A 461,373-nucleotide genomic window follows, 5' to 3' on the forward strand; every position below is an offset into this window, starting at 1 on the left:
GTGAAAATTTTCATCGTAGACCCCGGCTCATACGCATTTGCGATTGGATCATTAAAATAGTATTGAATATCACCCTTATTTGGGTCATAGCTAGGTCGACTAGACATTCCTAGTATTTTTCCTGTTTTCGGATCTGCAACCAATCCAATTAGCATAGAAGGTTCATAGTGCTGATCAGCTGCTTTCATCGCATCTTCTAAAAAACCTTGAATCCGTTGATCAATTGTTAAATATACATTTTCTCCATTTTTCGGTGGCTTTACATTTTGCTTTCCACCATCGAGAGAAACACCATTACGATCTCCTGTATATGCTACACTTCCATTAGATGCACGTAAATACTTATCTAAACTCTCTTCTAGTCCAAATTTCCCCTCCGCAATTCCTTTATCATCAGGTTTTGCATAACCTAATACGTAAGATGCGAAATCCCCATTTGGATACACTCTAGCTTTTTCTGTAACAAATGAAATACCTTGTATGTTAAGACTTTCTAGTTGCTCTTTCTTCTCTTTCGTCAAGTTCTTTCCCAGCGCTCCGAACTCTACCTGACTCTTATCTTTGTTTAAAGTGGCTAAAATTTCATCTTCACCTGTCCCAAGTACACCTGCAATTTTCTTTGCAGCATCCTCTTTATCTTTTACAGGTTTTTCACCCTTTAGTTTCGCAACAATCTTGTATGAGTTCGCATCTTGCGCTAACACATGTCCATTTTGATCATAAATCGTTCCACGATTCGCTTCAAGTACGCCATTTTTATTATGCTTGTCTTGTGCAAGTTTCTTTAAGTCTTGACCATGTACTGTTCCTGTCGCTTGAATATAAAAGAATCGGGCTAACAACAGCAAAAAGAGCAGGAGGAAAAATATCATAAAGTAACCTGCTCCTTTATTGGTATGAATTTTGTTCATATTCGTCTTCATATTTTCTTCACACCTACTATATTAATGTAAACCTTTCACATTATTCGCATTAATTTCTAGCCCGTGTTTTTTTGCGATTTCTGCGATACGCTCATAGCGACTTAACTTTTCCACTTCAGCTTGTAATTCTTGGTTTGTTTTTTGTTTTTCCACAATTTCATTCTCTATTTTTGCTGCTTCCGCATCAACTTGGTACAGGCCTGCTTTATTTCCAATAAAAGCCACACAAGCATATAATAAAAAGCCAATAAAAGCCACATACAACAATTTTTCAATTCTTGTAATTTTTGTTTTCGCTTTTGGTTGTATGTTTTGCTGCGGAGCTTGAGATTGTACTTGCACTTGTTCTTGCACTTGTTGTTGTTTATACTTTACAGCTAAATTTGTCATACCTCTCTCTCCTTTTTATCGTTTTTCAGCGATTCGTAACTTCGCAGAACGCGCTCGATTATTTTCTTCTAACTCTTCATCAGAAGGTAAAATCGGTTTTCTTGTAATGAGCTTTAGTTTCGGCTTAAACTCATCAGGGATAATTGGTAATCCTGGAGGAAGCTGTGGTGTTGTACTATTTCGTTTAAATGTTGTTTTACAAATACGATCTTCTAATGAATGGAACGTAATAACACTGATTCTTCCACCTGGCTTAACCATTTCAATCGCAGATTCCAGTGCCTCCTCGAATACTTTCAACTCATCATTTACAGCAATTCGAATCGCTTGGAACACTCGTTTTGCAGGATGTCCACCCGTTCTACGAGCTGGAGCAGGAATTCCTTCTTTAATTAGCTCTACTAACTCTCCTGTCGTTTCAATCGCCTTATTCTCGCGGTACGCTTCGATTTTCCTTGTAATTTGCTTTGAAAACTTCTCTTCACCATATTGGAAAAAGATTCTTACGAGTTGTTCATATGACCAGTTGTTTACAACATCATATGCCGTTAATGGGGCATCTTGATCCATCCGCATATCTAAGGGCGCATCATGATGATAACTAAAACCACGTTCTGGTGTATCTAATTGTGGGGATGAAACACCTAAATCAAATAAAATTCCATCTACTTCTGTTATTCCTAATTCATGTAGCTTTTCTGACAAATAGCGGAAATTACTCTTCACTGTTATAAATTGATCACCATAAGAAGAAAATCTTTCTTTTGCATTTTGAATCGCAATTTCATCTTGATCAAATGCAATTAATTTTCCCCCTTCCGTTAGCTGGGATAATAAATAGGAACTATGTCCTCCACCACCTAGCGTACAATCGACATATGTACCACCTGGTTTTATATCCAAACCATCTACTGTTTCTTTTAAAAGAACTGTTACGTGTTTAAACATTGTTGCACCTACTTTTTGCAAAATAATTACGTTGAATGTCTCTTTTTCTTCCTAATAAACCACCCAATATGTCGGGAAATTAATGCTACGAAAATATGTCACATCCAACTTGGCGTCAGTGGAAATCTAATATCCACAAATCGCAGTTTCACTTTATTATATACTAAATTTTATCATTTTTTGCGGGAAATTAAATAAAAACATGTCGAAAAACACAATAATACGTTTACATTTTGTTCTATTTTGTCATGTACATGTGCTTTATTATAAATATCATACTCTCGAACATTATGTTAGATAATTCAGAAAAAATCACTTTACAGTTAATTCCACGTGCAAAAAATAAAATCCTGCTCCTAAGAGCAAGATTTTATAGTTTTATAATATGATGGTTCCCGTTCCAAGAGTACGATTGCTTCATTACTCGTTCAACAAAATCTAATCCAAACTGATTTAAATAATAACATATATTCCATACCCGTTCTTGCGGTGCACCTAGCGGACGGAGCGCGTATTGTAAACGGCGAAATTTATTCAGCTCTACTTCATGTTTTTTCTCAACATTTCGCTTTAACATTCTTTCTAGCAACTCAATTTGCTCTTTAATTTTCCGCTCATTTTTCTCAGCGAATTGCTGCAATCCTGGGTCTATTTTTTTTACAAACTGTTGTAAAGAAGTATGAACATCCATCATTTTCTCTGTCGCTTCTATAAACTGATTGTCAATTGGTTCTTCTATTTGGTTAGAAAGCCACTCTTCACGTAGCATATCTATGTCATTTACAAATGGATCACTCTCTTGTAATTGTAAATCATGTAAATCTGTTATAATATCGCGTTCCATATAACTAATTGTGAGTCTTGGAACAACAGGAGGCATCTGAAAACCAAGCACATGAAATACTTGCTGCAATTCACTCCAGTAAGCAATTTCACCAGGCCCTCCAATAAACGCTAATGTCGGAAATATATATTCTTGCATAAGTGGTCTTGTTACAACATTATTACTAAATCGTTCCGGACTTTTTTCCATTTCCGCTATCAACTCTTCATACGAAAATGAATAAATACCATCTTTTCCAACAAATTTCCCATTCTCTTCTTCTAACAACACACGCTCTTCATCAATTTGCATAAATATGTGCACTGCATTTGATTTTGTTTCAATAATCGGTTTATATCCTTGTTCCTTTACTAATTGCTGTTGTTTTTGAAGACTCATTTGCACTTCTTTATATCGACTTAGTATTTGTTTAAAAAAAGAAACTTCTAACTTTCTTAACGCTGGATGATGGGAATCAACGAGAATCAATCCTGAATCTACAAATAATTTCATAATAAGATGCGCAAAGAAATCTACATATGTACGAGAATTCTGCAAAGCATCTTCAACAAACTGTAATACATCCTTTGTAAAATTCGTTTCCGGATATGTTTTGAAAATTTCTTCAATCCACTTTCTACAGTCTTCTATTGAAAGATCAGATTCAGATGCACTTGCCTTTTTTGGATGACGATCATGGAAAATCGTCTTTTTTATTTTTTTATTTTTCGTTACAAACATATGATTAATTTCATCGATATCGTGATCTTCACCAGCAATCCAAAAAACAGGAACTACACGAACTCCTAAAGTTGCTTCTTTTTCTTTTGCAAGCTGTAAAATCGAAATAATTTTATGCACAGTATAAAGAGGTCCTGTTAATAGTCCTGCTTGTTGTCCTCCAACAACAACATATGTATTTTCATCCGCTAGCGCCTCTATATTCCGAAGAGTATGCTCTCCAGCACGTAAATTAGTATTATATTCCAATAAATGTGCCACTAAGTCTTGACGGAAAAACTTCTTATCACGTAAATCATACAGCCGCCGCCCGAATCCATCTTCTGTCAACGGATAATCGAAGAATGCCTGCACTTCTTTTCTACCCTTCATATAGTCCGCCACAACACCTTGTAGTGGAACAGAGATTTCTTTTATCTCCATATAATTCTTCCTTTCCTATCCTGTTCTCTCACCAATCCAAATTGTAGTCAATGTTTGATGTAAAAGCAAAGAATATCTCTTATACTTCTAATCCCTTTATTGAATTGTATAAAAATTGCAGTGTGGGAACTTGCTTTCGCTGTTTCCTAGCTTCTTCTATCGCATAGCCAATAATAGCATCAATTTCCGTTTCCCGATTCTCTTTTACGTCAGCTAACATAGAGGATGTATTACTGGATGTTGTTTCACATACATGACAAACCAATTGCCACATCTCTTCTTTTTTTTCCTCCCCTACAAGGAACATGACCTCCTGAAATATTTGCTCCATCACTTTATAAAAAAAAGGATTCGATAGTAATTCTCCGTTTTGTATACCAAATAAAGCCGTTAGTGGATTAATGCAGGCATTTATTACAAGTTTATAACTCATTGTTTGTTTCCAATCTTCTTCTACTTGCACCGAAAAATACTTTGAGGAAAAACAATCCAATAGTGCCCCAAATTGAGACCAATCACCATTTACTACTCCAAATTTCGTAACCCCTACTCCTGTATGGTGCACTGTGTATTCATTTTCTTTTTTTGCCCCATGCTCCACAATCCCCACCGCTACATTTTCACACTTTATTTCGTGTAATATATCCAGATGAGACATTCCATTTTGCAAAAAGATAATCTGCCTTTGTTCTTTTATGAAAGGAAGTATATTCGCTAAATGATATTGTTTTACAGCAATAAACGTATAGTCCATTTGTTCACCTACAATACTCTCTAATGGCGTAACATTTGGAAATACCGTTTCCTTTCTTCCCTTACGAATACAGCTTATCCCCTCCTGCATTAACTTTTCAGTTTGTTCTACCGTTCTTGTAAATAATGTAACATCCTGTTTGTTCTTTTTTAAATAAAATGCAAAAAGAAGACCAATAGCTCCCGGACCAACAATCCCAATCTTCATCTCTATCCCCTCAGAATCTCCTAACGAATACAAAGAAGAAAGATATCCTGTAATCAATTAGAAGCCTTCTGATTACCTCCCCTCTATAACTCATCCTAACATTGAGTATATCTTATTTATATTTCAACAACTAAAAGTACATTTCATAAATATATATAAATTCCCTTCATACGACTAGTGTAGCAAATCCTCAAAAAAAATACTGAAAGAAATATTCTATTTCCTTCATAAAAATGAAAAAATGAGTTATAATATTATTGAAAATATTTATACTTTTCTTTATTTTACAAAACGAGAAAAGGATGTGTTGTAATGACATTCCCAAAAGTTGAGCGCTTGCTCATCAATTATAAAACGTTAGACGAATTTAAAAAATTTAAGGGCTGTGGCGCTCAAGAACTCTCCATGTTTGAAGAGTTACAAGCAAATATTATTGAAAATGATAGCGAGTCCCCATTTTACGGCATTTATTACGGCGGATCCCTTATCGCACGTATGAGCTTGTACATGAGGAGACATGGTGAATCAAATCTTGAGATTACTGGATCTTACGTAGAACTCTCTAAACTTGAAGTGTTACCAAACTTTCAAAAACAAGGTTTTGGTCAAATGCTTGTTAATTATGCAAAACAACTACAATTTCCAATCAAAACAACAGCTCGTATTCAATCCGCTGCGTTTTGGGAGAAACTAAACTTCGGGCAAATATCAACCACTGATGGCGAATTTTACATTTGGCATCCAGAAGCTAATTTGAATGCGGTTACAAATGAAGAATCCGCATAAAATAAAAACAGCTGTTATTCAGCTGTTTTTATTTTTTCACCTTTTCTAATGTTTCATGCTCATAAATGGTATCTCTTTCTTTTGTTTCTAGTACCATCACACTTCTTTTTCGATCAATATAATCAAGCAAAGTACGATACTCTTCTTCATATACAGATACACGCTCAAGAAGCCATTCCTTTTCCTTTTGTAACAATTCAATTTTTTGGTGTAATTCTTTTAATTCTTTTTCATCTTTATATTTTTGTAAGAAGTTAATAACATCGTCTAATGTAATTGATGTAGGAGAAAACTCCACCACTTTTGGTTGCCTTACTACATAATTCTCTACCTTACGAATTTGTTTTGCCTCTTCAATACGTTCTTTATACTGCTTTCTAACGTAAGAATTCCACCTAAATCCGCATGCTGCAGGTGTACGAGATAAATGTCTACCTACCTCTTTAAATGCGGAAAGCTGGGTTCCTCCTTCACGAATATGCCGGAGTACCACTTCTGCCAGAAGTAAATCTTCATCATCAGTCCATGCATCTTGTCTTGTTGTCGCCATTCCTCTAGTCCTCCTTATGCATTTTTTATTAAACATATGCAGTTACTAGAAAAGATAGAATACCAACATATAAAGAATAATACAAAAAAAAATAAACGCAGAAGAATATCTTCTGCGTTTATTTCCACAATTACTTGCTGATTACTTCTTTACCTTTGTAAGTACCGCATGCTTTACATACACGGTGAGCTAATTTCGCTTCACCACAGCTTGGGCACTCTACCATACCAGGTACTGATAATTTGAAATGCGTACGACGCTTTCTTTTTACTGTTTTAGAAGTTCTTCTAAAAGGTACAGCCATTCTTCCCACCTCCTTAAAAGAAATAGTTATTTTCATATGAAGGCCTGAACCAGTCTTCCGATTATTTGTCAAAAAACTTCGCAAGTCCTGCTAACCTTGGATCAACAGGCTTTTCTTTGCTTTCTTCCGAAATCACTTGCCAGTCTTGACCTTGCGTTGGTGCTCCACCGGAAACATCATCACTGAAAATTTGCATTGGAATCTCCAAAAGTATATTTTCCTTGATTATTGGGAGTAAGTCAAGTACTTCTCCTTCTAAGTAATGGATTTCCGCTTCCGTTTCATACTCTTCTTCTGAAGTTTGGAACACCTCAGTTGTTTTAATGTCAAATGGTAATGTTACATCTACTAAAGAGCGAGAACATGGTAAAACCATGCTTCCAGTTATATGTAGATGAAACGTAAACTTACTGGAGCCAAAATCAACTCTACCTGTTACATGGACAGGATTAATTTCTCGAATTTCTTTCTCGACTTCTTTTAGCTCACTTACATCTACCATCTCATCCAATGTCAATCCTTTATGTCTCAATTTGTTTAATTGATGGATGGACCATTTCATATCATATCACCTCAAGGCAACAAACAAAATTATAGCTAGCCATTTTATATTTGTCAATGTTTTTTCTTTACACTATAATGAAGTCATTATAGGAAATAATATATAGATTATCATGTTTTTAGAAAAGATGCTACATCGAAAGGAGAGATTATCATAAAGGCAAGCGGTATTATTGTTGAATATAACCCCTTTCATAACGGTCATGCTTATCATGTGCAACAAACAAAAAAGTTAACACAGTCCGACATTACAATCGCTGTCATGAGCGGATCATTTTTACAACGTGGTGAACCAGCTCTCTTATCAAAATGGTTCCGAACCAAGATGGCTCTAGCCGGTGGTATAGATCTTGTTGTTGAACTCCCTTATACATTCGCAACACAAAAAGCCGAAACATTTGCTAACGGTGCTATTTCTATTTTAGATGCCCTTGGCGTTTCTGAAATTTGCTTCGGCAGTGAGGATGGAGAGGTTCAAAATTTCTATAATACCATTTCTTTACGCCAAAAGGAAAAAGATACTTTCAATCAACTTGTGCAGCAATTTATGGATGCTGGAAACAGCTATGCCAAAGCAACTTCTCAAGCCTTCTCACACATCTTATCGGACGTCAATACTGTTGATATGTCCCAGCCAAATAATATATTAGGCTTACATTACATTGAAGCGATTCTTTCTCAGAAAAGTTCCATTCATGCACATACCATTGAAAGGTTCGCATCTCATTACCATGACGAAACCTTTCAAGATAACCATATTGCAAGTGCGACTAGCATTCGCAAACAATTATTTAGTGAAAATGATTCATTCACAACCATTTATCCATTTGTACCCAATTGTACCGCATCTTTTTTAGAAAGCTATAAACAAACGTATCATACACTGCATTGTTGGGAGGAGTATTTCCCATTTTTTAAATATAGACTTTTGACAATGTCTTCCCAGGATTTACAACATATATATGAGGTAGAGGAAGGATTGGAGCATCGTATTTTATCAAAAATACATAATACCTCTTCATTTCTTACTTTCATGGAAGCATTAAAAACAAAACGTTATACATGGACTAGATTACAACGGGTATGTACACATATTTTAACAAATACAACAAAAGAAGAAATGGAAAAGGCACATATAGAGCAACATGCACCATATATCCGTTTACTTGGTATGTCACAAAAAGGACAAACTTATATTTCGAAACACAAAAAAAATCTAGGACTCCCGCTTCTTACTCATACGAAAACATTTCAACATCCCGTTCTAGATATAGAGCGCAAAGCAAATGCTGTTTATTTTTCAGTGCTACAAGAACCTTTACGTACAAAATGTATACAAAAAGATATAACTCAGCATCCTATTCGGTATGATGAAACCACGAATAATTTTTTATAAAAAAACCTCTCTAGGGCGAGAGGTTTACTTTTTTTCTGACATTTTTTCTAAATATGCTAGCGCATCATCTAATGTATCTACTGGTACAATTTTCATCTTTGTTTTTATATCTTTCGCTGCTTCAAGCGCATCTTTATAATTCGATTTCGGTGCCCCTTTTTCATTTGGAGCAAAGAATATTTCTGCACCCGCATCACTAGCAGCTACAACTTTTTGTTGAATACCACCAATCGGACCAACTTCTCCCTTTTCATTAATGGTTCCCGTTCCAGCAATCTCATGACCTTTTGTCATATCCTCTTCAGTCAATTGATTATAGATTTCCAATGTAAACATTAATCCTGCTGATGGTCCCCCAATTTCATGTGAATCAATTTTCACCTTTGGATCTACTACTAAGTCCCTTTCAGTAACAATGGAAACTCCAATACCAACACGTCCCTTGTCATCAGGAATTTGTTTTAGCGTTAGTTTTTCTGTAGAACGTTTCCCCCCACGAATATACTCAATATTTACTACATCCCCTTCTTTTTTACCTGACATATATGCAATAAATTGGTCTATCGCTTCAAAAGGCTGACCATCAACAGCGACAATTATATCCCCAAGTTTTAATTTCCCTTCAGCGGACATATTTTTCGCAATCCCAGCAACTAAAACCCCTTTGTTTTGAAAGGAAACTGAACGATTTGCTCGCTTATACGCATTATAAATGGCTGCGTTTTGAGAATCTTTCATTGCATACGCTTGGCGGAATTGATATTCTTCATCACTCTCACCTTTTTGCAAAATCTCCTCTGCTTTAGAAATGTGATTATATTTATTAAATTGGGCAGCTATTAGATTTACAACATTCGCAGGCCCCATCGAAACGGTCACGAGCATAAAATCACCTGACTCTTTCTTCCCACCATCAACTTGTACATATGGTTCTAATTTCGCCGCCATACCTGGTTTTGTTACATAATATGGTAGACGCACATAGACAAGCAACATTGCTAATATAACGCCAATTAAAATTGCATATATAAAACGAAAACGCTTAAACATTATTTTTCTCCTTCCACTGCTCAATTAATAAGTAAATTTTCTGAATGTGTTTTTCGGCCTCTTCTTCTCCAACTCGAATAATGTCTTCGATATTGGTAAAAGCACGAGAACTAAACTGTTCTACTGCCGGGCGCATCATTAAGTCTGAAGCAATTTGCCGATTAACAACAAGTTCATGCTGCATAATCTCAATACTCTGCATGATAACATCATAAATGGATGTAACTTCTCCGTTCACCTTAATAGGAGATACATCTACAGCAATTACAATATCAGCTCCTAAGTCTTTAACAACGGATACAGGGATGCGATCAATCACTCCGCCATCCACTAATAAACGACCATCTATTTTTTCAGGTACAAACACTCCTGGCACAGAAATACTCGCCCTCACCGCATCAGCAATAGAACCGCTTGTAAATACAACTTTTTCCCCCTTTAAAATGTCAGTGGCCACAACTGCAGTTGGGATATCTAACTCTTCTAAATTTTTATTATATGTAAACATTTTAATCATATCTTTTACCCGTTTTCCAGAAATAAATCCCATTTTCGGTACAGTAAAATCCAAATAGTATTTTCGTTTAAATAATGTGGCCATTCGATAGAGTCTCTCCACGTTGCAACTCGCTGCATAAAATGTCCCAATTAACGCCCCCATACTACTTCCAGCAATCATATGAATGGGAATATTCGCCTCTCGTAACACTTTAATTACCCCGACATGCGCAAAGCCTTTCGCACCTCCAGATCCAAGAGCTAAGCCTATTTTTGGTTCATTCATTTCTCTCACCCTTTAAATTTTTTCATCCTCTTTTTCATACTTATGGTCTAAATTCACCATGTATCCACGTATACTGAAATGAACGTTTTTTGGGACAAAGGGGGCTACGTTAAAATGTATGAAAAATGGAAAACAGCTTTTCTCACCATAACGATGATATTTCTAACATTTTCTCTCGTACTTCACCCCCAAGCCGCTTTGCAATCTTCTATTCGCGGATTAAATATATGGTGGGAAGTTGTCTTTCCTTCACTACTACCTTTTTTTATCGTTGCGGAGCTTTTAATTAGTATAGGTGTTGTAAAGTTTATCGGTATTATATTAGAACCGCTTATGCGCCCGCTCTTTCGTGTGCCTGGTATTGGCGGATTCGTTTGGGCAATGGGAATGGCCTCCGGCTTCCCTGCGGGCGCCAAATTAAGCGCAAGACTCCGGAAAAGTAATCAGCTAACGCAAATAGAAGCGGAACGACTCGTATCATTTACCAACTCTTCAAATCCATTATTTATTTTTGGAGCTGTTTCTATTGGCTTTTTTAACAATCCTAAATTAGGTTTCATACTAGCTGCTGCACATTATGTTAGCAACCTTACTGTCGGATTACTTATGCGTTTTTATGGAAACAGCAATACTTACATACAAGAAAAACAATCCATTCAAAAACGTCCCTTACAACACGCTTTTTCAATTCTCCACGAGACGCGTTTACAAGAGAACAGACCAATTGGAAAACTACTTGGTGATGCCATTATCTCCTCTATTCAAACTTTACTCATGATTGGTGGATTTATTATTTTATTCTCCGTTTTAAATAAAATGATTACTGTCTTCCAACTCACGGCAGCACTAGCTTTTATTATGCAACATATTTTAAAATTCTTCCAACTGTCACCACACTTTAGCATTCCCATCCTATCAGGACTTTTTGAAATGACACTAGGTAGCCAAATGATCAGCCAAACCAATCAGACTACAATTCTTGAACAAGCAATGGTAACGAGCTTTATCCTCGCATTTAGTGGCCTTTCTATCCAAGCTCAGGTAGCGAGTATTTTAGCCGAAACTGATATTCGCTTTAAACCCTATTTCTTTGCAAGAATTATCCAAAGTATTCTCGCCCCAATTTACACTTTTATATTTTGGGTACCACTTTATGAAAAATTACATTCTTTTTCACCAAATCAACAAGATATCCCTGTTTTTTTATCAAACCATGCTTCTATTCTTGCAAAGACTTGGGAAATATTGCTTCGCTACGGTCCTACTTTTACACTATTTTGTTTATATCTATATGTTATTTTATTATTCTTACGCATAATAAACAAAGAAAAACCCCGTTCATCTTAACGGGGTTTGAAACTTTTCTTTTAAAGCGTGCTCTACAACAGAAGGAACAAGACCAGCTACATTTCCACCATAACGAGCCACTTCCTTCACAATGCTCGAACTTAAAAATGAATATTGATTATTTGTCATAATAAAAAAGGTTTCAATATTTTCGTCTAACTTACGATTCATCGATGTAATTTGCATCTCATATTCAAAATCAGAAACTGCACGTAAACCACGTAAAATTGCGTTTGCATTACGCATTTTTGCATATTCAACTAACAGTCCGCTATGTGAATCAACTTTTACGTTTGGAATATCTTTTGTTGCTTCTCGAATTAGCTCTAGGCGCTCTTCTACTGAAAAGAACGGTTTTTTGGAAGAATTGTTTAAAACGACAACATATACTTCGTCAAACACCTTTGCGCCTCTTTTAATAATATCCAAATGCCCAAGAGTTATCGGATCAAAACTCCCTGAAGAAATTGCTATGCTTGTCATTCGGTCCCCTCACCTTCATGCTTATAAATAGAAATCGCTGTCATACCATAATTTTCTGCTCTTACCTTTACAAGTCCCCCTATTGCTTCCGGTAAGACTACATCATCCCCATGTTCTGCCATAATCAATCCATCTTCGTTCAATAATCCGTGTTGGTCCATAACACTAATTAATGAAATGATTTTTTGATCTTTGTATGGTGGATCTAGCAGTATGAGATCAAATGATAGTTCACGTTTAATTAACGCCTTCAAAGCACGCTCTGCATCATTTCTATACACTTCAGCTTGGTCATGTACTCTACAGCTTTCTAAATTTTGATGAATAACCTTCACCGCTTTATTATCCCGATCAACAAAAATGGCTTTGTCAACCCCTCTGCTAAGCGCTTCAATCCCAAGCCCTCCGCTACCTCCAAACAAATCGAGGGCAATTCCTCCTTCGAAATAAGGACCAATCATATTAAAGATGGCTTCTTTTACCTTATCTGTTGTCGGTCGCGTTGTATTACCTGGCACAGCCTTAAGCGGATGCCCTTTACATTTTCCAGAAACTACTCTCATTTGCTGTCACTACCTTTATTTCAATCTATCGAGCGATTATTACAAACGCATATTCGTTTGGTTAACCGCTATCAAACCTCACTGTTTTCTGGGTATTTTTCCATTAAAGGATAAACGAATCCGCTATCTATTAAAAGAAAAACTAATTTATTTCGTTAAAAAAGTCATCATTACATGATAACTTTCCAGTATCCCATATGTATATTCATCTCGCTATTGGCGAGTCAGATCCCTCTCTACTAACGCAAGTTTCACTTTATCTTTTTTATCCTATCATAAAATAAAAAAAAGAAAAATAAAAAGCCTACGATAAATTTTAAATTCATTATGTATATCTTCATTTAGATTGGACATAAATAAATATAACAACATCACCTTCGATGTTGTTGCCAACCGCGGAGAAGACTTACGTTTCCCCATAAGTTCTTCCTCCGGTTTCTCCTCTCCCTTTGCCTTCTTACTAGTACATACTAGTATAAGAAGGGCCCTGCTTTGCAGGGTTTTTTTTCTTTGTCTGCTTTTCATTTTAAAAACGAAGTGATACAGTAAAAGAAAGAGGAGGAAATAATATGATTCAACGTTTTATTGAACTAGGAGAAGGCTACTCCGATTTATATGAATTACTTGAGATTGCAAAGACAAATAAAGATCGTGTATCACATATGTTACAATTTGAAACCTTAAAAAATGATAAAAAAGTATGCTCACTTGTTGTTGTTCTTAAACCTACAACGGTTGGGGATTTCCAACCGCTATATATATGCCGCGAAGGGATTCCTATACTTGAAGGTACAAAAAGTAAACGAATCGTTTTATTCGAGGAAACAGCGGAACAAATCGAAAAAAACGTTACTTCTTTTACTGTAAAACCTTCTACAATTTTCCCAGAAAAAGAATTATATTTTAATCACCTTATCGGCATTTTACGAATGAATCATTTCATTCCTCCAATGCAATAGCAATTTATACTCATTGTATTTTTATTAAAATAAAGAAACCCCCACCAAAATAGTGGGGGTCTTTCTCTTTAACTATAGTCGTATTCTTTCGCACGATCCGGACGTGAATTTTCAAATTCCGTTTTAAGAAATGGGCGATATGACTGCTCAATTTTTTTCACAAAAGGAAGTTTATTTAGCTTTTGTATCATATGCTCTATTTGTTCCATATCACAATATACAACTGCATATTTCAAACGCTTTGATATGTAATGAATATTACCATATTTCCTTAAAATCTTGGCATGTTTCAATGAATGTAAATAAACAATCATACTTTGTCGTTGCCCGAACATAATCTTCTCCATCTTCTCCTTTTATATACTCATATTCTTGTATCTTATAAACATCAATCAGAAATTTGTGAAATTATAGTACATTGTTAAACGAATTCTGTATACGTTTTCTTCCATATTCTAAAAAACGGGGCACATCACCCCGTTTTTTTACAACCACAACTTCCACCAGAGCCACAACCGCCTCCGCATCCACCTGCATCAAAAAACGGATTTCCAGTAGGAACTTTAATAGCAGATGATACTTCGGAACCAATTGCTACACTGACTTCATCTAATAGTTTTTGCAAAGCATTTTCCGCTTTTTTAAAAGCAGCTATCTTTTCATGCAAATCTACAGAACGTTTTAATTCTCGCATATTTTTCGAAACGAAAGTATAATCAGGATGATATTTTCCAAAGCGTTGCACTTCTTCATATCGCTCTTTCATTGCTGTAAATTGACTAATTAATGTTTGAGCTTCCAAATCTTCCTGTAACGCCTTATAACATTCTCGATAACCCTTTGCTATATCTGAACAGACAATCGCTTTTGCAAGCTGTTCTGCCTCGTCTAATATCATTACGCTTTCAAGCGTCGCTACAATCATGAGAGACACCTCCGAGTATCCATCATAACACATTTAAAACAGAACTACTAATTTGAATATCCCATCTGAATATAAAGTAAAAAGTCCGATTACCGAAAACCATCGTCCGTCATAATTTCTTATACGCAAATATGCTCCGCGATATTATATCGTAGCACGTCCCAGCTTCCATTTTCCTCTTTTACATAACTAATGCAGGCATTTTTCAATGGAGTTTTAAATGTAATTTCATCAGGGGAGATTGCATGTAAAATTGCTTTTATCGCATGTGAATGTGCAACGATAATAACGCGCTTACCTGCATGTACTTGCGCAACATCTTGCAATGCAGCAAAGCAACGATTTACAATCTCTTCATCTGTCTCCATACCTTCTACATTTCCCTCTGCAATCAGCTCTCTAACTGTGGAAACGGGTTTCCCTGAAGCTTCGCCAAAATTCCGTTCAACAAACCGCTCATCAAGAAGAATAGAATGTATTCCAACAGCGTTACTAATCATCTGAGCTGTTTCCTGCGCTCTAATTAAGGGACTGCTGATAATCACATCCCATGTGTCCAATTGCAACGCAGCTGCACTTTGACTTGCTTGCTTTTTCCCAACTTCATTAAGTGGAATGTCTTCACGTCCTTGAATAATCTCTTGAAAATTCCAATCAGTTTGTCCATGTCGTACTAAACAAATTTCCGTCATGCTATAACTCCTTTTTTCAATAATCCTTTTCTATTGTAACAAAAGTTTCGCATGACGGACATAGTTTTCCCTTCCAATTACGTTGCATTTTGCTGCTTCATATATTGAAACATGTCAATCATAATAGAAGCAACCGCCAATTGATTTTGAAATTTTGCAACTTTGTCCGGGATTGTCTTTTTATAATACTGTAAAGCAGCTAATTCAAATGCCTCCTTTTCCTCCGGATTACGTGATAATTTTCGATACCAATGGGGTTGTTCACGAATATAACGCCCTAAATCTTCATCAGCTTTTATAAATTCCATAAGCTCTACCCTCATCCTCTTTCCTCCTAATCTTTTCGAAAGAAAAATGGATTGTTTTCAGAAGTTCTTTGCTCAGGTTGTGTACGATTCCCTTGAAATTGCTGAATAACCTGTTGCACACTCCCAATCGCACTCGTTACATTAGCTAGATGTTGCTGCATTTGCTCTGCATCTAATTTTTTTAAAAAAGAAAGCATTTGTCCCATCAAATCGACGGCTTTTTCATCATTGTTTTCTTGAGCTGGAGAAGAAATCGTTTCTCCAGCTGCTTTATACACCTTCCACATTTCATCTTGTTCTCCAAGTAAATACCATTCCTCATAAAATTGTTGCCATGTTTTTTGACCATTTCGAACTTCATGAACCATTTTAGGGTGATGGTTTACAAACTCTTTAAACTGTTGAACAGAAGGATGTAACGGTCCTTTTGTTTTTGTCATAATCCTCACCTCTTCAGATGTATCTACTATATTGTAAGAAAAAAAAGGCGCATGGTTCGCCTATTTTCAAACGATTCATGCACCTTTTCCTATTTTCTAATGAAATTTTGAGTATAAAATTTATCAAAGACTCCAACACCTAGTCCAGTAAATTGTTCATTTAGCAAGTTTTTCCGATGTCCTTCACTATTCAACCAACCTTGTACTGCAGCGATCCCATCAGTATGCTGTGCTGCTATATTTTCACCTGCAAGTTGAAATGCGACTTGACCACGTTGTAATCGATCTCCTAAAGTCCCAAATTCCGGCGAATCATGCGAAAAATAATTATTCTCTTTCATATCCTTGCTATGCCCAAAAGCCACTTCAGCTGTTTGTTGATCCCATGTTAGTAACGGTAGTTGATGACGACTACGAATAATATTCGTCAAATCTAGAATTTGTTGCATATTTCCATGTTCTATTTGTGTCATTTTCTCTGGAGTAATTGGCTGCTCCGCCCCTAACTCTCCAGAATAAACAAGCTGATACGGCCTTTGTCGAAGCAATGTCTCATCATCCATATACCGAATTCCGACAAGTTTATGTGTGAATCGGTCAAAGTATAACTGCGCCCAACCATCTTCTTCTATCGAAACAAGTGGTTGTTCTGCAATTTCAGTATCAGATAATTCAAATTGATAGCTGTTTCTTCCTTTTTTCAAAGAAATTTCATGTGAGAATGGATTTTTTTTATAGACATCTTCATATTTTTCATCCATACGAAATGGAACTACATCCACTTTATTACCAGCAACATAAGCTGTTACAATTTTATGTTCTGCAACACCAAACTGCACATATTGTGATAAATCTTGATTATAAATCCACCATTCGTAACCATACGCAGAAGGTTCGATTCGAGCTGGCTCACCCCATTTTGCTAATAAACTTTCCGAATCCCCTCCTATTAATTGGGAGATTGTCTCTGGAAATCCTTCATTTATCTGTTTCTTTTTCTTAACAATCTTATGTTCCTGCTTAGAATGCGATGGCTGTAATATATATTGCGAAACGAGTAATTTCCCGTATAAATCAATAGCTAAAATAAAAACCGTAATCATTACGATACGTAATAATTTCTTCAAACAATATACCTCCTGGTCAAACATAAAATTGAGATATACACAAATGCCTGTCTTCTCTTTTGTGTGTACCACACTATTTTCACTATATCATATTTTAATAAAAAAAGCCGTGATTCTCCCTTTTCTCTCAATATGAATTGCGATTCCTCATTATTCATACTATTATAAAATTAAAGGCTTTCAAATAAAGATAAGGAGGTATTCCATGCAATTTACAAATTCAAAACTTATAGGGGCGACCATTGATTTTACACTGCTCACGGAAGTTATGCAAAATCAACGTTTTGTACTTGCTGGACAGTGGGACTATGAGCGAGTTACATATGACTATAAATTTGAAATATTGAAGGATGTATATTATTTACGGATACAAGGCTTTGCGGTAGAAGGGGAAATCGGAGGACGCCATGCACAAGTTAAATTACTTCCACCATTGTTAGGAAAACATTACTATCCACATGGCGTTGAATATGGTGAGAATGAAGTTTTCCCTACAAACGTAATCCAAAAAAGCGAACAACTCTTGCAAAATATTGAAAAAAAACTAAAGGAATTTGCAGTTATAGAATAGTAAAGAAGGTGTATCCATGTGATACACCTTCTTTATTTTGGTTGCAAATAAGGAGGCACTTTCTGTAGTTGCTCCTCATCTTTTTTACGTTCTTTACGTGCCCATTTAAAAAACACATAGCCAATAATTGTACCATACACTATTTCCTGGACAATTTTCATAATGATACCGCCTGTTTGTTGATCTTGCACAATCGGCATCCAATGTAAAAATTCTGGTCCGGTTATGTTTAAATCACTCAATGTTCCTGCAGGTACACAGAGCTCCATCGCTTTCATCCACGCACTCGGATCCGTATATGTAGCAAACAACGATTCACTAGCAAATATGATTAGCGCACAAGCTGGTGTCAATAATACACCGTTCGCAAACATGTAACCAATTTTCTTTATTTCACTTAATGTTTGATACTCCGGTAATGGATTTAGCATAGGCCACCACATCATCATTGCTGTAAAAAATAAAACAGCAAGAAAAATAGGATGAGCAACTTGATTTTGCTTTACAGCATCAAAAACAACAGGCAAATGATAAATAGAAAATAATCCATTAAATACAAACAGAGCAATAAGCGGTTTTGTAAACATAATCAATATCACTTGGATAAAACGGAAAGAAGTAATATATGTGTATAACCAAACTGGAATCCCTAATAACAATAATGGTGGTACAGCGATGTACATCACTGCCATTTCAAACATATGTGCACTAAATACAATATGTCCAAGTAAATCAATAGGCCCACCTTTTACAAGATACAACAGGATAATCCCAGTCGTAAAATAAAACATTTGCTTTTTATTTACCTTTTCTGCATTTTCGAACCGATTTCTATACGGCCCGATAATAAGAAAGTAACAGATAAGGATAGACACCATAAAAAGTAAAAAGATCGGGCTCCATAAAGCTTGAAAACCAAATATCCATAAGTTGCCCATTTTACACCCACCCTTTCAATATGAACTCCTTACCCTCATAGGAAAAAGGGAGCGAAGATAACTTCAAGCTCCCTATCCTTTACTTTTTAAACCCAAACAATTGTCATAAAAGCTAAAATGGTTAACAACCCTATCAATAATCCAGAATATAAGAAAAAGGTTGCTGCTTCATGTCCCTTATGACTCATATGCATGAAATAATACAATTGAAATATTACTTGAACAACAGCTAATAGTAAAATAAATGGTACAGAGAAAAGAGGACTAAATGTTTTCGGATAAGCGACTGCCACAAAAGCTACAATCGTTAAGAAAATCATTAGACCAAATGTAATCACTTGATGTCTCATTTCCTCAGCACTTTTTTTTCTACGATAAACAAGATCTACTTTTGAGTTACTTGTATTTGTTTGCTTTATCGCCATTGTTTATCCCACCATTCCCATCAAGTATACTACAGTGAAAATAAACACCCAAACTACATCAATAAAGTGCCAGTAAATAGATGCGACGTAAAACTTTGGAGCATTATATAAATTCAGCCCGCGCTTCGCATTCCGAAAAACTAATGTTAAGATCCATAATAATCCGAACAATACGTGTAATCCATGAGTTCCAACAAGCGCATAAAACGCTGAACCAAATGCACTACTTCTCATCGTATGTTTGAATTCGTGTGTATAATGATAAAATTCATAAATCTCAAACCCTAAAAACCCTAATCCTAATAGTACTGTAACAAGTAACCAAAGCTGCATTTGCTTAAAGTTAAAGTTCTTCATATGATACATCGCATACACGCTTGTTAAACTACTTGTTAACAAAAGCATCGTCATAATAAAGACAAGTGGCATTTGAAACATTTCTTGAGAAGTGGGGCCACCGTTTGTAGAATTTTTTAACGCTAAATATGTGCCAAATAAGGAAGCGAACAATACAGTTTCGCCTCCAAGAAATAGCCAAAATCCAACAAACTTATTTTTCCCCTCAAGGGTTGCTTTTTCAGGCTCTGCTGGAAACGTTTCATTTGTTAATTTTTCCTCTACATGCATTACGCCGTGCCCCCCTTATCATCTAAATCTTCTTTATGAATATGATAACCATGATCATCAATTACTGAACGTAAGAACATTGCACCAAATGTAATGATAAGTCCAATAATTGCAACCAATAACCAAAACTTATCTTTCCCACCTTGCATGTACATCGCACCAAATGCTGCTATAAATAATCCAAGAGATATAACAAATGGTGAAAATGAAGGGTTTGGCATATGAATATCACTAACAGGCTCTGCTGGTGTTATTTCTTTATTCCCTTCACGTTTTTCAATCCAGAACGGATCTAATCCGCGAACGAATGGTAATTGTTTAAAATTGTATTCTGGTGTAGGTGCAGGCATTGTCCATTCTAATGTACGAGCATCCCACGGATCGCGGCCAGCTTTCTCTTTAGACAACGATGTTTTCACAACATTAAATAACAGAACGATCGTTCCTAGCCCCATAAATACAGCACCAATCGAACTAATTAAGTTCCCCGTTTCTAATCCTTGGCCTGGTAAATACGTAAAGTAGCGACGTGGCATACCAATTAAACCAAGGAAATGCTGGATAAAGAATGTTAAATGGAAGCCGATAAAGAACAACCAAAATGTTATTTTCCCCAAGGTTTCATTTAATACTTTGTTAAACATAAGTGGCCAATAATAATGTGCACCTGCTAATAGTCCAAATACAACTCCACCAACGATTACGTAGTGAAAATGTGCTACAACGAAATAGTTATCATGGAATTGATAGTCAGCTGGAGCCGAGGCAAGCATGACCCCTGTTACACCACCCATTACAAATGATGGAATAAAAGCAACAGCCCACATCATTGGCGTTGTAAACCTGATACTTCCACCCCACATTGTAAAGAGCCAGTTAAATATTTTAATACCAGTCGGAACTGCAATTGCCATTGTTGCAACTGAGAAAATAGCGTTTGCAACAGGTCCAAGACCAACTGTAAACATATGATGCGCCCATACCATAAATCCTAAAAATCCAATTAACACCGTTGCAAATACCATAGATGAGTAACCAAATAGTCGTTTTTTAGAGAATGTAGCGAAAATTTCTGAGAATATTCCGAAAGCTGGAAGGATAAGAATATACACTTCTGGGTGACCGAAGATCCAGAATAAATGTTCCCATATAATCGTGTTCCCCCCTAAAGCTGGGTTAAAGAAACTTGTGCCAAATAAGCGATCTAACATAAGTAGTGCCAATCCCACTGTTAATGGTGGGAAAGCAAATAAAATAAGTGAAGAAGTTACAAATGTTGTCCATGTAAACATTGGCATACGCATATATGTCATTCCAGGTGCACGCATATTAATAATTGTGACAAGGAAGTTAATACCACCAATCAGTGTACCTATACCTGATATTTGTAACCCTAGTACATAAAAATCAACACCATGTCCTTTAGAAGCAAGGGATAACGATGCATAAGATGTCCACCCTGCATCAGGTGCCCCTCCTAAAAACCAACTTAAGTTTAAAAATACTCCACCGAAGAAAAATAACCAAAATCCAAGTGAATTTAAAAATGGAAACGCCACATCCCGTGCCCCAATTTGAAGTGGTACAGCGGCGTTCATAAATGCAAACACGAGCGGCATAGCTGCGAGGAAAATCATTGTTGTACCGTGCATCGTTAATACTTGGTTATAAGCATCCCCAACAAGAAAAGCATTGTTTGGAATCGCTAATTGAAGACGGATAAATAATGCCTCTATTCCGCCAATGATAAAAAACAATCCACCTGCAATTAAATAGAGAATGGCAATTTTTTTATGGTCTACTGTCGTCAAATAATCCCATATAACAGCACCCATCCCCTGTTTTTTTGCTACAGAACTCACGTTTTCAACCTCCCCTTCGCAAATAATCCCTCTTTACTTCTCAACTTTTAACGTTTTCAAATATGCATTTAATGCATCTACTTGACCGTCCGTTAAGTTGCCATATTTACCAGTCATTTTATTTCCTGGCTTCATATTTTCAGGATCCTTTAACCATTTTTTTACGTTTTCTTCATTATTTTCAGCAATGCCGGCAACCATATCGCGATCAGCAAAGTTTGCTAGGTTTGGTGCGATACGTGCAGAAGGTGGTCTACTATCATTTGATCCAGTTGCATGACAACCAATACAGCTTTTGTTGAATATTTCTTGACCTTCTTGTTCTTTTGGAGAAGAAACTTCCTTCTTACCATCAAGTTTCTTCATATCAACAATCCAATCTTTGTACTCGCTTTCATCAAGAGCCTTTACTTTAAATTGCATTAAAGAATGTGATGGGCCACAAAATTCTGTACAAAAACCATTATAAGTTCCTGATTTATCTGCCTTTAACCACATTTTATTGACATTATCCGTATTCGTATCCATTTTCCCAGCTAAAGATGGGACCCAAAACGAATGTTTAATGTCAGCACCTTTCAAATTCAAATATACTTTTTTACCTGTGGGGATAACTAGGTCTTGCGAAGTTACTATCTTTTCTGATTTATAAGAAAATTCCCACCAATAAAGATTCGCTGTTACATCAACAACGATTGTGTCTTTATCAATATTCTTTTTCTCCATCGCACTTACATCAGCAAGTTTGAATGTATATGTAACAGTTGGAACAGCCAATATCAGCAAAAGAATAATCGGAATGACTGTCCATATAATTTCTAGTTTGTGATTTCCTTCAACTTGCTTTGGGATATAATCTTCTTGACCCTTCTTTTGTCGGAAACGCACAATTACATACAAGAAAATAATAGTAACTACAAGTACGACACCTACCATAATTGCACTTGCTAACAAGAGTAAATCATATTGCATTTTTGCTACTTCACCTTGCGGAATTAAAGTAGATTGAAAGGCTTTACCGCATCCCCCTAACAGTAAAGCCAGCAGTGAAACGAATGAAAGCAGTCGCCACTGTTTCTTCATACAAACAACCCCCACTTTCTTTGTGAATTAGATTGTACTTTATTTATAGTAAGTAAAGTAAATCTCAACGTAAAGAAATCCCCTCATGTCGTTGTCTTAGAAGAATGTAACTACAATCATTGACACAAATAAGATTGTCAAGTAATTCAAGGAGTAGACAAACATTTGTACGGACCATTTTATGTCATCCTTCTTACGGAATCCATAGAATCCTAATACGATCCATCCAATGTTAAGCAATGTTGCAATTACCATGAATGTTACTCCCAGTCCACTCATATAAAATGGTAGTGGTAATAAACATACTGTCCAAATCATGATTTGACGTTTTGTAATATCAAATCCATGTACAACAGGAAGCATGGGAATACCTGCATTTCGATATTCATCAACACGTTTCATCGCTAACGCGAGGAAATGTGGGATTTGCCAAATAAACATAATTAAAAATAGCATCCAAGCAATTGGATGATCTAAACTAGGATCAACTGCTGCCCAACCAATTAAAGGTGGAACTGCTCCAGATATACTACCTACTACTGTATTTAGTGTATATGCTCGTTTTGTCCATAATGAATACAAAACAACGTATGTGAAAGCACCGATGAAACCTATAATTGCTGCCATTGGTGTTGTAAATAACAAGAATACAAAACCAAGAAGCAATAAAGTCATACCTAATGTTAACGCAAAACCAGGTTTATATTTTCCTGTTACTGTCGGACGATTTTTTGTCCGTTCCATTAAGTGATCGATATCCCGATCAATATAGTTATTCAAGCTACATGATCCTGCCATAATTAAAGCCGAGCCGACAATTGTAAAGAACATTTTATCCAAATGGTTAACAGCATTTAATCCATTAAAGTGTAAAGCCAACCAAAATCCTGTAAATACCGTAAGTGTATTCGAGTTTACAATCCCCATCTTAACGAGCGCTAATAAATCTTGTACACGTGTTGTTTCCGGCACATTTGTTATAGCTGACTCATCATGCAGCTCACTTGTTGCATGGTTCATCATTTCAACCCCCTCTTAAAACTTTCATCCTTCTTTCGCGTCTTTACTTTACAAAAGTATTACGCTTCTATATAGCAATATTATTACAGTAGAAATGTTGTTTTCTCACTCTACTACTAATCTACGCTCATACTCGAGTATATTAAATCATATTTCCCTAACAATTTGTGAAGAAAACGTGAACTTTTTGTGTCGGATAACAAAAAAGTTTCTCCCATTACTTCCTAATCATAACATGAGGTTACCTTCTATAATAAACTATTTTGTCATATTTAGCATATATTCTTCCCATTTCTTTTTATAATAGAAACGATTTTTCCTAAAATATGTAATTCAAATCCCGTTTTTTTCTTATTCCAAACTCTTTATCCCCTCTCTCCATTTCTTTGCTATTTTATTATTTTTTATATATCATAGGACTGTAGCGCGTTTTGTTCTATAAAATTGATGGAATGAAAATATTTCGCAATAACTTCATAACAGAAAGATGGTGAAACAGATTGCAACGCTTTATTAAATGGTTAGCAGTCATTACAAGCCTCGACTTACTAGGGGTTTTATTAGGAGGGGCTTTAGTTACAAAAACAGGTTCAGGTCAAGGATGCGGTAAATCCTGGCCACTTTGTAATGGTGAACTCGTTCCCTCTAATCTATCAATGGAAACGATTATTGAACTAAGTCACCGCTTAACATCCGGATCGGCAGGGATTCTCGTTACACTTCTTTGTATCCTATCCTGGAAATATTATAAACATGTACGTGAAACAAAAACGCTAGCTGTTTTATCTTTCGTATTTTTAGTGGCACAAGCACTCATGGGAGCTGCCGCAGTTGTTTGGGGACAAGTACCTGCTGTATTAGCTATTCATTTTGGTATTTCTTTAATTTCGTTTGCTTCTGTCATTTTACTAACGTGCCTTATTTTTGAAATCGACAAAAAATTCGATGCACGTTCTCTCATTATGGACAAAAAAATGAAATTTCATATTTACGGTGTAACAATTTACAGTTATATTGTCGTCTATACAGGTGCTTTAGTACGTCACGAGCGTGCAAGTTTAGCTTGTCCAGACTTTCCACTTTGTAGTAAAAACAGACCATGGCCTACTCAATTGCATGAATGGGTTCAAATGGGACACAGGGTTGCCGCAATATTAATATTTGCTTGGATCCTATACGCAATGATTGTTGCTATTCGTCACTATAAACAGCACCTGGTTGTATATTGGGGATGGATTATCTCATTTATTCTCGTTACACTTCAAGCAATTGTTGGTATTTTAGTCGTTTATACTAATGCAAGTTTATCAATGGCATTGTTACATTCACTCTTTATTTCTTGTCTCTTTGCTGTATTATGCTATTTAGTCATGTTAGGTACACGAAGCACAGCAAATGCAAAAGAGGCACACCCATCAACTACAACGCAAAATAAACAATCGTTTTAATAACTTGCCACTGTGGCAAGTTATTATTTTTATATAAAGAAAAGAGCTGCCTTCAAGCAACTCTTTTCTTTATTATTATTGTTCTAGTTCAATAAGTAAATCGCCTGTTTGAATCGCATCGCCATCTTTTACATATACTTTCTTCACTTTTCCATTGAATGGCGCCTGAACCGTCGTTTCCATCTTCATCGCTTCTGTAATTGCCATGGAATCGCCTTTTTTCACTTCATCACCTTCATTTACAACAACTTTAATGACCGTTCCCGGCATTGTTGCACTAATATGATTTGGATTCTCACGATTCCCTTTCACACGCTGTGCGACTGTTGATTTAACACCTTCATCTTTCACAACAATTTCACGCGGTTGCCCGTTAAATTCAAAGTAAAGTACACGTGTCCCATCTGGTTGTGGTTCACCAATTGATACTAATTTAACCATTAATGTTTTACCACGTTCAATTTCCACACCAATTTCTTCACCAAGCCTCATACCATAGAAGAATGTTGGCGTATCGAGTACAGACACGTTTCCATAAAGCCCAGCGACTTTTTCATAATCCATAAATACTTTTGGATATAATGCATATGCAACAACATCAAAAATCGTTACTTCACGTCCAAGTTTATGGAACAACTCTTCTTTTAAAGCATCGAAGTCCACTGGTTCTAACAATTCCCCTGGTCTTACTGTTAATGGCTCTTTCCCTTTTAAAATGATTTTTTGTAATTCTTTCGGGAAGCCACCATATGGTTGTCCAAGATCTCCAGAGAACATTTCCACAACAGAACCTGGGAAATCTAAAGAATGTCCACGCTCAAAAATGTCTTGTTCTGTAAGGTGATTTTGTACCATAAATAGCGCCATGTCGCCAACAACTTTTGATGATGGTGTTACTTTTACAATATCACCAAACATATCATTTACACGGCGATACATCACTTTCACTTCATCAAATCGGTCTCCTAAACCAACTGCTTTCGCTTGTTGTTGAAGGTTACTATATTGACCACCTGGCATTTCATGCATATATACCTCTGTATGCGGTGCATTCATACCACTTTCAAATGGTGCATAATATTTACGAACATCCTCCCAGTAATGTGAAAGTTTTTCTAATGAATCCACATTAACATCTGGTTGTCTTTCATTTCCACCTAGCGCATAATATAACGTATTTGCACTTGGTTGTGATGTTAGACCTGCCATTGAGCTTACAGCTACATCGACAATATCAACACCTGCCTCAATTGCTTTCGTATACGTTAAAACACCATTTCCACTTGTATCATGCGTATGAAGGTGAATCGGAATCGATACCGTTTCTTTTAAAGCAGAAACTAAATCATAGGCTGCATTTGGTTTTAATAATCCAGCCATATCTTTAATACCTAGAATATGTGCTCCTGACGCTTCCAATTCTTTCGCTAAGTTTTTATAATAATTTAAGTCATATTTACTGCGCATTGGGTCATGGATATCCCCTGTATAACACATTGTTGCCTCTGCAATTTTGCCACTCTCTCTTACAGCATCAATTGCAACTCTCATACCTTCCACCCAGTTTAAGCTATCAAAAATACGGAATACATCGATACCAGCTTGCGCTGAACATTCTACAAATTTTTGAATTAAATTATCTGGATAGTTTTTATAACCAACCGCATTTGATGAACGAAGAAGCATTTGGAATAAAACATTTGGCATTCTTTCACGAAGTTCTAATAATCGTTCCCATGGATCTTCTTTTAAGAAACGATACGCAACATCAAACGTTGCACCGCCCCACATTTCCGCTGAGAATAAATTCGGTAACATTCTAGCTGTCGGTTCAGCAATTTGGTTTAAATCTTTTGTACGAATCCGTGTTGCAAGTAATGATTGGTGCGCATCTCGGAATGTTGTATCTGTTAAAAGTACACGTTTTTGATCTTGCACCCATTTTACTAATCCATCCGCTCCGCGTTCGTCTAAAATTTGTTTTGTTCCATCTTGAATCGATTCATAATGTTTTACATTTGGTATACGTGCATCTGGGAAAATTGGCTTCTCTTTCTTCCCTACTCCTGGGAAACCATTTACTGTTACCGTACCAACATAACTTAACATCTTTGTTCCACGGTCTTTACGTTTTGGAAACACGAACAGTTCAGGTGATGCATCAATAAATGACGTATCATATTCTCCTGACAAGAAGTTTTTATGTTTTACTACATTCTCTAAGAATGGAATGTTTGTTTTAATACCACGAATACGAAACTCTTTTAAGTTGCGCTCCATTTTCGCAGCCGCTTGTTCAAATGTAAGCGCCCAAGTTGTTACTTTTACAAGTAATGAATCATAGTACGGTGTAATAACAGCCCCTTGGAAACTGTTACCTGTGTCAAGACGAACGCCAAAACCACCACCAGAACGATACGCCATAATTTTCCCTGTATCAGGCATAAAATTATTAAGCGGATCTTCTGTTGTTACACGAGATTGAATCGCATAACCATGCACAATAACGTCTTCTTGTTTTGGTATGCTTACGATTTGGCTATGTAAAGCGTGTCCATCTGCAATTAAAATTTGTGACTGAACAATATCAATGCCTGTAATCATCTCTGTAATTGTATGTTCTACTTGAACACGTGGATTTACTTCAATGAAATAAAAGTCATCGCCTTTTACAAGGAACTCAACCGTACCAGCATTTAAATAATTTACATTTTTCGTTAACTGTACCGCTGCTTCACAAATACGATGACGAAGATCATCTGAAAGTGACACGCTTGGCGCAATTTCAACTACTTTTTGATGACGACGTTGTACAGAGCAATCACGCTCATATAAATGCACAACATTTCCTTCTTCATCTGCTAATATTTGAACTTCTATATGTTTAGGTTTTTCAACGAATTTTTCAACATACACTTCATCATTACCAAAAGCTGCTTTCGCTTCTGATTTTGCACGATCATAAGATTCTTTTAATTCATCACCGCTACGTACAATACGCATACCGCGGCCACCACCACCAAGTGATGCTTTAATAATTATCGGGTAATCATACTTCTTAGCAAACTCTTCAACTTCTTCTAGTGAATTAATAGGTCCATCGCTGCCAGGAATAACTGGAATATTTGCTAATTGCGCTTGTGTTCTTGCTTTTACTTTATCTCCAAACATATCTAAATGTTTGCTCTTTGGTCCGATAAAGATAATTCCTTCTTCTTCACAACGTCTAGCAAATTGGATATTTTCTGACAAGAAACCATATCCAGGGTGAATTGCATCCACGTGATTGCTTTTTGCAATCTCAATAATACCTTCAATATCAAGGTAAGCATCGATTGGTTTTTTGCCTTCTCCCACTAAATAAGATTCATCTGCTTTATAGCGATGGTAAGAACCGCTATCCTCTTTTGAATAAATTGCAACTGTATTTAATCCAAGTTCTGAACAAGCTCGGAATACACGAATTGCAATTTCTCCACGGTTAGCTACTAAAACTTTTTGAATACGTTGCAGCTTTGTCATGATTTTCCCCCTCTACTTTCCTACCACTTTAGAGATTAAATAGGTACACGCTCTAAAAGCGTGAAGTTCTTCACTTTCTTTTCTAAACTATACTCGGAAAGCTTCACCTTATTTTTATACATCATACCTTATTTTTTAACAAATGATAAGTTTTCTGATCAATTTGTTTCACAAAAATAGTATAGCACAACTCTTCTTTTTCTGACAGTTTTATTGTATAACACATTAAAATATTTATGACACACTATTGTTATTTAAACCAAACAAAGTATAACCTATTAAAAAACAACATAATAAAAAGGTTTTGTGTCATCAAACACAAAACCTTTTTATTTCACAACAACAAGATGTGGCTCACCTTGTTGTTTTTTCTCATATATTTCTTTTTGTTGCTTCTCTTGTCGTTTCACATAACTCCCTAAGTTCAACAATATACCCATTGCAAATAGATTCGCCATTAAAGAACTACCACCATAACTGACAAACGGCAAAGGCACACCAGTAAGAGGCATTAGCCCAGACATACCACCAATGTTAACAAACGTTTGCACCCCAAACAGGCTAGCAATACCTATAGCAATTAAACTTCCAAATGGATCCTTACACTTTTGAGCAATTCGCAATGCACGAATAATAATAAGTAATAAACTAATTAAAATAATCGCTACACCGATAAAGCCGAGCTCTTCCGATATAATCGCCATAATAAAGTCTGTATGCGGCTCAGGTAGATATCCGAATTTTTGTATACTATTCCCAAGCCCTCTTCCGTTTAGTTCACCCGAAGCAATACCAATAAAAGAATTTACCAATTGGAATCCATCACCTTGTGGATCTTCAAATGGATTTAAAAATGCTACGAAACGTGCTTTTTGATAAGGCTTCAATACTAAGTTACCAACTAAGTATAAAAGCGGAATCCATACAATTGCACTTAATACGATACGCTTTATCCACTTGTTAATTGGCCCTCCTGAACAAAGGAACATAATCCCGACAATACCTATGATTAACAGTACCGTCCCTAAATCATTTTGTTTCAGAATTAAAAATACTATTAACCCTATAAACAAAATTGTCCCTGCTGATCCTTGCCATACTGAAGTATCTGTTTCTTGCTTCCTTGCAAAGAAACGTGCGAGTACGATAATGATAGCTATTTTAACAAATTCAGCAGGCTGTATACCAAACACCCAAGCTTGCGCACCATTTGCTTTCGTTCCAAGCAACAAAGCTAACGATAGCAAACTAATACTCCCTAGCATCATTAGTAATAAAATAATTCTCTTTCTCCAAAATTGGTATGGGATCACAGCGATTATACCTAATCCCAATACTGTACCTATACCTAATGCTAATAATTGCTTATGAAAAAAGTAATCACTTGGCAAATTCAGTTTAGCATACCTTGTAATGGCCAAAATAGAGCTAGCACTGTATACCATTATAACTCCCAGTACACATAAAATAACAAGAGGAAGCAATAATGAATAATCCATTGACTTCCATACTTTTTTCATTCAATATCCTCTTTCTGTTTTCAGTTTAATTGTTGTATTCCATATGTATTGGAATTCTTCCTGCTTTATTATACAAATAAAAAGCTCAAACTTAGTCAGTTTGAGCCCCCTTATTTGAACCCTTTATTGTTGTTTGTTTGTAAATGCTTCATGAAGTGCTGATAATTCCCGTTCGAGCTCTCCTAACATTTCTTTCCCTTGCTCTTCTGTAATAAGACCAAGACGAACCGCAAAGTCAACTTCACGGGATAGTCCAAACATTTGCGTGTCCAACACTTCTTCATATAATGGACATTGCGGCATCGTAAGGTGGTCCATTTGCACCTTAATAAGTCTTAAAATCTTCTCCGCATCCGCTTTTAGAAGGGCAAGTGCCTTTTCCTGATGATTTGCTACTGTCTCAGACGCCAAATTGATTCCCTCCGTTTCCGTCCTACTCTTCTATCCTATCTATTAATATTAGCGATAGTTTTAATAAATTGCAATAGAAACATTTTTTGTGACAATCGTGTCTAATGCTATTATACTGAAAAGTGGGAGCATAATACAAATGGGGGAACAACAATGAGTGAAATTTTATTTATAAATGGAAAAGTACGCTTTCCGATCACACTTGACCCAAGCGTTTGGATTTTTGATGATCGAAAAGTAGATTTAACAACTTACTTCACCGAAACGAAAGAAGAAAAATCAGAATTAGAAGACTATCTCAAGCACACTTCCGAACATTGGGATCGTGAAATCCGTAATGGTGCCGCTTTCCCACCTATTCAAAAAAGCGTAAAAACATTTAAAAAGGAACAGCTTATTACAGGAACGTTTGGCATACCACTTCATCCCTTTTTCAAAAATGCTGAAATTACAGCTGAAGCAACACATGTTGAAATCCATACATTGCATGATTCACTCACACTTTCATTAGAAGAAGCAAACAATGTTATTCTTGGATTTTCAAAAGATGGAAAACCATTACGAGAGGATGGACCTGTCCACCTTTACTTTGGTGACGGCTCTAATATAAACAATCCAATTCGAAATATCCGTAAGTTTACAATTATTTAAAAAAGGAGTAGGCAAAAGCCACTCCTTTTTTTCCACCCTTTGCAGTCAGAAGTATTCCCACCTCAAAATTTAACAACAGCAAAACAGTTAGACTTCGGCTGATGAAATCCCTCACTGATTAAAGTTTCACTTTATAATAGGTCCGCTGCTAGTTGTGCTAAATTAGAACGCTCTCCTTTTACAAACTTTACATGTCCGCTAATTTTTTGTTCTTTAAATTTCTCTACAACATACGTTAAACCATTATTATATTCATCTAAGTAAGGATGATCAATTTGTTGTGGATCTCCCATTAATACAATTTTACTTTTTTCTCCAACCCTTGTTAATATTGTTTTCACTTCATGTTTCGTTAAATTTTGCGCCTCATCAATAATAATAAATTGATCTGGAATACTTCGTCCTCGTATATAAGTAAGCGCCTCTACTTCAATTGAACCCATACCCGCTAAAATCGCATCTAATTCGCCTGGTTTTTTTGTATTAAATAAATACTCTAGATTATCGAAAATTGGTTGCATCCACGGTCTTAACTTTTCTTCTTTTTCTCCTGGTAAATATCCGATATCCTTACCAACTGGAACAATCGGCCGAGCAACAAGGAGTTTTTTGTACAATCCTAAATCCTCCGTTTGCATAAGACCAGCAGCTAACGCGAGTAATGTTTTACCAGTTCCTGCTTTCCCTGTTAACGTTACGAGTGGAATATCTTCACGAAGCAACAATTCTAATCCCATAATTTGCTGCACATTCCGTGGGCGTATTCCCCAAACTTGCTCATTATGAAAAATAAGTTTCTTCACTTTTTTCCCTGAATAATCAACAATTCCAAGTGCAGAGCTAGAACCACCTAATGCATCTTTCATCACGATAAATTGATTTGGATAAAATGGATGATTTGCAATTTCCGATAAAGGAAATTCTCCTTTTTCATAAAAATAATTGAGCTGTTCTTTTGATATGTAACCTTCTAAAAAACCTGAATATATATTTTCTACTTCAATTACACGATCACTTAAATAATCTTCAGCTTGTAAACCAAGAGCATCTGCTTTTACTCTCACAAGTACATCTTTACTTACTAAAATGACAGACTTTCCATTCTCTTTCTCTTGCTCTTCTAAGAATAAATTTTTCGCAACAGCTAAAATACGATTATCGTTTGTTTTTTCAACAAAAATATCTTGCAGTTGAACAAATGAGCGATGGTTTAATTCAATACGAAATGTCCCTCCATTTTCAAGGGGTATACTCTCATGCAGTTTTCCTAATTCGCGAAATTTATCTATCAATTTAGATACATAACGAGCATTTCGTCCGACTTCATCCATGTAGCGTTTTTTCGAATCAACCTCTTCTAATACAACTGCTGGAATCACTACCTCATTTGTTTCAAAAGAAAAAATAGATAAAGGATCCTGCAAAAGTACATTCGTATCTAACACATAAATTTTATCCAACCTGTTACCCCCTGACTCCACTTTTAAATTTGTAGAACAAGGGTTTCATCCATAATCATGATATGGACGAACCATTGTTATAATTATATGTAATGTATTAACGAGGCAGAATCGAAATTCATATAAATTAAAACTTTTTTTAATCCTTTTTCTCATTCATAACTAGGTATCGTATTCATTCGTCAAAATTTATATTCTAACATGCAGCAAAGATTCCTTATTCACTCAGGTTAAAATAGCAGAAAAGGATGAACAACCCTAGTGTTCATCCACTTTTCTACAATTCTTTCATCGCCGTTAACACTTGATTATCAAGTGTTTCAGCAGCACGAGGATCATATGTTTTTTCATATGTTGGTTCCGAAGCAAGCTTTGCTCCATAAAACATAACATCACGTACTTCTTGAACAGATACTTCTACTGCAGTTAATTTGAGTGGACTGCCATCCAATCTCTCCTTTAAAATCTTTGCTTCACCGCTAATGGAAAATACAGATTCATTTGCCATTACAGTGAGTACAATCCCTGCATGATGGCGCAAATTTTCCGCAATACGAGAGCGTTGATCAATCGCAAATCGAATACTTGTCTCATTTATTGCATATACCCATGAAATAGCACTTACATTCGGAACAGCCTTTTCAAAATCAATTGTTGCAATTGTTATAATACGTCCTTCACGTAAAGATTGAACTAAAGAATCTGTCAATGTAGGTTCTACTACATTTGCCATATTTCCACCTCCAAAATTTTATTTATCTTAATGATAACTTATTTTTCGAATTGCGAAAATATTATTTTTTCCCCCTATAGTTCAAAAATATCAAATTTACATGATATACTTATATCGATAGAATTTGTATTGAGGTGACGAAATGAGAGTCAAATGCATGCTTTGTGATAAAAAAGAAGAGTTAGATGACGAAAATCCTATGGCCAAAAGGCTTCGTAACCGTCCTATTCATACATATATGTGCATAGAATGCACAGAACGTATTGCAGAACGTACAATGGAACGCCATGCAACTGGAAATTTCCACTTATATCGTGATAAAACTATAGAAGATGAGTGGTAAACTGTCAAATAAGTCCTTAATCATTCAGATGAGGGCTTATTTATATTTCTCCGGCTCTCGTTTCATTTGATCTAAGAAACAATCTATAAGCTCTATCGGAAATCTTGTAGAATGTTTTTCTCCTTCTTGTTCATATGTAACCAAATACATATCTTCTTTTTTTTCCACCGTTACATCTCTTAATTGATGATCTTCATGTAACATGTTATGAAACAGTAAATATGTTTCTTGTGCAGCTGCATCATGCGGGCGTGCTTCCGCGACAGTTTTAATTGTTAGCCAATTATATAACGCATCTTGTACAGAACGCATGAAACATCCCCCCTTTAACCTACTCTTTGTTGCTTTGCTTGGCGTAAGCGTAATCTATAAATACCGAATACAATCGCTGTCACAACAAGTCCTTCTCCTACTGGTAAAAACACTCCCAAAAAAGTTAAAACTGTACATCCAATTGCTAAGGATACATAAATCACAATGTTTTTTAGTAATGGTAACTTCCTAGCAAATCCTAAATTATATACGAGTGCACTTAGTATAATCATTGTACCGTAAAGCTGCCACATCCCTACTTCTGGATTCACATCTACATTGTATAACTTTGCAAAAAATGACATTCTCTCTAGCATTATACTTCTCCCCTTCATCTAGCAAAGATGAATAAAAATCCCCCTATCTAAAATAAAGATAGAAAATAATCCATATCGGCCAAATTCATTCAACTAACTAGCAGCGCCTTACTTCTTAATTTTTAAATTCTATGTTGTCTACTATAAGATTACCTTGTAGAAAAAATACTGTCTAGATAAAAGATTAAATTTTCGAAAAATAAGCAAATTAAAAAAGCTGCCTTTTTAATGAAAAGGCAGCTTTATCTTTTTTTACGCTTCTACAGATTTCTTTTTCTTAGCAGCTCTTTCGCGCTCGCTCTTATCAAGAATCTTTTTGCGAAGACGGATTGATTCTGGTGTTACTTCACAGTACTCATCGTCATTTAAGTATTCTAATGACTCTTCTAATGTCATGATACGAGGTTTTTTCATTGTTGACGTTTGGTCTTTTGTTGCAGAACGAATGTTAGTTTGTTGTTTCATTTTTACAACGTTAACTGTTAAATCATTCTCACGTGTATGCTCCCCAACAATCATACCTGTATATACTTCTGTACCTGGTTCAACGAAGATTACACCACGGTCTTCAACTTGCATAATACCGTATTGTGATGCTTTTCCTGTTTCAAGTGAAACTAGAACACCTTGACGACGTCCACCAACTTGTCCAGCATGTACTGGCTGATAGCTATCGAATGTATGGTTTAAAATACCGTAACCACGTGTTAAAGTTAAGAACTCTGTTGTATAACCAATTAGGCCACGTGCTGGAACCATAAACGTCAGACGAACTTGACCGTTTCCGTTATTCACCATATCTAACATTTCACCTTTACGTGCACCCATTGACTCCATAATAGAACCAGTATACTCTTCTGGCACGTCAATTTGTACGCGCTCTACAGGCTCACATCTTACACCATCAACATCTCTAATAATTACTTCTGGTTTAGATACTTGTAATTCATATCCTTCACGACGCATGTTCTCAATTAAGATTGATAAGTGCAACTCTCCACGTCCAGATACAATCCATGCATCAGGAGAATCTGTGTTATCTACACGTAAGCTTACATCTGTTTCTAGCTGTGCACGAAGACGCTCTTCAATTTTACGAGATGTAATATATTTACCTTCACGACCTGCAAATGGGCTGTTATTTACAAGGAATGTCATTTGTAATGTTGGCTCATCGATACGTAGTAATGGTAATGCCTCTTGATGCTCAACTGGACATACTGTTTCACCAACGTTGATGTCTTCCATACCTGAAACAGCTACTAAGTCTCCAGCTTTTGCTTCTTCAATTTCTTGGCGTTTTAATCCAATGTAACCAAATAATTTAGTTACACGGAATTGTTTCACACTTCCGTCAACCTTCATTAATGCTACTTGTTGTCCTACTTTCATTGTACCGCGGAATACACGGCCAACCCCAATACGGCCAACATAGTCATTGTAATCAAGAAGTGCTACTTGGAATTGAAGTGGCTCTTCGCTATTATCAATTGGTGCTGGAATATGTTCAATGATTGTGTCAAATAATGATTTCATATTCTCTTCTTGATTTGCTGGGTTTGAATCTAAGCTTGCTGTTCCATTCATTGCTGATGCGAATACAACAGGGAACTCTAATTGATCTTCGTTTGCACCAAGCTCAATGAATAAGTCAATTACTTCGTCAACCACTTCATCAGGACGAGCAAAGTCACGGTCAATTTTGTTTACAACCACGATCGGAGTTAAGTTTTGTTCTAATGCTTTCTTTAAAACAAATCGTGTTTGAGGCATACAACCTTCGTATGCATCAACAACAAGTAAAACACCATCAACCATTTTCATAATACGCTCTACTTCACCACCGAAGTCAGCGTGTCCAGGTGTATCTAAAATGTTAATTCGTTTATCTTCATAGTGAATCGCTGTATTTTTCGCTAAAATGGTAATACCGCGTTCTCTTTCTAAATCATTTGAATCCATTGCACGCTCTTCTACGTGCTCATTTGCACGGAACGTCCCCGCTTGACGTAATAATTGGTCAACAAGTGTTGTTTTACCATGGTCAACGTGGGCGATAATTGCTATATTGCGTAAATCTTGTCGTTTTTTCAACATGTCCAACTCCTAGTGTCTTTTTAATCCTTCTCTATTATAAGAGCGAAGGTGATACAATGGCAATCAAAATAAAATCAAGAATGAAAATATAGTTGTATTCTTACTTTTGTGAAAGTAAAATGAAATTGGAGGGTGAAGATATGGAACACATTCAATATCGCTTTTTATTAACGGCTATTATCGGTGTTATTTTCTTAATTGGCATTGGAATTATGATTGCTGAAAATAGTCCCATCGGTATTATTATTTGCATTATTGGCACATTTGTTACAGTTGGATATGGATTTATAACAAAACGCAAAATGCGCAAATCACAGTAACAGTAAAAAGTAAGAAGCTACTTCTTGGCCTCTTACTTTTTTTGTTACTGTGATACAAATGGTAGTAACTCTTCATATACTCCCGGCTTCGCAACTAATACACTGCTTTTTTCCACGATAGAAAGAGTCGTGCCAGCAAATGTCGTCACCTTACCACCAACTTCTTCTACAATAATCATTCCACCGCCAAAATCCCAAGGAGATAATCGTGGCGTCACGTAAGCATCCAATCTTCCGGTTGCAACATAGACCATTTCTAGCGCTGCACATCCATATGATCGTGTCCCTCTTGCCAATTTCACAAGCTGCATCATTTTCTCCATATTAAGTAATGGATTATCAGTGAGCCAAGTTGCATTTAACGCAATTATTCCATGCTCCACTGTACTTTTCTCAAGAGTAGGAATGGATGTATCATTACAAAAAGCTCCTTCACCTTTTACAGCATGATACAGTTCTTCATGAACCGGATCATAGACGAGACCGATTTTTCCGATACCGTTCTCATAAATGCCAATTGAAATCGCAAAGTTTCTTTTTTGATGAACAAAATTCATCGTACCATCAATTGGATCAATTAACCAAACAACTCCATCCGAAGAAGCAACCTCATCTCCATACCCTTCTTCTCCTAAAATATAATGATCTGGGAATGTTTGTTTAATTTTCCCAATCAAGAACTGTTCTGTTTCTCGATCCATATTTGTTACTAAATCAGCTGCATTTGATTTTGTCTCTACAATAAGTGTCTTTTGCAATGATGCCATTAAACGCTCGCCAGCTTCTCGAATCCACTGCTTTGCATTTGTATCGATTTCTTTCCATACCTCTTGCATGTTTAAACACTCCGATCTATACTGTTCACAGAAAAAACGAACCCTTTATAAGGTTCGCACCAACTTATTTTTTATACATATACTATTATTACGCTTCTAAACGAATCATTTCAAGTCTTAGTACTTCTAATTTTTGCACGCACTCTTCTTTTTTCTGATTATCATTTTCCATCATTGCATCGTATAGCGTTGCTAATTCATAATCTAACTCCAATCTTAGCACCGGAATTCTTTTTTCAGCATCTGTTCTCTTTAACGCATTAATCACCTGTCTCATTTTTATTGCCTCCTCCCAATATTCGTCTGCCCTTGGACTGTAATTAACTTAATTTTCTGATTTTTTGTTTTATACTATATTATGTTGGATAAATCATCTATGCAACAAAATTATATTTTTTTACGTAAATTTTTTATGCTGATTTTTTTATGAATAGTACAAGCTATGCTAAAATTAAAAACAAACTAGGAGTTGGAGGAACAGTCATGACATTACAAACATTTAAAGAAAAGGACTTTGCAGTCTTTTCTGTTGATGGCCTTGAGGAGCGAATGAATGCTATTAAAACAAACATTCATCCTAAATTAGAAGCTCTAGGCGAACAATTTTCTCATTATTTATCAGAACAAACTGGTGAAGCTTTCTTCTATCATGTAGCGAAACACGCACGTCGTAAAGTCAATCCACCAAACGATACTTGGGTTGCTTTTTCAACAAATAAACGCGGTTATAAAATGTTACCACATTTTCAAATCGGTTTATGGGGAACCCACGCTTTCATATACTTTGGTTTAATCTATGAGTGTCCACAGAAAGTGGAAGCGGCTCATGCCTTCTTAGGACATTTAAATGATTTAAAAACAAATATACCAAATGACTTCGTTTGGTCCATTGACCATACTAAACCAGGTGCAAAACCGCATAACATGCTTGAAGCAAATGAATTACAAAAAATGATTGAACGCTTAGCCACTATAAAAAAAGCAGAGTTACTAGTAGGTATTCACATCTCACCAGAAGAATTTTCAACACTTACTGATGAACAATTTCTTACAAAGGTTGAAGCTACGATGCAATCACTCCTTCCTTTATATAAAATTTGTAATCGATAGTAGAAAACGGACAATGTACATTGTCCGTTTTTAGTTGTTATCCCATTATAGCACTTTGAATTTAAATTTTCAAAATATTTTTACACTTTTACAATCTTTTGTTCTTCTACTTCTTTCGCTTTTTGAATTGCCCGATATATAGAGTAACCACTTACCTCTTGAAACTCTTTATCAATTTTCTTCTCTTCTGCTTTCGACGGTACAATTTCTTTAAAACGACGATATAATCTCATCAATTCTTCTCTAACGATACCTTTTTCATATGCCTTTTCAATTGCCTCATAGAATGTCACGATTGCAATCATCTCATCATTTGACCAATCATAATCAAGTGGATATTGATATTCCATATGTACACCTCATCCATTTTTATTTTCTACCATTATGCTACCTTAAAAATAAAACTTTCAACCTTCTTTGCTATAGCCACTTTGCATTATACACTATTTCTCTTTTATTATGGAATTGTCTCCCTTCATAACTGAAGACAACAGAGCAATAAAAGACATATGTCTTCTTTCTTGTTTGAAACTGAACCACTGATAAAGTGAAATTCCAATCATTTCTTTCGCATTCTTCACTAATTATGAGCCCTGATCAATCGGGCTTTTACGTACATTCTATCCCCCACCTAATTTCTTTGCTTTCACTGATTTTTAAGAGGTAGATATTATTGACTGCAACTAATAGGATGAAATATAACTCTATCTGTAGGATTCGACGTATCTCTTCGTTTTCTCTGAACCTTGGGCCAAGAGCTTCCTACCTACGAATAAAAGAATAAACTTACTACTAATTATGCATATAATAAAAATAATAATTTTCCCTATACATATATAATCATTGGTGATATAATGCTTTTGTTTTATTGAAAATAAAGTGAAGCTTCCATGACAAAATTTTTGAATGGTAAGTAGAACAATTCAAGTTCTTATAGACGGTTATATAACTATACAGGGGAAATAACTTTCTTATTGAACAAGATAAACATAAAACAATTCATAATAAATATTACGAAGAAGAAGGGGTGTATAGATTGTCCCAATACAAAACACCATTGTTTACCGCTTTAGTAGAGCACAGTAAGCGAAATCCAATTCAATTCCATATCCCAGGTCATAAAAAAGGACAAGGAATGGATCCTATGTTTCGCGAATTTATTGGGCATAATGCATTAGCAATTGATTTAATTAATATCGCGCCGCTCGATGATTTACATCATCCAAAAGGTATGATTAAAGAGGCTCAAGACTTAGCAGCGACTGCGTTCGGTGCAGATCATACTTTCTTTTCCGTCCAGGGAACAAGCGGTGCAATTATGACAATGGTGATGAGCGTTTGTGGCCCAGGTGATAAAATCCTTGTACCACGAAACGTTCATAAATCTGTAATGTCAGCCATTATTTTCTCAGGTGCAAAACCAATTTTCATTCATCCTGAAATTGATCCGAAGCTCGGTATTTCACACGGGATTACGATTCAATCTGTAAAAAAAGCACTTGAGGAGCATTCAGATGCAAAAGGATTACTTGTTATTAACCCAACGTATTTCGGATTTGCTGCAGACTTACAACAAATTGTAAAATTAGCTCATTCCTACGATATACCTGTATTAGTAGATGAAGCTCACGGTGTTCATATTCATTTTCATGAGGAACTACCGATGTCAGCCATGCGAGCTGGTGCAGATATGGCAGCAACAAGTGTCCATAAATTAGGAGGATCCTTAACACAAAGTTCTATTTTAAATGTAAAAGAAGGTCTTGTGAATGTAAAACATGTCCAATCTATTATTAGCATGCTTACAACAACATCAACTTCTTATATTCTATTGGCTTCTTTAGATGTTGCCAGAAAACGCCTTGCGACTGAAGGACAAGAATTAATCACAAAAACAATTCAGTTAGCTGAACATGTCCGCAATACTGTAAATAAGATTGAAAACCTATACTGCCCTGGTAAAGAAATGTTAGGTACGGATGCAACATTTAGTTATGATCCAACAAAACTGATTGTATCTGTCAAAAATTTAGGTATTACAGGTCATGAGGCAGAATTATGGTTAAGAGAACATTACAACATTGAAGTCGAGCTTTCGGACTTATATAACATTTTATGCCTCGTTACATTAGGGGATACAGAGGATGAAACCAACATTCTCATCCAGGCCTTACAAAAACTAGCAACTACATTTAAAGATAGAGCGGACAAAGGTGTTCAAGTACAAGTTGAAATTCCAGAAATCCCTGTACTTGCCCTCTCTCCTCGAGATGCTTTTTATTCAGAGACAGAGGTCATCCCATTTGAAAATGCTGCTGGCCGCATTATAGCTGATTTTGTAATGGTTTATCCACCAGGGATTCCAATCTTTACTCCAGGTGAAATTATTACACAAGAAAACTTAGATTACATTCATAAAAATTTAGAAGCGGGTCTGCCAGTACAAGGTCCCGAAGACATGACATTACAAACATTACGCGTTATTAAAGAATATAAGCCTATCATTTGATAGGCTTTTTTTTCACCATTTTTTCTTTTACTCATACCATACTAAAGAATGTAACGTATAGGTGGGGATACAGTTATGATTGTGATTGGTCGTTCTATTGTACATCCTTATATCACGAGTGAAAACGAACCGTTCGCTACTGAGAAACAACAAATATTAGCCATTATGGCTGGAAATCAAGAAGTATATGCATTCCGAACGGCTGATGAACTCATTTTCGATCTAAATTTACGAATTCATATTATTACATCTGCCTTAGAACTCTTTCAAAGCGGACTTCAATTCCGTACATTCCAAGAGTCCTATTGTAACCCTGAATTTTGGCAAAGGACACCACTGGGAGGGTTTCAACTACTCCCAAATGTACCACCCTCCGTCGCGATACGAGATATTTTTAAAAACGGAAAAAAATACGGAACAGAATGTGCAACAGCAATGATTATTATTTTTTACAAAGCACTTTTAGCTCTATATGATGACCAAATCTTTAATCACTTATTCGCAAACCTTCTACTATATACATGGGATTATGATCAAGATTTAAAACTGGTGACAAAAACCGGTGGGGATATCGTTCCTGGCGATCTTGTTTACTTTAAAAACCCACAAGTAAATCCAGCTTCGGTTGAGTGGCAAGGAGAGAATGCCATTTATTTAGGCAATTTCTTTTTTTATGGGCACGGTGTAGGAGTACAAACAAAAGAACAAATCATTTATTTATTAAATGAACGAAGAATTCCTTATGCCTTTATCTCAGCATATTTAACAGATTTTATTACACGAATAGATAGCCGTCTTATGAGTCAACATACTTCTGTTAATAATCTACAAACAACACTCAAATTTATTCCCATCAGGGACGATGCAATTGTTGCAACGGTTGGTCATACAACTACAATCTATTAAAAAAGGCGCCTGCAGATGTGCAGGCGCCTTTTTAATTATTGGGCTTTTGTATGCTCCTTGTGATCACATCCGCAAGATCCACATTTCCCGTAAAGTACTGTTGTTTTTTCATCTTCAAAGTGTGCGATTGTTCCTTCACAAGCTTGACATACAATTGTTCCCATTTTTCATTTCCCCCTGAGTTTCATTTATAGTTTCAAATCTTTATATTCATAAACTTCCTATATATTACTGGGCTTTTGTATGTTCTTTATGATCACATTCACAATGAGATCCACATTTCCCATAAAGTATTGTTGTTTTTTCATCTTCAAAGTGTGCAATTGTTCCTTCACAAACTTGACATACGATTGTTCCCATTTTTCATTTCCCCCTAAGTTTATGGTCCTAAAAACTTTTTCAGCAGCAAGATTCCTATATATTATTGGGCTTTTGTATGCTCCTTGTGATCACATCCGCAAAATTCACATTTCCCGTAAAGTACCGTTACTTTCTCATCCTCGAAGTGTGCAATTGTACTTTCACAATCTTGACATACGATTGTTCCCATTTTTTATTTCCCCCTAAGTTTATAATCCCAAAAACTTTTGTAACCGCTTAACTTTCTGTCTTCATTTTAATATGTTATACTTTTTGCGTCAATAGGTTTTTAGTATAACACATTAAAAATTTTATTTTACATTAGTATGAGACAATAACAAAAAAACAGTCATATCTTAATAAGTACGACTGTTCCCTTTTGTTTATTCTTCATATTCAGCATGTAAAGAAGTAGGTGGTACAAGAAACTTAAAGAACTGTGCTAAATCATCCGCCTCCTCCTCCGATTGTAATTTAAAGACCTGTTGTAAATGTTGAACATTATCTACATCATCTTGTCCTAGTAGAGTTGCTCTCCCTGTTTGCATGCACACGACAAGAGGTTTCCCAAAAAACATATTTGTATAAATGACCCCAAAGTCATAACGGTTCTCATGTGTCATAAATCCTAGAAATCGTACCTTCACACTTTCATGCTCATCATACAATTTTTCAAACATTTACTCCCTCCTTTCTTCACAACACTTTCTACTTGTATATATTAAACAAAACGAGGAATGATCCCTTTTTAATTGTCAAAAAATTTACAACAGTGTTAAAATAAATATATATATTACGTCAGGAGGAAAATCTTTATGCAACATGCATTTATTAAACTTGTACCTAAATCTAAACAACAAGCTATCTCATTAGAAGATGTAAAACAACTTTTTCGTTATTATAAAGAAATTACTTCCCAAACCGGTGTGCAAGTTAGCTATGCATATACTAACGTGGCATTTCCATACGAAATACTTGATACGTCTGATACTACACTTGAGCTAAAATCTAGTCATAATCGATATAATTCTATTTATGTGGGGGTTGGAATAGAAAACGAGCAAGCTTTCGTTCAAATCTCCTTACCTTCTACTGCCACATTTGGAGATAAAGGAAAAGCGAATGAATTCTGCCGTTTTTTAGCCAAGAAATTAGAAGGTGAATTAAGGTTATTTAATGGAAGAACAATGTATTTTTATAAACGCTAACCTGTGAAAAAGAGATATTTAATGAAAAAAAAGAACATACTATTTCCAATGGTGCAACAAACTGCCTCTTTTCTGGAGTGCAACATAAAATGTGCAATAACATAAGCTAAATAAAAAAATATAAAAAAAAGTAATACTTTGTAATGTGCTTTATCACGATTTGATAATAATAACACTAATGAAAACCCGCCCCATATAATAAAATGAAAGATCGAAACAAATGATATTTTCAAGTCGTTGCCCCCTTTCATATGTCCTAGTTTATTACAATATATATGGGCATTTCAAAAAAATCATTACATAATATACGTAAGAAGCATCCTAGCTGTCCAAAATCTAAAGGACAGCTAGGATGCTTCTTCTTTTAAAAAAGATTTTACATATGAGAGCAAAGAACTTCCATTAAACAGATAATTATAGCAAGATTAAACTCTTTATATTTCTATAATTGTGATATAATATTTTACTGACTGCCTATAAACTTACAGAAAGGACTTAACATAAATGGTATTTAGTAACCTCTTATTCTTATGTTTGTTTTTACCTGCAGTGTTATTTGTATATTACACTGTTCGCAAAGAATTGCAAAATATTGTTCTTCTATTATTTAGCTTATTATTTTATGCGTGGGGAGAACCAATATATGTATTTCTCATGCTCTTTTCTATTTTTATAAACTATTGGTTTGGTATTTGGCTTGCCAAAGAAAGAGCAACTATACTTAGTAGAAAAATGCTCTTAACTTTAGCTATTATTATAAACACAGCTATTTTAGGTTATTTTAAATATGCTAATTTCTTAATCGATAATATAAATACAATGTTTCATACAAACATTGTATTAGAAAAGATTCCATTGCCGATTGGTATTTCCTTTTTTACTTTCCACGCTATGAGTTATATCATTGATATATATAAGAAGAAAGTAGATGCTCAGCGTAATATTTTTGATCTCGCATTGTACTTTACTGTTTTCCCTCAATTAGTTGCTGGGCCAATCGTTCGTTATAATACAATTTCTCATCAACTACATACCCGAACAGTTGATGCCGATAAATTCTCTGAAGGAGTTCGACGTTTTATCATCGGATTAGGAAAAAAAGTGTTAATCGCTAATCAATTAGGCGCTATTGCCGATGAAATTTTCGCCATGGATCCAGCAACCATGAGTGTTTCTACCGCTTGGATTGGTGCTATCGCTTATACACTACAAATCTATTTTGATTTTTCTGGGTATAGTGATATGGCAATTGGATTAGGAAAAATGTTTGGATTTGATTTTCTAGAGAATTTCAATTATCCATATATTTCAAAATCAATTTCTGAATTTTGGCGTCGTTGGCACATTTCACTTGGTTCGTGGTTCCGCGATTATGTCTATATTCCACTTGGAGGAAACCGAGTATCCAGCTGGAAAGTCTATCGTAATCTTTTTATCGTATGGGCACTAACAGGTTTTTGGCATGGAGCTAGTTGGACATTTATGATTTGGGGAATTTATTACGGATGTCTCATTGCTTTAGAAAAAGCCGGTTTTGAGAAAGTGTTACAAAATATGTGGCGCCCGGCCCAACATGTATACGTTATGTTTTTAGTAATCATTGGATGGGTTTTCTTCCGAGCTGATAATTTTGCTTACTGTTTTGAATTTCTCCAAACAATGTTTGGAATAAATGGACCATTAACAGACATTAAGAGTTACTTCTATGTCATGAACTATTGGGGAATTTTTCTCCTGGCAATTGTTACTTCAGCTCCAATTTTTTCTTGGCTGAAAACTATGCTTTCAACAAAAAGGATAGTAATTTTATCTCCACTTTATTATTTAAGTGTGCTAATAATCGTTATGATGTATTTAACAAATGCAACGTATAATCCATTTATTTACTTCCGCTTTTAAAGGAGGGGTAGCTATGAAAAATTTAAGCAACCGTATATTAATTACAGGATTTTTAATTATTATTTTCGGAATGTGTATATGGACTGGAAAAATTATTTACTTGGATAAAAAAACCTTTTCTAATTTTGAAAATAGGGATCTAGCTATTGATCCTGTCTTAACTAAAGATGGTTTAAAATCAGGAAAATACTTCAAAGATACCGAGTTACACTTTACAGATCATATTGCAGTTCGAGATTTCTTTATTAAAACATATACAAATTTACAAATGCACTTCAACCGAACATTTATAAATCAAAAATATGTTGCAAACGATGGTTTTATTTTATCTGAACCAACAAAAACTGACGAACGTGAACAAATGAAGCAATCTGTAAATGAATTAGATAATTTAAGAAATCAGTTTCCAAAAACTGAGTTTTATTTTATGTTAGCACCAAGTAAACTAACGACATTTTCATATAGATATCCACCATACGTAGATCGTGGATATGACCAAAAACATCGCGATTACCTTGTACAAGCATTAAATAATATAAACTTTCCTGTTATCGATGTTCTGCCATTCTTCCAAAAAGAGTTTAGCCGTGAACAGTTAGAAAGTTTATACTTTAAAACAGACCATCATTGGAATATGAAAGGTGCGTTTTATGGATATGAATATGCAATGAATTATATATCTGATCACTCAAAGATATATAAAGATGATAAAGTAAATCGAGATAATTATAAATTCATTACTGAAAAACCTAATGGAGATTTTATTGGAAGTTGGAATAAACAACTGTATAATTTAATAAAAACTCCTGAACAAATCCCTTATGTACAATTAAAGCAAAATCCAAATGCTTGGGATGATTACACCGTATATATTGGGCCTGTATCCGAGCAAGCAACTAAAGTACCAATGAAAGAATTCTTTGCAAAGGATAAAAAACAACCTGCACCAAATTATGCAGCGGTCTATCAAACAGACTATGCACAAATTAATATTCTAAATTCGAAAGCAAAAAACAAATTACATGCTGTAGTTATTAAAGATTCTTATGCTGATGCAACATATCCCTTATTTGCTCAGCATTTTGAACAAATAACATTTATCGATCCACGATTTGCAGCTAGTAAAAATATAATAAAAGATCTAAAAGAATTAAATCCTGATGTCATACTATTCCTGTATAATGACTCTAGTATAAGCCCAGAAATGTACCAATTTAAAAATGAACAATAAAAAACAGCAAATAAGAGGTGACGAAGAATCACCTCTTATTTGTTGTTTTTATTTTTTCTATAATACACTGAAATTTTATTCAGTCCGAGAACTTAGATTTTATAGATCACTTATCTTGACAGCTTCTTTGCTTTCATTAAATGTGGGTTACTACACTACTATCTACGAATGGGAAGATAAAATGTAACTTCTATTAATAATATTATTCTTTCCTCCAATTCAATCCTCTATCTCATCCTAATAACTTTATTTCCTTCTAGCATGGAGATTAAAAAAGCTTATCTAACATAAAAAATAAAAAACCACCTTCTAATATCTAGAAAGTGGTTTTTTATCTATTTCATATTATTTTACAATGTGAATTGGCATTCCAAGAGCAACTTCCGCTGCTTCCATTGTGATTTCACCCAATGTTGGGTGAGCATGGATTGTTTGAGCGATATCTTCTGCTGTCATTCCAGCTTCGATAGCTAAACCAATCTCAGAGATAATATCAGAAGCGCCTGCACCTGCAACTTGCGCACCTACAAGAAGACCATCTTCTTTACGAGTTACAAGTTGTACGAAACCGTCTGTGCTGTTTAATGATAATGCACGGCCGTTTGCAGCGAATGGGAATTTAGAAACCGCTACTTCCATTCCAGCTTCTTGAGCTTGTTTCTTAGTGTAACCAACAGATGCTAATTCTGGATCAGTGAAGCATACTGCAGGAATTCCGATGTAATCGATAGCTGATGCATGTCCACTAATTGCTTCCACAGCTACTTTACCTTCGTAAGAAGCTTTGTGAGCTAATGGTGGTCCAGGAACGATATCACCGATTGCATAGATGTTTGGTACGTTTGTACGGCATTGCTCATCAATTTCGATGATACCGCGGTCAGTCATTTTAACTCCAACTTGCTCAAGACCGATTTCTTGAGTGTTTGGACGACGACCTACAGTTACTAATACATAATCTGCTTCTACAGTTTGTACTTCGCCTTTAACTTCGAAGCTAACTTTTACGCCGTTTTCAGTTTCTTCAACGCCTTTAGCCATAGCTTTTGTATGGATGTTTACGTTACCTTTTTTCTGAAGAGCACGTTTAACAACTGTGCTCATTGCTTTTTCGAAACCAGCTAAAATTTCATCGCCAGCTTCTACTACAGTAACTTCAGTACCGAAGTTAGCATATGCAGTTCCTAATTCCATACCGATGTAACCGCCGCCGATTACAACAAGTTTTTTAGGAATTTCAGGTAAGCTTAAAGCACCTGTAGAGTTGATAACACGTTTAGAGTATTTGAATCCAGGAATTTCGATTGGTGTAGAACCAGTTGCAAGAACAGCATTTTTAAACGTATAAGTTTGAGCTGCATCTTCAGTCATTACACGTAATGTGTTAGCATCTACGAAGTAAGCCTCACCGCGAATGATTTCAACTTTGTTACCTTTAAGAAGGCCTTCAACACCGCCAGTTAATTTCTTAACTACGCCGTTTTTCCATTCTTGAACTTTTGTGAAGTCAACTGTTACGTTCTCAGCAATGATACCCATGTCATCAGAATGTTTTGCATTCTCATAACGATGACCTGCATTGATTAATGCTTTAGAAGGAATACATCCAACGTTTAAGCATACGCCACCAAGGTTAGCTTTTTCAATAATTGCTACCTTTTGACCTAATTGTGCTGCACGAATTGCTGCAACATATCCACCAGGACCTGCACCAACAACGACTGTATCTAATTCAATTGGGAAATCTCCTACTACCATTGTTATTACGCCTCCATTACTAATAATTGTGGGTCGTTCAATAAACGTTTAATTTGGTTTAATGCTTTTTGAGCAGTTGCGCCGTCAATTAAACGATGGTCAAAGCTTAGAGATAATGCTAATACTGGAGCTGCAACGATTTCACCGTTTTTCACAACTGGTTTCTCAGCGATACGGCCAATACCAAGGATTGCTACTTCCGGGTGATTAATAACTGGAGTGAACCATTGTCCACCTGCAGAACCAATGTTTGTGATTGTGCAAGAAGCACCTTTCATTTCTGCTGGAGCTAGACGACCGTCACGTGCTTTACCAGCAAGCTCATTGATCTCGTTAGAGATTGTGAAGATAGATTTACGATCTGTATCTTTAACAACTGGTACCAATAGACCTTTGTCTGTATCAGCTGCGATACCGATGTTGAAGTAATGTTTATGAACGATTTCTGAAGATGCATCATCTAAAGAAGTGTTCAACATTGGGTATTCACGTAATGCAGATGTTAAAGCTTTTACAACGTATGGAAGGTAAGTTAATTTAATACCTTTGTCAGCTGCAACAGCTTTGAACTTTTTACGATGAGCAACAAGTTCTGTTACATCTACTTCGTCCATTAATGTTACGTGAGGAGCTGTGTGTTTAGAGTTAACCATTGCTTTTGCAATCGCTTTACGGATACCGCTCATTTTCTCACGAGTTTCTGGGTATTCACCAGCTGGAATTGGTTGTGCTTTTGGTGCTTCTTCTTTCGCTGCTGCTGGAGCTTCTACTGCTGGAGCTTCAGTTGCTACTACTGCTTGTCCACCATTTGCAAATGCATCGATGTCAGCTTTTACAACGCGGCCATTTTTACCAGAGCCAGCTACTTTATGAATGTCTACACCTTTTTCACGAGCGTACTTACGTACAGATGGCATAGCAATTACGCGCTCGTTTACTTCTTCAGCTGCTGCTGGAGTAGCTTCTGCTGCTGGAGCTTCTGCTTTTGCTTCCTCTGCTTTTGGAGCATCGTCATGGTCGTCACCTTTAAATTTAAGGTTTTCGTATCCAGGAGCATCAAACTTAATTAAAGTATCTCCTACTACTGCAACTGTACCTTCTTCTACAAGTACTTCAAGTACTTTACCTTTAACTGGAGAAGGGATCTCTACAACTGCTTTATCATTTTGTACTTCAAGAAGTACGTCGTCTTCGTTTACTTCATCGCCTGGTTTAATAAACCATTTTACGATTTCACCTTCGTGGATACCTTCACCGATATCTGGTAGTTTAAATTCAAATGCCACGGAATTCAGCCCCCTGATTCATATCATTATTATGGAATAAGCACAAAAGAAATCAGCATGTGCTGATTTCTTTTGCACATGAAAAACTAAAATTAGAAGTTCATTACTTTGTTAACAGCTTCAACAATATCTTTATGGTTTGGTAACCATACGCTCTCAGCTTGAGAGAATGGGAATACTGTATCCGCAGCTGCAACACGTACAACTGGAGCTTCTAAGTTTAAGATTGCACGGTCGTTAATTTCCGCTACAACGTTTGCTGCAATACCTGCTTGTTTTTGAGCTTCTTGAACAACAACTACGCGGCCTGTTTTTTCAACAGAAGCAATGATTGTTTCGATATCTAATGGTTGAACTGTACGTAAGTCAACAACCTCTAAAGAGATACCTTCTTTTTCAAGTTCTTCAGCAGCTTTTAATGCAGCGTGTACCATCGCACCATATGCGATAACAGATACATCTGTACCTTCGCGTTTCACATCAGCTTTACCTAAGTCAATTGTGTATTCGCCTTCTGGTACTTCTTGACGGAATGAACGGTACAATTTCATATGCTCTAAGTAGATAACTGGATCGTTGTCACGAATCGCAGAGATTAAAAGACCTTTTGCATCGTATGGAGTAGATGGAATAACAACTTTTAGACCAGGTTGTTGAGCCACTAATCCTTCTAAGCTATCAGCGTGTAGTTCTGGAGTATGAACGCCACCACCGAATGGAGAACGAACTGTTACTGGAGCAGTCCAACGTCCACCAGAACGGTAACGCATACGAGCTAATTGACCAGAAATTGAATCCATTACTTCATAAACGAAACCGAAGAATTGGATTTCTGGAACTGGACGGAATCCTTCAAGTGCAAGTCCAACTGCAAGTCCACCAATACCGGACTCTGCAAGTGGAGTATCCATTACACGGTCTTCACCGAATTCAGCTTGTAAACCTTCAGTAGCACGGAATACACCGCCGTTTACACCAACGTCTTCACCAAACACAAGTACGTTAGGATCATTTTTCATTTCAACGCGTAAAGCATCAGTGATCGCTTGAATCATTGTCATTTGAGCCATGGCTTACTTCGACTCCTTTTCTTTGTAAATTTCATATTGTTCAGCTAAGTTGTAAGGCATTTTTTCGTACATGATTTCCATTAAATCAGTTACTTTTTGTTTTGGAGCTTGGTCAGCCTTAGCAATTGCTTGTTTGATATCTTCTTTAGCTTCTTCGATTACCTTTTCTTCTACTTCTTGAGACCATAGGCCTTTGTTTTCTAAGAATGCACGGAAGCGTACGATTGGATCTTTTTGTTCCCATTCGTTTTCGATATCTTTTGTACGGTAACGAGTTGGGTCATCACCAGCCATTGTATGTGGACCATAACGGAATGTTAAAGTCTCGATTAAAGTAGGACCTTCGCCATTTACTGCGCGCTCACGAGCAAAAGCAGTTGCTGCGTATACAGCTAATGGGTCCATACCGTCTACTTGAATTCCGTAAATACCTGCTGCTACTGCTTTTTGCGCTACAGTTTTTGCTGCAGATTGTTTTTCTACTGGAGTAGAAATTGCATAACGGTTGTTTTGAACAACGAAGATTGCTGGAGCTTTGAATGCACCTGCAAAGTTCATACCTTCGTAGAAGTCACCTTGAGAAGCACCGCCGTCACCTGTGTAAGTAATTGCAACAGATTTTTTACCACGTAATTTCATACCTAACGCAACACCAGCAGTTTGGATAATTTGCGCACCGATGATGATTTGTGGAGCAAGTGCATTTACATTTTCAGGCATTTGGTTACCCATGAAGTGTCCACGAGAGAATAAGAATGCTTGGTATAATGGTAAACCATGCCATACTAATTGTGGAACGTCACGATATCCTGGTAAGATGAAGTCTTCTGCTTCAAGTGCGAAATGACTTGCTAATTGAGAAGCTTCTTGTCCAGCTGTTGGTGCGTAGAAACCTAAACGTCCTTGACGGTTTAAAGAAATAGAACGTTGATCTAGTACGCGAGTATACACCATACGGCGCATTAATTCTTTTAATTGATCATCAGTTAATTCAGGCATTGCTGCTTCATTCACAACTTCGCCTTTTTCATTTAAAATTTGTAATGTTTCAAATTGAGCTGCGATAGCTTTCATTTGCTCATCAACATTAAATAGGGTCTTTTTTGTTTTAGTACCCATTCCGTTCACCTCTTCCTCTCTTGAACCATATTCTGAAACGCTTTCACTAGCAACTAGCTAGAAAGAAAACGCAACCATGTAAACCGACAGGAAACCTCGCCGGTTGAGAATAATTTTGTGTACTTAACAATCTGTACTAATGTTTTTTCAGAAACATATTAATACAATCTTGATCACGTTTTTTAGTTTACAACTATTCTAATCACGATGTCAATTACTTTGGTTACGTTTTTTTTTATGAATAACATTGAGGTTTCCACTGTACATAGGTGTTTTCATTTTCACATCTGTATTAGTAAGCAATAACCTACTGTTATATTATTCCCTTTTTAACCATCTTTTCATCGTAGAATAATATGTAAACGATTAATTCTTCTTAGTTTTTCTCTCTTTACAACAAAAATATGCAATCGCTTCTTCCTTTTCTAGGCGAATGTCTATACACTCCTAATCACTCTCCCATACATTATAATAACCGCAGTGTTAGCGGGAAATGATAAAGGAGGTCATCTCATGTACGGATACACATATTGCTATCCAACTTGTTCATATCCTTCCTATGGCTATGGAGGTTCTTGCGGAGGAGGATCCGGACGCGGCTTTGCCTTAATCGTTGTATTGTTTATCCTTTTAATTATCGTTGGTGCTGCTTGCATTCGTTAATGTAAAACAAAACAACTATAGAAAGAAACAGGCGGCTATGCCGTCTTTTCTTTTTACTAAACGAACTCTGATGAAGAAAGTGCCGCACCCGGCATATTCTTAATTCGCTCCAATTATATATAGAGGCTATGTACTTTATCATGACTTTTTTCAGCTCCTTTGGTAGACTAAAGGAGAAAGGAGAGATTGTGAATGCTTACAATGAATGATGTAATTCGTGAAGGAAATCCCATTCTACGAGCAGTAGCAGAAGAAGTACCTCTGCCAGCAAGTGAAGAAGATATACGTACTCTTAAAGAAATGATCGAACTTGTAATAAACAGTCAACACCCTGAAATGGTTGAAAAATATAATTTACGTCCAGGAATCGGGATTGCTGCACCACAAATTGGCATTTCAAAAAGAATGATTGCTGTTCATGTTACTGATACAAATGAGACATTATACAGCTATGCTTTATTCAATCCAAAAATTATTAGTCACTCCGTTGAACGTACATACTTATCGGGCGGTGAAGGGTGCCTATCTGTAGATCGTGAAGTTCCCGGCTACGTTCCGCGTTACACACGAATCACAGTTAAAGCGACTACTATCGATGGTGAAGAAGTAAAATTACGTTTAAAAGGGTTACCAGCGATTGTATTTCAACATGAAATTGATCATTTAAACGGCGTAATGTTCTATGACCACATTAATCAAGAAAACCCTTTTGCATCCCCTGATGATGCAAAACCATTCGAAAGATAAAATAACAAAAAAGCAGAAGCTTTAGCTCCTGCTTTTTTTATAATGAAATGGTTCCCATACTCTTTTGTTACAATAAATGAGCCCACTGTAAGCCGTGAAGAATCCCATCTTCACTAACATCTTTCGTCACATAATTAGCAAGTTTTTTCAAATCCTCATGACCATTCCCCATCACAATACCTGTTCCTACCGCTTCAATCATCTCTAAATCATTTAACCCATCTCCAAAAGCATAGACCTGTTCACGTTTAAATCCTAATTTCTCAATAAACTTTTCAATTCCCTTTGCTTTTGAACCACCATTTGGGATAATGTCCATCGAATATGCATGCCAACGAATAAAGTGAAAATCTGGATAATCATGAAGAAACTTTTCTTCTTCACCTGCTTGGCAAAAAAGAAGCGTTTGATAAATATCACGATTTTCATAAAAACCTGGTTCATATACTGGATGTTCAAACTCCAAACTTCCGAAACTTTCTTTTACATAATCATGATATTCTACTGTTGCCTTCATATCCTTATGATCTAAATAAACAAGCGGGTATCCCTCTTGCTTTGCAAATCTTGTAAATGTATGTAACGTATCAGAATGTAGCGGATTTTTAAATATAACCTCATCTTCAAATACAACATATTGGCCATTAAAACTAACATAATTATGAATATTAAGTTCATTACGAATATCTTCAAACATGAAAGGCGCACGCCCTGTCGCAATTGCCACATGTACTCCTTTTTCTTGCAACATACGCACGGCTTCTCTTGTAGATTGCGGAATTTTTTTATCATGATCTAGTAATGTTCCATCAATATCAAAAAAGACGATTTTATCATTCATTTTCAAAACCCTTTCTAGCCCCTCTCTATGTTCCTACCTTGACTATTTCTTTTCAAATCCTAAAAAAAAGTATAACATATTAAACATCTGTGAAGAAAGCGTTCACTTCCTAACCTTATTCGCACAATATGCATATACTATCAAAAGAACATTGATGTTTGTTTGAATGAATTTTCTTTTCTAATCTATCTCATACTATATTCATAACTGGGGGGCATACTGCCTGTGAGAGCCAAAAACGTAACATAAGATTACATCTGCACGAGCCAATAAAACCCTTGAATATCCGGACAGCACTTCCCTCATTTCTCTTCTATGATTTCCTAGTATGTAGAGATGAAGAGTTACTACTGACTAAACAGAAAATAAGTATGCATGTTTGAAATAAGGAAAGGAAGGAGTAATCATGCTGAAGAAGCTGAAGAAAAAGTTAAAACGATATTTAAACGATTTAGTCCGTAAAAAGACCATGGCTTAAATCGTGCCCATTTCGGGCTTTTTCTTCATTCTCATTCGAAAAAACATGAAAATCATGACTATTTGCTTTATAATAGGTAACAGATAATGCAAAACATAGACAAGGAGAGGTTTTCCCAATGATTTTTAAAGTATTCTATCAAGAAAAAATGACTGAGGTTCCAGTACGTGAAAATACAAAAGTTTTATATTTAGAAGCGGAATCTGAAAGAGACGTTCGTACAAAATTACAAAAGTTCGCATATAATATTGAGTTTGTCCAATCTGTTACTGGCGCTCATCTTGAATACGAAAAGCAAAATGCTGATTTAACATTAACGGAGATCGTATAATTTATGAAATTCCTAAAAAATGATCAGGCGGCCGTTTTTGCTCTTGGTGGACTCGGTGAAATCGGCAAAAATACATATGCTGTCCAATTTCAAGATGAAATTATTATAATTGATGCTGGAATTAAATTTCCAGAAGACGAACTTCTCGGAATCGATTACGTGATTCCTGATTACACTTATTTTGTACGAAACGAAGATAAAATTAAAGGGTTATTTATCACACATGGTCACGAAGATCATATCGGTGGAATCCCTTATTTATTACGCCAAGTGAACATCCCAATTTATGGTGGGAAATTGGCAATCGCCTTAATTAAAAACAAGTTAGAAGAGCACGGATTACTTCGTAAAGCAAAACTTTACGAAATTCAAGAAGACGATGTTATTAAATTCAAAAAGACATCTGTTTCCTTCTTCCGTACGACGCACAGTATTCCAGATTCATATGGAGTTGTTGTGAAAACACCGCAAGGGCAAATTGTTCATACGGGAGACTTTAAATTTGATTTCACACCAGTAGGGGAACCAGCAGATTTAACGAAAATGGCAGAAATCGGTAAAGACGGTGTCCTTTGTCTCTTATCTGATAGTACCAATAGTGAAGTACCTAACTTTACAATGTCTGAACGCCGCGTCGGTGATAGCATTCAAGATATTTTCCGCAAAGTGGAAGGACGTATTATCTTTGCAACCTTCGCGTCCAATATTCATCGTTTACAACAAGTTGTAGAAGCTGCTGTTGAAAACAATCGTAAAGTAGCTGTATTTGGCCGAAGCATGGAAGCAGCAATTGAGATTGGTCATAATCTTGGTTATATTCGTTGTCCAAAAGATACCTTTATAGAAGCGTCTCAACTAAATCGCCTACCAGCTAATAAAGTTGTTATTTTATGCACAGGTAGTCAAGGGGAACCAATGGCAGCACTCTCTCGTATTGCTAACGGTACACATCGTCAAATTCAAATTATCCCTGGTGATACAGTTGTTTTCTCTTCTTCACCAATTCCAGGGAATACAGTTAGCGTAAGCCGTACAATTAATATGTTATACCGTGCTGGTGCTGATGTTATTCATGGTAAACTTTCAAACATTCACACAAGTGGACATGGTGGACAAGAAGAACAGAAGTTAATGCTACGTCTCATTAAACCTAAATACTTTATGCCAATTCATGGTGAATTTCGCATGCAACGTATGCATATGAAATTGGCAAACGATTGTGGTATTCCAGAAGAAAATTGCTTCATTATGGACAATGGTGATGTTCTTGCCTTACGTTCAGATGAAGCAAACGTTGCTGGAAAAATCCCATCCGGCTCTGTTTATATTGATGGAAACGGCATTGGTGATATTGGTAACATTGTATTACGCGACCGTCGTATTCTTTCTGAAGAAGGACTTGTTATCGTAGTTGTCAGCATTGATATGAAAGAATTTAAAGTTGCAGCAGGACCTGATATTATCTCTCGTGGATTCGTTTATATGCGTGAGAGTAGCGATTTAATCAACGATGCACAAACTTTAATTACTACTCATTTAGAAAAAGTAATGGAGCGAAAGACAACACAATGGTCTGAAATTAAAAATGAGATTACAGATACATTAGCACCATTCTTGTATGAAAAAACAAAACGCCGTCCAATGATTTTACCAATCATTATGGAAATATAAAAAAAGGACAATGCTTGCTGCGAGCATTGTCCTTTTTTATTTCACATTATATCCTATCGTAAGAAGTGCTTAAAGCGATTTACTTCATCATCATGACCAATTACAATTAAAATATCTCCTGATTGAATATTTTCTGTAGCTCGAGGAGAAACAATAACTTCCTTCCCTCGCTTAATTGCCACAATGTTTAATCCAAACTTCGCACGAATATCTAGTTCAATTAAAGAGTGGCCATCAATTTTTTTATTTGCGATAATTTCTACAATACTATGCTCATCTGAAAGCTCTAAGTAATCTAATACGTTACTTGAAGCAATATTATTCGCAATTCGTTTTCCCATATCGCGTTCAGGATGGACAATATGATCTGCCCCTATTTTAGTTAACACTTTTTCATGATAATCATTTTGAGCCTTAACAGTAATATTTTTTACGCCTAATTCTTTTAAAATAAGAGTCGTTAAAATACTCGCATTTAAATTGTCACCAATCGCAACAACTACATGATCGAAATTGCGAATTCCAAGGCTCTTTAAGACCATTTCATCTGTTGAATCTGCAATCACTGCATGCGAAGCAATATTTGCAAATTCATTTATCTTGTCTTCATCAGAATCAATTGCCATTACTTCCATACCTAATTGAGCTAATTCACGACAAATACTGCCTCCAAAACGTCCAAGTCCGATGACAGCAAATTCTTTCTCTTTCTCACTCACATGAATTCCTCCAATAACATCAAGTCCTGTCTACTTTTATTGTAGCATACTTTATATTCGCCACAAAGACTAGTAATCAACGTATACTTATTTTTGCTTTTGTATATAGAAATACTGCTGCAAATAAAATGCAATAATACAAATGAGCATACCAAAAACAAAAATATTTCCAAACGAACTAAACGTTTGAAACACAAATAATAATGTTTCTTGACCAAAAAAGGCAAATAAGAGCTGTGTAAAAGCAAATAAGAGCGCCCATTTATAATGCTGTTGATGAAATAAATAATGAGTTGCTCCTAAAAATGCACAAAATGAAATAATAAATATCCACCAGGTCTCTAAAAACACTTGCCATCCTGCAAAGTTATATCCATTTACAACAAGTGCAATGATTCCAATGACTAACATCGTGGGAACACTCCAAAATAACGCTCGACTCCGAAAAAATCGAATCCCATTAAAATCACCTTTTTCATTTGCGCAATACGTTAAAAATGCTGTACTTATATACAGGACAGAAAGAATTGTTAATACGATGATTAACCAAAAATGTAACTGATTATATTCATGTTCTATATTCGTAACAATAGCTGCTAACATACTTGGAATCAGCATACCTGTCCATCCGTCAATTTTCCTTTCATTCCAAAACACAGCATTTCCTATTCGAATTCCTAAAAGCATAAAAATAGTGACACCAATTACAAATAATGTTGTCTTATTTCCAACTAGACTTGTCGAAAAGGCAATTAGACCAATAAATAAAAAAAGAACGAATCCATTCATAATCTCTAATACTGGTGATAAATAACCTTTCACCCATTTATATGTTTCTTCATATCCTCGTTTATTCGTTAAGCGATATGCGTAAAAACTTATCCCGAAATAAACTGCTGCAATAATAACATATGCGTATAAAAAGAAACACAAGATTGCACTGCCAATCTGCACCTGATTCCCCACCCTTTTTTCTATATATCACATTGATTTTACACATTTATCGCATAAAAAGTAAACTAAAACATACAGTTCCATTTCCTTCAGTAAGATTTTTATTTCTAAATTAGTATGTACAAGTCCCATTTCTCATTTATCCTACTATTTATAAAGTGAAATTTTAATCAATGAAGGTTTCTTCCCCCCCACCTACCTTCTTTACTTTCGCTGCATGTTGAGGTGGAGCTCTTACCACCCATGAATAGCGTAATAAAACAAAAACCTCCTAATGAAAAGGAGGCTTTGCACATATCAAAAGAAACTTCTCCTTCCAAGCCACCTAGCATGTAAAGAGAAAGCTTCCCATCTTATTCAGCTTCTTTTTTCGCTTCATCTAACACACGATTTACTCGTTTTGTTAGCATTTTCATTCCACTTCCACCTGCTTGGAAATGACGAAGCACACCATTTTTATCAAATACATAATACGCTGGTACATATTGATTTTCAAATGCATCGGCAATCTTGTGTTGGTTATCCACCAAAATCGGTTGGGATATTCCGTGCTCTTTTGCAACTGCTTCCACTTGCTCAAGATTTAAATCTTCTTCTGAACGTGGCATATGAACTGCAACAACATTTAATTGCTCTTTATATTCATCACGGAATTTATTAATATCTGGCATTGCTTCTTTACATAAGTGACAACTAACTGACCAGAAATGAATAAGTGTTGGCTTTTCGCCAATTAGTGATTCACGTACTACTTCTCCATTTAACACTGTTGTTGCACCGTCTAAAGAAGGCATTGGTTGACGTAATTTCATGATTTTCCCCCCTTACGGATGTAGAGAAAGGCCTAACAAAATATTGTTAGACCCTGCTATATTTCACAATAAAATTAAACGTTTAAAGTTGCTTGACCTGGTTTCCAGTTTGCTGGGCAAAGTCCACCAGTTTGAAGAGCTTGAAGAACACGAATTACTTCGTCAACTTCACGGCCAATGTTGTTGTGATGTACAACTTGGTACATTAATTCGCCTTCTGGGCTAATGATGAATAAACCACGAAGTGCGATACCTTCTTCTTCAAGTAATACACCGTAGTCACGAGATACTACATGGTTTGTATCAGCAGCTAGAGGGTATTTTAATTCACCTAAACCGTTTTTCGTACGGTCAGTGTTAATCCAAGCTAAGTGAGTGTGAATTGTATCAGTAGATACACCAATTACTTCTGCATCTAAATCTTCGAACTCATCATAACGATCAGAAAGTGCGATAATTTCTGTTGGACATACGAAAGTGAAGTCCATTGGATAGAAGAAAAGTACCGTCCATTTGTCCTGTTTCATAACCTCTTCAAGACTTACTTTACCAAATTCTTTGTTTGGCATAACAGCGTCCATTTCAAAGCGTGGCGCTTGTTTTGCTACCATACGTTCTGCCATATGTATCAACCTCCGTAAATTTTTTATCATATATTGTCTACTCTTGTATTATATAAGAGGAATTAGTTTTTAGTCAATTTTATTTGATAATTATTATAAAATAACTTACTAACAACTTGTTCCTCCACCTACCATTATAAAGTATTGTGTTAGAATTACAAAAAAAATGCATCATAAATTATAATTTTCCACATAAAAAGAACAGGCTTTAACCCCTGTTCCCTTTCCATTTTACATATTGATTTAAAAACGAAATGGTTTGTTCGATTGCCTCTTCTTTCGGTTGTAGCTTTGCATGATGTAAACCATATTCTGAGTCTACCCCAAGCCAAAACATAAATCCTGGGATATCACGAAGCATATACCCGAAATCTTCTCCTGTCATCGCCTCTGTACATGTAACAACATTCATATTCGTTTGCTCAGATGCAAACATCATAAACTCTTGCGTTAACTCTTCATGATTATATACTTGATGATACATTGCTCCATAATCAATAACAGCTTCACATTGAAATGCTGCTTCGATACCTGTGACAATCGCTTCTATTCTGCTCTTCACTCGTCTCATCGATTCAACTGATAGTGTTCGAATTGTCCCTTCTAGGCGAGACTTTTCTGCAATAATGTTTTGGACTGTACCACCTGTAATTTTACCAATTGTAATAACCGCACTATCAAGTGGATTCACATTACGACTAACAACCGATTGAAGCTGTGTAACAAGATGACTTGCCCCAACGATCATATCGTTCGCAGTATGTGGATATGCTGCATGTCCACCTTTTCCTTTTAAATCAATATATAGTTCCGATGTATTTGCAAATAGTAATCCTTCTTTTGTTGCGATTGTCCCCACTGGATACTCTGGTGCGATATGAAGACCTAGAATGATATCAGGCTTCCACTCTTGTAGTTCTTCGCTTCCTAACATAGGTAAAGCGCCACCTGGTCCTTCCTCCGCCGGTTGAAAAATAACTACAAGGTTATCATCTATCCTGTCATTTACAACCGCTGTTAAGAGTCCTAAGCCGATTGTAGCATGCACATCATGACCACATGCATGCATCATTCCTTCATGAATAGAAGCGAATTCATACCCAGTTTCCTCTGAAATCGGTAAACCATCAATATCTGCACGATAACCAATCGTTTTCCTTGGATTTCTGCCATTCACTTTAACGATTACGCCCGTTTTCCATGTTTTAACTTCAATATATTCCTTAGGAAGAGTATAAATATAGTCTAAAATATATTGTTGTGTTTTCCATTCCTTAAACCCTAACTCCGGAATCTTATGTAAATCCCTACGAATTTGTACAAATTTACTGACTGTCATGTCTCCACCACCATTTATCTCGCTATTCGCGGGCAGTAAGACCTCCAACTCAAAATTCAGCGAAAGCAAAGAAGTTAGGTGGGTGATCAACTGCCCGTAAAAGTTTCACTTTATAAAAAGCGTAAGAGCTTATTTGCCCTTACGCTTTTGTTCTTTATTTTTCTGGGTTTAATTGACGAAGTTCTTGTTTAATTTCTGTTTTTGCTTTTGTCTTCTCATCAATTTCTTTAATAACACGAGCTGGTGTTCCTGCAACCACTGTATATGGCGGTACATCTTCCGTTACAACTGCACCTGCTGCAACAACCGCGCCTTTACCAACTGTAACACCTTCTAGGACAACTACATTTGCACCAATTACAACGTCATCTTCAACGATAACTGGTTTTGCAGAAGGTGGTTCGATCACACCTGCAAGTACTGCCCCAGCACCAACGTGACAGTTTTTACCTACTGTAGCACGTCCGCCAAGCACTGCATTCATATCAATCATTGAACCTTCACCGATTACTGCACCGATATTAATCGTTGCATTCATCATAATAACTGCATTATCACCGATTTCAACATGGTCACGAATAATTGCACCTGGTTCAATACGAGCTTTAATACCTTTTAAATCAAGCATTGGAATAGCAGAATTACGACGGTCGTTTTCAACAACGTAATCTACAACGTGCTTTTTATTGTCTTCAAGAATTGTCTTAATCTCAGACCATTCTCCAAATAAAACACCAGATTTTTTATTTACAAATGCTTGTACTGTTTCAGGGAATGTTACTTCTTTTAAATCCCCTTTTATGTATACCTTTACAGGAGTTTTCTTCTCGCTTTTTTGAATAAACGAAATAATTTCGTTTGCATCCATCATTTTCATGCTTGTTGCCTCCTAAATCCATTTATAATGTTACTCTACCAAACGAAAGAGCTACTAGCAAGACAATAATCTTATTTTTCCATTTGAATTTCTTCTATAATATCTAAAAATGCTTGCACTTGCTTAAGTTGCCTTGCAGAATCGCTTGTCAATAACCACGTTTCTCGAGTCAATTGAACAGGCGTTTTATATGTCTTTTCTCTTACTTCTTTTAACACAGTAGAAGGCAACAGTGCATAACCAATTCCATTTAAAACGAGCTGCTTACATGTTTCAATTTGATCAACTACAATCGTTCGTTTAGGAGGATTAGAAAATAAACTATACCACCAATTTTGTATTTGTCCATAGTATGTGGAATCGCTTTTAAATTGTATAAACGGTCTGTTTGTATCTTTCAACATAGAAATATCTTTAATTTCTGTGTCAACTAAATACAGCTCATCCTCAAATAATTGCTGTTTATACCCTTTATATTCTTGTTTCCCTCGTAGTATAGCTACATGAACATCCCCTTCATAGAATTGCTTCTGTACTTCACTACTCCATCCTGTGAAAAGGGAAATTTTAACAAATGGATATTTTTGTACAAACCGCTTTAAAACAGGTGGTAACCAATATTGTCCAATCACAGATGCCACAGCTATCTTTAATGTCCCATATGTTTCCGTACGATAGATTGCTAATTCACTTTTAATTGCCTCTTCCCTTTGCAACATATCTTTCGCATAATTGGCCACTTTTTCCCCTTCTGGTGTAATTGTCAGGCCTTTTTGAGAACGGATAAAAAATTTCATTCCCCACTGTTTTTCCATTGATTGTAATCGTTGACTGAGTGCAGGTTGTGAAACGAATAAGCGCTCCGCAGCTTTTCTCATATTGGATTCCTGTGCTAAAACAACCATCATTTGAAAATCATCAATTTGCAACTTTCTCCCTCTTTCCTTATCTTACATCTAACCTCAATATATATGTTGCACTATTCTCTAACATGCGATATTTAATTTTTATTTTCAAGAAGCTTGGATAAATTGACATTTCACTTAACCTTTTATACTTGTTGACGCTGTTCCCTATACACAATGGAAAAGAGACGCATGATAAAAAAGCGACTTCTTTTTTATTCGAAGTCGCTTACCCTTCTTTATCGATTATACTGTCTTACTTTTTTGTTCAACAATTTTAAAATAGCACGCCTTGTTAAAATTCCTTCAAAGTACCCGTCATTGTTTACAGCACAAATAAATGGATGATCAATTGTCATTTCTAACGCTTTAGCAAATGAATCTTCAAGTCCAAGATTCGGAATGTCCTTTTTCATTACATTCTCCACTTTCATATCCTCAAGCTTTTCAAATTCAATGCGTTCTAACCCTAAAATACCATCCAAAATCATCGCAGTACTTATTAATCCATGCAATTTATACATGGGATCTAAAACAGGAATCGCAGAATATCCAGACTTTACAAGAACAAGTAAAGCATGTTCTAAGCTATTTCCAATTTGAACATGTGCAACTTTTTCTGATGAAATCATTAAATCCTTTACAAGAACTTGTTGAAACTCATCTTTCGGAATACTAATCATTTTATATCCCCCACTTTTTCTCCCTTTTTCCTGCTAACATGATCTCCAATAGACTATTCATAAGAACCTTACTGTTCGAAGTTAATCATATCCACGGCTAAAAGTGTCACTTTATTTCCCATTTCTACTCATATCTTATGATAGCGTTTTCATATTATTATTTTGTCCTTATTTATTACAACAAAAAATAATGATACACAGTTCATTTTACCATAGAACACAAAAAAAAGACTACCTTTCTGGTAGCTCTTAGTATCCTTCATTTTTTAATCGATTAAATAACCTTGTAATTCTTCTATATTGGGAAATATCAGCTTTTTTTAAACCAATTTCAATATCTGTAAGCTCAACAGCTAGAATTTCAGTAGCGTAGTTTTGACGAAATAAAATATCTAACAGCAAGCTTTTTTCTTCGTTTGTTAAAGTAACTTCCGTCTGCATATACTCCTCTCCTTATGCTTTTTTCTTATTATTTATTATATAAAATATTCGCTTAGTTTAATAGATAAAAAATTCAGTTTTTTACTTTGTATATCGATTTGCATAACTAAAAGCTGCATAAGCATCAGGTTTAATTTTTGCAGTCAGCCCCATCGCCTTCACCTTCATTGTCATATCCGAAATAAATTCTTTTGTTAATCCATTATTTCCTATATCCAAGTGAATTTCCATTACAAATCCAGCTCCTTCATGAGCGTATGGATGTAAAATCTCCCATATCCGCCTTATATGTTCCGGTGTAAACAAACAGGCGACTTCTTGACTAAACTGTGTTTCTAAATATATTTTCTCACGTAAGGTAGGTGGTCTTTTATGTACTGCTTTATGTTTTAAACATCCCCATGCTCCTTTCCCAACACGATGAATGTGCACTGCCGTAATAAAACGAGTATCTTTTTGATGTGCTTGTGAATCAGTTCCAATAGACAGTCGATATAAATTGCGTGGATCTCTTTTAATAAAATTACAGATGCGTGAGAAAACCGTTTCAAAATTCATATTCCTCTCTGATACATTATAAAATGGATGCTCACCGTCCACATAGTCACGTCCCTTCGATTAGACAGACTTTTTGCATTCTCATTGTATGGGACAAAAGAGGAAAATATGACTTTATTATCCTTTACTTGTTTCTATATTTCGGATGGAATACTTACATGCTGGACAAGTATAAATTACATTCTGATTAGACTGAGCTGTTAGCACATGATCAATTTCAAATGACATATGACATTTTGGACAAACAACAATTGGTAATCGTTCCACACTCCACATTCCCTTCAAACTTTTAATATCAGTGTAGGAAGAACCAAAAAATCTTATACATATAAAGTGAAACTTCCATCAAGCTTTTACAAATCGTTATCTCCACATATCTTCTTTAATTCCTTATCCTCTTACTACCCATTAACGAAGAATGAAGTTATTATTAAAATCACCAAAAAAGGTACCGCTTCTCGCGGTACCTTTTTTGTATGTATCAAGAAATAATATCGTAGATCTCAATTGCAACCATATCAATGTTATCGAATTGATACACTTGTGGCTTTTCGCCTTGCTGATACACTTCTAACTCATACATTTCACTTTTATCGAAAAATTTCACGCTACATTTGCGTTCACCGTTCACTTCAAAATAGCGTTGTGCTACTTCACCGCTTTCAGCTTGTTCTTGTAGACTAACAAGTCGAGTTAAAATTCCTTGGAGTAGAGACATGAAATCTCCCCTTTCTCTAATCTTCCTACCAATAGGTTTTACAGCTATACTCATTCTATCCGTCATAACAGAAAAAATGTTCCACACTCTAGGATAAAGCTTCTTGACGAGAAACTCAACTAAAATTTGTCGAAAAAAGAAGTAAAAAGCAGAAAGGAAATCTTTTTTTTCCTTTATTGCGGTTTTTGTAGCTGCGGAATATAATAAAAAGCAGAAAAAGAGGAGGATTTATAATGAAAAAAATAGAGGTTTATACACAACCAGATTGTCCACCATGTACCATTGTAAAAGAATTCTTAAAACACAACAACATAACATACAAAGAATTTGATGTCAAAAAGGATACCGCTGCTCGCGACCGTCTTTTATATGACTATAACTCATACTCAACTCCAACCGTTGTCATTGATAGGGAAGTTGTCTCTGGTTTTCAAATTGAAAAATTACAACAGTTACTAAATCTAGAACAGGAATAGGCAATGATTCACCTATTCCTGTTCTTTCAACTCTTGTAATTTTTTCATTTCTATTAAAAGCTCCTGACTCTCATGATAACCAGCTAATTTCCATTTCCCTTCTTCCTTTTGCAACGTGATAATTTGATATTGTTCATTTTTCACCCATTCATATACGTATAAAAGCCCATGTTCTTCGTCAAATGCTAACTTTGTTTGAGAAGTAAAAGAAAAAGGAGCTTCTTTTGTAGGAAGTAAATGTTCACCACTTTGTTTGTCACCGTTACTATTTTCATCTGTAAAAACTTGAAGAAAGTTATTTGTAAAATAAGGTGATAGTGCATCATACATCTTCCCCATTGATAAATGCTTCCCACGAATTGAAAATTGTACCTCATATCCCTTTTGAATGGTTGTAAACACTTCTTTTCGATCCACTTTTATTTCTTCTTTACCAAGAACCGTTGTAACACTATACCCAACTAGAAAGGCAACACATAAAAATAGAACAAACCAAATTCCATATTTTCTCATTTTTTCACCTTCCTTTAACAGAGCTTGTCTTTGTAGTATTCATTGTAACAATGATCATGTAAAGAAAGGGATGGTTTCGTTCGTAAAATCTTTACAATGATAGACAGCATTTTTGCCATCTTTTTCACTATTACCAATTTATGCTAAAAACAAACAAAAAAATGCACGAATTGCTTCGCGCATTAAAATAAAACATCTTCTTCGTATAAAAATTCATAGGACAAATCAATAAATAAAAAATGTTCATCGTCAATTGGAAAGGAAAACGTTCGTACCATCTCTCCTGTTTCTATATCTGCATATAAATCAGAGAGTCTTGCTTTATTTTCAAATCTCATTTTCATTATATTTTCTAAAAAATACGGACGCCAACTCCAATTTTTCATATAATACTCTGGCATAACAATCCATTCACCATCTTTTTTCATAATGTTTCCTGATTGCTGAAAGCCGTCTTCATTACAAATAAAGATTCGAAAACTATAATGCGATACATGTTGACTAAAATGCAATAACCAATCATTAACGTCTTCATTCTTTTTCTGCTTAGATAAAACATTCCCAACTTGATTACGCAATGTTTCCGTTAATTGATAAATTTTTTGTAGTTTTTTCTTTTCATGTTGAATAAATTGATGACATTCATTACCAAGACGTTCTTTTAAAATATCCGCTTCAATAAAATCAGGTAAACATTTTTTTAAATAATCCCCTTGATAATATCTTCCACCATTTTTCCAAGCGTATTGCAGTTGGTAAAAAGCATCAATTTCTTCATATAATAATGTCGCACCAATTCTTCTTGCTAATAAAGACAAAGAATATAAAATATCTTGATAAGATTGTAAAAGTGCAGTTTGTCTTAAATTCGTTAAGTCCACCTTTAAAATATCAGGTGCCAGCACACTAATTCGTTCTAGATTACTCGTACCTGTCCCTACTTTATTAATTGAAATTTGAATGCCATATGTACGGTAATACATAAGTAAGTGATTAAATTGTTCTATATCTTCCTTACAATCATGCTCTGTTATTTCTAAAACGATATTCCCTAAGTTCAATCCTTTTTTTTCATACATTAACAGTAAATGAAGTAAACTTTCATCTTCATCATTCATTAATATGTTCGCACCCCGATGTATAAACAATAAAAATTTTTGATCTGTTTCCAAGTAACGTTCTAATGCTTTTTCTACTATGACATTATCCGCCTCTAGTTGAAATTCACCTGGAATGGAATCATCATGAAAAAAAGAAGAAAGACTTTGTATCCCTTCTTCCGTTTGGATACGTCCTACTACCTCATATCCAATTACTGTATGCTCATCAGCACTAAAAATAGCTTGATAATAAGGAAGGACTTTATCTAAATTACTCATCACATCTAATGCATCTACCAAAATGTTTCCCTCCCTTTACTTTTCAAAAATTATAACACGGTATGTATAGAAAAATAATAAAAAATCCCTTCAGTTTTCCTGAAGGGATTAGAGGGGTAAAATGCTAAGGGGAATTAGCAATTCTACTATGAAGAAAAAAGAGGTCTTAAATATACCTTATAAAAAACCTGTTGTAAACACTTTTCTTTCACATTTCACAAATCCGTCACATTTTACCTCACATTCATGGGCAGTAATCCCCACGTTTCACTTTATATAATCCCTTTAAAATGGATACTGATGCAAATGCTGTCCACCATCCATTGTCATACACGTTCCATTTATGTACGCTGCCTCATCAGAGCATAAATAAAAAGCTAAACCCGCAATTTCTTCTGGCGTACCAAGCCGACCAAGCGGGACGCTTTGCAGTGTACGATTGGCTGCCTCTTCTGAAATCCATAATTTATCCGCACCACCTGTTCGTTCAATTGGTCCAGGAGCAATTGCATTGACGCGAATACCATATTTACGCCCCCACTCAACAGCGAGCGTTTTTGTCATTGCCAACACACCTGCTTTCGCCGCAGCAGAATGAATGACACCCGGTCCTGCATCCCATGCATACGTTGCTACCATATTAATGATATTTCCTTTTATGCCCTTCTCAATCCAATACTTCCCTACTGCTTGACTACAATAAAAAGTTCCGTTAAGCACAATATTAATAACCGCATTCCAACCATTAATCGATAAATCTTCCGCAGGACAAATAAAATTACCTGCTGCATTATTTACTAAAATATCAATGCGTCCAAATTTTTCATCAACATATTCAATCATATTTTTTATATCTTCTATATTTCGAACATCCATTTGTACTGTCAATACTTGTCCTGAAAATTGCTCAATCTCCTTTTTCGCTTCTTCCAGCTTTTCTTGTGTACGCCCTGTAATAACAACGCGTGCTCCTTCCTTTGCAAAACGAGCTGCCATCCCTTTTCCCATTCCGCTTGAACCACCTGTTATAATCGCTACTTTTTCTTTCAAAATTTCCCCTCCCTAAAAATGAATACACATTCATTTTACCACTTTATTTCATAGAAATCTTTATATTTTTAAATTTTTCTGATATCTTTAGATAAGTAAATCACTTTCATTGCCATATTTCTTATAATCTATATAAATCCATTTTAGTTTTTCGACATATAATCCACTGCTATGCAGAACAAAAAGTGACCCGCACTGGTTTTCTCTCTTTGTTTTCACTTAGCATGGGGCAGGAAAAAAATCTGACTGCCTCTATGCATGGCCGGATGCTCTCTCCCACCTAAAGATTAGGTTTTTGTCGGTTTTTCAATTTGTATGTATATATACTACTTTTCGATATCTCAAAATATAATTCTAGAACAAGAAATAAACGGAAAGGAGAGCCAAGTGACCTATAATGATTTGCCTGTATATCTTATAAACTTCCTTTTGTATACTATAGGTTCGCTCATATTCCTATGAAACAAATAACGAGAAGAAACTTTATAAAAACAGGAATACGCACTTGTCTCTATACTTGTATTACAGCTGGTCTCGGTTATTACTATGCAAAATATATAGAGCCGAACTTTCTTTCTTTCACACATCATACCCTTCGTTCTCCACTTATTCCCAAAAACTTTCACGGTATGAAAATCGTCCAATTTAGTGATTTACATTTAGGATACTATTTTTCTCTCCAGCACCTTTCAACAATCGTTTCAAAAATAAATAGTGCTGCGCCTGATATTGTCCTTTTTACTGGTGATTTAATCGATGACTACCAAACATATAGCGAAACTCCCTTTGTTTCTTCAATTTTGCGAAATATTCGTGCACCCTTTGGTAAATTTGCAATCTATGGAAACCATGATCATGGTGGGTATGGAACCGAATACTATAGTCAAATTATGAGTGATGCAGGTTTTGAAGTATTACAAAATACCGAAAAACGTATTCGTTTATTCGATAATAGTGAAATTTCTATTTTCGGAATCGATGACATGCTTCTTGGCAAACCAGAAATCGAGGTAACATTACACCATGTGCAAAAAGAGCTATATACAATTGTGCTCGTACATGAACCTGATATAGCACCTAAAATTGCAAACTTCCCAGTAAACCTCCAACTTTCTGGACATAGTCATGGTGGACAAGTACAACTTCCCTTTTTAGGAGCGATCATTACCCCAGCACTAGCAAAACATTACATTGAGGGATTTTATCATATTCAAGAATTACTCCTTTATGTAAATCGCGGTCTTGGAAGGACACGTGTTCCATTTCGTTTTTTGTCCAGGCCTGAAATTACAGTATTCACCCTTCAGCACCTGTAACCTATAATTGCCTATTTTCTCATATATCCTTTCTTGTACTCGCTCATCCATGCTTTTTCACCATATGATAACAATGAGTCCAATAAAGGAGGTTTTTACATGTACCCATATCCTCAGCCCTATCTAGTTCGTTCAGGACCCATTGGCCCAGTAAGTGACTCACGCTTCTTACCCTTCTTCGGTGTTCCATTCTTAGCAGGACTTGCTGGCGGCTTACTTGGCGGAGCATTAGCATTCGGTCCTAGACCATCTTACTATCCTCCATATCCGCCAACACCGTTTCCTTGTTACGGAGGGCCATGCCAGCCGTATTATTATTGATATAAACAAAAACTATGAAAAAAGCCCCTTATTTATATAAGAGGCTTTTTTCATTCATTTCTATTAATTGAAATTTTATTTGATCATTTTTCTATATGAATCCATTTTGATTTTCCAATATATAATCCGCTACTATACAGAACAAAAAGTGATCTGCATTCGTTTTCTCTCTTTGTTTTACCGTTGCACGGAGCAGGAAGTGGGATTGACCGCTCCTATGCATAGCTGGATGCTCTCTCCCACCTAAAAAAAGGAGTTATGTCGTTTTTTTCAATTTGTATTCATATATAATATCCTTATAATCTTAGTACTAGGTACTTACTCATAAGTTATTATTAACTATTTCATATATACAAAACATTACTCTACATCAGTATTTTGATAAGCCATCTTAAATAATTTCACTTGGCTATCAATCTCTTGCGAACTATTATTGATTACATAATAGTATTCACCATCTTTGTTTTGTTCACGCGTTTTTACATTATCTGCTAAAATAAGCTGTAATATTGCGTTTATTCTTGCCTTCATTTCAAGGCCTAGAATTGGAAAAGATATTTCTACTCGCTTTTCCATATTCCTTGTCATCCAGTCAGCGGAAGATAAATAAATTTTTTCATCTCCATTATGATGGAAATAATAAATACGGCTGTGTTCTAAGTAGCGCCCAACGAGACTAATCACCCTAATATTTTCACTTACATTTTGAATACCAGGGCGTAAGCAACATGTTCCTCTCACGATAAGTTCCACCTTCACTCCAGCCTGCGATGCCTCATACAACTTTTGAATCAACGGTTTATCTGTTAATGAATTCATCTTAGCAATAATGTGTCCATTACCATATTGCTTATGATAGCGAATCTCTTCATCTATTAGCTCCATAAATTGCTGGCGTATATCAAAAGGAGCCACTGACAAATGATGAAAATGAGGTTTCGTTGTATAACCGCTCAAATAATTAAAGAAATTTGTTGCATCTACTCCAAAATCTTTCCGGGATGTAATATAGCCAAAATCTGTATATAGCTTTGCAGTCGCATCATTATAGTTTCCTGTCCCTAAATGTACAAATCTTTCAATTTTTCCGTTTTTTCTTCGTACAACAAGTGTAATTTTACTATGTGTTTTCAAATGACTTACACCATAAATAACGTGGCAACCCGCTTGTTCAAGTTCCTTTGCCCAATGGACATTATTTTCTTCATCAAAACGAGCCTTTAATTCAACAAGCACTGTTACTTGTTTCCCCTTCTCCGCTGCGGTCTTTAATGCCTGAATAATCGGAGAATCTCCACTTACACGATATAACGTTTGTTTTATAGCCAGCACATTCGGGTCATCTGCCGCATCACGCACAAAATCAACAACTGGCTGAAAAGATTCAAATGGATGATGCAATAAAATATCGTGCTCAATTGCTTTCTCAAATACATCTTCTTCATCGTCTAAATCTTGAGGCGGTTGCGGAATAAGAGCTGGATAAACAAGATGTTCATATAAAGGTGCTAATTTTTTGTATAAGGAAAATAAACATGTTAAATCTAATGGTCCCTCCATCATATATACATCTTCATCCTTTACCTCTAACACTTCATATAATAAAGCTAAAACTCTTTCATCTACGTGTTCTTTTCCAATTTCTAAACGAACAGCCGTCCCCCACTTACGTTTTTTTAACTCTTTTTCAATTACTTTCAATAAATCACGTGCACCCTCTTCATGTATTGTCAAATCCGCATTACGCGTAATACGAAAACGAGTGACCGAGGATACTTTATATCCTGTAAATAATTTATGAGTAAAACTACTAATTACGTCTTCTAATAAAATAAATTTATGTTTTTGATCTTCACTTGGCAAAAAAATAAAACGCTCGAGTAATGAAGGCACTTGGACAATACCAAGCTTTGTTCTGTTCTCTTCCTCTACCTGTTTCTCATCATAGAGAATAGTAGCTAAGTTTAAACTTTTATTTAAAAGCATCGGAAACGGACGATATGCATCTATCGCTACAGGTGTTAAGACTGGAAAAATTTGTTCGTCAAAATATTCTTCAATAAACTCACGTTGCTCTTTCGTTAAATCTTGAAATGTTAACGGCTCAATACCTTCCATTCCAAGCGCTGGCAGCACAGTATTTTTAAATGTATTATACTGAACTGTCATCAATTCATGAGCTTTCGTAGCAATTTTATTTAGCTGCTGTTTTGGTGTTAATCCAGCCTTATTTTCTGGTTGATTGAAGCCCGCTTTTACTTGATCTTTTAATCCAGCAACACGTACCATAAAAAATTCATCCAAATTTGAACTAAAAATACTAATAAACTTTAATCTTTCTAAAAGTGGATTACTTTCATCTTGTGCCTCTTGTAACACACGTTCATTAAAAGCAAGCCAGCTTAATTCACGGTTATTATAGTAAGCAGTATCATTCAAATTTATAGAGCTTTCCTTCATCAATTCCAATTCCATTTCCCCTCACACTTCCCTTGAAACTTTTTCAATATAATTTAGTTACATTTATTGTAACAAATTCCAATTTATCGAAGTGTAAAACTTTTGTAAAGACATCCGTACAACTTAATATTCCTCTTCAAATATTAAATCAATATTCATCTTCAATGCTTTTTCTAACTGCTTTTTCTGCTTTTCTGCTTGTACCTTTTCTGCTAAAGCTGATTGTTTACAAACAATGTGGAATACAAGCTTCTCTTTATTTTTTTCCACGTTAATCTTTTCAATAAGCGCCCTTTGTCTCACATTTAAAGCAGCTGAAAATTGTAAAACTGCCCCTAACAATCGAATTTTTTTCTGTTCACTCTTATCAAACCAATCTTCAAATGGTGTTAAGTGCTGTTTAAATAGCATTTTCGACTTATAAGATGCGATGAGTGCAAGTCTAATACGTTCTTTATGCATCATGCCGTCGATTGTTTTATTCGCCAATAAATAGAATGTATGCAGACGGCTTGCTTCTGTATCTATGTATTTCCCGATATTAAATACTTTGGCAGCTTGATAAAATATACCCCAATCTTTTTCTGAAAAAGAAATAATTTCAGACTCTTCAAGTTGTGTACAAATTAACGTTCCTTGCTTAATAAGTTGAACGACAAATTTCATATCCATTTCATATTCATAGGACAATAAGTGTAAACTTTCCTCTACTACATTTGGATAATAAGAAATACCTAATTTTTTTGTAAGTTCCTCATAGAAAACACCTTCTCGTAACCCTTTTCTGCTTAATACAAATGATGGGGCTTGTATAATATTTGTTAGCATATAAAATACTTCTATCGCTGGAATAATTGTATCAGCTCGATCTTTTGCTAACCCATCTAACTTCTGTAATTCTGTAAAAGAAAGACTTTCTAGTTCCTCTCTCACATCCCTTATATCTGCTTCCTTCATTTTATATAAATGCAAACCTGCTATCGGATAAGAAATTGCATTTTGATGAATTTTCACCATATTTCGAGCACTCCCACCTATAGCAATAAGGGGTAGTCTTTTTTCCTTTAACCAAGGTAACGTTTGAAATTGATACCATAGATATCTTCTTAATTCTTCTAATTCTTCTTTGGTTGGTGTCTCACGATGAATAAATTGTTGTTTTAAAGAAAGCGCTCCAAAAGGAAAGCTATAATATTCTACAATTTCTCGGTCCCGAAAATATGTAACCTCTGTACTTCCCCCACCTATGTCGACAGTAACTCCTTCTGTAAAAGAAGTTGAATTCATCACAGCTAAGTAACCATAGCGTGCTTCTTCATATTCAGATAATACCCTAAGCACAAAATCAGTTTTTCCTTCTACAAGTTTTTTTATTTCTTCTTGATTCTTTGCTTGTCTAATTGTTGCTGTCGCAACACAAAGCACATTATGTAATCCGTGAAACCTTGTACTTTCTTGAAATTGAAGTAATGTTTGCAGCAGTATATCCATCCCTTCTTGTATTAACACACCATCTATTAGATAATTTCTTAATCGTGCAACAACCTTTGTATTTTCAACTTCCTTATAAAAGCCTCCATTTTGTTTTTCATAAATCACCAATCGCATTGTATTTGAACCAATATCAATAATGGTATATTGCTGTTTCAATATATCTTTCACACTTCTCACTCTTTCATTATCAATTTTCTAGAAAGCATTCCTATCACTATTATACAAAATAGTTGTTTTTTGTAACAATATTGCTTTAATATTGAAAATGTATACAATCATTTTTTGTATATAATAAAAACTACTTTTATTTATGCTATAATATTGAAAAACTAGAAAGGGGTCCCACTATGAAACCTTCACAACCACAGTCTCAATCACACAAACAATATTCTATTGATCAATTAGCTCAATCTATTTTCATTGTGAACCGGCATGCCAAAGCTGCTACAAATCCTAAATATTTATATTGGTTGAAAAAGATTGCTTTAGAACGTTTAATTAGTGAAAAGAAAGCAATAAAAGAAGGATTACATTTCTCTAGGAATCCACGTTTTAGTCAGCAACAATCAGATGTTCTCGTTCGGTTAGGTGACTATTTTTTCCATATCCCTCCTACAAAAGATGATTTCAGTACTCTCCCACATCTCGGTAGCCTTGAATCTTCCTATAGAAACCCCAAAACAACTCTTTCTTTAGCAGTAGCAAAAAAAACGCTTCAAGATTTTATTGGGCCGGAAGCGCTAAAACAGGAAAAAAAATTAAGCGAACCAATTCCTTGGTATCGGCGTACGTATACAAAGAAATAAAGCAGGCTTGGCCATAATGGCCAACCTGCTTTATTTCTTCTCTTCTTTTATTTTAATGTTCGCTTGTTTATAAAATGCTACTTTTTCTGTATTATATGATTTTGTATATTCGTTGAACTTATCTTTTTCAGCATCAATATCTTTATAAGATTGGTTCACCGTTTTTACTTTCTCACTAATATCTTTTAATTTTGCTCCTTTATCTTGAAGCATTGTGAATAATTCTTTTTCTAACTTTAATGATTTACTATAGTTGTCATACATCTTCTTAAAAGACTCATATCGTTTTTCGTAAGTATTCTTTACTTTGTCTGCTTGTTCTTTTAACTTACCATTCTCGATTTTTTTCACATATTTATCAACTGATTTCACTTCTTCTTGTGCTTTGTTTAATGCTTCTTTTTCTTTATCAATTACTTTTCCACGTTCTGCTGTATTTTTCATTGCTTGATCTAATTTTTCTTTCACAGCTTGATTATTATCTTTTCCTTCTTGCACGATTTGACCGTATAATGCTTGGCCTTCTTTTTCTAATGCCTCTAATTTTTTCGCGTCTTCAAACATTGGCTTTTCTTGCTTCGCAGCATTTTCAAATGCTACATATAATTCCTCTTCTGGTTTTGGTCCGAAACAACCAGCTAATAATGTCATAGATAAAGCCGCTACAATTGCTATTTTATTATATTTCAACTTTTTTTCCTCCTACTTATATACGATCATCATGCCAAAAATTTAATGGAAAATGAGCAGCTTCTTCATACACTTCAAACTCATACCCTTTTTTACGAAGATCATCAATAATTGTTTGCAATGCTTGTACAGTTTGTTTTTTTTCATGCATTAAAATGACTTCACGTTCTTGTTTAGCCCCTGAAATGACATTTTGTACTACACCATTCGGATTCCCTGGTAATTTCCAATCTAAAGAATCAATAGTCCAGTCCCATTCTTTCATATTTACTGTTGCCATTTGGTCCCGCAATGCTTGATTAAGCCCTGGCATACTTCCGTACGGGCAACGAACAAGCTTAGGTTCCATCCCTGTAACATCTTTCACAATTTTCTGCGCTTGTTTCATCTCTTCTACAAACTGTCCTTGTTTATACAGTTTGGCATAATCATGTGTCATGCTATGAACACCTGGATAATGTCCTTCCTTTACTAAACGTTTCACACTCTCTGTATGAGAAGGGATGTTTCCACCAATCATGAAAAATGTTCCTTTTATTTCATTTTTCTTTAAGATATCTAAAATTTCTTTTTGAAATTCACTCGGCCCATCATCAAAAGTTAAGTATGCAACTTTGCGTACTTCCCCATTAAATTTCACCGGTGCTTTTTTATCCAACTCAACTTTTACCTGTTCACTAGCAAGCTGGATTGGGTTTACCTGAGTGGCTACAGCTCTTGCAGGTGATGTAAAGGATTGAAATATGAAAAACCCCGCCGCGATAGCACTAATTGCAATAGCAATTATAACTAGCCACCTGATCAAAGGTGATCGTCGGCTCCTCACGTCTATCATTCTACCATTCCCCTTCTCTCTTTCTATCAATCTTTTCTTGTTCATTTTACACAGTGTAAAGGTTTGCTTGCAACAATTTACAAATATTCTTTTTGTTCCCTCAAAAGGAAAAGTGTAGAGATTGTTTTCCCTACACTTTTAAATAAAAAAACATTGTGCAAAATGTATTGACACATCCATTACAATTATATGATGTTTAAATCTATTTTTAAAGACTTTTGTTACAAAATATCATTTTTTTGTAACAAAAGAGATGGAATTGTTACGAAAAAACTTTTATAATTCTCTATTTTTTAAATCTCTATGTTATACGATTGAGTTCTCACTTTATTTCATAGCTCTTCTAATGACTTTCGCTCTCCCGGATAAGTTACCGTCTAAAATAATAACTGAATACCTTTTATATAATATAAATTATAAGTAAAGCAAAAAGGATTGAGCATCTATACATCTTGCATTACTAATCATACTGTATGCTTCTATATCAATAATATTTTTTTACAAAACAAAAATGTACGTATTTTTCGTACATTTTCTCTCTTAAACTTGTATTCATTTTCTTTTCTATTTCATATATATAGTATATATCTATTTTGATTTTCCAACATATAAATCGATGCTATGAAGAACGAAAGGTGACTGCTACTTGTTTTCTCTCTTTGTTTTAACTTGGCATGGGGCAGGAAAAGAGTCTGCATGGCCAAATGCTCTCTACCACCTAAAAAAAGGTTTTATGTCGGTCTTTCAATTTGTATTTATATAATATATATCCATTACCGAAAGGAGAAAAAGATGTTACAAAGAGAAAATATTTCAGACGTCATTCGTTTTTTAGCCGGATTTCTCTTATCATTAAAACTATTATTTGAATCATTCGGGCTTTCTTTTATTACAAATGACCAAATTGATGCTATCATAAATGTTGCTTCTTTCTTATTTATTTTATACTTCGGATATAAAAATAACTATGTAGGAAAAAAAGGCCTGGAACAAAAAGAATTACTAAAGAAGCATAATTTGCATTAAAAAAGGAACCCACTTCCCGGGGCTCCTTTTTATTGTTGTATCAATATTGCTTCTTTTGTTTGAAGTGGTCCATATAATCGGCCCTTCTGCTGAAATGTGTATGTAGCACGTAACAAAATATGAGACGGGATTTGTATACGTGATGCTTTCACCTGACAGATTAATTGAGCTTTTTCACCTGGTAGTAATTCATCAATCCTCCACCTTACAAGTTGGAATAAAAACTCTCCCGTCCCTTTACTCGTTTGTAATGTATTAGGGATATATGCAAAATGATCACGAATCATATGACTAACGATTACGCGAGAAATTTCTTCGCTTCCTATGTTTGCAACTTCTAATTGAATAAAAAGAATTTCATGTACATCATAAACAACTTCTTGTGAAAAACACTTTTCTTTTTTACTGCGAATTTGTAATGTTACTGCTACATTTGGATTAGACTGTTTGCTCATAACTTCTTTAGAACCACCTTCCATCCACATAACAGGTTGTAAAGACAACGGAAACAATTCTTTATCTAGACTTATTTCCCACATTTTCACAATCACAATTCACCTCATTCCAGATGGTATTATCTGTACAAATTTATTCTGCTCTCCTAAATAATAAACTACCCTTCTCCAATTCGTTCACCTTAAAACATTCCCCTATTTATTCCAATAAAAATACACGTCTTCAACATTTTTATCTTTCTTCTTTATCTTATTCGACGACGTGATTAAAAAACCATTTTAAATAGCTATACACTCCTTCATTCGCTAGATTCCTTTTGTTTCTTCAATATTAAAAGCTATAAAGTGAAACTTTAATTCAGTAGAGATTTTCTTCATCCCCCACTGATTATTAGCTCTCACCTAACCTCTGAGCTTTCGCTAAATCTTGAGGTGGGAATATTACTGCCCAAAATAGCGGGATAAAATAAAAAAATTTGCCTTTTAGTCAAATTTGACTATAATATGATTTATGCTTTCTATTCTTTATGGCACTATCTTCTCTTATAAAAGGAATAGTGAAATTATAGTCATACATAAAGACATGCTAAAGTACGAACTACTAATAAGATTTTCCTACAGAACAGTTGATCTTATATAAAAGGAGGGGTATGTTTGCAAGAACAAGCATCTCAAAACAAAGTAAGTAAAACAAAGTTTGTTGTTGCTGGATTGTTACTTGGTATTTTAATGGCAGCAATGGATAATACAATCGTTGCCACTGCCATGGCGACAATTGTTGGAGACCTAGGAGGATTTGATAAATTTGTTTGGGTCACATCAGCTTATATGGTAGCAACAATGGCAGGGATGCCGATTTTCGGGAAATTATCTGATATGTATGGACGTAAACGTTTTTATATCGGTGGATTGCTTCTCTTTTTGCTTGGTTCTATTCTTTGCGGTACAGCAGCAAGTATTGAACAGTTAAGTATCTATAGAGCGATTCAAGGAATTGGTGGCGGCGCTTTAATGCCAATTGCATTCACAATCATGTATGATATATTCCCGCCGGAAAAACGAGGGAAAATGACTGGACTATTTGGAGCAGTTTTTGGAACATCAAGCGTATTCGGTCCTTTATTAGGTGCTTATATTACTGATTATATAAGTTGGCACTGGGTCTTTTATATCAATATTCCATTAGGGCTTATTTCCTTCTTCTTCATCTCGAAGTACTACAAAGAATCTCTACAATATAGAAAACAAAAAATCGATTGGGCTGGTGCCATTACACTTGTAATAAGCATTGTTTGCTTAATGTTTGCTCTAGAACTTGGTGGTAAGGAATATGCTTGGAATTCTAATATGATTCTTGGCTTATTTGCTACTTTTGCTATTATGCTTATTATCTTCTTCTTCGTAGAAAGACGAGCAACAGAGCCAATTATTTCTTTCCATTTATTTAAAAAGCGCTTATTTGCAGCGAGCCAAGGTGTTGCCTTTTTCTATGGAGCAACTTTTATTATTTGTACAGTTTACATTCCAATCTTTGTCCAAGGCGTTCTTGGCGGTTCAGCATCTAATGCAGGATTAATTTTAACACCAATGATGGTCGGTTCTGTAGTCGGAAGTCAAGTAGGTGGACAATTGGCGTCTCGAACAAGTTACCGTAACATTATGATCGTATCTGGAATTTTCTTTGTACTTGGGATTTATTCACTTGGCACATTAACACTAGAAACATCACGTACACTCGTAACAACCTTTATGATTCTAACTGGGCTTGGAGTTGGCTTCTCATTCTCTATTTTAAGTATGTCTTCTATTCACAATTTAGAAATGAGAGATCGCGGCTCTGCTACATCAACAAACTCTTTCTTCCGTTCTCTTGGAATGACTCTTGGTGTGACAATTTTCGGTACGATTCAAAATCAGATTTTCACTGATAAATTAAAAGCTGTTTTCCCTCCAGAATTAGCAAAAATGGTACCAACAGGTGGAGACACAAGCTTTTTATTGTCACCACATGCTACTGAAAAAATTCCACCTCAAATATTGGATGGAATTAAACAAGCACTTGGGACATCTATTGCCGATACATTTTGCTGGGCGCTTATCCCAGCTGTTCTAAGTATTATCTGTATTATACTGATGGGTAAAGAACGTCTCTTAACGGGAACAAAGAAAAAACAGAAACAGGTAAGTTAATACACGCCAAAATGAAACGGTATATCTCTTTCGATAAAGAGATATACCGTTTATAATATGTATAAAGTTTATATTACAGGAGTTGAGACAGCGTGAGCATGAAATTAGTCATTCTCGGCTTGCTACTCGAAGGAGATAAACATCCATATGAAGTGCAGCATATAATGAAAGAACGACAAATGAATTGTTATATTAAATACGCAAAAGGATCCCTCTATTACGCCTTTGAACAATTGGAGAAACAAGGGGCAATTGCGGTTACAAATGTTGTACGAGATACCAATCGACCAGATAAGACAATTTTCCATATAACTGAAACTGGAAGAGAATTTTTCCATACACTGCTTTTAAAGCAATTCGAGGCAAAAAACCAAATATATAAACCAATCTATTCAGCACTATCCTTCTCTCACTTTGGTGATGAAAAAACAATCATTCCTATTTTAGAAAAAAAGAGAGATGACACAATTCAATATTTACATACGATGCAATCCATATACGAACATAGCAAGGAAAATGTTCCGCGTGCACAGCTTTATATTTTAAACAGTGTTATTGAACATATTACTGTTGAATTACGTTGGTTAAATGAACTCCATAAAGATGCAAGTGCTGGTCGCCTTTCAGAAATAGGAATGAATGTAAATTGACACTTTATCAGTGGGGATTTTCCTCACTGATCATTCTCCCTACCATCCACCGCCTTATGCTCTTTATTATTTCTTCTCTCTTATTTAGACATAAATCCTCATCATTCATGTTGAAAACAAACATAGAACCTTTGATTCCATCCCATTTATAAAACAGTAGACAAAATTCAAAAAATTATGTTAGAATTTGTTTCAATATCATATTCGCTTGTTAAATTCCTTTCAAAAGGAAAATAGGTACACGACATTTCTGAGTTCGTGTTGAAAAGGGAAGTTTGGTGAAATTCCAACGCGGTCCCGCCACTGTAAGTGCAGAGACTTCTTTTCTATACCACTGTGAAAACGGGAAGGTGAAAGAAGTCATATGAAGCATAAGCCAGGAGACCTGCCTATTTTAACAACACTGATAGACTCACGGATGATGATTAGGTGTTATGAACGAGAAGAGAGGGCTATTTTCTGTACCTTTATACTTTTCGTTACATGCATTTCCGAGTAAACGGAAATGCTTACTTTCAATTAGGGAGGAATTTTAAATGGCAATTCAAACAAGTAATTTAGGGTATCCACGAATTGGGTTACACAGAGAATGGAAAAAAACGTTGGAAGCTTTTTGGTCAAATAAGATTGATGAGCAGCAATTTTCAACAACAATGAAAGAAATTCGTCTTCAACATGTGAAAGCTCAGCAAGAAAAAGGAATCAATTTAGTTCCAATTGGCGACTTTACATATTATGATCATGTGCTGGACACAGCCTACATGCTTGGCTTTATTCCATCTCGTTTTTCAGAGCTCACTTCTTATCTTGATGTATATTTTGCAATGGCACGTGGCTCTAAAGATCACGTTGCTTCCGAAATGACAAAATGGTTTAACACAAACTATCATTATATTGTTCCAGAATATGAAGAAGGTTTGGAGATTTCTTTAAAAGACAATCGACCACTTCGCTTATACGAAGAAGCAAAACAAGAATTAGGCGTTGATGGAAAACCAGTTATATTAGGACCTTATACATTCTTAAAATTAGCAAAAGGATATAAACAAGAGCAATTTGCTACTATTTTAAATCAACTAGTTGCTCCTTATGTACAGCTATTAACTGAATTACATGAAGCTGGTGCAAAACTCATCCAAATTGATGAACCAATTTTTGCATCTTTAACAAAAGAAGAAATAGCAGAGGCGAAAGAACTTTACGCGACAATTCGTAAAAGCGTTCCAAATGCAATTCTTATCTTACAAATTTATTTTGATAGTGTAGAAGAGAACTATGAAGAACTTATTACATTCCCTGTATCCGGCATTGGATTGGACTTTGTTCACGGTAAAGAAGGTAATGTAAACACAGTTTTAGAGTATGGATTCCCATCCGATAAAATTTTAGCAGTCGGTTGTATAGATGGCCGTAACATTTGGAGAGCTGATCTTGACGAAGTCCTTTCTTTATTTAAAACATTACAAGATCACATTACACCGAAAGAGTGGATCGTTCAGCCTTCATGTAGCTTATTACATACTCCAATTGATAAAACGGAAGAAACACACTTATCAACAGAACTATTTGATGCCCTTGCATTTGCAAATCAAAAATTAGAAGAACTTACACTTATTAAACGCGCGCTTTCTGAGGGGACAGAAAGTGTTAGTACGGAATTAGCTACTTACCGTAGCGCTCATGAAGCAATTCGATCTTCAGCTGCACGTAATCGTGAAGATGTACAAACAGCAAGAGCAACTCTTAAAGAAGAAGATTTCTTTCGTCCTCTTCCATTTGAACAACGTTATGCTTTGCAACAAGAAGCATTACAGTTACCGCTACTTCCAACAACAACAATCGGTAGCTTCCCGCAAACTACTGAAGTTCGTCAAACGCGTAAACAATGGCGAAGCGGTGACATTACAAATGAACAATATGAACAATTTATTGAAAAAGAAACTAAAAAATGGATTCGATATCAAGAAGAAATCGGCCTTGATGTGCTCGTTCATGGTGAATTTGAGCGAACTGATATGGTGGAATACTTTGGCGAAAGACTTGCTGGTTTCTCTTTCACTAAGAATGGTTGGGTTCAATCATACGGTTCCCGCTGCGTAAAACCACCTGTAATCTATGGCGATGTTGCCTTTATTAATGGGATGACAATTAAAGAAACCGCATATGCCCAGGGCCTTACAGATAAAGTTGTAAAAGGCATGTTAACAGGTCCTGTGACCATTCTAAACTGGTCATTCGTTCGGAATGATATTTCACGAAAAGAAGTTTCTTACCAAATCGCATTAGCACTTCGTCATGAAATTAAATTGCTTGAATCTTCCGGTATCCGTGTTATTCAAGTCGATGAACCAGCACTTCGCGAAGGAATGCCGCTAAAAGAAAAAGATTGGAACACATATATTACATGGGCTGTTCAATCATTCCTTCTAGCAACTTCTTCTGTAGCGAATGAAACACAAATTCACACACATATGTGTTACAGTAACTTCGAAGATATCGTAGATGCAATTCGTGCATTAGATGCCGATGTTATTTCTATCGAAACATCAAGAAGTCATGGCGAATTTATTCATACATTAGAACATACAACATATGAAAAAGGGATCGGTTTAGGAGTTTATGATATTCATAGCCCTCGTGTTCCAAGTAAAAATGAAATGTATACAATTGTAGAACAATCCTTAAAAGTATGTGATCCAAAATACTTCTGGATTAACCCAGACTGTGGTTTAAAAACAAGAAGAACAGAAGAAGTTATACCTGCTTTAGAGCATATGGTTCAAGCTGCTAAAGAGGCCCGCTCTCTTCTAAAAACAAACGCATAAGGAAATAAGGGTGTCCTTTAAAAGGATACCCTTATTCTATATTTCAACTAGCGTTCATCGCCAATAACAAGGTGGTACAAATAAAAATAAAATGAACTTCCTGACAATTACGCTAATTTATTCACATCATCAATTCCTAGTTCTTCTATATAAAGAAACACGAATAGAATAACCAAACTTAATCCGCACGATGTTGAAAAGCAGCCGATCCAATAAATGATAAGATTACGCCGCAAACTTGGCGTATATTTACACCTTCTTCCGTTCTTCATTGTAACGAAGTTTAAAAGAAAAAGCCACGATACCGTGGCCTTTTTTTACTCTTTCTCTTCAAAAAATAATTCATATTGTATCTTGTACAATTCATCATCTGTTGGTTCCTCAAGCGGTATTGCTTGTAGTACCAACAGATAATCACCTTTTGGAATTGAAATGGGAAATTTGTCAGAAAGAATACTCCTTACAAAAACTCCTTCGTCCCCCACCCTAAAAGGGACTGATATCGTTCTCATTGTCTCTTCTTTCTCAATACGCTTCCCAACTGTTGCTTTGATTTCACACGTATAATCAGAAAGTGCCTCAAAAATAATTACTCCTTCTGCTTCAGCGTATCCCCTCTCAAAATCTTCATTCGTCCAGTCTACATAAGGCTGTTCCCCATCATAATTCATCACGATTAATTGTGAGTAGGAAATTGTTAATTCCACAAGCACCATTCCCTTCTACTACTTAACCTCAAACTTCACACGTGTCCCATCTGGGTACTTATCTAGCTTATTTCCCACCCATGAACCTGCGCCTCTATTATCAGCAGGGTTAATATATTCAATATGCGCATCTTTTCCACCTTCTTTGCACATTGCCATTGGCCATTCATCACGATCGTACCCTTTTTTTGCTGGATATGGAGCTAGAGACAACTTTCTTCTATCAGCTGCACCACTTCGATCAATCGTACATACTTTAGAATGCCCTTCTTTAATCGCATCTGCTATATGTTTCCCCGTCTCTGGATAACGTTCTTTTGGAAATTCTAGAACTTGATCATATGTAACTTCTTTCTTACTCTTTGGTTCTGTTGGTATAAACGCTTCATAGACAGCAACTAAAATAGAAAGAATAGCAATAATCGAAATGATAATGCCTTTTAATTGTTTCATATATGTACCTCCGTTTTTCGACCCAATTTCTTTTCCTAGGCTATTATAACAAACTTCCTCCATATATGTTTTCAGACATTATTTTATCCCTTCCTCCCCTTTACGCCAAAAACATTCATTTTTATGCAACTTTTCGCTAATCATGTAGAAAACTTCTAGACTTCCGACATTCTTTTTCAAAGGAAGTCTAAATAAAAGATGGAATTTGTATATACGATACTTTTTGGGGAGGAAATGTTATGGAGGCGACATATAAAACGAAGGATGTTACAAATAAAACAGGAATCCCGAAACATATAGTTCGAAAATATAGTCAACTTTTAGAACAACATGGTTATATGATTGCAAAAACTGCTGATGCTCGTATATATAAAATGGATGATATGAAGCTTTTAAAATCAATTCACGAACGAGCAGCCACTTTACAAGAAGATATTACAGAAACAATTCCTATCATTTTAAAAGAAAAAGACAGTCCACCTGTACCGATGTTAAAACAAAATCAAGAAGTACATGCGAAAGAAGAAGACCGAAACTTTGAAGAATTCATGTTAAAACTTGAGATGCTCGCCCAATTAAACGAAGCAATTATTCATCAAAACTCTACCTTAATTACACAAAACCGCTTAAAAGATGAAAAACTAGATGAATTAATGCAACAAGTTTATGTAAAAGAAGGTACACAAGAAGAAATGCTGCAAGAGCTTATTGATCACGCAGCTCAAACAGATGCCCTACAAAAAGAAAAAATGGACTTATTGATGAATCATATGTATAAGCGTGAATCAAAGCAAGAAGAAAAAATGAACAAGCTTGTCAATCACGTTTACAATAAAGACAACAATCGAGATGCACAGCTTATGCAAGTCATTCGTGAAATTCAAGAAACAAAACGACTAATCGCCGCCTCAAAGGAGCAAAGCTTATTTCAATCATTTAAAAATTTATTTATTCGAGTCAAACCAGAAAAAACAAATGAATAAAACCTTCATCGTTAGCTTTTCATCATCCAAGGTAGAAGCTTTTCAAGCCTTTCATTTTCACGTATATAAATCTATTTTAGTTTTTCGACATATAAGTCGCTCACGCGAAGCAGAAAAAGTAACCGTTAGTTGTTTTCTCTTTCTATTTTTACTTGGCATGGGGCAGGAAAAGGCTCTGACCGCTTCTATGCATGGCTGGATCCTCTCTCCCAACTAAAATGAAGGAGTTTATGTCGTTTTTTCAACTTGAATTTATATAGATAAATAAAAAAGTTACCTTATATCGGTAACTTTTATTCCTTATTTCTAACTGCTGGTAATGTAATAATTGCTTCCGTTCCTTTTCCACTCTCGCTTTTATATTCCAGCGTACCATTATGTGCTTGTAAAATACTAAAGGTAACCATAAGCCCTAGACCCGTTCCTTTTTCTTTTAATGAATAATACGGTTGTCCCAGCCTTGCTAGCTGTTCTTTCGTCATTCCAACGCCACTATCTTTTACTCGCACTATAATCACATCATCTTTTTGAATGGCGGTTACTTTTAAATACCCTTTGTTTTCTTGAATCGCTTCAATTCCATTTTTAACGATATTCATAATCGCTTGCTTTAACTTTGTCTTATCACCAATCGTATAAAGGCTCTCAGAAATTTCAACTTGTAAATAAACGCCTTGCATAGCCGCAAATGAAGACATTAAAGTAGTCATTTCTATGAGCTGCGCTGATAAACATATATGTTCCTTTTTTTCAATTTGCGGTCTAGCTAAATTTAAGTAATCCGAAATAATTTGTTCGGCCCGATCAAGCTCAGCTAGTACAAGACGCATATAGTCCTTATTCTTCATATCTTCTGTACTCTCTAATAGCTGAATAAACCCTCGAACAACTGTGAGGGGATTTCGCACCTCATGTGCTACACTTGCCGCTAGCTCGCTTACAATGTTTAACTTTTCAGATTTTTGCATTTCTGTACGTAACAATGCATTTTCATTTAAATACTCTGTTAAATACACTTGAAATACCATTGTCATAACCATAATAAAGGAAGCAAATATGTATCCACTATATAAATGCGACATAGGTGGCGTAAAGCCTACTCTCAGTAAAATCCCAAACATACTACACACTAAACCGACAAGAACATACAAAGATGAAACAATAAGGGCCACAATAAGTTTTTTTTCTCTCGGAAAAACAGACCACTTTTTTGATAGCAGGAAAGGAATGATTGCAAGACATAAAACTTCTATTATCCGAAACCACTGTAAACCATTCAAAAACCATTCGTATACAATAAAAATACAAGCTGGGATAATCCCTACAATCCCACCATACAAAAAAGCACTCATAATCGGAATCGCATGGAAATTGTAACTACAAACATCGACAAAACAAATCGGATACGTCATAGAGAGAACGAGCGTAATACTAGATAAGAACATAATAAAATAGCGATTGGGCTTTGGAAGCATATCTTGATAACGGTTTAGACGAATCGCTTCATATAAAAACAGTGGCAAAATAATGATCGCGACTTGGATCATTAAGTCACGAATTAGCTCCATAGCCTCTCATCCCCTATATGTATTTTGATATGATTATATCATTTTACAGTTGTTTTTGTTTTAAAATTTAGATTTTTCTTAACATATTTGTAAATTATTTGTGAATAAACGTTAAGAAATGTTACAACTTTCCGAAATGATTGTAAACCCTGTACCAAACTACCATGATGCAGTATACAATGAATACGGGTTAACAAATAAAATAAAACATAGTCCAATAAACAGACAACTATAATAACATACAGCATATAATCCATACTATCTACGTGTACAAAGAAGTGATTATTATTTTAGTAGGAGGATGATAACTATGACAGGAACTACGCTTGTTTTAAAAGAGGAGAATTTGGTCGTTCTCGAAAATGTGGATAAATCAGTATACGAAGAATTGCAAGACAAAGCTGGGGAAGAAAATTGCACATGCGCTGTGAATGAATCTGTGGTACACCTTGGAAAAGTTTCTTCAGTTCTTTGGAATGAAGATGAAATAGATTGGGAATATGGGTATTAAAAAGTCGCTTTAAGCGGCTTTTTTTTTGCGCTCCAAAGCGAAAATATAAAATTTATGATAAAATAAAAGAAATTTTGTAAACGGAAGAAAGGGAGACAAAATGGAACAATTCATTAATCCTAGAGTGAAGGATATCCAAATTTCTGGTATTCGTCAATTCTCTAATATGATTCAAAACTATGATAATCTCATTTCTTTAACAATTGGACAACCCGATTTTCCAACTCCTTCTTTAGTCAAAGAAGCTGCTAAACGAGCGATTACAGAAAACTATACGAGCTATACACACAACGCCGGCCTATTAGAATTACGCAATGCAGCTTGTCATTTTCTAAAGGAAAATTACGATTTACACTATTCACCTGAAAACGAAACCATCGTTACAATCGGTGCTAGTGAAGCGATCGATGTTACATTTCGTACTATTTTAGAACCTGGAACAGAAGTTATTTTACCAGCTCCTATTTATCCAGGCTATGAACCCATTATTAGACTGTGCGGGGCAATCCCTGTGTTTGTAGATGTTCGTGAAACTGGATTTCGATTAACAGCAGAAGCGATTCAAAATGCAATTACAGATCAAACAAGATGCATCGTTTTACCTTATCCTTCTAATCCGACTGGTGTTACACTGTCAAAAGAAGAACTAACAGATATTGTATCTGTTTTAAAAGATAAAAACATTTTCGTTCTTTCTGATGAAATTTATAGTGAGCTTGTATATGAAGATAGTCATACATCCATCGCTCATTTTCCAGAAATGCGTGATAAAACAATCGTCATTAATGGACTATCAAAATCACATTCAATGACAGGCTGGCGCATCGGTCTTTTATTTGCTCCAAGCTATTTAGCAGGGCATATTTTGAAAGTTCATCAATACAACGTTACATGTGCAACTTCAATCGCACAATACGCTGCAATCGAAGCGTTAACAGCAGCAAAAGATGCACCGCGAATGATGCGTCATCAATATAAAAAACGCCGTGATTACGTATACAACAGACTGATTCAAATGGGCTTAACTGTTGAGAAACCAACTGGTGCCTTTTATTTATTCCCATACGTTGGAAATCTTACATCCTCATCATTTGATTTTGCCATTGATCTTGTTAAAGAAGCTAGACTCGCTGTTGTTCCAGGAACAGCATTTTCAGAGTATGGTGAAGGGTATATTCGTCTTTCATACGCTTATAGTATGGAAACACTAAAAGAAGGCTGCGATCGTTTAGAAGAATTTTTAAAACAAAAAGCTAAGAGATAACACTCTTAGCTTTTTACGCATAATGATCACAAGTTTGGCGCTTCAGTAATTTATGCGGAATAATAATGCATTTTGAAGTGGACTCGGAATGCTCCACCTTATCAACTAACGCTTTTGCAGCCTCATACCCTAATTGATAAATATTCACATCAACAGTTGTAAGCGGTGGGCTCGCAATTTCAGATAATAAAGCATTATTAAAGCTCACGATTGAAACATTTTTTGGTACAGCAAGCCCTTTTTTGGCAAGCGCACTTAACACCCCAAGACCGATTAAATCATCTGTTGCCATAATTGCCGTCGGCGGCTTTTCAAGTCCCATTAACTCTTCTACAGCCTGCTGACCACCCTCTCTTGAAAAATCAAAATGTAAAATATATTCATCTGGCAACATAATGTCAGCTAGTTTTAAAGCATCGCTCATTCCAGCTAAACGATCTTTCGTAACAAGTAAATCAGAACCACCGCCAATAAACGCTATCTGTTTATGTCCAAGTGAAATTAAGTATTCCGCTACTTCTCTTGCAGCTGTATAGTTATCATTATCTACATATGTAATTTCATCTTTTCTTTCGTATGGTTTTCCAATTAAAACAAATGGGAAATTTTGTTCATGTAAATATTGAATAATACGATCGTTCTCACGTGAATAAAGAAGAATAATTCCGCCGATTTGACGACCCTGTACCATCTTCACAACGCCATTAAAAATCTCCTCTTCTGTTTCACCAGTTGACATATACAACGCATAACCTTCGACATGTGCAAACGAGCTAATCCCTCGAATTACTTCTGGGAAAAATGGATTTTGAAATGCTTTACTTGCAGAACTTGGCATAACAAGACCGATTGTTTTTGTTGTTTGATTCGCAAGGCTTCTCGCATTTAAATTTGGATGATACCCTAGTTCGCTCATTACTTTACGGACACGGCGCTTTGTTTTTTCACTTATACTTGGATTATCAGCAATTACACGAGACACAGTGGAAGGTGCAACATTTGCCTTTTTCGCTACATCTTTAATTGTAACTGTCATAAAATCTCCTCCTCTCTTCTAATTCTTCATTCATATCTATTTTTATCCTGCAGTTCTACAGGTAGTAGGAGAAAACGAAAGCCGCCATTACTTTATTTCATTCCTCAAAAAATTATATTAATGTAAACTAATATTCTCCCTCTTCATGTATTGTAAGGGATACAAGCTTATTTTCCTATACTATAATATACTATTTTTTTCACATCTTTCCCCTTACAATGTCATATGAATCGAAATTCTCCCTAAAAAAGAGAAATGGGACATAATGTCCCATTTTCATCCTTTCGTACCTCCAGCTGTTAAACCAGAAATAAAATATTTTTGCAATGATAAGAACAAAATTGAAATCGGTATAGCAATTAATACGGAACCCGCTGCAAATGTTGTAAATTCATTACCAAATTTCTTCGCTACCATTTCATATAATCCAACAGCTAATGTATAGTTTTCTGGTGTCCGTAAAATGATACTTGCTAAAATAAAATCTGTAAACGGACCAATAAAGGTAAATAAAGCTACAACTGCCACAATTGGTTTTGCGAGCGGCATAATAATTTGCCAAAAAATCCGGAAGTGCCCTGCCCCGTCCATACGAGCCGACTCATCTAATTCTTTTGGAATCGTATCAAAGTAACCCTTCATAAGCCACGTATTCATTGGAATTGCTCCGCCCACATAAATTAAAATTAATGCTAGATGCGTATCAATTAATCCTGTCAACTGCGCTAATACATAGAGTGCGATTAACGCTGAGAAGTTCGGTATCATTTGTAGAATTAAAAACGTTATTAATCCATTCTTTCTTCCGACAAAACGATACCTTGAAAAAGCATAAGCAGTGAAACTAATGGATAGTACCGAGAAAATCATCGTTAATACACTGACTTTCAGTGTATTTTTATACCAAAGTAAATAATTACTCTTATCAAGATTAAGTAGGTCTCGATAATGATCTAACGTTGCATTTTTCGGAATAATACTTGATCCTGATAAACTATCTCCTGGATTAAACGATGAACCAACAATCCATAGTAATGGATAGAAAATAATGACACACATTATGAAAATGACGAAATAACTTAATGAAAGACGTAACATCTTCTGTCGTTTTATATTCATTTACATCATATCCTCTTCTTGGAATGATTTTGTTCTTTTAAATTGCCATAACGCCACAGAAATAACAATTAACGATAAAATCATCGTAAGTGCCGCTGCTTTTCCGTATTGCGCTGATGTCATTGTTAATTTATAGATCCAGGAAATTAAAATATCTGTTCCACCTGCATTTTGTCCCGAAACAGCAGGCCCCCCGCCATTAAATAGGTAAATAATACTGAAATTATTAAAGTTAAATGTATATTGTGTAATTAAGATTGGTGCTGTTGCATATAGAACAAGCGGCAATGTAATTTTACGAAATTGTTGCCATGCCGTTGCTCCATCTACTGTAGCAGCTTCATACAATTCTCCTGGAATCGATTGCAGTATACCTGTTGTCATTGCAAAAATAAATGGAAAACCAAGCCATGTTTGAATAAAAATCAAAGCAATTTTTGCCCAAAATGGATCTGTCATCCAAGCAATTTTTTCAATTCCAAATAGCGCTAACACTTGATTATTAATTGCTCCAAATGATTCATTGAACATACCAGCAAAGACAAGGATGGATACGAATGCTGGAACTGCCCACGGTAAAATAAAAATTGTACGAATCACTGCTTTCCCTTTAATACCAGGTTGATTCACTAATATTGCTAAGAAAATTCCAAGTGCTACTTGTAAAGTAGTCGCGACAAATGTCCAAATCACAGTCCAAGAGAATACACTTAAGAATGTATCCCTCCACATTGGTAATGTGAAAATATCAGTAAAGTTTTTAAAACTAACCCACTCGACTAATTTCGCTGGTGGAGAATGATATAAATCATAGTTTGTAAATCCAATTAAGAATACGAAAATAATTGGAAACACAACTACAAAAATTAATAACAGAAATCCTGGAGAAACCATCAAATATGGAAAACCTTGATCTAATAAATTACGATATTGTTCTTTCACAGAATTTAACGGTATTCCTATATCACGTTTTTTCCCATTTTGATAGGCATCATATAAATTAAAAGCATATATTCCTAGTCCAAATGCAATAACAATTAGTGCTAAAATACCTTTTACTAATAGAAAGATAGAATGATCCCGAGGAACCTCTGTACCAAGTGTAACAATTCCCCACAATCCCATATTTAACAAATCCGCAAATGCTACGATAAATGAACCTGTTAATACAAGAAAGATAAGAGCTTTTACATATTGTTTATTGTATATTTGACCTATACCTGGAATGATTGACAACATCGCGGCTGTTTTGCGGTGTTTTGAACCATTTACCTCTTGCATTGGTTCAATGGATGCTTGCATATTTCTTCCCCCTTTTTTCTTCCCCTTGGAAGGAGGAGAATTCGTATCCCTTCTTTATAAGAGATACGAATTCCGTCTTATTTTTGCTTACTATGGTTTGCTTCAATGTTTCCTTTAATTTGTTTCACAGCTTCATCAAGTGCTGGTTTTGGTTCTTGTTTTCCAGCTGCAAGTAACTCTAATGCAAATCTTGCAGGCTCCCATACTTCTTGCATTTCTGGAATATTCGGCATTGGAATACCTGTCTCAGCCTGTTTCGTTATTGCTTTTGCAGCTTCACTGTCTTTAATCATTGGATCTTCCATTAATGATTTTACAGGCGGAATTTCTTTTGATTTTTCATAACGAATTTTTGCATTTTCTTCATTTGTTACCCAATCAACAAATTTCGTTGCTAAATCTTTATTTTTTGAAAAGCTTGTTACATGCCATCCTTTTACACCAACAAAAGTTTTCATCGGTTGACCATTTGGTAATTTTGGCATCGGTGCTACACCATAATCAATTCCGTTTTTCTCCATAGCTTGAAATGCCCATGGACCATTCATAATGGATGCAGCTTTTCCTTCATTAAACAATCCATCTGCAGCTGCCCCACCAGATTCACCAATAATACCTTTTGGGAACAAGTTCTCCTTGTACCATTTTTGAATATATTCCATCCCTTGTACCGCGCCACTACTATTTAATCCGATATCGGCTGTATTCGGTTTTCCATCTTTCTCACCAAATATATATCCTCCCATACCAGCCATAAATGCATTTGCAAAATATAAATTATCTCCTAGTGCTAAAAATCCGTACTTACCATCTTTTGTGAAATCTTTCGAGAAATTATATAATTCATCCATTGTTTCTGGTGCCTTTGGCATAAGCTTTTTATTATAAATAAATACAGGTGTTTCGATCGCCTTTGGCAAACCATATAATTTCCCTTTATATGTTTGAGCTTCTATAGATAAGTCCGTAAATTTGCTCTTCACAGCATCATCAACTTTTACTTCATCAATTAAACCTTCAGTAACAACATTTCCAATATGATCATGCGGTAATGTTACAACGTCAGGACCTGTACCTGCTGGACCATCGAGACGTAGTTTTTTTGTTTGATCCGTCATTTGAATTTCAGCCACTTTTACTTTCACGTTATATTTCTTTTCAAAGCTCTTTACCGCTGGTTCTAATGCAGGACCTTTTTTAAGATCTTCCCAAACAAGAAGGTCATAATCTTTCTTCTCTTTACTCGCTTCCTTTTTTCCTGAATCTTTCGGACCACATGCCGATAACATACCAATTGTCAAAGCTGAAACTGTTAATAATGATAATGCTTTCTTCACCCTCAAAACCTCCCTAAGTTATATATGTAATAATCGACTAAAATGAAAACGTTTGCACTTACAAGTTTTATAGAAGCGCAAACATTCTTCCAATCTATGAAAACGTTTGCGCTATTTGTCTATCATTATACATTCTTTTATATATTTTGCAAATATTTTCTTTATGTATTTTTCAAAAAATTCATGAAGTCTTTCTTTATATCCATTGACTTTATATAAAATGAATACTACTCTTATAAGCAATATTGAAGTTATATAAAAAGCAATCGTTTGCAATATATTATTATTTATTGAGATATCAAAGGGGGATTTTCTATATGTTTAAAGAAGCAATATACCATAGACCGAAAGATAATTACGCATACGCTTACGATGAAAAAACGCTCCATATTCGATTGCGCACAAAAAAAAATGATGTAGATATCGCCTCACTCATTCATGGCGATCCTTATGAATGGCAAGATGGGAAGTGGATCACAGCAAACATACCGATGAAAAAGAGCGGCTCAACAGATTTATTTGATTATTGGTTCGTTTCAATCGAACCGAACTTTAAGCGCTTACGATATGGATTTGAACTAAAAAATAATACAGAAACGATCGTCTATACAGAACGCGGCTTTTTCCCTGAAACACCTAATGATGATGTTGGCAACTTTTTTTGCTTTCCATTTATTCATGAACAGGATGTTTTTAGAACTCCTTCATGGATAAAAGATACAGTGTGGTATCAAATTTTCCCAGAACGTTTTGCTAATGGAGATCCTTCATGTAATCCAGCTGATACTCTTCCTTGGGGGAGCACTGATCCAACAACTACTAACTTTTTTGGTGGAGATTTCGCTGGAGTTATCCAGCACCTTGATTACCTTGTAAAGCTTGGTATTTCCGGAATTTACTTCACTCCCATCTTTACAGCACACTCTAATCACAAATATGACACAATTGATTACATGGAAATTGATCCGCAATTTGGGACGAAGGAAACTTTTAAAAAACTTGTTAACGCCTGCCACAAGCGAGGTATAAAAGTAATGCTAGATGCCGTTTTTAATCATAGCGGATATTTCTTTGATAAATTTCAAGATGTTCTCAAAAAAGGAAAGCAATCTCGCTATACCAACTGGTTTCATATTCACGAATTTCCAATTGTAACAGAGCCACTTCCGAACTACGATACCTTCGCCTTTACACCATATATGCCTAAATTAAATACAGCCCATCCAGATGTAAAAGAATACTTACTCAAAGTAGGGCGTTATTGGGTGCGAGAGTTTCACATTGATGGCTGGCGCCTCGATGTAGCAAACGAAGTTGATCATAGCTTTTGGAGAGAATTCCGTAGTGAAATAAAAGCAATTAACCCTGAAGTCTATATTTTAGGAGAGATTTGGCATGATGCTCAGCCATGGTTACAAGGTGATCAATTCGATGCCGTCATGAGCTATCCTATTACAAATGCCCTGCATTCTTACTTTGCAAACGAAACAATTGGGGCAAGTGAATTTATGGAACAAATTACAGCTTCTCTTCACTCTTATTCCATGAACGTAAACAAAGCTGCTTTTCATCTATTAGACAGTCATGATACACCGAGAATTTTAACAACCTGTAAAGGAAATAAAAATAAAGTAAAACTACTTTATGTATTCCATCTTTCTTTCATCGGTTCACCATGCGTTTATTACGGTGATGAAATCGGTATGGATGGCGGAATGGATCCTGGGTGCCGGAAATGTATGGTCTGGGATGAAGATAAGCAAGATACAGTATTATTTAAGCATATACAAACATTAATTTCATTACGAAGACAATATAAAGCATTTGGTGGACATGGATTATTCCAATGTATTGAAGCAAACGATGAACAAGGTTACATTTCTTATACGAAAACATACGGAGAAGAAACGATATTTTTTGTTTTAAATCCAACAAACCAAGAAATTTCAGCTCCTATACCTTTTGATATCACCGGTAAAAAAATTGTAAATTTATATACAAACGAAGAATTTTCAGCAGAAGCAGACTCATTACAGGTTGCACTTCCACCATATGGATTTTCAATTTTGAAATGGTAAAATATAAAAGCCTTGTGTCATTTCTGACCCAAGGCTTTTCATTATTTTAACTTGTATACCCTCGCTTCATATGGCTGTAAATCGATACTCTTACTTGTTTCATTTTGTACATCATAATTGTGTATCAATAATTCTGAACTATTATAATTTACCTCTTCTGGCATTTCAAATACACACTCATTCTCAGTAAAGTTCGCAATGACAAGTACTTTCTCATCTTTCCATGTCCGCATATAGGCAAAAACAGATGGATGTTCTTCAAAAATTAAATCATATGTTCCATACACAATGATTTCATGTTTTTTACGAAGTTCAATTAATTTTTTATAGTAATAAAAAATAGAATTTTTATCCTGCAACGCTTGTGTCACATTAATTTCTTTATAATTAGAATTTAATGCAATCCATGGTTCTCCAGCTGTAAATCCAGCGTGCTTTCCATCATCCCATTGCATTGGTGTTCTAGCATTATCTCGCCCTTTTATATAAATCGATTGCATTACTTTTTCTTCATCTTCACCACGCTCTATTACTTTTTCACGGTACATATTCAGCGTTTCAATATCTCGGTACTCATCAATCGAATCAAAGTGAACATTTGTCATCCCAATTTCTTCTCCTTGGTAAATATAAGGAGTACCTTTCATCATATGAAGTACCGTCGCTAACATTTTCGCTGATTCTATGCGGTATGTTTTATCGTTACCAAAGCGTGAGACAACACGAGGCTGGTCATGATTGTTCCAATACAAACTATTCCATCCTGTTTGTTCCAACGCTTTCTGCCATTTTGTTAAATTACGCTTTAACGTTAAGAGTGAGCATGGCTTTACGTCCCATTTTCCTCCTTTTCCAGAATCTAAATCCATATGTTCAAACTGAAATACCATTTGTAATTCTTGACGTTCTTCAGCTGTATACAGTTTAGCCTCCTCTGTTGTTACACCCGGCATTTCACCAACAGTCATAATATCGTATTTCGACAATACTTTCTGATTCATTTCATGTAAGTATGCATGAATATTTGGTCCATTCATAAAGTATTGATGGCCTGATACATAACCTTCTTTCTCCGTTTTCACAGTTGGTAATCCCTCTGTTTTAGAAATAAAATTAATCACATCCATACGAAAACCATCGATTCCTTTTTCAAGCCAAAACTCCATCATCTCATAAACATCTTTTCGCACTATTTCATTATCCCAATTTAAATCTGGTTGCTTTTTAGAGAATAAATGTAAATAATATTCATCTGTCGCTTCATCATACTGCCAAGCAGATCCACTAAAAGCCGCTTCCCAGTTATTTGGCTCTTTTCCATCTTTCCCAGGACGCCAAATATAGTAATCTCGATACGGGTTATCTTTTGACTTACGAGATTCGATGAACCAATTATGTTCATCAGAAGTATGGTTAACAACTAAATCCATCATTAATTTCATATCACGTTGATGCATTTCACTTAATAATTCGTCCCAATCGTTCATTGTTCCAAACTCATCCATAATATTACGATAATCACTAATATCATAGCCATTATCATCATTGGGAGATTCATAGACTGGTGATAACCAAATTACATCTATACCTAAGTTTTGTAAATAATCAAGGTTTGAAATGATTCCGCGAAGGTCACCAATTCCATCACCATTACTATCCATAAAGCTACGTGGATAAATTTGATATACAACACTTTCTTTCCACCATTGTTTTTCCATCATGCTACCTCATTTCATTTTTAAATCGAAAAATCCAGGCGCAAACGTTTTCATTAATGAATGATAACAGATTTTAAAACAAATGAAAACAGCGCTTACATTTTTCTATTTTAATTTAGCCAATTTTCACAGAGAAGAGGCTTTATTTATTAAATATCCCCCCCTTTATGAAAACGTTTTATTTTTTTGTATCATTTTTATTTATTTTTTAAATACATTCGTTTATAATGAACTCAAAGAAAACGTTTGCATAATTTTTCTAGGAGGAAAAGTCATGGCAGAACTAAAGTTAGAAAATATTTATAAAATTTATGATAATAACGTAACAGCAGTAACAGACTTCAATTTACATATTCAAGATAAAGAGTTTATCGTTTTCGTTGGTCCATCTGGCTGTGGAAAATCGACAACATTACGAATGGTAGCTGGACTTGAAGACATTTCAAAAGGGGAATTTTCTATTGATGGTAAGGTAATGAATGATGTTCCTCCAAAAGATCGCGATATTGCAATGGTTTTTCAAAACTATGCACTCTATCCACATATGAGCGTTTATGACAACATGGCATTTGGATTAAAACTTCGTAAAATCCCAAAAGACGAAATTGACCGCCGCGTAAAGGATGCGGCTCAAATTCTAGGGCTTTCGGAATATTTAAATCGAAAACCAAAAGCATTATCTGGTGGACAACGCCAACGTGTTGCGTTAGGTCGTGCTATCGTTCGTGACGCAAAAATTTTCTTAATGGACGAGCCATTATCAAATTTAGATGCAAAATTACGTGTAGCGATGCGCTCAGAAATTTCTAAACTGCATCAAAGACTTGGGACAACAACAATTTATGTAACACATGATCAAACAGAAGCGATGACAATGGCTTCACGCCTTGTCGTTATGAAAGATGGAAAGATTCAACAAATCGGTTCACCAAAAGAAGTATATGAAACACCGGAAAATATTTTTGTTGGTGGATTTATTGGCTCACCTGCAATGAATTTCTTCCATGGTAAATTAACAGAACAATACTTTGTTATAGATGATAAGGTAAAAATCAAAGTATCTGAAGGCAAAATGAAATTATTACGCGAACAAGGTTATGTCAATCAAGAAATTGTATTGGGGATACGTCCAGAAGATATCCATGACGAACTTTTATTTTTAGAGGCTTCACAAAGTACAACATTTACAACTCAAATTGAAGTTGCTGAACTATTAGGTGCAGAATCTATTTTATATATGAAACTTGGAAATCAAGATTTTGCAGCCCGTCTGGATGCAAGACATACCTTTACACATGGTGATCAAATCAAACTTGCATTCGATATGAATAAGGCACATTTCTTTGATAGTACAACAGAAAAACGTATTCGATAAAGCACCACTTTTCTTTACGTCATACAGATACAAAAAAACCGTCCACATATGTATTTCGGGCGGTTTTTTTGTATCTGTATGAAATGACTGTTCTTTTGTACTAATAATACCGAAAATAGGTAAATCAGTTAGCATTACTTCTTCTTGATGTTTCATAAAAGATGCCGTCAATTGTTTTAGTTCTATCCAAACGTCATTAATACAAAGTACATTGGAATCGTTCTCTTGTTGACGTAAGAAAATAGAATCTATTTTATATAAACCCGCATTATTAAAGAGCATATCAATACGATTATAAGCGTCAATAGCAACTCCAATGACACGTTGCCAATCTCCTTGTTTCGCCATATCATGAGTAACAAAAAGGGCTTCACCACCTAAATCTACGATTTCCTCCGCTGTTGCTTGTCCATTTTCCTGATCAATATCCGTCACAATTACTTTTGCACCTTGTTCTGCCAACAAAAGAGCCGTACTACGTCCAATACCGATGCCACCGCCAGTTACAACGGCAACTTTTCCTGCAAGCTTCATCGTCATTACCCCTTCTGTAAGTCTTACCGTCATTCAGTATACTCCTTTCGCCCGTAGCTCTGCAAGCAGGAAAAGCCAACACTCCCATTTGTAAACGTTCACTTATTTGTTTTCCCTTTTTTCTTATTATAGTATTGATCAAAAGCTAGACCGATAAAAATAAGTACCCCAAAAAATTAAGTTACTTTCTGTCATTTCGATCTCCCCCTTGTTATATAACACATCTATTTCATTTATCATATCATTTTCCTAATTTTCAGTCTAATACAACAAAAAAATAGGATGTGTTAAAAAGTTTACTATTGCTTGCTTTTTAACACATCCTGCATCAATATGAAGGGTACTCTATAGGAGATGTCCGCCCTATATGAACTCCATTATACGAATTAAATTTATCGAATTTCGTAAAAATTTAAGGGTACATATATTTTTTAATACGTCCTAAATATAACTCTTTATCATTCTATCCTAGTATTCTTTAAACGAGACTCATCACTTTCGTTTTCATAATTAAGTCATGGAACCCACAATTATCGTGACGGAACAACATCATATATACGTTACAGATAGATGGAATTCCAAGTAACAATATGTTTGGTAATAACAATACAAAGAACCGTACTGTTAGCCTTTGAATTGTTAACTTTTCACTTGTTAATGATACAAGTCTTGTTCGGGTTATTTTTTTACCAATTGTACAGCCATTCCATATAAATGGAACAAAAATAAAATAGATAGCCATTAATATAAAAACAAGCGCAAGATCATATCGATAATCACCTAAGCTTATATTAAAACGATTGAAAATGGCCCCATAATTCCCCGTTACAACTGCCACAACAGCACCGTACATAACCGAGATTAAAAACATATCGATAATGGAAGCACCTATGCGATTCATTACTACCGCTGGACGATGCATCTTTAACTTCATTTTATGTCGACTCCTTTGTATCCTTCTTTACCTGTCTCATCGTACCATTTCTAAAAACCATTGTAAACAACTCATATATTGGCGTTTCTTTTCCTTTTCTTGTACAATATGTTTACCACAAGCATTTTATAAGGAGGTTCTCATATTGAAGCGATTGATGACCGTAATTGCCATTATACTTTTGACTGGTTGCACAGCAAACTCTAGCCATTCAGCTTACACCATCAATGAAGAATATGAACTAATAAATACTTCCGGAAATGCATTTGAACTTTTTCCAAAACAAGACGCTGTATATGCTACACAACATGTCCCAGCTAAAATTGTAGAAATTGCATGGGACGATATATATATTATTGCAAAACAAATTGAAGAAAAATCCGATCCCAATAACCCAGAATCTAGTATTACAAATAAACGGAGCGAACATTACTGGATTATTGATATGAACAACAATCGTCGTTTTGGTCCTTATAATGAAAAACAATTTCAGGAACAAAAAGAAGCATTTCGAATTTCTGAACAATTACAAACCGTAGAAACCTATTTAAATGAGCAAAACAAACGGTCAGTAAACGCCTAATAACGGCTGTTTATTTCAAGAACCAAAAATAGTATATTTTTTCAGTCCATTTGCTGATTTTTATAGCTTGGATGTTCCCCTGTTATCGCGATAACAGTACCGCATTTTTCACAAATTTCTACCTCTGCGACTGCTTGTGCAAATAAAGTAAGATAACCTTTTTGGTCTGGTGCTATCGTTGCTTTTTCTATCTCCTTACTACCGCATTCGTAACATCTTTTTTCCATTTTTCTTCCCCCTTTGCACTTTATAATACATTCGCTTTGATTTGACAAATTTCCTGTTCTTTTTCTATACAAAAAACATCTCACTTAGACAGTGAGATGTTAAATGTTTGCGGTTCTGTAACCGTTTCATGTGTATCACCCGTTGCAAGAACATCTGTTGTAAATGAGATTTGAGTAATCTCTTTTTTCTCATCCTCGAGTATTAATCCAATTATCCCTTCCCTCGTCTCACCTGGTTTATACTCTTCTCTTGTAACACTTTTTGTACCTACAAGCGTATCCTCTTCATATAAAAAGTTTTGTTTTGGGACATTAAAGTGCTGCGTTTCATTAATAGTAATATCATTCATAGAGAAAAACTGCATGTCTTTATCTCCACTATTTTCTACCTTATATGTAATTTCAACATAACGCACTTTATCTCCAATGTCTTTTCCACTTAACGAAGCGTACAACTCAGCATCTTCTCGATTGACTTTGTCTCCAAGTCTACGCTGCACTTCTTCTGGACTTAATGCTGTATATACTTTCAATGTATCTTTTGCATCTTGACTCATTTGTGATAATGCAATAACCTTTACATCTTGTACATGAATTTTCATTGGAGCTACTTCAAACGTTTGATTAACATGTTTTAACCTCTCTAATTTAAATGTTCCCCATCCTTTTTCTTTTACAACCTGTCCAACTTTCTTTAATTCCTTGCCACCGTATTCAGTTGTTTCTGGAATAGATTCTTTCTTTACTTCTTTTTTTTCTTCCTTTTGAAAACAACCGCTTAACAAAACGATAGAACTACATAAAATACAAATACTTTTCCATACTTTCATCATCTTACTCCTAACACTCTCATTCATACTAACTCGATTCTTCTCTTGTTTCGTATATTACGGAAACAATGAATAGACCACAAAAAACACTTGTAAATCCAGAAACTATTATACTCCCTATTTGTAAAATTTGAAAATAGGGGTCTAGCAACGCGTGCATAGTAAACACTACTAACGCCGTAATCATCGTCCATCCCCAATATTTCCTTTTCTCTCTTGCTGAAACTATATCTACTTTTATTTGAAAATCTCGATGTTTCCATAGAACATATATAAGCAGTAAAAAAACAAGACATGTACTCCCGTGCTGCATGAATTTATATATCGGCATGGAATATATATGTTGTTGTAGAGATGGTAAATTCATAACAAAATAACCCATCTTATGGGTAAAAGCATCCCAAACGACATGTGTAAGCATACCGAATAATGCAGAATAGAGAAAAACAAAAATTTCTTTCCCTGAAGTAAGCCTCCATGGAATAGATGCTACATAACGATAGTAGACTGAAAACGAGCGGTAAGTTCAAATAAAAGAACCCTAAATGTATGTCCAATGACACCATATGGTCGAAAATGCAAAAAATATTCAAAATCGGGTACCATACTTCCTAATACTAGCGCTGTTACTGAAACATATCGTTGTTTCTTGCAAAAAGGAATGACAGCAGCAGGATGCGCAAATGTAAACGGCATATGTTACTCCCTTCTGAAACCAAAAAAATATTTCTATGTAAGACACCCTCTATCATAACGATATCGATTCTTGATATGCAACACTTATTTTGACATTGGAATATCCACAACTTACATGATACAATCCAAATGTAATATTTAGGAAATGGAAGTGATATCATTTTGTCCCTAATGTTTGTCTTCCTCCTTATTCTATGAGAACTTTTTATAACCACGTATATAGGCTTTTTTCTATGGAAATATATAAAAATAGTAAAGTATATTCCAAATCTACTAGTTTTTATAGCTACTATACTGATTTTTATTATAAAGAGACACACCTATGGCTGGGAAGGACTAGGTTTCTCAGCTTTGCAAGTTGCCTGATCCTTGTACTTGCTGCTATATTAGAAACAAAATCTTCAACGAATTGAGGTATATATTTTGAATGAGCGTACAGCCTTTCTAAAGAACGTCTCCTTACAAAAAGAACATATCCCTAATTTTTCCGTGTATCCATATTGCTTACCCGCTATCCGAACATTACAATCACTAGACTTCCATCCAAATGTAACATTTATAATTGGAGAAAATGGAACTGGGAAGTCTACATTGTTAGAAGCCCTCGCCATCGCTTTAGGATTTAATGCGGAAGGTGGAACAAAAAATTTCCGTTTTGCTACACATGATTCGCATTCATCCTTACACAAATATATTCGCGTAGCAAAAAGCGTCGCGACACCAAAAGACGGATTCTTTCTGCGAGCAGAATCATTTTATAATGTTGCTTCTTATATCGATGAAATTGATTCTGAACAGTTTTTGGGAGGTAAGGTTATTGATTCATATGGTGGTATTTCCTTACACAATCAATCACATGGTGAATCATTTTTTTCTTTATTTATGAACCGTTTTACAGGACAAAGCTTATATATTTTAGACGAGCCTGAAGCAGCTTTATCTCCAATGAGGCAGCTTTCTCTGCTCATTCGTATGCATGAATTAGCAGAGAAAGGATCACAATTCATTATCGCAACTCACTCTCCTATTTTGATGGCTTATCCAGAGTCCAATATATATTCTTTCTCACAAGAAGGAATCACAGAAGCAATCCTAGAGGAAACTGAGCATTATCAAACGATGAAACTCTTTTTCGAGAATCGGGATCGCTTGTTTCATCATTTGTTCCAATCATAAAGCAAAAGGTAATATTACTCGTTGATACCCAAAAAAAGAAGGAGCAGCTCGCTGCTCCTTCTTTTTTATAGTGCTTCTATAAATAACGCTACTCCAATGCCACCACCGACACAAAGAGATGCAATTCCTTTTTCTAAACCTCGTCTTTTTAATTCGTGAATTAAACTTACCGTAATACGTGCACCTGTGCAACCAATTGGATGTCCAAGTCCAACACCACTTCCGTTGACATTTACTTTCTCACGATTTAAGCCAAGTTCCTTCTCAACCGCTAAGTATTGTGCAGCAAAGGCTTCATTGATTTCCAATAAATCAGCATCTTCTAATGACCAATTTACTTTCTCTAAACCTTTACGAATTGCTGGTGCTGGACCAATCCCCATAATCTTCGGATCTACCCCAGCTACAGAATAACCAACAATTCTAGCTAATGGTTGTAAGCCTTTCTCCTTAGCCTTTTCTTCACTCATTAATACTAAAACTGCACTTCCATCATTAATACCCGAGGAATTCCCTGCAGTTACTGATCCACCTTTACGAAATGCTGGCTTTAGCCCCGCCAATTTTTCTGCTGTAATATCTGCACGTGGATGTTCATCTTTTGAAAATACTACTTCTTTTCTACGCTCTTTTATTGTAATAGGAACAATTTGCTCATCAAAATAGCCTGATTCAATTGCCTGAAGCGCTAATTGATGGCTACGCAGCGCAACTTCATCTTGTTCCTCCCTTGTAATCTCATATTGTTCAACTAAATTTTCCGCTGTTTCGCCCATCATAATATGATGCAACGGATCTTCTAAAACTTCCCACACCGTATCACGAATTTCTCCGTGCTGAAGACGTTGTCCCCAGCGGTGCTGTTTCAATGCATAAGGGCTTGAGCTCATCGCTTCTACTCCACCTGCAACAACAACTTCACTTACGCCTAATTGTATTTGCATTGCCGCTGACATAATCGCTTGCATACCTGAAGAACATTGACGCTGGATTGTATAACCTGTAACTGTATCTGGAAATCCTGCTGCTAATGCAGCTGTTCGCGCTGTATTCGCCTCATCTGTTCTTTGAATACAATGACCTAAAATCACTTCATCAACTTCATGTGGTTCCACTCCGCCTCTTTTTACAGCTTCCTGAAGTACAGGAACAGCTAATTCCACTGGTGTTACATTTTTTAATGCTCCTCCAAAAGTTCCAATTGGTGAACGAACTGCAGCTGTAATGACAACATTATGCATCTTGCACTTGCCCCTCTCTTATGTACCCTAGTAAGTTTTTGGATGGTATAACATAAGATGTATATCTGCATTTATCATACTACAAATATACCGAAAAAATCAAAATATTTAATATAATAAAAATAGGAGGAATATTCCCTCCTATTCTGTTAGTGCATATAAAAATTTTTGTAAAATTTTCTCTGTTGTTTTATTTAAATTTGGCAACTTTTCAGCAGGAAAATATCGAAGGTCCAACCCTTCTTCATCAAGCTTTATTTCTCCGCTCACATAATGTGCTTGATATAGATGAATCACATTATAAATTTCATCCCCATTTGGATAACGATAATATACATCTTTCCCAGAAAGAACACCAAGAAACTGCAACATCTTCGCTTCTAACCCAGTTTCTTCAAATAGCTCTCGTCGAGCCGTTTCTTCCGTCGTTTCTCCTAGTTCCATCGCGCCACCTGGTACACCCCAATCATATGTATCCGAACGATATTGAAGCAATACCTCTTGTTTTTCGTTTAAAATAATCACAGCTGCTCCTACAAGAATGAGCGGCCTTGTACCGACTGATTTTCGTAATTCTTCAATATACCCCATTATATAAACTCTCCTCTCCTTTCCTCTCCTTCCTTATCATAGCAAAATTCCTTATTTTTTTGTGTGATGTGAAAAAATATTCCTACTAACAAAAAAAGGAAGCATTCGCTCCCTTTTCATTACATTTATTTTCGAAAACTTTCATATTTAACTGCTTCAAATGCTTTTTCAATCTCTTCATTTCGATAATGAACGTATGTAAAGCGCCCTAATTCTACTAACCGAGCGATTTCTTGTAATGTTTTTTGCTGCTCATATGTCTCTTCAATCGTTACCTGTACATAAAATTTCATAAGTGGATGTTCATATAAAGACTCTCCAACTTCCACATATACATCCTTCACCCCTTGAACCACCTTTACATAACTTGCAAACTGGTAAACAGCTTCTCGGTCTGATACAATTTTTAATGTATACATACATTCTCCCCCTTTTCTTTTACTATAGCAGAATAAATAACATATAATGTAATTAAACTATGAATATTTTTCGACTTCTTTTACTCATTCTTATATTCCATTCTGCATTAATCTATATTTTGCTTGTCAGTCAAAAAAACAGCTATCAATAAACAAATTACACCAATGTACCTTCTCTCAATTTATATAAATATTGGATTTTTTCAATTTATTGAAATACATCCCTTTATAGGGTTTATATCCATACATAGTACTTTCCCGTCACATACAGTATAGCAATAGACTGTTTTCCATTTGAGGTGTTTCTAATGGATCCATACGTAAATATATGTATTTGCATTACTCCAGGCTCCGATATTACAGACGACCGTATTGCAAAAGACTTAGCAGTCGCCGAATCAATATGGCAGCCAATTTCATTTCAAATTAAAGACGTTATTATACTAAATGAATCATTTAGATTTCACGATGGTGAAATTAGTTATATTGATTCTATCCAAATCCAACCAAAAGTTTCTTCTTTTTTTAACACTTGCTCATCACAAATTCCAAATTGTGACATTTATATTTGTTATATTGGAAGCAATTATTTTAAAGAGCAATCCGTAATTGCATGTGCCTATTCATTCGTTATAAACCAAATCCTCACAGGTTATATCATCCTTACTAACGCCGCTTCTCCTATGAAAAATATATATACGCTTGCTCATGAAATTGGTCATATTTTATTCACACGACGTATAGAAGGGAAACTTACACATGCTGACCCTCACTCGCAAACCGGCTCTGAACATCACCCTTCTTCCACAAACCTCATGTATCCAATTGTACCTCGGCCTGATCAAGTACACATTGATTCTTTATTAACAAAAGAACAGCGAGCATTATCTTTACAAAGTTCTTTATTACACAAAGAAAAACAGTAACCCATTCGTTACTGTTTAAAATAAAATATTCCAGCCTATATGCCCAATACCGGCCACAAAGAAAAGGCGATCCTATATATTCACTTTTCTTGTCTCTAATTTTGTATGAATCATTACAAGAACAAATAAAATAGCTAATTTTATAAACCCTATCCGAAAAGCCATTTTACGGGAAGCTATATTAGGTGCTACAAGTGCGATCATTCATGCCATACCCAATACATTGAACGAATGAAATCTGTAATGGCCCGTTATCATTTACAATTAAAATGGAAGCAATAACCCAAAATACAACAATATTCATCACTGTATATCCGATTTGTTTCCAGCTCTCTCTTCGATCTTTTTCCATTACCCGAACAAGCTCATTTACATATACTTTCGGTGAGCTTCCAAAAATATCCTCTATACTTTTCCCATCATTCTCACCTTCAATTAAGTGTAGTTCTGCATCTTCTAAAAAACTCTCAATATCACTTTCTTTGATAACCTTTGCCGCCAAAAAGATTCACGCCTCCCCTTTCCTTTCAGCAAACGCCCTACACTACTTTGCATCGCTTCCCAGCGATCCATAAATTCATCCAGTGTATCTTCACCTTTTTATGTTAATATATAATATTTTCGCTTTGGACCAGATGGAGATTCCTTCATTGTACTTGTTATTAGCCCTGCCTTTTGCATCCATATTAATAACGGATAAATACTTCCTTCACTTGTCATTGTGAAACCATACTTGGCTAGCTTTTCACTCATTTCATAGCCATATATTTCGCCTTCAGAAATAATGGCAAGGAGACCTCCTTCTAAAATCCCTTTCAGCATTTGACTTGTCGACATGATCCAAATCCTCCCTCTATCTTGTTATGCAAGATAGATAACCACATTTTCCCCAAAATCTTTGCAGGATTTTCGTTACACCTCCTCTAAATAGAGCAATAAGATAAATTCTATATAAAGGGGTGTTTTTCATTGTGGTTACAAATCGTGTTGTCTTTTTAACAGGTGCTGCAAGTGGTATTGGTTATGAAATGGGAAATGCATTTGCAAAAGAAGGAGCACAAGTGGTCATTAGTGATCGCCTTGAAGATCGTGCAAAGGAAGCTGCCGAACAGTTGCGCAAGGAAGGATATGAGGCAATCGGTCTAAGATGTGATGTTACATCTGAGCAAGAAATATCAGAAGCTATTTCTGAAACTATTACTAATTTCGGCTCACTTGATGTGTTAATAAATAATGCTGGTATGCAACACGTCTCACCAATTGAAGAATTTCCAACCGATAAGTTTGAACTTCTTATTCAAATCATGCAAATTGCGCCGTTCATTGCAATAAAACATGCGTTTCCAATTATGAAAAAACAAAAGTATGGACGAATTATTAATATTGCATCTATTAACGGTCTTGTCGGATTTGCTGGAAAGGCTGCCTATAATAGTGCCAAACACGGTGTGATTGGTTTAACAAAAGTTGCTGCCTTAGAAGGAGCTGTACACGGCATTACTGTAAATGCTCTTTGCCCAGGCTATGTTGATACGCCTCTTGTCAGGAATCAACTCCAAGATTTAGCGACAACACGAAACGTTCCACTAGAAAGAGTATTAGAGGATGTCATCTATCCCCTCGTACCTCAAAAACGATTGCTAGCTGTTCAGGAAATTGCCGATTATGCTTTATTTTTAGCAAGTGAAAAAGCAAAAGGAATAACCGGCCAAGCAGTTGTTATTGATGGGGGTTATACGACGCAATAATCTTTGTTACAAAAGGCTTTGCTCATTGAGAGCAAAGCCTTTTGTCATTTTGTTTCGTGCGGAGCTTCATACCTTGTCATCTGTTGTGGTAATTTCTCAATTGCAACAATTACACCATCTAATTTACTTTCAATACGATGCAGTAAATATAATGTCACAACAATTGGAAATCCAACATTACCGATCATAGATATCCATTCCCCCATCTATTTCCCCTCCTTTCTTTTAAATAAATAAGCAAAAGAAAGGAAATTGGGCAATAAAAAAACAAGCTACTGTATATTATATATATCCCTTTTAATTTTCCGACATATAAGTCGCAATTATGAAAACAAAAGAAGTTCTCCACTCATTTTCTCCTTCTATTTTCATATGGCATGGGGCTAAAAAAGGCATTGACCGCCCTACCCATAGGCGGATGCTCTCTTCCACCTAAAAGGAATGGCTTTATGTCGGTCTTTCAATGCGTATTTATATAGCTTGTTTTCTCAAATAATGAAGCAATCTCTACGGCATAATCTCCTTGTAGAATTCCTTTTTCAGTAATAATTCCAGTAATTAGATCATGAGGAGTTACATCAAATGCAGGATTATAAACACCGACTCCCTCGGGAGAAATTTGTTTTCCAAAAATCTTTGTAACTTCAGTCTCATCTCGTTCTTCAATTACAATTTCAGTACCAGTTTTTTTCGTAATATCAAATGTAGAAAGTGGAGCAGCAACGTAGAAAGGAATATGAAAATATTTTGCTAGTATAGCTAAATTCAAGGTTCCTATTTTATTTGCTGTATCACCATTTGCGACAATTCGATCTGCTCCTACAATAATAACAGAAATATTTTTTGTTCGAATAGCATGTGCCGCCATATTGTCCGTAATGAGCGTTACATCAACACCAGCTTGTTGCAATTCCCATGTAGTAAGACGTGCTCCTTGCAAAACAGGTCTTGTTTCACATGCATAAGCTCGTAAATTCACCCCACGCTCTTTTCCAATATAAAATGGAGCTAGCGCTGTTCCATAACGAGCAGTAGCAATACTTCCGGCGTTACAAATCGTTAAAATATGGTCACCATCTTTAAACCTAGTTAAAGCATGCTCTCCAATACTACGACATATATTTTCATCCTCTTGCTGAATTTCAAGTGCTTCCTCTTCTAATATTTTTCTTGCTTCTTTTATTGTTGTTGCTTGCTTAATAGAAGCTGACATGCGATCAATTGCCCAAAATAAATTAACAGCTGTCGGACGTGAAGTTGCTAAATAATTACAATCACTTTTAAACTTTTTTTCAAATTCAGTGATATTCGTAACATTATATTTTTTTACTGCAAGTGCTAATCCAAAAGCAACTGTAATACCAATTGCAGGTGCCCCGCGCACTTCTAACATAACAATACTTTTCCACACATCTTCAATAGTGTTCAACGTTTTATATTCTACAACATGCGGTAACCGCGTTTGATTTAATAATGCAATAGAATCTCCTTTCCAACTTATAGAACGCGGAACGGCAACTGTTGTGTTCATGCTTTTACCCCTCCCAAAACACTATCTTGAAATAACGTTTGGAACAATCTAGCATTCGCACCTGTCGTTTCATGTAATAATAACTCTCGACCTAAATATAATGCATGCTTTTTAGCTTGAATTCTTCTATTCTTATCCTTAATTCCATCTAAATCTACTACATGCGCTAATCCAATTGTTCGACGAATGATTTCACAACCAGCAAATCCAACTGCATCAGCAAAAATATTTTGTAGTACAATCGCAAGCCATCGTTTCTCCTTTGTATATGGTTCTACCCCTTCTAGTACCCATAGCTTTGTAAATACTTCTACAAAATTACTCCATGTTTTTTCAATATGATAGAATAAAATATTTCGTTTCTCGTCTTCTCTTGATAGTGCATTCAACAATAAATTTGCAATAAATTGACCAAGGTCAAATCCAAGCGGTCCAAATGTTGCAAACTCCGGATCAATTACCTTCGTTTCAGAAGGTGATGAAAAAATACTACCTGTATGTAAATCACCATGAATTAACGCTTCTTTTCTAGTTAAAAATTTATATTTATACTGCGCTACCTGTAATTTTAATTTCTTATCACACCAAAGTTCATCTAAGACAGGTTGCAATTCTTTCTCATAATCGTTTGTTTCATAGTTTCCAAACGGATCTGTAAACACAAGATCTTCTGTAATTTTACAAAGATCAGGATTTACAAACTTTCCGTCTAACACCCTTTTCTCTTCTGCTAGTAGGCCAAAATCTGACGTATAGAACAAAACATGTGCTAAAAAACGTCCAATATGCTGAGATAAAAGCGGATAGTCTTCCCCTTCTCTCAATCCTTTACGAGTAATTGTAAGAGTTGACAAATCTTCCATTACTGTCACAGCTAACTCTTCATCATGACCATATACTTTCGGAACGTATTCTGGTACATATTTTGCAAAAACTTGTAATGCTTGACTTTCAATTGTGGCTCTACTTAACGAAAGTGGCCAGCTTTCTCCAACGACTTTTGCATATGGAAGAGCCTGTTTTACGATAATACCGCGTTCTCCATCATGGAGCCTAAATACATAATTTAAATTTCCATCTCCTATTTCATGACAAGTTACCTTTGCCTTTTTCTCAAAGTATCCATGCTCTTTTACATATTGAACTGCTGTTTCTTCTGTTAATGAACGATATCCCATTTTCTTATCCCCCTTTTTTAATTCAGAGGTTTTTCATCATAAGAAAAACCTCTTTCCATGAAGAAAGAGGTTTGAAGTTCAGCTTCTCCCCTCTTATCTGTCAGAAAGCTATCCTTTCTGCTGGAATTAGCACCGTGCCTTTTTGGCGCATAAACGCCCCATCTCACAATGGTATTACGGTCGGTTGCTGGGTTTCATCGGGCCAAATCCCTCCACCTGCTCTTGATAAGAGTTGCATGATTTATTTGAATTTTTAACTTTCTGCTACAGACTATAACAAGAATAAAAATCATTTGTCAATATTTTTTATTTATATAATTCTGGACGTCGATCAGTAAAGACAGGAATTCCCTTACGTACTTCCTTAACTTTTTCTAAATTTAGCTCCCCATGTAAAATAGATTCTTCTTCTCCTGCTTCTACTACAATTTCTCCCCATGGATCAACAATAAGAGAATGTCCAGCAAACATATTATCCGGATCCTCTCCTGCTCTATTACATGCAACCACATAACATTGATTTTCTACCGCTCTCGCTTGAAGAAGTAAACGCCAATGGGCTAAGCGAACAAGCGGCCATTCTGCTACAACGAATAATACATTTGCCCCTCTTACAGTATGAACACGTATCCATTCTGGGAAACGAATATCGTAACAAATTGTCCCCCCGCACTGCACATCATCTAACGTGAACTCACCGGTTCCATCACCAGCTATTAAATACTTATGTTCGCCCATTAATTGGAACAAATGTACTTTACTATATTCATTTTGCACTTCACCTTCGCGATTCACAACATACATCGTATTCGTAACACCTTGTTTTGTTTGCTTTGCAACAGAACCCCCAACAATATTCACCGCAAATTGCTTCGCCCATTCTGATAGAAGTTCTTTCGTTTGTATTCCTCCTTCATCTGCAATTTCAGGAAGGCGTTTTAAATCATAACCAGTCGTCCAAAGTTCTGGTAATACAATAACGTCTGGTTTTCTTTGCATCGCTTCTCCTATTTTTTTCTTTGTATTTTCAATATTTGTGTTCACATCACCAAAAGCAATATCCATTTGAATACATGCGACTTTCATTTTATCCGCCCCATTTTCAATTATTTTTTCTTTACAAAAACTTGGAAAGGTTATATCATTTGTCACTAGAATTGTAACAACTTTCAAAAGAGGTGGAAAGTATGAAACATTTTCAACCTTCCGAGATTGTAACATCCTTACCAACACAGTTTTTCGCTTCACTTGTTGCAAAAGTTAACAAAGTGGTTGAAGCAGGTCACGATGTTATCAATCTAGGGCAAGGCAATCCAGATCAACCAACACCGCCGCATATCGTAACAGCTTTACAACGTGCAGCAGAAAAAGCAATTCATCATAAATATCCGCCATTTCGCGGACATGAAAACTTAAAAACAGCCGTTGCAACGTTCTATGAACGTGAATATGGAGTCGAAGTAAACCCTAAAACAGAAGTTGCTGTTTTATTTGGCGGAAAAGCAGGGCTGGTTGAATTACCGATTTGTTTTACAAATCCTGGCGATCCAATTCTTGTACCCGATCCAGGATATCCTGACTATTTATCAGGTGTCGCTTTAGCAAAAGCAAAATTTGAAACGATGCCGTTATTAGCAGAAAATGATTTCTTACCAGATTACACTAAAATCGATGATACTATTGCCAAACAAGCGAAATTGATGTTTTTAAATTATCCTAACAATCCAACTGGTGCTGTCGCATCAAAAGAGTTCTTTGAGGAAACAATTACATTTGCAAATGAAAATGATATTTTAGTGGTTCATGACTTTGCTTATGGAGCAATTGGTTTTGATGGTAACAAGCCAACTAGCTTCTTACAAGCAAATGGCTCGAAAGATGTTGGCATTGAAATTTATACATTATCAAAAACATTTAATATGGCTGGTTGGCGCATCGCCTTTGCTATCGGTAACGAAAGTGTAATTGAAACAATCAATTTATTGCAAGATCATATGTATGTCAGCATTTTTGGCGCTGTACAAGAAGCTGCTCGTGAGGCACTATTAAGTTCACAATCTTGTGTAACTGAACTAGTTGATCGCTATGAATCTAGAAGAAATGCCCTTATTTCAGCTTGTCAATCAATCGGCTGGAATGTAGTCGCACCAAAAGGCTCTTTTTTCGCTTGGCTTCCCGTTCCCCATGGTTTTTCATCTGAACAGTTTGCCGATGTATTACTAGAACAAGCACATGTAGCAGTTGCACCTGGAGTCGGGTTCGGCAAACATGGCGAAGGCTACGTTCGTATTGGATTATTACATACAGAAGAGCGACTACAAGAAGCTGTTCAACGAATCCAGAAATTAAAAATTTTCAAAAAACCATTGACATTCTAAAAAAACTCTGTCAAAATTCAGATATCGTAAAAATTCAAACATTTCTAAATACTTCTTATCAAGAGCAGGTGGAGGGACGAGCCCGACGAAACCCGGCAACCGATCTACAATTGTAGGCACGGTGCTAATTCTCGCAGCATTACGCTGACAGATAAGGAGCTGGTTGTAAAAAAACCTCTCCTTAGCTGAGAGGTTTTTTTATTTAACTAGGAGGTTATAAAAATGAGTGGAATAACAGCAACCTATTTAATCCATGATGATTCTCATAATTTAAACCAAAAAGCAGAACAAATTGCTCTCGGTTTAACAATTGGTTCATGGACTCATTTACCACACTTATTACAAGAACAATTAAAACAACATAAAGGCAATGTCATTCATGTAGAACAATTAGAAGAACAAGAGCATGTAAATACGTATCTCGGAAAAAAAGCGACACGTGGACTCATTAAAATTCATTATCCATCACTAAATTTCAGCCCTGATTTACCAGCTATTTTGACAACAACATTTGGAAAATTATCACTAGATGGCGAAGTTAAACTGATTGATTTAACATTTTCAGATGACTTAAAAGAACATTTCCCTGGCCCTAAATTTGGCATTGAGGGCATTCGAAATCTCTTACAAATTCACGACCGTCCACTTCTGATGAGCATTTTCAAAGGAATGCTTGGACGCAATATAGGATATTTAAAAACACAGCTCCGTGATCAAGCAATTGGTGGTGTAGATATTGTAAAAGATGATGAAATTTTGTTTGAAAATCCATTAACACCGCTCACAAAACGAATTCATTCTGGAAAAGAAGTGTTACAGTCTGTATACGAAACATATGGTCATAAGACTTTATATGCAGTGAATTTAACAGGACGTACATATGATCTTAAAGAAAATGCAAAACGTGCCGCCACAGCTGGTGCAGATATTCTTCTGTTCAATGTATTCTCGTATGGATTAGATGTATTGCAATCACTTGCGGAAGATGATGATATATCGATTCCAATTATGGCACATCCTGCTGTAAGCGGCGCATACGCTTCATCGGAATTATATGGACTTTCTTATCCATTGCTACTTGGAAAGCTACTTCGTTATGCTGGTGCAGATTTCTCTTTATTTCCATCACCATACGGCAGTGTTGCATTAGAAAAAAAAGAAGCTCTTCTTATTACAAGTAAACTAACTGAAAAAGATCAATCTTTAAAACGAAGCTTTCCTGTTCCATCAGCTGGTATTCACCCTGGTTTTGTTCCGTTTATCCTTCGTAATTTTGGCAAGGATGTTGTCATTAACGCAGGTGGTGGTATTCATGGTCACCCAGCTGGAGCGCAAGGCGGTGGAAAAGCATTTCGAGCAGCAATTGATGCCACTTTGCAAAGAACACCATTGCATGAAGTAGATAACACTGATTTACATGCTGCACTGCAATTATGGGGGAATCCATCACGTGGGGTGAAACTATGAGTCTTCAAATTTTTTGTGACTTCGATGGTACGATTACGAACAATGATAATATCGTTGCGATTATGGAAAAATTCGCTCCACCAGAAGCCAAAACGATTAAACAAAAAATTCTATCACAAGAACTTTCTATTCAAGAAGGTGTAGGGGAATTGTTTTCTCTTTTACCTACAAGTTTACAAGATGACATCACTATTTTTATAAAAGAAACAGCGGTGATTCGGGCTGGATTCCAAGAGTTTGCACAGTTTGTCCAAACAAATCAGATTTCACTTCATATTATATCAGGAGGAATGGATTTTTTCGTCTATCCTCTTCTCAAAGGGCTAATCAGCCCAGACCATATTTATTGCAATACGACTGATTTTTCAGGGGAAACAATTAAAGTAAACTGGCCTCACCCTTGCGATGAACATTGTAAAAACAACTGCGGTCTTTGCAAATCAACGCTAATTCAGCAATTAAGTTCAAACGGTGATTTTAACATTGTAATTGGAGATTCGATTACAGATTTACAAGCAGCAAAACTGGCTGATAAAGTATTCGCTCGTGATTTTCTCATTACAAAATGCCAAGAACATCAAATTTCCTATACAGCATTTGAAACGTTTTATGACATACAGACAGAAGTTCAGCAATTGTTGGAGGTGATAAAATGAGACAACTTTTTCGTCAATGGGAAGAATTGAGTAAATTAAAAAAAGAATTAACGGATCGCAACTGGTTTCCTGCTACAAGTGGAAACATTTCAATAAAAGTGAGTACCACTCCAATGACCTTTCTTATTACAGCAAGCGGAAGAGATAAAACGAAAACAACACCTGATGATTTTCTATTAGTTGATCAAACTGGAAAGGCTGTTTTAGAAACCGATTTACGCCCTTCAGCAGAAACATTGCTACACACTCATATTTATAATCATACAGAAGCTGAATGTGTCTTACATGTCCATACAATTGATAACAATGTAATTACAAACGTATACGACAAAGAAATCTCATTTTCTAATCAAGAAATCATTAAAGCTCTTAATATATGGGAAGAAGGAGCCACTATCAAAATTCCAATTATTGAAAATCACGCTCATATTCCAACGTTAGGAGAAGATTTCCGAAAACATATTCATGATGATGCTGGAGCTATATTGATTCGCAACCATGGCATTACCGTTTGGGGAAAAGATAGCTTTGATGCAAAGAGAAGATTAGAAGCATATGAGTTTTTATTCCAATTTCATATAAAACTATTATCAATTCAAGGAGGCGTTTCACATGGCGCAAATTCGTATTCATGAAATAAATACCCATATTGAAAATGAACAGGAAGTAAAGCAATTTTTACATGGAGAAGGCGTTTTATATGAAAAATGGGATATTTCAAAACTTCCTACTCATTTAAAAGAAAACTACTCCTTAACTGATGAAAACAAAAAAGAAATTTTAACAGTATTTTCTAATGAAATCACCGATGTTTCAGAACGTCGAGGTTATAAAGCACATGATGTTATTTCCCTTTCAAATGCAATGCCTAACCTCGATGAGTTATTAATTAACTTTAAACAAGAGCATCATCATACTGATGATGAAGTTCGCTTTATCGTCAGTGGGCATGGTATCTTTGCTATCCAAGGCAAGGATGGTCGCTTCTTCGATGTTGAACTTGAGCCTGGTGATCTAATTTCTGTACCTGAAAATGCAAGACATTATTTCACATTACAAGATGATCGCCAAGTTGTAGCTATTCGTATTTTCGTTACAACAGAAGGCTGGGTTCCTATTTATTAAGGTAGTTAGTTGAATAAAAGGGATTGGATCCCCTTTTCCTTCCTTTTATTTACTCTACATATATACATCCTCCTATGGAACAGGCTTATTTCACGAATATGAAATAAGCCTGCTTTTTTATTTTCTCTCGCCTTGCAATATCTCCTGATGGATGAGGATTCATCATCAAGGGGGAATGGTTCCTCATGATATTTTTCATTTTATCAAGTATGTTTCTCAATAAATTTTGAACATTTTTTGAACTTTTTTCTGAAAATTCTGTTTAAATTATGATATAATACAAATAATAGAAAATGAATTGAACAGAAAACCGCAAAAAGAGGAGGAAGAACATGAATTTAATTATAGCACTTATACTTGGGGTTACTTGTGGAGCTATTCCTGCTATTCTCGGGGCAATTATGGAGGAATTAGAAATCGGTATGTTAGGTTTTGTCGCATCTTCTGTAAGCGCTTTACTTTTTGGTTTGTACGGTGCTATACCTATCGCTATTCTCTTTGCATTATATATATTACGTCACGCTCGTACAAAGCAATTTAGTCGCAATCATATGGCCAAAATCATTCCATTTCCAATCGAACGCTCTCGTCGTGCTTCTAGCTTATAATCCCATTACATTGTATCTCACATTTTTATATCCTCACAATACATCTACCTTAATACAACCTGCCTTTATCAAAATTAGCTTCCAATTTTCCTAAAAAATATATTAAACAAAATAAAAAGTCCTCAAACGAGGACTTTTTATTTATTATATTCCAAAAACTGGAATAGTTCTTGTAAGTGAAGAGCATCTTCTCCGTAGCTAACAGATACATAACATACTCCATCAATTTCAGCATGCATATAAAGGTCAATACCTTCCCGATCATACTTTAAAGCTAAATAAAATTCCATTTCTTCTAACATCTTCTTTGATGTTCGAATCACGTAATGGCCGCTTTCATCACGTCCATATTCAAATGTTGGCTCAAAATCATACTTTTGTTTAAATGCTGCTTGTTGCTTATCATTGATTGGCATACAAGTCGCACGCTGTACAGCATCAATCATCCCGTCAAACTTTTCTAAATTCATCACATTACCCCCTTATATATTTCTTATACAACACCTGTGTGCCACTATCCTCTTCTCCCTCTTCTATTAATTCATCATATAGCTCTCTTGCTAGAGCTAATCCAGGTACAGGTAACTTTAACTTTTCAGCTTCATCTAACGCAATTTTTATATCCTTCATAAAATGTTTCACATAAAATCCTGGTGCAAAGTCCTCTTTTAACATACGTGGAGCTAAATTACTTAATGACCAACTACCAGCTGCTCCAGTTGAAATACTTTGTAGTACTTTCTCTGGATCTAAACCTGCTTTCTTTGCATACGCTACCGCTTCACAAACACCTATCATATTCGATGCAATTGCAATTTGATTACACATCTTTGTATGCTGTCCACTTCCCGCTGGCCCTTGTAACTGAACGTTCTCTCCTAGTTTTTCAAACAAAGGGAGACATACTTCATATACTTCTTGCTCTCCACCAATCATAATAGCAAGTCTGCCTTCTTTTGCTCCAATATCCCCTCCTGATACCGGAGCATCTAGCGTATGTACACTCTTTTTCTTTCCAGCTTCATATATACGTTTTGCTAACGTCGGTGTAGAGGTTGTAAAATCAATTGCAATTGTCCCTTCATTTGCATGTTCCAGAATTCCCTCTGTTCCAAAATAGATTTCTTCTACATCATGCGGATATCCTACCATCGTCATAACAACATCTACATTCTCCACCAATTCTTTTGGTGAATCACACCAATGTGCCCCTTCTTTTAATAAGGAAGTTGCTTTTTCTTTCGTACGGTTATACACATATACTGTATAACCACCTTGTAATAAATGATGTACCATACTTTTCCCCATAACACCTGTACCGATAAAACCAATTGATGAAATTACTTGTTTCATCTACTCATCCCCTTTGTTCTAATAAGTCGCTGACCATCTTCCGAAATTCCTTATTAAAATCATCATTTATGCCATTTTGCACATTTGAAAATAAAACAACAAACGTTCCCTTATCTTTATTAAAGTTATTAAATGTATTCCACCCAGCAACTACACCATGGTTATGAAAATAAGCGGGATATATATAGAAACTAAATGCATATTTCTTTTCGGATGATGGTGTAAACATCACTTGTATACTTTTCTCTGAAAGAAGTTTTCCATTTATAATTGCTTCATCTAACTTCTTCATATCCCCAACTGTAGTATACATCTCACCACAGCCATATAGCCAGTTCATTGCTAATTTTGGTGCTGGTACAAGTACATTGTCTTTCTTTTTGTACCCTTGCGTGAAATGTTGCTCTCCTGGCACCATATTTCCCATACCTGATTCATGCATGTCCGCTCGTGCAAATATATTTTCCTTTACATATTCTCCTAAAGGCTTTTTAGATATATTTTCTATAATATAAGCAAGCACCATATAATTATAGTCACTGTATTTCCAACCAGTTCCTGGCGGAAAAGCTACTTGCTGCTTTCCAATCCAAGTAACCAAATTCAAACGTGATGCAGCATTCACTTTTCCCTTTCCCTTCTCTGGTAAACCAGAAGTATGTGTTAGAAGATGGTATAATGTGATATTTTTATCTGCTGGAAATAAAGGTATATATTTATTTACATTGTCCTGAATATTTAACTTTCCCTGCTCTTGCAACTGTAAAATCGATGTTGCCACAACAGTCTTAGTAATGGAACCAATGCGATATTTTGTTTGTGGTGTATTTTCAATTTTACTTTGAACATCTGCATATCCATACCCTTTATTCAGCACAACACGATCTTTATCTGTGACAAGAACCGTTCCATTAAAATCTTTATCTTTTAAATATTGATCTAACTTTTGTGCCACACTAGCATAATCAATTGGCGGTTCCTTTTTTTCTTCTAAATTATCCTGTAACTCAGACTCGACAGAAGGAGTTGCCTTCGAAGTTAATGCTTCTTGCTTCTTGGGTATATAAAAAAAGTAATACACACTTCCACATACTATAAAGCAAATCAAGACCATAATAATCAATTTTTTTATCATTCAAAAACCTCCGCAGTTACTTCCTTATAAATGGCCCCTCTTTCTATTATCGGGTAACAGAAAAAAATCGCAACACTTTGTTGCGAAAAAATCACATTTTTTCTTTTCTATATAAACGTACTTGGTTTTTGCCATTTTTTTTCGCTTCATATAAAGCAATATCTGCTCGCTGTATCAATTCTTCTTTTGTCATTCCTTGCTCATATAAAGCAACTCCAAAACTTGCGGTTAATTTTGAAATGCTAGAGAATTGTTTCGTTTCAATAAAAAAACGTAGCGATTCAGCAACTTGGAAAGCCTCTTTTTCCGTTGTATTTATTACTAATATAATAAATTTCTCTCCACCCCACCGCGCGAAAATATGTTGGGATGCTATTTTAGATTTCATCAGTTCGGCTAACTGAATTAATGCTAAATCACCAAAATCATGTCCATATGTGTCGTTCACTTTTTTAAAATCGTCTATATCAAAAAGAATAAGCGCCATCGTTTGATTTACTCGTTTCTCACTTTTCCATTTTTCTTCTAATAATTGTTGAAACTTCAAACGGTTGTATATTTCTGTTAAAGAATCAATTGCAGCAAGCTGTTCTTGCTCTTGATATAATTCATCTAATTCCGTAATATCTGTACACTTAACAATAAACCTAGACAAATCTTCCGGTACAGGTGTAGCACGTAATAAAAAAACAAACGCTTCGCCTTCATGACTATACATTTTTATTTTTCTCGCTTGCGCTAAAGAATCATCAAGCCAAGTTATATCGTGATTTGTTGCGTAATATCCATGTTCTTGAATAAAATGTTCCGCAAATACCATGTGATTCTCATGATATGAAAATAAATTTTCATATCCAAAAAAACTCAAAAAGTTCGTATTACAGTCGACGATCTCATCATCTTCTACAATGAATAATAAATCATTTTGAAAATCAAACATCATTTGAAGAAGCTCTTGTTGAATAGTCACTTGTTGCAATAGTGATAATTGATAGAGACTTTTGTTTACCTCTTCCAGCACAACCTGTGGTGTAACAGGAGCTATAACAATATTTCGTACTCCTATTGTAAGCAACTCTACAAATTTTGAAGTCACCGGCTGATCCCAGATAACAATAAAAGAACTCATCGAATTATATATGTGTTTTATACACTCTACTTGTGCACCATTCGACACATAAATGATCACAATTTGTGGTCGCACTTTTTCAAATAACATTTCCCCTTCTTCAAAACTATTTGCTATAAACATACATTTTGGATGTATATCATCAATCGTATACTGGTGATTACATCCTTCTTCTATATAAAGTACATTTACATGGAGATCCTGTAATACATTTTGAAAAACCGTATTCTCTAATAAAAAATGTAGTATGTTCACCACTGGTCTTCACTCACTTCATATATCCTGTTCTACTGAATTCTTCACTTTACTTTTCTATAAGGGGCCGTTATCAAAAGAACTCGATTGGTGAGGGCTGAGCATCAGCAGGAACAAAGAACTCTCCCACTGACAGGAGCTTCACTTTACATATTTCTTCTTGATCTGCGAATCATCTTTTTATTGTATGACTACATGAATGACAGCGATTGTACGAATGTCCCCTTTTTCTTCTATTCTCAACAACTTGACAATTAAAATAAAGATATTATATTCTTTTACAGTGATAACTTACAAAATGTAAGTACAAAATTGTTACATATGGTATTTTTTATAAATCCACATAAAACTTAGGAGGCATATTATGACACAGCAAGATTTCTTTACTGTTCTATATGAACGAACATCTAATCGTGCATTCAATTCTGAAAAAGAAATTTCAAAAGAGGAATTACAAGAAATTTTGAAAGCAGCTGGTCAAGCACCATCAGCTTGGAACTTACAACATTGGAAGTTTCTTGTTTTCCAAGGTAAAGATGTACAAAGCCGTTTACATCCAATCGCTTATAATCAACAACAAATTCTTGATGCTTCTGCAGTAGTCGCTATTTTAGGTGATCTAGAAGCAAATAAAAACATCGATTCTGTATATGGACCTATCGTAGAGCAAGGATTTATGAAAGAAGAAGCTAAAGAACGTTTGGCACAAAATATTGAATCTGCATATAAGCGTGAACAATATCCACGAGATGCAGCCTTCTCTAATGCATCCTTAGCCGCAATGCAACTTATGCTTGCAGCTAAGGCAACTGGCTGGGACACTTGTGCAATCGGTGGATTTAACCCACAAGCACTAATGGAAGAATTTAATGTTTCTTCTCGTTATGTACCTATCATGCTAATTACAATTGGTGAATCTACATTAAAAGGACATCCAGCACCACGTATGAATGTAGAACAAGTAACGGAATGGGCAAAGTAAACAGCCCCACAATAACATAAAAAAACGAAGGGTATCTCCCTTCGTTTTTTATGTTATTTCTTTGTAATATTCCAACATATATGAACAGTAGTTTATTTCTCTATCCCCTTTAAAATCACAGTATTTTGTCGAATTTTGTTATACAATGAAATATAAAGGATGTATTTTTGTTACAATTATGATACAATAGTAACAAATAGATAACAAGAGAGGGATTTTCATTGAATTCATATGGAAGCTTTATTGCATTTTTAAGCTATGCCGTAACTGTACTGCTTCTATACTTTATTGGAGATGCCACAAATATTACAATGCTACAATTCCCAAAAGAAAAAGCACTCCAGCTAGAAGAAGGATTACATATCTCACAGTCTATCGTACCATTACTGTTGGCTCTTCCCGTATATGCAATCGTTTTATATAAAAGTAAAAAAGTGTAAAGGATACCTCGTTATAAATAAAGGTATCCTTTTCTATGTATCCAGTTATGCGTGGATAGTAAGACTCACCTAAAGATTTTTATTGATTCAAAGATGATCATAACCAGTGGGGGTCTTACTGCTCTCAAATAGCGGGATAAATAAGGAAAAACTACCCGTGAATTTCAGATCCTTGAATAAAGAAAAAAAACAATAATAAAGGTTTCGACCTCCCTCCCCCTGTCATTTATCCTTATCCAAATACCATTAAGTAACAAATACCCATCTAGTTATTTAAAATAAGAAAATATCCCAGTAAAAATTCCACGTTCGGTCCAATCACCACATATACAACTTACATACATTATAAGTGTGAAGGGGGTGATGAGAATTATGTTTGGATCTTTTGGATGTCGTGAAGATTTTAGAGAATGTCATCGTGGTCATTGCTGTGATCGTGATCGTGAAAGAGAAAGAGAAAGAGAAAGAGAAAGAGAAAGAGAAAAAGAAAAAGAAAGACACCATGTATGTAATGTCCTTAGACACATTGCAATCGGAACAGAAATTTCTCTTTTAACTATTAAAGGTAACGTTACTTTCAGAAATGTTATTTTTGAAGGGTTTTCTAACGGCGTTGCTCTTTTCTCCGCTTTAAATACGGGAGATGACAAAGATAATAAAGATGATAAAAATAACATGAACACAAGTAAATTCACAGGTATTTTACGTGTTTGCCCAGAGGATATCATAGCAATCGCTATCTAATTCTGCTTCGTATCCTCAAAATCATAAAAATCAAATCTAAATTTAGTATATAAAAAAACCTGAGACCGATTTCAATCGGCTCAGGTTTTCTTTTATTATTAGATGCTTTTAACTAATTCAACAACTTCTTCAGCAGTTGACATTGTTAATGCTTTTTGTGCTAACTCTTCCATTTGTGCTTTTGACAACTTGCTTAGTTGTGTTCTTGCAGGAAGGATAGATGTTGCACTCATACTGAATTCATCTAATCCTAATCCAAGTAGTAACGGGATTGCAAGTGAATCTCCTGCCATCTCACCACACATACCAGCCCATTTTCCTTCTTTATGAGCAGCATCGATAACCATTTTTACAAGGCGTAAAATAGATGGATTATACGGTTGGTATAAGTAAGATACACGTTCATTCATACGGTCTGCAGCCATTGTGTATTGGATTAGGTCGTTTGTTCCGATAGAGAAGAAATCAACTTCTTTTGCAAACTGATCTGCTAATACTGCAGAAGCGGGGATTTCTACCATCATACCTACTTCAATAGCATCAGAAACAGTTGTACCAGCTTGAACAAGTCTTTCTTTCTCTTCTAATAAAATTGCTTTTGCTTGACGGAATTCATCAAGAGTTGCAATCATTGGGAACATAATTTTTAAATTACCATATACGCTTGCACGAAGTAATGCACGAAGTTGTGTACGGAACACATCTTGTTCTTCAAGGCATAAGCGAATCGCACGGTAACCTAAGAATGGGTTCATTTCTTTTGGTAAATGTAAGTATGGAAGCTCTTTATCTCCACCGATGTCAAGTGTACGAACAACAACTGGTTGATCTGCTTTTACACCTTCAAGAACTGCTTTATATGCTTCGAACTGCTCTTCTTCTGTTGGAAGATTGTCACGACCCATATATAAGAATTCTGTACGGTATAAACCAACGCCTTCTCCACCATTGTCGATGATACCTTGTACATCATTTGGTGTTCCGATGTTTGCAACAAGCTCAACATGATGCCCATCACTTGTTACAGTTGCTTGATCTTTTAATTTCGCCCATTCAACTTTTTGTTCTTCGAATTTTGCTTTCTTTTCTTCGAAAGTACGAAGCGTTTCTTCAGATGGGTTTACAATTACTTCTCCATCTAGACCGTCGATAATTACGATATCGCCGTTTTGGATTTTCTCCATAACAACTTTCGTACCAACAACAGCTGGAATTTCCATAGAACGAGCCATAATTGCAGAGTGAGATGTACGTCCACCAATATCAGTCGTGAAACCTTTTGCATAGTTACGGTTTAATTGTGCTGTATCAGATGGTGTTAAATCTTCAGCAATAATAATTACTTCTTCAGAAATCGTACTTGGATTTGAGAAGTTAATTCCTAGTAAATGTGCAAGAACGCGTTTTGTTACGTCGCGAATATCCGCTGCACGCTCTTTCATATATTCATTATCCATGTTTTCAAACATAGTAATGAACATTGTTGCAACTTCGTCCATTGCAAATTCAGCATTTACTTTTTCATTATTTACTTTATCTTTTACTGGATTTACTAGTTCTGGATCATTCAATACTAGTAAATGTGCTTCAAAGATAGCAGCTTTATCAGCACCAAGCTCAGCAAAAGCATGGTCTTTAATTGCTTCTAGTTCAGATTTTGCTTTCTCAAGCGCAGCGTCTAAGCGTACAATTTCTGCAGCTTCATTCGTAATCGTTTTCTTTTCAATGTTAAATTCAGGATTCTCAAGTCTGAAAGCCTTCGCAATAGCAATCCCACTTGATGCAGCGATCCCTTGAATGTTAAGAGTCATTATTCTCCTAATCCTTCGTTTTTCATAGTTTCTTCGATAGCTGCTAGTGCTTGAGCTGCATCATCACCATTTGCAGTGATTTTAATTTCTGCGCCTTGTTGAATACCTAAAGACATAACACCCATGATTGATTTTAAGTTAACGTTTTTACCGTTATACTCTAAGTTAATATCAGCACCGAATTTGCTTGCAGTGTTTACAAGTAGAGTTGCTGGACGAGCATGAATCCCTGAGTCGCTAGTTACTTTAAAGATTTTTTCCATAATAATCTATCTCCTTTAAATACAGTATTTTTTCGGTTGTATAGACGTGAGTACTACATCATCTATTGTATATAATAGGCGATGTTCGGTCAACCACATCGCCTATTATAATTATAGACATTTTGCGTCAATTTCTTACTGAATGTCAATAATATCGGCTTCGCCTTTCTTGACATTGCCTTCTTTTTTCAATTCAACTTGTTGTCCTTGCCCTAAATTCGTAAAAATAATTGGTGTAATAATAGATGGTGCATTTTCTTTTACAAATGCGATATCTACTTTCAATAATGGTTGTCCTTGTTTCACTTTATCACCTTGCGTGACAAGTGCTTCAAAACCTTCACCATTTAATTTTACAGTATCAATACCGAAGTGAATTAAAATTTCTTTTCCACCTTCAGATTGAATACCAATTGCATGTTTTGTTGGGAAGACATTGACAATCTCACCGTCAACTGGAGAAACGACTGTTCCTTCTACTGGCTCAATTGCGAATCCATCCCCCATCATTTTCCCTGAAAATACTTGATCAGGAACTTCTGTAATCGGTAGAATTTTACCTTCAATCGGAGATACAATTGTTTCATTTGTATCCGCTTTTTGTACAGTTTCTTCTACTTTTACAGGTTTTTCTTTTTCAACATGAGGTGTACGACCCGACATAATATCATGAATTTGTGATTTTAATGTGTCAGATTTTGGTCCAAAAATAGCTTGAATGTTATTTCCTACTTCAAGCACTCCCGCTGCCCCAAGTTCTTTCAAACGATCTTTGTTTACATTTTTTTGTTCGTTAACTTGAACACGTAAACGTGTAATACAAGCATCTAAAGAAGCAATATTCTCTTTACCACCAAGCGCTACTAATACTTCACGTGGAAGTTCACCTGCTTCTGTTTTCCCTGCGCCATCAGTATCTGTTGTTACTTCACGACCAGGTGTTTTTAGATCCCATTTGCGGATTGCAAAGCGGAATCCGAAGTAGTAAATTACTGCAAGTGCAAGACCAACAACAATTACCCACCACCATGCTGTACGGCCTGGTAAGACACCAAATAGCATAAAGTCAATTAAACCACCAGAGAATGTCATCCCAATTTTAACACCTAAAATGTGCATTGTCATAAACGATAAACCAGCAAATATAGCATGTATTCCGAACAATACTGGTGCTACGAATAAGAATGAAAATTCAAGTGGTTCTGTAATACCTGTTAGGAAAGATGTTAACGCAGCAGATCCTAAAATACCAGCTGCTAATTTTTTATTTTCTGGACGTGCTTCATGATACATTGCTAAAGCTGCTGCTGGAAGACCGAACATCATGAACGGATATTTACCTGTTGTAAATGTACCAGCTGTTAACTCAACACCATCTTTTAATTGTGCCATAAAGATCTTTTGGTCACCGTGGATAATGTCACCCGCCGCACTTGTATATTGACCAAACTCAAACCAGAATGGTGCATAGAAAATATGATGTAATCCAAATGGAATTAAAGAACGCTCAATTAAACCAAACACAAATGCCGCTAACGTTTTATTCGCATCGATCATTTGATGTGAGAATGCATTCAAACCACCTTGAATTGTCGGCCAAATAAAGCACATTACAATCCCTAAAAGTAAAGAGAATGTTGCTGTTGCGATCGGTACAAAACGCTTACCTGCAAAGAATCCTAAGTATGATGGTAATTCAATATTGAAGTATTTATTATAGCAATATGCTGCTAATATCCCGACAAGAATACCCCCAAACACTCCCGTTTGAAGTGTCGGAATACCTAATACATTTGCATACGCTTGATCTGTAAAACCAGTTTTAACTGGAACTTTGTCACTTACAATTGTAACAAATTTTTCTACTCCTAAGAATACGCTCATCGTTTTGTTCATAATTAAGTATCCAACGAAGGCTGCTAACCCAGCTACTCCGTCTCCACCTGCTAATCCGATGGCAACCCCTACTGCGAATAATAATGCAAGGTTTGCGAAAATAATATCACCAGATTGTTCCATAATTTTTGCAACTAGAACAAACCAATCTGCCTTTAAAGCAGGAACTAGATTTGTTAACTGTGGATTTTGAAATGCATTACCAAATCCAAGTAAAATACCTGCAGCCGGTAAAATTGCTACTGGAAGCATAAGCGCTTTTCCGACTTTTTGAAGAACACCAAAGATATTCTTAAACATGAAAACCCTTCCTCTCTTATCTATATTGTGCTTTTCGACAAACGCCAAAAAGGCATGAGGAAAAAAAGATAGAACGATAGCTATACAAAGGGTAGTATGTCCCTTTCTCTAGCTTACATTCCTGACTTTTCTCCACTCATGCCTGATCGAATCAGTAACACGTGTCAAAAATAGGTTTACGTATAAGTTCACTACTTTAGAGCAAACGTTTTCGTTGTTTGCCTTAACTTGTTTGTCGAATTTTGTATAACTTTGCATGACTTATTATACAAAACAATTGTAAGCGATTCAATCATTTTTTTTAACGTTTTCATTTTAGACAAAAATATATGTCTTTTACACATGTTCTGCTTTTACTAATCTTTGCAAATGCATCGTTAAATAAATACTCTCCGCTTCATATACAGGGAGCTGTAATTCTTTCTGCATCACCTTCACAAGCTTCCAAGCTAGATTATAACAAACTGGATACTCTGCTTTTAATAACTCAGCAAACCCTTGTGCTTCTTCTACCTTCTCTCCCTTTTTCACTCGTTCAATTGCATATTGTAAATGACGAATAAGGCGTAAATAATGAATACTTTCTGGATCTAATGTAAGGTGTAGATTTGTTTCAATTAATGAAACAAGCTTTGCAATAAGACGGGAGTTTTGATTAACAGCAGATACATCAGAATTTGTGAGTGAACTATAAATATGAAGTGCAATAAAGCCAATTTCCCCTTCTGGCAATGTAATTTGCAAACGGGAATTTAAAAGTTGTACAACTCCTTCAGCAATTTTGTACTCTTCTGGATACAGCATTTTTGTTTCAACTAAAAAAGGATTATCTATTGTAAAGCCCTGTTTCAGTCTTTTAATTGCAAAAGAAATATGATCGGTTAAGGCAATATGAATATGCTCGTTTAATGGTGACTGCGCCTTTTCTTGAATATACATCATAATATCATTCATCAGTTCAATTAACTTTTCGCTCACATGTGGCACTAAAAGCTTATATTGTTCACGGTCACGTTCATTTTTTAAAACAAACATTTTTTCAATTTGCTCCGCCTTTAATACATCTTTCGTTTTCTTTCCAAATCCAATTCCCTTGCCAATCACTACTACTTCCTCGTGTTCCTGATGACTCGCAATGATTACATTATTATTTAAAACTTTTTTAATTTCTAGATAACTATTCATATAACACCACCCTCGTACTTAAATAGCCTACTTTTATGTTACAGAACATCCTTCTTTTTCGTCAATGCAAAACATCTACCATTTTAGAAAAATTCATTTTTTAGACATGATTGCACGAGATGCGTATAATGTAAGAGCAAATGTACATAGAAAGGAGAATGCAACATGATTAAAATGTTTGTAAGCGATATTGATGGCACAATGATGCAACATGGCGGCATGATTGATGAGCAAGATGTTACAGCTCTTCGCAATCTTGCAGAACAAAATGTGATTCTTTGTTTCGCCTCCGGTAGGCTTGATAATGAAATCGCTGGTTTAATGAAAGAGGTTGGTACCAACTTCCATCGCATTAGCGTAAATGGTGTATTCGTATATACCCATGAGAATAAACAATTATTGTCTGCAACATTTGATTCGAGCATTTTGCCAGATTTGTTAGCGATGACGAAAGAAGAACCGTATTTTCGTTATGTAAGTGATGAATATAATTATTACATTGAAGAAAAAACACCATTTATTCATGAACTTGAGAAACAAGTTACAATGACTTCTGTTGAAGAACCAAACTTATTACAAAAAATTGATGATACAATTTTTCCTAATAAAATTTCTGTTGGAGGCACAAAAGAAGACTTACAAGTACTTCAGAAAAAAATCAATGAGAAATTTAGCGGCAAAGTCAGTACCTTTATCTCCGCTGAACAATGCTTAGATGTCATGCCACCAAATATTAGCAAAGGATCAGCAATCTCTATTTTATTACAAGAGTTCCAAATAGAACCTGAAGAAATTGCTTGTATCGGTGATTCTTACAATGATATTCCTATGTTCAATTTAACATCTCATAGCTTTGCCATGTCACAAGCTGACGATGCAGTGAAAGAACATGCACATTATGTCGTAGACTCTGTAAAAGACGCTGTAGAACACGTAGTAACTTACAACTCAAAACAAAACAAAAATACGACTCATTCCCTGTAAGGATGAGTCGTATTTTTGTTTCTCTACATACCCAATGAATTGAAAGTTTAATGTATTTCACAAAATAAAATACACTACTTGTTTCGTGAAATACTCGTAATGAACTTATAACGATCACCACGATAAATACATTTCACATATTCTAACGGTAATTCACCTTCTGCATATGACCATTGTCTCATTACAAGCACAGGTGCTTTTTTAGGTATATGCAGATGTTCCGCTTCATCATCCGTTGCAATTGAAGCTTCAATTGCTTGGGTAGCACGAACAAGTTTAAAGCCTAACTTTTTCTCTAAATGTTCGTATAAAGATTGTTGCAAAATTTCTTCGTTAATATCTTTTACAAGAGTTGGCGACAAATATGTCGTCTCAAAAGCAATCGGTTCGTCATCGGCTAAGCGGATACGCCTCACTTCATACACCGATTCCCCCTCTTGAATTCTAAGCCGGTCTGCTATTTTAGCAGTAGCTGAAACTAGGCGGAAGCTTAATAACTGACTGCTCGGTTTCATACCACGGGAAAGCATATCCTCTGTAAATCCCGTCATCCCTTGCAGTTTTTGCTCCACTTTTGGAAGCTGAACAAACGTTCCAATTCCACGCTTTCGATATAAATACCCTTGTTCCACTAAATTATTAATTGCCTGTCTGATCGTCATGCGACTTACTTCGAACTTATCACAAAGTTCATTCTCAGATGGAATTTTATCTCCCGGCGTCCATTCACCGTCCTCAATTAGCTGTTTCACCCACTCTTGAATCTGATAATAGATCGGAAATGGTGAATACTTGTCGATGTTCATCAGCAATCGCCTCACTGCATAAAGATAGAGCTTCTGGATCTGCGATTACGGTTACATTCGGATGACGTTGTAACACTGTAGCAGGACACGCTTCGCTATACTCACCTTGCAATAATTCTCTGATTGCTTCTGCTTTTTTCGGTCCCATAGCAACAAGTAGAATTTGTTTCGCTTTCATGATGCTTCCAATCCCCATTGTAATTGCATGAGTTGGTACATCTTCTTCTTTTTCAAAGAAACGAAGGTTTGCTTGGCGTGTAGACTCTGTTAATTCAACAATGTTAGTTGGAGAATCAAAAGATGTTCCTGGTTCGTTAAATCCGATGTGACCGTTTTCACCGATTCCAAGAATCTGTAGATCAACTGGGTTAGCTGCTAGAATGCCTTCATAACGCTTGCACTCTTCTTCTAAATCACTTGCCATCCCGTTTGGTACATAAGTTTCTTTAAAGGGAAGATGATTAAACAACTGTTCTTGCATAAAATAATGATAGCTGTTTTTATCTTCGTGTGGTAAATTTACGTACTCATCTAAGTTTACAGTGGTTGCACGGCTTGTATCAAGTTTATTTTTTCGCATTTCTGCATAAATACCAAGTGGAGAGCTTCCTGTAGCCATTCCTAACGTTGGATTTTCCTTTGATTTTACAACTTCTTCAATTAATTTACAACCTGCTTCTGCTAATTCTTCTGGCGTTTTTACAACAAGAATATTCATCTATTTACTTCCCTTCCTTCATATGAATTCCTAATCGAACCGTATCATATACATGTAGATCTTCCGTCATGACAACAAAGTCCGCATCTTTTCCTACTGTTAATGCCCCTTTATTCGTTAATCCAAACTCTTCTGCTTGGTTAACTGATGTCATAAGTACAGCGTCCTCAATCGAGCATCCTGTAAATTCAATTACATTTCGGAATGCTTGGTCCATTTTCAAGATACTACCCGCTAACGTTCCGTCTTCTAAACGAGCGCTGCCATCTTTCACATGTACAGGCTGTCCACCAAGCTCATACAATCCATCTTCTAAACCTTTTGCACGCATCGCATCAGTAATGACACTTACTTTTTTAGGACCTTTTAATTTATATGCTAATTTCACCATATCTGGGTGAATGTGAATACCATCTGTAATCACTTCAACCATTACATTTGGGTTCAATAACACGTGACCGACAACACCTGGTTCACGGTGATGTAAACCGCGCATTTGATTGTATAAGTGTGTAGCATGTGTAATGTTTCTACTTTTCAATTGTGCATCAACTGCATCTGTATGGCCCATTGTACCAACAACACTCGTTTCAGCAAGATACTTTTCAAATTCTACTGCGCCTTCTTCTTCTGGTGCATACGTTACTAATTTAATTAGATTGCCACTTGCTTCTTGCCATTGTTTAAATTGTTCAATATTCGCCGGAACGATATGTTCAAGAGGTTGCGCCCCTGCACGTTTTTTTGAAACATATGGTCCTTCTAAATGAATATATTCAAAATGCGCTCCTTTTTCTTTCGCTTCTTTTGCAGCACTTAAAGCCGCTTCAATTGCTTCTGGAGCTTGCGTCATTGTTGTTGGGAAATAAGTTGTAACCCCTTCTTTTAACATTTCTTTACCAAGAGTTACTAACCCATCGCTATTCGCATCCATCGCATCAATATCGTATCCACCATGAATATGAACATCGATCATACCTGGAATCACAATTTTTCCTTCTGCGTCAAAAACCGTTTCATTTTCTTGTGATACATATTGAGCCATCAAACCAATTTCTTCAATTTTTTCTGCGTAACGAATAAATCCACTTCCCATTACTTCGTGACCTGTATAAATTTTGGCATTGATGACAACTTGCGTTTTCATTTTCATCGATCCTTTCCCATGGAATACCTACTTGTTATTATTATCTATTTGCCTAACCCTATCTTAATATATACACGAGTAGTTGTCTATACATTCAAATGAAATTTCCTCTTCTCTTAGTAAAAAAGGAAATTTATCTTCTTTAATTATAATATATATTATTCTTTTTTTCCAAAAGGAGACAATGCATCTTTTATGAAAACGAATACCAATTCCTTGTTTCCATTTTCCTACTTAGCATTCTATTATACAGTTTTAACTACTTCTTTACTTTAACAATGGAAGCGGCGTATTTGACCATATTGCAATATGGTCTCCATCCGTTTCAATTTCTACCGTTCGTTTATCCGTTGTATATGTCATGACACCATATCTCTTTAACCTGTTTACTACACTTTGATGTGGATGCCCATATGGATTTTTTTTATCATAAGAAAGAATAGCAAATTGAGGGTTTGCCTCCTCTAAAAATTGTTCACTAGTTGACGTATATGAACCGTGGTGACCTACCTTTAAAACATCAGCATGCACATCATATTGCTTTATTATTTTCTTTTCAGTTTGTATATCCGCATCTCCCATTAGCAAAAAATCAGCTTTACCATATCGAACTTTTAAAACAATTGATGATTCATTATTTTCATCCTTTGACTTCCCATTATTTAATACTTGAATTGAAACTTGGGGATCTAACGGTATATGCTGTCCCTGTTTTACACGAACAAATGGAATTCCCCTCTTTTTAATATCGTTCCTATACGTATGATATGTAAAAGAACTATAGGTTTTGCCGCTATCTAATACAAGTGAAACTGGCATTTGTTCTATAATCGGTATAAGCCCTCCTATATGATCCATATCTGGATGCGTCCCTACCACAACATCTAAATGGTTAATTCCTTTTTCAATTAATTTCTGAATAATTACCTCTCCAGCCTCATAAGGTCCTCCATCGATTAACATTGTTTGACCATTAGGTAAAATAATAAGTGTGGCATCACCTTGTCCTACCTTAAAAAAACTCACTTTCATTCTTCCTAAATGTGGACGTTGCTTGGAAAAAGAGGACACAGTATGAACAGACGTCATATATCTTTTGACAGATGTGCTGTTTAATGAAAAACATATTAAAACAGAAACTAGCAATAGAATAATCCGTACAACTTTCATAATTCGTCTCCTTTTTTCATTTAGTATGGCACGAGTCGTATTTCATATACAAAAAAGCTTAGCAATGCGCTAAGCTACGATTTTGACAATTCCTGCAAGGAGCCAAAGAATAAGTCAGCTTCATTCATTTGTTCATTTTCTTCAGAAAGGGTTGGTAAATCATCTAATGTTTGAAGTCCAAACGTATCTAAGAACTCTTTCGTAGTACCATATAAAATAGGGCGCCCTGGTCCTTCTGCCCGGCCCGTTTCTTTTATAAGTAAGTGCGATACCAATGTTTGCAGTGCTCGATCTGTTTTCACACCACGAATTTCTTCCATTTCCGTTCTTGTAATTGGCTGGCGATAAGCAACAATCGCCAATGTTTCAAGAGCAGCCTGGGAAAGAGACGCTGCTGTTGGTGTATCCATTAATTTTTGATAATAAGGCGCATGTTCTTTTTTTGTGGCAAAGCGATACACTTTTGCAAATTGTACAATTTGCAACCCTCGCTGTACACCTTCACATTCCCTTTGCATTTCCTCGATAATCTGAATTACATCTTTCACTTCAATTTCAAGTACTTTTGCAATTTGTTCCGGATAAACTCCTTCATCACCCGCAACAAATAAAAGCCCCTCAACAATTGCCATCTGTTCTTTTCTATCCAACATACAATCTCCTTTCTCATATCTTTCCATACAAAAATATCCACAATAAAAACCGAATCACAGTATATTGCGACCGGTCCAACATTCCTTTTATCGTTCCAAACAAGATTATGCGAAACCATGATCAGCGGGGATTATTTCCACTGATCATTCGTTTTGACTAATCAAATACTTACTGCTAGTTTTCCTCACAATTTTGAAATGGGAGTTTTACTAAACTTTAGAGCGAGTCAAAAAGATTTCATCAAAATTGTGTTCTTGCTCAATAATAATTTGTTGGTTTTTCATAAGTTCGAGTATGGCTAAAAACGTTACAACCATTACTTCGCGCTCTTCATCAACGAATAAATCATAAAAACTTTGGCGTCCTTCCGCTGTTTCTAATTGCTGTAAAATATCACTCATACGTTGTTCAATCGGTATTTCTTGACGAGCAATTCGCGTTGTTACCGGACGTTTTGATTTTTTACGACGCATAAGTTTTTGAAATGCTGCTAACATATCATACAGTGTTATATCGAGAGGTAAACTTGTCTCCTCTTCTTGCTGAAATGATGTAAAATCGATTGGTGAACGTGTATAAAGTTGTGCTCTTTCTTGTTCTCTCTCTTTTAATTCAGCAGCAACTTGCTTATATTTTTTATATTCAATTAACCGCTCCATCAACTCTTGACGGGGATCATCTATAAAGTCTTCACCATTATCAGGTACATCTTCCTCTTGTTTCGGTAACAGCATTTTACTTTTAATTTGCAATAGCGTTGCAGCCATCACCAAATACTCACTTGCAACATCCAGTTGCAAGTCTTTCATCGTATGAATATAAGATAAATACTGCTCTGTAATTTCCGCTACAGGAATATTATATATATCAATTTCATAGCGATGAATTAAATGTAACAATAGATCTAAAGGCCCTTCAAAAGCCTCTACTTTAAAATTATATTGCACAAAGCATCCCACCACATTTTTTCTATAACAACATAAGTATAGAGCATACTTATGTTCTATCCAACCTTTTTCAGAAATTTAGTTGAAAATAGACACCTGCCCATGCAACAATGCCCACCTCTTCATATGATAAAAGTGTAGTAAGTTCAATGTAGGAGGTAAAAAAACTATGGGCCATATTGATTGTGGTTTTAACGGCGGTTTCGCTTTACTTGTTGTGCTCTTTATCTTATTAATCATTGTAGGCGCGGCTTGCTTCTGCTAATGCAGAATATAATAAACGGCTAGAGATTCTCTAGTCGTTTATTATTTATCCCGTTATTCGCGTGCAGTAAGATCTCACCTTAAAATTCAGTAAAAGTAAAGAAGTGAGGTATGGGGCGGGTTGCCCGTAAAAGCCCGATTGGTGAGGGCTGATAATCAGTGTAGATAAAGAAAACTCCATTGATCACATCATAGTTTCACTTTATGATAAACTGTACGTAAGACCGTTTAGACAGGAGCGAAAAGGATGTATCCTACAGCATACATACAATTTTTAATTCATTTTCATGGAGATTATGATTACTTTGAATGTCACGAAGTACTAGAAGAATATTGGAAATTGAAACCACGAGGAGAGCGAGAAAACTACTGGGTTGGTTTTATTCAAATAGCAGTTGCTTTATACCATCACAGACGCTCAAATTGGAATGGTTCAATGCGAATGATGAAAAGCGCCATTGCTATTTTAAAAAAGGAAAGTATACAAGTACACAGATTAGGTCTTGATTACCCAAAACTTTTAACTATATTACAAAAACAATTACAGTCCATTCAATCAAAAGAACCTTTTGCACCTATATTTTTTCCTTTTTCAGATTCCTCTTTAGAAAACACATGCTTACAATTATGTACAGAAAAAATGATTCCTTGGAAAGATGCTCATTCACTACCTACTGAATACATTATCCATAAACACAAATTGCGTGACAGAAATGATGTAATTGCCGAACGAAACGAGCAACTAAAAAAAAGAAAGCAGAGATGACACAAATTCCATCTCTGCTTTTATGAATGTATATTTTGTTCAATTCCCTTACACTTTTCAAAAAAACTAGCTGTTTGTTCGTTTCCACAAATTGTAATACCTTGAAACTTATTTTTTAATTCTTGTACCATCTTTGTACCAATCCCCATGTGACGATGAGATGGATTCACACTAAGATGTTGAATCTGTAATACATTTTCTTCGTTGATAACTCCAACTATCCCAACAAAATCATCATTTTGTTTCCACAAATATAGTTGCCAACTATCATTTTTATCATATTCTTTCATTGTCAATTGTAAAATTTTAACATCTTTTTCAGTCGGCATAAACGAAAGAAGCCCCATTGCAATCTTTTCATAACTTTTTTTAAAACGAATTAACATAAACCTTATCCCTTCTTACAAAAGTTACAAACCATGTATCCCCTCTACCACTATTGCTATATCATCTCCATTTTACAATATTTTCACTATAGTGAGAAGGGCTGCCAAAACAACTTGATAATCATACAAAGAGAATGTAGGAAAGTCAAATGTATAGTAATAAAAGAAATTCTCTCATTGAGAATTTACTTTTCTCAAGCTAATGAATAAACTCCATCTAACTTTTTAGCTTCTCGCATAACACATTGAACTACAAAACTTATAAACCACGAATAACGAAATAAAACTTTACTGTATCCTATGTATTTTTACAAAAATAGTTCTATCGCTAACAATTTAGTTAGCTATAATAACTTTATCATTTACTCTCTCTTATCATTTACTGCATATTGCCCACAAATTCCTGTTTATAGATTACAACTTTTCTTAATTTAAATTTTTTCTCCGATTGCCACTACAAATATGGAACAAAGCAAAATTTTATACTTACATGTTTTCAATCTTCTCTTAATATCATATAAAGCTTTTGAATGATGATTATTTAACAGTAAAAAAATAAAAAGAGAGCACTTTGCTCTCTTCAATTTATTCTTCCCAAACTTTAACTTCTTTCATTACATCGCCTTGACGCATGTTTAATACTGTTTCAATACCGCTTGTCGCTTTACCAAATACAGTATGTACACCATCTAAATGTGGTTGTGGCTCATGAACGATGAAGAATTGGCTACCACCTGTATTACGGCCAGCATGTGCCATAGAAAGTGATCCAACTACATGTCTATGCGGATTCCCTTCAGTTTCACATGGAATAGAGTAACCAGGACCGCCTGCACCTGTTCCTGTTGGGTCTCCACCTTGGCTTACGAAACCAGGAATAACGCGGTGGAATGTAACACCATTATAGAATCCTTGATCTGCTAATTTTTTGAAATTTTCAACTGTTTTCGGTGCTTCTTCTGGGAAAAATTCTAATTCAATTTTTTCACCATTCTCCATTAATATGTATCCTAAAGTTTTCATACGTATATGTCTCCTTTCAACTATCTCAGCACTATATTACCATATTCGTGCTCAGAAACAAAAAGAATCCGACAATCTGTATACTTCTTTTTTAAAATCAGCAAGAAGACGGATGACAAATTTTAAAAATATACTATAATTACTGTGTTGCCCGCAAATTTCAGAAAGAGAAAGGGAGCGATTTTTCGTGAAAACGAAACTATTAGCTTTGCTACTAGCTGTTACGGTGTTTATGATCCCAACAGCTTCATTTGCAGACGTGATTGAGGGAGAATCAATCGTTACATTAGGAGAAAATTTATCTGAACAACAAAAACAAGATCTTTTAAAAGAAATGAAAGCGCCAAAAGATGCGCAAATTATTACTGTATCTAATGCGGAAGAACATAAATTTTTAGAGGGTATTGTTCCAAAAGCACAAATTGGTACGAGAGCTATTTCCTCTTCTATAATTACGTATACAAAACCAGGATCAGGTCTTATTGTGCGAGCGAAAAACATTAATTGGGTAACAGATGCAATGTATACAAACGCACTCATCACAGCAGGTGTTAAAGATGCAGAGATCCAAATCACGGCACCATTTAAAGTATCAGGAACAGCTGCTTTAACAGGATTAATGAAGGCTTACGAAACAACATCGAAAAAAGAAATTCCTGAAGAAGTAAAAAAAGTAGCTAACGAAGAAATGGTACAAACAGCGAAACTTGGTGACAAAATTGGTGACGAAAAAGCTGTTCAACTTGTTGCGAAAGTAAAAGAAGAAATTGCTAAAGAACAGCCAAAAACAACAGAAGATTTACGTGCGCTAATTAAAAAAATTGCTGATCAACTTGGTATTACACTAACAGATGAGCAATTAGATAGCTTAGTTTCATTATTTGATAAAATGAAAAATTTAAATATTGACTGGAACCAAGTTGGTAGCCAATTAAATAAAGCGAAAGAACATGTTTCAGCATTTTTAGGATCTGAAGAAGGACAAGGCTTCCTAGATAAAGTAAAAGATTTCTTCTCTAGTATCATTGATTTTATTAAATCATTATTTAAGTAATAAAAAGCTCGTCATTGACGAGCTTTTTATTATATAAATCCAAATTAAAAAACCGACATAAAATCTTTCTTTTTAAGCATCTGGCCGTGCATAGAAGCGGTCAGATCCTCTTCCTTCCCCATACCAAGTGAAAACAAAGAGAGAAAACGAGTGCAGGTCACCTTTTGTTTTTCATAGCAGCTTATATGTGAAAAATCAAAATGGATTTATCTATTATATAAGCAACGGTAATTTCATAATCGCTTCCTCTACAGAACGAACAACATGACATGCCTTTTCCTTCACATATGGATGTGCATGATGAAGAGTAAAAGAATGCGGTGTTACTTCAAACATAGAAATGTCATTAAAAGAATCACCAATACATGCTACTTCATGCGCTTCAATTTTCAAATGCTCCATCAAACGTTTTAAAGCACTTCCTTTACTAACCCCCATTGGCATAATATCTACATATCCTTTTCCAGAAATAAAAATCTCAGCGTGCTCATGAAAAGTGTCTCTTAGCTCTTGATCCAATGTCACAATCTTTTCTGCTTCTCCATACACAAACAACTTTGCAGGATGGATTTTTTTACCAAATTCCTCCTCTAATGTTTCTATTTCAGCAATATGCACACCCATATATTCTTCAAAAACATAATGATGTTCATTTTTCTTTTTCGTATATCTCTGCTCTTTTGCACACACAATATCAGCTAGCCTTTTTTCATGTATATATCGATATATTTCCTGGGCAACTCCATCATTGAATTTCGATTCATGGAATATTTGTCCGTTTGGTAATAGCATCGTAGCACCATTTAATCCTGTCGTGTAATATGGAAATGAGAATTGCCTAACTGCATCATGAATTCGATGCGTAAAACGACCAGAAGCAAAGCAAATATTTGTCCCTTTTTCCGCTAACCAACAAAGTGCTTTTTCATCTTCCTTATGAATATTGCTTACATTATAAAAAAGTGTATCATCTAAATCACTTACAAATAATTTAATCATGCCCTCTTCCCCTTTCATACACAATGTCTACTCTAAGTGTACGAAAAAAATGTTGTGATTTTGTTAAAATACGATAAATTTCTAATAAAAAATAAGCAGGAAGATTGATTCCTGCTTATTTTTGTCTACGTATATTTTGTGGATGTACAATGCTTGGGCGTACTTTTAAACTAGACATGGCTGGGCGTAATAATATTGTTTTTAATGCCCCCCAGTCAAATGGCAAAAACGGCCATAAATATGGTGTTTGTAAACTTCTGATAGACGTTAAAAATAAAATTAACATCGTCATGCCAATTATAAATCCTATCTCATGGAACAAACCAGTTAAAATAATGACAAATAATTTTCCAAGTTTGTTTCCAAGTCCTAATTCATAACTTGGTGTTGCATATATTCCAATCATTGAAACCGCTGTATATAAAATAACTTCTGGAACAAATAACCCAACGTCAATTGCAATTTGCCCAATTAAAATCGCTGAAATTAAGCCGGTAGCTGATGATAAAGGAGTTGGTGTATGAATCGATGCCATTCGCAAAAACTCAAGTCCAATATCGGCCATAATTATTTGTAATATAATAGGGAGATGGGTCATTTTATTTGGTCCAATGAAAGCAAGCTTCTCTGGTAACAACGTTGGATCGAACACAAAAACGAGCCAAAACGGCAATAAAAACACAGAAAATATAATACCTACAAAACGAACCCATCGTAAAAATGTACCAACTGCCGGGTTTTGTCTAAACTCTTCTGCGTGCTGCACATGATGAAAATAAGTTGTTGGTGTAATCATTACACTTGGAGATGTATCAACAATAACTAATACATGCCCTTCTAATAAATGATTTGCCGCTACATCTGGTCTTTCTGTATAACGAATAAGCGGGAAAGGATTATAACCCTGCTTCACTAAAAATTCTTCAATCGTTTTGTCAGCCATTGTAATTCCATCTACTTCAATACTTTCTAGTTCTTGCTTAATGATTTTTACCAAATCTGGATTCGCAACGTCCTGAACATAGGTAATACAAATATCCGTTTGTGACCGATCCCCAACCCGGATAATTTCGTTTCGAAGGCGCGGATCGCGAATACGCCTTCTTATTAGCCCTGTATTTACAATGATATTTTCTACAAAACCATCTCTTGCCCCGCGCACTACTTTTTCTGTATCTGGTTCTGTTGGTGTTCGTCCTGGATAACTACGAACATCGATTGCAAAGGCCTCTGTTTCACCTTCCACAAAGATAATAACAAGTCCCGATAATACTTGTAGCATTACCTCATCCATCGTTTTTACTTTACTTACTTGTTGATGGATAAGGCGATTTTCTAAAAGCTTAACTGTATCTTCTTCAACATCTCTTATTTCATTTGTATCTACTGCTTCTTCCAAAATGTGAATGAGGTAATTTGTATCACACAATCCATTTACAAATAATACACCGATTTCTTTATCAAGAATTTGAAACTTACGAATCCCAACATCAAATGTGACGCCAAGCCCAACTGTTTGTTTTAAATAATTTTCATTATCACTCAAGAAGGAAGAAATCGGAATATTAACTTTCTTCTGTTTCGTCATAAAACCCACTTCTTTCTAAAATTAATTGAATTGCTTTTTTGGTAATTGGTGATCCTCGTTCCCACTCATCATTTCCACACATTTTCCCTATATCACCAATTCCAACAATTACAGGCACATTTAATGCATCTAAACAATAAATCGTATCCCCATTAATTCTCCCAATTTCACCATCAGGAAGTCCAAATTTATCAACACCGTATTCTGTTAATCTGCCTTCTCGATCTACGCTGACATCTACACGCGCCCACTCCCAATGATGTGTATTAGATGCAACAGCTAAAATGCCAAGAACATCAATTTGTTTATGCATTGCCACATATTTTAACGCTTTTTCACCTGAACCTTCTCCTATAAATCCACTATCATCAAACATGACAAATACAGGGTCATATGGCGTTTGCATAATTAGCTCCACAATCTTTTTCCCTGTCAATTTCGTCGGATTACTTTGCGATGCTGAAATACATCTTCCGCCAAACTCCTTTGTTAACAGCTCAATTGCTCGCTTTGCATATTCATCTCCATCTGTCACCAAAATAACCCTTCGTCTCATTTGATTTATCCTTTCGGTTTACATATAAGTGCTACAAAAAATGCAAATAATATCGATGCTGAAATACCTGAAGAAGTCAAACTAAACATACCCATTCCAATTCCTAAGTAACCATGTTTTTCAGCCGCCTCTAGTGCTCCATGCAAAAGGGAATGTCCAAAGCTCGTTATCGGAACAGTTGCTCCAGCACCTGCAAATTTTATGAGCTTATCATATAGTCCAAAGCTATCTAAAACCGCTCCAATTACTACAAAAGTTGCCATCAAATGTGCAGGAGTTAATTTAGCAAAATCCAATAAAAGCTGTCCTACTACACAGATAGCTCCCCCAACGATGAACGCGTATACAAAATCCACAATTCACACCCCTTTTATCCTTTCAAATACAACGCCGTGTGCAATTGTCGGAATCGTTTCTTTTTGTTGTATCATAATCGGGCTTAACAACGCTCCTGTTGCAACTACAAAAATACGCTGTAAGTTTCCTTTTTTCATTTCTTGTAGTAAATGACCGTATGTTACAACTGCCGAACAGGCACAACCGCTTCCACCTGCAAAAACCTCTTCTTGATCCTTGTTATAAATCATTAATCCGCAGTCATTATATACATTTCCTAAGTCATACCCTTCCTCAAGTAAAAGTTGCTTCGTAATTGGTGCCCCAACACCTGATAAATCCCCTGTAACGATAAGATCATAATCAGCTGCACTTCTCCCTAAATCTTCAAAGTGCTGTTGAATCGTATGGGCAGCAGCAGGTGCCATTGCTGATCCCATATCAAAAGGATCTGTAATTCCTAAATCTTGCACTTTTCCAATGGTTGCAGCCGTTATTTTAATATTGCTCTGTTCTTTACTAATTAAAGCCGTCCCTGCCCCTGTAACAGTTGAAGTTGCTGAACCAGGTCTTTGCCCCCCGTATTCTGTCGGATAACGAAACTGCCGTTCTGCAGTTGCATTATGACTACTAACCGTAGCTATCACACGATTAGCAAAGCCTCCATCAATAAAGGCCGATCCAATCGCTAGTGTCTCCATTGATGATGCACAAGCGCTGAACATTCCTAAAAAAGGAATCCCAAGCTCCCTCGCCACATAATTTGCTGTAACGGTTTGGTTTAATAAATCTCCCGCTAAAAAAAAATCAATTTGCGAAGGCTTTATATCCCCCTTTTGTATGACCTGCTGAATTGAATCATTCATCAATCTTCTTTCAGCAAGCTCCCAATTTTCTTCCTCACAATGCAAATCATCATATGAAATATCAAAACACTTTCCAAGAGGACCTTCCGCTTCTTTTGGACCGACAGCAGTACCTGTTGCATTCACAAATATATTATTTTGAAATACCCATGTTTGCTTCCCTGTCAATCTCATATCTAATCTCCTTTAAGACAACCAAAGTTTAAACGTATATCGAATTAGACCAACAATGTATGCTCCAACAACTCCAAATACAATAACACTTCCAGCAAGCTTAAACATATTTGTAGCAACTCCGAGTACAATTCCCTCACTACGGTGCTCCATTGCCGCACTTGCCATTGAATTTGCAAATCCAGTAACAGGAACTGCTGAACCAGCCCCTCCGAATTGACCGATTTTATCATATACACCAAATCCAGTTAATATGGCTGATAATAATACAAGTGTTGCTATCGTAGGATTTCCCGCATTTTGCTCATTAAAGTGAAAATAATACATATAAAATTTCATCAAGCATTCACCTACTGCACAAATCAGTCCACCTACAACAAAAGCTTTTACACAATTCATCACATAATTTGGCTTTGGATGATAATTTTTCACTTTATTTATGTAATCATCTTTTAATTTATTTTGGGCCATCTTGATACCTCCTATCTTGCAAAATAAATCCAATGAAATAAAGAGCCCATTACCTTTCCAAGTACAAGTGCAACGAGTAGAATGACAATTTTCCCATCTACGCCTACTCGTTTTGCTAATATAGGTAAAACATTCAATACCTCTGTCAAAGCCGCAGCAAGCATACCAATAAATGTTCCACAAAATAAGCCAAGTAAAACGAGCCAATACTGAGATGTTTGAAAGGTTATATCTCTTAAACTGCACCATGCTCCGGCCAAAGAACCACCAATTACGGCCCACTCAAAAAATTGAACCCGATGGCCACTCCTTGTTAACTGGGCTAAACGTGGGATTACACCAAGCACAGCTAAAAATGCCACATATCCCCCTCCAACTGCGATCCCACCAGCAAGCCCAATTACTATCACTACTCCATACTCAATCATCTGCGATTTGTTTTGCACTCTCTTTATTTTCATTGATCATGACATATTGATCGAGTGACTGTTGATACTGGAACATTTCCACTTCTAACGGACTTGGCTCTTCATTAATTCGTTTTTGAAACACATGATTAAAAAATAAGACCATCCCTAATCCCAGTCCTAAAGAATACGGAATTTGAAACAGGAGCGGTTTATAGTTGATTTCTCCCGTAATCATGTAATATAAGCGCCAGTGTACTTGCTGCATACTTACATCTTCATGAAAATAAATAATCGCAAGAGCCGCACCGACAAAAAGTAACATCCAAACCAATCCAAAGAAAATGGGGTGTACTTTCTTTTTTTCATAGACGATTTCTACAAGTGTTTGCCCAGGACCAAATAAATTAATTTGTATATGCTGCGTAGTTTGTTGAATCACTTGAATGATTTTCATCGCATCAATTACAACATGTGTTTTATCACGTTTTGTGATTTTATAGACAAGTTGCTTTTTTATTTTTTCTACTAAGCCAGAATCCCCAACTACTTGTGCAATATCTTCAATCTTCACCTCATATGAAGGGGATACTTGCAGACGATTTCGCATTTTGAGATAGATTGTTCGCTCCACTCCATTCACCTCTTTACTATTCCTCGTAGTTGTAGTATGGTTTCTGGAAAATTTTCTAATACAACTTTTTTTATAAAATGGAACTTTGCACGTTGGATTTTTAATGAATAATCACTCGGTGAATAAAGTAACTGTATTTTTTTAGAAGCGTTATTTTCATATTTTGAACTTTCAAGTGAGGTTTATTAAGGTTTCCTTTCCCCTCTATGACAAGTTTATACTTGAATTACATTCCTAATTTACATAATTATCAATAAATTACATAAATACTTCTGGGTGAATGAAATTTTTTGATTTTGGAAAGGATAACAACAGTAACATAAGATGCGATTTTTTCTTCTTCTCAATCTTATTTGAACTATCACTGGTTTCTAGTTCAAAGCAAAAAAATCGAATAGATGGCTATTCATCTATTCGATCTTTCATCTGTTTTAATATTTTCTTTTCAAGCCTTGATACTTGGACTTGTGAAATTCCAATTCGCTCTGCTACTTCTGATTGAGTTTGATCTTTATAATAGCGCAAATATACAATTAAGCGTTCACGCTCATCCAATTCTCTAATTGCCTCTTTTAAAGCGATTTTATCAAACCATTTCGTTTCTGTTTGATCCGCGATTTGATCTAGTATCGTAATGGGATCTCCATCATTTTCATAAACTGTTTCATGTATGGATGATGGTGTGCGACTCGCTTCTTGCGCAAGAACAACTTCTTCTGGTGTCAACTCAAGCGCTTCTGCTACCTCATTAATCGTTGGAGCTCTTCCATATTCTTTAGAAAGCTCATCTTTCATCTTTCGAATCTTATTTCCAGTCTCCTTTAAAGAACGACTTACTTTCACGGATCCATCATCACGCAAAAATCGCTGTATTTCTCCAATAATCATTGGAACTGCATAGGTTGAGAATTTCACGTCGAAAGACAAATCAAATTTGTCTACCGATTTCAAGAGTCCAATACAGCCAATTTGAAATAAATCATCTGGTTCATATCCTCGATTGAGGAAACGTTGCACAACTGACCATACAAGACGCATATTACTTTGGACTATTGTATCTCTTGCTTGTTGGTCTCCATCTTGACTTTTTTGAATTAACGCTTTTAACTCGTGGTCCTTTAACTGAGGTTTCTTCTTCTCATTTCTGACCTCAATGTCCATAGGCAATTCTCCTTAATTGCATAGAGCGTTACTATTTGATAAGTATTTTGTCAAATGGATTGTTGTCCCGAAAGATTCATTTGAAATAACTTCTACTTCATCCATAAAATTTTCCATGATAGTAAATCCCATTCCGGAACGCTCTAATTCAGGTTTAGTTGTAAAAAGAGGTTGCCTTGCCTCATCTAAATTAAAAATGCCAACCCCTTCATCTCGAATCGTGAGTTTCACCATTGCTTCTTCCAAAATCACTGAAATGTAAACAACACCTTCTGCATTCCCTTCATACCCATGAATAATTGCATTTGTGACTGCTTCAGACACAACTGTTTTTATCTCTGTCAATTCCTCCATCGTTGGATCCAATTGTGCAATAAAAGCAGCAACTGTGACGCGAGCGAACGATTCATTTTGACTTAATGCTGAAAATTGAAGGTTCATTTCATTTCTCATTTATGCCACCCCCAATGTCGCGAGCGCATGCGCTTCACTTTCTTCTAAGCGAATGATTTTAAACAGACCTGACATTTCAAATAAACGCTTTACAGGAGGTGAGATTGCACAAACGACCATCTCCCCTCCTAAACCTTTAACATGCTTATATCTGCCTAATATAACACCAAGACCAGAACTGTCCATAAATGTTAGTTTTTCTAAACTTAGTACAATATGATGAACGCGATGCGTCTCAATCATATCCGTTACTTTTGCTCGCAACTCTTCAGCAGTATGATGATCTAATTCACCCGCTAGCCGAACACATAAGACATCACGCTTTACTTCTAAATGCATGGAAAGACTCACACGATTTCCTCCTTATGCTTAAACTTGACTCATTTACATAAGGTTTTCGTGAACATAAAATAAGAATCCTTCCTACTGACAAAAGAAGTACTATTTCGTCATAATGTGAATCTTTCAGCAATTATTCTACCTTTTTCATGCATGAGGGTAAGAAAGTAGTAATACCTTTGCTTCTATTTCGATGTTGAAAACATCCCTAAACTTCTTTTAAATAGTTCCCACCAGCTCGCTGCAGCAACATCTTCTTTCGCTACAATCGTTTGCTTTAATAAAACATCTTTATCTTTTTTTATAACAAGTGTACCGAGTGCATCACCTTTTTTAATTGGTGCTTTTACTTTCTTTTCAGCGATAACTTCCTGTTTTACCTTGTCCATATTCTCGCCTTTTTTCATCAGAAGAGATACGTTATCCGATGAAACTAAATCTACCTTTTCTTTCTTCCCTTTTCCTACTTTTACTGTTTGAATTTTTTCACCACGTTTATACAATTTTTTCGTTGTATATTGTCCAAATGCATAATCAAGGAGCTTTGTTACCTGGTTGTTACGTTCTTTTGATGTTGGCGCTCCCATGACAACAGAAATGACACGCATGCCATTTTTTTCAGCTGATGCTGTTAAACAATATTTTGCTTCTGTTGTAAAACCTGTTTTCACCCCATCCACCCCAGGATAAAAACGAACTAATTTATTCGTATTCACAAGCCAAAACTTTTTCTCTGTATTTTCACGTAAGTAATCTTCATACTTTCCTGTATATTTTCGAATGAGTGGATATTTCATCAACTCTTTCGCCATAATTGACATATCATATGCTGTTGAATAATGGTCTTTCGCTGGAAGACCCGTTGGATTTTGGAAATGTGTATTTTTCAATCCTAAATCCTTTGCTTTTTTATTCATCATGTTTACAAAGCCTTCTTCTGAACCAGCGATATGCTCAGCAACCGCAACAGATGCATCATTTCCCGATGCAATTGCAATCCCTTTTAGCATTTCATTCACTGTCATCTCTTCACCCGGCTCAAGAAAGATTTGTGAACCACCCATTGAAGCTGCATGTTCACTTGCTCTGACTTTATCCTCTAGTTTTAGTTTTCCCTTTTCAACTTGTTCCATGATAAGCAACATTGTCATAATCTTTGTCATACTAGCAGGCGGCAGTTTTTCATTTGGACTTTTCTCAAATAAGACTTTACCTGTATCTTGCTCAATAACAATTGCTGACGATGCTTCCTCCGCTAACTTCGGTGTCTTTTCTACTTCTGTTTTCTCAGACTGCGCTTTCTCAGATTGTGCAAAGCCAACTGAAACACTAGAAAATAGCAACATGAAACAAACAAGTATTCCAAAAACTCGCTTCATGACTAACCCTCCATTCTATATCAAACCTATTTTTTCCAAATAATATGTTTTTATACCATATTTTTCTATAAATTTGTGTTGACAAACAAACCTATCATATATATTGTATTAAGTGTATTACATCTAGTAGTACACTTAAATTTCATCAGGAAGGAGACATTGCTCTTGCACATTCAACTTGATCCAAGAAGCAGCACTCCGATATGGGAACAAATTGTTCAAAGTATAAAAGAACTCGTACTAAAAAGCATGTTAGCACCAAACGATAAACTACCATCTGTACGTGAACTTGCTTCACTTCTTGTCATTAATCCGAATACAGTAAGCAAAGCGTACCAAGAATTGGAACGACAAGGAATTATTGAAACACTGCGAGGAAAAGGTACATTTGTCTCTCAATCGATTACACCGACATGGGATGAAAGGAAAATTGCTATGGTCCAAAAACAATTTCACCAACTATTACTAGAAGCTTCTTATCTTGGAATTACGAAAGAAAAAATTCACGACTGGATAGACTCATACTATAAAGAACTGGGAGGGAATACAGATGTTGAAAGTGACGAACATCAAAAAAACAATTGATAACCAAGTCATTTTAGACAATATTTCTTTCACATTACAAAAAGGAAGTATTGTTGGATTACTCGGAAGGAACGGTGCGGGAAAAACCACTTTACTTCGGACGCTTGTTGGGATTTTAGATCCGGATGACGGAATTGTTACATATGATGATATGGATGTTCATAAACATCCAGAAATTAAGCAGAAGGTAGCTTATGTACCGGATTCTACGAACATCTTGAACGGGTATACGGTGAAAGAAATCATCAAATTTTATAAAGCAGTCTATACAGCATTTGATGCAGATTATTTCTATCGACTGTTAGAACGATTCAATTTACCAAACAAACGAATTCGTAGCTATTCAAAAGGGATGAAAGCATTGCTCGCTATCATTTTAGCTTTTTCAGCTAAAGTAGAATACATCATTTTAGATGAACCGACAAACGGACTAGATCCTATTGTAAAAAGACAAATCTTACAATTTCTCGTTGAAGAAGTGGCAGAAAAAGAAATTACAATTTTCATCTCTACCCATCATTTAGACGAAGTTGAAAAAATTGCTGATACAATTATCATTTTAAAAAATCATACAATCGCTTCTGTCACAGCACTAGATGACACAAAGTCATGCTATGCAAAAATCCAAGTTGCTTATGAACGTTCTCTACCTCAAAAACTAGAAAACTTAAGCAATATTAAAATATTAAACCAAACTGGAAAAGTATATACGATTTTAATCGAAGGAAACGTAGCTGCTACACTCGAAAAATTCCATAAAGAACAGCCACTGCTCATTGAGGAATTAACAATGTCACTTGAAGATGTATTCGTTACGACACTTGAGGGGGATGTTTATGTTTCATAAAGCGTTATGGATGCGGAATTGGAAGCTTGGAAAATATGTAGTGTTCATATTCTTTATAAGCACTCTTTACTTTCTTCCCTATGAGTACCATCAAGCTGCTCAAGAACAACAACAACTCTTTTCTCATCCAGAACTTTTGGAAGACGGAAAATTTTATTATGACTATTCTTTTTATTCTTCTGATATCTTTTGGTTAGCGATTGTTATCATTGCTCTAGCATGCCTCTTAATTGGATGGGAACGGAGTAGCCAGTCTGGAAATATACTTATGGCAATGCCATTTAAACGACGTGATATTTTTCTTTCAAAGTGGCTTTTCGGTACATTTTTTATTGTAGGATCCTTTCTCATAAATTGGGTTCTTATGTATTTCATTTATAAATCAACAATTCATTTTGAATATCAATCATTTGGTCCATTCCATCGATACTTTCTTTATGCCATTGTTTCTTATGTGGCAATCTATACCGCTTCTTTATGTATTGGGACATTTACCGGAAGTATCATTTCACAAAGTTTCTTTAGCATTACTTTTTGCGTAATCGGTATGGGATTCTTTTCACTTTTAATTTTCTTCTTCACAACTCATGTAGATGCGATAGATAAAAAGATTTATATGAACTACGAATCACTTTACACAATTGGTAAAAAAACAGACATTTCAGTTCCTATCATGCATTTTTCTATTAATTACAGTTATCATCCTAAATCCCAGCCAACCGATGATAACGAAAGAATTCCACAAGGGCCTGCTTATCATAGTTACTATTCCGCTAAAGCAATCCTTGTTCCACTCTTCTACACAATTTGTTGCTTATTTCTTGGTGTGTTTCTTTATACAAGATCACCGAACGAAAATAATAAGAAAATCTTTCTTTTTCAAAAATATCGTTCACTCTGGATATGGAGTGCAACGTTGTATTTTGCATTAATTGGGGGACAAATGCTAAACCATTTTGATTTGTTATTTAGTTACTATGTTGGTTTCTTTTTAGTTGGAACTATCACCTATTTTATATTATCACGACTTACAAACTATAAAGCCTTTTAAAGGAGAGATCCTATGTTTCAAAAAGCACTATGGCTACGCACATATCAACAAAGCAAATATATAATTTGGTTATTTTGGCTAGTAAGTTTCTTCGTACTATCATATAAATATTATTTAGCAGCAGCAGAACAACTAAACTATTTTCATGAGAATAATAAATGGAAATATATATTTCATTATCATTATAATCTTTCACTAATCGATCCCCTTATTATTCAAGGGAGTGTAATTATCGCTTTAGCTTGCGCCCTCATCGGATGGGAACGCCAAAATCAATCAAGTGATTTTCTATGGTCTATGCCATTTAAGCGTATACATCTATTTTTAACAAAATGGCTTTTTGGTGTGTGCAATATTATAGCAGTTGTCATAATTAACTGGGGGCTTTTTGCCATTATGAAAAAGACAACTTTTCATAATAAATATCAATTATTTTCACCTTTTCATACTTATTTTCTCTATATGCTTCTCATACTAATTGCTATTTACACACTTGCATTATGTATCGGCACAGTTGCTGGTAATGTTGTTTCGCAAGGATTTCTTACTATTGCAATACTAGGTTTACCTTTTGTACTTCCTGCTCTTATTGTGGTATGTATTACTATGCACACAGGTGAAAATCCTACTTCAAAGAATGAAATTTCGGATTCATATACAAACATACTAGAAATGGCAAGTATTCTTGGACCTGCACAAGGGTTTCATATTAAATTTGATTATGATCCACAGCGTGCTTATACCGATGGTGATGGAGTGCGCCATAATGAACCAAACTTTACTCACATTCCTTCAGCAAAGACGCTCATTGGTCCAATTGCAAACATCCTGATTTTATTATCTTTAAGTACGTACTTATATGCTAGATCTCCAAATGAACAAAATGGGAAATTTCTATTGTATCCAAAGCTTAAAAAATCGTTTATGATATGTTCCGTTATCTTGATTGGACTGTTCGGAGGAGTATTAGCAGGAAGTGGTGGGTCTCTGTTTAACTACTATGGTGGATTTTTTGGAGCCGGTATTGTTAGCTACTTCCTTTTATCACGTTTATTAAGATGGAAGTTTTCTTGGAATTTCAAATAACAAATAACCTCCTCACCCGAGGAGGTTATTTCACATTCTCTCTTCTTTTCCCATACTCCTTCTCTTCTTTCATTCCAAATCCATCGCCATTCTCTATCATTTGATCTGTCGGAGCTATAATACTTTCAGCAACTTTCCAATCTCCTTGTTCCTGCACAAACACTTGAAGAAAATAATTCATTCCATTTAATTGATATGGATTTTCTTTTTTCACTTCATAACGAACAGCAACGTAATACACTTGAACATTTTTATTTTCAAATTTAGAGACATATTGAGATAACCTCGGGATGTAATGCGAAGCCTTTTCAAGTGAAAGTTGTTTTACTTTTACGAGAGAAGAATTTGTGACATTGCGCAGTGTATCTTGTTCACGAATATTATTACTATGGTGAAAAAGAATAGTATTCTGCATAGAACGAACCCATAATTTCGAATATAAAACGGGCTGATCACTCGCAATATAGTGCAGTTCTTTTTGAACAACTTGGATTGGTGTTTTTGCATAAATTAATGTGCTAGAGCATATAAAACTTCCAATAATAATTACGAATGAAACGATGTATTTCATTATTTTCCCTCCAATACTTTTTACTTAAAGTATTGGAGTTTCAAAATATTTTTATTCAAAAGAAAAAGGATAGGAAAGCACTTTGCCCCCCTACCCTCATTTATTGTAATTATAGTACGCGACCAAATAGTTCTAATACCATCTCAATCTCTTGATCGCTCCACCCTTTAAATTTTTCTTTATAGTATTCTTTACGTACAGCTTCAAGTTCTTGTGTAACTTCTTTTCCATGTTCTGTAATCTCCAAATACACAATACGACGGTCTGAATCAGAACGTTTTCTTGTTACAAAACCTTTTCTAACTAAACGATCTGTTACTGCTGTAATATGACTGGATGTTACGTTCACTTCACTAGCTATTTGCGAAGCCATTTGTGGGCTTTTCAAAAATAATGCACGCAATACAGAAAATTCATTATATGGCATATGCTCTGAAAAACGTGTATTAATATCATTTTGTAATAAACGTATCATCTTTCGAAATGATGTAGATAAATCTAAAATCAGTGCTTCTCTTTTTTCGCTCACTAGCCTCGACCCTTTTTTATCATATTTACACATATTATAATCTATAAATACCTACATTGTATATGCTTTCTTTCCTTTTGATTCTCAATTATGTAACTTTTTACATACAATTTTCTCTCTCTTTTGTTCATATACATATAGAAAGGATGGTGAGCAAAAATGCAAGTTGGCATGAATCCCTATTCACCCGATATCCGCAATGGAAAACAAGCAACTATTACTGTACAAGGAGAAGGAGTTATAAAAGCGAAACCAAATGTCGTTGTATTAACAATTGGTATTAGAACAGATAATAAAGATGTGAAACAAGCACAGGAGGAAAATGCAATCCAATCTAAACAATTACTTGCTGCACTTAAACAAATCAGTATCGCTGATAAGGATATAGAAACCATTTCCTATACAATTACTCCTCAATATGAATACGTAAACGAAAAAGCATTGTTACAAGGGTACCGAGTAGAACATTTGTATGAAATTACCGTTTTAAATGTACAAAAAGCTGGGGAAGTATATGATATAGCCGTTACAAATGGAGCAAATGTAGCAAGAGGATTACGCTTCCGCATTTCCCATCCAAACGCTTACTATCAACAAGCACTATTACAAGCAGTCCAGCACGCTCAAGAAAAAGCTCGTACAATTGCGATTTCGTATAATTTAAATATTAATCCCGTCCCACTTTCACTCGTTGAAGAATCAGCACAAACACCGCGTGAATTTATGTCTCAAGCTACTTTACACGCACAAGCTGCTCCTCCAATTCAATCTGGAGAACTAGAAATCATCTCTAATGTCCGTGCCATTTTCACATATTTATAGCACCAGTTACCTTTTAAGTAAACGTTCTCATTTTATTTATTGTAAAAAGATTATGTTCTGATATAATAAAGGACGGTGAGCTCTTTACAAAAGAGATATCACGGGTGGGAGAGGGATATGAAAAAGAAGGTTTAACATGAAAGGAATACTTGAAAGAACATTTAAATTAGACCTACACCATACATCACCAAAGCAAGAAATATTAGCTGGGGCAACATCATTTTTCACAATTGTTTATATTATGATTGTCAATGCTTCCATTTTATCAGATGCCGGCATTCCACTTGAAGCAGGAATTTTGGCAACTGTTTTTAGTTCATTTGTCGGATGTCTAATGATGGCATTTTGGGCAAATGCACCTGCTATTCTTGTACCAGGTATGGGTGTAAATGCATTCTTCACGTACACAGCTGTGCATACGCTTGGATTAAGTTGGCAAGAAGCATTAGCAGCTGTCTTTATCGCCGGTATTATTTTTGCAATCGCCGCGTTTACACCGATTGCTCGTACGCTTTCATTATCAATTCCAAAGTCATTAAAAGAAGCGATTACTGTCGGCATCGGTTTATTCTTAGCTTTCATTGGTTTGCAAAAAGGCGGTCTTGTCGTTTCGCATCCGAACACTGCTGTTGCATTAGGAAAATTAAGTAGTCCTGTTGTTTTGGCAACACTGCTTACTCTTATTGTGGCACTTGTGTTATTTATTCGTAACGTACGTGGGAACTTTTTATGGACGATTGCAATTGGAACCGGTATTGCATGGCTATTTGGTCTTGTTGATACAAGCCAAGTAGGAAATAGCTCATTTTCATTCGCTAACTACGGGGATGTGTTTGGTGCTATGTCATTTGGGAAACTTTCTTCCTTACCGTTTTGGATTGCAACATTTTCCTTAAGCATGGTGCTTATTTTTGAGAACATGGGACTTTTACACGGATTATTAGAAGATGACCGTAAATTTCCACGTGCTTATCAAGCAAATGCAATTTCAGCAATGACATGTGGTCTATTTGGCACAAGTCCTACCGTTTCAACAGTAGAAAGTGCCGCAGGTATTACAGCAGGCGGTAAAACAGGTCTGACGTCTATCATTACAGGGATGTTATTCTTTGCATCACTGTTTGCTCTTCCGTTTGTAAAATTAATTCCTGATAGTGCCATTGCACCAATCTTAATTATTATTGGCGGTCTAATGATTACAAACATTCAGGCAATCCCTCTAAACGACTTTTCAGAAGGATTTCCAGCGTTCTTAATTATCGTTATGATTCCGCTCACATATAGTATCGCTGATGGCATTGCGTTCGGATTTATTGCTTATCCTATTTTGAAGATTGCTCTTGGAAAGCATAAAGAAGTCGCACCGTCTATGTATATCATTACATGCCTATTCTTAGCCATGTTTGTGTTACATGCTATTGGCTAGAAAAAACGCCGGGGAATCCCCTCGGCGTTTTTTTACTTAAACCATCCTTTTTTATAGAACCAGGCCATCATTCCTCCACCAATTAACGCCATAATAACTAAACAAATAAAATAGCTATATTTCCCTGCTAACTCTGGCATATGCGCGAAGTTCATCCCATACACCCCTGCAATAAATGTTAATGGCATGAAGATGGTCGAGAAAACCGTTAATGTTTTCATAATATTGTTCATATGATGCGAATTCAATGAAAAATAGCTATCTCTAATATCAGCTGTTAATTCTCGGCTTGCTTCAATCATTTCAGAAAGCTTTAGTAAATGATCATGTATATCCTTAAAGTAAATTTCATGATCACTTACACCGTAAAACCGAGTTGAATTTAAAATACGATACAAGAGGTCACGCATCGGTATAATTGTACGTCTAAGCTTAGATAAGTCCGTACGAATATCGAATACTTCTTCTAGTACACGCCCTGCTGTATCCCCTGTTAAATTATCATCAATCGCATTTAAATGATCTTCAATATAATAAACAGGTGCAAAGTAGTCATCCACAATTTGGTCAATGATTGTATGTGCTACATGGAGGGGACTCTTCTTGATACGTTTCCTCTCGCCAAGCGTTGTCCACACTCTTTCAATCGCATTATTATGTGAAAAATGGAAAGAGACAATATAACGATCACTAACAAATAGATCGATCTCATGTGGCTCTAATCCATCTTCTCCAAATGCATGGAGAACTAAAAAGTTATATCCATCATAGAAATCCACTTTTGGTCTCTGTACATATTCTACACAATCTTCAATCGCAAGGGGATGGAACTTAAAATGTTTTTGTAAAATGTATGTATACTCTTCTTTTGTTGGCTTATATAAATCAAGCCAATACCATGCGATATCTTCTCGTCCTGTTTCTTCTAACGAAACATCGTATAATACTTCATCTTCTTTCGTTACTGCACAAATTTTAATCATAATTTCACCCATTATTATTATAAACAAAAAACAGTAAAAAAAGCCAAGGAGAAGGCTCCTTAGCTTTTTAACTTATTTCGTTACAATGCCATGCACGAGTTTCGGTGCATCAACATGGTCTTTCGCAATTTTCATGTTCTCATAAATTTTCGCTTTTACATCTTCTACATTTTCGCGATTCGCGTAAATCGTAACAAGTGAGTCACCTTTTTTTACGCCATCGCCCACTTTTTTGCGAAGCATAAGTCCAACAGCTAAATCGATCTCAGATTCTTTCGTTGCACGGCCTGCCCCTAAAAGCATTGCTGCTGTTCCAATTTCATCTGCAACAATTTCAGATACGTATCCATCTTCTTTTGCCTCTACTTCAATTTTAAATTGTGCTTGTGGCAGTTTAGAAGGATCATCAACAACAGAAGCATCCCCGCCTTGCGCTGCCAGGAACGTTTTAAACGCTTCTAACGCTTTTCCATTGTTCATTACTTCGATTAGTTTTTCACGCGCATCTTCTAAAGAAGAAGCTTTTCCAGCAAGGTATACCATTTGACTTCCAAGTGTTAAACATAACTCTTCTAAGTCTTTTGGTCCTTTACCTTGTAATGTATCAATTGCCTCTTGTACTTCTAATGCATTACCAATTGCCTCGCCAAGCGGTTGGCTCATATCAGAAATAACTGCCATCGTTTTACGACCAACATTATTACCAATACGTACCATTGCTTCTGCTAAACGTTTTGCATCTTCATCCGTTTTCATAAATGCACCTGCACCTGTTTTTACATCAAGTACAATTGCATCTGCACCAGCAGCAATTTTTTTACTCATAATAGAGCTCGCAATAAGAGGGATCGAGTTTACTGTCGCTGTTACATCACGAAGTGCATATAACTTTTTATCAGCAGGTGTTAAGTTTCCACTTTGTCCGATAACTGCAATTTTATTTTCATTTACAAGACGAATAAATTCATCATTTTCAATTTCCACATGGAATCCTGGTACTGCTTCTAATTTATCGATTGTACCGCCTGTATGCCCTAATCCTCGACCAGACATTTTAGCAACTGGTACATCTAAAGCAGCCACTAATGGACCTAATACAAGCGTAGTTGTATCACCAACACCGCCCGTTGAATGCTTATCTACTTTTACTCCTTCAATCGCTGATAAGTCAATTGTATCGCCGCTATTCACCATTGCCATCGTTAAATCGGCACGCTCTTGATCATCCATATCTTGGAAGAAAATTGCCATTGCGAATGAGCTCATTTGATAATCTGGAATGTCACCATTTGTATAGCCTTCTACAATAAATTTCACTTCTTCTGTTGTTAATGCATGTCCATCACGTTTTTTGGCAATTAGGTCCACCATTCTCATTGTAAACTCACCCCTTCATTTGTTTTACAATTGCTTTTACTAATGCTAAGAAATTAGATTTCACACGTTCTGTCGTTTCAATTACTTCATCATGATGAAGTGGCTGATCTAAAATACCAGCTGCCATGTTTGAAATACAAGAAATTCCAAGTACTTTCATACCAGCATGGCGCGCTACAATAACTTCCGGTACAGTAGACATACCAACTGCATCTCCGCCAAGTGTACGAAGCATACGAATTTCAGCAGGTGTTTCGTATACAGGACCTGTCATTCCAACGTATACACCTTCTTGCACTTTAATATTTAAGTCTGCCGCAACTTGTTTTGCCATTTCGCGAAGCTCTTCCGTATACGATGTAGACATATCAGGGAAACGTACGCCCATTTCAGCATCATTTGGTCCGATTAATGGATTCGTACCCATGAAGTTAATATGGTCTGAAATTAACATAAGATCGCCTGGTTCAAATGATGTATTTACACCACCAGCTGCGTTTGTTACAACAACTGTTTCTACACCTAGTTCCTTCATAACACGAACTGGGAATGTTACTTTTTGCATGTCATATCCTTCGTAGAAATGGAAACGTCCTTGCATCGCAACTACAGTAACACCTTGAAGTGTACCAAATACAAGCTGCCCTGCATGACCTTCTACAGTTGATACTGGAAATTCAGGAATTTCGCTGTATGGTACTGTTACAGCATTTTCGATTTCATCTGCTAAGACACCTAGTCCAGATCCAAGGATAAGTCCTACTTGTGGTGTTTCTTGGAATTTCTCTTTTAAGTATGAAGCTGATTTTGTAATAAGTTCACGATTCATTATGTTGTCCCCCTTATTTCTTTAAGTTGTTTAAGAAACTTGTTCCGTATTCTGGCATTTTCACACCGAAGTTTTCTGCTACAGTCGCACCAATATCAGCAAATGTTTGGCGAAGTGTTAATTCTTGTCCGCCGTCTTTCATGCTTGGGCTATATGCTAGTAATGGTACGTATTCACGTGTATGGTCAGTACCATAATGAATTGGATCATTACCATGATCTGCTGTAATGATTAATAAATCATCTTCTTTTAGTTTTTCAAATACTTCTGGAAGACGTGCATCATATTCTTGCAATGCTTCTCCGTATCCTTGAGGATCACGACGATGACCGAACATCGCATCAAAATCAACTAAATTCAAGAAGCTAAGACCTGTAAAGTCCATATTCAATGTATCTACAAGCTTATCCATTCCATCCATATTAGATTTTGTACGAAGAGATTCAGTTACGCCTTCCCCATCGTAAATATCAGAAATTTTACCAATTGCAATTACGTCATAATTGCTATCTTTTAGTTCGTTCATTACTGTACGACCAAATGGTTTTAATGCATAGTCATGACGGTTTGGTGTACGTGTGAAGTTTCCTGGTTCTCCAACGAATGGACGAGCAATAACGCGGCCCACCATATATTTTTCGTCCAGTGTTAACTCACGTGCAATTTTACAAATGTTATATAGCTCTTCAAGTGGTACTACTTCTTCATGAGCTGCGATTTGTAATACGCTATCAGCAGAAGTATACACGATCAAAGAACCTGTCTCCATTTGCTCTTGACCAAGTTCATCAAGAATCTCTGTTCCAGAAGCAGGTTTATTACCGATGATTTTGCGCCCTGTTTTTGCTTCTAACTCATCAAGTAACTCTTTTGGGAATCCTTCCGGGAACACTTGGAATGGTTTATCGATGTAAAGACCCATGATTTCCCAGTGGCCTGTCATTGTATCTTTACCAGTAGATTTTTCTTGCATTTTTGTATAGTAACCAAGTGGCTTCTCTACTTTAGAAATCCCTTTCATTTCACGAATATTACCAAGGCCTAATTTCACCATGTTTGGCATTTGTAATCCATTCATATGTTCAGCAATATGACCGATTGTATCAGAACCTACATCACCAAACTTTTCAGCATCTGGAGCTTCTCCGATTCCTACAGAGTCCATTACGACTAGGAAAATACGTTTATATTTATTCATAACTGCAACCTCCTATATGTTCAGTTCTACTTCTTGTAGTATGTTCAAAACGTTGTAAAGTGAAACTGTTATCAGTAAGAATTCTCTCGTTTCCCCACTAACTAAAACACTTGTTCAAGTCATTCTCCAACCCGCTTCGCTCTATTTTCAAACGAAGCAAAAAACTTTCCTGTTTTTTCTAAGTCAGATGTCAGACATCTCATACTGATATCATAACATGTTTACGCTTTCTTTTTAATACATTTTCGTAGAAATTCTTATTTTTGTCACACTTTCTATTGTAATCCATTCTGCACAGAAGTGCTAATGAAATTATGATATATTTCATTAACCTAAAGAAAAAAGCAGCTCTAAAGAGCCGCTCCTTATTTTACCTCTACTGTTTCTTCTTTATGTTCGTGAAGTTCACCTTTTCTCACATGAACCTTCACTTTATAAGCACCTGCGTCTTTAAACGTATGTTTGCTTTCATACTCGCCTTTATTACCTTCTTTTGCTGGAATAAACTCATGTTTTTCCACGCCGTCTTTCCAAATTTCAAGTTGTACTTCAGCTCCAGTTAATGCTTCTTCCTTTTGTTTCAAATGAACTTTCATTGTTGATTCAGCATTTGCTTTTACATCGCCAGCCATAAGGTGAATCATCGTATCACTCTTATGATCGCCATGTCCTGCTTCATGACCACCATTTTCTTTCTTCGTATCCTCAACTTTTGCATTTCCTACAGCAATTTTCACTTCTGGCATAACATGCATTTCACGTGCATTTGTATGTGCAATAACATGATACACGCCGTCAGATGGGAATGTTTTCTCTACCGCATAAACACCTTTCCCTTTATGCTTACCGTTTAACATTTCATGTTTTTCTTCGCCATCTTTCCAAATTTCAAACTTCACATCGTCAGCATCCGTTACTTTTTCTTTTCCTTGCGTAACAAGTGCCTGTACTTCTGTTTTTTCATTTGGCTTAATTTCTTTCGGGTTTGTTTGAACTGCTACTTTAACTTCTTCAAGTTTCTCTTTTTTCGGCGCTTCTTCTTTCTTTGTATTACAACCAGCTAATGCTAGCATCGCAATAAATAACGTAATTATCAGTTTTTTCATTATCATTTCCTCCTTCATACTCTACTTAGTATAGAGGAAAAGACTAGTCGTATTCTAGCCTCCTGCTGAAAACAATATAAGAAATGTTTGTGAAGTTTTTGTGAAGTGCTTTTTTCTACTTATTTTCCAATTTCAAAATGCATTCTATAATTACTAGAATGCGAATCGTCAAAACTACCTAACTCTTACACTCCCGCCTTACATTACAATAAAAAAAGAGCATAATCATTATGCTCTCGGGTGAAACTGTTTATATACATCTTTTAATCTAGCTTTTGAAACATGCGTATAAATTTGTGTTGTTGAAATATCTGCATGTCCCAGCATTTCTTGTACAGCACGCAAATCCGCTCCATTTTCCAATAAGTGTGTCGCAAACGAATGACGCAAAGTATGCGGTGTAAGCTCTTTTTCTATATTCGCCTCTTTTGCTAGTCGTTTTAAAATTTTCCAAAAACCTTGTCGTGATAAGCGGTTGCCATGATGGTTCAAAAAAAGTGCATCTACTGTTTTTTTGCCCATCAATTCTTTTCTTCCCTTTTCAATATAGCGCTGAATTGCTTCCGTTGCTAAGCTTCCAAGCGGAATGATTCTTTCTTTATTCCCTTTTCCGACGCAGCGAACAAATCCCATTGTCAAATGAACATCCTCTAAATTTAGTGCAATTAATTCGGAAACACGTAGTCCTGTTGCATACAATAACTCTAGCATAGCCTTATCGCGAATACCGAATGCACTTGTCTCTTTTGGCGTTTGAAGCAATGCCTCTACCTCACTCACTGACAATACCTTCGGTAATTTCCGCTCACCTTGAGGTGTTTCAATATGTACAGATGGATCATGTTCTACCACTCGTTCACGAAGTAAAAACTGATGAAACGAACGAATAGAGGCAATGTGGCGTGCCAACGTTTTTGATGATTTTCCGTTCTCTTTTAAATACTGCAAAAAATTCACAATGTGTATCCTTGTCACTTCGTGAAATGTTTTGATTTGCTCGACATGTTGTAAATACTTCACATAACTTTTCAAATCACGCTCATAGGATACAACTGTATTTTTAGCTAACCCTTTTTCAACAATCATATAATGAATAAAATCTTTTAATTGATCTTCCAATCTGCACTACTCCCCATTTTCATAGAAAAAAATCATTCTATTTACGAAAGCATCTTTTGCTGGTTCCTCATTCCCTGATACTTTTTCTACTGTCTCTTCTTTTGGTTTTTCATAACGATGATAACTTTCATATTCTTCATTTATCCATAGTATAGCGAAATAAAACAAAATCGTACAACCTGTAAATAATAAAAATACTTTCATCCCATCAAAAGTTAATTTTAAAGCTCGGCGCATTGTAAACTCCTCCAAAATATATGTTATTACAACATATGCCAAGCTTTCTGCGATTTATACCTAAATTCAAATAAAAAAACCTCTTCCTAGCTAAATAGGAAAAGGTTATTTTTCATCCGTTTCATTTTCTTGACAATTTTTACAAATCCCATGGAAAGTTAAACGATGGTCTTTTACCTTAAAGCTCCAGTCTCGTTCTACTTTTTTCTCCACTTCACCAAGTAAATCCTCTTGAATTTCTTGTACAGCACCGCATTGTGTACAAATTAAATGATGATGGAAACGCTGTGCACCTTCTTGACGTAAGTCATAGCGTGAAACACCGTCTCCGAAGTTAATTTTATCAACAACTTTTAACTCAGATAATAACTCTAAAGTTCGATAGACGGTTGCTAGTCCGATCTCTGGCGACTTTTCTTTCACAAGGAGGTAAACATCTTCTGCGCTTAAATGATCTTCTTCATTTTCTAGCAGCACACGAACCGTTGCTTCACGTTGTGGTGTTAACTTATAGCTCGCTGCATGCAATTGCTTCTTAATTCGTTCAATTCTCTCTTCCATTCGGTACTACTCCCTCCTCGCCACTCTTACACCATTATATCAGAAGAAGGGCTTCTGTCAAAAGAAAAAACAATCAAAATAACTTGATAATTATTCTCAAGTAGTATTTATTTTTTATTAATAGACTCCACGACTTCTTTCATTAAAACTGGTGAAGCATACGCTTCAATACTAGAGGCAATTGCTAATATCACTCCAATGATTAGAAAAAAGCAAGTGTAACGTATTAACATCGGCAATAGCGGCTCGTTGATTTTTCGAATAAATTGATGCCTAATCATACGTAAAGAAAAACTTGCAGCAACTGTCGTCATTACAAGAAACGCTGGAATGATAATTAAATTTTGTGGCAACACGGATACAAATGCTAATAACAATCCATTCCAACCGTGCTGACTCACTAAAAAACCTACTGTAAACCCAACAACTACCCCTTTTAAAAATAATAAAATAAAGATCAGTGGTAATCCAATAATTGAAATACCTAACAGCCAAATAAATCCAATATATTTTAATTGTGAAAAGTAACTTTCTCGAAACATTTCACTCGCAATTGCAAATTCACCTTTGGAAACTTGTCCAAAAAATCGGTTCAAATAAAAAGATAAATCTTGCTTTTGATTCACCTGCAAACTATTTACAAGAATTGCCCCAAATACTACTCCCATCAATAATAAAACGGAAACAAATATGTAAAGCGAAGAATTCTCTTGGATATGAGAAATTACACGATTTTGCCAAGTTTTTCGTAACATTTTTCTTCCCTCCGTTCACACTCTTACTAAAATGTATGAAAGAAAGAAAAAAGTATGACGAATTAACATTGAAATTCCGCTCTACTTTGCTAAACTTAAAAGTAGAGAATAGGAGGGATTTTGCTTGAAACCATTATTATTAGATTTTCCAACATTATTTCAAACTGAGCGCCTACAAGTACGCAAACCATTCCCAGGTGATGGAACAGAGGTGTATGAAGCAATTCAAGCTTCTGTAGAAGACTTACAACCTTGGATGTCCATTACATCTGAAACAGAAGAAAGTGCTGAGGAAATAGTTCGGGAAGCTCATGGACAATTTTTACTTCGTGAAACATTAGCTTTTCACTTATATGATAAAGTATCTGGTACGTTTATTGGAGCTCTTACCCTTCATCCAGAAAACTGGGATATTCCAAAATTTTCACTTCGTTTCTGGTTACATAGCACTTATACAAAACAAGGTTATATGACAGAAGCAGTAAAAGGCGCTGTCCAGTTTGCTTTTGATAAACTTAGTGCGAGACGACTTGAAATTCGCTGTGATGCTACAAATGTAAATGCATGTGCCTTAGCAGAACGTCTTGAATTTATTTTAGAAGGTACACTAGAAAACGACTTTCTTGCTCCAGACGGTAGCTTACGTGACACACGCGTATACGCCAAAATTAATTAAAACACTCGCCTTGGGCGAGTGTTTATTTTTGTAATTGCAAGTATTGTACAGCGAACATAGTCTTTGCATCATGGATACGTTGATTTTTCATAAGTTCAACTGCTTCTTCTAATGAAACTTCCATTAATTCCACAAACTCATCTTCATCTAAAGCTGCTTTATTTTCCTTTTTCTTCAATCCAGTTGCTTTGTATACATATAGAATTTCATCCGCAAAACCAGGTGATGTATAGAAAGATGTAACAAATTCCATTTTGTCACATACATACCCTGTCTCTTCTTCTAATTCACGAGCCGCTGTTACCTCTGGCTTTTCTCCAGGCTCTAATTTTCCAGCAGGAATTTCTACAATCTCTTTTTCTAATGCTTTACGGTACTGCTCAACAAGCACGATTTTCTTTTCATCTGTCACAGCAATTATAGCAACCGCACCAGGATGATTGACAATCTCACGTTTACTCACTTCTCCATTTGGCAATACTACATCATCAACACGAACTTTAATAACTTTCCCATCAAAAATTGGTTCGGTTGCAATCGTTCTCTCTGCAAGATTACTCACAATATTTCATCTCCCTATTCTATTTCCTACTTGTTCTTCATACATTTTACCACACTGAAAGGAGCGTGATAAAAATGAAAGTATATATTTTACCAAATCGTATCACGTTGGTCGGAAAGGCTTGGCAAATTCGGCATCAGCTAAAGCAATACGGAAAAGAGTATAAAACTGTAAAAGAATGGATTACAGCAAACAAAAAGTAAACATTTGTCAACCTTCTTCTGCTTTCGTACAATACAAGTAAGGAGGTTGGCCTATGAAAAAACGTCAATTAGGAAACTCAGATTTATATGTTACTGAAATGGGACTCGGTTGTATGTCCCTTGGCACCAATGAACATGAAGCGATCCGCATCATCCATGAAGCAATGGATTTAGGAATTAATTTTTTTGATACAGCAGACTTATACAATTATGGATTAAATGAAGAATTTGTTGGAAAAGCTCTTAAGGGAAAACGCGATCAAATTGTTCTTACAACGAAAGTAGGAAACCGCTGGATTGAGGAGAAAAACGGCTGGTCTTGGGACCCTTCTAAAGCTTATATAAAAGCAGAGGTAAAAGAAAGTTTATGCCGCCTGCAAACGGATTATATTGATTTATATCAACTTCACGGCGGTACAATCGAAGATCCTATCGATGAAACAATCGAAGCATTTGAAGAATTAAAACAAGAAGGTGTGATTCGTCATTACGGAATTTCTTCTATCCGTCCAAACGTCATTCGTGAATATGCAAAATGTTCTAATATCGTTAGTGTATTGATGGAATATAGTCTTTTAAATCGCCAGCCTGAAGAATGGTTTCCACTACTTCAGGAGCATCAAATTAGCATCATTGCACGAGGACCACTTGCGAAAGGATTGTTAACTGATAACAATGAAAGAAAGATAGAAAAAGTGAAAGAAAAAGATTATCTTTCTTATTCTTATGATGAGTTAATAAAAACATTAACTACTGTAAAAGAAATTACAAAGGAACGTTCGTTAACTGAAACAGCTCTTCAATATTGTTTACATGACCCGATTGTGGCAGCTGTTATTCCTGGCGCTAGCTCCATCCAGCAACTACAAGAAAATGTACAAGCTAACAATCAATCTCCATTAACAACTGAAGAATATAAACAAATTCAAGCAGCTGTTAAATGCGATACATACACATTACACCGATAAAAAATGCTACCGTAATCGGTAGCGTTTTTTTACATCGTATCGTATTTATCAGGATTTGTTCCAACATGTAAATTGCGATCAAGCGTATCAATTTGTTTGATTTCTTCTTCTGTTAATGAAAAATCAAAAATAGTAAAGTTCTCTTGAATACGCGATGGTGTAACAGATTTAGGGATTGTTACAATGCCACTTTGAATATCCCAGCGTAAAATAATTTGAGCAGGCGTTTTTTCATACTTTTTAGCAATTTCTTGAATAATCGGATGCTGAAATACTTCGCCGCCTCTCATTAACGGGCTCCATGCTTCCATTTGAATTTGTTCATTTTGACAAAAATCACGTAATTCAAACTGTGCAAGCATCGGATGAAGCTCTACTTGGTTCACCATCGGCTTCACATTACAATTTGGCAACAACTGTTCTAAATGGTGCTGATGAAAATTTGAAACACCAATTGCACGTACTTTTCCTTCTTCATATAATTTCTCAAGGGCACGATATGTATCTATGTATTTCCCTCTTATTGGCCAGTGAATCAAATATAAATCCACATAATCCATTTGTAATTCCTTCAAACTTTTGTCAAATGCTTGAAGTGTTGCTTCATAGCCTTGATCGTCATTCCATACTTTTGTCGTAATAAACAATTCTTCACGTGCGATTCCTGATTCACGAATCGCTTCTCCGACACCGCTTTCATTTTCATATACAGTCGCTGTATCAATAGAGCGATATCCAACTTCTAAAGCTGTTTTTACCGCTTGCTTTACTTCTTCTCCCTCTTTTGCTTTATATACACCTAAACCAAGCATCGGCATTTTCACGCCATTATGAAGTGTAGTTGTTGGAATATACATGATAGGCCGTTCCTCCTTCTTCTCTCCTGCGAATTCTATAGACAGGGTGCCGCTAAATTTTATAACCGTCACTTTATTTGAACAAGATTCTTGAAAAAAGTCAAAAAATATATACAGTTAACATAATAATTTTATTAAATAAGACTGTTTCATCTTATAGCTTTTGTAAAAACTCCTCTATTTCAGCTGAAGATTTGAAAATAACAATATTTTTCTCAGCAGATACAGCTTGTATTTCCCCCAAAATAGCAGGTCGTTTCACTTTTGGATACGTCCATACCCACTTCAAGAACTCAAAATCTAATTGTTCTTCACACCCTTCTCCCATATCAGGGCGTGTTTTATTATGATATTGTATCCTTCTTTTTATTACGCGATATAAACATTGTATTCTTGGCAAATCAATAAAGATAATGGTATCAGCTGCCTCTAATCGTATATCCATTGTAAATCCATAGTTTCCATCGATAATCCAAGCTTCCTGCGTTACTAATTCTTTTTGTACCTGTATTTGTTCTTCGCGACTTGCTAGCACCCAATCTTTTTTCCAATAGAGTGCATCAAGATGAAATACTGGAAGTTGTAGTATCTCCCCTAATCGCCGTGAAAAAGTTGATTTTCCAGCTCCCCCAGAACCAATAATCATAATCTTTCTCATCTCTTCTCTCCCCTTGCAAAAAATAACGCAAGCTTACTCGCTTCCGTTATTTTTTCTCCACTCAAGTGCTTTCTCATCAATGTTACGCACGAAGTCATTCTTTCCTTCTGTATATTGATCTCCATCATATGTGAATTTTTCTGCTAAATCTTTTTTCAATGCCGCATATACCTCTGCCTCTTCACAGTGTGCCATCATATAATCGCGAAATGCTAAATGACGTGTAATTTCCGGATTTCCTGTTCCGAAAACATGTAAATGATACGATCGTTTTTCTTCTGTTCCATGAATAAAAAAGCGGCGACCCGGGATACCATTCTCACCTTTTACAATGTAGCCAAGTTGTTGAAAACATTCATTCCAATGATCTACGCTCTCAATGTTCTCTACTTCCATAATCATATCAACAATTGGCTTTGCTGCGAGTCCCGGTACTGATGTGCTACCAATGTGATGTACTTTCACATGTTCTGGCATCGCTGCTTTTAACCTCTGTGATTCTATTTGAAATTTCTCACCCCAATGGTTTTCATAAGGAACGACTACAATCTTTCTCATCCCAATTCCCCTTTTCTTATCAAATCGTTAAAAAATCATCAGGACAATTGTACTGATGATTTTTTACATTATTTAAAGTCTTTCCAAGTGAGATTACTTTCACTTAATAATTCTTCAAACGATTTATTCTTTTCACGTTCCTTTTGCTCTTTACGCTTTCTTTCTTGTTCTTCTATTTCTTTTTGCTCCACTCTTACTTGTAATTCTTTCTTCTTACTTTTCAATTGATTCATTAACGATTTATTCAATTGATCACCAATTGTAATGGAATCTTTCTCTGGCTGATTCATTTGCGTTTGTCTTTGCATTTGTCTCTGTTTCTTTTTCTTCATACTGCTCACCTTTTACTTTTTTCTCCATTATAGGGGAAATACCTTACTCTCGACAATAAAAAAGACCATTCACTTTCGATTTCCCTATTATTTTTATTTTGTAAAGATGTAAAGAGAAAAATAAAATTTCATTAATTTTTATAATAAAAAGAATTTTTATAGCAATAACTCTCTTAATCTATTAAAATTATGTCGTATGATGTCAGATTATAAAAAAAGGGAGAGAAAACTCATGTGGAAAAAAGTCATTCCTGCAGCTTTAGTATTAAGTACAATTACTTTTTCAAGTGTATTTGCTGCACCTCCATCTCAAGTACCAGCAGAACAAAATCACTACATAGACGTACAAATGCTTGGTATTAACGACCTTCACGGTCAACTAGACACTGTAAAGAAAATTAACAACAAAGAAGCAGGGGGAGCTGAGTACTTAGCTGCTTATTTACGTGATCGTGAAAAACAAAACCCAAATACACTTATGGTTCATGCTGGCGATATTGTCGGAGCAAGTCCTCCAGTTTCTGCATTATTGCAAGATGAACCTACAATCGAATTTTTAAATGATCTAGGTTTTGATGTTGGAACTATTGGAAATCATGAATTTGACGAAGGTATTAACGAAATGAATCGCCTTATTTACGGTGGGTATCACGAAAAAACAGGGAATTTTAAAGGAGCAAACTTCCCTTATGTTGCTGCAAATTTCTACAATAAATCAACTGGACGCTTATTTCTACCACCATTTACTGTAAAAATGGTACAAGGAGTTCCTGTCGGCTTTATCGGGGTTGTAACAACGGATGTTCCTAACGTTGTTATGCCTACTATGCTAAAAAATGTACAAATTACAGATGAAGTTGAAGCAATTAACACATCCGTAAAACAACTGAAAAAACTAGGTGTTAAATCTATCGTTGTTCTTGCACATAATGGAGGTACAACGGATGATAACGGCGTAACAAATGGCGATATCGTTCGCTTAGCAAATGAGACTGATCCAGAAGTCGATGTCATTTTCGGTGGTCATAGTCACACTTATGTAAATGGAACCGTTAATAACAAACTTGTCGTACAAGCAAATTCTTATGGAATGGCTTTCGCTGATGTCGATGTAAAAATTGATCGTAAAACAAAAGATATTATTGAGAAAAAAGCGGAAGTTGTTACAACCTACCATGAGGGAATAGAGCCTGACCAACAAGTGAAAAAGAAAATGGAACAGTATAAAGAAAAAATCGCACCACTTGTAAATCAGGTTGTCGGAAAATCCACTGCTCCGATAGATCGTAAACAAAATACCGCTGGTGAATCAACTCTTGGAAACTTAGTTGCTGACGCTCAACGCGCGACCATGAACGCTCAAATTGCCCTTATGAATCCTGGTGGCATCCGTAATGACTTAGATGCTGGTGATATTACATGGGGCGAATTATATGGTATCCAACCATTTGGTAATCAATTAATAAAGGTTAATTTGACAGGGCAAGACATTCGAGATATTTTGAATCAACAGTGGCAAAAAAGTGTAACAAGAATGCTTCAAATTTCAGGTATTCAGTACACTTGGGATGCGAATAAACCAGACGGTGAAAAAGTTACCAATATCCATTTAACAAATGGAGAAGAGCTAGTTGCCTCTAAAACTTACAGCGTTGTTGCAAATGCCTTTCTAGGTTCAGGTGGAGATGGATTTGTATCCTTTAAAAATGGAAAAAATGCTGAAACAGGACCAAATGATTTTGAAGCGTTAGTAGATTATGTAAAGCAAGTAAAAGAACCGATTCAACCTATTATTGATGGGCGAATTCAAAAAGTTAATTAACTTTTCTTTTAAATAAATTTATAAAAAAGAGAGAAACTATATTATTAAATTATGATTTTTTAAAAATTAATCTTTATGATAAGAACCCTGTATTCCATTAGAATACAGGGCTTTTTATTGACCTCTATGGAGAAAGGACATGCAATAAAAATTCACTTTACCCTAAATCACATTTTAAAGGATATGCACTCAGTATATTGATTTCTCGTAGGATATATGAGCAGGAACTGGGAGGTGAACATATGTATTCTTATTCAAATGATTACAATTTGATATACAGACAAAACGACAAACTAATTCATGACATTGAAAATGCAATTAACGGAGAGTATAGTGCAATAAATTGCTATGCTAAATTAGCTAATTTAGCTCCACAAGATAATGAACGCAATCAAATACTCGAAATCCGACAAGACGAAATAAAACATTTCCAGCAATTTGTACAAATTTATATTCATTTAACCGGTAAACAACCTCAGCCAAAAATTATTGAACAATGTCCAGATTCTTATGTGAATGGATTAGAATTCGCGCTACAAGATGAGCAACGAACAGTCGATTTTTACTTGAAAATTGCAGATGACACTACAGATCAATATATTAAGGAGGCATTTCGTAGAACAGCAGCAGATGAACAAAATCACGCCGTTTGGTTCCTATATTATTTTTTAAAAGCTAAAAAATAATAATTGTTTTATACAAAGCAAATGCCTAATCCATGAAGATTTTCTCATCCCCACCTAACTTCTTTACTTTCACTAAAAACTCTAACTATCCACAAATTGCTAGATAAAAATACAGAGGATACATGCTCTTACATTGAACATAGTATCCTTTCTTTCATTTATCCTGATACAATTCATCAGCTTCTTCATATTTCCGCAAAAATTCTATCAACGCTTCTTCTACAATTCTAGATTTATGAATACCTGTTGCAGCCGATACAACGTCTAGTTTCTCTAAAATTTCCGTACATATAGAAAAAGTACGTTTTTTCTTTTCATTACTTTTGACTATTTTGGGGATAATAAGTTCCTCTCGTTTTCGCAATAATTCATAAATATTTTGCAATTGTTCATAAATCAAAACCTGATAATCTGTTTTTACATATTGAAGCGCAGTAGCTTCTTGAAGATATAAATGGCGGGGCTCTTCTCCCTCTCCAATGAATATTCGTTTCTTCTGTTCGCCATCATATTCATATCCAAGCACTCTTAACTTTTTCGACAATGCATATGGGCTCATGTCGAGGCGTTTCGCAATAATAGCAAGTGGTTCACGTTTGTTTAAGCAATCTATAATTTCTCCAACCGTCACTTTCTTCCCCCTCTCCCTGAGCTCTCATAGTTGAAATACAGTCGGCATGTTATGATACAATAATTTCTTAATAGTATATGCAAAATCGTACACCCTTGCGATACATACCATTAGAGAAAAGGAGGTTTTTTATATGCTGTTTCGTAGCCACACTCCACAGTTTTACAACGAATTTAAGAATCCAACTTCAAATAGCGTCGCTACGATAGAAAGCGTGACGATTAACAATCATCAGCAATCTCTACTCATTCGTGGTCAAGACGTAAATCAACCTATTTTATTATGCTGTCATGGCGGTCCTGGCACGGCACAAATTGGATTCATTCGCCATTTTCAAAAAGATTTAGAAAAGCACTTTATTGTTGTCAATTGGGATCAACGTGGAGCAGGAAAATCTTTTTCTTGGCGGGATATAAAAGCACCTTTCACAATTGAACAATTTGTTTTAGATGCACTTGAAGTAATAAAATATCTTCTTTCTCGCTTCAAAAAACAAAAACTATTTCTCGCTGGACATTCTTGGGGAAGTATTATCGGTCTACAAATTGCAAATCAATATCCAGAATACATCGAAGCCTACATTGGCATCGGTCAGATTGTACATATGAAGCAAAACGAAGAATTGCTCTATCAGCATTTAATTCATTCTGCAAAAAAACATGGACACGAGCGGGCATTGACCTCTCTAACAAAACTAGGAAAACCTCCTTTTCTAGATATGCGGCGTCTTATCATTCAAAGGAAGTGGCTCGGTACATTTGGAGGAGCAGTTCAAAACGGGACTTCGTTTTCTTTCATTCGTAAAGGGCTATTTTCTTCAGAATATACATTGCTAGATTGGGTGAGATTTCTCGCAGGAAATATGAAATCTGGGGCATTATGGGAAGAAATGCTGACAGTAGATTTCTTTTCTTCAATCTCAAAACTTTCCGTACCTGTTTATTTTTGTTCTGGTCGTTTCGACTATCAAACACCTTATGCACTCGTTCAACAATATTGCGATACAATTCAAGCACCCATCAAAAAAATGATTTGGTTCCCAAACTCTGCTCATTCACCAAATTTAGAAGAACCTAAACTGTTTGCAAAGTCTTTATGCTCTATTAAACAAGAGCTATCTTTTCTACACTAGTAATCGTTATACCTTTTACATTTCACAGAAAACATTTTATAATTACATATTGCAACTTTACTCAAGTTAGTAAGCATTTCTATCCAGAATAAGCTGCACAAACAGAAAAAGATCAGGGAGATTACATTTATTATGAACGCTGTACTCATCGCAGTAGCAGTGATGCTACTGCTTAGTTTATTACGTGTCCAAGTCATTGTCGCTATTATCGTCGGTGCCTTAACAGGTGGACTAATTGGTGGACTTGGAATTTCAGAAACAATCAATACTTTTACTACGGGTCTTGGAAACAGTGCTCCAATCGCTTTAAGTTACGCCATGCTCGGAGGATTTGCTATTTCTCTTTCCAAAACAGGTCTGCCCGACGCTATGATTCATACTGCACTGAACTTAGTTGGTAATGAAAAAGACACACAAAAGCAAACATATTCAAAAATACTCATTTTATTTATTATTTTGGCAATGGCTTGTTTTTCACAAAATGTTATTCCGGTTCATATTGCTTTTATCCCTATTCTAATTCCAGCGCTTTTAAAAGTACTAAATGAACTGAAAGTGGACCGCCGGCTTGTTACATGTATTATTACATTCGGATTAATCACTCCTTACATGTGGGTTCCAGCTGGATTTGGAAAAATTTATCACGATGTACTACAAACAAATGCACAGCAAAGCGGACTTACATTTGATGTAGCGCTTATCCCAAAAGCAATGACAATTCCAGCAATAGGAATGATTATCGGTCTATGTATCGCTGTTTTCATTACATATCGTAAACCACGTACTTATCACACCGAACCTATTCATGCCGCATCTGATGAAGCCGCTCCTTATACAAAAAGAAGCATTTCCTTTGGGTTATTGTCTATTATCGCAACACTAAGTGTGCAGCTAGCAACAGAATCCATGATTTTTGGCGCACTAGCTGGAATCATTGTATTATCCGTTAGTGGTAGCCTTCCTTTAAAAGAAGCTGATGCTATTTTAACAAGTGGTATGCGAATGATGTCATTTATCGGTTTCGTCATGATTTCTGCCGCTGGATTCGGAGCAGTTCTTCGGAAAACAGGGCATGTTGAATCACTTGTTCAGACAAGCGTCAATTTAATTGGAAACAGCAAACCGCTCGCTGCCTTTCTTATGCTTGTTATCGGTCTGCTCGTTACGATGGGAATCGGTTCTTCCTTTTCTACCATTCCGATTTTAACAACCATCTTCGTCCCGCTATGTATCCAACTTGGGTTTAGCCCGATGGCAACCATCGCTATTATCGGTACAGCTGGTGCATTAGGTGATGCTGGTTCTCCAGCATCTGATAGTACACTAGGACCTACCTCAGGTTTAAATGCTGATGGCAGGCATCATCATATATGGGATACGTGTGTCCCAACTTTTCTTCACTACAATATTCCGTTACTTATATTCGGCTTTATTGCTGCTATAACATTATAAAAAAGGTGCGTTTGCTAGACGCACCTTTTACTTTGTAGATTCTCGTTCGATTAATATAAACTCTTGCTTCACTTCCTCAAGTTTCACTTGTTCCTTTTTCATTTTCCCTACCAATCTTTGTACAGCTAATACTCCTTGCTTTTCAACACAACTTCCAATTGTTGTCAAAGACGGCGTAACCCATTCACCTTGTAAACTTCCCTTAAAACCAATGACTTGCAAATGATTCGGTATATGGAGATCAAGAGCATTCGCCGCGCGAATTGTAGCAATTGCAATCGCATCGCTAGCAGCTACTATACCATCTATATAAGGATGCTTCCATAATAATTCAGCAATTTGACTTTCCTCATCTTGTCCCTTTATTTTTTCTTCTCGATAAGCAATTCCTTCATCCCAAACAGCATCTAAAAAACCAGCAGTGTGCTCTTCCATTGCTTCGTCTTCTATCTTATCCCCAATATAAGCAAGAAAATGACAACCTTTTTCTTTCAATACAGTAACGGCCTTTCTACCACTTTCATAATATGTAGAAATAGATGCTGCCTCTGTTCCGCCCTCAAGTACAACAAATGGAAGGGAAAGTTGCTTCACATGCTCAAATACATCTTTCGTCATAATAACGCCAGCAATATTATTTTGCATTAATATATCTATATATCCTGTTTTATTTTCTGTATTACAAATAACAATTTGATATCCTTCTTTATATGCAGCCTCTTCTACTGAACGAAGTAATGTTATATAGGATGGATCTTCTAAATTTGATACTAATATAGCAATCATTGTCGAAGATTTTTTAAATAACGCCTTCGCTACAGCATTTGGTTTATACTGTAGTTCTTCAATTGCTTGTTTTACTTGTTTTACTGTATCCTCATGAACATACCCTTTTTCATTAATGACTCGTGAAACGGTTGCGACTGAAACACCGGCCAATTTTGCAACATCACGTATGGTTGCCACATCGTCACCCCTTAATATGGTAATAGCTTACAATTTAAACCTAAAACAAAGTAGGGTATTCGTCAAGGTTATTATTTTATATTTCTGAAAATTGTTACATAAAATACTTCTTACATTTTCCATCTTCAACATATATAAAGATGGATTTTATAAATTCATTTTTTCTAGTTGAATTTCATGTAAAATCGCGATGTTATCATAGCCAATAAGCGGAATTTCTCGCTTTATCTTCCTTGCTTCCTTGACCGCATCAATATATAAATTCGTCATCATAAAACCACGTTTCTGATAAAAACGAAGTGCGTTTGTATTATCGTTTGTTGTAATAAGCCACACCTTTTTACAACATTGTTTTTTTGCAATATCAATTACGTACTCTACAAGCTTAGTTCCAATTCCCTTGTTCTCCTTAAAGCTATCTAAAGAAACAATCTCACAATCATTTTCTTTTATTTCATATGTAATAATTCCTATTATTCTGTTATCTTCAGTTGCAATAAAACCAGGCAATTGATCTAACTGATGTGCTCTTTCACGTGAAACCATCAACGTGCTTCCCCAATTTTCATGCATAAAAAGTTCAATTGTTTCTCTCATTTCCACTGTGATTTTTTGTATTCGAATCATGTCCCACTCTCTCCCCCTTTTACATCATTATGATACAATATAAGTGTATCATATGCAGAGATATTTGGAGGATGAGGGAAGATATGAAACGTTTTTTTACAGCATTGCTAACCATAATAGGAGCATTAATTGGTATCGGTATTTTCTTTACCAATAAAGTAATGTATTTAAAGAAAAAAACAGAGGAAGAAATTTTAGAACGTGAAACAAAAAAACACTTTCGCTTAGAGGATTTTAACGCCATTCCAAAAGAAGAGGTTCGTATCCCGTCTCAATTTAAATACGACCTTCACGGCTACTACATTTCTGCAGGCAATTCTAATAAATTTATGATTTTTTGCCACGGTGTAACCGTAAATAAAATAAACTCTGTCAAATATGCAAATTTATTTTTAAACAGAGGCTACAATGTATTTATTTATGATCATCGTCGCCATGGTAAAACAGGTGGTAAAACGACAAGTTATGGCTATTACGAAAAATATGATTTAAAGACGGTAGTTGACTGGCTCAAAGACCGTTTTGGTACAAATATTATACTTGGTGTTCATGGAGAATCAATGGGAGCAGCGACATTGCTACAATACGCAGGTATGGTGGAAGACGGTGCTGATTTTTACATTGCAGATTGTCCATTTTCTGACTTCTACGAACAATTACACCATCGCTTAAAAGTCGAGTTTCATTTACCAAAATGGCCACTACTACCATTGGCAAATGCCGTTTTAAAAGTACGAGACGGTTATACAATACGTGAAGTTTCTCCTATCGATTGTGTAAAAAACATAAATAATCCAGTCCTTTTTATTCATAGTAAAGACGATGACTATATTTTATGTGATATGACAAAAGCCCTTTATGAAGCAAAAGAAAATAATAAACAGCTCTTTATTGCAGAACACGGTGCACACGCTTGCTCTTATAACGAAAATAAACAAGAGTATGAGGATGCCGTTGATCGATTCTTAGAAACATATGTAAAAGAAACAAAAAACAGGCTTGCATAAGCCTGTTTTTTCATATTACTGCGCTAAAACATCTGTAACTTGTTCCATATTTTCAGAAATCCATTTTACCGCTTCATCAAGCGTTTGAAATTCTGTCGTTTGAAATGTTACCTCATCTTGCAAAAGCCACACATCTTTTGCTTCTTGTCCCACACCTGCAATCGACCAATGAAGTAAGCTATATGGATGATTATCATTTAAAAACGATGCCCAAGTGCGCTCATTTGCAATATTTTGTAATGTACGTAATTGTTTATTCATGTTTCGTCACCTTACTGTATTTCAGTTATAAACGTTATTATAACATTCTCTGCCCCTACACACAAAGAACTGTTTTCTTATTGTCAAGTGCTTCCTACAATTATATGATGAACATAAGCGTTTGAGAGGAGGGGAATAACGTTGGCAAAAGTTCAAATTAAAGTAAATGATAATGGTTCATTTCGCATTACAGGGGATGTGGAATTAATCGACTCACAAGGGAATGCTTTCCCGGCAAAACCTGCATTTTCTTTATGTCGCTGTGGCTTATCAAAAAATATGCCTTATTGCGACGCTTCGCATAAAGGCATATTTGAATCTGTCGTTCGAGCACCAAAGGGAGAATAATGATATAAGAAGCACGCGCAATGACTTGCGCGCGCTTCTTATATATGCCCTATATAAAAACCTAAAAATGCTGAAAAAATGCCTAGCATATAACTCATTATTAAATACAATACAGCCTTTTGTCCTTCTCGCTTATGTATCAATTGAACAATTTCAAGCTTAAATGTTGAAAAAGTAGTAAATGCTCCCATAAATCCTGTTCCGCATAATAATAGCCATGTACTACTCACCTCAGCTCCATACAATAGACCTAGTAAAAATGAGCCTAATATATTTACAAATAGTGTTCCATATGGAAACAAGCTTCCGTACTTTTCTTTCATTGCATTACTAATAGAAAATCTAGCAATTGCTCCAAAAAAACCACCGATTCCTACAAGCAATATATTCATAGTGCTCCTTCTTTCTTCATGCTTTTTTCATATAATGCATTTCCAAGATAAAATCCAAATAAAGAAAAGAGCAATCCTCCAACTACACTTGTACTTACATAATAAAAGGCCATAAGAAACGCTTCATGCTGCATGAATTTCAACGTCTCTACGTTAAATGTTGAAAAAGTGGTAAAAGAACCAATCATTCCTGTTCCAATGCTACTCATTATCACTTGTGAAACATGTTTCATACGAAACAAATACATCGTTAAAAATGCCAATAAAAAACTACCAATCATATTCGCTGACCATGTTGCCAGCGGAAAAGAATCGACTGAATGAATACCAGCCCATTGTCCTAATTCGTATCGTGCTAAAGCTCCAACAATACCACCGATTCCTACTGCAATATATTTCATATTTCCACCTCGTTTACATATACTGAAATCTTTCCCATACTATATATACATTTTGATTCTCCAACATTTAAGTCGCGGCTATGAAAACAAAAGCAGACCTCCATTTATTTTCTCCTTTTGTTTAACATGGCATGGGGTGAACCGCCTCGGACTCTCTCTCCTCCCCTAAAAAGAAAAGGTTTTCTATCAAGTTTTCAATTTGTATTTATATAGTATAACAAAATTAATTTCCCCCTTCATTTTCATACAATTCTTCACATTCGAATATTTTTTACTATCCCTTTTTCTTTTTTGTGCTATAATGTGAGCAAACAGCATCCTTCGGGGTCGGGTGAAATTCCCAACCGGCGGTGATGAAGTGCACACTTCTAAGTCCGTGACCCGTTTCCAACTCGGAAACGGTGGATCTAGTGAAATTCTAGGGCCGACAGTATAGTCTGGATGGGAGAAGGATATGTTTTCTAGTGCTTATATAGCGAATACACTTTTATTTTGGCGTACACATTTTTACTGATTCGTTTTGAATCACTGTATATGTTTTATTTCATATACCTTTTTTTCTATGCTGAAATAAAAAGATACGACTAGCGTATAAAAAATTGATAGTTTGCTAGGCTTTTTTCTCATGCAAAAATATCAATTATCGTTAGGCTTCTTTCCTATACTCTCGTATTCGAACTATATTACTAGAAATCACGTCTCCCAAACCCCAAGGATACTATTATCCTTGGGGTTTTTTGATTTTTCTTAGGAGAGGTGAAAAGAATGACAGACCAAGAATATATGAGGATTGCCTTGCAATTAGCACAAAGTACTGCAGGTCAAACAAGTCCAAATCCAATGGTCGGTGCTGTTGTTGTAAAAGATGGAAACATCGTTGGAATGGGAGCGCATCTGCGTGCATGCGAAGAACACGCTGAAGTTCACGCTCTTCGCATGGCCGGTGATAAAGCAAACGGCTCCACTGTATATGTAACGTTAGAGCCGTGTAGTCACTTTGGAAAAACTCCACCGTGCTGCGATCTACTTATTGAAAAAAAGGTGAAACGTGTTGTAATTGCCACACTTGATTGCAATCCGCTCGTTTCAGGTAGCGGTGCAAAACGTTTGCAAAAAGCTGGTATTAGCGTAACTACTAGTGTTCTCGAAGAAGAGGCCACCGCATTAAACCGGTACTTTTTCCACTATATGAAAACGAAACTGCCGTTTGTAACAATAAAAACAGCGATGAGTTTAGATGGAAAAATAGCAACTACTACCGGGGAAAGCAAATGGATTACAGGTGAAGTTGCTCGTACAGATGTCCATCAATATCGTCATACGCACGATGCCATCCTTATCGGAGTGAATACTGTCATAGCTGATAATCCATCTTTAACAACACGCCTTCCAAACGGCGGCAAGCATCCGATTCGTATTATTTTAGATACACATTTACGAACTCCGCTATCCTCTCATGTCATTACAGACGAGATGGCACCAACATGGATTATTGTTGGAAAAGATGTAAATAAAGAAAAAATAGCGGGCTACGAATCTCAGGCGGTATCTGTACTTCAAATGAAGACGAGCCAAATTGAAATACGCGACCTTCTCCTCCTTCTCGGTGAGAAACAAATCCTTTCACTCTTTGTTGAAGGTGGACAATCGGTACACGCGAGCTTTTTAGAAACAAAGTGTTTCAATGAAATTGTGACCTATATAAGTTCAAAATTAATCGGCGGAAAAGATGCTCCAACTATGTTTGGTGGCACCGGCTTTATAAAACTGCAAGATGCAATCTCCTTGCAAATTCAAGAGATGAAACAAATTGGTGATGATATAAAAATCGTTGCTAGTGTGCGAAATGAGGTGCCTGCATGTTTACAGGAATTGTAGAAGAACTTGGAACTGTTTCGAATATCAGGCAAAGCGGAGAAGCGATGAAGCTAACAATTACAGCAAACACAATCTTGTCAGACGTAAAACTAGGAGACAGTATTGCTGTAAATGGGATCTGTTTAACCGTCACTTCTTTTACAGCGTCTTCTTTTACTGTTGATGCGATGCCTGAAACGGTGCGAGCGACATCATTACGTATGCTCGACACCAGCTCTAAAGTAAATTTAGAACGAGCAATGGCTGCAAACGGACGCTTTGGTGGACATTTCGTCACAGGGCATATCGATGGAATTGGAACCATTTTAAATAAAAAACAGCACTACAATGCTATATATTACAAAATTGGAATTCCAGATGATTTACTCCGTTATTGTTTACAAAAAGGGTCCATTGCTGTTGATGGCACAAGTTTAACAATATTTGATATAGATGAATCTTCCATTACAATCTCGCTCATTCCACATACCGTAAGCGAATCTATCATTGGTAAAAAAGCGGCGGGAGATATTGTGAATATTGAATGTGACATGATTGGAAAATATATCGAACGTTTTATTTCAAAGCCAACAAAGCGAAGCACTTCAGTTACAGAAAGCTTTTTACAAGAAAACGGATTTCTATAAGGAGGAAGCACAATGTTTCATCGTATTGAAGAAGCACTAGAAGATTTAAAACAAGGAAAAGTCGTCATCGTATGTGATGATGAAAGCCGAGAAAACGAAGGAGATTTCATCGCTTTAGCAGAGAACATTACACCAGAAACAATTAATTTTATGATTACACATGGCCGTGGCCTTGTCTGTGTACCGATTACAGAACAATATGCGGAACGCTTACAGTTAGAGCCTATGGTTTCTCATAATACAGATTCTCATCATACTGCGTTTACAGTAAGCGTTGACCATATTTCTACAACAACAGGTATTAGTGCTTACGAACGTGCAACGACTGTGCGCGAATTATTAAATCCGGATTCAAAAGGAACAGATTTTAATCGTCCGGGTCATATCTTTCCTTTAATCGCCAAAGAAGGTGGAGTCCTGCGCCGCACTGGGCATACAGAGGCAGCTGTTGATTTAGCAAAATTATGTGGCGCAGAACCAGCCGGAGTTATTTGTGAAATTATAAATGAAGACGGCACGATGGCACGTGTTCCTGATTTAGTACAAGTTGCAAAACAATTTAATATAAAAATGATTACGATTGAAGATTTAATCGCCTATCGCCGCCATCATGAAACGCTCGTAACAAGGGAGATTGAAATTACATTACCGACAGATTTCGGTACATTTCATGCAATCGGTTATTCCAACTCATTGGATCAGAAAGAACATATCGCTCTCGTAAAAGGAGACATTTCTACTGGTGAACCTGTTCTCGTTCGTGTGCATTCTGAATGTTTAACTGGCGATGTTTTCGGTTCATGCCGCTGTGACTGTGGTCCACAGCTTCATGCTGCTCTTTCTCACATTGAACGAGAAGAAAAAGGTATTCTTCTTTATATGCGCCAAGAAGGCCGCGGGATTGGCTTGCTGAATAAGCTCCGTGCATACAAATTACAAGAAGAAGGATTAGATACTGTTGAGGCAAATGAAAAACTAGGATTTCCTGCCGATCTTCGCGATTACGGCATTGGTGCCCAAATCTTAAAAGATCTAGGGTTACAGCAATTGCGTTTATTAACGAATAATCCAAGAAAAATCGCAGGTTTGCAAGGTTATGATTTAGAAGTTGTCGAACGCGTACCATTGCAAATGCCAACAAAAGAAGAAAACAAAACATATTTACAAACAAAGGTAGAAAAATTAGGTCACCTATTAAACTTATAATCTATTAATTATAATTAAAGGAGAGATATATTATGGTATTCGAAGGTCATTTAGTTGGTACAGGATTAAAAGTAGGGATTGTTGTTGGACGTTTCAATGAATTTATTACGAGCAAACTACTAGGCGGTGCACTAGACGGTTTAAAACGACATGGTGTAGAAGAAAATGATATTGATGTTGCATGGGTTCCAGGCGCATTTGAAATCCCATTAATCGCAAAGAAAATGGCAAACAGCGGCAAATACGATGCTGTCATTACACTAGGTACAGTCATTCGCGGTGCTACAACTCATTATGATTATGTTTGTAATGAAGTTGCAAAAGGTGTTGCCTCTTTATCATTACAAACAGACACCCCAGTTATTTTCGGCGTATTAACGACTGAAACAATTGAACAAGCAATTGAACGTGCTGGTACAAAAGCTGGCAACAAAGGATATGAATCTGCAGTTGCTGCGATTGAAATGGCTCATTTATCAAAACAATGGGCATAAAAAAAGAGGCTTTCGCCTCTTTTTTCTTCTATTTATTTTCCCACTTTTTTCCGCACATCTTTTATCAATTCAGCCATCGTTTTTCCTTCTGTCTTAATACGAAGATTTTGAGCTGTTTTCCAGACATTTTCTCGCTTCTTTTCTTCCTCTACAATATGTAGCTCTTTTCTTACTTCTTTTAGATCCTTCCCTTCAGTTTCAATACCAAAATGCTCAGCTTTTGTTCGAAAATGCTGTTCGATTCTTTGCTGCATTTCTTTCTGTTCCGGATTTTCAGCTGCCTTAACAGGATCGGTGCTTATTGCCTTTAATAAAATAAGAAAGGTCATAATAGCTAGTATATATTTGTGCATGTGAAATCCTCCAACCCGAAATAAATTACACCTTTACTATGTACAATTACAGGGTGGAAAATTCGCCCACACAATTAAATTTTTTACTAAAAAGCTACTTATCTGAAGGACTAGAGGTACTTTATTACATTTTATTTACAATAAAATTTCACGAAAGACTACATTCATAAAGCTACAATCAATTTTTATTCATCGCTTAATTAAGTAACATCGTTCAAAACTTGAACGGTGTTGAAATAAGCTAAATTTCTAAGAAAGCTAATGTTAATATTTCACAATTATTGCTTAATTAAGACGAAGTAATAGAAAACGTTCACAAGAAAAAACGACTTTTTTAACATTTAATTATTAATCTTCCTAACATTCAAGATCACTGTCATCCATACTATATGGGCAAAAATCTTCTTGAATAAATCGCACTGCATTTAAAGCGATTATCTGTGCAGGCATAGAAGGATTACCATCTGGCAATCTAAGTTGCCGCCCAATTACTTGCTCTATTTTAGACAAAATATTAAATGAGAACTTATTATCAGTAGCTAAGGTAAGTGCATTCACCACAGAAGGATTACTTAATTGATTCGTCATATTTGTCCCTGCTTCAAGAACTAGCACGGAAGTACATTTATCATCTGTCAATTCTTTAGCAATTACCCCTCCAGCAGTTCCAGCACCAATCACAATATAATCGAAATATTTTTCATTTACTTTTTTATTCCAACCTCCATTTCTTTATTTTCCATATATGTTATTCGTTAGTGAAAAGGATACTTGTACACAAAGGAAAATATTGTATTTTACAATTAGAAACAGCCATCCTTTCATGGAGTCTCCATGAAGGGATGGCTGCTTTATCTATTCTTTACTCGATAGCTATAGCCCTACAAAAGGAACTTTGTCCTCACATTTTTATAATGCACATTCCTCAATCTCAAACCCTAAATCTTCAATCATATTCCAATCTGCTGTTGGCTCTTGCCCCTCTGTTGTTAAATAATCACCAACAAAGATTGAATTTGCTGCGAATAAGCCAAGCGGCTGCACAGAGCGCAAATTAATTTCGCGGCCACCGGAAATTCGAATTTCTTTTGATGGATTGACAAATCGCATCATCGCTAGTACTTTTAAACATTCTACTGGTGTTAATTCTTTCTGTCCTTCAAGCGGTGTTCCCTTTACAGCAACAAGGAAGTTACATGGAATAGAATCCGCATCTATACGTTGTAATTCAAGCGCAATTTCAACGCGCTGCTCTTTCGTTTCCCCCATTCCAAAAATCGCACCAGAACATGGGGAAATACCCGCTTGCTTTGCTTTTTCTACTGTATCTACACGATCATCATACGTATGTGTTGAGCAAATGCTATCATAATTGTTTGCATGTGTATTTAAGTTATGGTTATAACGGTGAACACCTGCTTCTGCTAAGCGTCCTGCTTGATCCTCATTTAAAAAACCTAAGCAGCAGCAAATTTTCAAATCCGTTGTTTCACGGATTTCTTTCACTGCACCGATAACATGATTTACTTCTTTATCAGTTGGACGACGACCAGATGCAACAATACAGTATGTACCCGCTTTACGGCGAATTGCTTCGTGTGCACCTTCAATAATTTTTTCCTGTGTTAACCATGCATACTTATCGATTGGTGCCTCTGAAACGATAGACTGTGAGCAATACCCACAATCTTCTGGGCATAATCCAGACTTCGTATTAATAATCATATTTAATTTTACTTTTTTACCAAAATGATGATGACGTATGATATAAGCTGCATTCATAATCTCTAATACTTCTGTATCATCTGCTTCTAAAATAGCTATCGCTTCTTCTTTCGTTATACTTCTGCCCTCTACTACTTCAGATGCAATTTGCTTCCAATCTACTTTTGTTTGTACTTGTTTCATTTCTTCTCTTCCCCTCTTTTTCAATATACGCAAATAAAGCATGGTACGTTGCTACAATTTGCCCTTCTTCCGTGAAATCTTTTTCGTATATGCGGAGCATAGTTCGAAAGATAGACGGGCTTTGACAGTAAGATTCTGCATTGCTATTCGTCGCGCCTACTTTCCGAATCGATTGCAGAAACTCACGAACTGTAGCAAACTTCTCTATGTAACATGTTTCAGAAACATGAACATCCCCTGTTACACTTTCACATACATCTTGCAGCTGTTCTCTCGTTAAAAAATGTTGTCCAACAGATGCATCATTTTGCATATTTCTTTCTTCTTTAGCACTTTGAAATGCCGTATGAAGTTCTTGAAATGTTTGCTCTCCAAATGTTGAAAATAACAACAAGCCATCCTCAAATAAATGATGATGATATAAACGTTTCACCGTTGTTTGCAAATCGTTTAGCCATTGAAATGTTGCACTTGAAATAATGACATCAAATGACTCACTTAATGTAAGATGTTCAATATCTTCACACCGAAATGTCACAGATTCCACGTGATTTCTCGTTTTCGCAACAGCAATCATACTTTCAGCAAAATCAATTGCAGTAATTGCTGCATTTGGAAAGGAAACAGCTAATTGCTCAGTCAAATAGCCTGTGCCACATCCGAGTTCTAAAATACGGATGGACGACATCTTGTGATAGTGTTTTTTCATTATAGAAATTAATTGTTGCGCCATCTTTTTTTGTACACTTGCATATTGATCATAGGATACAGCTGCCCCATTAAATCGTTTTTGTAATAACGTTTTGTTGATCATTTTGTATCCCCTCTACAAACTGGATGATTTCATTTGCGCAATATTCGGAATCAGTTACACAAAGTGCATGCCCAGCTCCATTTATTACTTTAAGCGCCCCATTCGTATTTTCTTGTATATAGCGAGCAGCAGATAGTGGACATATCGCATCCTGTTCTCCATGAAGAAGTAATACCGGCATCTTTACATGCTTTAACTGACTTCTCATATCCATCTCTATTAAATAATCAAGTCCCAGCTGTAAAGATTCAATGAAATCACCTTGAAAACGTTCTGCAATGTCTTCAAATTGTTCACTATCTTTTATCTCTTGTTTTGTAAACATACTTTTATAGAAACGCTCCAATGTGTGGTCCTTTCGCTTCACTAAACTTCTTTTCATCCGCTCTACAAAAGGAAGTTTCCATCCACTCTCGTAATTTTCATCCACTGTAAACTTTGCTGTACCACCTATTAAAATCATCCCTTTTACCCACACTCTATCACATGCTTGAAGGGCAGCTAATGCACCAAGTGACCATCCAATCAAAATCACATCCTGCCCTCTTGCAGCTTCTGCTACTCGTTCTGCAAACTCACTAAGTTCTTTTACACCACGCCATTCAACATGCCAGACAGAATATTCCTGAAAATATGGAAGTAATGGATCCCATACTTGTTTTTCCATCCCCCATCCAGGAATGAAAATAAGCTCAGGCTGTTTCATCTCATTCCCCCTCTTCTTTACCAATTCGAATGATTTGCTCAATAGCCCATTGTAAGTCAGCTTTTGTATGTTCAGATGTAACTGCGAATCGGATTCGCGAACTATTATATGGAACAGTTGGTGGCCTGATAGCAATTGCAGCAATTCCTGCCTCCTGCAGTTTTTCACTAAAATGTAGCGTAGCTTCATTCGACGCCACAATAATTGGTACTATATGTGTTGAACTATCACCAATATTGAAACCAACTTCTTCTAAAGCATTGCGGAAATAAGCTCCATTTTCTAAGAGCCGCTGCCGTCTTCCTTCATCTTCCTTCACAATTTCAATTGCACGTTTCATTGCGCCAAGTGTCCCTGGCGGTAATGCTGTTGTGAAAATGAAGCTTCTCATCGTGTTTTTCATATAATCGATACAAATTGCATCACCTGCTAAATAAGCTCCATAACACCCTAGCGCTTTACTAAACGTTCCCATATGAATGTCGATTCCTTCAGAAATTCCCTGCTCTACATGCGCTAAACCAGCACCATGCTTTCCATATATTCCACCTGCATGCGCCTCATCAACCATCAATAATGCTCCATATTTTTCTTTCAGCATAATCAACTCTTTTAGATGCGCAACATCTCCATCCATGCTAAAAACCGTGTCTGTTACGATTAACTTTCGCTTTGCGACAGGTGCCATCCGCAACAATCTTTCCAAATATTCTAAATCATTATGTCGATATCTTTTATGTTCTGCACCGCTAAGCATAATCCCATCAACAATGCTGGCATGATTTAACTTATCGCTAAAAACAATGTCGTGACGCCCAACTAAGGAAGAGATTGCCCCGACATTTGCTGAATATCCACTGTTCACAATGATTGCTTTTTCAGTTTCTTTCCAATCACAAACACTCTGTTCGACCTCTTCATATAGTGCATAATTTCCTACAACAAGTCGTGATGCTGTCGCTCCTACTCCATATTCCTTTGTCGCTACAATAGACGCTTCTTTTAATCGTCTATCTCCCGCCAAGCCTAGATAGTTATTCGAAGCTAAATTTAACATACGTTTTCCATTCCTAATAAGCCATGGTTCTTCAGCTTGCTCAGTCATAACTACATGTCGATATTGTGATTTCTCTTTCAAACGATTTAAACTAGAGTGAAAGTGTAGATTCCACGTTTGATCCATGTTTGACGAACTCCTCTAAATTTGAAATCGTAATATTCTCTTCTGCTGCTCTCAATAGTTCTTCACGCGTAAACCCTTCTTGAAGCTCTGGTAGTAAACCCAAAACCGGAATACCACTTAACTCCTCAATCATTTCTTTATTCTCTTGCACACGTTCCTTCTCACATTCCTTACAGCCGGATAAAATAACACCCGCAACTGTTAAACCATGAGCTTTCGCATACGAAATCGTTAAAACGGTATGATTCACAGTACCTAACGCCGGACGCGCGACAATAATAAGTGGTAATTTCAATTCCTTTGCAAAATCAACCACTAAAGCATCTTCTGTATATGGGACTGCAAGACCACCTGCACCTTCTACAAGCAAACTATCAAATTCTGTCATTAACTCATTATAATGAGCCGTAATTTGTGCTAGTGTCACAGTTCTTCCTGCTCGCCGCATTGCCAATCTTGGCGCGAGAGGTTCTTCAATAGAATAAGGACAAATGCGATCAGCCTCTGTCATTACTCCTGATGTCATTTTCAATCTAACTGCATCCCCTTCTGGATTCGAAGCGATGTGCCCGCTTTGCAATGGTTTATATATCCCTACGTTATACCCGCGATTTCTAAACACTCCTGCTAATGCACCTGTAACAACTGTTTTTCCCACTTCCGTATCCGTTGCCGTTATAAAAAAGCCACCCATTATTCTCCCTCCGTAACATCTGCAATTGCTTGATATAAAATGTGCAGCATTTCATCAATCTCATCTACTTGAGATGCTAACGGTGGCATAAATACAATGGTATTACCAAGCGGACGTAAAATCATTCCTAGTTCTCTTGATCGCTTACACACTTCCACGCCTACTCGCTCCGTCCACTCAAACGGCTCTTTCGTTTCTTTATTTTTCACAAGTTCAATTCCTACCATCAATCCACACTGACGAATATCTCCAACATGTTTGTATTCATAAAGTGCTTCCAATTGTTTCCCTACATATTCTGCTTTGTATGCAACATCTTTTACTAGATTTGTTTTTTCATAAAGTTCTAAATTAGCAATTGCAACTGCGCAACCTAATGGATTGCCGGTATAACTATGACCATGGAAAAATGTTTTCTGCTCTTCATAGCTACCTAAAAAAGCATCATAAATTTCATCTGTTGTCACAGTAATAGCTACCGGTAAATACCCACCGGTTAAGCCTTTTCCAGCTGTTAAAATATCCGGTGTAACATTTTCATGTTCACAAGCAAACATTTTTCCAGTACGACCAAATCCCGTTGCCACCTCATCTGTAATAAATAAAACATTATATGTTGTACAAAGATCTCGAAGACCTTTTAAATATCCTTTTGGCATTGTAATCATACCGCCTGCACCTTGCATTAACGGCTCTACAATAATCGCTGCAATCTCATCATGTTTTTCTTTTAATAACTCTTCCATTTCTTCCAAATGTTTTTGAACAATTTGTTCTTTGTCATCCCCATAAGGAGAACGATATGTATATGGATATGGCATTTTTATTGCTTCAAATAAGAGCGAACTGTACACTTGGTGAAACAAGTCAATCGCTCCTACTGAAACAGCTCCAATTGTATCTCCATGATATGCTTCTTTTAATGTAATAAACTTTTGTTTTTTAGGTTTTCCTTTATGCTGCCAATATTGAAAAGCCATCTTAATTGCAATTTCAACAGCTGTAGAACCAGAATCTGAATAGAATACTTTTTTCAAACCTTCCGGAACAACTTCAATGATCTTTTCTGCAAGTAAAATCGATGGCACATTTGCAAGTCCTAGCATAGTCGAATGCGCGACTTTATTTAATTGTTCACGAATTGCATTATCTAATTCAGGAACATGATGTCCATGAACATTAAGCCAAATGGATGAAACGCCATCCCAATAACCATTTCCATTTACGTCATATAATTTACGGCCTTCTCCTCGCTCAATAATAACTGGCTCTTCCGCTAAATAGTCCTTCATTTGCGTAAATGGATGCCATACGTATGCTTTATTTTTCTCAGCCAACTCTTCATATGTATAGGTTGTTCTTTTACTTGTATTGCTACTAACAGTCACAATTGCCACCCCTAATGTTAACTTTTATATAAATATAGTTAACATTAAAACTAAAATACTGTCAATTATTTTAAAAGGTAAATGTTCTTAAAAAAGAACGACTTATCATAAGATAAGTCGTTTTATTTTCCATGCTGAATCTTTCCGATTTCCAAAATAATCTCTTCGTCTTTTTTCCCTTCAGTATCAATTCCAAGTTTTTTTGCATGTTCTATAAGCAGCTCATGACGCTTTTCAAACCTTGCTGCATTTAACTCTTTTTGAATTTCTTTTTCTGTTTTCCCTTCAAGAGAAACACCTAATTTAGCAGCTGTTTTCTCTCTATTCTTTTCTTCTTTGACTTTCTCTAATTCCTTTGTTTCTACTTTTTGCTCAACCTTTAATTTCGGTTGATCTGGTGATGCCGCAAATACTGTATAAATTCCAGCACCTCCACCAAGAACAAGTAAGGTTGTCAAAAGAAATAATTTTTTCTTCATTCACTCCCCTCCTTTCTATTTTCATTATAACGCACAAATAAGAACTAAAAAAAACATTCTCTCGTTATTTTCTTAAAAAAAATAATAAATATATATGTTGACATATGTGATAGATATGTGATAAAAATTTAACTAACATCATATGAATCGGCGATGATAGGATTTAGTAGTATTTCGTTTTCTGATTTCAGAGAGCTGGTGGTCGGTGCGAACCAGTACAGAGCGAATTATGAATTACCCCCTGGAGCTTCTTTTACGAAACGTTTGGAGTAGTGAAAGACGGTTATGGACCGTTATTTCTACAGAGTGGTGAAATGAAACTGTTTCACAATTTAGGGTGGTACCGCGATTTTTTTCGTCCCTGCATATACTGCAGGGGCGTTTTTTATTTTCTGTTGGTGCATATTATACGACCCTTTATTTTGTGCTACGTTCATTTCACAAGCTAGGGTGGTACCGCGATTCTTTTCGTCCCTGCATATTTATATGCAGGGACGTTTTTTTATGATGCTAAACAATTACCGGTAATTTGTCGCAAAATTCCAAATTTTAGAAGGAAATATACAATATTGGCGAATTTTATATAAAAAAGAACTATTTTAGATTATTAGGAGGGGCAAACAATGGTTTCAAAAATTGAATCTATTCTTTTAACATTTTTCATCTTTTTCTGTATTGGCTTTAGCGTTATTCAATTAGGAACATCACCACACATTCCAATTTTATTTGGCATTATCGTACTATTAGCATTTGGATTTATTAAAAAAATCCCTTGGTCTACTATGGAAAAAGGAATGATAAGTAGCATTTCAGCTGGCATTCCATCCATTTTCATCTTTTTACTTGTTGGTGTTCTAATTAGTGTTTGGATTGCCGCTGGAACAATTCCAACATTAATGGTATACGGCTTCGGGCTTGTATCTCCAAAGGTTTTCATTCCAACAGTCTTTGTTGTTTGTGCAATTGTTGGAACAAGTATTGGCAGCGCATTTACAACAGCAGCGACAGTAGGACTTGCTTTTATGGGAATGGGTACTGCTCTTGGATACGATCCAGCACTTATTGCTGGTGCAATTGTTTCTGGAGCTTTCTTCGGGGATAAGATGTCTCCTTTATCAGATACAACAAACTTAGCTCCTGCTGTAACAGGAGTGGATCTATTTGAACATATTCGTAACATGCTTTGGACAACAATTCCTGCTTTCATTATTGCCTTTATCGCTTTCTTCATTTTAGGAAGTGGTTCTTCAGGAAATGTTGATTTCTCTACTTTTACAAATGCGTTAGAAAAGAATACAATCATTTCAATTGTCACACTTATTCCGATTCTATTACTATTCGTATGCGCATTTAAAAAAGTACCGGCTGTTCCAACTTTACTTGCTGGCATTGTAGCTGGTATTATCATTCTCTTTATTTTCAAGCCGGGTACATCACTTGCTGATTTGATGAAAATTATGCAAGATGGCTATGTTGCTAAGACAGGCATAAAAGATATTGATAGTTTATTATCACGCGGTGGATTACAAAGTATGCTTATGTCAATTGCACTTATTTTCCTTGCTCTTTCTATGGGTGGGTTACTACAAGGAATTGGCATTATTACTCAGCTTATGAACATTATTTCTAATTTCGTTAAGACAAGCACTCGTTTAATTATTTCTACCGCTTCAACAGCAATTGGAGTTAACTTCTTGCTTGGTGAGCAATACTTATCTATCGTTTTAACAGGACAAGCATTTGCTAACAAATACGATGAAGTCGGTTTAGAACGCCGTAATTTATCACGCGTACTAGAAGATGCAGGCACAGTTGTTAATCCTCTTGTACCATGGGGCGTAAGCGGCGTCTTCTTAGCAAACGTACTAAGCGTTCCAACAATTGATTATGTTCCATACTCAATCTTCTGCTTAGCTTGCCCAATCGTTACAATTATCGTTGGATTCACAGGATTCGGGCTTTCATGGAAAAAAGAAAAAACTGTTTCAGTTTCTTAAATGAAATATAAAGAAAAAGGGATTACCACTATCGGTAATCCCTTTTTTCTTTATTCCTCTATTTGCGAACGTTATTATCTATTTGCTTTTTTTCGTCTAAATAACATAAACACGCCTGCTCCAACAAACGCAAGTCCCGCTCCAATTGTAGAGAAGACACTCGCTCCCGTTTTTGGTAAATCACGCTCTACTTCGTTTGTTTCTTTATCTTCACTTACATTTGTAGGTTCTTTCGTATCTTTATTTTCACCTTCAGTAGGTGATGTTGGTTTATCCCCACCGTTTCCTTCATCTGTCGTTGGCGGTGTTGTTGGCTTATCCCCATCATTTCCTTCACCTGTTGTTGGCGGTGTTGTTGGTTTATCTCCATCATTTCCTTCACCTGTTGTTGGCGGTGTTGTTGGCTTATCCCCACCGTTTCCTTCACCTGTTGTTGGCGGTGTCGGCTTATCTCCATCGTTCTTTTTCGTTAAATCAATTGCATATTTTGCAAACTCATTTTCAGATGGACCAACATAAGAGATTTTCCCATCTTTCGCAATGTATTTTTGCGCATTTGGTGAAGAGTCAAATGTAGTATTTAATTTTTCAGCAACGATTGGTTTAAACGCCCAGTTTTGATCTGCTGCTGGATTAATAACAGGTGTTTCTTTCATATATTTCGTAATGATTTGACGCGTTTCATCTTGAGATTGATACACAACTTTACCTTTACTTACACCAGGGAATGTTTGACTGCTGCCACGATAGTTATTGGTAGCAACAATAAATTCTTGATCATAAGCGATTGGTTTCCCATCATATGATACGTTCACAATACGATTCGCATTTGGATTTACTACTTTTCCATCTTTATCATATTTTGCTGGTTGTGTCACATCAATTTCGTATTTTACGCCATCTAAAATATCAAAGTTATATGTAGGGTAGTTCACATTTACTAACGACTGTTCTTCTGCTTTAGCTGGATCAATTTGATTGAACTGACCTGCAGACATTTCAAGCCATTCTTTTACTTGTGCACCATTTACTTTTACAGCATACAGTGTATTTGGATATACATATAAATCAGCAACGTTTTTAATCGCTAAAGTTCCTGCTGGAATATCAGTATAATAAGTTGCACCATTTCGGCCGCCTGCTTTAAAAGGTGCACCTGCTGATAAGACTGGGATTCCTTTATATTCACTGTATTGTCCATTTTCTGCAAATAACTTTTCTACATACCATTTTTGAGCATTCGTTACAAGCTGTACAGACGGATCATCTTGTACAAGTGAAAAATAACTGTTAATTGGTGCTGTTGTTTTACCGACAGGTGTATTTACATATTTAATCGTTGCTTCATGATCGTCTTTTATTTCATTAACTAAATTCTTATCAGATTCTACTAATGCATTTCCTTTACTATCAGAAATCGGACGAACACTTGGGACCGATTTATCTTTTTGCACTTCCCACTTGCCGTTTACTTTTTTCAGTTCCATATCAATGATACCTAGATTACTTCCGAAAACACCAGGCATTACAACTGGAACACCTTTATAATTGTCCGTTATTACCGTATGTGAGTGGCCCATTAACACTGCATCAATACCAGGAACTTCTGTTGCTAAATAATAGGATGCATTCTCATCCTTCCTACCAGGTTTATAATCACTTTTATCGACACCAGAGTGCGCTAATGCAACAATGATATCTGCACCTTCATCCTTCATTTTCGGAACCATTTTATTCGCTGTTTCTACAATATCTTTTGCTTTTACTTTTCCTTCTAAATTCGCTTTATCCCACCCCATAACTTGTGGTGGTACAAAGCCCATTACGCCGATTTTTACTTTTTGCTTTTGACCAGATTCATCTTCTACCTCTTTTACAAAAATATGGTATGGTTCAAAGTAATTTTTATCGTTCTCTGGATTATCATCATGATCGTCTATATACACATTTGAGTTAATAACTGGGAACTTCGTTTTACTAGTCGCCTTCTTTAAGTAATCCAAGCCATAGTTAAACTCATGGTTTCCAAGAGAAATGACGTCATACTTCATTAAATTCATTAAACGATATAACGGGTGGACATAGTCTCCATCCAAACCTTTTTGCGCCACATAATCCCCAAGCGGCGTCCCTTGTAGAGCATCCCCATCATCAAATAGTACAGAGTTTTTCGCTTTTGCACGTTCCTCATTTACAAGAGTTGCTGTCTGAACTAAACCAACTTTATTATCTGTTTTCGTTTGATAATAGTCGTAGTTCATTAAGTTAACATGAATATCAGAAGTTTCTAAGATTCGTAATTTAACTGTACTTTCTCCTGCTTGTTCCTCTGCATGAGCAATAGTTGGCATTACTTGAGGTGCGATAACACCTAATGCAAGCGTCGCTCCTGCTAGCGCTTTCTTTGATTTCTTCACAAAAAATCCCCCTTATTAAATTGTCCCTTTAAAAACAAATAAAATGAACTTTTCATCAAACTCTAATAAAGTATTCTCTACCTTCATTCTCTTATTTCCTTATATTAGAATATTAGAGTGACGCCTATTCACTTATCCCGCTATTTGCGGGCAGTAAGATCCTCACCTCAAAATTTAGCAGAAGCAAAAAAGTTAGATGGGGGATCAACTGCCCGTAAAAGCCCGATTGGTTCAACTAACCATCAGGTGAAGGGATGAAGAAAATCCCCCACTGATGGAAGTTTCACCTTATCTGACATTATCATATCGAACATACTTTCATATCGTCAATAATTTTTGACATACTTCTACAAATTTTATGTAAATTTATTGTAAACTTTACATAAAGATATAATATAACCTTCCATTACTTATACAGCTAAATATGATACAATAACCAATTACAAGGAGGATAATTTTATGAAAAAAGTCATCTTAATTATTGTTTGTCTCCTCCTTCTAATCATTTCTTATTCGCATTTTGAAAAGAACGATGAGACAACAAAACAAAAAGAAAAATCAGCATCATCTACTCCTCATTGGATTGATAAACAAACAAATGATTCCTTCTATCATCTTGTCCTAGGCGATTCTCTCGCAAAAGGATATGGCTCGACACAAGGAGGATTTGCCGAATTAGCTTCCAAGCAAATAGAGGAACAAATTCACAAACCGATTAGAGTAGAAAACCTTGGAGTGAACGGACTTACAACAGATCGTCTCGTTCAAAAAATTCAGGCAGAAGAAGTGCAGCAAAAAATTAAAGAAGCAAATATAATTACCATTAATATTGGAGGAAATAATTTATTCCGTTTAAATCGTGATGTAGGTGTTATAGATGGTATTAAAATGTTAAATAAAGAAAAAACTCATTTTGAAGAAGACGTAAAAAACATTGTAAAGACCGTTCGGACTCTCAACCCAAATGCTTTACTCATTCTATCTGAGCTCTATAACCCTCTACAACTCGATGATTCAATTGCTTCTTATGCAGATATGTTTTTAGATGGCTGGAATGATGCGGTTTACTCAATTTCAAAAGCGAATCAACCGTCCATTGTTTTACCAATTCGAAAATTAATACCAAATGATAAAAAAGAATTATTGTACGATCAAGTACATCCAAATGATAAAGGTTATGAAATTATTGCCAACGCGTTTACTAAACAAGTTCTATCCTACAAATATTAAAACAAAAACGAACAATTCTATTTTTATACAGTACCTTTTTTTGTTACAATGATAATGGAAGGGGGCCTTTATATGGAATCACGCGAATGGGAACGTATTGTTGATCATCTTCTTTCGTTAGTGCCTCTTTTTTATCGCAAATTTATGCTTCCTGGAGAGTTTTCTTCACAAAGGCACATGCCACCGTCACATACACAGGTGTTACTGCTATTGCATGAACGTGGCACATTAGCAGTGTCAGAAATCGGAAGGCGATTAGCGATTTCAAGGCCCAACATGACACCTCTATTAAATAAATTGATTCAAGAAGAACTTATAGAGCGTCACTACAGCGAAAAAGATCGACGAGTCATTTTAATTTCTCTAACACTAGAAGGGAAATCGTCAGTAAGTCAATATCAACAATTCATTTTAGACAAACTAAAAGAAAACTTTCAAACATTATCGGAAAGCGATCGTGAACAACTCATTCACTCGCTTCAAACGATTCAAAATTTAATTTTGAAAACAAACGTATAAAGCTGCTTCCAAAGGAAGCAGCTTTATGATTCATAATAGTTTCCATAATATACATTTGAATACGGCCATGTTGTTAAGTATGGTTTTTGCTCCGGAGAAGGCTGCGCTTGCTGATATGTTTCAAACTGTTGCCTTGTATAAGGAACAGGATAATAATGCACATATGAGTATGCTTGAGGTACATAGTAATAATACATTCATTCACCCTCCTTTTTTAAGCATATTCAAGGCGGAAAATGAATGTGACATTCTTTATATTTGTACAAGTGGTTCTCTCGCGCGTTTTTTTCTTTTTTTCAAACGTAACTTACGGTTCTTTTCATATAAATAATGCACAACAAAATAAGATATTACTCCAAATACAACCCCGAAAATTGTCATCCCAATTAATACATATACTTCACTCTGTAATAAGCTCTTTAACATAATAAAAATATTACTCGAGAAAAGATCAGATATTGTATATGGTTTATGCTGAATTACCTTTATTTCAAATGGATATAAAGTTTTCCCTAATGCATATGCAAACGGAAACAAAATTACCGGAAGAAATGATATTTTTCCGATAATATTACCAATAACCGCTGCTGGAAAAGATCCCTTTGCTAAGCGTACAATTGGATAAAAAATAAGATAAACAAGTGACGCTGTATAAATCACCAACATTTCCAAAGCAAATCCAATCGCAAATCCACGTGACACTTTCTTCGCTCCTTCTGGCGACCGGAGCAACTTATAATAATGAAATTTAAGCACTCTCCAAATACGTTGAAAAAATGAATATGTTTTTTTACCTGTTTGCACAATTATCATCTCTTTAATAGTTTTTTCTCTTCGTAGTATGAACTTAATACTACGACACAAACAACCCTATTTAACTTCACTTATACTAACTTCATCTTATTATAAATGATACAAAGAACATTCACCAAATATACATCAGACATTTCGTAACAAAAAAACCTCCCCGATTAGGAAGGTTTTTTGATGTTTTGAAGTAGACTTACCAATAATGCTTTTTGAGCGTGCAATCGATTCCCTGCTTGCTCAAAGACAACAGAATGCGATCCATCTATAATTTCTCCTGTTACTTCCTCTTCACGATGAGCGGGTAAACAATGTAAGAAGCGATACGTTGCTTTCGCATGCTGAACAAGTTTTTCGTTCACTTGAAACGGTTGAAATAATTGATATTTCCCTTCCGTATCTTCTTGCCCCATGCTCATCCAAACATCGGTATAGATAAAGTCAGCACCTTTCACTGCCAACTCCGGATCATTCAAAACTTCAATATTTGCTCCCGTCTCATTTGCAATTTCTAGCGCACGCTTTACAATTTGTTCATTCGGTTCATACCCTGGGGGAGTCGCCACTGTCATATGCATACCGACTTTTGCACTTGCTAGCAGTAAAGAGTGACATACATTATTTCCATCCCCTAGGTAAGCAAGTTTAATCCCTTTAAATGTATGAACTTCTTCATAAATTGTCATCAAATCAGCTAATGCCTGACACGGATGATGATCATCTGTCAATCCATTAATAACAGGAATACTTGCTTCTTTCGCAAGCTCCTCTACATCTGCGTGCGAGAATGTACGAATCATAATTCCATCAATATAATGAGATAATACTTTTGCTGTGTCTGAAACACTTTCTCCTCTGCCAAGTTGCATTTCTTTTCCACTTAGAAACATTCCATGTCCACCGAGTTGTACCATTCCTGCTTCGAAAGAAACACGCGTACGAGTTGAATGTTTATCAAAAATTAACCCTAATATTTTCCCTTCTAATAAAGGTTCATGCTTCTCTTTTTTTAAATACATTGCAAATTCAATTAGCGCAATTATCTCCTCTTGCGTCAGTTCTTCTAATGTTAAAAGATCTTTCGTTTGTAATTTCGGTACTTGTATAGTTGACATAGAATTTCCCCCTTATAATATTGGTGATTTTTGTGTACAAATCACTCTTTTTATCATATTTACTGCTTCGTCTATTTCTTCATTCGTTACAATGAGTGGTGGTAAAAGCCGTAAAACATTCGTTCCAGCTTGCAATACAAGAAGCCCCTCTTTTTCTAACTGTTCTATAATGAATGTGACGTCACACTTACAAACGACTCCAATCATAAGTCCTCTCCCTCGAATATCAGTAATCCATTCAACATCAAGTAATTCTTTCTTTAATTTTTGCAGGAAGTATTCTCCCTTTTCTTTTACTTCTTGTAAAAATGAAGGTTGTTTTATAATTTGTAGTACTTCTTTTGCTGCTGTCATTGCAATGTAATTTCCGCCAAATGTTGAACCATGAGTCCCCACTGAAAAAGCAATCATAAGCTCTTTCTTTCCAAGCATTGCCCCAACCGGGATCCCATTTCCAAGCGCCTTTGCCGCTGTAACGATATCTGGGGATGTTCCGGTCTGTTCATAAGCAAACAACGTTCCCGTTCTTCCCATACCCGTTTGCACCTCGTCGATTATATAAAGAGCACCATATTGTCTACATAACTTCTCAATCTCTTGCAAAAAGGAAATATCAGCAGGTAAGACGCCACCCTCACCTTGAACAACTTCCACCATAACTGCAGCTACTTCTTCATTCATTGTCTCCCTGAGCGCAGCTATATCATTAAAGGGAATATGTGAAAAAGATGGAAGAAGTGGACCAAATCCCTTTTTTACTTTCTCTTGCCCCGTTGCGCTCATCGTTCCAAATGTTCTTCCATGAAAAGATTGCTGAAATGTTAAAACAAGAGATTTCCCCGTATGCTTCCGCGCTAGTTTAAGCGCTGCTTCATTGGCTTCTGCCCCGCTATTACAAAAAAACACGTAATCTAACTCACGCCCCTCTGTTAGCAATTCAGCTACCTTTTCTTGTGCCTTGTGCGGAAAAAGATTTGATATATGCCAAATTTCCTGTAATTGCTTTTTTACTGCTTCTACAAGTACAGGATGACAATGTCCTAAATTACATACAGCAATTCCAGAAGTAAAATCTAAATACTTTTCCCCACTTTCATCTATCACTTTTGTTCCGGTTCCTTGAACAATTTCAACACTGCGTCTCCCATATGTCGGAAATATATGACTACTCATACGATATTCACCCCTTTTGTTACCGTCGTTCCAACCCACTCCCCTGATGTTCCTACAAAATGTTTTGTACCATTTACAATGCTGACATGCTCGACTCCCATCTGTATTGAGGTGAGAGCAGCCTGCACTTTCGGAATCATCCCCCCTGTAATAACTTCTTTTTCTATCAGACGTAGGATCTCAGCTTCATCCGCTTTCGTTAACAACTTCCCTTCGAACAATATCCCATCTACATCCGTAATAAAAATAAGTTCTTTCGCCCCCAGCGCAGCTGCAATTCCGGCTGCGGCTGTATCTGCATTTATGTTATAAACCTGGTTTCCTCTTACCCCAATTGGAGCAATAACCGGAATATAATTCAAATCTAGTAACCCTTTTAATAGTGAAGTCTCTACACCGCTAACTTCACCAACATATCCAATATCCTCATCAAAAGGCTGAACTTGAAGTAATTTCCCATCACAACCAGAGATTCCGATTGCATGCAAGCCATGCTTTTGAAAATTCATCACCATTTTTTTATTCGTGCTTTCGCATAAAACCATTTGAACAACATTCATCACTTCTTTTGTCGTCACACGTAACCCATTCTTCTTTTCAATTGGAATATTAAATCGCTTTAGCTTTGCATCAATTTCTGGTCCACCGCCATGAACAACAATAACTTGATATTTTTTCTTCAGCTGCTCTATACATTCAAAAAACACATGTTCTAAACGTTCTAGCATACTACCACCGCATTTTACTACGATATACTCGCTCATCTTCTCTCTCCTTACGTACGATAACAAGCATTTATTTTCACATAGTCATAGCTTAAGTCGCAGCCCCAAGCTCTTCCTTTCTCCCCTCCAAGGTGCAAATGAGCATCAATAACAATTTCAGATTCCTTTAATTTTTGTTTCATTTCCTCTTGAGAAAACGCTTGTGGCTCGCTGCTTTGTAAAACAGGAATAGACTGAACAGCAATATCAACAGCGATAGGATCAATAACAACTCCACTTTGACCAATCGCACTAATAATGCGGCCCCAATTTGCATCTTCACCATACATTGCAGTTTTCACAAGACTTGAGCCAACAATTTGTTTCGCAATCTTATTCCCTTCTTCTACTGTTCGTGCTCCGTATACATTTACTTCAACTAACTTAGTAGCACCTTCACCATCTTTAGCAATTTGCTTCGCTAAGTCCTCACATACCTTTTGCAAAGCAAACATAAACTTCTCCCACTCCGTATGATTCGTATAAATAGCAGTTGTTCCTGATAACCCACTTGCCATTACAACGACCATATCATTTGTAGATGTATCACCGTCCACAGTAATTTGATTAAATGTATGATTCGTAACTTGTGATAATGCTAGCTGGAGTGCTTCTTGTTCTATATTTACATCTGTTGTAATAAAGCTAAGCATCGTTGCCATATTCGGATGAATCATACCAGAACCTTTTGCTGCCCCTGCAATCGTCACTTCTTTTCCTTCAATCATAAACTGATAACATGATTGCTTTATAACAAGATCCGTTGTTAATATCGCTTCATAAAAGGAGGCTGCCTTCTCTTTTTCTTTCGATGGTACGAGATAGGAAATACCAGTACGAATTGCTTCCATTGGTAAAGAAACTCCAATGACACCTGTTGAAGCAACTGCTACATGATTTTCTTTTAGCTGGAATTGTTTCGCAGCCAACGTTTTCATTTCATACGCATCTTGTAACCCCTGTACACCTGTACATGCATTTGCATTTCCGCTATTTACAACAATTGCTTGTAGCTTTCCTTCCACAGCTATACTTTCTTTTGTAACTTGTACTGGCGCAGCTTGAAATTGATTTGTTGTATAAACAGCTCCGCAATTAGCAGGAACATCACAAACAATTGCTCCCATATCTTTTTTCCCTTTTTTCAACCCAACCTGGGTACCAATCGCTGCAAAACCTTTTGGCGTTACAATTGATCCACTTGCAACTTTTATAATAGAATCTGTTCCAATCATCATTCTTCCCCCTTATGGATAGAGCGGCATATATTGTAATCCCGCCGTTTCCTCCAGACCTGCTAATAAGTTTGCATTTTGAATTGCTTGCCCAGCCGCTCCTTTCATCATATTGTCGATAACGGAAACTACTGTAATACGTCCTGTTCGTTCATCATAAGCCGCTCCAATGTCACAATAATTTGAACCCCTTACTTCTTTTGGACTTGGAAACTCTCCTTTAGAACGGATACGAACAAAAGGAGCATGACAATACGTTTCTTCATATAGCTTCTCTAATATCTGTGCATGGATATCTCGTTTTGCTTTTGCATAGAGAGTAACCATAATCCCTCTCGATATCGGAATTAAATGTGTACTAAATGTAATTGGTTTCGCCTGTTTATTCCACTCACCAAGCATTTGTTCAATCTCTGGAACATGCTGGTGCTCATTCACTTTATAAATATGGAAATTATCATACAGCTCTGGAAAATGAGTCATTGTTGTCGGTGTTTTTCCCGCTCCTGACACCCCTGATTTCGCATCGATAATAAGTGAGTCTTCCTCTATCATCCCGCCCCGCATTAATGGCGCAGCTGCTAGCAGTGCCGCTGTTGCAAAACATCCTGGATTTGCAACCAATTCCGTTTCTTTAATAGCTAACTTTTTCCATTCACTTAATCCATACACTGCCTTTTGAAGAATTTCTTCCTTTGCAGCAGGCCTTTTATACCATGTTTCATATGTACAAGGATTCAACATACGGAAATCACCTGATAAATCAATAACTTTTAAACCAGACGCTAGCAAGCGTGGCGTCAGCTCCGCCGAAACCCCTGCTGGTGTCGCTAAAAATACAATACTAGCCTCCTTCGCTATTACATCCACGTCGATTTCTTGTAACGTATGGACAATAAAATTTTGTAAGTGCGGATATACATTTGTTATTCGTTCCCCTACTTGTGAAAAAGAATGGACAGATGTAATCGAAAAATATGGATGATGATGTAACAACCTTATTAACTCAATTCCTCCATATCCAGTTGCTCCAATAATCGCGACTTTCATATGCTCCTCCTTATATCGATTCTTTAAATTAAATATGATTATAATATTGTATATTTATAGAGTCAATTAAATATTTATTAATTTCAAAAGTTTTAAAAACGTAATTTTTCTAGAAAAACAATAATTACACATGAATTTTTATACACCTTTGATGTACGCTAGTATTTTTTCTATACTTCAAGTACAATAAAAACAATACATTTATACATGCAAGCGGGGAAAAACATGAATGAAAAATTAATTGAAAAGATGTTGATAAAAAGTTTTCGGCAATATCAATGTAAACCTATTTCAAAAGAGGATCGGGAAACTTTAATTCAAAGTGTCCAAACAACCATTGGTTCGGAACCTAATATCGATGTATATGAAGCAATTGAGGATATTGTTTATGAATATATTACGGGAAAATAAAAAATAGGAGATTTCCAAATGGAAATCTCCTATTTTTTACTTAATGATTTACCTGCTATACGTTCAAAAAAACCTGGAAATAACGCAAAAAGTTTTGGCCCAACACTCATCCATTTTGGCAAATTCACTTCACGCTTTTTCGTTTGCATCACTTTTACAATTTGCTCTGCTACGTATGTTGGCTTTAACATGTAACGTCCCATATTTTTTACATATGTACCTGATTGGTCAGCAATATCAAAAAAGTTTGTGTCAATTGGCCCTGGATTAATCGCTGTTACATGAATATTTGTATTTGAGAGCTCCATGCGTAAGCTATTCGTAAATCCTAATACCGCATGTTTGCTTGCTGCATACGCACTAGATTTTGGCGTTGCAATTTTCCCTGCTAACGAAGCAATATTAATGATTTGTCCACTATTTCTCTCTAACATATGAGGTAATACTGCTTTCGTACAAGCTACTAATCCAAATACATTGACCTGAAACATATCTTTCACTTCAGTCATGGACGCTTCTTCAAACGTTTTGAAAATACCAAAACCAGCATTGTTTACCAATATATCAATCTGCCCTGCATCCTTTAATATTCTTGCAAAAACAGTATCAATCTCTGCTTCTTCACTTACATCTAATACGTAATAATAGCAAGGCGTATTGTAAGTCGCTTTAATCTTTCCAGCTAATACTCGTAGTTTTTCTTCTGTCCGCGCTATTAATACAGGAATCGCGCCTTGCGCTGCAACTTGCATCGCAACTTGTTCTCCAATTCCACTAGAAGCTCCTGTAATGACGATTACTTTTTCTTGTAAACGTCCCGTCATCGCTGTCACCTACTTTGCATAATAAATCAATTGTGGCGACGATTCATCAATCATCACTTGTTGATTATATGCTAAAAAGTCCAATTGTCCAACTGTTTCCGAAATCGTAAGTGGCAATTGTTCTTTATATAATACAGGAAATAATTTCACACATACTTCGAAGGCTGTCATCGGTTTTTCTTTTAATAATTCTAACACTTTGAAAGCACGTGTTTCTTGTTTTTGCAACCTTCCGTCTATCAGCTCTTTCACATTCACAATGTCTTCTCCATGACCTGATAAAATGCGTGAAATCTTCATGTTACTTAAACGTTTTAATGTTTGATTATATTGTAGTAAAGGTTGCGCTCGCTCTGTCTGTCCTTCATATGGCGGTTCTAGTATCGGATTGGAGGAAATATGACTGATTAAAGCATCCCCACCAATTAATAGTCCATCACGCTCCCTGTATAACGAAATATGAGTCGAAGCATGCCCAGGTGTTTCAATAACTGTAAACTCAGGTAACGATTCAATACTGTCTCCCTCTCGTACAGTATGCGTTAACGATCTATTACAAGAATATTTAAGTGTTTTCGTCGTAAGTAATGCTTCATCCTTCAAAAATGCTTCTGGAACTCCGAACTGTAATGCGGCTTCTTTAAAAAATTGTTGATAACGTTTCAAAAATTGAGAATCCTGCGTAATCCACGGCTCATTCCAAGGATGGCCCACAATATTTGTCTTCTCAGAAAATGTATTTAAAAGCCCACAATGATCAGCATGATGATGTGTAATCACTACTGTTTCAATGTCTTCTATCCTATATCCTAAAGTCCTTAATTGTTTTTCTAATGCTGCCCTGGCCTCTTTTGTATTTGTCCCTGTATCAATTAATGTTAATGATTCTCCCTTTACTAAAAACACATTAACTGTCTCAACTGCAAATGGAACAGGAATCTCCATTCGATGAATTGCTACCATGTTTATGCCCCCCGTCTCTCTCCGGTTCAAAAATGAATCCCTCTTCAGTTTACAACTTCTTTAAAAATTTGTCATTATTTTCAGATAAAAAGGAGGTGTTTTCTATAATAAAACGAATGTATGTAAATTTATAAGTTTTTCTTACAAAAATTAAGGAGGCTTCATCATGTCTATTCAAAATATTTCCTTTCTAGGTGCCGGATCTATAGCTGAAGCAATCATCGCCGGTCTATTAGATGCGAAGGTTGTAACGGGTGAACAAATTACAGTAAGTAACCGCTCAAATGAAACAAGATTACAGGAATTACATACAAAATACGGTGTCAAAGGCACACATAACAAAGAAGAACTACTTGCTCATGCGGATATTATTTTCCTTGCAATGAAGCCAAAAGACGTCGCAGAAGCACTTCAACCTATAAAAAAATATATAACGAATAATCAACTCGTTATTTCATTATTAGCAGGTGTTTCTACAAGTTCTATTACAAGCCTGCTTCAAAAAAATGTTCCGATTATCCGAGCAATGCCAAATACATCAGCCACTATTTTAAAATCAGCCACAGCTATTTCTCCATCCTTGCATGCAACAGAGCAGCACATTTACATTGCTAAATCTTTATTTGAAACAATTGGCCTTGTTTCAGTGGTGGAAGAAGAACATATGCATGCTGTTACTGCACTATCTGGGAGTGGCCCTGCGTACGTGTATTACGTAGTTGAAGCAATGGAAGAAGCCGCAAAACAGATCGGCTTAGAAGAGTCTGTGGCTAAATCACTTATTTTACAAACAATGATCGGTGCCGCTGAAATGCTTAAAGCTAATACTAAGCACCCTTCTATCTTACGAAAAGAAATCACCTCTCCTGGTGGAACGACAGAAGCTGGGATCGAGGTTCTTCAAAGTTTTAATTTTCAACAAGCACTCGTCGCATGTATTACACAAGCTACAAAACGATCACATGAACTTGGAAAAACATTAGAACAATTAACAAACGAAAAATAATAAACGGAGCTCAGAAAATAGATCTGAGCTCCGTTCTTTTATCACGATTGTATTCTCTTATTTGCTACTCTTCCCAAAAATCTCTTCTTGAAGGCGACGCCCTGTTGGTGTTGCTGCTAGTCCACCTTCAGCTGTCTCACGAAGTGCAACTGGCATTGTTTGCCCAATTCTAAACATCGCTTCAATAACTTCATCGCATGGAATTGTACTTGTTACACCAGCTAGTGATAAATCCGCTGCAATCATAGCATTTGAAGCACCTGCTGCATTACGTTTTACACAAGGTACTTCTACAAGTCCAGCAACTGGATCACATACTAACCCTAGCATATTTTTTAAAGCAATCGCCATCGCTGTAGCTGCTTGCTCTTGTGTTCCTCCAGCCATTTCAACAGCTGCCGCTGCTGCCATTCCACTTGCTGAACCAACCTCAGCTTGACAACCTCCAGCTGCACCTGAAATGCAAGCATTATTGGCAACAACCATCCCAAATGCTCCTGCTGTAAATAGAAATTCAATCATTTCTTCACGTGTTGGCTGTAATTTTTCTTTGAGCGCAAATAGTACGCCTGGTACAGTCCCAGCTGATCCAGCTGTTGGTGTTGCACAAATGATTCCCATTGCTGCATTTACTTCGTTTGTTGCAACCGCTTTGCTCACTGCATCCAACATCGTATGCCCAGATAAACCTTTTCCGCTCTTCATATACTCTTGTACTTTCACCGCATCTCCGCCAGTTAAACCAGTCGGTGATTTCACACCTTTAATACCACGCTCTACCGCTTGTTCCATCACGACTAAGTTTTTCTCCATGCCTGCAAGTACTTCTTCACGAGAGATACTTCTTGTCTCCATTTCACATTGAATCATAATTTCTGCAATTTTTACATTCTGTTCTTTAGCTTGCGCCACTAGTTCCGCTGCGTTCCGAAACATGGTGTGTCCCCCCTGCAATTAATCCATAATAGTTACTTGACAAATATTAGATTGTCCTTTAATTTCTTCGATAACTTCATCTGCCAACAATTCATCTGTTTCAATGACCATAAGCGCTCTTCTTCCTTTTTCCTTACGTGAGACACTCATCGTACTAATATTAATTTCATGTTTGGCAAGTATAGAAGCTACAGATGCAATCGCTCCAAAGCGATCATTATTTACAATAAGAAGTGCCGGACTTGTTCCTGATAGTTGTAAATCAAACCCATTTAATTCCACCACTTCAATCTTTCCACCACCAATTGAACAAGCGACCACTTCAATCTCCTCTTCTCCTTTATACAAACGAATTCTCGCTGTATTCGGATGTGGTGCATTCGCTTCTTCTTCAATAAAGTCCACTTCAATCCCACGCTCTTTTGCAATTTCTAGCGCACTTGGGATACGTGTATCATCTGTTTCAAATCCTAGTATACCACCAATCAATGCTACATCCGTTCCATGACCACGATATGTTTTTGCAAACGAGCCATATAACGAAATCGTAACTCTTTTTGGTTCATGACGGAAAAGTTGACGAGCAACTTGCCCCATTCTTGCTGCACCTGCTGTATGTGAACTGGACGGCCCAATCATAACTGGACCGATAATATCAAATACTGAGCGATATTTCATCATGATTCCCCCTAAATCTTTTATAAAAAATTGCTTACTACTATTCTATTAAGCTGCCGATTCTGTTGCCTTTCCTCCCGTACCACGAATTTGCTCCGCTGTACGAATTGGATAGTTTTTGAATAGAAGTGAGCCAATATATCCTGCAATAATACCAGACACCATAATACATAAGAAACATAGCGTTACTTTCATCGGATCATTAAAACCATACATAACCATAAGTCCGGCAATCGCACCAGCAATAAATCCTGGTAGCAATCCAAATTTTAACACAGAAGCCCCTACAAGCATAGCATAAACAGGTGATACCCCCATTGCTAACGCAACAAGAGTTGCACCAGCTACTCCGCCTAGACTACCTGCTGATTCTCCAAGAAACTAAAGAGTGAAAAAAGACTGAGTACAAATAATAATAATACGGTTCCCTTAATAATCTCCATGATGCCCTCTCTCTTTTAGTCAATTTCGTTTCGTTACGAAAAATGGCTAAAATGCACGCTGTAACTCCCGACGAATTGTAATTTGCCCTCATTATAGCTTGTTTTTTATGAAACGCTTACTTTTGTTGAATTTCAAAGTTTCAGAATTAATTTTTTTTTACTTCTCTTGTAGTAACAATAAGACAAACTACCTATATAACAGTTTTTCAAAATGACCGATGTTATGTGTTTTTCTCATATTCATCTGAAAATCTTAAAATCCCTGTATTAGTTCATATAGATATCAAATGATAACAGTTTCAACTATCTTGTAGAGAAAAAATTTTTTATAAAAAATAAAACAATGGCAAACTTATGTTGCCATTGTTTGTAAAATGTTATCGTTCTACTGGAAAACATTTCAAATCCATAGCTATTTCTGTATTTGCAAACAACAACTGAGCTTCTTGTAACAATTCCTTATATGTATCTGCTTGATAACGCGAACTAATGTGAGTCAATATTAACCGTTTCACATTCGCTTGCAATGCAATACTTGCCGCCTGTTCTGTTGTGGAGTGAAAATAATCATGTGCCTGGATTTCATCTGCTGCTGCAAATGTCGCTTCATGTACAAGTATATCTGCATCTTGCGCAAGGATTCTACTTGCTTCACAATAACGTGTATCCCCTAAAATCGTAATGATTCTTCCTTTTTGAGGTGGACCAATAAAGTCTTTTCCGTGTAAAACCCTTCCATCCTCTAATTCAACTACTTCACCGTCTTTTAAACGTTTAAAGATTGGCCCTGGCTTTACGCCAGCTTCTAGCAGCTTCTCAACAAGGAGATGTCCTTGTATGTCTTTCTCAACGATTCGGTATCCAAAACATTCAATTCCATGTGACAACCTCTTCGTTTCTACATGAAATTGCTTGTCTTCAAAAACAATACCCTCCTCAGTAATTTCTACAATTTCAAGTGGATATTTAACATGTGTTGTACTCACCGATAATGCGACTTCAATGAATTGCTTAATCCCTTTTGGTCCGTATACTGTTAATGGAGTTGTTCCTCCTTGAAAGGAACGACTCCCTAATAAACCAGGTAACCCAAAAATATGATCTCCATGCAAATGTGTAATAAATATTTTTTCAATGCGACGTGGACGCACTGATGTATGTAAAATTTGATGTTGTGTTGCTTCACCACAGTCAAATAACCACGTTTCACCTCGTTCTTCTAACAACTGCAAAGCGATTGCCGAAACATTTCTCCCTTTTGAAGGGACGCCTGCACCAGTTCCTAAAAATACAAATTCCACTTTCTTTCCTCCAGCTCTTTATAGAATCTATCTTTCATCTTACGGAATGTTATTTCAAATGGCAAATGAATTTCTATGAACTACTCATCTAGACAACTATATTAAACGAACGTTAACGATAAAAAAATAGCAATCGTTCGTGTTTTATAGTAAAATAATTGTATTACAAATAAAGGGAGCGTTTAACTATGAAAGAAGTATTTCGTTTACAAACTGATTTTTCATCTTCATTTGATCGCTGGGTAAGTTCTTTCGTGTCTGATCACCCAGCACCACTAGAATGGACGACTTTAAAAGAGTTAATTCATGAATACACCACATCGCATACAAATCGAACGTTACCTGAATACATTTCTTCATCTATCACATATTATGCACAACGTATTTCAACAACAAACAATTCAGAGATTGTGATTTATGAAAATCCTTCCATCTCATAATCTATAAAGTGAAACTTTAATCAGTGTCGCTTCACCCCCCACTGATTATTAGCCCTCACCAACCGGGCTTTTACGGACAGTTGATCCCCAATCTAACTACTTCTTTGCTTTCACTGAAATTTGAGATGGGGGTCTTACTGCCCGCAAATAGCGGGATAAAAATAAAAAAGCATCGAAAATCGATGCTTTTTTTGTTTTTATAAAATATACAAAATATCATCCCCTTTTTACTATGAATAATAAATGGCCAACTGGTCATTTTAAAAACATAGTATTGTAAAGGAGAGATATCATTGAAAAAATTAAAGATGTTTTCAATCATTTTTTTGGCAATTATTTCATTGCTTGGATGTGCAGGAAAGCAAAAGGAGAAAGCATTGGATAATCGCGAAAACAATGGCGTACGAAATGTTACATACGAAGGAAACAACACTAACCTTCAAAGAGTAAAAAATAATACGAACGGTGTCACGAACAATGAAACACGACTGCATATAGCAAATAAAGCGGCAGATCGAATCGTTGAACTAGAAGAAATAGACAAGGCAAATGTAATCGTCACAAATAGAAATGCCTATGTTGCAGTTGTTTTACGTGAAAATGTAAAAGGACAAATCACAAAGCAATTAGAAAAGAAAGTTGCAGATCAAGTTAGAGCTACCGACCCAGATATTCGTCATGTATTTGTATCTTCAAATCCTGATTTTGTAGATCGAATGAGAGACTATGCGGACAAAATTAACCAAGGCAAACCAGTAACAGGGTTATTTGAAGAATTTACCGAAACCGTTCGAAGAGTATTTCCTAATTCTCGGTAACAAATCAAGTAGCCTTAATCGAGAAAGTAGTAAATCAAATGCTTTTGGAATCTGGAGTAACGACTGCAGATGGAAAACTTCATTAGATTTAGAAGCGAGTTAAATATAAAAAGTGTCATGAGTACTAAATTACCATGACACTTTTTTACATAAATTTATTTTCCAATTTATGCCGAAAAGATTTCTCCTGCTTTCGAAATAACTGACTCCCTCTTTGTAAAACAGGAGTTCCATATTTATCATTAATCTGGTCAATCACAGCTAATAGTGGCTCTTCTTTCGCATCTTCTTCAAATGAAAATAAATCCAGTTGTTTAATTGATTCTGTTTTCCATTCTAATTCCGTAGCTGTGACACCAAGCAATCGAATCGGATCGCCATCCCAATGTTGCTTCCATAAACGTGAAGCAGCTTGAAAAATATCACATTCTTCCCAAATTGCATTTTTTAATTGTTTACTCCGCGTTACTGTACGCCGATCATAGTATTTCATCATAATTTGAATGTTATAGCTGACAAGAGTCCGTTTTTGTAGCCTTTTGCTAACTGATTTCGATAAGCGCTCTAACATATCAAGCAATTCCTTCTCTTCATCCATATCCTTCGAAAATGTTGTTGAATTTCCGATACTTTTATGTTGTCCCATTTGATTTGGATCGACTTCTCTATCATCCATACCTTTTGCCCGTTTTTGTAAATCAACGCCGTGCTTTCCTATTTTTGCACGAATCACATGCGCTTCTCCCTTTGCCAACTGTTCAATTGTATGTATATGGATTTCTTTTAGCTTTTCTGCTGTTTTCTCACCAATTCCATGCATTGCTTCAACAGGACGTGGCCAAAGTAATTCCTGAATATCTCGTTTCCGAAACACAGTAATACCAAGCGGCTTTTTCATATCTGACGCAGTCTTCGCTAGAAAAAGATTTGGGGCTATTCCAATGCTGCATGGCAACTGTAATTCTGTTAATAATGTTTGTTGAATCATCTTAGCAATCTCAAGAGGTGAACCTAATCCATAACAATCTGTTATATCTAAGTAACCTTCATCTATAGAAACTGGCTGAATCTTTTCAGTAAAGCGTGAAAGAATTTGAAACATCTCAAATGACGCCTCGCGATATAATTTAAAATTCGGGTGCTTCACAACTAACTCTGGACATAACCGCTTCGCTTCCCAAAGGAGCATTGTTGTACGTACTCCGTATTCCCTTGCTTCATAACTACATGTTACAATAACCCCTTTTCGTTCTTTTTCATTCCCTGCAACCGCTAATGGTTTTCCTTTTAATGATGGATCATGGGCAATTTCAACTGACGCGAAAAAACAATTCATATCAACATGTAGAATGACACGACCGTTTTTTGGATACATTTCTCTCATGTTTCTCACCCCCCAAAAAAAGAACGTTTGTTCCTGAATTTATTATATCAAATTCCTCAAAAACAGTGGAGCTTTTCAATCACAAAAACACGTTCTTTCCGACTATTTTTTGATATACTGAAATCAGCAATGGATAATTATGTAAAAGGAGAGGGTGATATGAAAAACCATAGTAAACTCAATTACACGTTCCTCGTTATTATATTAATTATTGCTATTAATTATTTACTACTGCCGATTTTTAATATTAATGTGAATACCTTCGCACTGCTACCTCACTTAGTACGTGTTGCAACAACGTATATACTCCCCTGGATTTTTTTATATTGGCTCATTCGCCTTGTAAAAGCAATCGAATCCAAATGAAAATGGCGTGTAAACCTATGATGGTTTACACGCCATTTTTTTCGTATGCTTACAATTATTTCGCTATTTCTTCAATAATTGCAACAACTAGTTCAGCTGTTTTTACTAATTCTTCAACAGGAATTTTCTCGTTTGTTGTATGAATCTCTTCATAACCAACTGCTAAGTTTACTGTTGGAATACCATGCCCTGCAATTACGTTTGCGTCACTTCCGCCACCACTTTGGTGAAGAGAAGGTGTACGACCAATCTTTTCAGCAGCACGTTTTGCAACTTCTACAACATGATCGCCATCAGCAAATTTAAATCCTGGGTACATAACTTTTACTTCAACATCTGCTTGACCGCCCATTTCTTTTGCAGTTGTTTCAAATACTTCTTTCATTTTTGCAACTTGCTCTTGCATTTTTTCATCTACTAAAGAGCGAGCTTCTGCGAAAATTTGCACATGGTCACAAACGATGTTTGTTTGTGTGCCACCTTCGAAACGACCGATATTTGCAGTTGTTTCAGAATCAATACGACCAAGTGGCATTTTTGCAATTGCTTTTGCTGCGATTGTAATTGCAGATACACCTTTTTCAGGTGCTACACCGGCGTGAGCTGTTTTCCCGCGAATAATCGCATTTACTTTTGCTTGCGTTGGCGCTGCAACTACGATTTCGCCCACTTTTCCATTGCTATCTAATGCATAGCCATATTTTGCTGTAATACGTTCACGATCTAATGCTTTCGCCCCAACAAGACCTGATTCTTCACCAACTGTAATAATAAACTCGATTTTTCCATGAGGAATATTTTCTTCTTTTAAAACGCGGATTGCTTCAAACATGGATGCTAATCCAGCTTTATCATCTGACCCTAAAATTGTAGTACCATCTGATACAATATAACCATCTATAATAGAAGGCTTAATTCCTTTACCAGGAACTACTGTATCCATATGAGAAGTGAAGTAAATTGTATCTACTCCTTCTTTCGTCGCTGGCAAAGTACAAATTAAGTTACCTGCACCATGTCCAGTTACACCCATCGTGTCATCTTCAAATACTTCAACACCTAAAGCAGTAAATTTCTCTGTTAACACTTTGCAAATTTCTGCTTCATATTTTGTTTCAGAATCTACTTGCACAAGTTCCATAAATTCATTTACTAAACGTTCTTGATTAATCATGAGAATGCGCCTCCTGCATTGCATTAAGTATGTAACATCGTTAATTATAACAGAATTTCGCAAAAGTTTCGAAAGACAAGCTAAAAAAACAGATGGTTCACACATCTAGATAACCATCTGCTTTCTTCTACTCATTTAAAAGGACCCACCGCATATGATCTTCCCAAACCCCATTTACCATTAACATCTTCCGGGACACCCCTTCATATTGAAAGCCAATCTTCGTTACAACTTGAATAGATGCTAAGTTACGGGGCATAATCGGGGCTTCTATACGATGTAATTGGAATTCTTGAAAAGCCACTTCAATTGCTTTTCTAAGCGCTTCTGTCGTATAACCTTTGTTTAATTCATCTTTATCTAGTTTATAACCAAGAACACAGGACTGATAAATTCCACGCACAATTAAATTGAAAGAAATACAACCGATAATATTCGTATCATCACCTTTTTTAAAAATCCATAATCGAATAATTTTCCCTTCTACAAATTCTTTCTCATCTTTTTGCAACCGTTTTCTTTGATAATCCAATGTAAAAAAATCATCTGGTCGATATTCTTCCCACGCCTTTAAAAACTCACGATTTTTGTCGTAATATTGAAGAACTTGCTCTGCATACGACTCATCGATTTCTCTTAATTGCAAACGTTCTGTTTCATATATTTTCATTATCGTATCTCCATTCTTCAGCTTGCAAAACTTTTTTAAAAGGCACCGAAAAAACTGTGTCCTATGCTGTTTATATTCTCTGTGTATTTCAAATTTTCCTGTTATATTTTAGATGCACTTCTCGAATTTTGTCTTCTCTATACCCTTGTCCATGTTTCCATTTCTCGATACAATAAAGTGAAACTTTAATTATTGGGGGTTCTCCATTCCCCCAATAATTATTAATCCTCACCAATTGGGCTTTTACGGACAGTTCATCTCCCACCTAACTTCTTTGCTTTTGCTGAATTTTAAAGTGGGAGTGTTACTGTCCGCAAATAGCGAGGGAGAGTTGGAATGATTGTAAGGAGGTTTAACATGAATAAGAAAGCACAAAAAGTTATGATATACGTTATGCTAATTTCAATGCTTGTAACAACATTACTCACTGGAGCAAGTATGTTTTGGTAAGGAGGACGATATATAATGTCGTCCTTTCTTAGCACAAACAGGCTGTTTATTCTCCTGGATAGAAAATAAACAGCCTGTTCAATCACAATCATTTTAATGAATGATTTATATTTTATTTTATTATTAGTACAAGCGCTACAATACTAAATGAAAAAGCCATCACAAGGGCCATAACAAAGCTGGTATAATGTTTTTGCTGAAACGCTCCTATAACAAAAGTTACATTTAAAAGTGCCATGAACACAATTGACACCAGAAAAGAACATACATTAAAAGTTGCCAATATGAAAGTCACAATGAATAGAAAGCCAATAAAAAACTGCATATAAGAAAGCCTTGGATTCAAATACATACGAGCAACTCCTTTTCCAATAATCTTCGTATATCCTCATTAATACATGGATATGTACACATGTCAAGACAAGTTCATGGAAAGAAAAAGCCAACTTGTTCGGTTGACCTTTTCGTAAACCAGAGCTCCTTTTTCTTTTGCAAGCTGCTGAAATGTTCTTTTCGATTTTACAATCCATACCTTTGTTCCAATTGGAATGCGATCAAATAAATATTCCACATCATTTTTTTTCATTCTAATGCATCCTTGTGAAATATATTTTCCAATTGAGCTTGGCTGATTTGTACCGTGAATACCATATTTACTCCCGTCAGTATCTCGTGCATTAAATCCCATCCACCTAGAGCCAAGTGGATTTTTTGGTGAACCACCAGGGATATCCTTCGCAATATAATAAGGATTTTTTGCCTTCATTACAATATCAAAACTTCCCTCTGGCGTTAACTCGTTTGTTTTTCCCGTCGCTATAGGAAAGACCTTTTGTATTTTACCATCATCAATATAAGCAAGCTTGTTCGTCTGCTTATTTACAATAATAAATGGATCTCCAGCACGCGGATTATCTCCAAGAGGCCATATCGGTGAAAGAGAAAAACATAATAGTAAGGACAGAAAATACGACATGATTCATTCCTTCCCTATATATATAAATCCACTTTGATTTTTCGACATATTAGCTGCGGCTATGAAAACAAAAACTACTCTCCACTTATTTCCTCTTTTATTTTCACACGGCATGGGGCGAAAAAAGGAACTGACCGCTTCTATGCATGGCCGGATGCTCTTGCCTACCTAAAAAGAATGGTTTGATGTTGGCTTTTTAATTTGGATTTATATAAGTTCTTTCACATTATCCTTCCCTTTAAACCTACTTTTAATAAGTAAATATTGCTCCATTTCATAAACAAGTTGAACAAGCTTCGCACGCATTTCAAATTCTTCACGTGTCTTAGGAAGTGGCATTTCTCTAAAAATCTCTCGCATTTCTTGTAATTGTCTAAGTGAAATAAGACCTGTGCTTTCAGGACGAATAGAATTCCCCACGTTTCCAATCACTTCCGCAATCATATCTGATTGCTCATATGACCACGATAAGGAAGCTGCAAGCGGCATAATCCGCTCTAAAATTTCAAATTGTTGCATACGCATATCAAAATACCGATAATAATAATCATCTTCTCGCATAAATTGATTCTCAAGTTTTTTGAAGGATAACTCTTTTGCTTGCTTTAAAATGTCCTCTGTTTCAATTAATTCTTTTCCAGCCCATGTACTATCTCGATTTCGTAAATATACAGCCATCTCAAATAAAATCGTTTTAAAATTCCATTCTACTTTTTCCTGATACCCTTTTAATTTTTTTTCTGCACTTGGCATATACATATTTACCAATAAAGCCACACTAATTCCAATTGTTAAAATTGCAATTTCATTTCCAATCGCTAACCATGTGATATGTTTTAATGAATACAAATGCATGACAATAACTGAACTTGTAACAATCCCTTCTTGAATTTTAAGCATAACAGCTGTTGGGATAAAAGTAAGAAGTAACAAACTAATAGCAAGTGGTGTATAACCAATTGTTTCAAAAATACAAAACGAGAATACCATCGATAATAAGCAAGCTAAAAACCGATGCAAAGATGCTTGGAGTGATTTTCGTTTCGTATTTTGCACACACAAAATAACCAAAATGCCCGCAGAACTATAAAATTCCAAACCGAATAGCTGCGCAATAAAAACTGCCGCACCTGTTCCAACTGCTGTTTTCACTGTACGATATCCAATTTTAAACATATCATTGCTCCTATATGTATAAACGTATTTACAGTAAGTATAAAAAAAGGATGACAAGCTGTCATCCTTTTCTCCTTATTATTCACGTAACTTTTACATGTTACAATATTTTTTGTAAAAATTCTTGTGCGCGTTTGCTTTTTGGTTCTGTAAAAAACTGTTCTGGACTTGTATCTTCAACAAGCTTTCCACCATCTAAAAAGAGCACACGATCAGCTACTTCTTTTGCAAATCCCATCTCATGTGTCACAATTGCCATTGTCATTCCTGTAGTCACTAAAGATTTCATTACTTCTAATACTTCTTTTACCATTTCAGGATCTAGTGCCGATGTTGGTTCATCAAAAAGCATAACTTCCGGTTCCATTGCCAATGCTCTAGCAATGGCTACACGCTGCTTTTGTCCACCTGAAAGACGGTTTGGATATGCATCCTTTTTATCGAGCAATCCTACCTTTTCAAGAAGTTCCTTCGCCTTTTTCTCTGCTTCTGGTTTTGCCACACCTTTTACATTTACTGGTGCGTACGTAATATTTTCTAATACTGTCATATGAGGGAATAAGTGAAAATGTTGAAACACCATTCCAACATTTTCACGAACACTCATAATATTTGTTTTTGGATTGGTCACTTCTTCATTCCCAATCCAAATGTGACCATTTGTAGGTGTTTCTAGTACGTTCATACAACGTAAAAATGTTGATTTTCCTGACCCAGACGGTCCAACAATCGCAACAATTTCGCCCTTTTCGATTGTTGTCGTAATTCCTTTTAGTACTTCATTTTGTCCAAATGATTTATGAAGGTTTTCAATTTTAATCACTTTTCTTCATTCTCCCTTCAATTGCTTTCCCGACTAATGTAAGAATAATTACTAGAATATAGTAAACAAGTCCAACAAATAGTAACGGTTCAAGATATTTAAACGTTTCACCGCCTACAATATATGCACGGCGCATTAAATCAGTCGCACCAATTACTGTCACTACTGCCGACTCTTTCGTAAGTGTTGCAAATTCGTTCACAAGCGCTGGTAATATATTTTTTAATGCTTGTGGTAAAATAATATTTTTCATCATTTTTCTATATGGAACACCGAGAGCCATCGCAGCTTCTGTCTGTCCTTTATCAACAGCCTGAATTCCTGCACGAATTACCTCTGACATATATGCACCCGAATTTAAACTAAATGCAAGTACTGCTGCTAAAAATGCTGGTATATCATATCCAATCATTTGCGGAACACCGAAATAAATAATCATTAATTGCAAGACAAGTGGTGTACCACGAAATATCGATGTATATAAATCAGCAGCGATATTTAACACTCTTACTCTAGCAATTTTACAAAGTGCTAATAACGTTCCAAGTATAAAACCAACTAAAGCAGATACTGCTACAATTTTCAGTGTAACTTCTAGTCCCTTTAATATATATGGTATCGACGGAGTAATTGCCGAAAAATCTAAGTTCATCTTTTGTCATTCCTCTCACAGAAAAGAGAAAGGCAGCTTATTTTTTGCTGCCAAACCATTTCTTCACTAATTTGTCCATTTCACCATTTTCTTGCATCTTCTTAATCACTTTATTAAATTCTGCTGTTTTGTCACTATTTTTCGGAAGGGCAATTGCTGCTCCTACTTCTTCTGGAGCTTCCTGAATTTCAATCCCTTGTAAACCTTTGATTTTTTCTAAATAATTTTTAGCAACTGTATCTTCTAAAATAGCAGCATCAAAACGTCCAGCCTGAATTTCTTGTACGATTTCTGGTATACGGTCACGCCCCTCCGCCTGGAAGTTCACTTGCTTGTTAAATTCATTCGCTTTTTCTTCTTGAATAGAACCTGTTTGTACCCCTACTTTTTTACCTTCCAAATCTTGTAATGACTTAATACCTGAATCCTTTTTCGAAACAATCATGTTTTTAGCAACAAAATAAATATCTGTAAAATCCGCATTTCCCTTACGTTCTGGAGTTGGTGTCATACCAGCCATAACAAAGTCAACTTTCCCCGAGCTAAGCGATGCTAACAATCCTCCAAAATCCATATCTTTCACTTTCACTTCATAACCAAGTTCTTTCCCAATATACTTTGCAATATCAACATCAAAACCGATAATTTCATCACTCTTTGAAGCTTCCACATATTCATAAGGTTTATAGTCTGCTGAAGTACCCATAACGAGTACTTTCTTATCTTTCTTCGTATTCGATTCCTTTGTTTCTCCCTTACTACAAGCACTAAACATACTTATTATTAAAATAAGTGCAAATGAAATTGATAATAACTTCTTCATATTTCTTCCCCCTAACAATGTATATTTAAAAGTTTTATAGAATTTTTATTCGATGTTTGTATTGTAGCAGTGATTTTATTTTTATGCAACAATTAAAATAAAAATAAATCATAAATTCTATTAAAACGGTTTTTCTAGGTTGATTAATGTATAAATTAGTGTATAAATTATACATTTCATGTATATTCCCTCTCATTACAAATGATTATAAACAAATGTTATTAACTTCACCTCCTATAAAGTGAAACTTTAATCAGAGGGGGACTTTCTTTAACTTCTATTGATTATTAGCCCTCACCAATCAGGATTTTACTGCCCACAAACATCCTAATAAATGGAACAAAATAAAAAACGGTACATACACTTATAAGTGTATGTACCGTTTTTTATTTTCTATTAAACCTCTTTACAATTCTCTTCAAAGTACGATTGTAATTTTGCAATGACTTGCATTGGCTCATGGCCTTCGATTTCATGGCGTTCAACCATCGTTACAATCTTTCCATCTTTTAATAATGCGAAAGACGGAGAAGATGGTGGATATCCTTCAAAATATTCACGTGCACGTGCTGTTGCCTCTTTGTCCTGCCCCGCAAATACTGTTACAAGGTGATCTGGACGTTTATCATAATGTACGGAATGCGCAGCAGCAGGGCGAGCAATACCACCTGCACAACCGCATACTGAGTTTACCATTACAAGTGTCGTACCTGTTTGCTTAAATGCCTCATCAACTGCGGATGGTGTTGTTAATTCTGTATATCCAGCGGAAACAATTTCTTCACGCGCTTGACGGACAACATCATTCATAAAAAAGTTAAAGTTAATCAATGTTTTCCCTCCTCTAGATCTCTCTATATATATCTTACCAGTTACCGTTTTAGAAATACAAGTAAACTTACTTGTATTCTTCTTTTGCGTATAGAAAAAACGTCCTAGAACAAGTGTCCTAAGACGTTTTTTCTTAATGTCCGCGATGCTTTTGTTTTGCTTTTTGCACTTTGATAAGGCGTTTTTTCTGCTTTTCTGCTTCACGCTGTTCCTTAGATTGCACTCGCTTTTCTTGCTTATGCAATTCATAAGATAAACTAATTGCCTCTTGTGCCTTCGTAAAGCTTTTTGTATGCATTTCTTTTGCAGCTTCTCTTATGATACGTTTTATACTTTTCGGACGCTTTTTCTCTTCCACTTTAACACCGCATTTGGCAAAGTGATTAAAATACGTTAGCAACGTATTATTTACAAATACAAGTATCTCTTCGTCTGATGGCTCAGCACCAAAAATATACCTCGCTGCATACAAAATCCCTTTATGTGTATCCTCAATCATTCCTACAAAAAACTGATCATCATGATATACTGTCAATTTCATCGACAGCCCCTCCTTAGAAAAAAATTAGAAATACTGGACATCCCGGAGGGGAAGGTTACTGACATACTAGTATGCGTCTGGACTACCAACCAGAACTGTGTTTTTGTATTTCTATAGCTATTATATATTATTTCTACTTTCTTTTTCTATCTTCTCATATGCTTCAATCATTTTTTTATGTGATCCTACAATATACTCAGGCAATTCTGTAACGGGAAAGAATTTAAGCTGAACCGCTTCCTCTTTATTGACAGCTAGCAAACCTTCATATTCATTTGTATAATAAGCAGTCGTTACAGATTGAAATTCATCACCATTCGCTAATTTTATAAAGTAATTAGCTCCAGAGAACACATTAATGAGTTTTAAATTTTTCACATAAATTCCTGCTTCTTCATATACTTCACGGCAAGCTGTCTCTTCTGTGGATTCTCCAAGCTCCATTAAACCACCAAGCAATCCCCATTTTCCATACGGTTCTGTTCGTTGTTGTAATAAAACATGTCCACCTTCATTTAATACGAGAACAACAGCACCAACTAAAATTAAAGGGCGATGACCAACTACTTTTCGTAACTCCTCTACATATCCCATCGAAACAAACCCTTCTTTTTTTATTTCGTTGTCCACACTATTGTATCATATGCATAAGATGGTAAAATGCGTATTCATTTCATTTTTTTAACAAAATATTTATTTTTTCCATTTCATCTATCGTTGCTAATTGAATCAATTCAATTGATACTTTTTTTGATAATTCCTCCTTTGCCCATGTTTCCGTTTTCCCCAATAAAGTAAGCACATCCTTTTGAATTTTCCCGTCTTTTACAAGAATAAATGAAATAGGTGATTTTTTACCAGCTACTTTCATATCCAGCCGAGATACCGTTTCATATTCTGGATACTGAAATACCGAAACAACACCACTTGCTTCCCATAATGCTAATTTTATTGTTTTAATATCACTAATATTTTGTAAGCGTAATTCAGAAAATAAATACTCTACCGTAATTCTTGCTTTTTTCAAATTGCTAAAATCGATTGAACCATTCTGTATGAGAATAACCGGAGCTGGTTCTAAAAAACGTCTCCACCGATCCCATTTCAACATTAAAATCGAACTTATGATATGAAGAACAACGAGCATAAAAGTTGTAATCATCGAGCCTGTTAAACCCACTTTTTCATCGGATAGTGCATTGGAAATATTTCCACCTAACAATAAAACTAATACCACATCTAAGAAGCGGAGTTGTGCAATGGAGCGTTGTCCCATTGCTTTGGCAACAATAATTAGAAAGATATATGCTATTATAGCTCGAATCATCCATTCTATATGAGAAAGATGATGTGCTCCCTCAAAAATATGCATATGCATGAATTTGCACTCCTTAAACATCACAAACTTTCACACTCCCTTTAGTTTGTGATGATTAAGATCATCTATACAAAAAAGACCGATTCGCATGAAAACGAATCAGCCTTTTTACATAAAAATTAACTAACTGAAAACATATACTTTTTGTATGTTTTCCGTACCGATAAGACGAGCCCCATCATCATCATATTCGAGAATAAGGAACTTCCTCCATATGATAAAAACGGAAGCGCAATTCCTTTTACCGGCATTAATCCAACAATCATACCAACGTTTTGGAAAATTTGTAATGTTAAAACACCAATTACTCCAGCACATAATAATGTACCGAACAAATTATCTGCTGAATACCCAATTATAATTGTTCGATATAAAAGAAGCAGGAACATAAATACAACAAAAGCTGCAATTAAAAATCCACCTTCTTCAGCAATTGTAGCAAAAATGAAATCGGTATGCTTTTCAGGAATATATACACTTCCATATCCAAATCCTTTTCCATCCATTCCCCCACTACCAACCGCTAAAATCGATTGTTGTGTTTGATAACCTTGATCCACGTGCTCAAATGGATCCAACCAACCCAAAATTCGTGACTGTTGATGCGGCTTTAGTAAAGTAACCAATTTGTTGAAAAAAATATCTGGGTATTTCAAAAATATAAATACTAACGTGGACAATATGGTCAGTGGAATAACTGTACATATTGCAATTAATTTCTTTTGAATACCTGACATAAACAAAATACATGCAATCCCTGCAGCATATAGGAAAACCATCCCTGTATCAGGCTGACTATATACAAGTAGAGCAGGTGGAATCGATACTAAAATAATTTTACCTATTAATCTTAAATCCGTTTGAAAAGTCCGTACCATATATTTTTCATTATGCTTGACTGCTAAACTAGCAACTAAAATAAGCAATGCAATTTTGAAAAACTCTGATGGCTGGATCGCCCCAAGAACTGGGACTTTAAACCATCTTTTTGCCCCTAATATTTCAGGGGTTAAAGCTTTAAATGGTGAAATCTTAAGTATAATAATCGAAGCAAACCCAACAATATAAAATGGCCACGCTAATTTTTGCAGTTGATCTAAATCAATACTTGCAACAAGTAGTAATAAAACAATACCGATTACATAGTTAATCCCTTGTTTCATTGCAAAATTTGAATTTCCATATTGTCCTGTTTGTTGACTGCTATATATGGCAGCTATACTCGTGACGCATAATATACACAAAATTAAAATTAATTTTACATCTAAACTTTTTAGAAATTCGGTACTTCTCTTCATGACATCCTCCTGAAACATTGTTAAGGCAAAATAAAAAACCAGGAGTCAACATTCTTTATATTTTGACGACTGATTGCACATTAATCTATAAAATACTTATATAGAATAACTTTCTTTTTTAAACAATACAATACATTATACTACAGTTTCATCAGTAAGATTTCCCAAAAAAATATTCTTTTCTTATTGTATATCTATATACTGGATATCAGCAATGTATTTTCGTAAATTCATAATACATTATTATTCATTGTCACATTAATGGAAGGCATTTTTTATTGTGGGATAAAAAGTGAAGAAATATATTTTTTCTAAAGTAAAAAGCTCGCAGACGCGAGCTTTTTATTAATATACAGACGTATTATTCTCTGATACATTTTCAAGAATTTCTTTTACACGTCCTAAGAATTTACCACAAATTAAGCCATCCAGTACACGATGATCAAGGGATAAACATAGGTTAACCATGTCGCGTGCACCGAACATACCATTATCCATAATAACTGGACGCTTTACAATAGATTCTACTTGTAAAATAGCAGCTTGTGGATGGTTAATAATACCCATAGATTGAACAGAACCAAATGATCCTGTGTTATTAATTGTAAATGTACCGCCTTGCATTTCGTCTGCTTTCAATGATTTTGTACGAACTTTTCCTGCAAGTTCAGTAATTTCACGAGCAATACCTTTAATTGTTTTCTCATCTGCTTGTTTAATAACTGGTACAAATAATTCATCTTCTGTTGCAACAGCGATAGAAAGGTTAATATCTTTCTTTTGAACAATCTTGTCACCAGCCCACATTGAGTTAATTTGTGGGTATTCTTTCAATGCTTGTGCAACTGCTTTAACGAAGAATGCAAAGAATGTTAAGTTGAAGCCTTCACGCTTTTTAAATTCGCCTTTAATTGAATTACGGTATGATACAAGATTTGTTACATCTACTTCAATCATCATCCAAGCGTGAGGTGCTTCGTGTTTACTACGCAGCATGTTCGCAGCAATTGCTTTACGTACACCTGTTACCGGAATCTCAATATCGCCAGGTACTGTCGGTACAGATACAGGTTTTGCCGCTTCTGTTTTTGGAGCTGATGGTGCAGTCACTTTTGGTGCTTCTTGTGATGCCTGCATAGATACAGGTGCTGCTTCTTTCTTCGCACCAACTACCGGAATGTTTCCAGATTCCACAAGCTTCAGAATATCTTTACGTGTAATACGACCATTTGCACCCGTACCTTCTACTGCATCTAAATCAATATTATGCTCACCTGCAAGTTTTAATACAGCTGGTGAGAAACGAGGTTTGCCATCAGTTGGTTGCTTCACTTTTGGTGCTTTTTCAGCTGAAGCCACTTCTGTTTTTGGTTCCTCTTTTGTTTTCTCTTCTACAGCTGTCGCAGCTACCTCATCCGCGCCCTCTACTTGGATCACACAAACGACTTCACCTACAGCAAGTGTATCACCTTCAGCAGCGACTAACTCCTTCACAATTCCTGTGAAAGAAGATGGTACTTCTGCGTTTACTTTATCTGTCATTACTTCTGCAAGCGGATCATATTTATTTACGTGATCGCCAACATTTACGAGCCATTTACTAATTGTACCTTCCGTTACACTTTCCCCAAGCTGAGGCATTGTGATATTTTCTACAGCCATGTATAGTCCCCCCGATTAAAATTCCGCAAGTTCACGCATTGCTTTTTCAACTTTATCTGGATTTACCATAAAGAATTTTTCCATTGTTGGTGCATATGGCATTGCTGGAACGTCTGGACCTGCAAGACGTGCAATTGGTGCATCAAGGTCAAATAAGCAATTTTCTGCAATAATTGCTGCTACTTCACTTATAATGCTTCCTTCTTTGTTATCTTCCGTTACAAGAAGAACTTTACCTGTTTTAGAAGCTGCTTCAATAATCGCTTCTTTATCTAATGGATATACAGTACGTAAATCAAGAATGTGAGCAGAAATGCCATCTTTCGCTAATTTTTCAGCAGCTTGAAGAGCAAAGTGAACACATAATCCATATGTGATGACAGTAATATCATCACCTTCACGTTTTACATCTGCTTTTCCGATTGGTAATACATAATCATCTTCTGGTACTTCGCCTTTAATTAAACGATATGCACGTTTATGTTCAAAGAATAGTACTGGATCTTCATCACGAATTGCCGCTTTTAATAATCCTTTTGCATCATATGGTGTAGAAGGAATAACAATTTTTAAACCTGGTTGGTTTGCAAACATTGCTTCTACAGACTGTGAGTGATACAATGCACCGTGAACGCCGCCACCAAATGGTGCACGCACAGTGATCGGACAAGTCCAGTCATTATTAGAACGGTAACGAATTTTTGCTGCCTCAGAAACAATTTGGTTTACTGCTGGCATAATAAAATCAGCGAATTGCATTTCAGCAATTGGACGCATTCCGTACATCGCTGCCCCGATTGCTACCCCTGCAATTGCAGATTCTGCAAGCGGTGTATCAAGCGTACGATCTTCACCAAATTGATCATATAATCCATTTGTCGCTTTAAATACGCCACCTTTTTTACCAACGTCTTCTCCTAATACAAATACTTTCTCATCGCGTTCCATTTCCTCGCGCATTGCTAATGTAATCGCGTCAATATAAGACATTACAGCCATGAAACGTTCCCCCCTATTCTGCGTATACGTGCTTCAATGCATCTTCAGGTGCTGCATACGGAGCATTTTCTGCATATTCTGTTGCTTCGTTTACGATATGCATAATTTCATCTAACATTTGTTTTTCAGATTCCTCTGTTAACACGCCAACCTCTTTTAAGTAAGCAGCAAATGTAAAGATGGAATCTTTTTTCTTCGCTTCTTCTACTTCTTCTTTATCACGATATACACGATCATCGTCATCACTAGAGTGTGCTGTTAAACGATATGATACTGTTTCAATTAAAGTTGGACCTTCGCCGCGGCGGCCACGATCCGCTGCTTCTTTTACAGCTTTATATACTGCAAGTGGGTCATTTCCGTCCACTGTGTATCCTGGCATACCGTAACCAATTGCACGATCTGATACATTTTTACATGCTAATTGCTTTTCAACAGGGATAGAAATTGCATATTTGTTATTCTCACACATGAAAATAACAGGCAATTTGTGTACGCCAGCAAAGTTAGCACCTTCGTGGAAGTCACCTTGGTTAGAAGAACCTTCACCGAAGGTAACAAACGTTACTAAATCTTTCTTTTCCATCTTTCCTGCTAGTGCAATGCCTACTGCATGAGGCACTTGTGTTGTAACTGGTGATGAACCTGTCACAATACGGTTTTTCTTCTGACCGAAGTGACCAGGCATTTGACGGCCACCAGAGTTTGGATCTCCTGCTTTTGCAAAGCCAGACAACATAAGCTCTTTTGCTGTCATACCAAACGCTAGTACTACACCCATATCACGGTAGTATGGTAATGCATAATCTTTTTCACGATCAAGTGCAAATGCTGCGCCTACTTGTGCAGCTTCCTGTCCTTGACAAGAAATTACGAATGGAATTTTCCCTGCACGGTTTAACAACCACATACGTTCGTCAATTTTACGTGCAAGCAACATCGTACGATACATTTCTACTACTTGCTCATCACTTAAGCCAAGCTCTTCATGGCGCTTTTCTTTTACTTCTGCCATTTTCATAACCTCCTAAATCCACATTTTTATGCGTGTAACGCTTTTCCATCTACTGCTAATGCAGCTTCACCAATTGCTTCTGATAATGATGGATGCGGATGAATTGTATGTGCAACTTCCCAAGGTGTTGCATCAAGTACTCTTGCAAGACCCGCTTCAGAAATCATATCCGTTACATGTGGGCCAATCATATGAACACCGAGAATATCATTTGTTTCTTCATCAACTACAAGTTTCACAAAGCCATCTGATTCTCCATATACAAGTGCTTTTCCGATTGCACGGAATGAGAACTTACCTACTTTTAACTTATAGCCTTTTTCTTTTGCTTCCTGTTCTGTTAAACCAACAGAAGCTACTTCTGGACTACTGTATACACATTTCGATACCATAGAGTAATCGATTGGCATAACTTCTTTATCAGCAATATGTTCTACAGCAACAATACCTTCATGAGAAGCAACGTGCGCAAGTTGTAAACCGCCAATTACATCACCAATTGCATAAATATGTGATTCTTTCGTTTGATAAAACTCATTTGTTTGAATGTATCCTTTTTCCACAATGATATCTGTATTCTCTAAGCCGATATTTTGCGTATTGGCTTGTCTTCCTACAGATACAAGCATTTTTTCTGCCTTGAATTCTTTATTTTCACCATTGTGTTCGGCTTGAATTGCTACTCCATTATCTTTTACCAATGTTTCTGGTAATACTTTTGCACCTGTTACCACTTTAATTCCCTTTTTCTTCAAGAGACGTTGCATTTCTTTCGAAACATCTTGATCTTCAAGCGGTAAGACATGTTTTGCATATTCTAATACGGTAACTTCAACACCGAAATCAGCAAGCATAGATGCCCATTCAATTCCAATTACGCCACCACCAACAATGATAATTGATTCCGGAAGCGTTTCCATTTTTAGGGCATGATCCGATGACATTACGTATTCTCCATCTAGTTCTAACCCTGGTAAAGAGTTTGGACGAGAACCTGTTGCAATAAGGACATTTTTAGGAATCAACATTTCATTCTCTTCTCCACTTGCAAATTCAACCGAAATTGTTCCCGGCATTGGAGAGAAGATAGAAGGTCCAAGAATGCGGCCGATACCTTCAAACACATCAATTTTACCTTGCTTCATTAAATGCTGAACGCCTTTATGAAGTTGCGTTACAATCTTTTCTTTACGCTCTTGCACTTTAGCAAAGTTCAACTCTACATTGCTCGTTACAACGCCAAACTCTTCACTCTTTTTCGCCGTTGCATATACTTCAGCACTGCGCAGCAATGCTTTACTAGGAATACAACCTTTGTGTAAACAAGTGCCACCAAGATTATCTTTTTCAACAAGCGCTGTTTTTAGCCCTAATTGTGATGCACGAATAGCAGCAACATATCCGCCAGTACCGCCGCCAACGATGACTAAATCATATTCTTTTGCCATTATCTCATCCCCTAGCTACCGTTTCTTTTTCTCGTACAACATACTCTTTTGAAGCTTCTTCCTCACGTAATACACGAAGTGCCCCTTCTGCTAATGCTTGTAATTCATCTTCACCTGGATGCACAATCACATCAGCAATCCAATGAACGCGCTCCTTGATCTCATCAACAAGAATTTTGCTATATGCGAGTCCTCCTGTTAAAACGATTGCATCTATTTTCCCATGAAGAACCGCGCTAGCTCCGCCGATTTCTTTTGCAACTTGATATGCCATCGCTTTATAAATAAGTGTTGCCTCAGGATCACCTTTCTCAACCATGTTCTCAACTTTAATTGCATCGTTTGTACCAATAAGGCTTACTAATCCGCCTTGTCCAACAATCTTTTTCATCATTTCATCGCGGTAATACTCACCTGAGAAACACATTTCTATTAACTGTCCAACCGGCACTGTTCCAGCACGTTCTGGACTAAATGGACCTTCACCATTCAAACCATTATTTACATCAATAACTTTTCCTTGCTTATGAGCACCAACCGTTATCCCGCCACCCATGTGCGCAATTAATAGGTTTAAATCTTCATATTTACGACCAAGTTCCTCTGCAACTTTACGCGCCACAGCTTTTTGGTTTAACGCATGAAAAATACTTTTTCGCTCCATGCCAGAAATACCACTAATACGAGCAATTGGATCCATTTCATCAACAACAACTGGATCGACAATAAATGCTGGAATATTTAATCCTGAAGCGATTTCATACGCCAAAATACCTCCAAGATTTGAAGCGTGATGACCGCTATATCCATTTTTCAAATCTTCTAACATTGCTTCGTTCACTGTATACGTACCACCTTCAATAGGACGAAGTAATCCCCCGCGGCCGCAAACAGCGTTTAATTTCGAAATATTAATACCGTGAGAATGTAAAACCTCTAAAATTGTTTCTTTTCGAAATTCATATTGATCAATAATTCGTTTATATTTACCGATTTTATCCACATCATGACGAATGGTTTCTTCTAAAACGGGTCTTTCATTATCAAAAACACCTATTTTTGTGGATGTACTACCCGGATTAATAACAAGGATTCGATTTAAGGACAATGTTGCTACCTCCACCTATAAATTCAAAAGGAAGTGGAAACCTCGTAAGAGGTAACCACAGCTTTTGTAGAAGTTGTATATGATAGATTAGCGACGGCTAATAATGTCATGGCCGTTGCGTAAGAACGTGCTACGAGTATTTTTCAAGCTTGCAATACGCTCTTCAGCTAGACGATCTGCTGCAACATAAGTTGGTACACCATCACGTTTTGAAATCTCAATTACTTTTGCAATTGTGTCATAAATAGACTCTACACGTTTTAATGCACGTTCTCTATTGTATCCATATAATTCATCTGCTACGTTAATTACACCGCCTGCATTAATTACATAGTCTGGTGCATATACAATTCCCATTTCATGGATTGCGTCACCGTGACGATCTTCTTTTAACTGGTTATTTGCAGAACCTGCAATTACTTTTGCTTTAAGTTGTGGAATTGTTTCGTCATTTACTGTTGCACCTAATGCGCATGGTGCATAAATGTCACATTCTACACCGTAAATTTCATTTGGTTCAACTGCTGTTGCACCAAATTCTTCTACTGCACGTTGTACCGCCTCTTTATTAATATCTGTAACGATTAGTTGTGCACCTTCAGCGTGTAAATGTTTGCATAGGTGATATGCTACGTTTCCAACACCTTGAACAGCAATTACTTTACCTTCTAGGCTGTCTGTACCAAATGCCTCTTTCGCTGCTGCTTTCATACCGCGGTAAACACCATAAGCAGTTACTGGAGATGGGTTACCAGAAGAACCGAATGAAGGTGAAATACCTGTTACAAAATCAGTTTCTTCGTGGATAATATCCATATCATCAACAGTTGTACCAACATCTTCTGCAGTAATATAACGCCCGTTTAAACCTTGGATGTAACGTCCTAATGCACGGAACATTGCTTCACTTTTATCTTTACGTGGATCGCCGATGATAACTGTTTTTGCACCACCTAGGTTTAAACCAGCTGCTGCGTTTTTATATGTCATCCCTTTTGCAAGACGCAATGCATCTTCAATCGCCGCTTCTTCAGAATCATATGTCCACATTCTTGTTCCACCAAGGGCTGGTCCAAGTGTTGTATCATGAATTGCAATGATTGCTTTTAATCCAGACTCTTTATCTTGACAAAATACTACTTGCTCATAATCATATTTTTCTAAGTATTCGAAGATTTCTAATGTCATTGTCATTTCCCCCTAATTGTTTTACCCTTTTGGTTTATTTAGAAGCAGTCGCAACTGCTAAAGCTAATGAATATACTTTTGTTTCTGCTGAATCTGCACGAGATGTTAAAACAATCGGTGCTTTTGCGCCAGCAATCATCGCTCCTACATTTGCATTTGCAAAATAGACAAGCGATTTATATAGCACGTTTCCAGCTTCAATCGTTGGGACGAGTAAAATGTCTGCCTTACCTGCTACATCACTTACTATGCCTTTGTGCTCTGCTGCAATTTTTGATACAGCATTATCTAAAGCAAGCGGTCCATCAACGATACAATCTTTAATTTGTCCACGACGATTCATTTGGGTTAACATCGCTGCATCGATTGTCGCCTGCATCGCTGGATTAATAACTTCCACCGCTGCAATCGGAGCCACTTTTGGCAATTCGATTCCTATTGCCCGGGCAACTTCAACAGTATTTTGTATAATAGCAGCTTTTTGCCCTACATCAGGTGCAATGTTCATCGCTGCATCTGTAACAAAGATAAAGCGATCGTAATTTGGAACTTCAAACGCTGCAACATGTGATAACACACCACCCTTGCGAAGTCCCCACTCTTTATTTAATACTGCTTTTAAAATACTTGCTGTTGGGATGTTCCCCTTCATAAGTACGTCTGCTTCACCATTTCTTACAGCTTTAACAGAAAGTTCCGAGGCCTCAGCACTTGATGATGCCGCAATCACTTGAACGTGTTCTGAAACTTGTAAGTCATGCTCTTGTAGCATACCCATAATTTTTTCTTGATTTCCATATAGACGAAATTGAGCTAACTGTAATTGAATTGCCTTAGCAACTGCTTCAATTACTTCATGATCTTCAGCCACTGCTACAGCCACAGTTTTTTTAGGCTGCCCTGCTGCTTGATCAATTAAGTGTTTTAACTTCATATCTTGTAATCAACCCTTTCCGTCGTCCCTCGTCTATTTAATAAGCAAATATCGTGCCAACTTTTCAAATTGGTCATACCAATTATGAAAACGCATACAAAATACAGTGAAATCAGTACTTTAGAAAATTACATAATATTCTGTCTTAAATTGTTGTTTTTTGCGTACCATGCAATAAATTGCACAGTACGCAATTTATTGCATGCTATTTTTTGCATGGTCATACTTTTCTAACTTGTAATATAAATTTCGAACTGAGATTCCTAACACTTTCGCTGTCTTTGTTTTATTCCCACCAAACTTCTCTAAATATTCATGTATGATGTTCCCTTCAAACTCCGTAACCAAATGTTCAAGGGGCTTTTCTTCTAATTCCGGCAATAAATTATTTCCTTTTAATTCCACTTGGTCTTCCTTATGCAAAGAAGGCAAATGATGTACATCAATATACATCTCATTATAGTTCATAAAAATAATCGCCCGTCCCAAAATATTCTCAAGCTCCCTGACATTCCCCGGCCAATCATACGATCGCAAATATTCAATAGCCGATTCTGTTAACCCTTCTACATTCCGGCCATAATCTTGATTAATTTTTTGAATCAATCGTTCTGATATAGCTGGAATATCTGCCTTTCGCTGACGAAGAGACGGAATTTGAATTGGAATTTTATTTAGGCGATAATATAAATCTTCTCTGAATTCACCTTCCAAAATTGCTTTTTCTAAATTTACATGCGTCGCTGCAATCACCCGAACATTAATAGGAATTGGTTTTGTTCCTCCAACTTTTACAATTTCTTTTTCCTGCAAAACGCGCAATAATTTCGCTTGCGTATTCGCAGACAGTTCCCCAATCTCATCTAAAAAAACACTCCCATTATTTGCTTCTTCAAAGAAACCTCTTTTACCACCTCTTTTCGCACCAGAAAAAGCTCCTTCTTCGTAACCAAATAATTCACTTTCCAATAAAGTTTCCGAGATAGCAGCACAGTTTACACGAACAAACTTATTGTATTTCCGATTACTCCCGTTATGAATAGCGTGCGCAAATAACTCTTTACCAGTCCCTGACTCCCCACGAAGTAATACGGTTGCTGGTGTGTTTGCTCCCAGCTTTGCTTGCTCTATTGCAGCCATCGTTTCATCAGACGTTCCTACAATATCCTCAAAAGAATATTTCGCTTCTAGCGTCCGAATAATTTGTCTTGCCCGGTTTAATTCATGCGTTAATTTTTGAATTTCGGATACGTCACGAATAACACCAACGCTACCTTTCAATATACCATCAACAATAACCGGTGCGACATTTACAATGACATCTCGTTTTTTCTGACCAATTTTCATATGAATCCCTCGTACCGCCCTACGCGTCCGAAGTACTTTCATATGCATACTTTCCCCCTCTACAATATCAGTCGTTGCAGGTTTTCCAATTATGTCATCCTCTGTAAGGCCTGTTAACTTTGTATAAGCAGGGTTGATGACAAGACCTCTTCCTTTCTCATCTACAACAGAAATCGCTTCCTCAGATGAATAAATAATCGCTTCCAATAAGGTTTGAATTTCTTTTAAATCTGTAACTTCTTCCGCTAAATCTACAACTTCTGTAATATCTTTAAAAATTGCAAATGCCCCTTGCACCTCTCCATCTTCTTTTAAAATAGGAATACGCGTTGTAATAATCTTCTTTTCATTCCCTAACGTCAATTCATGATTTACTTCTATTTGTTTCGTTCGTATAATACGAAGTAACTTACTAGTCGGAATTACTTCTAAAATATATTTCCCAGTCGCTTCTTTCGCTTTATAACCCGTTATACGTTCTGCACTTTTGTTAAATAATTTCACATAACCTTCTGAATCAATGACAATCATTCCATCATGAGTAGAATTTAAAATCAAATTTCCTTGCTGCGTTTGGCCTTTCAGTTTTTCAATTAAATTCTCTTTCTCATGTGCCAACTTCGTAACGATCTTCGCAACATCCCCTGGTATAAGGAGTGTATTTTCTTGCTTTTTTGCGAATAAAACCTTATGTAAATGGTAATCACCACTCATATCAAAAATTACATCCACATCCACTGTAAGAAAAGAATCTAAATCTTCTCCAACTGCAATACCTTGTTCTTGCGCAATCTGTAATCCTTTTGCATTCGGATTTATATCGATAACCCCAACGACTTTAAATATATTCGAATTTTGCAGCAAACCAAGAATCGTACTTCCGCCTTCGCCCGCTCCAATAATTAATACTTTTTGTTTCACACATCCCACTTCCTCTCGAAGTATCTCTGCAAGATTTTTCACACCTTTATCTTACTCGTTCAGCAATCACTTGACAAATCCCCTTTCTATATAACATCATTTTATATATACAAAATTATCTGAAAAGGAGCGTTATCTATGCAGCGTTACCTTGCTCTTCTATTAGCACTCATCCCCATCTCATTAGCAGTGCTAGGTATAAAATTGATGAGAGATACTGTATTTGGTATTCTTTTATCTCCAATCCCTGTATTATGGTTACAATTTTTAATAGGTGTATTCTGCTTTGCAATCGGTTTTTATATCTTTGGAGGCTTTGTTGTACATCGTGATCGTAAACGAAACAAAGTACAAGCTCGTTTCAGAAGATAAAAGAACATAAAAATGAGACCCTTCTAGTGAAAGGTCTCATTTTTTCGCTTGTAATAACACTCTCGCTGTTTCTGGATAATCAGTAATAATCGCCGATATGTTCATATCAAAATACTTACGCATAACCGTTTCATCATTAATTGTATAAGGCCGCACTTCAACTCCGCTCTCCATTGTTAATTCAGCTATTGCATCCTGAAGATAACGATAGTTCGGATGAATCGCAGTAGCCCCCATTTTTCGCGCATACGCCCACGGGCTATGTAAACCTTCTCGATACAAAATGGCCGTTTGAATATCCGGAGCCATCATATGACATCTTTTCATACTGTAATGATTAAAAGAAGAAAAAATAACTCGATCTTCTAGGCCAAACTTTCGTATAAGTGTTATAACTTCTTCTTCTAAACCACAATATGGAATTTTATTATTTTTAAATTCAATATTGAGCAACAAACAATTCGATTTTAGCCATTCTAGCACTTCTTCTAATAAAGGAATTTTGCAAAAACCTACCTTTTCCGAAAACTGGTGACTCGCATCCAATTTTCGCAAATCTTCATATAAGTAATTACGAACGGCACCTTTTCCATTCGTTGTACGATTGACAGTTTCATCATGAATCACAACAACTTTTTTATCCTTCGTAAATTGAACATCTAATTCTATCCCGTCTGCCTGAAACGATTCCGCAGCTTTAAATGAAATCATTGTATTTTCTGGATACGCCCCCGCCGCACCGCGGTGCGCGAATATAAGAGTCATCCTCACTCCCCCAATCTTATGCTATACTATACGAAAAAGGAGGTACTTCTATGAAACCATTACAAATTTCTCCGGATACTGCAATTCGTTTATCAAAAGCTCTAGGTGTTCCACTTGAGCAAATTATGCATATGCCGCAGCACATTTTAGTTCAAAAGTTAGTTGAGCTAGAAAAACAAAATAAAGATGAAGAATAATCCAGTCCTGTTTTGCAGGACTGTTTATTTTCTCTATTCACCATATTTCCACCCATATATATATCATAATATCATAAGCAGATTCTTACATAAACTTCAGAAATATATTTATCCCACTATTCGCGGGCAGTAAGACCCCCACCTCAAAATTTATTGGCCTTCCTTCTTTATACAGTATTTTATAAGAAAATTTTACTGTGCCAAATATTTGAATTTACTAAACAGGTAGAATGAATATGGTCAGTTATCTAATTGAACATAAAATTGTTACATAAATATTGAGAAATATGTAAATTTAATTTCTTTACATCTTATTCTTGCTATTATTTATAAGAATATTCAAAAAAATTATAGGGGATTTCATGAACGTTCAAATGAAGGGGAGTGAACAGGTTACAAAGTTGCTAAATGACTGGTATCAATCTATGTTGTCACAACAAAATATACAGGCAACAAAGTTAAAACAAGAAATAGAAGATAGACTTTCCAATATCAAGGAAGATGAACATTTATCATTATATTATTCGTTACTAGATTTTAGATATAAAGTATTAACAGATGGACTTAACATCACAAAAGGTAGCTTCGATAAAATTAATTCCTTCAAAATACCTAATAACAGCTTTCTTTCTTATTATTACCACTTCTTCAAAGCAGTTCACAGCACAATTCTTGCAGACTACAATGAAGCGAGAGAACATTTTGAAAAAGCAGAAAAGCTATTAATGTATGTTGTATCCAACGAATTAGAGGAAGCGGAGTTTAATTATCGTTTGGCTTCGTTCTATTATCAAGTTTACAAACCACTTTTAGCAATTGACCACATACGAATGGCAAAAGATATATTTTCTAAACATGTGGGCTACGAAATCAATGTAGCTTTATGTGATAACATTTTTGGGCTATCTTGTATAGATTTAAGACAATTTGAACAAACCGAAGAAAGCTTTAACACTGCTATAGAAAGCCTAAACAAGAAAAATGAAAAAACATTACTACTACGTGTTAGAAATAACATCGGATTAATGTATGCGAATCAAAATCTTTCATCTTTAGCAATTCGTCACTTATCAGAAGTTACGGAAAATATGCCAAACCATTTTAAAGCTTTATATTTACAAGCTGATGAAAATATAAAATTAGGTGAAACGGAAACCGCATCTCAATTAATCGAAAAAGGCTTAAATATCTGTAACGAGTTAGAAAACAAAGAGTATCAATATCGCTTTAAGATTTTAGAAAAATTAAACAAGTCATCCGATACTCTAGAATTAGAAACTGCTATATTGGCAGGATTTTCATACTTTAGGAAAGAAGAACTATGGGATTGTATTGAGGAATACACCGAACGACTAGCAAATAAATTTTATGCTGAGGAAAACCATTTAAAATCAAGCAAATATTTCTACATGAGTAATGAAGCGAGAAAAAAATTATTAGCTAAAGGGGCGTTAAAGTAATGAAAAAGATTGGATTAACAATAACAGGATTAGCATTAGCTGGAATTATGACTTTTGGTGTTAGCAACAACCCAGGATTTTCGTCATTGAACAAAGGTGACACACCTGCACCTCAAAGACCTGATTTAGCATTAAATATAGGTGATACACCTGCACCTGCCGATAATGGAGGCGATACACCCGCACCTGCTTATGACCATGGACAACCTTGGGGCTTAGCTGATGGAAACACTGGTGCAAGTATTGGAGACCACGGTGGTATTGTAGCACAAGATACTCACGCGGATTTGTAATCAAATTATCAAATAAAGAAAAGGAATGCCAAAACCCTCACACTAGGCGTTCTTTTTTATTGTAAAAATAAAAACCACGAATTAAATCGCGGCTTCTTGAAATACTTCTTGGGCATCTATCATAATATCGGAAACATTAACGCCTCTACTCTCGCACATCCCTACCATCGCAGAAATAATTATTTTAAATATTTAATATACGTCTGAATATGAAGAGGTTTTACCTTATCAACATCCGTAATCTTTAATTCTCTTTCTAAATATGAAGCAAATAACTTCAACGTTTGGTCATATGACCGAATTATTTTCCTACTTAGATACTTTGCATTACAATGAAGTAAAAAGTTTTCAACATTCATCTGAAAGTTGTTCCTACAACAAAAAAACCTCCTAGCTATTAGAATAAAAATTTCAATCCAATAAATAGAAGGTTTTTAAATTAACCGCCAATTATCTACGTACTTTATTGCTTACATACGTAATTCATCGGCTATTAAATTTTGTTATGCAATACACTTAACATCTTGATACAACAACACTTACGAAGCCTTATGTTCAAGCCTCAACTTATCTGCAACCATTGCGATGAATTCGGAATTCGTAGGTTTTGCTTTTGACATCGATACAGTATAACCAAATAAGGACGAGATTGAATCAATATTCCCACGACTCCACGCTACTTCAATCGCATGACGGATTGCGCGTTCCACACGGCTTGCTGTCGTATTATATTTTTTCGCAATATCCGGGTATAAGACTTTCGTAATAGAACCAAGAAGCTCGATATCGTTATATACCATAGAAATTGCCTCTCGCAAATACATATATCCTTTAATATGAGCTGGTACACCAATTTCGTGAATAATGCTTGTAATACTCGCATCTAGATTCTTCGGTTTTCCATCTACTGTTGTTGCAGATCGGAAAGATGGTAGTGGACGTTTAATTGTAGTATTCGTTTTACCGCTTACTTGACGAATATGACCCGTTAAATTTTCCATATCAAATGGCTTTAAAATGAAATAAGAAGCACCTAAATCAACTGCTTTTTTCGTCACATCTTCTTGTCCAAATGCCGTTAACATAATCACATTCGGCTGTCTTAGTCGTTCAATATGACGCATTTTTTCCAGCACCGCTAAACCATCTAAATGTGGCATAATAATATCTAAAACAAGTACATCAGGTTGTTTCTCCTTCAGTAAATTCAAACACTCTTGACCATTATAAGCAATTCCGATTACTTCCATATCATCTTGAGCAGCAACATAACTTTCTAACATTGATACTAGTTCCTTATTATCATCCACAAGACACACTTTAATTTTCTCCACAGCTTTTCCTCCCTTACCGAATCGATTCTCCCGACATGTGTAAGCTTCTAGGCTACATGAATTGTTCGACAATTGTGTGAAATTTCCCTTTTAAAGTTTCTTAATTTCCGATAAAATCACAAAAAAATATGTTTATCGTTCATTTATTTTCTTTCTTTACACATTCCATCATAGGTTTACAACGAAACGTTCACTCTTTTCTTTTATTTTACAACAAAAAACAGCTCTTGCGGAACTTTTACAAAATTTCAACGAATTTCTCAAGAAAAAAAGCAAGCCGATGTTAATCAGCTTGCTTTTTTCTCTTGCTCATAAATATTAATTCCAGCTTCATGTAACATCCATTCAATATGGACACCATACCCTGAAGTTGGGTCATTCACAAATACATGTGTAACAGCACCAATCATTTTTCCATTTTGAACAATCGGACTACCACTCATCCCTTGAACAATACCACCTGTTTTAGCCAACAAACGTTTGTCTGTAACTTTTACAACCATTCCTTTTGTAGCTGGGAACTTTTGTGGTACCGTGCTTACGATTTCAATATCAAATGCCTCTACTTTATCTTGATCGATAACTGTTAATATTTTCGCTGGTCCTTCTTTCACTTGATGAGATAATGCAATCGGCATTGCTTCATCCATTATGCCATTTTTTATACCTGTATTTAATTTACCAAAAATACCAAAAGGACTATTTGTTGTAATATTACCAATCACTTCACGATCCGGTGAAAATCTTGCTAATTTTTCTCCTGGATTTCCATGACTACCGCGTTCGATAGAAGTAACTGTCGAACGAACAATCTGTCCATCTTCTACTTGAATTGGTTTTTTCGTATCATTATCAGAAATAACATGACCAAGCGCTCCATATTTCATCGAATCCGGATGAACAAAAGTCATCGTTCCAATACCAGCAGCTGAATCACGAATATATAAGCCAATCCGATAAGACGATTCACCATTATCTTTTTCTGGTGTTAGTTTCGTATGAATATACTTACCATCTCGTAATAAGACGAGGTTAAGCGGTTCACCTGTTTTTCCGCTATCATGAATAAAAGGTGCAACATCGCTCATTCTTTCAATTGTTTTTCCATTAATTTCGGTAATCATATCCCCAACTTGTACACCAGCCACTTCTCCAGGCGATACTTTCCCTCTCTCTGTTTGAATTAAATGATGTCCAACAACAAGTACACCTTTTGTATTCAATTTCACTCCAATTGATTGCCCACCTGGAATCACTTTAAAATCTTTTAATACTTTCACATTTACCTTTTTTACTGGAAATCCAGCAAGTTGAAAAACCATATCCGCTTCACCATTTTGATGCGAATTTACTACAAGTCCAGATTTCTGTTCTTTATTTGAACTCACTGTAAAAACATGATGATTTGTCGATGAAGCCTGGAAAACTGGAAATGATGCTATTTCGGATTGTTGACCCTCAAAAATAACGAGTTGCTTCGGGGATGAAATAAACGTACGAAGCGGTTTAAAACATCCAATAAAAATTAATGAAACAAGGAGGCAAAGACCTATTATTTTTCGGAATTGCTCTAATTTCAATTCATTCACTCTCCTCGCTCCTACCCCACATTCAGCCTAACGACTTCATCTTTTAATTTCTCCTTGCAACGCTTTGTTTATAACCGGAAGAATCAAGAAATCGTCATTTGAGCAAAAAAGCTATCCATTATTGGATAGCCTCTGCTGTCTGTTTAAAACGATGTGCTTGCGTAAGTAACTCTTTCGCATGTTCCGTCGTTAAATCGGTAATTTCCACGCCAGAAATCATTCGAGCAATCTCCGTTACCTTATCCTCTGTACTTAATACAGTAACTGATGTAATCGTCCGATCATTCGCAACTTGTTTACGGATAAATAAATGTGAATCCGCCATTGATGCTACTTGAGGTAAGTGCGTAATACAAAGTACTTGTGAGTTTACAGATACACGATAAATTTTTTCCGCAATCGCTTGTGCCACTCGGCCACTCACTCCCGTATCTACTTCATCAAAAATGACCGATGCAACACCTTGATGCTTAGAAAAGATACTTTTCAGAGCTAAAATAATACGAGATAACTCTCCACCAGAAGCTACTTTTGAAAGTTGTTTTAATGGTTCACCTGGATTTGTTGAAATATAAAATTCCACATGATCGTATCCATCTGCCGTAAGTTTCACTGGTGTCCCTTCTAGAAATGGATCATCATGGCTTCCTTCTCTTTTCTTAATCCTCACTTCAAATTTCGTTTTTTCCATATACAATTCTTTTAATTCTTGGTGGATTGCGTTCGTAAGACGATCTGCAAGTTGATGACGCATATTGCTCAATATTGTTGCTTCCTTCAAAATTACACTTTCTAATTCTTTTAATTTCTTTTTCGTCGTTTCAATATGTACATCTTTATTTTCGATTGTAAAAATTTCTTGCTCTATTTTATCAGCATACGCTAAAATCTCTTCTACAGTATTTCCATACTTTCTCTTTAGCATACGAATTTCATTTAAACGCGTTTCAATTTCATCTAAACGATTCGGGTCATATTCCATTATATCTAATCTTTCACGGAGCTGATAGGCAACCTCTTCTAATAAGTAGTAGCTATTTGCAATCGAATCATGGTTCTCTTGATACGCCTCATCTAAGTGTGTAATACTCTCCATTTGTCCCATCGCATTTCGCACATGATCAAGTCCACTACCATCTTCGCTTAATGAACGGTATGCATCACCAAGCGCTTTATAAATCTTTTCGAAATTAGAGATTTTTAATCTCTCTTCCGTCAATTCATTTTCTTCATCGACTTTCAAATCCGCTTTACGAATTTCTTCGTGCTGGAATTGAATTAAATCTAAGCGATGTGCCATCTGCTGTTCATTCTCTGTTAAGGATTTCAGTTGTTTTTTTAACTGCTCATACTCACCGTATACGCCCTGATATATTTCTAATTGGTTCACGATACGATCTCCATCAAAATGATCGAGCATAAACAAATGGCGTTCCTCATTCATCAAATCTTGCGTTTCATGTTGTCCATGAATATCAACAAGTGTTTTCCCAATTTCTTTTAATATACTCAATGTAACAAGTTTACCATTTACACGACATACACTTTTTCCATTCGCAGCGATGTCACGTTTTAAAATGATCATCCCATCTTCAATTTCAATGTCCAGCTCTTCAGCTTTCGTAATACATGGATGTTTATCATCCTCTATATAAAATAAACCTTCAATTTCAGCTTTTTCTGTTCCATATCTAACAAATTCTGCTGAACCGCGGCCACCAACAAGTAAGCTGATTGCATCAATAATAATTGATTTTCCGGCACCTGTTTCACCACTTAAAACTGTTAAACCTTTTTGAAAAGAAATATTTAATGACTCAATAATAGCAAAGTTTCTAATCGATAATTCCGATAACAATGCCCCATTCACCTCGTTATAAACTAATCCCCTAAAAAGGGCTTTCGCTAAGCGCTTTTCACTCTGCGTTTATCATATATATTGTATGTATAAATTACTCTTCTAGCCCGCTCCATTGTACCAAACATTCGTTTTACGGGTCAATCCATCGATTTCCTAACTTCATTCTAGAAAAACACCATATTTCACTTCACATTCATCTATTTTTCCTAGAATAAAAAATATCTTGTTTACTTTCTGCTTTTAGCAAAAGAGTAAACAAGATTCTTTTGTTACAACATATTTAAGAAACGATCTGATACAACACCTGTATCCTCAGGCGTACGGCAAATAATTAAGCAAGTATCATCACCACAAATGGTTCCAATAATCTCATCCCATTCTAAATGATCAATAAGTGCTCCAAGCGCGTGCGCGTTACCAGGTAATGTTTTTAACACAAGCATATGTCCTGCTGTGTCTAACTTTACAAACGAATCGACTAGATTACGTTTTAATTTTTGCAACGGGTTAAATCGTTGATCTGCTGGTAAGCTATATTTATAGCGACCATCATGCAATGGCACTTTTACTAAGTGCAACTCTTTAATGTCACGCGATACAGTTGCTTGCGTTACATTAAAGCCTTCATTACGTAAAATATCAACTAGTTCATCTTGCGTTTCAATTTCTTTATTCGCGATAATTTCTCTGATTTTAATATGGCGCTGACCCTTATTCATACATTTGCACCTCACACTATCTCTTACCATAGTTTAAACATTGGTATACTTCACTTATTTATGTTAACTTATAATCGTTTACTTGTACATAATTGTTTTTACAATCATTATACAATTCCAACAAAAAGAGGAACAACAACCGTTATTCCTCTTTCCCTTTTTGTTTTAAGACCTCATGAGCTTCTGTTACAACTTGCTCTACAGAAACCAGAGAATGCTTTTCGCCAATCCCACGTTCACCATGCCACTTTAAATGAATTAAAAACTCAATATTTCCGTCCCCACCTGTAATTGGAGAAAATGTTAAGTTTTCAACATCATACCCTTCTTTTATTGCGAAATCAACAATCATTTCTACGACAGCTTCATGAACTTTACGATCACGAACGATGCCCTTCTTCCCGACCTGCTCTCTTCCAGCTTCAAATTGTGGTTTAATTAAAGCCGCAACATCACCATTTGGAGTCAATATCGTTTTTAAGACTGGAAGAATTAATTTTAACGATATAAACGAAACATCAATGCTAGCAAACTGCGGCAAGCCACGCTCTAAATCAGCCGGTGTTACATAACGAAAATTCGTCCGTTCCATAACAACAACGCGCTCATCTTGACGAAGCTTCCAAGCAAGTTGATTGTACCCTACATCTAAAGCGTAAGATAACTTCGCACCATTTTGCAGCGCACAATCTGTAAAGCCACCAGTTGATGAACCAATATCTAACATAATTTTATCTTGTAAATCAAGATGAAAAGTCTCTAATGCCTTCTCTAACTTATAACCGCCACGGCTCACATATGGCATAACTTGTCCTTTTACCGTAATCGGTGTATCTTGTGGGATTTTTTCCCCTGGTTTATCGAGTCTCATTTCATTTGCATATACAAGACCCGCCATAACAGCGCGTTTTGCCTTTTCACGCGTTTCTATAAGTCCTCGTTCTACTAATAGTACATCTACTCTTTCTTTTTTTACACTCATTTGTTACGCCCTTTTTTGTTTTGATGGAATCATTGTATGAATACGGTCCACAACAGCATCTGTCGTTAAACCAATTTCTTCTAACAACTTTGTAACACTACCGTGTTCAATGAAATGATCTGGAATTCCCATTCGTTCGATTAAAGCACTATGATACCCATGCTCAGTAGCAAATTCTACTACACCTGTACCAAATCCACCGATTAAACAAGCTTCTTCAATTGTTAAAATCGGCATATTCTTACCTAGGAGTTCATGTAAATATGATTCATCCATCGGCTTAATAAAACGAGCATTCACGACTTTCACTGAAACTCCAGCTTTTTCGAGACGCTCCGCCGCTTCCAGCGCCATCGGAATCGTTGTACCAAATGTCAAGATTGCTACTTGCGTACCTTCTTTTAAGGTTTCCCATGTACCAATTGGAATAGCTTTGAGTTCTTCATCCATTTTAACTCCAAGTCCATTTCCGCGCGCATAACGCAGAGCAATTGGACCATCTTCATATTGCATTGCCGTATATACTAAATGCTGCCCTTCATTTTCATCTTTCGGCATCATGAGCACCATATTTGGCAAGTGGCGTAAAAACGCGATATCAAATACACCTTGATGCGTTTCACCATCTGCTCCAACCAATCCAGCACGGTCAATTCCAATGAAGACATTTAAATTTTGACGGCATATATCATGAACAACTTGGTCATATGCACGTTGTAAGAATGTTGAATAAATCGCTAAGAACGGCTTCATTCCTTGCGTTGCCATCCCAGCGGCCATCGTTGTGGCATGTTGCTCAGCAATTCCCACATCAATCATACGATCTGGAAATTCTTGATGAAACTTTTCAAGCTTAGAACCAACTGGCATTGCTGGTGTAATCGCAACGATACGCTCATCAGTTCTTGCAAGCTTACGAACTGTCTCACTTACAACCGCACTCCACGCCGGTGCAACTTCTTTTGGCTTTACAAAATCACCAGATTCGATTTTATATGGTCCTGTTCCATGCCAAGTTCCAATCACATCGCTCTCTGCTGGTTTATAGCCTTTTCCTTTTTTCGTAATCACATGAACAAGTACCGGGCCTTTTGTTTTCTTTGCATATTGAAGCGTTTCAAATAAGTTTTCATAACTATGCCCATCAACAGGACCTAAATATGTAAACCCTAACTCTTCAAAGAAGACACCTGATACAAGTAAATATTTTAAACTATCTTTTACTTTTTCTGCGGTTGCTGCAACTTTCCCGCCAACTGCTGGAATTTTCTTGAGTAAATACTCTAGTTCATCCTTCACCCATTGATATTTTCCAGCTGTACGCAGGCGACCAAGAACGTTATGAAGAGCTCCAACATTTGGAGCAATTGACATTTCATTATCATTTAAGATAACAATCATATCTGTTTTTTCATGCCCGATATGGTTTAATGCTTCTAAAGCCATTCCACCAGTCAAAGCACCATCCCCAATAATTGGTATAATACACTCTTTCGTTTTCTTTAAATCACGTGCTAAAGCCATTCCCATTGCAGCAGATAATGAAGTCGAACTATGACCTGTTTCCCATACATCATGCTCACTCTCGCAACGTTTTGGGAAACCACATAGACCTTTATATTGTCTTAATGTGCCAAACTCTTTTGCACGCCCTGTTAAAATCTTATGCACATAGGATTGATGTCCTACATCCCATAAAAATTTATCTTTTGGACTGTCAAATAATTTATGCAGAGCAATTGTGAGTTCTACTACACCTAAGTTAGGAGCAATATGTCCACCTGTTTGAGAGAGCTCTTCAATTAAAAACTTCCGAATATCCTCACTCAATGCCTCTAGTTCGCTGATAGACATATCTTTCAAAAAACTAGGGTTTTGAATTTGCGTTAGATCCACATGGATCACTCACTTTCGTTTCATAATCTGTCAATATGGCAAATATTACAAAAAATATTTGCACAACACAAGAAATTCTTCAATATCATTCCTATTTTCTATCCTGCTTGAACAGACAATTCGTCATCTTTCTCTTCATTCTTAGAAAACGAAGTATCCCTTTCAAGTAAGAAGCCTACATGAATCATAGCTCCTCTATCCGATGAAAAAAGAGCCGCTAACACAAAGTGATAACGGCAACGTAATCTAGATATATTTTTGCCAATAACAAGAAAAGAAAAACCTTTTTCTACATTTATACCACAAAATAATAAATGACTCAACAAATGAAAACGTTCTTACATTAGTTATTACGCTTTGCGATCAAATCACAAATAGATAATAAATACTCATCTTGTAATTGTAAAGATGCTATCGCATCTTTCGCTTTAACAATTGTTTCTTCTAAGATACATTTTGCCTCATCTATAGTAAATAACGTCGTATATGTACTTTTTTCATTGGAAGCATCACTACCAATTGGTTTTCCAATTTCTTCTTCCGTACCTTCTACATCTAAAATATCATCTCGAATCTGGAAAGCCAGACCAATATATTTTGCAAATGCAAGTAGTTTCTTCTCTTGTTCTGGTGTTGCTCCTGCAAGTACCGCTCCTGCAAGCACGGCATATTCTAATAACCGCCCTGTTTTATGCTTATGAATATATTCTAATTCACTAAGCTCAAGCCGCTTTCCTTCCGCTTCCATATCCGCTACCTGTCCAGCAACCATTCCTTCTGGTCCAGCTGCTTTTGCAAGTTCAAGCGCAAGTCTTAGCTTTGTTTCTGTAGAAATGTCTTGATGATGATACGCTGTCACTACTTGGAAAGCATGTGTTAACAAGCCATCTCCCGCTAAAACGGCCATCGCTTCACCAAACACTTTATGGTTTGTTGGTTTTCCCCGTCTTAAATCATCGTCATCCATACATGGTAAATCATCATGAATTAACGAATAGGTATGAATCATTTCAAGAGCACAAGCTGCTCCTATGCCCAGTTCTCTTTCCTTTTCAAACGCTTGCAACGTTGCAAATAAAAGTAACGGACGGAGACGCTTTCCGCCTGCTTCCAATGAATATGTCATCGCTTCGCGAAGTACATTTGGACATTGTAATTGATTTGCATAGCGTGCAAGCTGCTCCTCGACGAAAGTTTTACTCTCTTTCACAAAAGCATCAAAAGCTACATATGCCACTATGCTTCATCTCCTACAGCAGTAAATGGTTTAAGTTCTCCATCTTCTCCAAGGATAACTGCCATTTGTTCTTGTACATCTTTCAATTTCTCATCACATAGCTTAGACAACTCCATACCTTCTTTAAAATATGAAATCGCCTCTTCTAAAGGAACATCGCCTTGTTCGAGCTTAGAAACAAGATGTTCAAGCTGAGAAATTGCTTCTTCAAAGCTTAATTTATTTTCCATTGTTCAATTCACGCTCCTCTATGCCCGATACGTTACAATCTAACACTCCATCTTGTAATTGTACTGAAACAACATCACCAAGGTCGACATCTTTCACACTTTTTAACACTTGCTTTTTTTCACTATATACGAGCCCATATCCTCTCATCATTACTTTAAGTGGACTTAGTGCCTCTAATTTTTGAGCCGCCCTCATAAACGCAAACTCTTTCGTTTGCAGTAATGTTTGCATTTCACGTTGCAATTGCTTTTGCAACGTTTCTACCCTTGTTTTTGTTTGTACAATCTTTTGAGAGGGATGATGCTTCTCCAAATAAAATGAGAGCTGTTTTAACTGATTTACCTTTTTCTCTACATAGCGTTCTTTCACCAAAATAAGCTGTTCAAGAGTACGATCTAACTGTTCTTCTTTTTGCTCATACACTTGCTTTGGATAACGAAACGCATACGATTTTTGAAGTGTTTGCAGTTGTTCTTGCTTTTTATGTAACATCTCTCGCATTGTCCTTTGCAGGCGAAGGGTTCGTTGTAACACTTTCTCTTGTAATTCAATTATATTTGGTGCTGCAAGTTCTGCTGCTGCCGTTGGAGTTGGTGCACGTAAATCTGCTACAAAATCAGCAATTGTAAAGTCTGTTTCATGTCCAACTGCCGAGATGATTGGAATTTCACTTGCAAAAATCGCCCGTGCAACCATTTCTTCATTAAAGGCCCATAGCTCTTCAATGGAACCGCCCCCACGACCGACAATCAAAGCATCTATATCCTTCATCTCATTCGCTGTTTGAATCGCTTGTACAATTGAGGGAGCCGCAGACTCCCCTTGTACAAGTACCGGAAATACAATCACATTCCCAATTGGATAACGACGTTTAATCGTCGCTATAATATCCCGAATCGCAGCTCCTGTTGGAGATGTAATGACACCAATTGTTTTCGCATAGGCAGGGATTGGCTGTTTATAAACTTGAGAAAACAGCCCTTCTTCCTCTAATCGAACCTTTAATTGCTCATAAGCTAAATGAAGATTACCAATTCCATCAGGCTGCATATCATGAACATAAATTTGGTATGAACCACTTGCTTCATAAACAGAGATTTTCCCTTTTACAAGTACTTTCATTCCATCTTCTGGTCTGAATTTTATATTGCGATTATGACCCGCAAACATAACCGCTGCTATTCTTGCATTTTCATCCTTTAATGTGAAATACATATGGCCACGGCTATGACATTTAAAGTTTGAAATTTCTCCTTTTAACCAAACAGACTGCAAATGCGGGTCATACTCTATTTTTGTTTTTATATAGCGTGTTAATGCTGTAACGGTTAAATATTGCTTTTCCATCTTTCTCTCCTCATAGCCGATTCAAATTATTTACAAACAACTCCTGCGCGTTTTGCAGATTCTACTGTATTATGAAGGAGCATTGTAATTGTCATTGGGCCGACACCTTTTGGTACTGGTGTAATGTAACCCGCAATATCAAGTACATTTTCAAAGTCAACATCACCGCACAGCTTACCTGTCTCTAAACGGTTGACACCAACATCAATTACAACTGCACCTTCTTTTATATAGTCAGCTGTTACCATTTTTGGTCTTCCAACAGCTACAATTAAAATATCAGCTAACTTTGATAATTCTTTTATATTTTTCGTTTTGGAATGACAATATGTTACAGTCGCATTTTCATTTAAAAACAGCTGTCCCACTGGTTTTCCAACGATATTACTTCTTCCGATTACAACAACGTGTTTTCCTGAAATATCAAGATTTGTTTCTTTTACTAATTCTACAATGCCATGTGGTGTACATGGAAGAAATGTATCTTGACCTGTCATCATACGGCCAACGCTGATTGGATGGAACCCATCTACATCCTTTTCAGGTGAAATTCTTTCAATGATAGCTTTCTCTTCAATATGTTTCGGTAAAGGCAATTGTACTAATATACCATTAATACGGTCATCTTCATTTAAGCGATCAATTTCAGCTAACAAACGTTCTTCTGTAATTGTATCTGGAAACTCAATTAACTCTGAATAAATTCCAACTTGTTCACAGCCCTTTTCTTTTCCTTTTACATAAGAACGAGATGCTGGGTCTTCTCCAACTAAAATAACGGCTAATCCTGGTACAATCCCTTGCTCTTTCAACTTCACAACTTCTTCTTTCAATTGTGCTCGTTTTTTCTCCGCAACTTCATTTCCTTTGATGATTACTGCTACCATTTAAGATTCCCCCTTAAAGAAATTACAGTGTGTCTTTTATATTAGATAAAACGCCGTTTATAAAACGACGAGATTCCTCATCCCCAAATGTTTTTGCAATTTCAATTGCTTCGTTAATTGTTACATTGTGTGGAATTTCTTCCATGTACTTCATTTCATACACAGCTAGACGTAAAATACTGCGATCTACAATACTAATACGTTCTAATTTCCACTTCTTTAAATTTTGACGAATTGCTTCATCAATTGCTTCTTTATGTTCTACACAACCAACAACAAGTGATTCTAAAAACTCATTTGTTTCTTCGCCTTCTTCTAGCGTATTTTCCACCGCTACTTTCGGCTCTAATTCTCCAGTAATATCCATTTGGTATAATGCTTGCATGGCTCTTTCTCTAGCCGTCCTACGTTTCATTGTAACTCTCCTTTATACTTCAAGTCTTTCCTTATGTTTTGTTATATTATTATAATTTATAAGCCGTCAATTTACTTACTCTTACAGTTTTCATTGATTTTTCAACCTTATAATACAATGATAATAACACAATTTATCGTTTCATACACGAGTTACAAGGCTGAAAAATAATAAAAAGATTAACTTCAAGTTCCATACCTTATCACAATGTACGTTTTTTGAAAAAACGTATCATTCCCTTTTTATATTTTGTATTTTTTAAAATAGTATAATAATTTAAAGGTTTCGTGCATGAAGAGATGAAACGAGAAAAAAGGTGCCTATTTGACAAGGCACCTTCTCATTCTTATACTGGCTCGATTTCTGTTTTTTGCGTTTCGAATGTTACGCCAACGATGTGAATATTTACTTCTTTCGGCTCAAGACCCGTCATTGTAAAGAGTGCTTGGCGAATATTATCTTGAATTTTTTGTGCAACAACTGGTATTGCTACACCAAAATACATGACAACATAAACGTCAACGATAATATCGTCGTTTACTAATTCAACCTTCACGCCTTTACCGTGATTTTTCTTTCCTAACTTCTCAACAACATCTGTAGCAAAGTTGCCGCGCATTGCCGCTACGCCATCTACTTCAGCAGTTGCGATACCTGCAATTACCTCAATTACTTCTGGTGCAATTTCTACTTTTCCAAGGGTTGTATCTTGACCCATATCTAACATATGTTCAGCCATGAAAAAAACCTCCTTTAAATGTATCACTGCGTCACAAGTTCATGCTCTTCCAAAAATTTAGTATTAAATTCCCCTTTTATAAAATCAGGATGATCTAGCAATTGTAAATGGAACGGGATTGTCGTATGTACGCCTTCAATGACAAATTCACTAAGTGCTCGCTTCATTTTTGCAATTGCTTCTTCACGTGTTTTTCCGTGAACAATTAATTTCGCAATCATCGAATCATAAAAAGGTGGAATTGAATAACCAGGATAAACAGCTGAATCGACGCGAATACCAAATCCTCCTGGTGGTAAGTACATTTCCACTTTCCCTGGAGATGGCATAAAGTTTTTGGCAGGGTTTTCCGCATTAATTCGACATTCGATTGCCCAACCTTTAAATTGTACTTCTTCTTGCTGTAGCGATAGCTTTTCTCCTGAAGCAACACGAATTTGCTCTTTAATTAAGTCCATCCCTGTTACCATCTCTGTAACCGGGTGTTCTACTTGAATTCGCGTGTTCATTTCCATAAAGTAAAAGCTTTTCGTTTTATATTCATAAATAAACTCAACCGTACCAGCACCTGTATAATCAACCGCTACCGCTGCTTTTACTGCCGCTTCACCCATTTTCTCACGAATATTTGCATCAAGAGCAGGAGAAGGACTTTCTTCTAATAGTTTTTGCAAACGGCGCTGAATTGTACAATCACGCTCTCCTAAATGAATCGCATTGCCATGTGCATCTGCCATTATCTGAATCTCAACATGGCGGAAATCTTCAACGTACTTTTCTAAGTATACACCAGGGTTTCCAAAAGCGGTACTAGCTTCTTGCTGTGTAATTTGAATTCCCTTTATAAGCTCCTCTTCATGACGTGCAACACGAATACCTTTTCCGCCGCCACCTGCAGTTGCTTTAATAATAACGGGATATCCAATTTGATTTGCAAGTTCCATCGCTTCTTCTGTGTTTTTTATAATCCCTTGTGAACCTGGTACAATCGGAACCCCTGCTTCTTTCATTGTATCACGCGCAACGTCTTTTGTACCCATTTTTGAAATTGCTTCTGGACTAGGTCCGATAAAAATCAAGTTACATTCACGACATAGTTCTGCAAAATCAGCATTTTCGGCTAAAAATCCATAACCAGGGTGAATTGCATCACAACCTGTTAATTTTGCAACGCTTATAATATTCGTCAAATTTAAATAGCTTTCTTTCGACATTGTTGGCCCAACGCAATACGCTTCATCTGCGATTTTCACATGAAGTGATTCTTTATCCGCTTCTGAATAAATAGCTACTGTTTCAATATTCATCTCTTTGCAAGCACGAATAATTCGCACAGCAATTTCCCCACGATTGGCTATCAATACTTTTTTTATCATCACAAAGACTCCCTTATTACGCTTTTACAAGAAATAGCGGTTGTCCATACTCAACAAGTTGTCCGTTGTTCACAAGAATTTCAACAATCTCTCCATTTACTTCTGCTTCAATTTCATTAAAGAGCTTCATCGCTTCAACGATGCAAACGACTGTACCTTCTGAAACGCGATCCCCGACACTTACATATGCAGGCGTATCTGGTGAAGAAGATGCATAGAATGTTCCAACCATCGGTGATGTGATTGTATGTAAATTCTCATCTTGAACAGCTTTCTTCTCTTCCTGCTTCGGTACTTCTACCTGCGCCGCTGCTACGGCTGTTTCCATTTCTACCGCTTGCGTTTGTAATGCTTGTTTCACTACTGGCGTTGTCTGTACAGACACAACTTCATTCCCACGCTTTTTCATTTTAATTGTCGTACCATCTTTTTTGTATTCAAATTCATCAATGTTAGAGCTATCAATTAACTTAATTAATTCACGAACTTCTTGAATTTTAAACATATAAAATCCACTCCCATACACTTGTTTGTCCCGTTCTTACAGATACTGAACATATAAAAGTAAACTATGTTGTCTGTAAAGATACGATTCATTCTACTAGAGAAATCATTCCTATAACATTTACTAATAGAAACTTTTGCTACTCTCATCTTACGATAAATATTTTCAACATTCCAATTTATATTTCTTTACGATAAATCGAAACTCCTGTAAAAAATATTATTTCACTAAATAATTTATTACCTAGTAATAATACCAAGTTTCACTCAAAATTGGCAAGACCACTTCATAAAAAACATGTTTTTTCTCTTTTTCCATTTAAAATATAGAGCTCTTGATTTATTATTCTCATCTTATTTTAACTATGTACAACAACATATTTTACAAAATATTATTTTTTTATTTACAAGCCGTTCATCCTTCCTTCACATACGAATAGTATGTTCAAAGTAAAGTAAAATATCTTAATAGTGAGGTGCAGAAACATGATATGGCTCATCTTGTTCTTACCAGCTGTATTAATCTGGCTCATCGTTGTCTTCACTCATATAAAATACGGGAAAAGCAACCACCATTACCACGAACCTTTAATTTTTTACTCTCAGCGCATTTCTCCTTTCCGAGGAGAAAACATTGAAATAGCACAAAAAGATGAAATAGAAAAAAGCTATCGAAAACGATAGCTTTTTTCTATCCGGCTGTTCGCGAGTAGTAATCCTCCAGCTTATCATAGCTCGTAATACATATTTAAAATTTATTTTACTGGATCAAACTTGACGCCTACATCCTTGGATCCTGCCTCAGCACGAACAAGTTGGATAATTTTATTTGCTTCTTTTTGAGAATGCTTCGTAGCTTTTACTGTTACTTTAATATCAGTTCCATCAGCTCTTACAAGCGCATCTTTATAGCCACCTTGTGATTTAATAACTGTTTCAAGCAACCCTTCCTTTGTTTCCATCTGATCGATTGCATTTAATTCATCTTTCGCTTTACTTATTTCTTCAGCGGAAGATTTCGTTGATTTCATAACATCTTGTAATTTTTCTTTCTCTGCACTGCGTTGATCTTCCATTTTCAAACGAAGTGCTGTAAAGTTTTCATCACTTGATTGAACTGTTACATTGCCTTCTTTTTTGCTTGTCTCTTTTTTACTATCATCTTTTTTCTCTGTTTCTTTGCCCGATGTTTCTTTCGTTGTTTCTTTTGGAGTAGCTTCTTTATTAGATGTTTCTTTTGTCGTTTCTTTTGTCACTTCTTTTTCAACACCTTGCTTTTCTTGTCCAACCTTTTCACCCGCTGTTGGTGTTGCAGTATTCATTTTGTCAGGCGTTGTTACATAATAAACAGATAACACAACAACTAAACTTAGCATTGTTAGTAACCAAACTGTTTGTTTTTTCAACACTTTATTTCCTCCCTAACCCTTTTTTGGTAGTACTGCTACGCGGTGTGATGGTACATCAAGCATACGTGTCACCGCTTCCTTTACCATTGCTTTTACTTGTATATTATCCACCCCTTTTGCTACGACAAGGACACCTCTCACTTTTGGTTTCTCTGTTCGCAATACAATCGGAGTTTCTTTATCACCTTCGCGTATAATCACCGTTTTTTCATCAGTTGATTCATCTTCAACTTGTCTTTTTCCTCCAGTTTTATCTGTTTCACCTGTTGTTTGCGATCGTTTCACAATATTTTTTTCAAGTATTTTTTCTTCTGATGAGTCCAAATTCACTTCAATAGACACATCTTTAACCCCTGTTATATCTTCTAATGCTGCTTTCAATTCTTGTTCATATGCTTTTTCGTATTTTTCTATAGCTGACATGTTCTCGCTCTTTTTTTGTCCAAAAGTCGGCACATCTTTTTCTGAATCTTGATTTGTCTTTTCTTTAAACACAGGCACTTCTTCTTTTTTCGGTTGAAAGAAATTACTAAAAAACATAAGCAACATTCCAAGTATGAGTAGGACAAGCAAAAACTTAGGTGTTACTTTTTTTCCTTTCTCCCTATCATCTTTTTCGTCCCCTTTCAATAAGTTGCGAAAAAATGAGAATTTCGAGTTTTTATCTTTATTGTCCATTTACTCTACCTGTCCCCCCTTCCATTTGAACTTGGATTTGTTTATCCTCTAGCTGCCACCTGCTTGAAAAGAACTGTTTCATTTCTACATTTGTTTCTTCCGAAGTTTTCTGAGGCGCTCTCGTATTAATTTCAACTGGCTTTACTGTTTCAATTGCATCATTTTTCTTCACTTCAGCTTCTTTTAGCGTCACAATAACAGATTGAATATCTTTTGCCGCTTTTACTTCTTCCTTAGTTTCTGCTGCAATTATTTTTATTTCAGACACTGTCACGCCATACTTTTTCTCAAATTCTTTTCCAACTTCTTTTTTCATTTTGACAGCCATCTCTTCTAAACTATATGCACGTGTTAGGGCTTGTATTTCTTTTTTCTTTGTATCAATTGAATTTTTTATCGATCCGTCCGCTACGTATTTTTCCTGATTAAAATTCGCAATCACTTCATTTACATCCGTTTGTAATAACTTAAATAGCGGCGTTAAGATTAAAACGACTAACAATAAACTCACAACAAATTTGACATACTTTTGTAAATTTGAATTAGGAAGGATAAGATGCAGCATCGTCGCTAAGAGCAAAAAGACGATAATATTTCTAATCCACTCTGTAACAAATTGCATACTCGTCACCTCCTATCGCATCATGAGGGTAATGTTCCCCGCGGCAATAATAATGGTAATGCTTAAAAAGAACATAAAGGATACGATAGCTAAGCAGGCAAATACATAAATGATACTCCTTCCTATAATATCTAAACATTTAATAATAGCTCCTCCGCCAACTGGCTGTAGTACTGCCGCTGCGAATTTATAAATAAACGCGATACAAAAGATTTGAATCGCTGGAAAAGCAACGATTAAACATAAGATAACAAGCCCGATAATCCCGACCGTATTCTTTAATAACCCAGAGGCGCTAATAACAGTATCCGCCGCTTCTGTAAACATCCGCCCTACCACAGGAATAAAATTTCCCGTTACAAACTTCGCTGTTTTAACAGCTATACCATCAGCAACTGCTGTTGCTGTCCCTTGCACAGATAATACGCCTAGAAAAACTGTTAGAAAGATACCAATAATCCCAACACTTACATTTTGCAGGAGCTTGGACAATTTCGTAACTTTATATTGATCACTCATTGTACTTACAATGCTTAAGATGGTCGCAAGTAATAAGAGCGGAAGAACAATATAGTTCATAAGCAGCCCACTTGTATTCATTAAAAAAATGATAATCGGATGGAAGAAGGATACTGATACAACCCCGCCTCCGGTCGCTATGAGTGCTAGGAGAATAGGAAGTAAAGCTAATATAAAATCTACCATCGTTTGAATCGTTTCCCGTGCATACGTCATGACCACATAAAAACTATTTAAAGCAAAAATAATTAACACCATATATACAACGGCATCTGCAATTTTACTTATGCTACTCTTCGAAAAGGCAGATTGTAATGATTGTAATAATGCACTGAAAATTGTGAGCATAATGAGCGTTCCAAGTAGCTTTCCATTTGCAACAAGCTCATGAAATAAATATTTTAATAGCCCTATCATCCATTCTTTTATAGAAAATTCCTTTTCGCCCTTTACAAATTCCATAAAACTTCCCTTTTGACTCTCTGGTAAATAACCTCCATATTTTGTGACAAGCCCGTCCCAAAACTGCTTCACATCTTCGATTCCGAGTTTATCCAATTGTTGATCTACGACGTTTTTTTCTACAGGAGAAGCTTGTACGACAATTGGTAAAGAAAAGAAAAGGAAGCAAGCAAACAGCAGCTTAGCTCCAAACCTTTGCAACATTCACTCCCCCTTATCCCGTAGGTAAAAAACCAAGAATTGTTTCAATTACAACCGTTAAAATAGGAATAGCCATAACAAGAATTAAAATTTTCCCTGCTAATTCAATTTTTGAAGCAATTGCACCTTGACCAGCATCTTTTGTAATTTGTGCCCCAAACTCAGCAATGTAAGCAATTCCAATAATTTTCAGCAGTGTCTCTACATAGACATTGCTTACTTTCGCCTCACTTGCAACTCGCTCAATCATTCTTAAAATAGAATGAATTTGATCGATTAGCAGCAGAAACATGACACTCGCGATGAACACAATAAACAAAGAAGTGATACTAGATTTATGTTGATTTAGCACAGCTGCTAAAAATGTCGCGACGAGGCCCAATCCGACAATTTGTAAAATCTCGATTCGAACCGCCTCCTTTACTGGAAGAGAAAGACACTTTTAATCTTGTCAAACAAAGTATTAATCAAAAATGCAACATGAAATAAAATAACGACAAAACCGACAAGAATAACCCAGTTTGCAATATCCTCCCGCTTTAACTCTTTTAGTACTGTATGAATGAAAGCTAAAACAATGCCGATTCCGGCGATTTGAAATATTAATCCAACATCGATGGACATCGCCTTTCTCCCCCCCCTATAGCAGTAAAATTACGATAAGTAGTCCTGCTAGTACACCCAAACTCTTTATCATCTTTTCATATTGAAGTTGAAGTGCTTTCGCTTCACCCTCTTCTCTTTCTAGGTGCGTAATACATAAGCGAATATGCTTTTGCTGCGATTCACGGTCATGCTGCCCTAACGTTTCACCAAATTGCTGCAAAATCTCATATTCAGTTTGTTTAAATGCAGTGAGTTTCCAATTTTCTTGCAAACTTTCAAGCCAAGCCTCTCTAACTGTTTGTTCGCCGCTTTCTAGTCGCTTTGAAAAACTTTGAAATATCCAGTTTAAAGGCTTTGGCATTTGTTTTACTAAGCGCTCTGCTGCTTCTGATAAAGGCGTATGCCCGTACATGATTTCAGCTTCTAGCGATTGCAGCGCTGCTTTTAAAAGCCTAAGTTGACGCGGGCGTTCACTATATCTTTTGGCATACGAAAAACCAAAGAAAGTGCTCACCGCTACAATTAACACCGCACCAAATATTTTCACCATACGCTTTGAACCTTTCCTCGCCTTTGAACAGGCTTTCCATCTCTATCCTTGACTTGAACAACGGTTCCAGGTCCCTTTGCTTTTGATAGTTCAATAAAGCGATCAAACACACCAAGCTCCATCACAGCCTTTAAAGATGGTCGTTTCATTACATCATCAAAAGAAAATCCGTGAGCACTTATAAAAAGCTGAACCCCCGCATGTACCGCCTCCATAATCGCTTCACTATCTTCCACACGCCCAATTTCATCAACAATTAATACGTCCGGACTCATGGAACGAATCATCATCATCATTCCTTCTGCTTTTGGACATGCATCCAACACATCAACACGCGGGCCAAATTCATATTGCGGAATCCCTTTTACACATCCAGCGATTTCTGAGCGTTCATCAACAATCCCTACTTTACAAGAAGGAATTTCATGAGAACGAACCCCTTGACTCATACAACGTGCCACATCCCTGAGAAGTGTTGTTTTCCCTGTTTGCGGAGGGCCAATTACCATTGTGTTTAACCAACGCGAGTCGTACAAATAAGATAAGAGTGGCTCAGCTATCCCAATTTTTTGACGGGCAATTCGAATATTAAATGATGACACATCTCGAATCATCTTCACTGCACTTTTCTCTGTAATTACTTTTCCAGCTAAGCCAATCCTGTGACCACCGCGCAAAGTAACATACCCACGCTTTAACTCTTCTTCCATCGTATAAATAGAATATTGACTAAGCTTATTTAATAAATAGATTGCATCCTCTGCTGTAACGACATAGTCATAAAAGAACACTTCTCCACGAGCAATACATTCAAGTGGCCTTCCTATCCGAACCCTAATTTCTTCTAACGCGCTATATTGTTCACAGCCTTCAATAAACTGTTTCATCGCTTTTGGTAAAACCTCTAATACTTCTTTCATCTGCTTCTCCCCACCATACTTGACTTACTATTTCAACACTGCAATAAAAATACAGCCAATTCCGAGAGTTAGAAAAAAGAGCTTCAAAAAAGAAATTTCATTTGCAACGCTCGCAATGCCGATCGACATCGTTAAAATTAATACAGTCGGTCCAACAAATGCCAACATACCATTTATAAACAATGCTTTTTTTGCATCATTCACATAAAGCATAAGCAAAGCGGCGAATATCTCCGCACTACCTGAAAACAACCGAAGCAATCCCATGACAAGCACGGATGTTTCCATTGCCGCCAGCCATTGTTTCATTCTCCCACCTTCTCTCCTACCAATTACTTTTCAGTTCACTAACAAAACTCTTATTCCAAAAAGAATATATTTGTACAACCATATGCAGAGGTTGTCTATTTCAGAAGTAAAAACATAATTTTTTGTCCCTAACTTCGTAAATTTCTGAATATTACAACTTGAATATGTTATATTTAATAAGGAAAGAGGGCTTTCTATGAAGGATGTAACATTAATACAGCTTGATTTACAATCCGCACGCCATTTTTGAATTATCAAGTAAGCCACATGTAAAAAATGCTTTAGAGTTAAAAGCAGAAACAACCGAAGACACAAAGAGATTTATTTATTTCGCAATCGAAGAAGAAAAAAGAGGAATCTTTAAGTAGAGCCATTTTCAACGAAAAACAAGAATTAATAGGCATCACAACTCTTAAACATATCAATCATGAACAAAAACATTGCCATATGGGGAGTTGGCTCGGTTATCCTTATTGGGGGCAAGGTTACAATGAGGCTACTAAAAAAGAAATATTTAAAATTGAATTTGAAGAATTAGATCTTATATATGTATTTTCCGGTGCAAAAACGACGAATGTTCGTTCTTTAAAAGCGCAAGAAAAGTTACCTTATATTTCATTACATATGGAGGAGAAATTCCCAAAAGAACACGCTTTATTAGAAAAAGAAACAAAAGTTCCTTGTGTACTACATGCCGTATCTCGAAAAAGTTTTTTAAGGTGGTTACAACAAAACGATTGATGCTGATGGAGAAGTTACTTTTTAAAAATAGAGAGGTGATTAGAGTGAACCTTATGCGTGCTCTTTACATAATAATATTAGAATTACTTGGTATTTTTTTATTTTCTAAAATAGTAGATTGGTCATTTATGGAGATATTCTTTCTAGGTAGTCTAAGTATATTTGGAATTTCTTGGATTACTACTTTAAATATGAATCGTAATGCCAATATGGATCACGCCGTATATAAAGGATTAACTGGCGTGGAGACAGGAGAAATACAGCCATTTCAGATTAATTGGAATCCTTTCACATTTGGAACATCCATTCTTGTAGTGATTAGCCTTATTATAAGCATTATTTATTATCTACCGTACTTCATATAAAAAGCACTCGTGATCATCACGAGTGCTTTTTATAACTATGCACGAGAAACGTATTTACCTTCACCTGTGTTGATGATAAGCATTTCGCCTTCGTTAATGAAGATTGGTACTTGTACAACAAGGCCAGTTTCTAATGTAGCTGGTTTTGTTACGTTAGAAGCTGTATCACCTTTAATGCCTGGTTCTGTTTCAACAACTTTTAACTCAACAGTATTTGGAAGTTCAACGCCAAGTACTTCACCTTGGTATGTCATAATAGATACTTCCATATTTTCTTTTAAGAATTTTAGCTCGCGCTCGATTTGAGCTTCACCAAGTTCGATTTGCTCATAAGTTCCATTATCCATAAATACGTGAGACTCACCGCTCGCGTATAAGTATTGCATACGACGGTTTTCGATATGCGCTTTTTCTACTTTTTCACCAGCACGGAATGTTTTTTCTTGAACAGAACCTGTGCGAAGGTTACGTAATTTAGAGCGAACGAACGCAGCACCTTTACCTGGCTTTACATGTTGGAAATCAAGCACTTGCCAAAGGGCATTGTCCACTGAAATTGTTAAACCTGTACGAAAATCATTTACTGAAATCATGCAAAAAATCCTCCTGTGTATTACAAAATAATAAGTTCTTTTGGAGATTTCGTGATTACTTCATTACCTTCACTTGTTACAATAATATCGTCCTCGATACGCACACCGCCAACACCTGGAATATAAATGCCCGGTTCTACTGTCACAGCCATTCCTGGCTCAAGTACCGTTTCAGAACGGAATGCTAAGCCCGGTGCTTCATGGATTTCAAGGCCCACTCCATGACCAGTAGAATGTCCGAAATATTCACCGTATCCTTTTTCCGTTATGTAGTCACGTGTTAATGCATCAGCTTCACGACCAGTTAAACCAGCTTTAATGCCGTTCACACCACGAAGCTGTGCTTCTAAAACGACATTATAAATTTCTTTTAATTTATCAGATGGTTCGCCGACTGCAATCGTACGCGTAATATCAGAGCAATATCCTTTATAATAAGCACCGAAGTCTAATGTTACGAAATCTCCTTTTTCTATCACTTTTTCAGATGCCACACCATGCGGCAATGCTGAACGAAGTCCTGAAGCAACGATAATATCAAACGAAGAAGATGTTGCTCCTTGTTTTCTCATGAAAAATTCAAGTTCATTTGACACTTCAATTTCAGATACGCCTGGGCGAATGAATGATAGAATATGTTCAAAGGCAGCATCTGCAATCTGTGCAGCTTCCTTTAATATCTTAATCTCTGAATCCGTCTTAATCAAGCGTAACTTTTCTACAAGCCCAGAAGTTGGAACAAATTCCGCTTCTACCGCTTCTTTATGTGCTGTATAAGAGCTATATGTAAGAGTATCTTGCTCAAAGCCAAGCTTTTGAATTCCTAATTCTTTCACTTGTTTCGCAACTTCATCCAGAATTGGTCCTGTATGTTGCACAATTTCATAACCAACAGCTTGTTTACCAGCTTGCTCTACATAGCGGAAATCTGTAATAAACAGAGCACGATCATTAGAAATAAGTACAACACCAGCTGTCCCTGTAAAGTTCGTCATATATCTACGGCTATATTCATTCGTTAATAAAATACCATCAATACCAGCTTCACCAAATGCATTTCTTAACTTCGTGATCTTTTCCATCAATTTATGCCTCCCTAAGTTTCTCCAATAATGCAAATAACGCTAACTTATAGCCATAAAAACCAAACCCAACAATTTGGCCCGCCGCGACTGTTGCAGTCACAGATTCATGACGAAACGATTCCCGCTGGTGGATGTTAGAAATATGTACCTCAATAACTGGAATCGAAATGCTCGCTATCGCATCTCGAATCGCATAGCTATAATGCGTAAATGCTCCTGGATTTAGAATGATTCCTTCATATATGTCATCAGCCTCATGAATGATGTCAATAAGAGCACCTTCATGATTCGATTGAAAACATTCTAACTCCACTCCCAATTTCGCTGCTTCTTGCTTCATCTCTTCTTCTAATGATGCCAACGTTCCTTTCCCGTATACATTCACTTCTCGAACACCGAGACGATTTAAGTTAGGACCGTTAACGAGGAGTACTTTTTTCATATACTTTAAACTCCTTAATATAAAAAATGTCTATACAACATTCTAACACAGGAGCCACTTATTTGAATAGTTTGTCTACTCCAACCCTTCCCCTTGATTCGCATTGTTGGCTTCAAATGAAACAGAATATGTGATAAACACACCGTATAAAATAAAAATACATATTGTTGTGACAATTGTTTCTTTCGGTAAATGAAGTGCATTTTTTATAACAGGTGCAATAGAACCCAGTCCGAAAAATAAAATGCCCCACCAAAACAGTCCATAGAGTATTCCCGGTAGTATCCCTTCAAATCTTTTGAAAAGAGCCCTATAGAGAAATGCCACTAAAATAGAAAGAAGCCCTATACAAACAATACCCAATACATTTCCCCAAACTCCTTCTTTCCACGATCCAAACGCAAATGGTAAAAGCAAATAGTTTGGTCCGGCTTCTGTAAATGAAAAAATATGAAGAAAATACCATATACATCCCCAAAAAACACCACCAAATAAACCAATCTGCACAATATTTTTTGTTATTGATTGTTCTTGCTTCACATCGACACCTCCGCTTACTAGTATGTCCGAAACTATTTTGAAGCATGTTTAAATCATGCGAAATTTGTCTATAAAAAGAATAAGAAATGTCTGGCTTCCGTAACAATTTTCCTTGTCAGCAGCTTGTGTTTGTCGATAAAATAAAGGAAACTCGGTGATTGTCAAATCTCACAATGACAGAACCAAGTGTGACAATTGCCTCTTTTCTACATAAGAGAGAAACAAATACAGGTTGGTGTTAACATGGCAGAGGAGACAAAACAAATATACGGTGGGCAAGCGGTCATAGAAGGAGTTATGTTTGGTGGTAGAGAATATACTGTTACAGCGGTTCGTCGCAAAGATAAATCAATCGAATTTTATCGATTACCACGCGTGCGGAATAAAGTATTATCTATGCTAAAGAAAGTTCCATTTCTACGTGGTATCGCCGCTATCGTTGACGCAAGTGCCAATGGAGCAAAACATTTAAACTTTGCTTCGGAACGATTTGACGTTCATCCTGAAGACGATGAACAACTTACACACAAGAAAGAAGAGCAGTCAAAATTAACGATGGTATTAGGAGTAGCCGCAGTCGGAGTCTTATCGTTCATATTCGGCAAAGTCATTTTCACAGCAGTCCCCGCACTTTTAGCGGAATTGACACGACCGATTTTCCCATCTCACACTGGGCAAATTATTGTCGAAAGCATCATTAAGCTCATCCTTTTACTGAGCTATATATATATTGTGTCACTAACTCCGCTCATTAAGCGTGTGTTTCAATATCACGGTGCGGAACATAAGGTCATTAATGCTTACGAAAACAATCTTCCGCTGACAGTAGCAAATGTACAAAAACAAACTCGTCTCCATTATCGTTGCGGTAGTAGTTTTATTATATTTACAGTCATTATCGGAATGTTTGTCTACTTTCTTGTTCCAACTGATCCCCTTTGGGTCAGAGTGGTAAATCGAATTTTATTAATTCCAGTTGTTCTAGGGATTTCTTTTGAAGTCTTGCAATTTACGAATCGATTACGGGATATTCCGGTCTTGCGCGCATTAGGATACCCAGGGTTATGGCTTCAACTATTAACAACAAAAGAACCAGAAGATGATCAAGTTGAAGTTGCAATTGCATCCTTTGAAGAATTATTACGTTTAGAAGAAAAACACTAATAATTTTTTAAAAATGGTACTCAACTCCTTTCCTTGTCGCTAATATACTAATTTTAATATATGTTATTTAGGAGGTGTTCCCTATGAACGGTCGTTCGTTTACGTTCGCTTTATTCGTGCTTATTATTGGGTTAGCAATATTCGGTCTCGTATCATCTGCAATTACAGATCCATACGGAATGGTTAAAAACATTGTCATCATGTTACTTGTTGTTGGTGTCTTTTATTTATTATATAAAATGTTTACAAGTTCCAGCGGTTCCGCCAATTCGCAAAACTCTTATAAGCGTGCTGCGAAACAATCGAACCGAAAATACGGAAAACAAAACGTAGCACCCCTAAGCAATTCTGTATTAAAACGAAATGCTTCTGATGACAAAGTTAAGAAAGGCAATTCATCATTGTTAAAAAGGAAACGAAAACAATCTCATTTAACCGTGATTGAAGGTAAAAAAAATAAAAAGAAAGACCGCGCTTCCTTTTAGGAAATGCGGTCTTTCTTTTATTTATGCTCCCTCACATATTGAAGTACTTCTGTTAAGCTTTTTTCTTTCATACTTCCTAAGCGAAGATGGTGATTTTCAAACTGCAAAGCCTTTGTAACTTCATTTGGAACAACGACACATTTTAATCCTGCCGCAATCGCTGCTTTCAATCCATTTACTGAATCCTCAAACACAACAGCTTCTGAAGAATCAATTTTCAGTTCTTCAATAGCCGCTTTATACAGTGCTGGATCTGGTTTTACTTTCTCCACATCTTCTTTCGTTTTAATTACTTCAAAATACTCCCGAATCCCTAAATCTTCTAAAAACCCAATAACCCATTCTCTTGAAGAACTAGAAGCTAAACCAATTTTTACTCCAAGACCTTTTGCTTCTTCTAAGTATTCTTTCACACCATCACGAGCTACTGGTATTTTCATTTTCTCTTGATGTAAAGCCGAAACTTTTTCTTTTAGCAAGTTCTTATTAAATTGCTCTTTCAATTGTTGTTCAATATATGTATAAAGCACTTCATCTGTTGTTCCAATACATTTTGCAAACTCTTCTAGAGATAAATCTCCACCATATTCGCGAATTACTTCCTGAAAAGCTTGGAACCAAATTGTTTCTGTATCTACAATTAATCCATCAAAGTCAAAAATAATTGCTTTCATTCCGATCCCGCCTTTTACAAAACAATTTTTCACATCTCTATACATTCAACTTAAATAAAGTAAATTCCTCTTCTAAACAAAAAAGGAAACGCCTCTCGTTCCCTTTACTTCCCCTGCTCTTCATTTGCTTTTTGAACACCGCGAAGTGTTTCAATTCGAAGTTCATCTTGCTCAAAATATTGTACTAAATCACCAATGCGGTCAATAGCTTCCCAACTTAAATGATGCTCAATTCCTTCTACATCATTATAAATCTTACTTTCATCCACACCGATGATACGCATAAATTGTTCTAGTAACTCATGACGATATACAAGACGCTCCCCGATTTTTTTCCCTTTTGATGTTAATACAAGCCCTCTATATTTTTCATAAATTAGATACTCATCTTTATCTAACTTTTGTACCATTTTCGTTACAGAGGATGGATGTACACTAAGCGCTTCAGCAATATCAGATACGCGGGCATATCCCTTTTCATCAATTAACAAATAAATTTGTTCAATATAATCTTCCATACTAGGGGTAGGCATCGGCTTCCTCCATCCAATTTTATTTTGTGTTTTCCGCACTAAGCAATCAATAAAATGATACACCAGAAAGGTTATCATGACAAGGGTGGAAACAGACCAAAAGCTATGAAACATAAAAAGAATCTGCATGTATATACAGATTCTTTTATGTGAAATATTGAATTTCAGCATTCGGAAAATATTCGTAACTATATCTTCTTATCGTTTCCTCTAACCTCACTGTATCATCTTTCTGATATACATATTTTCCGATGCCATATCGTCCCCATTTATATTTTCGTTTCTCCTCATCCATTTCGAGTTTCGTATTGGGATAACGTTGTTGTATTACCTTTTTCGCTGGCTTAGTAAAGCGATGTTGAATCAATTCGAATGATAAATTTAGTAGGGTTAAATCTTTTAACGCATCAAAAAGTCGTCCAAATAATTCACGATACCCGTCTTCCCAACCTTCATGCATATAAATTGGAGCAACAATAAAACCAAGTGGGAAATTTGCTCCCGCTACTTTACGGGCTGCTTCAATTCGATCCTCAAATGGTGTGGTACCCGGTTCAAAATAAACAAGCTTTGGCATAAATGGCTTCATATGATCCCCTCCCTCATTTTAGTATGAGCAAACGCACGCTGACAGCGCTGTTTAAAATTTTCCACTTTAGTAACTTGTGTTGCAAGTTACCGAATGTTATAATTCAGATAACAACTACCTTGCACAACAAGTTACTTGAAGGCGGTGACGCAATTGCATAGTCAAATGTTAAAAGGTGTGCTCGAAGGATGTATTTTATATATCATTTCGCAAGAAGAAGTGTATGGATATGAACTGAGTACGAAATTAAACCAACATGGCTTTACATTCGTAAGTGAAGGTAGTATCTATCCTCTTTTGCTACGAATGCAAAAAGAAAAACTCATTGCTGGTACATTAAAAGCTTCTAGCCTTGGGCCAAAGCGAAAATATTATCATGTAACCGATAAAGGGTTCGAACAGCTAGAAGAGTTTAAGAAGAGCTGGGGGATGGTTTCGACAACGGTAAATAATTTATTGCAGGGAGAGTGAGATTGATGAAAGCGAAAGATTTAATTGAGCTGAATAATAAAAAACGCAAATTATTGGCGGAGGAAAATGAAGCGGCTTACGGGGATATGCTCGTTTACATTCGATTAGCTAATATCCCAGAACAGCAAGTAGAAGAACTGCTATTAGAGATTTTAGATCACTTGCTTGATGCACAAGAAGAAAAGAAAAATGCTTATGATATTTTCGGAACTGACTTACAAGCTTACTGTGATGAAATAATCACTGCACTTCCAAAACAAAATATATGGCAGAAAATAGCCACACCAGCCTTTATGAGTAGTTATTTACTCGCTATATTTTTCGCTATTAATTCTCTTGTCGCTTTTATTTTACCCTTTTTCTCTGATAACAAACGCTTTCAATTTGTACAGATAAATTTTATATATGTATTTGTAATCATTATCGCTATACACCTTGCTATCCGTTTTGTATTTGACTTTATCAAAGGGGATTTATTCAATAACCATATGGGTAATTGGAAGCGCATAACGAGATTCATTTACCAACAAAGTCCATGGTTTATACTCATTGTCATTTCTTTATTTTTTATAGACCGTCCATTTATAAAGTATCAACTTTCTCCTTGGATTGGATCATTACTTGCCATCACTTTTTATTTTTTTTATAAAATTTTTTATAGACGCGTAAACTTTTAATTATACAGGGAGTGAGAGGATTGAAGGCAAAAGACATGGTTGAACTTAACAATAAAAAACGCAAACTTCTAACCCCCGAAAATGAAGCTATCTATGGAGATATGCTCATATATTTGCGGTTTACTAGTATTCCACAGGAGCAAATGGAGGAGCTATTATTAGAAATACTAGATCACCTTTTAGAAGCTCAAAAAAATAGTAAAAATGCCTATGATATTTTTGGAGAGGATTTAAAAGCATATTGCGATGAATTAATTAATTCCTCTGAGCACCAAACTACTTTCGAAAAAGGTGCAGTTATTGGCTTTGCAGTTAGTTTATTGTTAGCTATCCAATTTGGATATGATACATTTACGCATGTATTTTTTAATCATGCAAATAAACCAGGGATTCCATTTAGTATCCTAGGAATAATATTGTCAGCTATTATTTTAACCACTGGTACTTTTTTAACTTTTTCCGTATTAAGACGATATTCTTTCACAATGTTAGCGTCTTGGAAGCAAAAAATTATGCTCATATTATCAGCTTGTATACCATTTGGATTATCAGTGTTTTCAGATATTTATTTTAAAACAAAACCTTATTTATCCTATAACTTAACAGTTTGGCAAGGTGCTCTTATTACAATTTCCTTTTACATTTTATACAAAATTTTATATAAAACCTCTAGATTTTAACAGCCTTCAAAAAGGCTGTTTTTCTTCTGTCTAATTTTACAAATTGAAAAATTTCATAAAGAAAAAAAGAAAAATGCAAAATAATTAAAGTTAATTGTTGACGTGATGCTTTTATTATCGGTATCATATTTCTTCGTGAGCAATTATTTTTCGTTATACGATTTTTTTATTATTAATGAATTTTTGAGAGGGGAAATTTGATGTCACTTAAGAAAAAAACGCAAGTACGCACCGGCAAAATGGTACGTGAACTAATGTTAGCAGACGAAGATGTAAATGCTTCGCTAATTATGGTATATAGTGAAAACGGTGTAAATGCAGAAATTAAAATCGAGGGCTTAACGCCAAAATGTAACGAAGAATTATTTTTGAGCGGGAACGTAGATTGGAACAAAAGTGTGATTTATAAAATTGTCGATTTCACTGGAAACGCTGAAGTTGGTAAAGTTACATTAACCGCAATGAACAAAAACAATGTTTCCCTAGAAATCGAACGCGTTATGTGGAGCAAAGAGAATAAAGAAGCAGCTGAACAGGAAGTGGCACCTGTAGAAACTGCTCCCAAAGAAGAAGTAGTGGTAGAAAAAGTACCTAAAGTAGTCACAGCTGCTCCAAAGCCTGTTACACGTGCTGAAGAACCCGTTGTAATCCCTAAACCTACTCCAGCACCAGCGCCAAAGCCAGTACGTTCAGAGACAGTTGTAGCGGCACCTACTTCAGCACCTGTAAAGAAAGAAGTACCCACTCCGGTTGCAAAGCAAGAAACGGTTTCGGCTATGCCTACAAAACCAAAACAAGCGGCTCCAGCCAAAGCGAATTCAAAACTACAAGAAAATTATGTGAAGCTTGTGAAGAAAACAATTGAAGTATGTCAAGATTATGAGCTTGGCATCGATATAGATGATTCCATTGAAAACTTAAAAGAAGAATTACAAAGCCAAGGAATTAGCGTTACTTTTGATAAAGAGATTATGGATGTTGTAAATCGTCTTCGTTCTTTACAAGACAAAGGAATCAAAGTAGAAAAAGTACTGAATTTACTATAAAAATAAGGAGAGGGCAAATGCCCTCTCCTTATTTTTTATAATTCCACTCATCACTTTCGTACTTTTCTTTTGCCAATGTTTGCACTTCCTTAAGCTGTTCTTCCGTTAGTTCATACGGAACTAGCTCCACATCTAAGCCTTTTTCAAATCCAACTTGGAAGGCTTCAATCAACTGTTCGATTGTAAACGTTCGATCTGTTAATTCATTGATTGCAACGGCCTTAGAAGAAAACATGCTCTTCATACGCTCTTTCACTCGCTCATTTGGGAATAAGAATAAATCATACAGCTCATCTAAATCGATTTCTAGCGGAATAGATCCATGCTGCAGGATAACACCTTTTTGTCGTGTCTGTGCACTTCCAGCAATCTTTCGGCCTTCTACAACAATTTCATACCAAGATGGAGCATCGAAACATACGCCTGAGCGTGGATTTTTTAAATTCTCACGGTCTGCTTCCGTTTTTGGAACCGCATAGTAAGCTTCTAATCCTAACGCCTTAAACCCGTCTAATAACCCTTGCGAAATTACTCGGTATGCTTCCGTAACTGTTTTCGGCATATTCGGATGATCCTCAGAAACGATAACACTGTACGTTAATTCCTTATCATGCAATACACCTCTACCACCTGTTTGACGGCGAACAAAACCATATTTCTTTTCATTTACTACATCCATATTGATATCTTTTTCTACACGTTGAAAATACCCTACTGTTAATGTTGGCACTTCCCATTCATAAAAACGAATCGTCGGCGGCATTTTCTTTTCACTTTGCCAATTTAATAAACATTCATCTAACGCCATATTAAATGCTGGTGAACATTGACCAGAGTTAATATAACACCATTTTTCTTTTCCCATCCTGCACCTCATATAACCAATTATTTTTCACAATCTCTAGTCTAACAAATTCGACAAAATTTGTGAAAGAATACGAAATTTCTCCTCCTCACCGAACGAACCTGTTGCATAAATACATATGGGCATTATAATATTGAAAGTAGGATAAGAAAAAAGGGAGCGATAGAATCGTGTCAACAAACTTGATTATTATACTAGCCGTAATCGTAGGAATCATCGGCTACTCTGTATGGATGTTTTTCAATCAGAAAAAATTAATTAAAACACTTTCAGAAGAAGAATTTCGCGCTGGCTACCGTAAGGCACAGCTTATCGATATTCGTGAAGCAGATGAATTTAACGCGGGGCATATTTTAGGTGCTCGTAACATTCCATTATCACAAATCCGTATGCGTTACAAAGAGCTACGTAAAGACCAACCTGTCTATTTATACTGCCAAAGCGGATTCCGTACAGGACGTGCAGCTCAATATCTAAAAAAACAAGGTTACAAAGATTTCTACCAACTACAAGGTGGATTTAAATCTTGGACAGGCAAAATTAAAAAGAAATAATATTTTAAAGAACTAGCATGATTCATCCGCTAGTTCTTTTCTTCCATGTTGTTCGCAATATATAGTAAGTTCTTTTTTACTACTTCTCCATCTTGTACTTCTGTATTTCGATACAACAACTGATATTCCAGCCCTTTCTCTTTCCATATAAGCGTTGCAAATTCTTCCCCCTGTTCAAATTCATCCCTATTTTTAAAATAAGCAGTTGCCCCATTATTCAACTTCACTTGTTCCTGAAATCGATTTTGTTCCACAATATACGGAAAACTATAAGAAAAGTTTGCAACTGTTAATTCTACATAATCTTTTTTTTCTGTTTCCTTTTGCTTATATTTAATCGTTAAGACAGCGTTCTTCTTCCCAATTGCTCTTACTTCCCCTTTTATATCATTCGTAATGTTATACGGTAAAAACGTTGGAACTTTAACTGATTTTGGAAAATAATTAGAAACATCTTTTAATAAGATAGGACCAGATACGCGATCTGTAGCCCCTCCTGTGCTTTCCACAAAATTTTTCTCTTCATTTATCGTTTGTTGAAACGAACATGAGCTAAGTAACACACTAGAAAACACGAAACAAATGAGCACTTTTTTCAATTTGTTTCCGCCCTTTCATACCGCTCCCTTTACGAACAAAGCGTTAGTATGTTGTTCATATTCGCTTCGCTTGTTCATTCTCCCTTTGGAAACTTTCCTCGTTTATCTCACACATTTTGACACAGCATTTCTATTTAGACAAAAAAAGACTTTCTGCTACTCTTACGCCCAAAATAAAAAGGTTACGCGAATAACAGAAGGTCCTTTTATAACATAGATTGTGAAAAGCTTTTCAGGTCAAGCATTTTTCAGTATTTTTTCCATTCTTATCTATTTGCCTATATAATGAACGAAGAGGTGATACATATGGCGAATATAAAACAAATTGCGAAAACCGCTGGGGTATCTATAACGACGGTTTCACGCGTGCTAAATGACCATCCCTACGTCAGCGATGAAAAACGAAAACGCGTTTTAGATGCGGTTGAAGAACTAAATTATGCAAAAAATATAAATGCAATTCATTTAATAACAGGAAAAACATTGACGGTCGGTGTTATGCTTCCTTTTATTAATTTACCCTACTTTAGTACAATTATTGAAGGGATTGGAAATGAAGCATTAGCTGCTGGCTATCAGATTAACCTATGCCAAACGAACTATGATAGTAAAGAAGAAATTCGTGTTCTAGAGATGATGAAAATGAAACAATTTGATGGCATGATTATTTGCTCACGTGCAAGCTCGTGGGAACAAATTGAACCATTTGCAAAATTCGCTCCTATCATCTCATGTGAAAAGATGGAGCATCCCCTCGTTTCATCTGTTTATGTTAATCATTATGAAGGGTTTCGTATTGGTACAGAATATTTATTGCGTAAAGGTCATGAGAAGATTGGTTTTTGTTTAGCAAGGCAAAATAGCATAAATACAAAGCAGCGTGAAAAAGCCTTTTCCGATGCTCTTCATACTGCCCAAAAAAGAGTACAACCAGATTGGATGTTTTACCAATGTTACAATATGCAAGATGGTGCAAAAGTTCTGCACAGTATTTTAAACATGAAAGAGCGCCCAACTGCTATTTTTGCTGCTAATGATCAAGTGGCCGCTGGTTTAACAACTGAAGCAAGAAAACACGGCCTACGTATACCAGAAGATCTCGCCATTCTTGGCTTTGATAACCATGAAATTTCAAAAGCATTAGAGATTACAACAATTGAACATCCTGGTTTAACAATGGGTGCTCGAGCCTTTTCTTTATTTCATAAGCAAATACAGGCCGAACAAATTATAGGTAGCTCAGAGGAACTCTCTTTCCATTTAATTGAACGAAAAACTGTGTAAAGAGTGCCAATTCAGGTACTCTTTTTAAATCATTTGACTCATTGACTTTATGTTTATTCTCTTTTATAATGAACCTAACGAACGGTAGGTAGGGGATGAAAATGACAGCAAACCGCATTAAAACTGTAGCACTTTCTCATTTCGCACGCTATGGCTACGAAGGGACTTCGTTAGCAAATATTGCACAGGAAGTCGGGATTAAAAAACCATCGATTTACGCACACTTTAAGGGAAAAGAAGAATTATACTTCATCTGCTTAGAAGCTGCACTTCAAAAAGATTTACAATGCTTTACAGACGATATAAAAAAATTTTCAAAGTCATCTACTGAAGCATTACTTGTAAACTTGTTAAAAGGTTACGCAAAGCGATTTGGTGAAAGTGAAGAATCGATGTTTTGGTTACGCACTTCCTATTTTCCGCCTGATGCATTTCGCGAACAAATTATTGAAAAATCAAATGCTCACATTGAAAACATCAGAGAACTTTTATTTCCTGTATTCAAACGAGCAAATGAACAAGGTGAACTGCATAACCTTGAAATACAAGACGCTTTAGAGGCTTATTTATGCTTACTTGACGGTCTGATGGTTGAACTATTGTACGCAGGCTTAAATCGCTTTGAGACCCGTTTAAGTGCTTCTTGGAAAGTGTTTTGGCGAGGGCTTTCACAATGACGGATTGCAAATAGCAATGCGTCGTTTTTCAGCCCTTCACCTAACGACTGGTAGGAAGGAGAAATAATATATGGCATGGATTTATGTAATTTTAGCTGGCATCATTGAAATTTTTTGGGTGATTGGACTAAAGCACGCAACTACTCCACTTGAATGGGTTGGTGTTGCTCTTATAATCGCAATTAGTTTCGTCCTATTATTTAAAGCTTATAAGGATCTACCTGTTGGAACTGTATATGCAGTCTTTACAGGAATCGGAGCCGGTGGAATCGTTCTTACAGAAATCTTTATTTTCGGAGAACCATTTTCAATTGTAAAAATCTTATTTATTGGTTTAATCTTCTTTGGCGTTATTGGATTAAAACGAGTAACGGGTAAACAAGAAGAGAAGGAGGCTGCATAAAATGGCATGGGTATTTTTAATTATTGCTGGTATTTGTGAAATTGTTGGTGTACTGTTTATGAAAGTAGCCACTGAAAAGAAAGGCTGGGCACCTAAGCTTATTTTAATCGCTAACTTTGCCGTAAGCTTCTTCTTCTTATCACTTGCAATGAACTCATTACCAATGGGAACAGCTTATGCAATTTGGACTGGAATTGGAACTGCTGGAAGTGCGCTTCTAGGTATTCTTATCTTCCGTGAATCAGCTGATTGGCGTCGTCTTGCCTTTTTAAGCTGCATTTTATGCGGTGCAGTTGGCTTAAAATTAATGAGTTAACATGAGGTGAATTTCATGTGGAAAGAAAAAGGGAAACAAATTGTAACTGGAATTATAATTGGAATTGTGCTCCTACTACAAATGAGCTTTCATTTTATCGAATGGTTATTCCATAAAGGAATTTCTATTCTTACATTCCTTCCCAACATGGCACTTGAAGTTGTATCCATTGTTTGGTCAATTATCGCTTCCATCATGATTATTATCATTTGGAGTATCGCTAAACTTTGGAATAAAATAACCAAAAAAGACAGTTCTTCTGAAAAGAAGTAACTGTCTTTTTTATACTTAATGATTCGCGTTGCTTGGCAACCTAAAGAAATTGGATGCAATAAGACATAGTATTCCAAGAATAAAAACGCCAGTCCCAATACCCTTATTCGAGTTTTTAAATAAGTTAATATCCGAGTAAAAATTAAGCATCATAAGACCTAAAGAGAACAAAATCAATCCAATTCCAATTAATATTCTTCCTATTGGCGTCCGTTTTCTCATCATTACATCTCCCCCTAATTTCTTTAAAATCTAATAATATTTCCAATCCAACCGGACATAATATCAACAAGGAGCTGATTATATGCAAAATTCCATACATAAACATATCCTATTGTTATTTTTCTTATTTCTTTTCTTTGTTATATGTTTCAGCCTTATATTACATGCACCAAAAGAGATGCCGAGCACCGTTTCTGTTTATAAGTTACTCCTGTGTTATTTTCCCTATTGAAAAAGGTGTCTTGTGATGAGGCACCTTTTTCCCTGCTATATGTCCATTCGCTCATATAATTTCACACAAGCCAACATTAAGAAAACCAACATGCAAGTTGCCCCCATGCATAAGAACCCACTATGTAAATTCAATTGCTCTATATTTACTTTAAAGAAAACTTCTAAAATAAATATAGGTGCGATTAATAGAAAACAAGCTATCATAAACGTTTTCTGATAACCTAGCAGAAAGTAAATTGGTAAAATTAAACTAAAAACAATAAAACCGAGGCTCATACTAGTTACAACCGTTGTTTCTACAAAATCCACTGTCTCATTTCTTAACTGAATACCTACTGTAAAGTAAGCAATGATAACACTGGTCATTAAAATAATCAGCAATGCGCTCTAAGTCTGTTGTAATATGTGTCGAGAATAATACCGATACTTCTTCTTCCATCACAATTTCTTGCAATATATCAAGTAGTTCACTACGGACAACCGGATCTAAACCTGATGTTGGTTCATCCATAATGATGCGTTCTGCATGATGCGATAACGCCATCGCAATCGCAAATTTCATTTTCATCCCTTTTGATAACTGCTTAATCTTTTTGTTTTTCGGAACTTGTAATCTCTCCATATGCGATTGATATTGCGCTTCATCCCAGTTTTTATATAAAGGTGCAATAATCTTCTTCATTTGTTCACATGTTAACTCTTCGTAGTAATGATTTTCATCATACACAAATCCAATATATTGCTTAATGTCTTTTTCTGCTTTTGCATTATCCTTACCGAAGATCGTAATATCCCCACTATTTTTCTTTACTAAATTCATAATCATTTTAATGGTCGTACTTTTTCCTGCACCATTTGGCCCAACAAATCCCATAATATATCCACGCGGCAATGTAAAACTTATATTTTTCACTGAAAAATCTTTATAATTTTTACAAACGTTTTTTAACTCTAACATGTCACTTATTCCCCCTTATATAGAAACGTAATCATCTGTTGCAACTCTTCCAGTGAAAGCTGCAAAAATTTACTTTCCTGGACAATCTCTTCTGCTTTACTTTCTAGTAAACGCAATCGTTGTTCCTTTATAAGCTCATTATTTTGTACGGAGACATATGTTCCTTTCCCTGCAACCGTTTCAATGTACCTTTCCTTTTCAAGCTCCTCGTACGCACGTTTCGTCGTAATCACACTAATCTGCAGTTCTTTCGCTAAACTGCGGATAGACGGCAATTGATCTCCCCCTTAAGACCTCCATTTAAAATAAGCTGCCTCAATTGCTTACTAATCTGCTCATAAATAGGGTCTGGGGAAGAATTTGAAATAATAATATTCATGTTTTCCTCCACTGTGTATATACACAGTTCCCTATTTTTAGCAAGAAAAAAAGACCAACATTTTCCTGTTGGTCTCCCATATATGTATCACTTCTCAAAGCGATCTAACATTTCATCTCTCATCCCAAAACTAACAACCGCAATTCCTACATACATAAAAATAAGAAATGCTGGATGCACTGCGTTGTACCAGCTGCTATCAACAATTAAATATACCGTTAATGCTACAACAAGTACAAATGCCAAAATAAACATATAAAAGTGTCTTGTACTACCCATGATAAACTCCTCTCTTCTCACTTCACCATTCAACAGTATATTTTATCGAATAATTCGATATGACTCAAGGCTAACTTTCTTTTATGTAATCAAGTTCTACCTTTACAATGTCATCACAAGCTATTGAAATAATTGTTCCTTGTTTATCAATCGCTGTCACTTCTGCGTTATCCATTACACGATGTGCTACACGCTCTAACATTTTTCCATAATCTCGATAACAAAATTCCTTTATATCTTTAATTTTTTTACCGTTTTCTAAATGATACACCATCCTATAACACTTATAGCCCATTCCTTCACCCCAAATTGTTCGTTTTTTCACATATACGTAAAAATGAGTTATTCTCCTCATTACACCTTCTTAATTTCAATAAAATTCTAACAAAAATACACAATTTTATCAAACCGACTTTTTCAACAAAAAAGCTTAAAAAACAACTTTCTTCCACACTGTTACATAAAATACAAAAATTCTTTACATTATTTTCATAATTTCTGCACAATTTCTCCACAAAAAAAGAACCCGCATATAGCGAGTTCTTTTCATTTTACATTTACTCAAACTTGTACAGGAGCTGGCTTTTGATAACGTAAAATCGGTTTACGTGCAGCCATTGTTTCGTCTAGACGTTTAATTACCGTCGTATGTGGTGCTTCTTGTACAACTTCTGGATTTTCTTCTGCTTCTTTTGCGATTTGAATCATCTTATCGATGAAACCGTCTAATGTTTCTTTTGACTCTGTTTCTGTTGGTTCAATCATAATACATTCTTCCACATTTAATGGGAAGTAAATTGTTGGTGGATGGTAACCAAAATCAAGCAGACGTTTTGCGATGTCTAGTGTACGTACACCAAGTTTCTTTTGACGGCGACCTGATAATACAAATTCATGCTTACAATGTCTATCAAATGGAAGATCATAGAACGGCGCTAATCTTCTCATCATATAGTTTGCATTTAATACAGCATATTCTGTTACTGCACGTAGTCCATCTGGCCCCATAGAACGAATATACGTATAAGCACGAACGTTGATACCAAAGTTTCCATAGAATGGTTTCACACGTCCAATTGCTTGTGGACGATCGTAGTTAAAGTGATAACCATTTTCTGTTTTCTCTAAAATTGGTTTTGGTAAAAATGGAATTAAATCAGCTTTTACACCTACTGGACCAGAACCTGGGCCACCGCCGCCATGCGGACCTGTAAATGTTTTATGAAGATTTAAATGCACAACGTCAAATCCCATATCTCCAGGACGTGCTTGACTTAATACCGCATTTAAGTTTGCACCATCATAATACAATTTACCGCCTGCATTATGAACGATTTCTGCCATCTCTAAAATATTCTCTTCAAATAAACCAAGTGTATTTGGATTTGTTAACATAAGTGCTGCTGTTTCTTCGTTCACAACACGTTTTAAATCTTCTAAGTCAACAAGACCGTGTTCATTTGATTTTACTGTAATTGTTTCAAAACCTGCTACTGTTGCAGATGCTGGGTTTGTTCCGTGCGCAGAGTCAGGAACGATAACTTTTGTACGGTTATAATCACCGTTTGCTTCATGATATGCACGGATTAACATTAATCCTGTCCATTCCCCATGTGCACCAGCTGCTGGTTGAAGTGTTACAGTATCCATACCTGTAATTTCGATTAAATGTTCTTGTAAGTCGTACATTAATTCCATTGCACCTTGCACTGTTTTTTCATCTTGAAGCGGATGAATGTGTGCAAAGCCTGGGAAACGAGCCACGTTTTCGTTGATTTTTGGATTGTACTTCATCGTACAAGATCCTAATGGATAAAATCCAGAATCAACGCCGTGGTTACGGTTTGAAAGTGCTGTGTAATGGCGCATAATATCAAGTTCAGATACTTCTGGAAGCTCTGCATCTTCAGTACGGATATAATCGCTCTCAAACACGTCTTCTAATTTCACTTCTTCTACATCTAATTGGGGTAAGCTATATCCTACGCGTCCTTCTCTACTCATTTCAAAAATAAGTGCTTGATCTTGGTTCTTCATTGGATAGCCCCCATTTCGTTTACAAGTGTGTCAATTTCTTCTTTTGTACGAAGTTCTGTTACCGCTAGAAGCATATGATTTGTTAATTCTTTATAATCACGGCCTAAGTCGTAACCACCGATAATATTCTTTTGTACTAATGCATCATTTACTTCTTGTACTGGACGTTTGCAATCTACAACAAATTCATTGAAGAATGGTCCAGCAAATGTTACTGTAAATCCTTTTTCCTCAAATTGGCGTTTTGCATATTGCGCTTTAGAAATGTTTTGACGTGCCATTTCTTTCACACCTTGTCTTCCAAGTGCTGTCATTGCAACAGACGCTGCTAATGCATTTAACGCTTGGTTTGAACAAATGTTAGATGTCGCTTTGTCACGACGAATATGTTGTTCACGAGCTTGCAATGTTAATACGAAGCCACGTTTGCCGTCTGAATCCACAGTTTGTCCGACAAGACGTCCTGGGATTTTACGCATAAATGCTTTCGTTGTTGCAAAATAACCGCAGTGTGGTCCACCAAACTGTGTTGGGATACCAAATGGTTGTGCATCACCAATTACAATATCAGCACCAAATTTACCTGGTGGTGTTAAAGCGCCTAATGATAATGGGTTTGAAGAAACGATAAATAATGACTTTTGCTGATGAACAATTTTCTCAATATCAGCTAATCTTTCCACCTGTCCAAAGAAGTTTGGATATTGAACGATTACGCAAGCGACTGTATCATCTACTTCACTTTGTAATACATCTAAATCTGTTACACCATCTTTATGATCAATTTCAACAACTTCAAGATGTTGACCTTTTGCATATGTTTCAAGTACTGCTCTTGATTCTGGATGAACTGCTTTAGAAACAAGAATTTTCTTTTTGCGCGTATGACCAGCTGCTAACATTGCCGCTTCTGCTAACGCTGTACCTCCGTCATACATAGAGGAGTTTGCTACATCCATTCCAGTTAATTCACAAATCATTGTTTGGAATTCAAAAATCGCTTGTAATTCCCCTTGTGAAATTTCTGGTTGGTATGGCGTATAAGCTGTATAAAATTCTGAACGAGAAATAACATGATCAACAATTACTGGAGCGTGATGATCGTATACACCTGCTCCTAAGAAAGAAGCGTATTCTTTTAAGTTAGCATTTTTACGAGCCATATCAGACAGTTCTTTTAAAAGCTCTGGTTCTGACTTTGCTTGTTTAATCTTTAAATCCCCTTTGAAACGAACACTTTCTGGAATATCAGAAAATAATTCATCGATCGTTTGAACGCCGATCGTTTGTAACATTTCTTTTTTGTCTTCTTCTGTCATTGGAAGATAACGATGCAACATGAAATCTACCCCTCTCCCCGTTACTTTGAACGTTTGTAAAATGGTGTTGGAACGACTACTGCTTTAACGCGTTTATTACGAATCTCAATTTCTACTTCTGTATCAACTGCTGCGTATTTTACATCAACTAATGCTAAACCAATGCTTTTCTTTAACGTTGGAGATTGTGTACCACTTGTAACTTCCCCGATTTTTTCTTCCCCTACATATACAGGATAATGCGTACGAGGAATACCGCGTTCAATTACTTCGATGCCGACTAATTTACGAGGTGCACCGTTTTCTTTGTATTCTTTTAATGTTTCTTTTCCAAAGAAATCTGCCTCTTTATTTGTTTTTACTGCAAAACCAATTCCAGCTTCAATTGGTGTAATATCTTTTGATAGTTCTTGACCATAAAGTGGAAGTGTCGCTTCAAAACGAAGTGTGTCACGTGCTCCCAAACCACATGGTTTTAAGCCGTCTTCTGCTCCAGCTTCAAGAAGTTTCTCCCAAAGTTTTGGAGCATCTTCACTCTTGCAGTAAATTTCAAATCCGTCTTCACCTGTGTAACCTGTACGAGATACAAGTGCAGGAGTTCCATCTACAAGAACATCATTTTTAAATTTAAAGAACTTAATTTCTTTTAAATCTTCTGACACAACTTTTTGTAAAATGCCTTCTGCTTTTGGACCTTGAATTGCAAGTTGTGCAATTTCACTAGAAACATTGACTACTTTCGTATTGCCAATGACATGACTTGCTAACCACTCGTAATCTTTTTCGATATTCGATGCGTTGATTACTAATAAGTAGTCTTCTTCACCACGTTTGTAGATTAATAAATCATCTACTGTACCACCATTTTCGTAACACATTGCTGTATATTGTGCGCCTCCTACCTTTAAGGTAGAAACGTCATTTGTAACAACACGTTGTAAAAATGCCAAACTATCTGTACCTGTTACTTCTACTTCCCCCATGTGAGACACATCAAACAGGCCTGCAGCTGTACGAACAGCTTCATGTTCTTCTTTAATGCTTGAAAATTGAACTGGTAATTCCCAACCACCAAAGTCGATTGTTTTTCCACCATACTTCGCGTATACATCAAATAGCGGTGTACGTTGTAATGTAATCATGTTCTTTCCCCCTTATGCCGTCTATGACAAATCAATAAAAGTTGGCTTCCCGTATCTAAACATTTTTCATTCAGAAAAGATGGGATATACGGAATCTCAATGTATTTTTTTATGAAAGCATAAATAAAAAAGTACTTTCTTGGATAAAATACGAAAGATTCCACACATTTCACACCATTATCCTAACATTTTTCGATCTATTTCATCAATATTCTAGCATAAAAAATAATTTAGAATTTTTTATTCTTATACTTACAAAAACAACTTCACCTTAAAATGTTAGAAATTAGGATTTTTGGTGAGGGATGTAACAATAAGCGTTTTAGTTTACAGAAGGTGGGAGAGTTTCAATGAATGTCGATATTTCCGTAGATCGGACATGGCAAAATAATTTCTTAAAACGAATTGATGAAGATGGCCCTTGGACAAATTGGGAACTATATGATTTAGCCTATAAAACAGAAGAATCATTGCTTGTCCCTACATTTGATGGTTTGCAAGCCCCTAAACATTTATCCCATTTCACACCGCTTCCTCATCAATTAGAAGTAGCACAAACTGTTATTGAACAAATGAATGGAAAAGCGATACTGGCAGATGAAGTTGGACTTGGAAAAACCATTGAAGCAGGTCTTATTTTAAAAGAGTACATGGTGCGCGGTCTTGTAAAAAAAGTACTTATACTCGTTCCAGCCTCCCTCGTTTCACAGTGGGCATATGAACTGAACACAAAGTTTTTTATTCCTGCTGTTGCCCAGAGAAAAAGCTATTCGTGGGAACAAGCTGACGTTATCGTTTCATCCATTGATACAGCGAAGCGTTCACCGCATCGTGACATCGTTTTAAACTTGGAATACGATCTCATCATTATTGATGAGGCACACAAACTTAAAAATAATAAAACAAAAAACTATGAATTTGCACAACGTCTTAAAAAGAAGTTTTGTTTATTACTAACTGCAACACCTGTCCAAAACAAAATTGATGAAATCTTTAATCTCGTTTCCTTATTAAAACCAGGACATTTAGGCAATCAGTCTAACTTCGAAGAATATTATGCATCGAAAAATCGCTCAGCAGAGTCAGATGAAGATTTAAAAGCACTCATTAATAAAGTGATGGTAAGAAATCGGCGAAATGGTACAGGTATCGAATGGCCGAAAAGGCACGTTCGGACAATATTTGTTGATTTTAATGAGGAAGAGCAGGCTCTATACAATGCGATTGAAAATTGGAAAGGACAAGACGCTTTTACCTCTGCCTTTTCATCATTAACTTTGAAACGAGAAGTATGTAGCAGCCGTGAAGCAGTTTATTATTCACTCAAAAAGCATGTAGAAAAAAGACAAAAAGAAAATGAGAATTATATACCAGACCCATATATCGATGTTTTAATGGATAAAATCAATCATATTCCTTTTAATACAAAAGCAAACCAAGCACTGGAGCTTATAAAAGAAATTGATGATAAAGTCGTCATTTTTACAGAATATAGAGCCACGCAAATGTATTTACAATGGTTTTTAAAACAGCACGGTATTTCATCAGTCCCTTTTCGTGGTGGGTTTAAACGAGGGAAAAAAGATTGGATGAAAGAGCTCTTCCAAAATCATGCGCAAGTGTTAATTGCAACCGAAGCTGGCGGTGAAGGGATTAACTTACAATTTTGTAGCCATATGATTAACTATGATTTACCATGGAATCCAATGCGGCTTGAACAGCGAATTGGACGTATCCATAGGCTTGGCCAAAAAAATGATGTTCATATTTATAACTTAGCAACGAAACATACAGTTGAAGAACATATTTTGAAACTTCTATATGAAAAAATCAATTTATTTGAGCGAGTCATCGGTGAACTTGATGAGATTTTAACAAGAATTAATATGAAAAATATCGATGCACATATTCAAGAGATTTTCGCAGGATCAAAGAGCGAAGGAGAGATTCGAATTAAGATGGAAAATTTAACATCTATCATCGACTTTGCGAAGAGAAACGAAGCTGAGGTGCAAGGCTATGCAGCAACATGAAATTCATAATTACTTATGGAATTTTTTCCAAGCAAATGACTGTGAAATTTTGGGGCGTTCCCCGCATCTACTAGATGTACAATTAACAATTGAAATGGATAAACTATTGATGAATCGCCCTTTTTATTGGCACTACCTTGAGAAAACGGGTGGCATCCCAAATCCGATGCAACTTACTCTCATTACGGATCCAGAGAATGATGAAGAAGAAGGTGAGCTTATTCACTATGGCTCTCCTCGTCTGCATCAAATCTTCCAAACAACAAAAGAACTGGGATCCTACATACGTTTATTCGAAGAAGTAAATTCAAGTGGTACAACTCATATACCACTTCATCCATGGCTTGGCGTCAATGTAAAAGTATGTTATCAATGTGATCGAAAGAAAGATATGCTTCATTCCATCGGGATTCATCTTATTTCTGGAACAATGATTACAAATTTTCATGAAACACTAGCGAAAATTCGGCTCACGCCAAAAATACCAGATTTCAGTTTTACACTTACTCCCATTATTAAGCCGCAAAGTGGATTACAGCGGATAGAAGATGCATTAAAAAATCTCATTGCAGCAGATGATCATACATGGGCTGAAGAAGCACGTGTACGCTGGAATCATGATTTAGCGCTTCTAAATCGATTTTACGAAGAAAGCGAAGAACTTCCCGAAAGCTACGACATAGAAAAACAAGCATTACAAGAGCAATATGAACCGCGTATTACAATGCAAATTATAAATGGTGGGCTCTTTTATGTAACCGCTAACCATTTTTTTCCATAAGAAAAGCCCCTTCATATGAGAAGGAGCTTTTCTTATATTTTCCCATTATACTTTCGACCATCGTTATGTTCTTGTTGTTTCTTTTCTGTCATCCGCTTTTGATATTCTCTATCTTTTGCACTCACATGGTTTGCATCTGTTGGAAGATTTTTCTTCGAACGCCCTACACCATTACTCATCTTTTTCACTCCTTGCTCTTTTAAATTCCTCCTTATTTTCAGCTATAGAAGCATTCCTTATTCATTAAAATAAGAGAAGCTTTTCGCTCCTCCTATTCCTTCACATATTTCTGAAACATATCGTGTAAGCCTTGATTTACGAGATGAGAGATCTGTTCGTCAGATTTATGTGGATAACGATCACGCAACCTGATAGATGCTTTCACCATTAAATTTTCTAATACAGAACGGCCACCTGCTCCATAAATAATTTCAGCATATTCTACAAGCCTTCCGTCCTCTAATGTTGCTGGATTATGATTGAAGAAAAATTTACTCATTGTCTCCACCTCTCTTTTTTGATAACGTTTACATTTATATAGATTATTTATGTTATTTATTTCACAATATTGTATGCATGTATAGATGATTAGTTTCATTATAAAACAACATGACGATAGGAATAATGTATTTTTTCGTCAATTTTGTGAACAAATTTTTAAAAAATGAAAGCGTTTTAATTATTATATAATAAAAAAGATTACCACGCTAGGGGCAATCTTTTTTATTTCTACTAAACTATAACTTACGCTTCGTTTGCTTCGTTTAGTACACGCTCAAGACGTTTGCGAAGCATTGGCATACCGCTGCCGCCTGCTTGGAAATGACGAAGTTTTCCTTCTTTATCAAATACGTAGTAAGCAGGAACATATTTATTTTCAAATGCATCTGTGATCGCATGTTTACTATCAACTAAAATTGGTTGAATGATATCGTGGCTTTCTGCCATTTTTTCAATTACTGCTAAGTCTAAATCTTCTTCTGAGCGAGGCATATGAACTGCTACAACGTTTAAGCGATCATCATACTCATCACGTAATTCATTTACTTCTGGCATTGCTTCTTTACATAAGTAACAGCTTACAGACCAAAAGTGAATTAATGTTGGCTTATCTCCAATTAAATCTTCACGCGTTACTGCGTCGTTTAAAATTTCTGTTGCACCTTCTAATGATGGCATTTGTTCACGTAATTTCATTCTATCTATTCCTCCTACGACTTATAAATTATAGAGTTTCTTGTCCTGGTTTCCAATTTGCTGGGCAAAGGCCGCCTGTTTGCAATGCTTGTAATACACGTAATACTTCGTCTACTTCACGTCCAATATTGTTATGGTGTACAACTTGGTACATTAATTCGCCTTCTGGACTAATGATGAATAATCCACGTAGTGCGATTCCTTCATCTTCTAATAACACGCCGTATTCGCTTGATACAACATGGTTTGTATCAGCTGCTAATGGGTAACGTAAGTCGCCTAAACCATTCTTTGTACGATCTGTGTTAATCCATGCTAAATGTGTGTGTACTGTATCTGTAGAAACACCGATTACTTCCGCATCTAAATCTTCGAACTCATCGTAGCGATCAGATAGTGCAATGATTTCTGTTGGACAAACGAAGGTGAAGTCCATTGGATAGAAATATAATACTGTCCATTTATCATTTTTCATGTTTTCTTCTAAACTAACATTTTTAAATTCTTTATTTGGCATTACTGCACTCATTTCGAAACGTGGTGCTTGTTTCCCTACTAAACGTTTTGTCATATCTATATTCATCCTCCTGAAGCTAATTGAGATTAATTTCTAATTTGTAATGATTACAATTTGTATTATATACAAGTTATCAAATTAAAGTCAACACTAAATTAAAATAATTTTAATTTGATTACAATTATCAATTAATCTTGTACAATATTCAGAAATTGTATTGTAAAATATATCTATAACTAAGGAGGCACAAAATGAATCAAAATAAGAAAGCTATATTCGATATTGTATTTTATCTCGTCTTCCCTTTTCTCATTTGGAAATTTGCAAAAACGCATATTGATCCTTATTATGCAATGCTTATTTCCTCAGTACCGGGAATTCTTTATACACTGTACTGCTTTAAGAAAGAAAAGCAGTTCAACGTTACAGGGTTCTTTATTCTTATTACCCTTATTGCTAACACGACAGTAGACTTACTATCTGGTTCTGCTGAGAGAATGCTATGGAATGACGCATATTATCATATCGTACTCGGATGCATTGTCATCTGTACAATCTTTATTAAAAAACCACTCATGTTATATTTCGCAGCTGATATCGCAGCCTTGCAAGGACATGACCGAGATAAGAGCCGCACTCTTTACCGTGACAAACGCATATATCCAGCCTTGCAATATTTAACACTATTTTTTGGTCTCCAATTCATTTTAAAAAGCTTTTTAAAAATCTATTTCATTTCTGTTTTTGGTGTAGAAGGATATGGTGAAATGAGAGCAATCATGACCGCTGTTGGCTGGGGAATTTCCATATGTATTGGGATAGGATTTGTATGGGTTAATAATAAAATACACTCAGTAACTGAACAGAAAGAATCTACACAATAAGTTAAAAACTATCATAAGAAATAATAAAAATCCCCCTGTACAATATATGTACAGGGGGATTTTTATAGGTTTATCTGTCGAATCGATGACAAGTATACACTCATCGCAAAAATTGTACTATACCGCCCAGCATCATTACTAGCGGTAAATCATTCCAATTTTTATTAACTTGATTTTTTTCGTTTCTTCTTAACGTTTTGATAAAACAAAGCAGCGCTAAGCGGCATCATACCGAACCATCTATTTAAAAACGGCGCTTTTTCAGCACGGCGCTGCTCTTTCTTTTGCTTTCGATCCTCTTTTGGAGCATCCATATACGATACAAATTGTTGCGTCATAAAACGCACATAATCATTAGTAGACATATCATCACCTCTACTTGATTAGTATGTCCACTTTTTTACGCATTAATCTTACGCAGTAGCTCCCCCATAATCTCTTCCACACTTTTATTTGTCGTATCAATATATATATCCGCTTCTTCATAATATGCCCGGCGGTTCTCAAACTTCTCCACAAACGCCTCAATATTTTCTTTTTGAAATAATGGACGTGTCGTATCTTCACGAAGGCGCTCTGCAATAACATATGGATCACAATATAAATACACGACGGTTCCATTCTCTTTCATCCACTGACGATTCTCTGCGCGTTCCACGATGCCACCACCCGTTGTAATAATTACATTACTCGTTAATAACGAACGCAGCATTTCACTTTCATATTGACGAAATGCATTTTCCCCTTCTTCTGCAAAAATATCACGAATTTCCTTCCTTTGCTTCTCTTCAATTTTTTGATCTGTATCTACAACTGGAATATGGAGTTGCTCACTTAGCATCCTCCCAATTGTTGTTTTTCCGGCTCCCATAAAGCCTGTTATGTAAATGGATTTCATTTTGTTACCTCTTTTCTGTCTGTTTAATTATTTGTATTATAACGAAAGATAAGCTAACGTGGTTTATTTTATATACTACTTGCACAAATTAATAAAAAATGTTTTGTCCTTAATTTGTTATCAAGAACAAAACGTAATGGTCATGTAACTTCTTCCTCATCTCTCTTCCACCCAATTCATAACTCTTTTATTTATTTTATCGTACTGAAAGTTCACTTTATAAGAGCGATTTTGTTTCGTCATACACTGCAATGCGACAAATATAATTTCATTTTCAAATACATAATTCCCGCTCGCTTCACCATTTTCGTATCGAAACGAAAATACAGCATTTTGTTCTTTTTCCTGCAAATCATCCTTTATAGAGGAGACTGCTTGATCAGCAATCTCTTCTAACAAAAATTTTTGCTGCGCCTCCTTATAAAATCTTTGATCAGATTTCAACATATTTATTTCATATATAAAGAATGAAAATAGTAAGAAGAGAAGAATTAACGTTCCCGGCATCGCAAAACCATCTTGTTTTCTCATGTCTTCAACTCAATGGGTGTGTAGCGCGTTGCTACACCGTGATACATTTTACCGCTTATATCTTGCACATGTATAATTAACATATAAGGTGTTAAGTCATAAGAAACCGAATTTACCTTTTGTAATAGAATTTCCATTCCTAACGTATTTACTTTTCTCACGATATTATTTCCTAACATTTCATATGTTACATTCGCACCGTTACTCATTTGAAAAAGTATTAGAGCTTCTTTATTCTCTAACTCGACACCTTTCCCGGTTTTACTCTCTCGAAACTCTAATTGTACTTGTTCCAGGAACACATTCCATTCCCAACTGTTTATTTGCTTTGAATATGGTTTCTCGATAAATAAACTATGGAGGCGCGGCACAAGAAGAAAGAAAATAGATAAAAACAATAAACATAACATCATTTCTAATAACGTAAATCCTGCTTCTACCTCTTTACTTTTTGACATGACGACATTGTTCCATCCTTCTTTGTTTGGTATCTTTCCAAATTGTACAAACTTCTTCTTCTCGCCAATGTATCCAGTACACAACGCCATCTATCGCCTCCTCTTTTTGCTGCTTTAGCTGATTTTGATACATATATAGTGCTGCTTCCCTCTTCAACAATGAATGTGCTTTATACCGAAATTGAATATTTTTTCTTTCTTGCATGATGAGGAGTGTTTGCGGAAGTAATAGCGACACAGCCATCATTAATAAACTTAACGATACAAGCATTTCCAGCATAACCGACCCTTTTTGACACTTCACGATACGTAAATCTTCCTCTCCCAAGTTGAAATACAATTTCATAGGTGCGTGAGCGATAAGAAAGTAGAATTGTACCAGCTTTGTTTATATTTCCATTTGCATTATAGGTCATTGGATTTGGAAAAGTATTCAAATCAATTTTTATATCTCGTTCATATTCCCGGATAAAAAGGGAACGCTCATCCCCAGATTCCCAAATACTGTACATATTTTTCTCAGGACTCCATCGCAGCATATGAAGATTCCGGCGGTTTATAGCTAACTGCTGCATATACAAAATATCTTGTGAAAATTGCTTCAAAAACTGCTCTACCTTTTGCTTTTCATATAACGGAGCAACATTAAAGTAAGTGACGACGCTTAATATAGAAATGATGAACAAGACAAGAAGCATCTCTAAAAATGTAAATCCTTTTTGTTTCACGATTTACCAACAGATACTGTGCCGTCCTCACTTGAAATACTAATCGGTTCCCCTTTTGGACACGTTGTAGAAGTAATATACTTTTCTTTCACTAATTCATCTACTGTTGGTATCTTATTCTTTTCTAATTGATAAGCTTGCACTTGCGCTTCGACAGACTTCACGTATGCATCGCAACCTTTTCCTTGTACGGAAGAGCGCTGTTTAATTACATTTGGAATAATTAATAAAAGTAATACTGAAATAACGACCATCACTAATAACATTTCTAAAAGAGTAAATCCTTTTTCATTTTTCATTTAAACTACCTCCTAAATAGAATTCATCATTTGAAACATCGGCATAATCATCGCTAAATACATAAGAACAACAATTATGCCAATACATGTAAACAAAAGTGGTTGAATAATGACTAAAATACGTTGAATCTTTCCTTCCATTTTTTCAATCGTTAATTCGCTATAGTCTCCTAATTCTGTCGCTAAGTTTCCGTTTGCTTGTCCATGCGCAATCACGTAAGACAGTTCCCTCTCGTAATAACCGCTCTTCATAATAATAGAATCCAACTGTTCTCCTGCGATTAATAATTCTTCAATTCGAGTGGCTTCACATTGAAAAAACGGGTGATGTTTTTGTTCAACCATTAACGTTAAGGCCTCTAGTACCGATAGTCCTCCTTGTAATAAGCCGCTTAATTGAACAGAGAAATAATGAGAATTTGTTAAAATAAGAAATGTTTTTATAAGAGGAATACGAATCATAATATTCATTCTTTGAACTGGGGGAAGTTTTTGTATATAAAATACATATATACATGTTCCTAAAACGAGGCAGAGAAAAAATCCTCCAATCATGTACGGAAGCATTCGAATAAGGAGCATAATATGATCGGTAAATGAAACAGAAGAAGCTCGCAAGGAACTATATAATGTTTCAAATTGTGGAAGCAAAACGAAATTGAATACAGCAAGTATCCCTAATAGAAAAAAAGATAAAAATATCGGGTAACGAAGCACTTTCATCATATCTTTTTGATGTTTATCTTTTCTATGCAGCAGTACACTTCCTTGTTGCAACGCAAAAGAAATATCCCCATGCCGCTGTGCATAGAATAAATAACTTAATATGTCTGGATGAAACATAAGTTGGTGAAAAGCATCATGAATGCTTCGACCATTTTTTAATTCTTCTGCAATATGTTGCAATTGAATTTGTTTTTGAGAAGATAACTGAAACTGCAGAAACTCTAATGCTTGCAAAAGTGAATAGCCCTTTTCTAACAATTCCCCAAGTCTTCTTAATAACAAGACTTGCTCATGTAATCGCCACCCTTTTCGTTCAAACATAAACATCCTCTTCTAAAAAGCCTAAGGCATATCCTTTTCTTATACATGATTGCAACGTTTCATAATGATAGGTTACACGCTCTCCATTCGCTTCACGAATAGCTTTTTTCAATTCATGGCCATATAACAACTCATAAACGCTTGCTTGCCGCACTTGCCTCATTGCTTTACATAACGGCGAACATTTCCCTTTGCAAAATGGACACTTCAATTCAACAAGACGCTGTGCTGCCACAGCAAGCAATGATTGCTCAATTTCTTGCCGCGTAATCCCATAGTCCATCAAACGTAACACAGCTCCTTTTGCATCGTTTGTATGCAGTGTTGTCATTACTAAATGGCCTGTTAAACTCGCACGCACAGCTACTTTTGCTGTTTCTTCATCACGAATTTCACCAACTAAAATAATATCAGGATCATGGCGCAAAATCGCTTTTAAACCAGTTGTGTACGTGATACCTGCTTTTTCATTAATCTGAATTTGTAACAAGCCATCCTTTCTCTTTTCGATCGGATCCTCCAGTGTAACAATACGACGTGTTTGTCCCTTTTTGGCTACCTCTAACAAAGCATACATTGTCGTTGTTTTCCCAGATCCTGTCGGCCCAGTAAACACGAGTAATCCATGAGAATGATGTACAAAAGAGAGAAGTGTTTTTGCCGAGCTTGGAAATAAAGAAAGATGGGAAAGTGGTTGAACCGACGCTTGCAAGTGTAAACGAATGACGAGGCTTTCTAAATACACAGTTGGTAGTGTAGAAAGACGCAAGTGCACTTCTTGCCCCTCAATTTGTAAATACAATGATCCATTTTGTGGCTTACGTCTCTCCCCTATATCCATAGATGCTAAAAATTTAAAATGCGAAACAAGTCTTTCTCCAAATTCCTTTCCAATACAATGCTTCGTTACTAAATCTTTTCCAATGCGCAATTGTATGACTGCATCTGCTTGTCGCGGCACGATATGTAAATCGGATGCCTGTAATGCACATGCTTCCTTCATAATTGTATTGGCAAAATGTTCAACACCATTCATAATGATCTCCTCCTCACTATGTATATATCATGCGGAAATATAAAAGAAAAATAGCGACTTTCGTATTTTCAACAGAGAAAAGAGGGAAAATATGCTTGTGAAATTATGAACAATTTCTGAATTATTGACTAAAATTACCTATAAGCAACTTTATCTGTATTATAATGTTATTATCTTGGATAAAGTGATAAAGGTGGAGATCCTCATGGAACAAGCTTTAAAAATTACAGGTGTACTATCTGATCCAACTCGTTATTATATTTATAAATATATTTCTCAAAAACATAGTTACGTAACTGTACAAGAAATCGCAGATGAATTTAATATCCATCCAAACGTAGCACGTCTACATTTATCAAAATTAGAAGATGTCAATATGTTGCGATCTGAAACAAAGAAAACGGGAAAAGGCGGCAGACCAAGCAGATTATATGTATTGTCTGAAGACTTAATTCAGCTACAATTCCCATTTCGCGATTATCAATTATTAGCAAAAATCGCTTTTAATTCATTGCTTAGCCTCGGTGCAGCCGGTGAAAAAGCACTATATGAAACAGGCAAACAATTTGGTAAAGAATTAATGGAACAACATATGCAGCATTTAAACATTAATGAAGATTCATTAACATTAGAACACAAAGTTCAAATTGCAAAAGAAGCATTATCAACTGCTGGCCTATCCCCTTCATTTGAATTAAGCACAGATGGTACACAAATTTTCTATGACGTGTACAATTGCCCATTCAAAGAAGTTGCTGTCCATCATCCTGAAGAAGTTTGCCATATGCATAGCGATATGATGAAGGGAATTTTTGAAATCCTATTTCCGGGCATGGAATTAACACGACATGATAATTTATTAGACGGATGTAAATCTTGTAACTACAAAGTTCAGCTATAACTCGTTTTTATATGAAATTGTGTCAAAAAGAAGTCAATTTGATTTGGCTTCTTTTCTTTTTTCGCAAATATTTACAATAGTAAGAAAAATAAACTATAATGAAGAGAGGTTTACTTTTTAGAAAAGGAGGGAGATTGCATGGAGCGCATGTTTCGCGTTCTCGGCTTTTGGACTGGAATTTTCTCGGTTATGTTTTACTTAGGGGATATGCACGCAACTGCACTATTATTTTTAGGACAAACAGGATTCTTCGTACTTTTAAGCTATTTAAAATTAACAGAGCGTATGTATATATACGTATTCGGGGCATATTTAACTGTTTTCTTCATTGGGTTTACATACTATACAACATTTCTACTTATCCCTGGCGCTGGGCATTAAAAAGATGGCAAATTGCCATCTTTTTTTATTTTCTCTAATCACCTAGTTGACTTATAGGTTTTATTGAAATATATTCTATATAACAGATTGGAATTAGGGGGAATTATCATGAATACACTGCTAGTCGGTATTAACATAGCGGTCATGCTCGTATTAGTTGGCATATTGTATTATATGCAGCGCAAGCATGTATCATTTAATAAACGCGTATTTACTGCTTTAGGGGTCGGAATTGTATTTGGCCTTATCTTACAATTTATCTATGAACCTACTTCTAAAATTATCGTGGATTCGAATAACTGGTTTAGCTTAATTGGTAGTGGGTATGTGAAATTACTACAAATGATCGTTATGCCACTTATTCTAGTTTCTATTATCTCGGCATTTACAAAATTAAAATTAACAAGTAACCTTGGTAAAATTAGCGGACTTATTATTGGAATTTTAATTCTTACAACTGGAATCGCTGCAGCTGTTGGTATCGCAGCAAGCGCAGGGTTTGACGTTCAAGCAACTGGCTTACAACAAGGTGATGCAGAAACGGCTCGCTTAAAATTAGTGGAAGAAAAATTCAGTTCAATTGAACAAACACCAATTCCACAAAAATTATTGGAGTTATTACCTACAAATCCCTTTCTTGATTTAACTGGTGCACGTCCAACTTCGACAATTTCTGTTGTAATCTTTGCAGCGTTCATTGGAATCGCCTTTATCGGTGTGAAAAGAAAATATCCAGAACAAGCAGAGTTATTTAAGAAAATGCTTGATGCTGTCTATGCAATTGTAATGCGTATGGTAACATTAATTTTACGCCTTACTCCATATGGCGTATTAGCTCTTATGACAAAAACAGTCGCTGGTAGTGATGTAAGTGCCATTTTAAAACTCGGTAACTTTGTTTTAGCATCTTACGTAGCACTTATCGTTATGTTTGTTATTCACTTATTATTAATTGCTCTTTCTGGTTTAAATCCAATTCAATATTTGAAAAAGGTATTCCCAGTATTAACATTCGCCTTCACTTCTCGTTCTAGTGCAGGTACAATGCCACTAAATATTGAAGCACAAAAAGAAAAACTTGGTGTTTCAGAAGGAATTGCAAACTTTGCTGCTTCCTTCGGGGTATCTATCGGTCAAAATGGTTGCGCAGGTATTTATCCAGCTATGCTGGCGATGATGGTCGCTCCAACTGTAGGAATTGATCCATTACAACCACAATTTATTTTAACTTTAATCGCAGTTGTCGCTATTAGCTCATTCGGTGTTGCTGGTGTAGGCGGCGGAGCAACATTCGCAGCATTAATCGTCCTTTCAACAATGAACTTACCAATCGGGATTGTTGCTCTTCTTATCTCTGTTGAGCCATTAATCGATATGGGTCGTACAGCTCTTAACGTAAGCGGATCAATGACAGCAGGTCTTATTTCTAGCAAATGGCTTGGTGAATTAGATCACGATACGTATAATCAAGATGATGTGAAAAGCGAAGAAGTTGCTTCATAAGAAAGAGAAACTTTCATAAAAAGGAATGCTAATTGATATAGCATTCCTTTTTTTATTCCTTATACCTGTTTTAAAAAATTTAATACTATTTTAGGAACATCCTCATTTATTTGAATTCCTTGAACAGAACCTTTATCTACATCTTTTGCGATTATAATGTTATTTTTATCATCTACCCAGACTAACAAACTTTCCTTAGAATCATCCTTAAAAATAACTTCCATATTAGCATGTACAGCATCCCTTGCTTTTTTATCTAAAGATATTTTTTTAGATGTACCAGCTTTGATTGCTGTAACAATCTGATTTACTAGATCTTCATTATCCGTTCCTGCTTTAGAAATATTATCTTGATCTATCCTCACTAAATTCATTTCTTTTATTTGTTTTTTCTCAAATACTATTGATGTTTCTTTTTCCTCTTTTTGTTCAGTTGATGAAGAAGTTTTTGAAGAACTTGTAATATTGGAACATCCAATTAAACTCAAAAACACTAGAATTATCATAAACAAGCACATATTTTTTCTCATTTCACTCACCCCTTCATACAATACAATTTTTAATATTGAATATCAGTATAAATCGATTCCTCAACTCCCGGAAGAAGTCTGTATACACTCATTCCAATCAAAGATTCTATTTCTTTTTTTATTTCATAAAAACCTTTCCAATGAACAGAAGTGTGAGCATTGGTGCCGTGTCTCAATCCAACTAAAATCAATCTTTTTTCAAGGGTAGTAAATCCCTTTTCATCAGCTAGGGCATCACAAAGAGTAATAACTTTATCGTATAAATCATAGTTACTGTTTTCATTTAATATCACTACAAGCCTCATTTTCATATCTGGAGGAACAAGACTCCAATCAGCCGCGATTTCTATGTCTTTATTCCTACAAGGAAATGAATGTGTTACACATTTAATCGCATTCCCTCTAAATCCTAATTGTTCTAAGTACATGTATCCATCATAAGAATGTATAACAGATTTTGTAAAACCTTTATACCTACCAATGTCATGAAGCAACCCTGCATTATAAGCCAAATTATCATTCACATCATATCCTTGTTTCATAAATTCCAAGATTATGTTTTCAGTAGCTTGGGCAACATTTATCGAATGTTTATACCAAGGTCCAGGATTTTGTTTATATGCACGTTCAAGTAACTCACGTGCATATGCTCTATCCATGATATATTCCATAACACCACCACTCTATCATCATTACTTCACATAACAAATCTGTTTCTTTTGCTCCCAAAGATCCAATTCTGGAATTTGTTTCTCCGCCGAAATCAATACTTCTTCGATTAATAATTCCAAATCCTTCACACTGTTTTCCGGATTTCCCATCAAGATATTCGTCATTCGCTCATAAAGGTTTTCCGGTTTTATTGTCATTCGTTTGATATTAAAAGGCATCCATTTAAATGCAGGGTGATGCACATACATTTTATTAAGGCCGAACAAAACACCAAATACATTCTTCTGTACATCACAAATTACATCGTATAGCATAAGCCAATCTTTTCGTTTTAAAAGTGCTTCACGGTTATGCCAGCGATTACTTAGCAAAAGATTCTCTTCAATCATCTGTTTGGAAAGTTCTAAAGGATATTCTGCAATTCTATCTTTTAGCTTTCTAATTGTTTCTTCTCCATGCAAGCTCACACCATCATGAATTGAGGCTACAATACATTGTTTCTCATAATCAGTTTCATACTTTTCCACCACATCAGAAATAAAACGTTCAACCGTTACGGATAAAAAGTTACTTATTTCTAATTTAATCCCATCTTTCGTTACATAAGATTCAGACCACTCTTCCTCTTCATACGGATGATACGATAAAACTGTCCCATCAATACGTTTAATAGGCCCTTCACGATCTTCATCTTCTGGCGGTGCTGACCATAAAATGTGTAACTCTATATCTGAATTTTCATCTTGCCAGTTTCTTGATACGGATCCTGCTAAAAGAATCGCTTCTACTTTTTGGTTTTGTTTATATATTTTTGCCATGTCTATTGCTTTTTGCATTAAGTTCATTTGATTTCCCCCACGTTTGATTATCCATTTGAACATTTTATTGCAGCGTTATTACACTGTTTCTATTTATAGTTTAATGGAAATTTATTACTATATCAAATAACTTTCTTTTATTTCTGAATATTACAGATAAAAACTTTCTTCGTTACCAAGTGTATAAACAGAAAAAGGATATATGCTCCTATATTGAGCATAATATCCCCATCATCATTATATATTGATATAACCTTTTCAAGCACATAATAAAAATAAAAGTTCCTCTTCACAGCCCGTCCCTTTTACAAATAGCCATTGTGTTCGCACCATTCATGAAACTGCCGCACATCTACCCCTACTAAAACGATATCTTTTAGTTCCACATCAACGACTTGATCGTCAATAACAAGGAAAAAACTTGATCCTTCCTGCTTTTCTTTTTGCTTTACAATTCCAATGCGATTCCGATACGGTCCATCTTTTACATACGCTTTTTGTCCTGTAATATCAAAATTCAAAATTCTCACCCCTTTTACTGCGCTCAACTTTGGCATACTACCTTCTCCTCGGAAAATTTCCTTTCATCACACTATTTCTGTATATATATGATGAAACAGCAAAAGAGTCCTTCCTTTATTACAATTATTTTTTCTTTGTGTCATTTTTATAAATTATACGTGAAAATTAGGAAAAACCACACTTGGAAACGCTTTCTTAAATTTATTTCATGTTATAATGGAAAAGCAGAACTTCGTAAAGAGGGAGAAAAATGGATATAACAATTATTACAAAAGTAATCGAAGCATTAAAATCATATGGATTTCAAGATGTAACATACTGTGAGGAAACAAAACAATTCTTATTTCATAACCAAACCGATATTATGAGTGGCTATGCAGAAATAACATACAGCAGCCAATTTGAAAAGTTTAACGTGCAAATTCATCCGATTGAAACCCATCATCAGGCAGAGTTACAAGAAGTTGAAAAACACATTCAATCTTGTATACGAAAAGTCGAGTATTTAAATGCACTTCTTACAGGACAAAAAAAATTAACTGACAAAATTATTATTATGTAAAAAAAGAACGTGAGATTATCACGTTCTTTTTCATTTTCACTATTATATACTCATCTTCTCTTTCAATTGTAACCCTGTAACAGACTCTAATACATTCATCGCTTCTCCAATTGTCATATCAAAAATTGTCTTATCTTCTATATACGGAAACTGTCTAAAACGTTTTTCTAACATTTTTACTGCATCCGATGAAAATACTGCACTATCTATACCGAATTCTGTTTCAAGTAGAACAATCCAATCTAAAATATGAAATCCTAACCCATTTACAAATGAAATAAGTTTTTCTTCAGGTTGTGAAGATAGAAATACATAACGTTCCATTTCACTAAAGAGTTCTTCACCTAAAATTTCTGCGAGTTCTTCATCATGTTCACGATTTACAATTTCATCATATCCATAATCGTCTGCAAGTTCTTCTACTTCTTCTCCGTCTGCACAAAGTAGCTGACTACGCAGTGCACCTTTTTTGAATTCACTTTTTTGTATAACTTCTAAAAAGCTTGTTTCCCATCCTTGTTCTAATTTCATATTTATAACTCCTTTATGCTTTCTTTATTTTTAAATATATATTTTGATTGAAGTTCTCTTTCGCATTTTGATTGCATGACCTTACATGTTCAGATAAACGAGACGCTTTATATATTTTACCATTCATATAGACATGTGGATCAATTAAGCGTTCCTTCCCACCCGAGTAACAAATATCATACTCTTGAGTATTCTCTTCTACTATTACATTTGGATGTAAAGTAGCCAATACACTCGTTATCTCTTCATCACGACAACATTTCAATTTTTGAAGCACTACCTCATCATCGCACAAGAAATCTTCAGTATGTATCACATGCTTTTCTAACGCTAGTTGCAAAACTTTTGTTAATACATGATAACTATATGAGCCTAATGGATGTAGAAAGAAATCAATTGTTTCTTTGTAATAGACTGTTGTAAACCACTCTGCCGCCTCTAGCGTACTAAGACAGATTTGTTTTTCATGGACAATTAATTGATTTAAAAATGTAAGAACTTCTTGTTTTGAAATCATTCCATATGTATATAAATCGCGAAGTGTATAATCTATACGATCTGCGCATAGAGCTGGTAGTGGTTGTTCCAACAGCATCCATTGTTCCCAGTTTTGAAGCATTTTAGAATCATATCCATACTTTTTCAAAATGAGCGGGATATCCGAGTTTTCAATGACTGTATCAAAAATATGTTCATGATAGTCTTCATCTTTTTTATGTAATACACGATCTACAACGTGTGAAAAAGCAGTATGTGATACATCGTGAAGCAATGCTGCAATTTGTTCCGCTTCACCCCCGCCCAGCATTTTCACAAGAAGCATAACTCCAATTGAATGCTCATAACGAGTTATATTCCACTCTGGTTTTACAAGAAAGCTTGCTCCAACTTGATGAATTTTCTTCAGCCTTTGCATGGCTTCTGTTTGTAATAGTTCTTCTAATACACCGTCTATTTCAAAATTACCGTATATCGTATCATAAACCTGCATGATCTATGCGTCTCCTTTATTCATGACGTATGAAACAAACTCCTCCACTTCCCCTTGAAAAATATCCACTTCTGGTAAATGGTAAAACGTTGTTTGAAGCGGATTGTTTTTATGATACATATAGATTTTCTTCTCTAGCGCAATAGCCATACCAAGCTCCGTGTGACTCCCATTTCCGCCATCTAATAAAAGTAGAAAAACATCAGCGTTTTGTATCGCCTGCTTTTCTGCTTGACCAATCTTCTGTAATTGTTCTCTATTTGTCGCTCTTTCATTTTGAGTCCAATTATATGTATGATGCCATCCCGCTTCTTTCAATTGACTCGCTACAAATTGAACAAGATGTTTGTTTTGAAAACTTGATGCAATATAGAAATTCATATGAATTAGCTCCTTATTTATAAAACCAAAGGGAAACTCCTTTTTTAGCGTTAATGATAATAATAGAGAAGGATTTCGCCAAAAGAAATCCCCACATTCAAAACTTATTTTGCGTTTAAATGGTGGGGTGCCTCATGCTTTTCTCTTATTTTTTGCTTTTTATCACTTTCATCGGCTAACATCTCTAACTCAGCTGTTATTTCCGATTTTTCTAAGTTTCGTTCTTGTGAAAATTTTCTTGAAATGTAAATAATAACACTACCAACGTATAGCACAAAACATATAATCAGAGCAGTATTTTCATAGAGACTCAGCTCCAACACAGTCACTCCTAATCCATTCGTATTTTCACGCTCAAAGAACTGGAATTCCCCTATTAAATCTCTGTTATTGTAACATAAATAAAGTAATTCTTCGAACCTTTCATTCTACTAAAAAAGACATGATTTTTTAGAAATCACGCCTCCGTAATATATTTCATAATGGTCTGTACTGCTTCTTTTCCACTATACTTTTTTAATTCTTTTTTATACTTCTCACAATTATGATTTAACTCTTCTATATGCTTCATAAGGGATGTCACTGTTACAGTTTCTTCATATAAAACCGCTGCATACCCTTGTCTTTCAAACGATTGTGCATTTAAAATTTGATCTCCGCGGCTTGAAGCTTTCGGTAATGGAATTAAAAGCATCGGTTTTTGCGATGTTAAAAATTCAAAAATCGCATTCGATCCAGCTCGTGAGATGACAAAATCAGTTGCCCCTAACACATCTGGCAATTCTCCGTGCACATATTCAAATTGCCTATACCCTTCTATACCTTGTAACGTCTCGTCTAGATTTCCTTTTCCGCATAGGTGAACAACTTGATAATTTTTAAGGAGCTGTGGCAATGCTTCTTGTACTGTTTCATTGATTTTCTTTGCCCCTAGACTTCCTCCCATAACCGTGATAACTGGTTTTCTAGTATGGAACCGAAGAAAGTGTAATCCTTTTTCACGATTTCCACGTAGCACTTCTTCCCTCACAGGCGAACCTGTATAAACCACCTTTTCTGTTGGCAAATGTTGTGCAGCTTCTTCAAACGTAACAAATATTTTTGAAGCAAAACGGAGTGCAATTTTATTCGCTAGTCCTGGTGTCATATCCGATTCATGTAACAAGACTGGAACACGATTTAACCATCCGCCAATTACTACTGGTACAGATACAAAACCACCCTTTGAAAAAATAACATCAGGTTTTAATTTTCTTATTCGTACATAAGCATCCATAACACCCTTCATAACGAGAAAAGGATCTTTTATATTTTTCAAATCAAAATAACGGCGTAACTTTCCGCTCGCTATACCATAGTATGGAATTCCTTCGTTCTCTATAATCGTTTTTTCAATCCCTTGATGAGAACCTATATAAGAAATATCCCAGCCCTTTTTTTGCAAATGTGGAATAATTGCTAAATTAGGTGTCACATGTCCAGCCGAACCACCGCCTGTAAAGACTATTCTTTTCATACCTCTCCCCCTTCTACACTATAGTACACTAAAATATCGTGCTTCGGGGTGAGCAAATACCATTGCCGTTACAGATGCTTCCGGCTCCATCATAAATCCTTCTGTTAGTGAGATTCCAATCTCCTCTGGCTGAATTAAGCGAAATAGTTTTTCTTGATCAGCAAGTTCTGGGCAAGCTGGATAACCAAAAGAAACACGAATTCCCTGATATTTTGTACGGAATCGCTCTTCCATCGTCATCTCCGGTGAATCCGGAATTCCAAAACGATCACGAATCAACATATGTGTTTTTTCAGCGAGTCCCTCTGCTAGCTCTAGCGCTAACGATTGAATCGCATGGCTACGTAAATAATCCCCTTTCTCTTTCCATTCTTCCGCAATATCACGCACACCTTGCCCCACTGTAACAGATAAAAAGGCGACATAATCCATTTCATCACCGACAGGACGTAAGTAATCCCCTAATGTACGGTACGGAGCTTTCCCTTGTCTTGGGAATGAAAAACGCTCTAGCACACGTGTACGATCTTCTGGATCATAAATAATAATAGTTTGTCCATCACTTTGGGCAGGAAAAAATTGATAAACAGCTTTTGGACATAGCCAAGATTGTCCTTCTTGTAATAATTCATCAATTAAATTGTTTAACTCATGCGCTCTCTTATCACCTTCTTTTAATAATTTTTTCACATTTCCTTTTAAACCAAGGTGATGACCAATTAGCATTTGCCTGTTTAAAAATGGTGCAAGATGTGAAACTGGAATATCACGAAGTACAACCCGTTTTGTTGAGTCCGGCACCATAACTTTTGCTTTCGGCAACGGTTCAATGACGGCTGGTTTCTCCACTTTTTTCTCCTCTTGTTTCACGACATGAATGTGGCGATTTTTTTTATCCTGTTTCATTTTTTCTCGTTCTTCTTCTTTTTGCAATCGATTGATAAGATCGAGTCCTGTCATCGCATCACTTGCATATAATACGAGTCCATTATAGGAAGGTGAAATACGGTTATCTGTAAACTTTCTTGTCAATGCCGCACCACCTACAACAATGGGAATATCAATATTTGCCGCTTGTAAATCTTCGGCAGTTGCTACCATTTGCTGCGCCGATTTTACTAATAATCCAGAAAGTCCGATAATGTCTGGTTTCTTTTCTTTTACCTCTTGCACAATGCGATCAGAGCGCACATTAATTCCTAAATTAACAATATCATAGCCGTTATTTGATAAAATAATCTCTACAAGGTTTTTGCCAATATCATGTACATCACCTTTTACAGTTGCTAATAATACCTTTCCTTTTTTCGCACTATCGCTAGATTCCATATAAGGCTCCAAATACGCAACAGCAGCTTTCATACTTTCTGCACTTTGCAATACTTCAGCAACGATAAGCTCATTGTTATTAAACAAACGACCTACTTCGTCCATCCCCATCATAAGCGGACCGTTAATAATATCAAGGGGCTTTCTTCCTTCTGTTAGTGCGAAACTTAAATCTTCATGTAAACCCTGCTTCGTTCCTTCTACAATATAATTTGCTAACCTTTCATCAAGTGTTAATGTTTCTTGTATGACCGCTTCTTTTTTCTTAGCAACCCGGTAAAAGTTCGTAAATTCTTCTAGTGTTTCTTTCGTTGTTTCGAATAATAGTGCATCTGCGAGTTCCTTTTCCTCTTCTGGAATGGATGCATAGCGCTCTAGCTTTTCAGTATTCACAATTGCGTAGTCAAGCCCAGCCTTTGTTGCATGATATAAAAAGACCGAGTTTAGCACTTCGCGACCAGCTGGCGGTAAACCAAACGATATATTACTTACTCCTAAAATTGTTAAACATTCTGGCAGTGATTCTTTAATAAGACGAATCCCTTCTATCGTCGCTGCTGCCGAACCAATATATTCTTCATCACCAGTTCCTACCGGGAAAACGAGTGCATCAAAAATAATATCGGATGGACGTATACCATATTTCTTCGTTAATAACTCGTAACTTCTCTTTGCAATTTCTAACTTTCTTTCTGCACTAACTGCCATGCCCTCTTCATCAATCGTTCCTACTACAATTGCCGCACCATATTTATGAAGAAGAGGTGTTACTTTCTCAAAACGCTCTTCTCCATTTTCTAAATTAATAGAGTTAATAACCCCTTTTCCTTGTATATACGTGAGAGCTTTTGCCATAACATTATCATCCGTTGAATCTATCATAATCGGAACTTTTAATACTTTCGTTACTTCTGCCAAAAAGTTCTCCATATCTTCTACTTCATCACGATCTGGATCCGCCATACAAATATCAATAATATGGGCATTTTTCTTCACTTGCGCCCTCGCAATTTCAGCAGCTTCTGCAAAATTCCCTTCAGCTACTAATCGCTTAAATTTTCTTGATCCAATAACATTTGTTCTCTCTCCCACAAATAATGGCCTCATAGAATCATCATATTGCAACGCTTCTAAACCACTAATACCGTGGCCTTCTCGTTCATGATTCTCACGTGGTTCAAGGGACTCAAGCGAAACTTTTATCGCTCGTATATGATTAGGTGTTGTACCGCAACAACCACCGATAATATTGATCCACCCTTCTTTAGCAAATTGTTTCACCTTTTCTGCAAGTGAAGTCGGTGACTCATGATAATGTCCATCCTCGTCTGGAAGACCAGCATTTGGATAACAAGAAATATAACACTCTGATAAGTCAGAAAGAGAACGAATGTGTTCGCGCATAAATTCTGGTCCTGTAGCACAGTTTAATCCGACAGATAATGGTTTCATATGCTCAATTGATAAATAAAATGCCTCGATTGTTTGCCCCGCTAACGTTGTTCCCATCGGTTCAATGGTTCCTGAAATCATAAGCGGAACCGTATGATTTGCTTCCGTAAACGCTTCCTGAATCCCTAAATACGCCGCTTTCACGTTACGCATATCTTGGCTTGTCTCTACAAGCAATACGTCAACGCCACCTCGTAATAAGCCCCGAGCTTGTCTCGTATAAGCTTCAATTAGTTCTTCAAACGTTACACCGCCTGTTACACTAATTGCTTTTGTTGTTGGCCCCATCGCACCTGCTACATATACTTCTTTACCACTCTCCTTTACCGCTTGCTTTGCTAAAAACGCCGCTCTTTCATTTAACTCTTCATCTAAATGAGATAGCTCATAATCATGCAATACGATATTCGTAGCACCAAACGTATTTGTTTCGATAATATCCGCACCCGCTTCAATGTAAGCTTTATGGATACCTAAAATAACATCTGGCCTTGTTTTTACTAAGTATTCATTACAACCTTCGTATTCTTCACCTCCAAAATCTTCTGCAGTTAAATCTGCCTGCTGAATCATCGTTCCCATCGCGCCATCTAATATTAAAATATCATGTTGTAATCTCTCTTCTATCGGTCTCATCAGTTGATTCCCTCTTTCACGTCTTGCTTTTCTTTCACATACTTAACGAGATTTTCTGTAATTTCATATTTCAAAAATGGCGTAATGAGATAAATACCGTTAAAGTATTTCATTGCGGCATTAATTAATTCCTGAGAAATACGAATTCCTTCTTCAATTGCAGACTCCTGCGTTTCATGCCCATCCATTCTCTGTCTTACTTCCTCAGGCAATGTAATGCCTGGCACCTCAAAATGAAGAAAATCAGCATTACGTTTACTTACTAAAGGCATAATTCCAATAAAAATTGGTTTTTCTAAATGTTTTGTCGCCTCGTATATTTCTTCAATTAAGGCTACATCGTAAATTGGCTGTGTTAAGAAATACTCTGCACCAGCTGCAATTTTCCTCTCCATTCGCTTCACCGCTGCTTTTAAATGTCTCACGTGCGGATTAAAAGCTCCTCCAACAGAAAACCTTGTCGCTGGACCAATGGATTTTCCTAAAATAGATCGACCATCATTCATTTCTTTAATCATTTTAATTAATTCAATAGAAGACAAATCATATACAGAAGTCGCTCCAGGAAAATCCCCCACTCGCGCTGGATCACCTGTTAAAGCTAACACTTCTTCCATTCCTAAAGCCGATAAACCTAGTAAATGAGATTGCAAACCAATGACATTATGATCACGGCACGTTAAATGCGTCAGTACTGGAATATCATGCTTCGTTAATAATGCCCCCATTGCCATGTTTGAAATGCGCGGGGATGCTAACGAATTATCTGCTAACGTAATGGCATCTGCTCCCGCTCTTTTCAATGCCCTTGCCCCTTCAAAAAAACGCTGCGTATCTAATGTTTTTGGGGGATCTAGTTCAACAACCACCGTTGTTTGCTTCTTCGCTTTTTCTGCAAGGGTAACATGAGTGCTAGCACGTTTTGTTTGGATATGAACTACTTGTTGTCTTTGAACAATTTGTTTTTCTGTAACAGGCGTTACATTCGCAATTACACGCTTCATCCCTTCAATATGTGCTGGCGTTGTACCACAACAGCCCCCTAACAAACGAATACCTTGTTCAATAAATTTCGGTGTCATCTCTTCAAAATAAGCAGGGCTTCCTTCATATACGTAACGTCCTTCTACATAGTTTGGAAGGCCTGCATTTGGATAAGCCGACAAATAACCATTTTTAGGAATCGATATCATTTTAAAAGCTTCCGTCATATGAAGCGGTCCTAACTGACAGTTTAAACCGACTACATTTGCACCGTAATCTAAAAGCTGCGTTAATATTCCATTTACATCATTTCCATTTTGCGTTGCGCCCGCTTCATGAAGCGCTAGCTGTGCAATAATTGGAATATCTGTTTGTTTTCGCAATACTTTCACTGCATGTAACAATTCGAACTCATCATAAAATGTTTCTAATAATAATCCGTCAACCTTTTCTTCTAATAATGCTCCCGCTTGCTCAAGTAGCATAAACTCTCGTTCCATATCAGTCGTTGTAACGGCCCCGATATGCTTCATCCCACCGATGGTCCCTAAAATGGCGTTCTTATCTGTTACGGCTGCTTTTGCAAGTTTAACCGCTGCTTTATTAATTTGGGTGACCTGATTTTCCAAACCATACATGCGTAATTTCGCTTCATTTGCACCATATGTATTTGTTTGAATAATATCTGCCCCAGCAGCTACATATTGTTTATGAATAGATATAATAAGATCTGGATCAGATAAGTTTAATTCTTCAAAACTACTTTGCAAACCATGAGAATGTAATAACGTACCAATTGCGCCATCACCGATAACAATTCCTTTTGATACTAAATCTAGAATTTTCACTTGTCTCCCTCTTTTCTATCAATATAAAAACCCCCTCTTCATCTTGAAGAGGGGGACATCATCAATCCTCCTCTTATCATGCAAAACAAATTGTTTTGCAGGTATTAGCACCGTTTCAAACATTTCGTTTGAAGGTTGCCGGGTTTCACAGGGCCTTTCCCTCCACCGCTCTCAATAAGAGTTTGTCTTTATTATTCATCTATGTTTTAAAAGGAAATACGTGTACCTTTTAACAATCTTTGTTAATTTTCTCATAAATTTAGCATGGGATAGACTAAAAGTCAATTGAATTAGCAGAAAAATGAAAATTGTTTAAAATAAAGTTGCAATTCAATTATCTTTTGTTGTAAAGTTAAAACCATAATAAAATTTCATACAAAATATTCTTATCTAGAGAGGTAGAGGGACTGGCCCTATGACACCTCAGCAACCATTAACACGTTCGTTAATAAGGTGCTAATTCCAGCAAATTGTGAAAAGATTTGACAGATAAGAAGAAGACTATATTCGCATGAAAGCCTTCTTCTTAGAAGGCTTTTTTTATTTTTATAAAGGAGGAATTTCACATGTCAACAATCGAAACAAAACTAGCACAAATCGGAAATCGAAGCGAAACTACAACAGGAACAGTTAATCCCCCTGTTTACTTTTCAACAGCTTATCGTCATGAAGGAATTGGAAAGTCAACAGGCTTTGATTATTCACGAACAGGAAATCCAACACGTGGTCTTTTAGAACGCGCAATTGCTGATTTAGAAGAAGGTGAACAAGGCTATGCCTGTAGTTCTGGAATGGCAGCTGTTCTTCTTATTCTTTCCTTATTCCGTTCTGGAGATGAACTTATCGTATCAGAAGATTTATACGGAGGGACCTACCGCTTATTTTCGGAACATGAGGAAAAGTGGAATATTCGATGTAGATACGTAGATACACAATCTATTAAACAAATAGAACAAGCTGTCACTTCTCAAACAAAGGCTATTTTTATCGAAACACCGACCAATCCATTAATGCAAGTCACTGATATTGCAGCTGTCGCAACTGTCGCAAAACGGCACGACCTACTTCTAATTGTCGATAATACTTTCTACACTCCTTATATACAACAACCATTAACAGAAGGCGCAGATATTGTCCTTCACAGCGCAACAAAGTATTTAGGTGGACATAACGATGTACTAAGCGGCCTTGTCGTTGCAAAAGGTCAGACACTTTGCGAAGCACTTGCCCACTATCATAACGCTTCTGGTGCTGTATTAAGTCCATTTGATTCGTGGTTATTAATTCGTGGTATGAAAACATTGGCTCTTCGTATGAAACAACATGAAGAAAACGCAAAAAAAATCGTTTCTTATTTAAATGGGGAGAATGGTGTAACCGATGTTTTTTATCCAGGAAGGGGCGGTATGATTTCATTTCGTCTTCGCGATGAAAAATGGATAAATCCTTTCTTACAATCTTTATCGTTAATTACATTTGCAGAAAGTCTTGGCGGGGTTGAAAGTTTAATGACATATCCAGCAACACAAACACATGCAGATATCCCAGAATCAGTGCGTATAGCACGCGGGGTATGTAATCGTCTTCTCCGTTTTTCCGTTGGCATTGAAAACGGGGATGATTTAATTCAAGACTTAAAGCAAGCTATTAAACATGTAAAAGAAGGTGTAAGAATATGAGTTATTCGTTAGATACACTCTTACTTCATAACCAATATAAACATGATTCACAAACAGGAGCTGTTAACGTTCCCATTTATAATACATCGACATTTCATCAATTTGATGTAGATACCTTTGGAAAATACGACTACAGTCGCTCTGGGAATCCAACACGTGAAGCACTTGAAGACATAATCGCTTTATTAGAAGGGGGAACAAAAGGATTTGCCTTCGCATCTGGAATTGCAGCGATTTCTACTGCCTTCCTCCTTCTCTCGCAAGGCGATCATGTTCTCATTTCAGAAGATGTATACGGGGGAACATATCGCATTGTAACAGAGGTTCTGTCTCGTTACGGTGTTTCACATACATTTGTTGATATGACAAATGTAGAGGCAGTAAAACAAAACATTAGACCAAATACAAAAGTCTTTTACATTGAAACACCATCCAATCCATTATTAAAAGTAACCGACATTCGTACTGTTTGCGAATTAGCGAAATCTACCGGAGCTCTTACTTTTGTTGATAACACATTTTTAACACCACTATTCCAAAAACCACTCGAACTTGGAGCAGATGTGGTTCTCCATAGTGCGACAAAGTTTATTGCCGGTCATAGTGATGTTACAGCTGGATTAGCAGTTGTAAAAGATGATGAACTCGCTAAAAAACTCGGCTTCCTGCAAAATGCATTTGGCGCTATATTAGGCCCACAAGATTGCTCTCTCGTTCTTCGCGGTCTGAAAACATTACACGTACGTCTCGAACACTCAGCAACAAACGCGAATAAAATTGCTCTTTATTTACAAAAACACTCGAAAATTCAGAATGTGTATTACCCTGGATTAGAATCACACCTTGGCTATGACATACAGCACTCACAAGCACAAACTGCCGGTGCTGTTTTATCTTTCACGTTACAATCTGAAGATGCTTTGCGAAAATTTTTATCACAAGTCAAGCTTCCTGTATTTGCAGTAAGTTTAGGAGCTGTGGAATCCATCCTCTCCTATCCTGCAAAAATGTCACATGCAGCATTATCACAAAAAGCACGCGATGAAAGAGGTATTTCTAATTCATTGCTCCGTTTATCAGTTGGCCTTGAAAATGTAGATGATTTAATTACCGATTTTGAAAATGCACTTTCTTTTGTAGAGGAACCTGTGAATGCATGAGAAAATTCCCATCTGATATAGAAATAAAATGTTTCACATTATAAAAAAGGATAGACCAAGCAAATTACATTCGCTTGGTCTATCCTTTTTTATTACGGTACTCAGGATTTACCACCATAAACTCATCATATGCACTTAGGTAAAGTCCCTCTATTGAAGATAATAAGCCATTAATGTATCCTCTCCATAAGAACCATCTTCATATTTAATTTGTTTCCGTTGTCTACCTTCTTCTATAAAACCAGTACGTTTGTATACTTTAATAGCCCTATCATTAACAGAAACGATCCCTAAGCAAATTTTTTCTAAACCTTTCTGCTTTTTAGCCCAATTAACAAGAAATTTTATTAATTTGGTACCGATACCTTGATTGCAACATTCCTCTCTGATACCCATTCCCATTGTTCCTACATGTTTTAAGCGTTCTTGTTTGTAACGATTGAAAATCAAAAAGCCGACTACTGCACCTTCCATCTCACTTACTATATAAAGATTTCCATCCTCAACAGTTTTCAATATTTTTTCTCTTTCTTTATTCACATTATCAGGTATTTTATTTGGAGAAGATATAAAAAACTTTGTCGTAGCTGCTGATAAAATGATTTCCTTTCTAATAGCAATAAATGATTCAGCATCAGATTCTTTTGCTAATCGTATCACATCATCACCACTTATCTTTTTTCAGTAAACCTTCAGGAAAGTGAAAGTGTTTTAGGAAATGTATGTTATGATATGCCTTCTTTTCATCCAAAATTATATTCTATAGAAACATATAAAATCTCTTTTTCTTATTATTTTAAAAATTTTGTATATTAATTGAAAGAATAACAAAATCGTGATAAAATTGTGTTACAAATGTATCTGTATATTCACGATTTTTAACAAAAAATACTGTGTTACAAAACGTACAAATTTTGCAAAGTTATTTACATCATGTTCTCTTTTCTTACAATTTCTTTACTTTAGAACATTTTTTCTGCAACAACTATTTTCTTTTCTTTAGATTTTTGGTATGTATAGTATGGGTATAACAGCTCGCATGGAGGTGGAAAAAACATGTTAGAAACCTTTCAAAAGGAATTAGAACTATACGAAAATAATGCAGAATTACTGAAAGTTCTTGCTCACCCTGTTCGTTTATGTATTGTAAAAGGATTGATCGAACGCGGTCCAAGCAATGTTTCGACAATGTACACAGGATTAAATATGCCACAATCCACAATTTCACAACATTTAGCGAAATTAAAAAGCGCTAAAATCGTTTCTAGTGAAAGAAAAGGATTGGAAATTTACTACAAAGTAGAAAATGAAACAATTATCCAACTTGTTCGTGTATTACTAGGTTAGGGGTAACCAAACAAAAAGGACGTATTCTATATTTTCTATCTCATATCTTTAATATAAATATATATCATGAGAGAAAATATACAATACTACATATCCTAAAGTCGTATCAAAAAACAAGACGCAGAATCATTCTGTGTCTTGTTTTTTTCTATATATGTAAATAATGCTTTAAATCAAAATGTGGCATTCCTTTTTTTTGCATAACAACATCAAAAGCATCGCTTATTCCCCCATGTAAAATCATAGAACGAACCGCTCGATTTTGTTTCTGTTTCTCAGAAAAAGGATCGGAATCTTGATGACTAACAAGTTGTTCTAATATACCTGCCGCAAGTAAAAACCCCCTTTGTTTTGTATGCCACACTGTATGAAGACTGCTTTCTTCTCCTATTTTCTTCAATTCATCCCAATGAATATGCGCTGTAATATCCATTTCACCTGGATAATTCAGAGGGTTCTGAATGAGCCTATGGTCATAATATCCCCTTAGACTCCCTTCATGATGCGCAGGATGCATCCACTCCGCCTTTGTATATCCATAATCAACCGTGATGAATAAGCCTTCCTTGAGCCATCCTATAATCTCTTGTAAATAGGTTTCCATTGCTATTGGTACTTCAAAGCGCTGTCCTTCATAAAGCTCAATCTTATGTCTTCGTAAATAGCATCGTATTACTTCTTGTTCTAACGGCCGCAATACTTCTGTAAGTTCCCGCTGCTCCGTATACGTAATACGAACTTCATACAAAATACCAGCTCGCTTCTCTATCACTTCAACAGGAAACGCATCAAACAATTCGTTTGAAAAAACGATTCCTGTAAAAGACTCCCCTAATTCCTTATAGGACTTGTACTGCGAAATATTTTGAAATGAACCAAGTTGACGTTTTTGCAACCTTCTATGAAAAGGACTCACTTCAATAATAGAATATCGTAACCCTGTATAGGTTACTGGAGATAACTGTTTCCATTCCTGTAAAACATCATAAGCAAATCTCCCTGTTCCCCCTCCAATTTCACAAACATTCGGGGGGATCTCTCCATTTTGGACAAGTCGAATAAAAAAACGAGCGAACGTCCTTGCAAATACCGAAGAAATATTACTACTCGTAAAAAAGTCACCATTTCTTCCGATTTTCTCACGTTCTTTCATATAATATCCGTACTCCTCATCATACAGTGCAAGGTTCATATATGTACTATATGAAATCGAATAATCCTTTTCTTTTTCCATCCATTTTCTTAAAACGAGCTCCATCCCTATATAGCTCCTTATTGTAAAAACGGATTATTTTCTTTTTCGAAACCAATATTTGTTTCTGGACCATGTCCACATAATACTGCTGTGTCATCTGGCAGTACAAATAATTTTTCTTCAATGCTTCCAATTAATTCTGCAAAACTTCCACCTGGTAAATCTGTTCGACCAATACTCATTCGGAATAATACATCTCCTGAAAATACAGCATTTGCCTCTTTGCAATAATATGAAATACTGCCTGGAGAATGCCCTGGCGTCTCAAACATTTCAAATGTAAAAGATCCAATCGTTAACATTCCTTCGCCTTCAATAATTTGATCAGCTGGTTTCGCTGTAATACTTCGATTCATCATAAAAATTTGCGAACCATTTACAGTCGCATCTCCTAACCAATCCACTTCTTCTTTATGTACATATACTGGGATATGAAAAGCATCTCTCACAGCATCAACTGCACCAATATGATCGAAATGAGCATGTGTTAATAAAACAGCCAGCGGCTTTAATTGTTCTTCTTGTAAATACGTTACAAGCTTTTCTCCTTCACTACCTGGATCAAAAATAATACATTCTTTTTGATCATTACTTAAAATATATGCATTTGTTTGTAATGGCCCTAATGGCATTTGTATCCATTTCATTTTTAAATCTCCTCCAGTTATTGAACTTACTTTTATGATACAACATTTCTTCTCCTTAGGAAAAGAAACGATGCTATCTCGACAATCATTTCTAAAACATGTACAATAAAAAAGAAGAAATATTGCAAAAACTCAAACGAAAGAATGAGAGAGCAGAGGGGGATCATATATGGGTCTTGTTATCATTTTTGCGCTAGTCACTCTGTTAGCTGTATTCGCAACCCTTAGAACGTTACGTGAAAAAAATTTACTAGCAGGCGGTTTTGCTGTTGCAACTGTACTTGTTTTTGGTTGGTTTACAGTCATGACTGTCCTTTATAGCGGGTACCCACCAGCTCATTAATTCACTTACAGTTCTATTTCCCATCAAGATTTTGCATAAAAAAAGAGGAAGGGATCTCCCTTCCTCTTCTCATTATTTTGCAAATACCCGTAGTCTCATCTTAATTCCGATTCGCCCTGACTGATTCTATTCTTTTTACTTCATAACTTCATATTTATGCTTCTTCACAAGCCAAGCTCCACCAATTACACCAGCATCATTCCCAAGCGTTGCAATTGCTAGCTTCGTGCTCTTAACAGCACGAGAAAATGCATATTGTGCAAAATAGCGCTGAATTGGTTGTAACAATGCATCACCAGCTTTAGATACACCACCGCCAATTACAATCTTTTCTGGATTTAACGTACTAGAAAGATTTGCTACAGCTAACCCTAAATAAGAAGCTACTTTTTCTACAACTTGTTCCGCTAAAGCGTCACCTTGTTCAAGCGCTTCAAATACATCTTTAGATGTAATACGTCCCTCTTCTTCTAACATAGAGTGAAGTATGCTTGGTTCATCTGTACCTTGTAATTTTTGCATAGCAACACGTACAATACCTGTTGCTGAAGCTACTGTTTCTAGACAGCCAGATTTCCCGCAGTTACAAGGAAATCCATTTTCTGTTACGACTGTAATATGTCCGATTTCACCAGCAGCACCACTTACACCGTGCACGATCTCACCATTTGCAATTACACCGCCGCCAACACCAGTTCCAAGCGTCATACAAACTAGATCTTTTGCTCCCTCACCAGCACCTTTCCACATTTCACCAAGCGCTGCTAAGTTTGCATCATTATCAACCACAACAGGTAAGCCTGTTTCTACTTCTAATAAATCTTTTAATGGATAGTTTTTCCACCCTAAATTAACCGCTTCATAAATCATACCAGAAGCGACATGCACAGGTCCAGGAGCGCCCATACCAATACCAATTAGCTTGCTCTTTAATTCTCCTAGTTCTTCTAACTTTTTATCAATTGCTTTCGCTACATCTAATGTAATATGTTTGCCTTGCCCACTTGTATTCGTTGGGATTTCCCACTTATGTAAAATTTCACCATAAACATTGATAAATGCTAATTTAATCGTTGTCCCGCCAAGGTCAACACCAACTAACCACTTTTCTTCCATTTTTGCTAACCTACCTTTATCTAATTCTTGCTCATCTCTTTTTGAATCTCTTGTTTCAATAAAAATAAAGCTGTTTGATAGTCTTTTGGCTCAATCAACTGTGATTGATTTAATTCACGCAATTCATCTTGCATTAATTGTAAATCAGCGATTCGATCACCTGTATAAATGATTGTTCCAAATTTTTTTAGCAATTGCTGAATATCATAAATTGATATCATTTCATCACCCTCTATGTCCACTTATTATGGAAATATAATAAGAAAACGTTCACATATTTTATTATAATCAACAAGAAAAAGTCTCGTCAATTTTTATTTGTCTATACAAGTCCATTTTGAAGAATTGTTTCTTTTTCTGTAATAATTTTTTGTACATTTTGATCAAACGACTCTGTTGGAATATAACTTACAATTTGAAAATCAAAAGCTAATGATAACGTTTTCCCTTCATACTGCAGCAGATAACGATCATAATAACCACCGCCGTACCCAATACGTTCCCCTCGTCTTGTATACGCAACTCCGGGTACAAACAGAAGATCAATTTCATTTGCTTCTGTTTCTACTGTTAGCGCAGGAATTGGTTCACGCAAGCTCATATATACTGTTTCTAATTGATCAAAATTTGTAATTTGACGAAAGATCATTGTTCTTGTCTCTCTATTACACTTTGGTACAACAACTTTTTTTCCTTCTCGCCATGCTTGTTCAATAATTACATATGTATTCACTTCATGTTCCATCGAAAGAGTAATTCCGATTGTTTCCGCTTCTCTCCACTCTTTTTGTTCATATAAAGAAAATACAATTTGTTCTGATAAAGTTTTGTGCTGTTCTTTCGATAAAAAATTCATTTGCTCTACTATTTTCTTACGTAAACGTACCTTCTCCTCTTTCACACGCTTTTCCCCCTATAAAGTGATCCTTTACTTACTTTATAATTATTAATCGAAAAAATGAATTATGTTCTTGTAAACAGTCTATCATTTTTTTCATGTATCATCACTTTTCAATAAGGGTTATAACCATAGTAAAAAAAAAGAAACAGTAGGAAATTTCCTACTGCTTACTTTGTTTCACGGTGTAACGTAGACTTCTTGTCACGCTTGCAATACTTTTTAAGCTCAAGGCGCTCCGTGTTGTTACGTTTATTTTTCTTTGAGATATAGTTACGATCTCCGCATTCTGTACATGCTAGAGTAATATTCACACGCATTCTTATTTCCCTCCAGTCACTAATAACTTAAATCAGACTATACTATAATACCACTTTTAAAATAAAAATTCTACACCTTTTGATATTGTCTAATTTTTTCTATAAGAGTTTTCATATTTTCCTTTGCTATTACTGGGTTTCTCGCGTGTGAATATACAAGAAATTTAGGATGTTTTGCATCAGAAACAATATAAGACCACTCTTTTTCTGTATATTTAAATTGGATTCCCTCTAATACTTCGACTTCTCTTTTTTCCATATCTTGCAATAACATTCCCATTACTTTCCCTTTCTCTTTCCACGAGCAAACAACTTCATCACATAATAAGTAAAGGGGTGGTGATTGCTCTAACATCGTCGACAAAGTATTTCCTTGCCGAGCAATTAGTTCGAATAATTTTCCAATCCGATATAAAATATCTTGCTGCCATCTCATCTGAAACTTACTTTGTTCACCATACATATAAAAAAGAAGATAGCACTCTCCTAATTTTAACGATAATGGATAAACACTTTCTGTCGTCTCAAGTAATAAATCAGGCACATCGATTTCTTCACAATTCGCGCTTTGGTAAATCCCACCATGATTATCATATAATTCAAATTTATTTCCTTGTTCATAAAACATAAGAGCCATATGAGCTCTACTTGATTTCATTAACAATTTAACATGTTCTTTTTGCTCACTAGCATAAACCCATGTAATTGTGCAACCTAGTTTTCGCAAGAAGGATATGAGTAGGGACTGAAACATTTCATCTCTTTTATTAATAAGAAGGTGAAATGTTTGCTTTTGTATCGTTTCGATATCCAAATACACTAATACAGATTCAACATATTTCTCTAAACAAACATGTACCGTTTCATTTCGTCCTATGTCTTTATCATATACATAATGAAATGCTTCTGACATATACAAGTGTTCCATTTCTTTTTGCTGTTTATACGATAACCTTATGCCTTCCTTACCATACAGTTGAATGACAATTCCTTCTTCTTGTTCAAAGCGAATAAAAATGCCCCCTGCACATTCGAGTTCATTGATCGCATACCGAAAGGCCGAATCGTTCATTTCTTGACATTCCATCGTATACAAGCCAACACTATGAATTGCATGTAGAAATAACTTTTTAAAAATATCAACTTTTACATCATCATATCCCCCTATCAATATACGCTCCCCTTTTGAAAAAAGAGAGCCATATGCCATTGCTATTTTTACAACAACTTGAGGTGTCATTTCTATATTACCTCTACCTACTACCCGGCTTTTTTGCAGCCAACCTGAGTTTTTTTCATTTTCAGTAATTCCTGACGAGGCAATAATAGAATGACTATCAACAACTTTATTAGGCCATATTTTCCCATTGTGTTGTATCACTGTATTTTTTCCAATCTGGCAACGGTCTGCTACCACACTTTTCTCAAATAAAGTTACATCATCTTTAATCATCGCATTTTCTCCAACGGTCGCTTCTAATAGCTCACAGCGTTTTCCTACATACGTATGGGCAAGAACAATACTTTTTTGAACATGCGTATGATCTAATATTGTGCTGCACTTACCGATAATTGAATATGGCTCAATTATTACCCCCGCTCCGATGGACGCTCCTTCTCCGATAAAAGATGGACCGTGAATTTTTGTTCCCTTTTCAATAGTTACCCCTTCTCCCATCCAAACCATCGGTAGTACTTCCGTATAAGAAATGGGTACCTGTACTTTCTTTGTAAGTAAGTCAAAATGAGCCTGCCGATATTGATCTAATGTGCCAATATCTAACCAGTAGCCTTGCGCTACATATCCAAAGAGTGCTTTTTTATTTTCCAGCAAAGGAAAGACATGGTGACTAAAATCAAAAAACTGCGCTGATGGAATATAAGAAAAAATTTCGGGGTCCATAATATAAATGCCTGTATTTACAATATTTGAAATCACTTCGTTCCAACTCGGTTTTTCCATGTAACGTATAATTTCATGCTCTCTATTCATAACGACTGAACCAAATGATAGTGGGTTTTCCACTTCCTTCACAAACATTGTGACCAGTCTATTCCTGCATTGATGGAATTCAATTCCTTTCGATAAATTAAAATCCGTCAATGCATCTCCACTAATTACAACAAATGGCTCATCTAAAAACGCTTCTGCTTGTTTAATGCTTCCTGCCGTACCAAGCGGCGGCGAATCTTCGAAATATTGCAACTCCACTCCCCATTTACTTCCATCACCAAAATACCGCCTAATTGCCGTACTCATATATTGAACTGTAATTGCAATCTCATGAATACCATGCTCCCTTAGTAACTCAATATTGTATTCTATAACTGGTTTTTCAAGTAATGGTAACATTGGCTTTGGAAGATTACATGTTAACGGTCTAAGACGCCTTCCTTTTCCTCCAGCTAAAATAACCCCCTTCATATACATTCATCCTCCACGTTTATAATGTTGAACGACCTTGTATATCATATGTATGTCACTTATGTAGAAATTAACCTTTTCACTTCACTGAACCACATTAGTAAGCGCTTACTTTATAGCTTAATACTGTAAAATTTTAATCAGTGGCGTTTTTCCTTGTCCTTCACTGAGTGTCTACCTTCACCAATCAAGTTTTTTACAGGATAAACAATCACTTCCTATATTATTCCATATCATATTATGATACATCTTATCATCATAGAGAGGACAAGACAACGAGCTTTTTTTGTCATGTTTTGACTAAAAAAGCAAGTGATATTCCATCACTTGCTAACATTTTTTCCTATTCATTTAATAAATAATGTTTTCCTTTCACCAAGTAAAAAACATTCTCGGCAATATTCGTAATGTGATCTGCTACACGCTCAATGTAACGTGCAATAAAAGATAATTGTGTAATTTGCGTAATCGCTTCAGGATGTTCAGGGATAGAGGAAATAAATTCACGAATCGCTCTCCCGTATATTTCGTCAACAGAATCATCCATTTCCGCAATTTGTTTTGCAGAAGTTAAATTTTCTTCTTGATATGCTTCTAACGATAAATTTAACATATCCATGGCAATCGTAAACATTTGTTCTAGACTATGCAAGCTAACAGATACATCTTTTTCTCCGAGCCGAATTGTTGATTTAGCAATATTTACGGCATGATCTGCAATACGTTCTAAATCTGTTGCTGTCTTAATCGAAACAAAAATTCTTCGCAGATCGCTTGCAACAGGTTGCTGTTTTGTAATTAGCATAAGTGCAAGGTCATTAATTTCTTCTTCTAAATTATCCATACGGTAATCACCATCAATGACTTCTAGCGCTTTTTCTACATCTTTCTTCTGAAGCCCTTCCATAGAACAAGAAAGGGCTTCTCTTGCCAATTCTCCAAGTTCAATTACCTTTTGCTGCAATGTGTGTAAATCATAATGAAATTGCTCCCTTACCATGTTGTTTCCCCCTTTAGCTGTTACATATATGAAAACTCCCGCCACTTAGCTCCTTTGGATCTTGAAGTGGGGGTTTCTCGTGTGTCTCCTCTAACAGATGCGTAACACGAGTGGAGCTGACACAGTTACCTGATAGCACAACCCCTCTATTTCATTGGCAAACGCCTTTGGAACCACTTTTTTAATATATTGTACAAAGCGTACAAGAATGCGGTTACTAGCAATTCAGCTCCCCGCTCAAGGACTGTGCTGAGCATAGTCCTTGAGCGGGGAGTTTTCTTACTTGATTTTTGATAAAATGATAAAAGCCCCTTATAAAGGGGCTTTTACTCCCAAAAACATTAACCAAATCGTCCCGTGATATAATCTTCTGTTCGTTTATCTGTAGGAGTAGTGAATAATTTGTTTGTATCTGTATATTCAACAACTTCACCGCTTAGGAAGAACGCTGTTTTATCAGAGATACGTGCCGCTTGTTGCATATTATGCGTCACAATTACAATACTAAAATCTTTCTTTAGCTCTTGAATCAATTCTTCAACTTTCAATGTAGAAATCGGATCCAATGCTGATGTCGGTTCATCCATTAAGATTACATCCGGTTCAATCGCTAAACAACGCGCGATACATAAACGCTGTTGTTGTCCACCAGATAAACCATATGCATTATCGTGTAATCGATCTTTTAATTCATCCCAAATCGCTGCACCACGTAAACTTTTTTCAACAATTGCATCAAGTGTCTTCTTATCACGAATACCATGAATCTTTGGACCATAGGCAACATTCTCATAGATAGATTTCGGAAATGGATTTGGCTTTTGGAACACCATTCCAACATGCGTACGTAATTCTTCAACAGGATATGACTTATCAAAAATATTTCGATCTCGATATTCAATTACTCCCGTTGTGCGAACGATAGGTACTAGCTCTACCATACGGTTTAACGTTTTTAAATATGTTGATTTTCCGCAACCACTCGGTCCAATAATTGCTGTTACTTCATTCTCATGAATACTTAAATTAACATCTTTTAATGCATGATCTTCTCCATACCATAAATTTAAATTTTTTGTGTCGAATACAACCTTCTTCGTTGCTGACTCAATTTTCTCTTCATTTTTCACCTGTACATTTACTACTGTTGCTACCATTTTGAATTCCCCTTTCATCCACTACTTACGATTTCTCAACCATAAGACAACCACATTTATAATGAGCAACAATCCTAATAAAACGATCATACCGGCTGCTGCTACATGCTGAAACTCCTCTTGCGGTCTACTCATCCAATTAAAAATTTGAATCGGTAAAACTGTAAATCTATCAAACATGTTAAGCGGAATATAATTAGCAAAAGCAAGCGCCCCAATGATTAATAATGGTGCCGCTTCTCCGATTGCCCTCGATAAAGCCAAAACACATCCCGTTAAAATTCCTGGCAAGGCAGTTGGCACTACAATTTGATACATTGTTTGCCATTTTGTAGCACCGACACCATATGAGGCTTCTAACAAAGAGCTTGGCACCATACGAATTGCTTCTTGACTCGACACAACAACAGTTGGTAACACAAGAAGACTCATCGTAAACGCTGCTGTTACTATACTCTCACCTAACTGAAGACCATATACAAAAATTGTTAAACCAAGCAATCCAAACACAACAGATGGCACCCCCGCTAATGTTTGAATATTTAATTCTACGATTCTTGTGAATACAGATTGTCTTGCATAATGCTCTAAATAAAGAGCTGTACCTACTCCAAATATAAAGGAAACTGGTACTACTATACTCATAAATACAATTGTTCCTGACAATGCAGCGGCAATACCAGCTTGCTTTGGATTACGCGAAGCAAAGTTCATAAAAAAATCTATCGAAAGATAACTTATACCTTTTTCAAAGATTTGATAAAGTAATAAAATTAGTATGCAAATAGAAAATAGCATTGTCATATAAGAAATTGACTTATATATTTGATCCTTCCAAAAACGCGTTGCCATATTTTCTTTTATTCTCTTATGATTCAGCATTCGCATCTTATATCGCCTTTCTAAAACGGTGCATAATCTGCTGCGAAATCATATTCATCATGAATGTAAACATAAGTAACGTCGCGCCTACAGCGTACATACTATAGTATGCGATCGTTCCATGGGGGGCATCACCTAAGCTTACTTGCACAATATAAGCCGTTAACGTTTGAATGGAGTGCGTCGGATCTATAGATACATTGGGCGTTGAACCTCCAGCAATGACAACAATCATCGTTTCACCAATCGCACGTGAAGCCGCTAATAGGATTGCAGCCATAATACCGGTAAATGCAGCTGGAAACACAACCTTTCGTACAGTTTCAAAACGCGTTGCACCTAGCCCAAGTGAAGCCTCTTTTATTCCTTTAGATACAGCTCCCATTGCATCTTCAGAAAGAGAAGCGATTGTTGGAACCATCATAATTCCTATAACAATGCCTGGACTAATTGCATTAAAGAACTGTAAATCCGGAATGACACGCTGCAAGGCCGGTGTGACAATCGTTAAAGCAAAAAATCCATATACAATTGTAGGAATACCTGCTAGTAGTTCTAAAATGGGCTTTAACACTTTTCTAACAAAGTGTGAAGCATATTCATTTAAAAATACGGCACATCCTAGTCCAATTGGAATAGCTACTATCATAGCGATTGTTGTTACAATTAAGGTCCCACATATAAGAGGAAGTATCCCAAACTTAGGCTCTTCAAAAAATGGTAACCATTCTTTCTCAGTAAAAAAAGAATACATTGATATTTCACGAAAAAACATAATTGTTTCATTCGCTAGCGTAATAACAATACCGATTGTTGTTATAATAGATACGCTAGCAATTGCCTTTAATAGTAACGGAACCATTCGATTGATTCGCTGCGTTTTTTTTCTTTTGATTGTATTTCTTTCAATCAAATGTTGCACAGAAAATGCAAATTGACTTTTGTCATTTCGAGCCAAAGATGAAAACCCCTTCCCATCCTGACATTATCTTTTTATTTCTGTTAACATTCGCAGCTGTTCACTATATTTCTTTTGTGGTAATTTAACATATCCGACTTCTTCAGCAAGTCCGCCCGCATGTTGCATCATAAACACCACATACTCTGCCACACTGCTTTTATTTCGAATCGAAGCATGGTTTACATAAGCAAATAGCGGCCTAGACAATGGCTTATAAACACCAGATTGAATGTTTGCTTTCGTTGGTGGTACACCATTTACTTTTACGGATTTTACCTTATCTCGATTCGCCATATAGTACGCATATCCCACAAATGCAATTGCATTTTTATCATTCATTACCCCTTGCATAATGACTTGATCATCTTCAGATAAAGCAACTGTTTTTGCAAGACGATTGTTTCGCAAGACAACACTTTGAAAATAATCATACGTACCGGAATCAACACCTGGTGCATAAAATTGCACCTTTTCGTGCGGCCATTTCGGATGAATATGTGACCATCGTTTCGTTCTCCCATCTTCGCTCCATAATAGACGTAATTCTTCTATTGTCATATTATCAGCCCATGTATTTTGACGATTCACAATGATTGTGAGGCCATCATAAGCAATTTCAAATGGTGTAAACTGGATGGAATTTTCCTTCATAAAATTTTCTTCTACTTGTTTTACCTGGCGCGATGCATTATTTATATCTACTTCGCCTTTGCCAAAACGATGAAACCCTCCTCCTGTCCCAGATATACTAATAGAAATTTTCACACGTGGTTCTTTTTTTGTGTACTCTTCCGCTATAGCTTCCATAATTGGAAAAACGGTTGAGGATCCATCAACTCTCACTTCCCTCACATCATTAGCAGCGGATGGAGTAGACACATATAAAAAAATGAAACATGTCGATATTGCTAAAATCTTGATAGATTTTTTTGTCCATTTCACGTGTAGCTCCTCCTAGAAGTATCCTGGAGTAACAGGATTACAGATATAAGAATAATGCCCAACTATTAATTCGGTTTTAATAATTTGTAAAAGTTTTGTAAAGTTCAACATAATGTGGAGGAATACGATACTTCTTTCTCATTTTCACTTCTTTTCTCAAAAGTAAATATATGACCGGTCATACTATGAGAGAGTTCACTTTTTAACCCCCTATTTCGCGTATAGGATATGCTCGTCCACAATTACTAAAACCTATGCATAAAATACAAAAAAAAGCACACTATCTTTTAAGATAGTGTGCCAAATTCACATATTTTTATTCTTTTTTACCTTTTTCATCTTTTGGTGCTTCACCTGTTACTTCTTGTTTTTTCAAGTCAAAGTAAGCATCCATAATTTCACGACCGATATTTCCGTTAATTCCAGACTTATCATCGTGTACCCATGGAACAACAACGGAGAATGCAACTTCAGGATTATCAAGCGGCGCATAACCTACTAATGTTAGGTTATAAGTTGATACAGGCTCGCCTTTTGCATTTCTTCCGATATCTTTGTTACCACCATAAAACGTTTGTGCTGTTCCTGTTTTTCCAGCAGCTGTATATTTTGCACCTGTAAAGTATTTTGTACCTGTACCACCTGAATCATTAAATACTTGTCTAAATCCTTCTTGCACACGCTGGATTTGATCTTCAGGCATATCAATACGATTTAATACTTTTGGTTCCATTGATTGAATCACTTTTCCGACTTCATCTGGTTTAGATGATGGTTGACGAATTTCTTTTACGACTTGCGGTTGCATACGATAGCCACCATTGGCAATTGTAGAAACATATTGTACAAGTTGAAGCGGTGTATACGTATCATACTGCCCGATTGCTAAGTCTAATAAGAAACCTGGTTGGAATCCAGAACCTCTCTGACCAGCTATTTCATTTGGTAAATCAATTCCTGTTTTCACACCAAGCCCAAATTGTCCAAAATAATAACGCATATCATCGAATGCCTTTTTCTTAATATCTAATGTACCGCCCCTTTGATATTGCACTCCAGCAAGATTCATGGCTGTTTTAAACATGTATACGTTAGAAGACATTTTTAAAGCGGTAAGGTCGTTAATACTGCCCATCGTTTTCCAAGAAGCTTTTTGCGGTGTACCTTTTAATTTAATCGGTTCATCCACTAGAACTGTTCCAGGCGTAATTGCTCCTGTTTGATATCCCGTTAGCACCGTAGCACCTTTCACAGTTGAGCCCATCGGATACGCACTTGTCATTGTTCCTAATGCGTAATCTTTTATCTCTTTCGTTCCATTTTCGTCTACGATTTGTTTCCCAGCCATAGATAAAACTTCACCATTTTTCGGATTCATCATCACAACAAATGCACGGTCTAAAAGTGGTTCTGCACCTGCATATTGCTTTAAATACTTCGTAAGGATTTCTTCTACACGCTTTTGCAGTTCCATATCAATTGTTAAATTCAGATCATTGCCTCGTTGACCTTTAGAAACGTTTATTGTTTCTAAAATATTTCCGTCTTTGTCTGTAACATTTCTCACTTCTGCTTTTGTACCATGAAGCGTATCCTCATATTGCTGTTCAATATAACTTTTACCAACGCGGTCGTTACGGTTATAATCTCGAACAAGAAAATAATCTAGTCGTTCTCTTGGCAACCCTTCATCTGAGCTTGTTACACCACCAAGTACACTACGGAACATATCATCATAAGTGTATTTACGATCCCAATCAACTGTCGTATCTACACCTGGCAACAATGCTAAATTTTCACTAATGATTGCATATTCTTCTGTTGTTACATCTTTTTTTATGATTTGCGGTGTCATTGCATATCCGCCATCCATTTTACTCTTAATTGCAAGTATTTCTAAATCTTCGGGTGTTAATTGATTTATTTCTGCCTCTGTCACGCGATTACGCTGACGCTCTGCCATTTCTTTATCATCAATTTTCTTTGCTTTAAATTCAGCTTGGTCTTTCTTTGTAATCTTTTCCTTTGCCTCTTTTTCATGTAAAGAAAGCCAATAATCTTTTTTATCACGTTCTGTTAATTTATCTGGTGATACTTCAATTAGCTTCGCCAGTTTTTTCGCTGTTTCTAAACGTTCTTCCGAAGTTGAACCCTTCAGTCTTGTAAACGTAATGGTACGAACTGGGTTATTATCCACAACCGCACGACCATATCTATCAAAGATCTTTCCGCGTGGAACTGGATTACTTACTGTTGAGTTTTCCTTTTTTTCAACTTCATTTTTATAGTCCTCACCATGTACAATTTGTACCATTCCAAGCTTTACAATGATCGCTGAAAACATTAAAAACACACAAAAAAACAACACGTTAAGCCGAAACGGAACGTGGGTTTTCTTTTTTTTCTTCTTTTTACTCATACGAACCCCCTCTACCAACAGCTATGTAATAGGAAAGGGACACCTTATTATAGGTGTCCTCACTGCTGTTTTACATGTCTTTTTATTCTAGCATAAAATCCAGAAGAAGTTAACCTTCTCGTTCAGTATGATTTTGTGTTGTTTCAGGTGCTGGAATCCTTGGTTTATTTGGATTCCCTTCCCCGTATTTGACATTTCTAACAGCAAAATAAATAAGTAAATGTCCAGCTCCAAGAATACATAATAGAACAGGTAAGCTTTTTTCTGGCTGGAAAAATGATACTGCACATAAAAAACTTAAAATCGAACAAATTCTTCCGCTGTTTAACCATAATTCTCGAACAACAATATACTCGACCCGCCATTCTTTCGCCTGCTTTGCTCTTCCGATTACATCGTATGTCATCGATCCGTACGGAACAAGTAAAATCGGATAAGCTATTGCAATACATGCTGCATAAATGAGTAATTTTACATATGTAACATGAAAAATAACTAAAAATACAACGACATACAAAATAATTCCACCAAGTAAAATCGCCTTTTTTCTCCACTCCTTTTTTAACATACGCGCAACCAAGTAATAGCATACAAATGAAACAGCGGAATTGACTAAACTATACTTTCCTAATGCAAATTCGCTCCCTGATGCCAAATAGACATATACAGAAATAACAAAAATAAACGTCCCTTCCCTTAATCCTTGAAAAAAGTGTGCGCGTGTAATCCTTCCCCAGTTTTTATCAACCTTACGTTCTTTCAAAACTTGAACAATTTCATAGCGCCCCTCACATTCTCTTTTCGATAAAAAGAAGCTTATGACAACAGCAATTGCAAATAAAGTTAATGAAAGAAAAAAGATAACTGTATAACCGCTCCATTTCTCCATACGTGAAATCGTATATCCTGCTGTTATTGGCCCAATCATTCCAGAAAAGGATGTTAAAAGACCAAGAAAACCGTTAAAAAAATCACGTGTTTCCGGTTCCGTAATCTCAAATGTCAACAGATTAAATGCAAGCCAATAAAAACCGTATCCAATTCCAAGAAGACCGCCAAGTAATAAAATGTAATGTGAAGCATGCGTTCCTGCGAGTAAAACAACAATAAAAAAAGCAGCTAATGTTCCCACACCGATTCGCAGTAAAATAGCACGATCTATCCGTTTTGCCAATTTTCCTGCAAAAAGAAATGTTAGTGGCTGCAATACAACGCTTGCTAAATTATACAAACCAAGGTTCACATAGTTTTGTGTTTGTTTCCATAAATAAATGTTAACAAACGTGTTGGATAAAGAAATTGCGAGCGTGTATAATCCCCCCATAACAAGTAACAATATTAAATCACGATTCACCTCGACATCGCCAATTACATGTTTCCACTTCATACATAACTCTCCTTTACTTCATGTTCTAGTCTTCCAAAGACGAGCACAATTATGTAAAAGAAAGCATACAAAAAAGCTAGGAGAATATTCCCCTAGCTTCTTCAATATCGCCTTACCTAAAACGGAACAAGCGATATTATTTAGCTTCTTGGTAACGTTTTTCAGCTGCGTTCCAGTCTACAACGTTCCAGAATGCACCGATGTAGTCAGGACGACGGTTTTGGTAATGTAAGTAGTAAGCATGCTCCCAAACATCTAAACCGATAACTGGAGTTTTACCTTCTGTTAAAGGTGAATCTTGGTTTGGAGTGCTTGTTACTTCTAGCTCACCATTGTTTACTACTAACCAAGCCCAACCAGAACCGAAGCGAGTTGCACCAGCTTTTGCAAATTCTGTTTTGAATGCATCAAAGCTACCGAATTTCGCTTCAATTGCAGCTGCAAGTTCACCTACTGGTTGTCCACCACCATTTGAAGATAGAATTGTCCAGAAGAAAGTATGGTTCGCATGTCCGCCACCGTTATTGCGTACTGCAGTACGAATTGCTTCTGGTACTTCATTTAAGTTTGCAACTAATTCTTCAACACTTTTGTCAGCTAGTTCTGCATGACCTTCTAGCGCAGCGTTTAAATTTGTTACGTAAGTGTTGTGGTGTTTTGTATGATGGATGTTCATTGTTTCTTTATCAAAGTGAGGTTCTAAAGCATCATACGCATAAGGTAAATTTGGTAATTCATGTTTTGCCATTGTTACATTCCTCCCAGTTTATGTATTGCCAAAATGACTTGGCATACAACTTCATTTTACCCTAATTGCCATAGGGTGAAAACAAATTAAATCACATTGTCTTGCTATCATTAACGTAGCAAAATTCCCATTTCTTTTCAAATAAAATGCTCATATATTTCGTAAAAAAAGCTTCCTTCTACAAGGAAGCTTCTCGTCTACATGATGAACATTTGAAATGGATATGGACCCTGTAGGACTCGAACCTACGACCGGACGGTTATGAGCCGTCTGCTCTAACCAGCTGAGCTAAGGGTCCAGAATTATGTATATATCGGTGGCTGAAATTTAAATCACACCACCAAGTCTCCACAGAACTTTCATACAAGATAAAAACTGTATGATTGCATGGTTGAGTCACTGCGAGATATATCGGTTAAGAAATGTAAGATAAATTTACCATATAAAAAAGAAAAGTGTCAATTGTATTTTTACTTTTCTTAAAGTCAAACTTCCATCAGTAAACTTTTCCTCATTTCTCAATAATGGTGAGCTCTCGTCTATTTTACATTTACTGAAGTCTATCTTTTTTATTTTCAAATCTTAAAAAAACACCTTACTGCAAGCGAATAATTATATAAATCCATTTTGTTTTTTCGATATATAATAATCCCCCACTACGCAAAACAAAAAGTGACCTGCACTTGTTTTCTCTCTTTGTTTTACCGTCGGACGGGGCAGGAAAAAGGATCTGACTGCTTCTATGCATAGCCAGTTGCCCTCTCCTACCTAAAAGAAAGGTTTTATGTCAGGGTTTCAATTTATATTGATATAGCAAAAAGTCCTTTATAGCTCTCACTTACTGGGGTATCAATCTTACTTCACACGATATAACTTGTGGTTCTCTAGATTCGTACGTTACAATGATTTTATGCATCAATCTATCATACATATAGCAAAGGAAGTGAATATATGTCCGTATTTACGCAGCTAGTAAAAAGTTTATATTCGCCAAAAGACATGGCACTTTTTCGTTTTCAAAAAATCGGAAAAACGATTCTGTATATCATGTTATTGTGTTTAATTGCAACAATCCCAAAAACCTTTACATTTGGGAATTTCACCCAAGATGTTGTTTCTACTGTACATCAATCAATTGAAAAAGATCTCCCAGATTTTAAAATTGAGAACGGCGAACTTCATGCCGACGTTAAAGAACCCATTATAAAAGAAGATGGGAACTTTGTTTTCGTATTTGACCCTAATGCAACGGATACGACTGCATATGCAAATAAACAAGGTGTATTCGTTTTAAAGGATAAAGTTGTATCTATTAATAACAATCAAACACAAAGTCAGTCTTATAGCGATTTTGGGAATGGTACATTTGAGAAAAAAGATATTAAAGATATCATATCAGCCATTGATAGCATTTATCCTATTCTCATGCTTGTTGTAGGAATAGTCATTTATTTGTTCCAATTATTCATTTCATTCCTAGGGGTAACAATTTTAGCCTTTATTGGTTCTGCAATGGGCGGTCAGCGGAAGTTATCTTACAAACAAGTTTGGACATTAACGGCTTACAGCTATACAATTCCAACAATTTTCTTTATGATTATGGATTTATTAAAAATAAATGTACCCTGGTCATTCCTTCTGTACACTGCAATCATTTTAATTGTTCTGTACTTAACCATTAAAGAAATACCAAAACCTAAAGAAAAACACGAACTATAAAAAATGCCATTTTGGCATTTTTTTTTTGGACAAGCATATATTTCCTAACAAAGGAGTGAGGAATATGAAAAGACTTGGTACACTCTTACTTGTGCTTGTTCTCGGTTACGTGTTTTATTACGATATAAAAATTGGTACTTTACCAATGTTAAGTTCATACAAAAAACCAACAGCTGCCCAAACTGTAAAAAAAGAAAATGTTGATACAAAATCCAAAAAAGAAACGGATGCACAATATAAAGCGATTGAAGTAAAAACAGGAGATACTGTTTTATCCATTACAGAAGCGATTAACAAGAAAAAAGTTCCTTCTATTGAAAAAGTAATCGATGATTTTAAACAATTAAATAAAAATACATCTTCTACAAAAATTCAAATTGGAAAATCTTACAAATTTCCATTATATCAATGAACCATCACTTAATCCTTGTCAATTACATAAAGGCGCTGATACAATAGTAAAAGTGAAACCGAGCATATAGGTTTCTATCGCTCCATATCACATATACTATATTTGATATGAGGCAACAAAATAAGAAACTTCTTTTATAAGGAGAGCGATCTATTCGTGAATGAAATGACTCATCGTACAAAAACACGTCCTGTTAAAGTCGGTAATTTAACAATTGGCGGTAATAATGAATTAATTATACAAAGTATGACAACAACAAAAACGCATGATGTAGAAGCTACAGTTGCTGAAATTAAACGTTTAGAAGAGGCGGGTTGTCAAATTGTCCGCGTTGCTGTTCCAGACGAACGCGCAGCAAATGCTATTGCTGATATTAAAAAACAAATTAACATCCCACTTGTTGCTGATATTCACTTTGATTATCGTCTTGCTTTAAAAGCAATTGAAGGCGGCATTGATAAAGTACGTATCAATCCAGGAAACATTGGGCGTCGCCATAAAGTAGAAGCTGTTGTAAATGCTGCAAAAGAACGCGGTATTCCAATTCGTATTGGTGTAAATGCTGGTTCATTAGAGCGCCATATTTTAGAAAAGTACGGCTATCCTACTGCAGATGGTATGGTTGAAAGCGCACTGCATCATATTAAAATTTTAGAGGACTTAGATTTCCACGATATCATCGTATCCATGAAAGCCTCTGATGTTAACTTAGCAATCGAAGCTTATGAGAAAGCAGCTCGTGCCTTTGATTATCCATTACATTTAGGCATTACAGAATCTGGAACACTATTTGCTGGAACGGTAAAAAGTGCTGCTGGTCTTGGAGCAATCTTAAGTAAAGGTCTCGGAAATACACTTCGTATTTCATTAAGTGCTGATCCTGTTGAAGAAGTAAAAGTTGCTCGTGAACTTTTAAAATCATTCGGTCTTGCATCGAATGCTGCAACACTTATTTCTTGTCCAACTTGCGGTCGTATTGAAATTGACCTTATCAGTATTGCAAATGAAGTAGAAGAATATATCTCTACGCTGAAAGTACCAATCAAAGTTGCTGTACTTGGATGTGCTGTAAACGGACCTGGTGAAGCTCGTGAAGCTGATATCGGTATTGCCGGTGCACGTGGAGAAGGTTTATTATTCCGTAAAGGAAAAGTCGTTCGCAAAGTACCGGAAGAAACAATGGTAGAAGAACTCAAAAAAGAAATTGATGTAATTGCTGCTGAAATGGCTGCAAATCAAGAAAAAGAAAAACAAGAGCAATAATAAAAACGGCTGCCTGGATGTCACCAGCAGCCGTTTTATAACTACAAATAAAAGCTTGTCAGTCTTTACGCTGACAAGCTTTTACTTTGCACACTTCGGGCAACGCCCGTATATTTCAAACTTATGCCCTGTTACTTCGTATCCTTTAAAATCTTTATTCATAAAATCCATTGGACAGGAAGTAATTTCTTTCGTACCACCACAATCCAAGCAAATGAAGTGATGATGATGTTCCATAATTGAACATGTAAAACGAAAATGCTTTTCTCCATTTAATTCTGTTTGCTCTAAAACACCAATTTCAGCAAATACCGTTAAATTACGATAGATTGTATCAAAACTTAGTCCTGGGTAATCATTCTTCATATGCTCTAAAACGTCTTTTGCGGTTAAATAACGATTATGAACCGCAAATAAACGTAACATTTCTTCCCTTTTTCCAGTGTGTTTATAGCCTTTTTCTTTCATAAGACGTAAAGCTTCAGTCAGATTCATAACTATCCCTACTTTATGCAGTTTTTTTCTTCTTCCATAAGATTGCACCGATTAAAATAAGAACCGCTAGCATAACAATTGTACCACCTGGAGCTAAATCAAGCTGATAAGAAGCAAACAGCCCACCTATCACGGAAATTTCACCAAATAAAATGGAAAAGAAAATTGTTTGTTTAAATCCTTTTGCGATGCGAATACTTGCGGCAACTGGTAACGTCATTAGGGATGATACGAGAAGAACCCCAACAACACGCATTGATACTGCAATGACAAGCGCAACTAAAATAATAAAAATAAAATGAATCCATTTAGCACGAAGACCTGTTGATACAGCATATTCCTCGTCAAATGATAATAAAAATAACTCTTTATATAATAAAATAATTGTTGCAATAACTACGATTGCTACAATACCAATAAGAATTAAATCCGTGCTTGTTACAGCACTCACGCTACCAAATAAGTAACTAAATAAATCCGTATTAAATCCATTCGCAAGTGAAATAAAAACAACTCCGAGTCCCATCCCTGCTGAAAGAATAATTGGAATCGCTAATTCTTGGTAATGCTTATATACAGTACGTAATTTTTCAATTAATAGTGCTCCGCCTATCGAAAAAATCATTCCCATATATAACGGATTTAAAAAACCACCTGTAAAAATCGTTTTTTCTAGTAACAAACTTGCGGCAATCCCTGATAATGTCACATGACTTAAAGCATCTGCAATCAGTGACATGCGACGAATGACAACAAATACACCGATTAACGGGGCAACAAGCCCTATTAAAATACCAGCGTATAAAGAATTGCGTAAAAAATCATATTGTAAAAAATCCTGTATCATTATATCCTCCCGTGATGCTCATGATCATGTTCTAAACGATGAACATGATGTCCATATAAAATCGACATTTCTGCATCTTCTAACTCTCGGAATTTCTCAACATTTCCATGGAAATGCAAATGCTGATTTAAACATGCAACATGCGTCACCTTCTCTGTTACAGCTCCCATATCGTGTGTAACCAGAATCAATGTGATACCTAGTTTTTTATTTAAATCTTCTAGTATCTCATAAAAGCTCTCTACACTCTTTACATCAATCCCCACTGTAGGCTCGTCCAAAATCAGTAATTCTGGATTACTTACAAGCGCGCGTGCAATAAACACACGTTGCTGTTGTCCACCGGAAAGCTCTCCGATGTTACGATTTTGAAATTCACTCATTCCTACATCTGCGATTGCCTTTGTAACCTTTTCTTTATCTTCTTTCTTCAAGAAACGAAATAGGCCTTTTTTTGAAACAAGCCCCATTGAAACAACTTCAAAGACAGTTGCTGGAAAACCAGAGTTAAAGCTGTTAGCCTTTTGTGAAACATAGCCAATTTTATTCCACTCTTTAAACTTCTTGCTATCAATACCAAATAACCGAATACTCCCTTTCTTCGGCTTCAAAACACCTAATATACACTTTAATAGGGTCGATTTACCAGATCCATTCGGTCCAACCAAACCTAAAAAAGCTCCCTTAGGAACTTGCAAATTAATATCTTCTAACACATTTCGATCTTCATACCGAAATGTCAGTCCTTCTATTTCCAACATATTCTTCATAGCATCTCACCTATTTTAATTCAGAATGATTCCGATTTACCTCTATTTGAATTATAGTATAACTTATTATAGTTGTAAACCAATCTGCCCAAAAATATATTCTTTATTTCGGACAACCTTATTATTATAACAAAAAAGCAGAGAAAATCTCTCTGCTTTTTAAGGATATTCAAAAATTACGGCAAAGATTGCTTTTACATTTCCTCATACTTTGGAACTGATTGGCCTTCTTTATCTTCTTTTTTTGAACATGTACTTTTAATGAATAGCGGATTTAAATTTACCACCATTTGTCTCTTGCGTACTCATAATTGTAATAAAGGCATTTTCATCAATTTCATGAACAATTGATTTTAATTTTGTTACCTCAAGACGTGTAACAACTGCATAAATTACTTCTTTCTCTTTATCTGTATAACCACCTTTAGCAACGAGTTTCGTTGTTCCACGACCAAGGCGGTGTAAGATGGCATTTGATACTTCTTCATACTGATCTGATACAATCAGTACTGCTTTTGTCTCATCCAATCCTTGAATAACCGTATCAATTGTTTTAAATGCGATATAGTATGTCATAACAGAATACATCGCCTGTTCGACACCAAACACAAATGCTGCCCAAGCAAAAACAAATAAGTTCACAAACATAACAAATTCACCAACAGAAAACGGTAATTTTTTCGTTAATAAAATCCCCATAATTTCCGTTCCATCTAATGAACCACCATGCCTAATAACAATCCCTACACCAATCCCTAAAATAAGACCACCAAAAACGGTTGCCAAAATCGGTTCCGTCGTAAAAGGCTTGAAAGAATGTAATGTTGACTCAATAAATGCTAAAGCGACGATTGCAAAAGCAGAAGATAACATAAAAGTTTTCCCGATTTGTTTATACCCAGAATACATAAACGGTAAATTGAGGATGACAACTAAAGTAGAGAAACTTAACCACCAAATGTTTGGAGTAAGATAATCTAGTATGAGGGAAATACCGATAATACCACCGTCAATAATTTTATTTGGCATTAAAAACAGTTCAATAGCTACTGCCGCACACGTTGCACCAAAGACAATCATAACTAAACGATACAATAGGTGAATAATACTTTCTTTTCTATGTTGCTTTTTTTCCATAAACCCTCCTTATATACTTTTTATATAGTTTTGTTCTTTTATTATAACATAGTCTTCTTTTACTTATAGAAAAAAGCATCTACTATGCGAATATATACAAGCATCCCGCACATATATTTCGATATAAGAACAACTGAAGGAGGACTACATCATGAACCTCATCAAGCACATTGTAAACAAAAAATTAAATCATATGACAACAAAAGAATTATTGAAATATAGTAAAGAATATGAAGTTCCCATCACAACTGAACAGGCTGAGCAAATTGTCCCTTTAATAAAAGGGAAAAACATCAACATTTATGATACAGGAGAAAGACTAGAACTTTTAAAAAAGATTGCAAAAGTCACTTCCCCATCTACCGCTCAACAAATAAATACGCTATTTCAGAAACTATTAAAATAAGGAGGTGGAAATCCCCCTCCTTATTGTTCTTTAATCTTCTCAAGAAGACCTTCATCAAATGAGCCACTCTTCAACATTTCAATTTCAAACTTATATGGTGGTTTTTTATCTTTCTTATCCTCACCTACATACGGTGTTTCAAGAATTTTTGGTACATGCTGTAATTGCGGATGGTGTACGATGTGGTGTAACGCTTTATAACCAATATGACCGAAACCAATATTTTCATGACGGTCTTTTCCAGCTCCGCGTATATTTTTACTATCGTTAATATGCAATACTTGCAAACGATCAATCCCAACAATTTTATCAAATTCATTTAATACACCGTCAAAGTCATTCACAATGTCATAACCTGCATCATGCGTGTGGCACGTATCGAAACATACAGATAACTTTTCGTTATATTTTACACCATCAATAATTTTTGCAATTTCGTCAAAGCTGCGTCCGCACTCTGTTCCTTTTCCAGCCATCGTCTCTAGTGCAATATTCACTGTCTGTTCTGGCGTCAATACCTCATTTAGGCCTTTAATGATTTGCTGAATACCAGCTTCAGCTCCCGCGCCAACATGAGCTCCTGGATGAAGTACAATTTGCTTCGCTACACCTAACGCTGACGTTCTTTCAATTTCCATGCGCAGGAAATCAACACCTAATTGAAACGTTTCCGGTTTTGTCGTATTACCAACATTAATAATATAAGGTGCATGGACAATAATTTCTTCAATACCATTGAGCTCCATATGTTTACGCCCTGCTTCTATATTTAACTCTTCAATTGGTTTTCTTCTCGTATTTTGCGGTGCACCTGTATAGATCATAAAGGTTGTCGCACCGTATGAAGCAGCCTCTTCACTTGCTGCTAATAACATTTTCTTACCACTCATAGAAACATGAGATCCAATCTTTAACATATAATCACCTCTTCAATATACAATAGCTATAATGATAGCATAATTTGTAGAAATATGTAGTGAATTGTTTGTTCACAAAACAATAAACATACTGCTAAAACAGATTCACAAGTTACGCCCCCCGCTTCTAAAGCATGGAACTCTTCTTAGCATATCAAGATTAGTAGCGTTTTTCTTAATTCCTGCTGGTTATTAGTCCTCACCTAACGCCTTTATTTTTGCTACAGGAAAGATTCACATTTACAAATAAAAGGATAAAAAAAGATAAGGGATCTCCCCTTATCTTTTTTTATTACTGTATTTATTCTTCACTTTTGCACGTTCTGTTGCCAGTTTTCTCTTATAATTAGGTTTTACTTTTTTCGGCTTCTTAACAACTTTCGTTGCCATAATATCAAGTTCATCATTTGGCTTTTTACGACTTTTACGACGACGGCGGTCACCTAAATCAGCCCATTCATCTCCACGTAAGTCTACATGGTTAAATATGATATTACGTTGTTTTTCTAAGCTATCTAACGCTTCTTCATTTGCTGGATCATAAATCGTCACTGCAATTCCTGAATATCCAGCACGAGCTGTTCTTCCTACGCGGTGAACAAAGAAATCTAAATCAGATGGAAGTTCATAGTTAATAACATGGCTAATCCCTTCAATATCAATACCACGTGCGGCTAAATCTGTAGCGACAATGTATTGAAACTCTAAGTCACGAACTTGTTTCATCATTTTTTTACGATCACGTGGTGATAAATCACCATGAATTCTTCCTACTTTTAATCCACGCTCTGCTAATCCGTCCGCAACTTCATCCGCTTTTTTCTTTGTATTTGTAAAAACGATTGCTAAATACGGCTTAAATTGAAGTAACATATTTTTCACTAATTCAATTTTATTACGATGCCTAGAAGGAACTAAATAATGCTCAATATTCCCTGCTGCAACTTGTTTTGGATTAATATGAATATGCTCTGGATTCTCCATATACTTCTTCATAAACGGTTTTAATTTTTGAGGAATCGTTGCAGAGAAAACAAGCATTTGCAAGTTTTTAGGCATACGCGCTGCAATTTTATCTACATCTTGAATGAATCCCATATCAAGCATCAAGTCTGCTTCATCAACAATAATCGTAGTAGCTTTATGAACGAATAGCGCTTTTTCTTCTACTAGATCTTTAATACGCCCGGGTGTCCCAATAACAACATGAGGTTGTTTTTTCAATTTTTCAATGGATCTTTGCTTATCTGTTCCTCCGATTAAGCAGCGTGCTGTAATCATTTGATCTTCTTCACAAAACTTTGTTAACTTTACAATCTCTTGATAAATTTGTTGTGCTAACTCACGAGTAGGCGCTGTAATGACAAGTTGGACCTCTTCTCGTTTCGCATCAATTCGGTTTAATGTTGGAAGTAAATATGCGTGTGTTTTACCAGAACCCGTTTGGGACTGTCCAATTACACTCACACCTTTTTTCACAACAGGAAAAATTTTCTTTTGAATTTCTGTCGGCTCTGAAAAGCGTAGTTCACGAACTGCATCTATTAAAAACGGTTGAAAATTATATTGTGTAAATGTTTGTAGTGTCATAAGTTACACCTTCTTTCTAAAATTTCTACTGCGCGCACAAATCAGTCAAGTCTACATTATATCGAAATCTAATAGTAAAATCCATCTTTAGTTTAGGTTTTCACTCCAAAAACTAACCTTCTTTCTTTTCATTGCATATTGTATGTGTATATACCTAACTGAAGAAAGGAGGAGTTCTCTTATGTATCCGAACTCTCCTATGGGACAAATGTATACAGGACAGCAACCGTACACCCCGTATCCTATACCTAATTTACCTCCTATGATGCAAAAAAAGAAAGGATTTCTCTCGAAGCTATTCAAAAAACACGATCCGACTCAGCCCTTTATGCAAATGGTTCCTCCCTATCGACAAATGGAGGGGCAACCGATGATGCATCAACATCAGCAGCCCTATATGCAGCAGTCACAACAAATGATGCCACCTCAAATGAACAATCCGAATGAAATCCGTGGCTCAGCACCGATTATACCTAGCGCTAGCGGTGGCATTGGCAGCTTTTTTTCCAACTTAATCTCCAATCCAACAGGTATGTTAAATAACATTGAAAAAGTTGCTCAAGTCGCTCAATCTGTTGGACCTGTCGTCGAGCAGTATGGACCCATTGTGCGTAGCATACCAAGCATCGTAAAAATTCTCACTTCTGGAAAAGGTGCTGCTGAAGAATCAGCAGAAGAGGTGGAAGTAATTACTACACCTCCACCACCTTCAAAAAAGAAAAAAAAGAAGAAAATAATTTTAGAACCAGTTATTGAAAGAGCCTTACCGAAAGAGGAGAATATCCCGCGTATGGCACCAAAACCGAAACTATATGTCTAACAATCCTTTGTTTTCTGTCCGCTCCTCCTTTATAATGGAAAAGACTATGTACAAAAAGGATTCCTTGTTTAGAAGGAGAGGATTACTCACATGAAAATTGTTAAAATTTCCCCTCGTGGTTATTGCTACGGTGTTGTTGATGCAATGGTCATTGCACGCAATGCTGCACTAGATAAAACATTACCGAGACCGATTTATATTTTAGGTATGATTGTTCACAATAAACATGTAACCGACGCTTTCGAAGAAGATGGCATTATTACATTAGATGGTCCAAGTCGATTAGAGATTTTAGACAAAATTGATTCTGGTACTGTTATTTTCACAGCACACGGTGTTTCTCCAGAAGTTAAACAACGTGCAAAAGAAAAAGGGTTAACGACAATCGATGCAACATGTCCAGATGTTACGAAAACACACGACCTTATCGAAACAAAAAAATCGGAAGGATACCATGTGATTTACATTGGTAAAAAGGGACATCCAGAACCAGAAGGTGCCGTTGGTATTGCACCTGACATCGTTCATCTTATTGAAAAGGCAAATGATTTGGAGACACTAGAAATCCCAACAGAGAAAATTTTAGTAACAAATCAAACAACAATGAGTCAATGGGACGTTCAGCACCTGATGGAAGACATTCAGAAAAAATTCCCAACAGCTGAATTTCACAAAGAAATTTGTTTAGCAACACAAGTACGTCAAGAAGCAGTTGCTAAGCAAGCAGATGTGGCTGATTTAACGATTGTTGTCGGTGATCCAAAAAGTAATAACTCAAACCGTTTAGCCCAAGTATCACAAGAGATTGCTGGTACAAAAGCATACCGCGTTGCAGATGTAAGCGAAATCCAATTAGAGTGGCTGCAAGGGATCGAAAATGTCGCTGTTACCGCAGGGGCCTCTACACCAACGCCAATTACAAAAGAAGTAATCGCCTTTTTAGAACAGTACGACCCAATGAACCCAGCAACTTGGGAACGTAAACGAAACGTACCACTTCAAAAAATCTTGCCACGTGTAAAAGTAAAAAAACAACAATAAAAAAAATCCGTTGCTAACTCACTAGCAGCGGATTTTTTTATTCAATATAAATCTATTTTGATTTTTTCACATATAAGTCGCTACTACGAAGAACAAAAAAATTACCTATATTCTTTTTTCTCTTTGTTTTCACTTGGCATGGGGCAAAAAAAGGCTCTGACCACTTCTATGCATAGCCGGATGCTCTCTTCCATCTAAAAAGAAAGATTTATAATTTTTCTTTTTAGAGCTTATACAAAAGTAAACGGATCTGTATGTAACTGAGAAGCATGAATTTGCACAGCAAATTTTTTCTCATCTACTTTTTGCTGTAATTGCTTTTGCACACCTTGTTTCATTACTTTTTCAACATTATGTCCTGGATCCACAATATTTAATCCGAGCATCATCGCATCATGTGCAACATGATAATACATATCGCCCGTCACATACACATCTGCCCCTTTAAATTTCGCTTGCGTAATATATTTATTCCCATCACCGCCAAGCACTGCTACTTTCCGCACTTTATCGTCTAAATTCCCAACAACTCGCGCACCTTTTACATCTAATGCCGATTTCACATGTTCAGCAAACTGGCCTAATGTCATTTCTTCTTGCAAATATCCAATTTTACCAAGTCCTAACGTTTCTCCCTTATTATCAAGGGGGTATACATCGTAGGCAACTTCTTCATATGGATGTGCTGTTAACATTGCTTTTACTACTTTTCGCTCTAGTGGGGCTGGGATAATCGTTTCAATCTTTACCTCTTCTACACGCTCTAACTGCCCAGTTTCGCCTATATAAGGGTTTGTCCCCTCCCCAGGCATAAATGTACCTATTCCTTCACTATTAAACGTACAATGGCTATAGTTGCCGATATAACCAGCGCCAGCATCCCCAAGAGCTTTGCGAACTTCTTCAGCATGCGTTGCAGGCACACATACAACAATCTTTTTCATTTCTTCCGAGTATGTCGGAACAAGCACTTCTGTATTTTGTAATCCCAGCGCCTCAGCAAGCAAGTCGTTCACTCCGCCTTTTGCTACATCGACATTTGTATGCGCTGCATAAACAGCGATATCGTTTTTGATACACGTTTCAATAATTCGACCATACGCCTTATCTGTATGGATTGCTTTTAGCGGATTAAAAATAAGCGGGTGATGGGCAATAATTACATTCGCACCTATTTGAATCGCTTCTTCTACAACCGCTTCTGTAACATCTAGTGCAATCAATACATGCTGGACTGGCTTATTGAGTGCACCAATCTGCAAACCAATTTTATCGCCTTCCATCGCTAAATGCTTCGGATACATACTTTCAAATAAAGAAATCACTTCATGCCCATTTGGAATTTTACTCATGATAAAACCTCCTCTATCATTTTCATTTTCTCGACTACTTCAATTCGTTTTGCCTTTGTATCTTCTGATTCTGTCGCACGCTCTATTTGCTTCAGGATATTTTGAAAGTTTTTCAGTTCATTTTCCCATTTCTCTACAAACGCATCACTTTTTTCCTTCATCAAAAATGGTCCAATAAATAACTCTGTTTGTTTGTTTTCATGATAAGGAGTTAGCGGTTCTCCTTTTTCCCCAACTAAAATCTCATAAATCTTTCCGTCTTCTTTTATAATTTTTTCATGAATAAGCTCCCAACCATTTTCAATAAACCATTCACGAATATGATGTGCAGCAATATTAGGCTGTAAAATTAAACGTATTACACCGTTTAGCTTTTCTTTTCCATTCTCTAAAATATCACGAATTAGCGCTCCACCCATACCAGCAATTGTAATAACATCGACTTCTCCTGGTGTAATAACAGCTAAGCCATTTCCTTTACGAACATCTACCTTTTCTTGTAGGCCACTCTCAGCTACTGTAGCCTGTGCAGAACGGAATGGCCCATCTACCACTTCTCCCGCTACTGCCTTCGTAGCAATATTATTTATGATTGTATAGCACGGTAAATACGCATGGTCGGAACCAATATCTGCAACTGTAGATCCTACTGGAATCTCCCGCACTACTTCTTCTAATCTTTTTGAAAGCTTCACTTCATTCATTTATTTCCATTACTCCTTCTCTTGTCAGTCTGTCTCCATGATAATGAATTTACAGTAGTTGTTGCAAGTAAAGAAACAAAACAATTCATTTATTTCATCGTATTTTAGATTGAAAGAAAAAACAAGCTCCCTGCTATAAGCAAAGAACTTGTTTTATCGGTCGTATTCCACTACATGCGAATCATACAATTCTCACGGATTAAAGGTTCACTTTATTTTTTCTTTGATAACCAATCAGCTACTTTAGAAGCCTGATCTGCTGGGATTATATTCGCTGGCATATTTCCTTTCCCTTTTGTAAGCACTTCCTTAATTTCATCTTTGGAAAGTTTCCCACCAACTTTTTGTAAGTTAGGCCCTACTGCACCTTGCAACTGATCACCATGACAGCTCGTACAACTTTGTTTCACAATATCTTCTGGTTTCGATGCCGTTTGTGCAGGTTTCCCACCATTTTTTGCATCAGCAAGCTCTTTAGATTTATGTAACCCCTGAAATGAAAATACAAACATAATGATAATGCCCAGTGCTGCAATAAGAGCGAATGGAATCAACGGATTACGTTTCATATCTCTTCTCCCCCCTCTACACCCCCGAATAGTTAGATGATTCAGTCACTTCTATTGTACTTGAAAACGTTCTATCAGAAAAGACAAAACTATCAGTTGTTAAAAATATTCCATAAATTCAGTTTATTGTTTCTCTTCCTTTTATCCCATATTATTTTGATAAATATCAACGCTTCTCATCATATTTTTTGTTTTTCTACATATATTTTTGTATAGAATAAACGAAATTAATCGAAAAATCGAAAAATGAGCATTTGCAAATCAAAAGACAATTCTGTAAAATAAATTACAAGAATTGTAATCGTTACTGACAGCTAAATTTTAACAAAAATTAACAAAATAAAAAAGTTTACTTCACAAATGTGAAGTAAACTTAAAAAGAACCCTATTCTAAGAAATCTTTTAAACGTTTGCTACGGCTTGGATGTCTTAATTTACGAAGCGCTTTTGCTTCAATTTGACGAATACGCTCTCTCGTTACGCCGAATACTTTCCCAACTTCTTCAAGCGTACGAGTTCGTCCATCATCTAAACCGAAACGAAGACGTAGAACATTTTCTTCACGATCTGTTAGTGTATCTAACACATCTTCTAATTGTTCTTTTAGCAATTCATACGCTGCATGGTCCGCAGGTGATGTTGCTTCTTGGTCTTCAATAAAATCGCCTAAATGTGAGTCATCCTCTTCACCAATTGGTGTTTCAAGAGAAACTGGCTCCTGTGCAATCTTTAAGATTTCGCGTACTTTTTCTGGAGCAAGATCCATTTCTTCTCCAATTTCTTCTGGAGATGGTTCACGTCCTAAATCTTGTAATAATTGACGCTGTACACGAATTAATTTATTAATTGTTTCAACCATATGAACGGGAATACGAATTGTTCTCGCTTGGTCTGCAATGGCACGTGTAATCGCTTGACGAATCCACCAAGTTGCATACGTACTGAATTTAAAACCTTTACGATAATCGAACTTTTCAACAGCTTTAATTAAACCCATGTTTCCTTCTTGGATTAAGTCTAAGAAGAGCATACCACGGCCTACATATCGTTTTGCAATACTTACAACAAGACGTAAATTCGCTTCCGCAAGACGGCGCTTCGCTTCTTCATCACCTTCTTCAATGCGGGTTGCAAGTCGAATTTCTTCTTCAGCAGATAGTAGATCCACACGGCCGATTTCTTTTAAATACATGCGAACAGGGTCATTGATTTTCACACCTGGTGGCACACTTAAATCATTTAAATCGAATTCTTCTTCTGTCTTTGTGATTTGGTGATTATTCGGACCTTCATCGTTGTCGCCAACTAAATCAATCCCTTGTTCACCTAAATATTCATAATATTCATCCATTTGATCAGATTCAATTTCAAATCCATTCATGCGTTCTGCAATCTCTTCATATGTAAGAACGCCACGTTTTTTTCCAAGCTCAGTGAGTTGTTCTTTCACTTGCTCAAGAGTCATATCAGTTTCAATTTGTTTAGAACGAGCTGGTTTATCAGCCATCTGTTCCCCTCCTTACGCGAGATACAAACATTCATTATAATAAAATTTTATACAAAAAGCTATCTTCTTGCTTTCTGATTTTGTAAATATGCTACATAAAATTTTGCAGCTTCTACTGGATCTGTTTTTTCCATTTGCTTTAATGCAAAAATGGTTTCCATCTTTTTAAGCTTTTGCTTGTGGCGGCTTAGCGCCTCTAAGTGACCTTGCAATATTTCATCACTGTATTCTGGATTAATGAATTCATCCGTTGAAATATTTGTGATAATATTTTTCAATTTCTCATCAGAGAGCCAGCTCAAGAAATTCCCGACTGAAGGTTCATTTCCCTTTTCATAATATGCATATAGTTCATATAAAATCCCTTTATGTTCTTCCGTATGAAAATCTTCTATATGAGGTTCAATACGGAAAGCAACTTCGGCACTTTGTAACATATGGTAAATGAGCTCTCTTTCTGCCCTTTCAAAACCTGAAAATTTCGGTTTTGCCTGAACAATTTGAGGCGGCTTAGAAATTTGTTTCGTTTGTTTTTGCTGTATCTTTTGTTCTTTGCGATATTGGTGCAATTGACCTAAAAGTGTTTCCATTGAGTAAGAAAATTCTTGCGATAATGATTTTAAATACGACTCCGCTTGCATTGCATCTTGCAATAATGCTAGCTCTTTTAAAACACTTTTCACATATTCTTCTTTACCAGACTCATCTTGCAAATTTTTCCCTAAACGCAAGTAATTTATTTTGAATCCAACAAAACTTATACTAGCCTTTACAAGATTTTCAAACGCCGCTGTTCCATATTGTTGCACATATTCATCAGGATCAAGCTTATCTGGCAATGAAGTAACCTTCACATGACAACCAACTTGCGATAACAATTGTCCTGCTTTCATCGTCGCTTCTCGTCCTGCTTTATCACCATCATAGCAAAGAACAACAGTTTCAACATTACGCCGCAGAAGTTTTGCCTGTTCTTCTGTTAAAGCTGTTCCCATCGTCGCAACTGATTCTTCAATCCCGCTTTTTACAGCAGCTAATACATCAGCATATCCTTCAAATAGAACAACTTGCCCTCGTTTTCTGATAAACGGTCTTGCTTGATGGAAGTTATACAGCAATTTGCTTTTGTAAAAAATAGGTGTTTCTGGGCTGTTTAAGTATTTCGGAGTATCATCCCCCAACGCCCTTCCACTAAACGCTGCGACTTTTCCTTGTAGTGTGTGAATGGGAAACATAACCCTTCCGCGAAAACGGTCATGGTGACTGCCATCCCTTTCACTCCGCACAAGCAAGCCAGCTTGCTCCATGGTCGATAACGAAAAACCTCTTTTTTGTAATATTTTTGCTGCTGCATCCCAACCTGGAGATGCATAACCAATTTCAAACTTTGCAATCATCTCTTTTGTAATACCTCGATTTAGTAAATAAGAAAGAGCTACATTTCCCTCTTCAGTATTTACTAAAAGATGGTGATAGTATTTTTTCAAAAGTTCGTGAGCCTGTAACATAATGACACTGTCATCAGATATGTTCTCTTGTTGATCTTGTCCTGATGTATAATCTACAACCGAAATATTATTTCTTTCTCCTAGCTTTTGCACAGCTTCTATGAAAGAGAGCCCTTCCATCTTCATGAGAAATGAAAAAACATTTCCTCCCTCTCCACATCCGAAGCAATGAAAAATTTGCTTGTCTAATGAAACAGAAAATGAAGGTGAATTCTCACCGTGGAATGGACAAAGCCCAAAATAATTGCGCCCTTGCTTTCTGAGCTGAACATACTCACCAATCACTTCTACAATATCAGATGATGTCCGAATCTGTTCAACAACTTCTTCGGGAATTCTGTTCCCCATAACTCCATCTCCGTGTCGTATTTTGTATTCGATACAAATTAAAGGATTCCTTTATAATTCGACAATATTTTTTCTAAATTTATTAAAAAGCATTGTCGATCATGGGTTGAAAATGCTTTTGGACCTTTTGTGTAGGTCCCTTGTCTGCGTAACTTCGCAGATACATACCTACTATATAAAATTGTATCCATTTGCTCATCAGTCACAAATGTACCTCGTGGAGATAATACATATACTCCCTTTTTTACAAGAAGACCAGCAAGTCCCATATCCTGTGTAATTACGAGATCTGAAGCCTTGGCGTGTTTATAGATATAAAAATCCACCTCATCTTGCTCAGAATCCACATATATCCAATTCCCTTGCTGTTTTCTCGAACGATGGGCGTAGGATGCGACAAACAAAATTTCGACATGGAATTTTATTCCAGATTGCGCAATTTCATCCTTCACAGGACATGCATCTGCATCAACTAGAATCTTACTGATGTTTTGCATATTTCTGTATTCTACATCCCTTCTGTGAATCCTTCCATAATGTGCGTTTTCTTGTCTAGATTTTTGTCGATTTTACGTAAATGCATACCTTTTCCGTAAATCCTATCCCTAGTTTATTCTGAAAAATTAAAGTCTAAACGTAAAATGTACCTTTTTATCACAATTTTTTATTATAATATATTTTCTCTAACTTCGCTACATATCCTTTAAAATTTTATCCGGCTATTCACGGGCAGTAATACTCCCATTTCAAAATTCAGATTAAAGTAAAAGGTTAAGCGGGGGACAACCTACCCGTAAAAGCCCAAATAGTAAAGGATGAAGAACTCCACTGATTAAAGTTTTTCTTTATCTTGAGCGAAAAAAGCACATTCACCCTTGGTAAATGTGCTAAAACATTTTTTGGTTTTGCACTGCATTCACAATAATATTCGCTGTTTCCTCAATTGCCTTATTTGACACATCAATAACTTGACAGTTTATTTTACTTACTACCTTCTCAAAATGATCAATTTCTTCTTTAATACGATTGATGTTCGCATATGTTGCTCCATCACTTAACCCAAGTGATTTTAATCGTTCTTTTCGAATGTGATTTAACTTATCCGGTGTAATTTTCAAACCGAAACATTTCTCTTTTGCAACTTGATATAATTCTTCAGGCGGATCCACTTCTGGTACAAGTGGTACGTTCGCAACCTTCAATCGTTTATTATGAGCTAAATATTGTGAAAGTGGCGTCTTTGATGTACGTGATATCCCAATTAAAACGATATCAGCTTTTAAAATCCCACGTGCATCTCTACCATCATCATATTTAACAGCAAACTCAATTGCTTCAATCTTTTTAAAATATTCTTCATCTAATCTACGAACAACACCAGGTTCATACCTTGGAACTTGTCCTGTAATCTCTTCGATTTGATCGATAAGAGGCCCGATAATGTCATATGCCTCTACACCCTCTTTTGCCGCTTCTGCTAACAAATACTGACGCATTTCTGGTTTTACTAACGTAAAGCAAATAAGCGCTCGATTACTTTTCGCAATTGAAATTACCTCTTTTAATGTCCCTGTATCTTCCACATACGGTACACGTCTAATATCAGGAGCAAATGGAAACTGTCCCATTGCAGCTCGAACAACTAAATCAGCCGTCTCTCCAACAGAGTCAGATACGACATATACGATTTTATTATCCATTACATTACCTCACTTTAAACAAATTACACTTATTCATTGTTTACTAAATTTACAAACGCACGCGTAATATTTGTTTTTGTAATTCGACCAACAACTTCTAACCCTTGTTTCGTGTCTTTTACCACTGGTACAGCATCAATCTGTCTTTCTATTAATTCCATCGCAACATCATATAGAGAATCCTCTCTACGGCACATTGCGATGTTTGGCATCCTTGTCATGATAATATTAACCGGAAGCGATGTTAAATCCTGCTTTCCTAAGCTTGCACGTAATAAATCTTTACGAGAAACTACCCCAACTAGAAGCGTCGCTTGATCTACAACAAATAAAGTACCAACATCTTCTAAAAACATGGTACAAATCGCATCGTATACGGAAATATTTTTATCAATTACAACCGGTCTAGATTGATAATCTTGTACCTTAACTTTCTTAACAGCTTCTGATAATAACTGTCCCCCAGTTTTCCCTGTATAAAAATAACCGACACGTGGACGTGCTTCTAAATAACCTGCCATCGTTAAAATCGCTAAGTCAGGTCTTAATGTTGCACGTGTTAAATTTAATTGTGCCGCAATTGATTCCCCTGTAATAGGACCGTGATCTTTTACAATCTGAATGATATGTTCTTGCCGTTTATTCAGTTCTATGATAATCACCACCTTCAATGCAAAACGAAAAAAGTTATACTATCTCTTAAATATTATATACTAAATATGCTTTTTGAAAAAGAAAGTATGTAAAAAGGACCTATATATGGTCCTCATTATATTTGAAATTTATCAAGTTGTTCAAGAAAACGCCTTGATTTCAAATAGATTCCGCAATATTCATCATAATATGTATTTAATACTGTACGTATTTGCCGCTTCGTTCCATCCTTAACAGATACATTACCAAGGCGAGCTAAATCAAAATGATAAAAGAGACGTAGCAATTTATGAACAGCCTCTCCCACCGGAATACGGTATGGATCTTGCTGCGCATGACGCGAGCACAGAAAACCGCCTTCTCGGACAGAGAAGGCGACAAAATCTGCTTCTTGGTGACAAATTGCACATGTATCAAAGTATGGATGCATCCCTAGTACTGGGAGCATTTTCGTTTGATAAATTAAAGACAATACTTCAGCATCAACACCCTCACACATATAGTGCAACGTTTGATGTAACATTTCAAATAAATACGGATTATGTTTCTTATCTTCAGTTGCTTTATCGGTCAATTCCACGATAAATGATGCATAAGCAGTTAAAAATATATCTTCACGAATTTCTTTCATAGATGAAATTATTTCACCTTGTTGCAAAGTCCCAAGTCCAGACCCCATTTGAATCAGAAAGTGACCGTGCATCATAAGTTGCGAAATAGATGCTAACCTACTTTTCGGTTTTTTCGCCCCTCTTGCCATTGCACTTACCTTTCCAAGCTCACGGGAGAATATCGTAACAATTTTATTCGTTTCTCCGTAATCTGTTGTCCGGATGACAATTCCCTCAACTTTTTGAAACATGTTTGTCACCATCCAAGGTTTGAACAAAACGGGTCAAGAAATTGGAGAATCTAGATGCGCTAGCTCCTCTTCATGTTGATCCATCTCATCGTTTACGTCTTTTTCCATTTCCTTCAAAAGCAAATACGTTTCAATGCTTCCTGTTTTGGAGAAAAACTTCCAGGTAAAATCTAGCATAAGAATCCACCTTTCTCAGTAAGCGTAGCATATAAACCAATTTCTTTTGTTGTTATTAAAATGACCCATTTTGTCCATTTTCATGTGAGAAAAATTTTCCTAATTTCTATTAATACTCATCTTCACGGAAACCAAGATCGCGAAGTTGTGACATTTTATTACGCCAATCTTTTTGTACTTTCACCCACACTTCTAAGAATACTTTTGAACCAAGAAGTGCTTCAATATCAAAGCGAGCTCGCTTTCCAACTTCTTTCAGCATCTTCCCTTGTTTTCCGATAATAATTCCTTTTTGCGATGGACGCTCTACAATAATTGTCGCATTCACATAGACCGCTCCACCTTCACGCTTTTGAATCGCATCAATCACAACCGCTACCGAATGTGGTACTTCCTCACGTGTTAAATGAAGTACCTTTTCACGAATAAGCTCAGCAATAATAAATCGCTCTGGATGATCCGTTACTTGGTTGTCTGGATAGTATTGTGGTCCTTCAGGTAAATATTTTTTAATCGCACCGATTAACGCCTCAACATTATTACCATCCAATGCAGAAATCGGAACAATTTCTGCAAATTCATGTAACTTACGATATTGATCAATTAATTCCAGCAATTGTTCCGGATGAACTTGGTCAATTTTATTGATTACTAGAAATACCGGTTGCTTTGTTTCTTGTAATTTTTCGATAATAAACTCTTCACCACGACCAAAACCTTCAGCAGCATTGACCATAAATAATACAATGTCAACTTCTTTTAATGTCGTTTGTGCCATTTTCACCATAAAATCGCCTAATTTATGCTTCGGCTTATGTATTCCTGGCGTATCAATAAAGATAACTTGTGAATCATTTTCTGTGTATACACCTTGAATTTTATTACGAGTTGTTTGTGGTTTGTCGCTCATAATTGCAATTTTTTGACCGATAATTCGATTTAAAAATGTAGACTTTCCAACATTCGGTCTTCCAATTATAGAGACAAAACCTGATTTATAACCTTTTCTATTCATGTAAATCCTCCGCTAAAAATGCTCCTGGTAACAATTCTCCAACTGTTGTCTCCTGAACGTCACCATGTAAATTTGATAAGTATACTTTCGTATCCTGTTTACATAATTCTATCATAACTTGACGGCACGCTCCACAAGGAGGTACTGGACGCTTCGTATCCGCTACTACCGCAATGGCTACAAATGCTTTATCTCCTTCAGAAACTGCTTTGAATAAAGCTGTTCTTTCTGCACAATTACATAATCCATATGATGCATTTTCAACATTACATCCTCGGTATACTTTTCCATCTTCCGTTAATAATGCTGCACCTACTTGAAACTTAGAATATGGTACATACGCTTGTTTACGCGCTTCGATTGCTTCTTGAATTAATTCTTTGCTGTTCATGCTCTCGCATCCTTTCCATTCACAATTGTGAAAAGATAAAATGAAACTTTCATTAACGGCGTTCTTAACGCTACCAAAGCATAACAAAAGCTTTGGAATGCAACTATACCATATAAGGTAAAAAGATAATAGCACCAATTATAACAGCTATAACAGTAAATAATAGCACTGCACCAGCAGCAACATCCTTTGCAATTTTCGCAAATGGTTTAAAATCCGCTGTGACTAAATCAACTGTTTTTTCAACTGCCGTATTGACCATTTCCAAACCCATGACAATTCCAATTGTAATGAGTAATATGAGCCATTCCGTTCTCGTTACACGGAAATAAAAGCCGCAGCATATAACAATAACTGCGGCCAAAAAATGAATTTTCATATTTCGTTCGTGACGAAGACAAAAGTATATACCAGCTATAGCATATCCAAAACTATTTATAAGTTTTCCTTTTTTCATCTACCTAATCCGAACGCCTCTAAAATTTCTTTTTGCTTTCCAAACATTTCTTTTTCGTCTTCATCTGTCATATGATCATAACCAAGTAAATGCAAGAATCCATGCAACGCTAAAAATCCTAATTCACGATCAAAGGAATGCCCATATTCTTCAGCCTGTTCTTTCGCTCTTGGAATAGAAATAATAAGATCTCCTAGCATACGCGGCATTTCCGCGCCAACGATCTCCATCTCTCCTTCTCCCATATCCTCCATTGCAAAAGAAATAACGTCTGTCGGTTGATCTTTGTCGCGATAATCACGATTAATTTCTTGAATACGTTCATTATCAACAAATGTAACAGAAAGCTCTGTTCCATCTTCTACGTTCTCCATTCGTGCAGCTTGCTCTAGCAAATCGCAAATCATATTCACATATTCTTCTTTCACTTCTTCTGTTTCATCAAAAAAATCTATTAATAAACTCATTCTGTCCCCTTTTCTTCCGGCGGTTCCGGATATTTAATACGAGAATGAAAAATACCATTTAACGTTTCACATAAAGTTTTCCCAACAATTTGTAATTCTTTAAATGTCAAATTACATTCACTAAATTGTCCATCCTGCAAACGATCTTTTATAATACTTTGTACTAAATTATTAATTTGTTCTGGTGTCGGATGGTTCATAGAACGCACTGCTGCTTCGACGCTATCCGCAATCCCAACAATTGCAGACTCTTTTGACGTCGCTTTTGATCCTGGATAACGGAACATTTTTTCTGTATATCTCTCTTTATCTTCTTTAATCGCTTTATAGTAAAAATATTTAAGTAATGTCGTTCCATGATGCTGTCCTGCAATATCAATAATTTCTTGCGGAATATGGTGTTCTTCTAACATTTTCACTCCATTTGTCACATGAGCAATAATAATATCTCTGCTCATTTCAGGATCTAATTTATCATGCGGGTTTTCAATCCCCATTTGGTTTTCTATAAAGAAATGAGGCTGCACTGTTTTCCCAATATCGTGATAATACGCACCAACACGTGCTAAAACTCCATTTGCTCCAACAGCCTCACAAGCTGCCTCAGAAAGGTTAGCAACCATAACGCTATGATGATATGTTCCCGGTGCTTCTAGTAAAATTTTACGAAGGAGCGGATGATTCGGGCTTGAAAGCTCCATAAGCTTCATACTTGATACAATTCCAAGACCACTTTCTAAATACGGTAAAATCCCCATAGCTAAAATGGATGAGATGATACCAGAAGCAGCAGCCATTAATAATTGTGAACCAATTTCAAGCGGCGAGAAGTTTCCATTACGCAAAAGTAATAGCGCAGCTAATACAACTACATTTAGAACAGAAACAAGGATGCCCGCTTGTAAGATCATCGAACGTCGATTTTTCTCTCTCAAAAAGATACTAACCGATAACGAGCTTAATAAAACATAAATACCTACACTATAATTCAGTGTACTCGTTACACCTTCATTAAACATAATACTCCCACATACAGAGAAGATCATACTTGTTATAAAAACAAAACGATCACCAATCATTAATTTTACTAGTATTGTTCCCATCGCGACCGGAACAACATATGCGATACCGGCATATTCCAACTTTTGAAACAAACTAATGATTTTCATCAAAACGACTGTAATCGCTACAATTGTTGTATAAGCTAAAATATATGGTTTTTCTTCTCTTTTCAATTTTAAAAACGATTCAAATTGCTTATGCATAAAGAATAGGAGTACACCAATAATGATTGCTAATCCTACAAATGGCTGAAATGTATTTCCTTGTTCAAGAAGCCCAACTAATTTCAATTGATCGTATACTTCTCTTGTAATCGTGTCGCCTTCCTTCACAAGAATTTGCCCTTGAAGAATATAAACTGGCGCAACTGCATCTTCCGCTACTTTTTTCCGGTCTTTTGTAGCAGTTGAATCATAGAAATAATTTGCTTCAATTGCATATTTCCCAAGTACGTTAAGTGCGTCTTTTAAATCGCTATTCACATTAACATTGCGTATTTCATTGACAAATCGTTCTCTCGCATCATTTTCTTCATTCATTTTAATGTGAGTACTCATAATATTATTAATCGCTGTTACCATAGCATCTCTTGCTAATGACAATTGATCTGGTCCAGCATTTACAAACTGTAACAACACAGAATCAGATAAACTTTTTGTTAAATCTGTAGGCAATTTCTTCTTTAATTTCTCCAATCGTTCTGCAGCAGAAATCCTTTTCTGTTCATCAGGACCAGCAGCCTTCGTGTCAGCTTCCACTTCTTCTATCGCTAAAAAGACAGAGTTTACAATATCTACTTTATTTTGCTTGTATTCACTTCGATATGTATATTGGTCCTCTACCTTTTGAGCAGCTTCTCTCTTCTTTCTATCCGTCGTTACTTTATCTTCGATTTTGATAGGAGAGTGGATTGTTTGTTTCGAAATAGATAGCATTTTAACATCTAGTTGCTCTGGTTTCACATTGTTCATGAGTGCAAAAAACAGTACCGCTCCTAATAAAATATAAGAAATCCAGCTTAATTTTTTCGAATGTTGTATGTTACGAAACCACCTAGAAATTTCTTGAGATCTTGACATGATTTCAATACCTTCTCCTCTCCAGACATAAAGTGAATCTTTAATCAACGGGAGTTTTTTATCCCCACTAATGATTAACCCTCACCAATCGGGCTTTTTATAAGCAGGCTTCTACATTGCACTGCACATTCGCAAGTAAATGAATCTACTTGTCCATCCTTTAATGATAGTAAAAAATAGGCTATTCGCCAACCCTTTCATCTATCTCTATCATACAAAAAGAAATGATCCTTACAAATAGGATCATTCCATTTTATCATATGCCTCGATAATCCGCTGCACAAGGGGATGTCTTACAACGTCCGATTGCTCTAATTTAACAAATGAAATCCCTGATACACCTGATAGAACATTCGCAGCAATTGAAAGTCCCGACTTTATCCCCTTCGGTAAATCAACCTGCGACGGATCGCCAGTAACAACCATTTTCGAACTAAAACCTAGGCGAGTTAAAAACATTTTAATTTGAGCACCAGTTGTATTTTGAGCTTCATCTAAAATAACGAAAGAATCATCCAGCGTACGTCCCCTCATATATGCAAGAGGTGCAATTTCAATCGTTCCTCTCTCTAGCATACGCTGTGTATATTCTTGCCCAAGAATATCATGAAGCGCATCGTATAAAGGACGTAAATAAGGGTCTACCTTTTCTTTTAAATCACCTGGTAAAAAACCTAAGCTTTCCCCTGCTTCTACAGCTGGTCTTGTTAAAATAATCTTTTTTACATACCCTTGCTTTAATGCTCGTACAGCCATTACCACAGCTAAATATGTCTTCCCTGTACCAGCAGGCCCTATTCCAAATACAATATCATTCTTCTTCATCGCATGAATGTACTGTCTTTGCCCCATTGTTTTCACACGGATGGATTTACCTTTTGCTGTTTTAAAGATCTCCTCTTCATATAGCTCTTCAAAATGAGTTATTTTCCCTTGACGGCCAAGCTGAATTGCATATGCAACATCTCGTTCCGAGATTGATACACCTTTACGAATAACAGCAAGTAATTGCTGTAAAATTTTTTCAACAAGCGCCACGGTTTCATCTGTTCCAGATACACGAACAGATTCACCTCGCGTTACGATAGATACGGCAAGTTCTCGTTCAATTACTTTTAAATGTGCATCATTCACTCCAAATAGAGCAATTGCTTCATTAGGATTTTCCACTTGTTGATTCATTTCTATTAATTGTTCTGCCATTACTCAGTCTCCTTGAATATCGGATTCAGATATTGGTTGTGGCTCTGCAATATTTTCAATCACTGTATAATGTAATGTTACTCTTAGATGATTCGCCTCAACCTCGTTGTGCAAAATCTTATCACTTACAATCATAGCATGTTCATCCAATTTTTTCTTTAGTTCTTTTTCAGCCATTTCTTTCGCTACTCGCATTGCTTGTTTTTCTGTATATTCACGATTCGCTTCTTCCTCTTCACGCACAATTTCCCTTTCATAGGAAATAGGCAATATAAAACCAAACAGTTTCACATCATGTTTGACATTTTCAGTACGAGACCGCTTATACTTATCATGCTGAAATCCCCATATTTTTATTTTAACACTTCCAAGACGAAGATAATGCTCATTATATGAATTTCCTGTATACACTTGAAATGTTGTTTTTAAAGGAACTGTCACTTCAGATTCATACCACGTTTCTCCATATACAATTCCTTTAGCAGAAACAATCGTTGGATTATCCTCTTTTCCAAACATCCCTGACACAAGAAGTTGTCCCTTTTGCACATAATCATTTTTCATTACAACTGGTTTTCCAGTTTCCACAAATGTTTTTGTAATGATTGCCTCTTTTTTGGCAACTAAATTTTGTGGTTTTTGCTCTTTCTCCTTCTCCGGCTCATTTTTTTCAACAATTTTAAAATGATATGTTGTCCCCTTTATCTCTAGGCCAGCCCATGTAATCGCATTAATATTATCTGTCAAATGACGCTGAACATCTTCTACATTCGGCATTTGAAATTGCAGTCTTCCTTTTTTAATGCCCATTTTATCCAATTCTTTTATAAGAATATATTCCGTTTCCGGTTTTGCCCCTGTAATCTCGATTTTCCAGACCATATTTGATAAAGCAATCATACCGAAAAAAAAGATAAGAAAACCGATTAAAAAACCACTATTCTTAAGCAAACGCTTATTCCAAAACGGAAAACCGAAACGTCCAATAAAGTATAGCTTACATTCATTTTTTCGATAGATCGGTCTCAGTCGCTTCACATCACGAAGCAACATACAAAATACTAATGTATCTTCTGCAATCTTCTTTACATCCCATACGACTAAATTTCTGCGCACACATTCATTAATAAAACGCTCCGCTCCTCTACCTTCAATTCGAACCTTCACATACCCAAGCCATCGTGTGAACCATTGATTTTTCATCGTCCGTCCCACTACCTTTCTCAAAAGCACAAATGTTACGCCACTATTTTCGTAGTGCTTTCTTCAGCTTTTAACATTCAAATAGCTCGTACGAAACGAAATAAGAAGAAAAACTTCACTAATGGAAGTTTCATTATAATTTATCTTTCTTCTCATTTTCTAAAAACGTTACTTGTTCAATAATCCCTTCAAGCAAAAGCTCTTCTGGAAGAATTGTTTTAATAACAAACGATTGCCCTTTTATTAATAGTTGACCATGTTTTAATAACAACCGCACTTCTTTATCTGTAAATACTAATAACCCTCGATGATTTTCTATATAAATATGTACTTGCCCGACAAGGGTAATACGAGGTAGATCCATTAGTACATCCACTGGTAGGTCTATTTGCTTTGTTAGCCAATTTTTCATTTGCACTAATTTCTTCATCTCCAAGACCCCCCTCTCATCCCATATGTATGAAAAAAGAGCTTGTAATATCACGTCCAAAAAGAAAAAAGCATAAAAAAACGTCTCATTTCTCATGAGACGCTTTTTTATGCTAATAGCTGTGCAACCAGCTTATTCACTTGTGATCCGTCTGCTTTACCTTTTACTTTCGGCATAACAGCACTCATCACTTTACCCATATCTGCCTTAGAAGCAGCACCAACTTCAGAAATAACTTGCTTAACTACATTCACTAGCTCTTCTTCTGTTAGTTGTTCAGGTAAATACGTATTTAAAATCTGAATTTCATTTTGCAGTTTATCAACAAGGTCATCACGACCCGCTTTTTTAAATTCAAGGAGGGAGTCCTTATGCTGTTTTACTTCACGAGTTAAAACTGTTAATTCCTCTTCTTCAGTAAGAGTATGTTGCAGTTTAATTCCTTCATTTTGCAAAGCAGCCTTAACCATACGAATAACGGTTAATTTTTCTTTTTGTTTATTCTTCATCGCTTGTTTCATATCATCGTTTAAACGACCGAGAAGACTCATAACTTACACCCTCTCTTAGAATTTACGCTTTCTTGCCGCTTCAGACTTCTTCTTACGTTTTACACTTGGTTTTTCATAAAACTCGCGCTTTCTTGCTTCAGCAAGTGTACCAGTTTTAGAAACCGATCTTTTAAAACGGCGAAGTGCATCCTCCAAAGACTCGTTTTTACGAACGACTGTTTTTGACATTCTCTTTCCCTCCCTCCGAAACATCACACTTACATACTAACTTCAGCATGCAAAAAGAAACACTTCTTCAGCATGTCTTTTACGATTATAATACATTTTGTTACTTCAGGTCAACTATTTGACAGAATAAAAGAAGAGTAGATGCCCTTCTTCTATCTAAATTTGTTCAAATCATACATTACAGCTAATGAATATTTTATTTTTTGAACAATTCAATCCATCTAGCTATAATAGCTAGATGGATTCGTTTCTTTTACCTTCCATACAAGAAGATAACAAGCTTATCAGATAGGACTAAACAGTCGGCTCCGCTTTTAAATTAATAATCCGTTGTTGCTGTTTTCCCACTTACTAGTGCAACACCAGCACTTGTACCAATACGTGTTGCTCCCGCTTCTACCATCGCGTCCATATCTTCTCCGTTACGAACACCACCAGAAGCTTTCACACCGATTTCTGGCCCAACTGTTTTTCTCATTAGTGCTACATCTTCTACTGTTGCCCCGCCCGTTGAGAAGCCAGTCGATGTTTTTACAAAATCTACACCTGCTTTTACAGATAATTCACAAGCACGAACTTTTTCTTCTTCTGTTAATAAGCATGTTTCAATAATAATTTTCACAAGCGCTTTTCCTTTTGCAGCTTCTACAACCGCACGAACGTCGCGCTCTACTAATTCATCATTTTTATCTTTTAATGCACCAATATTAATTACCATATCAACTTCTGTTGCACCTTTTGCAATTGCATCTTGCGTTTCAAACGCTTTTGTTTCTGGTGTATTTGCTCCAAGAGGGAAACCGATTACTGTACAAACTTTTACATCTGTACCTTTTAATAATTCTGCTGCAGTTTCAACCCAAGTAGGGTTTACACATACAGACGCGAAGTCATGTTTCTTTGCTTCCTCACATAATGTAACGATCGCTGCTTTTTTTGTATCCGGTTTTAATAATGTGTGGTCAATTAACTTTGCATAGTTCATTTTTCATATGCCCCTTTCTTCACTACACGGTTGTCTGACAACCATAACGGTTAGCATTATAGCATGAAATATTACAACTTCATATCTTAACTTCTCCAGCAAAGAAAAAAGCATGCAAACCCTTTTCGTTTGCATGCTTTTCTCTTACGCACTTGCTGATTCTTTTTTCACATCATCTTCAAGAACACGAACAAATTGCGCTTCGTTATATGGGTAACCAGCTTTTGTAATTTTCACTTTTACTAGTTTGCCGATTAATTCTTCAGATCCTTCAAACACAACTTTTAAATAGTTATCTGTATAACCTACATATAATCCTTCACGATCGCCGTCTTTGAAAGGCTCTTCTGGAATAATCTCAAGAACTTCACCTTCAAATTGAGATGCGTATTCTTTCGCTAACTGATTCGATAATTCAATTAAACGATGAACACGATCATTTTTTACTTCTTCAGGAATTTGGTCATCCATACGAGCCGCAGGTGTTCCTGTACGTTTTGAATAAGGGAACACGTGCAATTCAGAGAAACGGTTTTCTTTAATGAAATTGTATGTTTCCATAAATTCTTCTTCCGTTTCACCAGGGAAGCCCACAATTACATCGGATGTAATCGCAAGGCCTGGTAACGCTTCTTTCAAGCGATCTAAACGCTCTTGGAAAAATTCCATCGTATACTTACGGCGCATACGTTTTAATACAGTGTTAGAACCTGATTGTAGTGGAATGTGCAAATGACGGACAACTACTTCAGATTTATCTAATACTTCAATTACTTCATCTGAAATTTGACTCGCTTCAATTGAAGAAATACGAAGACGTTTCAAGCCATTTACCTCTGCTTCCATATCGCGAAGCAATCCAGCTAAATTGTAGTTTTTCATGTCTTCCCCATATCCACCTGTGTGAATACCAGTTAAGACGATTTCTTTATAACCTGCATCCACTAATTGCTGCGCTTGGTGAATAACTTCTTTTCCATCACGAGAACGCATTAAACCACGTGCCCAAGGAATAATACAGAACGTACAGAAATTATTACAACCTTCTTGTATTTTTAAAGATGCACGTGTACGGTCAGTGAAATACGGTACATCAAGCTCTTCATATACACGTGTTTTCATAATGTTACGGACAGCATTGATTGGTTGACGTTCTTTACGGAACTCTTCAATATACCCTAGCATTTTCTCACGATCTTGCGTACCAACAACGATATCTACGCCTGGAATCGCCATAATTTCCGCTGGAGATGTTTGTGCGTAACATCCTGTTACACAAATAACAGCGTCTGGATTTTGACGTACAGCACGTCGAATAACTTGACGGCTTTTTTTGTCTCCAGTATTTGTTACTGTACATGTATTGATTACATACACATCAGCTTTCTTTTCATATTCAGTTCTTTCATAACCACCTTGTTTAAACAATTGCCAAATTGCTTCTGTTTCATAGTGGTTTACTTTACAACCTAACGTGTGAAACGCAACAGTTGCCATTGATCATCACCCCATCAATTCAAAATGATAAGAAGCGGCACTTAACGCATAAAGCGGCGCCGTTTCTGTTCGTAAAATCCTCGGCCCTAAACTACATGGTATAAATTTATGTTCACGAAGCGCAGAAATTTCTTCCTCAGATAAACCACCTTCTGGGCCAAATACAACCAACAGTTTTTGACCACGTTCAAGTGCCGTTAAAGCCTTCGCAAAATTAGCTTTTTCGCCTTGCTTTGCTTCCTCTTCATACGCAACAAGACAAACATCATAATCACTGCTCATCGCAAGCAATTGTTTAAATGATGCCGGAGCATGTACAGCTGGAATTTCACTTCTATGCGATTGCTCTGCAGCTTCTTTCACAATTTTTTTCAAGCGCTCAACTTTTTTATCTGCTTTTTTTGCATCCCATTTTACAATAGAACGAGATGCTTGAAATGGTAAAAATGCGGCCGCCCCAAGCTCAGTTCCTTTTTGAAAAATTAACTCTAGCTTGTCTCCTTTTGGCAGTCCACTTGCAATCGTCACGAACACTGGCAGTTCACTTGACGCCTCTACCCATTCTACAATAGCACTATCCACAAATTCACTGGTAATTTCAGCAATTGTACACATTGCTGTTTTACCGTTTACACAGCAATAAATGTGATCACCAACTGACATGCGCATCACTCTTGCGATATGATGTACATCATCACCTACAATACGAATACTTGCATCATTTACATACTTCTCTTCTACAAAATAACGTTGCATCTCATCACCTTAGTAAAGTTTCGTTCCTTTCGTAAGTCCTCCCTTACGAAAAGAACGAAACGTTATCATTTTAATATAACAAACGGCAAGTCTCTCACTTCATATAGCGAGAGACTCTTTCGTTCATTATTAACATAAATTATATATTACGCATTTCGTGCAATGATTGCTACCCAATCTTCCATTCTTAACACTTCTTCAATTGTAAATCCAGCTTTTTCTAACGCCTCAGAGATTACTTTTTCTTTTGCTCCAATAATACCAGATGTAATAAATAGTCCACCCTGTTTTACAACTCTCGCTGCGTCTTCAGGGAATAGAAGAATAATTTCTGCAAGTAAATTTGCTACAATCAAATCTACTGGTCCTTCAATACCTTCTAATAAACTATTTTGTCCGACAGATACGATACCGTCCGTTTTATTTAAACGAACATTCATCTCCGCACTTTCAACTGCAACTGGATCTAAATCATACGCTTGAACAGACGCTGCACCTAATTTTGCTGCAGCAATACTTAATACACCAGAACCTGTTCCAACATCAATTACGGTATTACCTGGCTGCACTGTTTTCTCTAACGCACGAATACACATCGTTGTTGTTGGATGTGTCCCTGTACCAAATGCCATCCCTGGATCTAATTCAATAATTTTTTCATCTGGAGAAGAAGGTATATATTCTTCCCAAGTTGGCACAATTGTGAATGTATCAGAAATTTGAACTGGATGATAATATTTTTTCCAAGCAGTAGCCCAGTCTTCCTCATCGACTTCATTAATCGAAATATTTCCTGTACCAATTTCGATGTCGAAAGATGGAAGTACATCAATAGATGATTTTACACTCGCAACTGTTTCATGTAAAGAATCCGTTTGTGGGAAATATGCTTTTATTAACACACCATCTTCTGGATATTCAGATGGATTGAGCGCATAAATTTCACCATACTGTTGCTCACGCTCTTTTGTTAACTCTGCCGGGTCTTCAATCGCTACACCGCTAGCACCTGCTTCGTGTAAAATATGAGAAACAGCTTCTACTGCTTCCTCTGTTGTATGAATACTAATTTCTGACCATTTCACAATTTACCAACTCCATTTTTTATTTCCATTATTCCCCTTTAAAAGCTCGTTTAAGCTTTCCAAATAGGCTATCATCTTGATCTTCTTGTCCTGCAAATTCACGTAATAATTCTTTTTGATGTGATGTTAATTTCGTTGGTACAACAACACGAACAACTACATATTGATCACCTTGGCCATATCCACGTACATTTGGAGCGCCTTTTCCTTTTAGGCGGAATTCCGTTCCTGTTTGCGTTCCTGCTGGTATTTTCAATTTCACTTTTCCATGAACAGTTGGAACTTCCACTTCAGCACCAAGCGCTACTTGCGTGAATGTTAATGGCATTTCACAAATAATATGATCGCCATCACGCTCGAAGAACTCATGGTCTCTTACATGAACAACAACATATAAATCACCAGCCGGCCCACCGTTTACACCCGCTTCACCTTTACCAGACACACGGATTTGTTGACCATTATCAATACCCGCTGGAATTTTAACGTTAATTTTTTTACGTTTACGTACTTTTCCAGAGCCATGACATGTTGTACATTTCTCTTTAATCATTTGGCCTGTTCCTGAACAATGTTTACACGCTTGACGATTTACAATACGACCAAATGGTGTATTTTGTTCTACGCTCACTTGACCTGTTCCTGAACAATGTTTACATGTTTCTTTTGAAGTTCCTGGTTTCGCCCCAGCGCCTTGACATGTGTCACATGGGTCTTCAACTGGAATTTCAACATTTAATTCCTTACCAAAAATCGCTTCTTCAAAGTTTAAAGTAACTTGATATTGCAAGTCAGCACCTTGACGCGGTGCATTTGGATCACGGCGTCTGCCGCCACCTCCGCCAAAGAATGAGCTGAAAATGTCTTCAAATCCGAATCCACCACCAAAGTCTCCACCGCCGAAGCCGCCAAAACCCTGATTTGGATCAGCATGACCAAATTGATCGTACTGCGCACGTTTCTGATCGTCACTTAAAACTTCATACGCTTCTTGTACTTCTTTAAACTTTTCAATTGCATTTTCTTCTTTGCTTACGTCTGGATGATATTTTTTAGCCAAACGACGGTATGCTTTTTTGATTTCATCTTTTGAAGCGCCCTTGCTAAGGCCGAGCACCTCATAATAATCTCTTTTATTCATAAATTTGTAACCCCCGAATCTTTCACATAAACGTAATTTTAACACCGAAAGAAAGTGCTTTGCAACAAAGTTTCCTCACTTACAGTATGCAAAAAGAAAAACTTAAGACTCTCATATGAAAGAGCTAACCTGCCCGAAGCACTTTCTTCATTCATGAAAAAAGCCAAAGCCAAGGCACGCTTGACTTTGACTTTTTGTCATCTTACTTATGTTTTTTTACTTTATTACTTATCTTCTTTTACTTCTTCAAACTCAGCGTCAACTACGTTGTCATTTTTTGCACTAGCGTTACCTTGTGTACCTTCTGCTTGCTGAGCACCAGCAGCTGCTTGAGCTTGTTCATATAATTTTACAGTAAGTTGTTGTACGATTTCTTGAAGTGCATCTTTTTTCGCACGAATTTCATCAAGATCATTTTTCTCGATTGCCGCTTGTAATGCTTCTTTTGCTTCTGTTGCTTTCGCTACCTCAGCTGCATCTACTTTACCTTCTAAATCTTTTACAACTTTATCTGTTTGGAATACAAGTTGGTCAGCTTCATTACGAAGTTCAACTTCTTCCTTACGCTTTTGGTCAGCATCAGCATTTGCTTCAGCTTCTTTTACCATACGATCTACTTCTTCATCAGAAAGACCTGAAGAAGATTGGATTGTAATTGTTTGTTCTTTACTTGTTCCTAAGTCTTTTGCACGTACATTTACGATACCGTTCGCATCAATATCGAATGTTACTTCGATTTGCGGAATACCACGTGGTGCTGGTGGGATATCTGTTAATTGGAAGCGACCTAGTGTTTTGTTGTCAGCTGACATTGGACGCTCACCTTGCAATACGTGAATGTCTACTGCAGGCTGGTTATCAGCAGCAGTTGAGAACACTTGTGACTTACTTGTTGGAATTGTTGTGTTACGCTCGATTAACTTCGTGAATACGCCACCCATAGTTTCGATACCTAAAGAAAGTGGAGTTACGTCTAATAATAGAACGCCTTTTACATCACCAGTAAGTACACCGCCCTGAACTGCAGCACCTAACGCTACAACTTCATCAGGGTTAACGCCTTTATATGGTTCTTTACCAGTTTCACGTTTAATTGCTTCTTGTACAGCTGGGATACGAGTAGAACCACCAACAAGAATAACTTTATCTAATTCACTTGGAGAAAGACCAGCATCTTTTAATGCACGACGAGTTGGCTCTAATGTTCTTTCAACAAGGTTAGCTGAAAGTTCTTCGAATTTTGCTCTTGTTAAGTTTAATTCTAAGTGTAATGGACCAGCAGCCCCAGCACTAATGAATGGTAATGAAATTTGTGTTTGTGTTACACCTGAAAGATCTTTTTTCGCTTTTTCAGCTGCATCTTTCAAACGTTGAAGTGCCATTTTATCTTGGCTTAAATCAATGTTATTTTCTTTTTTGAATTCAGCTACTAAATGATCGATGATAACTTGGTCAAAGTCGTCACCACCAAGACGGTTGTCACCCGCAGTTGAAATAACTTCAAATGTTCCATCTGCTAACTCAAGAATAGATACGTCGAATGTACCGCCACCTAAGTCATATACTAGAACTTTTTGTTCTTCGTCTTGTTTTTCTAAACCGTAAGCAAGCGCAGCTGCTGTTGGTTCATTAATAATACGTTCTACTTCTAAACCAGCAATACGGCCAGCGTCTTTTGTTGCTTGGCGTTCTGCATCGTTGAAGTATGCTGGCACTGTGATAACAGCTTTCGTTACTGTTTCACCTAAGTACGCTTCAGCAGAAGCTTTTAAGTTTTGTAAAATGATTGCAGAAATTTCTTGAGGTGTGTAGTTTTTACCTTCAACTTCTACTTTGTAGTCTGTACCCATATGACGTTTAACAGACATGATTGTATTTGGGTTTGTAATCGCTTGACGCTTCGCTACTTCCCCAACTTGACGCTCTTCATTTTTGAAAGCTACAACAGAAGGTGTTGTACGGTTCCCTTCTGGATTTGGAATAACCTTTGGTTCTCCACCTTCCATAACAGCTACACAAGAGTTTGTTGTACCTAAGTCAATACCGATAATTTTACTCATGGCGAAACCTCCTACATTTATGTAAATTATTGATTTACTTTTACCATTGATGGGCGAATCACACGGTCTTTCAGTTTATAACCTTTTTGGAATTCTTCCACAACCGCGTTTGATTCAAACTCGCTGTCTTCTACTTGCATAACAGCTTGATGTTCATGCGGATCAAACTGTTTACCAACAGCTTCAATCGCTTCAACACCTTCTTTAGTCAGCGCTTCTAGCAATTGACGATATACCATTTCCATCCCTTGTAATAAGGACTTCATCTGCTCGTCGCTCGCTTCCACTTGCATCGCTCTTTCAAAGTTATCAAGAGCTGGCAAAATATCTGACACAAGGCTTTGCGATCTATATTTTTCAGCCGCTTGCTTATCCAGTTGAACACGGCGCTTATAGTTTTCAAAATCAGCTTGTAGACGTAGTGTGCGACCTTCCGTTTCCGTCAATTTCGCTTGCAATCCATCTACTTTTTCTTGTAAAAGAGCCGCTTCACTTTTTTCTTCTACTACAGTTTCTTCACTGTTTTCTGCTGTAATAGATTCCTCAGTTTGCGTTTCTTTCGCTTCTTCAACTACTTGTTCGTTACGCTCTTCCACAACTTTCACCTCCTTAAAAGGCACCAGAGCTCATGCTTAACATGAGCGTCCAAGCATAGTTTTTATGTTACACACCAGCAATGACAATGTTCATCGCTCGAGCGAATTTATTATTTTGATTTATACAATCCATTTAGCCCATCTGTAAATTGTCTTGAAAACAATTGTAACAGACTAATTACGCGAGAATACTGCATTCTCGTTGGACCTAGGATCGCGATTGTTCCAATCTGTTCTTCGCCAATGGAATAGGTTGCAGAAATTAAACTACAATCTTCCATAGCCGTCGAAGAATTTTCTCGACCGATTTTCACTTGAATCCCGACTTGTTTATTACGCAAAATATCGTAAAATTCAGCTTCATTATCAATCATAGTCAGCAAGGAGCGTACCTTTTGAATGTCGTGAAACTCCGGCTGCGAAAGCATATTCGCTTTCCCCCCAAAGTATATCTTTTCCGACAAGGGAACTTGAAATGTACCATCTAACATTTTTATTGCACTATCATAGTTGTGGACATACCCACGTAGAACCGTCACAATCTCTTTTAAAATTTTATTATGCAGCTCCGCCATCGGCACACCAGATAGCTTTTCGTTTAAAATATTAACCATTTTTTCTAAATCTGATAAATCAACAGATTCCGGAACGGTAATCGTTTTGCTTTGTACATGACCTGTATCTGTTACAATAATGGCGACTGCTGTTTGATGATCCAGCGGAACAATTTGTACATTCTTTAATTTATTTGCACTCACTTTCGGTCCAAGAACAATTGCCGTATAATTTGTGAGCTCTGATAAAATTTGAGCGGATTGCTGTGCAATTTTTTCCGCTTCAAAAATTCTTTCAGCAAATAAATCCTTAATCTGTACAACATCCTCATTCGATAAATGTTGTGGTGCTAAAAGATGGTCTACATAAAATCGATATCCTTTTTCTGAAGGAACACGTCCAGAAGAACTGTGTGTCTTTTCGATAAATCCCAGTTCCTCTAAATCAGCCATTTCATTTCGAATCGTAGCTGAACTAAATGTAATTTCATCTTTTTTAGCCAACGTTCTTGACCCAACAGGTTGCGCTGATCCAATAAAGTCATCAATAATTGTTTGTAAAATCAAGAGCTGACGTTCCGTAAGCATCTCATCATCACCTCTGTTAGCACTCTTTGTCTTCGAGTGCTAAATCTATTAATAACTTACCAAAATTGACATTCAATTGTCAACGGAAACGTCACAAAATAGAGAAACTTTTTCATACCTACTGAACATTTAATTAATCAATTAAAAACGACTGAAATACTTCATTCCCTAATAACTTACCTTGTCTCGTCAAACAAACATGGTTACCTTTATCCTGAAGCAATCCATATTCCTTGTTGGATAATAACTGTTTTGCAAAAATCTCATCCATTTCGACACCAAATTTCTTTTGGAATGTAAGCTTAGAAACGCCCTTTGTTTTCCGAAGCCCTAAAAATAGTTCTTCTTCCATTCTTTCTTTTCTTGTTACTTCGTGGACGTCTAAATAAGGGAAGCCTGTCTCATCAATTTTAGAGAAATATTGCTTTAACGGGCCAACATTTTGAATTCGTTCTCCGTTTACATAACTGTGAGCACCAGCTCCAAAACCATAATACTGTTCATTATTCCAGTATGTGAGATTATGTCTACTTTCATAGCCTTCTTTTGAAAAATTACTGATTTCATACTGTTTATAGCCATGATTTTCCATCTCATCCATTACCATTTCATACATTCTTGCTTCATGCTCTTCCCCTGGAAGTCTTAATTTTCCTTTGTTCATTAAATTATAAAAAACCGTTTTCGGTTCAACAATTAAGGAATATGCAGAAAAATGCTGAACTCCTAACGTAAAAGCAATGTCCAACGTTTCTTTCACATCTTCTATCGTTTGCCCTGGTAATGCATAAATTAAATCCACATTAATATTCGTAAAGCCTACTTCCTGCGCTTCACGAATCGCTACAAATGCATCTTCCCTCGTATGCTTACGTCCAATTTTCTGAAGTAATTCATCTCGAAATGTTTGCACACCAAAGCTAATTCGATTGACACCACCATCTAATAGCAGGTTCAACTTTTCTTTTGGCAAATCTCCAGGATTTGCTTCAAACGTCAATTCACAGTTTGGAGCGAACGGACGTAAACGGCGATTAATAATATCTAACAGCTTTTTTGTCTGCTCCATATTTAATGCCGTTGGTGTCCCGCCCCCAACAAAAATCGTTTTCATATTTTCAAACGGCACCTTTTGAACCGTATTTATAATTTCTTTCTCTAAATACTCTAAATATTGATCAACAGGCTGACGTTCAATAAATACTTTATTAAAATCACAATAGTGACAAATATGCTGACAAAACGGAATATGAATATATGCAGCTTGCATTAAACTAGACTCCTACCTTTCTAAAAAGAAAACCTCCGCACTTCGGAGGCTCCTTTACTTCTGTAACGTGTTACGAATTTGTTCCATTCGCATTTTTCCCCAATCATACATCATTTCGACGATTGGTAAAAGCGTCATACCTAAATCAGTCATAAAGTACTCTACCCGCGGAGGTACTTCTGGATATACTGTCCGATCAATGATTCCATCTTCCATTAATTCTTTTAATTGATTAGATAAAACCTTATGAGAAATGTTTGGGAATAGTCGTTGTAACTCACTAAAGCGATGCGACCCTTCTACACCTAGATGCCACAAGATTACAACTTTCCACTTTCCGCTAATAATAGAAAGCGTCAATTCTTTTTCACAATTAAAATCACCGTTTTGTATTTTTTCTTGAATATCTTTTCGAATATTTTCAGACATCAATAGTCTCCTAACTCTATATCACTGTTGTTTCTTACAATAAAAAGCATCCTCACCATTGTAAAGGAGAGATGAAAAGATGTCTAAAAAAGTAATCCTACGTACAAAAAGAAGCCGCACAAACGGCTTCTTTTTTATTAGTTATCGTCCATTTTCAATACAGCCATGAATGCTTCTTGTGGCACTTCTACAGAACCAACAGACTTCATACGTTTTTTACCTTCTTTTTGTTTATCAAGAAGTTTACGTTTACGAGAAATGTCACCACCATAACATTTTGCAAGTACGTTTTTACGCATCGCTTTAATTGTAGAACGCGCTACAACTTTGTTCCCAATTGTCGCTTGAATTGGTACTTCAAACTGTTGTCTTGGAATTAATTCTTTTAATTTTTCTACAATTACTTTACCACGATCATAGGCTGAATCGCGATGTACAATGAATGATAAAGCATCGACTTGTTCATTATTTAATAAAATATCCATCTTCACAAGTCTAGACGGTTTGTAACCGATTAACTCGTAATCAAATGATGCATACCCTTTCGTATTAGACTTCAATTGATCAAAGAAGTCGTATACGATTTCAGAAAGTGGGATCTCATATGTTAACGTAACACGTGTTTCATCTAAATATTGCATATCAAGGAATGTACCACGTTTCCCTTGGCAAATTTCCATTACAGCACCAACGTAATCATTTGGAACCATAATCGTCGCTTTTACAAACGGTTCTTCCACACGGTCAATAGATTGCGGATCTGGCATGTTAGATGGGTTATCAACAATAAGATCTTCACCGCTCGTTAAATATACTTTATAAATAACACTTGGCGCCGTTGTAATTAAATCAATCTTAAATTCACGTTCAATACGTTCTTGAATGATTTCCATGTGAAGTAACCCTAAGAAGCCACAACGGAAACCGAATCCTAATGCTTGAGATGTTTCTGGCTCAAATTCAAGAGCAGAATCATTCAATTCAAGTTTTTCTAATGCATCACGTAAATCGTTATAACGCGCCGAATCGATTGGATATAAACCACAGAATACCATTGGGTTTAATTTACGATAACCTGGTAATGGTTCTGCTGCTGGACGTTTCGCATGTGTGATTGTATCACCAACGCGTGTGTCTCCTACATTTTTAATAGATGCTGCTAGGAATCCTACATCACCTACTGTTAACTCTTCACGCTGCGTTGTTTTCGGTGTAAATACACCTACTTCTGTTACCTCAAATTCTTTACCAGTTGCCATCATACGTACTTTATCGCCAACTTTTACTGTACCGTTCACAACACGGATATACGCAATTACACCGCGATATGGGTCATATAAAGAGTCAAAAATCATACATTGAAGTGGCTCTTCCGGGTCACCTTCTGGAGCTGGTACTTTTTCAACGATTTGTTCTAAAATATCTTCAATCCCAATTCCAGCCTTTGCGGAAGCAAGTACAGCTTCTGATGCATCTAAACCAATTACATCTTCTACTTCTTGACGAACACGCTCTGGGTCAGCACTTGGCAAATCGATTTTATTAATAACCGGTAAAATTTCTAAATTATTATCAAGCGCTAAATACACGTTCGCTAACGTTTGCGCTTCAATACCTTGCGCTGCATCAACAACAAGGATAGCACCTTCACAAGCCGCTAAACTACGAGATACTTCGTACGTAAAGTCGACGTGCCCTGGTGTATCGATTAAGTGAAGAGTATATTCTTCACCGTTTTTTGCCGTATACGTTAATTGAACTGCATTTAATTTAATTGTAATACCACGCTCACGCTCTAAATCCATAGAGTCAAGTAATTGAGCTTTCATTTCGCGCTGTGTTAACGCATTTGTTTTCTCCAAAATACGATCTGCCAACGTTGACTTTCCGTGGTCAATATGAGCAATGATGGAGAAGTTACGAATGTTGGACTGTCTTTTTGCTCTTTCTTCTTTATTCATCTATGTTCTCAACTCCTAATAGTCTCGCCAATATACACTAGCACTGATTATATCAATAGAGCAGCAAAGATTCAATGAAAACTCGTGCTGCTTATAAGACAAATCTTCCTCTCTTTATCTTATGCGAGCAGATCAAACGAGACAAACCTTTTTATAACAAAAAAATGGTTGTCTTACAAAATGATAAGACAACCTCTTTTTATTCTCCCAATTGGCTAAAAATATCTTTTATTTTCCCAATTACTATATCTGTACTAAACTTAGCGATACTTCGAACAAATTCTGCGATTCCCATTCCCAGTCCTTCTACAACATTAAAACTTCTGAGACTTTCTAACTGTTTTTGTTTTTCACTTGCTGAAAATGTACCTCCTAAAATTTCTAAATCAACATTTTCACTTCCAGTTCCCGTCATTCGTGCAACTTGTTCATATGTTGGCTGCCGATAGCCTTTCATGCTTTTTAAGCCATGATTAACGATTCCAATTCCGATTAGCATCACAAACAAAAACAGAATAACGCAGCACACACATTGAAGCGTAAATCTACTCAACTACTTTCGCCTCTTCTCATCAATGCGTATATGCACCTGTATTATCTTGGTCAATTTGATGATGAAGTGCAGCATTTAAACCACTCGCTATTACATTTGCCATATCTTCAATAAATGCATCTACTTCTTTCGGCGTCACCATTAAATTATGACCAAGAGGAGCTAATACTTCGTAAATTAATTTTCGTTTTTCTTCATCTTCCAATGTGCCCACTGCCCCTAAAAACATATTACGGCTTTTTTCATCCGGCATATCTTCCTCTGTTAGTTTCTTCTTTTCTCCAAATGTAAAACCTGCTGGCAATAAAGATCGAGACGGCTTATCTCCTTCTCTCATTTCACGTCCAAAATGTTTTAGGATAAAATCAATTGTATCGCTCGTAATGGAAACAGCATCTACAACCGTCGGAACACCGATAGCAATCACAGGAATTCCTAGCGTTTCTTTACTTAGTTCTTTTCGTTTATTTCCTACACCAGATCCAGGATGAATTCCCGTATCTGAAATCTGTATCGTACTGTTTACTCGTTCAATAGACCTTGCAGCAAGCGCATCGATAGCGATAACAAAATCCGGCTTTGTTTTTTCAATGATACCGTAAATGACGTCACTTGTTTCAATCCCTGTAATCCCCATTACACCTGGACGAATTGCACTAACTGGGCGATACCCTTCCTCTACACTTTCAGGTTGTAATTTAAAAAGATGGCGTGTCACAAGCACATTCTCTACAACAATCGGACCAAGTGCATCTGGTGTGACATTCCAATTCCCTAGCCCTACAATTAAGCAGCTTGCTTCTTTGGTTATTCCAATTTCTCCTAATAAGTAAGAGAATTCTTTTGCAAAAATACGTTCCACTTTTTGCTGAAGTTCCGTATCTTGCTGGCGGATCCCTTGCACTTCAAGCGTTAAATACTTCCCGGCTTTTTTACCCATCGATTCAGAAGCACTTTCATCGATTATCACTTTCGTAATCGTAATCCCTTCTTCTTCACGCTCTTTTACAACAACACCTTCGATTCCCGTTTGTTTTTGTTGACGTTCTTGTAACATTTGATGCGCTTCTACTGCAAGGTCTGTCCTAACGCTATATTTACTTAAATCTAATGGCTCTTTCATCGTATCTCCTCCGCATTTAATAGTAAATATCGTTAGATTTCCCAAAATTATATAAGGCCATTCTTTCCCTTACATGAAATTTCATTGATCTCGCTATTGCAATTCTCTTCTCCGTTTGATAGAATATCACTTGTTCTATGTAAGTATCGAGTCACTCGATCGCACCAGGGAGGTGAAAAGTATGGCAAACATTAAATCTGCTATCAAACGCGCTAAACTTAGCGAAGAGCGTCGTGCACATAACGCTTCTATCAAGTCTGACATGCGTTCAGCTGTTAAAACTGTAGAAGCTTTAGTTACTAATAACGATCTTGAAAATGCTAAAGAAGCTTTCAAAACTGCTTCTAAAAAACTTGACAAAGCAGCTCGTAAAGGTCTTATCCACCAAAACGCTGCAGCTCGTCAAAAATCTCGCTTAGCGAAACAAGTAAACGCGTAAGGCGTTTAAAAAACGATCCATTTGGATCGTTTTTTTATATACAAAAAAGTCCATGCAGCAGATGACATGAACTTTTTTATTTTATCCAGCTATAGCAACTAGAATCTCCGGCCATTTCATCCTCTCGATTGAAGCCAAAAACACTTCTCGGTGGGGGGCTCCAATGACCTGTGATTCTGAGCGAACTGCCTCCGCTTTTATTTTACCCAATATGATTTAAACGCATTAAGAAAAACTCCAAGACAAGCTTTTTATCCATTTTCCCTGTTTTCATACTATAATCAGCTTCAGCTAGCTCTAAAATAACTTTTTTCAATTCTTCAAACGAGAAAAATTTCGTTTGATTCATCGCCAACTTTACTCGGTACGGGTGAACACCAATATGCGAAGCAATTTGATTTTGTCCATATCCACGTTGCTGTAATTCCTTCACTTGGTACAGTAAACGAAATTGACTCACTAATAACGCCAATAATTTAATTGGTTCCTCTTGCTGCGTAAATAGTCCATCTAGAATTAGCATAGCCCCAGCAATATCTTTTTTTACTACCTTTTCTGTTAACGCAAACACATTTTGTTCAACCGATTTTGGTACCAGTTCCGCTACAAGCCCTGTTGTAATTTCTCCACCTATACCAACATAAAGGGTCAACTTGTCCATTTCCTTTGCTAGCATCGTTACATTGCTTCCTACAAGCTCCAATAGTAAACTAACAGCTGCTTCCTCAATATGTACATGCACTTCATCTACACGGGCCACAATCCATTTACGAACGTCCTGTACTTGCATCGTACTTGCTTCTACTACATCTGCCGTTTTCTTTAATAATTTTGTGATTTTTTTCCGCTCATCTAATTTTTCATAAGGAGCTACAAATACAACAATCGAAAATGGAGATGGTTCTGCAACATACTCCTCCAAAATCTTTAGATTTTGTTCTAGTTTTTCTTTTTGTGATATTAAAAACAATGGGGATTTAACTAGTAGTATTTTACGTTCTCCAAAAAAAGGAAGCGTCCGTGCATCTTCTATTACATCTTCCAAATACGCTTCTTCTAAGTCATATGTTACAACATTAAACTCACGATCTTCTTCAGCTAGCGCTTCCGTTGTTATAAGCTTTATTGTTTCATTTATAAAATAAACTTCCGTTCCATATATTAAATAAAGTGGTGCAAACTGTTTCTTTTTAATCTTCTTATGTATTTCACTCATGCTTTTTCCTACTCCCTAATTTGGCAATATATCTCTATACTAATGTGGTATCTTTTGTTTTACAAGTACAAAGGAACAGGTTTAAACTAACCCGTCCCTTTATCTATATAAAACGCCACGCAATAAGTCCCGGGATTCTTATTGGTGTGCGGTAACCACTTTACTGTTATTATTCGCAACTGCCGGATAAGTATAATTGTTAACTGTTAACATGCATGGAAATCAAATTTCCATCTTCTTTTCACATAAGATTTACCGCCTACTTCTACACACATATTCTCTATCTTCTCCGCTACTCACGTGCAGTAAGACCCTCATCTCAAAATTCAGCGAAAGCAAAAAAGTCAGATATGGGATCAATTGCCCGTAAAAACCCGATTGGTGGGGGTTAATCATCAGTGGAAGAGCAAACCCACTGATTAAAGTCTCCCTTTATCTTCATATGGAAATTGTAGATTTTTTTCTGACAATATCTTATACTAAAATGGAATGTTGGGGAGGGATTCTAAATGAATGAATTTGAGCAAAACGTTCAAAGTAAACGCAATGACGCTATTGATTCAGGGGTAGGTTTTATCGTCTCATTTGGTTTTTTCGCAACACTTTTCATTATTGCAACAATTATTAAATTTATTGGTTCTTAAAGGCTGCTGCTTGCGGCCTTCTTTTTTTCACTTCACCTTTTCTGTGCTTCATCATATGTTAGTTTACTTTGAAACGTTCCTCTTTCGCCTTCAAAAACATAGGAAATAGCTCCTTGCTTGTCTGTTCGCCATATTTCAATATCAAGTTCTAACAAACGCTCTAGCACTTGCTGATGCGGATGACCATATCGATTATGCTCTCCAGCTGAAATAATTGCCTTTTTAGGCTGAATCAGGTGTAAAAAAGAAGATGAGGACGACGTCTTACTACCATGATGCCCAACCTTTAAAATATCCGCTCGCAACTCTGGATACTGCTCTACAATTCGTCGCTCGCCTTTCTCTTCTAGATCTCCAGTAAACAGCCATATAAATCCACCTAGCTTTACCCATAACACAATAGACGAATCGTTATCCTCTTTCTCTCCTCCCTCTGGTGATAGTACAGTAAATATCGCTTCGTCTACTTGCCATCCATCCCCTTCTCCTACAATGTTTATCCTTATATTTTTTTCCTTTGCAATTTTTTTCAATTCTTTTTCGACCACAGCATCTTCTCGCTTCTTCCCAAATACAATTTCCCCTACAGTAATAGCGGATAACAATTCTTTAGCCGCTCCCATATGATCTGTATCTCCATGCGTTACAATCAACTTATCAATTTTCCGAATACCCTCTTTTTGCAAAAATGGAAGGAGAATATCGTGTCCAACAGAAAATTCATGTTTTTTCTTCTGCCATGCTTCTTTTTTTACAGGAATCGTTCCTCCTGTATCAATGAGATAGACCCCCTTTTCATACGGAAGACGAATCAAGATCGCATCCCCTTGTCCAACATCAATAAAAGTCACACTTCCGCTAGTACGGAAATAAGGCGAAATATAATGAAAAATACATATAAAGAGGAAAAACCCAACAGTCAGGAATAAAAACTTTTTTCTAACCACTCTTTCCCACACAATAAATATACTAACGATACTAAAACAATATAAAACTATAAGAAATAAAGGCGTTTGGCCAAAGGTAAAGCGAAGAAACGGGAGATTTTCACAGTACTGAAGAATATCATTAGAAATTGTTAAACATACTGATAACATTTGTGCGAGCCATTTCGCTACGAAAGGTACAAATAGTATACACGCAAAAATTACAATACTACACGGTAACACAACACAAGATAGAAGCGGGACATATAGAAGGTTGAGGAAAATACTATATGGAGAAAAATAACCAAAATGATATAACAAAATAGGAGTACTAGCAAGTTGTGAAATAACAGAAAGATAGATTGTATTTTGAATCAGACCATTATCATGCTGTAATAGCCTACTTGCTGACAGCAATAACGCAAAACTACCAACAAACGAAAATTGAAATCCAATATCAAAAGCCATATAAGGGTTATATAAAAGCATTAATACAGCCGTCATACTAAGCGCATCTAAACTCGAAACACGGATAGAATGCATTAGTGCTAGCAACAACATAACACCCGTTACAGAAGCCCTCATGACAGATGGAGACGCCCCTGCTAAAAACATATACAGCGGAATGCAAATAATAAGGCAGATTGTCGCCATTTCCCTCGTTACACCAATCCGTAGTAGAACAAAGTAGCCAATCGCCATTAATAATACAATATGTGATCCTGAAATGGCTAATAAGTGGATAAGACCAAACTGTTGGTATTGTTCTTCTACTTCAAATGTCATCAGTTGCCGATCTCCAAACAACAACGCATTCATAAACGCTCCGGATTGCCCAGGAAACATTTCTGCGACTATCGACACCGCATTTTGGCGTAATAAAAAGACCCACTGTGTAAACGTCAAAGATTTTTGGATACAATTTGAAATCTCTTTTGCTTCGAATAAAAAGTGAATCTTTTGCTTATGTAAGTAGTCACGATAGTCGAACCCGTGGAAATTCCGTGCTTCTGACGGCACTTTCATTTCTCCTTGAAATGTACAACTCATACCAGCATGTAATTTCTGCAACTGTTCTTTTTGTTCAACTGATTGAATTTTGTACATCAATTGCAACGTATCTCTATCATTGACCTCCATTTGAAAAGAGAGTCGATCACCATTTATAAGGGGTGTAGTTTGAATCACACCTTCTGTTATTTCAAAGTCTAACCCTTTTGAATGCTGATTTTTCCATTCAACATATGAGGTATAGAGGAAGCTACCGGAACATGCCAGTATGCAAAAAAAGAGGATTCGACGTGAAGTACGATATATACAAAATAGAATATAACAACAAAATAAACCAATATACAACAATTTAAAGGAGGAACAGGCAATCGCAATCCCAATAACAAACGAGATTGCAATATAGCCCCATTGTCCACGCAACTTATACTCACCCCTTATAGCGGATGTTCAAAAAATCCAGGAAAGATATCTTTCACATTTCTTCGTCTGCTTCGCCAATCCGGCACTCATGTAGTTCCATCTACACTCCGCACTCTCCTGACTTCCGCGTCTCGAACTGCCAGGCTCTCTTTATCCTCCTTTTTGAACACGCACTTATAGTATCTCTTTTGCTCTAGCGAATACTTGTTGTAATTCATTCATTGTTAACTCATCTTTTTCTAAAGATGAAAACAGTTCTTTTAATTGCAAATGACGTTCTTGTTGCTCTAACGTTGTAATATCATATTCTAACGGAACATGTTTCACAGTAACATTTGCTTGTTCGAATAGTTCCACAGCATACGGGTGATTTTTATAGTCTTGTGCGTAATAAACAGCTGTAATACCACTTTGAATAATGGCTTTACAACATTGTAAACAAGGAAAGTGTGTAACATAAATTTCCGCACCTTCTGTTTTCGCACCAAATTTTGCACATTGCAACAGTGCATTCATTTCAGCGTGAATTGTACGAACACAATGATTATCAATGATATAACACCCATCATCTATACAATGCACACCACCCGTGATTGAACCGTTATATCCACCCGCAATAATTCGCTTATCGCGGACAATTGTCGCTCCTACTGCAAGCCTTGTACACGTACTACGTAGCGATAATAAGTGACTTTGCGTCATAAAATATTGATCCCAAGAAATTCGTTCCATATCTTTTCACCTACTTTTTCATCTACTTGTAGTGTAGCGAAAGAAGAAAAAGTTCGTCAATCCTTTATGGAATAATTATTTTATCTTTTATTTTTTCAAGCGATTTCTCTCCAATGCCATCTACCTCCAATAAATCTTCCATTTTTTGAAACGGCCCATGTTCTTCTCGATATTTCAAAATATTTTCTGCTTTCCGAGGCCCAATTCCCGTTATTTTTTCGAGCTGCTCTTTTGAAGCAACATTAATTTGAATTTTCTCCTCCTGCCGCCCTGAAGGTAGATTAGCTCCTTGAACTTGCTCTCCTTTTTTCGGGACATAGAGTAACATTTGATCTTGCATAAGCTGCGCTAAGTTCACTTTTTCCATATCCGCTTCAGGTAAAAAACCACCCGCTTTTTCAATCCCGTCTTTTACGCGTGCACCCGCTCCTACCTCATATACACCTTCGCGATGCACAGCACCTTTTATATCAATCATAATTGTTTTTTTCTGTTCATTTGATTCTGCTACTTTCAATTTACCTTTTCTCTCTTCACTCTTCACATTTGTATCAAGTTTCACGGTCGGTTGCACAGCTTGTTGCTTCGTCTGCCACATAAACAGTATAAATACGACGCCAACAGCCCCTAATAAAACGAGCCACTTCTTTTGAAAATTCTGCATAATTTTAATACCTCCAATTCATAAATTCACAACATGGTTCATATTGTTTAGGAGAAAGATGTTACGAAGGAGGGATGAAACATTGAACATAGGAATTATAGGGACAGGAAACATGGGGAATATACTAATCGATGCATTTTTAGAAACCCGTGCTGTCAAACCTTCGTGCCTTACTATTATTAATCGTACGCCTGCCAAAGCATATCATATAAAAGAGAAGTATCCTTCTGTTCATATAGCAAAGACAGTGCAAGAGGTAATTGAACGTTCAGAGCTTATTTTTATTTGCGTTAAACCTTTAGACATCTATCCAATTTTAAAAAAACACACTGCCCACTTTACTGATGAAAAATGTTTAATTTCTATTACAAGCCCCATATCAGCAGCTCAATTAGAACAGGTTGTATCTTGTCACGTCGCACGTATTATTCCGAGCATTACAAACCGCGCATTCTCTGGCGCCTCACTATTCACATTCGGGAAAAACTGTTCGAAAGAATGGGAACAAAAGTTACTTCGTTTGTTTAAAAATATTTCTACACCTATTGTGATCGGAGAAGATATTACACGAGTTTCATCTGACATTGCAAGCTGCGGACCCGCATTCTTCAGCTACTTACTACAATGTTTCATTGATGCTGCTGTGGATAAAACAAATATTACTCATGAAGAAGCAACTACTTTAGCAAGTGAAATGATTATCGGGATGGGGAAATTACTAGAAAAAGAAATTTTCACATTACCAACTCTACAAGAGAAAGTATGTGTAAAAGGCGGTGTTACAGGAGAGGGTATTCGTATTTTAGAGGATCACGTCGGAGATATGTTCCATAAATTATTCGAGCGGACACATGAAAAATACGATGAAGATTTAGAAGGCGTTGAACAACAATTTAATAAGCACACGTAAATAATACGCCACAATGATACAGAATCCTCTTAAAAATCCTTCTCTTTTTCTCATCCTATTTTTTATCAAACCCTTATTTTTAGATTTTATAGGTATTACTTTTCTACTTTTCTATAAATAAAATATTGTATTCTAAACAAAAAAAAGCAACCTAATCGGTTGCTTTTTTTATCCATTCTTTTTCGCCATAAAAAAGATACGTTCCGTTTGTTCAGTTACTTCCATTCGTTCAAAATCACCCGTTACACGAAGTACTGTAAATCCAGCTTCTTCAAGCCATTTTGTTAACAATTCAACTGAATAGGCACGTTGCATATGACATTCATCAAAGCGATGATATACACCTTCCTCTGGATCCTGTACAAAGAATGACAAGTCATGTTCTACACTATCTGATTCTTCGCCAGGGAAGCAGTTCCAAATGAGAGCTATCTCTTCCCCATTGACTGTGTACGTTTCATTTTGAAAGACATGATAAATTTTATATAAAGAGTGTACATCAAATAAGAACAGACCATCTTGACGCAAATGGTGAAATACTCGTCTGAATGTTTCTTGTATCCCTTCTTCTTGCAATACATAATTTAATGAATCACAAAAGATTGTCACACAATCAAATTCACCAGGAACATCTAGTTCTCTCATATCCTGTTGATAAAAAGGAATAAAATACCCTTCTCCCCCTAGCTTTTGCTGGGCAACTGTTAGCATTTCTTCTGAAAGATCGACACCAATCATGTCATAACCTTTTCGCACAAGCGGAAGTGTTACATTCCCAGTCCCGCACGCTACATCAAGAATCTTCGCCTCTTTCATGCCTGCCTGCTGTAAGCTTTCCTCTGTGAATTCTACCCATTTATCATATGGGACATCATTCATGAGTTCATCATACAACAATGCAAATTGCTCATATCTCATTAGCTTAACTCTTCTGTAATATCTTCACGTGGCACATCGCCCCATAGACGCTCTAAATTATAATGATCACGCTCATCTTTATGGAATACATGCGCAACTACATCACCAAGGTCCACTAGAACCCAACGCGCTTCATCGAAGCCTTCCATACGTTGTACGTCGATTTGGAATTCATGTGCCTTCGCTTTAATTTCACGTGCAATTGCTTGTACTTGCTTATCAGAATTCCCGTGACAAATAATAAAATAATCTGCAATTGGTGAAATTCCTTGCATGTTTAGTACAACCATATCTTCTGCTCTTTTATCATCAGCTGCTTTTGCTGCTAATACTAATAACTCTTTATCTTTCATTCAGTAATTTCCTCCTTCAGTACCGCATTGTATGTTTGAAATGTTAACGGATAGATCGTTTGATCCTTTTCCATTAAAAATTGAATCGTACGTTTTAATGCAAATAATAAAGCTTTATTTATATCTTCCTGTGCTACTTTCCGTGCTTCTTCCACACCTGGAAATTTGCGTCCAGGTTCAATATAATCTGCCACATAAATAACTTTATCAAGCATTGTCATCTCTTCATGACCGCTTGTATGATATGTAATAGCTTGCAGAATTTCAGAGTCCGTAATGCCGACTTCTTTTTCTACTAAGTATGCCCCAACTGGTGCATGCCATAACTCTTTGTTGTAGTGAAGTAAATCTTTTGGCAACTCTTCCTGCTTAATAATGTCTTCCATCTCTTGAATCGGTCTACATTTTGCATAATCATGAAATATAGCAGCCATTTCTGCTTTTTTCTCATCCACGCCATATAGCTTAGCAAGTTCAATTGCCGTTTCCATTACACCAATTGTATGTATATAACGTTTTTCATGCATTTGTTGTTTTACAATCTCAAGTGCTTTCTCACGATTCATACAACCCATTCCTCTCGATATATACCTGTACTTGTTCTGGAAGCAAATATTTGCACGTTTTCTTCTCTTTATATCTCTCACGTAACAAGGAAGACGAAACAGCAAATTCCGGAATTTCTACTGTGACGATTTCATAAGGTGTATTTAATGTATACCCCGGTCTTGCAACCCCAACAAAAGTTACAAGTTGAAGTAATTTCTCGATGTTATACCATTTTGGTAAATACTCCACCATATCTCCGCCAATAATAAAATGAAACTGCGCGTCCGGATGCTTCTTAGTTAATTGTAACATAGTGTCATATGTATAGGATGGACCTTCTCTTCTTAACTCTTCTAAACAAACCGAGAAATACTCCTCTTGCTCAATTGCTAACTCTAACATGTTCAATCGATTTTCTACACTTGTAATACTACGATCTTGTTTATGAGGTGGAATTTGATTCGGCAAAAACCATATTTCATCAAGCGCGAGTGCATCATATACCTCATTTGCAATCAGCAAATGTCCATAATGAGGCGGATCAAACGTGCCGCCAATGATTCCGATTTTTTTCAAATGAAACGCCCCCTTTAATTCACAAGCAGTAATCTTTCCTAAACAACATGCGGAGAGATTACTGCCTGTAAAAGCTCAATTGGTCTAAACCCTATTATCCCGAACATAGCAAGCATATGCTATGGAAACGACATATACACATCCTGAGCACAGTAAACTTGCTATTATGGAAGTTTGATTTGTTTATTTTCTCTTGATTCTTTATATAAAACAATTGTGCTTCCAATTACTTGGACAATTTCAGCTCTCGCTCCTTTAGCCAATTCTTCTGCAACTTCACGACGATCAAATTCACAGTTTTGTAGTACGCTCACTTTGAATAACTCACGAGCTTCTAACGCCTCTGCAATTTGTTTTACCATATTTTCATTTACGCCACCTTTTCCAACTTGAAAAATCGGTGTTAAGTGATGTGCTTTTGCACGTAAAAATCTTTTTTGTTTTCCTGTTAACATATAGTTAGCCTCCAAGCTTTCTCATTACTAATTGTTTCATTTTTTCGATATTCGGCATACGTCCTGTCCACAATTCAAATGCAAGTGCTCCTTGATAAACAAACATATCTATTCCATTCTGTACGATCGCTCCTTTAGCTTTCGCATCTTGCAGAAGCTTTGTCTCAAATGGATTATAAATAATATCCGAGACAATCGTCCCTTGTTTCAAAGATTGAATTTGCAACGGTGTATTTTGGATATGCGGATGCATTCCTATCGTTGTTGTATGAATGATAATATCATAATTCCCTTGTTCTTCAGTTGCTTGCTCTAATGAAAGAGCTTGCGATGTAATCTTTGCTTGGCATCCAGAGAGAAGATGATTTGCCTTTTCCACTGTTCGATTGGCAATATCAATTTCCTTTACACCTGCGTCTGCAAGCGAAAAATAGATAGCACGGCACGCTCCACCTGCACCGAGTAATAAAATACGCTTTTGATAAAGCGGCTCTTTACTAATCGATTGTAATGAACGAACATAACCAATTCCATCTGTATTATAACCAATTAGTTTTCCATCTCTATGAACTACCGTATTCACAGCACCAATTTGCTTTGCTAACGGATCAATTTCATCCAAGTATTTCATAATTGAAACTTTATGTGGAGTCGTGACATTAAATCCTGAAACTCCTAACGCCTTTAACCCTTTCACTGCTTCCCCTAATGTTTCTTCTTCTACAAGAAACGCATGATAATGAGCATCTATATTCAAGTGTTCAAATGCATCGTTATGCATGAGCGGTGACAATGAATGTCCAATTGGATTCCCGATTACACCATATAATTGTTTCATAAATCCCTCTCCATATTAAATTAAAGATTTACGTAATGAAACACTAACTCCTTTTGGTACATGAGCAACGATTTTTGCACCTGGCTCATTTACAGTCACCCATCCTAATCCAGAGAATACAACATCTGTTTTGGGCTCACGAATATTAAATTCATATTTCACAAGCCCAGGCATATTTTCTAGTTCTTCTGGAGTTGGTGGATTTAATAACTCCCCAGCATGTTTTTCATACAATTCATCTGCTTTTTCAAGTTTTGTACGATGAATTGGTAGACGATTTGATAAATGACAAGTGAACGCACGACGACCACCACTAATATAATCAAAACGTGCTAATCCCCCGAAGAATAATGTTTGTTCTTCGTTTAATTGGAATACCATTGGCTTAATTTCCTTCGTTGGTGTAATAAGCTTTAAGCTTTGCTTTCCAACGTAATGTGCCATTTGGTGGTGATTAATAATACCTGGTGTATCATATAAAGAAGATGTTTCATCTAATGGAATGTCAATTAAATCAAGTGTTGTTCCTGGAAAATGAGACGTTGTAATCACATTCTCAGTTTCTTCACTAAATTCTTTAATCATGCGATTAATAAATGTAGATTTCCCAACATTTGTACACCCTACAACGTATACATCCTTACCACCGCGGTACTGTTCAATCGCCTCAGCAAGCTCGCGAATACCTTGTCCTTTTGCTGCACTAATTAAAAAGACATCTTCTGGTTTTAAGCCCAGTTGCTTTGCACTATAACGCATCCAATGTTTTACTTTATCATGCTTTACTGACTTTGGAATTAAATCCGATTTGTTTCCAACAAGCAATACTTTGTTGTTCCCTACAAAACGATGTAAGCCTGGTAACCAACTACCATTGAAGTCAAAAATATCTACAATTTTGACAACAAGCGCGTCTGATTGTCCAATTCCATTTAAAATGCGCAAGAAATCATCATCTGTTAAAGACACATCTTGAATTTCATTATAGTTCTTTAAACGGAAACAACGTTGACAAATCACCTGTTCTTTTTCTAAAGATGAAGTTGGTGCATATCCAACCCCATTTTTATTTTCTGTTTGAATTTCTACACCGCAACCAATACATTTAATTGTTTCAGTCAAACTTTATTCCTCCCAGTTAATTAAACCTTTTTTCTTCATATTGCTCATAATTCTTCGTTCAATTTTTCGATTAAAGCGCGTTACTAGTCCATCTGTTTGTGCCACTGGCACGACTAAAATTGTATATAAACCAACGCGATTCCCGCCTAATACATCCGTTAACAATTGGTCCCCAATAACAACTACTTCATCCGCTTTTAAATTCATTTCTTGTATCGCACGTTTAAAAGCACGAACAAATGGTTTACGTGCGCTATGGATAAAAGGAATGCCAAGTGGATCTGCAAAATCCTTTACACGTTGCTCATTATTATTTGAAACGACCGTTACTTGAATGCCTTGCTCTTTCATTTTTAAAAACCATTGCTCAAGCTTAGGCGTTGCATTCGGGCGATCCCATTCAATTAAAGTATTATCTAAATCAGTAATAATACCTTTGATCCCGCGTTTTTTTAAATCTTCCGGTTGAACATGATATACGTTTTTTACGTATTCATTAGGTAAAAATAATTTCAATTTCTTTCACCTCTTTGAGGAGTTTTCTTAAAATTTTTCGACAACATTTTTCGATAGCGAGCTTGTGGATAACATTGTACACATTTTCCACATTAATATTTCAGTTAATTCGAAATTTATCAACAACTCATACACACCTTATCCACGGTGATATGTGGATAACCAGTCGTTTGTGACTATCATAATTTTTTGATACAGTAGATGCAACAAAGAACCTATCCTTATTATCGGAGGTGACTCACCTTGAAAACGAAACATATGGAACAGTTATCTACTGAGTTACTCACTGAGTCTTATTATAAAGCAAAAGAACTAAAATTAAATCCTGACTTCATTTTACTTATAAAACAAGAAATCATCCGGCGATCATTAGAGGACAAGCTTGTCAAATCGTCTTGAGTACATATAGATTACTGCTTCGCCTGTAAAAAGAGCCATCCTCAAGATGGCTCTTTTATAAAATGAAACTTCCATCCGTGGGAACTTTTCACTCATCACATAAGTCCATCTAACTTCTTGGTGTCCTCACAAGTTTGTGATAAAACTTTTACTGCCCGTTACCATTAGATAAGCGCGTTGCGATTTTTTCACCAACGCGAAGTTCTTGGCCACTCGTTAATGTTGAAACAACTTCAACCATTCCTTTTTCAAACAGTAACACGACTGTTGAACCAAATGTAAAGTATGCCATCTCTTCACCTTTTTGAACAGTATTTCTTTCATGAAGAAGCTCAATACTATTTACAAACATAGCTCCTACTTTTACAAGCGCCATATGTTGTCCTTCACTATCGACCTCTGTGACAGAACGATAGTTCTTTGACAATGGTTCTTTTCCATATTTCATTCCTGCTGCGTTTACTGGATATGATTTTCTTCCAAGTACAAATCTCTCTGTCACAGCACCTGAGAGCGGGCTATGAATGCGATGATAATGACTTGGACTTAAATAAATAACCATATATGTACCGCCGGCATAGCGTCTTGCTCGCTCTTCATTACCTAGCATATCCACAAGCGAATACCGCTTGCCTTTAATATCAAATGTTTTCGTTTCTTCAATAGGGCCATGATCAGCAGATACCCCATCAACAGGACTAACAATACTTGATGCCGCTGCATCTATTTCTCGTTTTCCTTCTTTCAACTTACGTGTAAATAATTCATGCAGCGTCTGGTATTCCTTTAAGTCCTTCTCCATCTCATCCTGATTCAATTGAAATGCTTTTGCATAAGATGAAATAATAATGGAACTTAAGCGAGACTGTGCAAATTTACGTAATATATAAGAAGTAAAACGCCCGTTTGTAAGTTCGATCATGAGTCGATATAATGTACGTCGCAAACCGCGAAACCTCCTAATAAGTCTTAATGTAACAATTAAGTTTATCTTTCCCTTCTTTTCTTTCTATATCAGAAAGTGGTTTTTATATTCACTTATCATACATCGAGCCAGTCATATAAAAAGAAAAAACAAGTACTATTTCATTCTTAAATTCGTTAGCACCTTCTAATATTACAGATAGAACCCGTCATTTTCAACAGTGAACGTATATTTCTTCTTAGAGTTTCTTGTTTTATTCCCTTTTCATCAAAAGAAAAAACGGCTGCACTCGTGCTGCAACCGTACCACACACCTTTACGCTTTTCCCTTCTTTTCCTTCTCCGCACGAACAAATTCATGAAACATTTTCATCAGCGCTCGCTTCTCAATCCGGGACACGTAACTTCTTGAAATGCCTAGCGCTTTCGCAATCTCTCGCTGTGTTTTTTCTTTATCAAGACCAAGTCCAAACCTTTTTACAATCACTTCTTTCTCTCGTTCATCTAAAATATCGATATATTCCTTAATTTTTTCTAATTCCATGCTAAGCTGGATCATATCAATTACATCTTCGGATTCGGATTTTAAAATATCGATAAGTGATATTTCATTTCCTTCCTTGTCCTGTCCAATCGGGTCATGAAGTGAAACATCTTTTTTTGTTTTCTTCAGTACACGCAAATGCATTAAAATTTCATTTTCAATACAACGAGCTGCATATGTCGCCAGCTTCGTTCCTTTCCCCGCTGAATAACTCTCAATTGCCTTAATGAGCCCAATCGTTCCGATAGAAATTAAATCTTCTGAATCCTCACCTGTGTTTTCAAATTTCTTAACAATATGAGCCACAAGCCGTAAATTATGTTCAATTAAAAGATTTCTCGCATGAGCATCACCTTGCTCCATCAGCTCTAAGTACTTCTTTTCATCGTCTGATGACAATGGCTGTGGGAACGCATTGTTTTTAACATAAGAAACAAATACAAACACTTCGCGAATCATGTATCCAATTGCGGCGAATAGACTCAAACCCTTCACCTCCGCCAAAATAGTGGTCTTTACTATATGTATGTGGGCGGGGGGTTGTTTGTGTCTGTACCTACTTAAGAATAGAAATGCATAAAAAAACAGCAAGATTTCTCTAGCTGTTTTACTTCGTTTCACGATGCAATGTTACTCGCTTTAATCGTGGACAATATTTTTTCAGTTCAATACGCTCCGGATTATTTCGCTTATTCTTCTTCGTAATATAATTACGATCACCGCATTCTGTACAAGCTAATGTAATGTTTACACGCATATGTAGACCTCCTTTTCTCCAAAGATCGCAACTAAAACGTAATGATTACGATTTATACAATAAATGCTATTATTCTTTTTGTCAATTCACCCTTTTAACAATCATTCTAAAAAGACAAAAAACTGAAACAATTAGTTCATACGAAATTCACATCAATCCATTACTATTAGAATTGTACATAATCAATTTATTAACAATCCAATTTATTGATATATGAAAGCTAATTAGAAAGGAGTTAAAAACAAATGAAAGCAAAATACCGTTTTATGATCTCATCATTTGCAGCATGCGCTTATATGATTTGGTATTTAGTATAATAAGCAACCTTATTTGCAAATATGAAAAGGTGTGTATATAAATGAAATATAATCAATCAACTGTTAACTATTGGAAAGCATTTGTATTACCTTATACATTCGCTTTAGAAGAGTTAAAAACAAAATTCGAAATTATGAACCGGGAAGCTCAATTCTTAGAGGACTACAACCCGTTTGAACATATAAAAACAAGATTGAAACAGCCTGAAAGCATCGTAAAAAAACTCGAACGCAAAAATTTAGCACCAACGATTGCAAATGCGCAAACACATTTGCAAGATATTATCGGCATCCGGATTACATGTTGCTTTGTGGAAGATATTTATCACTTAAAACAAGTCATTGAAAATCGTGAAGACATGGAAATTGTAGAAGTAAAAGATTACATTGCTAATCCAAAGCAAAACGGCTATAAAAGTTTGCATATGATTATTAAGTATCCACTAGCGCTAAATTCTGGTACAAAAGAAGTTTTTGCAGAAATTCAATTACGTACACTCGCTATGGACTTCTGGGCAAGTTTAGAGCATAAACTCTACTATAAATATGAGGGGAATATCCCCGATTATTTAAAAGATGAACTCCACGATGCTGCCATGAAAGCTGAAGAGCTTGATAATAAAATGGCAACCATCCGCCAAGATATTGATGAGATTGAAGCATGTTCAAATCAAATTTTACTACCATTATAAAAAGGTTCTCCTAATAAGAGAACCTTTTTATTTCTTTTCTACCGTCCGGACTTCTTCAATTTTCCAATGCTCATCTTCTTTTCCTAGCGCATACCGGATCTTTTTCTGAAGAGAGCTTCCATCATCTATTTCTTTTTCTTCTGTTTCAACAATGACAAAATTGCCTTTTGAACTTTTCACTTGAACACGATTCAACTCAATTCTCTTATTTTCTCGTTGAAACGCCGCTTCTTTTTGTGTTCGTAAGTCTTCGGCGCCAACAATTTTACCCGAAAACAAAGCCATATGTTGATCGAAATTTTTTTCGTTTGTCGTCTGCACAAACGTCTCTATTACATTCCGAATTTCTTTCTCTTCTTCTGGTGTTACATGTACCTTCGTTTCTTGTTTTACCGTTACCTCTTTCTTTTCTATATCTTTCTGCTTCGTTTCTTGCTGAAATTGACAACCCATTAATAATAACCCAGCTAGAGCAGAAGCCCCTATTTTCTTAACAAAGTTTTGCATCCTTCATTCCTCCAAAAAAGAAAAAACGAGGCGAAATGCCTCGCTTTCCTTCACAATTAGCGTCTGCCTTTATTAGGGTCACCGCCACCAACAATATCGAAGACACGTTTTGCTAAATTTGTATTTTCTTGAACACCAGAGAATAGATATTTACCTGGTCCAAATGCATATACGTTCACATCTTCACCCGTATGTCCACCTGTTGTCCAGCCTGTAAATGAACGTTTATTGAAGATTTCTTCAATCGCATTATCGATTTTCGTTACATCTTTTGATGGAGCAATGTCATTCACGGATTTAATTTCTTCTGTTGTTAATTGTAAATCAATGTATTTTTTCAACGTTTCTTCTACATTTGCACCTTTTGCAATTTCATTTGCCATAAAGTCTGGTGTACGTTTCGCAGCTTTAATTGCATTTGCATTAAAGTTATATTCACCGTTTACACCAAGAGAGAATCCACCAGTAGAATGATCAGCTGTTGCAATCACTAATGTATGTTTATCTTTTTTCGCAAATTCAATTGCTGCTTTAAATGCTTTCTCAAAGTCTTCCATTTCACTCATCGCACCAACTACATCATTATCATGGCCAGCCCAGTCAATTTGACTACCTTCTACCATTAAGAAGAAACCTTTATCGTTTTTATTTAAACGATTGATTGCTGCATTTGTCATTTCTTCTAACGAAGGTGTTTTTTCATTACGATCGATCATTTTATCTAAGCCACCTGGTGCAAATAAACCAAGAATTTGATCACTTTTATCATTTAATAATTGCTCACGATCTGTTACATAGCTATAACCAGACTTCTTAAATTCTTCTGTAAGATTTCGATCTTTTCTTACAAAGTTATTCACGCCACCACCAAGAAGAACATCTACTTTATGTTTCCCATTAATTTTCTCATCAAAGTAATCATTTGCAATTGCATCCATATTTTTACGGCTTATATCATGCGCTCCAAAAGCAGCTGGCGTTGCATGTGTAATTTCAGAAGTTGCAACTAAACCTGTTGATTTCCCTTGCTCTTTTGCTTGTTCAAGTACTGTTTTCACTTCTGCCTGATCATTATCAACCGCGATTGCTGCATTGTATGTTTTCACACCTGCTGACATCGCTGTTGCCGCTGATGCAGAATCTGTAATATTTTGATGCTCATCTTCTGGATATGTCTTTTGTGTTCCTACAAGATGATTATCAAATTCTGTCGATTCCATTTCAAACGTCTTTGGATTGTCTTTCATATAACGATGAGCAGTCATATACGAAGGTCCCATGCCATCCCCAATTAAAACAATTACATTCTTAATTTTTGGATCACTTGCTTTTCCATCCGCTTTAATTACATCTGAACGTGTTACGCCCCACGTTACTACGGAAGTAAGTGCTAACGATGTGACAACTGCAAATGGCCATGCTTTCTTCATAAACTTTTTCACTTTTTTTGTCCCCCTAATACGTTATTAAGTTCCCTATACCCAATTTAAAGGAAGACTATTAAGGAAAAGTTAGTTATATGTAAATATTTTGTTAAGTAATGTAAATTTCAGTTATAATTTGTATATCTTTGTCTTATATCATTAAGCTTTATCACCTTTACAAAATGAAAAGAAACTAGTATGGATTTTTCAAAATTAAAAATTACTGCTTTACATTCTCTCTGTTTATGACTATGTATTCATTTTTTTCATGGTAAAATATTTCTACTAGATTAGAAATGTGGTGATTCAATATGCAAATACAAAAACTAAATAATTCTAGTATTTCACAGCTCATTTCTCTTTGCGAGGCTGTTGGATGGTTACAGCCTCAATTATTTATGCGAAAGCAATTTGAAATGTACCTGTCAATCGGAAGTCTATTTGGCTATACACAGAACGAAAAACTGATTGCTACTGGTGGGGTATTCCCTTCCGAATCTGGATTTTCTTCTATCGGTATGTTAATGGTTCACCCCAACTTTCAAAAACAAGGACTTGGCCATTCTTTACTCGATTTTTGTGTGCAACAAGCGCCTACTTCTCTCCCAGTTATACTCATCGCAACAGATGCTGGTGTGCCCTTGTACCAAAAATACGGCTTTACGACAATTACAACAATCCATCGCTTTGAAAAATTTGTTACAAATACATCTACGAATCTCTCTCATTTAAAGCAAATTATACAAGATGATCTTAGTTCTCTCAGTAAGCTTGATAAAACCGCAACAGGTACGCATCGTCCAAACCATTATTCAATATTACTAGCTAGAGCAGCACTCACATTTAAAATTGAAAGAAACCACAGGATAGAGTCTTTTGCATTATGTATCCAAAAAGGGGATGTACTGTGCATTACCCCTCTTATCGCAAAAAATGAGGGAGATGCAATCCAATTATTACAATCCATTTGCAAAGGTTGGAATGGAACTGTACGTATAGATGTTCCACACTCACAATGTACATTTCGAGCACACTTGGAATCGAAAGGATTTCAAGAAACACTGCTTTCACCCCTTATGATAAAAAATGGAAGTCACCTATCTGGAAATCGTGACCATTTATTTGCTATGATGGATGCAGCGTTATGTTAGAAAGGGGTCAAATGCTTGAAACGAATGAAATCTTATATAGTAAGCTGTCTTACTCTTACATTATTAGTGGGTTGTAATGCGGCAGAAAAACCAGTAGAAACAGTAAAACAGGTAAAAAATACAATTGAAACAAAGTTAACAACAGATGAAAAAATGGTCGAAATAGATGGACAAACTATTTACTTTAAACAAATTGGGAAAAAGAAACCACCATTACTTATGCTTCATGGATTTGGTGGATCATCCAACGGATTTAGCGATATTTATGCAGACTTAGCAAAAGATCATACGATTATCTCCGTTGATGTTTTAGGATTTGGCCATTCTTCCAAGCCGATGGATTTTCCATATTCTTTCCCTAACCATGCCAATCTTTATTATAAGTTAATGAAAAAATTAGGATATGATACATTTGCAGTGCTTGGTCATTCTATGGGTGGAGAAATTTCTCTTAATTTAACATACTTATATCCAAATGCAGTTACCCATCTCATTTTAACGGACGCTACAGGAGCTGTATCATTAACGAACAGAAATGCTTCACCTAAGCCACAGTTATCAACTGATTTAAATACTGTTTCTTCAATTACAAATTATGATGAAAGTAAAGTGAAATTTAAACGTGATGATACAGAACATTATAACCAAATGAAAATGTGGCCTAGACGCCTTAAGATTAATGCTAGTGAAATCAAGCTTCCGACTTTAATTATTTGGGGCAGAAATGATAGTAGTGTATCATGGAAAGAAGGCGAATCTTATCATCAGTTTTTAAAAAACAGCGCCTTTCATATTATTGAAAAAGGTTATCATGCCCCATTCCGCCAAGAACCGAAAGAATTTATGGGCTATGTAAAAGAATTCTTTGAAAAGAATCCAACCGAAACGACAAAGTAATAAAAACGGGTATCTCACCTTTGAAATACCCGTTTCATATATTAAGCAGCTTGCCTCTGTCTTTTTTGCGTTTTTGAACCTAGTAATTTAGGTCCAATCCAACCATCAATTCCAAGTTTTCCAGCATTCATGCCAGCAACTAAAACAAACATAGATAAAATAACCATTTGTGGATTCACACCTAGAGACCCACTAAACATATAGGAAAAGTTCATTACAAGACCAAAAAAGACAGCTGTTTTCGTTAAACAACCTACAATTAAACCTATTCCAACTAGAATTTCTCCCCATGTTACAAGCGTGTTAAATAGATCAACATTCGGAATTGCAAAGTCTTGTAAGAATGCTGCCCACCAAGATTGAACAGCTGGTTGTGCTCCTTTTGACTTTTCAATAGCCCCCTGCAAATAACCTGTCGCATCAAATCCCTTTCCTTGTAACTTTCCGATTCCAGCCATCAACCATGTGTACCCCAGATAAACACGGATAATCGCTAACACAAAAGAAACTGCTTTGTTTTCTCTTAAAAATTGAATAACCATATCTTCCTCCTAAAGGTGTAATTAAGTTAGTTACAGGTAATATCTTAACATTAGTTACTTATTTTTCAAATGTTAATTATGAATAAATTGTGACAATTACATAGAATGTTAAAAACTAACATTTATATAGTTGCTTTTATTTCCTTGCAAAAAACTTGAAAATATCATACCATAATTGATAATGATTTTCATTATTTTTCACAAAAAAAATTATGCGGTAAATGTGAAACGTGCTTATCCTATATTCGGATAAGTACGTTTCATTCTCTATATAATTCAAATGTAAGAGTCCCGTTATCTAATGATTTTGCATCTTGAAATGCATCATCTATTGTTTTTTGATGATTAATAAGCCCGTAAAATAAACGCATTGTAAACATAAGTGCTGCATTTCCATCCACATAATCTGTTGAGCCTATATAAGCTTTTACACCACTATTTAAAAATGCTGTCGCAAGTTTTGGATCTCCTAAAGTACACCCGCTATTGATAATATACTTGTTATGCAATTTTGCATATTGTTTAATTTCAGTTACACCAAAGTTTCCTCTCAGCTCATCTTTCTCATATACATCTTCCCCTAATTCTTCCATTACAAATTCTCCTTCTTCACCATGAAAGCAAAAGATAATATAATCTATATCTTCATACAAACTTTTCCCTGAAAGAACATCCATCAAATCCCGCGGTCGACCAATCCAATATGTAATAACTCTTGCTCCAAAATACTCAAGCGTCGCTCGAAGCGATTGTGCTTCTAAATCTGAATTATCGCCAACTACTAACGCAATATTCAAATAAAAAACCTCCATTCATAAGTTTATTTCATACACACCTGTTTCTTCTAAAAAATCCTCTCTGGTTAGAACTAAATTTTGTAAATACTGCCTATATGCTGTAATCGTTCCATCGTGTGAAACGATACAAATTCTTTCTGTATGTAATGTATAACACCAATCGATGAATTCATCTGCTATATTCTGAAATTCCTTCTCTGAAATCGTATTTATCCCCTGATTCCATAACATATCGTTTGTATTTTCTCTTAAAGAAAAACTAGGAAATAACTCTTGAATTACCTTTGTATCTAACAACCTGTCACACGGCAATGTTCTCGCTCCTTCACGATAAGGGAAAATGCGTGGAGAAATATAAGGATGTGTTATTTTGCGGCAAACTACTTGTGAGCTCCATATCGCAGCAGTTTGTAATGTTCGAAGCGTAGGACTCGCTATTAATACATCGATTTCTTGTAGTGGTAAACTACTTTGAAGTAACAATGCTTGTTTTTCGCCTTCTTTTGTCAAAGCTGGATTCTCTAATTGCAAGCTCATAGGTAAATCTTTTGTATGTGTTCCCTCGCCATGCCTTATGAAAATAAGTTTCATAGTTTTAGTCCTTTCTATGAAAATAAATATATCTTTCTATCTTTTCTCCTTTCTCTTCTATATTCCTTTTGCATTATTTTTAATCACAATTATGAATGATGCTGTAAAAAATACCCGACACCCATATTAGCAATTATTACAATAAAATATGTAAACCATTTTTATCCCGCATTAACGGGCAGTAAGACCTCCACCTCAAAATTCAGTGAAAGCAAAGAAGTTAGGTGGGGATCAACTGCCCGTAAAAGCCCGATTGGTGAGGGCTAATAATCATCAGTGAGGGATGAAGAAAACCCCCACTGATTAAAGTTTCACTTTATAATTCTTATATATTTAGGGAGGGATTCACAAATGTTTGAAAGCTGAAAAATCTATACAGAGTTATACATTTTTTAATCCGAATACCAATTCATGATTCTCCTCTCAAATGGTTATAGTAACAGAGATAAAACGAAATTCTGAGGAGGATATATCAATGAGTAACTCAAATGATTTTTTAGACACAATACACGAAAAACAAGCGAAAGACGAGCAAAATAGAAAACGCCAAGGGAATGGAAATCCTGGGAAAAAGAAGCCGAATAAAACGCACAAATAACTATAAAAAAGCTGCCTAAAAAATATTCTAGGCAGCTTTTTTAACCTTCTTTTACAGAAATAACTTCCTCCCAATTCCATTTTTCATAATACCACTGGGGGACATCAATATTTTCAATCCATTTCTTCGCTTTCGATCCATCTCCATTCGCCAACCACATATCTGCCTTTTTACGGTCAGAGCGCATCCATGTCAGCTGATTTTCACTTTTTATATAAAGTGGATTGTAATCTCCATATTTTTTTGAAGGAGTTGTAATTTGACGCTGTCGATTTGATTGAATATTTACTTGGTATAAAGAAGGCAATGATCTTTTTTCTTCTTCGTTCGACCATTCCATTTCCTTCGCTCTTGAAAGAGTAATAAGTTCATTATCCTGCCATGTAAAATCCCAATCAACATATCCTTTTGGAGTGAATTTTTCTTGCTGGAGAGCGGGTAATTCCTTTACTTTTAAATGTTTATTCTCTAACGCAAATCTTCCACTTCCTTCAATATAAGCTAATATATTTTTCGATGGAGCCCATTGTATCCATTGGCTGTTTAATAACATTTGATCTACTTTTTCAAAATAACTTCCGTCCGCTTTCAAAAGACAAAGTGTATTACTATCAGCTGACCACGAAGCAGTTGGTACAGCTAAAAAAGCAATCCACTTTTGATTTGGAGACCACTTGAAATCACTTGCAATATAAGCTAAGAAATCTTCCTGCATACTCGGTAATGTATACAGGTGTTTCATTTTATTCGGGTTCATTCCTGCATCCTTTTGTACTTCATATAACTGCGCTCCTGTCCAACCTGTTGGAAGCAACTGAGCCTCAGACGAAACAAGAAATTTCTTTCCGTCTGGATACCATGCATAGTCTCCTACACCCGATGATACATTTTCAAACGTTGCATTCTTCTTCTCTGCATCAAATGTATTTAACGTGCTTGTAAATTCAAATGCAATTATATTCTCTGCCGGTGACCATTGATAATTCGTTGCTTCTGTCTGAGACGGAACAACTTTTTTTCTATCCGCAACACAGTACAATTCAAGCTGATTTTGTTCCTCTCCCTTTGCGTATGCGATCCATTTTCCATCATGTGACCATTTTGGCTTTGTTATGTACTCTCCTTTTGTTATTTGTTTTTCGTTCCCATCGATTTTTATCCAGAGATTATGGTTACGAATAAAAGCTACTTGTATATTTTTTGTTTCAGCTTGAACAGTAGGCACAGCTTCACATAAGCAGCAAACACAGACAATCAAAATAATTATTTTTCTCCACATCTTTTCCTATCCTCCTATAGATAATTCCCACTTATCGTTCCCCTTATCTACTATATTTAAATAAAATTATTGTTGACAACTATTCAAATGTAGTTTTATAATACAAAACATAGTTTAGTTGAACGAATTATATATCGGCTTTGAAGGAAACCTAGTAGCGACTTATATCCCTGACTCAGAGAACTGATGGTTGGTGCAAATCAGTACATATACAAGCGTGAATTACAATTCTGGAGCTTCTTTCCCGTAGTGCGATTATGCATGAAGAGAAAGACGGATCTTTCCGTTATCTTAAAGTAAGTGGTAAACAATTTTTTGTTTACCAGTAGGGTGGTACCGCGATTTCTATCGTCCCTATCGGATTTTCCGATAGGGACTTTTTTGCGTCTTCCCCTTTTAAACAATTTCATATATTACGCGTTGAAAGAATCGCAGTAGTAACTTATATCCCTGTTTCAGAGAGCTGATGTTTGGTGCGAATCAGTACATATACAAGTGCGAATTACAATTCTGGAGTTTCTTTTTCGTAGTGCTATTTTTGCATGAAGGAAAAGACGGATTTTTCCGTTATCAGTAACTGAGAAGTAGGTGGATTTTCACTTACAAATAGGGTGGTACCGCGATTTCTTCGCCCCTATCGGATTTTCCGATAGGGGCTTTTTCTATTTCTCACAAAAACAAATGTTAAATAATTCCGAATCTTATGATAAAATTTTATAAGCGCTTACAATAATTGAAAGGGGGTGATATACCCAAAAGTAATCACAGCAGTTTTTACAGATAAAAAAGGAGGATGTATTAATGACAAAGAAAACAGAAATTCCATCACATTTAAAACCATTTGTATCCACGCAGCATTACGATCAGTACACACCGGTTAATCACGCTGTGTGGCGTTACATTATGAGACAAAACCATAACTTTTTAAAAGATGTTGCTCATCCAGCCTATGTTAACGGACTACAATCATCTGGTATTAATATAGATGCAATTCCAAAGGTTGAAGAAATGAATGAATGCTTAGCACCAAGTGGTTGGGGTGCAGTAACGATTGACGGCCTTATTCCCGGCGTAGCGTTCTTTGATTTCCAAGGACATGGTTTATTACCAATCGCAACAGATATTCGTAAAGTGGAAAACATTGAATATACTCCAGCTCCTGATATCGTTCACGAAGCAGCTGGACATGCACCGATTTTACTTGATCCTACATATGCAAAATATGTAAAACGATTTGGCCAAATTGGAGCAAAAGCATTTTCAACTAAAGAAGAACACGATGCTTTTGAAGCTGTGCGTACTTTGACAATTGTGAAAGAAAGTCCAACTTCTACACCAGAAGAAGTTGCAGCAGCTGAAAAAGAAGTTGTCGAAAAGCAAAAGCTTGTTTCTGGCTTATCAGAAGCGGAACAAATTTCTCGCCTTTTCTGGTGGACAGTCGAGTACGGCTTAATTGGAGATATAAATAACCCGAAAATTTACGGTGCCGGTCTTCTCTCCTCTGTCGGTGAGAGCAAACATTGTTTAACAGATGCTGTAGAAAAAGTCCCATTCTCAATTGAAGCTTGTACAAAAACGACCTATGATGTTACAAAAATGCAACCACAGCTATTTGTATGCAAGTCATTTGAAGAATTAACAGAGGCACTTGAGAACTTCTCTGAAACAATGGCTTTTAAAACAGGTGACGCAGAAGGATTAGAAAAAGCAATTCGTTCTGAAAACAATGCAACTGCTCAATTAAGTAGTGGGTTACAAATTACAGGTACATTTGCAGAAAAGATTCAAAATGATGCAGGTAGAGTGATTTACATGAAAACAAATACACCGACTGCATTAGCACTAAACAATAAACAACTACCGAATCATTCTACAGCTGTACATCAAGATGGATTTGGTACACCAGTTGGTTTATTAGAAGGCAATGTTTCACTCGAAGATTGCACAGATGAGGAGTTACAAGCATTAGGCATTATCATTGGTAATCGTACGGAACTATACTTTGCAAGCGGTGTTCATGTAAAAGGAACAGTAACCGATATTATGAAAAACGATGAAAAAATCGCTCTTATTTCATTTACAGATTGCACAGTGGTTTACAAAGATCGTCTATTATTTGATGCTTCATGGGGAGCTTTTGACATGGCAGTTGGTTCAAAAATCACTTCTGTATTCCCAGGCGCAGCCGATGCAGCCGCATTCTTCGAAGTGACTGAAGAAGTAGAAGAAACACCAGAACCACTTACATTAACTGAGCTTGATCGTATGTATCAAACCGTTCGTGATATTCGAAATGAAGGTGTGTTACAAGATTCACATGTGGAACAATTAATAGCAATTCAAGAGGTACTAAATAAGTTCTATACGAAAGAATGGTTACTTCGCCTTGAAATTTTAGAATTACTTTTAGAGCATAACAAAGGACACGACGCATCTACTGCTCTATTACAACAACTTTCTACTTTTACAGAAAATGAATCTGTAAAACGTTTGATTAGCAATGGTCTTGCCCTACTCTCAATAAAGGATGTGAACAATAATGCAACGACTAACAGATGAAGAAGTGCAAGAGGAATTAGCAAAGCTAGATAAATGGACAGTGAAAGATGAAAAATGGATTGAAAGAAAATATATGTTTTCCGACTACTTAAAAGGTGTCGAATTTGTCTCTGAAGCCGCCAAACTATCAGAAGAACACAATCACCATCCATTTATCCTTATCCAGTATAAAGCAGTCATTATTACTTTGTCATCCTGGAATGCAAAAGGTTTAACAAAACTTGATTTCGAGCTAGCAAGACAGTTTAATGAACTCTTTTTACAAAATGAAAAAGCAATTATAAGAAAGTAAAAAAAGGAGAAGCCTTTATTTAGGCTTCTCCTTTTACAATCAATTGAATACAGTGACCAAACGGATCTTCTACTTGCATTATTCCATCTTTATACGTAGCAATCGCGCCAATATATTTTAAGCTTTCACACACTTGCTCTTTTTCTTTTTCATCTACTAGTACAATTGTGAAATATTTCAAGCCAACGGAATTTGGCATTTGCGGCGGCACACCTTGACCTTGCCATGTATTTAAACCAACATGGTGATGATAGCCACCTGCTGAAACAAATAATGCACCGTTTCGGACTGGAATCGTCACTTCAAATCCAAGCCCATCTACATAAAAACGTTTTGCTTCTTCTAAATCAGCAACATGTAAATGGATATGTCCCATTACTGTTCCGCTTGGAAATCCATTCCACTCATTTCCTTGTTGTAATAATCCTTCTCCATCTAATGGGTTGCTAACAAACGGAAGCTCTCCCTTTTCATCACGCCATACTTCTCTTTGACGATCATGATAAATTTCGATTCCATTTCCATCTGGGTCAGCTAAATAAATTGCTTCACTAAAGTAATGATCTGCCCCGCCATGTAACGGATACACTTTCTGCACAAGATGAAGAAGAATATTTGCTAAATCTTGTCTACTTGGTAGTAAGATTGCAAAGTGATATAAACCAGTGCGACTTCTTTGTTTTGGAAGAGCATTTTCTTTCTCTTCTATTATAAGAAGTGGTTCATTACTTTCATTACCAAGTGTAGCGATATGCTCCTCTTCTCTTACCACTTTCAATCGTAACACATCTGTATAAAATGCTAGAGACTGTTGTAAGTTCGATACATATAAATGAACTGCACCGAGTGTTGTACTGGGATGAAGTCGAAAGTCCATATTGTTATGCCCCCATTTCGATTAGTCTTTTTTGAATACAGTTGCTTTTAAGAAGTTATCTACAAAACCTTCAGCTTTAACAACGAATAAGTAAAGACCCATTGCCAACAATGCAAGGTCTAATTCGTATCCTGGATTCTTTCCATCTCCTAATAAACCAGCAGACCATTTTACTTTTACAATTGCTCCAACTAAAATAAGTGCGAATAATAATCCAATATAACGTACACCTAAACCGATAATCAATAACAGACCACCAACTAATTCTACTGTCGCTACGCCGTATGCAAGAGCACCTGGTAAACCAATGCTTGTAAACCATCCTGCAATATTATCAATGCCTGATTGGAACTTTGCCAAACCATGCATAAAAAACGTTACTCCTAATACGATACGAATAATTAAATTACCAATATGTTGATTCATTTTGTTCTCTCCTTTTGAGTTTTATAATATAAAACTTTTGTTCACATTACAAAACATACAATATTTTTTTTTATTCGTCAATTTATTTTTCTTGAGAAAAAAATGTTTTTTTTTGCTATGATACAAATAGTTGTCTACAAAAAAGGAGCTTGATTATTATGAATATCGGTTCTGCAATACGTGAAATTCGTCAGCGCAGAGGCGTCACTATCGCCCAAATTTGTGAAGGAACAGGACTTTCTAAAGGTTTTATGAGCCAGGTCGAGAATAATAAAACTTCTCCATCTATCTCAACTTTAGAAACAATTTCCAAATTTTTAAACGTTCCTCTCCCTTATTTATTACTTGAGCAAAAAGATCACATGAAAATTGTAAAAAAGGAAGAACGAAAATACAGTGTGTATGGAAAAGATGAACAAAGGATTGAACATGTCGCTGAGCAAGGAGGCCTTCGTTTATCTTTAGTAGAAATCCCAGCTGGATTTCCAAAAGAAAATATACCAAATGCTCATGAAGGTGAAGAATGCCATCTTGTTTTGCGCGGTAAATTAGAAGTACAGCACGGAGAAGATATCGCGATTGTGGAAGAAGGAGATTCTTTCTCCTGGAGTGCATGTGTGCCACATATTGTGCGTAATATTGGCGAAGACTCCGCATTATTACTCATCTCGAGCCATGCTGAAAATCGAAAACGTGTATATTAAAATGCAATGCAAAAAGCCTGTTTTCAAAAATGAAAAACAGGCTTTTTGCATTATTCTCGTATAATTCCATAGCTTGATCCTACTAATACTTCTTTCCCTTTTTGATTACGATAAATCGACTCTATTGATACCTTTTTGTACCCTTCCATTTGTTCCACACTTGTAAGAGTTACATCACAAGTAATTGTATCTCCAGTAAAAACAGGCCTGATGAATTCACTTACTAATTCCCGTGCTATGTAATGTACCTCTCCACCAATTTTCGTTCCAATACTTGCAGTTAATAACCCATGCACCATTAAACGTCCCTGCTCATCATGTTCCATATGATGTCTCCCTTTATCACCTGTAAGATGAGCAAATTCTAAAACTTCTTCTTCTGTAAATGTTCTTTCATACTGAAATGTATCGCCTACTTTAATATTCATTTTTATCCTCCTTTTAAAATTTCTGAATTTTCTTTATTATTTTACCACAAAATGAATAGACCTTCATTCTAATCACTAAAAGTATCGTTACAAACTGTTAATAATTAACATTTTCATGTTATTATTTAAGTATCTTTGGTGAAATTGGAGGTCTTAACAATGACATTTGAATTAGTTAGTGGCATATTATTGGCAGTTTCATTACTCTTCTATTCCACATTAGAAGTTTGGCTTGCTCCCAATAATAACTCCTTCTTTAAAGGTTTCAAAAAGAAAATGATATTCCTACTCCCCTTGTTTACTCTCTCATTCGCAATTCACTACTTCTTTTTTGTACAATAAAATAGTTTATCTGTGTAAATACAAAAGGATCGCTATCGTCTAGCAATCCTTTTTACACGCTTTCTATTATCTAATGGGATTATCGATGTCCTGCTTTTTTCGCTTCATTATAACCATAATAAGCACACGTCCCATTTTGAGATAAATCCCGCACCTCAAAACCACAACTACGATAAAAATCAAAATTATTCGCAGAAGTATGAGCAAACCAATCTCCATGAGGGAGTTTCTGCATACAAAGAGAAACGAGCTTCTTTCCTAATCCTTTTCCTCTATATTCATACTTCACAACTAAATCCATAATATTTGCAGCCATTATCTGATCAGAAATAACACGAACCATCGCAATCATTTCTTCCTCATCCCAAATCGTAAAAGCCCACGTAGAATTTTCAAATGCTATCGTAAATTTTTCAATTTGCCATGATGGAATGCTATTGTTACTCCAGCCCGCATCTTCAAATAAACTTTTAATTGCATAAGCTGGCACACCTGTCGTTCCTTCTCGAATAATGAGTCCATTATGATAAATATACAATCCCATTCCCCCTTTTATTGTTATATACTATTCTTTAAAAGTTGAATATTACCTTTTTAAAAGGAGAAAAAGATGAAGGGATTTTTATTATTCTTTTACACCTCTTATGATTACTATACAAACTACTAATATAGCATTCTTTTGTTTATGGATCCTTACATTACTACTTCTACTACTAAAAAAGAAAAACTATCATCATTTCATATGGATTACTCTATTATTTGGGAGTGGATTCTTTCTCTATTTATTTACTATGGATCAAATTCCCTTTTATTCAAGAGAACTAACAATTATTGTGAAACGTCTTTGCCTACTTCTTGTTTTTGTGCCATTTCTCATAGATGCTCTTGTACGCAAACAGCGAATATCTCTAAATTAGAATCAACCAAAATGGAACAATACTTTGCACATGCCTTTTATTTGGAGTGGTCCTCATCAAGTTAAAATTTATATATTTCTTATCATCGCGATTTCTATTAACATCGTCACCTTTACACCTTTTCTACTACAAAAAGGAATATCTTATATACAACATATCATGCTATTTGCCGTATTGTTTTCTATTATCAATGGCGTATTAGAAAAATGTATTTGGCAGGGAATCCTACTACATCAGTTTACAAATCAGTTTGATGAAAAATAGGCTATTTTGCTTACAAGCATTGGTTTTGGTTTACAGCATTACTCCTTAGGTTTTTCTTGGAGTGTTTCCACCGCTTTTATTATAGCTGGTATATTTTATGGAGGAATAGTTGTGAAATCAAATAGTATCATTCCAGCTATTATATGGCATGTAATTTTAAACATATTAATGGTATTTAGTAGTCTCATTCTTTAAAAGAGCAGGATTTATCCTGTTCTTTTAATTGCATATACAAGAACATCTATTCCATGAAATGATGCTGTCTTCTCATAACTCATTCCTGTTTTTCGGGCAACAAAGATAGAAGCAGGATGATCTGGATTAATAAGAGAAATGAGCTTATTCAAACTTAACACTTGAAAACCATAATCTCGAAAAGCTGTTGCTGCTTCCTTTGCATATCCCTTTCCCCAATACTCTGGAAGTAACCAGTACCCAATTTCAATTTCTTCTCTTCCATCTACTTGTTGCCTAACGAGTCCTGCGTGACCAATTGGTGTATCTGTTTCCTTTTCAATCATTAGAAATAATCCTAAACCGTTTTTATAACTAGGAAGAACCCAGCTTTCAAGACTTTTTTTGCACTGCATATATGTTTTCGGAGTTCCGTTCCCAATGTAACGCATCACTTTCTCATTTCCCCATAAAGAAGCGTAAAAATCTAAATCGGTCATTGTATATTTGCGAAATTGTAAACGATGTGTATGGAACATACTCCTACTCCTTTCTTGTAGATTCTCTTTCTATAACTGAAATAGGCAATTGTATACGTTGTACATGCTCTCCTCGTAATTGCTTATGCAATAATACGATAGTATTCTTTGCCATACTTTTGATGGAGGTATTGATCGTTGTTATATTAGGGTGCATTATCATGGAGATCTCTTGATTATCAAATCCCATAACACCAAAATCTTGTGGGATACGAATTCTTAATCGCTGCGCTTCCATAATGATTCCAGCAGCTATCTCATCACTACCTGTAAAAATTGCATCAGGAGCATTTTTCATGGATTGAATGACATGTATAACATTCTTTCCATCCTTCAGTCCACAGCAATTCGAAAATACCCATTCTTGCTGCAACTGTAGGCCATGCTCCTTTAAAGCTCGTTTATATCCTTGGTATCTCTGTCTCTGCGCTTTACTTTTTAATGTATCGTAACAAAATCCTATACGTGTATATCCATTTTCAAAAAGGTGCTTCGTTCCTATATAACCTGCTAACTCTTCATCAAATTGAACTGTGGATACGAATTCTGTTTCTACATGTTCATTACAGATAACAATTGCCCCTGAAGAGACCGCACGTTCTATTTCCTCTATTGGCAAAGAAAGTGTAGTAAAAATAAACCCATCTAACTTCTTCGTCCTAATATATTGTAAAAATTCTCTTTCTCTCTCAACTTCATAATTTGATTGTAATATCACGACATCATAACAATCTATTTTTAAAATACCACTTAACTCTTGGATTAACTGACTAAAGAAGGGATGATGTAAATTTGGTACGACTACACCGATTAAATTTGTTTGCAGACGACGTAAATCTTTCGCCGTTGCCACAGGTACATAATTTTTTTCATCAATAATCGCTTGCACTTTCGCCCTTAATTCTGGACGTACATACGGATGATGATTGATTACACGGGAAACCGTTGCTTTAGACACTCCAGCTAATTTCGCGATATCTTCAATTGTAGAAATCTTAACTCCCCCCTTGACCTGTAATGCATTTCAGAATGTACAGTATATGGTAACTATTATAAACGAGGTGACATGAAATATGGGGAAAATTCAAATTTCAGGAAAAATTATTGAAACAAAGGCAGTTGCCTTTGATAAAGATGGTACGTTATTTCAAGCTACTCCATTTTGGCAGGAAATTGATAGACTGCGAAAATCCAAATTTTCACAAGTTGTTGGTAAAAAGTATGAACCACTTTGGGAAAAAGCAGTTGGATTTGTCCCTCCAAACCAAGTTGATTTTAAAGGCCTATTAGCGGTCGCATCTGAAGAAGAAGAAATAATTGTTGTCGCGAGCCTTTTATATCAAATCAAAAAATATCCATGGCATCGTTGCAAAGAACTCGCTACTACCATATTTGAAGAAAGTAATGAACAATTATCCATTGAACAAGCTTTTCATCCTATTCAAGGGGTAACTGAATGCATCATTTCTTTGCAAAAAGAAGGAATATACACAGGTATTCTTACCTCAGATAATAAGGTGAGAACAAAAAAGTGTATTGATTTACTTAACATACCATCTTTTCAATTTCTCTTTACGCCAGAAGATGTAGAAAACGGAAAGCCTTACCCAGAAATGATTACAAAAGCATGTGAACAACTTGCCATTAAGTCAAATGAACTAGTAATGATTGGAGATACTGTTGTGGATGTAAAAATGGCCAAAGATGCCGGAAGTATCGCTGTCGGTATTGCAAATCATGAACATGCTATAAAAGAACTAACACCTTATGCAGATTTTATTATTACCGATTACAATGATATACAAGTTTTAACAAAAAAAGACAGTAGACAAAGCTTGTCTACTGCATCCATATCATAACTAGTATAAAGAAAACTACAGTTGAGAGGGGGGGGGGAGGATTTTCAGTTATACACTAGATATTTATGTTGTTCTAACAACGGACAAGAACTTCCGTTCACAAATGACCTTGAATTAGAACTTAGGTCTATTATATTTTAATTGATAAAGATTATCATTATTAATATAAAACACATACATTTTCTAGAAATTTTACTTATACGAAAAAACGCTACAAAAAGATACACTCTTTTCGTAGCGTTTCATCTATCAATCCTATTCATACTCGTTCTCCTCTAACCTGTCACGCAATACTTTAACACGCTTGAAAAAGAAAAATGACATCCCTAAAAATAAAACAATAACACCCATCATCGCAAAGGATTGTACAGTTTCTCTTCCTCCATTTGGGATTAATAAACCAATCATTAAAAATGTGGCTAGCGCAAGAAGAACTTGACCGAAGCGAATATAATCTGCTATTTTCTGTTGTAATTCTTTCATACTTCTACCACTCCTCCCTCTCACTCTATCATATTCTAATCGTTTCTGAGGCAAGTAAATACAGCCAATGAGGGAGATGTTTTCCAAAGTAAAAAGAGCCGCTGCTAAACGGCTCTTTCAAATTTTCTATACACCTTTATAAGCTTGCATATACACTTCTTTCAACTCTGAAATAAGCGGTAATTTCGGATTTGCTGTTGTACATTGATCTTCAAATGCTCGTTCAGAAAGTATATCAACAACTGCTTCAAATGCTTCTTTTTCAATACCTTGGCCAGCAACACTCATATTAATATTTAATTCTTTTCCAAGAGCAACAATCGCTTGCACAAGTGATTCTACGCCTTCTTCTACTGTACGTGCTTTAAGACCAAGCATTCTTGCGATATGTGCATAACGCTCATCCGCAACAAAGTGCTCATATTTAGGGAATAGTGCATGTTTTCTTGGTTTAATTGCATTATAGCGAATAACATGCGGCATTAAGATTGCATTAGCACGTCCATGCGGAATATGAAACTCCGGTCCAATTTTATGCGCTAAGCTATGGTTAATACCAAGAAACGCATTGGCAAATGCCATCCCAGCAATTGCTGAAGCATTATGCATTTTTTCACGAGCTTCTTCGTCATTTCCATCTTTATATGCACGTGGTAAATATTTAAAGACAAGATCAATTGCTTTTAAAGCTAATCCATCTGTATAATCGTTTGCCATAATAGATACGTACGCTTCAATCGCATGTGTTAATACGTCCATTCCTGTATCAGCAGTTACATGTGGTGGTACTGTCTTAACGAACTGCGGGTCAACGATTGCAACGTCTGGTGTTAATTCATAATCAGCAAGCGGGTATTTGATATTATTCTTTTTATCTGTAATAACCGCAAATGGTGTCACTTCTGATCCTGTTCCAGATGTTGTAGGAATCGCAACAAACTGCGCTTTAGTTCCTAGTTTTGGATATTTGCATGTACGTTTTCTAATATCTAAAAACTTTTGTTTGATACCAAAGAATTCTGTTTCTGGATGCTCATAAAATAGCCACATTCCTTTTGCTGCATCCATCGCTGATCCGCCGCCAAGAGCAATAATCACGTCTGGCTTGAAGCTTCTCATCATTTCTGCACCTTTAAATACAGTTTCATCTGATGGATCTGGTTCTACTTCAGAGAATATTTCTACTTTTACATCATTTCTATGTTGACCTAAATAATGCGTTACTACATCAATATATCCATGTTGAACCATTCCAGGATCTGTTACAATGAATGCTCGTGAAATGTTTGGCATACTTGCTAAATATTGCGTAGCGTGTTTTTCAAAATAAATTTTTGGTGGCAGCTTGAACCACTGCATATTCTTTTTTCTATTTGCAAGTCTCTTTACGTTCATTAAATGAGTTGCCGTTACGTTTTGAGATACAGAGTTCTTTCCGTATGATCCGCATCCAAGTGTAAGCGATGGAATGAAAGCATTATATATATCACCAATTCCGCCTTGTGCTGACGGAGCATTCACAATAAGACGACATGCTTTCATACGTAAACCAAACTGTTTTTGTACTTCTGTATTTGTAGAATGAATAACTGCAGAATGTCCTAAACCGCCAAGCTCTAACATGTTTTCACAATGCTGCAATCCTTCTTCTAATGAATTTGCTTTTATACAAGCTAATACTGGGCTTAATTTTTCGCGGGATAGCGGATAATTTGCGCCGACTCCTTTAATTTCTGCAACCAGCATTTTTGTATCTTCTGGTACTGCAATTCCTACTAGTGATGCAATGTAGTGAGCAGATTTCCCAACAATATCGCTATTTACTGCACATGTATTTTCATTAATGACAAGTTTCTCTAATTTCTTCCGTTCATCTTCTGTTACAAAATAACAATTGTTTGCTATCATTTCTTGTTTCACATCATTATAGATCTCTTTGTCTACAATAATTGCTTGTTCAGAAGCACAAATCATACCGTTATCAAATGTTTTTGATAAGATTACATCATTCACAGCACGTTTCACATTCGCTGATTTTTCCATATAACATGGAACGTTACCTGGTCCTACTCCTAAAGCTGGTTTACCAGTTGAATATGCTGATTTTACCATTCCTGCTCCTCCTGTTGCCAGAACAAGCGCTACACCTTCATGATTCATTAATTGTTTTGTTGCCTCAACAGAAGGCTTTTCAATCCATTGAATACAGTTCTCTGGTGCACCAGCTTTCACTGCAGCATCGCGCACTGTTTTTGCAGCTGCGATAGAACATTGCTGCGCTGAAGGGTGGAATGCAAAAATAATTGGGTTTCTCGTTTTTATCGCAATGATCGCTTTAAACATCGTTGTTGACGTTGGATTTGTTACTGGCGTTACCCCAGCAACCACACCGACCGGCTCTGCAATTTCTATTACTTCCTCATGTGGATCCTCACGAATAATCCCCACTGTTTTGTCATTTTTTATGCTATTCCAAATATATTCAGTTGCAAAAATATTTTTAATACATTTATCCTCATACACACCGCGTCCCGTTTCTTCAACAGCCATTTTTGCAAGCGGCATATGTTGATCCACGCCCGCAAGTGCCATTTCATGTACAATTTTATCAATTTGTTCCTGTGTAAAACCTTCTAATGCTTGTAAAGCTTTTTTACCATTCTTTACTAACGTCTCAATCATTTCTGCCACTTCTTGCGTTTCATTTACAACTTTCTCTTTGACTACCATGTAATTTCCTCCTATTCTGCTATATGGACTTAAATAGACCCTAAGGGTCTTAATACGTCCCTATTAGCGTAAAAAAATAGAGTTACTTTTCCTACATGAATCCTATTGTTTGTGAAATGTTTCACATATTTATGTGTGAAGTATTATTTCATGATTTTACTATACACGAAATATTTTTAATTGTGTGTGTCTAATTTGTGAAAAGTTTCACAAATTGTATTTAAAAAAACACTGCCTTTTTAGCAGTGCTTTTTTATTATGCTAATGCTTGGGCTAAATCTTCAATTAAATCTTCGCCATCTTCAATACCGACAGAAATACGAATTAATGTATCTGTAATTCCTAGCTCTTTACGACGATCTGCTGGAATAGATGCATGTGTCATTTGAGCTGGAATAGAAATTAAGCTTTCTACTGCTCCTAAACTTTCAGCAAGCGTAAAATACTGCAGTTTCTCAAGTACTTTATTTAGCGTTTTTTCACTATCTACATCGAATGAAATAATTGCACCGTATCCATTCGCTTGTTCAGTTGCTAATGCATGATTCGGATGTGATTCAAGGCCTGGATAGTATACTTTATTAACTTTTGGATGATTATTTAAAAACTCAGCAATCGCGCGTGAATTTATTTCATGTTCTTCCATACGAATTCCTAATGTTTTTAAACCACGAAGTAACAAGAAGCTATCTTGTGGTCCAAGAATACCACCTGTTGAGTTTTGAACGAAATGAAGGTCTTCTGCTAATTGCGCGCTATTAACAACAACTAATCCGGCAACAACATCGCTATGTCCACCTAAATATTTCGTTGCACTGTGAAGTACAATATCTGCTCCTAAAGAAATTGGTGACTGCCAGTATGGCGTCATGAATGTATTATCAATAATTGTTAATAGACCTTTTTCCTTTGCAAATGTAGAAATTTGCTTAATATCTGTAATTTTTAATAATGGATTTGTTGGTGTTTCTACATAAATTGCCTTTGTATTTGGACGTACTGCTTCTGCTACTTCATCTAAATTTGTTGTATCTACAAATGTATGTTCAATACCGAAACGATTCAATACTTTTGTAATCACACGATATGTTCCGCCATATACGTCATCTGTTAAAATGACATGATCTCCTTTTGAGAATAACATAATAGTTGCTGTAATAGCAGCCATTCCTGAACCAAATGCAAATCCTGCATGACCGTTTTCTAATACGGCAATCATTTCTTCTAATGCTGAACGCGTTGGATTACCTGTACGTGAATATTCGTATCCTTGATGTTTACCAACTGCTTCTTGTTTGTACGTACTTGTTTGATAAATCGGTACGTTTACAGATCCAGTTGAAGGTTCTCCTATGCGAATACCATGAATTAACTTTGTTTTTGCTCTCATTTTTTATTCCCACCCTTTGTATATATCTTTACTTAAATAACGCTCACTGCTATCTGGAAAAATCGTTACAATATTTGTACCTGGTTTTGCCTTTTCAGCCTCTAATAGGCTCGCATGAAATGCTGCTCCTGAAGAACTACCAACAAGAAGGCCTTCTTTCTGCGCTAATTCTTTCACACGTCTGAATGCATTTCGATCAGAAATGGTATGAATTTCATCGAAATATGATGATTTTAAAAATGGCGGAATAAATTCAAGACCGATTCCTTCTGTTTCATGTGAACCTGCTTCACCACCATTTAAAATAGATCCTTCTGGTTCTACAATCACCGCTTTAATTTCACGATTTTGTTCTTTTAAATAGGAGGCAGTTCCCATAAATGTACCGCCAGTACCTGCACCTGCTACGAATATGTTAATCTCTCCATCCAACGCTTCCCACAGCTCTGGGCCTAATGTTTTGAAATAGGCACGTGGATTTGCATCATTTGCAAATTGACTTGGAGAGTATGAATTTGGAATTTCTTTTACTAATTCTTTCGCCTTCACAATTGCGCCTGTCATTCCTTGTTCAGTTGGCGTATGCACAACTGTTGCACCAAGTGCTTTCATCAGCTCTTGCTTTTCAATACTGAATTTTTCTGGAACACAAACAATTACATGTAAATCATGCTCTAGTGCTGCGAGTGCCAGTCCAATGCCAGTATTCCCTGCCGTCGGTTCAATAATTGTTCCCCCTGGCTTTACAAGTCCTTTTGCTAGTGCATCTTCAATCAATTCTCTTCCTAAGCGATCTTTCACGCTTCCACCTGGATTATAAAATTCAAGCTTTGCAAATAAACGAACGCCCTCTGGAAGTGAAAAACGAGTAATTTCTACAATCGGTGTATGACCGATTAATTCATGAACTCCACGATACACCTTCATCGTGTTCTCCTCCTTATTTGCCAATAAAGAAAAGGCAACTGTATGTATCTTCTTTATATGAGACAGTTGCCTTTTTGTTACATTACTTTAACTCTTCTAACACTTTTACAATAAAGTTTGTAGAATGAAGAGCTGCTTGATCTAAAAATTGATCAAATGAAACGTTTGATTCTTTACCAGCAATATCAGAAAGTGCACGAATAATTACAAATGGTACTTTGTATTGATGACATACTTGCGCAACCGCTGCTGCTTCCATTTCTACTGCGTAAAGATTTTCAAATTTATCACGGATTGCTGCAACTCGGTTTGGATCACTCATAAATGAATCCCCTGTTGCAATCATTCCTTTCACAACTTGAATGTTCTCTTCGGATTTCATACATTTCTCAGCTAATGCTATTAGTGCTTCATCCGCTTTAAATCCTGGTGGCATCCCTGGCACTTGACCATATTCGTAATCAAATGCAGTTACATCCACGTCATGATGGCGAACTTCTGTTGAGATGACAACATCCCCAACATTTAAAGATTGATGGAATCCACCAGCTGAGCCTGTATTAATTACTTTTTCAGGTTGGTATCTCTCTAATAAAATTGTCGTCGACATAGCCGCATTTACTTTACCAATACCAGACTTTAACAAGATTACTTCATGTCCTGCTAATGTCCCTTTCGTAAATTCACAACCTGCAACGGTTTCTGTTTCTGCTTGTTCTAATTTGTCACGTAAAATACGTACTTCTTCTTCCATTGCTCCAATTACAGCAATTCTCAATCTAATCCCTCTTTCTATTGCTTAGTTGCCTCCATTACCCAAACGAAATGATTTAATCTCGTAAATGTTACATGGAAGCCATTGTTTTCAAAAATAGATTGCATAATCGGAATACGTGTATAGTATTCTGTTTGCAAATCGTTTGCTAACTGATGAAAACCTCTTTGTTTTGCAGTTTCAACAGTTTTATCATACGCTTCTTGATCTGCAAATATCGTATCAGCAAACACTATTTTACCACCTTTATGAAGCAATTGACTATACTTCGCAATTGCTACATCTTTTTCTTCATCTGTTAGATGATGAAACGCATAAGTGCTTACAATTGTATCAATAGAATCGGGAACATCAAAAGAAAGAAAATCTCCCTCTGTAATTGAAAATCCTTCTGGTAGCTTTTGCTTTGCGATTGTACGCATTTCACGTGACGGCTCTATGCCGTAAACAGTATGGCCAACAAGTAATAATTTATTTGTTAAATTACCAGTACCAACACCAAATTCTAATACATTTCCAAATGATTTATTTACTACATCCTCTAAAATCTCCTCATAACGAGCGAAAACTTCTTTATATTGTATATCTTCGCCTTGTACGAATGAATCGTAAGTATGAGCCCACTCATCAAATAAACCGTTAAATTCTGTACCCATATAAAATTCCCCTTTTTCTTATCGGTTTTATCAGTATGATATGCTTTCTTTACGAAAATGTCAATTGAAACGGAAATGGTATTTCCTTCTTTTCTTTGTTACACTTAACTTGATTATATGGAGAGGAGCGTTTTTTGTGTCATTTACGTTTGAAATGCTGGAAGATAAAGTAGAATTTTTTGAAGCACCAAACTTAGTTTCCTTAGAAAAGAAAATTAACGAACAAATTGACAATAACAAAGCACTTATGCTGAAAGTTCATCATATTTCTCATCAAATGGTTATGGATCCCGAGAGCAAAAGACCTTATTACAGCGCAGTTGTTCATTTTAAATTTAAAAAATTACGCTAACTAAAAAAGAGAGAGGTTCTAAGAACCTCTCTCTTTTTTAGTTTAGAGTTTGAACAAGTGCTGGTTTCCAACCCTCATTTTCTACCCAATCAATATTTACATAATATCTTTTACCAGTTTGTTTATCTTGAACATTACCGTACGCTTTTTGCTTACCGTTATTCCCAATGCGGTGAATAACCAATTGTTCCACTGGAACTTCGATTGCAGCGGAAATTGCTTGTTTCATCTCATTCCAATCTGCTGATCCTTGTTGAAATGTCATTGCCGGTGTTGCACCTTGCGTTGTACCAACTGGCTTCCAAGAAGGTTTCGTATAAGCATCTGTTGCTTTAGGCTGTGTTTTTTCAGCTGGGGCCTTTTCATTTGCTTTTGCTTCTTCCTCAGCTTTTTGTTTCTCTTCGTCCTCTTTTTTCTTCGCTGCTGCTTGCTCTTGTTTCTTAGCTTCTTCTTTCTCTTTCGTTTTCTCAGTTTTATTATCTTTCGTTGTTTGCTGAGATACTTTCTTGTCTGGAGAAGATGCTTGCTCTGTTGTATCAGAAGTAAAGAATACTTGATACGCTACAACAAGTACTGCTAATAACACAATAGCAATTGCAATATTTAAAACACCGTTTTGACGACGTTTTTGTTGTTTCTGTTGGAATCTAGATCCTCCTGCCATTCTTCAAACCTCCATGCAGTTTTTCCTACTTGCTATTGTAACACTAAATCTTAAAAGGTTGAATAACTACAGTAATTTTTTCACGAAATGAAAACATTTGATAATAAATTGCAAGATTACCTTCTACTTTCCAAGTGAGCAATCTCTTCTACAAATTCTTTAAAAATCGGTGTTACAGTATTTTGTTCATTATTCGTTTCTAAGTCAACAACTACTAACGCATATCTTGGGTTTTCATACGGAAAGTAACCCGCAAACCAACGATTTACACGATTTCCTTTTCCTGTTTGTGCCGTCCCAGATTTTCCGGCAACAGATAGCGGTAATGACTGAAAAGTAGTACCTGTTCCTTTCTCCATCGTTACTACTTTTCTTAATAGTGATTGCACTTGTTTCACTGTATGATAAGAGAGTTGTCGCCCCTCCAATTTATGATCTTCAAAATGAAAAAATCTTGTGCCATTTTTGTACCGTATTTCTTTTACAGCTTTTACTTCTTTCTTCTCTCCATTTCTTGCAATCGTCGCCATCATATTTGCAACAGCTAAAGGGGATATTCTTACATCCTTTTGCCCAATCGCCGTTTGGGCGATTGCTTTGTGACTCATCTTAGTTTCTTCTTCATTCCAAACAATTGCTTTTTTCTCTTCTATCAACTGTTTAAACCCAGACGTATGAAACACTTGCCCTTTCCATCCTACCTTCTCACTCGCTCCTAGCGCTTCTAAATACGTTTCCATTACATGTTTATCCTTTTGCATCAATTCATCACCAAGCACAGCAAATGTCCTGTTACAACTCCTAGCAAAGCTCTCTGTGAAGCTTAATTTCCCCATCATAACCTGCGGAGTATTTTCGCCATACGGATCTGTATCACAGTTAAACATACGATGAGATTGAATTATATCATTATCAATTGCCGCGGCCGCTACAACTGTTTTAAAAATAGAACCAGGAAAATGAGGCGTTAGCATTTGGTTTTCCATCGTTTTTTGATACGTACGCTTATCATTCGTCTGTAAAGATGGTTTACTCACCATTGCTAAAATTTCACTCTTCTTCACATCAAGTAGTACCAATCCACCGTTTTTTATTCCATGCATTTGCACAAGCTCTTCTGCTTTTTGTTGCAAAGACTTTTCTATCGTTGTTTGAATCGTAACTGGATAAAAAGGATTTCCAGGAGATGTATATTTTGCACGTTTCCCAAAAATCGGTTCGCCCTGTCTGTCCACTTGATACAACACTTTCGTTTCACCATCAGTCATTAAAAATTCATCAAATGATTGTTGAAGTCCTGAAATACCAATCGGTGTTTGAATAGGGAACTTCTTCATTTCCCCGTATCGCTTTTGAATTTCATTCTCGTTTTCTCCTACTGCACCAATTAAATGTTCTGCTTCTGGTATTTGTTTCACCCTTACTTCAGTTGCAACCATGCCTAACATATCCGCACGATTAATCTTTTCCACCTGTTCTTTCGTTAATTGAAACGGTTTATCACCTCTTTGAAATATAAATGGTTTTCGTTTGTCTTTCATTTGCAGATTTATGTCTTGTCCCGGCACACTAATGATATGCGCAATTTTCTCTAACATGTCATTTTTTATTTGTAGAAATGGAAAAATAATTAACACTGAATACTTTTCTTCACCAAGTTCTACTCCATTTCGATCAATAAAACGACCCCTACCATCATCCACTGTAACTGCTTGTGTACGCTGGGTAACACTCTTTTCAATTAAATTTATATGTTTATCTGTAAATGATTCAGTAGATATAAGCTGTATTTGTACCAATCTTCCAAGCAATAGCAACATGATGCATGTAAAGCATAATAAGGTGATGATAATTCTCCGTTTGATTTTCATAAAAAACACCTCGTCTTTTCAGTTTAGACGAGGTGTCATTCCTTTTATACAGAAGGAAATATTATTAGAGTTTGTATTTTTCTTGTATGATTGAATGATTTTTATAAATCTTTTGGCTGCTTTAGAAATTTCATAAGAATTGACCTAAAACTCTCTTCATCTATTCCTGAATTTTTTGCAACCTCAATTGTAGTAGTTGTTACTTGAGCTGCTGCTTTTAAATAATCCGGTTGTAAAGCTTGCATTTCACTTCTTTTTTCTTTTGCATTCTCAACCGTTACAGAATCAATACATGCGATCATCTTGTCTACGATCTTTAAATATTCATTTTCTGCGTTAATTAACTTTTGAATTTCATCTTTATTACTTACTTTAGATTGATTTAAGTAAGTATACGCTTGATTCACTTCATCTTTAAAAAGTTTATCATTATTCTTTGCCTGTTCTTGTAACATATTCTTCATATCATCTATTGTCTTCTGATCCATTGTATCCTGTAACAAATATTCTGGATTACCAATCGCATAATCATACTTAATCGTCACATCCTGAAACATTCTCATTACAATAGCTAACTGATACTCTAGAGCAAAGTCTTCGAATTTCTGTTCCTTTTTATCCTTATCTAATTCCGTGTTCCCCTTTGTATTCGGTGTGCTGTTTGAAGACGAAGTTGCTGCATCATCCTTTTTTTCTTCTTGTTTCGGTTTCGATTCGTTTGATACATTTGTTTTCTCAATAGATCCACATGCCGCTAATCCTGTCATCATAACGCCACAAGTGAGTGCTGCAAATAATTTCTTTTTCATGAACTGCCCCTCTTCCTTATCCCTTTTAAACTCTCTTCACACTTCAAAACATAAAAGTATAAAATTCCTCACTTATAATATCAGAATTAAAGCTCTTACATCGTCATATTATGTCGAATAAAGTGAAAACTCCCTTAAGGATCCTTTCTCTTTTATCGCTCAAACCAAACTATCATGGACGATTATATAGCACTTTTCACTCAGAATCTTGAGAGCAATGGGATAATAAAAGAGAAAAAATAAAAAAGGTTCACCCATATGAGTGAACCTTTTTTATTATTTTACAGAGATAATCTCTACTTGCATTTCTCCGCCTGGCGTTTGGATTGCTACCTTTTCACCAATTTGCTTACCTAATAAGCTTTTTGCGATTGGAGAATCGTTAGAAATTCTTCCCTCAAATGGATCAGCTTCTGCGCTACCAACGATTGTGTAAGCTTCTTCATCTCCATCTGGTAATTCTTTGAATACTACAGTTTTACCTAATGTTACAACTGTAGACTCTTCGCCATTATCTTCAATGATAACTGCGTTACGAATCATATTTTCTAGTTGTGTAATACGTCCTTCTACGAATGCTTGCTCATCTTTCGCTGCATCGTACTCCGAGTTCTCAGAAAGATCACCGAAGCTACGTGCGATTTTAATACGCTCCACAACTTCTTTACGTCTTACTGTTTTTAATTGCTCAATTTCGTTTTCTAATTTTTGTTTACCCTCTTGCGTCATAGGGTATGTTTTTTCTGTTGCCATGTTTTCCACTCCTTTTATATACCAATCCCCCGAAAAAAAGAGGAGTTCAATATGAAAACTCCTCCGCTTTATCCTATAGCGGAGGTTTCTAGTACACATGCACTAGCGGAGTTGTCACATACAACCCCGTATTTTCCAATTCTTCCTCATCTAAAGAAGATATGTATGGAAAGTTCATATAAATATGCCCTCACCTATAGATAGATGAGGTTGGCATGTTTCATTGTATTCGATAGGAAGGGAAAAAATCCCTTCCTATCGTATATCTTTTACTATGCTATTACAAATTCACTTTTTGTTCAAGAATTGTTGCAATTTTTGTGACCATAATATCGATTGCAACATGATTTTGTCCGCCTTCTGGAATAATTATATCCGCAAATTTCTTAGAAGGCTCAATAAATTGGTTGTGCATTGGACGTACAACATTTACATACTGCTCAACAACAGAGTCCATTGTACGGCCACGCTCTTTAATATCACGTTGCATGCGACGTAAAATACGAAGGTCAGCATCCGTATCAACAAACACCTTAATATCCATTAAATCACAAAGACGCGGGTCTTCTAAGATAAGAATCCCTTCTAAAATAATTACATCTTTCGGTTCTACTGGAATAATTTCTTCTGAGCGTGTATGCAATGTATAATCATATACGGGTTTCTCAACCGGCTTATATGCAAGCAACTGATGTAAGTGCTCAATTAATAAGTCATTATCAAACGCTAATGGATGATCGTAATTTGTTTTTAAACGCTCTTCCATTGGCAGATGACTTTGGTCTTTGTAATAATAATCTTGCTCCAAAATTAAAATGGAATGACCTTGAAATTGATCAAAAATTGCTTTTGTTACACTTGTTTTACCTGATCCTGAACCACCAGCGATTCCAATTACAACCGGCTTATTCGTCCCCATTCAACTACCACTCTTTCTTATTGATGTATGCTTTTTCGCATCATATTATTCACATACACTGGTTGATCCACTTTGAATTTCACGATTTGCAACGGATGTCTCGCTGCATCTAATTCGTTTCCATCCTCATCCCAAATTTTCTCCACCGTTTGTGTAAAGTTTTCTATTTCTGGCCCAAAGAACTCAACCTCATGCCCTGGTTTGAAGTAGTTACGTTGTTCGATTGTGACAATGCCTGTTTCTTCATTATAATCTAACACTAAACCAGCAAAATCATACGTTGTTTTCTTACTATGATTTCCATACATTTGTTCTTGGTATCCTGGAACTCCTTCAAAGAATGCAGGCGCTGTATCACGATTTGCACATTTATCGAGCTCATCTAACCATTCTTGTTTAAACTCAAAGTTATCAGGATCCGCGCAATATGCATCAATTACTTTGCGGTACACGGTTGCTACTGTTGCTACGTAGTGAATAGATTTCATGCGTCCTTCAATCTTCAAGCTGTCAATTCCAATTTCAATCATTTTCGGAATTGAAAGGATCAAGTTTAAGTCTTTTGGACTCATTGCAAAGTGTGCATCGCCTTCTTGGAATAAAGGAAGCTCTTCTGCTTCTTTATGTTGTGATACTGCTTGAACTAGGTCATAATCCCAACGACATGACTGACAACAACCACCACGGTTCGAGTCACGTGCTGTCATATGGTTACTTAATGTACATCTTCCAGAGTATGCAATGCACATTGCCCCATGGACGAACGCTTCAATTTCAATATCAACGTTTTCTTTAATTTCCTTCATTTCTTCATAGCCGACTTCACGAGCTAATACAAGACGATGCAAGCCTTCTTCTTTCCAATACTGCGCTGCTTTCCAGTTGGATAGAGACTGTTGTGTACTTAAATGTACTTCAACAGAAGGAGCTACACGTTTACACGTCTCGATAATAAGCGGGTCTGCAACAATAATACCTGTTACACCAGCTTTTTCAATCCCTCTTAAATAATCTTCTAATCCATCCATATTTTCATTATGTGCAAAGATATTTGTTGTTACATATATTTTCGCGCCATATTTCTTTGCAAATTCTACGCCTTCTGCCATTTCTTCTAGCGTAAAGTTCCCTGCATTTGAACGCAGACCAAATTCCTGTCCACCTAAATATACAGCATCTGCACCGTAATGAATAGCTACTTTTAATTTCTCTAAATTACCTGCAGGGATTAACAATTCAGGTTTTTTCACAATAACGCGTTTTCCATCGATTACTCGTGAAATTTCTTGTACAGTCATATCCTACACCCTCCTCGTTTAGTAAACCGTTTCTTTAAAGAAGAATCCTGTATCTAACGGACGATTTACTGGTTGAATTTCTTCTATCTCTTTATATAAATCGTCTTTCATGTCATAATACGCATCGCGATCTTCTACACATAAATCAATAGCTTTACGATATTTCTTTGTCACTTGGATAATGTATTCAGAGCTTTTTAACACACCATCAATTTTCAAGCTATCGATTTCAGCATCGATAAGTTCATCTAACTCATCAATGAAACAAATATCATTCGGACTCATAATATGAGTACCATTTTCGTCCTCATAAATCGGATACTTGTTATTACGCTCTGGATCATGTAAAAACATATTTTCTTCATACTTTTTCTTTTCAATCTCCAGATTACGATCTTGATATTCAAAATAGTTTCCAACTAATGAACGCTTTGATTGGAACATGCATGTCATACCGTGAATTTGTACTTCTACTTCAACTTCAGCGTTTTCTTTTAATTCAACAATTTCATCTAAGCTCAATTCACGTGCAAGCACAGCACGTTTTGCACCTTTACGGCCCCAATAGTTACATGTGAACCAGTTCGTTGCTGTCGTTTCTGTATTCCAATGCATTTGCATGTTTGGTGCTACTTCACGCACAGTCATTAATACTGCAGGATCTCCAAAGACGATTGCATCTACCTGTACTTCTTGCAGGAATGCGACATAGCCTTTTAATTCTTCTACTTTGTCGTTATGGAACATAGCGTTCATCGCTACGTATACTTTCATACCATTTTCATGTGCAATGCTTACAGCTTGTTTCACATCATCACGCGTGAACTCCCCTGCTAAACGTAAGCCAAACTTTTGCTCACCGATCATTACTGCACTTGCCCCTGCTTTTGCAAGAGGTTCAATGTCCGCCACCGCTCTTGGCGTTACTAACAATTCAGGTTTTTTCATACTGTTGTCACCCTCTCTTTTTACTCACGGCTACTCCATCACCAATCGGAAAAATAGTTGTATCATATCCTTCATGGTTCATTAGCCATTCATTGTACGTCTTAATACGACGAATCAAACCACGCGTACGTCTATTTTCAATTTTTTCTTTTGTCGTTACAAGTCCATGGTACATAACATTATCTGAAATAATGACACCCCCCGGATTTAATAACGGTTCATATAAGTCAAAAAAGCGACGATATTGTCCTTTTGCGGCATCAATAAAAATAACATCAAATGTTCCATGTTCATTCACTTGTTCACCTGTTTCTAATGCATCACCATAAATAACGGAAATACGCTCTTTTACAGAAGAACGCTCTATATATTCAAGTGCTTTTTCATATCGATCGCTATTTCGTTCTACTGTCACAATGCGAGAATTAGGGATAGCTTGCATCATACGAATACTGGAGTAACCAATTGCTGTTCCGAGCTCTAAGATGCTTTTTGGCCCAATTAAACGTAAAAATTGCAACATAAACTCCATTCCAAGACGATCCATAATTGGCACATGATGTTCACCTGCGTACTGTTCCATTTCAAGAATAAGTTTATCTTTTGGATCAATAAATGATAATAGGTACTCGTTAACTGCATCCTCCATAAATGGTCCTCCTTATTTACATGGAGAAGTGCCTCTATGACGTGTCAGTTTCTATCTTTTCACACATAGAATGCAATAAAAATACAAGCCAGCTTCACCCTTAGCTTGTACGTCCCGTTTTGATATTAAAAACGATTCTTCTGCCAGTTTTTAACCCGATATATTTTATCATAAAAAAGAGGGATATGCGACCCTTTTCGCTCTCCCTCCTATTTTCATTTCTTTTGTGTAATATATTTTTGTTTTAATGCATTATGTTCTTCTAACGTTTTTGCATAATACACTTCACCACTTGGTGCTGCTAAGAAATAGTAATAATCTGTTTGTGCAGGTTCTAACGCTGCTTGTACTGAATGCTTGCCAGAATTCGCAATTGGTCCAACAGGTAATCCTTTTATAACATACGTATTATACGGTGAATTTACTTTTAAATCCTCATATAATACACGTTCTTTATGCTTTCCAAGCGCATATAATACTGTCGGATCTGTTTGTAACGGCATCCCTTTTGCTAAACGATTATAAAAGACGCTAGAGATCTTTTGACGATCTGTAAACCCTGTCGCCTCTTCCTCAATTAAAGAAGATAATGTTAAAAGCTGGTGAACGTCCAGCTGCTTTTCTTTCATTTTCGCCTCATTTTGAACAATTAATGCATTCGTTTTTTCAAGCATTGACGTCACAATTTCTTCCAATGTTGTATCTTTTTTATAGAAAGAATATGTCGCTGGGTATAAGTAGCCTTCTAACGTATATTTAATATTGGCATCAAAAATTTTATTTGTTAATAATATCGGATATTTTTGCTGCATTTTTTGAATAAAAGCCTTATCGTTTAATTGGCGCACAACATCATCTTTATTCCATTTCAGTTCCTTTGCAATTATATCTGCGATTTCAACAACTTGTGCACCTTCTTTAATCGTCAATTTATAAGCAACTGGACGATGGACATTACCCGATGACATTTGTTCCATTACATCATCTACATTCATTGACGAATTTAACAAATATGTACCTGCCTGCAAATTTTTAGATTTAGCTTTTGCATAGAAGCTAAATACTGTACCGTTTTTAATAGCGCCTTTTTCTTCTAAAATCTCTCCGATTTTACTTGTAGATGAACCTTTTGGAATCTCTACTTCAATTTCTTTTTTATTCCCGCTATCAACTGGTTTTAACGCAGATGAAATATACGCATAGACTGACACGCAGACCACAAGTAGTGCAATAACCACTATTAAAAGTGTGTGTCTACGCTTCTTCTTCACTTGATTCTCTATCAAAGTTCTTCCTCCTTATTCCATTGTAGACCATATGTACATCCTCTATACAATGCCCTACAAACCCAAAGCAAAGCTCATTCATTTGCAGATAGTTTTTTATTTTATACAATCCGTCTCATTATACTACAAACAATTATGTAGTTTCGACAAAAAATCTGTCATTTTGCACGAGAATACAAAAAAAGATGGACTGCATGTACAGCCCATCTTCTTCACCTGAATTACGCTTCGCCCTCTTCTTCTTCAGCAAGTGTGTTAAACATTTCTTGTACCATTTCCCACTCTTCTTCAGATTCGATTGGAAGTAATGTTCCACCTGACTCTTCTTCGTTTTGTTCGAAAGCCATTGCATCATAAATTTGTTCGCCATCTTCGTCAACTTCACCAATCGGAGAAAAGACTACATAAGATTTTTTCCCGAATTTTTCAGCATCGAAAGTGAAAATAATTTCACATAAATGCTCGTTACCTTTTTCGTCTACAATTGTAATTTGATTTTCTTCCATTCTGGTCACCTCTTATTTACTATCTAAATATCCTTGCAAAATCACGACTGCAGCCATCTTATCGATCACTTGCTTTCGCTTCTTTCGACTTACATCAGCCGAAATAAGAAGACGTTCCGCTGCCATCGTTGACAGACGCTCGTCCCACATCATGACGTCTAATTGTAACAGTTCACGTAAGGATTGTGCAAATTGCTGGCAAGCCTCACCACGTGGTCCGATTGTACCATTCATGTTCTTTGGCAATCCTACTATTATCTTGTCCACATTGTACTGTTTTACTAACTCAGAAATACGATCAAAACCAAATTGACCTCGTTCTTCGTTAATTTTAATCGTTTCTAAACCTTGTGCTGTCCAGCCCATTTCGTCACTAATCGCAACGCCGACTGTTTTTGTACCAACATCTAAACCTAATATCCGCATAAACTACTCCTCACGATGTTGTTTCAAATAAGACTTCACAAGCTCTTCAATCAATTCATCACGTTCTAACTTGCGAATAATGCTTCGTGCATCTTTATGACGAGGTATGTATGCTGGGTCTCCACTTAATAAATAACCGACGATTTGGTTAATCGGATTATAGCCTTTTTCTTGAAGTGCATCATACACAGTTAAAAGTACATCGTTTACATGGACACTCTGTTTTTCATCTTGAAAGTTAAACTTCATTGTTTTATCAAAACCGTCCATTTTAAGCACCTCACTTATAAGTAGTAAGTATAGGGAGAAGAATCTCTCCTCTCCCTACTATTGTACACTACTATCTCTTTATTTTGAAACAGATTTAACGTACTCTTCTACAAATGCAAGTGCATCATCCACTTGCGCTGGGTTTTTACCACCTGCTTGAGCCATGTCAGGACGGCCGCCACCGCCACCGCCGCAGCGAGAAGCAACTTCTTTCACAAGTTTACCTGCATGGTAACCTTGATTGATTAAATCTTTCGTTACACCTGCTAGAATATTTACTTTATCCTCATTTACAGCTGCTAATACAACGACTGCAGACTCTAATTTATTTTTCAGGTCATCCATCATTGTACGTAAGTTATTCATATCTGCAACATTTACTTTTGTTGCTAATACATTTACTCCATCCACTGTAACAACTGAATCTGTTAAGTTTCCAGCTTCAATGTTACTTAATTTTGCAGCAAGAGATTCATTCTCTTTTTGAAGTTGTTTCACTTCAGTAAATAGACCGTCTACTCTTGTTAAAATATCTTTCGGATTTGTTTTCATTTTGCCTGCAGCTTCTTTTAATAAACTTACTTGATCGTTCATTAATTCGTATGCAGATTTACCAGTCACTGCCTCAATACGACGAGTTCCAGCACCGATACCAGACTCAGCAACAATTTTGAAAATACCGATAGATGCTGTGTTATCAACGTGACAACCACCGCAAAGTTCTAAGCTATAATCGCCTACTTGGACAACACGTACAACATCTCCGTATTTTTCACCGAATAATGCCATTGCACCCATTTCTTTTGCTTCTTCAATTGCTTTTTGAGAAATCTCAACATCAATACTTTCCCAAATTTTTTCGTTTACAATACGCTCAATTTTTTCTAATTCGTCAGCTTGTACTTGACCGAAGTGAGAGAAGTCAAAGCGTAGACGTTCTGATGTTACAAGAGAACCAGCTTGGTTAACATGTGTTCCAAGTACATCTTTTAATGCTTGGTGTAAAATATGCGTTGCTGTATGGTTTTTCACAACACTGCTACGGTTCTTCGTATCAATAATAGCTTTTACAGCTGATTCTTTTGTTAACGTTCCTTCTTCCACAACTATTTTGTGTAAGCTTTGACCATTTGGTGCTTTTTGTACGTCTTTTACAAGAACTTTCACACCGTCAGCAAGAAGATAACCGCGGTCTGCGATTTGTCCGCCACTCTCAGCATAGAATGGTGTTACATCAAGCATTAATTGTCCTTCTTCGCCTGCTTGTAAGCTATCTGTGTACTCGCCATTTTTCACAAGTGCAACAACATTACTTTCTGTCGCAACTGTACCATAACCAACGAATTCACTCGCTACTTTAATTTCTCCAAGTACGCCGCCTTGAACTTGCATAGAATCAACGTCTTGACGAGCTGCACGTGCACGTTCACGTTGTTTTTCCATCTCTGCTTCAAAACCTGTATGATCAACCGTCATACCAGCTTCTTCTGCATATTCTTCTGTTAATTCAATTGGGAAACCATATGTGTCATATAGACGGAACGCATCTACTCCAGAAATAGCAGTCGTTTTTTCTTCTTTTGCTTTTGCAATAACCTCTGCTAAAATTGCTTCTCCATCATGAAGTGTTTCATGGAAACGCTCTTCTTCATTTTTCACAACTTTTGCAATAAAGTCTTTCTTTTCAAGAACTTCTGGATAGAAGTCTTTCATTACTTCGCCAACAACCGGTACTAATTCAAACATGAATGGACGGTTAATGTTTAATTTCTTCGCATAACGTACAGCACGGCGTAATAAACGACGTAATACATAGCCACGTCCTTCGTTAGAAGGAAGAGCTCCATCACCAACAGCAAATGTTACTGTACGGATATGGTCTGCAATTACTTTAAACGCCATATCTTTTTCTACATCGCCACCGCGATATTTCTCACCAGAAATTGATTCTGTTGCACCAATCATTGGCATAAATAGGTCTGTATCAAAGTTTGTAGGTACATCTTGAACGATAGATGTCATGCGCTCTAGACCCATCCCTGTATCGATGTTTTTCTTTGGAAGTGGCGTATATGAGCCATCCGGATTATGGTTAAATTGAGAGAATACAAGGTTCCATACTTCTAAGTAACGTTCGTTTTCTCCACCCGGATACAACTCAGGATCGCTAAAATCGTTACCGTAAGCTTCACCGCGGTCATAGAAAATTTCTGTGTTCGGTCCACTTGGTCCTTCACCAATATCCCAGAAGTTTTCTTCTAAACGAATGATGCGCTCTTTCGGAACACCCATTTTCTCATTCCAAATTGTAAATGCTTCTTCATCTTCTGGATGGATTGTTACAGATAGTAACTCTTTATCGAATCCAATCCATTTGTCGCTCGTTAAAAATTCCCAAGCCCATGTAATTGCTTCTTCTTTAAAGTAGTCACCAATTGAGAAGTTTCCTAACATTTCAAAGAATGTATGGTGACGAGCTGTTTTCCCAACGTTTTCAATATCGTTTGTACGAATTGATTTTTGCGCATTTGTAATACGTGGGTTTTGCGGGATTACACGACCATCAAAGTATTTCTTTAATGTCGCTACACCACTGTTGATCCATAAAAGAGATGGATCCTCATGCGGAACTAATGATGCACTTGGTTCAATTGCATGCCCTTTTTCCTCGAAAAAGTCTAAAAACATTTGACGAATTTGTGCTCCTGTTAACTGTTTCATCTATATTTCCTCCTTTAAGAAATTTCATAAAAACAAAAAACTCCCGTCCCTATAAAAGGGACGAGAGTTAACTCGCGATACCACCCTAATTATGAACCGATTTATACATTCTCGATTCATCACCTCATGGTGCCGTAACGTGGCAAGACGGCAGGGATTAGCTGCTCTCAGGATTAGCGTTCTGTCACCCTTCATTTAAAACTTCTTTCAGCCGATGGAAGTTTCTCTCTAAAAATGGACTGTGACATACTCGTTCCGTCATCAATTTAAAATCATATGCTATATGCCAAAATTGTAGCGAATCCGTTTCCATTTGTCAATGTTTCCAGAGTGGCTTTATATGAACAATGACGGTTCGAATCACCGCCAAAATAGGAACTGCTATTAAAAGACCGACGATTCCACCTATTTCTCCCCCAATCAGAAGAGCAAGCATAATAATAACAGGATGCATACGTAACGACTTCCCAACAATATATGGGGAGAGAATGTTACTTTCAACAAATTGTAAAATGGCAAGTGCAATGCCCGCTTTAATAAAAAGGTTCGTGGATACGGTTGCCGCAATCATCAACGTCGGAATCGCTCCTAAAATTGGTCCAAAGTAAGGAATAATATCGGTAACTCCAACAATAATGCCTAATAACAGTGGGTACTTCATCCCAATAAACCAAAATGAAAGAGCGGACACTCCTCCTAAAACTAAACAAACAAATAATTGCCCTCGAATATAACTTCCAAGTGACTTATCGATCTCCTTCGCCAATACTTGTCCTGTACTACGCCATTTACTCGGAACAAGCTTCCAAAAAACGTGATAAAACTCTCCATAGTCTTTTAATATGTAAAATACAATGAAAGGAATCAAGAAAATGATGAGTAATGAATCCAGTACACCACGCGCTGTACTCATCACCTTATTTAAAAGTGCTTGTATCTTCATCTCAATGCCGACAAATATTTGCTTTACTTTCTCATGAATAAACGATGGGAAATTGTCTGTCTGTTCTGTCACACCGTCCATCCAAGAATCATACATTTTCATAAACTGTGGGAATTGCTTATTGATTTCTTGTAGCTGCGCAATCACAACCGGTGTCCCTTTATAAATTCCATAACCGAGACCACCAAAAAAGAGAATATAAATAAGCAAAATCGCAAGTGTACGTGGCATTCCCTCTTTATATAATTTTTCAATTAAAGGATGCAGTAAATACGCGATGAAACAAGCAATTAAAAATGGTGTAATTGCTACTTTAAACACGAATATGATTGGCGCCCATAGTGGTTTAATTTTTAAAAAGACGAGCAAACATAAAAACACTAATAACAATAACCCTAATCGATAGATCCAAATAATTTTAAGATTCTTCAAGCGAAAAACCTCCTCCATCCTTATTTTGAAAAGAAATAGAGAAGGTTATGTGTAAAACTTTTAAAAAATTACTGGACTAAAATATTTCCATACAGACCATACTGTTTTTAAAAAAACTTACATATATTTAACATCATACGGACAAGCACTTAGGTCAGCTCGCAAATATGTGAGGAGGAATAAAATGGTTTGGCTTATGTTAATTCTTTCAACACTTTTCATGATACTAGAATGGATCTGTATTGGCTTTGGTATTTGGAAGGGACTCTTCACGCGTTCAACACGAAAAGAACGTGCGAAACAGCTGTGGTATTACGGAGTTCTTGGTATTGGATGTTACGGACTTTCTTATCTTTTTTCTGAAATTGGACTTTTTTATTTATATACGAGCACATGAAAAAACTCCCTGAGAATGAAGGGAGTTTTTCACTTTATAGAAATGATTATAAATAAGACTTAATCATTTTGCGTGCTCTTTTCATATTACGTTTGGAAAACACATCTTGTTTACGTGCATATTGATATGCCGCAGCTCCAATACCTAATGCGATTAATGAATTGCGTACGTTCAAAGTAAATCCCCCTTTTTGACTATCCGATGGTTCGTTCATTCTCATCAAATAAATCATCAAGAGAACTAAGCGATCCATCTTCTTCTACTTGATGCGTATGGATTTTCCCCTTTGAAACCGATAATTCAATATAACAATTCCAGCAATAAAATTGGTTGACACCTATTTTTCCAATGTCTTTCCCTTTGCAATTTGGACAACTGAACATATGGCTTTCATCTCCTTACAGTCTCCCAGATTCTATTCGCCATTATGTCCAAACTGCACTCATTTATACATACTAGAACTGCCTTACACTTTCAAAATAACGCTCTCTATATTGAAAGTTTCACTATATAATTTCACCTTGCTACATAAAATCATACGGTGAAATGTTTTCCACATCCATCTCCTGGCCATCAATCGTAACCATTTGCACTTCCCCTTTTGATTCCTGCAAGCGACCAGCTAACGTTGTTTGCCGCATGGAATCATCAAGACGATTCACACCAGATTGAAAGGCTGATTCTTCTCCGCAAATAATTAGAAACTTTTTACTTCTCGTAATACCTGTATAAATTAAATTACGGCGTAACATGCGGTAATAACTCTTTACAATCGGCATAATTACAATTGGAAATTCACTTCCTTGTGACTTATGAATTGAACAACAATACGCATGTGTAATTTGATTTAAATCTGGCTTTATATACGTTACTTCAATCCCATCGAACGAAACAACAACCATATCTTGTTTCTCCACATTTTCCTTTGCATAAAATACAGAAACAATTTCTCCAATGTCACCATTAAACACTTGGCTTTCTGGTTGATTTACGAGCTGCAATACTTTATCACCCGTTCGATACACAACATCACCGTAGGCAATTTCTCTACTCTTTTCTTTCTTCGGATTAAATACTTCTTGGAGTGCCTCATTTAGCACATTAATACCTGCCGGACCGCGATACATAGGCGCTAACACTTGGACATCTCTTGCATTAAACCCTTTCGTCTTCGCGTTTTCACATACTTGTTTTACAACCTCAACAATTTGAGCACCTGAGCAACCAATAAACGAACGATCTTTTTTATTTTGTGCTAAGTCTGGTGGCAGCGTACCATTTTTTATCGCATGGGCAAGCCGAATAACGGATGACCCTTCTGCTTGACGGTAAATCTCTGTTAACTTCACTGTCGGAATTGCACCAGCATCTAATAAATCTTTCAACACTTGTCCAGGCCCTACAGAAGGTAATTGATCTTCATCACCTACAACAATTACTTGAATGTTTGTTGGTAATGATTTAAACAATTGATTTGCGAGCCAAATATCAACCATTGAAAACTCATCAATGATAAGTAACTTTCCTTGTACAGGGTCCGTTTCATTACGCTGGAAAGATCCTTCTGGCGTCCAACCAAGTAAGCGGTGAATCGTACAAGCAGGAAGCCCTGTTGACTCACTCATCCGCTTCGCAGCGCGGCCTGTCGGAGCTGTTAACAGAATCGGAAACGGATTATCATCACTGTAATCTTGCGGGCTTAATGATAAACCATGCAAGGAAGCATACATTTCGACAATTCCTTTAATAACGGTCGTCTTCCCTGTACCAGGTCCGCCGGTTAATAACATCATCGGCTTATGAAGCGCAGTTTGAATTGCCTCTTGTTGAAACGGTGCATACTGTACTTTTAGCTGCTCTTCAATTTCCCCTAACGTTAATAATACTTCCGCTTCAGGAAATGAAGGCGTCTCTTCTTGGTTCATGAGACGGCGGATTGATTTGACAACGCCCTTTTCGGAATAGAATAACGAAGCTAAATAAATGCGGTCTTCTTCTATAATGATTTTCCCTTCACCTTGCATCATTTCAACGCATTGCAAAATATCTTCTTCCGTCACATTACCCTCTTGATTATTTAAAAGCGATACGGTTTCTCGAACTAGTTGACCCTTTTCCATAAACACATGACCTTCTTGGAGCGAAACATTTTCTAACGTATAGAAACATCCTGCTCTCACACGATCATTATGGTTACCAGATATCCCTAGCGCTCGTCCTATATCGTCAGCTCTTCCAAAACCGATGCCATCGACTTCTTCAATCAACTGATATGGATTATTTCGAATCACTTCAAGCGTCATTTCTTTATACTGCTGATAAATCTTAATCGAGAGCTTCGTTCCAAAACCATAACCATTTAAAAAGCTCATGACCTTTTCAAGCCCTTGGTGTTCAATAATTGTGTCATAAATTTCTTGCGCTTTCTGCTTGTTTACAACACCTTCTAATGCAGCAGGGTCGTCCATAATTTTAGAAATCGCATGTTCTCCGAGATGATCAACAATCTTTTCTGCTGTTCGCTTCCCAATTCCTTTAAATAAATCACTCGCTAAATATTGCACCATACCTGTTTTTGTTTGAGGTAATTCTTTTTTAAATGTTTCAACTAAGTATTGCTTTCCGTACTTTGGGTGGTCTTTAAAGTGACCTGTCAATGTAAATACTTCATCTTCATGCATACGGGGAAAGTGACCGTTGATCATCACTTTTTTTTCGTCGTATGTTTCATTTGTTTCAATGATTTTCATACTGACAACGGAATAGAGGTTTTCTTCGTTGTGGAAAATGGTATGAAGAACTTGTGCTTTTATAAATTTTTGCTCTTCCTCAAACAAATCCATTGCATGTTGATTTCCCATGTTTCCTCTCCTTTCCGATTTCTCTCACTCTAACGAGCAGTAAAGCCCCCACCTCTCTACTTATCATTAGATGAGGGGTAACTGCGCGTTAAGGTACGATTTCTATTCGGCTTCTTGCTCTAATAAACGAATGCCATTCCCTGCTAAAAAGTGATCTGGTTGAATTTCAGTCGCCTTCTTAAATAAAGCAAGTGCTTTCTCATTATTTTCCTCAAACACGTACGCAACACCTAAATTATAGTACGCATCTGCATGTTCTTCATCCATTTGTAAAACCTTTTCAAAATAAGGTTTCGCTTCCTGAATATGTTCTAGTCGTGCAAAGCATAATCCGCATTGGAATACCGCTTCTACATCTGCCCTATCTAATTCAGTTGCTCTTTGTAAAAATGGCAGTGCAAGACGATCATTTCCAAGCTGTACATACGTAATCCCTAGCATAAATGTCACATCAGCTGATTGTAATCCAGCTTGCATTGCTTGCTCAAATGCAGCTTTTGCTTCTGTAAATTGCTCTTGTCCATAATATATGCTTCCAAGTCCATAATAGGCAGTAGCTGATTTCCCATCTAGTTCTAATGCGCGTTTATAAAATAAAATCGCACGTTCGCTATCTCCTAACACATCTAATAAATTCGCAAAGTTAATGTATCCAAGTGCATCTTTCGGATTTTCTTCAATTGCCTCTGTAAAATTTTTAGCTGCTTCTTCCCAGTTTCCTTCTTGCATATATTGAATGCCTGCTTCAAGCTTATTTGACATGTTCTTCACCTCTACAACAAATTATAACAAATAATCTATTTTCCAAGCGAACAAAAATTCGCTGTTATGAAAAAGAAACCTCTAACCGCTAATCGGCAGAGGCTTCTCGTTTTTCATCCTAAATAGTCTAGTTTCTTACCACTACGGTATACTTCATCAATTGTAGCACCGCCTAAGCATTCATCTCCATCATAGAAAACAACTGCTTGTCCTGGCGTAATCGCACGAATTGGTTCATCGCAAAGAATACGAACTGTATTATCATCAACGATTTGAACCGTTACCTTGTTATCCTCTTGACGATAACGGAATTTCGCTGTGCACTTAAATTCCTTTTCTTTCGCTCTGTTGCTTACCCAACCTATATTCGTAGCAATGACTTCATCACCATATAAAAGCTCATTGTGGAATCCTTGATCAACATATAAAATATTTTCTTTCAAGTTTTTCCCAACAGCGAACCAAGGATCACCATTACCACCAATACCAAGACCATGACGTTGTCCAATTGTATAGTACATTAAACCGTCATGTTTCCCTTTCACTTCGCCAGATAGTGTTTGCATCACACCTGGCTGAGCTGGTAAGTAGTTACTTAAGAAATCTTTAAAGTTACGCTCACCAATAAAGCAGATACCTGTGCTATCTTTTTTCGTCGCTGTTGCTAAACCAGCTTCTTTTGCCATTTCACGAATTTGTGGTTTCTTTAATTCGCCTAACGGGAACATTGTTTTTGATAGTTGCTCTTGGCTTAATTGATTTAAGAAATATGTTTGATCCTTATTATCATCAACACCGCGTAGCATTTTATATTCGCCATCGATATAAGCAACACGTGCATAATGACCTGTCGCTACATAATCGGCACCAAGCGCAATCGCATGTTCTAAAAAGGCTTTAAATTTAATTTCTTTGTTACACATTACATCTGGGTTTGGCGTACGACCAGCTCGGTACTCATCTAAAAAGTACGTAAATACTTTATCCCAATATTGTTTTTCAAAGTTTACTGCATAATAGGGGATACCGATTTGATTGCACACTTCGATTACATCATTGTAATCTTCCGTTGCTGTACAAAAACCATTCTCGTCTGTATCATCCCAGTTTTTCATAAAAATCCCGATTACATCATAACCTTGCTCTTTTAATAAAAGAGCTGCTACAGATGAATCGACGCCACCGGACATCCCAATGACAACGCGCGTTTCGTGAGGTAGTTTGTTCATCATGTCACCTCCCATGCTATTTTTGTGTTAATCGCTTCACGATTTTCACTGTTTCATACGCTGCTTTTTCCACTTGTTCTTTCGTATTACCAAGACCAAAGCTAAAACGTACGGATGAACGTATTTGATCGGAATCTTTTCCAAACATCGCCACTAACACATGCGATGGGTCAATAGAACCAGCTGTACATGCAGAACCACTTGATACTGCAATACCTGCTAAGTCTAAGTTTACAAGAAACGGCTCAATATCCATTCCTGTGAAACTTACATTAAACACATGTGGTAAGCGATATTCTAAGTTTCCGTTTACCTCGAAAGTAATGTCTTCTTTTTGAAAGACAGATACCATTATATCTTTAAATCCTTCATATTGGGCAATTTTTTGCTCACGCGTTGATTCTGCCAACTTAACAGCTTGCTCTAGCCCAACGATGCTAGGTACATTCTCAGTACCTGCACGACGTTTTCGCTCTTGCTCCCCGCCCGTTAATAACGGTTCAAACTTCACTTGCGCGCTAGCATATAAAAAACCTACACCTTTTGGACCATTAATTTTATGAGATGAGATTGATAATAAATCAATGCCTAACTCTTTCACATCAATTGCTGTTAAACCGTAGGCTTGTACAGCATCCGTGTGAAAATAAGCGTGATGTTCTTTTAACAGTTCTCCAATTTCTGCAATCGGTTGAACCGTTCCAACTTCATTATTTCCAAACATAACAGATACGAGAATCGTTTCATCTGTTAACGCCTCTTTTACATCAGAAACTTGAACACGACCTGTTTCATCAACCGGTAAATACGTCACCTCAAAGCCTTCTCGCTCTAACGCTTCACATGTATGCAAAATAGCGTGATGTTCAATCTGCGTCGTAATAATATGATTTCCTTTATTGCGGTTTGCACGTGCCACACCTAAAAGTGCTAAATTATCAGCCTCCGTACCACCGCTTGTAAAAATAATTTCATTTGGATTTGCATGAATGCTACGTGCACAAACACGTCTTGCTTCATCTACAGCATGGCGCGTTTGGCGCCCATAAAAATGAATACTAGACGGATTACCAAATATTTCCGTCATATATGGAATCATCTTTTCGACTACTTCTGGGTGAGCCGGAGATGTCGCAGCATGATCTAAGTAAATGCGTTCCATCAGATCTCCTTCTTTCCAAATCGTTTCACAAGGAATTAAATGTAAAACATATAACCCCCATGATTCTCTTCCTCATAACGTACTAAATCTTCTAGAGTTGTACTATCTAATACTTCTTGTACTGCATCACGAACACGCATCCACAACTGGCGTTGTGCTGGTTCTTCCTCTTCTATCATTTCAACAACGCTAATTGGGCCTTCTAAAACACGAATTACATCGCCAGCCGTAATATTAGCTGGTTGGTCAGATAATACATAACCACCATATGCACCACGCGTACTTTTTACAAGACGAGCGTTACGAAGTGGAGAGATTAATTGCTCTAAGTAATGTTCAGATAGGTCATGCGCTTGCGCAATTGATTTTAAAGAAATTGGACCCTCACCAAACTTCTTCGCAAGATCAATCATAATTGTTAAGCCGTAACGGCCTTTCGTTGAAATTTTCATCTATTTCGCACCTCTTTTCAAAATTTCACTTCTATTAGTTAAATCTTTATTCGTAAGAAGAACACAATTTTAAAATCAAAATCCTATGAAATTATAGCATAATATAGTATTATAAGAAATTTCAACTTATGTATCAAAATGATAACATAAAATCACATTGAAAAACTCGGTAATTATTACAATAAAGAGAAGAATGAAAAAATTAAGTAGAATTACTTATAAATACAGTAGTATATTTCAATTTTCCATAAAAAAGATGATACCATAGAATATGATTACATATTAAGGGAGACGGTCATAATGAAACAACCACTCGCACACCGAATGCGTCCGACAAATATTAAAGAAATAATTGGTCAAGAGCATTTAGTTGGTGAAGGGAAAATTTTATGGCGAATGGTTCAGGCAAACCATTTCCAATCGATGATTTTATACGGTCCACCCGGAACTGGAAAAACATCGATTGCTAGTGCAATTGCCGGCAGTACAGGGACGCCCTTTCGCCTATTAAATGCTGTTACTCATAATAAAAAAGACATGGAAGTTGTCGTGCAGGAAGCAAAGATGCACCGCCACCTTGTTTTAATTTTAGATGAAGTTCACCGCTTAGATAAAGCAAAACAAGACTTCTTATTACCTCACTTAGAAAGCGGGCTTCTGACCTTAATTGGCGCAACAACAAGTAATCCATTCCATGCGATTAACTCTGCCATTCGTAGCCGATGTCAAATCTTTGAACTACACGCACTAACAGAAAATGATATTTTAATCGGCTTAAAACGAGCGCTTGAAGATAAAGAAAAAGGTTTAGGTGAATATCATGTAACTGTTACAGATGAAGCAATGCGTCACTTTGCAAATGCCTCTGGCGGAGATATGCGATCGGCTTATAACGCACTTGAACTTGCTGTTTTATCTAGCTTTACAACAGATGATCAATCAACCGAAATCACATTAGAAATTGCTGAAGAATGTTTACAGAAAAAGAGTTTTGTTCACGACAAAGGCGGAGATGCTCATTATGATGTCCTATCTGCCTTTCAAAAATCAGTTCGCGGAAGCGATGTGAACGCTGCACTTCATTATTTAGCGCGCCTTATTGAAGCTGGTGACTTACAAAGTATCGGGAGACGTCTTCTTATTATGGCATATGAAGATATTGGACTGGCTAGCCCGCAAGCAGGTCCCCGTACACTTGCTGCGATTGAGTCGGCAGAACGTGTTGGTTTTCCAGAAGCTCGCATTCCGCTTGCCAATGCAGTTATCGAACTTTGTCTTTCTCCAAAATCAAATTCAGCATACAAGGCACTTGATGCAGCACTTCACGACTTGCGAAACGGACAAACTGGCGATATCCCAAGTCATTTAAAAGATAGTCACTATAAAGGTGCTGAATCATTAGGTAGAGGTATTGGATACTTATATCCACATGATTATCCAAATGGATGGGTACAGCAGCAATACTTACCAGATAAAATAAAAAACAGGCAATATTATAAGCCGAAAACAACGGGGAAATTCGAACAAGCACTTTCAGGCGTATATGAAAGATTGCAAAGTTCGCATAAAAGCAAACCAAAAGGGTAATCTAAGCGAAAACGACATGATAATGGAGGTTTCGCTTATGAAAACGCGCCAAGATGCATGGACAAGAGAAGACGATCTCCTTTTAGCAGAAACCGTTTTACGACATATTCGCAGTGGAAGTACTCAGCTGAAAGCGTTCGATGAAGTTGGAGACAAATTAAACCGGACTTCAGCTGCTTGTGGTTTTCGCTGGAATGCTGAAGTCAGACAAAATTATGAGGATGCTGTACAGCTCGCTAAGAAGCAAAGAAAAGAGTTAAAGCGTTCGGAAGCAAATGTAGAAAAAGAGCAACTATTAAAGCTACAACCAAAACAAAAAGTCGTAATTGATGCTGATTTTTCCGAAGCAATCGTTTCTAATAAACATTCTCTTACAATGCAAGATGTAATCTCATTCTTGCAAAACCTAGGGCATAATAATCCTCACTTAGAAAAGATACAAATTGAAAATGAAGACTTGCATACAAAGCTTGCCTCCTTACAAAAAACAAACGATGAACTAGAAGTCAAACTAGCATCTTTAACGAAAAAACAACAAGCAATCGAAGAAGATTATGCGATGCTTGTTAGAATTATGGACCGTGCCCGGAAGCTTGTATTAGTAGATGAACAGCAAGATCAAATTGCACCTATTTTTAAAACGGATCAAAACGGGAATTTAGATATTATATATTCGGCAGAAAATTAAAATACTCTAAAGCAACAGGAAATATATTACTTTTATGCTATTATAAACATAACAAGACTTGTTACTGAAAGGAGAGGTTATCTATTTCAGTAACAATTTTCAAAATTACACTTGGGATTCTTGTGTTACTTTTAGGATTCTTCACAATTAGAGGTTTAAAAAAGACTTCTGCATACAAATCGGACAAATACGAGAATTATTTATTATTTTTAATCGCTTTTGAATCTATCGTCTTACCGATATGGATATTTCTTTAACATCTTTTCATACAAATAAAAAAGCGTATACTCCTCATGGAATATACGCTTTTTTATTTTTTATTCTTGCCCTACACGCTTCACTTCTACGTTTTTAATACGTTCACGTACAACGTGACTCGCCATAATTAAACCAGCCACAGATGGTACGAAGGCATTTGAGGAAGGTGGTAATTTCGCTTTACGAATTTTCGCATTTTCGTCTGGTACGATTTCTTTACGTACTTCTTCACGAATTACGATTGGGTTTTCGTCAGAGAAGACAACTTTTACACCTTTTTTAATACCCTCCTTACGAAGCTTCGTACGAATTACTTTCGCAATTGGATCTGTATGTGTTTTAGAAATGTCCGCAATACGGAAACGAGTTGGGTCCATTTTATTTGCTGCGCCCATACTTGAGATAATTTTAATTTTACGACGTAAACATTGTTTAATTAAATGAATTTTGAACGTAATTGTATCAGATGCATCCACTACGAAATCTAAGCCGTGTTTAAAGAACTCTTCATATGTTTCATCTGTATAAAACATTTCTAGTCCAATTACTTCACATTCCGGATTAATGTCTGCAATGCGCTCTTTCATTAATTCTACTTTTGAACGTCCTACAGTAGATACTAAAGCATGAATTTGACGGTTTACATTTGTAATATCTACAACGTCTTTATCAACTAATACAAGACGTCCTACGCCAGAACGCGCTAACGCTTCTGCTGCGAATGAACCTACACCGCCAATTCCTAGAATACCAACTGTACTATTTTTTAATATTTCAAGACCTTCTTTTCCGAAGGCTAATTCATTACGTGAAAATTGATGTAACATTCAGCTCTACACTCCTATTACAAAAATGGTCTACCATGTATTCTAGCGTTTTTCCGACTATTTGTATAGAAAAAGTTATAGAATTCCTAAAAATACATATTCAAAAAAAGGATTACTAGCTAAACCGGACTTTTTAAATTTCCCTTCCAATCTATGTTTAAAAAGGAGGATTCAGAGAGCCGAGCTGTTCGAGGCGCTGACGCCAGGAGGAGCGGAGTGTAGGATTACTTACACGAGCACCGGACTGGCGAAGCAACGAAGAAATGCGACTGCTATCTGAACCAGATTTTTTAAACTTCCTCTTCCAATCCACGTTTAAAAAGGAGGATTCAGAGAGCCGAGCTGTTCGAGGCGCTGACGCCAGGAGGAGCGGAGTGTAGGATTACTTACACGGCACCGGACTGGCGAAGCAACGAAGAAATGCGACTGCTATCTGAACCAGATTTTTTAAACTTCCTCTTCCAATCCACGTTTAAAAAGGAGGATTCAGAGAGCCGAGCTGTTCGAGGCGCTGACGCCAGGAGGAGCGGAGTGTAGGATTACTTACACGAGCACCGGACTGGCGAAGCAACGAAGAAATGTGACTGCTATCTGAACCAGATTTTTTAAACTTCCTCTTCCAATCACGTTTAAAAAGGAGGATTCAGAGAGCCGAGCTGTTCGAGGCGCTGACGCCAGGAGGAGCGGAGTGTAGGATTACTTACACGAGCACCGGACTGGCGAAGCAACGAAGAAATGCGACTGCTATCTGAACCAGATTTTTTAAACTTCCTCTTCCAATCACGTTTAAAAAGGAGGATTCAGAGAGCCGAGCTGTTCGAGGCGCTGACGCCAGGAGGAGCGGAGTGTAGGATTACTTACACGAGCACCGGACTGGCGAAGCAACGAAGAAATGCGACTGCTATCTGAATCAGATTTTTTAAACTTCCACTAAAAAAAATCCTAGATGGGTTTAGTATAACCATCTAGGACTCCTTCTTACTTCTCTTCTTTTACGTTTAATTGTAAGTATAGCTCTTCAAGCTGCGCTTCTGCAACAGGGCTTGGAGCATCTGTTAATAAGCAGCTTGCGCTTGCTGTTTTCGGGAATGCAATTGTATCACGAAGGTTTGTACGGCCTGCAAGTAACATTACGAGACGGTCTAAACCTAATGCGATTCCGCCATGTGGTGGTGTACCATATTCGAACGCTTCTAATAAGAATCCGAATTGTTCTTGTGCTTCTTCTTGAGAGAATCCAAGAGCTTTGAACATTTTTTCTTGTACATCACGCTCATAAATACGAAGTGACCCACCACCAAGCTCATAACCGTTTAATACAAGGTCATATGCTTGTGCACGCGCTTTTTCTGGTGCTGTTTCTAATAACTCAACATCTTCACGGAATGGCATTGTGAATGGATGATGCGCTGCGAAGTAGCGATCAGCATCTTCATCATACTCAAGAAGCGGCCAATCTGTTACCCATAGGAAGTTAAATTTGCTTTCGTCAATTAACTCAAGTTCTTTACCTAAGCGTAAACGAAGTGCACCTAAGCTATCTGCAACAACGCTCTTCTTATCAGCAACGAATAATAATAAGTCACCCGCAGCCCCATCTAATGTGCTCATTAGTACGTTTGCATCTTCTTCACCGAAGAATTTCGCAATTGGTCCTTTTAAGCCATCTTCTTCAACTTTTAACCAAGCTAAACCTTTTGCTCCGTATACTTTTACGAATTCAGTTAATGCATCAATGTCTTTACGAGAATATTTACCTGCTGCACCTTTTGCATTAATTGCTTTTACTTGCCCGCCGCTTTCTACAGCACTTGTGAACACTTTGAAGCCGCAATCTGCTGCAAACTCAGATAAGTCAGTAAGCTCCATTGCAAAGCGTGTATCTGGTTTATCAGAACCGTAGCGAGCCATTGCATCAGCATACTTCATACGAGGGAATGGTGCACGAACCTCTACGCCTTTTGCATCTTTCATCACTTTTGTCATCATACGTTCCATCATTTCTAGAATTTCATCTTGTGTTAAGAATGATGCCTCGATGTCAATTTGTGTGAATTCTGGTTGACGATCGGCACGTAAATCTTCATCGCGGAAACAACGCGCTACTTGATAATAACGCTCAAATCCGCCGACCATTAGAAGCTGTTTAAATAGCTGTGGAGATTGAGGTAACGCGTAAAATTCACCTTCATGCACACGGCTTGGTACTAAATAGTCACGTGCTCCTTCTGGTGTACTCTTTGTTAAAATTGGTGTTTCAACTTCTAAAAACTCTTCTGAATCTAAGAAGTTACGAATTGTTTTTGTCACGTCGTGACGCATTTTGAATGTGTTATACATAACAGGGCGACGTAAATCTAAATAACGATATTTTAAACGAACATCTTCTGATGCATCTGTATCGTCTGCAATAATAATCGGCGTTGTTTTTGCTGCATTTAATACATTTACTTTCGTTGCTTGTACTTCAATGCGCCCTGTTGCCATATTTTCATTAATTGCACCTTGACCACGTTCAACAACTGTTCCTTCTACGTGTAATACGTATTCGCTACGAATTGTTTCTGCTACTTCTAGTGCTTCTTTTGATGTTTCTGGGTTAAATACAACTTGCACGATACCTGTACGGTCACGTAAGTCGATGAAAATGAGTCCGCCTAAGTCACGGCGTTTTTGTACCCAACCTTTTAATTGAACGGTTTGTCCAACTGCTTCTACTGTTACTTTTCCACATGCATGTGTTCTTTCAGCCACTATGAGTTCCCCCTATATTAATTTCTCTGCTACATATGAAGCAAATACATCTAAAGCCACTTCTTCTTGTCCACCTGTTGCCATATCTTTTAAGTTGATGATGCCTTTATCTAGCTCATCTTCTCCTAATACAGCTACATATTTCGCATTTAGACGATCTGCTGATTTAAATTGTGCTTTCATTTTGCGATCTAAATAATCTTTTTCAACTGATAATCCAGCTTTACGAAGATCAAATGCAATTTTTGCTGCGTGATCTTTCGCTTTATCTCCAAGTGCTACAACGTAGCAATCAATGTTATGTTCAATTGGTAATTCAATATTTTCAGCTTTCAGCGCCATAATTAAACGTTCAATACTCATCGCAAAACCAATACCAGGCATTTCTGGACCACCGATTTCTTGTACAAGACCGTTATAGCGACCACCGCCACTTAATGTCGTGATTGCACCGAAACCGTCTGCTTCACTCATAATCTCAAATACAGTGTGCTGATAGTAATCTAAACCGCGCACTAGGTTTGGATCTTTTTCAAATGGGACACCCATCATTGTTAATAACTCTTGTACTTTTTCATAGTACGTTGTTGATTCTTCGTTTAAGTATTCTGTAATAGACGGTGCTGTGCTCATTAATTCATGATTACGGTCCTTTTTACAGTCTAAAATACGAAGTGGATTTTTCTCTAAACGAGATTGGCAATCTGAACAGAATTCGCCGATGCGAGGCTCAAAGTGAGCGATTAACGCCTCACGGTGCGCTTGACGGCTCGCTGCATCACCTAAGCTATTTAGGACAACTTTAATGTTTTTTAATCCCATGCCGCGGTAGAATTCTACAGCAAGTGCAATCACTTCCGCATCAATTGCTGGATCATTACTACCGATTGCCTCGATACCAAATTGTACGAATTGACGATAGCGACCCGCTTGTGGTCTTTCATAACGGAACATTTGACCGATGTAATATAATTTCGTTGGCTGTGTTGCATCACCATACATTTTATTTTCAACATAAGAACGTACAACAGGTGCAGTTCCTTCTGGACGTAATGTTAAGCTACGTTCGCCACGATCTTGGAATGAGTACATTTCTTTTTGTACGATATCTGTTGTATCACCAACACCGCGTAAAAATAATTCTGTATGCTCAAAAATTGGTGTACGAATCTCTTTATAGTTGTAACGACGGCAAATTTCGCGTGCTTGCCCTTCGATATACTGCCATAACTCAATGGTTCCTGGAAGAATATCTTGCGTTCCGCGTGGGATTTGAATAGACATATTCAGTTCCTCCTCAAATTGTTTTAATCTTATTAAAAATAAAAAAACTCCCGCCTCTACTGATTATCCAGTAGGGACGAGAGTATTATTACCCGTGGTGCCACCCTAATTGAAGCACGTATGCTTCCACTTTTTTAATAACGCTTAAACTTGCGTTCAACCCCTACTAAGCATTTGTGCCGTTCAAGTTGAAACCTACAGAGTGTCATTCGATTAGTCATCATGTAGAAATGTTTTCAGCCTAGGACATTTCCTCTCTTTTCATGTGTATCTCATCTACTCTTCTCTATCATCGGTTCTCTTCATATGTAAATATAAAATTACTATACGTTTGTTCAGGGCGATTGTCAAGTGCACTAGGAGCGTTCAATCTGCTTCTTTAACCGTTTTACATCCTGTAATGAAATACCAAATTCAGATGCAAGCTCCATAGAGGTATTATTTTGTTCTCTTGCAATAAACTCATGAAAATTCACGTTAAATAATTGGTTTGCACCGTTTGTAACAGAGTGTCCTTTTTCATTCATGCGCATACGCGTATCCCTCACAATCAATATGGATGTTTTTACTTTTATTGTTCCATATTGATTGTCCGGTTATACCCATAAATGACTAACGCTTATTTCATCAACAGGCTTTTATTATATTACGTATATCTTCTCAAGCAAGACTATTCCATGCTACTTTTATATAAACCGTCAGCTCTTTGGATACTAAAGAACGTTACAATGATTCCTGCCATTACAAATACTACCCAAGTGCCATAACTTGCTACCGCAAAAACAACTCCTAATACATGTAAAAGAATTGCCGCGCTAAATCCTAAAGCAAGTTTAGTGTCTTTAAAGATCGACCAATTCATACGCTTGCTCCCCCTTAAATACCTTTTCACACACATACCCCAAATCAAATTTTTACCAATATATACATTATACTATATCGTCCATTCTCCTTCACAACCATTTTATTATAAATTAGAAAAACATAACACGAACTATAAAGCTTATACATAAAAAAGAGAGGATTACAAAACCCTCTCTTCCAGCATCATTATTTACTTTCTAAAATTAAGGTCACCGGACCATCATTAATTAAAGAAACATCCATCATTGCTCCGAACCTGCCCGTTTCTACGCGCAGTCCTTGTTTGCGCAGTTCTTCATTGAAGAAATCATACAAGTTCTCTGCGTAGTCTGGTTTCGCAGCATCCATAAAGTTTGGGCGTCTTCCTTTACGGCAATCTCCGTACAATGTAAATTGTGAAATGGATAGCACTTGTCCCTCCATATCAAGGACAGAATGGTTCATCTTCCCGTTCCCATCCTCAAAAATACGTAAATTCGCAACCTTCTCGGCAATATATGTTGCATCTTTTTCTGTATCTTCATGTGTAATGCCAACTAGCAATGTTAAACCGAACGGAATTTGCCCTACAATCTCACCATCTACTGTAACAGACGCTTCTTTTGATCGTTGCAAGACAACTCTCATATTTTATACACTCCCTATTAATGCATCATGCGGCGTACTGCATAAATTTCTGGAACTCTTTTAATACGCTCTACTACCTTTTTCAAATGATGTAAATTACGAATAGAAATGGACATATTGATCGTTGCCATTTTATTGCGGTCGCTTCTACCTGAAACAGCTGAAATATATGTTTTCGTCTCTGTTACAGCTTGCAGAACTTCATTTAGTAAGCCGCGGCGATCATAACCAGAAATTTCAATATCAACGTTATACTCAATCTCTTTTTCTGGACTACCTTCCCACTCTACTTCTAGTAAACGCTCCTTAGCTTCTTCTGTATGCACATTAACGCAATCACGACGGTGAATAGAGACACCGCGTCCTTTCGTAATGTATCCGACAATATCGTCACCTGGAACTGGGTTACAGCATTTCGATAAGCGAATTAATAAATTGTCAGCTCCACTTACTTTTACACCTGAATCCCATTTTCTGATTTTCATCGGTTTACGAACTTCTTTTACTTCCACAATATCTTGTTCTTCGTCACGCTGTTTGCGGAACTTGTCCGTTAGACGCGTTGCAATTTGTGCAGCCGTAATGCCGTTATACCCAACTGCCGCAAACATATCCTCTTCATTTGCAAAGTTGTATTTCTCAGCCACTCGCTTTAAATTGTCAGGTGCTAATATTTCTTTCATTTCATACTCTAAGCTACGCACTTCTTTTTCAACAAGCTCGCGACCTTTTTCGATATTCTCATCTCGGCGCTGCTTTTTGAAGAATTGGCGGATTTTATTTTTCGCATGAGATGTTTGCGCAAGTTTTACCCAGTCCTGACTTGGTCCATATGAATGTTTAGATGTTAAAATTTCAATGATATCACCTGTTTTTAATTTATAATCAAGTGTTACCATTTTCCCGTTTACTTTTGCACCAATTGTTTTATTCCCTATTTCTGAATGGACACGGTAAGCAAAATCAATTGGAACAGAACCTAGTGGTAATTCCATGACGTCTCCTTTTGGTGTAAAGACGAATACCATATCAGAAAATAAATCAATTTTTAATGACTCCATAAATTCTTCCGCATTAGAAGCTTCATTTTGCCATTCTAATATTTGACGGAACCACGTTAATTTTTTCTCAAGTGTACCTGTTGCTTCTGCCGCTTTTCCTTCTTTATATGCCCAGTGTGCCGCAATTCCGTATTCTGCAATTTCATGCATTTCTTTCGTACGAATTTGCACTTCAAGCGGGTCACCTTTTGGACCAATCACAGTTGTATGGAGGGATTGATATAGGTTCGCTTTCGGCATTGCAATATAATCTTTAAAACGACCTGGCATTGGTTTCCAGCACGTATGAATAATTCCTAACACTGCATAGCAGTCTTTAATACTATTTACAACAACGCGCACAGCTAGCAAATCATAAATTTCATTAAATTGTTTATTTTGAAGTGCCATTTTACGATAAATACTATAAATATGCTTTGGGCGACCTGAAATATCAGGTTGAATCGCTACTTCTTTCAGTTTGTCACGAATACCCGTCATGACTTCATCTAAATATTCTTCACGTTCTGCACGTTTCCGCTTCATTAAGTTTACAATGCGATAGTATTGCTGCGGATTCAAATAGCGAAGCGATGTATCCTCTAGCTCCCATTTAATAGTATTAATTCCGAGTCTATGAGCTAAAGGTGCAAAAATTTCTAACGTTTCATTTGCGATACGACGCTGCTTTTCTTGAGGCAAATGCTTAAGTGTACGCATGTTATGAAGACGGTCAGCTAATTTGATTAAAATAACACGAATATCTTGGGCCATTGCAATAAACATTTTGCGATGGTTCTCTGCTTGCTGTTGTTCATGAGATTTGTATTTAATTTTCCCAAGCTTTGTAACACCATCAACAAGCATGGCAATTTCTTTATTAAATTCCCGTTCAATATCTTCTAGTGTAACCTCGGTATCTTCTACTACATCATGCAAAAAACCTGCCGACACTGTAGATGGATCCATGTGTAAATCGACTAAAATACCTGCTACTTGAATCGGGTGAATAATATATGGTTCGCCCGATTTTCTATACTGTTCGCTATGTGCATCACGTGCATATTCATAGGCACGTGCCACCAGCTCAATATCATCGTCCGCTAAATATTGACTTGCCTTCTCGAGTACCTGTTCAGCTGTTAGTACTTGCTCATTTGCCATCGAATCACCTTTTATTGAAAATTGACTTTTCCCTTACTCATTAGAATAAATTTTATTCTATCATTATAACCTAATGATTGTGAATTGTGAAAAGGAAAAGATTTTACTGATATTTCATCATACTTTTTTGTACAATTATACAAAAGTACCCGCTCCTCTCCAAGAGATTCACGGGTACTTTTTTTCTATCGCCGTAGTTTTATCTATATAATAATTAGTATTTTTCTAACACTAATACATCATAACCGTCTAACATTTTGCGGCCATCTAAGTAAGTAAGTTCTACTAAGAATGCAATCCCTGCTACAATTCCGCCAAGCTCTTCAACTAGCTTAATTGTCGCTTCGATTGTTCCACCTGTAGCTAATAGGTCATCTGTAATTAATACGCGTTGACCTGGTTTAATTGCATCTTTATGGATTGTTAAAACATCTTTTCCATACTCTTTACCGTAGTCAACTGTAATTACTTCACGAGGTAATTTCCCTAATTTACGAACTGGTGCAAATCCTACTTCTAATGCGTAAGAAACTGGGCAACCGATAATAAAACCACGTGCTTCTGGTCCTACTACAAGGTCGATGTCTCTTTGTTTTGCGTAAGCAACGATTTCATCTGTTGCTGCTTTGTATGCTTGCCCATCGTTCATTAAAGGTGTGATGTCTTTAAAAACGATACCTTCTTTCGGATAATCCGGTACAATTGCGATATGTTGCTTGAAGTCCATATTTCTGAATCCTCCTCAGATATAAAAGGTCTGTAAATACAAGGCCTTTACCCTAACTGTTCTACTTCTTTATGATTACGAATCGTTTCAAACCATGTATATAATTGTTGATATGTGCTATAAATCAACTCTTTTTCTAGTTGTAAATGGTTCATTTTCTCACGATATGTGTTCGATTCAATTAAATCACGCTTTTTCATTTCTTCTGCCATAAAAATGACACCGTCTTTTATTGTAACAAATTCTAACTCAAAAAACACCTGTGTCATGAAATTTACTGTATCTTTTGACCAACCTTTATGACGACATAGCTGTTCTCCATGTTGTCTTAAAGAAAATGGTGCTTTTTGGTGTAAAAAGGAATAGTACCATTTAAAGTGTTCCCTTGTTGGAACTGTACTAAATAAATGATTATTCTCTTGGTAAAACAGCGTATAAATTCGCGCTGGGAATCCTGCCTCAAATAAACCTCGTAATTCATCCGTTGACTTTGGTAAATCTAGCAACACAATATAACGACCATCTAGGTCAGTCACTTCTGAAGCATGTATAAGTTGTTCTTTATATTCTTCTAAAGAAAATTTATTTAATATCTCTTCAGAAAAATACACCATTGTTATTTTTTCTCGTGAAAGTTCTGCTAAGTTCGATTCCACATTACGCATACTACGCCAATCAAATAATTGCCATGCATCTACCGCAATATCTTGAATCATAAGTTGCGGTTTTTTGAAATTATTCCATTCATTAATTGATGCCTCACCAACGACAGAAACGTGAGCAACTGGAGAAATTTCTTTCGCATAGGTTCCAAAACCAAATCCAATCGTATCTAACGTCGCCTGTCCGTCACGAAGTGCCATTTTCAAATGAGAACCATCAGATCCAATGGCACGAATACTTTCTAACTCCGCATCTCTAATTGCGATACGCGGCTTCGGATTTCCAACACCAAACGGTGCGAGCTTCTGCATTTCCTCAATCGCTGAGAGCGTCACATCCTCCACTTTGCAAATCGCATCAACTGTTGTAATCGGAGTAAAATCTTCAGACGTTAAAATCGCATCTGCTTGTTCATTTAAGCGGCGGCGCAGTTCATCCACATCATTCATATGAAGCGTCATTCCCGCCGCCATTGGATGTCCCCCAAAGTGCGGTAACAATTCCCTACAATCTGATAAGTTTGCAAATAAATCAAATCCTACAATACTACGAGCAGACCCTTTTGCTGTTTGCTTCTCGGGATCAATACACAATACAATTGTTGGACGATAAAAGCGTTCTACTAATTTAGAAGCAACAATCCCTATTACTCCTGGATTCCATCCTTCTTTCGCGAGCACTAACACTTTATTGTCCTCTGGCGGATAATTGTTTTCTACCTCTGCAATCGCCTCTTCTGTAATTTGCTTTACAATATCTTTTCGAAGCTTGTTCAGTTCATCAATTTCTTCAGCAAGCTCTTTCGCTTCTTCTGGATCTTCTGATAAAAGGAGGTGAACTGCCGGAGCCGCATCTTCTAAACGACCAATTGCATTAATACGCGGTGCAATTGAGAAACCAATGCTCTCTTCCGTAATCTCACTTTGTGAAACATTTGCTACTTTAAATAATGCTTTTAAACCAATATTTTTTGTCATTCGCATTTGTTTCAATCCACGCTGCACAAGCAATCTATTTTCACCATGAAGTGATACTAAATCGGCTACCGTACCAATCACTGCAATTTCTAATAAATGCTCCGGTACACGCCCAAGTAGTGCATGCGCTACTTTAAACGCAACACCAACGCCCGCTAAATAATGAAACGGGTAAACACCACCCTTTAGCTTCGGGTGAATAATCGCAAGTGCTTCTGGCAGTTCTGGCGGCGGCTCATGATGATCTGTAATAATAAGATCTATACCAAGCTCTTTTGCTACTTGCGCCTCATGGACTGCTGCGATACCTGTATCAACAGTAATGATAAGAGAAAATCCCGCACGGTGTGCCCAGCGGAACGCCTCTTCATTCGGTCCATACCCTTCAGTAAATCGGTTTGGAATATAGAACTCAACATCCGCACCTAATTCTTGAAGAGCAAGAAATAAAACGGTTGTACTACTTACACCGTCCGCATCATAGTCTCCGAATATTAAAATTTGTTCTCCATTTTGAATGGCTTGCCCTATACGTTCTACCGTAAGGTCCATTCCTTCAAGCAAAAATGGATCGTGAAATTCTTGCTGTCCTGTATTTAAAAAATCCACAATCTTATCTTCTGTATCTAAACCTCTACTGAGGAATAACGAAGTAACAAGCGGTGATAATTGCAATTTACTTGCTAATTCACTCACCAGTTCCTCATTAAATGACTTTTCTTTCCAACGCGTCTTCGGTTGTAACACGAAATCACCCCTTAACCTGTCCATTATACAAGACAGATTAAGGGGTGACAATATGATACAAACTCTATTAGTTATGATTGAATATCTCCATAAACAGATGAATATTTACTTATTTCGTATCAATCAGGAGAATACGGATTAATATGTACAAAAACATTTTGTACATTATCTTGTTTCATCAATACCTCTTTTACATGTTTCCCGATGCGATGTCCCTCTTCCACTGTGATATATGGATCAACAGACACTTTAATATCAACAATGACATAATGTCCATGCTCTCTTGCATACAAAGAACCAATTTTTTTCACACCTTCCACTTGAAGAACTGATTCTCTTAGCGGAATAACATCTTCTTCATGAAGTACATGATCAAGCGTTGTATGAATCGCTTCTCTTCCAATACTCCATGCCATCTTTACAACAAGTAGAGAAACAAATAATCCTGCAACAGGATCGGCATACACAAGCCAATCTAAACCTAGTTTATTGCCGATAATAGCTGCACAAATCCCGATTAAAGCTGCAATTGAAGAAAACACATCTGAACGGTGCTCATATGCATTTGCAATAATTGCATCACTATTTATCCGTTTCCCTAATCGATACTTATACTGAAACATCCCTTCTTTTACCACGATAGAAAGAATAACCGCAAAAATTGTAATTCCCTTCGGTGGTTCAAGGTACTGCGTAAAAGCCTTTATAGAAGAAATCGCAATTTCAATCCCAACAATAAATAATAACACTGCAACAATAATCGCTGAAATCGATTCCGCTTTTCCGTGCCCATACGGATGATCTTCATCGGGGGGTTGCTTCGCTGCACGCAATCCAAAAAACACAGCTAACGAACCAACTACATCTGACGCCGAATGAACTGCGTCCGCTAAAAGCGCCTTACTATTCCCAATATAGCCGATTACCGCTTTTACAATCGCTAAAACAATATTTCCAACGATTCCAACAATAGCGCCAAACTCCGCCTGTTTAAAACGTTCATCTTTTTCCATAAATGAAATCCCTTCTTTTCTCAAACTACCTTTTTTATTGTTACAAAAAATAATGAAAGAAGCATCACTTCCCACTAGTCTCCGTAACTGGCTCTACTAACCTTTAACAAAACCGCTAAAGGAAGTTTCACTGTCCCTAACACCCCGATTAGTTCCACTAACCTTTAGCAAAAAACGCTAAAGGAAGTATCGCTTTATTGTATCCACAAACGAAAAAAGAGATGCCTCTAATGTAAAGAGGCATCATCTTTTTATATGTTCTGTTCTAACCTTTATACTTGTGGTTCAGATACTTCAGTTTCTACTTTTTTCTTGCCTTTTCCTTTTTTCAATCGGCGATTTTCAAGCATTAGCCAGATTTGAGAAGCAACGAAAACAGAAGAATACGTACCTACAACTAATCCAACCATTAATGCAAGTGAGAAGTTTCGCAGTGATTCACTACCGAAGATCAGCAGTGCAATAACTGGGAACAATACAGTTAAAACTGTATTAATGGAACGACCAATTGTTTGACGAATACTTGAGTTTACGATTTCTTCTAAATCTTTCAAATCACGAATTCGTTTTTTCTGTTTGTATAACTCACGGTTTCGGTCAAAGGTAACAATCGAGTCATTGATAGAATAACCAATAATTGTTAATACCGCAGCGATAAACGTTAAATCTACTTCCAATCGGAATACGCTAAACACAACAATCATAACGAACGCATCATGTAACAATGCTAATACGGCAGATAACGCATATGTGAAACGGAAACGAATACTCACATATAAAATGATAACCGCTGAAGCAATCAGAACCGCGATAAATGCATTTCGTGCAATCTCTTTCCCGATCGTTGGAGAAACTGTACTTACATTTGGATCTGTACCATATTTATCGTGGAAGAATGTTTTTGCTTTCGCAATTTCATCTTTTGATAAAACGCCTAATGTACGAACAGCAAATCCTTTATTGTCATCCCCTGTTGGTACAATGTCCTCTTTTTTCACATCAATTTTTAACTCATGTAAATCTTTTTGAACTTGATCTACACTAATCGCTTGTTTTGACTGCAAGTCCATACGTGTACCACTCGCAAAGTCAATTCCAAGGTTCATTTTGAAAATTGGTAGTATAATTGCTCCAGCAATAACAACTACAATTGAGAATAAAAAGAACTTGTGACCGATATTCACAAAGTTAATACGATCAAATCTCGTTGGTGCATGTTCTACACCTTTCGATAACGGAATAATTTCCTTCTGTTTCACACCAAAGTAAGATAATTTCTTATCGAAGTAACGGCTTTTTACAAGTAATCCAAGTAGGAAACGAGTACCGAATACGTTTGTAAGGAAACCAACTAAAATACTTACGATTAAACTTGTTGCGAACCCTCTTACAGAACTTGTACCATAAGCGAATAACACACCAGCTGCTGCAATTGTCGTAACGTTCGCATCTAAAATTGTTGCTAACGAACGGTGATTACCAGCGCGATATGCTGACATCATTGACTTACCAATTCGCAATTCTTCCTTCAGTCGCTCATACGTAATAATATTCGCGTCGACCGCGATACCAACCCCGAGCACTAACGCCGCAATCCCCGGTAACGTAAGGACTGCATGCATCCAGTTAAAGACAAGCAATGTTACGAAAATATATAACCCTAACATAATAACCGCTACAAGTCCTGGCAAACGGTAGAATACAAGCATAAATAAGAAGATAATAGCAATTCCGATTGCACTAGCGAAAATCGTTTGCTCTAATGCTTGTTGACCAAATTTTGCCCCAACAGATGTTGAATACATTTCTTTTAAATCAACAGGAAGTGCACCAGCATTTAATAAAGATGAAAGCTGTTTTGCACTTTCAACTGTGAAGTTTCCACCTGTGATAGATACTTCCGCTTGATTAAATACTTGATTTACTGTTGCTGCTGATAAGAATTTAGGATTTGGTTTTGCTGCTTCAGCTTTATAAGAATCTTTACCTTCTTCAAAATCAAGCCAGATTACCATTAAATTGTCAGGCTTCATACTTAATATTTTTTCTGTAACAGAACGAAACTTATCAGCACTTTTTAATGTAAGTCCAACGCTTGGTCGGCCTTGATCATCAAACGTTTGCTTCGCTCCCCCGCCTTTTAAATCTGTTCCGTCCATGAGAAGATTATCATTCACATCTCGGAATGTTAATTTCGCTTGAGTAGATAAGATTTCACGTGCTTTTTGCTGATCTTTTACACCAGCAAGCTGTACACGAATGCGATCTTTCCCTTCGATTTGAATGTTCGGTTCACTAACACCGAGAACATTCACACGATTTTCAAGAGCACCTACTGTACTTACAAGTGCATCATGATCGATTTTATCTCCCTTTTTCGCCGGCTTTACTTCATACAAGATTTCAAAGCCACCACGAAGGTCTAGTCCAAGACTAATTCCTTTTGTTATGTTTTTTCCTGTCGCGCCAATAATTCCACCGATTAATAAAACGATGAGAAAAAACGCGACGATTCTAGTACCGCGCTTTGCCATATGTACCTTCTTTCTGCTACTAAAACCATAAACAAATCATATCATTCATTTACGCTAGACAATTTCCTGTAACAACCATTTCTGTTTATTCACAGGCATTCCTTTACACTTCTGCATTTGTCTAGTTAGTAGGCTTCCTTTCTGTGAATTTTCAACTTTCATACTAGCCATATAGGCAAAACCTCAGTTCTACATTTTAGACGCTGGGCTGCAACCTATATCTTACTACAAATTTTTATGACTTCTGCTTCCTACCTCCTTTACTTAAAATCTCTGACATATACATTCCTCTTTATCAATACCTATCATTATACTGCAAAAGGAAGAACAAACCAATTACAGTCGGTTATTTATTTTCATATTCTTCAAATGACCAAAGTGGCGCTTGATACGCTTCTACTGTTAAATATGTCATATACTCATTTGCTGTTAATGTTAGCACATCATTCACAAGCTCATACAATCTAATTTCACTTTTTATTTTTTTCCACTTTTTACTTTTTAAACATTTCCAAATATCATTAACAGTCACTCGATCATAGCCAAACATTTGGAATTCTTCTAATTTGCTCTCTAAAACGACTTGTAACTGTCCGCGGTAAGCTTCTACCAAATCTTCTTTTTCAATCATACCATCACATCTCCTTCTGATTTCAGCACGAAAAGTCGCTTTTCATCCCGCTCTAATGGACAGCAATAACTGTCTTTAAGGGTTTTATCGCTCTGCTCTTTCCCATGAAAGTCTTACTTTATAAGCGCATCCTCTTAAATGCTTGTCATTCTTGTCTCATACGTGCATATAAATTATTGTAAATCATTCCATTGATTTTGAGAAGGTAGGAGAAGATCATGACGAGACAAAGCTTTTTACGAGGTGCATTTATTTTAATGCTAGCTGGTTTTATTACAAAAATTCTCGGGTTCATAAACCGAATTGTAATGGCGCGTATTTTAGGAGAAGAAGGCGTCGGTCTTTACATGATGGCTGTCCCCACCTTTATTTTAGCAATTACATTAACACAAATCGGACTTCCTGTTGCCATTGCAAAATTCGTTGCAGAGGCGGAAGCAGTAAATGACAAACAAAAAGTAAAGAGAATATTAACAGTATCATTAGCTGTTACATCCGTTATTAGTATTATCTTAACAATCGGCATCATGCTTCTAACGCCCATCTTAGCTGAAACTTTATTAACGGATAAAAGAACGTACTATCCACTAATGGCAATTTTACCTGTCGTTCCTGTTATTGCGGTTTCCTCTGTTTTGCGCGGCTATTTCCAAGGAAAACAAAATATGAAACCAAGCGCATATGCACAAGTGTTAGAACAAGTTGTCCGTATTACCATTATTGCCGTATGTATTCGGTTATTTTTACCTTACGGTGTTGAATACGCCGCTGCGGGTGCAATGTTATCAGCTGTTCTTGGGGAAGTTGCTTCTTTATTATTCTTACTTACTTTATTTCAGCGTGAAAAACATCTTTCTATACGAACTGGTTTTCTAAACACTGTCAAAGAAAGTAAACATACTTTTCATTCACTTATGGAAATTGCACTTCCAACTACAGGAAGTCGCTTAATTGGATCAGTCTCTTATTTTTTCGAACCAATTATCGTTATGCAAAGCTTAGCGCTAGCTGGTGTTGCGGCTTCAGTTGCTACACAGCAATACGGCATATTAAACGGCTATGCATTTCCTCTCTTATCATTGCCAGCCTTTATTACATATGCGCTTTCTACAGCACTCGTACCATCCATTAGTGAAGCAATGGCAAAAAAACAACATCGATTAGTAGAACACCGTCTGCAACAAGCGCTCCGCATTTCTTTAATTACTGGAGGGTGGTCAGTCGTTATTCTTTATGTATTTGCTTCACCTGTTTTAACTCTCATGTACGGTTCAGACAGCGCAACTGCATTCATTCAATTACTTGCACCATGCTTTTTATTTCACTATTTTCAAAGCCCCCTTACATCTGTTTTGCAAGCTTTAAACTTAGCACGCGCCGCGATGATGAACACGTTTATCGGAGCCATTGTAAAACTGCTCGTTATTTTCTTACTCGCTTCACGTCCAGAATTTCAAATGATGGGGGTCGCACTTGCAATTGCCGCTAACATTGTGACGGTAACATTCCTTCACTACGCTACCGTCTTAAAAAAAATTACATTTACAATTTACATGAGAGATTATATTTTCGGGGGAATTACGATTGCCATTGCAGGAGCTTTCGGATTCTATCTTCATAAATATATTGTTTTTTCACATTCACTTGGCATACAAACATTATGGGAAATTACACTAACCACTATCCTTTATATTCTGCTTCTTCTTATTTTTAAACTGATTCGTAAAGAAGAATTACGACGTATTCCTATTGTTCGTAAACTTTTGATTTCAAAATAAAGTGAAACTTTACTCAGTAGAGGATTCTCCATCCCCACTATCCGCAAATAGCTGGGTAAATAGGCTTGCCTCTAGTCTGGCAAGCCTTTACTTCTCTTTCACATCGACAAAAAACTGTCCATTTTGAAAACTACAATACAAAATTTTTTTCACATCGTTATGCCCTAAGTTTTTTAATTTCTCTACTAGCCAGCCATCCGAATGCTCAATCATCTGTAAATGTTTATATTGAATTTCCCCATCAATAATTAAAGGAAGCGAAAACAGCGGTGTATCATTTTTACTCTTCTTACTTTTTTGTTTTTGAAAGACAGATAATTTTCCAGATGGCTCTAAAATAGCATACTCTACATCTCTTATATCTCCAACTCCCTGCTCACGTAATTGCATCATTAAGTCGTCTATATTATAGCGTTGCTTCCGCATCTGTTTCTCATCAATTTTTCCTGCATTCACAATAACAGCTGGCTCCCCTTCTATTAAATGACGAATACGCTGATTTTTTAAAGAAACCATCGATAAAGTTATTTGCACAGCCATGAGCAATACCATAGGAACTAGTTGATGCCAAAGAGACTTATCTGTATTTTCAATTGCGACCACAGCCATCTCACCAAGCATAATAAAAACCACTAAATCTAATACACTAAGTTCTCCAATTTCGCGTTTTCCCATAAGGCGAAAGATAATTAAAATCACAACATATAAAAGCATCGTCCGTCCAATTATCGATAGCCATTCCATTACTTTTTTCTCCTTTTTTAAACATTTTCTACTCATAGGTTTCCCTATAAAAAAGAAACTAGTCTAACTTATCAAAAATGAAAATATGCTTGTATTAAAAAGGGGGAATGCATAATGGATGGAACGAAAAAATTATCTACAGCAATCGGATTTGGGATTATCACTTTATTAATATTGGCCTCTATTACAAGTATGTTGATTGCTCTTTTATTAAAGTTTACAGATATAAGTGAAGGAACATTGGCTATAACCATTTTTATACTCGCTCTTCTTTCCATGCTCATATCCGGGTTTATCGCTGGCAAAAAAGCGCAAGGAAAAGGATGGTTCGTCGGATTCACAACCGGGTTTATCTTTGCTACTCTTGTTTTTCTCGTTAATTACTTAGGTTTCTCTCACGCATTATCTAATTCACAGCTTCTTTATCAACTTGGGTTAATGGGGGTAAGTACACTCGGAGGCATATTCGGCGTTAATATGTCAAAGCATACAGATTGAAAAAGCCCTGCATTCGCAGGGCTTTTTACTATTACTTCTTCACAACTTCACGAATCGCATTGCGATCGAATGTTAAGTGTGAACCACCAGATTTAATAACAATCGTAGTGTCATCTACTGATTCAATTGTGCCGTGTAAGCCACCGATTGTTACGATAGCATCACCTTTTTGGATTCCACTTTGCATTTGTGCTACTGCCTTTTGACGCTTTTGCTGCGGGCGAATTAATAAGAAATAGAAAATCGCAAACATCGCAACAATCATGACAATATTCATCATACCTGGATTCATCTTTTGTTCCTCCTTTTAAATTATGTATTAGAAGTTTTTAGCATTCGGTTTATTAAAGCCATATTGTTCAAAGAACTCTTCACGGAAATCGCCAAGACGGTCTTCACGAATGGCTTGTCTCACCTGCTCCATTAAGTTTAACAGAAAATGAAGGTTGTGATAAGACGTTAACCGAATTCCGAATGTTTCATCACACTTCATTAAGTGACGAATGTACGCACGAGAATAATTTTTACATGTGTAGCAATCACAATTTGGATCAAGTGGGCCAAAGTCTCTTGCAAATTTCGCATTTTTCACAACAAGACGTCCTTGACTTGTCATACATGTACCGTTTCGAGCAATACGAGTTGGAAGTACGCAGTCAAACATATCAATACCACGAATTGCACCATCAATTAATGAGTCAGGAGAACCTACCCCCATTAAATAACGTGGTTTATTGTCTGGAAGAAGCGGTGTTGTAAATTCCAGTACGCGGTTCATAATATCCTTTGGTTCCCCAACTGATAATCCACCTACTGCATAACCAGGGAAGTCCATTGAAACAAGGTCTTTCGCACTTTGGCGACGAAGTTCTTCAAACTCTCCGCCCTGTACAATCCCAAATAACCCTTGATCTTGTGGACGTTCGTGAGCTTTTAAACAACGCTCTGCCCAGCGGCTCGTACGTTCTACAGATTTTTTCATATATTCAAAAGTAGCAGGAAACGGTGGGCATTCATCAAATGCCATCATAATATCTGAACCTAATGCATTCTGAATCTCCATCGCTTTTTCTGGTGATAAGAATAACTTGTCTCCATTTAAGTGATTACGGAAGTGAACCCCCTCTTCTTCAATACGACGGAAATCACTTAAACTAAACACTTGGAAACCACCAGAATCCGTTAAGATTGCACGGTCCCAGTTCATAAATTTATGTAATCCGCCTGCCTCACGTACAATTTCATGACCTGGACGAAGCCATAAATGATACGTATTACTTAAAATAATGCCAGAATCCATCGCCTTTAACTCTTCTGGTGACATTGTTTTAACTGTCGCAAGTGTACCAACTGGCATAAATGTTGGTGTATCAAATGAGCCGTGCGGTGTATGAACGCGACCTAAACGGGCACCCGTTTGTTTACATGTTTTAATAAATTCATAACGAATTGCTGTCATAGATTTACTCCTTTTTATTTACTTCTTTCTTTAGCATGAGATGCAACAAACATCGCATCACCGAAGCTAAAGAAACGGTATTTTTCTTTTACTGCTTCATTATAAGCATGAAGGACATTTTCTCTACTTGCAAATGCACTTACAAGCATAATTAATGTTGATTTTGGCAAATGGAAGTTTGTAATTAAACCGTCAATTGCTTTAAATTCATATCCTGGATACATAAAAATATCCGTCCATCCCGATGTCGCACAAAGCTTACCATCGTGATCTGTAGCAATTGTTTCTAGTGTACGTGTTGACGTTGTACCAACAGTAATAATACGACCGCCGTTCTCTTTCACACGATTTAACAAATCTGCTGTTTCTTCTGACATATGATAATACTCAGCATGCATATGGTGTTCTTCAATTGTATCCGCAGACACTGGTCTAAATGTACCAAGGCCAACATGAAGCGTAATGAATGCTAAATGAACGCCTTTTTTCTTCAATTTCTCTAATAATTCTTCTGTAAAATGAAGCCCAGCTGTCGGCGCTGCTGCAGAACCAATTTCCTTCGCATATACCGTTTGATAACGATCACGATCTTCCAGTGTTTCTTTAATGTATGGAGGAAGCGGCATTTCTCCAAGTTCATCTAAAATTTCATAAAAGATACCGTCATATGAAAACTCAAGCTGGCGGCCACCTTGATCAGCTGTTCCAATGCAAGTTGCTTTTAACTTTCCTTCACCAAAAGAAATGATAGTTCCTTCTTTTACACGTTTAGCTGGCTTTACAAGCGTTTCCCACTTATCTCCATCTTCTTGCTTTAAAAGAAGCACTTCAATATGTGCACCTGTATCTTCTTTCACACCATGCAAACGAGCAGGCATAACTTTCGTTTCATTTAAAACTAAACAATCACCCTCATGTAAATAAGAAAGAATGTCAGTAAAATGCTTATGCTCTATATCACCTGTTTCACGGTCTAACACCATTAATCTTGATGTTTCGCGCTGTTCAAGCGGCGTTTGGGCAATAAGTTCTTCTGGTAAATGAAAATCAAACAGATTAATATCCATAACTATATCCACCTATTTCTATTTAAATCGATTTATGATATACATAACAAAAGATAATACAATACTTAACACAATACATGTAATGATCGGAAAATAAAAGGTAACGTTTCCTTTTTTCACAAAAATATCGCCTGGAAGCCTTCCGATGAACTTCCAAGCTACTCCAACGACAATGAGAAGAATACCAGCTGTAATAAGCAGCTTTGGCATATCCGTCATACCCCTGGCATATCCATTCCGAAATGTTCATAAGCGAGTGGCGTTACAATTCGTCCTCTTGGCGTTCGTTGTAAAAAACCAATTTGTAGTAAATATGGTTCATACACATCTTCAATCGTCGTAGACTCTTCCCCAATTGTCGCTGAGACCGTTTCTAATCCCACTGGACCACCACGGAACTTTTCAATAATACCAAGCAATAATTTATGATCGATATGATCAAGCCCTAGTTTATCGACTTGCAATAGTTCTAATGCCATTTGTGTAATTTCCATCGCAATCGTTCCATCGCTTCGAACTTGTGCAAAGTCACGAACACGTCTTAGTAATCGGTTTGCGATACGCGGCGTACCTCGTGCACGCCTTGCAATTTCTAAAGCAGCTAATGAGTCAATTTCAACTTCAAACACTTCTGCTGTACGCTCTACAATCGCTGATAGTTGATCTACTGTATAATACTCTAACCGTGATAACACACCAAAGCGGTCACGAAGCGGTGCTGATAATGCACCAGCGCGCGTTGTTGCGCCAACCAGCGTAAACGGCGGTAAATCAAGCCTTACTGAACGTGCTGATGGGCCTTTCCCAATCACAATATCAAGACAAAAGTCCTCCATTGCTGGGTATAGTACCTCTTCAATTGACCTATGCAAACGATGAATTTCATCAATAAATAATACATCACCAGGTTGAAGCGCCGTTAATACTGCCGCTAAATCTCCTGGGCGTTCAATTGCTGGACCTGACGTCGTTCGAATATTAACGCCCATTTCATTGGCAATAATATTCGCAAGCGTCGTTTTCCCAAGTCCTGGCGGCCCGTATAATAGTACGTGATCCAATGTTTCCTCACGCATTTTCGCTGCTTCAATAAACACTTCTAAATTATGTTTCGCCTTATCTTGGCCAATATATTGACGGAGCGTCTGTGGCCGTAACGAATATTCTAAGTCCGCATCTTCATATGCCGATTCTCCTGAGAGAAGACGTTCGTCCATTCTACTCACCTCTTACCATTTAGTAAAAGACTAAGTGCCTTTTTAATATACTGATCCGTCGTAAGTGATTCTTTTAATAACTCCGGTACAACACGAGAAACTTCTCGTTCTGCATAGCCAAGTGCACGAAGTGCCTCAAGCGCTTCATCAAGCTCAGCTGATGAACCCTTCTTCTCGTCGAAACGTTCTACATCTGAGAATAAATCAACAAACGCATCTGGTACAACATCAGCTAATTTTCCTTTTAAGTCTAAAATCATTTGACGTGCAGTTTTCTTTCCGACTCCCGGGAATTTCACTAAGAATTTTTCATCCTCATGTTCAATTGCTTGCACGACCTGCCCCGTTTGACCAGAAGCTAAAATAGCAAGTGCACCTTTTGGTCCGATTCCTGATACACCTAAAAGTTTTGTAAATAACAAACGCTCTTCACGTGTCTTAAATCCATAGAGCGCCATAATATCTTCTCTCACATAATGATATGTATATACACGAATTTCTTGCTTACTTCTTTGAAATACATATGGATTTGGCGTAAAAATTTGATAGCCGATTCCATTATGATCAAGAACGACATATTCTGGCCCTACATATTCCACATAGCCTGTAACATATTCAAACAAAATACGATCTCTCCCTCTCAAATCATGTATTCCATTTTAACATATTTAATGATAGAAAAGCGAGACTACCCCAACAAATGTTCTCTATTTAGCTTTTTCATTTTTTTCATATTGACAGAACAACATAAAGCAAATTAATATTACAAAGACGATAATGATTATCAATATTAATTAAAGGGGTTACATAAAGGTGAAACGCAATCTATCTATTCTATTTACTCTCATTCTTGTTATTTTTACCATTGTTGGTTGCTCTTCTAAACAAGAAGAAGCACAGCCAAAAGAACAACCGAAAACAAAAGTTGTAAAACATGCAAAAGGTGAAGTTAAAATTCCGACAAACCCAAAAAGAATTGTCGACTTATCTGGATCATCTGAAGAACTATTACTTCTTGGTCATAAACCTGTTGGTGCAGCTAACACGTATAAAGATAAAATCCAAGATCATTTGCAAGAAAAGCTAAAAGATGTAAAAGCAGTTGGTTGGTACTGGGCACCTAAAGTTGATTTAGAAGCGGTTACTGCTTTAAAACCAGACTTAATTATTTTAAACAACCGTCAATTGAAAATTTATGATCAATTAGCAAAAGTTGCCCCAACAGTTGTTCTAGAAACAAACTTAGAAAACTGGCGCGACAAATTCAAGGAAGTAGGCAAGCTATTTGACAAAGAGGAAAAAGCAGATAAATGGATTGCAGACTACGATAAAAAAGCAGATTCCTTATCTAAAAAAATTAAAGAGAAAACAAAAGATGAAAACTTTATGTTCCTTGCTGTAACACCGCAAAACTTCCGTGTATATGGTAGCTTCGGATATGGTGATATTCTCTTTAATGACTTAAAACTTCCTGCAACGAAAGGAACAGATTTAAAACAGACGATGGCACAAGTATCATTAGAAGGTCTTGTTGCATTCCAGCCTGATCAAATGTTTATCGTAAACTTTGGTGGCGAAGCAGATAAAGTGTTCGATGACTACAAAAATAGTGCTGTTTGGAAAGATAACAAAGCTGTAAAAAATAATCATGTTTACGAAGTAAGCAATGAAGTCTTTAACACAAAAGCATTCAACCCTATCGGCAAAGATATGCTAATTGATGAAATTGCAAAACAAATTTTAGATAAAAACAAATAAGAAAACCAGCAGCTCACATCAGCTGCTGGTTTTCTTATTTTGCACTGCATACTGCTTCATTTTCTCAATCGTCTTCACAAAACGCTCTTTTGACTTGATACGAATACCACGTTTTAGCTTTGCACGATCATAACTTTCTAGCTTTTTCATATCAATTTGGAAGAATGAGTGAATCGCATTATCACTTTTTGGTACACCGTTAAAAATTTGCAGTATCCCCTCATTGGAAACACCAAAATACCCACTCGTTTTAAGTAGTGGTGAAATATCATCCACCTTTTTTTGCAGTACAATTTGCGTATCATCACGATCGACAAGCTGCCATTCTTTATACTGCTGAAGAAAATGTTCTAAATTTGCTACTTTTTCAGTGAAAATTTCCTCACTTACCTCTCCATCTACATACATACGCTCTAATAGAATCGTAACTTGAGGTTCTTTTTGCGTAACCTCTAATGCAGAAGCCGCAGCTATCACACTTGATTCATGATATAAACAAAACATAGCGATTACAACTTGAACTGCAACCATCATGAATTTCATTTCCGCTCACCTCTTCTAAGCAAAATAAAACTTCCGTTTGTAGTTTTTCCGGAAATAGAAGTTTTATCCATAGTAACAGCGGTGGTTATTTTTAATGAAAATAAAAAAATGCAGGTAAGGTGTAATCCCTACCTGCATGAGTCATTTACTTTTATATAATAAGAAAGACGCCTGCACATAGCAGGCGCCTTGATGCGTTTACGGCGAGAGACCAGGCGGCCACATCCGCGTGTTTAGCACTTAAGCATATCTCTCGTCTTACGTAAATTAGCTCATCGCTTTGCTAATATAACATTAATGTAAAAAGAACGCAAGCTAAACATAGAAAAATTTCATTAACTTTTTACAACAGTATTTATTCCTACAACCATTAAAGTAAAATATAAATTGATTAATGCAATATATATGTTACAATAAATGTAGATACAATGAAAAATCTGGTAAACAGGAGTGAGTATATTGAAAAGAATAAAAGATGAACGTTTAATCCTTCAAAATTTAAAGAACGTTCGAATTGCCTTTCTCTTTCAATCAATTGGTATAATAGGGATCTTAGGGTATATTGGCTTCAATGAAGGTATAGATCAAATTACAAAATCTCCACTATGGTTATTATTCATACTAACAAGTATACTTCTAGCCTATTTACAAATGGGAATCTCTATTGATGCAGAAGAAAATGAAAAAGAAATGAAACTAACGCCTTATTACAAACTTGTTTTACGTTCTGCTATCGTAGGGATCATTTTTGCTATTATTTATGTTATTTTCAGCCCTGAAAGACCGCTATGGGAAGGCATTCTTATGGGAAGTATTCTCTTTTTATGCTTTTTAGCTTCTTATTCTGTTGGTTACTTTATTAAAAAAAAACGTATGCAGGATATTGATGAATGACTTTCTGCATCGCTATTTTAATATTTATGAAAGTAAAAAGGGAAAGGCCGTAAACCTTTCCCTTTTTTTTGTTATCGCACTGTACCAGTAAGACCAGCACGAACGTCTCGGAATAAATCTGATATGTCACGATTTAAATTGTTTGTAACTGTTCCGCTGCGCAGACGCGTATTCATCGCATCTACACGTTCAAACATGTCATTTTTTACTGTTACATATACATTTCGGTTTTTCACGTCATTCGCAACTGCTTGACGGATTTCATTTGCCATTGCCTTTTCATCTGTCACTGGATTGCGTGGTTTCACTGCAATAACTACATCATTTCCACGCACAACTGTAGAAACACGATCCACATTATTCATACCCTTAACACGATTTGTAATTCTTTCTGCAGTTTTACCATCATTATTAATGTATGAATTATTCATTGTAACGTTACGAGTTGGATATGGATTTGCCATTTGACCGTGGTAATTTACATCACGGTAGTAGTTATATCCAACATCATTACGACGATCATATACATTATCTGTAACTCTATTTCCATTTCGATATGTTACATAATCTGTATATCGATCTGTACGTGCTACATTATTTCTGTATGGTTGTGTATCATAATAAGATGTACGTTCATAATTGTAGTTCGCATTACGCCCATCCATCGCACTTTTATTCTTAGGTGTACCACATGCAGCTAATGCACTGGTAACTAACAAAGAAGCGGCAATAATTTTAATTTTTTTACTCAATATAAAAACCCCCCTTGTTAGGTTGAACTTCTCTCTCGAAAAGCTCCTTCTTATAGTGAGTAACAAAGGAGATTTTTACACTTGTTAATATTTCACTAGGAATTTTCTAACACGACCTCTTTATTGTTAACGCAACTCTCTCTACTCCTCATCTTCTGCAAGTGGTTCTCCAAAAATCTCTGGCGGATCTTGCTGATAATTCATCGCACCTGGCTGCGGTGCATATGCGACTTGAGCTGTTGGATAATATGGAGAATTAGGATAATATGGCCCACCTGGCTGTGGACTATATAAATTTCTTTCCTCACCACATCCACAATCTTCTTCTGCTGGCATCATTTGTGGAACATTATTACCAGCTTGCGGTTGGTATGGCATTGAAGTATGTTGCACTGGCATTTGGTGCGGCATCATTGGCATACCTTGTGTATGTGGCATTTGATAATACGGATTTTGCTGTTGTTGATATGGCATTTGATAATATGGATACTGTTGTGGCATCATTGACGATTGATATGGCATCGGTATTTGCTGCGGCATCATTGGCGGTGGTTGATTATTATCCATCATTGGCATCATTTGCGATGGTTGATTACTACCCATCATTGGCATCATTTGCGATGGTTGATTACTATCCATCATTGGCATGATATTCGGCATTTGGTTATTATCCATCATTGGCATGATATTCGGCATTTGGTTACTATCCATCATTGGCATGATATTCGGCATTTGGTTACTATCCATCATTGGCATCATTTGCGATGGTTGATTACTATCCATCATTGGCATGATATTCGGCATTTGATTATTATCCATCATCGGCATGATATTCGGCATTTGGTTACTATCCATCATTGGCATGATATTCGGCATTTGGTTATTATCCATCATTGGCATGATATTCAGCATTTGATTATTATCCATCATCGGCATGATATTCGGCATTTGGTTATTATCCATCATCGGCATGATATTCAGCATTTGGTTATTATCCATCATTGGCATGATATTCGGCATTTGGTTACTATCCATCATCGGCATGATATTCGGCATTTGGTTATTATCCATCATTGGCATGATATTCGGTGGTGTTACTTGTGGAATAATAAGACTTTCTTTTGTCACATCCGGTGCAACTATATTACCCACATTTTCCTTCTTCGTCTGTGGTGACACTATATTGCCCACATTTTCTTTTTGCACTTGTGGCGAAACAACATTACTGACGTTTTCTTTTTTCGTTTGCGGCGCAACTATATTACCTACATTTTCCTTTTTCGTTTGCGGCACCACTATATTACTTACATTTTCTTTTTT

504 protein-coding genes, 1 tRNA gene, 10 pseudogenes, 6 riboswitches and 5 other annotated features (1 of these 526 cut by a window edge) are annotated in these 461,373 nt (G+C 36.3%); of the genes and pseudogenes, 134 read left to right on the top strand and 381 right to left on the bottom strand.

Annotated elements, in window-relative coordinates:
• The 5 genes from NSQ40_RS19930 to NSQ40_RS19950 form a co-directional block, all read right to left on the bottom strand.
• Nucleotides 1-923: the 5' end (the start) of a penicillin-binding protein gene (locus tag NSQ40_RS19930; RefSeq protein WP_098158937.1), read on the bottom strand. 1,225 nt of this gene lie to the left of the window's left edge; only the first 923 of its 2,148 coding nucleotides appear in the window; the start codon lies at nt 921-923; its stop codon lies beyond the left edge, outside the window.
• Between the two features lie 21 nt (nt 924-944).
• Nucleotides 945-1,313, bottom strand: a complete 369-nt coding sequence (gene ftsL / locus NSQ40_RS19935) for a cell division protein FtsL (protein ID WP_003208242.1) — start codon at nt 1,311-1,313, stop codon at nt 945-947.
• A 15-nt stretch (nt 1,314-1,328) separates the two neighbouring features.
• Nucleotides 1,329-2,261, bottom strand: a complete 933-nt coding sequence (rsmH, locus tag NSQ40_RS19940) for a 16S rRNA (cytosine(1402)-N(4))-methyltransferase RsmH (protein WP_033797059.1) — start codon at nt 2,259-2,261, stop codon at nt 1,329-1,331.
• A 370-nt stretch (nt 2,262-2,631) separates the two neighbouring features.
• Nucleotides 2,632-4,248, bottom strand: a complete 1,617-nt coding sequence (gene bshC, locus NSQ40_RS19945) for a bacillithiol biosynthesis cysteine-adding enzyme BshC (protein ID WP_003199757.1) — start codon at nt 4,246-4,248, stop codon at nt 2,632-2,634.
• A gap of 79 nt (nt 4,249-4,327) precedes the next feature.
• On the bottom strand, nt 4,328-5,215 hold the full coding sequence (locus tag NSQ40_RS19950; protein ID WP_033797060.1) for a 2-dehydropantoate 2-reductase: 888 nt from the start codon (nt 5,213-5,215) through the stop codon (nt 4,328-4,330).
• 306 nt (nt 5,216-5,521) lie between these two features.
• Between NSQ40_RS19950 and NSQ40_RS19955 the strand changes: the two genes are divergently transcribed.
• Complete coding sequence (locus NSQ40_RS19955; protein ID WP_003199752.1) at nt 5,522-5,995, top strand: N-acetyltransferase; 474 nt, start codon at nt 5,522-5,524, stop codon at nt 5,993-5,995.
• A gap of 28 nt (nt 5,996-6,023) precedes the next feature.
• Here NSQ40_RS19955 and NSQ40_RS19960 read toward each other — a convergent pair whose 3' ends face one another.
• From NSQ40_RS19960 to NSQ40_RS19970, 3 genes are all read right to left on the bottom strand, one after another.
• The gene (locus tag NSQ40_RS19960; protein WP_003199749.1) at nt 6,024-6,545 is read right to left on the bottom strand and encodes an RsfA family transcriptional regulator; all 522 of its coding nucleotides are present in this window, start codon (nt 6,543-6,545) and stop codon (nt 6,024-6,026) included.
• A gap of 130 nt (nt 6,546-6,675) precedes the next feature.
• Nucleotides 6,676-6,849, bottom strand: a complete 174-nt coding sequence (rpmF, locus tag NSQ40_RS19965) for a 50S ribosomal protein L32 (RefSeq protein WP_001984764.1) — start codon at nt 6,847-6,849, stop codon at nt 6,676-6,678.
• 61 nt (nt 6,850-6,910) lie between these two features.
• Nucleotides 6,911-7,411, bottom strand: coding sequence for a YceD family protein (locus NSQ40_RS19970; protein ID WP_003199747.1), 501 nt, complete (start codon nt 7,409-7,411; stop codon nt 6,911-6,913).
• A gap of 153 nt (nt 7,412-7,564) precedes the next feature.
• On the opposite strand from NSQ40_RS19970, the gene NSQ40_RS19975 reads away from it, so the two are divergent.
• Nucleotides 7,565-8,806 carry a nucleotidyltransferase gene (locus NSQ40_RS19975; protein ID WP_113708564.1) on the top strand — a complete coding sequence of 414 codons (1,242 nt, stop codon included), beginning with the start codon at nt 7,565-7,567 and terminating at the stop codon, nt 8,804-8,806.
• A 24-nt stretch (nt 8,807-8,830) separates the two neighbouring features.
• On the opposite strand, the gene NSQ40_RS19980 is transcribed toward NSQ40_RS19975, so the two are convergent.
• Nucleotides 8,831-9,856: a SepM family pheromone-processing serine protease gene (locus NSQ40_RS19980; RefSeq protein ID WP_033796379.1), complete on the bottom strand. Its 1,026-nt coding sequence runs from the start codon at nt 9,854-9,856 to the stop codon at nt 8,831-8,833.
• Nucleotides 9,849-10,640, bottom strand: coding sequence for a patatin-like phospholipase family protein (locus NSQ40_RS19985; protein WP_016116047.1), 792 nt, complete (start codon nt 10,638-10,640; stop codon nt 9,849-9,851). The genes NSQ40_RS19980 and NSQ40_RS19985 overlap by 8 nt, the downstream gene beginning before the upstream one ends.
• Before the next feature lie 114 nt (nt 10,641-10,754).
• Here NSQ40_RS19985 and ylbJ point away from each other — a divergent pair, with 114 nt between their 5' ends.
• Nucleotides 10,755-11,987 carry a sporulation integral membrane protein YlbJ gene (gene ylbJ / locus NSQ40_RS19990; RefSeq protein WP_003199740.1) on the top strand — a complete coding sequence of 411 codons (1,233 nt, stop codon included), beginning with the start codon at nt 10,755-10,757 and terminating at the stop codon, nt 11,985-11,987.
• Here ylbJ and coaD read toward each other — a convergent pair.
• Nucleotides 11,979-12,470, bottom strand: coding sequence for a pantetheine-phosphate adenylyltransferase (gene coaD, locus NSQ40_RS19995; RefSeq protein WP_018764765.1), 492 nt, complete (start codon nt 12,468-12,470; stop codon nt 11,979-11,981). The two genes, ylbJ and coaD, sit on opposite strands and share 9 nt — an antisense overlap.
• Nucleotides 12,467-13,033: a 16S rRNA (guanine(966)-N(2))-methyltransferase RsmD gene (rsmD, locus tag NSQ40_RS20000; protein ID WP_003199738.1), complete on the bottom strand. Its 567-nt coding sequence runs from the start codon at nt 13,031-13,033 to the stop codon at nt 12,467-12,469. The genes coaD and rsmD overlap by 4 nt, the downstream gene beginning before the upstream one ends.
• Before the next feature lie 569 nt (nt 13,034-13,602).
• Here rsmD and NSQ40_RS20005 point away from each other — a divergent pair.
• The gene (locus NSQ40_RS20005) at nt 13,603-13,992 is read left to right on the top strand and encodes a DUF7147 family protein (protein WP_003199736.1); all 390 of its coding nucleotides are present in this window, start codon (nt 13,603-13,605) and stop codon (nt 13,990-13,992) included.
• A 68-nt stretch (nt 13,993-14,060) separates the two neighbouring features.
• On the opposite strand, the gene NSQ40_RS20010 is transcribed toward NSQ40_RS20005, so the two are convergent.
• The 6 genes from NSQ40_RS20010 to NSQ40_RS20035 form a co-directional block, all read right to left on the bottom strand.
• The gene (locus NSQ40_RS20010) at nt 14,061-14,327 is read right to left on the bottom strand and encodes a YlbG family protein (RefSeq protein WP_016116052.1); all 267 of its coding nucleotides are present in this window, start codon (nt 14,325-14,327) and stop codon (nt 14,061-14,063) included.
• 137 nt (nt 14,328-14,464) lie between these two features.
• Entirely contained in the window at nt 14,465-14,917 is a 453-nt protein-coding gene (locus NSQ40_RS20015; protein ID WP_003199733.1) for a YlbF family regulator, read from the bottom strand.
• A 119-nt stretch (nt 14,918-15,036) separates the two neighbouring features.
• A complete protein-coding gene (locus tag NSQ40_RS20020) occupies nt 15,037-15,609 on the bottom strand; it encodes a histidine phosphatase family protein (protein WP_003199730.1) in 573 nt (190 codons plus the stop codon).
• A 77-nt stretch (nt 15,610-15,686) separates the two neighbouring features.
• Nucleotides 15,687-15,932 (bottom strand): YlbE-like family protein, encoded by a 246-nt coding sequence (locus NSQ40_RS20025; protein ID WP_033796380.1) that lies wholly within the window; start codon nt 15,930-15,932, stop codon nt 15,687-15,689.
• 11 nt (nt 15,933-15,943) lie between these two features.
• Nucleotides 15,944-16,357 (bottom strand): YlbD family protein, encoded by a 414-nt coding sequence (locus NSQ40_RS20030; RefSeq protein WP_003208250.1) that lies wholly within the window; start codon nt 16,355-16,357, stop codon nt 15,944-15,946.
• A gap of 89 nt (nt 16,358-16,446) precedes the next feature.
• A complete protein-coding gene (locus NSQ40_RS20035; RefSeq protein ID WP_016116055.1) occupies nt 16,447-17,484 on the bottom strand; it encodes a CAP domain-containing protein in 1,038 nt (345 codons plus the stop codon).
• Nucleotides 17,485-17,689: 205 nt separating this feature from the next.
• Here NSQ40_RS20035 and NSQ40_RS20040 point away from each other — a divergent pair, with 205 nt between their 5' ends.
• Nucleotides 17,690-18,055 carry a YugN family protein gene (locus NSQ40_RS20040; RefSeq protein ID WP_003199722.1) on the top strand — a complete coding sequence of 122 codons (366 nt, stop codon included), beginning with the start codon at nt 17,690-17,692 and terminating at the stop codon, nt 18,053-18,055.
• Between the two features lie 32 nt (nt 18,056-18,087).
• On the opposite strand, the gene ctaG is transcribed toward NSQ40_RS20040, so the two are convergent.
• The 6 genes from ctaG to cyoE form a co-directional block, all read right to left on the bottom strand.
• Nucleotides 18,088-18,993, bottom strand: a complete 906-nt coding sequence (ctaG, locus tag NSQ40_RS20045; protein ID WP_003199720.1) for a cytochrome c oxidase assembly factor CtaG — start codon at nt 18,991-18,993, stop codon at nt 18,088-18,090.
• 86 nt (nt 18,994-19,079) lie between these two features.
• Nucleotides 19,080-19,418 carry a cytochrome c oxidase subunit IVB gene (gene ctaF / locus NSQ40_RS20050; protein ID WP_003199718.1) on the bottom strand — a complete coding sequence of 113 codons (339 nt, stop codon included), beginning with the start codon at nt 19,416-19,418 and terminating at the stop codon, nt 19,080-19,082.
• 3 nt (nt 19,419-19,421) lie between these two features.
• Nucleotides 19,422-20,045, bottom strand: a complete 624-nt coding sequence (ctaE, locus tag NSQ40_RS20055; protein ID WP_003199716.1) for a cytochrome c oxidase subunit III — start codon at nt 20,043-20,045, stop codon at nt 19,422-19,424.
• On the bottom strand, nt 20,045-21,880 hold the full coding sequence (gene ctaD, locus NSQ40_RS20060) for a cytochrome c oxidase subunit I (RefSeq protein ID WP_170957067.1): 1,836 nt from the start codon (nt 21,878-21,880) through the stop codon (nt 20,045-20,047). The genes ctaE and ctaD overlap by 1 nt, the downstream gene beginning before the upstream one ends.
• A 60-nt stretch (nt 21,881-21,940) precedes the next feature.
• Nucleotides 21,941-22,990: a cytochrome c oxidase subunit II gene (coxB, locus tag NSQ40_RS20065; protein ID WP_033796381.1), complete on the bottom strand. Its 1,050-nt coding sequence runs from the start codon at nt 22,988-22,990 to the stop codon at nt 21,941-21,943.
• A 96-nt stretch (nt 22,991-23,086) separates the two neighbouring features.
• Nucleotides 23,087-24,010 carry a heme o synthase gene (gene cyoE, locus NSQ40_RS20070; RefSeq protein ID WP_033796382.1) on the bottom strand — a complete coding sequence of 308 codons (924 nt, stop codon included), beginning with the start codon at nt 24,008-24,010 and terminating at the stop codon, nt 23,087-23,089.
• Nucleotides 24,011-24,510: 500 nt separating this feature from the next.
• Between cyoE and NSQ40_RS20075 the strand changes: the two genes are divergently transcribed.
• Nucleotides 24,511-25,458 carry a COX15/CtaA family protein gene (locus NSQ40_RS20075; RefSeq protein ID WP_003208254.1) on the top strand — a complete coding sequence of 316 codons (948 nt, stop codon included), beginning with the start codon at nt 24,511-24,513 and terminating at the stop codon, nt 25,456-25,458.
• A gap of 75 nt (nt 25,459-25,533) precedes the next feature.
• Here the strand turns inward: NSQ40_RS20075 and pyc are convergent, their stop codons facing one another.
• The 3 genes from pyc to NSQ40_RS20090 all read right to left on the bottom strand — a co-directional run bounded on the left by pyc (nt 25,534) and on the right by NSQ40_RS20090 (nt 30,911).
• Nucleotides 25,534-28,980, bottom strand: coding sequence for a pyruvate carboxylase (pyc, locus tag NSQ40_RS20080; protein ID WP_003199707.1), 3,447 nt, complete (start codon nt 28,978-28,980; stop codon nt 25,534-25,536).
• 329 nt (nt 28,981-29,309) lie between these two features.
• Nucleotides 29,310-30,500 carry an FtsW/RodA/SpoVE family cell cycle protein gene (locus NSQ40_RS20085; RefSeq protein WP_033796383.1) on the bottom strand — a complete coding sequence of 397 codons (1,191 nt, stop codon included), beginning with the start codon at nt 30,498-30,500 and terminating at the stop codon, nt 29,310-29,312.
• A gap of 123 nt (nt 30,501-30,623) precedes the next feature.
• Nucleotides 30,624-30,911, bottom strand: coding sequence for a YlaN family protein (locus tag NSQ40_RS20090; protein ID WP_003199704.1), 288 nt, complete (start codon nt 30,909-30,911; stop codon nt 30,624-30,626).
• A 153-nt stretch (nt 30,912-31,064) separates the two neighbouring features.
• Between NSQ40_RS20090 and NSQ40_RS20095 the strand changes: the two genes are divergently transcribed.
• Entirely contained in the window at nt 31,065-31,562 is a 498-nt protein-coding gene (locus tag NSQ40_RS20095; protein ID WP_003208256.1) for a hypothetical protein, read from the top strand.
• A 131-nt stretch (nt 31,563-31,693) separates the two neighbouring features.
• Here NSQ40_RS20095 and NSQ40_RS20100 read toward each other — a convergent pair whose 3' ends face one another.
• Together NSQ40_RS20100 and NSQ40_RS20105 are read right to left on the bottom strand one after the other, a co-directional pair.
• The gene (locus tag NSQ40_RS20100; protein ID WP_018764776.1) at nt 31,694-33,022 is read right to left on the bottom strand and encodes a PhoH family protein; all 1,329 of its coding nucleotides are present in this window, start codon (nt 33,020-33,022) and stop codon (nt 31,694-31,696) included.
• A gap of 277 nt (nt 33,023-33,299) precedes the next feature.
• Entirely contained in the window at nt 33,300-33,755 is a 456-nt protein-coding gene (locus tag NSQ40_RS20105; RefSeq protein WP_003199697.1) for a pyridoxamine 5'-phosphate oxidase family protein, read from the bottom strand.
• A 142-nt stretch (nt 33,756-33,897) separates the two neighbouring features.
• On the opposite strand from NSQ40_RS20105, the gene NSQ40_RS20110 reads away from it, so the two are divergent.
• A complete protein-coding gene (locus NSQ40_RS20110; protein WP_033796384.1) occupies nt 33,898-34,098 on the top strand; it encodes a YlaI family protein in 201 nt (66 codons plus the stop codon).
• 36 nt (nt 34,099-34,134) lie between these two features.
• Here the strand turns inward: NSQ40_RS20110 and NSQ40_RS20115 are convergent, their stop codons facing one another.
• The 3 genes from NSQ40_RS20115 to typA form a co-directional block, all read right to left on the bottom strand.
• Nucleotides 34,135-34,410: a hypothetical protein gene (locus NSQ40_RS20115; RefSeq protein ID WP_003199693.1), complete on the bottom strand. Its 276-nt coding sequence runs from the start codon at nt 34,408-34,410 to the stop codon at nt 34,135-34,137.
• A gap of 14 nt (nt 34,411-34,424) precedes the next feature.
• Nucleotides 34,425-34,727, bottom strand: coding sequence for a YlaH-like family protein (locus tag NSQ40_RS20120; protein ID WP_016116067.1), 303 nt, complete (start codon nt 34,725-34,727; stop codon nt 34,425-34,427).
• Nucleotides 34,728-34,979: 252 nt separating this feature from the next.
• On the bottom strand, nt 34,980-36,824 hold the full coding sequence (gene typA, locus NSQ40_RS20125; protein ID WP_003199689.1) for a translational GTPase TypA: 1,845 nt from the start codon (nt 36,822-36,824) through the stop codon (nt 34,980-34,982).
• A 140-nt stretch (nt 36,825-36,964) separates the two neighbouring features.
• Between typA and NSQ40_RS20130 the strand changes: the two genes are divergently transcribed.
• Complete coding sequence (locus NSQ40_RS20130; protein ID WP_000400124.1) at nt 36,965-37,144, top strand: DUF5325 family protein; 180 nt, start codon at nt 36,965-36,967, stop codon at nt 37,142-37,144.
• Between the two features lie 44 nt (nt 37,145-37,188).
• Here the strand turns inward: NSQ40_RS20130 and NSQ40_RS20135 are convergent, their stop codons facing one another.
• Both NSQ40_RS20135 and NSQ40_RS20140 read right to left on the bottom strand, forming a co-directional pair.
• Entirely contained in the window at nt 37,189-37,980 is a 792-nt protein-coding gene (locus tag NSQ40_RS20135; RefSeq protein ID WP_003199686.1) for an inositol monophosphatase family protein, read from the bottom strand.
• Nucleotides 37,981-38,068: 88 nt separating this feature from the next.
• On the bottom strand, nt 38,069-38,257 hold the full coding sequence (locus tag NSQ40_RS20140; RefSeq protein WP_001250169.1) for a hypothetical protein: 189 nt from the start codon (nt 38,255-38,257) through the stop codon (nt 38,069-38,071).
• Nucleotides 38,258-38,463: 206 nt separating this feature from the next.
• Here NSQ40_RS20140 and NSQ40_RS20145 point away from each other — a divergent pair, with 206 nt between their 5' ends.
• A complete protein-coding gene (locus NSQ40_RS20145; RefSeq protein ID WP_098158939.1) occupies nt 38,464-39,090 on the top strand; it encodes a YktB family protein in 627 nt (208 codons plus the stop codon).
• 80 nt (nt 39,091-39,170) lie between these two features.
• Here the strand turns inward: NSQ40_RS20145 and NSQ40_RS20150 are convergent, their stop codons facing one another.
• Nucleotides 39,171-39,440, bottom strand: coding sequence for a UPF0223 family protein (locus NSQ40_RS20150; RefSeq protein WP_003199680.1), 270 nt, complete (start codon nt 39,438-39,440; stop codon nt 39,171-39,173).
• 686 nt (nt 39,441-40,126) lie between these two features.
• Here NSQ40_RS20150 and NSQ40_RS20155 point away from each other — a divergent pair.
• Together NSQ40_RS20155 and NSQ40_RS20160 are read left to right on the top strand one after the other, a co-directional pair.
• Nucleotides 40,127-41,599, top strand: coding sequence for an aminotransferase class I/II-fold pyridoxal phosphate-dependent enzyme (locus tag NSQ40_RS20155; protein WP_098158940.1), 1,473 nt, complete (start codon nt 40,127-40,129; stop codon nt 41,597-41,599).
• A gap of 75 nt (nt 41,600-41,674) precedes the next feature.
• Nucleotides 41,675-42,505 (top strand): protein-glutamine gamma-glutamyltransferase, encoded by an 831-nt coding sequence (locus NSQ40_RS20160; RefSeq protein ID WP_003199676.1) that lies wholly within the window; start codon nt 41,675-41,677, stop codon nt 42,503-42,505.
• A 35-nt stretch (nt 42,506-42,540) separates the two neighbouring features.
• Here NSQ40_RS20160 and NSQ40_RS20165 read toward each other — a convergent pair whose 3' ends face one another.
• From NSQ40_RS20165 to NSQ40_RS20180, 4 genes are all read right to left on the bottom strand, one after another.
• A complete protein-coding gene (locus NSQ40_RS20165; RefSeq protein ID WP_006095810.1) occupies nt 42,541-42,669 on the bottom strand; it encodes a GapA-binding peptide SR1P in 129 nt (42 codons plus the stop codon).
• A 64-nt stretch (nt 42,670-42,733) separates the two neighbouring features.
• On the bottom strand, nt 42,734-42,865 hold the full coding sequence (locus NSQ40_RS20170) for a GapA-binding peptide SR1P (protein ID WP_098158941.1): 132 nt from the start codon (nt 42,863-42,865) through the stop codon (nt 42,734-42,736).
• Nucleotides 42,866-42,926: 61 nt separating this feature from the next.
• A complete protein-coding gene (locus NSQ40_RS20175; protein ID WP_003199961.1) occupies nt 42,927-43,055 on the bottom strand; it encodes a GapA-binding peptide SR1P in 129 nt (42 codons plus the stop codon).
• 193 nt (nt 43,056-43,248) lie between these two features.
• A complete protein-coding gene (locus NSQ40_RS20180) occupies nt 43,249-43,545 on the bottom strand; it encodes a DUF3055 domain-containing protein (RefSeq protein WP_003199960.1) in 297 nt (98 codons plus the stop codon).
• Nucleotides 43,546-43,680: 135 nt separating this feature from the next.
• On the opposite strand from NSQ40_RS20180, the gene NSQ40_RS20185 reads away from it, so the two are divergent.
• Nucleotides 43,681-44,073, top strand: coding sequence for a DUF1885 family protein (locus NSQ40_RS20185; RefSeq protein ID WP_018764782.1), 393 nt, complete (start codon nt 43,681-43,683; stop codon nt 44,071-44,073).
• Here NSQ40_RS20185 and NSQ40_RS20190 read toward each other — a convergent pair.
• On the bottom strand, nt 44,070-44,306 hold the full coding sequence (locus NSQ40_RS20190) for a hypothetical protein (protein WP_258248298.1): 237 nt from the start codon (nt 44,304-44,306) through the stop codon (nt 44,070-44,072). The two genes, NSQ40_RS20185 and NSQ40_RS20190, sit on opposite strands and share 4 nt — an antisense overlap.
• A 271-nt stretch (nt 44,307-44,577) precedes the next feature.
• Here NSQ40_RS20190 and NSQ40_RS20195 point away from each other — a divergent pair, with 271 nt between their 5' ends.
• Nucleotides 44,578-45,972, top strand: a complete 1,395-nt coding sequence (locus NSQ40_RS20195; RefSeq protein WP_098158942.1) for an MBOAT family O-acyltransferase — start codon at nt 44,578-44,580, stop codon at nt 45,970-45,972.
• A 13-nt stretch (nt 45,973-45,985) separates the two neighbouring features.
• The gene (locus NSQ40_RS20200) at nt 45,986-47,203 is read left to right on the top strand and encodes a DHHW family protein (protein ID WP_098158943.1); all 1,218 of its coding nucleotides are present in this window, start codon (nt 45,986-45,988) and stop codon (nt 47,201-47,203) included.
• A 345-nt stretch (nt 47,204-47,548) separates the two neighbouring features.
• Here the strand turns inward: NSQ40_RS20200 and lpdA (NSQ40_RS20205) are convergent, their stop codons facing one another.
• The 4 genes from lpdA (NSQ40_RS20205) to pdhA all read right to left on the bottom strand — a co-directional run bounded on the left by lpdA (NSQ40_RS20205) (nt 47,549) and on the right by pdhA (nt 52,436).
• Complete coding sequence (gene lpdA / locus NSQ40_RS20205) at nt 47,549-48,961, bottom strand: dihydrolipoyl dehydrogenase (protein WP_003208305.1); 1,413 nt, start codon at nt 48,959-48,961, stop codon at nt 47,549-47,551.
• Between the two features lie 5 nt (nt 48,962-48,966).
• Entirely contained in the window at nt 48,967-50,247 is a 1,281-nt protein-coding gene (gene pdhC, locus NSQ40_RS20210; protein ID WP_018764786.1) for a pyruvate dehydrogenase complex dihydrolipoyllysine-residue acetyltransferase, read from the bottom strand.
• A 92-nt stretch (nt 50,248-50,339) separates the two neighbouring features.
• On the bottom strand, nt 50,340-51,317 hold the full coding sequence (gene pdhB, locus NSQ40_RS20215; protein WP_003199951.1) for a pyruvate dehydrogenase complex E1 component subunit beta: 978 nt from the start codon (nt 51,315-51,317) through the stop codon (nt 50,340-50,342).
• 3 nt (nt 51,318-51,320) lie between these two features.
• Entirely contained in the window at nt 51,321-52,436 is a 1,116-nt protein-coding gene (pdhA, locus tag NSQ40_RS20220) for a pyruvate dehydrogenase E1 component subunit alpha (RefSeq protein ID WP_000536894.1), read from the bottom strand.
• Nucleotides 52,437-52,949: 513 nt separating this feature from the next.
• On the opposite strand from pdhA, the gene NSQ40_RS20225 reads away from it, so the two are divergent.
• Entirely contained in the window at nt 52,950-53,099 is a 150-nt protein-coding gene (locus tag NSQ40_RS20225) for a YjcZ family sporulation protein (protein WP_018764787.1), read from the top strand.
• A 192-nt stretch (nt 53,100-53,291) separates the two neighbouring features.
• The gene (gene def, locus NSQ40_RS20230) at nt 53,292-53,846 is read left to right on the top strand and encodes a peptide deformylase (protein WP_003199945.1); all 555 of its coding nucleotides are present in this window, start codon (nt 53,292-53,294) and stop codon (nt 53,844-53,846) included.
• 67 nt (nt 53,847-53,913) lie between these two features.
• Here def and NSQ40_RS20235 read toward each other — a convergent pair whose 3' ends face one another.
• On the bottom strand, nt 53,914-54,687 hold the full coding sequence (locus NSQ40_RS20235) for a Cof-type HAD-IIB family hydrolase (protein WP_003199943.1): 774 nt from the start codon (nt 54,685-54,687) through the stop codon (nt 53,914-53,916).
• Nucleotides 54,688-55,283: 596 nt separating this feature from the next.
• Here NSQ40_RS20235 and NSQ40_RS20240 point away from each other — a divergent pair.
• Nucleotides 55,284-55,496 (top strand): DNA-dependent RNA polymerase subunit epsilon, encoded by a 213-nt coding sequence (locus tag NSQ40_RS20240; RefSeq protein WP_003199941.1) that lies wholly within the window; start codon nt 55,284-55,286, stop codon nt 55,494-55,496.
• A gap of 3 nt (nt 55,497-55,499) precedes the next feature.
• The gene (gene rnjA / locus NSQ40_RS20245) at nt 55,500-57,167 is read left to right on the top strand and encodes a ribonuclease J1 (protein WP_003199940.1); all 1,668 of its coding nucleotides are present in this window, start codon (nt 55,500-55,502) and stop codon (nt 57,165-57,167) included.
• A 53-nt stretch (nt 57,168-57,220) separates the two neighbouring features.
• Here the strand turns inward: rnjA and NSQ40_RS20250 are convergent, their stop codons facing one another.
• The 12 genes from NSQ40_RS20250 to NSQ40_RS20305 form a co-directional block, all read right to left on the bottom strand.
• Nucleotides 57,221-57,886: a potassium channel family protein gene (locus NSQ40_RS20250; protein WP_003199938.1), complete on the bottom strand. Its 666-nt coding sequence runs from the start codon at nt 57,884-57,886 to the stop codon at nt 57,221-57,223.
• An 87-nt stretch (nt 57,887-57,973) separates the two neighbouring features.
• Complete coding sequence (locus NSQ40_RS20255) at nt 57,974-58,840, bottom strand: cytochrome d ubiquinol oxidase subunit II (RefSeq protein ID WP_016116081.1); 867 nt, start codon at nt 58,838-58,840, stop codon at nt 57,974-57,976.
• A 353-nt stretch (nt 58,841-59,193) separates the two neighbouring features.
• Nucleotides 59,194-59,652, bottom strand: coding sequence for a TlpA disulfide reductase family protein (locus NSQ40_RS20260; protein ID WP_003208302.1), 459 nt, complete (start codon nt 59,650-59,652; stop codon nt 59,194-59,196).
• A 74-nt stretch (nt 59,653-59,726) separates the two neighbouring features.
• On the bottom strand, nt 59,727-60,275 hold the full coding sequence (locus NSQ40_RS20265) for a peroxiredoxin (protein ID WP_003199933.1): 549 nt from the start codon (nt 60,273-60,275) through the stop codon (nt 59,727-59,729).
• A gap of 208 nt (nt 60,276-60,483) precedes the next feature.
• Nucleotides 60,484-61,614 (bottom strand): N-acetyldiaminopimelate deacetylase, encoded by a 1,131-nt coding sequence (locus NSQ40_RS20270; RefSeq protein ID WP_341286144.1) that lies wholly within the window; start codon nt 61,612-61,614, stop codon nt 60,484-60,486.
• A gap of 154 nt (nt 61,615-61,768) precedes the next feature.
• On the bottom strand, nt 61,769-62,491 hold the full coding sequence (gene dapD / locus NSQ40_RS20275; protein WP_003199928.1) for a 2,3,4,5-tetrahydropyridine-2,6-dicarboxylate N-acetyltransferase: 723 nt from the start codon (nt 62,489-62,491) through the stop codon (nt 61,769-61,771).
• Nucleotides 62,492-62,562: 71 nt separating this feature from the next.
• A complete protein-coding gene (locus NSQ40_RS20280) occupies nt 62,563-63,420 on the bottom strand; it encodes a LysR family transcriptional regulator (RefSeq protein WP_003199927.1) in 858 nt (285 codons plus the stop codon).
• 215 nt (nt 63,421-63,635) lie between these two features.
• Entirely contained in the window at nt 63,636-64,079 is a 444-nt protein-coding gene (gene cbpB, locus NSQ40_RS20285) for a cyclic-di-AMP-binding protein CbpB (protein ID WP_003199926.1), read from the bottom strand.
• A 249-nt stretch (nt 64,080-64,328) separates the two neighbouring features.
• Nucleotides 64,329-64,520, bottom strand: a complete 192-nt coding sequence (gene abbA, locus NSQ40_RS20290) for an antirepressor AbbA (protein ID WP_003199925.1) — start codon at nt 64,518-64,520, stop codon at nt 64,329-64,331.
• An 81-nt stretch (nt 64,521-64,601) separates the two neighbouring features.
• The gene (locus NSQ40_RS20295; RefSeq protein ID WP_003199924.1) at nt 64,602-65,120 is read right to left on the bottom strand and encodes a ribonuclease H-like YkuK family protein; all 519 of its coding nucleotides are present in this window, start codon (nt 65,118-65,120) and stop codon (nt 64,602-64,604) included.
• A gap of 75 nt (nt 65,121-65,195) precedes the next feature.
• Nucleotides 65,196-65,345, bottom strand: a complete 150-nt coding sequence (locus NSQ40_RS20300; RefSeq protein ID WP_042511459.1) for a hypothetical protein — start codon at nt 65,343-65,345, stop codon at nt 65,196-65,198.
• A 214-nt stretch (nt 65,346-65,559) separates the two neighbouring features.
• Entirely contained in the window at nt 65,560-65,796 is a 237-nt protein-coding gene (locus NSQ40_RS20305) for a YkuJ family protein (protein WP_000055151.1), read from the bottom strand.
• A 233-nt stretch (nt 65,797-66,029) separates the two neighbouring features.
• Here NSQ40_RS20305 and NSQ40_RS20310 point away from each other — a divergent pair, with 233 nt between their 5' ends.
• Entirely contained in the window at nt 66,030-66,272 is a 243-nt protein-coding gene (locus NSQ40_RS20310) for a glutaredoxin family protein (protein ID WP_003199922.1), read from the top strand.
• 12 nt (nt 66,273-66,284) lie between these two features.
• Here NSQ40_RS20310 and NSQ40_RS20315 read toward each other — a convergent pair whose 3' ends face one another.
• From NSQ40_RS20315 to fadH, 3 genes are all read right to left on the bottom strand, one after another.
• Complete coding sequence (locus NSQ40_RS20315; protein ID WP_003199921.1) at nt 66,285-66,785, bottom strand: DUF3993 domain-containing protein; 501 nt, start codon at nt 66,783-66,785, stop codon at nt 66,285-66,287.
• 182 nt (nt 66,786-66,967) lie between these two features.
• A complete protein-coding gene (locus NSQ40_RS20320) occupies nt 66,968-68,185 on the bottom strand; it encodes an EAL domain-containing protein (RefSeq protein ID WP_003199920.1) in 1,218 nt (405 codons plus the stop codon).
• A gap of 264 nt (nt 68,186-68,449) precedes the next feature.
• The gene (gene fadH / locus NSQ40_RS20325) at nt 68,450-69,214 is read right to left on the bottom strand and encodes a 2,4-dienoyl-CoA reductase (protein ID WP_003199919.1); all 765 of its coding nucleotides are present in this window, start codon (nt 69,212-69,214) and stop codon (nt 68,450-68,452) included.
• Nucleotides 69,215-69,672: 458 nt separating this feature from the next.
• On the opposite strand from fadH, the gene NSQ40_RS20330 reads away from it, so the two are divergent.
• Both NSQ40_RS20330 and NSQ40_RS20335 read left to right on the top strand, forming a co-directional pair.
• Nucleotides 69,673-70,530, top strand: a complete 858-nt coding sequence (locus NSQ40_RS20330; RefSeq protein ID WP_006095819.1) for a metallophosphoesterase — start codon at nt 69,673-69,675, stop codon at nt 70,528-70,530.
• Between the two features lie 99 nt (nt 70,531-70,629).
• Complete coding sequence (locus NSQ40_RS20335; RefSeq protein WP_003208297.1) at nt 70,630-70,851, top strand: hypothetical protein; 222 nt, start codon at nt 70,630-70,632, stop codon at nt 70,849-70,851.
• A 360-nt stretch (nt 70,852-71,211) separates the two neighbouring features.
• On the opposite strand, the gene NSQ40_RS20340 is transcribed toward NSQ40_RS20335, so the two are convergent.
• Nucleotides 71,212-73,311: an RNA degradosome polyphosphate kinase gene (locus NSQ40_RS20340; RefSeq protein WP_371411637.1), complete on the bottom strand. Its 2,100-nt coding sequence runs from the start codon at nt 73,309-73,311 to the stop codon at nt 71,212-71,214.
• Nucleotides 73,312-73,434: 123 nt separating this feature from the next.
• Nucleotides 73,435-74,973, bottom strand: a complete 1,539-nt coding sequence (locus NSQ40_RS20345) for a Ppx/GppA family phosphatase (RefSeq protein ID WP_097786581.1) — start codon at nt 74,971-74,973, stop codon at nt 73,435-73,437.
• A 179-nt stretch (nt 74,974-75,152) separates the two neighbouring features.
• On the opposite strand from NSQ40_RS20345, the gene NSQ40_RS20350 reads away from it, so the two are divergent.
• Nucleotides 75,153-75,611, top strand: a complete 459-nt coding sequence (locus NSQ40_RS20350; protein ID WP_018764794.1) for a YkyB family protein — start codon at nt 75,153-75,155, stop codon at nt 75,609-75,611.
• A gap of 30 nt (nt 75,612-75,641) precedes the next feature.
• Here NSQ40_RS20350 and NSQ40_RS20355 read toward each other — a convergent pair whose 3' ends face one another.
• Nucleotides 75,642-76,262: a YkyA family protein gene (locus tag NSQ40_RS20355; protein ID WP_050775696.1), complete on the bottom strand. Its 621-nt coding sequence runs from the start codon at nt 76,260-76,262 to the stop codon at nt 75,642-75,644.
• A 55-nt stretch (nt 76,263-76,317) separates the two neighbouring features.
• Complete coding sequence (locus tag NSQ40_RS20360; protein WP_018780872.1) at nt 76,318-77,136, bottom strand: peptidoglycan-N-acetylglucosamine deacetylase; 819 nt, start codon at nt 77,134-77,136, stop codon at nt 76,318-76,320.
• Between the two features lie 792 nt (nt 77,137-77,928).
• On the opposite strand from NSQ40_RS20360, the gene NSQ40_RS20365 reads away from it, so the two are divergent.
• Nucleotides 77,929-78,162 (top strand): phage holin, encoded by a 234-nt coding sequence (locus NSQ40_RS20365; RefSeq protein ID WP_003199911.1) that lies wholly within the window; start codon nt 77,929-77,931, stop codon nt 78,160-78,162.
• Nucleotides 78,163-78,191: 29 nt separating this feature from the next.
• On the opposite strand, the gene NSQ40_RS20370 is transcribed toward NSQ40_RS20365, so the two are convergent.
• On the bottom strand, nt 78,192-78,707 hold the full coding sequence (locus tag NSQ40_RS20370) for a hypothetical protein (RefSeq protein ID WP_170957068.1): 516 nt from the start codon (nt 78,705-78,707) through the stop codon (nt 78,192-78,194).
• A 564-nt stretch (nt 78,708-79,271) separates the two neighbouring features.
• Between NSQ40_RS20370 and NSQ40_RS20375 the strand changes: the two genes are divergently transcribed.
• The 3 genes from NSQ40_RS20375 to metE all read left to right on the top strand — a co-directional run bounded on the left by NSQ40_RS20375 (nt 79,272) and on the right by metE (nt 84,282).
• Nucleotides 79,272-80,807, top strand: coding sequence for an MDR family MFS transporter (locus NSQ40_RS20375; protein WP_097786583.1), 1,536 nt, complete (start codon nt 79,272-79,274; stop codon nt 80,805-80,807).
• Nucleotides 80,808-80,899: 92 nt separating this feature from the next.
• Nucleotides 80,900-81,457, top strand: coding sequence for a PadR family transcriptional regulator (locus tag NSQ40_RS20380; RefSeq protein WP_033797255.1), 558 nt, complete (start codon nt 80,900-80,902; stop codon nt 81,455-81,457).
• Between the two features lie 218 nt (nt 81,458-81,675).
• A riboswitch (cobalamin riboswitch) is annotated at nt 81,676-81,864 on the top strand.
• A 129-nt stretch (nt 81,865-81,993) separates the two neighbouring features.
• Nucleotides 81,994-84,282: a 5-methyltetrahydropteroyltriglutamate--homocysteine S-methyltransferase gene (gene metE / locus NSQ40_RS20385; RefSeq protein ID WP_341286145.1), complete on the top strand. Its 2,289-nt coding sequence runs from the start codon at nt 81,994-81,996 to the stop codon at nt 84,280-84,282.
• 317 nt (nt 84,283-84,599) lie between these two features.
• Here metE and comJ read toward each other — a convergent pair whose 3' ends face one another.
• Nucleotides 84,600-84,989 (bottom strand): competence protein ComJ, encoded by a 390-nt coding sequence (comJ, locus tag NSQ40_RS20390; protein ID WP_033797063.1) that lies wholly within the window; start codon nt 84,987-84,989, stop codon nt 84,600-84,602.
• Between the two features lie 18 nt (nt 84,990-85,007).
• Nucleotides 85,008-85,442 (bottom strand): DNA-entry nuclease, encoded by a 435-nt coding sequence (nucA, locus tag NSQ40_RS20395; protein WP_029426887.1) that lies wholly within the window; start codon nt 85,440-85,442, stop codon nt 85,008-85,010.
• A gap of 239 nt (nt 85,443-85,681) precedes the next feature.
• On the opposite strand from nucA, the gene NSQ40_RS20400 reads away from it, so the two are divergent.
• Entirely contained in the window at nt 85,682-86,425 is a 744-nt protein-coding gene (locus NSQ40_RS20400; protein WP_003199901.1) for a DUF3967 domain-containing protein, read from the top strand.
• 293 nt (nt 86,426-86,718) lie between these two features.
• Here NSQ40_RS20400 and NSQ40_RS20405 read toward each other — a convergent pair whose 3' ends face one another.
• Nucleotides 86,719-87,993 carry a sensor histidine kinase gene (locus NSQ40_RS20405; protein WP_003199900.1) on the bottom strand — a complete coding sequence of 425 codons (1,275 nt, stop codon included), beginning with the start codon at nt 87,991-87,993 and terminating at the stop codon, nt 86,719-86,721.
• 310 nt (nt 87,994-88,303) lie between these two features.
• Between NSQ40_RS20405 and NSQ40_RS20410 the strand changes: the two genes are divergently transcribed.
• Both NSQ40_RS20410 and NSQ40_RS20415 read left to right on the top strand, forming a co-directional pair.
• Nucleotides 88,304-88,504 (top strand): hypothetical protein, encoded by a 201-nt coding sequence (locus tag NSQ40_RS20410; protein ID WP_003199899.1) that lies wholly within the window; start codon nt 88,304-88,306, stop codon nt 88,502-88,504.
• Between the two features lie 100 nt (nt 88,505-88,604).
• Complete coding sequence (locus NSQ40_RS20415) at nt 88,605-89,768, top strand: aminotransferase A (RefSeq protein ID WP_003199898.1); 1,164 nt, start codon at nt 88,605-88,607, stop codon at nt 89,766-89,768.
• 13 nt (nt 89,769-89,781) lie between these two features.
• Here NSQ40_RS20415 and malR read toward each other — a convergent pair whose 3' ends face one another.
• From malR to NSQ40_RS20435, 4 genes are all read right to left on the bottom strand, one after another.
• Nucleotides 89,782-90,804, bottom strand: coding sequence for a maltose operon transcriptional repressor MalR (gene malR / locus NSQ40_RS20420; RefSeq protein WP_003199897.1), 1,023 nt, complete (start codon nt 90,802-90,804; stop codon nt 89,782-89,784).
• A gap of 276 nt (nt 90,805-91,080) precedes the next feature.
• On the bottom strand, nt 91,081-91,923 hold the full coding sequence (gene malD, locus NSQ40_RS20425; RefSeq protein WP_018764805.1) for a maltosaccharide ABC transporter permease MalD: 843 nt from the start codon (nt 91,921-91,923) through the stop codon (nt 91,081-91,083).
• Nucleotides 91,924-93,225, bottom strand: coding sequence for a sugar ABC transporter permease (locus NSQ40_RS20430; protein ID WP_003199895.1), 1,302 nt, complete (start codon nt 93,223-93,225; stop codon nt 91,924-91,926).
• Between the two features lie 77 nt (nt 93,226-93,302).
• Nucleotides 93,303-94,562 (bottom strand): sugar ABC transporter substrate-binding protein, encoded by a 1,260-nt coding sequence (locus NSQ40_RS20435; RefSeq protein WP_003199894.1) that lies wholly within the window; start codon nt 94,560-94,562, stop codon nt 93,303-93,305.
• A 317-nt stretch (nt 94,563-94,879) separates the two neighbouring features.
• On the opposite strand from NSQ40_RS20435, the gene NSQ40_RS20440 reads away from it, so the two are divergent.
• Nucleotides 94,880-96,640 (top strand): alpha-glycosidase, encoded by a 1,761-nt coding sequence (locus tag NSQ40_RS20440; RefSeq protein ID WP_003199893.1) that lies wholly within the window; start codon nt 94,880-94,882, stop codon nt 96,638-96,640.
• A 41-nt stretch (nt 96,641-96,681) separates the two neighbouring features.
• Here NSQ40_RS20440 and NSQ40_RS20445 read toward each other — a convergent pair whose 3' ends face one another.
• The gene (locus NSQ40_RS20445; protein WP_098158947.1) at nt 96,682-98,358 is read right to left on the bottom strand and encodes a glycoside hydrolase family 13 protein; all 1,677 of its coding nucleotides are present in this window, start codon (nt 98,356-98,358) and stop codon (nt 96,682-96,684) included.
• 274 nt (nt 98,359-98,632) lie between these two features.
• On the opposite strand from NSQ40_RS20445, the gene NSQ40_RS20450 reads away from it, so the two are divergent.
• Nucleotides 98,633-99,733 carry an ABC transporter ATP-binding protein gene (locus NSQ40_RS20450; RefSeq protein ID WP_033796391.1) on the top strand — a complete coding sequence of 367 codons (1,101 nt, stop codon included), beginning with the start codon at nt 98,633-98,635 and terminating at the stop codon, nt 99,731-99,733.
• A 75-nt stretch (nt 99,734-99,808) separates the two neighbouring features.
• On the opposite strand, the pseudogene NSQ40_RS20455 reads toward NSQ40_RS20450, so the two are convergent.
• From NSQ40_RS20455 to NSQ40_RS20465, 3 genes and pseudogenes are all read right to left on the bottom strand, one after another.
• Nucleotides 99,809-100,300, bottom strand: a pseudogene (locus NSQ40_RS20455) (SDR family NAD(P)-dependent oxidoreductase); the annotation flags it as partial.
• A 65-nt stretch (nt 100,301-100,365) separates the two neighbouring features.
• Nucleotides 100,366-100,462 (bottom strand): annotated as a pseudogene (locus NSQ40_RS20460) (flagellar motor protein).
• A gap of 283 nt (nt 100,463-100,745) precedes the next feature.
• The gene (locus NSQ40_RS20465; RefSeq protein ID WP_016116115.1) at nt 100,746-101,201 is read right to left on the bottom strand and encodes an RDD family protein; all 456 of its coding nucleotides are present in this window, start codon (nt 101,199-101,201) and stop codon (nt 100,746-100,748) included.
• A gap of 145 nt (nt 101,202-101,346) precedes the next feature.
• On the opposite strand from NSQ40_RS20465, the gene NSQ40_RS20470 reads away from it, so the two are divergent.
• Nucleotides 101,347-101,784 carry a DUF3997 domain-containing protein gene (locus NSQ40_RS20470; RefSeq protein ID WP_033796390.1) on the top strand — a complete coding sequence of 146 codons (438 nt, stop codon included), beginning with the start codon at nt 101,347-101,349 and terminating at the stop codon, nt 101,782-101,784.
• A gap of 41 nt (nt 101,785-101,825) precedes the next feature.
• Here the strand turns inward: NSQ40_RS20470 and NSQ40_RS20475 are convergent, their stop codons facing one another.
• The 3 genes and pseudogenes from NSQ40_RS20475 to NSQ40_RS20485 form a co-directional block, all read right to left on the bottom strand.
• Nucleotides 101,826-102,011: a hypothetical protein gene (locus tag NSQ40_RS20475; protein WP_003199887.1), complete on the bottom strand. Its 186-nt coding sequence runs from the start codon at nt 102,009-102,011 to the stop codon at nt 101,826-101,828.
• Nucleotides 102,012-102,091: 80 nt separating this feature from the next.
• Nucleotides 102,092-102,844 (bottom strand): hypothetical protein, encoded by a 753-nt coding sequence (locus NSQ40_RS20480; protein WP_029426884.1) that lies wholly within the window; start codon nt 102,842-102,844, stop codon nt 102,092-102,094.
• Nucleotides 102,845-102,869: 25 nt separating this feature from the next.
• Nucleotides 102,870-103,537: pseudogene (locus NSQ40_RS20485) on the bottom strand (DUF4184 family protein).
• 423 nt (nt 103,538-103,960) lie between these two features.
• Here NSQ40_RS20485 and NSQ40_RS20490 point away from each other — a divergent pair.
• Nucleotides 103,961-104,713 (top strand): AAA family ATPase, encoded by a 753-nt coding sequence (locus NSQ40_RS20490; RefSeq protein ID WP_003199884.1) that lies wholly within the window; start codon nt 103,961-103,963, stop codon nt 104,711-104,713.
• Nucleotides 104,714-104,778: 65 nt separating this feature from the next.
• Here the strand turns inward: NSQ40_RS20490 and NSQ40_RS20495 are convergent, their stop codons facing one another.
• The 3 genes from NSQ40_RS20495 to NSQ40_RS20505 form a co-directional block, all read right to left on the bottom strand.
• Nucleotides 104,779-105,954: an acetyl-CoA C-acetyltransferase gene (locus NSQ40_RS20495; RefSeq protein WP_003199883.1), complete on the bottom strand. Its 1,176-nt coding sequence runs from the start codon at nt 105,952-105,954 to the stop codon at nt 104,779-104,781.
• 141 nt (nt 105,955-106,095) lie between these two features.
• Nucleotides 106,096-106,545, bottom strand: a complete 450-nt coding sequence (locus NSQ40_RS20500) for an NUDIX hydrolase (protein WP_003208272.1) — start codon at nt 106,543-106,545, stop codon at nt 106,096-106,098.
• Nucleotides 106,546-106,670: 125 nt separating this feature from the next.
• Entirely contained in the window at nt 106,671-106,964 is a 294-nt protein-coding gene (locus tag NSQ40_RS20505; RefSeq protein ID WP_003199881.1) for a DUF3928 family protein, read from the bottom strand.
• Nucleotides 106,965-107,272: 308 nt separating this feature from the next.
• On the opposite strand from NSQ40_RS20505, the gene NSQ40_RS20510 reads away from it, so the two are divergent.
• A complete protein-coding gene (locus NSQ40_RS20510; protein WP_003199880.1) occupies nt 107,273-107,890 on the top strand; it encodes an ImmA/IrrE family metallo-endopeptidase in 618 nt (205 codons plus the stop codon).
• A gap of 138 nt (nt 107,891-108,028) precedes the next feature.
• On the opposite strand, the pseudogene NSQ40_RS20515 reads toward NSQ40_RS20510, so the two are convergent.
• A pseudogene (locus tag NSQ40_RS20515) lies at nt 108,029-108,398 on the bottom strand (HAAS domain-containing protein); the annotation flags it as partial.
• Nucleotides 108,347-108,727 (bottom strand): annotated as a pseudogene (locus tag NSQ40_RS20520) (PadR family transcriptional regulator). The pseudogenes NSQ40_RS20520 and NSQ40_RS20515, both read right to left, overlap by 52 nt.
• 134 nt (nt 108,728-108,861) lie before the next feature.
• Here NSQ40_RS20520 and NSQ40_RS20525 point away from each other — a divergent pair.
• A complete protein-coding gene (locus NSQ40_RS20525) occupies nt 108,862-109,638 on the top strand; it encodes a 3-hydroxybutyrate dehydrogenase (protein ID WP_003199877.1) in 777 nt (258 codons plus the stop codon).
• A gap of 44 nt (nt 109,639-109,682) precedes the next feature.
• Here the strand turns inward: NSQ40_RS20525 and NSQ40_RS20530 are convergent, their stop codons facing one another.
• The 4 genes from NSQ40_RS20530 to NSQ40_RS20545 all read right to left on the bottom strand — a co-directional run bounded on the left by NSQ40_RS20530 (nt 109,683) and on the right by NSQ40_RS20545 (nt 113,520).
• Complete coding sequence (locus NSQ40_RS20530) at nt 109,683-109,844, bottom strand: YvrJ family protein (protein WP_016116126.1); 162 nt, start codon at nt 109,842-109,844, stop codon at nt 109,683-109,685.
• Between the two features lie 254 nt (nt 109,845-110,098).
• A complete protein-coding gene (gene mtnA / locus NSQ40_RS20535; protein WP_033796389.1) occupies nt 110,099-111,169 on the bottom strand; it encodes an S-methyl-5-thioribose-1-phosphate isomerase in 1,071 nt (356 codons plus the stop codon).
• The gene (gene mtnK / locus NSQ40_RS20540; RefSeq protein ID WP_097786589.1) at nt 111,166-112,347 is read right to left on the bottom strand and encodes an S-methyl-5-thioribose kinase; all 1,182 of its coding nucleotides are present in this window, start codon (nt 112,345-112,347) and stop codon (nt 111,166-111,168) included. The genes mtnA and mtnK overlap by 4 nt, the downstream gene beginning before the upstream one ends.
• Before the next feature lie 90 nt (nt 112,348-112,437).
• A riboswitch (SAM riboswitch) is annotated at nt 112,438-112,579 on the bottom strand.
• Between the two features lie 74 nt (nt 112,580-112,653).
• Nucleotides 112,654-113,520: a carbon-nitrogen family hydrolase gene (locus tag NSQ40_RS20545; RefSeq protein ID WP_097786633.1), complete on the bottom strand. Its 867-nt coding sequence runs from the start codon at nt 113,518-113,520 to the stop codon at nt 112,654-112,656.
• Nucleotides 113,521-113,534: 14 nt separating this feature from the next.
• Here NSQ40_RS20545 and NSQ40_RS20550 point away from each other — a divergent pair, with 14 nt between their 5' ends.
• The 6 genes from NSQ40_RS20550 to NSQ40_RS20575 all read left to right on the top strand — a co-directional run bounded on the left by NSQ40_RS20550 (nt 113,535) and on the right by NSQ40_RS20575 (nt 118,581).
• Nucleotides 113,535-114,725, top strand: coding sequence for a pyridoxal phosphate-dependent aminotransferase (locus NSQ40_RS20550; protein ID WP_097786590.1), 1,191 nt, complete (start codon nt 113,535-113,537; stop codon nt 114,723-114,725).
• Nucleotides 114,726-114,777: 52 nt separating this feature from the next.
• Nucleotides 114,778-114,883: riboswitch (SAM riboswitch) on the top strand.
• A 64-nt stretch (nt 114,884-114,947) separates the two neighbouring features.
• Nucleotides 114,948-116,192, top strand: a complete 1,245-nt coding sequence (gene mtnW, locus NSQ40_RS20555; protein WP_003199871.1) for a 2,3-diketo-5-methylthiopentyl-1-phosphate enolase — start codon at nt 114,948-114,950, stop codon at nt 116,190-116,192.
• Nucleotides 116,189-116,848: a 2-hydroxy-3-keto-5-methylthiopentenyl-1-phosphate phosphatase gene (locus NSQ40_RS20560; protein ID WP_033797249.1), complete on the top strand. Its 660-nt coding sequence runs from the start codon at nt 116,189-116,191 to the stop codon at nt 116,846-116,848. Before mtnW ends, NSQ40_RS20560 begins: the two co-directional genes overlap by 4 nt.
• Nucleotides 116,845-117,483, top strand: a complete 639-nt coding sequence (locus tag NSQ40_RS20565; protein WP_097786591.1) for a methylthioribulose 1-phosphate dehydratase — start codon at nt 116,845-116,847, stop codon at nt 117,481-117,483. Before NSQ40_RS20560 ends, NSQ40_RS20565 begins: the two co-directional genes overlap by 4 nt.
• Nucleotides 117,461-117,973 (top strand): cupin domain-containing protein, encoded by a 513-nt coding sequence (locus tag NSQ40_RS20570; protein WP_097786592.1) that lies wholly within the window; start codon nt 117,461-117,463, stop codon nt 117,971-117,973. The genes NSQ40_RS20565 and NSQ40_RS20570 overlap by 23 nt, the downstream gene beginning before the upstream one ends.
• A 332-nt stretch (nt 117,974-118,305) precedes the next feature.
• The gene (locus tag NSQ40_RS20575) at nt 118,306-118,581 is read left to right on the top strand and encodes a hypothetical protein (protein WP_003199868.1); all 276 of its coding nucleotides are present in this window, start codon (nt 118,306-118,308) and stop codon (nt 118,579-118,581) included.
• 137 nt (nt 118,582-118,718) lie between these two features.
• Here NSQ40_RS20575 and NSQ40_RS20580 read toward each other — a convergent pair whose 3' ends face one another.
• From NSQ40_RS20580 to NSQ40_RS20595, 4 genes are all read right to left on the bottom strand, one after another.
• Nucleotides 118,719-119,051: a DUF3909 family protein gene (locus NSQ40_RS20580; RefSeq protein WP_097786593.1), complete on the bottom strand. Its 333-nt coding sequence runs from the start codon at nt 119,049-119,051 to the stop codon at nt 118,719-118,721.
• A 4-nt stretch (nt 119,052-119,055) separates the two neighbouring features.
• Nucleotides 119,056-119,934 (bottom strand): NAD(P)-dependent oxidoreductase, encoded by an 879-nt coding sequence (locus tag NSQ40_RS20585; protein WP_097786594.1) that lies wholly within the window; start codon nt 119,932-119,934, stop codon nt 119,056-119,058.
• Between the two features lie 4 nt (nt 119,935-119,938).
• Nucleotides 119,939-121,069 (bottom strand): serine hydrolase domain-containing protein, encoded by a 1,131-nt coding sequence (locus NSQ40_RS20590; protein ID WP_097786595.1) that lies wholly within the window; start codon nt 121,067-121,069, stop codon nt 119,939-119,941.
• Between the two features lie 91 nt (nt 121,070-121,160).
• The gene (locus NSQ40_RS20595; protein WP_029426879.1) at nt 121,161-122,453 is read right to left on the bottom strand and encodes a GGDEF domain-containing protein; all 1,293 of its coding nucleotides are present in this window, start codon (nt 122,451-122,453) and stop codon (nt 121,161-121,163) included.
• A 364-nt stretch (nt 122,454-122,817) separates the two neighbouring features.
• Between NSQ40_RS20595 and NSQ40_RS20600 the strand changes: the two genes are divergently transcribed.
• The 3 genes from NSQ40_RS20600 (at nt 122,818) to NSQ40_RS20610 (ending at nt 124,619) form a co-directional block, all read left to right on the top strand.
• The gene (locus NSQ40_RS20600) at nt 122,818-123,435 is read left to right on the top strand and encodes a nitroreductase family protein (protein WP_003199861.1); all 618 of its coding nucleotides are present in this window, start codon (nt 122,818-122,820) and stop codon (nt 123,433-123,435) included.
• A gap of 221 nt (nt 123,436-123,656) precedes the next feature.
• Nucleotides 123,657-123,875, top strand: coding sequence for a hypothetical protein (locus NSQ40_RS20605; RefSeq protein ID WP_003200003.1), 219 nt, complete (start codon nt 123,657-123,659; stop codon nt 123,873-123,875).
• 372 nt (nt 123,876-124,247) lie between these two features.
• A complete protein-coding gene (locus tag NSQ40_RS20610; protein ID WP_098188349.1) occupies nt 124,248-124,619 on the top strand; it encodes a DUF3915 family protein in 372 nt (123 codons plus the stop codon).
• A gap of 98 nt (nt 124,620-124,717) precedes the next feature.
• On the opposite strand, the gene ptsP is transcribed toward NSQ40_RS20610, so the two are convergent.
• From ptsP to glcT, 4 genes are all read right to left on the bottom strand, one after another.
• Nucleotides 124,718-126,430, bottom strand: a complete 1,713-nt coding sequence (ptsP, locus tag NSQ40_RS20615) for a phosphoenolpyruvate--protein phosphotransferase (RefSeq protein WP_003199999.1) — start codon at nt 126,428-126,430, stop codon at nt 124,718-124,720.
• A complete protein-coding gene (ptsH, locus tag NSQ40_RS20620; protein ID WP_000411078.1) occupies nt 126,430-126,693 on the bottom strand; it encodes a phosphocarrier protein HPr in 264 nt (87 codons plus the stop codon). Before ptsH ends, ptsP begins: the two co-directional genes overlap by 1 nt.
• A 135-nt stretch (nt 126,694-126,828) precedes the next feature.
• Nucleotides 126,829-128,889: a glucose-specific PTS transporter subunit IIBC gene (ptsG, locus tag NSQ40_RS20625; protein ID WP_003199992.1), complete on the bottom strand. Its 2,061-nt coding sequence runs from the start codon at nt 128,887-128,889 to the stop codon at nt 126,829-126,831.
• Nucleotides 128,890-129,225: 336 nt separating this feature from the next.
• Entirely contained in the window at nt 129,226-130,074 is an 849-nt protein-coding gene (gene glcT / locus NSQ40_RS20630) for a glucose PTS transporter transcription antiterminator GlcT (protein ID WP_003199990.1), read from the bottom strand.
• A gap of 165 nt (nt 130,075-130,239) precedes the next feature.
• Between glcT and NSQ40_RS20635 the strand changes: the two genes are divergently transcribed.
• Nucleotides 130,240-131,058, top strand: a complete 819-nt coding sequence (locus NSQ40_RS20635) for a Cof-type HAD-IIB family hydrolase (RefSeq protein ID WP_003199988.1) — start codon at nt 130,240-130,242, stop codon at nt 131,056-131,058.
• A gap of 74 nt (nt 131,059-131,132) precedes the next feature.
• Here the strand turns inward: NSQ40_RS20635 and phnF are convergent, their stop codons facing one another.
• The 6 genes from phnF to NSQ40_RS20665 form a co-directional block, all read right to left on the bottom strand.
• Entirely contained in the window at nt 131,133-131,864 is a 732-nt protein-coding gene (gene phnF, locus NSQ40_RS20640; protein ID WP_077293862.1) for a phosphonate metabolism transcriptional regulator PhnF, read from the bottom strand.
• On the bottom strand, nt 131,794-132,582 hold the full coding sequence (gene nagB, locus NSQ40_RS20645; RefSeq protein ID WP_003199985.1) for a glucosamine-6-phosphate deaminase: 789 nt from the start codon (nt 132,580-132,582) through the stop codon (nt 131,794-131,796). Before nagB ends, phnF begins: the two co-directional genes overlap by 71 nt.
• A 4-nt stretch (nt 132,583-132,586) precedes the next feature.
• Entirely contained in the window at nt 132,587-133,729 is a 1,143-nt protein-coding gene (nagA, locus tag NSQ40_RS20650; protein WP_033797066.1) for an N-acetylglucosamine-6-phosphate deacetylase, read from the bottom strand.
• A gap of 267 nt (nt 133,730-133,996) precedes the next feature.
• Nucleotides 133,997-134,899, bottom strand: coding sequence for a ComEC/Rec2 family competence protein (locus tag NSQ40_RS20655; RefSeq protein WP_018766083.1), 903 nt, complete (start codon nt 134,897-134,899; stop codon nt 133,997-133,999).
• A 74-nt stretch (nt 134,900-134,973) separates the two neighbouring features.
• Nucleotides 134,974-135,549 carry an SMC-Scp complex subunit ScpB gene (gene scpB, locus NSQ40_RS20660; protein ID WP_018766084.1) on the bottom strand — a complete coding sequence of 192 codons (576 nt, stop codon included), beginning with the start codon at nt 135,547-135,549 and terminating at the stop codon, nt 134,974-134,976.
• A 213-nt stretch (nt 135,550-135,762) separates the two neighbouring features.
• Nucleotides 135,763-136,500 (bottom strand): segregation/condensation protein A, encoded by a 738-nt coding sequence (locus tag NSQ40_RS20665; RefSeq protein WP_003199977.1) that lies wholly within the window; start codon nt 136,498-136,500, stop codon nt 135,763-135,765.
• Nucleotides 136,501-136,669: 169 nt separating this feature from the next.
• Between NSQ40_RS20665 and NSQ40_RS20670 the strand changes: the two genes are divergently transcribed.
• Together NSQ40_RS20670 and NSQ40_RS20675 are read left to right on the top strand one after the other, a co-directional pair.
• Complete coding sequence (locus NSQ40_RS20670; protein ID WP_018766085.1) at nt 136,670-136,765, top strand: YjcZ family sporulation protein; 96 nt, start codon at nt 136,670-136,672, stop codon at nt 136,763-136,765.
• Between the two features lie 246 nt (nt 136,766-137,011).
• On the top strand, nt 137,012-137,530 hold the full coding sequence (locus tag NSQ40_RS20675; RefSeq protein ID WP_003199975.1) for a DUF309 domain-containing protein: 519 nt from the start codon (nt 137,012-137,014) through the stop codon (nt 137,528-137,530).
• 20 nt (nt 137,531-137,550) lie between these two features.
• Here the strand turns inward: NSQ40_RS20675 and NSQ40_RS20680 are convergent, their stop codons facing one another.
• Together NSQ40_RS20680 and NSQ40_RS20685 are read right to left on the bottom strand one after the other, a co-directional pair.
• A complete protein-coding gene (locus NSQ40_RS20680) occupies nt 137,551-137,916 on the bottom strand; it encodes a GNAT family N-acetyltransferase (protein WP_006095861.1) in 366 nt (121 codons plus the stop codon).
• Between the two features lie 585 nt (nt 137,917-138,501).
• A complete protein-coding gene (locus tag NSQ40_RS20685; RefSeq protein WP_003208377.1) occupies nt 138,502-138,939 on the bottom strand; it encodes a peptidylprolyl isomerase in 438 nt (145 codons plus the stop codon).
• Nucleotides 138,940-139,126: 187 nt separating this feature from the next.
• Between NSQ40_RS20685 and NSQ40_RS20690 the strand changes: the two genes are divergently transcribed.
• Nucleotides 139,127-139,993 carry a DUF1002 domain-containing protein gene (locus tag NSQ40_RS20690; protein WP_006095863.1) on the top strand — a complete coding sequence of 289 codons (867 nt, stop codon included), beginning with the start codon at nt 139,127-139,129 and terminating at the stop codon, nt 139,991-139,993.
• Nucleotides 139,994-140,206: 213 nt separating this feature from the next.
• On the opposite strand, the gene NSQ40_RS20695 is transcribed toward NSQ40_RS20690, so the two are convergent.
• From NSQ40_RS20695 to NSQ40_RS20750, 12 genes are all read right to left on the bottom strand, one after another.
• A complete protein-coding gene (locus NSQ40_RS20695) occupies nt 140,207-141,010 on the bottom strand; it encodes a Cof-type HAD-IIB family hydrolase (RefSeq protein WP_003200008.1) in 804 nt (267 codons plus the stop codon).
• Between the two features lie 97 nt (nt 141,011-141,107).
• Nucleotides 141,108-142,580 carry a spore germination protein gene (locus NSQ40_RS20700; protein WP_033796402.1) on the bottom strand — a complete coding sequence of 491 codons (1,473 nt, stop codon included), beginning with the start codon at nt 142,578-142,580 and terminating at the stop codon, nt 141,108-141,110.
• Nucleotides 142,558-143,136, bottom strand: a complete 579-nt coding sequence (locus NSQ40_RS20705; protein ID WP_026008598.1) for a stage V sporulation protein AE — start codon at nt 143,134-143,136, stop codon at nt 142,558-142,560. Before NSQ40_RS20705 ends, NSQ40_RS20700 begins: the two co-directional genes overlap by 23 nt.
• 5 nt (nt 143,137-143,141) lie before the next feature.
• The gene (gene spoVAE, locus NSQ40_RS20710; protein ID WP_003200018.1) at nt 143,142-143,492 is read right to left on the bottom strand and encodes a stage V sporulation protein AE; all 351 of its coding nucleotides are present in this window, start codon (nt 143,490-143,492) and stop codon (nt 143,142-143,144) included.
• 3 nt (nt 143,493-143,495) lie between these two features.
• Nucleotides 143,496-144,512 (bottom strand): stage V sporulation protein AD, encoded by a 1,017-nt coding sequence (gene spoVAD, locus NSQ40_RS20715; RefSeq protein WP_098158950.1) that lies wholly within the window; start codon nt 144,510-144,512, stop codon nt 143,496-143,498.
• Between the two features lie 12 nt (nt 144,513-144,524).
• A complete protein-coding gene (spoVAC, locus tag NSQ40_RS20720) occupies nt 144,525-144,983 on the bottom strand; it encodes a stage V sporulation protein AC (protein ID WP_003200012.1) in 459 nt (152 codons plus the stop codon).
• 11 nt (nt 144,984-144,994) lie between these two features.
• The gene (locus NSQ40_RS20725) at nt 144,995-145,411 is read right to left on the bottom strand and encodes a stage V sporulation protein AB (protein ID WP_003200010.1); all 417 of its coding nucleotides are present in this window, start codon (nt 145,409-145,411) and stop codon (nt 144,995-144,997) included.
• On the bottom strand, nt 145,404-146,024 hold the full coding sequence (locus tag NSQ40_RS20730) for a stage V sporulation protein AA (protein ID WP_016116158.1): 621 nt from the start codon (nt 146,022-146,024) through the stop codon (nt 145,404-145,406). Before NSQ40_RS20730 ends, NSQ40_RS20725 begins: the two co-directional genes overlap by 8 nt.
• Nucleotides 146,025-146,426: 402 nt before the next feature.
• Nucleotides 146,427-147,185 carry an RNA polymerase sporulation sigma factor SigF gene (gene sigF / locus NSQ40_RS20735; RefSeq protein ID WP_003200028.1) on the bottom strand — a complete coding sequence of 253 codons (759 nt, stop codon included), beginning with the start codon at nt 147,183-147,185 and terminating at the stop codon, nt 146,427-146,429.
• 12 nt (nt 147,186-147,197) lie between these two features.
• Complete coding sequence (gene spoIIAB / locus NSQ40_RS20740) at nt 147,198-147,638, bottom strand: anti-sigma F factor (RefSeq protein WP_003200026.1); 441 nt, start codon at nt 147,636-147,638, stop codon at nt 147,198-147,200.
• A complete protein-coding gene (gene spoIIAA, locus NSQ40_RS20745; protein ID WP_016116162.1) occupies nt 147,639-147,989 on the bottom strand; it encodes an anti-sigma F factor antagonist in 351 nt (116 codons plus the stop codon).
• Nucleotides 147,990-148,162: 173 nt separating this feature from the next.
• Nucleotides 148,163-149,356 (bottom strand): D-alanyl-D-alanine carboxypeptidase family protein, encoded by a 1,194-nt coding sequence (locus tag NSQ40_RS20750; RefSeq protein WP_018766090.1) that lies wholly within the window; start codon nt 149,354-149,356, stop codon nt 148,163-148,165.
• A gap of 165 nt (nt 149,357-149,521) precedes the next feature.
• Here NSQ40_RS20750 and NSQ40_RS20755 point away from each other — a divergent pair, with 165 nt between their 5' ends.
• Genes NSQ40_RS20755 through NSQ40_RS20770 form a run of 4 tightly spaced genes read left to right on the top strand, consistent with a single transcriptional unit; the run spans nt 149,522 to nt 152,925 of the window.
• Complete coding sequence (locus NSQ40_RS20755; protein ID WP_003200037.1) at nt 149,522-149,941, top strand: GntR family transcriptional regulator; 420 nt, start codon at nt 149,522-149,524, stop codon at nt 149,939-149,941.
• Entirely contained in the window at nt 149,907-150,788 is an 882-nt protein-coding gene (locus NSQ40_RS20760) for an ABC transporter ATP-binding protein (RefSeq protein WP_098715897.1), read from the top strand. The genes NSQ40_RS20755 and NSQ40_RS20760 overlap by 35 nt, the downstream gene beginning before the upstream one ends.
• Nucleotides 150,778-151,839, top strand: coding sequence for an ABC transporter permease (locus tag NSQ40_RS20765; RefSeq protein ID WP_098715898.1), 1,062 nt, complete (start codon nt 150,778-150,780; stop codon nt 151,837-151,839). Before NSQ40_RS20760 ends, NSQ40_RS20765 begins: the two co-directional genes overlap by 11 nt.
• A 12-nt stretch (nt 151,840-151,851) precedes the next feature.
• On the top strand, nt 151,852-152,925 hold the full coding sequence (locus NSQ40_RS20770; RefSeq protein ID WP_098158953.1) for an ABC transporter permease subunit: 1,074 nt from the start codon (nt 151,852-151,854) through the stop codon (nt 152,923-152,925).
• 25 nt (nt 152,926-152,950) lie between these two features.
• Here the strand turns inward: NSQ40_RS20770 and NSQ40_RS20775 are convergent, their stop codons facing one another.
• Together NSQ40_RS20775 and NSQ40_RS20780 are read right to left on the bottom strand one after the other, a co-directional pair.
• Nucleotides 152,951-153,496, bottom strand: coding sequence for a hypothetical protein (locus tag NSQ40_RS20775; protein WP_003208356.1), 546 nt, complete (start codon nt 153,494-153,496; stop codon nt 152,951-152,953).
• A 109-nt stretch (nt 153,497-153,605) separates the two neighbouring features.
• On the bottom strand, nt 153,606-154,025 hold the full coding sequence (locus tag NSQ40_RS20780) for a MarR family winged helix-turn-helix transcriptional regulator (RefSeq protein ID WP_006095879.1): 420 nt from the start codon (nt 154,023-154,025) through the stop codon (nt 153,606-153,608).
• 159 nt (nt 154,026-154,184) lie between these two features.
• On the opposite strand from NSQ40_RS20780, the gene NSQ40_RS20785 reads away from it, so the two are divergent.
• Both NSQ40_RS20785 and NSQ40_RS20790 read left to right on the top strand, forming a co-directional pair.
• Complete coding sequence (locus NSQ40_RS20785; RefSeq protein WP_258248295.1) at nt 154,185-154,847, top strand: SIMPL domain-containing protein; 663 nt, start codon at nt 154,185-154,187, stop codon at nt 154,845-154,847.
• A 136-nt stretch (nt 154,848-154,983) separates the two neighbouring features.
• Nucleotides 154,984-156,273: an NCS2 family permease gene (locus tag NSQ40_RS20790; protein WP_098101646.1), complete on the top strand. Its 1,290-nt coding sequence runs from the start codon at nt 154,984-154,986 to the stop codon at nt 156,271-156,273.
• A 32-nt stretch (nt 156,274-156,305) separates the two neighbouring features.
• On the opposite strand, the gene corA is transcribed toward NSQ40_RS20790, so the two are convergent.
• The 9 genes from corA to spoIIM form a co-directional block, all read right to left on the bottom strand.
• A complete protein-coding gene (gene corA / locus NSQ40_RS20795) occupies nt 156,306-157,268 on the bottom strand; it encodes a magnesium/cobalt transporter CorA (protein WP_003208351.1) in 963 nt (320 codons plus the stop codon).
• Nucleotides 157,269-157,328: 60 nt separating this feature from the next.
• Nucleotides 157,329-158,633 (bottom strand): pyrimidine-nucleoside phosphorylase, encoded by a 1,305-nt coding sequence (locus tag NSQ40_RS20800; protein WP_033796399.1) that lies wholly within the window; start codon nt 158,631-158,633, stop codon nt 157,329-157,331.
• Nucleotides 158,634-158,640: 7 nt separating this feature from the next.
• Entirely contained in the window at nt 158,641-159,462 is an 822-nt protein-coding gene (locus NSQ40_RS20805) for a purine-nucleoside phosphorylase (RefSeq protein WP_003208346.1), read from the bottom strand.
• A 13-nt stretch (nt 159,463-159,475) separates the two neighbouring features.
• The gene (deoB, locus tag NSQ40_RS20810; protein WP_098101648.1) at nt 159,476-160,660 is read right to left on the bottom strand and encodes a phosphopentomutase; all 1,185 of its coding nucleotides are present in this window, start codon (nt 160,658-160,660) and stop codon (nt 159,476-159,478) included.
• Between the two features lie 365 nt (nt 160,661-161,025).
• Nucleotides 161,026-161,766 carry a FixH family protein gene (locus NSQ40_RS20815; RefSeq protein ID WP_018766098.1) on the bottom strand — a complete coding sequence of 247 codons (741 nt, stop codon included), beginning with the start codon at nt 161,764-161,766 and terminating at the stop codon, nt 161,026-161,028.
• A 228-nt stretch (nt 161,767-161,994) separates the two neighbouring features.
• Nucleotides 161,995-162,885: a site-specific tyrosine recombinase XerD gene (xerD, locus tag NSQ40_RS20820; protein ID WP_003208345.1), complete on the bottom strand. Its 891-nt coding sequence runs from the start codon at nt 162,883-162,885 to the stop codon at nt 161,995-161,997.
• Between the two features lie 6 nt (nt 162,886-162,891).
• Nucleotides 162,892-163,122, bottom strand: a complete 231-nt coding sequence (locus NSQ40_RS20825) for a YqzK family protein (protein ID WP_016116176.1) — start codon at nt 163,120-163,122, stop codon at nt 162,892-162,894.
• Between the two features lie 105 nt (nt 163,123-163,227).
• A complete protein-coding gene (gene fur / locus NSQ40_RS20830; RefSeq protein ID WP_000392653.1) occupies nt 163,228-163,683 on the bottom strand; it encodes a ferric iron uptake transcriptional regulator in 456 nt (151 codons plus the stop codon).
• 107 nt (nt 163,684-163,790) lie between these two features.
• Nucleotides 163,791-164,438, bottom strand: a complete 648-nt coding sequence (spoIIM, locus tag NSQ40_RS20835; RefSeq protein ID WP_003208343.1) for a stage II sporulation protein M — start codon at nt 164,436-164,438, stop codon at nt 163,791-163,793.
• A gap of 124 nt (nt 164,439-164,562) precedes the next feature.
• Here spoIIM and NSQ40_RS20840 point away from each other — a divergent pair, with 124 nt between their 5' ends.
• The gene (locus NSQ40_RS20840) at nt 164,563-165,114 is read left to right on the top strand and encodes a GNAT family N-acetyltransferase (RefSeq protein ID WP_033797245.1); all 552 of its coding nucleotides are present in this window, start codon (nt 164,563-164,565) and stop codon (nt 165,112-165,114) included.
• A gap of 22 nt (nt 165,115-165,136) precedes the next feature.
• Here the strand turns inward: NSQ40_RS20840 and NSQ40_RS20845 are convergent, their stop codons facing one another.
• On the bottom strand, nt 165,137-165,676 hold the full coding sequence (locus NSQ40_RS20845; protein ID WP_003208342.1) for an NUDIX hydrolase: 540 nt from the start codon (nt 165,674-165,676) through the stop codon (nt 165,137-165,139).
• A gap of 74 nt (nt 165,677-165,750) precedes the next feature.
• Between NSQ40_RS20845 and mciZ the strand changes: the two genes are divergently transcribed.
• Nucleotides 165,751-165,879: a Z-ring formation inhibitor MciZ gene (gene mciZ, locus NSQ40_RS20850; protein ID WP_003200060.1), complete on the top strand. Its 129-nt coding sequence runs from the start codon at nt 165,751-165,753 to the stop codon at nt 165,877-165,879.
• Nucleotides 165,880-165,932: 53 nt separating this feature from the next.
• Nucleotides 165,933-166,847: an aldo/keto reductase gene (locus NSQ40_RS20855; protein WP_003208341.1), complete on the top strand. Its 915-nt coding sequence runs from the start codon at nt 165,933-165,935 to the stop codon at nt 166,845-166,847.
• A 29-nt stretch (nt 166,848-166,876) separates the two neighbouring features.
• On the opposite strand, the gene NSQ40_RS20860 is transcribed toward NSQ40_RS20855, so the two are convergent.
• The 4 genes from NSQ40_RS20860 to NSQ40_RS20875 all read right to left on the bottom strand — a co-directional run bounded on the left by NSQ40_RS20860 (nt 166,877) and on the right by NSQ40_RS20875 (nt 169,252).
• The gene (locus tag NSQ40_RS20860) at nt 166,877-167,704 is read right to left on the bottom strand and encodes an aldo/keto reductase (protein ID WP_003208340.1); all 828 of its coding nucleotides are present in this window, start codon (nt 167,702-167,704) and stop codon (nt 166,877-166,879) included.
• A 154-nt stretch (nt 167,705-167,858) separates the two neighbouring features.
• Nucleotides 167,859-168,362, bottom strand: coding sequence for a DNA topology modulation protein (locus NSQ40_RS20865; protein WP_098101655.1), 504 nt, complete (start codon nt 168,360-168,362; stop codon nt 167,859-167,861).
• A gap of 33 nt (nt 168,363-168,395) precedes the next feature.
• Nucleotides 168,396-168,920, bottom strand: coding sequence for a GrpB family protein (locus tag NSQ40_RS20870; protein WP_006095887.1), 525 nt, complete (start codon nt 168,918-168,920; stop codon nt 168,396-168,398).
• Nucleotides 168,921-168,988: 68 nt separating this feature from the next.
• Nucleotides 168,989-169,252 (bottom strand): YqkE family protein, encoded by a 264-nt coding sequence (locus NSQ40_RS20875; RefSeq protein ID WP_003202682.1) that lies wholly within the window; start codon nt 169,250-169,252, stop codon nt 168,989-168,991.
• A gap of 232 nt (nt 169,253-169,484) precedes the next feature.
• On the opposite strand from NSQ40_RS20875, the gene NSQ40_RS20880 reads away from it, so the two are divergent.
• Both NSQ40_RS20880 and NSQ40_RS20885 read left to right on the top strand, forming a co-directional pair.
• The gene (locus tag NSQ40_RS20880) at nt 169,485-171,074 is read left to right on the top strand and encodes a bifunctional metallophosphatase/5'-nucleotidase (protein WP_098101660.1); all 1,590 of its coding nucleotides are present in this window, start codon (nt 169,485-169,487) and stop codon (nt 171,072-171,074) included.
• A 242-nt stretch (nt 171,075-171,316) separates the two neighbouring features.
• Nucleotides 171,317-171,760: a ferritin-like domain-containing protein gene (locus tag NSQ40_RS20885; RefSeq protein ID WP_003200068.1), complete on the top strand. Its 444-nt coding sequence runs from the start codon at nt 171,317-171,319 to the stop codon at nt 171,758-171,760.
• A gap of 154 nt (nt 171,761-171,914) precedes the next feature.
• On the opposite strand, the gene NSQ40_RS20890 is transcribed toward NSQ40_RS20885, so the two are convergent.
• Complete coding sequence (locus NSQ40_RS20890; RefSeq protein ID WP_018766104.1) at nt 171,915-172,391, bottom strand: ribbon-helix-helix domain-containing protein; 477 nt, start codon at nt 172,389-172,391, stop codon at nt 171,915-171,917.
• A 133-nt stretch (nt 172,392-172,524) separates the two neighbouring features.
• On the opposite strand from NSQ40_RS20890, the gene NSQ40_RS20895 reads away from it, so the two are divergent.
• A complete protein-coding gene (locus tag NSQ40_RS20895) occupies nt 172,525-173,523 on the top strand; it encodes an alpha/beta fold hydrolase (RefSeq protein WP_098018771.1) in 999 nt (332 codons plus the stop codon).
• A 132-nt stretch (nt 173,524-173,655) separates the two neighbouring features.
• Nucleotides 173,656-174,975, top strand: a complete 1,320-nt coding sequence (locus tag NSQ40_RS20900) for a Na+/H+ antiporter family protein (RefSeq protein WP_006095892.1) — start codon at nt 173,656-173,658, stop codon at nt 174,973-174,975.
• 27 nt (nt 174,976-175,002) lie between these two features.
• On the opposite strand, the gene NSQ40_RS20905 is transcribed toward NSQ40_RS20900, so the two are convergent.
• Nucleotides 175,003-175,941 carry a LacI family DNA-binding transcriptional regulator gene (locus tag NSQ40_RS20905; RefSeq protein ID WP_098101663.1) on the bottom strand — a complete coding sequence of 313 codons (939 nt, stop codon included), beginning with the start codon at nt 175,939-175,941 and terminating at the stop codon, nt 175,003-175,005.
• Between the two features lie 147 nt (nt 175,942-176,088).
• Entirely contained in the window at nt 176,089-176,568 is a 480-nt protein-coding gene (locus NSQ40_RS20910; protein WP_003208327.1) for a GNAT family N-acetyltransferase, read from the bottom strand.
• 83 nt (nt 176,569-176,651) lie between these two features.
• Here NSQ40_RS20910 and NSQ40_RS20915 point away from each other — a divergent pair, with 83 nt between their 5' ends.
• On the top strand, nt 176,652-177,575 hold the full coding sequence (locus NSQ40_RS20915; RefSeq protein WP_033796395.1) for an alpha/beta hydrolase: 924 nt from the start codon (nt 176,652-176,654) through the stop codon (nt 177,573-177,575).
• Between the two features lie 15 nt (nt 177,576-177,590).
• Here NSQ40_RS20915 and NSQ40_RS20920 read toward each other — a convergent pair whose 3' ends face one another.
• Nucleotides 177,591-177,836, bottom strand: coding sequence for a DUF2552 family protein (locus NSQ40_RS20920; protein WP_003200083.1), 246 nt, complete (start codon nt 177,834-177,836; stop codon nt 177,591-177,593).
• Between the two features lie 141 nt (nt 177,837-177,977).
• Between NSQ40_RS20920 and NSQ40_RS20925 the strand changes: the two genes are divergently transcribed.
• Nucleotides 177,978-178,184: a CDGSH iron-sulfur domain-containing protein gene (locus NSQ40_RS20925; protein ID WP_003200081.1), complete on the top strand. Its 207-nt coding sequence runs from the start codon at nt 177,978-177,980 to the stop codon at nt 178,182-178,184.
• A 38-nt stretch (nt 178,185-178,222) separates the two neighbouring features.
• Here NSQ40_RS20925 and crcB (NSQ40_RS20930) read toward each other — a convergent pair whose 3' ends face one another.
• On the bottom strand, nt 178,223-178,576 hold the full coding sequence (gene crcB, locus NSQ40_RS20930) for a fluoride efflux transporter CrcB (protein ID WP_016116195.1): 354 nt from the start codon (nt 178,574-178,576) through the stop codon (nt 178,223-178,225).
• Entirely contained in the window at nt 178,573-178,977 is a 405-nt protein-coding gene (gene crcB, locus NSQ40_RS20935; RefSeq protein WP_003208320.1) for a fluoride efflux transporter CrcB, read from the bottom strand. The genes crcB (NSQ40_RS20930) and crcB (NSQ40_RS20935) overlap by 4 nt, the downstream gene beginning before the upstream one ends.
• A gap of 313 nt (nt 178,978-179,290) precedes the next feature.
• Nucleotides 179,291-179,434: riboswitch (FMN riboswitch) on the top strand.
• Between the two features lie 308 nt (nt 179,435-179,742).
• Between crcB (NSQ40_RS20935) and ribD the strand changes: the two genes are divergently transcribed.
• From ribD to ribH, 4 genes are read left to right on the top strand one after another with little or no spacing between them, the layout of a single operon-like run.
• Nucleotides 179,743-180,855 (top strand): bifunctional diaminohydroxyphosphoribosylaminopyrimidine deaminase/5-amino-6-(5-phosphoribosylamino)uracil reductase RibD, encoded by a 1,113-nt coding sequence (gene ribD, locus NSQ40_RS20940; protein ID WP_098101239.1) that lies wholly within the window; start codon nt 179,743-179,745, stop codon nt 180,853-180,855.
• Nucleotides 180,837-181,481, top strand: coding sequence for a riboflavin synthase (ribE, locus tag NSQ40_RS20945; RefSeq protein ID WP_018780817.1), 645 nt, complete (start codon nt 180,837-180,839; stop codon nt 181,479-181,481). The genes ribD and ribE overlap by 19 nt, the downstream gene beginning before the upstream one ends.
• A 12-nt stretch (nt 181,482-181,493) precedes the next feature.
• On the top strand, nt 181,494-182,687 hold the full coding sequence (locus NSQ40_RS20950) for a bifunctional 3,4-dihydroxy-2-butanone-4-phosphate synthase/GTP cyclohydrolase II (RefSeq protein WP_003200088.1): 1,194 nt from the start codon (nt 181,494-181,496) through the stop codon (nt 182,685-182,687).
• Nucleotides 182,688-182,719: 32 nt separating this feature from the next.
• Nucleotides 182,720-183,181, top strand: a complete 462-nt coding sequence (gene ribH / locus NSQ40_RS20955; RefSeq protein WP_003208313.1) for a 6,7-dimethyl-8-ribityllumazine synthase — start codon at nt 182,720-182,722, stop codon at nt 183,179-183,181.
• 32 nt (nt 183,182-183,213) lie between these two features.
• Here ribH and NSQ40_RS20960 read toward each other — a convergent pair whose 3' ends face one another.
• The 9 genes from NSQ40_RS20960 to NSQ40_RS21000 form a co-directional block, all read right to left on the bottom strand.
• Entirely contained in the window at nt 183,214-183,534 is a 321-nt protein-coding gene (locus tag NSQ40_RS20960; protein WP_018766113.1) for a hypothetical protein, read from the bottom strand.
• Between the two features lie 357 nt (nt 183,535-183,891).
• Nucleotides 183,892-184,215: a GMC family oxidoreductase N-terminal domain-containing protein gene (locus tag NSQ40_RS20965; protein WP_033797239.1), complete on the bottom strand. Its 324-nt coding sequence runs from the start codon at nt 184,213-184,215 to the stop codon at nt 183,892-183,894.
• A 228-nt stretch (nt 184,216-184,443) separates the two neighbouring features.
• Nucleotides 184,444-185,442 (bottom strand): biotin synthase BioB, encoded by a 999-nt coding sequence (bioB, locus tag NSQ40_RS20970; RefSeq protein ID WP_018766115.1) that lies wholly within the window; start codon nt 185,440-185,442, stop codon nt 184,444-184,446.
• Entirely contained in the window at nt 185,396-186,256 is an 861-nt protein-coding gene (gene bioC / locus NSQ40_RS20975) for a malonyl-ACP O-methyltransferase BioC (protein WP_033796407.1), read from the bottom strand. Before bioC ends, bioB begins: the two co-directional genes overlap by 47 nt.
• Entirely contained in the window at nt 186,222-186,962 is a 741-nt protein-coding gene (locus NSQ40_RS20980; RefSeq protein ID WP_033797238.1) for an alpha/beta fold hydrolase, read from the bottom strand. Before NSQ40_RS20980 ends, bioC begins: the two co-directional genes overlap by 35 nt.
• Before the next feature lies 1 nt (nt 186,963).
• Nucleotides 186,964-188,145: an 8-amino-7-oxononanoate synthase gene (gene bioF, locus NSQ40_RS20985; RefSeq protein WP_033796406.1), complete on the bottom strand. Its 1,182-nt coding sequence runs from the start codon at nt 188,143-188,145 to the stop codon at nt 186,964-186,966.
• A complete protein-coding gene (gene bioD, locus NSQ40_RS20990) occupies nt 188,111-188,839 on the bottom strand; it encodes a dethiobiotin synthase (protein WP_033797237.1) in 729 nt (242 codons plus the stop codon). Before bioD ends, bioF begins: the two co-directional genes overlap by 35 nt.
• Nucleotides 188,839-190,227: an adenosylmethionine--8-amino-7-oxononanoate transaminase gene (gene bioA, locus NSQ40_RS20995; protein ID WP_033797236.1), complete on the bottom strand. Its 1,389-nt coding sequence runs from the start codon at nt 190,225-190,227 to the stop codon at nt 188,839-188,841. The genes bioD and bioA overlap by 1 nt, the downstream gene beginning before the upstream one ends.
• Nucleotides 190,228-190,349: 122 nt before the next feature.
• The gene (locus NSQ40_RS21000; protein WP_033797235.1) at nt 190,350-190,706 is read right to left on the bottom strand and encodes a hypothetical protein; all 357 of its coding nucleotides are present in this window, start codon (nt 190,704-190,706) and stop codon (nt 190,350-190,352) included.
• Nucleotides 190,707-190,850: 144 nt separating this feature from the next.
• Nucleotides 190,851-191,072 (top strand) — a binding site (T-box leader).
• Nucleotides 191,073-191,329: 257 nt separating this feature from the next.
• On the opposite strand from NSQ40_RS21000, the gene nhaC reads away from it, so the two are divergent.
• Nucleotides 191,330-192,703, top strand: a complete 1,374-nt coding sequence (gene nhaC, locus NSQ40_RS21005; RefSeq protein ID WP_097786607.1) for a Na+/H+ antiporter NhaC — start codon at nt 191,330-191,332, stop codon at nt 192,701-192,703.
• A 74-nt stretch (nt 192,704-192,777) separates the two neighbouring features.
• On the opposite strand, the gene cpdB is transcribed toward nhaC, so the two are convergent.
• A complete protein-coding gene (gene cpdB, locus NSQ40_RS21010; protein ID WP_097786608.1) occupies nt 192,778-195,120 on the bottom strand; it encodes a bifunctional 2',3'-cyclic-nucleotide 2'-phosphodiesterase/3'-nucleotidase in 2,343 nt (780 codons plus the stop codon).
• Nucleotides 195,121-195,579: 459 nt separating this feature from the next.
• On the opposite strand from cpdB, the gene NSQ40_RS21015 reads away from it, so the two are divergent.
• A complete protein-coding gene (locus NSQ40_RS21015; protein ID WP_097786609.1) occupies nt 195,580-196,350 on the top strand; it encodes a GDSL-type esterase/lipase family protein in 771 nt (256 codons plus the stop codon).
• A 72-nt stretch (nt 196,351-196,422) separates the two neighbouring features.
• The gene (locus NSQ40_RS21020; RefSeq protein WP_018766123.1) at nt 196,423-196,869 is read left to right on the top strand and encodes a MarR family winged helix-turn-helix transcriptional regulator; all 447 of its coding nucleotides are present in this window, start codon (nt 196,423-196,425) and stop codon (nt 196,867-196,869) included.
• A 23-nt stretch (nt 196,870-196,892) separates the two neighbouring features.
• Here NSQ40_RS21020 and NSQ40_RS21025 read toward each other — a convergent pair whose 3' ends face one another.
• The 7 genes from NSQ40_RS21025 to argC form a co-directional block, all read right to left on the bottom strand.
• Nucleotides 196,893-197,066, bottom strand: a complete 174-nt coding sequence (locus NSQ40_RS21025; RefSeq protein WP_003200119.1) for a hypothetical protein — start codon at nt 197,064-197,066, stop codon at nt 196,893-196,895.
• Between the two features lie 55 nt (nt 197,067-197,121).
• Nucleotides 197,122-197,673 (bottom strand): DUF2062 domain-containing protein, encoded by a 552-nt coding sequence (locus NSQ40_RS21030; protein WP_003200118.1) that lies wholly within the window; start codon nt 197,671-197,673, stop codon nt 197,122-197,124.
• Between the two features lie 167 nt (nt 197,674-197,840).
• Complete coding sequence (gene argF / locus NSQ40_RS21035; protein WP_003208404.1) at nt 197,841-198,791, bottom strand: ornithine carbamoyltransferase; 951 nt, start codon at nt 198,789-198,791, stop codon at nt 197,841-197,843.
• Between the two features lie 12 nt (nt 198,792-198,803).
• Nucleotides 198,804-199,964 carry an acetylornithine transaminase gene (locus NSQ40_RS21040; RefSeq protein ID WP_033796404.1) on the bottom strand — a complete coding sequence of 387 codons (1,161 nt, stop codon included), beginning with the start codon at nt 199,962-199,964 and terminating at the stop codon, nt 198,804-198,806.
• A complete protein-coding gene (gene argB / locus NSQ40_RS21045; protein WP_097786610.1) occupies nt 199,961-200,728 on the bottom strand; it encodes an acetylglutamate kinase in 768 nt (255 codons plus the stop codon). The genes NSQ40_RS21040 and argB overlap by 4 nt, the downstream gene beginning before the upstream one ends.
• An 11-nt stretch (nt 200,729-200,739) precedes the next feature.
• On the bottom strand, nt 200,740-201,963 hold the full coding sequence (gene argJ, locus NSQ40_RS21050) for a bifunctional glutamate N-acetyltransferase/amino-acid acetyltransferase ArgJ (RefSeq protein ID WP_018780806.1): 1,224 nt from the start codon (nt 201,961-201,963) through the stop codon (nt 200,740-200,742).
• A gap of 12 nt (nt 201,964-201,975) precedes the next feature.
• A complete protein-coding gene (gene argC, locus NSQ40_RS21055) occupies nt 201,976-203,013 on the bottom strand; it encodes an N-acetyl-gamma-glutamyl-phosphate reductase (protein WP_003208399.1) in 1,038 nt (345 codons plus the stop codon).
• A 225-nt stretch (nt 203,014-203,238) separates the two neighbouring features.
• On the opposite strand from argC, the gene NSQ40_RS21060 reads away from it, so the two are divergent.
• Entirely contained in the window at nt 203,239-203,424 is a 186-nt protein-coding gene (locus tag NSQ40_RS21060) for a YqzH family protein (RefSeq protein ID WP_018766126.1), read from the top strand.
• A gap of 29 nt (nt 203,425-203,453) precedes the next feature.
• Here NSQ40_RS21060 and NSQ40_RS21065 read toward each other — a convergent pair whose 3' ends face one another.
• On the bottom strand, nt 203,454-204,248 hold the full coding sequence (locus NSQ40_RS21065) for an SDR family NAD(P)-dependent oxidoreductase (protein ID WP_018780804.1): 795 nt from the start codon (nt 204,246-204,248) through the stop codon (nt 203,454-203,456).
• Nucleotides 204,249-204,257: 9 nt separating this feature from the next.
• A complete protein-coding gene (locus NSQ40_RS21070; RefSeq protein WP_098101217.1) occupies nt 204,258-205,211 on the bottom strand; it encodes an MBL fold metallo-hydrolase in 954 nt (317 codons plus the stop codon).
• Between the two features lie 166 nt (nt 205,212-205,377).
• On the opposite strand from NSQ40_RS21070, the gene proI reads away from it, so the two are divergent.
• Nucleotides 205,378-206,217 (top strand): pyrroline-5-carboxylate reductase ProI, encoded by an 840-nt coding sequence (gene proI / locus NSQ40_RS21075; RefSeq protein WP_018766129.1) that lies wholly within the window; start codon nt 205,378-205,380, stop codon nt 206,215-206,217.
• A gap of 57 nt (nt 206,218-206,274) precedes the next feature.
• Here proI and sdaAA read toward each other — a convergent pair whose 3' ends face one another.
• The 4 genes from sdaAA to rnz form a co-directional block, all read right to left on the bottom strand.
• A complete protein-coding gene (gene sdaAA, locus NSQ40_RS21080) occupies nt 206,275-207,153 on the bottom strand; it encodes an L-serine ammonia-lyase, iron-sulfur-dependent, subunit alpha (protein ID WP_003208393.1) in 879 nt (292 codons plus the stop codon).
• Nucleotides 207,154-207,171: 18 nt separating this feature from the next.
• Nucleotides 207,172-207,831, bottom strand: coding sequence for an L-serine ammonia-lyase, iron-sulfur-dependent subunit beta (sdaAB, locus tag NSQ40_RS21085; protein ID WP_016116224.1), 660 nt, complete (start codon nt 207,829-207,831; stop codon nt 207,172-207,174).
• Nucleotides 207,832-207,879: 48 nt separating this feature from the next.
• Nucleotides 207,880-208,149 carry a hypothetical protein gene (locus tag NSQ40_RS21090; RefSeq protein WP_003208390.1) on the bottom strand — a complete coding sequence of 90 codons (270 nt, stop codon included), beginning with the start codon at nt 208,147-208,149 and terminating at the stop codon, nt 207,880-207,882.
• Between the two features lie 502 nt (nt 208,150-208,651).
• Entirely contained in the window at nt 208,652-209,575 is a 924-nt protein-coding gene (rnz, locus tag NSQ40_RS21095) for a ribonuclease Z (RefSeq protein ID WP_003200147.1), read from the bottom strand.
• Between the two features lie 188 nt (nt 209,576-209,763).
• On the opposite strand from rnz, the gene NSQ40_RS21100 reads away from it, so the two are divergent.
• On the top strand, nt 209,764-210,015 hold the full coding sequence (locus NSQ40_RS21100; RefSeq protein ID WP_003200148.1) for a DUF3932 family protein: 252 nt from the start codon (nt 209,764-209,766) through the stop codon (nt 210,013-210,015).
• 293 nt (nt 210,016-210,308) lie between these two features.
• Nucleotides 210,309-210,833, top strand: coding sequence for a YhcN/YlaJ family sporulation lipoprotein (locus NSQ40_RS21105; RefSeq protein WP_018766132.1), 525 nt, complete (start codon nt 210,309-210,311; stop codon nt 210,831-210,833).
• A gap of 145 nt (nt 210,834-210,978) precedes the next feature.
• On the opposite strand, the gene NSQ40_RS21110 is transcribed toward NSQ40_RS21105, so the two are convergent.
• Nucleotides 210,979-212,217, bottom strand: coding sequence for a DNA polymerase IV (locus NSQ40_RS21110; RefSeq protein ID WP_003200169.1), 1,239 nt, complete (start codon nt 212,215-212,217; stop codon nt 210,979-210,981).
• 159 nt (nt 212,218-212,376) lie between these two features.
• On the opposite strand from NSQ40_RS21110, the gene NSQ40_RS21115 reads away from it, so the two are divergent.
• On the top strand, nt 212,377-212,583 hold the full coding sequence (locus tag NSQ40_RS21115) for a hypothetical protein (protein WP_029426860.1): 207 nt from the start codon (nt 212,377-212,379) through the stop codon (nt 212,581-212,583).
• 55 nt (nt 212,584-212,638) lie between these two features.
• On the opposite strand, the gene NSQ40_RS21120 is transcribed toward NSQ40_RS21115, so the two are convergent.
• Nucleotides 212,639-213,757 (bottom strand): tripeptidase T, encoded by a 1,119-nt coding sequence (locus tag NSQ40_RS21120; protein WP_098101216.1) that lies wholly within the window; start codon nt 213,755-213,757, stop codon nt 212,639-212,641.
• A gap of 127 nt (nt 213,758-213,884) precedes the next feature.
• Nucleotides 213,885-214,427 carry a GNAT family N-acetyltransferase gene (locus tag NSQ40_RS21125; protein ID WP_003200165.1) on the bottom strand — a complete coding sequence of 181 codons (543 nt, stop codon included), beginning with the start codon at nt 214,425-214,427 and terminating at the stop codon, nt 213,885-213,887.
• A 357-nt stretch (nt 214,428-214,784) separates the two neighbouring features.
• Here NSQ40_RS21125 and prli42 point away from each other — a divergent pair, with 357 nt between their 5' ends.
• Nucleotides 214,785-214,877, top strand: coding sequence for a stressosome-associated protein Prli42 (gene prli42, locus NSQ40_RS21130; protein WP_018780796.1), 93 nt, complete (start codon nt 214,785-214,787; stop codon nt 214,875-214,877).
• Nucleotides 214,878-214,989: 112 nt separating this feature from the next.
• On the opposite strand, the gene NSQ40_RS21135 is transcribed toward prli42, so the two are convergent.
• From NSQ40_RS21135 to NSQ40_RS21225, 19 genes are all read right to left on the bottom strand, one after another.
• Nucleotides 214,990-215,229, bottom strand: coding sequence for a DUF3894 domain-containing protein (locus NSQ40_RS21135; protein WP_016116232.1), 240 nt, complete (start codon nt 215,227-215,229; stop codon nt 214,990-214,992).
• A 63-nt stretch (nt 215,230-215,292) separates the two neighbouring features.
• Nucleotides 215,293-215,853 (bottom strand): L,D-transpeptidase, encoded by a 561-nt coding sequence (locus NSQ40_RS21140; protein ID WP_003200159.1) that lies wholly within the window; start codon nt 215,851-215,853, stop codon nt 215,293-215,295.
• A gap of 207 nt (nt 215,854-216,060) precedes the next feature.
• Nucleotides 216,061-217,029: an aromatic acid exporter family protein gene (locus NSQ40_RS21145; protein WP_097786612.1), complete on the bottom strand. Its 969-nt coding sequence runs from the start codon at nt 217,027-217,029 to the stop codon at nt 216,061-216,063.
• A 100-nt stretch (nt 217,030-217,129) separates the two neighbouring features.
• Nucleotides 217,130-217,852 (bottom strand): amino acid ABC transporter ATP-binding protein, encoded by a 723-nt coding sequence (locus NSQ40_RS21150; RefSeq protein ID WP_033797228.1) that lies wholly within the window; start codon nt 217,850-217,852, stop codon nt 217,130-217,132.
• The gene (locus tag NSQ40_RS21155) at nt 217,845-218,504 is read right to left on the bottom strand and encodes an amino acid ABC transporter permease (RefSeq protein ID WP_003200153.1); all 660 of its coding nucleotides are present in this window, start codon (nt 218,502-218,504) and stop codon (nt 217,845-217,847) included. Before NSQ40_RS21155 ends, NSQ40_RS21150 begins: the two co-directional genes overlap by 8 nt.
• Nucleotides 218,505-218,541: 37 nt before the next feature.
• Nucleotides 218,542-219,327: a transporter substrate-binding domain-containing protein gene (locus NSQ40_RS21160; protein WP_003200151.1), complete on the bottom strand. Its 786-nt coding sequence runs from the start codon at nt 219,325-219,327 to the stop codon at nt 218,542-218,544.
• Nucleotides 219,328-219,723: 396 nt separating this feature from the next.
• Entirely contained in the window at nt 219,724-220,137 is a 414-nt protein-coding gene (locus NSQ40_RS21165; protein ID WP_003208428.1) for a BrxA/BrxB family bacilliredoxin, read from the bottom strand.
• Nucleotides 220,138-220,291: 154 nt separating this feature from the next.
• On the bottom strand, nt 220,292-220,699 hold the full coding sequence (locus NSQ40_RS21170; protein ID WP_003200179.1) for a YjdF family protein: 408 nt from the start codon (nt 220,697-220,699) through the stop codon (nt 220,292-220,294).
• A 120-nt stretch (nt 220,700-220,819) separates the two neighbouring features.
• Nucleotides 220,820-221,293 (bottom strand): NUDIX hydrolase, encoded by a 474-nt coding sequence (locus NSQ40_RS21175; RefSeq protein WP_018766140.1) that lies wholly within the window; start codon nt 221,291-221,293, stop codon nt 220,820-220,822.
• Nucleotides 221,294-221,372: 79 nt separating this feature from the next.
• On the bottom strand, nt 221,373-222,077 hold the full coding sequence (locus NSQ40_RS21180) for a DUF421 domain-containing protein (RefSeq protein ID WP_003208431.1): 705 nt from the start codon (nt 222,075-222,077) through the stop codon (nt 221,373-221,375).
• A 119-nt stretch (nt 222,078-222,196) separates the two neighbouring features.
• Nucleotides 222,197-223,375 (bottom strand): FtsW/RodA/SpoVE family cell cycle protein, encoded by a 1,179-nt coding sequence (locus NSQ40_RS21185; protein WP_018780792.1) that lies wholly within the window; start codon nt 223,373-223,375, stop codon nt 222,197-222,199.
• 345 nt (nt 223,376-223,720) lie between these two features.
• On the bottom strand, nt 223,721-225,037 hold the full coding sequence (locus NSQ40_RS21190) for a dihydrolipoamide acetyltransferase family protein (protein WP_003208433.1): 1,317 nt from the start codon (nt 225,035-225,037) through the stop codon (nt 223,721-223,723).
• 15 nt (nt 225,038-225,052) lie between these two features.
• Nucleotides 225,053-226,036, bottom strand: a complete 984-nt coding sequence (bfmBAB, locus tag NSQ40_RS21195; protein WP_258248294.1) for a 3-methyl-2-oxobutanoate dehydrogenase subunit beta — start codon at nt 226,034-226,036, stop codon at nt 225,053-225,055.
• Between the two features lie 13 nt (nt 226,037-226,049).
• Nucleotides 226,050-227,051 (bottom strand): 3-methyl-2-oxobutanoate dehydrogenase subunit alpha, encoded by a 1,002-nt coding sequence (gene bfmBAA, locus NSQ40_RS21200; RefSeq protein ID WP_018766143.1) that lies wholly within the window; start codon nt 227,049-227,051, stop codon nt 226,050-226,052.
• A gap of 26 nt (nt 227,052-227,077) precedes the next feature.
• Nucleotides 227,078-228,499: a dihydrolipoyl dehydrogenase gene (lpdA, locus tag NSQ40_RS21205; RefSeq protein WP_003200196.1), complete on the bottom strand. Its 1,422-nt coding sequence runs from the start codon at nt 228,497-228,499 to the stop codon at nt 227,078-227,080.
• 4 nt (nt 228,500-228,503) lie between these two features.
• Nucleotides 228,504-229,607 carry a butyrate kinase gene (gene buk, locus NSQ40_RS21210; protein WP_018780791.1) on the bottom strand — a complete coding sequence of 368 codons (1,104 nt, stop codon included), beginning with the start codon at nt 229,605-229,607 and terminating at the stop codon, nt 228,504-228,506.
• 87 nt (nt 229,608-229,694) lie between these two features.
• A complete protein-coding gene (locus NSQ40_RS21215; RefSeq protein WP_018766146.1) occupies nt 229,695-230,795 on the bottom strand; it encodes a leucine dehydrogenase in 1,101 nt (366 codons plus the stop codon).
• 34 nt (nt 230,796-230,829) lie between these two features.
• On the bottom strand, nt 230,830-231,729 hold the full coding sequence (yqiS, locus tag NSQ40_RS21220; RefSeq protein WP_097786614.1) for a phosphate butyryltransferase: 900 nt from the start codon (nt 231,727-231,729) through the stop codon (nt 230,830-230,832).
• Nucleotides 231,730-231,924: 195 nt separating this feature from the next.
• Nucleotides 231,925-233,997: a sigma-54 interaction domain-containing protein gene (locus NSQ40_RS21225; protein ID WP_033796409.1), complete on the bottom strand. Its 2,073-nt coding sequence runs from the start codon at nt 233,995-233,997 to the stop codon at nt 231,925-231,927.
• Nucleotides 233,998-234,135: 138 nt separating this feature from the next.
• Between NSQ40_RS21225 and NSQ40_RS21230 the strand changes: the two genes are divergently transcribed.
• The gene (locus NSQ40_RS21230) at nt 234,136-234,369 is read left to right on the top strand and encodes a DUF2627 domain-containing protein (RefSeq protein WP_003200204.1); all 234 of its coding nucleotides are present in this window, start codon (nt 234,136-234,138) and stop codon (nt 234,367-234,369) included.
• Between the two features lie 36 nt (nt 234,370-234,405).
• On the opposite strand, the gene NSQ40_RS21235 is transcribed toward NSQ40_RS21230, so the two are convergent.
• Nucleotides 234,406-235,134 carry a glycerophosphodiester phosphodiesterase gene (locus tag NSQ40_RS21235; RefSeq protein WP_003208443.1) on the bottom strand — a complete coding sequence of 243 codons (729 nt, stop codon included), beginning with the start codon at nt 235,132-235,134 and terminating at the stop codon, nt 234,406-234,408.
• A gap of 50 nt (nt 235,135-235,184) precedes the next feature.
• On the opposite strand from NSQ40_RS21235, the gene NSQ40_RS21240 reads away from it, so the two are divergent.
• From NSQ40_RS21240 to NSQ40_RS21250, 3 genes are all read left to right on the top strand, one after another.
• Complete coding sequence (locus tag NSQ40_RS21240) at nt 235,185-235,331, top strand: YycC family protein (protein WP_003200201.1); 147 nt, start codon at nt 235,185-235,187, stop codon at nt 235,329-235,331.
• A 362-nt stretch (nt 235,332-235,693) separates the two neighbouring features.
• Entirely contained in the window at nt 235,694-236,791 is a 1,098-nt protein-coding gene (locus tag NSQ40_RS21245; protein ID WP_258248293.1) for a response regulator aspartate phosphatase, read from the top strand.
• A complete protein-coding gene (locus tag NSQ40_RS21250) occupies nt 236,791-237,084 on the top strand; it encodes a hypothetical protein (RefSeq protein ID WP_003208446.1) in 294 nt (97 codons plus the stop codon). The genes NSQ40_RS21245 and NSQ40_RS21250 overlap by 1 nt, the downstream gene beginning before the upstream one ends.
• A gap of 539 nt (nt 237,085-237,623) precedes the next feature.
• Here the strand turns inward: NSQ40_RS21250 and spo0A are convergent.
• The 15 genes from spo0A to accB form a co-directional block, all read right to left on the bottom strand.
• Nucleotides 237,624-238,418, bottom strand: a complete 795-nt coding sequence (spo0A, locus tag NSQ40_RS21255) for a sporulation transcription factor Spo0A (RefSeq protein ID WP_003208448.1) — start codon at nt 238,416-238,418, stop codon at nt 237,624-237,626.
• Nucleotides 238,419-238,705: 287 nt separating this feature from the next.
• Nucleotides 238,706-240,007 carry a SpoIVB peptidase gene (gene spoIVB, locus NSQ40_RS21260; protein WP_003208450.1) on the bottom strand — a complete coding sequence of 434 codons (1,302 nt, stop codon included), beginning with the start codon at nt 240,005-240,007 and terminating at the stop codon, nt 238,706-238,708.
• Between the two features lie 118 nt (nt 240,008-240,125).
• Entirely contained in the window at nt 240,126-241,865 is a 1,740-nt protein-coding gene (recN, locus tag NSQ40_RS21265; RefSeq protein WP_018766169.1) for a DNA repair protein RecN, read from the bottom strand.
• A gap of 272 nt (nt 241,866-242,137) precedes the next feature.
• Nucleotides 242,138-242,587: an arginine repressor ArgR gene (gene argR / locus NSQ40_RS21270; RefSeq protein ID WP_001032579.1), complete on the bottom strand. Its 450-nt coding sequence runs from the start codon at nt 242,585-242,587 to the stop codon at nt 242,138-242,140.
• A 142-nt stretch (nt 242,588-242,729) separates the two neighbouring features.
• The gene (locus NSQ40_RS21275; protein ID WP_003208453.1) at nt 242,730-243,569 is read right to left on the bottom strand and encodes a TlyA family RNA methyltransferase; all 840 of its coding nucleotides are present in this window, start codon (nt 243,567-243,569) and stop codon (nt 242,730-242,732) included.
• 3 nt (nt 243,570-243,572) lie between these two features.
• Nucleotides 243,573-245,465 carry a 1-deoxy-D-xylulose-5-phosphate synthase gene (gene dxs, locus NSQ40_RS21280; protein ID WP_003208455.1) on the bottom strand — a complete coding sequence of 631 codons (1,893 nt, stop codon included), beginning with the start codon at nt 245,463-245,465 and terminating at the stop codon, nt 243,573-243,575.
• 98 nt (nt 245,466-245,563) lie between these two features.
• The gene (locus NSQ40_RS21285; RefSeq protein WP_033796411.1) at nt 245,564-245,791 is read right to left on the bottom strand and encodes a hypothetical protein; all 228 of its coding nucleotides are present in this window, start codon (nt 245,789-245,791) and stop codon (nt 245,564-245,566) included.
• A gap of 17 nt (nt 245,792-245,808) precedes the next feature.
• Nucleotides 245,809-246,702, bottom strand: a complete 894-nt coding sequence (locus NSQ40_RS21290; protein ID WP_003200224.1) for a polyprenyl synthetase family protein — start codon at nt 246,700-246,702, stop codon at nt 245,809-245,811.
• Entirely contained in the window at nt 246,702-246,932 is a 231-nt protein-coding gene (gene xseB, locus NSQ40_RS21295; RefSeq protein ID WP_016116257.1) for an exodeoxyribonuclease VII small subunit, read from the bottom strand. Before xseB ends, NSQ40_RS21290 begins: the two co-directional genes overlap by 1 nt.
• Complete coding sequence (gene xseA, locus NSQ40_RS21300) at nt 246,922-248,280, bottom strand: exodeoxyribonuclease VII large subunit (protein ID WP_003208458.1); 1,359 nt, start codon at nt 248,278-248,280, stop codon at nt 246,922-246,924. The genes xseB and xseA overlap by 11 nt, the downstream gene beginning before the upstream one ends.
• A gap of 26 nt (nt 248,281-248,306) precedes the next feature.
• Nucleotides 248,307-249,167 carry a bifunctional methylenetetrahydrofolate dehydrogenase/methenyltetrahydrofolate cyclohydrolase FolD gene (gene folD / locus NSQ40_RS21305; protein WP_003200229.1) on the bottom strand — a complete coding sequence of 287 codons (861 nt, stop codon included), beginning with the start codon at nt 249,165-249,167 and terminating at the stop codon, nt 248,307-248,309.
• A gap of 22 nt (nt 249,168-249,189) precedes the next feature.
• On the bottom strand, nt 249,190-249,582 hold the full coding sequence (gene nusB / locus NSQ40_RS21310; protein ID WP_018780784.1) for a N utilization substance protein NusB: 393 nt from the start codon (nt 249,580-249,582) through the stop codon (nt 249,190-249,192).
• 346 nt (nt 249,583-249,928) lie between these two features.
• Entirely contained in the window at nt 249,929-250,321 is a 393-nt protein-coding gene (locus NSQ40_RS21315; protein ID WP_003208459.1) for an Asp23/Gls24 family envelope stress response protein, read from the bottom strand.
• A gap of 23 nt (nt 250,322-250,344) precedes the next feature.
• The gene (accC, locus tag NSQ40_RS21320; protein WP_003200233.1) at nt 250,345-251,697 is read right to left on the bottom strand and encodes an acetyl-CoA carboxylase biotin carboxylase subunit; all 1,353 of its coding nucleotides are present in this window, start codon (nt 251,695-251,697) and stop codon (nt 250,345-250,347) included.
• Nucleotides 251,698-251,713: 16 nt separating this feature from the next.
• Nucleotides 251,714-252,202, bottom strand: coding sequence for an acetyl-CoA carboxylase biotin carboxyl carrier protein (gene accB, locus NSQ40_RS21325; RefSeq protein WP_018766177.1), 489 nt, complete (start codon nt 252,200-252,202; stop codon nt 251,714-251,716).
• A 485-nt stretch (nt 252,203-252,687) separates the two neighbouring features.
• Here accB and NSQ40_RS21330 point away from each other — a divergent pair, with 485 nt between their 5' ends.
• A complete protein-coding gene (locus tag NSQ40_RS21330; RefSeq protein WP_016116263.1) occupies nt 252,688-252,885 on the top strand; it encodes a hypothetical protein in 198 nt (65 codons plus the stop codon).
• A gap of 71 nt (nt 252,886-252,956) precedes the next feature.
• On the opposite strand, the gene NSQ40_RS21335 is transcribed toward NSQ40_RS21330, so the two are convergent.
• From NSQ40_RS21335 to NSQ40_RS21375, 9 genes are read right to left on the bottom strand one after another with little or no spacing between them, the layout of a single operon-like run.
• On the bottom strand, nt 252,957-253,610 hold the full coding sequence (locus NSQ40_RS21335) for a SpoIIIAH-like family protein (RefSeq protein ID WP_016116264.1): 654 nt from the start codon (nt 253,608-253,610) through the stop codon (nt 252,957-252,959).
• 12 nt (nt 253,611-253,622) lie between these two features.
• The gene (spoIIIAG, locus tag NSQ40_RS21340; RefSeq protein ID WP_018766178.1) at nt 253,623-254,288 is read right to left on the bottom strand and encodes a stage III sporulation protein AG; all 666 of its coding nucleotides are present in this window, start codon (nt 254,286-254,288) and stop codon (nt 253,623-253,625) included.
• Complete coding sequence (gene spoIIIAF / locus NSQ40_RS21345) at nt 254,278-254,910, bottom strand: stage III sporulation protein AF (protein WP_003200249.1); 633 nt, start codon at nt 254,908-254,910, stop codon at nt 254,278-254,280. Before spoIIIAF ends, spoIIIAG begins: the two co-directional genes overlap by 11 nt.
• A 12-nt stretch (nt 254,911-254,922) precedes the next feature.
• A complete protein-coding gene (gene spoIIIAE / locus NSQ40_RS21350; protein ID WP_003208467.1) occupies nt 254,923-256,095 on the bottom strand; it encodes a stage III sporulation protein AE in 1,173 nt (390 codons plus the stop codon).
• A gap of 10 nt (nt 256,096-256,105) precedes the next feature.
• Nucleotides 256,106-256,492, bottom strand: coding sequence for a stage III sporulation protein AD (gene spoIIIAD, locus NSQ40_RS21355; protein WP_077293892.1), 387 nt, complete (start codon nt 256,490-256,492; stop codon nt 256,106-256,108).
• A 20-nt stretch (nt 256,493-256,512) separates the two neighbouring features.
• Nucleotides 256,513-256,716, bottom strand: a complete 204-nt coding sequence (gene spoIIIAC, locus NSQ40_RS21360; RefSeq protein ID WP_000020914.1) for a stage III sporulation protein AC — start codon at nt 256,714-256,716, stop codon at nt 256,513-256,515.
• A gap of 16 nt (nt 256,717-256,732) precedes the next feature.
• Nucleotides 256,733-257,248, bottom strand: coding sequence for a stage III sporulation protein SpoIIIAB (gene spoIIIAB / locus NSQ40_RS21365; RefSeq protein WP_016131997.1), 516 nt, complete (start codon nt 257,246-257,248; stop codon nt 256,733-256,735).
• Nucleotides 257,242-258,168, bottom strand: a complete 927-nt coding sequence (spoIIIAA, locus tag NSQ40_RS21370) for a stage III sporulation protein AA (RefSeq protein ID WP_003200253.1) — start codon at nt 258,166-258,168, stop codon at nt 257,242-257,244. Before spoIIIAA ends, spoIIIAB begins: the two co-directional genes overlap by 7 nt.
• Before the next feature lie 27 nt (nt 258,169-258,195).
• Nucleotides 258,196-258,477 (bottom strand): YqhV family protein, encoded by a 282-nt coding sequence (locus tag NSQ40_RS21375; RefSeq protein WP_003200251.1) that lies wholly within the window; start codon nt 258,475-258,477, stop codon nt 258,196-258,198.
• A gap of 196 nt (nt 258,478-258,673) precedes the next feature.
• Here NSQ40_RS21375 and NSQ40_RS21380 point away from each other — a divergent pair.
• Together NSQ40_RS21380 and NSQ40_RS21385 are read left to right on the top strand one after the other, a co-directional pair.
• A pseudogene (locus tag NSQ40_RS21380) lies at nt 258,674-259,218 on the top strand (GNAT family N-acetyltransferase).
• Nucleotides 259,219-259,271: 53 nt separating this feature from the next.
• Complete coding sequence (locus tag NSQ40_RS21385) at nt 259,272-259,583, top strand: hypothetical protein (RefSeq protein WP_026008604.1); 312 nt, start codon at nt 259,272-259,274, stop codon at nt 259,581-259,583.
• Nucleotides 259,584-259,618: 35 nt separating this feature from the next.
• Here NSQ40_RS21385 and efp read toward each other — a convergent pair whose 3' ends face one another.
• From efp to NSQ40_RS21405, 4 genes are all read right to left on the bottom strand, one after another.
• A complete protein-coding gene (gene efp, locus NSQ40_RS21390) occupies nt 259,619-260,176 on the bottom strand; it encodes an elongation factor P (protein ID WP_003200327.1) in 558 nt (185 codons plus the stop codon).
• A gap of 20 nt (nt 260,177-260,196) precedes the next feature.
• Nucleotides 260,197-261,258, bottom strand: coding sequence for a Xaa-Pro dipeptidase (gene pepQ, locus NSQ40_RS21395; RefSeq protein ID WP_003200325.1), 1,062 nt, complete (start codon nt 261,256-261,258; stop codon nt 260,197-260,199).
• A 4-nt stretch (nt 261,259-261,262) separates the two neighbouring features.
• Nucleotides 261,263-261,703, bottom strand: a complete 441-nt coding sequence (gene aroQ, locus NSQ40_RS21400) for a type II 3-dehydroquinate dehydratase (RefSeq protein WP_003200324.1) — start codon at nt 261,701-261,703, stop codon at nt 261,263-261,265.
• Nucleotides 261,704-261,778: 75 nt separating this feature from the next.
• The gene (locus tag NSQ40_RS21405) at nt 261,779-262,243 is read right to left on the bottom strand and encodes a YqhR family membrane protein (protein ID WP_003200322.1); all 465 of its coding nucleotides are present in this window, start codon (nt 262,241-262,243) and stop codon (nt 261,779-261,781) included.
• A 243-nt stretch (nt 262,244-262,486) separates the two neighbouring features.
• Here NSQ40_RS21405 and NSQ40_RS21410 point away from each other — a divergent pair, with 243 nt between their 5' ends.
• Both NSQ40_RS21410 and NSQ40_RS21415 read left to right on the top strand, forming a co-directional pair.
• The gene (locus NSQ40_RS21410) at nt 262,487-263,407 is read left to right on the top strand and encodes a DUF1385 domain-containing protein (RefSeq protein WP_003200320.1); all 921 of its coding nucleotides are present in this window, start codon (nt 262,487-262,489) and stop codon (nt 263,405-263,407) included.
• Between the two features lie 83 nt (nt 263,408-263,490).
• Complete coding sequence (locus NSQ40_RS21415) at nt 263,491-263,892, top strand: SA1362 family protein (RefSeq protein WP_003200318.1); 402 nt, start codon at nt 263,491-263,493, stop codon at nt 263,890-263,892.
• A gap of 17 nt (nt 263,893-263,909) precedes the next feature.
• On the opposite strand, the gene NSQ40_RS21420 is transcribed toward NSQ40_RS21415, so the two are convergent.
• From NSQ40_RS21420 to NSQ40_RS21430, 3 genes and pseudogenes are all read right to left on the bottom strand, one after another.
• Nucleotides 263,910-264,566, bottom strand: a complete 657-nt coding sequence (locus NSQ40_RS21420; RefSeq protein WP_033797069.1) for an HAD family hydrolase — start codon at nt 264,564-264,566, stop codon at nt 263,910-263,912.
• Nucleotides 264,567-264,670: 104 nt separating this feature from the next.
• Complete coding sequence (mntR, locus tag NSQ40_RS21425) at nt 264,671-265,099, bottom strand: transcriptional regulator MntR (protein ID WP_016116280.1); 429 nt, start codon at nt 265,097-265,099, stop codon at nt 264,671-264,673.
• A gap of 145 nt (nt 265,100-265,244) precedes the next feature.
• Nucleotides 265,245-265,658 (bottom strand): annotated as a pseudogene (locus NSQ40_RS21430) (spore photoproduct lyase family protein); the annotation flags it as partial.
• Nucleotides 265,659-265,841: 183 nt separating this feature from the next.
• On the opposite strand from NSQ40_RS21430, the gene NSQ40_RS21435 reads away from it, so the two are divergent.
• From NSQ40_RS21435 to NSQ40_RS21450, 4 genes are all read left to right on the top strand, one after another.
• Complete coding sequence (locus tag NSQ40_RS21435) at nt 265,842-266,159, top strand: PadR family transcriptional regulator (protein WP_016132003.1); 318 nt, start codon at nt 265,842-265,844, stop codon at nt 266,157-266,159.
• 5 nt (nt 266,160-266,164) lie between these two features.
• Complete coding sequence (locus NSQ40_RS21440; RefSeq protein WP_003208478.1) at nt 266,165-266,836, top strand: DUF1129 family protein; 672 nt, start codon at nt 266,165-266,167, stop codon at nt 266,834-266,836.
• Nucleotides 266,837-266,856: 20 nt separating this feature from the next.
• Complete coding sequence (locus NSQ40_RS21445; protein ID WP_003200307.1) at nt 266,857-267,516, top strand: hypothetical protein; 660 nt, start codon at nt 266,857-266,859, stop codon at nt 267,514-267,516.
• 200 nt (nt 267,517-267,716) lie between these two features.
• Nucleotides 267,717-268,562 (top strand): hypothetical protein, encoded by an 846-nt coding sequence (locus tag NSQ40_RS21450; protein WP_033796413.1) that lies wholly within the window; start codon nt 267,717-267,719, stop codon nt 268,560-268,562.
• Between the two features lie 28 nt (nt 268,563-268,590).
• On the opposite strand, the gene NSQ40_RS21455 is transcribed toward NSQ40_RS21450, so the two are convergent.
• Nucleotides 268,591-269,427: a lipoate--protein ligase family protein gene (locus NSQ40_RS21455; protein WP_003200303.1), complete on the bottom strand. Its 837-nt coding sequence runs from the start codon at nt 269,425-269,427 to the stop codon at nt 268,591-268,593.
• A gap of 170 nt (nt 269,428-269,597) precedes the next feature.
• On the opposite strand from NSQ40_RS21455, the gene NSQ40_RS21460 reads away from it, so the two are divergent.
• Nucleotides 269,598-269,981, top strand: coding sequence for a rhodanese-like domain-containing protein (locus NSQ40_RS21460; protein WP_258248292.1), 384 nt, complete (start codon nt 269,598-269,600; stop codon nt 269,979-269,981).
• 29 nt (nt 269,982-270,010) lie between these two features.
• Here NSQ40_RS21460 and NSQ40_RS21465 read toward each other — a convergent pair whose 3' ends face one another.
• On the bottom strand, nt 270,011-270,556 hold the full coding sequence (locus tag NSQ40_RS21465) for a hypothetical protein (RefSeq protein WP_033797070.1): 546 nt from the start codon (nt 270,554-270,556) through the stop codon (nt 270,011-270,013).
• Nucleotides 270,557-270,886: 330 nt separating this feature from the next.
• Here NSQ40_RS21465 and NSQ40_RS21470 point away from each other — a divergent pair, with 330 nt between their 5' ends.
• The 5 genes from NSQ40_RS21470 to NSQ40_RS21490 all read left to right on the top strand — a co-directional run bounded on the left by NSQ40_RS21470 (nt 270,887) and on the right by NSQ40_RS21490 (nt 273,533).
• Nucleotides 270,887-271,864, top strand: coding sequence for a LacI family DNA-binding transcriptional regulator (locus NSQ40_RS21470; RefSeq protein WP_097786616.1), 978 nt, complete (start codon nt 270,887-270,889; stop codon nt 271,862-271,864).
• Nucleotides 271,865-271,959: 95 nt separating this feature from the next.
• Complete coding sequence (locus tag NSQ40_RS21475; protein WP_003200296.1) at nt 271,960-272,541, top strand: TetR/AcrR family transcriptional regulator; 582 nt, start codon at nt 271,960-271,962, stop codon at nt 272,539-272,541.
• Between the two features lie 70 nt (nt 272,542-272,611).
• Nucleotides 272,612-272,944 (top strand): DMT family transporter, encoded by a 333-nt coding sequence (locus NSQ40_RS21480; RefSeq protein WP_003200294.1) that lies wholly within the window; start codon nt 272,612-272,614, stop codon nt 272,942-272,944.
• Nucleotide 272,945: 1 nt separating this feature from the next.
• On the top strand, nt 272,946-273,260 hold the full coding sequence (locus NSQ40_RS21485) for a DMT family transporter (protein ID WP_003200292.1): 315 nt from the start codon (nt 272,946-272,948) through the stop codon (nt 273,258-273,260).
• Between the two features lie 15 nt (nt 273,261-273,275).
• Complete coding sequence (locus NSQ40_RS21490) at nt 273,276-273,533, top strand: DUF3975 family protein (RefSeq protein WP_003200291.1); 258 nt, start codon at nt 273,276-273,278, stop codon at nt 273,531-273,533.
• Between the two features lie 15 nt (nt 273,534-273,548).
• Here the strand turns inward: NSQ40_RS21490 and NSQ40_RS21495 are convergent, their stop codons facing one another.
• The 9 genes and pseudogenes from NSQ40_RS21495 to gcvT form a co-directional block, all read right to left on the bottom strand.
• Nucleotides 273,549-273,758 carry a hypothetical protein gene (locus NSQ40_RS21495; protein ID WP_016132008.1) on the bottom strand — a complete coding sequence of 70 codons (210 nt, stop codon included), beginning with the start codon at nt 273,756-273,758 and terminating at the stop codon, nt 273,549-273,551.
• 264 nt (nt 273,759-274,022) lie between these two features.
• The gene (locus NSQ40_RS21500) at nt 274,023-274,355 is read right to left on the bottom strand and encodes a hypothetical protein (RefSeq protein WP_224796029.1); all 333 of its coding nucleotides are present in this window, start codon (nt 274,353-274,355) and stop codon (nt 274,023-274,025) included.
• A gap of 4 nt (nt 274,356-274,359) precedes the next feature.
• A pseudogene (locus NSQ40_RS21505) lies at nt 274,360-274,947 on the bottom strand (ABC transporter ATP-binding protein); the annotation flags it as partial.
• 5 nt (nt 274,948-274,952) lie between these two features.
• Nucleotides 274,953-275,326: pseudogene (locus tag NSQ40_RS21510) on the bottom strand (GntR family transcriptional regulator).
• A gap of 87 nt (nt 275,327-275,413) precedes the next feature.
• A complete protein-coding gene (locus tag NSQ40_RS21515) occupies nt 275,414-275,605 on the bottom strand; it encodes a hypothetical protein (RefSeq protein ID WP_016116299.1) in 192 nt (63 codons plus the stop codon).
• Between the two features lie 70 nt (nt 275,606-275,675).
• Complete coding sequence (locus NSQ40_RS21520) at nt 275,676-275,900, bottom strand: DUF3929 family protein (RefSeq protein WP_026008568.1); 225 nt, start codon at nt 275,898-275,900, stop codon at nt 275,676-275,678.
• 266 nt (nt 275,901-276,166) lie between these two features.
• Complete coding sequence (gene gcvPB, locus NSQ40_RS21525; RefSeq protein ID WP_018765808.1) at nt 276,167-277,642, bottom strand: aminomethyl-transferring glycine dehydrogenase subunit 2; 1,476 nt, start codon at nt 277,640-277,642, stop codon at nt 276,167-276,169.
• Nucleotides 277,639-278,982, bottom strand: coding sequence for an aminomethyl-transferring glycine dehydrogenase subunit 1 (gene gcvPA, locus NSQ40_RS21530; protein ID WP_003200275.1), 1,344 nt, complete (start codon nt 278,980-278,982; stop codon nt 277,639-277,641). Before gcvPA ends, gcvPB begins: the two co-directional genes overlap by 4 nt.
• A 20-nt stretch (nt 278,983-279,002) precedes the next feature.
• The gene (gene gcvT, locus NSQ40_RS21535) at nt 279,003-280,103 is read right to left on the bottom strand and encodes a glycine cleavage system aminomethyltransferase GcvT (RefSeq protein WP_003200273.1); all 1,101 of its coding nucleotides are present in this window, start codon (nt 280,101-280,103) and stop codon (nt 279,003-279,005) included.
• Between the two features lie 350 nt (nt 280,104-280,453).
• Here gcvT and NSQ40_RS21540 point away from each other — a divergent pair, with 350 nt between their 5' ends.
• Together NSQ40_RS21540 and NSQ40_RS21545 are read left to right on the top strand one after the other, a co-directional pair.
• Nucleotides 280,454-282,136 (top strand): DEAD/DEAH box helicase, encoded by a 1,683-nt coding sequence (locus NSQ40_RS21540; protein ID WP_003200271.1) that lies wholly within the window; start codon nt 280,454-280,456, stop codon nt 282,134-282,136.
• Nucleotides 282,123-282,917: a YqhG family protein gene (locus NSQ40_RS21545; protein ID WP_033797220.1), complete on the top strand. Its 795-nt coding sequence runs from the start codon at nt 282,123-282,125 to the stop codon at nt 282,915-282,917. The genes NSQ40_RS21540 and NSQ40_RS21545 overlap by 14 nt, the downstream gene beginning before the upstream one ends.
• A gap of 32 nt (nt 282,918-282,949) precedes the next feature.
• Here NSQ40_RS21545 and NSQ40_RS21550 read toward each other — a convergent pair whose 3' ends face one another.
• The 4 genes from NSQ40_RS21550 to NSQ40_RS21565 form a co-directional block, all read right to left on the bottom strand.
• Nucleotides 282,950-283,096 (bottom strand): hypothetical protein, encoded by a 147-nt coding sequence (locus tag NSQ40_RS21550; RefSeq protein ID WP_016116306.1) that lies wholly within the window; start codon nt 283,094-283,096, stop codon nt 282,950-282,952.
• Nucleotides 283,097-283,188: 92 nt separating this feature from the next.
• A complete protein-coding gene (locus NSQ40_RS21555) occupies nt 283,189-283,416 on the bottom strand; it encodes a hypothetical protein (RefSeq protein ID WP_003200265.1) in 228 nt (75 codons plus the stop codon).
• A 245-nt stretch (nt 283,417-283,661) separates the two neighbouring features.
• Nucleotides 283,662-284,114, bottom strand: a complete 453-nt coding sequence (locus NSQ40_RS21560; protein ID WP_003200263.1) for a TlpA disulfide reductase family protein — start codon at nt 284,112-284,114, stop codon at nt 283,662-283,664.
• Between the two features lie 28 nt (nt 284,115-284,142).
• Nucleotides 284,143-284,685, bottom strand: coding sequence for a peroxiredoxin (locus tag NSQ40_RS21565; RefSeq protein ID WP_016116309.1), 543 nt, complete (start codon nt 284,683-284,685; stop codon nt 284,143-284,145).
• Between the two features lie 197 nt (nt 284,686-284,882).
• Here NSQ40_RS21565 and NSQ40_RS21570 point away from each other — a divergent pair, with 197 nt between their 5' ends.
• Nucleotides 284,883-285,515 carry a VC0807 family protein gene (locus tag NSQ40_RS21570; RefSeq protein ID WP_003200259.1) on the top strand — a complete coding sequence of 211 codons (633 nt, stop codon included), beginning with the start codon at nt 284,883-284,885 and terminating at the stop codon, nt 285,513-285,515.
• A 164-nt stretch (nt 285,516-285,679) separates the two neighbouring features.
• Here NSQ40_RS21570 and NSQ40_RS21575 read toward each other — a convergent pair whose 3' ends face one another.
• From NSQ40_RS21575 to comGA, 9 genes and pseudogenes are all read right to left on the bottom strand, one after another.
• Nucleotides 285,680-285,880 (bottom strand): YqzE family protein, encoded by a 201-nt coding sequence (locus NSQ40_RS21575; RefSeq protein ID WP_016116311.1) that lies wholly within the window; start codon nt 285,878-285,880, stop codon nt 285,680-285,682.
• Nucleotides 285,881-285,915: 35 nt separating this feature from the next.
• On the bottom strand, nt 285,916-286,413 hold the full coding sequence (locus NSQ40_RS21580) for a shikimate kinase (RefSeq protein WP_003200427.1): 498 nt from the start codon (nt 286,411-286,413) through the stop codon (nt 285,916-285,918).
• Nucleotides 286,414-286,569: 156 nt separating this feature from the next.
• Nucleotides 286,570-286,944, bottom strand: coding sequence for a competence type IV pilus minor pilin ComGG (comGG, locus tag NSQ40_RS21585; RefSeq protein ID WP_018765812.1), 375 nt, complete (start codon nt 286,942-286,944; stop codon nt 286,570-286,572).
• Nucleotides 286,941-287,492, bottom strand: coding sequence for a competence type IV pilus minor pilin ComGF (gene comGF / locus NSQ40_RS21590; RefSeq protein ID WP_003200422.1), 552 nt, complete (start codon nt 287,490-287,492; stop codon nt 286,941-286,943). Before comGF ends, comGG begins: the two co-directional genes overlap by 4 nt.
• The gene (gene comGE / locus NSQ40_RS21595; RefSeq protein ID WP_231398946.1) at nt 287,389-287,706 is read right to left on the bottom strand and encodes a competence type IV pilus minor pilin ComGE; all 318 of its coding nucleotides are present in this window, start codon (nt 287,704-287,706) and stop codon (nt 287,389-287,391) included. The genes comGF and comGE overlap by 104 nt, the downstream gene beginning before the upstream one ends.
• A pseudogene (gene comGD / locus NSQ40_RS21600) lies at nt 287,687-288,130 on the bottom strand (competence type IV pilus minor pilin ComGD); the annotation flags it as partial. The gene comGE and the pseudogene comGD, both read right to left, overlap by 20 nt.
• Nucleotides 288,127-288,429 carry a competence type IV pilus major pilin ComGC gene (gene comGC / locus NSQ40_RS21605; RefSeq protein ID WP_003200417.1) on the bottom strand — a complete coding sequence of 101 codons (303 nt, stop codon included), beginning with the start codon at nt 288,427-288,429 and terminating at the stop codon, nt 288,127-288,129. The pseudogene comGD and the gene comGC, both read right to left, overlap by 4 nt.
• A gap of 12 nt (nt 288,430-288,441) precedes the next feature.
• Complete coding sequence (gene comGB / locus NSQ40_RS21610; RefSeq protein ID WP_026008570.1) at nt 288,442-289,482, bottom strand: competence type IV pilus assembly protein ComGB; 1,041 nt, start codon at nt 289,480-289,482, stop codon at nt 288,442-288,444.
• Nucleotides 289,469-290,512, bottom strand: coding sequence for a competence type IV pilus ATPase ComGA (gene comGA, locus NSQ40_RS21615; protein ID WP_003208497.1), 1,044 nt, complete (start codon nt 290,510-290,512; stop codon nt 289,469-289,471). Before comGA ends, comGB begins: the two co-directional genes overlap by 14 nt.
• A 205-nt stretch (nt 290,513-290,717) precedes the next feature.
• Between comGA and NSQ40_RS21620 the strand changes: the two genes are divergently transcribed.
• The 3 genes from NSQ40_RS21620 to NSQ40_RS21630 all read left to right on the top strand — a co-directional run bounded on the left by NSQ40_RS21620 (nt 290,718) and on the right by NSQ40_RS21630 (nt 293,297).
• Nucleotides 290,718-291,413 carry a helix-turn-helix transcriptional regulator gene (locus NSQ40_RS21620; RefSeq protein WP_003200412.1) on the top strand — a complete coding sequence of 232 codons (696 nt, stop codon included), beginning with the start codon at nt 290,718-290,720 and terminating at the stop codon, nt 291,411-291,413.
• Nucleotides 291,414-291,551: 138 nt separating this feature from the next.
• Nucleotides 291,552-291,794: a DUF2626 domain-containing protein gene (locus NSQ40_RS21625; protein ID WP_003200411.1), complete on the top strand. Its 243-nt coding sequence runs from the start codon at nt 291,552-291,554 to the stop codon at nt 291,792-291,794.
• An 87-nt stretch (nt 291,795-291,881) separates the two neighbouring features.
• Nucleotides 291,882-293,297: an L-cystine transporter gene (locus tag NSQ40_RS21630; protein WP_003200409.1), complete on the top strand. Its 1,416-nt coding sequence runs from the start codon at nt 291,882-291,884 to the stop codon at nt 293,295-293,297.
• A gap of 59 nt (nt 293,298-293,356) precedes the next feature.
• Here NSQ40_RS21630 and NSQ40_RS21635 read toward each other — a convergent pair whose 3' ends face one another.
• The 4 genes from NSQ40_RS21635 to NSQ40_RS21650 form a co-directional block, all read right to left on the bottom strand.
• Nucleotides 293,357-293,827 (bottom strand): hypothetical protein, encoded by a 471-nt coding sequence (locus NSQ40_RS21635; protein ID WP_033796417.1) that lies wholly within the window; start codon nt 293,825-293,827, stop codon nt 293,357-293,359.
• A gap of 29 nt (nt 293,828-293,856) precedes the next feature.
• Nucleotides 293,857-294,498, bottom strand: a complete 642-nt coding sequence (locus NSQ40_RS21640; protein ID WP_003200406.1) for an HD domain-containing protein — start codon at nt 294,496-294,498, stop codon at nt 293,857-293,859.
• Nucleotides 294,499-294,519: 21 nt separating this feature from the next.
• Nucleotides 294,520-295,344, bottom strand: a complete 825-nt coding sequence (locus NSQ40_RS21645) for a DUF4037 domain-containing protein (RefSeq protein ID WP_033797218.1) — start codon at nt 295,342-295,344, stop codon at nt 294,520-294,522.
• Nucleotides 295,345-295,622: 278 nt separating this feature from the next.
• Nucleotides 295,623-295,838 (bottom strand): DUF3912 family protein, encoded by a 216-nt coding sequence (locus tag NSQ40_RS21650; RefSeq protein ID WP_026008571.1) that lies wholly within the window; start codon nt 295,836-295,838, stop codon nt 295,623-295,625.
• 251 nt (nt 295,839-296,089) lie between these two features.
• On the opposite strand from NSQ40_RS21650, the gene NSQ40_RS21655 reads away from it, so the two are divergent.
• On the top strand, nt 296,090-296,401 hold the full coding sequence (locus tag NSQ40_RS21655) for a hypothetical protein (protein ID WP_003200402.1): 312 nt from the start codon (nt 296,090-296,092) through the stop codon (nt 296,399-296,401).
• A gap of 42 nt (nt 296,402-296,443) precedes the next feature.
• Here NSQ40_RS21655 and NSQ40_RS21660 read toward each other — a convergent pair whose 3' ends face one another.
• From NSQ40_RS21660 to NSQ40_RS21690, 7 genes are all read right to left on the bottom strand, one after another.
• Nucleotides 296,444-296,932 (bottom strand): hypothetical protein, encoded by a 489-nt coding sequence (locus tag NSQ40_RS21660; RefSeq protein ID WP_003200401.1) that lies wholly within the window; start codon nt 296,930-296,932, stop codon nt 296,444-296,446.
• 13 nt (nt 296,933-296,945) lie between these two features.
• Nucleotides 296,946-297,923 carry an HD domain-containing protein gene (locus NSQ40_RS21665; protein ID WP_098187920.1) on the bottom strand — a complete coding sequence of 326 codons (978 nt, stop codon included), beginning with the start codon at nt 297,921-297,923 and terminating at the stop codon, nt 296,946-296,948.
• A gap of 3 nt (nt 297,924-297,926) precedes the next feature.
• Entirely contained in the window at nt 297,927-298,304 is a 378-nt protein-coding gene (locus tag NSQ40_RS21670; RefSeq protein ID WP_003200399.1) for a nucleoside 2-deoxyribosyltransferase, read from the bottom strand.
• A 104-nt stretch (nt 298,305-298,408) separates the two neighbouring features.
• On the bottom strand, nt 298,409-298,681 hold the full coding sequence (locus tag NSQ40_RS21675) for a DUF3966 domain-containing protein (RefSeq protein ID WP_026008572.1): 273 nt from the start codon (nt 298,679-298,681) through the stop codon (nt 298,409-298,411).
• Between the two features lie 80 nt (nt 298,682-298,761).
• Nucleotides 298,762-299,820: an undecaprenyldiphospho-muramoylpentapeptide beta-N-acetylglucosaminyltransferase gene (locus NSQ40_RS21680; protein WP_003200389.1), complete on the bottom strand. Its 1,059-nt coding sequence runs from the start codon at nt 299,818-299,820 to the stop codon at nt 298,762-298,764.
• 18 nt (nt 299,821-299,838) lie between these two features.
• Nucleotides 299,839-303,237, bottom strand: coding sequence for a methionine synthase (gene metH, locus NSQ40_RS21685; protein WP_098715699.1), 3,399 nt, complete (start codon nt 303,235-303,237; stop codon nt 299,839-299,841).
• Complete coding sequence (locus NSQ40_RS21690) at nt 303,237-305,069, bottom strand: bifunctional homocysteine S-methyltransferase/methylenetetrahydrofolate reductase (RefSeq protein WP_006096011.1); 1,833 nt, start codon at nt 305,067-305,069, stop codon at nt 303,237-303,239. Before NSQ40_RS21690 ends, metH begins: the two co-directional genes overlap by 1 nt.
• 70 nt (nt 305,070-305,139) lie before the next feature.
• A riboswitch (SAM riboswitch) is annotated at nt 305,140-305,250 on the bottom strand.
• Between the two features lie 202 nt (nt 305,251-305,452).
• Nucleotides 305,453-305,565: riboswitch (SAM riboswitch) on the top strand.
• A 70-nt stretch (nt 305,566-305,635) separates the two neighbouring features.
• Here NSQ40_RS21690 and NSQ40_RS21695 point away from each other — a divergent pair.
• Together NSQ40_RS21695 and metC are read left to right on the top strand one after the other, a co-directional pair.
• On the top strand, nt 305,636-306,748 hold the full coding sequence (locus NSQ40_RS21695) for a methionine biosynthesis PLP-dependent protein (protein ID WP_003200382.1): 1,113 nt from the start codon (nt 305,636-305,638) through the stop codon (nt 306,746-306,748).
• On the top strand, nt 306,745-307,908 hold the full coding sequence (gene metC, locus NSQ40_RS21700; RefSeq protein ID WP_097786622.1) for a cystathionine beta-lyase: 1,164 nt from the start codon (nt 306,745-306,747) through the stop codon (nt 307,906-307,908). The genes NSQ40_RS21695 and metC overlap by 4 nt, the downstream gene beginning before the upstream one ends.
• 150 nt (nt 307,909-308,058) lie before the next feature.
• On the opposite strand, the gene NSQ40_RS21705 is transcribed toward metC, so the two are convergent.
• Nucleotides 308,059-308,568: a GNAT family N-acetyltransferase gene (locus tag NSQ40_RS21705; protein ID WP_003208508.1), complete on the bottom strand. Its 510-nt coding sequence runs from the start codon at nt 308,566-308,568 to the stop codon at nt 308,059-308,061.
• Between the two features lie 396 nt (nt 308,569-308,964).
• On the opposite strand from NSQ40_RS21705, the gene NSQ40_RS21710 reads away from it, so the two are divergent.
• The gene (locus tag NSQ40_RS21710; protein ID WP_000894376.1) at nt 308,965-309,255 is read left to right on the top strand and encodes an ArsR/SmtB family transcription factor; all 291 of its coding nucleotides are present in this window, start codon (nt 308,965-308,967) and stop codon (nt 309,253-309,255) included.
• Nucleotides 309,256-309,403: 148 nt separating this feature from the next.
• Here NSQ40_RS21710 and NSQ40_RS21715 read toward each other — a convergent pair whose 3' ends face one another.
• Nucleotides 309,404-310,519, bottom strand: coding sequence for a class I SAM-dependent methyltransferase (locus NSQ40_RS21715; RefSeq protein WP_341286170.1), 1,116 nt, complete (start codon nt 310,517-310,519; stop codon nt 309,404-309,406).
• Between the two features lie 8 nt (nt 310,520-310,527).
• Entirely contained in the window at nt 310,528-311,157 is a 630-nt protein-coding gene (locus tag NSQ40_RS21720; protein ID WP_258248291.1) for an MBL fold metallo-hydrolase, read from the bottom strand.
• 169 nt (nt 311,158-311,326) lie between these two features.
• Here NSQ40_RS21720 and NSQ40_RS21725 point away from each other — a divergent pair, with 169 nt between their 5' ends.
• Complete coding sequence (locus tag NSQ40_RS21725; RefSeq protein WP_003200373.1) at nt 311,327-311,500, top strand: DUF2759 domain-containing protein; 174 nt, start codon at nt 311,327-311,329, stop codon at nt 311,498-311,500.
• Nucleotides 311,501-311,635: 135 nt separating this feature from the next.
• Here NSQ40_RS21725 and glcK read toward each other — a convergent pair whose 3' ends face one another.
• The 14 genes from glcK to NSQ40_RS21795 all read right to left on the bottom strand — a co-directional run bounded on the left by glcK (nt 311,636) and on the right by NSQ40_RS21795 (nt 326,053).
• Nucleotides 311,636-312,616 (bottom strand): glucokinase, encoded by a 981-nt coding sequence (gene glcK, locus NSQ40_RS21730; RefSeq protein WP_098158961.1) that lies wholly within the window; start codon nt 312,614-312,616, stop codon nt 311,636-311,638.
• 20 nt (nt 312,617-312,636) lie between these two features.
• Nucleotides 312,637-312,837: a YqgQ family protein gene (locus NSQ40_RS21735; protein WP_016116335.1), complete on the bottom strand. Its 201-nt coding sequence runs from the start codon at nt 312,835-312,837 to the stop codon at nt 312,637-312,639.
• A 101-nt stretch (nt 312,838-312,938) separates the two neighbouring features.
• Complete coding sequence (locus tag NSQ40_RS21740) at nt 312,939-313,517, bottom strand: 5-formyltetrahydrofolate cyclo-ligase (protein WP_003200367.1); 579 nt, start codon at nt 313,515-313,517, stop codon at nt 312,939-312,941.
• A gap of 167 nt (nt 313,518-313,684) precedes the next feature.
• On the bottom strand, nt 313,685-313,834 hold the full coding sequence (rpmG, locus tag NSQ40_RS21745; protein ID WP_001265618.1) for a 50S ribosomal protein L33: 150 nt from the start codon (nt 313,832-313,834) through the stop codon (nt 313,685-313,687).
• A 70-nt stretch (nt 313,835-313,904) separates the two neighbouring features.
• Complete coding sequence (locus NSQ40_RS21750; protein ID WP_097786623.1) at nt 313,905-316,259, bottom strand: sugar phosphate nucleotidyltransferase; 2,355 nt, start codon at nt 316,257-316,259, stop codon at nt 313,905-313,907.
• Between the two features lie 343 nt (nt 316,260-316,602).
• A complete protein-coding gene (gene phoU, locus NSQ40_RS21755; protein WP_016116338.1) occupies nt 316,603-317,259 on the bottom strand; it encodes a phosphate signaling complex protein PhoU in 657 nt (218 codons plus the stop codon).
• Nucleotides 317,260-317,600: 341 nt separating this feature from the next.
• Nucleotides 317,601-318,416: a phosphate ABC transporter ATP-binding protein gene (gene pstB, locus NSQ40_RS21760; RefSeq protein WP_016116339.1), complete on the bottom strand. Its 816-nt coding sequence runs from the start codon at nt 318,414-318,416 to the stop codon at nt 317,601-317,603.
• Nucleotides 318,417-318,437: 21 nt separating this feature from the next.
• A complete protein-coding gene (gene pstA / locus NSQ40_RS21765) occupies nt 318,438-319,304 on the bottom strand; it encodes a phosphate ABC transporter permease PstA (protein WP_003208513.1) in 867 nt (288 codons plus the stop codon).
• 1 nt (nt 319,305) lies between these two features.
• Nucleotides 319,306-320,256, bottom strand: coding sequence for a phosphate ABC transporter permease subunit PstC (pstC, locus tag NSQ40_RS21770; RefSeq protein ID WP_018765833.1), 951 nt, complete (start codon nt 320,254-320,256; stop codon nt 319,306-319,308).
• Nucleotides 320,257-320,283: 27 nt separating this feature from the next.
• A complete protein-coding gene (locus NSQ40_RS21775; RefSeq protein ID WP_018765834.1) occupies nt 320,284-321,201 on the bottom strand; it encodes a PstS family phosphate ABC transporter substrate-binding protein in 918 nt (305 codons plus the stop codon).
• 316 nt (nt 321,202-321,517) lie between these two features.
• The gene (locus NSQ40_RS21780; RefSeq protein WP_097786624.1) at nt 321,518-323,620 is read right to left on the bottom strand and encodes a peptidoglycan D,D-transpeptidase FtsI family protein; all 2,103 of its coding nucleotides are present in this window, start codon (nt 323,618-323,620) and stop codon (nt 321,518-321,520) included.
• 109 nt (nt 323,621-323,729) lie between these two features.
• Nucleotides 323,730-325,007, bottom strand: a complete 1,278-nt coding sequence (locus NSQ40_RS21785) for an MFS transporter (RefSeq protein WP_003200351.1) — start codon at nt 325,005-325,007, stop codon at nt 323,730-323,732.
• A gap of 136 nt (nt 325,008-325,143) precedes the next feature.
• Nucleotides 325,144-325,755 (bottom strand): superoxide dismutase [Mn], encoded by a 612-nt coding sequence (gene sodA / locus NSQ40_RS21790; RefSeq protein WP_003200350.1) that lies wholly within the window; start codon nt 325,753-325,755, stop codon nt 325,144-325,146.
• Nucleotides 325,756-325,979: 224 nt separating this feature from the next.
• Nucleotides 325,980-326,053 (bottom strand) — tRNA-Ile (locus NSQ40_RS21795).
• A 653-nt stretch (nt 326,054-326,706) separates the two neighbouring features.
• Here NSQ40_RS21795 and NSQ40_RS21800 point away from each other — a divergent pair.
• The 3 genes from NSQ40_RS21800 to ispG all read left to right on the top strand — a co-directional run bounded on the left by NSQ40_RS21800 (nt 326,707) and on the right by ispG (nt 329,149).
• Complete coding sequence (locus NSQ40_RS21800) at nt 326,707-327,474, top strand: DUF1189 domain-containing protein (RefSeq protein ID WP_003200348.1); 768 nt, start codon at nt 326,707-326,709, stop codon at nt 327,472-327,474.
• 64 nt (nt 327,475-327,538) lie between these two features.
• Nucleotides 327,539-327,886: a hypothetical protein gene (locus tag NSQ40_RS21805; RefSeq protein WP_003200346.1), complete on the top strand. Its 348-nt coding sequence runs from the start codon at nt 327,539-327,541 to the stop codon at nt 327,884-327,886.
• Between the two features lie 165 nt (nt 327,887-328,051).
• On the top strand, nt 328,052-329,149 hold the full coding sequence (ispG, locus tag NSQ40_RS21810) for a flavodoxin-dependent (E)-4-hydroxy-3-methylbut-2-enyl-diphosphate synthase (RefSeq protein WP_162617293.1): 1,098 nt from the start codon (nt 328,052-328,054) through the stop codon (nt 329,147-329,149).
• A gap of 81 nt (nt 329,150-329,230) precedes the next feature.
• Here ispG and NSQ40_RS21815 read toward each other — a convergent pair whose 3' ends face one another.
• From NSQ40_RS21815 to NSQ40_RS21830, 4 genes are all read right to left on the bottom strand, one after another.
• Nucleotides 329,231-329,644 (bottom strand): Fur family transcriptional regulator, encoded by a 414-nt coding sequence (locus NSQ40_RS21815; protein WP_003200343.1) that lies wholly within the window; start codon nt 329,642-329,644, stop codon nt 329,231-329,233.
• 13 nt (nt 329,645-329,657) lie between these two features.
• Nucleotides 329,658-330,491, bottom strand: a complete 834-nt coding sequence (locus NSQ40_RS21820; protein ID WP_003200340.1) for a metal ABC transporter permease — start codon at nt 330,489-330,491, stop codon at nt 329,658-329,660.
• Nucleotides 330,491-331,261 (bottom strand): metal ABC transporter ATP-binding protein, encoded by a 771-nt coding sequence (locus NSQ40_RS21825; protein ID WP_003200336.1) that lies wholly within the window; start codon nt 331,259-331,261, stop codon nt 330,491-330,493. The genes NSQ40_RS21820 and NSQ40_RS21825 overlap by 1 nt, the downstream gene beginning before the upstream one ends.
• A gap of 258 nt (nt 331,262-331,519) precedes the next feature.
• A complete protein-coding gene (locus NSQ40_RS21830; RefSeq protein WP_003200334.1) occupies nt 331,520-332,398 on the bottom strand; it encodes a YitT family protein in 879 nt (292 codons plus the stop codon).
• 151 nt (nt 332,399-332,549) lie between these two features.
• Here NSQ40_RS21830 and NSQ40_RS21835 point away from each other — a divergent pair, with 151 nt between their 5' ends.
• Nucleotides 332,550-332,804, top strand: a complete 255-nt coding sequence (locus tag NSQ40_RS21835) for a DUF2624 domain-containing protein (RefSeq protein WP_003200331.1) — start codon at nt 332,550-332,552, stop codon at nt 332,802-332,804.
• A gap of 20 nt (nt 332,805-332,824) precedes the next feature.
• On the opposite strand, the gene NSQ40_RS21840 is transcribed toward NSQ40_RS21835, so the two are convergent.
• Both NSQ40_RS21840 and NSQ40_RS21845 read right to left on the bottom strand, forming a co-directional pair.
• Nucleotides 332,825-333,721: a deoxyribonuclease IV gene (locus NSQ40_RS21840; protein ID WP_003208520.1), complete on the bottom strand. Its 897-nt coding sequence runs from the start codon at nt 333,719-333,721 to the stop codon at nt 332,825-332,827.
• Nucleotides 333,722-334,000: 279 nt separating this feature from the next.
• Nucleotides 334,001-335,311, bottom strand: a complete 1,311-nt coding sequence (locus NSQ40_RS21845; RefSeq protein WP_003208521.1) for a DEAD/DEAH box helicase — start codon at nt 335,309-335,311, stop codon at nt 334,001-334,003.
• 181 nt (nt 335,312-335,492) lie between these two features.
• Here NSQ40_RS21845 and vrrA point away from each other — a divergent pair, with 181 nt between their 5' ends.
• The gene (vrrA, locus tag NSQ40_RS21850; protein ID WP_033796421.1) at nt 335,493-336,131 is read left to right on the top strand and encodes a VrrA/YqfQ family protein; all 639 of its coding nucleotides are present in this window, start codon (nt 335,493-335,495) and stop codon (nt 336,129-336,131) included.
• Between the two features lie 90 nt (nt 336,132-336,221).
• Complete coding sequence (locus tag NSQ40_RS21855; protein WP_003200678.1) at nt 336,222-337,172, top strand: 4-hydroxy-3-methylbut-2-enyl diphosphate reductase; 951 nt, start codon at nt 336,222-336,224, stop codon at nt 337,170-337,172.
• A gap of 230 nt (nt 337,173-337,402) precedes the next feature.
• On the opposite strand, the gene NSQ40_RS21860 is transcribed toward NSQ40_RS21855, so the two are convergent.
• The 33 genes from NSQ40_RS21860 to gpr form a co-directional block, all read right to left on the bottom strand.
• Entirely contained in the window at nt 337,403-338,524 is a 1,122-nt protein-coding gene (locus tag NSQ40_RS21860) for a Nif3-like dinuclear metal center hexameric protein (protein WP_033796422.1), read from the bottom strand.
• Nucleotides 338,521-339,228 carry a tRNA (adenine(22)-N(1))-methyltransferase gene (locus NSQ40_RS21865; protein WP_003200673.1) on the bottom strand — a complete coding sequence of 236 codons (708 nt, stop codon included), beginning with the start codon at nt 339,226-339,228 and terminating at the stop codon, nt 338,521-338,523. Before NSQ40_RS21865 ends, NSQ40_RS21860 begins: the two co-directional genes overlap by 4 nt.
• Before the next feature lie 212 nt (nt 339,229-339,440).
• On the bottom strand, nt 339,441-339,797 hold the full coding sequence (gene cccA, locus NSQ40_RS21870; protein WP_003200671.1) for a cytochrome c550: 357 nt from the start codon (nt 339,795-339,797) through the stop codon (nt 339,441-339,443).
• 385 nt (nt 339,798-340,182) lie between these two features.
• A complete protein-coding gene (gene rpoD / locus NSQ40_RS21875) occupies nt 340,183-341,304 on the bottom strand; it encodes an RNA polymerase sigma factor RpoD (RefSeq protein WP_003200669.1) in 1,122 nt (373 codons plus the stop codon).
• Between the two features lie 59 nt (nt 341,305-341,363).
• Nucleotides 341,364-343,160 (bottom strand): DNA primase, encoded by a 1,797-nt coding sequence (gene dnaG / locus NSQ40_RS21880; protein ID WP_003200667.1) that lies wholly within the window; start codon nt 343,158-343,160, stop codon nt 341,364-341,366.
• 38 nt (nt 343,161-343,198) lie between these two features.
• A complete protein-coding gene (locus NSQ40_RS21885; protein ID WP_258248290.1) occupies nt 343,199-343,657 on the bottom strand; it encodes a YaiI/YqxD family protein in 459 nt (152 codons plus the stop codon).
• Nucleotides 343,658-344,047: 390 nt separating this feature from the next.
• A complete protein-coding gene (locus NSQ40_RS21890) occupies nt 344,048-344,860 on the bottom strand; it encodes a pyruvate, water dikinase regulatory protein (RefSeq protein ID WP_003200663.1) in 813 nt (270 codons plus the stop codon).
• Nucleotides 344,861-344,889: 29 nt separating this feature from the next.
• Nucleotides 344,890-345,522, bottom strand: coding sequence for a helix-turn-helix transcriptional regulator (locus NSQ40_RS21895; RefSeq protein WP_026008574.1), 633 nt, complete (start codon nt 345,520-345,522; stop codon nt 344,890-344,892).
• 107 nt (nt 345,523-345,629) lie between these two features.
• Nucleotides 345,630-346,376: a DNA repair protein RecO gene (gene recO, locus NSQ40_RS21900; RefSeq protein ID WP_016116361.1), complete on the bottom strand. Its 747-nt coding sequence runs from the start codon at nt 346,374-346,376 to the stop codon at nt 345,630-345,632.
• Between the two features lie 33 nt (nt 346,377-346,409).
• Nucleotides 346,410-346,553, bottom strand: coding sequence for a YqzL family protein (locus tag NSQ40_RS21905; protein ID WP_000883924.1), 144 nt, complete (start codon nt 346,551-346,553; stop codon nt 346,410-346,412).
• Nucleotides 346,554-346,662: 109 nt separating this feature from the next.
• Nucleotides 346,663-347,568, bottom strand: coding sequence for a GTPase Era (gene era, locus NSQ40_RS21910; RefSeq protein ID WP_018765845.1), 906 nt, complete (start codon nt 347,566-347,568; stop codon nt 346,663-346,665).
• Nucleotides 347,561-347,959 (bottom strand): cytidine deaminase, encoded by a 399-nt coding sequence (locus NSQ40_RS21915; protein ID WP_003200655.1) that lies wholly within the window; start codon nt 347,957-347,959, stop codon nt 347,561-347,563. The genes era and NSQ40_RS21915 overlap by 8 nt, the downstream gene beginning before the upstream one ends.
• A 103-nt stretch (nt 347,960-348,062) precedes the next feature.
• Nucleotides 348,063-348,416 (bottom strand): diacylglycerol kinase family protein, encoded by a 354-nt coding sequence (locus NSQ40_RS21920; RefSeq protein WP_016132046.1) that lies wholly within the window; start codon nt 348,414-348,416, stop codon nt 348,063-348,065.
• Complete coding sequence (gene ybeY, locus NSQ40_RS21925) at nt 348,413-348,883, bottom strand: rRNA maturation RNase YbeY (protein ID WP_018765846.1); 471 nt, start codon at nt 348,881-348,883, stop codon at nt 348,413-348,415. Before ybeY ends, NSQ40_RS21920 begins: the two co-directional genes overlap by 4 nt.
• A complete protein-coding gene (locus NSQ40_RS21930) occupies nt 348,880-351,024 on the bottom strand; it encodes an HD family phosphohydrolase (RefSeq protein ID WP_026008575.1) in 2,145 nt (714 codons plus the stop codon). Before NSQ40_RS21930 ends, ybeY begins: the two co-directional genes overlap by 4 nt.
• Before the next feature lie 243 nt (nt 351,025-351,267).
• Nucleotides 351,268-352,227, bottom strand: a complete 960-nt coding sequence (locus NSQ40_RS21935) for a PhoH family protein (RefSeq protein WP_003200645.1) — start codon at nt 352,225-352,227, stop codon at nt 351,268-351,270.
• Between the two features lie 3 nt (nt 352,228-352,230).
• Nucleotides 352,231-353,430, bottom strand: a complete 1,200-nt coding sequence (gene yqfD, locus NSQ40_RS21940) for a sporulation protein YqfD (RefSeq protein WP_018782549.1) — start codon at nt 353,428-353,430, stop codon at nt 352,231-352,233.
• A 133-nt stretch (nt 353,431-353,563) separates the two neighbouring features.
• Nucleotides 353,564-353,860 carry a sporulation protein YqfC gene (gene yqfC / locus NSQ40_RS21945; RefSeq protein ID WP_003200641.1) on the bottom strand — a complete coding sequence of 99 codons (297 nt, stop codon included), beginning with the start codon at nt 353,858-353,860 and terminating at the stop codon, nt 353,564-353,566.
• A gap of 107 nt (nt 353,861-353,967) precedes the next feature.
• On the bottom strand, nt 353,968-354,411 hold the full coding sequence (locus tag NSQ40_RS21950; RefSeq protein WP_003200639.1) for a GatB/YqeY domain-containing protein: 444 nt from the start codon (nt 354,409-354,411) through the stop codon (nt 353,968-353,970).
• Between the two features lie 15 nt (nt 354,412-354,426).
• Nucleotides 354,427-354,600, bottom strand: coding sequence for a 30S ribosomal protein S21 (rpsU, locus tag NSQ40_RS21955; RefSeq protein WP_000048061.1), 174 nt, complete (start codon nt 354,598-354,600; stop codon nt 354,427-354,429).
• Nucleotides 354,601-354,919: 319 nt separating this feature from the next.
• The gene (gene deoC / locus NSQ40_RS21960) at nt 354,920-355,585 is read right to left on the bottom strand and encodes a deoxyribose-phosphate aldolase (protein WP_016116369.1); all 666 of its coding nucleotides are present in this window, start codon (nt 355,583-355,585) and stop codon (nt 354,920-354,922) included.
• A 144-nt stretch (nt 355,586-355,729) separates the two neighbouring features.
• Nucleotides 355,730-357,082 (bottom strand): tRNA (N(6)-L-threonylcarbamoyladenosine(37)-C(2))-methylthiotransferase MtaB, encoded by a 1,353-nt coding sequence (mtaB, locus tag NSQ40_RS21965; protein ID WP_003200635.1) that lies wholly within the window; start codon nt 357,080-357,082, stop codon nt 355,730-355,732.
• 6 nt (nt 357,083-357,088) lie between these two features.
• On the bottom strand, nt 357,089-357,838 hold the full coding sequence (locus NSQ40_RS21970; RefSeq protein ID WP_003208529.1) for a 16S rRNA (uracil(1498)-N(3))-methyltransferase: 750 nt from the start codon (nt 357,836-357,838) through the stop codon (nt 357,089-357,091).
• Between the two features lie 146 nt (nt 357,839-357,984).
• The gene (prmA, locus tag NSQ40_RS21975) at nt 357,985-358,923 is read right to left on the bottom strand and encodes a 50S ribosomal protein L11 methyltransferase (RefSeq protein ID WP_003200631.1); all 939 of its coding nucleotides are present in this window, start codon (nt 358,921-358,923) and stop codon (nt 357,985-357,987) included.
• A gap of 28 nt (nt 358,924-358,951) precedes the next feature.
• The gene (gene dnaJ, locus NSQ40_RS21980; RefSeq protein ID WP_003200629.1) at nt 358,952-360,064 is read right to left on the bottom strand and encodes a chaperone protein DnaJ; all 1,113 of its coding nucleotides are present in this window, start codon (nt 360,062-360,064) and stop codon (nt 358,952-358,954) included.
• 224 nt (nt 360,065-360,288) lie between these two features.
• Nucleotides 360,289-362,124, bottom strand: a complete 1,836-nt coding sequence (dnaK, locus tag NSQ40_RS21985; RefSeq protein WP_003200627.1) for a chaperone protein DnaK — start codon at nt 362,122-362,124, stop codon at nt 360,289-360,291.
• Between the two features lie 26 nt (nt 362,125-362,150).
• A complete protein-coding gene (grpE, locus tag NSQ40_RS21990) occupies nt 362,151-362,720 on the bottom strand; it encodes a nucleotide exchange factor GrpE (RefSeq protein ID WP_018765852.1) in 570 nt (189 codons plus the stop codon).
• Between the two features lie 110 nt (nt 362,721-362,830).
• Nucleotides 362,831-363,862, bottom strand: coding sequence for a heat-inducible transcriptional repressor HrcA (hrcA, locus tag NSQ40_RS21995; RefSeq protein WP_003200623.1), 1,032 nt, complete (start codon nt 363,860-363,862; stop codon nt 362,831-362,833).
• A 133-nt stretch (nt 363,863-363,995) separates the two neighbouring features.
• Nucleotides 363,996-365,132 carry a radical SAM family heme chaperone HemW gene (gene hemW, locus NSQ40_RS22000; protein ID WP_003208531.1) on the bottom strand — a complete coding sequence of 379 codons (1,137 nt, stop codon included), beginning with the start codon at nt 365,130-365,132 and terminating at the stop codon, nt 363,996-363,998.
• Between the two features lie 54 nt (nt 365,133-365,186).
• Nucleotides 365,187-365,561: a winged helix-turn-helix transcriptional regulator gene (locus NSQ40_RS22005; RefSeq protein ID WP_003200619.1), complete on the bottom strand. Its 375-nt coding sequence runs from the start codon at nt 365,559-365,561 to the stop codon at nt 365,187-365,189.
• Nucleotides 365,562-365,698: 137 nt separating this feature from the next.
• On the bottom strand, nt 365,699-367,522 hold the full coding sequence (gene lepA, locus NSQ40_RS22010) for an elongation factor 4 (RefSeq protein WP_003200617.1): 1,824 nt from the start codon (nt 367,520-367,522) through the stop codon (nt 365,699-365,701).
• Between the two features lie 199 nt (nt 367,523-367,721).
• Complete coding sequence (locus NSQ40_RS22015; RefSeq protein WP_018782546.1) at nt 367,722-368,075, bottom strand: DUF3679 domain-containing protein; 354 nt, start codon at nt 368,073-368,075, stop codon at nt 367,722-367,724.
• 19 nt (nt 368,076-368,094) lie between these two features.
• Nucleotides 368,095-369,198 (bottom strand): GPR endopeptidase, encoded by a 1,104-nt coding sequence (gene gpr, locus NSQ40_RS22020; RefSeq protein ID WP_003200613.1) that lies wholly within the window; start codon nt 369,196-369,198, stop codon nt 368,095-368,097.
• 181 nt (nt 369,199-369,379) lie between these two features.
• Here gpr and rpsT point away from each other — a divergent pair, with 181 nt between their 5' ends.
• Nucleotides 369,380-369,637, top strand: a complete 258-nt coding sequence (gene rpsT, locus NSQ40_RS22025) for a 30S ribosomal protein S20 (protein ID WP_001274011.1) — start codon at nt 369,380-369,382, stop codon at nt 369,635-369,637.
• Between the two features lie 202 nt (nt 369,638-369,839).
• Here rpsT and holA read toward each other — a convergent pair whose 3' ends face one another.
• Entirely contained in the window at nt 369,840-370,853 is a 1,014-nt protein-coding gene (gene holA / locus NSQ40_RS22030; protein ID WP_003200610.1) for a DNA polymerase III subunit delta, read from the bottom strand.
• A gap of 509 nt (nt 370,854-371,362) precedes the next feature.
• Between holA and NSQ40_RS22035 the strand changes: the two genes are divergently transcribed.
• Nucleotides 371,363-371,497, top strand: coding sequence for a YqzM family protein (locus NSQ40_RS22035; protein ID WP_001001652.1), 135 nt, complete (start codon nt 371,363-371,365; stop codon nt 371,495-371,497).
• A 32-nt stretch (nt 371,498-371,529) separates the two neighbouring features.
• Here NSQ40_RS22035 and NSQ40_RS22040 read toward each other — a convergent pair whose 3' ends face one another.
• From NSQ40_RS22040 to NSQ40_RS22050, 3 genes are all read right to left on the bottom strand, one after another.
• Nucleotides 371,530-373,854, bottom strand: a complete 2,325-nt coding sequence (locus NSQ40_RS22040) for a DNA internalization-related competence protein ComEC/Rec2 (RefSeq protein ID WP_097786627.1) — start codon at nt 373,852-373,854, stop codon at nt 371,530-371,532.
• A 174-nt stretch (nt 373,855-374,028) separates the two neighbouring features.
• Complete coding sequence (locus NSQ40_RS22045; protein WP_003200607.1) at nt 374,029-374,586, bottom strand: ComE operon protein 2; 558 nt, start codon at nt 374,584-374,586, stop codon at nt 374,029-374,031.
• A 64-nt stretch (nt 374,587-374,650) separates the two neighbouring features.
• The gene (locus tag NSQ40_RS22050; protein ID WP_026008576.1) at nt 374,651-375,253 is read right to left on the bottom strand and encodes a helix-hairpin-helix domain-containing protein; all 603 of its coding nucleotides are present in this window, start codon (nt 375,251-375,253) and stop codon (nt 374,651-374,653) included.
• 79 nt (nt 375,254-375,332) lie between these two features.
• Here NSQ40_RS22050 and comER point away from each other — a divergent pair, with 79 nt between their 5' ends.
• Nucleotides 375,333-376,160, top strand: a complete 828-nt coding sequence (comER, locus tag NSQ40_RS22055) for a late competence protein ComER (protein ID WP_018782543.1) — start codon at nt 375,333-375,335, stop codon at nt 376,158-376,160.
• 168 nt (nt 376,161-376,328) lie between these two features.
• Here comER and NSQ40_RS22060 read toward each other — a convergent pair whose 3' ends face one another.
• The 8 genes from NSQ40_RS22060 to NSQ40_RS22095 all read right to left on the bottom strand — a co-directional run bounded on the left by NSQ40_RS22060 (nt 376,329) and on the right by NSQ40_RS22095 (nt 381,487).
• Entirely contained in the window at nt 376,329-377,078 is a 750-nt protein-coding gene (locus NSQ40_RS22060; RefSeq protein WP_003200600.1) for a class I SAM-dependent DNA methyltransferase, read from the bottom strand.
• Nucleotides 377,078-377,431 (bottom strand): ribosome silencing factor, encoded by a 354-nt coding sequence (gene rsfS, locus NSQ40_RS22065; protein ID WP_018765860.1) that lies wholly within the window; start codon nt 377,429-377,431, stop codon nt 377,078-377,080. The genes NSQ40_RS22060 and rsfS overlap by 1 nt, the downstream gene beginning before the upstream one ends.
• Nucleotides 377,428-377,997 carry a bis(5'-nucleosyl)-tetraphosphatase (symmetrical) YqeK gene (gene yqeK / locus NSQ40_RS22070; RefSeq protein ID WP_258248288.1) on the bottom strand — a complete coding sequence of 190 codons (570 nt, stop codon included), beginning with the start codon at nt 377,995-377,997 and terminating at the stop codon, nt 377,428-377,430. Before yqeK ends, rsfS begins: the two co-directional genes overlap by 4 nt.
• Nucleotides 377,987-378,556: a nicotinate-nucleotide adenylyltransferase gene (locus NSQ40_RS22075; RefSeq protein WP_003200594.1), complete on the bottom strand. Its 570-nt coding sequence runs from the start codon at nt 378,554-378,556 to the stop codon at nt 377,987-377,989. Before NSQ40_RS22075 ends, yqeK begins: the two co-directional genes overlap by 11 nt.
• 164 nt (nt 378,557-378,720) lie before the next feature.
• Nucleotides 378,721-379,011: a ribosome assembly RNA-binding protein YhbY gene (yhbY, locus tag NSQ40_RS22080; RefSeq protein WP_003200592.1), complete on the bottom strand. Its 291-nt coding sequence runs from the start codon at nt 379,009-379,011 to the stop codon at nt 378,721-378,723.
• 4 nt (nt 379,012-379,015) lie between these two features.
• A complete protein-coding gene (gene aroE, locus NSQ40_RS22085; protein WP_018765862.1) occupies nt 379,016-379,849 on the bottom strand; it encodes a shikimate dehydrogenase in 834 nt (277 codons plus the stop codon).
• A gap of 15 nt (nt 379,850-379,864) precedes the next feature.
• Entirely contained in the window at nt 379,865-380,971 is a 1,107-nt protein-coding gene (yqeH, locus tag NSQ40_RS22090) for a ribosome biogenesis GTPase YqeH (RefSeq protein ID WP_003200588.1), read from the bottom strand.
• A 3-nt stretch (nt 380,972-380,974) separates the two neighbouring features.
• Nucleotides 380,975-381,487 carry a YqeG family HAD IIIA-type phosphatase gene (locus tag NSQ40_RS22095; protein ID WP_003200585.1) on the bottom strand — a complete coding sequence of 171 codons (513 nt, stop codon included), beginning with the start codon at nt 381,485-381,487 and terminating at the stop codon, nt 380,975-380,977.
• Nucleotides 381,488-381,730: 243 nt separating this feature from the next.
• Here NSQ40_RS22095 and NSQ40_RS22100 point away from each other — a divergent pair, with 243 nt between their 5' ends.
• Nucleotides 381,731-381,886 (top strand): sporulation histidine kinase inhibitor Sda, encoded by a 156-nt coding sequence (locus NSQ40_RS22100; RefSeq protein ID WP_000850094.1) that lies wholly within the window; start codon nt 381,731-381,733, stop codon nt 381,884-381,886.
• Nucleotides 381,887-382,034: 148 nt separating this feature from the next.
• Here the strand turns inward: NSQ40_RS22100 and NSQ40_RS22105 are convergent, their stop codons facing one another.
• From NSQ40_RS22105 to rpmG (NSQ40_RS22115), 3 genes are all read right to left on the bottom strand, one after another.
• Entirely contained in the window at nt 382,035-382,832 is a 798-nt protein-coding gene (locus NSQ40_RS22105; RefSeq protein ID WP_033796426.1) for a phosphatidylserine decarboxylase, read from the bottom strand.
• Between the two features lie 294 nt (nt 382,833-383,126).
• The gene (gene sigK, locus NSQ40_RS22110) at nt 383,127-383,840 is read right to left on the bottom strand and encodes an RNA polymerase sporulation sigma factor SigK (protein ID WP_018765865.1); all 714 of its coding nucleotides are present in this window, start codon (nt 383,838-383,840) and stop codon (nt 383,127-383,129) included.
• 121 nt (nt 383,841-383,961) lie between these two features.
• Nucleotides 383,962-384,111 carry a 50S ribosomal protein L33 gene (gene rpmG, locus NSQ40_RS22115; RefSeq protein WP_001265619.1) on the bottom strand — a complete coding sequence of 50 codons (150 nt, stop codon included), beginning with the start codon at nt 384,109-384,111 and terminating at the stop codon, nt 383,962-383,964.
• Between the two features lie 358 nt (nt 384,112-384,469).
• Between rpmG (NSQ40_RS22115) and NSQ40_RS22120 the strand changes: the two genes are divergently transcribed.
• Nucleotides 384,470-385,120: a GTP pyrophosphokinase gene (locus tag NSQ40_RS22120; RefSeq protein ID WP_003200578.1), complete on the top strand. Its 651-nt coding sequence runs from the start codon at nt 384,470-384,472 to the stop codon at nt 385,118-385,120.
• Nucleotides 385,121-385,147: 27 nt separating this feature from the next.
• On the opposite strand, the gene NSQ40_RS22125 is transcribed toward NSQ40_RS22120, so the two are convergent.
• Together NSQ40_RS22125 and NSQ40_RS22130 are read right to left on the bottom strand one after the other, a co-directional pair.
• Nucleotides 385,148-385,627 (bottom strand): hypothetical protein, encoded by a 480-nt coding sequence (locus NSQ40_RS22125; RefSeq protein WP_033797205.1) that lies wholly within the window; start codon nt 385,625-385,627, stop codon nt 385,148-385,150.
• Nucleotides 385,628-385,683: 56 nt separating this feature from the next.
• Nucleotides 385,684-387,069, bottom strand: a complete 1,386-nt coding sequence (locus tag NSQ40_RS22130; RefSeq protein ID WP_003200574.1) for an alkaline phosphatase — start codon at nt 387,067-387,069, stop codon at nt 385,684-385,686.
• A gap of 293 nt (nt 387,070-387,362) precedes the next feature.
• Between NSQ40_RS22130 and NSQ40_RS22135 the strand changes: the two genes are divergently transcribed.
• Nucleotides 387,363-388,202, top strand: a complete 840-nt coding sequence (locus tag NSQ40_RS22135; protein WP_003208547.1) for a GNAT family N-acetyltransferase — start codon at nt 387,363-387,365, stop codon at nt 388,200-388,202.
• Nucleotides 388,203-388,226: 24 nt separating this feature from the next.
• Entirely contained in the window at nt 388,227-389,099 is an 873-nt protein-coding gene (locus NSQ40_RS22140) for an alpha/beta fold hydrolase (RefSeq protein ID WP_371388594.1), read from the top strand.
• A 41-nt stretch (nt 389,100-389,140) separates the two neighbouring features.
• Here NSQ40_RS22140 and NSQ40_RS22145 read toward each other — a convergent pair whose 3' ends face one another.
• From NSQ40_RS22145 to NSQ40_RS22155, 3 genes are all read right to left on the bottom strand, one after another.
• Complete coding sequence (locus tag NSQ40_RS22145) at nt 389,141-389,641, bottom strand: DoxX family protein (protein ID WP_003208549.1); 501 nt, start codon at nt 389,639-389,641, stop codon at nt 389,141-389,143.
• Between the two features lie 260 nt (nt 389,642-389,901).
• Nucleotides 389,902-390,453, bottom strand: a complete 552-nt coding sequence (locus tag NSQ40_RS22150) for a hypothetical protein (protein ID WP_006095972.1) — start codon at nt 390,451-390,453, stop codon at nt 389,902-389,904.
• A complete protein-coding gene (locus NSQ40_RS22155) occupies nt 390,454-391,029 on the bottom strand; it encodes a histidine phosphatase family protein (protein WP_258248287.1) in 576 nt (191 codons plus the stop codon).
• Nucleotides 391,030-391,504: 475 nt separating this feature from the next.
• On the opposite strand from NSQ40_RS22155, the gene NSQ40_RS22160 reads away from it, so the two are divergent.
• Nucleotides 391,505-391,627, top strand: a complete 123-nt coding sequence (locus NSQ40_RS22160) for a DUF4023 domain-containing protein (RefSeq protein ID WP_003200562.1) — start codon at nt 391,505-391,507, stop codon at nt 391,625-391,627.
• A 40-nt stretch (nt 391,628-391,667) separates the two neighbouring features.
• On the opposite strand, the gene NSQ40_RS22165 is transcribed toward NSQ40_RS22160, so the two are convergent.
• Complete coding sequence (locus tag NSQ40_RS22165; protein ID WP_003200560.1) at nt 391,668-392,906, bottom strand: TolB family protein; 1,239 nt, start codon at nt 392,904-392,906, stop codon at nt 391,668-391,670.
• Between the two features lie 131 nt (nt 392,907-393,037).
• Nucleotides 393,038-393,265 (top strand) — a binding site (T-box leader).
• 52 nt (nt 393,266-393,317) lie between these two features.
• Nucleotides 393,318-393,545 (top strand) — a binding site (T-box leader).
• A gap of 162 nt (nt 393,546-393,707) precedes the next feature.
• On the opposite strand from NSQ40_RS22165, the gene NSQ40_RS22170 reads away from it, so the two are divergent.
• Together NSQ40_RS22170 and NSQ40_RS22175 are read left to right on the top strand one after the other, a co-directional pair.
• Entirely contained in the window at nt 393,708-395,465 is a 1,758-nt protein-coding gene (locus tag NSQ40_RS22170; RefSeq protein ID WP_258248286.1) for an aromatic amino acid hydroxylase, read from the top strand.
• Nucleotides 395,443-395,757, top strand: coding sequence for a 4a-hydroxytetrahydrobiopterin dehydratase (locus NSQ40_RS22175; protein WP_029427556.1), 315 nt, complete (start codon nt 395,443-395,445; stop codon nt 395,755-395,757). Before NSQ40_RS22170 ends, NSQ40_RS22175 begins: the two co-directional genes overlap by 23 nt.
• A 19-nt stretch (nt 395,758-395,776) precedes the next feature.
• Here the strand turns inward: NSQ40_RS22175 and NSQ40_RS22180 are convergent, their stop codons facing one another.
• Together NSQ40_RS22180 and NSQ40_RS22185 are read right to left on the bottom strand one after the other, a co-directional pair.
• The gene (locus tag NSQ40_RS22180) at nt 395,777-396,634 is read right to left on the bottom strand and encodes a VOC family protein (protein ID WP_098114022.1); all 858 of its coding nucleotides are present in this window, start codon (nt 396,632-396,634) and stop codon (nt 395,777-395,779) included.
• A gap of 21 nt (nt 396,635-396,655) precedes the next feature.
• Nucleotides 396,656-397,060 carry a DoxX family protein gene (locus NSQ40_RS22185; RefSeq protein WP_003200553.1) on the bottom strand — a complete coding sequence of 135 codons (405 nt, stop codon included), beginning with the start codon at nt 397,058-397,060 and terminating at the stop codon, nt 396,656-396,658.
• Nucleotides 397,061-397,218: 158 nt separating this feature from the next.
• Between NSQ40_RS22185 and NSQ40_RS22190 the strand changes: the two genes are divergently transcribed.
• Nucleotides 397,219-397,764: a helix-turn-helix domain-containing protein gene (locus NSQ40_RS22190; protein WP_003200551.1), complete on the top strand. Its 546-nt coding sequence runs from the start codon at nt 397,219-397,221 to the stop codon at nt 397,762-397,764.
• A gap of 50 nt (nt 397,765-397,814) precedes the next feature.
• Here NSQ40_RS22190 and NSQ40_RS22195 read toward each other — a convergent pair whose 3' ends face one another.
• Both NSQ40_RS22195 and NSQ40_RS22200 read right to left on the bottom strand, forming a co-directional pair.
• Nucleotides 397,815-398,192: a MaoC family dehydratase gene (locus NSQ40_RS22195; protein WP_003200549.1), complete on the bottom strand. Its 378-nt coding sequence runs from the start codon at nt 398,190-398,192 to the stop codon at nt 397,815-397,817.
• A gap of 421 nt (nt 398,193-398,613) precedes the next feature.
• Nucleotides 398,614-399,072 (bottom strand): GNAT family N-acetyltransferase, encoded by a 459-nt coding sequence (locus NSQ40_RS22200; RefSeq protein ID WP_018765876.1) that lies wholly within the window; start codon nt 399,070-399,072, stop codon nt 398,614-398,616.
• 649 nt (nt 399,073-399,721) lie between these two features.
• On the opposite strand from NSQ40_RS22200, the gene NSQ40_RS29530 reads away from it, so the two are divergent.
• A complete protein-coding gene (locus tag NSQ40_RS29530) occupies nt 399,722-399,910 on the top strand; it encodes a CPBP family glutamic-type intramembrane protease (protein WP_157837842.1) in 189 nt (62 codons plus the stop codon).
• Between the two features lie 11 nt (nt 399,911-399,921).
• Here the strand turns inward: NSQ40_RS29530 and NSQ40_RS22205 are convergent, their stop codons facing one another.
• Together NSQ40_RS22205 and NSQ40_RS22210 are read right to left on the bottom strand one after the other, a co-directional pair.
• Nucleotides 399,922-400,428 carry a GNAT family N-acetyltransferase gene (locus tag NSQ40_RS22205; RefSeq protein ID WP_003200544.1) on the bottom strand — a complete coding sequence of 169 codons (507 nt, stop codon included), beginning with the start codon at nt 400,426-400,428 and terminating at the stop codon, nt 399,922-399,924.
• A gap of 4 nt (nt 400,429-400,432) precedes the next feature.
• Nucleotides 400,433-401,386, bottom strand: a complete 954-nt coding sequence (locus tag NSQ40_RS22210) for a LacI family DNA-binding transcriptional regulator (RefSeq protein WP_003200543.1) — start codon at nt 401,384-401,386, stop codon at nt 400,433-400,435.
• Between the two features lie 115 nt (nt 401,387-401,501).
• Here NSQ40_RS22210 and NSQ40_RS22215 point away from each other — a divergent pair, with 115 nt between their 5' ends.
• Nucleotides 401,502-402,287 (top strand): HAD family hydrolase, encoded by a 786-nt coding sequence (locus NSQ40_RS22215; protein ID WP_003200541.1) that lies wholly within the window; start codon nt 401,502-401,504, stop codon nt 402,285-402,287.
• A gap of 255 nt (nt 402,288-402,542) precedes the next feature.
• On the opposite strand, the gene NSQ40_RS22220 is transcribed toward NSQ40_RS22215, so the two are convergent.
• The 6 genes from NSQ40_RS22220 to NSQ40_RS22245 form a co-directional block, all read right to left on the bottom strand.
• Entirely contained in the window at nt 402,543-402,770 is a 228-nt protein-coding gene (locus NSQ40_RS22220) for a YrhC family protein (RefSeq protein ID WP_003200539.1), read from the bottom strand.
• Between the two features lie 126 nt (nt 402,771-402,896).
• Nucleotides 402,897-405,500, bottom strand: a complete 2,604-nt coding sequence (adhE, locus tag NSQ40_RS22225) for a bifunctional acetaldehyde-CoA/alcohol dehydrogenase (RefSeq protein ID WP_003200538.1) — start codon at nt 405,498-405,500, stop codon at nt 402,897-402,899.
• Between the two features lie 256 nt (nt 405,501-405,756).
• The gene (locus tag NSQ40_RS22230) at nt 405,757-406,890 is read right to left on the bottom strand and encodes a bifunctional cystathionine gamma-lyase/homocysteine desulfhydrase (RefSeq protein ID WP_003200535.1); all 1,134 of its coding nucleotides are present in this window, start codon (nt 406,888-406,890) and stop codon (nt 405,757-405,759) included.
• Nucleotides 406,891-406,893: 3 nt separating this feature from the next.
• A complete protein-coding gene (locus tag NSQ40_RS22235) occupies nt 406,894-407,817 on the bottom strand; it encodes an O-acetylserine dependent cystathionine beta-synthase (RefSeq protein WP_003200533.1) in 924 nt (307 codons plus the stop codon).
• An 82-nt stretch (nt 407,818-407,899) separates the two neighbouring features.
• Nucleotides 407,900-408,595, bottom strand: a complete 696-nt coding sequence (gene mtnN, locus NSQ40_RS22240; protein ID WP_003200530.1) for a 5'-methylthioadenosine/S-adenosylhomocysteine nucleosidase — start codon at nt 408,593-408,595, stop codon at nt 407,900-407,902.
• A gap of 14 nt (nt 408,596-408,609) precedes the next feature.
• Nucleotides 408,610-409,248, bottom strand: coding sequence for a class I SAM-dependent methyltransferase (locus NSQ40_RS22245; protein WP_018765882.1), 639 nt, complete (start codon nt 409,246-409,248; stop codon nt 408,610-408,612).
• Between the two features lie 136 nt (nt 409,249-409,384).
• Between NSQ40_RS22245 and NSQ40_RS22250 the strand changes: the two genes are divergently transcribed.
• Nucleotides 409,385-409,600 (top strand): YrzA family protein, encoded by a 216-nt coding sequence (locus NSQ40_RS22250; protein ID WP_341286146.1) that lies wholly within the window; start codon nt 409,385-409,387, stop codon nt 409,598-409,600.
• A gap of 37 nt (nt 409,601-409,637) precedes the next feature.
• On the opposite strand, the gene NSQ40_RS22255 is transcribed toward NSQ40_RS22250, so the two are convergent.
• The 14 genes from NSQ40_RS22255 to NSQ40_RS22320 form a co-directional block, all read right to left on the bottom strand.
• On the bottom strand, nt 409,638-410,264 hold the full coding sequence (locus tag NSQ40_RS22255; protein WP_003200523.1) for a YrrS family protein: 627 nt from the start codon (nt 410,262-410,264) through the stop codon (nt 409,638-409,640).
• Between the two features lie 116 nt (nt 410,265-410,380).
• The gene (locus NSQ40_RS22260; protein WP_026008579.1) at nt 410,381-412,135 is read right to left on the bottom strand and encodes a peptidoglycan D,D-transpeptidase FtsI family protein; all 1,755 of its coding nucleotides are present in this window, start codon (nt 412,133-412,135) and stop codon (nt 410,381-410,383) included.
• A 101-nt stretch (nt 412,136-412,236) separates the two neighbouring features.
• Nucleotides 412,237-412,944 carry a hypothetical protein gene (locus tag NSQ40_RS22265; RefSeq protein ID WP_003208576.1) on the bottom strand — a complete coding sequence of 236 codons (708 nt, stop codon included), beginning with the start codon at nt 412,942-412,944 and terminating at the stop codon, nt 412,237-412,239.
• 276 nt (nt 412,945-413,220) lie between these two features.
• Nucleotides 413,221-413,697 (bottom strand): transcription elongation factor GreA, encoded by a 477-nt coding sequence (greA, locus tag NSQ40_RS22270; RefSeq protein WP_003208577.1) that lies wholly within the window; start codon nt 413,695-413,697, stop codon nt 413,221-413,223.
• Nucleotides 413,698-413,977: 280 nt separating this feature from the next.
• Nucleotides 413,978-414,616: a uridine kinase gene (gene udk / locus NSQ40_RS22275; RefSeq protein ID WP_003200515.1), complete on the bottom strand. Its 639-nt coding sequence runs from the start codon at nt 414,614-414,616 to the stop codon at nt 413,978-413,980.
• Between the two features lie 17 nt (nt 414,617-414,633).
• Nucleotides 414,634-415,914 carry a peptidase U32 family protein gene (locus NSQ40_RS22280; protein WP_003200513.1) on the bottom strand — a complete coding sequence of 427 codons (1,281 nt, stop codon included), beginning with the start codon at nt 415,912-415,914 and terminating at the stop codon, nt 414,634-414,636.
• Between the two features lie 18 nt (nt 415,915-415,932).
• The gene (locus tag NSQ40_RS22285) at nt 415,933-416,862 is read right to left on the bottom strand and encodes a peptidase U32 family protein (protein WP_003200512.1); all 930 of its coding nucleotides are present in this window, start codon (nt 416,860-416,862) and stop codon (nt 415,933-415,935) included.
• A gap of 7 nt (nt 416,863-416,869) precedes the next feature.
• Nucleotides 416,870-417,511, bottom strand: a complete 642-nt coding sequence (locus tag NSQ40_RS22290) for an O-methyltransferase (RefSeq protein ID WP_003200510.1) — start codon at nt 417,509-417,511, stop codon at nt 416,870-416,872.
• 215 nt (nt 417,512-417,726) lie between these two features.
• Nucleotides 417,727-418,797 (bottom strand): endolytic transglycosylase MltG, encoded by a 1,071-nt coding sequence (gene mltG, locus NSQ40_RS22295; protein ID WP_033796429.1) that lies wholly within the window; start codon nt 418,795-418,797, stop codon nt 417,727-417,729.
• A gap of 221 nt (nt 418,798-419,018) precedes the next feature.
• Nucleotides 419,019-419,303 (bottom strand): DUF1292 domain-containing protein, encoded by a 285-nt coding sequence (locus NSQ40_RS22300; protein WP_003200504.1) that lies wholly within the window; start codon nt 419,301-419,303, stop codon nt 419,019-419,021.
• A gap of 12 nt (nt 419,304-419,315) precedes the next feature.
• Entirely contained in the window at nt 419,316-419,729 is a 414-nt protein-coding gene (gene ruvX / locus NSQ40_RS22305; RefSeq protein ID WP_003200502.1) for a Holliday junction resolvase RuvX, read from the bottom strand.
• Between the two features lie 3 nt (nt 419,730-419,732).
• Complete coding sequence (locus tag NSQ40_RS22310; RefSeq protein WP_000348589.1) at nt 419,733-419,999, bottom strand: IreB family regulatory phosphoprotein; 267 nt, start codon at nt 419,997-419,999, stop codon at nt 419,733-419,735.
• A gap of 78 nt (nt 420,000-420,077) precedes the next feature.
• Nucleotides 420,078-422,720, bottom strand: coding sequence for an alanine--tRNA ligase (alaS, locus tag NSQ40_RS22315; protein WP_003200499.1), 2,643 nt, complete (start codon nt 422,718-422,720; stop codon nt 420,078-420,080).
• Nucleotides 422,721-422,773: 53 nt separating this feature from the next.
• Nucleotides 422,774-422,991, bottom strand: a binding site (T-box leader).
• Nucleotides 422,992-423,036: 45 nt separating this feature from the next.
• Nucleotides 423,037-424,113: an AI-2E family transporter gene (locus tag NSQ40_RS22320; protein ID WP_170957066.1), complete on the bottom strand. Its 1,077-nt coding sequence runs from the start codon at nt 424,111-424,113 to the stop codon at nt 423,037-423,039.
• A gap of 166 nt (nt 424,114-424,279) precedes the next feature.
• Between NSQ40_RS22320 and NSQ40_RS22325 the strand changes: the two genes are divergently transcribed.
• Nucleotides 424,280-424,492: a hypothetical protein gene (locus NSQ40_RS22325; protein ID WP_018765889.1), complete on the top strand. Its 213-nt coding sequence runs from the start codon at nt 424,280-424,282 to the stop codon at nt 424,490-424,492.
• Between the two features lie 46 nt (nt 424,493-424,538).
• Here NSQ40_RS22325 and NSQ40_RS22330 read toward each other — a convergent pair whose 3' ends face one another.
• From NSQ40_RS22330 to cymR, 7 genes are all read right to left on the bottom strand, one after another.
• Nucleotides 424,539-424,667 carry a YrzQ family protein gene (locus NSQ40_RS22330; RefSeq protein WP_001102898.1) on the bottom strand — a complete coding sequence of 43 codons (129 nt, stop codon included), beginning with the start codon at nt 424,665-424,667 and terminating at the stop codon, nt 424,539-424,541.
• Between the two features lie 19 nt (nt 424,668-424,686).
• Nucleotides 424,687-424,875, bottom strand: a complete 189-nt coding sequence (locus tag NSQ40_RS22335) for a hypothetical protein (RefSeq protein ID WP_000490499.1) — start codon at nt 424,873-424,875, stop codon at nt 424,687-424,689.
• 141 nt (nt 424,876-425,016) lie between these two features.
• Nucleotides 425,017-427,353: an SF1B family DNA helicase RecD2 gene (gene recD2 / locus NSQ40_RS22340; protein WP_098715709.1), complete on the bottom strand. Its 2,337-nt coding sequence runs from the start codon at nt 427,351-427,353 to the stop codon at nt 425,017-425,019.
• 102 nt (nt 427,354-427,455) lie between these two features.
• Entirely contained in the window at nt 427,456-428,115 is a 660-nt protein-coding gene (locus NSQ40_RS22345; protein ID WP_003200488.1) for a tetratricopeptide repeat protein, read from the bottom strand.
• Nucleotides 428,116-428,228: 113 nt separating this feature from the next.
• The gene (gene mnmA, locus NSQ40_RS22350; protein WP_018782988.1) at nt 428,229-429,344 is read right to left on the bottom strand and encodes a tRNA 2-thiouridine(34) synthase MnmA; all 1,116 of its coding nucleotides are present in this window, start codon (nt 429,342-429,344) and stop codon (nt 428,229-428,231) included.
• Nucleotides 429,345-429,360: 16 nt separating this feature from the next.
• Nucleotides 429,361-430,506, bottom strand: coding sequence for a cysteine desulfurase family protein (locus tag NSQ40_RS22355; RefSeq protein WP_003200486.1), 1,146 nt, complete (start codon nt 430,504-430,506; stop codon nt 429,361-429,363).
• A 35-nt stretch (nt 430,507-430,541) separates the two neighbouring features.
• Nucleotides 430,542-430,958, bottom strand: a complete 417-nt coding sequence (gene cymR / locus NSQ40_RS22360; protein ID WP_000704116.1) for a cysteine metabolism transcriptional regulator CymR — start codon at nt 430,956-430,958, stop codon at nt 430,542-430,544.
• A 300-nt stretch (nt 430,959-431,258) separates the two neighbouring features.
• On the opposite strand from cymR, the gene NSQ40_RS22365 reads away from it, so the two are divergent.
• Both NSQ40_RS22365 and NSQ40_RS22370 read left to right on the top strand, forming a co-directional pair.
• Entirely contained in the window at nt 431,259-432,545 is a 1,287-nt protein-coding gene (locus NSQ40_RS22365; protein ID WP_003200484.1) for a replication-associated recombination protein A, read from the top strand.
• Between the two features lie 37 nt (nt 432,546-432,582).
• A complete protein-coding gene (locus NSQ40_RS22370; RefSeq protein WP_098715710.1) occupies nt 432,583-433,233 on the top strand; it encodes an RsfA family transcriptional regulator in 651 nt (216 codons plus the stop codon).
• A gap of 317 nt (nt 433,234-433,550) precedes the next feature.
• Here the strand turns inward: NSQ40_RS22370 and NSQ40_RS22375 are convergent, their stop codons facing one another.
• The 12 genes from NSQ40_RS22375 to NSQ40_RS22430 form a co-directional block, all read right to left on the bottom strand.
• Nucleotides 433,551-434,318: a tRNA threonylcarbamoyladenosine dehydratase gene (locus NSQ40_RS22375; RefSeq protein ID WP_000903177.1), complete on the bottom strand. Its 768-nt coding sequence runs from the start codon at nt 434,316-434,318 to the stop codon at nt 433,551-433,553.
• A gap of 978 nt (nt 434,319-435,296) precedes the next feature.
• Nucleotides 435,297-437,072 carry an aspartate--tRNA ligase gene (aspS, locus tag NSQ40_RS22380; protein ID WP_003208580.1) on the bottom strand — a complete coding sequence of 592 codons (1,776 nt, stop codon included), beginning with the start codon at nt 437,070-437,072 and terminating at the stop codon, nt 435,297-435,299.
• Nucleotides 437,073-437,084: 12 nt separating this feature from the next.
• Nucleotides 437,085-438,356 carry a histidine--tRNA ligase gene (hisS, locus tag NSQ40_RS22385; protein WP_003200476.1) on the bottom strand — a complete coding sequence of 424 codons (1,272 nt, stop codon included), beginning with the start codon at nt 438,354-438,356 and terminating at the stop codon, nt 437,085-437,087.
• Nucleotides 438,357-438,425: 69 nt separating this feature from the next.
• Nucleotides 438,426-438,658, bottom strand: a binding site (T-box leader).
• A 54-nt stretch (nt 438,659-438,712) separates the two neighbouring features.
• A complete protein-coding gene (locus tag NSQ40_RS22390; protein ID WP_003200475.1) occupies nt 438,713-438,889 on the bottom strand; it encodes a hypothetical protein in 177 nt (58 codons plus the stop codon).
• Nucleotides 438,890-439,026: 137 nt separating this feature from the next.
• Nucleotides 439,027-439,218 (bottom strand): hypothetical protein, encoded by a 192-nt coding sequence (locus NSQ40_RS22395; protein ID WP_003200471.1) that lies wholly within the window; start codon nt 439,216-439,218, stop codon nt 439,027-439,029.
• Between the two features lie 188 nt (nt 439,219-439,406).
• Nucleotides 439,407-439,847, bottom strand: coding sequence for a D-aminoacyl-tRNA deacylase (dtd, locus tag NSQ40_RS22400; protein ID WP_003200469.1), 441 nt, complete (start codon nt 439,845-439,847; stop codon nt 439,407-439,409).
• Nucleotides 439,848-439,864: 17 nt separating this feature from the next.
• Entirely contained in the window at nt 439,865-442,051 is a 2,187-nt protein-coding gene (gene relA, locus NSQ40_RS22405) for a GTP diphosphokinase (RefSeq protein ID WP_003200467.1), read from the bottom strand.
• Between the two features lie 214 nt (nt 442,052-442,265).
• Nucleotides 442,266-442,778, bottom strand: a complete 513-nt coding sequence (locus NSQ40_RS22410) for an adenine phosphoribosyltransferase (protein WP_003200465.1) — start codon at nt 442,776-442,778, stop codon at nt 442,266-442,268.
• A 47-nt stretch (nt 442,779-442,825) separates the two neighbouring features.
• Nucleotides 442,826-445,165: a single-stranded-DNA-specific exonuclease RecJ gene (gene recJ / locus NSQ40_RS22415; protein ID WP_327807203.1), complete on the bottom strand. Its 2,340-nt coding sequence runs from the start codon at nt 445,163-445,165 to the stop codon at nt 442,826-442,828.
• Between the two features lie 119 nt (nt 445,166-445,284).
• Nucleotides 445,285-446,178 (bottom strand): cation diffusion facilitator family transporter, encoded by an 894-nt coding sequence (locus NSQ40_RS22420; protein WP_018765899.1) that lies wholly within the window; start codon nt 446,176-446,178, stop codon nt 445,285-445,287.
• Between the two features lie 272 nt (nt 446,179-446,450).
• Nucleotides 446,451-448,712 carry a protein translocase subunit SecDF gene (gene secDF / locus NSQ40_RS22425; RefSeq protein WP_003200458.1) on the bottom strand — a complete coding sequence of 754 codons (2,262 nt, stop codon included), beginning with the start codon at nt 448,710-448,712 and terminating at the stop codon, nt 446,451-446,453.
• A gap of 346 nt (nt 448,713-449,058) precedes the next feature.
• The gene (locus NSQ40_RS22430) at nt 449,059-449,343 is read right to left on the bottom strand and encodes a post-transcriptional regulator (RefSeq protein WP_003200455.1); all 285 of its coding nucleotides are present in this window, start codon (nt 449,341-449,343) and stop codon (nt 449,059-449,061) included.
• 218 nt (nt 449,344-449,561) lie between these two features.
• Between NSQ40_RS22430 and spoVB the strand changes: the two genes are divergently transcribed.
• Entirely contained in the window at nt 449,562-451,121 is a 1,560-nt protein-coding gene (gene spoVB / locus NSQ40_RS22435) for a stage V sporulation protein B (RefSeq protein ID WP_003200453.1), read from the top strand.
• 87 nt (nt 451,122-451,208) lie between these two features.
• Here the strand turns inward: spoVB and NSQ40_RS22440 are convergent, their stop codons facing one another.
• Nucleotides 451,209-451,865, bottom strand: a complete 657-nt coding sequence (locus tag NSQ40_RS22440; protein ID WP_018765902.1) for a DUF421 domain-containing protein — start codon at nt 451,863-451,865, stop codon at nt 451,209-451,211.
• Nucleotides 451,866-451,979: 114 nt separating this feature from the next.
• On the opposite strand from NSQ40_RS22440, the gene NSQ40_RS22445 reads away from it, so the two are divergent.
• Nucleotides 451,980-452,363, top strand: coding sequence for a TIGR04086 family membrane protein (locus NSQ40_RS22445; protein WP_003200449.1), 384 nt, complete (start codon nt 451,980-451,982; stop codon nt 452,361-452,363).
• 31 nt (nt 452,364-452,394) lie between these two features.
• On the opposite strand, the gene yajC is transcribed toward NSQ40_RS22445, so the two are convergent.
• Genes yajC through ruvA form a run of 6 tightly spaced genes read right to left on the bottom strand, consistent with a single transcriptional unit; the run spans nt 452,395 to nt 456,729 of the window.
• Nucleotides 452,395-452,655, bottom strand: a complete 261-nt coding sequence (gene yajC / locus NSQ40_RS22450) for a preprotein translocase subunit YajC (RefSeq protein WP_003200446.1) — start codon at nt 452,653-452,655, stop codon at nt 452,395-452,397.
• Between the two features lie 27 nt (nt 452,656-452,682).
• Complete coding sequence (gene tgt, locus NSQ40_RS22455) at nt 452,683-453,822, bottom strand: tRNA guanosine(34) transglycosylase Tgt (protein WP_000125373.1); 1,140 nt, start codon at nt 453,820-453,822, stop codon at nt 452,683-452,685.
• Nucleotides 453,823-453,836: 14 nt separating this feature from the next.
• On the bottom strand, nt 453,837-454,889 hold the full coding sequence (gene queA, locus NSQ40_RS22460; protein ID WP_003208591.1) for a tRNA preQ1(34) S-adenosylmethionine ribosyltransferase-isomerase QueA: 1,053 nt from the start codon (nt 454,887-454,889) through the stop codon (nt 453,837-453,839).
• Between the two features lie 18 nt (nt 454,890-454,907).
• Complete coding sequence (locus NSQ40_RS22465) at nt 454,908-455,108, bottom strand: DUF2905 domain-containing protein (RefSeq protein WP_026008581.1); 201 nt, start codon at nt 455,106-455,108, stop codon at nt 454,908-454,910.
• Complete coding sequence (gene ruvB / locus NSQ40_RS22470) at nt 455,105-456,106, bottom strand: Holliday junction branch migration DNA helicase RuvB (protein WP_003200439.1); 1,002 nt, start codon at nt 456,104-456,106, stop codon at nt 455,105-455,107. Before ruvB ends, NSQ40_RS22465 begins: the two co-directional genes overlap by 4 nt.
• Nucleotides 456,107-456,111: 5 nt before the next feature.
• Nucleotides 456,112-456,729 carry a Holliday junction DNA helicase RuvA gene (gene ruvA, locus NSQ40_RS22475; RefSeq protein WP_016116459.1) on the bottom strand — a complete coding sequence of 206 codons (618 nt, stop codon included), beginning with the start codon at nt 456,727-456,729 and terminating at the stop codon, nt 456,112-456,114.
• A 190-nt stretch (nt 456,730-456,919) separates the two neighbouring features.
• On the opposite strand from ruvA, the gene NSQ40_RS22480 reads away from it, so the two are divergent.
• Nucleotides 456,920-457,864 (top strand): iron-hydroxamate ABC transporter substrate-binding protein, encoded by a 945-nt coding sequence (locus NSQ40_RS22480; RefSeq protein WP_341286147.1) that lies wholly within the window; start codon nt 456,920-456,922, stop codon nt 457,862-457,864.
• A gap of 18 nt (nt 457,865-457,882) precedes the next feature.
• Here the strand turns inward: NSQ40_RS22480 and NSQ40_RS22485 are convergent, their stop codons facing one another.
• Nucleotides 457,883-458,407, bottom strand: coding sequence for a BofC C-terminal domain-containing protein (locus NSQ40_RS22485; protein ID WP_018782982.1), 525 nt, complete (start codon nt 458,405-458,407; stop codon nt 457,883-457,885).
• A gap of 459 nt (nt 458,408-458,866) precedes the next feature.
• Here NSQ40_RS22485 and NSQ40_RS22490 point away from each other — a divergent pair, with 459 nt between their 5' ends.
• Nucleotides 458,867-459,301, top strand: coding sequence for a hypothetical protein (locus NSQ40_RS22490; RefSeq protein WP_033796431.1), 435 nt, complete (start codon nt 458,867-458,869; stop codon nt 459,299-459,301).
• Nucleotides 459,302-459,372: 71 nt separating this feature from the next.
• On the opposite strand, the gene NSQ40_RS22495 is transcribed toward NSQ40_RS22490, so the two are convergent.
• The gene (locus tag NSQ40_RS22495; RefSeq protein WP_003200431.1) at nt 459,373-460,053 is read right to left on the bottom strand and encodes a YhcN/YlaJ family sporulation lipoprotein; all 681 of its coding nucleotides are present in this window, start codon (nt 460,051-460,053) and stop codon (nt 459,373-459,375) included.
• Nucleotides 460,054-461,373 lie beyond the last annotated feature (1,320 nt).

This window comes from Bacillus sp. FSL K6-6038, assembly GCF_038050455.1.
Lineage (GTDB): Bacteria > Bacillota > Bacilli > Bacillales > Bacillaceae_G > Bacillus_A > Bacillus_A pseudomycoides.

What these genes read in the sequence shown, in the direction of transcription:
- ftsL (WP_003208242.1), bottom strand. Translation starts at nt 1,313, where the DNA reads ATGACAAATTTAGCTGTAAAGTATAAACAACAACAAGTGCAAGAACAA.
- rsmH (WP_033797059.1), bottom strand. Translation starts at nt 2,261, where the DNA reads ATGTTTAAACACGTAACAGTTCTTTTAAAAGAAACAGTAGATGGTTTG.
- bshC (WP_003199757.1), bottom strand. Translation starts at nt 4,248, where the DNA reads ATGGAGATAAAAGAAATCTCTGTTCCACTACAAGGTGTTGTGGCGGAC.
- NSQ40_RS19955 (WP_003199752.1), top strand. Translation starts at nt 5,522, where the DNA reads ATGACATTCCCAAAAGTTGAGCGCTTGCTCATCAATTATAAAACGTTA.
- NSQ40_RS19960 (WP_003199749.1), bottom strand. Translation starts at nt 6,545, where the DNA reads ATGGCGACAACAAGACAAGATGCATGGACTGATGATGAAGATTTACTT.
- rpmF (WP_001984764.1), bottom strand. Translation starts at nt 6,849, where the DNA reads ATGGCTGTACCTTTTAGAAGAACTTCTAAAACAGTAAAAAGAAAGCGT.
- NSQ40_RS19970 (WP_003199747.1), bottom strand. Translation starts at nt 7,411, where the DNA reads ATGAAATGGTCCATCCATCAATTAAACAAATTGAGACATAAAGGATTG.
- NSQ40_RS19980 (WP_033796379.1), bottom strand. Translation starts at nt 9,856, where the DNA reads ATGTTTAAGCGTTTTCGTTTTATATATGCAATTTTAATTGGCGTTATA.
- NSQ40_RS19985 (WP_016116047.1), bottom strand. Translation starts at nt 10,640, where the DNA reads ATGAATGAACCAAAAATAGGCTTAGCTCTTGGATCTGGAGGTGCGAAA.
- ylbJ (WP_003199740.1), top strand. Translation starts at nt 10,755, where the DNA reads ATGTATGAAAAATGGAAAACAGCTTTTCTCACCATAACGATGATATTT.
- coaD (WP_018764765.1), bottom strand. Translation starts at nt 12,470, where the DNA reads ATGACAAGCATAGCAATTTCTTCAGGGAGTTTTGATCCGATAACTCTT.
- rsmD (WP_003199738.1), bottom strand. Translation starts at nt 13,033, where the DNA reads ATGAGAGTAGTTTCTGGAAAATGTAAAGGGCATCCGCTTAAGGCTGTG.
- NSQ40_RS20005 (WP_003199736.1), top strand. Translation starts at nt 13,603, where the DNA reads ATGATTCAACGTTTTATTGAACTAGGAGAAGGCTACTCCGATTTATAT.
- NSQ40_RS20010 (WP_016116052.1), bottom strand. Translation starts at nt 14,327, where the DNA reads ATGTTCGGGCAACGACAAAGTATGATTGTTTATTTACATTCATTGAAA.
- NSQ40_RS20015 (WP_003199733.1), bottom strand. Translation starts at nt 14,917, where the DNA reads ATGATTGTAGCGACGCTTGAAAGCGTAATGATATTAGACGAGGCAGAA.
- NSQ40_RS20020 (WP_003199730.1), bottom strand. Translation starts at nt 15,609, where the DNA reads ATGACGGAAATTTGTTTAGTACGACATGGACAAACTGATTGGAATTTT.
- NSQ40_RS20025 (WP_033796380.1), bottom strand. Translation starts at nt 15,932, where the DNA reads ATGAGGGTAGAGCTTATGGAATTTATAAAAGCTGATGAAGATTTAGGG.
- NSQ40_RS20030 (WP_003208250.1), bottom strand. Translation starts at nt 16,357, where the DNA reads ATGACAAAAACAAAAGGACCGTTACATCCTTCTGTTCAACAGTTTAAA.
- NSQ40_RS20040 (WP_003199722.1), top strand. Translation starts at nt 17,690, where the DNA reads ATGCAATTTACAAATTCAAAACTTATAGGGGCGACCATTGATTTTACA.
- ctaG (WP_003199720.1), bottom strand. Translation starts at nt 18,993, where the DNA reads ATGGGCAACTTATGGATATTTGGTTTTCAAGCTTTATGGAGCCCGATC.
- ctaF (WP_003199718.1), bottom strand. Translation starts at nt 19,418, where the DNA reads ATGGCGATAAAGCAAACAAATACAAGTAACTCAAAAGTAGATCTTGTT.
- ctaE (WP_003199716.1), bottom strand. Translation starts at nt 20,045, where the DNA reads ATGCATGTAGAGGAAAAATTAACAAATGAAACGTTTCCAGCAGAGCCT.
- ctaD (WP_170957067.1), bottom strand. Translation starts at nt 21,880, where the DNA reads ATGGGTGCTGTTATATGGGATTATTTGACGACAGTAGACCATAAAAAA.
- coxB (WP_033796381.1), bottom strand. Translation starts at nt 22,990, where the DNA reads ATGAAGAAACAGTGGCGACTGCTTTCATTCGTTTCACTGCTGGCTTTA.
- cyoE (WP_033796382.1), bottom strand. Translation starts at nt 24,010, where the DNA reads ATGAACCATGCAACAAGTGAGCTGCATGATGAGTCAGCTATAACAAAT.
- pyc (WP_003199707.1), bottom strand. Translation starts at nt 28,980, where the DNA reads ATGACAAAGCTGCAACGTATTCAAAAAGTTTTAGTAGCTAACCGTGGA.
- NSQ40_RS20085 (WP_033796383.1), bottom strand. Translation starts at nt 30,500, where the DNA reads ATGAAAAAAGTATGGAAGTCAATGGATTATTCATTATTGCTTCCTCTT.
- NSQ40_RS20095 (WP_003208256.1), top strand. Translation starts at nt 31,065, where the DNA reads ATGAGTGAAATTTTATTTATAAATGGAAAAGTACGCTTTCCGATCACA.
- NSQ40_RS20105 (WP_003199697.1), bottom strand. Translation starts at nt 33,755, where the DNA reads ATGGCAAATGTAGTAGAACCTACATTGACAGATTCTTTAGTTCAATCT.
- NSQ40_RS20110 (WP_033796384.1), top strand. Translation starts at nt 33,898, where the DNA reads ATGAGAGTCAAATGCATGCTTTGTGATAAAAAAGAAGAGTTAGATGAC.
- NSQ40_RS20115 (WP_003199693.1), bottom strand. Translation starts at nt 34,410, where the DNA reads ATGCGTTCTGTACAAGATGCGTTATATAATTGGCTAACAATTAAAACT.
- NSQ40_RS20120 (WP_016116067.1), bottom strand. Translation starts at nt 34,727, where the DNA reads ATGCTAGAGAGAATGTCATTTTTTGCAAAGTTATACAATGTAGATGTG.
- typA (WP_003199689.1), bottom strand. Translation starts at nt 36,824, where the DNA reads ATGTTGAAAAAACGACAAGATTTACGCAATATAGCAATTATCGCCCAC.
- NSQ40_RS20130 (WP_000400124.1), top strand. Translation starts at nt 36,965, where the DNA reads ATGGAACACATTCAATATCGCTTTTTATTAACGGCTATTATCGGTGTT.
- NSQ40_RS20135 (WP_003199686.1), bottom strand. Translation starts at nt 37,980, where the DNA reads ATGCAAGAGGTATGGAAAGAAATCGATACAAATGCAAAGCAGTGGATT.
- NSQ40_RS20140 (WP_001250169.1), bottom strand. Translation starts at nt 38,257, where the DNA reads ATGAGACAGGTGATTAATGCGTTAAAGAGAACAGATGCTGAAAAAAGA.
- NSQ40_RS20145 (WP_098158939.1), top strand. Translation starts at nt 38,464, where the DNA reads ATGACATTACAAACATTTAAAGAAAAGGACTTTGCAGTCTTTTCTGTT.
- NSQ40_RS20150 (WP_003199680.1), bottom strand. Translation starts at nt 39,440, where the DNA reads ATGGAATATCAATATCCACTTGATTATGATTGGTCAAATGATGAGATG.
- NSQ40_RS20160 (WP_003199676.1), top strand. Translation starts at nt 41,675, where the DNA reads ATGATTGTGATTGGTCGTTCTATTGTACATCCTTATATCACGAGTGAA.
- NSQ40_RS20165 (WP_006095810.1), bottom strand. Translation starts at nt 42,669, where the DNA reads ATGGGAACAATTGTATGTCAAGCTTGTGAAGGAACAATCGCACACTTT.
- NSQ40_RS20170 (WP_098158941.1), bottom strand. Translation starts at nt 42,865, where the DNA reads ATGGGAACAATCGTATGTCAAGTTTGTGAAGGAACAATTGCACACTTT.
- NSQ40_RS20175 (WP_003199961.1), bottom strand. Translation starts at nt 43,055, where the DNA reads ATGGGAACAATCGTATGTCAAGATTGTGAAAGTACAATTGCACACTTC.
- NSQ40_RS20180 (WP_003199960.1), bottom strand. Translation starts at nt 43,545, where the DNA reads ATGTTTGAAAAATTGTATGATGAGCATGAAAGTGTGAAGGTACGATTT.
- NSQ40_RS20185 (WP_018764782.1), top strand. Translation starts at nt 43,681, where the DNA reads ATGCAACATGCATTTATTAAACTTGTACCTAAATCTAAACAACAAGCT.
- NSQ40_RS20195 (WP_098158942.1), top strand. Translation starts at nt 44,578, where the DNA reads ATGGTATTTAGTAACCTCTTATTCTTATGTTTGTTTTTACCTGCAGTG.
- NSQ40_RS20200 (WP_098158943.1), top strand. Translation starts at nt 45,986, where the DNA reads ATGAAAAATTTAAGCAACCGTATATTAATTACAGGATTTTTAATTATT.
- lpdA (WP_003208305.1), bottom strand. Translation starts at nt 48,961, where the DNA reads ATGGTAGTAGGAGATTTCCCAATTGAATTAGATACAGTCGTTGTTGGT.
- pdhB (WP_003199951.1), bottom strand. Translation starts at nt 51,317, where the DNA reads ATGGCTCAAATGACAATGATTCAAGCGATCACTGATGCTTTACGCGTT.
- pdhA (WP_000536894.1), bottom strand. Translation starts at nt 52,436, where the DNA reads ATGGGTACTAAAACAAAAAAGACCCTATTTAATGTTGATGAGCAAATG.
- NSQ40_RS20225 (WP_018764787.1), top strand. Translation starts at nt 52,950, where the DNA reads ATGTACGGATACACATATTGCTATCCAACTTGTTCATATCCTTCCTAT.
- def (WP_003199945.1), top strand. Translation starts at nt 53,292, where the DNA reads ATGCTTACAATGAATGATGTAATTCGTGAAGGAAATCCCATTCTACGA.
- NSQ40_RS20235 (WP_003199943.1), bottom strand. Translation starts at nt 54,687, where the DNA reads ATGAATGATAAAATCGTCTTTTTTGATATTGATGGAACATTACTAGAT.
- NSQ40_RS20240 (WP_003199941.1), top strand. Translation starts at nt 55,284, where the DNA reads ATGATTTTTAAAGTATTCTATCAAGAAAAAATGACTGAGGTTCCAGTA.
- rnjA (WP_003199940.1), top strand. Translation starts at nt 55,500, where the DNA reads ATGAAATTCCTAAAAAATGATCAGGCGGCCGTTTTTGCTCTTGGTGGA.
- NSQ40_RS20260 (WP_003208302.1), bottom strand. Translation starts at nt 59,652, where the DNA reads ATGAAATTACGTCAACCAATGCCTTCTTTAGACGGTGCAACAACAGTG.
- NSQ40_RS20265 (WP_003199933.1), bottom strand. Translation starts at nt 60,275, where the DNA reads ATGGCAGAACGTATGGTAGCAAAACAAGCGCCACGCTTTGAAATGGAC.
- NSQ40_RS20270 (WP_341286144.1), bottom strand. Translation starts at nt 61,614, where the DNA reads ATGACAGTCAGTAAATTTGTACAAATTCGTAGGGATTTACATAAGATT.
- dapD (WP_003199928.1), bottom strand. Translation starts at nt 62,491, where the DNA reads ATGAAAATGATGGATGCAAACGAAATTATTTCGTTTATTCAAAAAAGC.
- cbpB (WP_003199926.1), bottom strand. Translation starts at nt 64,079, where the DNA reads ATGATTAGTATTCCGAAAGATGAGTTTCAACAAGTTCTTGTAAAGGAT.
- abbA (WP_003199925.1), bottom strand. Translation starts at nt 64,520, where the DNA reads ATGCAGACGGAAGTTACTTTAACAAACGAAGAAAAAAGCTTGCTGTTA.
- NSQ40_RS20305 (WP_000055151.1), bottom strand. Translation starts at nt 65,796, where the DNA reads ATGTCTCTACTCCAAGGAATTTTAACTCGACTTGTTAGTCTACAAGAA.
- NSQ40_RS20310 (WP_003199922.1), top strand. Translation starts at nt 66,030, where the DNA reads ATGAAAAAAATAGAGGTTTATACACAACCAGATTGTCCACCATGTACC.
- NSQ40_RS20315 (WP_003199921.1), bottom strand. Translation starts at nt 66,785, where the DNA reads ATGAGAAAATATGGAATTTGGTTTGTTCTATTTTTATGTGTTGCCTTT.
- NSQ40_RS20330 (WP_006095819.1), top strand. Translation starts at nt 69,673, where the DNA reads ATGAAACAAATAACGAGAAGAAACTTTATAAAAACAGGAATACGCACT.
- NSQ40_RS20335 (WP_003208297.1), top strand. Translation starts at nt 70,630, where the DNA reads ATGTACCCATATCCTCAGCCCTATCTAGTTCGTTCAGGACCCATTGGC.
- NSQ40_RS20340 (WP_371411637.1), bottom strand. Translation starts at nt 73,311, where the DNA reads ATGAAGGAAAGCTCTATAAATTTGAATGATACTGCTTACTATAATAAC.
- NSQ40_RS20350 (WP_018764794.1), top strand. Translation starts at nt 75,153, where the DNA reads ATGAAACCTTCACAACCACAGTCTCAATCACACAAACAATATTCTATT.
- NSQ40_RS20355 (WP_050775696.1), bottom strand. Translation starts at nt 76,262, where the DNA reads ATGACATTATTAGCTGGTTGTTTCGGACCAAAACCAGAAGAGGAATTA.
- NSQ40_RS20360 (WP_018780872.1), bottom strand. Translation starts at nt 77,136, where the DNA reads ATGATAGACGTGAGGAGCCGACGATCACCTTTGATCAGGTGGCTAGTT.
- NSQ40_RS20365 (WP_003199911.1), top strand. Translation starts at nt 77,929, where the DNA reads ATGTTACAAAGAGAAAATATTTCAGACGTCATTCGTTTTTTAGCCGGA.
- metE (WP_341286145.1), top strand. Translation starts at nt 81,994, where the DNA reads ATGGCAATTCAAACAAGTAATTTAGGGTATCCACGAATTGGGTTACAC.
- nucA (WP_029426887.1), bottom strand. Translation starts at nt 85,442, where the DNA reads ATGAAACAATTAAAAGGCATTATCATTTCGATTATTGCTATTCTTTCT.
- NSQ40_RS20400 (WP_003199901.1), top strand. Translation starts at nt 85,682, where the DNA reads ATGGAGGCGACATATAAAACGAAGGATGTTACAAATAAAACAGGAATC.
- NSQ40_RS20405 (WP_003199900.1), bottom strand. Translation starts at nt 87,993, where the DNA reads ATGGAGCTAATTCGTGACTTAATGATCCAAGTCGCGATCATTATTTTG.
- NSQ40_RS20410 (WP_003199899.1), top strand. Translation starts at nt 88,304, where the DNA reads ATGACAGGAACTACGCTTGTTTTAAAAGAGGAGAATTTGGTCGTTCTC.
- NSQ40_RS20415 (WP_003199898.1), top strand. Translation starts at nt 88,605, where the DNA reads ATGGAACAATTCATTAATCCTAGAGTGAAGGATATCCAAATTTCTGGT.
- malR (WP_003199897.1), bottom strand. Translation starts at nt 90,804, where the DNA reads ATGACAGTTACAATTAAAGATGTAGCGAAAAAGGCAAATGTTGCACCT.
- malD (WP_018764805.1), bottom strand. Translation starts at nt 91,923, where the DNA reads ATGAATATAAAACGACAGAAGATGTTACGTCTTTCATTAAGTTATTTC.
- NSQ40_RS20430 (WP_003199895.1), bottom strand. Translation starts at nt 93,225, where the DNA reads ATGCAAGCATCCATTGAACCAATGCAAGAGGTAAATGGTTCAAAACAC.
- NSQ40_RS20440 (WP_003199893.1), top strand. Translation starts at nt 94,880, where the DNA reads ATGTTTAAAGAAGCAATATACCATAGACCGAAAGATAATTACGCATAC.
- NSQ40_RS20445 (WP_098158947.1), bottom strand. Translation starts at nt 98,358, where the DNA reads ATGGAAAAACAATGGTGGAAAGAAAGTGTTGTATATCAAATTTATCCA.
- NSQ40_RS20450 (WP_033796391.1), top strand. Translation starts at nt 98,633, where the DNA reads ATGGCAGAACTAAAGTTAGAAAATATTTATAAAATTTATGATAATAAC.
- NSQ40_RS20465 (WP_016116115.1), bottom strand. Translation starts at nt 101,201, where the DNA reads ATGAAGTTAAAGATGCATCGTCCAGCGGTAGTAATGAATCGCATAGGT.
- NSQ40_RS20475 (WP_003199887.1), bottom strand. Translation starts at nt 102,011, where the DNA reads ATGGAAAAAAGATGTTACGAATGCGGTAGTAAGGAGATAGAAAAAGCA.
- NSQ40_RS20480 (WP_029426884.1), bottom strand. Translation starts at nt 102,844, where the DNA reads ATGATGAAAGTATGGAAAAGTATTTGTATTTTATGTAGTTCTATCGTT.
- NSQ40_RS20495 (WP_003199883.1), bottom strand. Translation starts at nt 105,954, where the DNA reads ATGCATAATGTTGTCATTACAGCTGCAGTTCGTTCACCAATTGGAACT.
- NSQ40_RS20500 (WP_003208272.1), bottom strand. Translation starts at nt 106,545, where the DNA reads ATGGGGTATATTGAAGAATTACGAAAATCAGTCGGTACAAGGCCGCTC.
- NSQ40_RS20505 (WP_003199881.1), bottom strand. Translation starts at nt 106,964, where the DNA reads ATGTATACATTAAAAATTGTATCAGACCGAGAAGCTGTTTACCAGTTT.
- NSQ40_RS20510 (WP_003199880.1), top strand. Translation starts at nt 107,273, where the DNA reads ATGGATCCATACGTAAATATATGTATTTGCATTACTCCAGGCTCCGAT.
- NSQ40_RS20530 (WP_016116126.1), bottom strand. Translation starts at nt 109,844, where the DNA reads ATGGGGGAATGGATATCTATGATCGGTAATGTTGGATTTCCAATTGTT.
- mtnA (WP_033796389.1), bottom strand. Translation starts at nt 111,169, where the DNA reads ATGAACACAACAGTTGCCGTTCCGCGTTCTATAAGTTGGAAAGGAGAT.
- mtnK (WP_097786589.1), bottom strand. Translation starts at nt 112,347, where the DNA reads ATGGGATATCGTTCATTAACAGAAGAAACAGCAGTTCAATATGTAAAA.
- NSQ40_RS20550 (WP_097786590.1), top strand. Translation starts at nt 113,535, where the DNA reads ATGAAACATTTTCAACCTTCCGAGATTGTAACATCCTTACCAACACAG.
- mtnW (WP_003199871.1), top strand. Translation starts at nt 114,948, where the DNA reads ATGAGTGGAATAACAGCAACCTATTTAATCCATGATGATTCTCATAAT.
- NSQ40_RS20560 (WP_033797249.1), top strand. Translation starts at nt 116,189, where the DNA reads ATGAGTCTTCAAATTTTTTGTGACTTCGATGGTACGATTACGAACAAT.
- NSQ40_RS20565 (WP_097786591.1), top strand. Translation starts at nt 116,845, where the DNA reads ATGAGACAACTTTTTCGTCAATGGGAAGAATTGAGTAAATTAAAAAAA.
- NSQ40_RS20570 (WP_097786592.1), top strand. Translation starts at nt 117,461, where the DNA reads ATGGCGCAAATTCGTATTCATGAAATAAATACCCATATTGAAAATGAA.
- NSQ40_RS20575 (WP_003199868.1), top strand. Translation starts at nt 118,306, where the DNA reads ATGAATTTAATTATAGCACTTATACTTGGGGTTACTTGTGGAGCTATT.
- NSQ40_RS20580 (WP_097786593.1), bottom strand. Translation starts at nt 119,051, where the DNA reads ATGAATTTAGAAAAGTTTGACGGGATGATTGATGCTGTACAGCGTGCG.
- NSQ40_RS20585 (WP_097786594.1), bottom strand. Translation starts at nt 119,934, where the DNA reads ATGAAACAAGTAATTTCATCAATTGGTTTTATCGGTACAGGTGTTATG.
- NSQ40_RS20590 (WP_097786595.1), bottom strand. Translation starts at nt 121,069, where the DNA reads ATGATAAAAAAATTGATTATTATGGTCTTGATTTGCTTTATAGTATGT.
- NSQ40_RS20600 (WP_003199861.1), top strand. Translation starts at nt 122,818, where the DNA reads ATGACACAGCAAGATTTCTTTACTGTTCTATATGAACGAACATCTAAT.
- NSQ40_RS20610 (WP_098188349.1), top strand. Translation starts at nt 124,248, where the DNA reads ATGTTTGGATCTTTTGGATGTCGTGAAGATTTTAGAGAATGTCATCGT.
- ptsP (WP_003199999.1), bottom strand. Translation starts at nt 126,430, where the DNA reads ATGACTCTTAACATTCAAGGGATCGCTGCATCAAGTGGGATTGCTATT.
- ptsH (WP_000411078.1), bottom strand. Translation starts at nt 126,693, where the DNA reads ATGGAAAAAATCTTTAAAGTAACTAGCGACTCAGGGATTCATGCTCGT.
- ptsG (WP_003199992.1), bottom strand. Translation starts at nt 128,889, where the DNA reads ATGTTTAAGAATATCTTTGGTGTTCTTCAAAAAGTCGGAAAAGCGCTT.
- glcT (WP_003199990.1), bottom strand. Translation starts at nt 130,074, where the DNA reads ATGAATAGTTATCTAGAAATTAAAAAAGTTTTAAATAATAATGTAATC.
- NSQ40_RS20635 (WP_003199988.1), top strand. Translation starts at nt 130,240, where the DNA reads ATGATTAAAATGTTTGTAAGCGATATTGATGGCACAATGATGCAACAT.
- phnF (WP_077293862.1), bottom strand. Translation starts at nt 131,864, where the DNA reads ATGAACATCGACAAGTATTCACCATTTCCGATCTATTATCAGATTCAA.
- nagB (WP_003199985.1), bottom strand. Translation starts at nt 132,582, where the DNA reads ATGAATATTCTTGTTGTAAAAACGCCAGAAGAATTAGCAGAAGCAGGT.
- nagA (WP_033797066.1), bottom strand. Translation starts at nt 133,729, where the DNA reads ATGAAAACGCAAGTTGTCATCAATGCCAAAATTTATACAGGTCACGAA.
- NSQ40_RS20655 (WP_018766083.1), bottom strand. Translation starts at nt 134,899, where the DNA reads ATGAAAGTTGTACGGATTATTCTATTGCTAGTTTCTGTTTTAATATGT.
- NSQ40_RS20670 (WP_018766085.1), top strand. Translation starts at nt 136,670, where the DNA reads ATGGGCCATATTGATTGTGGTTTTAACGGCGGTTTCGCTTTACTTGTT.
- NSQ40_RS20675 (WP_003199975.1), top strand. Translation starts at nt 137,012, where the DNA reads ATGTATCCTACAGCATACATACAATTTTTAATTCATTTTCATGGAGAT.
- NSQ40_RS20680 (WP_006095861.1), bottom strand. Translation starts at nt 137,916, where the DNA reads ATGTTAATTCGTTTTAAAAAAAGTTATGAAAAGATTGCAATGGGGCTT.
- NSQ40_RS20685 (WP_003208377.1), bottom strand. Translation starts at nt 138,939, where the DNA reads ATGAAAACTTTAGGATACATATTAATGGAGAATGGTGAAAAAATTGAA.
- NSQ40_RS20695 (WP_003200008.1), bottom strand. Translation starts at nt 141,010, where the DNA reads ATGAAAGGGGAAGAGGGCATGATTAAATTATTTGTAAGTGATTTAGAT.
- NSQ40_RS20700 (WP_033796402.1), bottom strand. Translation starts at nt 142,580, where the DNA reads ATGACGAAACAGAAGAAAGTTAATATTCCGATTTCTTCCTTCTTGAGT.
- NSQ40_RS20705 (WP_026008598.1), bottom strand. Translation starts at nt 143,136, where the DNA reads ATGAGACGAAGGGTTATTTTGGTGACAGATGGAGATGAATATGCAAAG.
- spoVAD (WP_098158950.1), bottom strand. Translation starts at nt 144,512, where the DNA reads ATGAGATTGACAGGGAAGCAAACATGGGTATTTCAAAATAATATATTT.
- spoVAC (WP_003200012.1), bottom strand. Translation starts at nt 144,983, where the DNA reads ATGGCCCAAAATAAATTAAAAGATGATTACATAAATAAAGTGAAAAAT.
- NSQ40_RS20725 (WP_003200010.1), bottom strand. Translation starts at nt 145,411, where the DNA reads ATGATTGAGTATGGAGTAGTGATAGTAATTGGGCTTGCTGGTGGGATC.
- sigF (WP_003200028.1), bottom strand. Translation starts at nt 147,185, where the DNA reads ATGGACATTGAGGTCAGAAATGAGAAGAAGAAACCTCAGTTAAAGGAC.
- spoIIAB (WP_003200026.1), bottom strand. Translation starts at nt 147,638, where the DNA reads ATGAGAAATGAAATGAACCTTCAATTTTCAGCATTAAGTCAAAATGAA.
- NSQ40_RS20750 (WP_018766090.1), bottom strand. Translation starts at nt 149,356, where the DNA reads ATGAAGCGAGTTTTTGGAATACTTGTTTGTTTCATGTTGCTATTTTCT.
- NSQ40_RS20760 (WP_098715897.1), top strand. Translation starts at nt 149,907, where the DNA reads ATGTTGAAAGTGACGAACATCAAAAAAACAATTGATAACCAAGTCATT.
- NSQ40_RS20765 (WP_098715898.1), top strand. Translation starts at nt 150,778, where the DNA reads ATGTTTCATAAAGCGTTATGGATGCGGAATTGGAAGCTTGGAAAATAT.
- NSQ40_RS20770 (WP_098158953.1), top strand. Translation starts at nt 151,852, where the DNA reads ATGTTTCAAAAAGCACTATGGCTACGCACATATCAACAAAGCAAATAT.
- NSQ40_RS20775 (WP_003208356.1), bottom strand. Translation starts at nt 153,496, where the DNA reads ATGAAATACATCGTTTCATTCGTAATTATTATTGGAAGTTTTATATGC.
- NSQ40_RS20785 (WP_258248295.1), top strand. Translation starts at nt 154,185, where the DNA reads ATGCAAGTTGGCATGAATCCCTATTCACCCGATATCCGCAATGGAAAA.
- NSQ40_RS20790 (WP_098101646.1), top strand. Translation starts at nt 154,984, where the DNA reads ATGAAAGGAATACTTGAAAGAACATTTAAATTAGACCTACACCATACA.
- corA (WP_003208351.1), bottom strand. Translation starts at nt 157,268, where the DNA reads ATGGGTGAAATTATGATTAAAATTTGTGCAGTAACGAAAGAAGATGAA.
- NSQ40_RS20800 (WP_033796399.1), bottom strand. Translation starts at nt 158,633, where the DNA reads ATGAGAATGGTGGACCTAATTGCCAAAAAACGTGATGGACATGCATTA.
- NSQ40_RS20805 (WP_003208346.1), bottom strand. Translation starts at nt 159,462, where the DNA reads ATGAATCGTGAACTTATTACAAAATCAGCTTCATACTTAAAAGAGAAA.
- deoB (WP_098101648.1), bottom strand. Translation starts at nt 160,660, where the DNA reads ATGAATAAATATAAACGTATTTTCCTAGTCGTAATGGACTCTGTAGGA.
- NSQ40_RS20815 (WP_018766098.1), bottom strand. Translation starts at nt 161,766, where the DNA reads ATGAAAAAACTGATAATTACGTTATTTATTGCGATGCTAGCATTAGCT.
- NSQ40_RS20825 (WP_016116176.1), bottom strand. Translation starts at nt 163,122, where the DNA reads ATGCGCCGAGCTTTAAAATTAACTTTTGATGGGATGAAAGTATTTTTA.
- fur (WP_000392653.1), bottom strand. Translation starts at nt 163,683, where the DNA reads ATGGAAGAGAGAATTGAACGAATTAAGAAGCAATTGCATGCAGCGAGC.
- spoIIM (WP_003208343.1), bottom strand. Translation starts at nt 164,438, where the DNA reads ATGTTACGAAAAACTTGGCAAAATCGTGTAATTTCTCATATCCAAGAG.
- mciZ (WP_003200060.1), top strand. Translation starts at nt 165,751, where the DNA reads ATGAAAGTATATATTTTACCAAATCGTATCACGTTGGTCGGAAAGGCT.
- NSQ40_RS20855 (WP_003208341.1), top strand. Translation starts at nt 165,933, where the DNA reads ATGAAAAAACGTCAATTAGGAAACTCAGATTTATATGTTACTGAAATG.
- NSQ40_RS20860 (WP_003208340.1), bottom strand. Translation starts at nt 167,704, where the DNA reads ATGTATATTCCAACAACTACACTTCATAATGGCGTGAAAATGCCGATG.
- NSQ40_RS20865 (WP_098101655.1), bottom strand. Translation starts at nt 168,362, where the DNA reads ATGAGAAAGATTATGATTATTGGTTCTGGGGGAGCTGGAAAATCAACT.
- NSQ40_RS20870 (WP_006095887.1), bottom strand. Translation starts at nt 168,920, where the DNA reads ATGAGAAAGATTGTAGTCGTTCCTTATGAAAACCATTGGGGTGAGAAA.
- NSQ40_RS20875 (WP_003202682.1), bottom strand. Translation starts at nt 169,252, where the DNA reads ATGAAGAAAAAGAAACAGAGACAAATGCAAAGACAAACGCAAATGAAT.
- NSQ40_RS20880 (WP_098101660.1), top strand. Translation starts at nt 169,485, where the DNA reads ATGTGGAAAAAAGTCATTCCTGCAGCTTTAGTATTAAGTACAATTACT.
- NSQ40_RS20885 (WP_003200068.1), top strand. Translation starts at nt 171,317, where the DNA reads ATGTATTCTTATTCAAATGATTACAATTTGATATACAGACAAAACGAC.
- NSQ40_RS20895 (WP_098018771.1), top strand. Translation starts at nt 172,525, where the DNA reads ATGCTGTTTCGTAGCCACACTCCACAGTTTTACAACGAATTTAAGAAT.
- NSQ40_RS20900 (WP_006095892.1), top strand. Translation starts at nt 173,656, where the DNA reads ATGAACGCTGTACTCATCGCAGTAGCAGTGATGCTACTGCTTAGTTTA.
- NSQ40_RS20910 (WP_003208327.1), bottom strand. Translation starts at nt 176,568, where the DNA reads ATGATTCGAATACAAAAAATCACAGTGGAAATGAGAGAAACAATTGAA.
- NSQ40_RS20915 (WP_033796395.1), top strand. Translation starts at nt 176,652, where the DNA reads ATGAAACGTTTTTTTACAGCATTGCTAACCATAATAGGAGCATTAATT.
- NSQ40_RS20920 (WP_003200083.1), bottom strand. Translation starts at nt 177,836, where the DNA reads ATGAATAAACAATTACGTACATTACAAAATATTGCAAATGAGCGCACT.
- crcB (WP_016116195.1), bottom strand. Translation starts at nt 178,576, where the DNA reads ATGAATATATTGCTTGTAGGAATCGGTGGTTTTTTTGGAGCAATTGCT.
- crcB (WP_003208320.1), bottom strand. Translation starts at nt 178,977, where the DNA reads ATGAAATATATTGCAGTAGGAATCGGTGGTATTGTTGGAGCTTTAGCA.
- ribD (WP_098101239.1), top strand. Translation starts at nt 179,743, where the DNA reads ATGACAGACCAAGAATATATGAGGATTGCCTTGCAATTAGCACAAAGT.
- ribE (WP_018780817.1), top strand. Translation starts at nt 180,837, where the DNA reads ATGTTTACAGGAATTGTAGAAGAACTTGGAACTGTTTCGAATATCAGG.
- NSQ40_RS20950 (WP_003200088.1), top strand. Translation starts at nt 181,494, where the DNA reads ATGTTTCATCGTATTGAAGAAGCACTAGAAGATTTAAAACAAGGAAAA.
- ribH (WP_003208313.1), top strand. Translation starts at nt 182,720, where the DNA reads ATGGTATTCGAAGGTCATTTAGTTGGTACAGGATTAAAAGTAGGGATT.
- NSQ40_RS20960 (WP_018766113.1), bottom strand. Translation starts at nt 183,534, where the DNA reads ATGCACAAATATATACTAGCTATTATGACCTTTCTTATTTTATTAAAG.
- bioB (WP_018766115.1), bottom strand. Translation starts at nt 185,442, where the DNA reads ATGAAACAAGTACAAACAAAAGTAGATTGGAAGCAAATTGCATCTGAA.
- bioC (WP_033796407.1), bottom strand. Translation starts at nt 186,256, where the DNA reads ATGATCAACAAAACGTTATTACAAAAACGATTTAATGGGGCAGCTGTA.
- NSQ40_RS20980 (WP_033797238.1), bottom strand. Translation starts at nt 186,962, where the DNA reads ATGAAACAGCCTGAGCTTATTTTCATTCCTGGATGGGGGATGGAAAAA.
- bioF (WP_033796406.1), bottom strand. Translation starts at nt 188,145, where the DNA reads ATGGATCAAACGTGGAATCTACACTTTCACTCTAGTTTAAATCGTTTG.
- bioD (WP_033797237.1), bottom strand. Translation starts at nt 188,839, where the DNA reads ATGGGTGGCTTTTTTATAACGGCAACGGATACGGAAGTGGGAAAAACA.
- NSQ40_RS21000 (WP_033797235.1), bottom strand. Translation starts at nt 190,706, where the DNA reads ATGAAGAAAAAATTATTTCTTTTGACAACCTTACTTGTTCTTGGTGGA.
- nhaC (WP_097786607.1), top strand. Translation starts at nt 191,330, where the DNA reads ATGGTTTCAAAAATTGAATCTATTCTTTTAACATTTTTCATCTTTTTC.
- NSQ40_RS21015 (WP_097786609.1), top strand. Translation starts at nt 195,580, where the DNA reads ATGAAAAAAGTCATCTTAATTATTGTTTGTCTCCTCCTTCTAATCATT.
- NSQ40_RS21020 (WP_018766123.1), top strand. Translation starts at nt 196,423, where the DNA reads ATGGAATCACGCGAATGGGAACGTATTGTTGATCATCTTCTTTCGTTA.
- NSQ40_RS21025 (WP_003200119.1), bottom strand. Translation starts at nt 197,066, where the DNA reads ATGTATTATTACTATGTACCTCAAGCATACTCATATGTGCATTATTAT.
- argF (WP_003208404.1), bottom strand. Translation starts at nt 198,791, where the DNA reads ATGTCAACTATACAAGTACCGAAATTACAAACGAAAGATCTTTTAACA.
- NSQ40_RS21040 (WP_033796404.1), bottom strand. Translation starts at nt 199,964, where the DNA reads ATGAGTAGTCATATATTTCCGACATATGGGAGACGCAGTGTTGAAATT.
- argB (WP_097786610.1), bottom strand. Translation starts at nt 200,728, where the DNA reads ATGAGCGAGTATATCGTAGTAAAATGCGGTGGTAGTATGCTAGAACGT.
- argJ (WP_018780806.1), bottom strand. Translation starts at nt 201,963, where the DNA reads ATGATTGGAACAGATTCTATTATAAAAGTTGCAAGTGGATCAATTGTA.
- argC (WP_003208399.1), bottom strand. Translation starts at nt 203,013, where the DNA reads ATGAAAGTCGCGATTATTGGAGCAACTGGATATGGAGGAATTGAGTTA.
- NSQ40_RS21060 (WP_018766126.1), top strand. Translation starts at nt 203,239, where the DNA reads ATGAATGAAAAATTAATTGAAAAGATGTTGATAAAAAGTTTTCGGCAA.
- NSQ40_RS21065 (WP_018780804.1), bottom strand. Translation starts at nt 204,248, where the DNA reads ATGACGGGACGTTTACAAGAAAAAGTAATCGTCATTACAGGAGCTTCT.
- NSQ40_RS21070 (WP_098101217.1), bottom strand. Translation starts at nt 205,211, where the DNA reads ATGGTAGCAATTCATCGAATGGAGATTCCTGTTCCATTTGCAGTTGAG.
- proI (WP_018766129.1), top strand. Translation starts at nt 205,378, where the DNA reads ATGTCTATTCAAAATATTTCCTTTCTAGGTGCCGGATCTATAGCTGAA.
- sdaAA (WP_003208393.1), bottom strand. Translation starts at nt 207,153, where the DNA reads ATGTTTCGGAACGCAGCGGAACTAGTGGCGCAAGCTAAAGAACAGAAT.
- sdaAB (WP_016116224.1), bottom strand. Translation starts at nt 207,831, where the DNA reads ATGAAATATCGCTCAGTATTTGATATTATCGGTCCAGTTATGATTGGG.
- NSQ40_RS21090 (WP_003208390.1), bottom strand. Translation starts at nt 208,149, where the DNA reads ATGGGGGTATCACCTGTTTATGCTATGCTTGTAGGGGCTTCTGTGTTA.
- NSQ40_RS21100 (WP_003200148.1), top strand. Translation starts at nt 209,764, where the DNA reads ATGAAAGAAGTATTTCGTTTACAAACTGATTTTTCATCTTCATTTGAT.
- NSQ40_RS21110 (WP_003200169.1), bottom strand. Translation starts at nt 212,217, where the DNA reads ATGAGAGAAATGTATCCAAAAAACGGTCGTGTCATTCTACATGTTGAT.
- NSQ40_RS21115 (WP_029426860.1), top strand. Translation starts at nt 212,377, where the DNA reads ATGAAAAACCATAGTAAACTCAATTACACGTTCCTCGTTATTATATTA.
- NSQ40_RS21120 (WP_098101216.1), bottom strand. Translation starts at nt 213,757, where the DNA reads ATGATTAATCAAGAACGTTTAGTAAATGAATTTATGGAACTTGTGCAA.
- NSQ40_RS21125 (WP_003200165.1), bottom strand. Translation starts at nt 214,427, where the DNA reads ATGAAAATATATGAAACAGAACGTTTGCAATTAAGAGAAATCGATGAG.
- prli42 (WP_018780796.1), top strand. Translation starts at nt 214,785, where the DNA reads ATGAATAAGAAAGCACAAAAAGTTATGATATACGTTATGCTAATTTCA.
- NSQ40_RS21135 (WP_016116232.1), bottom strand. Translation starts at nt 215,229, where the DNA reads ATGTATTTGAATCCAAGGCTTTCTTATATGCAGTTTTTTATTGGCTTT.
- NSQ40_RS21140 (WP_003200159.1), bottom strand. Translation starts at nt 215,853, where the DNA reads ATGTCGTATTTTCTGTCCTTACTATTATGTTTTTCTCTTTCACCGATA.
- NSQ40_RS21145 (WP_097786612.1), bottom strand. Translation starts at nt 217,029, where the DNA reads ATGTTTAAAATTGGATATCGTACAGTGAAAACAGCAGTTGGAACAGGT.
- NSQ40_RS21155 (WP_003200153.1), bottom strand. Translation starts at nt 218,504, where the DNA reads ATGAACTTAGATTTTTCGGCAATTACTCCGTCGATACCATATATATTA.
- NSQ40_RS21160 (WP_003200151.1), bottom strand. Translation starts at nt 219,327, where the DNA reads ATGAAGAAGTTATTATCAATTTCATTTGCACTTATTTTAATAATAAGT.
- NSQ40_RS21165 (WP_003208428.1), bottom strand. Translation starts at nt 220,137, where the DNA reads ATGAATGATGTTGTCCGTCAAGCGCGTGAAGAAATTGTTTCCGCTGGA.
- NSQ40_RS21170 (WP_003200179.1), bottom strand. Translation starts at nt 220,699, where the DNA reads ATGAAATTGACAGTATATCATGATGATCAGTTTTTTGTAGGAATGATT.
- NSQ40_RS21175 (WP_018766140.1), bottom strand. Translation starts at nt 221,293, where the DNA reads ATGGGATATGTAGAGGAGTTACGAAAAGTAGTTGGTCATCGCCCTTTA.
- NSQ40_RS21180 (WP_003208431.1), bottom strand. Translation starts at nt 222,077, where the DNA reads ATGCATATGCATATTTTTGAGGGAGCACATCATCTTTCTCATATAGAA.
- NSQ40_RS21185 (WP_018780792.1), bottom strand. Translation starts at nt 223,375, where the DNA reads ATGAAGAGAAGTACCGAATTTCTAAAAAGTTTAGATGTAAAATTAATT.
- NSQ40_RS21190 (WP_003208433.1), bottom strand. Translation starts at nt 225,037, where the DNA reads ATGGCTGTAGAAAATATCACAATGCCTCAGCTTGGGGAAAGTGTAACG.
- bfmBAB (WP_258248294.1), bottom strand. Translation starts at nt 226,036, where the DNA reads ATGGCTGTAATGTCTTATATTGACGCGATTACATTAGCAATGCGCGAG.
- bfmBAA (WP_018766143.1), bottom strand. Translation starts at nt 227,051, where the DNA reads ATGGCAGAAGTAAAAGAAAAGCGCCATGAAGAGCTTGGCTTAAGTGAT.
- lpdA (WP_003200196.1), bottom strand. Translation starts at nt 228,499, where the DNA reads ATGGCAAAAGAATATGATTTAGTCATCGTTGGCGGCGGTACTGGCGGA.
- NSQ40_RS21215 (WP_018766146.1), bottom strand. Translation starts at nt 230,795, where the DNA reads ATGACATTAGAAATCTTCGAATACTTAGAAAAATATGATTATGAGCAA.
- yqiS (WP_097786614.1), bottom strand. Translation starts at nt 231,729, where the DNA reads ATGAAGTTAAAACACTTAATTGATCAAGCAGCAGGGCAGCCTAAAAAA.
- NSQ40_RS21230 (WP_003200204.1), top strand. Translation starts at nt 234,136, where the DNA reads ATGCAGCGTTACCTTGCTCTTCTATTAGCACTCATCCCCATCTCATTA.
- NSQ40_RS21235 (WP_003208443.1), bottom strand. Translation starts at nt 235,134, where the DNA reads ATGACTCTTATATTCGCGCACCGCGGTGCGGCGGGGGCGTATCCAGAA.
- NSQ40_RS21240 (WP_003200201.1), top strand. Translation starts at nt 235,185, where the DNA reads ATGAAACCATTACAAATTTCTCCGGATACTGCAATTCGTTTATCAAAA.
- NSQ40_RS21245 (WP_258248293.1), top strand. Translation starts at nt 235,694, where the DNA reads ATGAACGTTCAAATGAAGGGGAGTGAACAGGTTACAAAGTTGCTAAAT.
- NSQ40_RS21250 (WP_003208446.1), top strand. Translation starts at nt 236,791, where the DNA reads ATGAAAAAGATTGGATTAACAATAACAGGATTAGCATTAGCTGGAATT.
- argR (WP_001032579.1), bottom strand. Translation starts at nt 242,587, where the DNA reads ATGAATAAGGGTCAGCGCCATATTAAAATCAGAGAAATTATCGCGAAT.
- NSQ40_RS21275 (WP_003208453.1), bottom strand. Translation starts at nt 243,569, where the DNA reads ATGAGTGTAAAAAAAGAAAGAGTAGATGTACTATTAGTAGAACGAGGA.
- xseB (WP_016116257.1), bottom strand. Translation starts at nt 246,932, where the DNA reads ATGGAAAATAAATTAAGCTTTGAAGAAGCAATTTCTCAGCTTGAACAT.
- xseA (WP_003208458.1), bottom strand. Translation starts at nt 248,280, where the DNA reads ATGGAAAAGCAATATTTAACCGTTACAGCATTAACACGCTATATAAAA.
- folD (WP_003200229.1), bottom strand. Translation starts at nt 249,167, where the DNA reads ATGGTAGCAGTAATCATCAAAGGAAATGAAGTTGCGGAGAAAAAACGA.
- nusB (WP_018780784.1), bottom strand. Translation starts at nt 249,582, where the DNA reads ATGAAACGTAGGACGGCTAGAGAAAGAGCCATGCAAGCATTATACCAA.
- NSQ40_RS21315 (WP_003208459.1), bottom strand. Translation starts at nt 250,321, where the DNA reads ATGGCTGAACATATGTTAGATATGGGTCAAGATACAACCCTTGGAAAA.
- accC (WP_003200233.1), bottom strand. Translation starts at nt 251,697, where the DNA reads ATGATAAAAAAAGTATTGATAGCCAATCGTGGGGAAATTGCTGTGCGA.
- accB (WP_018766177.1), bottom strand. Translation starts at nt 252,202, where the DNA reads ATGTTTAAAATTCAAGAAGTTCGTGAATTAATTAAGTTAATTGATAGC.
- NSQ40_RS21330 (WP_016116263.1), top strand. Translation starts at nt 252,688, where the DNA reads ATGATATGGCTCATCTTGTTCTTACCAGCTGTATTAATCTGGCTCATC.
- spoIIIAG (WP_018766178.1), bottom strand. Translation starts at nt 254,288, where the DNA reads ATGGACAATAAAGATAAAAACTCGAAATTCTCATTTTTTCGCAACTTA.
- spoIIIAF (WP_003200249.1), bottom strand. Translation starts at nt 254,910, where the DNA reads ATGCAATTTGTTACAGAGTGGATTAGAAATATTATCGTCTTTTTGCTC.
- spoIIIAE (WP_003208467.1), bottom strand. Translation starts at nt 256,095, where the DNA reads ATGTTGCAAAGGTTTGGAGCTAAGCTGCTGTTTGCTTGCTTCCTTTTC.
- spoIIIAC (WP_000020914.1), bottom strand. Translation starts at nt 256,716, where the DNA reads ATGTCCATCGATGTTGGATTAATATTTCAAATCGCCGGAATCGGCATT.
- spoIIIAB (WP_016131997.1), bottom strand. Translation starts at nt 257,248, where the DNA reads ATGGTGAAAATATTTGGTGCGGTGTTAATTGTAGCGGTGAGCACTTTC.
- spoIIIAA (WP_003200253.1), bottom strand. Translation starts at nt 258,168, where the DNA reads ATGAAAGAAGTATTAGAGGTTTTACCAAAAGCGATGAAACAGTTTATT.
- NSQ40_RS21375 (WP_003200251.1), bottom strand. Translation starts at nt 258,477, where the DNA reads ATGAAACAATGGCTGGCGGCAATGGAAACATCCGTGCTTGTCATGGGA.
- NSQ40_RS21385 (WP_026008604.1), top strand. Translation starts at nt 259,272, where the DNA reads ATGCGTGCTCTTTACATAATAATATTAGAATTACTTGGTATTTTTTTA.
- efp (WP_003200327.1), bottom strand. Translation starts at nt 260,176, where the DNA reads ATGATTTCAGTAAATGATTTTCGTACAGGTTTAACAATTTCAGTGGAC.
- pepQ (WP_003200325.1), bottom strand. Translation starts at nt 261,258, where the DNA reads ATGGAAAAGATCACGAAGTTAAGAAATGCATTTGGTGAAGCTGGTATT.
- aroQ (WP_003200324.1), bottom strand. Translation starts at nt 261,703, where the DNA reads ATGAAAAAAGTACTCCTCGTTAACGGTCCTAACTTAAATCGTCTCGGT.
- NSQ40_RS21410 (WP_003200320.1), top strand. Translation starts at nt 262,487, where the DNA reads ATGGCAGAGGAGACAAAACAAATATACGGTGGGCAAGCGGTCATAGAA.
- NSQ40_RS21415 (WP_003200318.1), top strand. Translation starts at nt 263,491, where the DNA reads ATGAACGGTCGTTCGTTTACGTTCGCTTTATTCGTGCTTATTATTGGG.
- NSQ40_RS21420 (WP_033797069.1), bottom strand. Translation starts at nt 264,566, where the DNA reads ATGAAAGCAATTATTTTTGACTTTGATGGATTAATTGTAGATACAGAA.
- mntR (WP_016116280.1), bottom strand. Translation starts at nt 265,099, where the DNA reads ATGCCTACCCCTAGTATGGAAGATTATATTGAACAAATTTATTTGTTA.
- NSQ40_RS21440 (WP_003208478.1), top strand. Translation starts at nt 266,165, where the DNA reads ATGAAAGCGAAAGATTTAATTGAGCTGAATAATAAAAAACGCAAATTA.
- NSQ40_RS21450 (WP_033796413.1), top strand. Translation starts at nt 267,717, where the DNA reads ATGTCACTTAAGAAAAAAACGCAAGTACGCACCGGCAAAATGGTACGT.
- NSQ40_RS21455 (WP_003200303.1), bottom strand. Translation starts at nt 269,427, where the DNA reads ATGGGAAAAGAAAAATGGTGTTATATTAACTCTGGTCAATGTTCACCA.
- NSQ40_RS21470 (WP_097786616.1), top strand. Translation starts at nt 270,887, where the DNA reads ATGGCGAATATAAAACAAATTGCGAAAACCGCTGGGGTATCTATAACG.
- NSQ40_RS21475 (WP_003200296.1), top strand. Translation starts at nt 271,960, where the DNA reads ATGAAAATGACAGCAAACCGCATTAAAACTGTAGCACTTTCTCATTTC.
- NSQ40_RS21480 (WP_003200294.1), top strand. Translation starts at nt 272,612, where the DNA reads ATGGCATGGATTTATGTAATTTTAGCTGGCATCATTGAAATTTTTTGG.
- NSQ40_RS21485 (WP_003200292.1), top strand. Translation starts at nt 272,946, where the DNA reads ATGGCATGGGTATTTTTAATTATTGCTGGTATTTGTGAAATTGTTGGT.
- NSQ40_RS21490 (WP_003200291.1), top strand. Translation starts at nt 273,276, where the DNA reads ATGTGGAAAGAAAAAGGGAAACAAATTGTAACTGGAATTATAATTGGA.
- NSQ40_RS21495 (WP_016132008.1), bottom strand. Translation starts at nt 273,758, where the DNA reads ATGATGAGAAAACGGACGCCAATAGGAAGAATATTAATTGGAATTGGA.
- NSQ40_RS21500 (WP_224796029.1), bottom strand. Translation starts at nt 274,355, where the DNA reads ATGACCAGTGTTATCATTGCTTACTTTACAGTAGGTATTCAGTTAAGA.
- NSQ40_RS21515 (WP_016116299.1), bottom strand. Translation starts at nt 275,605, where the DNA reads ATGGGTAGTACAAGACACTTTTATATGTTTATTTTGGCATTTGTACTT.
- NSQ40_RS21520 (WP_026008568.1), bottom strand. Translation starts at nt 275,900, where the DNA reads ATGGGCTATAAGTGTTATAGGATGGTGTATCATTTAGAAAACGGTAAA.
- gcvPB (WP_018765808.1), bottom strand. Translation starts at nt 277,642, where the DNA reads ATGAAGAACCAAGATCAAGCACTTATTTTTGAAATGAGTAGAGAAGGA.
- gcvPA (WP_003200275.1), bottom strand. Translation starts at nt 278,982, where the DNA reads ATGTTGCATCGTTATCTTCCAATGACAGAAGAAGACAAAAAAGAAATG.
- gcvT (WP_003200273.1), bottom strand. Translation starts at nt 280,103, where the DNA reads ATGATTACATTACAACGTACACCGCTATTTGATGTATACGCGAAGTAT.
- NSQ40_RS21540 (WP_003200271.1), top strand. Translation starts at nt 280,454, where the DNA reads ATGAATGTCGATATTTCCGTAGATCGGACATGGCAAAATAATTTCTTA.
- NSQ40_RS21545 (WP_033797220.1), top strand. Translation starts at nt 282,123, where the DNA reads ATGCAGCAACATGAAATTCATAATTACTTATGGAATTTTTTCCAAGCA.
- NSQ40_RS21550 (WP_016116306.1), bottom strand. Translation starts at nt 283,096, where the DNA reads ATGAGTAATGGTGTAGGGCGTTCGAAGAAAAATCTTCCAACAGATGCA.
- NSQ40_RS21555 (WP_003200265.1), bottom strand. Translation starts at nt 283,416, where the DNA reads ATGAGTAAATTTTTCTTCAATCATAATCCAGCAACATTAGAGGACGGA.
- NSQ40_RS21560 (WP_003200263.1), bottom strand. Translation starts at nt 284,114, where the DNA reads ATGAAATTACGTGAACAAATGCCATCATTAGAAGGTGCAACAGAAATT.
- NSQ40_RS21565 (WP_016116309.1), bottom strand. Translation starts at nt 284,685, where the DNA reads ATGACAAAACGTTTAGTAGGGAAACAAGCACCACGTTTCGAAATGAGT.
- NSQ40_RS21570 (WP_003200259.1), top strand. Translation starts at nt 284,883, where the DNA reads ATGAATCAAAATAAGAAAGCTATATTCGATATTGTATTTTATCTCGTC.
- NSQ40_RS21575 (WP_016116311.1), bottom strand. Translation starts at nt 285,880, where the DNA reads ATGTCTACTAATGATTATGTGCGTTTTATGACGCAACAATTTGTATCG.
- NSQ40_RS21580 (WP_003200427.1), bottom strand. Translation starts at nt 286,413, where the DNA reads ATGAAATCCATTTACATAACAGGCTTTATGGGAGCCGGAAAAACAACA.
- comGG (WP_018765812.1), bottom strand. Translation starts at nt 286,944, where the DNA reads ATGAGAAAACAAGATGGTTTTGCGATGCCGGGAACGTTAATTCTTCTC.
- comGF (WP_003200422.1), bottom strand. Translation starts at nt 287,492, where the DNA reads ATGGCGTTGTGTACTGGATACATTGGCGAGAAGAAGAAGTTTGTACAA.
- comGC (WP_003200417.1), bottom strand. Translation starts at nt 288,429, where the DNA reads ATGAAAAATGAAAAAGGATTTACTCTTTTAGAAATGTTATTAGTGATG.
- comGB (WP_026008570.1), bottom strand. Translation starts at nt 289,482, where the DNA reads ATGTTTATGTTTGAACGAAAAGGGTGGCGATTACATGAGCAAGTCTTG.
- comGA (WP_003208497.1), bottom strand. Translation starts at nt 290,512, where the DNA reads ATGAATGGTGTTGAACATTTTGCCAATACAATTATGAAGGAAGCATGT.
- NSQ40_RS21620 (WP_003200412.1), top strand. Translation starts at nt 290,718, where the DNA reads ATGGAACAAGCTTTAAAAATTACAGGTGTACTATCTGATCCAACTCGT.
- NSQ40_RS21625 (WP_003200411.1), top strand. Translation starts at nt 291,552, where the DNA reads ATGGAGCGCATGTTTCGCGTTCTCGGCTTTTGGACTGGAATTTTCTCG.
- NSQ40_RS21635 (WP_033796417.1), bottom strand. Translation starts at nt 293,827, where the DNA reads ATGAGAAAAAATATGTGCTTGTTTATGATAATTCTAGTGTTTTTGAGT.
- NSQ40_RS21640 (WP_003200406.1), bottom strand. Translation starts at nt 294,498, where the DNA reads ATGGAATATATCATGGATAGAGCATATGCACGTGAGTTACTTGAACGT.
- NSQ40_RS21645 (WP_033797218.1), bottom strand. Translation starts at nt 295,344, where the DNA reads ATGAACTTAATGCAAAAAGCAATAGACATGGCAAAAATATATAAACAA.
- NSQ40_RS21655 (WP_003200402.1), top strand. Translation starts at nt 296,090, where the DNA reads ATGGATATAACAATTATTACAAAAGTAATCGAAGCATTAAAATCATAT.
- NSQ40_RS21660 (WP_003200401.1), bottom strand. Translation starts at nt 296,932, where the DNA reads ATGAAATTAGAACAAGGATGGGAAACAAGCTTTTTAGAAGTTATACAA.
- NSQ40_RS21665 (WP_098187920.1), bottom strand. Translation starts at nt 297,923, where the DNA reads ATGCAGGTTTATGATACGATATACGGTAATTTTGAAATAGACGGTGTA.
- NSQ40_RS21670 (WP_003200399.1), bottom strand. Translation starts at nt 298,304, where the DNA reads ATGAATTTCTATATTGCATCAAGTTTTCAAAACAAACATCTTGTTCAA.
- NSQ40_RS21680 (WP_003200389.1), bottom strand. Translation starts at nt 299,820, where the DNA reads ATGAAAAGAATAGTCTTTACAGGCGGTGGTTCGGCTGGACATGTGACA.
- metH (WP_098715699.1), bottom strand. Translation starts at nt 303,237, where the DNA reads ATGAGACCGATAGAAGAGAGATTACAACATGATATTTTAATATTAGAT.
- NSQ40_RS21695 (WP_003200382.1), top strand. Translation starts at nt 305,636, where the DNA reads ATGTCAACAATCGAAACAAAACTAGCACAAATCGGAAATCGAAGCGAA.
- metC (WP_097786622.1), top strand. Translation starts at nt 306,745, where the DNA reads ATGAGTTATTCGTTAGATACACTCTTACTTCATAACCAATATAAACAT.
- NSQ40_RS21710 (WP_000894376.1), top strand. Translation starts at nt 308,965, where the DNA reads ATGTTAGAAACCTTTCAAAAGGAATTAGAACTATACGAAAATAATGCA.
- NSQ40_RS21720 (WP_258248291.1), bottom strand. Translation starts at nt 311,157, where the DNA reads ATGAAATGGATACAAATGCCATTAGGGCCATTACAAACAAATGCATAT.
- NSQ40_RS21725 (WP_003200373.1), top strand. Translation starts at nt 311,327, where the DNA reads ATGGGTCTTGTTATCATTTTTGCGCTAGTCACTCTGTTAGCTGTATTC.
- glcK (WP_098158961.1), bottom strand. Translation starts at nt 312,616, where the DNA reads ATGGAAGAAAAGTGGTTAGTTGGTGTTGACCTTGGCGGGACAACGATT.
- NSQ40_RS21735 (WP_016116335.1), bottom strand. Translation starts at nt 312,837, where the DNA reads ATGATATCAATTTATGATATTCAGCAATTGCTAAAAAAATTTGGAACA.
- rpmG (WP_001265618.1), bottom strand. Translation starts at nt 313,834, where the DNA reads ATGCGTGTGAATATTACTCTAGCATGTACAGAATGCGGAGATCGTAAC.
- NSQ40_RS21750 (WP_097786623.1), bottom strand. Translation starts at nt 316,259, where the DNA reads ATGAAGGGGGTTATTTTAGCTGGAGGAAAAGGAAGGCGTCTTAGACCG.
- phoU (WP_016116338.1), bottom strand. Translation starts at nt 317,259, where the DNA reads ATGGTAAGGGAGCAATTTCATTATGATTTACACACATTGCAGCAAAAG.
- pstB (WP_016116339.1), bottom strand. Translation starts at nt 318,416, where the DNA reads ATGGTAGCAACAGTAGTAAATGTACAGGTGAAAAATGAAGAGAAAATT.
- pstA (WP_003208513.1), bottom strand. Translation starts at nt 319,304, where the DNA reads ATGCGAATGCTGAATCATAAGAGAATAAAAGAAAATATGGCAACGCGT.
- NSQ40_RS21780 (WP_097786624.1), bottom strand. Translation starts at nt 323,620, where the DNA reads ATGAGTAAAAAGAAGAAAAAAAAGAAAACCCACGTTCCGTTTCGGCTT.
- NSQ40_RS21785 (WP_003200351.1), bottom strand. Translation starts at nt 325,007, where the DNA reads ATGAAGTGGAAACATGTAATTGGCGATGTCGAGGTGAATCGTGATTTA.
- sodA (WP_003200350.1), bottom strand. Translation starts at nt 325,755, where the DNA reads ATGGCAAAACATGAATTACCAAATTTACCTTATGCGTATGATGCTTTA.
- NSQ40_RS21800 (WP_003200348.1), top strand. Translation starts at nt 326,707, where the DNA reads ATGTCCGTATTTACGCAGCTAGTAAAAAGTTTATATTCGCCAAAAGAC.
- NSQ40_RS21805 (WP_003200346.1), top strand. Translation starts at nt 327,539, where the DNA reads ATGAAAAGACTTGGTACACTCTTACTTGTGCTTGTTCTCGGTTACGTG.
- ispG (WP_162617293.1), top strand. Translation starts at nt 328,052, where the DNA reads ATGACTCATCGTACAAAAACACGTCCTGTTAAAGTCGGTAATTTAACA.
- NSQ40_RS21815 (WP_003200343.1), bottom strand. Translation starts at nt 329,644, where the DNA reads ATGAATCTGACTGAAGCTTTACGTCTTATGAAAGAAAAAGGCTATAAA.
- NSQ40_RS21820 (WP_003200340.1), bottom strand. Translation starts at nt 330,491, where the DNA reads ATGATACAGGATTTTTTACAATATGATTTTTTACGCAATTCTTTATAC.
- NSQ40_RS21825 (WP_003200336.1), bottom strand. Translation starts at nt 331,261, where the DNA reads ATGAAGAATATGTTGGAAATAGAAGGACTGACATTTCGGTATGAAGAT.
- NSQ40_RS21830 (WP_003200334.1), bottom strand. Translation starts at nt 332,398, where the DNA reads ATGGAAAAAAAGCAACATAGAAAAGAAAGTATTATTCACCTATTGTAT.
- NSQ40_RS21835 (WP_003200331.1), top strand. Translation starts at nt 332,550, where the DNA reads ATGAACCTCATCAAGCACATTGTAAACAAAAAATTAAATCATATGACA.
- NSQ40_RS21840 (WP_003208520.1), bottom strand. Translation starts at nt 333,721, where the DNA reads ATGTTAAAGATTGGATCTCATGTTTCTATGAGTGGTAAGAAAATGTTA.
- NSQ40_RS21845 (WP_003208521.1), bottom strand. Translation starts at nt 335,311, where the DNA reads ATGACACTACAAACATTTACACAATATAATTTTCAACCGTTTTTAATA.
- vrrA (WP_033796421.1), top strand. Translation starts at nt 335,493, where the DNA reads ATGTATCCGAACTCTCCTATGGGACAAATGTATACAGGACAGCAACCG.
- NSQ40_RS21855 (WP_003200678.1), top strand. Translation starts at nt 336,222, where the DNA reads ATGAAAATTGTTAAAATTTCCCCTCGTGGTTATTGCTACGGTGTTGTT.
- NSQ40_RS21860 (WP_033796422.1), bottom strand. Translation starts at nt 338,524, where the DNA reads ATGAGTAAAATTCCAAATGGGCATGAAGTGATTTCTTTATTTGAAAGT.
- NSQ40_RS21865 (WP_003200673.1), bottom strand. Translation starts at nt 339,228, where the DNA reads ATGAATGAAGTGAAGCTTTCAAAAAGATTAGAAGAAGTAGTGCGGGAG.
- cccA (WP_003200671.1), bottom strand. Translation starts at nt 339,797, where the DNA reads ATGAAACGTAATCCGTTGATTCCATTCGCTCTTATTGCAGCACTGGGC.
- rpoD (WP_003200669.1), bottom strand. Translation starts at nt 341,304, where the DNA reads ATGGCTGATAAACCAGCTCGTTCTAAACAAATTGAAACTGATATGACT.
- dnaG (WP_003200667.1), bottom strand. Translation starts at nt 343,160, where the DNA reads ATGGGGAACAGAATTCCCGAAGAAGTTGTTGAACAGATTCGGACATCA.
- NSQ40_RS21885 (WP_258248290.1), bottom strand. Translation starts at nt 343,657, where the DNA reads ATGCAAAACATCAGTAAGATTCTAGTTGATGCAGATGCATGTCCTGTG.
- NSQ40_RS21890 (WP_003200663.1), bottom strand. Translation starts at nt 344,860, where the DNA reads ATGGATAATAAAATCGTATATGTCGTATCTGACTCTGTTGGAGAGACG.
- recO (WP_016116361.1), bottom strand. Translation starts at nt 346,376, where the DNA reads ATGTTTCAAAAAGTTGAGGGAATTGTCATCCGGACAACAGATTACGGA.
- NSQ40_RS21905 (WP_000883924.1), bottom strand. Translation starts at nt 346,553, where the DNA reads ATGCTAGATTTTACCTGGAAGTTTTTCTCCAAAACAGGAAGCATTGAA.
- era (WP_018765845.1), bottom strand. Translation starts at nt 347,568, where the DNA reads ATGAATAGAAAAGGTTATAAATCAGGTTTTGTCTCTATAATTGGAAGA.
- NSQ40_RS21915 (WP_003200655.1), bottom strand. Translation starts at nt 347,959, where the DNA reads ATGAACAGCAAAGAATTAATTCAAGAAGCAATCGAAGCGCGTAAACAA.
- NSQ40_RS21920 (WP_016132046.1), bottom strand. Translation starts at nt 348,416, where the DNA reads ATGAAAAAAGGAAAACTTATAAATAGTTTTGGATATGCTATAGCTGGT.
- ybeY (WP_018765846.1), bottom strand. Translation starts at nt 348,883, where the DNA reads ATGAGTTTATTAATAGATTTTTTTGATGAAACAGAAGAAGTGAAAGAA.
- NSQ40_RS21930 (WP_026008575.1), bottom strand. Translation starts at nt 351,024, where the DNA reads ATGTCAAGATCTCAAGAAATTTCTAGGTGGTTTCGTAACATACAACAT.
- NSQ40_RS21935 (WP_003200645.1), bottom strand. Translation starts at nt 352,227, where the DNA reads ATGGCAGAACAATTAATAGAAATGAATCAACAAGTGGAAAATCCTAAT.
- yqfD (WP_018782549.1), bottom strand. Translation starts at nt 353,430, where the DNA reads ATGAAAAATCAATGGTTCACACGATGGCTTGGGTATGTGAAGGTTCGA.
- yqfC (WP_003200641.1), bottom strand. Translation starts at nt 353,860, where the DNA reads ATGAAGAAATTAGTGCAAATGAAAAATTGGCTAACAAAGCAAATAGAC.
- NSQ40_RS21950 (WP_003200639.1), bottom strand. Translation starts at nt 354,411, where the DNA reads ATGAGTCTTCTCGGTCGTTTAAACGATGATATGAAACAAGCGATGAAG.
- rpsU (WP_000048061.1), bottom strand. Translation starts at nt 354,600, where the DNA reads ATGTCAAAAACAGTCGTTCGTAAAAACGAGTCTTTGGAGGATGCACTT.
- deoC (WP_016116369.1), bottom strand. Translation starts at nt 355,585, where the DNA reads ATGAACTATGCAAAGTTAATTGACCACACATTATTAAAACCGGATACA.
- mtaB (WP_003200635.1), bottom strand. Translation starts at nt 357,082, where the DNA reads ATGGCAACTGTTGCGTTTCACACGTTAGGTTGTAAAGTAAACCACTAT.
- NSQ40_RS21970 (WP_003208529.1), bottom strand. Translation starts at nt 357,838, where the DNA reads ATGCAACGTTATTTTGTAGAAGAGAAGTATGTAAATGATGCAAGTATT.
- dnaJ (WP_003200629.1), bottom strand. Translation starts at nt 360,064, where the DNA reads ATGAATAAAAGAGATTATTATGAGGTGCTCGGCCTTAGCAAGGGCGCT.
- dnaK (WP_003200627.1), bottom strand. Translation starts at nt 362,124, where the DNA reads ATGAGTAAAATTATCGGTATTGACTTAGGTACAACAAACTCTTGTGTA.
- hrcA (WP_003200623.1), bottom strand. Translation starts at nt 363,862, where the DNA reads ATGCTTACGGAACGTCAGCTCTTGATTTTACAAACAATTATTGATGAC.
- hemW (WP_003208531.1), bottom strand. Translation starts at nt 365,132, where the DNA reads ATGCAAGCTGCATATATTCATATTCCGTTTTGTCAGCATATTTGTCAC.
- NSQ40_RS22005 (WP_003200619.1), bottom strand. Translation starts at nt 365,561, where the DNA reads ATGTCTGAAAATATTCGAAAAGATATTCAAGAAAAAATACAAAACGGT.
- lepA (WP_003200617.1), bottom strand. Translation starts at nt 367,522, where the DNA reads ATGAATAAAGAAGAAAGAGCAAAAAGACAGTCCAACATTCGTAACTTC.
- gpr (WP_003200613.1), bottom strand. Translation starts at nt 369,198, where the DNA reads ATGAAAGAGCCATTAGATTTAAGTAAATATAGCGTTAGGACAGACCTT.
- rpsT (WP_001274011.1), top strand. Translation starts at nt 369,380, where the DNA reads ATGGCAAACATTAAATCTGCTATCAAACGCGCTAAACTTAGCGAAGAG.
- holA (WP_003200610.1), bottom strand. Translation starts at nt 370,853, where the DNA reads ATGAGTGAAATACATAAGAAGATTAAAAAGAAACAGTTTGCACCACTT.
- NSQ40_RS22035 (WP_001001652.1), top strand. Translation starts at nt 371,363, where the DNA reads ATGAATGAATTTGAGCAAAACGTTCAAAGTAAACGCAATGACGCTATT.
- NSQ40_RS22045 (WP_003200607.1), bottom strand. Translation starts at nt 374,586, where the DNA reads ATGGAACGAATTTCTTGGGATCAATATTTTATGACGCAAAGTCACTTA.
- NSQ40_RS22060 (WP_003200600.1), bottom strand. Translation starts at nt 377,078, where the DNA reads ATGAGATATGAGCAATTTGCATTGTTGTATGATGAACTCATGAATGAT.
- rsfS (WP_018765860.1), bottom strand. Translation starts at nt 377,431, where the DNA reads ATGAAAGATAAAGAGTTATTAGTATTAGCAGCAAAAGCAGCTGATGAT.
- yqeK (WP_258248288.1), bottom strand. Translation starts at nt 377,997, where the DNA reads ATGAATCGTGAGAAAGCACTTGAGATTGTAAAACAACAAATGCATGAA.
- yhbY (WP_003200592.1), bottom strand. Translation starts at nt 379,011, where the DNA reads ATGTTAACAGGAAAACAAAAAAGATTTTTACGTGCAAAAGCACATCAC.
- aroE (WP_018765862.1), bottom strand. Translation starts at nt 379,849, where the DNA reads ATGAAACAATTATATGGTGTAATCGGGAATCCAATTGGACATTCATTG.
- rpmG (WP_001265619.1), bottom strand. Translation starts at nt 384,111, where the DNA reads ATGCGTGTAAACATTACATTAGCTTGTACAGAATGCGGTGATCGTAAT.
- NSQ40_RS22120 (WP_003200578.1), top strand. Translation starts at nt 384,470, where the DNA reads ATGAAATATAATCAATCAACTGTTAACTATTGGAAAGCATTTGTATTA.
- NSQ40_RS22125 (WP_033797205.1), bottom strand. Translation starts at nt 385,627, where the DNA reads ATGCAAAACTTTGTTAAGAAAATAGGGGCTTCTGCTCTAGCTGGGTTA.
- NSQ40_RS22135 (WP_003208547.1), top strand. Translation starts at nt 387,363, where the DNA reads ATGCAAATACAAAAACTAAATAATTCTAGTATTTCACAGCTCATTTCT.
- NSQ40_RS22140 (WP_371388594.1), top strand. Translation starts at nt 388,227, where the DNA reads ATGAAATCTTATATAGTAAGCTGTCTTACTCTTACATTATTAGTGGGT.
- NSQ40_RS22145 (WP_003208549.1), bottom strand. Translation starts at nt 389,641, where the DNA reads ATGGTTATTCAATTTTTAAGAGAAAACAAAGCAGTTTCTTTTGTGTTA.
- NSQ40_RS22150 (WP_006095972.1), bottom strand. Translation starts at nt 390,453, where the DNA reads ATGGAGGTTTTTTATTTGAATATTGCGTTAGTAGTTGGCGATAATTCA.
- NSQ40_RS22155 (WP_258248287.1), bottom strand. Translation starts at nt 391,029, where the DNA reads ATGAAACTTATTTTCATAAGGCATGGCGAGGGAACACATACAAAAGAT.
- NSQ40_RS22160 (WP_003200562.1), top strand. Translation starts at nt 391,505, where the DNA reads ATGAGTAACTCAAATGATTTTTTAGACACAATACACGAAAAACAAGCG.
- NSQ40_RS22165 (WP_003200560.1), bottom strand. Translation starts at nt 392,906, where the DNA reads ATGTGGAGAAAAATAATTATTTTGATTGTCTGTGTTTGCTGCTTATGT.
- NSQ40_RS22170 (WP_258248286.1), top strand. Translation starts at nt 393,708, where the DNA reads ATGACAAAGAAAACAGAAATTCCATCACATTTAAAACCATTTGTATCC.
- NSQ40_RS22180 (WP_098114022.1), bottom strand. Translation starts at nt 396,634, where the DNA reads ATGGACTTTCGACTTCATCCCAGTACAACACTCGGTGCAGTTCATTTA.
- NSQ40_RS22185 (WP_003200553.1), bottom strand. Translation starts at nt 397,060, where the DNA reads ATGAATCAACATATTGGTAATTTAATTATTCGTATCGTATTAGGAGTA.
- NSQ40_RS22190 (WP_003200551.1), top strand. Translation starts at nt 397,219, where the DNA reads ATGAATATCGGTTCTGCAATACGTGAAATTCGTCAGCGCAGAGGCGTC.
- NSQ40_RS22195 (WP_003200549.1), bottom strand. Translation starts at nt 398,192, where the DNA reads ATGAATATTAAAGTAGGCGATACATTTCAGTATGAAAGAACATTTACA.
- NSQ40_RS22205 (WP_003200544.1), bottom strand. Translation starts at nt 400,428, where the DNA reads ATGTTCCATACACATCGTTTACAATTTCGCAAATATACAATGACCGAT.
- NSQ40_RS22215 (WP_003200541.1), top strand. Translation starts at nt 401,502, where the DNA reads ATGGGGAAAATTCAAATTTCAGGAAAAATTATTGAAACAAAGGCAGTT.
- NSQ40_RS22220 (WP_003200539.1), bottom strand. Translation starts at nt 402,770, where the DNA reads ATGAAAGAATTACAACAGAAAATAGCAGATTATATTCGCTTCGGTCAA.
- adhE (WP_003200538.1), bottom strand. Translation starts at nt 405,500, where the DNA reads ATGGTAGTCAAAGAGAAAGTTGTAAATGAAACGCAAGAAGTGGCAGAA.
- NSQ40_RS22230 (WP_003200535.1), bottom strand. Translation starts at nt 406,890, where the DNA reads ATGAGAGCAAAAACAAAGTTAATTCATGGTATTCGCATAGGAGAACCT.
- NSQ40_RS22235 (WP_003200533.1), bottom strand. Translation starts at nt 407,817, where the DNA reads ATGAAGGTGTATCGTGGAGTTCATGAATTAATCGGTCATACACCGATT.
- NSQ40_RS22245 (WP_018765882.1), bottom strand. Translation starts at nt 409,248, where the DNA reads ATGGGTACAGAATTTAACGGTTTATTTGATGAGTGGGCTCATACTTAC.
- NSQ40_RS22255 (WP_003200523.1), bottom strand. Translation starts at nt 410,264, where the DNA reads ATGGCAGGAGGATCTAGATTCCAACAGAAACAACAAAAACGTCGTCAA.
- NSQ40_RS22260 (WP_026008579.1), bottom strand. Translation starts at nt 412,135, where the DNA reads ATGAAAATCAAACGGAGAATTATCATCACCTTATTATGCTTTACATGC.
- NSQ40_RS22265 (WP_003208576.1), bottom strand. Translation starts at nt 412,944, where the DNA reads ATGAAAAAGAAATTATTTGCAGCACTCACTTGTGGCGTTATGATGACA.
- greA (WP_003208577.1), bottom strand. Translation starts at nt 413,697, where the DNA reads ATGGCAACAGAAAAAACATACCCTATGACGCAAGAGGGTAAACAAAAA.
- udk (WP_003200515.1), bottom strand. Translation starts at nt 414,616, where the DNA reads ATGGGGACGAATAAGCCGGTTGTAATTGGAATCGCTGGTGGTTCAGGA.
- NSQ40_RS22280 (WP_003200513.1), bottom strand. Translation starts at nt 415,914, where the DNA reads ATGACTGTACAAGAAATTTCACGAGTAATCGATGGAAAACGCGTTATT.
- NSQ40_RS22285 (WP_003200512.1), bottom strand. Translation starts at nt 416,862, where the DNA reads ATGAAAAAACCTGAATTGTTAGTAACGCCAAGAGCGGTGGCGGACATT.
- NSQ40_RS22290 (WP_003200510.1), bottom strand. Translation starts at nt 417,511, where the DNA reads ATGGAGGATGCAGTTAACGAGTACCTATTATCATTTATTGATCCAAAA.
- NSQ40_RS22300 (WP_003200504.1), bottom strand. Translation starts at nt 419,303, where the DNA reads ATGGAAGAAAATCAAATTACAATTGTAGACGAAAAAGGTAACGAGCAT.
- ruvX (WP_003200502.1), bottom strand. Translation starts at nt 419,729, where the DNA reads ATGCGGATATTAGGTTTAGATGTTGGTACAAAAACAGTCGGCGTTGCG.
- NSQ40_RS22310 (WP_000348589.1), bottom strand. Translation starts at nt 419,999, where the DNA reads ATGGACGGTTTTGATAAAACAATGAAGTTTAACTTTCAAGATGAAAAA.
- alaS (WP_003200499.1), bottom strand. Translation starts at nt 422,720, where the DNA reads ATGAAACAGTTAACAGGAGCACAAATTCGTCAAATGTTTTTAGACTTT.
- NSQ40_RS22320 (WP_170957066.1), bottom strand. Translation starts at nt 424,113, where the DNA reads ATGGAGGAGGTTTTTCGCTTGAAGAATCTTAAAATTATTTGGATCTAT.
- NSQ40_RS22325 (WP_018765889.1), top strand. Translation starts at nt 424,280, where the DNA reads ATGGTTTGGCTTATGTTAATTCTTTCAACACTTTTCATGATACTAGAA.
- NSQ40_RS22335 (WP_000490499.1), bottom strand. Translation starts at nt 424,875, where the DNA reads ATGTTCAGTTGTCCAAATTGCAAAGGGAAAGACATTGGAAAAATAGGT.
- recD2 (WP_098715709.1), bottom strand. Translation starts at nt 427,353, where the DNA reads ATGGGAAATCAACATGCAATGGATTTGTTTGAGGAAGAGCAAAAATTT.
- NSQ40_RS22345 (WP_003200488.1), bottom strand. Translation starts at nt 428,115, where the DNA reads ATGTCAAATAAGCTTGAAGCAGGCATTCAATATATGCAAGAAGGAAAC.
- mnmA (WP_018782988.1), bottom strand. Translation starts at nt 429,344, where the DNA reads ATGAACAAACTACCTCACGAAACGCGCGTTGTCATTGGGATGTCCGGT.
- NSQ40_RS22355 (WP_003200486.1), bottom strand. Translation starts at nt 430,506, where the DNA reads ATGGAACGCATTTACTTAGATCATGCTGCGACATCTCCGGCTCACCCA.
- cymR (WP_000704116.1), bottom strand. Translation starts at nt 430,958, where the DNA reads ATGAAAATTTCAACGAAAGGCCGTTACGGCTTAACAATTATGATTGAT.
- NSQ40_RS22365 (WP_003200484.1), top strand. Translation starts at nt 431,259, where the DNA reads ATGAAACAACCACTCGCACACCGAATGCGTCCGACAAATATTAAAGAA.
- NSQ40_RS22370 (WP_098715710.1), top strand. Translation starts at nt 432,583, where the DNA reads ATGAAAACGCGCCAAGATGCATGGACAAGAGAAGACGATCTCCTTTTA.
- NSQ40_RS22375 (WP_000903177.1), bottom strand. Translation starts at nt 434,318, where the DNA reads ATGTTACATCAATTTTCACGTAATGAATTAGCCTTCGGAAAAGAAGGT.
- hisS (WP_003200476.1), bottom strand. Translation starts at nt 438,356, where the DNA reads ATGTCTATTCAAATCCCACGCGGAACGCAAGATATTCTTCCAGGAACC.
- NSQ40_RS22390 (WP_003200475.1), bottom strand. Translation starts at nt 438,889, where the DNA reads ATGCGCATGAATGAAAAAGGACACTCTGTTACAAACGGTGCAAACCAA.
- NSQ40_RS22395 (WP_003200471.1), bottom strand. Translation starts at nt 439,218, where the DNA reads ATGAATTGGTCGATCTTTAAAGACACTAAACTTGCTTTAGGATTTAGC.
- dtd (WP_003200469.1), bottom strand. Translation starts at nt 439,847, where the DNA reads ATGAGAGTTGTCTTGCAACGATCAAAAGAAGCGTCTGTTACAGTAGAT.
- relA (WP_003200467.1), bottom strand. Translation starts at nt 442,051, where the DNA reads ATGGCAAATGAGCAAGTACTAACAGCTGAACAGGTACTCGAGAAGGCA.
- NSQ40_RS22410 (WP_003200465.1), bottom strand. Translation starts at nt 442,778, where the DNA reads ATGGACTTCAAGCAACATATCGCAATTGTACCGGATTATCCGAAAGAA.
- NSQ40_RS22420 (WP_018765899.1), bottom strand. Translation starts at nt 446,178, where the DNA reads ATGGAAAAAGATGAACGTTTTAAACAGGCGGAGTTTGGCGCTATTGTT.
- secDF (WP_003200458.1), bottom strand. Translation starts at nt 448,712, where the DNA reads ATGGCAAAGCGCGGTACTAGAATCGTCGCGTTTTTTCTCATCGTTTTA.
- NSQ40_RS22430 (WP_003200455.1), bottom strand. Translation starts at nt 449,343, where the DNA reads ATGATTGAAAAAGAAGATTTGGTAGAAGCTTACCGCGGACAGTTACAA.
- spoVB (WP_003200453.1), top strand. Translation starts at nt 449,562, where the DNA reads ATGACGAGACAAAGCTTTTTACGAGGTGCATTTATTTTAATGCTAGCT.
- NSQ40_RS22440 (WP_018765902.1), bottom strand. Translation starts at nt 451,865, where the DNA reads ATGGAATGGCTATCGATAATTGGACGGACGATGCTTTTATATGTTGTG.
- NSQ40_RS22445 (WP_003200449.1), top strand. Translation starts at nt 451,980, where the DNA reads ATGGATGGAACGAAAAAATTATCTACAGCAATCGGATTTGGGATTATC.
- yajC (WP_003200446.1), bottom strand. Translation starts at nt 452,655, where the DNA reads ATGAATCCAGGTATGATGAATATTGTCATGATTGTTGCGATGTTTGCG.
- tgt (WP_000125373.1), bottom strand. Translation starts at nt 453,822, where the DNA reads ATGACAGCAATTCGTTATGAATTTATTAAAACATGTAAACAAACGGGT.
- queA (WP_003208591.1), bottom strand. Translation starts at nt 454,889, where the DNA reads ATGGATATTAATCTGTTTGATTTTCATTTACCAGAAGAACTTATTGCC.
- NSQ40_RS22465 (WP_026008581.1), bottom strand. Translation starts at nt 455,108, where the DNA reads ATGACGGATATGCCAAAGCTGCTTATTACAGCTGGTATTCTTCTCATT.
- ruvB (WP_003200439.1), bottom strand. Translation starts at nt 456,106, where the DNA reads ATGGACGAACGTCTTCTCTCAGGAGAATCGGCATATGAAGATGCGGAC.
- NSQ40_RS22485 (WP_018782982.1), bottom strand. Translation starts at nt 458,407, where the DNA reads ATGAAATTCATGATGGTTGCAGTTCAAGTTGTAATCGCTATGTTTTGT.